This is a genomic window from Pseudomonas sp. 9AZ (genome assembly GCF_902506525.1).
Taxonomy (GTDB): domain Bacteria; phylum Pseudomonadota; class Gammaproteobacteria; order Pseudomonadales; family Pseudomonadaceae; genus Aquipseudomonas; species Aquipseudomonas peli.
The window spans coordinates 1065774-1521632 of record NZ_LR733840.1 but is presented as its reverse complement, the minus strand read 5'-3'; the positions used below and the strand labels follow the sequence as shown (position 1 = coordinate 1521632).

Here is a 455859-nt window from a genome sequence, read left to right as displayed (position 1 = left end):
GTTGTGTCCGTCATGTCTCAAGAGCTCTCCGCCGAATATATCCAGCAGGTGCTGCAGGGCATCAGCGTGCCACCGCAGCCGCAGATCATGGTGGACTTGCAGATGGAGCAGGTGATGCCGAACCCGGATCTGCGGACGATCGCCAAATTGATCAGCCACGACCCGGGGCTGTCCGGTGCGCTACTGAAATTGGTGAACTCACCGTTCTTCGGCCTGACCAATCGCATTGCCTCGATTCAGCAGGCGGTCAACCTGCTGGGCTGCAACACGGTGATCAACCTGATCAACGCTCAGTCGATCCGTGGTGAGTTGACGGATGAGGCCATCGTCACCCTCAACCGGTTCTGGGACACCGCTCAGGATGTGGCCATGACTTGCCTGACGCTGGCCAAGCGCATCGGTTATCACTCCCCCGATGAGGCCTACACCCTCGGCTTGTTCCACAACTGTGGCATCCCGCTGATGATCAAGCGCTTCCCCAATTACATGACCGTACTTGAAGAAGCCTATGCCAGTGCGACCGATGAGCGCCGTGTGGTGGATACCGAGAACCGCCTGCTGAACACCAACCATGCGGTAGTGGGGTACTTCACGGCGAAATCATGGAACTTGCCGCTGCACCTGTGCGAAGCCATTGCCAGTCACCACAATGCGCTGGCAATTTTCACAGAAGACTCCAGTCGGGATGCGCAGCTGAAAACCCTGTTGGCGATTCTCAAAATGGCCGAGCACATTTGCTCGAGCTATCGCGTCTTGGGTAACCAGCCCGATGATTTTGAATGGCAGAGCATCGAACAGCTGGTGCTGGAATATGTCGGGTTGTCGGAGTATGACTTCGAGAACCTGCGCGAGAGCATCCGTGACATGGGTGCAAGCTAGCCCGGGCTGCCTGACTCGTCGCTTTTACCCATTCCTGCTAAGGTGAGCGCCCGTTTTTCGGCTCACCTGACGATCTGCCATGCCCGAACTTCCAGAAGTAGAAACCACCCGCCGTGGCATCGCTCCCTACCTTGAGGGCAAGCGTGTCAGTCGTGTCATCGTGCGCGAGCGGCGCTTGCGCTGGCCGATTCCCGAAGATTTGGATATCCAGCTGTCCGGGCAACGCATCGAGTGTGTCGAGCGGCGTGCCAAGTACCTGCTGATCAAGGCTGAAACCGGGAGTTTGATCAGCCACCTGGGTATGTCTGGCAGTCTGCGTCTGGTCGAAGTGGGCCTGCCGGCGGCTAAGCATGAGCATGTGGATATCGAACTGGAGTCCGGTTTGGCCTTGCGCTACACCGATCCTCGGCGCTTCGGCGCGTTGCTGTGGAGCAGTGATCCGCGGAGCCATGTGCTGCTCAGCAAGCTAGGCCCCGAGCCGCTGACGGACCTGTTCGATGGCGAGCGATTGTTTCAGTTGTCCCGTGGTCGTGCCATGGCCGTCAAACCCTTCATCATGGACAACGCGGTGGTGGTGGGCGTTGGCAATATCTATGCGAGCGAGGCGCTGTTTGCTGCGGGCATCGACCCGCGCCGTGAGGCAGGCTCAGTGTCGCGGGCGCGTTATCTGAAACTGGCGGATGAGATCAAACGCATCCTCGCGTATGCCATCGAGCGCGGTGGTACCACGCTACGCGATTTTGTCGGTGGTGATGGACAACCCGGTTATTTTCAGCAGGAGCTGTTTGTGTACGGGCGTGGCGGTGAGTTTTGCAAGACCTGTGGTAGCACGTTACGTGAAGTCAAGCTGGGCCAGCGCGCCAGCGTGTATTGTCCGCGCTGCCAACGCTAAGACTTTTTTGCCAGGTTAACTTTGGCCGCTGGCACCTGTGTTTGAGCTGAACAACACAACAATAAGAATGACCGAGGTAATGATGTCCGGTAACTATTTACCCCGTAACCCTCTGGCCGAGTGGGTCGGGCGTCTGGCGCTGAAACTGATGGGGTGGCGCATCGAAGGTGAACTGCCGAAGCTCGATAAATTTGTGGTGATCGGCGCGCACCATACGTCCAATTGGGACTTTGTGATCTTTATCGCAGTGAAGTTTGTGCTGCGTCTGAATGCCCGTTGGTTTGGCAAGCACACGATCTTTCGTTGGCCTTTTGGTGGATTGATGCGGTTGTGGGGCGGCATTGCCATTCGCCGTGAGCGTCAGGGCAATACGGTCGAGCAGGCGGTGCGCGCCTTTAGCGAGCATCAGCAATTTATGCTAATCCTTTCACCCGAAGGTACGCGCAAAAAGGTTGAGCGATGGAAGATGGGCTTTTACCACATCGCCCTCGGCGCTTGTGTACCGATTGTGCTCGGGGCGTTGGACTATCAAAATCGCCGCGTCTTTATTGGTCCGACTTTTGTGCCGAGCGGGGATGAAGCAGCCGATCTCGAGAGAATACTGGCGTTTTATCGGCCCTTTATTCCGAAAAAACCTGAATATGCCTTTTATGGCGATTGACGGCCGTCACGCTGACAATTGCCAATGCACTGTTATAGTTAGTCTCACCGCCTCCTAATAGCTGAAGGATCGCCCCATGAAACTGTTCCGCTCAACCGCTGCTGCTCTGGCGCTGACCACTGGCCTGCTGGCGCTGCCGGCTTATGCTGACGCTGCGCAGCAGAATACAAGCGGCGACCCTCTTTATACGGCTAACGCACCCAAAGCGTTTTCGATGATTGGCGATCTGCTGATTGCCCGGCCATTGCTGATTGGCGCAACTGCCATCGGTGCTGTGGCATTCGTGGTGAGCCTGCCGTTCACGGCCGCTGGTGGCAATATTGGCGAAGCCGGCCATGCTCTGGTCGTTGAACCAGGTAAAGAAGCTTTTGTACGTTGCCTGGGTTGCACGACTAGCGGCTATAAGCAGAACTGATAGTTTTCGCTGCTTCTGGGCTGTCGCGGTGTTTGGTTTGGCAGCCCGGTTTGGTTTTCATCTGGCATATCAGTGATTCGCATTACTGCGGCACGACTGGTGTGGCCACCGCATTACCTATCCCTCGTGGATCGCTCGCTACTTCAACCTTCCCGCCCTGTTTGCTCCACAGCAGTACCTGTTGATTGCCGTACTGCCTGCCTGTGGATTTCAATTGATGCCCGAGCGTTTCTAGTGCCGTGGTTTCTGCTGTGCTGAAGGCGTTTGGCTCATGTTCGATGAGGTCTGGGCGGAACTGGTGGTGGAAGCGCACAGCTGCCGGCCACTGTTCAATCGGCTGATGATCCAGGTACTCCAGCATGGCTAACAAAACCATGCTGGGAATTCGGCTGCCGCCTGGCGTGCCGAAGCTGGCGAAATCCTCGGTACTTTCGATAAAACTTGGGCTCATGCTCGATAACGGCCGTTTGCCGGCGGCGATGCTGTTGGCCTGGCTACCGCGCAGGCCGTAGGCATTGCTGCCTTGGACGTCGGCGGCAAAGTCATCCATCTCGTTGTTCAACAATACGCCGGTTCCGGGCGCGGTGAAGGCTGCGCCAAAAGGCAGGTTGACCGATAGGGTGGCAGCCACGGCATTGCCTTCAGTGTCGAGCACCGAGAAGTGGGTGGTGTGGTCGCCTTCATGCCAGGCGTTGCTGGGCAGTAGGTAGTCACTTGGGGTAGCGCGTTGCGGGTTGATGCTGCTGACCAGCTGCTTTAGGTAAGCAGGTGCCAGCAAGTGCTGCGTCGGGTTATCAACAAAGTCCGGGTCACCCAGCAGGCCGCGATCCCGATAGGCGCGGCGCAGTACTTCGACGATCAGGTGTGTGCGTTGCACGCGGTCGGTTGTCTGCCAGGGCAGCTGCTGCAGCATCAGCAGGCTTTGTCCTAGGGCGATGCCACCGGCAGAAGGCGGAGGTGCGCTGATCAGTTCGCGGCCCTGATTCAATGAGACACGCAGGGGGTGGCGTTCAACGATGCGATAGTCGGCCAGGTCCTTGAGCGTCCAGATGCCACCCGCATCCCTTACGGCCTTGACCAGCTGCTCCGCGACCGTGCCGGCGTAGAAGCCTGGACGGCCCTGGCTGCCGAGCTGTTCGAGGGTGCGCGCCAGCTCCGGTTGGCGCAGCAGGTCGAATTCGTCAGGTATTTCGCCTTTGTCGAGGAAGATCCGCGCTGTTTCCCCGTCCTGGCGCATGGCCTCGATGCGCCAGCCCGCGCGTTCGCGATAGACCCGGTCGATGCTGACGCCGCTGCTGGCCAGTCGGATTGCCGGGGCCAGTGAATCGCGCAATGGCAGACGGCCGAAGCGCTCGGCCAGTTCGACCAGTGCGGCCGGCAGACCGGGGATAGCAGCAGCCAGTGCGCCATTCAGCGAAAGGTCTTTGCGGATTTCCCCGTCGACCCGGTACAGATCGGCGTGGGCCGCTTGCGGGGCGCGTTCGCGAGCATCGAGAAAGCGGTAGGTAGGCGATTCCCCGGCTTCGCGCAGCAGAAAGAAACCGCCTCCACCCAGGCCCGAGCCGTAAGGTTCAACTACCGCCAGGGCGGCGCTGATGGCCACCGCTGCGTCAAAAGCATTGCCCCCCAGGGCCAAGGTTTCTTGCCCGGCCACGGTGGCGGCAGGGTGTGCGCTGGCAATGGCGATATGTTGAGGCTGAGCGGCGGCCTGCAGCTCAAAGGCACACAGTAAGGCAAGCGCACCGAGCAGAGGGCGCCAGGGGAGCAGGCCGCGGATCAGGCGGCCGGTCTTCATGCTTTACCGGTAATGATCAGGTACTTCTGCATCAACTCATCCTTGCTCTCGACGTTGTTCTCATCGAGCGGGATGCAATCGACTGGGCAGACCTGCTGGCATTGGGGTTCGTCGTAGTGGCCGACGCATTCGGTGCACAGGTTGGGGTCGATCTCGTAGATTTCCTCACCCTGGGAGATCGCCGCATTCGGGCATTCGGGTTCGCAGACGTCGCAGTTGATGCAGTCGTCGGTGATGATCAAGGACATGACAGAACAACTCCTGCTGCAGCCCGCAGGCGCAGCCTAGATGTGTGCAGGAAGACTATGAGAGGAATTGTGCCGCATCAGGGCCGCGCATGCACGCGCCTTGCCCACGATCTGGAGTGCGCCACCCTAGTTGGATAACAACAGCGTTTCAGTCGTGAACAGAGGCTTCAGTGGTCAGCGCTTGAAGCGTTCAGTCAGCGCGGCAGCCACGGCTGGGTGCACGAAGTTGGTGATATCACCGCCCAGCGCGGCTATTTCGCGCACCAGGGTCGAGGAGATAAATGAGTACTTCTCCGACGGCGTAAGGAACAGGCTTTCCACATTGGGGGCCAGTTGGCGGTTCATGTTGGCCAGCTGGAACTCGTATTCGAAGTCGGAGACCGCGCGCAGGCCACGCAGGAATACATTCGCGCCCTGTTCCTTGGCGAAGTGTGCCAGAAGAGTAGAAAACCCCACGACCTCAACGTTCGGCAGGTGCTTGGTGACTTCGCGTGCCAGCTCAACGCGTTGCTCCAAGCTGAACAGTGGGTTCTTCTTCGGGCTGGCCGCGACCGCAATGATCACGCTGTCGAACAGCCGTGCGGCACGCTCGACCAGGTCGCCGTGCCCCTTGGTGATGGGGTCGAAGGTGCCTGGGTATAACACTCGATTCATCGTGACGTCCTGGCGGGTCCGTTGGGGAGTCGGATGGTAGCGCAGCGTTTCCCCGTGGCCAAGTCAGGTGCCACCGATCCAGGCGATTCACGGGCCGACAAGGGCCCGTGAATACCTCGCTATCAGGCGGACTTGAGGCGTTCGGCGAGTTTGCTCGCAAGCTTGGCGGTCAGCCCATAGACCGACAGTTGCGGGTTGGCGCCGATACTGGTGGGGAACAGCGAGCCGTCATGGATCGACAGGTTGCTCAGCTGGTGGTGGCGGCCCAGGCTGTCGGTGACGGCCAGCTGCGGGTCTTCACCCATGGCGCAACCGCCCATCACGTGGGCGCTGCCCAGGCGGGTACGGTACAGCTCCAGGCTGAGGTTATCGATCAGGCTCTTGGCTTCGGTCAGGGTTTTCACGTAACCGGCATCGGCATGCAGCGGCAGCACTGCCTTGGCTCCAGCGGCGAACTGGATTTCGGCCATGGTATGGAAGGCGCGGCGTACACCATCCCAGGTGTAGTCGGTCATTTGGTAGTCGAGCACCGGGCTGCCGTCACCGCGCAGTTCCACGCGGCCTTCGGCACTCTCCGGGTGGAAGCCGTCGCGCAGCAGGGCGAGCATCACGTTGGTGTTGGGCAGCTGTTCCATGCGCATGGCATTGTCGATGCCGAAGCGCCCGAGCAGGGTCGCTGTGAGCGCCGGTTGCAGCGGTGGTACTTCGAGCTTGTAGGAGAGGCGCCCGGCCGTGCCGTCGTCCCACTGGAAATGGTCGGAGTAGATCGACTGCGGTGCGCCGTAGAACGGGTTGATCACCTGCTCGAACAAGGCTGCAGAGAAGTTCACCAGGTGCAGGTAAGTGCGTTTGCCGGTGCGCTGATGCGGGTCTGGCGCATTCGAGCGCAGCAGCAAGCCAGGGGTGTTGATGCCGCCGCCCGACAAGACATAGTGCTTGGCTTTGACTGTGATTTTGCGGCCATTGGGCGCGACGCTGCGCTCGTCCATGCCGAGGCACTCGATCCCGGTAACGTGATCGCCGTCGATCAGTAATTTATCGGCGCGGGCGAGATAGAGCAGCTCGCCGCCCTTTTCCAGGGTGGCGGGGATGGTGGTGACCAGCATCGATTGCTTGGCATTGGTCGGGCAGCCCATGCCGCAGTAGCCGAGGTTCCAGCAGCCGCGTACGTTGCGCGGTATGACTTTCCACTCATAGCCCAACTTTTCACAGCCACTGCTGATCACTGCGTTATTGGCATTTGGCGGTACAGCCCAGGGCGCTACACCGAGGCGCTGCTCCATTTGCTCGAACCAAGGCGCCATTTCTTCAGGGCTATGGCCTTTGACGCCATGTTCCGTGGCCCAGTGTTCCAGCGTTTGGGCAGGGGTGCGGAAGCTCGAGGTCCAGTTTATCAGCGTGGTGCCGCCCACAGCGCGGCCTTGCATGATGGTGATGGCGCCGTCCTTGCTCATGCGGCCGATGCCTTCCTGATAGAGGCTGGCGTAGGCTTTGTCTTCGAGCATCTTGAAGTCGTCGCTGGTCTTCAGCGGGCCTTCTTCAATCAACAGCACTTTGAATCCGGCAGCGCTGAGAATCTCCGCTGTGGTACCGCCACCGGCTCCGCTACCAACGATGGCCACGTCGGCGTCCAGGGTCAGGTCGTTGTCCAGCCGTGAGCCGTTGTAGGTTTTCCAACCACGGGCCAAGCCTTCTTTGAAACTGTCGGGTACAGGCATTTAGGGTGCTCTCAGGCGAATTCTTATTAGAGATGCCGCAAGTTCAAACTGTCGGTGGGCCGGGGTAGCCGCAATGCGCCCATGACTCTGGGCGGCTGTACCAGCTCATCATCACCAGTTGCAGCAGCGACGCGTGGCCCATTTTCAGCAGGCCGATGGAGCTGTTCTGCCAGCGGTCGAGGAAGGCCTGTACATCGGCGCTTGAGGCGTTCTCCCAGCTACCCCAAATCCCGGTAAGCGGGCCGCGGGTGATCGGCAGTGCCAGTACATCGAACAGCTGCACGGTCAATTTGAGCAGTTCCGGTGATAGGTGGTTCAGGCTGTAATCAAGGTTCGCGAGGGTGTTTGATACTGCTTGCGGCAGCTGTTCCGTGGTTACGGCGCCGGCCAGCATCACCGGGATCAAGGCGTTCAGGAAGGCCAGGTCAGACTCGCGGATCACCGCAAAACCGGCTTTTGGCGTGCTGGCTGAACAGCCGCTCAGGCTGGCAGTCAGTCCCGCTGTGGCAAGCAGAGCTGAGCCCATCAAGCCAACCTTAAGCAGGCTGCGTCGGCTCAGGTTGGGCGTTTCAAGGGTGGTGTCAGGCATTATTGTTTTCACCGAGCAGGCCATGGCCCTGAGTAACCAGGGCGCGATGGAGTTAGCGAACGAAGAATTTGTACACCAGCTTCTGGATCGACTTGCCGTAAGGCGGGTAGATCATCTTGGCGGCGTTGAAGCGCTGTTTGATAAACACGCCCTTGGCCTTGCTGAAGGTGAGAAAGCCTTCATGGCCGTGGTAGTGACCCATGCCTGATGGGCCGACGCCGCCGAAGGGCATGTCATCCTGCGCCACGTGCAACAAGGTGTCGTTGATGCATACGCCGCCCGAGTGGGTTTCAAGCAGCACGCGCTGTTGCTCGCCCTTGTCATAGCCGAAGTAGTAGAGCGCCAGCGGTCGGTCGCGCTCGTTGATAAAGCTGAACGCGTCGTCCAGCTTGTCGTAGGGGATGATCGGCAGCAGCGGGCCGAAGATCTCGTCCTGCATGACCTTCATGTCATCCGTTACGTTCAGCAATACGGCATAGGGCATGCGTCGGCCCTGAGCTGCGGGATAAAGCGGAACAATGGTTGCGCCCTTGCCTTCGGCGTCCTGCAGGTAGCTATTCAGGCGTTGCTGCTGGCGCTCGTTAATAATCGCGGTGTAGTCGGGGTTGTCGGCAAGTGTTGGGTAGAAGCTCTGCACGGCATTGCGATAGGCCTCGACAAAGCCCTCCACGCGGTCTTTCGGTACCAACACATAATCCGGGGCCACGCAGGTCTGGCCGGCGTTCATAGTTTTGCCGAAGGCGATGCGCTCGGCAGCGTCACTCAGCGGCACATCAGCACTGACGATGGCAGGCGATTTACCGCCCAGTTCCAGCGTCACAGGGGTCAGGTTGTCAGCGGCGGCGCGCATTACGTGCTTGCCGATGCTGGTGGCGCCGGTGAACAGCAGGTGATCAAAGGGCAGCTTGGAGAAGGCCATGCCGACTTCCGCTTCGCCCAGCACCACGGTGACTAGGTCTTCGGGGAACACCTTGGCCAAAAGGTCTTTGACCAGTTGCGAGGTGGCGGGTGTCGACTCGCTCATCTTGATCATCACCCGGTTACCGGCCGACAGCGCGCCAACCAGCGGCCCGATAGCGAGGAACAGCGGGTAGTTCCACGGCACGATCACACCAACCACGCCTAGTGGCTGGTAGATGACCTTGGCGGCTGCCGGCATAAACTGCATGCCGACGCTGCGGCGTGAAGGCTTCATCCATTTCTTGATGCGTCTAGTCGCGTAGTGAATGCCATGCAGGCTAGGCATCAGCTCGGCGAGCAGGGTTTCGTCAGCGCTGCGGTTGCTGAAATCCTGGGAGATAGCACGGATCAGCGCATCACGTTCGTTGCTGAGCAGGTCGCGCAACACGTTGAGCCACTGGATGCGCTGCTCGGCCGAAGGCATCGGGTTGGCCTTGAACGCCTCACGCTGCCGGGCAAAGCTGTTCTCCAGCTGACTGAGCTGTTGTTGGCTGTTGTGCAGGCTTTGTTCAAGGTAAGCGACGTCGGCGACCATGGTATTGCTCCTCGGCATTCCAGCAGTGCAGTGCGTCAGAGGGTCTGAGCCGCTGCAGAAAAGGTATGCTGGATTTTTAGAGCAATTGCTCTAATCTGTCAAATAGGATGCCGGGGTCAGTCGACGGACGCAGCCCATCGAACAGTTGGTGCCGTATGCCCGTTGGTGTGCGGGTAACACTTTGGCTGTTTCTGCGTGTACCTTTGCCGGGCTTTTGAGTCGAGATCGAGCCGCTATGTCCGTCCCACTGAAAACCCGCGAACGCATCATTCAGGAAAGCCTGGCGCTGTTTAATGCGCAGGGTGAGCGCAGTGTCACCACCAACCATATCGCGGCGCACCTGGGGATTTCGCCGGGTAACCTGTACTACCACTTCCGTAACAAGCAGGCGATCATCGCCGAGTTGTTTGCCCTCTATGAAAGTCAGGTAGATACCTTTCTGCGCCGTCCTGAAGGCCGTGCGCTGACGGTGCAGGACAAGACCTTTTACCTCGAAGCGCTGTTGGCGGCGATGTGGCATTACCGCTTTCTGCACCGCGACCTAGAGCACCTGCTCGACTGCGACCCTGAGCTGGCTGAACGTTACAAGCTGTTCTCGCAGCGCTGCCTACAGCGCGCGCAGGGTATTTATCAGGGCTTTGTCGAGGCCGGCATCCTGCTCATGGATGCGGCGCAAATCGAGGCGCTGACCCTCAACAGCTGGATCATCATGACCTCCTGGGTGCGCTTTCTCTGCACCACCCGCGGCAATCCTGGCGACCTAAGCCAGGAGATGCTGCGTCGAGGTATCTATCAGGTATTGGCGCTGGAAGGTGGCTATATAGCGCCGCAGGCGCGTGATGCCGTAGAGGCTCTTTACTCCAAGTTGTATGTGCCGTTGCAGCGAGTAGTGAGTTGATTTATTGATGCGGGGCTGGTGGTTTGCGCGTTTTATTAGAAATGAGAGTCTTTGCTGGCGATGCGTCGTCGGGGGCGCTGGTGCTCGGCCGGCTTGAGTGTAAATTTAAAGTTATTTGAGTGTTTTAGGTTTTAGGTTTTAGTGAATTAAAACTTATATTGGTTTTATAGTTTATGAGTGGTTTGTCTTTGCTATAAGTTTGGCGTCATTTGTATGGCGTTGGTGTATTAACTTGCGCTGCTTGTATCTGTTGTGAATAATGGCCATGTATTTTATTGCGCTCTATTATATTTGGGTGCTTTTAAGGTTAACCAAGGTCGGTTTTAGTTAATTCGTATGGCTATTAGATTTAACCGTTTTTGGAGTCGCCAGCTGCTTAATGTTTTGAGCGCTTGGGTGGCCTGCTCAGGCTGTATTTCTTCTGCTTATGCGTCCTCTGATGTGCCGCAAAGTGTCGCGTTCTGGTACGCCGCCAATCCGCCATTTAGCGAGCTTGCTCAGTTCGACTGGAGCGTGCTCGAGCCCGAGCACGTCCAGAAAAAAGATGTGGAGCTGCTGAGGGCTCAGGGCAGTCAGCCGTTTGCCTACTTATCCGTTGGTGAGTTTCACGGCGACTTGGCCGTGGTCGGTGAGGGTGCGCAGGCGTCGACTGAAAAGAATGTGCGCAACCAAGCCTGGAATAGCCAGGTGATGCGTTTGACATCCCAGGTGTGGCGGGCGCATTTGCTAAAGCGCGCGGCTGAGCTTCGCGCCGCAGGGTATTCAGGCCTGTTCCTCGACACCCTCGATAGCTTTCAGTTGCTCCCTGAAGATGAACGAGAGGCTCAGCGCCTTGCCCTGCGAGATTTTCTTGCTGAGTTGCACCGTCGCGAACCTAGCTTGAAGCTGTTTTTCAATCGCGGCTTTGAGGTGTTGCCCGAGTTGCCGGGTGTTGCTGCTGCCGTGGCGGTTGAGTCAATTCATGCCGGCTGGGATGCTTCAAGGCGCTCATACCGCGTCGTGCCTCAGGATGATCGTGATTGGCTTGAGTTACACCTGCAGCCATTGCGCGCTCAGGGTATACCGCTCGTTGCAATTGATTATTTGCCGCCAGAGCGTCGCGATGAGGCTCGCGAGCTGGCGTGGAAGCTGCAGTCTGAGGGCTTTATTCCTTATGTCACCCTGCCTGGCCTGAATTACCTGGGGGTCAGCTCGATCGAGGTGCAGCCGCGTCGAATTGCGTTGATCTATGATCCCCGTGAAGGGCCTATGGAGGACAATCCAGGCCATATCTCGTTGGGTGGATTACTCGAGTACCTGGGTTATAGGGTGGATTACCTGCCCGCAGATGCATTGCCTGTCGGGCCAATGAGTGGGTTGTATGCAGGCGTTATTACCTGGATGACCAGTGGCTCGCCCGCCAATGCCCAGGCCTTTAATCAGTGGCTCATTGCACGCATGGACGAGCATATCCCCCTGGCGATTTTTGCGGGGTTGCCGACTGAGAACGATGGCGTACTCAAACGCCTGGGGCTGCGCTTCATGTCTGCGCCCTTGAGCGGAACGGCGGAAGTGGTCGAGCACGATGCTAAATTGTTGGGTAGCTTCGAGGCGCCGCTGGTTGCGCGCAGCCGCGATTTGCCTGCGTTGACTGTGCTTGATGGGGATACTCAGCCAGTGCTGGCGCTGAAGGGGCGTGAGCCAGGTGTTTACACGCCCGTTGCTCTCGGGGTGTGGGGCGGGATTGCACTGTCACCTTATGTGTTCGAAGAGGCGCAGGGGCAACGCCGTTGGATTCTCGACCCCTTTGCCTTCTTGCAGCGTGCATTGCAATTGCAGGTCATGCCCAGGCCCGATGCCACCACTGAGAATGGTCGCCGCATCGCCACTGTGCACATTGATGGTGATGGGTTCGTCTCTCGCGCCGAGATCCCCGGTACGCCTTATTCCGGCGTTGCCGTCCTCAAGGAGTTCATCCGGCCCAATCCCTTTTTGACTTCTGTTTCGGTGATTGAGGGCGAGGTCGGGCCGCGGGGGAAGTACCCTCACCTTGCTCGTGAGCTTGAGCCGGTTGCTCGCGAAATCCTGGCTGACGACAAAGTAGAGGTGGCTACACACACCTTTAGCCATCCTTTTTTCTGGCAACCTGAGTTGGCCGCAAAGCGTGAGGGCTTCAACCCGGAATATGGCTACATGATGGCGATTCCGGGGTATGACAAGCTGGATTTCACGCGTGAAATTGTCGGGTCTCGGGACTACATCAATCAGCGCCTCACCACGGCTAAAAAACCAGTGAAAATGGTGTTCTGGTCGGGTGATGCCATGCCGGATGCTGCCACCATCAAGCTGGCTTACGACAGCGGCTTGGCCAACGTCAATGGCGGCAATACGGCATTGACCAATGCCTACCCATCGCTCACAGGTCTCTATCCGCTGATTCGGCCGACTGCGGGGGGGCTTCACTACTACGCGCCGGTGATTAACGAGAACGTCTACACCAACTTGTGGACAGGTCCGTATTACGGTTTCCGCGGGGTGATGGAAACCTTCGCGCTGACCGATAAACCACGCAGACTGCGCGGGCTTCACCTTTACTACCACTTCTACTCAGGCACTAAACAAGCCTCCATCAAGGTGATGCACGATATCTACCGTGACATGCAGGATCAGCAGCCCATCTCACTGTGGATGAGCGATTACATTCCACGCATGCATGGTCTCTACCAAGCCAGCTTGGCTAAGCGCAGTGATGGGAGTTGGCAAATCCGCGCGATGGACGGGTTGCGTACCGTGCGACTTGACCCTGCAATGGGTTGGCCTGATCTGCGTCGTTCTGAGGGTATTGCCGGTGTACGTGATCTGCCCCAGGGACGTTATGTTCATTTAAGCCGTGACCACGCCGTGCTGGTCTTGCGTGATCAGCGCGATCCGCGTCCATCGCTTGAACAAGCCAGCTTGCCATTGCTGGCGTGGGATTACTTGGATGATCAACGCGTGCGCCTGTCGTTCGCGGGCAACCTGCCGTTGAGCTTCAGTGTTCGCGCAACTGGCAGTTGCAGCCTGGTCGTGGCGGGGAAAACATACGCTGGACTTCAGCGGCAGGGGTTATGGCATTTTGATGTGCCACTGAAGCAGGTGCTTGATGCCCAACTCACCTGCCGTTAAAACCAGGCGTTTGCTGAGCCCTTGGACCCTGTTGCTGGTTGCTCTACTCGTCGGTGGGCTGCTGGTGTTGGTCTATAAAGGCGAGGATGCATTTCTGCCAGACGGCAAGCAGCCAGATGCCGTATCGATCAACTATTCGGAGCTGCTGCTTGAGGCGCACCCTCAAGACCAGGCGCTGCGCCTCAGCCTGATTGAGCAATTGATTGCCTTGGGTGATTACCCGCGCGCACGAAGCCATCTGCTCAAACTCAGCCCCGCGGGAGTAGACAGCCTCCCTTTTTACCGTGCTGAGCTTGATGCTTTGCAGGCATTGGCCGACCCGCAAGGTATTGAACCTTCCCTCAAGAAACAGCTGATTGAAAGCTTTGCTGCGCTCGATCGTTCTGTGTTGTCCGATGCTCAACGATTGCGTATGGCGAAATATGCCTTGGCGTTGGGTGCGCCGGCGCTGGCGGCGCCAGTTTATGCTGAATTGGCAGCTCGTGACCCCGCGCGTCATGTGGAATGGCTCGGCGAGGCCGCGAAATGGTACCTCGCCAGTGGTAACGCTCAGCTAGCCGCTGATTTGTACTTGGAGTTGATGGCGTCCGCAGCCACCCCAGATGCGCGTATGGACTTTCTTGAGCAGGCTTTCTATAGCCTGTTGTCAGCTGAGCGCGGCGAGCGTGCGGTGGAGTTGCTCAGTCAGCACATGCTTGAGCTGAACGGAACAGACACTGTTCTGTTGGAGGCAGCGGTGAGGGCCTCTGTAGGCAGTCATCGTTATGATTTGGCCGAATTGTTCGTGGAGCGCTGGCGTTCCCAGCGTCCTGAAGATCCTGAGGCGTTAGCCGTGGAAATGCGGCTGCACCTGGCCGCCGGTGACCTTGAACGTGCGTGGGCGACCGGGCAGGTGTTGCTCCACGATAGACCTGATGACCTTGAACTGTTGTCGCAAATGGCCAAGCTGGCGGAGTGGACCGCACGACCACAGGACGCGCTGCGTTATTGGGTGATGGCCTTGCAGCTCAAAGATGATGCCTCCATGCGTGAGCATGCCTGGCGCCTGGCTGCCCAGCTGTTTGACTTTGATCAAGCAATTCCCTTGTTGGCACAGTTGGCGCAACAGCGCCGGCTAACCGATGAAGAGCTGGATGCATTGGTTTACAGCCATCAATCGCGGGGTACACCTGAGCAGGGTGAAGCCTGGCTGCGCAGCTATGTGCGGCAGTACCCCGAGCAGAAGATCGCCTGGGTGCGTCTGCAGCAGATTCTCGAACATACCTTGCAATATGAGCAGGAATCCCACTTGTGGGCCGAGATAGATAAACGCTTCGGTTTGACCATCGAGCAGCGGGTACGGTGGGCGGAAGTGGATTGGGCGCGGTTTGATGCGCCTGCGGCCTGGGCTGTGCTGGATGCTATCGATAATACTCAGGTGGAAAGCAGCGATTACTGGTTTCTGCGCGGTAACCTCGCCTGGGAGCTGGAGCGCGACGATGATGTGCGTGCTGCATACGAGCGGCTCTTGGCGCTGGATGGAACGCTAGGCAGTAATGCCGAAGAGCGTTTGATCCATATTTATACCCAGCAAGCCCCCGAAAAGGCCTTGGCTCTGCTGATTCAGAGTTGGCAGCGTAATGCGGATCCAAGACGGTTGAGCAGTGCGCTAAGCCTTGCGGAACAATTGGGGGAGTGGCAGCAACTGCAGGCGCTGGTCGACCAAGCCAGCCGCTCGCCTAGTGGTGCTCGGCAAGCCTCGGTGTTGAGCGCGCGCGGCGTGCTCGCCAGCCGGAGCGGGCGAATGGATGAGGCCGAACGTATTTATCGCCTGGGGTTGAGCCTATACCCGGATCAGAACGTATTTCGTCAGCGCTTGCTTTGGCTGTTTATTGATCAGGGGCGCCGAGATGAGCTGCCGGTTTTGCTGCAACAGTGGCGGGCTTTAGCTGCCAATGACGGTGAGCTGTGGCTGCCATTCGCCAGTGCCAATATGCTGTTAAACCGCACGGGGCCGGCACTGGGCTGGTTCAGAATGTACCTAAGGTTGCGCCCTGGTGACTGGTTGGTTCAGTCCGCCTATGCCGACGCCCTTGAAGGTGCGGGCTATGCGGACAAGGCCTTGCGCCTGCGCACGTTTCTACTGTCGCGCATTAAGCCTGGGCAATTGGCAGGCAATCCTGAACGTTACAGCATGTACTTGCGCCTGTTGGGCGGTACGCAGTCTATGCGCAGTGCCGAGCGCCAGGCGCTGATGTGGCAGGACGGCTCGTTGCCAATGTTGCAAGTTTGGTTCACTCAGTTTCTCACTCAACTTGATGCTAGCAATCAGGCAGCGTTGAAAGATCAATGGCTGGCCTGGGCGCGCAGTCAAGGGTTAAGCATCAGTCGCTATGAGCAGCTGCAAGAAGCGCTGCGTGCGCAGAACCGCCAACAGCTTGAGCATCTGCTTGCGGAAGGTGGTCTTGATCCCTCTCAGCGTGTCGAGGCGCTAACTCGCTTGGGTCGCAGTGGTGCGGCACTAGGTGAAGGCTTGGCCAGTCTGTCGGACGAACAGGTCTCCGGTGTGCGCCAGCAGTTGCTGCGTCAGACTGTGGAACTGCACGAGCGCATGCCGCAGGGCATGCAGCTTGGCTGGATGCAGCGTGACTTTGGCGGTATTGACCTGTACGGCCCGTCTCTGCAAATAGCCCGGCACGTAGGCAACGACTGGTATGCCGACGTGAGGTTCAGCCAGGCGCAGTATGACGGTGAGACGCTCGACAGTGATGTGCTGGGTCGCGAGACAAATGCCAAGTTGATGTTGCAGCGTGAACTGAGCGATGGCGCTTTTGCCCTGACTTTTGACGGCAGTTTACGCACTGATGAGGATCGCCTGGGGTTTGGCGTTTTGCGTTCGTGGCAGGTGTCCTCCCGTGATGAACTGCAGCTAGGGTTGGACTGGCATCGGGAAACTGATCAGGGTGGACAGCTGCGGGCATTGGGCATGCGAGATGGCCTGAATGTCAGTGGACGGCACAGCTTCTCAGCGCGTGATCAACTCAACTGGTCGCTGGGGCATCAGCGGTTTGCGACACGTCAGGGCGATGCGATTGGCAATGGTGAAGAGTTCAACCTCGAACTCACGCATGCAGTTTTTTTTGAGGGGCCCGCTTGGTTACTGCGTAGCGGTGTGAACTACCAGAACAACCGTTTAGAAAGTGGTATTGATCCCGATCTTCTGAGTACACGGCAGGAGATTGACGAGCAAGGTGACACCATCAGTGTGCCCAATGGCGGGCCATTGAATATTGAAGGTGCCGTGGCGAGTGACCTGCTGCAGGAGCGATTCGGCCAGTTGTATGTCGGCAGCACTTGGCGGCGTGGTTTTCCCGGTGCGCTGAACCGTGGGCGCGCTCAGTACACCTGGCTGGTCGACGTACTCGCAGGTTGGCAGTGGACCGAGCAAGAGTTCAATTACGCAATCAATACCGGCTTGGGTGTGGAAGTGTTGGGTGATGACGAGCTAGCCGTGACCTTCGGTTACCAATCGGCACCGCGCAGTGGTGGTGGCGAAGCGGGTGGGACTTTTGGTTTGACCTATAGCGCCCGTTTTGGGCGTTGATCAGAGATTTAACAGGAGAAATACACGATGTTATCCATTCGCTGCCTGGCCCTGATGGCCGTTGCACTTTTGGTCACGGGCTGTTCAAGCTTCACCCGCGAAGCGAGTGAATCGCTACCGCGTGACGCACAGTGGGGGCTGCTGCCGCTGATCAATTATTCCCAAGCACCGCAAGCGGGTGAGCGCAGCGAGCACATTTTGCTCAGTGTGATGGCCGAGGAGGGATTGCGCCCACGGCTGTACCCCGTCGTTACGCAAGATGAAATGCCTCTGCTGGATGATCGTGAACGCTTTAATCAGGCATTGGCGTGGGCGCGTCAGGAAAACCTTGATTACGTTGTCAGCGGCAGTGTTGATGAATGGCAATACAAAAGCGGCCTCGATGGCGAGCCAGCCGTGGGTATCAGCCTGCAGATCATCGAACCGAACAGTGGCCGTGTAGTGTGGAGCAGCAGTGGCGCTCGCGCCGGCTGGTCACGCGAAAGCCTGGCAGGGACTGCGCAAAAAGTGTTGCGTGAGCTTATTGGCGATTTGTCGCTCGAGTAATTGTTATGGACTCGGCGCACAAGGATTTCACGCTAGCCCCACGTGCCAGTTCGCACGTTTCGTGGCTGGAAACACTGATACTGACTGGGCTGGGACTGGGCCTGGGGTATTGGCTGTCACCTCATGATCCAATGTTGGTACACAACACTTTCCCGTGGTTGGTGTTGGCGCCCCTGTTGCTGGGTATGCGCTATGGCTTTATGCATGGCCTGATCAGTGCGGTGCTGCTGGTGTTGGTTTTGTTTGCCTACCGCGCGAGCGGTTATGTGGTGTATCAGGACATACCGGAGTCGTTCATCGTTGGCGTGCTGATTACCGGCATGCTGGTGGGGGAGTTTCGCGACATCTGGGAGCGTCGTCTGGAACGCCTGGACATGGCCAACGACTATCGGCAGCTGCGCTTGGATGCGTTTACGCGCACGCACTACATGTTACGGATCTCTCACGACCGCCTTGAGCAGCGTGTGGCAGGTAATGACCGCAGCTTGCGCAGCTCGCTGTTAGGCTTGCGCAGCCAATTGCGTGCGTTACCCCGTGGTGACGATGCGTTGGCCGCGCTCGCTGAGTCGATCATGAACTTGTTGGCACAATATGGCTCGTTCCATGTGGCGGGGTTGTACCGTGTAGCTCCCAGTGGTCAGCTTGAATTGCAACCACTGAACAGCTTGGGTGCGGGCAAACCCATGCGGGCAGATGATTTGCTCGTCAAGCTTTGCCTGGAACGCGGTGAGTTGCTAAGTGTGCGGGAAGACCTGTTAGAGCGTGGTGAGAGTCGCGAGCATTCCCAGTACCAAGCGTGCATTCCCTTGGTCGACACCGAAGGTCGGATCCTGGCGCTGCTGGCTGTTGAGCAGATGCCGTTTTTCTCCTTCAACGACAGAACCTTGAGCCTTTTGGCGATTCTAGCCGGACACATTGCCGACTTGTTGTTGAGTGATCCGCAGGCGCTTCAGCTCGAGGACAGTGATGCCCAGGTGTTCAGTCAGAACCTCAAACGTTGTTTGCACGATGCCCAGCAGCATGGCCTTGATGCCTATTTGTTGGGTTTCACCGTGGGCCCGTCAGCGCACCGTGAGGAATTGTTGAACCTGCTCGAAAGCAGTCAGCGCGGACTGGATCTGCAGCTCAAATCTGTTGATCAGTCGAATCCCTGCGTGTTGGTGTTGCTGCCACTGACATCGGCTGAAGGCTCCAAGGGTTACCTGCAGCGTCTGCACAGCATGCTCACTGAGCGTTTTGGACTGGGGCAGACGCTGGAAAGTCTCGGTGTACGCACCCACCACTATGACATCGGCGTCGGGCGTGAGCGCGAAGCATTGCGTCACTTCCTATTCAATGAGTGTGGGTTCGATGATAAGCAAGTGGCTGTTTAGCGGCGCCTTTGTATTTGAGTTAGGCAGTTGGGGGGCGTTGTTCCAAGAGATGCCTATCGGCGCGGCCGCGCTGCTGTTCGTTTCTGCCCATGGCATCAGCAGCGTGCTGCTGGCGGCCGGTGTCTGGCTGCTACTGCCAAATCGCTACAAATTTCCATTGCCGTGGAGCCCGCTGTTTATCTTCAGCCTGTCTTTCTTTGTCCCGGTACTGGGCGCTATTGGGGTGGCCATCGCGGTCTTTCCGGCGCTGTACATGCCGCGCACGCAAAAAGAACAGGCCTGGGATGCGATTGGCGTCCCTGATCTGCCGTTTCGTCCGCAAGAACGCAGCCGTGACTTGATGTTCCAGGACGGTGGTTTACAGGACGTATTGCGCCATGCGCCCAGTGCGCAAAAGCGCGTGAGTGCCTTATTCGCCACCCGGCGAATGCCGAGCAAGGACTCGATCCCCATTCTCAAGCTGGCGCTGCGCGACCCTGCGGATGATGTGCGATTACTGGCCTACTCGATGCTTGATCGGCAAGAAAGCGAGATCAATCACCGTATCCAAGTGTCACTGCAGCAACTGGCCGATGCGACCGGTGCTCACAAGGCCGCTGTGCATGCCACGCTGGCGCGCTGGTATTGGGAGTTGGCCTACCTGGGGCTGGCTCAGGGCAGCGTGTTGGAGCATGTACTCAAGCAGGCGCGTGAGCATGTCAACAGTGCCTTGGCGCAGGGTGCGGGCGACGACAGTCATCTTTTGGCTGCACGGATCTCCATGGAAATGGGCGATCTTGAGGGGGCGGATCAGCATTTGCTGGACGCACAAGCAGCAGGCATTGATTTAGAAAAGCTGCTGCCGTTTATGGCTGAAATTGCGTTCTCCCGCGGCGATTACACCGCGATTGCGCAGCTGCTACGACAGCTCCCCGAGGACATGCTGACGCGGCCGCCCTTTGCGGCCCTGGCGAGATACTGGTTATGAAAACTCCTGCGGTTGAGGCACCTATTGCAGATATCTGCCTATTGCTGGAAGGGACTTGGCCGTATGTCCGTGGCGGGGTATCTAGCTGGGTCAACCAACTGATTCTCGGCCTGCCTGAGCTGACCTTTTCGGTGTTTTTTATTGGCGGTCAAAGCGGTGCGTATGGCAAACGCCAATACGCTATTCCGGCGAATGTCGTGCATATCGAGGAACACTTCCTCGAAAATGCCTGGAAGCCCGGTGATGCGGTCGTTGCCGCCAAGCGTGAGGGACCGCGTCAGCTGATGCGTGACATGCACGTCTTTCTCCATCATCCAGATGAGCCCAGCCTGGAGCAAGGTCAGGCCATGTTGGAAAACCTCGCCAATGGCGCGATGAGCCTGGACGATGTGCTGCACAGCCGCGCTAATTGGGAGGCCATCACCGAAGGCTATGTGCGCCACTGCAGCGACCCTTCGTTTGTGAATTACTTCTGGACACTGCGAACCATGCAGGCGCCGCTGGTGATGCTGGCTGAGGCGGCGCGCAAGCTGCCGCGTGCGCGCATGTTGCACTCGATCTCAACGGGCTATGCGGGTCTGCTGGGCAGCATCCTGCAGCACCGCTGGAAGTGTTCGTACGTGATCAGTGAGCACGGCATTTACACCAAGGAACGTAAAATTGACCTGGCTCAGGCGAATTGGATTTCCGAAAGCCCGGATGAAATGCTGCGCACCGGTCTGGATGCCGAGGTCAACTATATCCGTCGGTTGTGGATCCGTTTTTTCGAGCGAATTGGTTTGCTGGCCTATCGGTCAGCCGACCCCATCATCGCGTTGTATGGCGGTAATCGCACTCAGCAGATTAATGATGGTGCTGATCCCGCTCGCACGCGGGTCATTCCTAATGGCATCTCGATGGAAGCCTGGAAAGATGCCATGCAGCAGCGTCCTGAAGGCATTCCCAAGGTGGTTGGGCTGATTGGTCGGGTCGTGCCGATCAAGGACGTTAAAACCTTTATCCGTGCCATGCGGGGCGTGATCAGTGCCATTCCAGAGGCCGAAGCGTGGGTTGTCGGGCCTGAAGAGGAGGACCCGGAGTACGCGCAGGAATGCCACAACTTGGTCCTGAGCCTTGGGTTGGAGGGTAAGGTCAAGTTCCTCGGCTTCCGCCGAATACACGAATTGCTGCCTTCTCTGGGCATGATGGTGTTGACGTCCATCAGCGAAGCGCAGCCATTGGTTATCCTTGAAGCATGGGCCGCAGGTACACCGGTTGTGAGCAGCGACGTGGGCTCGTGCCGTGAACTGATCGAAGGTGCGCCGGGCGAGGATCGCGAGCTTGGTATCGCCGGCGAGGTGGTGGCCATCGCAGATCCGCAGGCAACCGCGCGTGCGATTGTCGAACTGCTCAATAACCCGCAGCGCTGGCATGCCGCCCAGGCCGTCGGGCTGGAACGCGTCAATCGGTTCTACACCGAAACCCTTATGCTAGAGCGCTATCGCACCCTGTACCGCGAAGCCATGGAGGCTGTTTGATATGGCGGGTATTGGTTTTGAGCTGCGCAAGATACTGTCACGTGATTCTTATTCGGCAACGTTGCGGGCATACCTCTATGCGGGCTTGATCAGTTCCGGACCCTGGGTGCTGTCGATCATCAGTGTGATGTTGATCGGGGTGATCAGCCTTGGGGTGGTTGTGCCGGACAATACCGTGCGGCAGTTCTTGGTCACGGTTACCTACTTGATGGCCAGTTCGCTGATTTATACCGGCGGCGCGCAGCTGTTTTTTACCCGCTTCATTTCTGACAGGCTGTTTGAGAAGAAGAACGACCGTATCCTGCCCAATCTGCTGGGCATCATGCTGATCGTCACGCTGTCCTCGGGTGTGCTGGCCAGCCTGGTCATGGGGTTTATGTTCGACGAGCCCTTTGCGTATCGCCTCTTGGTACTGGCCAACTTCGTAACGCTCTGCAACCTATGGTTGGTGATCATTTTTCTATCGGGTATGAAAGCCTATAACCGCATTCTGCTGGTTATGCTTGTGGGCTATTCATTGATGGTGGTGTGCGCGTTCTTTCTGCGCTTTTTGCACATGAATGGTCTGCTGCTGGCCTTGCTGATCGGTCATGGCAGCCTGCTGTTTATGTTTCTGTTCGATATCTTGCGTGAGTACCCCGCCAAGCAACTCGTTGCGTTCGACTTTCTCCAGCGTCGTCAGGTTTTTATCAGCCTGCTGGTCACGGGCTTTTGTTACAACCTGGGCATCTGGATCGATAAGTTCATCTTCTGGTTCAACCCGCAGACGTCCAGCGAGGTTATCGGCCCGCTGCGCGCCTCGATGCTCTACGACTTGCCAATCTTCCTGGCGTACCTGGCCATTATTCCTGGGATGGCGGTGTTTCTGGTGCGCATCGAAACCGATTTTGCCGAGTGGTATGAGCGGGTCTACTCGGCGATTCGCGGCGGGCAGACGCTGCAGCATATTGGCGTACTGAAAGAACAGATGATTCTGGCCATCCGCCAAGGCTTGTTAGAAATCTGCAAGGTACAAGGCTTGACCGTGGTCCTGCTGTTCCTCCTGGCACCGGCAATGTTGGAGTGGCTGGGTATTTCAGCGTATTACCTGCAGCTGTTCTACGTTGACCTGATTGGGGTGAGTATTCAGGTGGTGTTTATGGCGTTGCTGAACGTGTTTTTCTACCTCGATAAGCGCGCCATTGTGCTGGAGCTTTGTGTGCTGTTTGTGGTGCTCAACGCTGCTCTCACATTGCTGAGCCAGTATATGGGGCCGACGTTCTATGGTTATGGCTTCACCCTGTCGTTGCTCGTGTGCGTATTACTCGGTCTGATGCGTCTCTCCAGTTCGCTTGAAGACCTGGAATACGAGACGTTTATGCTAAGCCGCTAAGCCGCTAAGCCGCTAAGCCGCTAAGCCGCTAAGCCACTGCGGAATGCGCCGTTCCAGGTAGTAACCTGGTTTGCTCAGGCTGCCTTCGACAAAACCGACATGACCGCCATTAGCGTGCAGTTCGAATTCGATGCTGGGTGATAGCTCGCTGGCTTCGGGCAGGCTGTGGGGGAAGACGAAGGGATCGTCCGCGGCCTGGATAATCAGCGTCGGTGTCTCGATCTGGCCGAGAAAGTAGCGGCTGGAAGCGCGGCGGTAGTAGTCCTCGGCATTGGCATAACCATGCAGCGGCGCGGTGATGCGGCCGTCGAAATCCCAGAAGGTGCGCATATTGTCCAGCGGGCCGAGTTTCTCCAGGGTGGACAGTCGGTCGGCCATGCCCTGGTGGGCAAACAGGCGCTGCTTGTCTTTCACGTAGGCCACCATCTCGCGCATAAAGTGGCTCTGGTAAACCCTGGAAAAGCCCATGCCGATGCGGTCCGCGCACTGATCCAGACGAAACGGCACCGACACCGCTGCTGCGCCCTGCAGCTGGCTGTCGGCCCCGGTTTCACCCAGGTACTTGAGCAGTACGTTACCGCCCAGGGAATAACCCACGGCATAGATCGGTGCCATCGGCCGTTGGGCGCGCAGGTGGCGCACAGTTTCTGCCAGGTCCTCACTGGCGCCTGAGTGATAACCCCTGGCCAGCAGGTTCGGCTCGCCGGAGCAGCCGCGCCAGTTCAGCGCCACGCTGGCCCAGCCCTGAGTTGCCAGTTGCTGCTGCAGCCCCAGAACGTACAACGAGTCGGATGAGCCGGTCAGGCCATGTAGCACCAACACCAGCGGTGCGTCGGCCTGGTGTGGGCCGTGCCAGTCCAGATCAAGAAAGTCACCATCGTCCAGCCACAGTCGCTCGCGCGTGCGCTCAAGTTTCGCCGGTTGGCGACACATTGGGTTCCATAGGGTTTGTAGATGGGGGCCGGGTAGCCACCAAGCGGGTTTAAAGGGCATGGACTGGTATCGCTAGGGAAAGCGCCCAGGCTAGGGCCTTGGGCGGTGAAACGGAAGCGCTATGACTGGGGCGAATAACAGAACCTGACTTAGGGTGGGCTTGTTCTGCTTCCTGGTGGGTTGTGCCACATCTCGCTGGGGATTAAACCCTGCTGATCTGCTACGGCCCACCCACCCTGCAAAAGCCCTACGCGACTGTACGCTGCCATAGCGCGTAGTACACCTGGCCAGCCTTCTGCTCGCGGTGCAGTCGCCAGTTGCCGGGCATGCCGAGGCTGGAAGGCGGGTTCTCGCTTTCGGTATAGACCCAGGCATCGGCCGCCAGCCAGCCATGCTGCTCCAGCAGGGTGCAGGCCGGTAGCAGCAGGTTCTGGTTGAACGGAGGGTCGAGAAACACCAGATCGAACGGTGTGGCGGCCGGGTTCTGCAGGTAGAGCAGGGCGTCGGTCTGCTGCAGCTGGCCGTTGTCGCAGTTCAGCGTTTGCAGGTGGCCGCGCAGGCTGGCGATGGCCGCTGGATTGAGGTCCAAGGCCAGGGCGCTGCCCGCGCCGCGCGACAGTGCTTCAAGAAACAGCGCGCCGCTACCAGCGAACAGGTCGAGCACCTTGGCACCCTCGACATAGGGCGCCAGCCAGTTGAACAGGGTTTCGCGCACGCGGTTTGGTGTCGGCCGCAGGCCAGCGGCCATGGGGAAGTTGAACTGGCGCGAGCGCCATTGCCCGCCGATGATCCGCAGCTGGCCATCGCCGCTGTGGGCGGGGTTGGCTTTCGGCGGTTTGGGTCGCTTGCTCATCAGTGCTCCGGGACGCCAGTGGGTTGCTCGGCAGGGTTGTCGGTGGGCGGTGGCAGTTCTTTCTGCGCCACGCTTGGGCCGGCGGTGACGATCACCAGGGCGTCCGGGTTGAGGTGCTTGGCCATGGCAGCTTTAACCTGCTCGACACTCAGCGCGTCGACGTCGCGCATAAAGTCTTCCAGGTAGCTCAGCGGCAGGTCATAGAAACCCATGGAGCCGAGCTGGCCAACGATCGCCGCGTTGCTCGCGGTGGACAGCGGGAAGCTGCCGGCCAGCTCGCGTTTGGCGTTGTTCAGCTCCTCGGCAGTCGGGCCGTTGGCGATAAAGTCGGCCAGCATGCTTTTGACCAGTTGCAGGGTGCCATCGCTGAGTTCGGCGCGGGTCTGCAGGTTGATCATAAAGGGGCCGCGCGCCTGCATAGCGCTGAAGCCGGAGTAGACGCCATAGGTCAGGCCGCGCTTCTCGCGTACTTCAGTCATCAAACGGGTGCCGAAGCCACCGCCGCCGAATACCTGGTTGCCCAGGTAGAGCGCGGCGTAGTCCGGGTCGCGGCGGTCGATGCCGAGCTGGGCAATCATCAGGTGGGTCTGGTTCGAAGGGAACTCGATATGTTGCAGGCCCGGCTTGGGCTCTTGCGGTTGAGCGATGCGTGGCAGCGCCGGGCCTTTTGGCAGGGCGGCTGAGACCTGGCTGGCCAGGGCTTCGGCGTCGCTGCGCGAGAGGTCGCCGACCAGCGCAATAATCGCGTTATTGGCGGTGTAGGCCTTGGCGTGGAAGGCCTGCAATTGCTCACGGGTGATGGCCGGGATCGACTCCGCCGTGCCGTCGCTCGGGTGGGCGTACGGGTGCGTACCGTACAAACGCTCGAACAGCGCCAGGCTGGCCAGCTTGCCGGGGTTCTGCTTCTGGTATTCGAAGCCGGCCAACAGCTGGTTCTTGATCCGCGCCAGGGCGTCTTCCGGGAAGGTCGGCTGGCCGAGCACCTGATTGAACAGTTGCATGGCCGGCTCGCGCTTGTCCGCAGCACTGAGGCTGCGCAGGCTGGCGATGGCCATGTCGCGGAATGCGCCGTTACCGAAGTTGGCGCCGAGATCTTCGAAACCTGCTGCGATTGCGCCGACATCCTTGCCCGGTACGCCTTCATTGAGCATGGCGTTGGTCAGCATGGCCAGGCCCTGTACGCCATCATCATGGCTGCTGCCGGCGGCAAAGGTCAGTTGCAGGTCGAACATCGGCAGCTCGCGGGCTTCGACGAACAGCACCTTGGCGCCTTCAGCGGTCTGCCAGGTCTGGATGTCCAGATCGCGGCGGCTGGGCGGCTGATCGCCAAGGGCGGCCAGGGATTCGATGTGGGTCGATTCGGCGGCCGGTGTCGCGGTTGGGCTGCTATCCGGGCGGTTGATCACTAGGGCCAGCAGCGCCATCAATATCAGTAGCGCCAGGCCGAGCAGGCCGTAGCGCAGGCCATTGCGCTCACTCATTGCGCTTCTCCTCAGGCAGAACATGGGCGACGCTCAGGCGGTCGCGGGTAAAGAAGGTGCTGGCGGCTTGCTGGATATCAGCCGGGGTCACGGCTTCCAGTTCGGCCAGTTCCTGGTCGATCAGCTTCCACGACAGGCCGACGGTTTCCAGCTGACCGATGGCGGTGGCCTGGCTGGTGATCGAGTCACGCTCGTAGACCAGGCCGGCGATTACTTGCGCACGCACGCGGGCCAGTTCCTCGGCGCTTGGCGGGGTGTTTTTCAAGTCCTCCAGCTCACGCCACAGACCGGCTTCGACCTGCTCCAGGGTCTTGCCGGTCTGCACGTTGGGTGTGGCGGAGAGGATGAACAGGCTGTCGCCACGGGAGAACCCGTCGTACCAGGCCGAGGCGCCGGATACCAGTTCCTCGCCACGCTCCAGGCGTGTCGGCAGGCGGGCGCTGTAGCCGCCGTCTAGCAAGGCGGCAGCCAGACGCAGGGCATGCACCTGGCGCGGTTGTTCAGTGGTGGCCAGGCCTGGCACGTTAAAGCCCATCATCAGGCTCGGCAGCTGGGTTTTCAGGTGCAGGGTGATACGTCGCTCGCCCGGTGCGGCCAGCTCACGCGGGGCTTTGGCGGTGGGCACAGTGCGCTTGGGAATGGCGCCGAAGTAGCGCTCGGCAAGGATCTTCACCTCGGCGAAGCTGACGTCACCGACCACCACCAGGGTGGCGTTGTTCGGCGCGTACCAGGCTTCGTACCAGGCGCGCAGCTCCTCGACGGTCATCCGCTCAAGGTCGGCCATCCAGCCGATGGTCGGGGTGTGGTAACCGCTGGCGGGGTAGGCCATGGCCTTGAAGCGTTCGTAGGCCAGGCTCGACGGTTTGTCATCGGTGCGCAGGCGGCGCTCTTCCTTGATCACCTCGATTTCCTTGGCGAACTCATCGGCCGGCAGCTTGAGGCTGGCCAGGCGGTCGGCTTCCAGTTCCAGGGCGATGGCCAGGCGGTCGCGGGCCAGTACCTGGTAGTAGGCGGTGTAATCATCGCTGGTGAAAGCGTTTTCCTCGGCGCCCAGTTCACGCAGGATGCGTGAGGCTTCGCCGGGGCCGAGCTTGCGGCTGCCCTTGAACATCATGTGTTCGAGGGCGTGGGACAGGCCAGTCTGGCCGGGTGTCTCGTAGCTGGAGCCGACCTTGTACCAGAGCTGGCTGACCACCACCGGCGCACGGTGGTCTTCACGGACGATGACCTTGAGGCCGTTGTCCAGGCTGAATTCGTGGGTCGGCTGGGTTTCTGCGGCGAAGGCCAGCAGGGGTGTGCAGAGCACGCCGAGCAGCAGGGCTGCAGTGCGTTGGGCAATCATATGCATAGGTTATCGACCTGTCGGACGGGCCCGCTTGGTCTTAGCGTCGGCGGGCGCGGAGGTGCTAGGATACGCATCCGTTTTACTGGCGACCACGCCTGCTAAGGCTTCTGATTGTTTCCGCGTGCACTCTTCAGCTTTTAATGCCGCGTGAGCAGTGCTTTCAGAGGCCATGGTCTGCGCGTCGCACCTTTGAGATAGCCGTCCTCCATGTTTGGTTCCAACGACGACAAGAACACGCCCGCGCCCTCTACGCCGCCCTCTGCCGAGAAACCTGCAGAGAAGAAAGACCTGTTCGGCTGGCTGCGTAAAAAGCCGCAAGCGCCGGTCACGCCCGAGCCGCCATTAGCTTCGGTGAACGAGCAGCCTGCTACTCCGGCTGTCGTTGCGGCTGAGGTCACTGAAACTGCTACTGTGCCTGCTGCGCCGATCAGCGAAGTGGCCGCGCCAGTTGAATCGCCGGTTAATACGCCCGAGCCCCAGCCGGCTCCAGTGGCTCCCGTTGAGCAAGCTGCCGCCGTCCTGCCTACGTCGGCTGACACCAGTGGCTTAAACCCGGTGCCACGTCCCTCGCGTTTTCGGATCAACGCGGGCAGTGAAGTCCTGCATGCGCACGTTGAGGTACCGGTGGTGGTTGAGCCGGTCGTCGAGCCACCGGTGGCCGCACCTGCTGTCGTAGAACCTGTCGCAGCGCCGGCTAAAAGCGCTGAAGAGAGCCGTACCGGTTTCCTTGAGCGCCTCAAGCAGGGCCTGTCGAAAACCAGCGCCAGCCTTGGCGAAGGTATGGCCAGCCTGTTTCTGGGCAAGAAAGTCATCGACGATGACCTGCTCGAAGACCTGGAAACCCGCCTGCTGACGGCGGATGTGGGCGTTGAAGCCACCACGGCGATCATCGGTAACCTGACCAAACGCGTGGCGCGCAAGGAACTGGCTGACAGCGGTGCGCTGTACAAGGCGCTGCAGGATGAGTTGGTGGCATTGCTCAAGCCGGTTGAGCAACCGCTGAAAATCGACAGCAACAAGCAGCCCTACGTGATTCTGGTGGTCGGCGTAAACGGCGCCGGCAAGACCACCACCATCGGTAAGCTGGCGAAGAAGCTCCAGCAGGATGGCAAGAAAGTCATGCTCGCCGCCGGCGACACCTTCCGCGCCGCTGCCGTTGAGCAGCTGCAGGTGTGGGGCGAGCGCAACCAGATTGCGGTAATCGCCCAGCACACCGGTGCCGACTCTGCTTCGGTGATTTTCGATGCCGTGCAGGCCGCCAAGTCGCGCGGCATGGACGTGCTGATCGCTGACACCGCCGGGCGTCTTCACACCAAAGACAACCTGATGGAAGAACTGAAGAAGGTCCGCCGGGTGATTGGTAAGCTCGATGACACCGCACCGCACGAAGTGCTGCTGGTGCTGGATGCTGGTACCGGGCAGAACGCGATCAATCAGGCCAAGCAGTTCAATCAGACGGTCAACCTGACTGGCCTGGCGCTGACCAAGCTGGACGGTACGGCGAAAGGCGGGGTGATCTTTGCCCTGGCCAAGCAGTTTGTATTGCCGATTCGCTATATCGGGGTGGGTGAGGGCATTGATGACCTGCGCACCTTCGAGGCCGAAGCCTTTGTTCAGGCGCTGTTCGCGGAGAAATAGGATGATCAAGTTCGAACAGGTCGGTAAACGCTATGCCAACGGCCACATCGGGCTGCATGAGCTGAGCTTTCATGTGCGCCGCGGCGAGTTCCTGTTCGTCACCGGTCACTCCGGTGCTGGCAAGAGCACTTTGCTGCGCTTACTGCTGGCGATGGAGCGGCCGAGCAGCGGCAAATTGCTGCTGGCCGGGCAGGATTTGTCGCATATCACCAATGCACAAATTCCGTTCCTGCGTCGGCAGATCGGTGTGGTGTTCCAGAACCATCAGCTGCTGTTCGATCGCAGTGTATTCGACAACGTGGCGCTGCCGCTGCAGATTCTTGGTCTGTCCAAGGATGAAATCGGCACCCGCGTGCGTACTGCGCTGGAGCGGGTTTCCCTGGCCGACAAGGCCGAGCAATCGCCTGGCGACCTGTCCACCGGTCAACAGCAGCGCGTCGGCATTGCCCGCGCCATCGTGCATCGGCCGGCCCTGCTGCTGGCGGATGAGCCCACCGGTAACCTCGATCCGCGCCTGGCCGCCGAGATCATGGGCGTATTCGAGGACATTAACCGGTTGGGCACTACCGTGCTGATCGCCAGTCACGACCTGGCCCTGATCGCGCGCATGCGCCACCGCATGTTAACCCTGCAGCGCGGCCGCCTGATCGGCGACGGGGAGGCCGCATGAGCGCCACCCGCATGCCGCCTCCGCAGCCCGCGCAGCGCGTCGGTGCTGCACCGAAGAAATCCGAATCGCCAACGCCGGGCGACGATGGCCCAAGCTTTACCCACCAGCTGCACGCCTGGCTGGAAAATCACCGCGCCAGCCTGGTCGACAGCCTGCGCCGTCTGGCTAAACAGCCGATTGGCAGCTTCTTTACCTGCCTGGTGATGGCCGTGGCCCTTAGTCTGCCGATGGGCCTGGCCTTGCTGTTGGATAACGTTGAGCGCCTGGGGGTGTCCTGGCAGCGTGCGGCGCAGATTTCCCTGTTTATGCAGATCGATGCCACAGATGCCCAGGGTCAGGCGCTGCGTGAGCAGATCGCCGCGATGGACGATGTGGAAGAGGCCGAGTGGATCAGCCGCGAGCAGGCTTTGAGTGAGTTCCAGCAACAGTCTGGCCTTGGCGAAGCGCTGAAGGAACTGCCGGATAACCCGTTGCCTGGGGTGATTGTGGTGACACCGCAGCAGGTCGATAAGGTCGCTCTGGAGGCCCTAAGGCTGCGGTTGGCCGAACTACCACGTGTGCAGCAGGCGCAGCTGGACCTGCTTTGGGTCGAGCGCCTGAGCGCCATGCTCAAGCTGGGTGAGCGCTTCGTCTTTGGCCTGACCTTACTGCTGGTGATGGCGTTGCTGCTGGTGATCGGTAACACCATTCGCCTGCATATCGAGAACCGCCGCACCGAAATCGAAGTGATCAAGCTGGTTGGCGGTACCGACAGCTATGTGCGTCGCCCCTTCCTCTACATGGGCACGCTGTATGGTTTGGGCGCTGGGCTGCTGGCCTGGCTGCTGCTGGCCTATGGCCTTGGCTGGCTGAACGACGCTGTGGTGCGCTTGGCCGGTTTGTACGGCAGCGACTTCGCCCTGGCGGGTGTGCCGATAGCCGATGGTCTATCCCTGCTGCTCGGCGCGGTCCTGTTGGGCTATATTGGCGCCTGGCTGGCGGTCGCAAGGCACTTGAGCGAACTGGCCCCTAGGTAGTAAGTTATTGTTTTGCTTGATATTGACTATGTGTAAGGGAACTTGTACCTCGGTATAAAGTCCCAAGGAGCAGTGCTAGACTGCTCCACGATTCGTAAGTCGGAGGATTCAAATGTCCACTTCTTTGCAACCTGTTCATGCTCTGGTTCCGGGTGCCAACCTAGAAGCATACGTGCATGCGGTAAACGGCATCCCGCTGTTGACCCCTGAGCAGGAGCGTGAACTGGCGGAAAGTCTCTTCTACAAACAAGACCTCGAAGCCGCCCGGCAAATGGTGCTGGCTCACCTGCGTTTTGTTGTGCATATCGCCCGTAGCTACTCCGGTTATGGCCTGGCCCAGGCCGACCTGATTCAGGAAGGCAACGTCGGCCTGATGAAGGCGGTTAAGCGTTTCAACCCGGAAATGGGTGTGCGCCTGGTGTCGTTCGCCGTGCACTGGATTCGCGCCGAGATCCACGAGTTCATCCTGAAAAACTGGCGCATCGTTAAAGTCGCCACCACCAAGGCACAGCGCAAGCTGTTCTTCAACCTGCGCAGCCAGAAGAAGCGCCTGGCCTGGTTGAACAACGACGAAGTGCATGCAGTCGCCGCAAGCCTCGGTGTTGAACCGCGTGAAGTGCGCGAAATGGAAAGCCGCCTGACCGGCCATGATATGGCCTTCGACCCAGCAGCCGAAGCGGACGACGAAAGCGCCTTCCAGTCGCCGGCGCATTATCTGGAAGACCATCGCTACGATCCGGCGCGTCAGCTGGAAGATTCCGACTGGAGCGACAGCTCCACCGCCAATCTGCACGAGGCGCTGGAAGGTTTGGATGAGCGCAGCCGTGACATCCTCAACCAGCGCTGGTTGGCTGAAGAGAAAGCCACACTGCATGACCTGGCCGCCAAGTACAACGTATCGGCCGAGCGCATTCGTCAGTTGGAGAAGAACGCGATGAATAAGCTCAAGGGCTCAATCGCTGCGTAAATCGCGCTACTGTCAAAAGCCGCACCCAGGTGCGGCTTTTTTATGGCTTGCCATAGCTGGTGGCCACCCTTCGGGCAGCCGCTGCTCGGTGTTAAAAATCGCGGCCGGCGATTTTTCTGATCAAGGAATAACTCGATGAAATTGCCGCCCATACGTCTGCAGCACTGGCTGATCTTTGCCGTGGTCGCCGCCCTATTCTTTGCCTGGGGCGCGTGGCTGATGCGCCCGCAGTCCGCAGCGCAACCGGTGTCTTGGCTGGCAGAATGGCAAACCAAGGTGCTTACGCCGCTGGCCGATGATCGCCTGAGCCTGGTGCACTTGCATGATGCTCTGGATGGCGAGCTATGGCTGCAGCCGAATCTGGAAGGCGCACGCCTGCTGTATCGCGGTGAATTGCAGGATGCTGATGGCAATTGGTCGCTGGAAGCGGAAGTGGGTCTGGAAAAAGCCGAGCGCGAAAGCCTGCTGGCCGCTGCTGGGCTAAAGCCGACGGATAAGGAGCAGCCGCTGGGCAGCCAGTTGCTGGTGCCATTGGCCAATCGCCCGATTATTGCGCTGACCCTGTTGCCGCCAGCGCCGCTGGATGTTGCACGACTGGCCGCCAGCATCGGTCAGCCGCGTCTGACCCTGGAGCTGGCCGAGGGGCAGGCCTGGGTGTATCCCGAGCTGGGCATGACCGCTCACCTGCAGGACGACGAGCTGTACTTCCTCTATGCCGTGCCGCGGCATCTGCTTAAACAGCGTTGAGCTAAACGCCCTTTAACCAGCCTGGCCACCACTCGGGGCGGTTGGGTTGCAGGCGGTTGAGGTAGTGGCTGCCGCCCAGTTGCCACATCTGCTGGCGAATCCAGTTGGCCCGGCGGCTGATGTGTGCACTCGGGCGGCTGGCGCTCCACTCGCGTGGGTTGGGCAGCACGGCGGCCAGCAGGCTGCTCTGCTGGCGTGACAGGTAGGGCGCGCCGACCTTGAAATGATGCCGCGCGGCTGCTTCGGCACCGAACACGCCATCGCCCCACTCGACGCTGTTGAGGTACACCTCAAGAATCCGCTGCTTGGGCCAGAGCAGTTCGATCAGGCCGGTAAACCACACTTCCATACCTTTGCGCAGCCAACTGCGCCCAGACCAGAGAAAAAGGTTCTTTGCCACTTGCTGGCTGAGGGTACTGGCACCGCGCAGAGAACCGCCTTGCTGGTTGTGTTCCAGAGCGGCCTGGATAGCCGCGACATCGAAGCCCCAGTGTTCGGCGAACTTCTGATCCTCGCTGGCGATCACTGCCATCTTCAGGTCATCCGGCAGTTCGCTCCAGGGGCGCCAGCTGCGCTGCAGGTCGATGGGTTGATCATCGATCCAGGACTCAATCTTGCGCTCGACCATCAGCGCGGTGCCGGGTGGCGGCACCCAACGGAATAACAACACCAGTAGAACCGAGGCGAGCATCAGCCAAAGCAGGAGTTTGAGCAGTCGACGGGAGAGGGATCGAAACATGCGTGCTTGGCCGGGATGAATTTGCCGGCCATTATAGCCAGCCCTGTCTTTATAGCTGGAGTGATGCATGGCTCGTCTGTGGTTATTGCTGTCCGCCTGCGCCGGTTTTACCGGTGTCGCCTTGGGTGCCTTTGCCGCGCATGGCCTGAAGAGTCAGCTGACACCGGCCTATCTCGCGGTATTCCAGAGCGGTGCTCACTACCAACTGATTCACGCGCTGGCGCTGCTCGGTGTTGGCCTGCTGGCCTTGCTGCGGCCCGCGCCGCTGGTCAATTGCGCTGGTGCGCTGTTTACCCTGGGGATCGCGCTGTTCTCCGGTAGCCTGTATGCCCTGACCTTGAGCGATATCAGTGCGTTGGGCATGGTCACGCCTTTCGGTGGCCTGGCGTTTCTCGCTGGCTGGTTATGCCTGGGTCTGGCGGCCTGGAAGCTGGGTGCGCGCAGTAGCGCCTGACCCGTAAGTCAGAAAGCAGGACGAGTGGCAGCCTTTAGCCTTGGTCAGCGCCTATGATCAGGCTAGAATGCCGGCCCTTTTCTCAGTTGTGACCGAGCCGTCATGCGTATTCAGTTAAACGGTGAAGCATTCGAATTGCCCGACGGGGAAACCGTCTCCGGGTTGATCGAGCGTCTGGACCTGACCGGACGGCGCGTGGCGGTCGAACTCAATCTGGATATCGTGCCGCGCAGCCAGCATGCCACCACCGCCTTGCGCGAGGGTGACCAGGTTGAGGTGGTCCACGCCATTGGCGGTGGTTGACCCCGCTCATCGGTTTATCGCGTTCAGACAGCCGCCCACTTTCACGAGGATTACCCATGAGCCATGCGCCCAGCGACAAGCCCTTTACCCTGGCCGGTCGTACCTACCAGTCGCGTCTGCTGGTCGGTACCGGCAAGTACAAGGACCTCGAAGAAACCCGCCTGGCCATTGAGGCTTCGGGTGCCGAGATCGTTACCGTGGCAGTGCGCCGGACCAATATCGGGCAGAACCCGGGCGAGCCGAACTTGCTGGATGTGATCTCGCCGGACACGTACACCATCCTGCCGAATACCGCCGGCTGCTATGACGCCGTCGAGGCGGTGCGTACCTGCCGCCTGGCCCGTGAGCTGCTCGACGGCCACAAGCTGGTCAAGCTGGAAGTGCTGGCGGACCAGAAGACCCTGTTCCCCAACGTCATCGAAACCCTCAAAGCTGCCGAAGTGCTGGTTAAAGACGGTTTCGACGTGATGGTGTACACCAGCGATGACCCGATCATCGCCCGCGAGCTGGCGGCCATGGGCTGTATCGCTGTGATGCCGCTGGCCGGCCTGATTGGCACCGGACTGGGTATCTGCAACCCGTACAACCTGCGCATCATCCTGGAAGAGGCTACCGTTCCGGTATTGGTCGATGCCGGCGTGGGCACCGCGTCCGATGCCACCATCGCCATGGAACTGGGCTGCGAGGCGGTGCTGATGAACAGCGCGATTGCCCATGCGCAGAACCCGATTTTGATGGGCGAGGCGATGAAGCACGCGATCATCGCCGGGCGCATGGCCTACCTGGCCGGGCGCATGCCGAAAAAACTCTATGCCAGCGCTTCTTCGCCGCTGGATGGCCTAATCAAGTAAGGACTACGATTTGCTGCGCGTCGGCCCTGCTGCGTTAGAAACAGGCTCGGAATGCTCATGTACAAAAGTACACTCCGCTTCCTCGCCTTTTTCTGCCTTGCATAGCTCTAGCTCGCGAAATCGTAAAAGCACTTTAAGAGCACAGCATGACTGAATTGCAGCAACAGCCTGAGCCGGCTGAAGACACCTCTAAGCACCGCGCAATCAAAAGTTTCGTGATGCGTGCCGGGCGCATGACTGAAGGCCAGCAGCGCGGCCTCGATCAGGGCTGGCCGAAGTTCGGCATGCAACTGGAGGACGGCCTGCGTGACTTCGATCAGGTATTCGGCCGCACGGCGCCGCGCACCTTCGAGATCGGTTTCGGTATGGGCCACTCCACCCTGGAAATGGCCGCCGCTTCGCCCGAGCAGGACTTTATCGGGGTGGAAGTGCACCGTCCGGGTGTTGGCGCACTGCTCAACGGTCTGATGACGCAGAACCTCAGCAATATGCGCGTCTACAGCTGCGATGCGATGGACGTACTGCGTACCTGTGTGGCCGACGCCAGCCTGGATCGGGTGCTGCTATTCTTCCCGGACCCCTGGCATAAGGCCAAGCACAACAAACGGCGTATCGTGCAGCCGGCGTTTGCCGAGCTGGTGCGACAGAAACTTAAGGTCGGCGGTGTGTTGCACATGGCCACCGATTGGCAACCTTACGCCGAGTACATGCTGGAAGTGATGAGTGTCGCGCCCGGTTACCTGAATCAGGCCGAAGACGGCCAGTATGTGCCGCGGCCAACGGAGCGTCCGACCACCAAGTTCGAGCGTCGCGGCGAGCGTCTGGGGCATGGCGTATGGGATCTGAAGTTCCAACGCATCGATTGATTGATTCACGCGCTGAGGTATCGGCGCAGCAAAACCATAAGCACAAGGACGATTGCACAAGATCGGAATAATCCGACGCCCGCCAGGACGGCTCCTCACCAAGACGGCACATAAACCCGGGCAGCACTGCCCCGGTCATAAAAACAGCAGCCCTGCCTCAGGCCAGGCTGCGAGGAGATCGCTGTGTTGAGAACGCTTTCAATTCTGCTGCTGGCTACGTGCGCGCTTCAGGCGCAGGCCAAAGTCGACAGTGCCCAGGCTGCGCGCTTGGGCCAGGACCTGACGCCACTGGGCGGTGAGCGCGCGGGCAATGCCGCCGGCACCATTCCAGCCTGGGACGGTGGCCTGGCGCAACCGCCAGCCAACTACCAGCCGGGCATGCATCACCCTGACCCTTACAGCGCCGATGCGCCCTTGTATCAGGTCAACAGCCAAAACCTGGCGCAGTACCAGGCGCAGCTGCCGGCGGGCCTGAAGGCGTTGCTGGAGAAAAATCCGGATTACTTTCTGCGGGTATTCCCGACCCGTCGCAGCGCCGCAGCGCCGCAGCGTATCTATGACGCCACGCGCTTCAACGCGCAGACCGCAGAGCTGATTTCCGGCGGTAACGGTGTTGATGGTGCTGCTGCTGGTATCCCTTTCCCGCTGCCGAAAACCGGTCAGGAAGTTATCTGGAACCACATCATGCGTTACCGTGGCGATCAGATCAGCTTTGTCACCAACCAGGCAGCGGTACTGAGCAATGGTGCCTATAACCTGCTCAAACTGGAACGTGACATCTACTTCCTCTACGGCCGTGAAGGTGTCAGCCCGCAGGACCTGGACAACACCCTGTTCTACTACAAGTACAAGGTGGTCGCGCCGGCCAAGCTTGCAGGCTCGGCGCTGGTGGTGCAGGAGACCCTCGATCAAGTGTTGGCGATTCGCAAGGCCTGGCGCTTCAACCGTGGCGAGCGCCGCGTGCGCCGTCTGCCGATGCTGGCCTACGACACCCTGCAGCCGGACACCAACGGCATGGCCACCGCCGACGTGGTCGACTCCTACAACGGTGCGCCTGACCGCTATGAGTGGAACCTGGTAGGCAAGCAGGAAATGCTGGTGCCTTACAACAGCTACGCCGTGCACCAGAAAGGCATCCCATACGACAACATTCTGCGTAGCAATACCGTGAATCCGGAACTGCTGCGGTATGAGCTGCACCGCGTCTGGGTTGTCGATGCTGAGCTGCGCAAGGGCTTCAGCCACCCGTATGCCAAGCGTCGCTTCTATATCGATGAAGACAGCTGGCAGATCCTCGCCGCCGACCTCTACGACAAGAGCGGCGAGCTGAGCGGTGTGCAGGAAAGCCACCCGATCAGCTACTACGACGTGCCGATGTTCGGCAGCACCCTGGAGACCATCTATGACTTCAAGGGCAAGCGTTACTTTGTCGACGGCCTGGATAACAACGAGCCGATGTACAACTTCAACGCCAAGCTGACGCCGCGCGATTTCACCCCGCAGGCGCTGCGTCGCGAAGGCAACTGAGCCTCGTCGCACTGAAAAAACCGCCTCTTGCAGGCGGTTTTTTTATGCCCGGCGATTGAGGCTGTGTGGCCTTGGAGCATTACGCGAACTGCGCCGGCCGTTGATGCAGGACAAGTAGCCGAGCTGTCATCACGCTACAGTCAGGGCTCTGTGCTAGCGCATACAAGGAGCCTGACCATGAGCATGATGAAAGCAGCGGTGTTTATCGAGCCTGGACGCATCGAGCTGGTGGACAAGCCCATCCCGCCCGTTGGGCCCAATGATGCGCTGGTACGGATTACCACCACGACCATCTGCGGCACCGATGTGCACATCCTCAAGGGTGAATACCCAGTGGCCAAGGGGCTGACCATCGGCCACGAACCGGTTGGCATCATCGAGAAACTGGGGAGCAACGTACAGGGTTACCACGAGGGGCAGCGGGTGATCGCCGGAGCCATCTGCCCAAGCTTCAGCTCCTACGCTAGTCAGGACGGTTATTCCTCTCAGGATGGCGGCTGCAGCTGCCATGGCTACAAACCCATGGGCGGCTGGCGCTTCGGCAACAGCATCGACGGCACCCAGGCCGAATACGTGCTGGTACCCGACGCTCAGGGCAACCTGGCCCCAGTGCCGGATGGCCTGACTGACGAGCAGGTGCTGATGTGTCCGGACATCATGTCCACCGGGTTTGCCGGTGCAGAAGCCGCGAATATCAAGATCGGTGATGTGGTCGCCGTCTTCGCCCAGGGGCCGATTGGCTTGTGCGCCACGGCCGGGGCCAAGCTGCGTGGGGCGAGCACCATCATCGTGGTCGATGGTGTCGAGCAGCGCTTGCAGATTGCCCGGCAGATGGGCGCGGACATCACCCTTAACTTCAATCAGGTCGATGTGGTCGAAGAGATCCTGCGCCTGACCGGTGGCCGTGGTGTGGATGCGGCCATCGAAGCATTGGGCCTGCAATCCACTTTCGAAAGTGCGCTTCGCGTGCTCAAGCCGGGTGGCACGTTGTCCAGCCTGGGGGTGTATTCAACGGATCTGGTGATTCCCCTGGCGGCGTTTCATGCCGGTTTGGGTGACCACAAGATCGTTACCTCACTGTGCCCGGGCGGTAAGGAACGCATGCGCCGGCTGATCAATGTGGTGGCATCCGGGCGCGTCGATTTCGGCGCGCTGGTGACGCACCAGTATGCGCTGGATGACATCGTTGCGGCCTACGATCTCTTTGCTCACCAGCGCGATGGCGTGCTCAAGGTGGCGATCAAGCCGTTTGCGTAAGTGCTGAGTCAGCTGCGGTCGGCGAGGATGCCGATGATAAAGAACACCAGAATCAGCACCGGGGCCAGGGTGAAGTTGTTGAAGAAGCCCAAGCCTTTGGCCAGATACGGTGTGGCGAAGACGATCAGCAGGCCGTAGCCCACTGCGCAGAGCAGCACGAAGATCAGCGTGCGGAAGATGAAGTTCATGCTGCTGGTATTGCGTTGCACCCAGGCATTGATCCCAGGGCCGAAGAGCACCAGCAGGGTGGCCATGATCGCCAGGGATATATCGTAGAGGTGGCTGCGGCTCCAGCGCGACAGGGTGACGATCAGGTCGAGTAGCAGGTCCATCCGGTGTCCTTAGCCGTGGCGGCGTGTGCGTCAGGGTAGAAAATACTGCAGCAGGTCGTTGAGAAACAGCTGGCCTTCGCGGGTGGCGCACAGGCGTGTCGGATCGCTGTGCAGCAGGCCGCGCTTTTGCGCTTCGATGCGCGCTGCGGCGAGTTGGCTGAGCGGCAGGCCGGTGCGCTGAGTGAACAATTCGCTGGCGACGCCGTCCGTGAGGCGCAGCACATTCATCAGAAATTCGAAGGGCAGCTCATCAGCACCCAGGACGCGTTCGCCGGCGCTGAAGCGTTTGCTGCGGTCTAGGTAGTCTTTGGGTAGGCGGGTTTTCCAGCTACGGCTGATGCGTCCGTCCGGTTGGCTGAGTTTGGCGTGAGCGCCGGCGCCGATGCCGAGAAAATCGCCGAAGGTCCAGTAGTTCAGGTTGTGCCGTGCGGCCTTGCCGGCCTGAGCGTAGGCCGACACTTCGTACTGCGCATAACCTTCAGCGGCCAGCAGGGCCTGTCCGGCTTCCTGAATATCCCAGAGAATATCGTCTTCCGGCACGTCGGGTGGCTGGTTCCAGAACACCGTGTTCGGCTCCACCGTCAGCTGATACCAGGACAGGTGCGTCGGCCCTTGGGCAATGGCGGTGCGCAGATCGCTGAGTGCATCCTCGATGGACTGATCCGGCAGGCCGTGCATCAGGTCGAGGTTGAAATTGTCGAAGCCGGCGGCGCGGGCCATATCGGCTGCATGCACCGCTTCATCGCCGTCGTGGATTCGGCCCAGGGCGATCAGTTTGGGTGCCTGGAAACTCTGCACGCCAATCGACAGGCGATTGATGCCCAGGCGGCGATAGTCCTTGAACTTGGCCTGTTCGAAGGTACCGGGGTTGGCTTCCAGGGTGATTTCGATATCGGCGGCAAACGGCACGCGCCGCTCCACGCCTTCAAGCAGGCGGCCGAGGGCTTTGGCCGAGAACAAGCTGGGGGTGCCGCCGCCAAAGAAGATCGAACTCAACGCTCGGTTATGTACCTGCGCCAGATCAGCATCCAGATCGGCCAGCAGGGCATCGACGTACTCTTCTTCCGGCAGATTTGGTCCGGCGGTGTGGGAGTTGAAGTCGCAATATGGGCACTTCTTCACGCACCAGGGAATGTGCACATAGAGTGCAAGTGGCGGCAGCGCGAAGCCACCGCCGGACGCCGTGGTCATGCCAGGCCCAGCCGCTGTTTCAGCAAGGCCATCGCGCGGGCGCGGTGGCTTATCTGGTTTTTCTCGGCCGCCGGCAGTTCGGCGCTGGAGCAGTCGCGCTCGGGCACCCAGAACAGCGGGTCATAGCCGAAACCTTCCACGCCTTGCGCGGCGTGCAGGATGCGACCGTGCCAGAGGCCTTCGCAGATGATCGGCAGCGGATCGTCGGCATGCCGTACCAGCGCCAGGCAGCAGACGAACTGCGCGCCGCGCTCGGCATCCGGCACCTCTTTCAGGGCGTCGAGCAGCTTGGCGTTATTCGCCGCATCACCCTGGCCATCGGCGTAGCGCGCCGAGTAGATGCCCGGTGCGCCACCGAGAAAATCCACCGCTAGGCCGGAGTCATCGGCCAGCGCCGGCATGCCGGACAGGCGGGCAGCATTGCGTGCTTTCAGAATGGCGTTTTCGATAAACGATAAGCCGGTTTCTTCCGGCTCGACCATGGAGAACTCGCCGACTGAGCGCACGCGTACGCTGCTGCCGAGCATGGCCTGCAGCTCTTTGAGTTTGCCGGCGTTATGGCTGGCGAGTACAAGCTCGTTGAAAGGCATCATGTATTCAGGGCCATCATTCGTCTGGGAAGACTTCCTGGTTGAAATTAAAACTGTGCGCCGCGCCATCGGCCGCGCGCACGTTGATGGTGAAACGCAGCATTTCACGCTGGCTGAAGGTGAATTGCGCCAGGTAATAAATGGCTTCACCTTCGTTGACCTGCTTGAAGGTCAGCGGCTGGCTGCGACCGACCAGGTCCTTCACTTCGCCACTGACGCTGGCGCTGCTGGCCTTGCCGGCTTTGAGTACGGAAATGTTCACCACGCCCTGGGTTTTGCTGCGGACCAGGCCGTTGGCCGCGGCTATGTCCGGCTGCAGAAAGCTGGAGTTGAAGGTGATGTAGTGCACGTCGAGGTCGCCGAACGTCTGCTTGCGTTCAGCCAGCGCAGGCAGGCTCAGGCACAGGGCGATAAATAAAAGTGCGATGCGACGCATAAGGGTTCTCCAGATGGACAGCGGCCTGGGATAAGGCCGCTCAATTGGCGATTTGAACATCCTGGGCAGTAGGCCCGCTGATCCGGTAAATGCCGATTTCACCTAACAGATTAGGCCAGATCCGGCTGGCCCAGCCGTGCCGGTGGTCGCGGTCCACGGCCAGACGATCCATGACTTTTGCGCCCTGGTTGTGGCACAGGTTTTCGAAGTCTTCGAAGGTGCAGAAATGGATGTTCGGCGTGTTGAACCAGGTGTACGGGAGAAAATCCGACACCGGCATGCGGCCCTTGGTGGTGAGGTACCAGCGGCAGTGCCAGTGGCCGAAGTTGGGGAAGGTGATGATGCAGGTCTTGCCGACGCGCAGCATCTCCGCCAGTACTTTGTCCGGGTAATGCAGAGCTTGCAGCGACTGGGTCATGACTACCACATCGAAGCTGTTGCTGGCGAAGTTGCCCAGGCCCTTGTCGAGATTCTGCTCAATTACGTTGACGCCCTTGCTCACGCATTGAGCGATGTTGTCCGCATCGATTTCCAGGCCGTAGCCGCTGACCTGCTTGTGTTCGGCCAGCCAGGCGAGCAGCTCGCCATTGCCGCAACCCAGGTCAAGCACGCGGCTACCGGCGGGAATCCACTCTTGGATGATTTCGAGATCCGCGCGCATGGCTACACCTTAATCCGTTTCATATAGCTGTCGAACGCCTGCAGGTAGCGCGGGATCGGCATGAGGAAGGCGTCGTGGCCCTGGGGCGCATCGATTTCCAGGTAGCAGACGTTTTTCCGCGCGGCGGTCAGTGCATCGACGATTTCCCGCGAGCGTGCCGGCGAGAAGCGCCAGTCGGTGGTGAAGGACATCACGCAGAAATCGGCGCTGACGTGGGCCAGGGTCTTGGCCAGGTCGCCATCGAAGGCTGCTGCCGGGTCGAAGTAGTCCAGCGCCTTGGTCATCAGCAGGTAGGTGTTGGCGTCAAAGCGCCCGGAGAACTCCTCGCCCTGGTAGCGCAGGTAGCTTTCCACCTGGAACTCGACGCTGTGGAAGTCATAGTTGAGCTTCTCGCTCTTCAGGCCACGGCCGAATTTTTCGCCCATGGCGTCATCCGACAGGTAGGTGATGTGGCCGACCATGCGCGCCAGCATCAGCCCGCGCTTGGGGATCACGCCCTGTTCCTGAAAGTGCCCGCCGTGGAATTGTGGATCGGTGAGGATCGCCTGGCGCGCCACTTCGTTGAAGGCGATGTTCTGCGCCGATAGCTTGGGCGCCGAGGCAATCGCCAGGCAGTGACGCACGCGCTCGGGGTAGCTGATGGTCCATTGCATGGCCTGCATACCGCCCAGGCTACCGCCGATCACCGCTGCCCACTGCTGGATGCCGAGGTTGTCGGCCAGCCGCGCCTGGCTGTGTACCCAGTCCTCCACTGTCATTACCGGGAAGTCGGCGCCGAAGGGTTTGCCGGTCGCTGGGTTGATGCTGCTCGGGCCGGTGGAGCCGTTGCAGCCGCCGAGGTTGTTCAGACTGACGACAAAGAACTTGTTGGTGTCGATGGGTTTGCCAGGGCCGATGCAGCTGTCCCACCAGCCCGGTTTACGGTCATCGGCGCTGTGATAACCGGCGGCATGGTGGTGGCCGGACAGCGCGTGGCAGATCAGCACGGCGTTGCTCGCCGTGGCATTCAGCTCGCCATAGGTTTCGAAGATCAGTTGGTAGTCGGCCAGGCTGCGCCCGCAGGCCAGCGCCAGAGGTTCTGCAAAGTGCAGCACCTGCGGGGTTACCAGGCCAACAGAGTCTTGGGGAAAGGCAGTCGACATCGACCCTGCTCGCAATAAAGGAAGAGCCGCAGTCTAAAGAGCGCCGCCCCAGGCGGCAAGCGCGTGGGGCGGTGGGGTCTTGCTGATGAGACAGGCTATTCGCCGACGCTATGCGGGCGAGCGGCGCCTGGCAGGTTGACCACCTTGCCCTGGCGCTGCACGGGGGCAGGGCGCCGCAGGATGCGCAGCATGTCGTTGGCCTGCGCCAGTTGCTGCTCCAGTTCGCCGCTGTAACGCGCCAGTTGCTGGCCGCGCTGACGCGCCTGCTGGGTTTCCTGGGCCAGAGCTTTAAGCCGCAGCATGTGGGTTTCCAGAAGCTGCTTGTGCTCGAGGGTGTGCTGCATCAGTGGCATCAGTGCATCGCTGGCCCACTGTTCGGCTTCCTGGCGCATGCGCTGGTGCAGGCCGATCACTTCCTGCACCAGGGTGGCGAAGAAGCGTTTGGTCAGGCTGCGCTGTTCGGTCAGCAGGGTTTTCAGCTGCAGGCGGAACTGGTCGGCCTTGGCCTGCTGCTGCTTGAGCTCACGCAGGTAGCGGTTGACGTTGAACTGCGGTGCGTCGACGCCATGCAGCGGGTTCTCTTCGTTGTGCCGACGATAGATGGCCGCGACCATCTTGTTGGCCATGTCGGCTTCCTGCGCCAGGTTGTGCAGGTCCTGCTCCACGCTGCGGAAGAAATGCAGGATGGCCTGGTTGATACCCAGGGTGGTCCAGCTGCCAGTGAGATTCTTGCGCACCTTGTTCAGGTGTTCGTCCAGGCGCTCGCTGCGTGAGGCATGGCGCAGCAGGTCGCCCTGACGTTTGAGCAAACGCTGGTTGGTTTTCAGGCCAAGCAGGCGTTTATGGTGCTGGCTGTGGTCTTCCTTGGTCTTGGCGGTCAGCTCGAACAGCATCTGGCCGTTGTCGTGCTGGTGATTGCTCAGCAGGCCCTGTTGCTCGTTGACCTTTTCCAGACGCAGGTTGAGCACGTGCTGGCTGTTCTGCAGCAGCCTCAGCACCTGATTGACTACGCGGTCTTCGAGCAGGCGTTCCTTCTGCGCGATGATGCGTTCGCAGAGCAGGTTTTCCAGGTTGCTCATCTGGCTGCGGGCCAGCAGTTCCGGATCCTTGCGCACCTTGGCCAGCATCGCCTGCTTGGCCGACAGCGGCAGCACGTCCTCGACGCGGATGCCGAGCTGGCGCGCGGTGCTGGTCTGAATCTGGCGGATGGCGTTCTGCACAAAGGCTTCGCCGGCCAGGTCATCCCAGAGCACGTCGATCTTGTTCAACACGGCGAACAAGCTGGTCTGGGTGTCTTCGTCGAGTTGGCGGATATGCTGCTGCCACACGGCCATGTCGCTGGCAGTCACGCCGGTATCGGCGGACAGCAGGAAGATGATCGCCTGTGCGCTAGGCAGCATCGACAAGGTCAGCTCCGGCTCACTGCCGAGGGCGTTTAGGCCTGGGGTGTCGAGGATGCGCAAACCCTGACGCAACAACGGGTGGTCGAAGTTGACCATGGCGTGACGCCAGGCTGGCACCAGCACTTCGCCGGGCTTATTGGTGCTTTCCAGCATGTCCGGGTGAAAGCCCAGAGCAATCGCCTGTTCGACCGGCATGGGTTTGGTGCGGGCGACCTGGATAAAGGCCTGAACCATGTTGTCCGGGTCGCTGAGGTCCAGCGGAATATTTACCCAGTGCCGCGGAATCCGTTTGAACTGCGCCACACTGGCCTCGGAAACGCGGGTCTCGATCGGCAGCAGGCGGATATAGGAGCGCTCCGAACGTGGGTCGAAGAACAGCTCGGTAGGGCACATGGTGGTGCGCCCAGCCTGGGACGGCAGCATGCGCTGGCCGTAGGAGGAGAAGAACAGGCTGTTGATCAGCTCGGTCTTGCCGCGTGAGAACTCGCCGACAAAAGCCAGGGTGATGTGGTCAGTGCGCAACAGTTTCAGCGCGCGCTCAAGCTTGGCCTCCACGGCCTCAGAGTTGAGCCGATTGGTCAGCAGCCAGCTGCGATAGCGGGTGATTTCGCGCATCAGCTCGCGCTTCCAGGCGACGTAAGCATCGACCTGCTGACTGAGACGTTCCATGCTCATCCTGGGCTTTCCTCCGGTTGGCGCATCCATTGTGGGGCGACTGGGCTATACGGCACCCAGGTTGAGTCGGGCACACATTGAACGGTACCGCGTGGGTAACTGACGCGGCAGATAACGCTTTAAAGCCTGCGCAATTGCGCCAGATCCACGACGTTCGTGGATTGACCTGCCTGGCATTATGCGGGTCGCAGCTATGGCGTCAATCGCATGTCGTCGCCCGCCCGCCTTATGGTCGGTCAGGGTGACCGAGCGGTCAGTGCGAGTTCGGCGGGTAAACGCTGTGGCTGTTTGATGCGCACGCGTTTTTGCCGGCTTTGCTGACCGCTTTCCAGGCTGACCTGGCTTTTGCTGACTGCAAATACGCTGGCGAGGAACGCCAGCAGCTGGGCATTGGCTTTGCCATCTGCAGGCGGTGCGGTAAGACGGATTTTCACCCGCTCACCGTGCAGCCCCGCGAACTCATCCTTGCTCGCCTTAGGCTGCAGGTGGCACTCGAGAATCAGGTCGGCGCCGTCCCAGCGAAAGTGGCTCATCCGGCGCTCGCGGTCAGATTGCCAAACTGAGGCCTTTGTACATGCCAGTCATGACCGCCAAGTTGCGGATCACCAGCATGTCGATCAGGTTGAGGAGCAGGAACGCGACGATCGGCGACAGATCCAGCCCGCCCATGCTCGGCAGAATGCGGCGAATTGGCGACAGCAGTGGCTCGCAGATCTGATTGATCAGCATGGCGGTGGGGTTATGGCTGCCTTGGGCGACCCAGGACAGAATCACGCTGATGATCAGGGCGAAGAAGAACACCTTGAGGAACAGTGCAGTGACGCCAATGATCGACCACACCAGCAGCTGCAGCGGGTTCTCCAGGCCATAACCAAGGAGCATCAGGGTGAGTGCCATCAGCACGAGCTGCACCAAAATGGCCAGCACCAGCGAGGCCAGATCAAGCCCGGCGACGCTTGGAATCACCTTGCGCAGCGGTTTCAGCAGCGGATGGGTGGCGCGCACAATGAACTGGCTGAGCGGGTTGTAGAAGTCTGCACGTACCAGTTGCAGGATAAAACGCAGCAACACGATCAGCAGGTAGAGGCTGCCAATGGTCTGCAGGATGTAGACGGCGGCGGTATTGAGTCCGATCATTTTCGTTCCTTATTGACCGAGTTGTTCGGCGAGCTCGGCAGAGCGGTGGGCGGCGGCATTCAGGGCTTTCTCGACCAAGGCTTCGAAACCGTCAGCCTGGAAGGTCTTGATCGCAGCCTCGGTGGTGCCAGCCGGTGAAGTGACCCGGCGGCGTAGTTCGCTGGCATCGACATCGCTGGTCACAGCCATACGGGCAGCGCCGAGTGCGGTGTGCAGTGTCAGCTGGGCAGCAGTTTCGCGCGGCAGGCCGAGTTTCTCGCCCGCGGCGGTCATGGCTTCAATCAGCAGGAAGAAGTATGCCGGGCCGCTGCCGGACACGGCGGTCACAGCATCGATCTGCGCTTCCTGATCCAGCCACAGTGCCAGGCCGACGGCGCTGAGCAGCTGTTCGGCCTGTTGGCGCTGGGCCGGCGAAACCTGAGCATTGCTATACAGGCCGCTGACGCCCTGGCGCAGCAGCGCCGGCGTGTTGGGCATGCAGCGCACAATCGCACGTGGGCCGAGCCAGCTTTCTAGGCTGGCGCAGCTGATGCCGGCGGCAATCGACACCACCAGCTGCTGTTCGCCGATATGTGCGGCGAGATCCAGACAGACTTCTTTCATCACCTGCGGCTTGATCGACAGCACGATTACGTCCGCACCCTGAATCGCCTCGGCATTGCTGGCAAAGGTTTCGATGCCATGTTCGGTGCTGATCTTGTTGCGCTGTTCGGCGCCGCGGTCACTGGCGCGAATGGCGCTGGCATCAGTGCCCTGTGCGCGCAGTCCGCCGATCAGGCTGGCGGCCATATTGCCGGCGCCGATGAAGGCAATTCGGGGCGTGGTCATAACGGGCTTCCTTTTATAGCTGAAGGCAAACTCAATCAGGTTGTGCTGTAGTCACGAGCGCCGAAGAGGGCGGTGCCAATCCTGACCCAGGTTGCGCCTTCGGCGATGGCGGCTTCTAGGTCATGGCTCATGCCCATGGACAAGGTGTCGAGATCCAGGTTCAGACCTTGCATCAGCTCGCGCAGGCGGGCGAAGGCGGCGCGTTGCTCGCTGGGGTCATCGGTGGGTTCGGGGATTGTCATCAATCCGCGTAGGCGCAGGTTGGGCAGTTGTGTAACCGCTTGTGCCAGGGCCTGCAGCTCATCTGGGTTGCAGCCAGATTTGCTGGCCTCACCGCTGACATTCACCTGCAGGCAGATATTCAACGGCGGTAGATGCGCTGGACGTTGATCAGACAGTCGCTGGGCGATTTTCAGGCGGTCCACCGAATGCACCCAGGCAAAGTGCTCGGCGATGGGCTTGGTTTTGTTCGATTGGATCGGACCGATAAAGTGCCAGGTCAGCGGCAGGTCGCTCAATTCGGCCTGCTTTTCCAGGGCTTCCTGCAGGTAGTTCTCACCGAAATCGCAGGTGCCGGCTGCAAAGGCCTGGCGAATCGCTTCGGCCGGTTTGGTTTTGCTCACCGCGAGTAGGCCAACAGTCGCACAATCTCGCTGCGAGGCTTGCGCCGCCTCACGGATGCGCACTCCGACCTTTGCAATATTCTCTGCTATCGTGGACATTACTTGCGCCCGCCGCCTGGGTTTCGCGGCATTCTACCTGCTTGTCTGTCATTAGGGAGTCCCATGGATATCACTGAATTGCTGGCCTTCAGCGCCAAGCAAGGTGCATCGGACCTGCATCTCTCCGCTGGCCTGCCTCCGATGATTCGGGTCGACGGTGATGTTCGCCGGATCAATTTGCCTGCACTGGACCATAAACAGGTGCACGCACTGATCTACGACATCATGAACGACAAGCAGCGCAAGGATTTCGAGGAGTTCCTCGAGACCGACTTCTCCTTCGAAGTACCGGGCGTGGCGCGTTTCCGGGTTAACGCCTTCAACCAGAACCGTGGTTCTGGCGCGGTATTCCGGACCATTCCGTCGAAAGTGCTGAGCATGGAAGATCTCGGCATGGGCGAGATCTTCCGCAAGATTTCCGATGTGCCACGCGGCCTGGTGCTGGTAACCGGGCCAACCGGTTCGGGCAAGTCGACCACCCTGGCGGCGATGCTCGACTATATAAACAGTAACAAGTACCACCACATCCTCACCGTCGAAGACCCAATCGAATTCGTTCACGAGTCGAAAAAGTGCCTGATCAACCAGCGTGAGGTGCACCGCGACACCCTCGGCTTCTCCGAAGCCCTGCGCTCGGCACTGCGGGAAGACCCGGACATCATCTTGGTCGGCGAGATGCGTGACCTGGAAACCATCCGCCTGGCCCTGACCGCAGCGGAAACCGGTCACCTGGTATTCGGCACCCTGCACACCACTTCGGCGGCCAAGACCATCGACCGCGTGGTTGACGTATTCCCGGCCGAAGAGAAGTCCATGGTTCGTTCCATGCTCTCCGAATCGCTGCAATCGGTTATCTCGCAGACCCTGCTTAAGAAGATCGGCGGTGGTCGTGTGGCGGCCCACGAAATCATGATCGGCACCCCGGCCATCCGTAACCTGATCCGCGAGGACAAGGTGGCGCAGATGTACTCGGCCATTCAGACCGGTGGCTCGCTGGGCATGCAGACCCTGGATTCCTGCCTGAAAACTCTGGTGACCAAGGGCATCGTCAGCCGCGAAGCGGCGCGCGAAAAAGCCAAAACGCCAGAAAACTTCTAAATCGACAGTACCTGGCCGGCATTCGCCTGTCGGGTTCAGCCCAGCGGCTATTCACGCGCCTGCCGCTGGTCTTGCATAACCGCGTGATGCACATGGGCGAACAACGATGGAATTCGAAAAACTGCTGCGCCTGATGGTGGAAAAGGGCGGCTCTGACCTGTTTATTACCGCTGGCGTACCGCCGTCGATGAAGGTCAACGGCAAGATTATGCCGATCACCAAGACGCCCATGTCGCCAGAGCAGACGCGTGAAACCGTGCATGCGGTGATGAATGAGCAGCAGCGCCGCGATTTTACCGAGAACCATGAGTGCAACTTTGCCATCAGCGCACGCGGCGTCGGCCGCTTCCGCGTTAGTGCGTTTTATCAACGTAACCTGGCGGGGATGGTGCTGCGTCGTATCGAGACCAATATCCCGACGCTGGACGAGCTGAAACTGCCGGAAATCCTCAAGAAATTAGCCCTGACCAAACGTGGCCTGGTGTTGTTTGTCGGTGCGACCGGTACCGGTAAATCGACCTCGCTGGCGGCAATGATCGGCTACCGCAACAAGAACAGCAGCGGCCACATCATTTCCATCGAAGACCCAATTGAATACATCCACCAGCACCAGAGCTGCATCGTCACTCAGCGTGAGGTGGGCATCGACACCGAATCCTTTGAAGTGGCGTTGAAGAACACCCTGCGTCAGGCGCCGGACGTGATTCTCATCGGTGAGGTGCGTACCCGCGAAACCATGGACCATGCCGTGGCCTTCGCCGAGACAGGGCACTTGTGTCTGGCCACGCTGCACGCCAACAACGCCAACCAGGCACTTGATCGCATCATCAACTTCTTCCCCTCCGACCGGCAGAACCAGGTGTGGATGGACCTGTCGCTCAACCTCAAGGCCATCGTAGCCCAGCAACTGATCCCGACCCCGGACGGCAAAGGTCGCCGCGCAGTGATTGAGGTGTTGATCAACACCCCGCTGGCGGCCGACTTGATTCGCAAGGGTGAAGTGCACGAACTCAAGGCGCTGATGAAACGCTCCACCGAGCAGGGCATGCAGACCTTCGACCAGGCGCTGTACAACCTCTACAGCCAGGGCGAAATCACCTACGAAGATGCGCTGCTGTATGCGGATTCGGCCAACGACTTGCGCTTGATGATCAAGCTCGGTTCGGAAACGGATGGCGATCACCTGAGCAGCATGGCGCAGGGTTTGTCACTGGAAGTCAGTCAGGACGATCCAGGTCGTCGTTTTCGTTGATTGGCGCCGGTTTCGCGTTGGGGTGATGAATGCGTTTGCCACCCTGTCGCGCGACGGTTTCGGCTTGGCCATCGCGTTGTGCGCCGGCGCGGGCCTGGCTCATCAGTTGCGGAATCAGCGGGCCTTCCGGGAGGTTTCTCCAGAAGCGCACCGGCATGCTGGTTTCCAGTGCGCTGCGGTTGAGCCGCGCAGGGTTGAACGTGCTGCCGTAATACGCCAGCCACAGGGCTTCCCCCGTATCCTCGGGCGTTTGCGCCAGGCGTTGCCATTCACTCGGGCAGGGTCGCTGGTAATGCAGGCGCTGGCCATCCCAATACACACCGTCATCCGGGGTGGCAATCAACCAGCGGGTGCGCCCGAGGCGCTCGGCAAAGTGCCCACTGGCACTGGCCAGGATGTCGTGGGCCGGCTCATGCCAGGCCACCAGTTGTGGGCCTTCGGCGTCTTCAGGGCGCGGGTGAAAACGCAGAAAGGCATGCAGGTGGTGGGCTTCGCGGCGCACCGCTTTTAGCCGTTTATGCAGCTGGCTGCCATCGATGTCCCCCGGCAGCATGGCCGCGCGATCACCCTGAGCGACCCGCCAGAGAATCCGGTAGAGAAGGCTCCAGCGATCCTCGACACGAAAGTGTGCGGCGCTTTGCAGCAGCTCCAGCAGCTGCTTGGGGATCCGCGGTGCAGGGTTTGTCACCGTAGACGCGAGGCTTATCGGTGCTTGGTCAAACAACCCACCGCTGTCGTTGTTGCCCAACCACGTGATCTGATGCGGCGGTATACCGTGCTGCACCAGGTTTCTGGCAACCTCGCGCCAACCGGCAAAGCTGCCGTCGAATGAGGCGTGATGCATCACCACAGCGCCATCTGTGCCGGGGTTTCGCTGAGCTGCTGGCGCAGCAGCAGGGATTCGCGGCTGGCCTGCAGGGGGCGGTAGTCCTGAGTGACGATAAAGGGCTTGGCCTTTTCCAGGGCGCAGCGCAGGCGCGTCAGGTCTTCAAAGCGGATGCGCTTCTGCCGGCGCAGTGCAACCAAGCGTTTCGCACTGAGCACGCCGATTCCAGGTACGCGAGCGATCATTGCCGGTTCGGCGCGATTGAGGTCGACGGGGAAGTGCTCACGGTTGTTCAGCGCCCAGGCCAGTTTCGGGTCGATATCCAGCGCCAGGTTGCCAGGGCCGCTGAGCAACTCACCCACCTCGAATCCGTAGCCGCGCAGCAGGAAGTCGGCTTGATACAGGCGGTGCTCGCGTAACAAGGGCGGCGCTTCGAAGGGCACGGTGTTAGGGCTCTTCGGTATCGGGCTGAATGCCGAGTAATACACCCGGCGCAGGCGGTAGTTGCCGTAGAGCGACGCCGCCGTGTGCAGAATGGTGCTGTCGTCGGTGGCATCGGCACCAATGATCATCTGTGTGCTCTGCCCGGCCGGGGCGAAACGCGGTGCGCGCTTTTCCGCGCGCGCTTCGCTCTCGCCCTGGTGGATAGAGTGCATGGCCTGCTTGATGGTGCGCACCTGCTTTTCCGGGGCCAGGCGAATCAGGCTGCTTTCGGTGGGCAGTTCGATATTCACGCTAAGGCGGTCGGCATAACGGCCTGCTTCGGCAATTAATAGCGGGTCGGCGTCGGGGATGGTCTTGAGGTGGATATAGCCGCGAAATTCGTGCTCTTCACGCAGCAGTTTGGCCACACGGACCAGTTGCTCCATGGTGTAGTCGGCTGAGCGGATAATCCCCGAGCTGAGAAACAGCCCGCTGATGCAATTGCGTTTGTAGAAGTCGAGGGTCAGGGTCACTACTTCTTCTGGGGTAAATCGCGCGCGCGGTACGTCGCTGGAGCGGCGGTTTACGCAGTACTGGCAGTCATACAGGCAGAAATTGGTCAGCAGGATCTTCAACAGCGCCACGCAGCGTCCATCTGGGGTGAAGCTGTGGCAGATGCCCATGCCATTGGTCGAGCCGATGCCGCTTTTGCCTTTTGAACTGCGGTTGGGGGCGCCGCTGCTGGCGCAAGACGCGTCGTATTTGGCGGCGTCGGCAAGTACCGTGAGTTTTTCGATCAGCTGCATGATGATGCCTGCTTAACTGTTTATGCATACAGTATTTAGCAATCTTCAGCAGGCATCAAGCGTTGGGATGACTGAACGTGCCGTGGATTTCCCAGGGCAGCGAACCTTGCGTAGAGTGTGGCGTCAAAGTGAGACCAGCCATCAGGAGGCACACCTATGCAGCGACAGGACACGCACAGCAAACTTATCGGCTATCTGCTGTGGATTTTCGGTTTTCTCGGCGCGCACCGTTTCTATTACGGCAAGCCAGTAACCGGAACCATCTGGTTCTTCACCTTCGGCCTGCTGTTTATTGGCTGGATCGTCGACCTGTTTCTGATTCCGGCGATGGATCGCGAAGCCGATCTGCGCTTTACCGCCGGCGATACTGATTACAACGTCGCCTGGATCTTGCTGACTTTCCTCGGCATCTTCGGTGTGCACCGCATGTACCAAGGTAAGTGGATCACCGGGATCATCTACCTGTTTACGGGTGGTCTGTTCCTGCTCGGTGTGCTGTATGACTTCTGGACGCTGAACTCCCAGGTGTCGATCAAGAACGCCGAACGCAGCTAAGGTTCAGGCAAGAAAAAGCCCGCCAATTGGCGGGCTTTTTTGTGGCATGAGGCATCACGCCTGGTAGCTGATATGCCCATCTACCAGGGTGTAACGCACGGCGCCCGGCAGGCAGTGGCCGATAAACGGGCAATTAGCACCTTTCGAATACCAGCTCTCCCCAGCCAGCGTCGAGGCTTGAGGATCAAGCAGCAGCAGGTCGGCGGGAGCGCCCACGCTCAATTTGCCAGCCGGCAGACGCAGCGCTTGCGCCGGGCCACTGCTCAGGCGAGCGAGCAGGGTGGGCAGGTCGAGCAGGCCATCTTGTACCAGGCTCATGGCCAGCGGCAGTAACAGTTGCACGCTGCTGATGCCGGGCTCGGTGGCACCGAAGGGTGCCAGCTTGGCGTCGCGCTCATGCGGCTGATGGTGGCTGGAAATGGCCGAGATCACCCCGCTTTTCACGGCGGCGCGCAGCCCATCGCGGTCAGCAGCGGTGCGCAGCGGTGGTTGCACGTGGTACAGGCTGGAGAAGTCGCTGAGCGCTTCATCGGTGAGGATCAGCTGGTACAAGGCTACATCGGCCGTAACCGGCAGACCACGGGCCTGGGCGTCGGCGATCAGCTGGGCGCCACGCGCGCTGGTCAGCTGGCTGAAGTGCGCACGCACGCCGGTCTGCTCGACCAGCAGCAGGTCGCGGGCAAGGGCCACAGTTTCCGCGGTTTCCGGAATGCCCGGTAGGCCAAGGAAGCTCGCGGTGGCGCCCTCATGGGCCAGGCCGCCTTCAGCCAGGTCGTGATCCTGAGAATGGAAGATCACCGTCAGGTCGAAGGTGGCTGCGTATTCCAGGGCGCGGCGCAGGGTGCGGTTATTGCGGAAACTGTCCAGGCCGTTGCCGAAGGCCACACAGCCGGCGTCGCGCAGGGCTACCAGCTCAGCCAGCTGCTCGCCTTCGAGGCCTTTGCTCAGGGCGCCAATCGGGAACACCTTGGTGTGCCCGGCTTCGCGGGCGCGGTCGAGAATCAGCTCGGCCACTGCCGGGGTATCCAGCACTGGCTTGGTAAGTGGTGGGCAGCACAGGCTGGTGACGCCGCCGGCGGCTGCGGCGAGGGTTTCCGTGGCGATGCTGCCTTTGCGGCTATAGCCAGGCTCGCGTAGGGCGACGTTAAGGTCGACCAGGCCAGGTGCGGCGATCAGGCCTTGGGCGTCGATGCTCTGCTCGGCGACGAAGCCGGCAGGAATCTGGCCGATGGCGAGAATCTTGCCGCTTTCGATATAGATATCGGCAAGTTGATCGAAGCCGCTGCTGGGATCGATAACACGGGTTCCGAGGATACGGATACGCATCAGTTCTGCTCCTCGGCATCTTGATTAAGTTGGCGCTGGGCGTTTTGCCCGCTCATGGTCATGGACAGTACGGCCATGCGGATGGCAATGCCGTAGGTGACCTGGTTGAGAATCACCGACTGCGGTCCGTCGGCCACTGCCGACTCGATCTCCACGCCGCGGTTGATCGGCCCCGGGTGCATGACCAATGCGTCCGGCTTGGCCAATTTGAGGCGCTCTTCAGTCAGGCCGAACAGGCGGTAGAACTCGCCTTCGCTGGGCAGCAGGCCGCCGGTCATGCGTTCACGCTGCAGGCGCAGCATGATCACCACATCGACGTCCTTGAGGCCGGCGGCGAGGTCGCTGTAAACGGTCACGCCGTATTGCTCGATGCCGACCGGCAGTAGGGTCTTTGGTGCAATTACGCGGATATCCGGGCAACCGAGTGTCTTCAGCGCCAGCATATTCGAGCGTGCCACTCGCGAATGGAGGATGTCGCCGACGATAGCCACCGAGAGGTTCTCGAAGCTGCCTTTATGCCGGCGAATGGTCAGCATATCGAGCATGCCCTGAGTCGGGTGGGCGTGACGGCCGTCGCCGCCGTTGATGATCGCCAGGTTCGGGCACACATGCTCGGCGATAAAGTGCGCTGCGCCGGAATCAGCATGGCGCACGACGAAGATGTCGGCGGCCATGGCTTCGAGGTTGCGCAGAGTGTCGAACAGCGTTTCGCCCTTGCTGGTTGAGCTGGTCGATACGTTGAGGCTGATCACGTCGGCCGACAGGCGCTGGGCCGCCAGCTCGAAGGTGGTGCGGGTGCGCGTGGAATTCTCGAAGAACACATTGCACACGGTCTTGCCGCGCAGCAGCGGGACTTTTTTCACCGCGCGCGCGCCGACTTCGAGGAATGAGTCGGCAGTATCGAGGATTTCCGTCAGCAACTCGCGGGGCAGACCGTCGAGGGACAGGAAGTGGCGCAGTTGGCCTTGGTCATTCAGTTGCAGCGGGCGCTTGGCGGCTATGGTCGTCATCTGGCGAGTCTCAGTGGGCAAGCGTCTGGAGTTCGAGGGTCAGCGGCGTGGGGCCGGACAATTTTACCCGCTGGTCGCCTTCCAGCGACAGGGTGGCGCCGACCACGTCCGGACGGATCGGCAGCTCGCGGGCATTGAGGTCAAGCAGGCTGACCAGGGTCACGCTGGCCGGGCGGCCATAATCGAACAATTCATTTAGTGCGGCGCGGATGGTGCGGCCGCTCATCAGCACGTCGTCGATCAGCACCAGGTGCTGGCCTTCGATCTCGAACGGCAGCTCGGAAGGTTGCACCTGCGGGTGCAGGCCGTTCTGGGTGAAGTCGTCACGGTAGAAGGACACATCGAGAATGCCCAGCGCATCGTCGCGGCCCAGGGCTTCCAGTAGCGCCTGAGCAACCCAGACGCCGCCAGTGCGGATGCCGATAAAGCGCGGTTCGTTGATCTGCCGCTGATTCAGGTGGCTGGTCAGGGCGGCGGCCATTTGCGGTAGCAGTTCGGCCGGGTTGGGTAAGCTCATGGCAACACTCCAGATGCAATCTTAGTAGGCGTCAGCCCAGGCAATTTTCTTCAAGCCAGCCTTGCAGCAGCAGGGCGGCTGCGAGTGCGTCGACTGGGCGCTCGCGGTAGCCGCTGTTCTGTCCTTGCTGCAGGCGCTGGCCCTTGGCCTCGTAAGTGGTCAGGCGTTCGTCGTGGGTGTGCACGGGCAGGTTGAAGCGGCCGTTAAGGCGGCGGGCGAATTTCTCGGCGCGGTCGCTCATCTCGCTTTTCGTGCCATCCATGTTCAGTGGCAGGCCGACGACGATGGCGTCCGGCTGCCATTCCTTGATCAGCGCTTCAACTTTCTGCCAGTCCGGCACGCCGTTCTGCGCCTTGAGGATGCACAGCTCGCGGGCCTGGCCGGTGATCACCTGGCCGACCGCAACGCCGATCTGTTTGCTGCCGTAATCGAAGCCCAGCAGCAGGCGCAGTGGCTTTGTATTCGCCTCGGCCATCAGGCGTGCCCGGCTTGTGAGGTGAGCAAACTGAGGTTGACACCCAGGCGCGCAGCCGCGGCGTTCAAGCGTTGGTCAAAGGGCAGTTCGAACAGAATGCTGTTGTCAGCCGGGCAGGTCAGCCAGGCGTTGTCGGCCAGCTCGGCTTCCAGCTGTCCAGCTTCCCAGCCGGCATAGCCGAGGGTGATCAGGTATTTCTCCGGGCCAGTACCGTCGGCGATGGCGAACAGCACGTCTTGCGAGGTCGACAGGCCCAGCTCGCCCAACTCCAGGGTGGCCTGAAACTGCGGACCGCTGGGGTGAAGGACAAAACCGCGGTCAGTCTGCACTGGGCCGCCGGTAAAGATCGGCAAGCTCTGGCACAGCGCCGGCGGCTCTTCATCCGGGCGCAATTGCTCAAGCACGTCGGCCAGGTTGAGGCCGTTGGGCTTGTTGATCACCAGGCCCATGGCGCCGTACTCGTTGTGATCAATCAGGTAGGTGACAGTCTGCGCAAAATGCGGATCGGCCATGTGCGGCATGGCGATCAGGAAGTGATGCTTAAGGTAGCTAGGGCTGGCGTCTTTCATGGGCGTTAGTTTCAGGCTTCAGGCCATTGGCTTCAAGCGCTGCGCTTGTTGCGGCCGGTAAAAGTCTGCCTGATCAGTTACTCGACAGGCGGTCGCCGCGTTCGAAGCGCCAAGTGCGGATGATTTCCAGGCGGTCGACATCGGCCAGGTCGCCAGTAAACGGTGCGAACGGCGCGGCCAGGCGTACGATGCGCAGGGCGGCCTGGTCGAGCGTGCGCTGGCCGGAGGATTCCAGTACCTGCACTTCGTACAGGGTGCCGTCACGGTTGATCGACACCAGCAGGCGCAGGCTGCCATAAATACCCTGGCGGCGCGCTTCATCCGGGTAGTTGAGGTTGCCGACCCGCTCGACCTTCTTGCGCCACTCATCTTTATACCAGGCACCTTTGTCGCGCATGGTTGAGGCGGCGTTGAGGCGGTGGATCTTCGGGCGCTTGGCGTATTGCTGAACTTCCTGGGCCAGTTCGGCTTCCAGGCTGGCGATTTCCGAAGACAGTTGCGCGCTGTCGAACACCGGCGCTGGCCGGGCTTGCGGAGTGGGCTTGGCTTCTTCGCGTTTGACCGGGGTTTTCTGTTGTTGCGGGGTGCGCGTGGCAACGGCGGCCTTGGGTGCTTCCTGGCGAACTGCTGGTTGCTGAGGGGCAGCGGGCGGGGTGATGCGTTTGACTTCGCTGTCTTGAAACAGCGCCTGCTCGGTGGTCTTTGGCGCTGCCTTGTGTTCCAGGGTGCCGCTGCCTTGCTGGTTGTCCTGGGCGAGGAAGTCAGCCTCTTTGGGCTTTTCTTCGCTTTTGAAGGTGGACAGGGTGATTTCCAGGGTTTTGCTGATTTGGCTCGGCTCGGCCAAAGTAAAGCCCAGGCCGAGGATCAGCGCGGCATGCAGTACGGCAGCGAGGAACAGCGTAAAGCCCAGGCGGTCCGCCGGCTTTACGCCGGCGCTGGAAAGTTCAGGGAGTTGGGCTGCTGCGTTCATCGCGTTTCGGGTCTGCTCAGGTTGCCGCGCAGTCTGCCGAGGGTGCATGGAAAAGTCTATGAAGCACTGCGCGCATTGAGCTTCTCTGCAATCTTGTCCATCAGCTGCTCGCCGATGCGGGTATCGAAGGCGGCGTCGATCTCGCGGATGCAGGTCGGACTGGTTACGTTGATCTCGGTTAGGTGCTCGCCGATTACGTCCAGGCCGACAAACAGTAGGCCTTTCTCGCGCAGGGTCGGGCCGACGGCAGCGGCGATTTCACGGTCGCGATTGGTCAGCGGTCTGGCTTCACCGCGTCCGCCGGCGGCGAGGTTGCCACGCGTCTCTCCAGCGGCAGGAATACGCGCCAGGCAATATGGCACAGGCTCACCATCAATCATCAGGATGCGCTTGTCGCCATCCTTAATTGCCGGCAGGTAACCCTGGGCCATGATCTGCTGCTGGCCGTGGTTGGTCAGCGTCTCGAGAATCACGGACAGGTTGGGATCACCTTCGCGATGACGAAATATCATCGATCCGCCCATACCATCGAGGGGTTTGAGAATGATGTCACGCTGCTCTTTGGCAAACTCGCGCAGAATGTCGACCCTGCGGCTGACTACGGTCGGCGGCGTGTATTGGCTGAACTGGGTGGCAAAGTACTTTTCATTGCAGTCGCGCAGGCTTTGCGGACGGTTGACGACTAGAACCCCTGCATCCTCGGCTTGCTCCAGCAGGTAGGTGGAGTAGACGAACTCATTGTCGAAGGGCGGATCCTTACGCATCAGGATCACGTCCAAGTCACTTAGGGCGATGTCCTGCTCGGCGCCGAGTTCGAACCAGCGCTGGGGGTCGTTGAATACGCTAAGCTCTGACAGGCGAGCGCGTGCTTGGCCTTTGGCTTGGTAGAGGTCTTTCTGTTCCATATAAAAGAGGGTCCAGCCGCGCGCTTGGGCGGCCAGCAACATGGCCAGCGAGCTGTCCTTCTTGAAGGCGATCTGGGCGATGGGGTCCATGACAATGCCGAGGCGGACGCTCATGGCGGTGTTCTCCGTAAAATGGCAGCGATTAAAGTGTGCTAAGACGTGATGTGGCGTCAGGGTGGCGCTGACAAGTCGGGTGGTCAAGGAAAAACCTTGGCCCCGTGCGGCTTATAGATTGCATCAGGAGAGTGTGCTAAAAAGGCCCGACGATTGGGTTGTAGCCCGTCGGTGACAGGGCCTCAGGCGCACTGATATAACGCAAAAATAACGACTCACCGAGGCGATGGTAGGGCAAACATGGAACAGCATTCCGAGGGTTTGAGGGTAATGGTGATCGACGATTCGAAAACGATTCGTCGTACCGCGGAAACCCTGCTGAAAAAGGTGGGCTGCGATGTAATTACCGCAGTTGACGGCTTCGATGCTTTGGCAAAGATCGCCGATACCCATCCGAACATCATTTTTGTCGACATTATGATGCCGCGGCTCGATGGCTATCAGACCTGTGCCTTGATCAAGAACAACAGCGCTTTCAAATCCACCCCGGTGATCATGCTGTCTTCCAAAGACGGTTTGTTCGATAAAGCCAAGGGGCGCATTGTCGGCTCTGATCAGTATCTGACCAAACCTTTCAGCAAAGAAGAGTTGCTCGGTGCGATCAAAGCTCATGTGCCGGACTTTGTACCGGTGGAGCAAGCCTCCTGACGTCCGGCTAAACAGTCGTACGCCTTTTTAAAGTATTGGGAAACACCATGGCTCGAATTCTGATTGTTGATGACTCGCCGACTGAGATGTACAAACTGACCGCTATGCTGGAAAAGCACGGCCATCAGGTACTGAAAGCGGAAAATGGTGCGGACGGCGTTGCCCTGGCGCGTCAGGAAAAGCCTGACGCCGTGCTGATGGACATCGTCATGCCTGGCCTGAATGGCTTTCAGGCGACTCGCCAGCTGACCAAGGATGCGGACACTAGCCACATCCCGGTAATCATCGTGACCACCAAGGATCAGGAAACCGACAAGGTCTGGGGTAAGCGCCAGGGTGCGAAGGATTACCTGACCAAGCCAGTTGATGAAGACACTCTGGTTAAAACCTTGAATGCGGTATTGGCCGGCTAAACCCGATCAGTCCGCAATTAAAAAAGAATAAGGCCGCAGCTGGCATGTCGGACGCGCAAACCCCGTTTCAAACTCTTCAGGATATCGACAGGCTCTGTCGTTCGCTCGCTGCTGGCTTGCCTTCGCAGCAAGCGGTCGTGCAGACATGGAGCGGTATTGGCTTCCGTATGGGCGAGCGTTTTTTTGTCGCGCCCATGGGCGAAGTGGGTGAGGTTTTGCATGAGCCGCGGCATACCTTGCTGCCTGGCGTAAAAAGCTGGGTCAAGGGCGTGGCCAACGTGCGTGGTCGCTTGCTGCCAGTGATGGATCTGTGTGGTTTCTTCGGCAATGAGTTGTCACCACTGCGCAAGAAGCGTCGCGTGCTGGTGGTTGATCACCAGGAAGTCTTTGCTGGCCTGACGGTCGATGAAGTGTTTGGCATGCAGCATTTTCCTGTGGATACCTTCTCTGAGCAGCTGCCGCCGCTCGAGGCGTCCATAGCACCCTTTATCCACGGAGTCTTTCAACGTGAACAGCCTTGGTTGGTGTTCAGCCCACACGCGCTGGCCCAAAACCCGGGTTTTCTCGACGTGGCGTATTAACAGTTTATCGGTGGGGTCGGCGTTGCCGGCCTTTTGGCGTTACATGGGAACCGTAGTGCGGTCGGTCCAGGCGGGGGCCAGTAAATGAAAAAACTAAATGCAGGTAATTTGTTAGCAGGTGCGCGCAGTAGCACATTGATCGCAGGGCTGTTTATTGTCCTGATCGTTTCGATCGTGCTGTTGTTCGCCAACTTCGCCTACATCAACACTCAATCCAACTACGACACGGAGTACATCGGTCACGCCGGTGAGCTACGCGTGCTGTCCCAGCGTATCGCAAAAAACTCTACGGAAGCGGCGGCTGGTACGGCCGAAGCGTTTGCCTTGCTGCGTGATGCGCGTAACGATTTCCAGACTCGCTGGGGTTATCTGACCGACGGTAACGAGGAAACCGGCCTGCCTGCAGCGCCAGAATCCCTGCAGCCTCAGATTGCTGTTGTGCAGCAGGACTGGGATACGCTGCGGCAGAACACCGACGCCATTCTGGCCAACGAACAGACCGTACTGTCGCTGCACCAGGTAGCTGCCACCCTGGCGGAAACCATTCCACAGCTGCAGGTCGAGTACGAAGAAGTCGTCGATATCCTGCTGGAAAGCGGTGCGCCAGCCGCTCAGGTTTCGGTGGCTCAGCGCCAATCCTTGCTGGCAGAACGTATCTTGGGTTCGGTAAACAAGGTACTTGCCGGTGACCAGGACTCGGTTCAGGCCGCTGACATGTTTGGTCGTGATGCCAGCCTGTTCGGCCGTGTATTGGCGGCCATGCTTGAAGGCAACGCCGCCATGGAAATTACCCAGGTAAGCGACGAGGAAGCCCTCGAACGTCTGGCGGAAATTTCCGAGCTGTTCGAGTTTGTATCGGGTTCTGTAGACGAGATTCTCGAAACCTCGCCTGAACTGTTCCAGGTGCGCGAGTCGGCGAACGTGATCTTCACTGTCTCGCAGACTTTGTTGGACAAAGCTTCCGACCTGGCTGTCGGTTTTGATGACCTGGCCACCGGTCGTGCCATCAACACCCTGATCGGTTACGTGCTTGGCGCTCTGGCGCTTGGTTCGATCATCCTGATCGGCTTGGTGATGGTGCGTGAAACTAACCGTCGTCTGGCGTCCACCGCCGAGAAGAACGAACGTAACCAGGCGGCGATTCTGCGACTGCTCGACGAAATCGCGGACCTCGCAGACGGTGACCTGACAGTAGCCGCGACGGTAACCGAAGACTTCACCGGTGCCATCGCTGACTCCATCAACTACTCCATTGACCAGCTGCGCGACCTGGTAGCCACGATCAACCTGACCGCCGTTCAGGTAGCCGGTGCAGCCCAGGAAACCCAGGCCACGGCGATGCACCTGGCCGAGGCTTCCGAGCACCAAGCACAGGAAATTGCTGGTGCCTCTGCGGCGATCAACGAAATGGCCGTGTCGATTGACCAGGTATCGGCGAACGCCTCGGAGTCCTCTGCGGTAGCAGAGCGTTCCGTAGCCATCGCCAACAAGGGCAACGAAGTGGTGCACAACACCATCACCGGCATGGATAATATCCGTGAGCAGATCCAGGACACCTCCAAGCGTATTAAACGACTCGGTGAATCGTCCCAGGAGATCGGTGACATCGTTAGCCTGATTAACGACATTGCTGACCAGACCAACATCCTCGCACTGAACGCCGCGATCCAGGCATCCATGGCGGGTGACGCGGGTCGAGGCTTCGCCGTGGTAGCGGACGAAGTACAACGCCTCGCAGAACGTTCCTCTGCGGCAACCAAGCAGATCGAAGCGTTGGTTAAGACGATTCAGACCGACACCAACGAAGCCGTTATCTCGATGGAGCAAACGACTTCCGAAGTGGTGCGCGGTGCTCGTCTGGCGCAGGACGCCGGGGTTGCACTGGAAGAGATCGAGAAGGTTTCCAAGACCCTCGCGGCCTTGATTCAGAACATCTCCAACGCTGCTCGCCAGCAAGCATCGTCGGCTGGCCACATTTCCAACACGATGAACGTGATTCAGGAAATCACCTCGCAAACCTCCTCCGGTACCACTGCCACTGCCAAGAGCATTGGTAACCTGGCCAAGATGGCCAGTGAGATGCGTAAGTCGGTATCCGGCTTTACCTTGCCGGGTGGGGAACAGGCGTAATCAGGTGCTGCGCGGCAGGCTGAAAGGCCTGTCGCACAAGGACTATGGCCGTGAGCGAGGGGCACGACATGCAGTCAGGCGTCTGGGCCTTGCAGCCTCTGGCAGACATGACAGCCACGGAGTTTCGTGACTGGCAGACACTGCTTGAGGAGCGTACCGGTGTCGTTCTCAATGAACGGCGGCGGGCGTTTTTGCAGACCAATCTGAGTGCGCGTATGCGCGAGCTGGGCGTTATGGACTACGCCACGTATTACCGGCAAGTCACTGATGGTCCTCGTGGTGCGGTGGAATGGTCGACCCTACTGGATCGGCTGACTGTGCAGGAAACCCGTTTCTTTCGTCATCGTCCTTCCTTTGAAGTGCTCGAAAGCTATTTGCGTGAGCGTTTGCAGCAGGGTGTGACGCAGCCATGGGAGCTTTGGAGTGTTGGCTGTGCCAGCGGCGAAGAGCCTTACTCGCTGGCCATCAGTGCGGCTGAAGTGTTGCGTGAAAGTGAACATCCGGATCATTTCGGGGTAACAGGTACTGACATCAGCCTGAATGCCCTGAGCAAGGCGCGCGATGGTCAATATGGTGCGCGCCGTCTGGAGCAGTTGGATGCCGATCTGTGCCAGCGCTATTTTCTGGCTCAGGACGATGGACGTTTCAAAGTAGTGCCGAATTTGGCCGCGCGTGTGTGTTGCGCCCGGCTCAATGTGCTGGAGCTGGCCAAGGCACCGATGTCCGGAATGGACGTTATTTTTTGTCAGAACTTGTTGATCTATTTTCGTCGCTGGCGCCGCCGCGAGATCCTCAACCGCCTGGCCGAGCGCCTGGTGCCAGGGGGGTTGCTGGTGGTGGGAGTGGGCGAAGTAGCAGGTTGGCAGCATCCGGAGTTGATCCCGGTAGCCGACGAGCGAGTGCTGGCGTTTACCCGCAAGGGATAAGGCAGAAGAGCCAAGTTTATGAGTGGAGTGGCTATGGGTGATCGGCACGATTATGTCGCCCTGGAATGGGTTAAGGGCGAGATCGCGGAAACCCTGAAGCAGGCGCGTCAGGCGCTGGAGGCGTTCGTCGAGAACCCCCAGGACGCCACGCGCATGCGTTTCTGCCAGACCTATGTGCATCAGGTGCTCGGCACCTTGCAGATGGTCGAGTTTTTCGGCGCGGCGCTACTGGCTGAGGAAATGGAACAGCTGGCCGGCGCTTTGATCGATGGCCGGGTGACCAACCAGGGTGAAGCCTTGGAAGTGCTGATGCAGTCGATTCTGCAGCTGCCGGTGTACCTTGATCGTATCCAGACTGCCCGCCGCGACCTGCCGATGGTCGTGTTGCCACTGCTCAACGATCTGCGCGCTGCGCGAGGGGAAAAACTACTCTCGGAAACCAGCCTGTTTGCCCCGGATATGTCCGGCCGCACACCAGCGCTGCCCCATGAAACCATCGACCAGCTGCGTACCGCCGAACTGCCGGTGTTGCTGCGCAAGCTGCGGCAAATGCTGCAAATGGCTCTGGTTGGGGTAATCCGCAACCAGGACCTGCCGACCAATCTGGGCTACATGGCACGGGTGTTCGCGCGCCTGGAAAACCTCTGCAAGGACTCGCCGCTCGGCCCGTTATGGCAGATTGCATCGGGCGTTGTTGAAGGTCTGGCCAACGGCAGCTTGGCCAACGGCACCTCGATTCGCACCTTGTTGCGTCAGGTTGATAAGGAACTCAAACGTCTGCTCGAGCAGGGCGCCGATGGTCTTAACCAGGCCGCTCCCGACGAACTGAGCAAGAACCTGCTGTTCTATGTGGCCAAGTCGTCGGCGCAGTCGCCGCGCGTGCGCACCCTCAAAGAGCAATACCGCCTCGACGATGCGCTGCCGGACAACGATGTTGTCGACGAAGAGCGTGCCCGCCTAGCCGGTCCGGATCGCGATGCGATGCGTTCGGTGGTGGCTGCATTGTGTGAAGAGCTGGTGCGGGTCAAGGATAGTCTCGATCTATTTGTGCGCAGCGACCGCACTCAGGTCACCGACCTGGATGCCCTTGCAGCACCACTCAAGCAAATTGCCGACACCCTAGCGGTATTGGGCTTTGGGCAGCCGCGCAAAGTCATTGCCGATCAGCTTGATGTTGTCAGTGGCCTTGCCAAGGGGCAAGGCGAGCCGAGCGATGCCGTTTTGATGGACGTGGCTGGGGCGCTGCTGTATGTCGAAGCCACCTTGGCCGGTATGGTCGGTCCATCGCAGGATAGCGGTCGCGAAGAAAGCCATCTGCCAACCACCGACGTGGCGCAAATTCACCAACTGGTGATCAAGGAAGCGCGCAACGGCCTGGAGCAGGCCAAAGACGCGATCATTGAATTTATTGCCTCGCAGTGGAACCACGAACACCTGGCCCGCGTGCCTGAGTTGCTGACTCAGGTGCGTGGTGGCCTGGCGATGATTCCGCTGCAGCGTGCTGCCGACCTGCTGAATGCCTGCAACCGCTATATTCAGGAACAGCTGTTGGCGCGCAAGGCCGTACCCAACTGGCAGAACCTCGACACCCTGGCGGACGCCATTACCAGCGTTGAGTACTACCTTGAGCGTTTGGCAGAAGACCATGCGACCCAAGGCGATCTGATTCTCGACGTGGCTGAGGAAAGCCTGGAAAGCCTGGGTTATCCGCTGAAAGAAAAACCGTCGATTCTCGATCGAGTTGAGCCGCCGATAGAGTCCTTCGCACCATTGGCTGATCCGTTGGACGATATGGAGGTGCTCAGCGCCGAGCCTGAGGCGCCTGTAGAAGTTGAGCTCAACTTAGAGCCGGTTGCAGAAGAACCGTTGAGCTTGGAGCTGACCGACGATTTCAGTGCGGAGTTTGCTGGCCTGGATTCGACGGCGATTGACGCGTCATCCAGCGAAGCCAAATGGGCGTCTGAAGCGCCGAGTGCCGAGCTTGAACTGATTGATTTCAGTATCGACCTACCCGATGCCGACCCCCTGCCGCTGGCTGAGTCTCAGCCGGAGCAACCCTTCGCCGGTGAAGAGCTGCAACTCGGCAGTTTTGAGCTGGACGAAAGCGACAGCCCGGCCAACTGGAATGAAGCTGAACTGGCTGCACTCGAGTTGCCCGAAGTTGAGCTGCCCAGCGCTCTGGTGAGTGAAGAACCAGAACCCGTTGTGGCTGAAAAAGCGCTGTCGATGGCCGATGTGATGGCTGCTCCAGTGCAGGCGATTAATCCGCCGGCTCATGATGTGCCGCCCAGCCTGCTGCCGCCACCGGCTGATGAAGAGCCGATTGATGAAGAATTGCTGGAAGTCTTTATCGAAGAAGTCGGAGAAGTGCTGGAGACCATTGGCGAATTCTTCCCGCAGTGGTGTGCTGACACAGAAAACAAGGATGCCCTGACCGAGATCCGTCGCGCGTTCCACACCCTCAAAGGCAGTGGCCGTATGGTTCGCGCCCTGGTTATTGGTGAGTTGGGTTGGGCGATTGAGAACCTGCTCAACCGTGTGCTTGATCGCAGCATTCAGCCGGGTACCGACGTGCAGCAGGTCATCGCCGATGTGGTCGCGCTGATGCCGTCCTTGGTCGATGAATTTGCCAATAAAGCGCAACGTCAGCGTGACGATGTCGACCACCTGGCTGCAACGGCACATGCCCTGGCCAAAGGCCGAAGCCTCCCAAAACCTCAAGCCCCGGTTGAGCTGGTAGCGGAGCCCGAGGGCGGCCCAGTAGCTACCAGCGAAATTATTGAGGATGAAGACGGGCTCGATCCGCAGTTGCTGGAGATTTTCCGTAACGAAGCGGAAATGCACCTCGATACACTGGTCGGCTTCTTGGCTGACTGTGCTCAGGAACTGCCGCAGCCGGTCACTGATGACTTGCAGCGTGCTCTGCACACCCTCAAGGGCAGCGCCTCGATGGCCGGTATTCAACCAGTGGCCGAGATTGCTTCGCCGCTCGAAAAACTGGTTAAAGAATTCAAAACCAACTTGATCCCGATGGACCTGGCCGAAGCGGAGCTGCTGAGCAGCGCGGAGAAACTCTTCCGCCTGGGTCTTGAACAGCTGGAAAGTCAGCCACTGGCCGTTTTGCCGGGTGCGGTTGAGTTCCTTGAGCGCGTACAAAAGCTGCACAGTGACCGTCTCGAGCACGCCGAAAATAGCCGGCAGACCGATCAAGGCGTGAAACGCGACCCGCAGATGATCAGCATCTTCCTTGCCGAAGGCATGGACATCCTGCTGGATGCTGAAGACTTGCTGCGCAAATGGCGCGAGCACCCGTCCGAGCGTCAGGAGTTGACCTCTCTGCTGGACGAACTGACCACCCTGGGACGCGGCGCCGAGATGGCCGATTTGCCGCAGATTGATGAGCTCTGCGAAGCCTTGCTCGACCTCTATGGTGCGGTCGAGGAGGGTCGTCTGGCGGTTAGCGAGCGCTTCTTTAGCGAAGCCGAACAAGCCCACGAAGCGCTGATTGGCATGATGGATCAGGTGGCCGCCGGCCTGCAGGTCAGCGGTGCTCCCGAGCGCGTAATGGCCCTGCGCAACCTGCTGTTGGAGGCGCTGGACCCTAATACCCTGGCACTGCTGTCCAACAATGGTGACGCCGGTATCGAGATCGTCGAGCTTGCCGACGCCACGGCTACGCTGGAAGCACTCAGTCAGGACGCGCCGGACGAATTGGCCGAGCCGCTTGAGCTTGATCTGCCGGACGTTGAAGAACTGGCGGCACCTGTTACCGAGGACGCCAGTAAGCCGTTGGCCGACGCACCAGTCGCTTCGCTGTACGAGTCGCTCGACGAGGAAATGGTGTCGATCTTCCTTGAAGAAGCAGTCGATATCCTCGAGAGCGCCGGTCAAGCGCTGGAGCGCTGGTTGGCCGATACGGACAACAAGGCGGCACTGTCCTCGCTGCAACGAGACCTGCACACCCTCAAGGGTGGTGCACGCATGGCCGAGATTCGCCCGATTGGCGATCTCGCCCATGAACTCGAATCCTTGTACGAAGGTCTGGTTGATCGCCGCTACAGCTTCTCGCAACCACTGGCGAATCTGCTGCAGCAGAGCCATGACTCCCTGGCGCAACTGCTGGAGCAGCTGCAGTCGCGCGTCGCCATGTCGTCGCCGCTGGAGCTGATCGAAGCCATTCGCAGCTTCCGCCAGAGTGGCGGGCAAAGCTTGCCAGTGCCTTCTATTACCTCAGAGCCTGTTGCCGAAGCCGAAGCCGAAGCCGAAGCCGAAGCCGAAGCCGAAGCCGAAGCCGAAGCCGAAGCCGAAGCCGAAGCCGAAGCCCTGCCGATGATCGAGTCGTTTGATCTGGCAGAGCCTGAGCCTGCTGAGCTGCCAGAGATTGAAGAAGAGATCGACTTCGGTATCCTCGCCGATGCCCCGCAGGAGCCTGCGGATAGCGAGCCGCAGGTAGCCGAGCCGACGGAGATCGACGCGTTCGAATTGCCCGCCGTAGAGCTCGATGAGCTGCCATGGGTCGACTCTGTTGTTGAAGGCGAAGTCGAGTCTGCCGAGCTTCTCGACACTGCTCCCGAGCTAGAGCCAGCACCGGTTGCTATTGCTGCGCCTGCTGTATTGGATGATGAGCGTGATCCTGAATTGGTGGAAATCTTCCTCGAAGAAGGTTTCGACATCATCGACAGTGCCGGTGCGGCGTTGCAACGCTGGATGGGCGACGTCAACAACAGCCTGGAGCTGGAGTCGCTGCAGCGTGATTTGCACACCCTCAAGGGTGGTGCACGCATGGCCGAAATCCGTGAAATCGGTGATCTGGCCCACGAGCTGGAATTCCTCTACGAAGGCCTTGGCCAAGGGCGTTTGCGCGCCAGCCAGGACCTGTTCACGCTGCTTCAGGCCTGTCACGACAGCCTGGCTGAGATGCTTGAAGCCGTTCGCGGCAAGCGCGGCGTACCAAGTGGCGAGGCGCTGATCGAAACCATCAAGCGTTTCCGCAGCAATCCGGATGAACAGCTCAGCATGCCGTCCGCGGTGGCCCTTAAGGCCGCTGAGGCCGAAGAGGATGACGATGCCGAATCGGACATCCTCGACATCTTCCTTGAGGAAGGTGACGACCTGTTGGAAGCCATGGAAGTTGCCATCGGCCGTTGGGAAGCTGACCGTGAAGACGGCGCCGCCATCGACGATATGCTGCGCATCCTGCACACCCTCAAAGGTGGCGCACGCCTGGCTGGGCAGAAGCGTCTGGGCGACCTCACCCACAGCCTCGAGCAACACCTGACCGAAGCGCAAGCCCAGGGTGCGCCGTGGCCGCAGAGTCTGTTTGTTGATGTGCAGTCGGGTTTTGAAGGCTTGCAGCAGGAACTCGACGCGCTGCGTCAGCGCCTGAATGATAGCCTGGTGGCTGATTCCGCGAGCCTGCAAGCGCCTGAGCCCGTGGTCGAGCAAGCGGCGCGAATGCCGGAATTGAGCACTCCCATTGTTGCGGCCAGTGCCATGCCAGCGCAGGAACTGGTGGCTAAGGTGCTACCGTTCGTGCGCCGCGCTGAAGAGGCCGCTCAGGAAGCCGCTTCGCGTCGTGCCCCACAGGAACTGGTCAAAGTGCCGGCCGAACTGCTTGAAGGTCTGGTTAACCTGGCCGGTGAAACCTCGATTTTCCGTGGCCGTGTTGAGCAGCAGGTCAGCGACTTTGGTTTCACCCTGAGTGAGATGGAAGCCACCATCGACCGCGTACGTGACCAGTTGCGCCGCCTCGACACCGAAACTCAGGCGCAGATCCTCAGCCGTATTGAGGCTGAAGCCGAGCGTATGGGCTATGAAGATTTCGACCCACTGGAAATGGACCGACACTCACAGCTGCAGCAGCTGTCGCGCGCACTGTTTGAGTCCGCTTCCGACTTGCTCGACCTGAAAGAAACCCTTGCCGCGCGTAACCGCGATGCGGAGACCCTGCTGCTGCAACAAGCGCGGGTCAACTCCGAGCTGCAGGAAGGCTTGATGCGTACGCGCATGGTGCCGTTCGACCGTCTGGTGCCGCGCCTACGCCGTATCGTGCGGCAGATTTCCGGTGAGCTGGGCAAGCAGGTCGAGTTTATCGTCGGCAATGCCGATGGTGAGATGGACCGTACCGTGCTCGAGCGTATCGTCGCACCGCTGGAACACATGCTGCGTAACGCGGTTGACCATGGCATTGAAACGGCTGACGTCCGTCGCGCAGCCGGTAAGCCGGAGCAGGGCACTATCCGCTTGGCGCTGGGCCGTGAGGGTGGCGATATCGTCCTGACCCTGGCCGATGACGGCGGCGGCATTCGTCTGGAAGCGGTCAGGCGCAAAGCCATCGAGCGCGGCTTGATGGACGCTGACGCCGACCTGACCGACTACGAAGTACTGCAGTTTATCCTTGAGGCTGGTTTCTCTACCGCCGAGAAGGTCACGCAGATTTCCGGGCGTGGTGTGGGCATGGACGTGGTCCACTCCGAGGTCAAGCAGCTCGGTGGCTCGATGAGCATCGAGTCGATCCCAGGCACGGGTACCACGTTCACCATTCGGTTGCCGTTCACCGTGTCGGTCAACCGTGCGTTGATGGTGTTGTCGGGTGAAGACCTCTACGCCATTCCGCTGAACACCATCGAAGGTATTGTGCGGGTCTCCCCGTATGAGCTGGAAGCCTACTACGCGCCCGATGCACCGCGCTTCGAGTACGCCGGGCAGAGCTATGAGCTGCGCTATCTGGGCGACCTGCTGAACAACGGTCAGCAGCCCAAACTGGTGGGGCAGAGCCTGCCGCTGCCGGTGATTCTGGTGCGCTCCAAGGAGCACGCCGTGGCCGTGCAGGTCGACTCCCTGGCTGGTTCGCGCGAGATCGTGGTGAAGAGCCTCGGTCCGCAGTTTGCTGGCGTACACGGGATTTCCGGTGCGACCATCCTTGGTGACGGTCGCGTGGTGGTCATTCTTGACCTGCTCGCAACCATTCGCGTGCTGCATGCGCATTTGCTCACTCAGCTGCAGCCACGCCAGCTCAGGCAGTCGGCTACGGCAGCGGAGATCGAAGCGGATCGGCCGACGCTTGTCATGGTGGTCGACGATTCAGTCACGGTGCGTAAAGTTACCAGCCGTCTGCTTGAGCGTAACGGCATGAACGTACTGACCGCCAAGGACGGTGTCGATGCCATTTCGCAGCTGCAGGAGCGCAAGCCCGACATCATGCTGCTCGACATCGAAATGCCCCGCATGGACGGCTTCGAAGTGGCCACCCTGGTGCGCCACGATGATGGCTTGAAAGACTTGCCGATCATTATGATCACCTCGCGTACCGGTGAAAAACACCGTGAGCGGGCCATGAGCATCGGCGTCAACGAGTACCTTGGTAAGCCTTACCAGGAGTCCTTGTTGCTTGAAACCATTCAGCAACTGGTGGGTCGCCACCCGGTAAACCGCAATGACTGAGAAAACTGCAGCCCGCATTGCGGTGATTGCCGATACCTCGCTGCAGCGCCACGTGCTGCAGCAAGCGTTGACCGGCAGCGGCTACCAGGTGGTGATGAACAGCGACCCGGCGCGTCTTGATCAGGAAACCCTGAACGCCTGCGAAACTGACCTGTGGCTGGTTGACCTGGCGCAGTCGGAAGATTTGCCGCTGGTCGACAGCCTGATGGAAAGCGCCTCGGCTCCGGTGCTGTTTGGCGAAGGCCACGCCCCCGAGCGTCATTCGGAAAACTACCCGCGCTGGGAACGCCGCTTGTTCGGCAAATTGAAGAAGCTGGTGGGCGATCCGTCTCAGGCCGTCGGCCCAAGCCTAGAAGCCCTGCTGGCTGAAGCGCAACGTCCATCACGCCTGGATCTGCCGGCTGCACTGGCCGATACCCCGCTGGTGGCCGGCGAGCCGGCGCGTCAAGTGTGGTTGCTGGCTGCCTCTTTGGGTGGTCCTGCGGCGGTAAAAGCCTTTCTCGATGCCTTGCCCGGCGGGTTGCCGGTGGGCTTTGTATACGCTCAGCATATTGATGCCAGTTTCGAGAGCACGCTGCCGCAAGCCGTGGGGCGCCACAGCCAGTGGCATGTGAACCCGGCTCGACATGGCGACGCGGTGCGTTGCGGTGAAGTGGTGGTGGTACCGATCAGCCACGAACTGGGCTTCAGTGATGATGCCCTGATGCAGATATCTGAGCGTGGCTGGCCGGAACCCTATAGCCCGTCCATCGACCAGATGATGCTTAACCTGGCCCAGCATTTCGGCGCCATGAGTGGCGTCATTGCGTTCAGCGGCATGGGCAGTGACGGCAGTGCCGCGGCGGCTTATGTGCGCCGTCAGGGTGGCTTGATCTGGACCCAGCGTGCAGACAGCTGTGCCTGTCCAAGCATGCCGGACAGCCTGCGTGAAGCCGGCTACAGCAGCCACAGCGGTGATCCGCGTGAGCTGGCCGAAGCTCTGGTCAATCACCTGGCCGAGCAGTGCCGTTAATCTGGGGCTGTGCCCTGTACAGGAAATTTTCATGAGCCAAGCCGTCGCCACGCAGAACAGCGCCAACAGCCTGACCGGCCTGTTGATGCCGCTGACTGACCGTACTCTGCTGCTGCCCAACGTGGCAGTGGCCGAGTTGATCCCTTATCGCGCGCCACAGACCAGTGAAGGCATGCCCAGCTGGTTCCTCGGGCAGATTGCCTGGCGTGATCTACGCCTACCGCTGTTGTCGTTCGAAGCGGCATCGGATGGCCAGGTCAGCGTCAGCCCCGGCTCGCGCGTAGCGGTGATCAATGCTTTGGGTGGACGGCCGAACGTCAAGTTTATTGCTGTGCTGGTGCAGGGTATTCCGCGCTCGATCAAGGTCGGTGCCGATCTGGTGCGCGCCGATACCGCCCTGTCGCCGCTGGAGCTGGATGCGGTGCAGTTTGGCGAGGCCGTGCTGAAGATTCCGGACCTGATTGGGCTGGAGCAGAAGCTGGCGGATGCCGGGTTGATCTGATTGACGCTAAACAAAAAAGCCCGCGCTAGCGGGCTTTTTTATGGCCTTAAGTAGCGCTTAGAAATCGCCCCACAACTGCTGCGCGACGCTTAACGCCACCACCGGCGCAGTCTCCGTGCGTAGCACGCGCGGGCCGAGGCGGGCGGCGTGGAAGCCCTGGGCCTTGGCCAAGGCAACTTCGCTGTCGTTCAGACCGCCTTCCGGGCCAATCAGAAAGGCCAGCGACTGAGGCTGCGGATGGCTGGCCCAAGGCTCAGCGACCGGGTGCAGCACCAACTTGAGTTCGGCGGTTACCTGCCCCAGCCAGTCATTCAGGCTGATCGGCGGATGAATGATCGGCAACACCGAGCGACCGCATTGCTCGCAGGCGCTGATCGCCACTTGGCGCCAGTGCGCCATGCGCTTGTCGGCGCGTTCATCCTTGAGGCGCACTTCGCAGCGCTCGCTGACGATCAGGCTGATTTCATTGGTCCCAAGCTCGGTGGCTTTCTGAATCGCCCAATCCATGCGCTCGCCGCGCGACAGACCCTGGCCCAGATGAATATGCAGAGGGGATTCGGCCTGGCCAGCCAAGGCTTCGCGCAAGTCGACGCGTACGCTTTTCTTGCCCACTTCGATCAGCTCGCCTCGGTATTCCTGACCGCTGCCATCGAACAATTGCACGGCATCGCCCACGGTATGGCGCAGCACGCGGCCGATATAGTGGGCCTGGGTTTCGGGCAGCTCGTGCTGACCGAGGTAGAGGGGGGCATCGATAAAGAAACGAGAAAGGCGCATGGATTGATCGCTGCAGCGGCACAGTTGAGGCGGCAAGCTTAACGCCTCAGGCGTGCCGCATACAGCCGGCTGAGGGTGAATGCCTTAGCCCGGATCGCGAAAGCCGGGGTAGTTGGCATTGCCTTGAGCCACGCTGACCGAGGTGCGGGTGGCGATGTCGATGCCTTCAGTGGCCACTTCGGCGAGAAAGTCGATCTGGTCCGGGGTGATCACGTAAGGCGGCAGGAAATACACCACGCTGCCCAGTGGCCTGAGCAGCGCGCCGCGCTCCAATGCGTGCTGGAACACCTTGAGGCCGCGACGCTCCTGCCAGGGGTAGGCGGTTTTGTTGGCTTTGTCCTGCACCATTTCGATGGCCAGGGCCATGCCGGTCTGGCGCACTTCGGCGACTTGCGGGTGATCGGCCAGGTGTGCAGTGGCGCTGGCCATCCGCGCGGCCAGGGCCTTGTTGGCCTCGATCACATTGTCCTGCTCGAAGATATCCAGGGTCGCCAGGGCCGCCGCGCAGGCCAGCGGGTTGCCGGTGTAGCTGTGTGAGTGGAGGAAGGCGCGCAGGGTCGAGTAGTCGTCGTAGAAGGCCTGATACACCGCGTCGGTGGTCAGGCAGGCGGCCAGCGGTAGATAGCCACCGGTGAGTGCTTTGGACAGGCAGAGGAAATCTGGGCGGATGCCGGCCTGTTCGCAGGCGAACATCGTCCCGGTGCGGCCGAAGCCAACGGCAATCTCGTCATGAATCAGGTGCACGCCATAGCGGTCGCAAGCTTCGCGCAGCAGCTTGAGGTAAATCGGGTGGTACATGCGCATGCCGCCGGCGCCCTGTATCAGGGGCTCGACGATTACCGCAGCGACGGTGCCGTGGTTCTCGGCCAGGGTTTGTTCCATGGCCAGGAACATATTGCGCGAATGTTCTTCCCAACTCATACCGTCGGGGCGGTGATAGCAATCCGGACTGGGCACCTTGATGGTGTCGAGCAGCAGCGCTTTGTAGGTATCGGTAAACAGCGCCACATCGCCTACCGACATCGCCGCGATGGTTTCGCCGTGGTAACTGTTGGAGAGGGTGACGAAGCGCTTCTTCGCCGGTTTGCCGACGTTGAGCCAGTAGTGAAAGCTCATCTTCAACGCAACTTCGATGCACGAGGAACCGTTGTCGGCGTAGAACACCCGGTCCAGGCCTGCCGGAGTCATTTTGACCAGGCGCTCGGACAGTTCGATCACTGGTTGATGGCTGAAGCCGGCGAGGATCACGTGCTCCAGCTGATCGACCTGATCCTTGATGCGCTGATTGATCCGCGGGTTGGCGTGGCCAAATACGTTGACCCACCAGGAGCTGACCGCGTCGAGGTAGCGCTTGCCATCGAAGTCCTCGAGCCATACGCCTTCGCCGCGTTTGATCGGCACCAACGGCAGCTGCTCGTGGTCCTTCATTTGCGTGCAGGGGTGCCAGAGCACTTTCAGGTCACGCTGCATCCACTGGTCATTCAGGCTCATCGCTTTACTTCTTCCTCGGCTCACACTCATCTGTACCCAGCCTATCAGAAGCATTGCAGTGGATGGACGGTACAACCCTAAACGATGACTCGGGTCGCCCGCTGGTCCGCTCTATTCTGCCTTCTGTAGCCCGTGCGCTGAACTTTGCAGTGTGCCGCTAGACTAACCGTGCTGAGTTAAAGCATTAGGGCTACGCATCGTATTTCCCGATATTTCAAAGCGAAAAATTCCGCTTTTAGTCGATAGGTTTGTTGCTAGTCTTGCTCCACTCGCGGTTCTAGTCCTTCTCTCCGGAAAGTGTGTAATGCAATGGCGCAATAGTTCTTCTCACTACGGGCTGGTCAGCATCTTTATGCACTGGCTGGTCGCCGTGGTGGTCTTCGGTCTGTTTGGCCTGGGTTACTGGATGGTCGGGCTGGATTACTACAGCAGCTGGCGTCAGACGGCTCCGGACCTGCACAAGAGCATCGGCCTGTTGCTGTTTGCCGTGATGCTGGCGCGGGTGCTGTGGCGCTGGTTCAGTCCGCCCCCGGCGAGTCTGCCTAACCATGGGCGGATGACGCGTATGGCCAGCAAGCTGGGCCACAGCTTTCTTTATCTGGGGCTGTTTGTGCTGATGATTTCCGGCTACCTGATTTCCACGGCAGACGGTCGCGGCATTCCGGTATTCGGTCTGTTTGAAGTGCCAGCCAGTTTGACCAGCATTCCTGATCAGGAAGATGTCGCCGGGCTGGTGCATGAGTATCTGGCGTGGACGCTGGTGATTTTTGCAGGCGTTCATGCGCTTGCAGCGTTGAAACACCACTTTATTGATCGTGACCGTACGCTCACGCGGATGTTCGGTCGCTAGTTGCGTTTGCTGTTTCCGGGGCTGGACTGGCCCCATCTCACACTCACAAGGAGCATGCCCATGTTGAAGAAAACCCTCGTAGCCCTGGCACTGGGTGGCGCATTGATCGGCGCTGGTCAGGCGATGGCGGCCGATTACGCCATCGACAAGCAAGGCCAACACGCCTTCGTCAATTTCAAGATCAGCCACTTGGGTTACAGCTGGCTGTACGGCACGTTCAAAGACTTCGACGGCAGCTTCAGCTTTGACGCTGCCAAGCCGCAGGACAGCAAGGTCAATGTCACCCTGAACACCACCAGCGTCGACACCAACCACGCTGAGCGCGACAAGCACATCCGCAGCGGTGACTTCCTCAACGTCAGCAAGCACCCAACCGCGACCTTCGCGTCAACCTCGGTCAAATCAACCGGTGAAGGCACTGCCGACATTACTGGCGACCTTACCCTCAACGGCGTGACCAAGCCGGTGGTGATTGCCGCCAAGTTCATCGGCGAAGGCAAGGACCCATGGGGTGGCTACCGTGCTGGTTTCGAAGGCAGCACCAAACTGAAGCTGAAAGACTTCGATATCCAGAAAGACCTCGGCCCGGCGTCTCAGGACGTTGAACTGATCATCTCGGTGGAAGGCGTGCGCAAGTAAGCCTGTCAGGCGGTGCATAACCCGCCTGGTTAGACCTGCCAACAAAAACGCCGCCCATTGGGCGGCGTTTTTGTGTACGGCTAGCGGACTATGACTCTTCGCGGTTGCGTGTCAGCAGGGCCGGCTTTTCGCCACGCGGACGTGCGCTCGCCAATTCGTCGAGCTGCTCCGGCGTCGGGAAACGGTCCAGGCGCGAGCCTTTGTGCACAATCACCGGTTGCTTGTCGCGCGGGCTTTTCACCGCTGCTTCCTGGCGTGGCAACTCATCGCGGTTCAGCGATGTGGTGCGGGTGTCGCGCGGCGGACGCGCACGGCCGGAGCCATTACGGCCCTGACCGCCCTGGCCACCAGAGCCTGAGCCCTGACGACGGCCTTGACCGCCAGCATTGGCGCCACCGCCATTGCTACGCGGCGGTTTGGCCGGGCGAGCGCCCAGACCAACGCCATTACTGGCGCTTGGGCCGCTTGGCGCTGCAGGCGCACCGGGTCGGCGGCCACGGTTCTGCTGCTTGTTCTGGTTCGGGCTTACATAGTCGGCACGGTTGCCGAAATTATCGATTTCATCGTCGCGGAACTCGTCCGGCGCGCGGTCCGGAGGGAGTGCGGGTACGGCTGGCGCGGCGGCGCGGCTTGATGATGCGCCACGCGGCTGTTGGCTGCGGCCGCCCTGTGGCTTGCTACGGTTGTTGTCGCGACCGCTGTCCTTACCCTTGTCCTTGCGGCCACCGCCATGGCGTTCGCCTTCCGGCTTGGCGCCGCGTGGTTGACGTGGCTTCTGCGGCTCACGCACTTCCGGCCGCTCAGCCTCAACGGTACTGGCATCAAAACCCAGCAGATCGCCGTCGCCGATCTTCTGCTTGGTCATGCGCTCAATGCCCTTGAGCAGCTTCTCTTCATCCGGTGCTACGAGGGAGATCGCCTCACCGCTGCGCCCGGCACGGCCGGTACGGCCGATGCGGTGCACGTAATCTTCTTCGATATTCGGCAGCTCGAAGTTGACCACGTGCGGCAGTTGATCGATATCCAGGCCGCGGGCGGCGATATCAGTGGCTACCAGAATGCGTACCTTGCCGGCCTTGAAGTCAGCCAGGGCTTTGGTGCGGGCGTTCTGGCTCTTGTTGCCGTGGATCGCCACAGCCGGCAGGCCGTGTTTATCCAGGTACTCGGCCAGGCGGTTGGCGCCATGCTTGGTACGGGTAAACACCAGTACCTGTTCCCAGGCGCCAGCGGTGATCAGGTGAGCGAGCAGGGCGCGCTTGTGGCTGGCCTGGACGCGGAATACACGCTGTTCGATGCGCTCGACCGTGGTGTTCGGCGGCGTGACCTCGATGCGCTCCGGGTTGTGCAGCAACTTGCCGGCCAGATCCGTGATGTCTTTCGAGAAGGTCGCCGAGAACAGCAGGTTCTGGCGCTTGGCTGGCAGCTTGGCGAGGACCTTCTTCACGTCATGGATAAAGCCCATATCGAGCATGCGGTCGGCTTCGTCGAGGACGAGGATTTCCACGTGCGAGAGGTCGATGGCGCGCTGGTTGGCCAGGTCGAGCAGGCGACCGGGGCAGGCCACCAGGACGTCGACGCCCTTGGCCAGGGCCTGGACCTGCGGGTTCATACCAACGCCGCCAAAGATGCAGGCGCTGACGAATTTCAAATCGCGGGCATACAGCTTGAAGCTGTCATGCACCTGGGCGGCCAGTTCGCGGGTCGGTGTCAGTACCAGGACGCGCGGCTGCTTTGGGCCGTGACGCTGTTCGCGATCCGGGTGACCGTTGGGGAACAGTCGCTCAAGGATCGGCAGGGCAAAACCGCCTGTCTTACCTGTACCCGTCTGGGCTGCAACCATCAGGTCGCGGCCTTGCAACGCGGCGGGGATGGCCCGCTGTTGCACCGGAGTGGGTTGGGTGTAGCCGGCGGATTCGACCGCACGGACTAAAGCCTCGGAGAGACCGAGGGAGGCAAAGGACATGTGTAATCCTGTCTAGTGAGGGCGCAGCCCTATGGGGTGTATTGCCTGGCTTGAATCACGCTTGGGGGGCGTAATCCCGTCCGGTACTACTGGCCTCTGGGGGCTAGCATCCGGGCGCAAGCCTGGCGGGAAGGCCCGAGTATAACAGAGCCGCTAGTCAGCGCGAGCGTCGGTCTGCTCGGCGGTCTGAGCCGGTATTTCTTGGTGATAGCGTCGCAGTATTGCCGCGTACTCGGGGCTGCTTTTTAGGCGTCGCAGTTCGCTCTCGAAGCGTGGCACCAGTGCTGCCACGGCAGGCCGTTTGCTGAAGGCGGCATACACCCGATCGCTGTACAGCGGTTGCGGGCTGTAGGCGATGGCATTCTCGGCGCCCATTGTCTTGGCGGTGTAAAGGCCGACGGCACGGTCAGTTATCACCAGATCAATGCGTCCAAGCAGGAGTTTGCCAATATTGGCGTCCAGCGTTGGGGCGTCCTCACGCACAAAGTGAGTGCCCTTAGCGAAGGCTTGGTTGCTGTAGGCGTAGCCGGGTTCTGTGCCAACCCGCAAGCCGGCAAGATCGTCCACCGAGTTGATCAGGTGAGGGCGTGCTCGTGCGTGGAACAGCACCATTGCGCTGTCGGCCATGGCTTCATTGGGGAAAATCATGCCTTTGGCGCGTTCGTCGCTGTAGAACGCATCGAGCAGAATATCCAGTTTGCCATCGCTCATCTTGCGCAAGCAGCGCCGCCATGGTTCCAGCGTAATGTCGTAACTGATATTCAGGTTTGTCAGTACCAGGTGCAGAAGATCAGCATCAATACCGCGCACCTGACCGTCTTCGAGGAGCGTGTAGGGTGGCCATTCATTGGTACAGACTTTCAGGGGCTGGGCGAAACTGTTGACGCTGCAAGACAGCAGGAAAAGCAGTGCATACAACCTGACCATGGTGCGGTGACCTCGCAGACTTCATTGCAGATACCCTGTCTCACTGTAGCTGCTATCTGCGTGGGTCGGCCGCCCATGACCTATAAACATGTGTGCATGTACGCTCAGGTGATCAACTTATAGCAGGGCACATAAGCGCTGTTGCCCGGTAGTTTCATCCTGTGTTGATCGACGAAGGCCTGCAGCAGCTGGTCGAGCTGGCGCATGATTTCGCGTTCACCGCGAATTTCATAAGGGCCGTGCTGCTCGATCAGGCGAATGCCCTTGTCCTTGACGTTGCCCGAGACAATCCCGGAAAACGCCCGGCGTAGGTTGGCGGCCAGTTCGTGCAACGGTTGCTCGCGAGTCAGTTTGAGGCTGGCCATGTTGGCGTGGGTTGGCTCGAATGGGTGCTGGAAGCTCTCGTCGATCTTCAGCAGCCAGTTGAAGTGGAAGGCGTCGTTGTGTTCGCGGCGGAACTGTTTGACGGCCTTGATCCCTTCAGCCATTTCCCGGGCGACCTGCTCGGGGTTGTCGATGATGATGCTGTAGCGCTGCTGCGCCGCTTCACCCAGGGTCGCGCCGATAAACTCATGCAGCTGCTCCAAGTAGGCGGCGGCGCTGCGTGGTCCGGTCATGATCAGCGGGAAGGGGATGTTCTGGTTGTCCGGGTGCATGAGGATGCCGAGGAAATACAGCAGCTCTTCGGCCGTGCCCGCGCCGCCGGGGAAGATGATGATGCCGTGGCCGACACGGACGAAGGCCTCCAGGCGCTTCTCGATGTCCGGCAGGATCACCAGCTCATTGACGATCGGGTTGGGCGCTTCGGCGGCGATGATCCCCGGCTCGGTCAAGCCCAGGTAGCGGCCGTGCACGTTGCGCTGTTTGGCGTGGGAAATGGTCGCGCCCTTCATCGGGCCCTTCATTACGCCAGGGCCACAGCCGGTGCAGATGTCCAGACCGCGCAGGCCCAGTTCGTGGCCGACTTTCTTGGTGTATTTGTATTCTTCGGTGCTGATCGAATGGCCACCCCAGCACACCACAATCTTCGGCTCGGCGCCGGCGCGTAGGGTGTGGGCGTTGCGCAGCAGGTGGAAGACGTAATCGGTGATGCCTTGAGAGCTGCCAAAATCGATGCGCTGATTTTCCAGTTCGCTCTGCGTGTAGACGATGTCGCGCAGGGCGCTGAACAGCATTTCACGGGTGCTGGCGATCATCTCGCCATCGACAAAGGCATCAGCCGGGGCGTTGAACAGCTCCAGGCGGATGCCGCGGTCTTGCTGCAGGATATTGATCTCGAAGTCCGGGTAGGCTTCCAGAATGGTCTTGGCGTTATCGCTGTGTGAACCGGTGTTGAGGATGGCCAAGGCACATTGGCGGAACAGCGCATAGACGCTGCCGGAACCGGTTTCGCGCAGTTGTTGCACTTCACGCTGCGAGAGGGTTTCCAGGCTGCCTTTGGGGGTGACTGAGGCATTGATAGTTTTTCTGCTGACCATTGAGCAACTCCATGGAGGTCTTGAGCTTCAAGCTATGCAGGGTTGACCTAGAGGTCAAGTCGGTATGGGTGATGAGTCACGGCAGGATATGTCTGAGGCAGTCGACTTGGGGGAAGTCACAACTGTGGTGTGTCGCGGGATAGCGTCCATGGCACGTGCAGTGGCCATGGACGCGGTATCGCCCCTCAGCGTGGCAGCTTGAGGTTGTTCCAGATCGCCAGGCTCGGTTCAGCCTGGTTCATGCTGTAGAAGTGCAGGCCTGGGGCGCCGCCTTGCAGCAGGCGCTCGCACATTTCAGTGATGACCTGCTCGCCATACGCCTGGATGCTGTCGGTGTCGTCACCGTAGGCTTCCAGTTGTTTGCGCACCCAGCGCGGGATTTCCGCACCGCAGGCGTCGGAGAAACGCGCTAGCTTGCTGTAGTTGGTGATCGGCATGATGCCCGGTACCACTGGAATATCTACACCCAGCTTGCGCACACGGTCGACAAAGTAGAAGTAGCAGTCGGCGTTGAAGAAGTACTGGGTAATCGCGCTGTCCGCGCCGGCTTTGGCCTTGCGCACGAAGTTGGCGATGTCGTCCTCGAAATTGCGTGCCTGCGGGTGCATTTCCGGGTAGGCGGCCACTTCGATATGGAAGTGATCACCTGTTTCTTCGCGGATAAAGCTGACCAGGTCGTTGGCGTAGCGCAGTTCGCCGCTGGCCATGCCCATGCCCGACGGCAGGTCGCCACGCAGCGCAACAATGCGTTTGATTCCGGAACTCTTGTACAGGTTCAGCAACTCGCGCAGCTCGGCCTTGCTGTCGCCCACACAGGACAGGTGCGGTGCGGTGGGCACCTTCACGTCGCCGTCGAGTTGCAGCACGGTGTTGAGCGTACGGTCGCGGGTGGAGCCACCGGCACCATAGGTGCAGGAGAAGAAATCGGGTTTGTAGGTCGCCAGCTGGCGCGCCACATTCATCAGTTTTTCGTGCCCGGCTTCGGTTTTGGTGGGAAAGAACTCGAAGCTGTAACGGCGTTCTTGGCTCATAGGGTGTCTAGCCTTGGAGACGAAAGGTGGAGGGCGTTGTTCCATCCACCTTGCGGGAAGTCGGCGGTGGATAAGCCAGAGGCTTATCCACCCTACGAATTAGTAGCGGTAAGCGTGTGGCTTGAACGGGCCTTCCTGCGGCACGCCGATGTATTCGGCTTGCTTGCTGGTCAGTTGGGTCACCACGCCGCCGAAGCCTTTGACCATTTCCAGGGCCACTTCTTCGTCGAGCTTCTTAGGCAGCACTTCCACGGTCAGACGCTCGGCTTTCTTGTCGGCGGACAGGTCAGCAAACTTCTGTTCGAACAGGAAGATCTGCGCCAGTACCTGGTTGGCGAAGGAGCCGTCCATGATCCGGCTCGGGTGGCCGGTGGCGTTGCCCAGGTTCACCAGACGGCCTTCGGCCAGCAGGATCAGGTAGTCATCGTTGTGCGGGTCGAAGCTGCCGCTGCCGGTGCGGTGGATCTTGTGTACTTGTGGCTTCACTTCTTCCCAAGCCCAGTTCTTGCGCATGAAAGCGGTGTCGATTTCATTGTCGAAGTGACCGATGTTGCACACCACAGCGCGCTTTTTCAGGACCTTGAGCATGTTCGCGTCGCACACGTTGACGTTACCGGTGGTGGTTACCAGCAGGTCAATTTTGCTCAGCAGGGCGCTGTCGATGCTTGCAGCGGTGCCGTCGTTGATGCCGTCGATGAACGGCGAAACCACTTCATAGCCGTCCATGCAGGCCTGCATGGCGCAGATCGGGTCCACTTCGGTTACGCGTACGATCATGCCTTCCTGACGCAGCGACTGCGCGGAGCCCTTGCCCACGTCGCCGTAGCCGATAACCAGCGCTTGCTTGCCGGACAGCAGGTGGTCGGTGCCGCGCTTGATGGCGTCGCTCAGGCTGTGACGGCAGCCGTATTTGTTGTCGTTTTTGCTCTTGGTCACCGAGTCATTGACGTTGATCGCCGGGATCTTCAGCTCGCCCTTGGCCAGCATGTCAAGCAGACGGTGCACGCCGGTGGTGGTCTCTTCGGTGACGCCGTGGATGCGCTCCAGCATCTGCGGGTATTTCTTGTGCAGGATCTCGGTCAGGTCGCCGCCATCGTCGAGGATCATGTTGGCGTCCCATGGCTTACCGTCCTTGAGGATGGTTTGCTCGATGCACCACTCGTACTCTTCTTCGGTTTCGCCCTTCCAGGCGAATACCGGGATGCCGGCGGCAGCAATGGCAGCAGCTGCCTGGTCCTGAGTAGAGAAGATGTTGCACGACGACCAGCGTACTTCGGCACCCAGTGCAGTCAGGGTTTCGATCAGCACGGCAGTCTGGATGGTCATGTGGATGCAGCCGATGATCTTCGCGCCCTTGAGTGGCTGCTCGCCGGCGTATTTGCGGCGCAGGCCCATCAAAGCAGGCATTTCAGATTCGGCGATGATGGTTTCGCGACGGCCCCAGGCAGCCAGGGAAATGTCAGCGACTTTAAAATCGTTAAAAGCGGCGCTCATAAAAGCTCTCCATTCGTTGTCTGCGAATGGGCGCCGTTGATGCGTATGGTTAACGCCCTGTCCGAGCCTGACAAATCTCTGGTGGCCAGAGTTTGCTGCAGCGCCCCTCGGACAGGTGGCGGGTGCGACCGGAGCTGTGCCGGCCACATGAAGCTGGCGAAGTATAGCCAGCCTGGCGCATAAGCCCAAGGCTTTCTGTCGGGTGGATTGGCTGTTGCGCCATCGCTTTTGGCTGCTTCAGTCATGGTGTTTGTATCCGCGCTGATACAGGCTGCAGATGTTTATTCCCTCAACGCGGAGCTGCCATGACGATTGCTTACTGGTGTGTATTGATTGCCCTGTTTCTGCCTTACTTGTCGACGGTTACCGCCAAGGCCGTCAGCGGTGGTTTTAGCCCGCGTCATAACCATGACCCGCGGGCGTTGCTCAACAGCCTCAGCGGCGTCGGGCGGCGGGCCAACAACGCCCAGCTCAACAGTTTTGAAGTGACCCCGGCTTTTTCGGCCGCGGTGATCATTGCCCACCTGGCGGGCGGCGCTGAGCAGGCATTGCTTGATCAGTTGGCGATCGCGTTTGTCGTCAGCCGTATTGTCTATTTCATCTGTTACCTGGCTGACTGGGCGCCGGTGCGTTCACTGGTGTGGTTCGTCAACATGGGGCTGATCATCAGCCTGTTTGTTGTATCGGCTTGATTGCAGCCGGACTGTTCAGTCCTCTGCGGCAAAACACCACGCTTGGCCGGTGGGTACTGGGTGGCGATACTGTCACCCGTTATCCACCCGGTTGTTGGCATTTGAAGGTGTTATGAAGCTTAAAACCCTGTATTTGGTTGTATTGGCGCTGGCTCTAAGCGGCTGCGGCGGTGTCGATCCCAATTCGCCGCAAGGCCAGCGTCAGAGCATTTTCAAGCAGATGCTCAAGGTCAGCGAAGACCTGGGTGGCATGCTGCGTGGGCGGTTGGCGTTCAAGGAACAGGCATTTGTTGACGGCGCCGCCAAGCTCGATCAGTTGACCCGCACGCCTTGGCAGCACTTTCCGCAGGTGCGTGATGACGGTGAGGAAAGCCGTGCCAAGGATGACGTCTGGCAGCGCCTGGCGCGTTTTCAGGAGCTGGCTCGCGCCATGGAAACCAGCACCGCTGCGCTAGTCGCCGCGACGGCGGCAAAGCCATTAAAGCCTGATGAGCTGGTTGCGCCGATGCAGCGCGTTGAAGACAGCTGCAAAGCCTGCCATGAAGAGTTTCGCGCGTTCTAAGGTCTTTCAAATCCGGCGATCTGCGCGGCGCGCAACTGCGCCTGCAGGGCTTTCACCTCGGGGTGCTGGAAGAAAGCCGTTAACTGCGCCGCGCGTTGCGGGCCGATGCCGGGCTGGCGTAGCCAGTCGGCCGTGCTGCGCTGCGCCAACGTGTCCCAGTCCGCGTTTAATGGCACCTGAGACGGAACTCCGAGGGCACGCAGCCAGGCCTGCTGCGGACGTTGGCGGGCCAATTGAAAACTCTGCTGTAAGACTGCTGCGCTTCGCGGGCCTAAGCCTGGCACGCGAATCAACTGCTCGGGGGTTAACTCCAGCCAGTCGAGCAGGCCGTTAATCATTCCCGCCTGCAGCAGCTTCTCCCACGTGCCCGGGCCCACCCCCGGTAGGGCTAAACCCTGTTTGCCGCTGAGCCAGGCCAGGCGTGCACGGAACTGGCTGGCGCAAGCGGCGCTGGCTTGCCAGCAGCTCAGTGCGTGGTAAGCGCGGGCATCTGGCACCGGCAATTCAGCGCGCTCTTGGGTGTGCCAGAACACGCTGTCGAGCACCGGGATGGTAAGCCCGGAGAGCCGGATCACCACCTGGTCGCCGGGGCGTATATCCAGCGCCTGCCAGCGTTGCAGTGAGTTGGCGCTGACGTATTCGATGCGCCGGTCATCCAATTTTACCGGCTGCACGCGCAGCACCGGGGTGATGCGCCCGCTGCGGCCGATGCGAAAGTCCACGGCCTGCACCACGGCCAGAGCCTGCCCGACCGGGTACTTCCAGGCCACTGCCCAGTGCGGCGGTTCTGCTTGCCAGCGTGCGGCCTGTGGGCGCTGGGCCTGACGCAGCACCACGCCATCGGTGGCGAAGGGTAGGGCGCTGCTGTACCACTGCTCGCGCCAGTGGCTGGCGTCGGCCACGCTGCGAAGGGGATGGCTGAACGTGGCGCTGTCGGTGAAACCCAGCGCGCTCAGCGCTGCAGGCGCTCTAGCATGCTGGCTGGGCCATCGGGCCAATCCCAGATAAACAGGCCAATACCGGCTGCGTCCTCATGGCTCAACGCCTTGCGGCTCATCAAGCCGGCTACCTTACTGCGTGCACCTTGGCCGCCATCTTGCCGCTGGATATGCCCAGGTCTGCGCCAGTACAACTCGCCTTGCAGGGTCAGCTTCAGCGCCGAAGGCAGCTCTGCGGGAATTGCTGGCAGCTGGTGGGCCAGCTGGGTCCAGTCCTGCCCCTGACGGCCGTCGCCGCGACTGATCAGTTGCTGCAGGTGCCCTTGGTGATACACCAGACTGACGGCCACGCCATCGACCTTGGGCTGAACCCACAGCTCATCGCGCTTGGCCATCCAGCGCGCGACAGCACGCTTGTCCGGCAACTTACGCAGGCCTGTGTGAGCCACCGGGTGCGGTTGCGGGCCGGCGCTGCTGGCCAGCGGGTTAACTGCCGCGCTATGGGGTTGCGGGAAGCAGCTGCGCCAGTGTTGCAGGGTGACGCTGGCCTGGTCATACAGCTCGTCCGCGACCGGGCTTTGCCCCAGACGATGATAGGCATTGTCCCATTCGGCCAGTTGTTGGCTCAGGGCATTCAATTCGCGTTCGGCGCGCGGGGCGGGCCAGTCGGGGCAGGTGGCCCAAAGGGGGCTGCTGAACAGCAGCAGGCAGGCAATTCGGAGGTTCACCGTGAGCGTCCTTGCTCGGCAGATGGCTCACTCAGCCTAGTCGGATTTACCCGAGTGAGCGCGATGTGTAGGCAATAAAAAGCCCCGCACAAGGCGGGGCTTCGGGTATTGCTTCAGGCTTACAACCCGGCGGCAGCGCGCAGGTCGGCGACCTTGTCGGTTTTTTCCCAGGTGAAGGTGCTGAAGGTGTCGTTGCCGACGGTCTTCTGCTTCGGTGTGCGGCCGAAGTGGCCGTAAGCCGCAGTGTCCTGGTACATCGGGTGCAGCAGGTCGAGCATCTTGGTGATGGCATAAGGGCGCAGGTCGAACACTTCACGCACCAGCTTGATGATCAAATCGTCTGCCACCTTGTTGGTGCCGAAGGTGTTGATCGAGATCGAGGTCGGCTGAGCCACGCCGATGGCGTAGGACACCTGAATTTCGCAACGCTCGGCCAGGCCGGCAGCAACGATGTTCTTTGCCACGTAACGACCGGCGTAGGCTGCCGAACGGTCAACCTTGGATGGGTCCTTGCCGGAGAACGCGCCGCCACCGTGACGGGCCATGCCGCCGTAGGAGTCGACGATGATCTTGCGCCCGGTCAGACCGCAGTCACCCACTGGGCCGCCGATCACGAAGTTGCCGGTCGGGTTGATGTGGAACTGGGTGCCTTTGTGCAGCAACTCGGCCGGCAGAGCGTGCTTGATGATCAGTTCCATCACGCCTTCACGCAGGTCAGCCAGCGACACTTCCGGGTTGTGCTGAGTGGACAGCACCACCGCATCGATGCCGACTACTTTGCCATTTTCGTATTGGCAGGTGACCTGGGATTTCGCATCCGGGCGTAGCCATGGCAGCAAGCCGGACTTGCGCGCTTCCGCCTGGCGCTCGACCAGGCGGTGGCTGAAGCAGATCGGTGCGGGCATCAGCACGTCGGTTTCGTTGCTGGCGTAGCCGAACATCAGGCCCTGGTCGCCGGCACCCTGGTCTTCCGGCTTGGCGCGGTCGACGCCCTGGTTGATGTCCGGGGACTGCTTGCCAATGATGTTCAGCACGCCGCAGGTGGCGCCGTCGAAGCCGACGTCGGAGTTGGTGTAGCCGATGTCACAGATCACGTCGCGGACGATCTGTTCCAGGTCGACCCAGGCGCTGGTGGTGACTTCACCCGCAACGATGGCTACACCGGTCTTGACCAGGGTTTCCACGGCCACGCGGGCGTGTTTGTCCTGGGCGATGATGGCGTCCAGCACCGCGTCGGAAATCTGGTCGGCGATTTTGTCGGGATGGCCTTCGGAGACGGACTCGGAGGTAAAGAGGGAGTATTCGCTCATCGTGCGGGTTCCTGTTAGTGACCGGTAGTTGCAGCCCGTAGGCCATGATTGAGTGACGGTTTGGCAAAGTGCCGAACCTGAATCTGAAAGCCGTTGCGCAGGCCTACATAGAGGCTTTCGCAGGTGTTGAGGCCGGCCGCGGCGGCCCAGCGCGCCAGGTCATCCTGTTCGAAGCCTAGCCACAGGTCGCCGCAGGCTTCGCGGGCCCAGCTCTGGTTGTGGCTGCACAATTCGGTGATCAGCAGGCTGCCGCCAGGTTTCACGCGCTGCGCCAGCTGCTTGAGCGCATCGGCCGGGGCGGCGAAGTGGTGCAGCACCATGTTCAGCACCAGGCAGTCGGCAGCCGGGTAGTCGTCCTGCAGGGCATCGGCCAGCTGCAGTTGCACATTGCCCAGGCCTTCCTTGGTGCAACGTTGACGGGCCAGTTCAAGCATCGCCGCGCTGTTGTCCAGGGCCAGCACCTGCTGGAAGCGCTGCGCCAGCTCTGGAAGAAAACCGCCATCGCCGGGGCCGATTTCCACGGCGCTGGCATCACGGCCAAAACCCAGTGAGTCGAGCAGGGCCAGCACGCTGTCGCGGTACTGCGGCAGGCCTGCGATCAAGTCCTGCTGCGCCTGGAAGCTGGCCGCGCTGCGGGCGAAGAACTCCTGGCTGGCAGCGGCGCGTTGGCCGTGCACCTGGGCGATGCGTTGCTGTACCTCGGCGGGCAGCTGTAGCTGATCGATTTCATCAAGCAGTGCGCTATGCAGGCGGCTGCCCAGCTGTTCACCCTGAGCCAGGGCGCGGCGGTAGAAAATCGCATTGCCTTCGCGGCGGGTGGCCACCAGTCCAGCCTGGGCCAGCACCTTGAGATGGTGGCTGATGCCGGATTGACCGGTGGCGAAGATCTGCGCCAACTCCAATACACCGAACGAGTCGTTGGCCAGGGCGCGTAGGATATTCAGGCGCAACGCGTCACCGCTGGCCTTGCACAGGGCGGCGAGTGCATCGACCGGCTCGAAGGCCAGATGGGAGGCGCGCATATTCATAGGTTGGGCAGTCTAGTCGGTCACTTTTTATCCAGCAAGGGCAATATCAAAAAGTTTTGATATTGCCCTTGCTGGTGTTCAGTGCCTGTTCGACCTGTTCCAGCAGCGCGGCCGCCGCGGGGCTCAGACTGTGTTCACGGCGCCAGACGGCATGCAGATCGCGGCTGATCTGTAAGTCGCGAACGGGCAGGTGACACAGCTGTCCGCTGCGCAGCTCCTCCTGCACCGCTAGTTCGGAAATCCAGGCCACGGCTTGGCCGGCCAATAAGCTGCGTTTTAGCGCTTCGCTATTGCCCAGGGCCATGGCGACACGTGGTTGCAGGCCGAGTGCCTGGTAAGCCTGCTCCAGGGTGGCGCGGGTGCCGGAGCCTTGCTCGCGGATCAGCAGGGCGGCGTCGGCCAGCTCAACCGGGCTGACGCTCGCCTGCTTGGCCAGTGGATGCTTGGGGCTGGCGACGGGCAGCAACGCATCCGTGCCAAGGTGACGGTGATTGAATTGTTCCGGGGCGAACGGCCCTTCAATGAAGGCCAGTGTGATGGCGTTGTTTTCCAGCTGTTGCAGGCAGGCCGCGGTGTTGTCGATCTGCAGGCTCAGCTGCAGGTCGGGATACTGCTGATGAAACGGCGCAATCAGCGCTGGTAGCAGGTAACTGCCCAGAGTGGCACTGGCGCCCAGGTGCAGCTCGCCGCAGCCGAGGTTGGCGAAGGCCTGCAAGTCGCGCTCGGCGGCTTGCTCCAGGGCAAAGATGCGCTCGGCATAGGGCAGCAGGCGTTGCCCAGCAGCGGTCAGGGTGACGCCACGGCTTTGTCGGTCAAACAGCGGCAAGCGCAGGCGTGCTTCCAGCTCACGGATCTCACGGGTCACCGCCGGCTGGCTGATAAACAGGCGGGCGGCTCCCGCGCTGATGCTGCCGGTCTGGGCGATGGCGAGGAAGACCTTGAGGTGGTGCAGATTCATAAATAGAAGGTATGCCTTGTATCTTTTATATGTATTTTACCTATAGCACGGCTGTGCCTAACCTCCCAGTCATGGATCGCCATTGGCGATTGTCTGTGAGGAATGCCGTGATGTTGCGCCCCTTTACCCGTTTGCATGAGCCGCTGGCTTTTGTTCGTCAATTCACCCCCAACTGGTTCGCCATGACCATGGGCACCGGCGTGCTGGCGCAGGTGGTGGCCAAGCTGCCGCTGTCTTTCCCTGGGCAGCTGCTGCTGGCCGAAGGCCTATGGTGGCTGACGGTGCTGCTGTTTGGTCTGTTCAGCGTGTTATTTGCCGCGCGCCTGCTGTTGTTTCGCGACACCCTGTGGCCGATGCTCGATCACCCGGTGCAGTCGATGTTTCTGGGGGCGATCCCCATGGGGCTGGTGCAGGTGATCAACGGTTTGCTGTTGTTTGCTGCGCCGGTGCATGGCACCTCCCTCGTGGCGCTGGCTCATGGTTTGTGGTGGCTGGCGCTGGTATTGGCTCTGGGCGCGGCACTCGGTGTGCCGTATTTGATGTTTACCCGGCAAAAACATGTGCTGGAAAGCCTGACCGGCGTTTGGCTGCTGCCGATTGTCGCACCCGAAGTGGTGGCCAGCGGCGCGGCGGCACTGGCGCCGCATCTGGCGGCTGAGTCGGCACAACTGCTGCTCAGTTTGGGCTATGTGCTGTGGGGCTTGTCGCTGAGCTTGGCGTTTGCCCTGATCGCTCTTGTGCTGCTGCGCCTGGCTCTGCACAAGTTGCCGGATATGGATTTTGCCGCCAGCAGCTGGCTGCCACTGGGGCCGCTGGCCACCGGTTGCCTGGGCTTGATTAGTCTTGGGCAGGCCGCACCGCACGCCTGGCAGGGCACCGCGCTGCAGGGCGCGGCCGAAATGGCGCAGCAGCTGGGTCTGGTCGGTGGGTTGGCGCTGTGGGGTGCGGGTTTGTGGTGGTTGGTCGCGGCCAGTCTGTTTACCCAGCATTACATGCGCCGTGAGCTGCCCTTCAACCTGGGGTGGTGGGGATTCACCTTCCCGCTGGGGGTGTTCACCCTGGCCACCTTTGCTCTGCAGCAGATGACCGGCTTGGCGTTCTTTATGTGGGTGGGCCTGCTGCTGGCGGCCAAGCTGGTGTTGGTCTGGTTGCTGGTGATGCGCCGCACGCTGCACGGTTTGTGGCACGGCGAGCTGTTTCGCGCCCCCTGTCTGGCCACGCAAACGTCGATTTGAGGCGGCTGACGGGGGCTAATTGCCGATTGTCCGGGGTTAACGACCATCTGTGATTGCCCCCATGGCGCCGCTGGGCGAAAATGGACGCCTTTTTCGACCCCCCAGTTGCCCAAGCAGCCCCGCAGGAGATTCAGTGATGCCCAGCCGTCGTGAGCGAGCCAATGCCATTCGTGCCCTCAGCATGGATGCCGTGCAGAAAGCCAACAGCGGCCACCCCGGTGCCCCGATGGGCATGGCGGATATCGCCGAAGTCCTGTGGCGTGACTTCCTCAAGCACAACCCGAGCAACCCGAAATTCGCCGACCGTGACCGCTTTGTGCTGTCCAACGGCCACGGCTCGATGCTGATCTACTCGCTGCTGCACCTGACCGGCTACGACCTGGGCATCGAAGACCTGAAGAACTTCCGCCAACTGCACAGCCGCACCCCGGGCCACCCAGAATACGGCTACACGCCGGGTGTAGAGACCACCACTGGCCCGCTGGGCCAGGGCATCGCCAACGCCGTCGGTTTCGCCATTGCTGAGAAAGTACTGGGCGCGCAGTTCAACCGTGACGGCCACCAGATCGTTGACCACTTCACCTACGCCTTCCTCGGCGACGGCTGCATGATGGAAGGCATCAGCCATGAAGTCTGCTCCCTGGCCGGTACCTTGGGCCTGGGCAAGCTGGTAGCGTTCTATGACGACAACGGCATTTCCATCGACGGTGAAGTCGAAGGCTGGTTCACCGATGACACCCCGGCGCGCTTCGAAGCCTACGGCTGGCAGGTGATCCGCAATGTCGACGGTCACGACGCCGAAGAAATCAAGATGGCTATCGAGACCGCGCGCAAGACCAGCGACCGTCCGACCCTGATCTGCTGCAAAACCACCATCGGTTTCGGCTCGCCGAACAAGCAGGGCAAGGAAGAGTGCCACGGCGCGCCGCTGGGTAACGATGAAATCGCCCTGACCCGCGCCACCCTGGGCTGGAACCATGGCCCGTTTGAAATCCCGGCCGACATCTATGCCGAGTGGGATGCCAAGGCTGCCGGTGCTGCCGCCGAGGCCGAGTGGAACGAGCGCTTTGCTGCCTACGCCGCCGCCTTCCCTGAGCTGGCCAGCGAGTTCAAGCGCCGCGTCGCCGGCGAATTGCCCGCTGACTTCGCTGAGAAGACCGCTGCTTATATTCAAGAAGTGGCCGCCAAAGGCGAGACCATCGCCAGCCGCAAGGCCAGCCAGAACACCCTGAATGCGTTCGGCCCGCTGCTGCCGGAATTCCTCGGCGGCTCGGCGGACCTGGCCGGCTCCAACCTGACCCTGTGGAAAGGCTGCAAAGGTGTGTCGGCTGATGACGCATCCGGCAACTACATGTTCTACGGCGTGCGCGAGTTCGGCATGAGCGCGATCATGAACGGCGTGGCCCTGCACGGTGGCTTTGTGCCGTATGGCGCGACCTTCCTGATCTTTATGGAATACGCACGTAACGCGGTGCGCATGGCCGCGCTGATGAAACAGCGTGTGCTGTTTGTGTTTACCCACGACTCCATTGGCCTCGGTGAAGACGGCCCGACTCACCAGCCAATCGAGCAGCTGGCCAGCCTGCGTGGCACGCCGAACCTCGACACCTGGCGCCCATGCGACGCCGTTGAGTCCGCAGTGGCGTGGAAATACGCCATCGAGCGCAATGACGGCCCTTCCGCGCTGATCTTCAGCCGGCAGAACCTGCCGCACCAGAGCCGCGATGCCCAGCAACTGGCTGATGTCGCTCGTGGTGGCTATGTGCTGAAAGACTGCGCGGGTGAGCCGGAGCTGATCCTGATCGCCACCGGCTCGGAAATCGGCCTGGCCATGCAGGCGGCTGCCAAGCTGGAAGAGCAGGGCCGTCAGGTGCGCGTCGTCTCGATGCCGTCCACCAGCGTGTTCGACCAGCAGGACGCCGGCTACAAGCAGGCCGTGTTGCCGGTGCAAGTCGGTGCGCGGATCGCCATCGAAGCCTCGCATGCCGACTACTGGTACAAGTACGTGGGTCTGGAAGGTCGCATCATCGGCATGACCACCTTCGGTGAGTCTGCCCCGGCGCCGGCGCTGTTCGAGGAATTCGGCTTCACCGTCGAAAACATCCTGGAAACCGCCGCCGAGCTGCTGGACGCCTGATCCGGCGAATGATGGGTGATGCCGCGTGCGGCTCACCCATCCTACGGTTCCCTATCGAGACCACTATGCCCAAGCGTCCCTATCGAATTGCCCTCAACGGTTACGGCCGTATCGGCCGCTGCGTGCTGCGTGCGCTGCATGAGCGGGGCGCCGGGGCACAACTGGAAATCGTCGCGCTGAATGACCTGGCCGACCAGGCCAGCATTGAATACCTGACGCGTTTCGACTCCACCCACGGGCGTTTTCCCGGCGAGGTGAAGGTCGACGGCGATTGCCTGCATATCAATGGCGACTGCGTGAAAGTGCTGCGTCAGGCAACGCCTGAGGCCATCGACTGGGCTGCGCTGGACATTGATCTGCTGCTTGAATGCTCTGGTCAGTACACCAGCCGCAGCGAGGCGCAGCGCTTTATCGATGCTGGCGCGCCGCGCGTGTTGCTGTCGCAACCGATGGCCAGTGAGGCAGATATCGACGCCACGGTGGTCTACGGGGTCAATCAGGATTGCCTGAGCGGCACCGAGCAGCTGGTGTCCAACGCCTCCTGTACCACCAACTGTGGTGTGCCGCTGCTCAAACTGCTGAATGAGACGGTGGGTATCGAATACGTGTCGATCACCACCATCCACTCGGCGATGAACGACCAGCCGGTGATCGACGCTTACCACCACGAAGACCTGCGCCGCACGCGCTCGGCCTTTCAGTCAGTGATTCCTGTGTCCACCGGTCTGGCCCGTGGTATCGAGCGCCTGCTGCCGGAACTCAGCGGACGTATCCAGGCCAAAGCCATTCGTGTGCCGACGGTGAACGTGTCGTGTCTGGACATCACCCTGCAGACCGCGCGTGACACCTCCACTGATGAGATCAACCGCGTGTTGCGCCAGGCAGCAGAAAGCGGCCCGCTGAAGGGCTTGCTGGCCTACACCGAACTGCCGCACGCCAGTTGCGACTTCAACCATGACCCGCACTCGGCCATCGTCGATGGCAGCCAGACCCGCGTCTCTGGGCCGCGTCTGGTCAACCTGCTGGCTTGGTTCGACAACGAGTGGGGGTTTGCCAACCGCATGCTCGATGTTGCTGAACACTTTCTCTCCCTGACTACTCCAGCCCCCGTGAAGGACTGATATATGACCGTTCTGAAGATGACCGACCTCGACCTCGCCGGTAAGCGCGTGCTGATCCGCGAAGACCTCAACGTGCCGGTAAAAGACGGCGCGGTGAAGAGCGACGCGCGCATCCTCGCCTCCCTGCCGACCATCAAGCTGGCGCTGGAGAAGGGCGCAGCGGTCATGGTCTGCTCGCACCTGGGTCGTCCGACCGAAGGCGAATTCAGCGAAGAGAACAGCCTGGCCCCGGTCGCGGCCTACCTGAGCAAGGCCCTGGGCCGCGACGTACCGCTGGTAAAAGATTACCTCGGCGGCGTTGAACTCAAGGCTGGCGAGATCGTGCTGTTCGAGAACGTGCGCTTCAACAAGGGCGAGAAGAAAAACGCCGATGAACTCGCCCAGCAGTACGCTGCGCTGTGCGACGTGTTCGTCATGGACGCCTTCGGTACCGCTCACCGCGCCGAGGGTTCGACCCATGGTGTGGCCAAGTTCGCCAAGGTCGCCTGCGCCGGCCCGTTGCTGGCGGCCGAGCTGGATGCGCTGGGCAAGGCGCTGGGTAACCCGGCCAAGCCAATGGCCGCGATCGTTGCCGGCTCCAAGGTGTCGACCAAGCTCGACGTGCTCAATAGCCTGAGCCAGATCTGCGACCAGCTGATTGTCGGTGGCGGCATCGCCAACACCTTCCTCGCTGCTGCCGGTTTCCCGGTGGGCAAGTCGCTATACGAGGCCGATCTGGTTGAGACTGCCAAGGCCATCGCGGCCAAGGTCAGCGTGCCATTGCCGGTTGATGTGGTCGTCGCCAAAGCCTTCGCCGAAGACGCTGAAGCCACCGTCAAACTGGTGGCCGATGTGGCTGAAGACGACATGATTCTGGATATCGGCCCGCAAACTGCAGCGCAGTTCGCCGAGCTGCTGAAATCCTCGAAGACCATTCTGTGGAACGGCCCGGTCGGCGTGTTCGAGTTTGACCAGTTCGGCAACGGTACTAAGGTGTTGGCCCAGGCCATCGCTGAGAGCCCAGCCTTCTCGATTGCCGGTGGCGGCGACACCCTGGCGGCTATCGACAAATACGGCGTTGGCGCGCAGATCAGCTATATCTCCACCGGTGGCGGCGCGTTCCTCGAGTTTGTCGAGGGCAAGGTATTGCCGGCGGTTGAAGTGCTGGAACAACGCGCTAACGCATAAATAGCCTGATCATGGAGCGAGTCCCGATAATGAAACGGATTACCCTGCTGGCATTGCTCAGTCTGCTTGGCGCCTGCGCCAGTCAGCCGGCACCGTCGGATAACTGGACGCGCTGGGTGTGCGACAGCCAGACCGAAGTGCTCTGGCGTTTCGCCGACAGCAGTGCAGAGTACGTCGATGTGCGCCTCGGCGGCGGTGATATCGTTTATCGCTTGCAGCAGGAACCCGCCGGCTCGGGTGCGCTGTACAGTGACGGGATGTTGTCTTTTCACACCAAAGGCGAGGAAGGGCTGGTCTACTGGACGGCCAAGGATGACCTGATCGGCCGTGGCTGCAAGGCACCCTGACAACGACTTGAATACAGGCCGGGTTCACTCCCGGTCTGAATGACTTGAATAGCGCCTGCCCCTGCGGCAGGCTTGCACGATTAACGAGCCCCACCGGGAGAAAGAACACCATGGCACTTATCAGCATGCGCCAGATGCTCGACCACGCCGCCGAATTCGGCTACGGCGTGCCGGCCTTCAACGTCAACAACCTCGAGCAAATGCGCGCGATCATGGAAGCGGCCGACAAGACCGATTCCCCGGTGATCGTTCAGGCCTCCGCCGGTGCGCGCAAATACGCCGGTGCGCCGTTTCTGCGCCACCTGATCCTGGCCGCCATCGAAGAGTTCCCGCACATCCCGGTGTGCATGCACCAGGACCACGGCACCAGCCCTGACGTCTGCCAGCGCTCGATCCAGCTGGGCTTCAGCTCGGTGATGATGGACGGCTCGCTGAAAGAAGACGGCAAGACCCCGGCCGACTACGACTACAACGTCGCCGTCACCCAGCAGACCGTCGCCTTCGCTCACGCCTGCGGCGTGTCGGTAGAAGGTGAGCTGGGTTGCCTGGGCAGCCTGGAAACCGGCATGGCCGGCGAAGAAGACGGCGTCGGCGCCGAAGGCGTGCTCGATCACAGCCAGATGCTCACCGACCCGGAAGAAGCCGCTGACTTCGTCAAGCGCACCCAGGTCGACGCCCTGGCCATTGCCATCGGCACCAGCCACGGCGCGTACAAGTTCACCAAGCCGCCGACCGGTGACATCCTCGCCATCGACCGCATCAAGGAAATCCACAAGCGCATCCCCAACACCCACCTGGTGATGCACGGCTCCAGCTCGGTGCCGCAAGAATGGCTGGCGATCATCAACCAGTACGGCGGCGACATCAAAGAAACCTACGGCGTGCCGGTGGAAGAAATCGTCGAAGGCATCAAGTACGGCGTGCGCAAAGTCAACATCGACACCGACCTGCGTCTGGCGTCCACCGGTGCCATGCGCCGCCTGATGGCCGAGAACCCGAGCGAGTTCGACCCGCGCAAATTCTTCGGTGCCACCGTCACCGCCATGCGCGACATCTGCATCGCCCGCTATGAAGCCTTCGGCACCGCCGGCAACGCCTCGAAGATCAAACCGATCTCCCTCGAAGGCATGTTCCAGCGTTATGCCAAAGGTGAGCTGGCCGCCAAGGTCAACTAAGCCTGTTGCTGTACTGAAAGCCCCGCCGATGCGGGGCTTTTTGTTATTCGGAGGAGTCTTATGACGAGGTTGATTGGGCTGTTCGGTGTACTCGCTGCATTGGCCGGCTGTGCCCATCAGCCACCAGTGAGCGGGCCGCCCGTTAATGTGGCGGTGGCGAGCGATCCGCAGCAGTGCGCCACCCGCGTCGAGTGCACGACCAAGACCGCGCGTACCCTGCTGTTTGTCTTCGACTATGCGGCGGCCGGTGCGCCGCTGGTGCAGCGCGATGGGCGCTTGCTGTTTACCCCCGCCGATGCCCCCCTCACTGACTGGCCGGCGCTGTATATCCGCCTGGCCGAAGTCGAGCGCAGCGCTTTTGCTTTCAATGCGCAGTGCCGGGCACAGGCCTGTAGCCTGACGGCCCCGCAGCTGCTGCAGATCTACCGCAGTTACCTGGCGGACAAACCCTGTGCATTCAGTCCGGCGGTGTGCCGTATCAACTAGCGCGGCGGCAGGCTGGTGAGAAACGCCAGAATCGCGGTCTGTACCCGTGGTGTGTCCTGCGGCGAGAGGATGTCGCCGGCCAGCACATGGTGTGACGGGTCCTGGGTGTCCTTGAGGGCGATCAGCTGCTTGTGCGGCGAGCCAAAGCGGGCAAAGGCCGCTTCGATAGCCGGGGCGCTGACCACCTGATCGTCCTGCGAATAGAGTGTGAGAATCGGCGCGCTGATCTGCTCCAGCGGCTGCTCGCGCACGTATTTCACCAGCGCCATCATCGGCAGCAGCGCCTGTACCGGGTAGCGGTGGCTCCAGTAGCGCGCCTGTTCGGCGTTGCGCGGTTGCCATTGATGTTCCGGGCCCAGCAGCAAGGGCACAAAGTGCGTCGCCCAAGGCCAGGTCAGCACGGTCGCGGCCGGGTCTTTGGGGGCAAAGTTCGGCGACACCATGATATAGGCCAGCACTTGCGGGTTATCGCCCTGCAGCGCCAGCCAAGTGGCTAGGGTGGCGCCGGTCGAGGTGCCGATCACCAGCACCTGTTTACCCAAACGCTGACCGATCTGCAGGGCCTCCTCGCTGTCCTGCAGCCAGTCGTGCACGCTGGCCTCGGCCATCGCGGTGCCGCTTCGGCCATGACCGCTCAGGCGGGTGTAGAACAGGTTGGCGCCCAGTTGCCGGGCCAGTTGATCGCTCAGCGGTGCGGTTTCCTGGCGAGTGGCCGAGTAACCATGCAGGTAGATGATTGCCAGGTCGGTCTGGCGCTGGTCTGGATGGGCCCAGACGATGGTCTTTTCCGCGCCGGGCGTGATGTCCGGGTAAGGTGCTTCTGTCTCGGTCAGGTAGCGGTCGAGGTCGGCCGGCAGCTGGATCGCTGTCAGTTGGGTGTCGACGGGTGGCACGGGACCGAGGCTGAACGCCACGGCAATCAGCGCGAGAATCAGCGCACAGAGGGGTAGGACTTTTTTCATCGTGCGGTTCTTGTCTGGGTTGTTGTCGGCAGGATGGCTGCTGGCATTCTGCTACAGCGCTGTGGCTTCGCCTATCGCCCATTTGTGGGCTTGGTAAAACCATGTAAAACACCGGCCACGTGCAGCGCGGCGCGCTGGTCCATACTCGGGCCACCGTCGGCTCTGGATATCTGTCTGCATGCCAAGCAAATTGCGCACTCTGTTGTACTTCTTTCTGGCTGTGCTGCTGGCGAGTGTGATGGGCACTGTGCTGCAGACCCAGTTCAATCTGGCCAACCTGCAGGCGCTTGGTGCGCCCATGCCACTTGGTGTGCGGGTGCAGACCACCTGCCTGGACCTGCTGGGCTTTAGCCCGACCTTCGCGATGCTGGTGATCCTCGGTTTTATCTTTGCCTTGCCAGCCGCAAGCCTGCTGGCGCGCCTCTGGCCAATGGGCCGCTGGCTGCTGTTTACCCTGGCCGGTGCGTTGGCGGTGCTGGCGGCGATGGCGCTGGCCAATGCACTGCTACCGATGCCAACGCTGATTGGCGCCAACCGCACGCTTGCCGGCACCGTTGGGCTGATGGCCTGCGGCAGTCTCGGCGCGCTGTTATTTGCCGGACTGATGCGGCGCTCATCGCCGGCGCAATCCTGATTTATCCCTCTGCAAGCAAAAGGCCCGAATCATGCTGAATATGTCCCGCGCTCTGTTGTTGTTTGGTCTGCTTGGCAGCAGCTTGGCGCATGCCATGGATTACCGCATCGAAACCGTGACTGAAGGCCTGGAGCATCCCTGGTCGCTGGCCTTCTTGCCGGATGGCCGCATGCTGGTAACCGAGCGCGTCGGCCGCCTGCGCATCATCGAGCAGGACGGCAGCCTTAATCCGCAACCGGTTGGCGGCGTGCCTGAGGGGTTTGTCGCCGCCCAGGCCGGGCTGATGGAGGTGCTGCTTGACCCGGAGTTTGCCAGTAATCAGCAGCTGTATCTGAGCTATGCATACGGCACGACCCAGGCCAACAACACCCGTCTGAGCAAGGCGCGGCTGGTCGATGGTCAGCTGCAGGATGTGCAGGTGCTGTTTACCGCACAGCCGGCTAAGTCCGGTGCTGCGCATTACGGTGGGCGCATGGCCTGGCTACCGGATAACACCCTGGTACTGACCCTGGGCGATGGTTTCGACTGGCGCGAGCATGCCCAGAACACCAGCAACCACCTCGGCAAGATCGTGCGCCTGAATCGCGACGGCAGTGCGCCGAAGGACAACCCGCTGGTGGGCCAGGCCGGCGCGGCGGCGGAGATCTACAGCCTGGGCCATCGCAACGTGCAGGGCATCGTCTATGACAATCAGCTGCAGCGCCTCTACAGCCACGAGCACGGCCCACGCGGAGGCGACGAGCTGAACCTCATCGAGCCCGGCAATAACTATGGCTGGCCGCTGATCACCTTCGGCGTGGATTACACCGGTGCGCAGATTTCGCCCTACACCGAGCTGCCCGGCCTGCAGCAACCCTTGCTGCACTGGACACCGTCGGTCGCTCCTTCCAGCCTGACGATTTATCGCGGGGCACTATTCCCAGAATGGCAGGGCGATCTGTTTGCTTCGACCTTGGCTGAGCGCAGCGTGCGGCGCATTCGTCTGCAGGACGGCAAGTTGGCTGGTGAGGACGTGCTGTTCGAGGAGCTGGAAGAGCGTATTCGCGATGTGCGTGTCGGTCCGGATGGCGCGTTGTACCTGCTCACTGACAGTGCTGATGGTCGGTTGCTGCGGGTTGTACCGAGCCAGTAGCTGCGGTGCCAAAAGCCGCCCTGGTTGCGCGCGGCTTGCGGCATAATCCTCGGCCTTCCCGTGCATACGCCATTTTGACCATGACCCCGCTCAAATACCTGCAAGGCTACCCGGCCCAGCTGCAAGACAAGATCCGTCAGCTGATCGCCGAGGAGCGCCTGGGCGATTATCTGGCGCGGTCTTACAGCGGCAAGCACGCGGTTCAAAGCGACAAAGCGCTGTACGCCTATATCCAGGGCCTCAAGCAGGAGCACCTGCGCAATGCCCCGGCCATCGACAAGGTGCTTTACGACAATCGCCTCGATCTGACCCACCGTGCTCTCGGTTTGCACACGGCAATTTCGCGGGTGCAGGGCGGCAAGCTCAAGGCGAAGAAGGAAATTCGCGTGGCCTCATTGTTCCGCGAGGCCGCGCCGGAGTTTTTGCAGATGATCGTGGTGCATGAGCTGGCGCACCTGAAAGAGGCTGAGCACAACAAGGCCTTCTATAAACTCTGCGAATACATGCTGCCGGGCTACCACCAGCTGGAGTTTGACCTGCGTGTTTACCTGACCTGGCGGGAACTGCCAGGAACAGCAGGCGTGCTGTCAGCCACGTAGCAGCAGGTTGAGCTGATCCACCACCTCGGCCCATTCAGCGTCGGCTAAAAACTGTTGGCGCAGAAAGTCGGCCTGGGCTGGGTCCCAGAACGGTGCATCGGCCAGTCGGCAGTCTTCCGGCAGGGGAGAGTGGCGCTTGATAAAGAGGTCGATGCTGATCTGGTCATGCTCGAGACCCAGTTGCTGGAACAGTGTTTCGAGCTCTTGGACGTTGGCTTGCATAGCGGTCTCCCGTTAACGCTATCGGCTGATAGCCCTTTAGTCGACCGACAGAATCTCCAACAGTTGCACACCACTGGCCACGTGCAGGGTCACTTCGTCGCCAACGGTCTTGCCAATAAGGATCAGCCCAAGGGGCGCTTGCGGGCCGATTACCTGTATTGACTGGCCGTCCTGCTGCAGTTTCATCGCTGCGCCGTCCGGGCCTAGGAACAGGCATTGGCGGCGATCTTCATCGTCGCTCAACTCAATCAGTGCGCCGAGCTGGATGCCCAGTAGAGGGTCAAACGCGCGTAATACCAGGAGCTTCCAGTTCGCCAGGGTCTGACGAATGGCGGCCGCACGGCGCGCCTGCCCGGTCGCCAGATAAGACGCCTCCAGACCTAGGGTGTCGTATTTGTTTTCAGCGATATTTTCTTCATGGGTCGCCGTTTCATAGGCGGTGAGCGCCGCCTGTTGAGCCTGCAGCAGGTCATCTTCGAGGCGGGCGATTACCTGTTTCAGCAGTTCGGTCTTATTCATGGCAGGCACTTTCTGGGCAGGCGTGCAGGGTAGCGGAAAAGCATTGGCGCGGGCAGCAGACAGGTGTGCTTCCTCAAGGTCGTGTGGCTGCTGCATTAGTTAGCTGACAGGCTGGCGCCGAGTACTTTTAGCGAGGCCTCAGCCAAGCTGGGTGCGGTTACGGCCTGCCGCTTTGGCTTGATACATCGCCGCGTCGGCCCGGCGAATCAGGGTTGTGGTGTCGTCTTCTTCTTGGCTCAGGGCAATGCCGATACTGGCCGCGACATGCACGGTGTGTCCTTCGAGCGTCATCGGCTGATTCAGGCGGTCGAGCAGGCGTTCGGCAAGCTGCTGGACGGCTTCGGCTGAGTGCACGCTTTCGCAGACCATGACGAATTCATCGCCACCCAAACGTGCCGCCAAATCACTCTCGCGCATTTGCAGGTTGAGGCGCTGGGCGACTTCAGCCAGTACCAGGTCACCAAAGCCGTGACCATATAGGTCGTTGATGGGTTTGAAACCGTCCAGATCAATCAGCATCACGGCCAGTAGCTCTTGGCGGCGCTGGTTGCGGCTTAATGCCTGGGTCAGGTGCTGCTGCAGTGCAGTACGGTTGGCAAGGCCCGTTAGCGGGTCGCGCATGGCTTGCTCGCTAAGGCGCTGGTTGGCCTCCTCAAGTGCCTGGGTACGCTCGGCCACCCGCTGTTCGAGTACCCGTTCGTTGTTTTGCAGCGCAGCCTCTCGCTGCCGCTTCAGCTCATTGAAACGCGCTGCAAGGGCGAAAGACAGCAAGATCATTTCCAGGCTGGAACCAATTTGCATGGAATAGAGCGTCAGGAAATTCGAGGGGATGATGGCGAAATTACGCAGTGCCAGCAGCACGGCGCCGGCCAGCAACATCATCCAGGCCAGGGCAAATAAGCGGGCCCCTGGCACGCGGTAGCCGACGCAGACGAAGCTGGTGAGCAGGAGCATGACCGTGACCGTCAGCCCGGTCAGCGACATGGTCTGCAAGGCGCGCTGTACTGGCAACAGCAAGGTGGCCAGAACGGCCAGGGCAGTCGCGAAGCAGAGCACGACCAGTACACGATCCCAGCGTGGTAGCCACTGACGTGTGTCGAGGAAGCTGCGGGCAAATATCGCCGAGAAGAGTGCGGCCAATGTCAGGCTGACGGGCAGCATGCGGTTGCTCCAAGGCGCTGCCTGCGGCCATAGGTATTGCGCGCCGAGACCGTTGAGCGACAGTACGCTGAGGGCAAAGGCGCACATAAACAGCACATAGTTGAGAAAGGGCCGCTCGCGTAGCGCGAGAAACAGCAGAAGGTTGTAAAGGCCCAGGGCAATCAGTACGCCGCAGTAGGTGGCATGCACCATGTAGCCGCGTTGGCTGTACTGCTCGAAGTCGCTGAGCGACATCAGCCTGCCGCTCAGCGTCATGCTGCCAGCCGATTCGACGCGCAGGTACAGGGTGCGTTGCTCGCCAGGCTGTAGGGGTATGTCGAACACCGGCGTGCGGTGGCCGACGCTGCGTTGTGAGTAGGGCACGGTATCGCCCGCGCGTGACTCGCGTATACCGTCAGCCCCGACATCGTACAGGTGCACGTCATCCAGCGAGGGGTAGTCCAGCTCTACGCGCCAGGTACGCGCTTGCAGGGTGTGTGAACGCAGCTGCAGGCGCAGCCAGACCGGCCCGCGGGTGTAGCCGAAGCTGAGATCCTTGCGATGACGAAAGTCGGCGTCGACCTGCCGTATATCTTTCAGGGTCAGTGTGCCGCCGGGGTCCGCCAGGTAATCGGCTAGATCATTGAGGTTTTGCGCGGGTGTGTGGTCGTCGAGGGGTATTTCAGCCTGGCTCAGGGGCATTACCAGCAGCAGACAGAACGCTAGGACCAGGCTGCTTAGGCTGATCGGTAGCGATCGATTAGCGATGTTCCTGGCGGTGAGCATAGAGCGACCAGAGTGGTATGCGTGCGCTGGCATACTGGCAGAAAGCCTGCTCTAAGCGCTAGCCAATAGTGGCTGACTACGCCGTATAGCCTGAGGTTAAGCCTCAGGTTGGCGTTTTTGCAGGTGTGAGGCCAGGGTGCGTAATGGTCCGAGTTGACGGCAAATCAGCGCCAGTTGGGTTTGCACCAGTCGTTGTTGGTCATCCAGGTCTTCGCTGAGTGTTTCCAGCTCGCTGGCCAGCTGTTCTTCGGCGTCACTGTAAATGGCCACTGTGCGGTCATCACTTAGGCAGCTGGCAATCTCGTCCAGGCTAGCGGCCAAGCGACTGGCGCTGGCCAGCAGCGGGTTGTCGCTGCCGCTCAGGCTGGTTTCGCCACGGTGCGCGCCAAGGCCTGAGAGGTAACTCAAGAGGGTGTGCGAGAGCACCAGAAAGCGGAAGCCGATATCCGCTTCCTTACGGAAGTGCCCCGGCTCCATCAGCATATTGCCCAGCGTGGTCGACAACGTGGCGTCGGCGTTGTGCGCGTTGCGCCGCGCCAGGCGGTAGGCCAGGTCGTCACGTTTGCCGTTGGCGTACTGAGCGATGATTTGCTGCAGGTAGCGGCTGTTGCAGCTCAGGGTGCTGGCGAGCAGGCGATTCAGGCGACGGCCCTGCCAGTCCGGCAGAATCAGCAGCACCGCCAGGCCGGCGATCAGGCTGCCGAGCAGGGTGTCGACCAGGCGCGGGATAAACAGCCCGTAGCCGTCGCCGACCTGGTTGAAGCAGAACAGCACCAACAGGGTGATGGCGGCGGTGGCCAGGGTGTAGCGGCTGCTGCGCAGGGCAAAGAACACCACCCCGGCGACCACCGCAAACAGCGCCTGTACCAGCGGGTTGGGGAACAGGTCAAACAGCGCCCAGCCGAGTAGCAGGCCGAGCACCGTGCCGCTGATGCGCTGCACCAGCTTGAGCCGGGTTGCGCCGTAGTTCGGCTGGCAGACGAACAGCGTTGTCAGCAGTATCCAGTAGCCCTGGGTCGGGTGAATCCAGTGCAGCACGCCGTAACCGGCCGCCAGTGCCAGGGACAAGCGTAAGGCGTGGCGGAACAGCAATGAGGTCGGCGTCAGCTGCAGGCGCAGGCGTTCCCAGACATCCTTGAGCGAGTGCGGTTCGCGGTCGAGCAGGCTGGTGTCCTGCTGCTCCGCCATGGCGTCGGGGTTGCTGGCGTTGCCCAGTAGTACATCCAGGCTGCGCAGGTTGCCGGCCAGCGCGCCGAGGGAGCGCAGCAGGTGGCGCCAGGCTGGGTTGCTCTGCACGCGCAGGTGTTCGAGGGAGTCGTGCAGGTCGTCCAGCGCCTGGCGGCACAGCTCGCGGTATTCGAATGGCTGGCGCAGTTCGATGGCCTGGGCCAGGCGCTGACAGGCTTCGCCATGCAGGCGCAGCAGGCGCTGGCAGCGGAACAACACATCGCTGTGGAAGAACGCTTCGGCCAGCTCGTTATAGGGGTAGTGCGAGGAACTGGCGCGTTCGTGGATGTCCTGGGCGAGAAAGTACAGTTTCAGGTAGCGGCTGACTTTCGGTCCCGGCCGGCCATTGCCGACCCGGTGCAGGATGATTTCCTTGGCCGCATTCAGCGCCGCCACCACGCGACCGTTCTGTTTGGCCAGGGCCAGGCGGCGTTCTTCCACATCCAGCTGACGCAGCGGTTCGAACAGCGCGGCCTTGAGCGTGAGGTACTGGCCCAGCTCGCGAAACAGCCGCGCCAGGCTGTGCTGCACCGGCTGGTTGGCGAACAGCGCATTCCACAGCACCGACAGCAGGCCATACCAGGCTGCGCCCGCCACCAGCAGTAATGGCTCCTGCCAGAGGCCCGCCGCGCCGCCGCGCTGCTCCACGCCGATCATGCTGTACACCGCGAGAATCAGCGTGGCCGCGCCGAGGGTGGCGTAGCGTTCGCCCAGCGCGCCGAGCATGGTCAGGGCAAAGCTCGACAGCGCCAGGGCGCAGACGAACAGCCAGGGGTAGGGGAACAGAAATTCCACCGCATAGGCCGCCACGCTGAAGCAGCCGAGGGTGACCAGCAGTGCCACCACGCGGCCCTGCCAACTATCATCGGTTTCCGCCAGGGCGCTGGCGATGACGCCGAGAAACAACGGGATCAGCGCATGCATCCAGCCCTGCGACCAGCACAGCAACAACGCGCCGCTGAGGGCGATAAACACCCGCAGGCTGTAGCTGAATTTATCCTGGGCCCAGAGGCGACGAAGCGAGTGGCGCAGCGCAGTGGACGGCATGGCCCGACCTTGATTAACCGTAACAGGTAGCAGCCTAACGGAGTCTGTGTCGACTTGGCAGCCGTAAGCCGTGTTGCTACCAATTAAAATGTGGCGCCGATCGATGGGTTGGTGTGAATCACGGCGGCCGGGCTACGCTTAAACTATCCGCCATTCGCGAGGCATCTGCCGTGTTGTACACCTGTGTGCGTGGATTGCTCGTGTTGCTGCTTGTCTGCTTGTCGTGCAGGGTTTTACAGGCTCAGCCGCTGCGCTTCTATACCGAAGAATACCCGCCCATCAATTTCAGCGAGAACGGCGAGCCCAAAGGGCTAGCCACTGAAGTGGTGCAAGCCATTCTGCAGCGTACCGGGCAGAGCGCGCCGATCAGCGTGGTGCCTTGGGCGCGTGGGTATCAGGAGGCCTTAACCCGACCGAACACGGGCTTGTTTGTGGCCATGCGCACCCGTGAGCGTGAACAGCTGTTTAAGTGGGTTGGGCCGATTACCCGCAACGTCACCAGCTTCTACGCCCTGCGCCGCTCTTTTCTATCGATCAGCCGTTTAGAAGAAGCACGCGAGTACGGCGAAATTGCCGTGCCGCGCGACTGGTACAGCCACCAGCGGCTGCTGGCCGAGGGCTTCAGCAACCTCACCCCGGTAACCGGGCCGGCGCAGGTGGTAAGCATGCTCAAGCTCGGTCGGGTCAAGCTGATGGTGCTGGATAACCTGAGCATCAATGCCCTGCTGGCACAGGGCGATATCCAGGCGGATGAAGTGCAGCTGTTGTTCGACTTCATGCACAGCGACAGCTACATCGCTTTTTCCCTGCAGACGGATGACGCGTTGATCAGCCGCTGGCAGCGTGAACTCGACGCGATGAAGAGGGATGGCAGCTTTACCGTGATCCACCAGAAGTGGTTGCCGGGTGAGCCGTTGCCGCCGCTTGAGCCTGCCCCGGCGCCCTGAGTGGTCAGACGTACTGGGCTGCCGCGTAACCGGAGGCCCAGGCCCACTGGAAGTTGAAACCGCCCAGATGCCCCGTTACATCCAGCACCTCGCCGACAAAATACAGCCCCGGTGACTTCAGCGACTCCATGGTTTTAGACGACACCTCGCGGGTATCGACGCCACCTAGGGTAACCTCAGCGGTGCGGTAACCCTCGGTACCGGCTGGCACCAGTTGCCAGTCGCCGAGCTGTTCGGCAATCGCCTTGAGTTCTGCGTGGGTGTACTGCTTCATTGGTTTGGAGGCGAACCAGTTGTCGGCCAACAACCCGGCCATCTTTTTGGTAAACAGCTCGGCGAGCAGGGTTTTCAGTTCGCTGTTGGGGCGTTCGCGTTGTTGTTGCTCCAGCCACTCGGGCAGGTCGATATGCGGCAGCAGGTTGATACTCACGGCATCGCCGGGTTGCCAGAATGAGGAAATCTGCAGAATCGCCGGGCCGGACAGGCCCCGGTGGGTGAACAGGATATTTTCCTTGAAGCTCTGGCCGTTGCAGCTCACCACACAATCCTCGACTGAGGTACCGGACAGCTCGGTGCACAGCGCTTTAAGCTGCGGGTCGGTGAGGGTAAATGGCACCAGGCCGGCGCGGGTCGGCAGCAGCTCGTGGCCGAACTGCTTGGCCACCTGATAGCCAAAGCCGCTGGCGCCGAGGGTTGGAATCGACAGGCCGCCAGTGGCGATCACCAGCGACTCGCAGCGCACCAGGCCGGCGCTGGTCTGCAGCTGATAACCACTGTCCCGCTTGCTGATCTCGCTGACCGAGGTGTCCAGGCGCAGGTCCACGCCGGCCTCATCGCACTCGCTCAGCAATAGGCCGAGGATGTCGCTGGCCTTGTTGTCGCAGAACAGCTGGCCGAGTTTCTTCTCGTGGTAAGGCACGCCATGCTTGGCCACTAGGCCGATAAAGTCCCACTGGGTGTAGCGCGCCAGGGCCGATTTGCAGAAGTGCGGGTTTTCCGAAAGAAAATTGCTCGGTTCACAGTACATGTTGGTGAAATTGCAGCGCCCGCCACCGGACATCAGGATCTTCTTGCCGGCTTTGTTGGCGTGATCCAGCAGCAACACCTGGCGTCCGCGCGCAGCGGCCGTCAATGCACACATAAGCCCGGCGGCACCGGCTCCGATAATCACGACCTGGGGGGTAAGCACAGCCATTTCCTCAACCTGCGACACGCGCCAAGGCTGGCGCAAAACAGCGCGCATATTAGCGCATGGCCTGTAGGGTGTGGCTGAGCCAGTGATCGACTAGGATTAGTGCTCTGCTTTCTCTGGAATCGCCGTTGATGAATGGACTGCGTGCCTGCCTGCTGTCGTGGCTGCTGTTGGCGCCTCTGTATGGCCATGCTGCAGAAACCTTGCGGTTGGTGGCGGACCCTTGGCCGCCATTCAATGACCAGACGCTGCTGAACAACGGGGTGGCCTCTGACCTGGTGACCACCGCCCTGGTCCGCGCCGGCTATACCACCAGTTATGTTCAGGTGCCGTGGGAACGTGCGGTGCGTGGGTTGCAGCAAGAAATCTACGATGTCCTGATCAACGCCTGGTACACCGATGAGCGGGCTGTGTTTGGCCATTTCTCACAGCCCTACCTGATTAATCGCATTCGCTTTCTGCAACGAAAGGACAGTCATATCAACTTCCGTACGTTGCCGGATCTGTACCCCTACAGCATCGCTGTGGTGCGCGGGTATGCCTACTCCAGTGAGTTTGATCTGGACAGCCGTTTGACCAAAGTGGGAGTGGTGGGCTTCGAGGTGGGCGCGCGGATGTTGCAGGCCCGGCGGGTACAGCTGACCTTGGAGGATGAGCTGGTGGCGCGCTTTCACCTGAGTCGCAGCCTTGCCGGGATTCGCGATCAGTTGGAGTTTCTGCCGCAGCCGTTGAGCGAAAACGGCCTGCACATTCTGGTTAGCCGCAAGCATCCGCAGCATCAGCAAATTGCCGATGCTTTCAATAAGGCTATTGAGGACATGCGCGCCGATGGCAGCTATGCGCAGATCTTTCTGCGCCATGGGCTCTAGGACCTAATGCTGCATCGCCAGCAGACCGCATGCATTACTGCCAGCAGTTGCGCCCGCGGCCTTGGCTCTTGGCCTGATACAGGCGCAGGTCAGCCTGGTGCAGCAGGCTTTCCAGGTCATCAGGGGCGCCATGATAGATGCCGGCACTGAATGACAGTGCGGGTGCGCCGATGGCGTACTTCAAGCTGGCGCAGTGCGTGCGCAGCTGGTCGAGGGTGTCGCTGAGGGTGGCGGCGTCCTGCTGGCTGACCATGGCAAATTCTTCCCCGCCCAAGCGACCGAGTAGAGCGTCTGGGAAGGTGGCGGAAAACGCCCGGGCAAAGCCGATGAGTGCCGCATCACCACTGGCGTGACCGTGGTCATCGTTGATCCGTTTAAAAAAGTCCAGATCGAGCATCGCCACACTCAGGTCACGGCCACCGGAGCGGGCCTGCTGGAACAGCTGTTGGCCATGTTCATAAAACGCACGGCGATTATTCAGGCCGGTGAGGGCGTCGTACTGCGCCGCTTGTTTTAACGCACGCAGCAGGTCGCGGCGTTCCAAGGTCGACATCACCCGGCAGTTGAGCTCTTCCGAGCAGAACGGTTTACGCAAAAAGTCATCGGCACCGTGCTTGATAAACTTGGCGCTGAGCGAGCCCTTGGTGTCGGCGGACAGGCCAAGAATGATCAGCTCGTGGCGTTTCATCTTCTGCCGCAGCAGTTTGACCAGGTCAAACCCGCTGAGTCCCGGCATGCTGTGGTCGACCACCAGCAGGTCGATGTCCGGCTGTTCCTTGAGGATTCTCAGGGCTTCATCGCCGTCGCAGGCCTCAATAATCTGGTAGCGATGCGGGGTCAGCACGTGGCGGATGTAGTGGCGTGTTGCATCGGAGTCCTCGGCAATGAGGATTTTCACGGTGCTGTTGCTTTCCAGTCGGTGCAGCAGGCGGAAGGCGTACTCGTAGGAGTGCTGACTTTCCTTGAGGACGTAATCGACCACGCCCTTGAGCAGCATCTGATCGCGGCGCTGTTCGTTGTAGGTGCCGCTGAGCACGATGCAAGGCAGGTGATAGCCCATCACCACGTCGACGATTTCACCGTCCGGGGCGTCCGGCAGGTTGAGGTCGACGATTGCGGCAAAGAACAGCTCCGCCGAGGTCTCCAGCATCACCTGGGCTTCGCCCAGGGACGCACAGAAGATCGGTTGGAAGCCGGTTTCCTTGCGGAACAGATGCTCGAGAATCTTCAGCACCAATGGGCTGTCTTCGATCACCAGAATATTGCGCAAGGGTGCTACTCCTCTGTCGCTGGTCGCGTCACGGCGACCGTCTGTTTAGCGCTTATGGCAACTATAGGGTACGGATACGCAGCGAGCGGCCCTTGATTTTGCCTTCACTCAGGCACTTGAGTGCCTGCATGGCCACGACCCGTTCAACGGCGACATAGGCCTGGAAGTCGAAGATCGCGATCTTGCCAACCTGCGCGCCAGGGATGCCCGCCGCGCCCGTCAGTGCGCCGAGAATATCGCCGGGGCGCAGTTTATCTTTACGGCCCGCGCCGATGCACAGGGTGATCATCGGTGGCTGTAATGGCGCGCCGCCCTGGTGCTTCAGGCTGCTCAGTGGGTGCCAATTGAGCGGGGCCTTTTGCAGGGTTTCGATGGCTTGAGCACGGTGGCCTTCGGCCGGGGCCACCAGGCTCATGGCCAGGCCCTTTTCACCGGCACGGCCGGTACGGCCGACGCGGTGAATGTGAATTTCCGAATCACGCGCCAGTTCGACGTTGATCACCATGTCCAGCGCATCGATATCCAGGCCGCGGGCGGCCACGTCTGTGGCCACCAGTACGGAAAGGCTGCGGTTGGCAAACATCGCCAGCACCTGATCACGGTCGCGTTGTTCTAGGTCACCGTTCAGCGCGGCGGCCGAAATACCTTTGGCGGTGAGGTGATCGACCACTTCCTGGCACTGCTGCTTGGTAAAGCAGAAGGCCACACAGGACTGCGGGCGATAGCTGTTGAGCAGCTTGACCACCGCGTCCATGCGCTCTTCTGGCGCGATTTCGTAGAAACGCTGCTCGATCTGTGTGTCGTCGTGCAGGGCGTCCGCTTTGACCTGCTGTGGATCGCGCATAAACGTCGCGGACAGCTGCTTGATCCCGGCCGGGTAGGTGGCGGAGAACAGCAGGGTCTGTCGGCGTGTCGGGGTCTGGCTGATGATCTCGGCGATGCTGTCGTAGAAGCCCATGTCGAGCATGCGGTCGGCTTCGTCGAGCACCAGGGTGTTCAGACCGTCAAGTTTCAGCGTGCCCTTGCTCAGGTGCTGCTGGATGCGCCCCGGAGTGCCGACGATGATCTGCGCGCCATGTTCCAGCGAGCCGATCTGCGGGCCAAACGGCACGCCGCCGCACAGAGTCAGAATTTTGATGTTGTCCGCCGAGCGCGCCAGGCGACGCAGTTCCTTGGCGACCTGGTCGGCCAGCTCGCGGGTTGGGCAGATCACCAGTGCCTGACAGCCGAAGTATCGCGGGTTAAGCGGGTTGAGCAGGCCGATGCCGAAGGCGGCGGTCTTGCCGCTGCCGGTCTTGGCCTGGGCAATCAGGTCCATGCCCTTGAGCATTACCGGCAGGCTCTGCGCCTGAATCGGGGTCATCTCGGTGTAACCGAGCGACTCGAGGTTCGCCAGCATGGCGGCGGAAAGCGGCAGAGAAGAGAAAGCGGTGTGGGTCACGGTACAGGCCTGCTAAACGAAATGGCGTGCAGTGTAACAGGCTGCGCACTGCGGCCTGTCTTAGAACAGATCGATGGGGTCGACGTCCAACGACCAACGCACGGCGCGGCCGCTTGGCATCTGCTCCAGTGCGTGCATCCAAGTGTTGAGTAAGCGATGCAGCGGCGCACGGGCGTTCGCCTGCACCAGCAGCTGGGCGCGGTAGCGGCCGGCGCGGCGCTCCATTGGCGCGGGCACCGGACCAAGCAGTTCAATGCCGCTGAGTTTCAGCTCGTTCAGCAACAGCTCTGCTTCCGTGCAGGCATCATCGAGAAAACCTTCAGCCTGGCCGGGTTTGTGTGCCTCGGCACGTAGTAGAGCGAGGTGGCAGAACGGCGGCAGGCCAGCACCTCGCCGTTCACTTAAAGCCTGTTCGGCGAAGGCGAAGTAGCCCTGTTCGGTCAGCTGTACCAATAAAGGATGGTCGGCCAGATGACTTTGGATAATCACCTTACCCGGTTCTTCGGCGCGCCCAGCACGACCGGCGACCTGCACGATCAGCTGGGCCATGCGTTCGCTGGCGCGAAAATCCGCCGAGAACAGGCCGCCATCGGCATCGAGAATCGCCACCAGAGTGACGCGCGGGAAGTGGTGACCCTTGGCGAGCATCTGCGTGCCGACCAGGATGCACGGCTCGCCGCGCTGCACGGTGTTGAACAGGGTGGTCATGGCCTCCTTGCGCGAGGTGCTGTCGCGGTCGACGCGCAAGACCGGCACGTCGGGGAAGAGAATCTCCAGACGTTCTTCGGCGCGCTCGGTGCCGGCGCCGACCGGTCGCAGGTCGACGTTGTTGCACTTCGGGCAGTTACTCGGCTGGCGCTCGACGTGGCCGCAGTGGTGGCAACGCAGCTCGCGTGAGCGCTGGTGCACGGTCATGCGTGCGTCGCAGCGCGGGCACTCGGACAACCAGCCGCAGTCGTGGCAGAGCAGGGTCGGAGCGAAACCGCGGCGGTTGAGGAACACCAATACTTGCTGGCCGGCCTGCAAGGTTTGTGCGATGGCCTGCTGCATGGGGCCGGAGATGCCGGAATCCAGCGGTCGGCTTTTCACATCCAGGCGCAGAAAACGCGGCTGCTTGGCGCCGCCGGCGCGCTCACGCAGGTGCAGCAGGGCGTAGCGGCCACTGTGGGCGTTGTGCAGGCTTTCCAGTGACGGCGTGGCCGAGCCCAGCACGATCGGGATGTTCTCCTGATGGGCACGTACCACCGCCAGGTCGCGGGCGTGGTAGCGCAGACCTTCCTGCTGTTTATAGGAGGCGTCGTGCTCCTCGTCGATGATGATCAGCCCCGGCCTCTGCATGGGGGTGAACAACGCCGAGCGGGTGCCGATGATGATGTCCGCCTCGCCATCGCGCGCCGCCAGCCAGGCGTCCAGGCGTTCGCGGTCATTCACTGCCGAGTGCAGCAGGGCGATGCGCGCGTTGAAGCGCTGCTCGAAACGCGCCAGGGTTTGCGGACCGAGGTTGATCTCCGGGATCAGCACCAGGGCCTGCTTGCCGGCCTCCAGGGTTTCGCGGATCAGCTGCAGGTAGACCTCGGTCTTGCCGCTGCCGGTGACCCCGGCGAGAAGAAAGGCGTTGAAGCTGCCGAAACCTGAGCGGATTGCCTCGCTGGCTGCGCGCTGCTCAGCATTCAGCGGCAGTTCCGGCTGCGCCAACCAGTTGGCGTGACGCTCGCTCGGCGCATGACGGCGCACGTCAATCTGCACCAGACCCTTTTCCAGCAGCAGGTCGAGGCTGTCCTTGTTCAGCTGCAGTTTGCTCAGCAGTGCATGGGCAACGCCGTGGGGGTGCTGGGCCAGGGTTTTCAGGGCGTCGCGCTGACGCGGTGCGCGGCTCAGGCGGGGGTCGTCCAACTGCGCGCCGGCGGTGACCGACCAGAAGCGCTGTTGGCGTACTTCCGCCGGCTCGCCCTGGCGCAGCAGTACTGGAAGTGCCCAGCTCAGGGTGTCGCCCAGGCTGTGCTGGTAATACTGCGCGGTCCACAGGCACAGCTTGAACAGTGCGGGCGGCAGTGGCGATTGGGCGTCCAGTAATTGCAGGGCGGGCTTGAGCTTGTCTGCCGGTACGTCGCTGTGCTCGGTGACTTCGATCAGGATGCCGATCATTTCGCGCCGGCCAAATGGTACGCGCAGCCGCGCACCCGGCTGCAAAGCGCTGCGCGGCACACCGGGCGGGGCACGGTAGTCGAACAGGCGGCGCAGCGGCGAGGGCAATGCGAGGCGCAATATGACGTCGGGCAAGCGGTGGGCTCCTGGTTGCAGGGCGCGATCTTAGCATGCTGCCAGTCGACGGCCGGCCTTGCGTCGCGGCGGTGCTCTGGTATTATCGCCGGCCTATTTCTGTGCGGTACCTGACAATAGTGTCTGGTGGCGGCACGACAGCCCTGAGGAATCATCATGAAAGCCGATATCCACCCGAACTATGTAGCCGTCACCGCCACCTGCAGCTGTGGCAACGTGATCGAAACTCGCTCCACCCTGGCCAAGCCGTTGAGCCTGGACGTGTGCAACGAGTGCCACCCGTTCTACACCGGCAAGCAGAAAATGCTGGATACCGGCGGCCGTGTTGATCGCTTCAAGCAGCGTTTCGGCATGTTCGGCGCCAAGCAGTAAGCTTGCGCACAGCGACGCAGACCCATATGGGTTCCACCTCGCTACTGAAAAAGGCGTCCCTTGTGGGCGCCTTTTTCGTTTTCGGCGTTTATGCAGGCGGCGCCCTGGCGTTCTGTCCGGCGCCGGCCAACTTGCCCAGTGCCAAGGTGCAGCGGGTGGTGGATGGCGACACCTTGCGCCTGGTCGATGGCCGCACAGTGCGGTTGATTGGCTTGAACAGCCCGGAGATGGGTCGGCAGGGGCGTTCCGCCGAGCCGTTTGCCGAGGCCGCGCGCCAACGCCTGCAGGCGCTGCTGGCGGCCAGTGATGGTCGAGTGGCCCTGCAGCTTGGTCGACAGGCCAAGGACCACTACGGGCGCACCCTGGCCCACGCCTATGACGACCGTGGTAATAATCTGGAAGCGCAGCTACTCGCCGAGGGCTTGGGCTATCAGGTGGCGGTTGCACCTAACCTGGCGCTGGTGCAGTGCCAGCAAGCCGCCGAGCGCAGTGCGCGGCAGGCGCGTGCCGGGCTCTGGCAGCGTTCGCCAGTGCTAGCACCTAAGCAGTTGAGCCGTGGCGGCTTTGCCTTGCTCCGTGGGCAGGTGCTGCGTATCGAACGCAATGGCGGCGGTCTGTGGCTGGAAATGGGCGATTCGCTGGTGCTGCATATCGCGCCCCGGGCGTTGGGCAATTTTGATCTGCGCGCGGTCGAAAGCCTTGAAGGTCGCCAGGTCGAGGCTCGTGGCTGGGTGATCGACCGCTCCAGACGTGGCGGCTTGCGCGCGGGACAGGCGCGTTGGATGCTGCCATTGACTGATAAGGCCATGTTGGAGGCCCTGCCATGATCCTGCGTGTACTGACGCTCTCTGTCCTGCTGGTACAGTTAGCCGGCTGTGCGGTCAATCCGGCCACTGGCCGCAGCGATTTCGTGATGATGAGCGAGCAGCAGGAACTCGACCTCGGGCGCCGCTACAACCAGGAAATCCTCAAAGAAAACCCGCGCTACGCCGATGAGAAGCTGCAGGCCTACGTGCAGCAGGTCGGTGAGCGGGTGGCGAAGAATAGCCACCGCAACCAGCTGGCCTATCAGTTCACCGTGGTCGACAGCCCGGATATCAACGCCTTTGCCCTGCCGGGCGGCTACATCTATATCCATCGAGGCCTGCTGGCCTATCTCAGCTCGGAAGCCGAACTGGCCGCCGTGCTAGGTCATGAGGTCGGCCACGTCACCGCGCGGCACAGCGTGCAGCAGCAAAGCCAGTCCACGGCCTGGGGCTTGCTCGGCCAGGCTGTGGCGATTGGCACTGGCGTGGGTGCTGCTGCCGATGTCACCGGAGTGCTGGGCAGTGCCGTTGTCCGTGGCTATGGCCGCGATATGGAGTTGGAGGCCGATGGTCTGGGCGCGCAGTACCTGGCGCGCAGCGGTTATGACCCGCAGGCGATGATCGAAGTGGTCAAGGTGCTGAAAAATCAGGAAGACTTTGCCCGCGACCAAGCTGCCGCGCGCGGTGAGGCGCAACCTGCGGGCGGCTACCACGGGCTGTTCGATACTCATCCGGATAACGACCGGCGTTTGCAGCAGGTGCTGGGCCCGGCGCGGGCCTTGGCTACAGGTCAGCAGGAGGTCAATCGCGAGGCCTTTCTCAAACGCCTTGAAGGTCTGCCCTTTGGAGACTCCGCCGAAACCGGTGTGCGTCGCGGCCAGCGCTTTTACCATGCAGATCTGAACTTCACCCTGGCGTTTCCCAAGGGCTGGAGCCTGCTCAATCGCCCGGATGCGCTGATCGGTCACACCGCCGATCAGCAGGCGTTTATCGCCATGACCCTGGAAGATAACCCGCAGCAACTGACGCCGGCTGAACTGTTGCGCCAGCGCGTCGGCGGTCAGCGGTTGGTGGCCGGCGTCGAGTTGCAGCAGGCTGGTCTCAAAGGCTATAGCGCGGTGATTCCAGGCACTGCCGCCAAGCGCGTGGCGGTTATCCAGCATGGTGCGCGGGTTTACCTGTTTGTAGGAGCAGTACGTGGTCGCGCCTCGCTGGAAACTCAGGATGAGCAGTTTCTCAGCGTGATCAAAAGCTTTCGGCCGATGACCAGCGCCGAGTTCCAGCAGGCGCAGCCGCTGCGCTTGCAGATGGTCAAGGTCAAGCCGGGACAAACCATCGAGGCGCTGGCCAAAGGCAGCAAATTGCCGGGGGATGCGCTGAAGACCCTGCGCCTGCTGAATAACCTCTACCCTTCAGGGCAGCCGCGTGCTGGCGACTGGCTGAAGGTCGTGCGCTAGGGCTGGCGTGCCCATCCGGACTCGTCAGTCTTGTGCAGCTGTATACAACTTGCGTATCCTCGCCGCCTGCCTGTTCAACAGCCCAAAGCGGAAATGCCAACATGTCTGATTTGAAAACAGCCGCTCTCGAATACCATGCCAATCCCCGTCCGGGTAAGCTGAGTGTCGAGCTCACCAAGCCCACCGCAACTGCGCGCGATCTGTCCCTGGCCTATAGCCCTGGTGTCGCTGAGCCTGTGCGCGAAATCGCGCGTGACCCGGAGCTGGCGTACCGCTACACCGGCAAAGGCAACCTGGTGGCAGTTATTTCCGACGGCACCGCTATTCTCGGCCTGGGCGACCTGGGTCCGCTGGCTTCCAAGCCGGTGATGGAAGGTAAGGGCGTGTTGTTCAAGCGTTTTGCCGGCATCGATGTATTCGATATCGAAGTCGAGTCTGAAAGCCCGCAGGCATTTATCGACACCGTACGCCGCATCTCGATCACCTTCGGTGGCATCAACCTGGAAGACATCAAGGCACCCGAGTGCTTTGAAATTGAACGCACGCTGATCGAACAGTGCGACATTCCAGTGTTCCACGATGACCAGCACGGCACCGCGATCGTGACTGCAGCCGGCATGCTCAACGCCCTGGAAATCGCCGGTAAAACACTGCCAGAGGCCAAAATTGTGTGCCTGGGTGCTGGCGCAGCCGCAATCTCCTGCATGAAGCTGCTGGTGAGCATGGGCGCCAAGGTCGAGAACATCTTTATGATCGACCGCAAAGGCGTGATCCACGCTGGCCGCGATGACCTCAATCAGTACAAAGCTGTGTTCGCCAGTGAAACCACCAAGCGCACCATGGCTGATGCCCTGGACGGTGCCGATGTCTTCGTCGGCCTGTCGGGTGCCAACCTGCTGGCGGCTGAAGACCTCAAGCGCATGGCGCCGAATCCGATTGTGTTCGCTTGCTCCAACCCTGACCCGGAAATCAAACCGGAGCTGGCGCGCGAAGTGCGCAGCGATGTGATCATGGCCACCGGTCGTTCCGACTACCCGAACCAGGTCAACAACGTGCTGGGCTTCCCGTTCATCTTCCGCGGTGCGTTGGACGTTCGTGCGACCCGTATCAACGAGGAAATGAAGATCGCTGCAGCCCTGGCTCTGCGTGACCTGGCCAAGCTGCCGGTGCCCCAGGAGGTCTGTGACGCTTACGGCGGTATTGCCCTGTCGTTTGGCCGTGAGTACATCATTCCGAAGCCGATGGACCCGCGCCTGATCACTGTGGTCTGCGATGCTGTGGCCAAGGCCGCGATTGAAAGCGGGGTGGCGACTCTGTCGTATCCGAAGCATTACCCGCTGCAGTCGGTAAACGACGTGTTCAACGGCTAATGGCTTAGCTCAAGAGCAATAAAAAACCCGCTAAGGCGGGTTTTTTATTGGCGCGATTTCCGGTTTGCTAAGCCGCTGCTTAAGGTGCCGAGTGGCTTAGAACAGGTCGATCGGCGCAGATTCGTCAGCGGGTAGCGGGCTACCCGGGATGTAGGTACCCGGCTCAAACTCACCCATTGGCGGTGGTGAGTCCTCACTTTTGAACAGCTCGAAATAGGCTTCCGGTGTATCCGGTGTAGCGGCGCGACCGCTGTGGGGATCGATACGCAGGGTCAGCAAACCTTCGGGTTCGGCCAGTAGATGGCTTGGCTTGTCCTTCAGGGCTGCAGCCATGTAGCTCATCCAGATCGGCAGGGCTACAGTGCCGCCATACTCATTGCGACCCAGGCTTTCCGGTTGATCAAAGCCGGCCCAGACCGTGGTGATGTAGTCGGCGTTATAACCAGAGAACCAGCTGTCTTTTGATTCGTTGGTGGTGCCAGTTTTGCCTGCCAGGTCATCACGGCCCAAGGCCATGGCGCGGCGCCCCGTACCGCGTTTGATCACATCTTGAAGCATGCTGGTCATGATGTAGGCGGTGCGCCCATCAATGATCTGCTCGGCAAGTACCGGCTCAGGCGGCATAGGCTGGTCGCCGGTGCTGAGTTGTATCGTGCTGTTTTGTTCTGCGCGCTGAGCGATCCCAGTAGGTGTTTGCGCTGGGTTGGCGTTGAACAGCTGTTTGCCAGTGCGATCCTCAATCCGTTCGATCAAGTAGGGCTCGGTCTTATAGCCGCCGCTGGCAAACACGCTCCAGCCTTCGGCGATTTCCATTGGGGTCAGACTTGCGGTGCCAAGCGCCAATGACAGGTTGGGCGGCAGGTCCTTTTTGTCAAAACCAAAACGCTCGATATAGCTCAAGGTGCTGGCAATGCCGAGGTCTTGCAGCAGGCGAATCGATACGAGGTTGCGCGAGCGGTACAAGGCTTCGCGTAGGCGGATCGGACCCAGGAAGGTGTTGTTGTCATTCTTCGGTCGCCAAACCTGCGACAGCGCGTCATCGGCGAACACAATTGGCGCGTCATTCACCAGGGTAGCGGCGGTGTAGCCTTTATCCAGCGCGGCGCTGTACACGAAGGGTTTGAAGCTCGAGCCGGGTTGGCGCTTGGCCTGGGCGGCACGGTTGTAGTTGCTCTGCTCAAAAGAAAATCCGCCCACCAAGGCGCGGATGGCACCGTTGTTCGGGTCCAGGGAAACAAGAGCGCTTTGTGCTGCGGGGAGCTGAACGAAGCGCAGGCTTCCATCATCCTGAGGCTGCACACGAATCAGGTCGCCTATCTGGCTGACATCCGCAGGCTGCTGTGGGCGTGAACCAAGGCTGTTGGTGTTAAGGAATGGTCGCGCCCACTTCATGCTGTCCCAAGCCACGGCCTGTTCTTCGCCGTTACGCAGCAGGACCATAATTCCGCTTTTCTCTACGCCGGTAACAATGGCCGGTTCCAGGCCGCCGAGAGAGGTCTGCTTGCTCAGTTCGGTTAACCAATTTTCTTTGGTCATGCCGGGTAGTCGGCTTTCTGGTCCGCGATAGCCGTGGCGCTGGTCGTATGTGATCAAGCCTTCGCGTACGGCCGTATTGGCCGCCAGCTGCAGATCGCTCGGTACCGTGGTGGTGACATTAAAGCCTTCGGTGTAGGCCTCGCTGCCGTAGCGCCCGACCATCTCAGCTCGCGCCATTTCGGCTATGTAAGGCGCTACCAGCTCGGGCGTTGGCACGTGGTAACTGACATTGATCGGCTCGGCGAGCGCCTCTTTGTAGCGCTGCTGGTCAATGCGACCCAGGCTGAACATGCGCCCGAGAATCCAGTCGCGGCGCTCAAGGGCACGTGTTGGGTTGACTAGCGGATTGAAGCGCGAAGGCGCTTTAGGCAGTCCGGCAATCATGGCCATCTGTGAAAGAGTGACGTCGCGAATGGACTTGCCGTAATACACCTGAGCGGCTGCTTCGATACCGTAGGCGCGATTACCGAGGTAAATCTTATTCACGTAAAGTTCAAGAATTTCGTTCTTACTAAGCTCTCGCTCAATTTGCAGAGCTAGAAGTATCTCGTTGATCTTGCGTGAGAAACTTCTTTCACTGGTCAGGAAGAAGTTCTTTGCTACCTGCATGGTGATGGTGCTGCCACCACTCTGGATTTGCCCGCTTTTTAAGATTTGCGTCGCAGCGCGCATCAGGCTGGTCAGGTCGACGCCATAATGATTGGCAAAGTTGTCGTCTTCGGCTGCCAGCAGCGCGCTGATGAAGTCTTGGGGAATGTCTTCAAAGGCGATGGGCGAGCGGCGCATTTCACCGAATTCGGCAATCAGCTTGGCGTCGCTGCTGTAAACGCGCAGAGGAATCTGCAGCTGAATACTGCGCAATGATTCGACGGATGGAAGGCTGGGGCTAAGATAGAGGAAGGCCCCGCTGAAACTGAGTACCAGACCACAAAAAGCGGCGAGGCTAGACCAGCAAAAAAAACGCAAAAGACGCATCAAGATTTTTGGATTTCCAGATAAAAGAACGGGTTAAGCGAAACACAAGGTTAAAAGAGAAAAACTGATCACATTATAAGCGGTTTTTTTGCCGGGTAGCCATTTGCGCTTCTGTCAAGACTGTTATTTAATGTGAAAAAACATAAATAGTCCGTAAGTCGCGGATGCCAATAGGAAATCGGTCGTGCTAGGGCTCTTCAATAAGAAAGCGAATACGCTACTCGGGATCGATATCAGTTCGACCTCCGTCAAGCTCCTCGAATTGAGCCGCTCCGGAAGCCGCTACAAGGTAGAGGCTTACGCAGTCGAGCCGCTCCCGCCAAACGCGGTGGTCGAGAAAAACATCGCAGAGCTGGAAGGTGTGGGTCAGGCCCTTTCACGTGTGCTAGCGAAGGCTAAGAGCGGTGTAAAAACCGTCGCCGTCGCGGTTGCCGGGTCTGCTGTTATTACCAAGACCATCGAAATGGAAGCCGGGCTTTCTGATGATGAGCTCGAAAACCAACTGAAGATCGAAGCCGACCAGTACATCCCCTATCCCTTAGAAGAAGTTGCCATCGATTTCGAGGTGCAGGGCGCATCCCCGCGTAATGCCGATCGAGTTGAGGTGCTGCTCGCAGCATGTCGCAAAGAGAACGTCGAGGTTCGTGAGGCCGCTCTTGCGCTTGCTGGTCTCACCGCCAAAGTGGTTGATGTCGAGGCTTATGCCTTGGAGCGCGCCTATGGTTTGTTGATTGACCAATTGGGTGGTGATCGCGATGAGCTGACCGTAGCGGTTGTCGACATTGGCGCCACCATGACCACGCTCAGTGTTCTCCACAACGGCCGTACCATCTACACCCGCGAGCAACTGTTTGGTGGCAAGCAGTTGACCGAAGAGATTCAGCGTCGTTACGGCTTGTCAGTTGAAGAGGCAGGCCTTGCCAAGAAGCAAGGCGGCTTACCGGATGACTACGACAGCGAAGTGTTGCAGCCTTTTAAAGAAGCCGTGGTGCAACAAGTCGCTCGATCGCTGCAGTTCTTTTTCGCTGCAGGTCAGTTCAATGATGTCGACTACATCCTGTTGGCAGGCGGTACGGCGTCGATTCCAGACCTTGATCGTTTGATTCAGCAAAAAATTGGTACTCAGACATTGGTCGCTAACCCATTCGCTGAAATGGCACTGAGTGGAAAGGTCAACGCTGGTGCGCTCGCCAGTGATGCGCCAGCCTTGATGATTGCCTGTGGTCTGGCAATGAGGAGTTTCGACTAATGGCGCGGATTAACCTTTTACCTTGGCGCGAGCAGCTGCGCGAAGAGCGCAAGCAGCGCTTTCTAGTAACACTTGCTGGTGTCTTTATCGTAGCAGCAGGCACTGTATTTCTTGGGGATCAATATCTTAATGGTGCTATTGAGCAACAGGATGCTCGGAATGAGTTTGTCCGTAAGGAAATTGCTGTTCTGGATGCGCGCATTAAAGAAATTAGTGAGCTGAAAACCCGTCGTCAGCAGCTTCTTGAGCGGATGAAGATCATTCAGGATTTACAAGGTAACCGACCTATTATTGGTCGTGTCTTTGACCAGTTAGTTAGAACACTACCTGATGGTGTGCATTTCACTGCAGTAAAAATGGCTGCTAAGAATATCTCAATTGTTGGCGCGGCTGAATCTAACAATCGTGTATCGAATCTGATGCGAAATTTAGACGCTTCAGAGTGGCTAACGGCGCCGAATCTAACTGAAGTTAAGTCTGTTACGGCCGGGGCGGTTGATCAGGCTAATGTGTTTCAGCTAAGTGTGCAGCAGACCCAGCCTGCGCTTGCTCCCGAGGAGGCTAAGCAATGAGTCTTAATGATTCTTTAGAAAGCCTGCGTCAGATTGATCTAAATGATCTTGATTTTAATAATGTTGGCTCGTGGCCTGCGGCGGTCAAGTTTATTGCGGGTGCTCTGTTGCTAATTGCTGTTGTTGCTTTTGGTTATAATTTTCACCTTAAAGACCTTCAGACTCAGTTGGACGGTAAAAGAGCTGAAGAGGCTATCCTGAAAGAGCAGTTCTCAAGTAAGGCTTTTCAAGCGGCAAACCTAGATGCCTACAAGGATCAGATGCAAGAGATGGAGGTTTCATTTGGCGCCCTCTTGAAGCAGCTCCCAAGCGATACAGAGGTTCCGGGTCTTCTGGAGGATATAACTAGGACAGGGTTGGGTAGTGGTTTAGAGTTTGAAGAAATTAAATTATTGCCTGAGGCTGCACAGCAATTCTATATAGAACTACCTATTCAAATAACTGTCGTTGGGTCATATCATGATCTGGCAACTTTTGTTAGTGGTGTTGCAAGTCTGCCGCGAATTGTGACTTTGCATGATTTTAATCTGGTTCCTGTAAGTGCGGATACTTCTTCTAAGCTGCGCATGAGTATTCTGGCCAAAACTTATCGCTATAATGATAAGGGGGGCGTGCAATGATACTTTTCAGAGTTTTACTTGGGCTTTCAATTGTTATGGTTTCAGGGTGTGGTGGTGGAGGCGACTTTTCAGATCTCCAGTCATATATGGATGAGGTGCGTGCTCGGCCTAAAGGTGAAATTGAACCGCTGCCAAAATTTCAGCCCTATGAAAGCTTTGCATACAGCGCTGCTGCGTTGAGAAGCCCATTTCAACCTCCAGTAAAACTGGAAGTGGCGGATAGGCAGAAAGGTTCTAAAGATATTAAGCCCGATGAAACACGCACTAAGCAATTTCTTGAAGGATTCAATATAGAATCCTTTGTAATGGTGGGTACCTTGGCTAATGATACTGGCTCCTTTGCTCTGGTGAATGGCGCTGGGGGTGTTCACCGGGTGCGGGTGGGTGATTATCTCGGTCGTAACCATGGTCGGATACTTGGTATAGATGAATCCAAAATTGATGTAATTGAAATCGTTCCGGATGGTGAGGGTGGTTGGTTGGAGCGACCGCGTAGCCTGTCCCTTAAGGAGCGCTCTTAACTAGAGCGGAATGAAAATGAAAAAAAATAATCGATCTGCTCAGTGGAATATGATTATGAACATATCTCCTTCTTTAGTTGGTTTCTCTTTTCTAGCGGCACTCGTGTCTCCCTCGTTGATGGCCGCTGACTTAACAGCGCTTGATGTCGCTGCCTTGCCAGGGGATCGCGTCGAATTAAAGCTGACATTCGACGAGCCAGTGCTCGCTCCTCGCGGCTATACCATTGAGCAGCCGGCGCGTATTGCGCTTGATTTGCCTGGTGTATCGAACAAGTTAGGTTTAAAAAATCGCGAGCTCGGTGTTGGTAATGCTCGTAGTGTGACCGTGGTCGAGGCGAAAGACCGTACGCGGCTTGTCATTAACTTGTCGAGCCTTTCTCCTTACCACACTCGCGCTGAGGGAAATAGCCTCTTCGTTGTGGTTGGTGAGGGCTCTAAAGTTTCTGCTGCTTCGGCGGCGCCAGTTGTAACTACTGCCGTTGCTCCTTCGAAGAAATATGCTCCGCAAGTGAGGGGGATTAGTAATATAGATTTTCAGCGCGGTGAGCAGGGAGAGGGGAATGTGGTTATAACCTTGTCCGATTCTTCTGTAAGTCCTGATATACAAGATCAAGGCGGTAAGATTCGTCTGGACTTTGCTAAAACACAGTTGCCTGAATCGCTGCGTGTGAAGCTTGATGTGAAGGATTTTGCTACTCCGGTTCAGTTCGTAAGCAGTACTGGAACTGCTGATAAAGTCAGTATTGTTATTGAGTCGTCCGGTGTCTATGACTATTTGGCGTATCAAACAGATAACAAGTTGACTTTAAGTATTAAGCCGTTGACTCAATTTGAAGCTGAAAAGCGAAAAGCCGATAGTTTTGCATATGCAGGTGAAAAGCTTTCTCTTAATTTTCAAGACATTGATGTTCGGTCGGTTCTTCAACTTATTGCAGACTTTACTGATCTGAACTTGGTGGCTAGTGATACTGTAGCTGGGAACATTACTCTTCGGTTGCAAAATGTTCCGTGGGATCAGGCTTTAGATCTTGTCCTGAAAACGAAGGGGTTGGATAAGCGCAAGATAGGTAATGTACTTCTCGTAGCTCCCGCAGACGAAATAGCTGCGCGTGAGAGGCAGGAGCTTGAGTCGCAAAAACAGATTGCAGAGTTGGCGCCTTTGCGTCGTGAGCTAATTCAGGTGAATTATGCTAAGGCGTCCGATATGGCGAAGCTTTTTCAGTCGGTAACAAGCGCTGATGGTAAAGCTGATGATCGTGGCTCAATAACTGTTGATGATAGAACAAACAGTATTATTGCCTATCAAACACAGGAGCGTTTAGACGAGCTCCGCCGTATAGTTTCTCAGCTTGATGTTGCTGTTCGTCAGGTTATGATTGAGGCGAGGATTGTTGAGGCGAATGTTGATTACGATAAGGAGCTTGGGGTTAACTGGCGTGGTGCGCGCGTCGGCAATAGTAACTTTGTCGTCGGTGGTAGTGATGGTAATCGTGTAGGGGCTCCTGGCTACGGCCAGAATCCCGGTGTTCAAAATCCTACGCCATCGCTTGGTAATTTTGTAGATCTTGGTGTTAGCGAGGCTACATCTGGAATTGGTATCGGTTTTATAACAGACAATACTATTTTAGACCTTGAGCTCTCTGCCATGGAAAAAACTGGGAACGGTGAGATTGTATCTCAGCCTAAAGTGGTTACTTCGGATAAGGAAACGGCCAAAATTTTGAAAGGTTCAGAGATTCCTTATCAAGAGGCGAGTTCTAGTGGCGCTAGCACCACTTCATTTAAAGAGGCTGCTCTCTCTTTAGAAGTTACACCTCAAATTACGCCAGATAACCGTATAATTATGGAAGTAAAAGTAACAAAAGATGCACCGAACTTTGAGCGCGCCCTCAATGGGATTCCGCCTATCGATAAGAACGAGGTGAATGCGAAAGTTTTGGTCAGTGATGGCGAAACCATTGTTATTGGGGGTGTGTTCTCCAATACCCAGACCAAGTCTGTTGATAAGGTTCCTTTTCTAGGCGAGTTGCCTTACGTAGGTCGACTGTTCAGGCGAGATAGTGTTCAGGAACAAAAGTCAGAATTACTTGTTTTCCTGACTCCCCGTATAATGAACAGTCCAGCTGTTGCGGTGAGTCGTTGACTCAGTGCGAAATTTGATCCTTGTAGGCCCGATGGGCGCTGGGAAAAGCACCATCGGGCGCCTGCTTGCTAAAGAGTTGCGGTTGCCGTTCAAAGACTCTGATAAAGAGATTGAGCAGCGTACGGGCGCGGATATTCCTTGGATCTTTGATGTTGAAGGTGAGCAGGGATTTCGTGAGCGTGAGCAGGCGGTGATTGCAGACCTTTGCGATGTCGACGGTATGGTGCTTGCCACTGGCGGCGGTGCGGTAATGCGTGCTGAAAACCGTGTTGCCCTTAGGCGCGGTGGACATGTGGTCTATCTGCATGCGTCTGTCGAGCAGCAGGTGGATCGCACTTCACGTGATCGAAATCGTCCCCTGTTGCGGGCGGCGGATCCGGGTAAGGTTCTGGCTGATCTGTTGGCAGTTCGTGATCCGCTTTACCGTGAAATCGCCGACGTAGTAGTCGAAACCGACGAGCGTCCGCCTCGTCTGGTGGTACAAGAGATCCTTGAGCGTCTTGAGGCGCTTTCTCCCCGTTAAAGCGCAGGCTGAACTGCGCTATCCTAGGCCCCTTTGAAACCTGGGGGCTCTATGCAAACTCTTCATGTCGATCTTGGTGAGCGCAGCTACCCGATCTATATCGGTGGCGAGCTGTTGGCTCGTGATGATGTGTTGGTGGCCCACATTGTTGGTCGTCAAGTCGCGATCGTAACCAATGAGACAGTTGCACCCCTATATCTCGCAGCGCTTGAGCGCTCGCTTACTGGTTTTGCCGTAACTTCTGTTGTTTTGCCTGATGGCGAAAGTTACAAAACCTGGGAAACCCTGCAGCTGATTTTTGACGGGTTGCTAGGTGCGCGGCATGACCGGCGCACGACCGTGATTGCTCTAGGGGGGGGCGTAATTGGTGATATGGCGGGGTTTGCAGCGTCGTGTTACCAGCGCGGTGTCAATTTCATTCAGGTGCCAACAACATTGCTGTCTCAGGTTGATTCGTCGGTTGGCGGCAAAACCGGGATCAACCACCCGTTGGGTAAAAATATGGTGGGTGCCTTTTATCAGCCGCAAGCTGTGTTGATCGATACTGCTACGCTCGCTACCTTGCCCGCTCGAGAATTGTCAGCCGGTTTGGCTGAGGTGATTAAGTACGGTTTGATCTGTGATGAGCCCTTCCTGTCCTGGCTTGAGGCTCATATGCCAGCATTGCGCGCCTTAGACCAGGAGGCCCTGACTGCTGCAATTGCTCATTCCTGCGCTGCCAAAGCCCGTGTGGTTGCGGCGGATGAGCGTGAGTCAGGTGTGCGCGCTACGTTGAATCTCGGGCACACCTTCGGCCATGCCATCGAGACGCACCAAGGCTATGGTTCGTGGCTGCATGGTGAGGCGGTGGCGGCGGGTACTGTAATGGCGTTGGATATGTCTGAGCGGTTGGGCTGGATTAGCAAGCCCGAGCGCGATCGTGCTGTTCGGTTGTTTATGGCTGCAGGGTTGCCGGTTGTACCACCTGAGGATATGACGCCTGAGGATTTTATGGAGCATATGGCGGTCGACAAGAAAGTCCTTGATGGCAAGCTGCGTCTGGTGTTGTTGCGTGGCTTGGGTGAGGCGGTTGTAACCGGTGATTTTCCCCGCGAAATTTTGAATGCCACGCTGAGCGCAGACTATGCGGCGCAGCTGGCTCGGCTTAAAAATTAACGAGTGTCCCATGACAAGTCTGCATGCTGACGAGGCGTTTCTCGATCATTACCACTTCACCCACGACCCTTTCGCTTCGAGGGTGCCGGGGTTCAAGTTTTTCCCTGCCCAGCGTAAGCCAGTGCTGGGTCAGTTGCACCATCTGGCGCGTTACAGTCAGTTGTTGCTGGTGGTCAGTGGGCCGGAAGGCAGTGGCAAGACCCTGCTCCGCCAGGCGCTGGTAGCGAGTACCAATAAGCAGGCAGTGCAGAGTCTTGTGGTGTCCGCCAAGGGCGCTTCGGATCCCGCGAGCATTTTGCGTCAGGTCGCGCAGGGGCTGCAGGTGCAGCGGCCAGAGCTGCCGGCCATTCTTGCGCAGGTTGGGCAATTAGCGCTGACTGGGCAGGAAGTCTATGTGCTGGTGGATGATGCTGAAGACCTCAGTGATGCGGCCTTGACCAGCTTGCTGAGTCTGGCGGTTGGCAATGCGGAAGGGCGTCCGCATGTTTTTCTGTTTGCTGATTCGCAGCTGCTGCCGCGGCTTGAGCGTGTGGCTGCGGGTGATGAGTGCTTTCATGTCATCGAGTTGCAGCCCTATAGCGAGGATGAGACGCGCGAGTATCTGGCTCAGCGTCTTGAGGGTGCGGGGCAGGGCATTGAGGTGTTGAGTGATGGCCAGGTTGCCGATATTCATGAGCAATCTTCCGGCTGGCCGGGCGTAATCAATCAGGTTGCGCGCGAGTCGCTGGTTGAGGCGATGTTGGCGCAGCGTGGTGCGGCGAGTCGTGGTGGTTTTTCCTTCAGTTTGCCGCGCAAGCATTTGCTGGCCCTTTGTGTGGTGGCTATCGGCGTGCTGGCTGCCTGGTTTATGCAAGGGCGGGTGGTCGAGGATATTGATACGCCGGTGATTGCACAGTTGCCACTCGGTGAAACTCCTCCGTCTGTCGTGGTTGCGGAGCCAGGCGCGACAGCTGCTCCGGCGGTTGCGCCGGCGATTCAATTTGAGGGTGCCAATCAGCCACTGCCGCTGCCTTTGGTGGGCGAAGCGCAGCCGGTGATTCGTGAGCCTTTGGCGCAGGCCGCCGGTTTGAGTGGCGCTGAAGAAGCTGACGCAGCGGGTGTGTCAGGCGCTGCGGATATCGCGCCTGAGCCGGCAGTGTCAGCAAGTGTTCCGGTTGCGCCAGTTGTGCCTGAACCGGTTAAGGTAGCACCTGTGGTTGCTCCGCCTGCTGCGCCTGTGGTCAAACCGGTTGCGTCAGTGGTCACAGCGGCACCGTCGCCAGCAAAGCCTAAAGCTCCGCCCCCTGCGGCCAAGCCGGCGGCTGGTGGTGATTGGTATGCTGCGCAGGCGGGCTCACGTTATACCCTGCAGATTCTCGGCGCGCGTTTGGAGAGTGGTGCTCAGGCGTTTGTAAAAGCCAACGGTGCGGATTACCACTATTTCAAGAAGCAGCATCAGGGTAAGCCGCTGTACGTGGTCACCTATGGCAGCTTTGCCACGCGTGATGCGGCGCAGGCGGCCTTGCGTACCCTGCCTGCAAAAGTGCAGGCTGGTAAGCCATGGCCGCGTAACTTCGCCGGCATTCAGCAAGAGATTGCTCAGGCGCGCTAGCTGATACACTTCAGCGCTCGCGCTGACCGGTCGGTCGCTACCACGACCTTCCGGTCTTATCCTTCGTTTTCGCGACATATTTTTTCAAGGCTTCGTCACTAAGGTTTGTGACGACCTAGGTGGGTATGTACAATGACTGCCCTTTCGCCTGCGCAAAGCTGGGGCTTAGTCCTGCGCGCATGGTAAGTGGTTGAATTAGAAAGTAATTGCCTTGTGATAGGCCGTCTGGTGAGAGTCCCTATGAAAGCAGGTTTGTACCGTCCTGATGAGTTCAAGGATAACTGCGGCTTCGGCCTTATCGCCCATATGCAGGGTGAGGCTAGCCATCACCTGCTGCAGACCGCGATTGAAGCCCTGACATGCATGACCCACCGTGGCGGGATCAACGCCGACGGTAAGACCGGTGACGGTTGCGGTCTGCTGATCCAGAAGCCTGATGCTTTCCTGCGGGCCATGGCCCAGCAGCACTTTGCCGTCGAGCTGCCTAAGCAGTACGCCGTCGGCATGGTGTTCCTCAACCAAGATCCAGTGAAGGCTGAAGCGGCCCGCGAAAACATGAATCGCGAGATTCTCGCTGCCGGCCTGAGCCTGGTCGGCTGGCGCAAAGTGCCAATCGACACCAGCGTACTTGGCCGCTTAGCGCTTGAGCGTCTGCCACAGATCGAGCAGGTGTTTATCGGCGGCGAAGGTCTGTCCGATCAGGAGTTTGCGATCAAGCTGTTCAGTGCCCGTCGTCGCTCATCGGTGGCCAACGCCGCTGACAGCGATCACTACATCTGCAGCTTTTCGCACAAGACCATCATCTACAAAGGCCTGATGATGCCGGCCGACCTGCAGCAGTTCTACCCGGACCTGGGTGACGAGCGTTTGCAGACCGCTATTTGCGTATTCCACCAGCGCTTCTCCACCAACACCTTGCCGAAGTGGCCGCTGGCTCAGCCCTTCCGCTTCCTGGCGCACAACGGTGAAATCAACACCATCACCGGCAACCGTAACTGGGCGCAGGCGCGCCGTATGAAGTTCGCCAACGACCAGATCTTTGATTTGGATGAGCTTGGCCCTCTGGTCAACCGCGTAGGTTCCGACTCATCGAGCATGGACAACATGCTTGAGCTGATGGTCACCGGCGGCATCGACCTGTTCCGCGGCGTGCGCATGATCATTCCGCCTGCGTGGCAGAACGTTGAAACCATGGACGCCGATCTGCGCGCGTTCTACGAATACAACTCCATGCACATGGAACCCTGGGATGGTCCGGCCGGTGTGGTACTCACCGATGGCCGCCATGCCGTGTGCCTGCTCGACCGTAACGGTCTGCGTCCGGCGCGCTGGGTCACCACCAAGAACGGCTACATCACCCTGGCCTCGGAAATCGGCGTGTGGAACTACGCTCCCGAGGACGTATTGGCTAAGGGCCGCGTAGGCCCGGGTCAGATCCTCGCCGTAGACACCGAAACCGGGCAGATCCTCGGCAGCGACGACATCGACAACCGTCTGAAGTCGCGTCATCCCTACAAACAGTGGATGCGCAAGAGTGCCCAGCGCATTCAGGCGACCCTGGAAGACCGCGACCATGGTTCGGCGTTCTACGACGTCGACCAGCTCAAGCAGTACATGAAGATGTACCAGGTCACCTTCGAGGAGCGTGACCAGGTGCTGCGTCCGCTGGGCGAACAAGGCCAGGAAGCAGTCGGCTCCATGGGCGATGACACGCCGATGGCCGTGCTCAGCCAGCGCGTGCGCTCGCCGTACGACTACTTCCGCCAGCAGTTCGCCCAGGTTACCAACCCGCCGATCGACCCGCTGCGTGAAGCCATCGTCATGTCGCTGGAGATCTGCCTCGGTGCCGAGCGCAATATCTTCGAAGAATCGCCTGAGCACGCCGCACGGGTGATTCTCAGCAGCCCGGTGATCTCGCCGGCCAAGTGGCGCGCCTTGATGAACCTGGATCGCCCAGGCTTCGAGCGTCAGCTGATCGACATGAACTACGACGAGTCGCTCGGCCTGGAAGCCGCCGTGCGCAACATGGCCGATCAGGCTGAAGAAGCGGTGCGCGCCGGTAAGGTGCTGCTGGTTCTGTCTGACCGTCATATCGCACCTGGCAAGCTGCCGGCTCACGCCTCGCTGGTTACCGGTGCGATTCACCACCGTCTGACCGAGAAAGGCCTGCGCTGCGACTGCAATATTCTGGTCGAGACTGCAACTGCCCGCGACCCGCATCACTATGCCGTGCTGCTCGGCTTCGGCGCGTCGGCGGTTTATCCGTTCCTGGCTTACGAAGTGCTGGGCGACCTGATCCGCACCGGCGAAGTGCTGGGTGATCTGTATGAAGTGTTCAAGCACTACCGCAAAGGCATCTCCAAGGGCCTGCTGAAGATCCTGTCGAAGATGGGTATCTCCACTGTTGCGTCCTACCGTGGTGCGCAGCTGTTTGAAGCGGTCGGCCTGGCTGATGACGTCACCGAGCTGTGCTTCCGTGGTGTGGCCAGCCGCATCAAGGGCGCGCGCTTCGTCGATATCGAAAACGAGCAGAAGCTGCTCGCGGCCGAAGCCTGGAATGCGCGCAAGTCGATCCAGCAAGGCGGCTTGCTAAAGTTCGTTTACGGCGGCGAGTACCACGCCTACAACCCGGATGTGGTCAACACCCTGCAGGCGGCGGTGCAGCAAGGTAGCTACGAAAAATTCAAGGAATACACCACGCTGGTCGACACCCGTCCGGTGTCGATGCTGCGCGACCTGCTGAAACTGAAGCTGGCCGATCAGCCGCTGGCGCTGGATCAGGTTGAGCCACTGGGCGATATCCTCAAGCGCTTCGACTCTGCCGGGATTTCCCTTGGCGCGTTGTCGCCTGAGGCACACGAAGCCATTGCCGAAGCGATGAACCGCCTGGGCGCGCGCTCCAACTCCGGTGAGGGCGGCGAAGACCCGGCCCGTTACGGCACCGTGCGCAGCTCGAAGATCAAGCAGGTGGCCACTGGCCGTTTCGGTGTAACCCCCGAATATTTGGTCAACGCCGAAGTGCTGCAGATCAAGGTTGCTCAGGGCGCCAAGCCCGGTGAGGGCGGCCAGCTGCCGGGCGGCAAGGTCAACGGTCTGATCGCCAAACTGCGTTACGCAGTGCCGGGCGTGACCCTGATTTCGCCACCACCGCACCACGACATTTATTCCATCGAAGACCTGGCGCAGCTGATCTATGACCTCAAACAGGTTAACCCGGTTGCGCTGGTTTCGGTCAAGCTGGTGGCGGAAGCCGGTGTCGGCACCATCGCCGCCGGTGTGGCCAAGGCTTACGCCGACCTGATCACCATCTCCGGTTACGACGGTGGCACCGGCGCATCACCGCTGACCTCGATCAAGTACGCCGGTGCGCCGTGGGAACTCGGCCTGGCCGAAACCCACCAAACACTGCGCGGCAACGACCTGCGCGGCAAGGTGCGGGTACAGACCGACGGCGGCCTGAAAACCGGCCTCGACGTGATCAAGGCGGCTATCCTCGGCGCCGAAAGCTTCGGCTTCGGTACTGCGCCGATGATCGCCCTGGGCTGCAAATACCTGCGTATCTGTCACCTGAACAACTGCGCCACCGGCGTGGCCACGCAGAACGACAAGCTGCGCAAGGATCACTTCATCGGCACCGTCGAAATGGTGATGAACTTCTTCACCTATGTCGCCGAAGAAACCCGTGAGTGGCTGGCCAAGCTGGGCGTACGCAGCCTGGAAGAGCTGATCGGGCGTACCGATCTGCTGGAAATGCTGCCGGGCGAAACCGCCAAGCAGGGTCATCTTGACCTGACGCCGCTGCTCGGCAGTGACCACATTCCGGCTGACAAGCCGCAGTTCTGCCTGGTTGATCGCAATCCGCCGTTCGACGAAGGCCTGCTGGCCGAGAAGATGGTCGAGCTGGTCAAGCCGGCGATTGAGGCAGCCAGCGGTGCTGAGATTGATCTGGAAATCTGCAACTGTGACCGTTCCATCGGTGCCCGTGTCTCCGGCGAAATCGCCCGCAAACACGGCAACCAGGGCATGGCCAAGGCGCCAATCACCTTCCGCTTCAAGGGCACTGCGGGCCAGAGCTTCGGCGTTTGGAACGCCGGTGGTCTGAACCTGTACCTGGAAGGCGACGCCAACGACTACGTCGGCAAGGGCATGACCGGCGGCAAGCTGGTGATCACCCCGCCGAAAGGCAGTCCGTTCAAGACCCAGGACAGCGCCATCATCGGCAACACCTGTCTGTACGGCGCCACTGGCGGTAAGCTGTTCGCCGCTGGTACTGCGGGCGAGCGTTTTGCCGTGCGTAACTCCGGTGCACACACCGTGGTTGAGGGCACTGGCGACCATTGCTGCGAATACATGACCGGCGGCTTTGTCTGCGTACTGGGCAAAACCGGCTACAACTTCGGCTCCGGCATGACTGGCGGTTTCGCCTACGTGCTGGATCTGGATAACAGCTTCTACGACCGCGTTAACCACGAGCTGGTGGAAATTCAGCGGATCAACAATGAGTCGATGGAGGCTTACCGTAGCCACCTGGAACGCGTGCTCGCCGAGTACGTCCAGGAAACATCGAGTGAGTGGGGCGCGACCCTGCTGGAAAACCTGGACGACTACCTGCGCAAGTTCTGGCTGGTCAAACCGAAGGCGGCAAGCCTGAAGTCGTTGCTCTCCAGCACCCGTGCCAACCCGCAATAAGAATGCGCCTGAAGTGGTTTGATGAGGTATTGCAATGACTGAACGTCTGAATAACGACTTCCAGTTCATCGAAGTCGGGCGCAAAGACCCGAAGAAGAAACTGTTGCGTCAGCGTAAGAAAGAGTTCGTCGAGATCTACGACAACTTCAAGCCTGCGCAAGCGGCCGACCAGGCACACCGCTGCCTAGGCTGTGGCAACCCCTATTGCGAATGGAAGTGCCCCGTGCACAACTTCATTCCCAACTGGCTCAAGCTGGTGTCCGAGGGCAACATCCTCGCCGCCGCCGAACTGTCGCACCAGACCAACACCCTGCCGGAAGTCTGCGGCCGCGTGTGTCCGCAAGACCGTCTTTGCGAGGGTGCCTGCACCCTCAACGACGGTTTCGGTGCGGTGACCATCGGCTCGGTGGAGAAGTACATCACCGATACGGCGTTCGCCATGGGCTGGCGTCCGGATATGTCGCGCGTGGTGCCAACTGGCAAACGCGTTGCGGTGATCGGTGCCGGTCCGGCAGGGCTGGGCTGCGCCGACGTCCTGGTGCGCAACGGTGTGACCCCGGTGGTATTCGACAAGAACCCGGAAATCGGCGGTCTACTGACTTTCGGTATCCCCGAGTTCAAGCTGGAGAAGAGCGTGCTGAGCAATCGCCGCGAAGTCTTCACCGGCATGGGCGTCGAGTTCCGCCTGAACACCGAGATCGGCACAGACATCACCATGCAGCAGCTGCTGGATGAGTACGATGCCGTGTTTATGGGCATGGGCACCTACACCTACATGAAGGGCGGCTTCCCCGGCGAAGACCTGCCGGGCGTCACCGATGCGCTGGATTTCCTGATCGCCAACGTCAACCGCAACCTCGGTTTCGAGAAGAATGCGGAAGACTTTATCGATATGAAGGGCAAGCGCATCGTCGTGCTCGGCGGCGGCGACACCGCGATGGACTGCAACCGTACCTCGATTCGCCAGGGCGCCAAGTCGGTCACCTGCGCCTATCGCCGTGACGAAGAAAACATGCCGGGCTCGCGCAAGGAAGTGAAGAACGCCAAGGAAGAAGGGGTGAAATTCCTCTTCAACCGTCAGCCCATCGCCATCGTTGGTGAAGGCAAGGTTGAGGGCGTGAAAGTGGTCGAGACCCGTCTCGGCGAGCCGGATGCCCGTGGCCGTCGCAGCCCTGAGCCGATTCCGGGCTCCGAGGAAATCATCCCGGCGGAAGCCGTGCTGATCGCCTTCGGTTTCCGTCCAAGCCCAGCTGCCTGGTTCAGCGATTTCACGATCGAAACCGACAGCCAAGGCCGCGTCGTAGCGCCTGAGCAGAGCCAGTTCAAGCACCAGACCAGCAACCCGAAGATCTTCGCCGGTGGTGATATGGTTCGCGGTTCTGACCTGGTGGTGACGGCGATCTTCGAAGGCAGGAACGCCGCCGAAGGTATCCTCGACTACCTCGGCGTCTAAGCGTCTGCGTGATTGGCTTGGCCTCACGGGCCGAGGCAAATCGTCGCAATAGATAAAAGGCACGGCACTCGCCGTGCCTTTTGTTTTGCGCTCTGCGAAAATGCCCGCACTTTTTTACCGATTACTTTTCTCGGGAATTGCCATGACCGCCCTGAAGAACGACCGCTTCCTTCGTGCTCTGCTCAAGCAGCCTGTCGACGTCACCCCGGTGTGGATGATGCGCCAGGCCGGTCGTTACCTGCCGGAGTACCGCGCTACTCGCGCCAAAGCGGGTGACTTCGTCAAGCTGATGAAGAACCCGGAGCTGGCCTGCGAGGTCACCATCCAGCCGCTGGACCGCTACCCACAGCTGGACGCGGCGATTCTGTTCTCTGACATCCTGACCATCCCCGACGCCATGGGCCAGGGCCTGTATTTTGAAACCGGCGAAGGCCCGCGTTTCAAGAAAGTCATCAGTTCCATGGCCGATATCGAAGCGCTGCCGATCCCCGATCCAGAGCAGGACCTGGGTTACGTGATGGACGCCGTGCGCACCATTCGCCGTGAGTTGAATGGCCGCGTGCCATTGATCGGCTTTACCGGCAGCCCCTGGACCCTGGCCACTTATATGGTTGAAGGCGGCTCAAGCAAGGACTTCCGCAAGTCCAAGGCCATGCTTTACGACAACCCGCAGGCCATGCACGCGTTGCTCGACAAGTTGGCGCAGTCGGTCACCGCCTACCTCAATGGGCAGATCAAGGCCGGCGCACAGGCGGTGCAGATTTTCGATTCCTGGGGTGGTTCGCTGTCGGCAGCGGCGTATCAGGAGTTCTCCCTGGCCTATATGCAGAAGATCATCGACGGGCTGATCCGCGAGCACGATGGTCGCCGCGTACCGGTGATTCTGTTCACCAAAGGTGGCGGTCTATGGCTGGAGTCGATGGCGGATAGCGGTGCCGAAGCGCTGGGCCTGGACTGGACCTGCGATATCGGCAGCGCCCGTGCCCGTGTCGGCCACAAGGTGGCGCTGCAGGGCAATATGGACCCGAGCGTGCTGTACGCCAACCCTGCGGCAATCCGCGCTGAAGTCGGGCGTATTCTCGCGGCTTATGGTCATGGCAGTGGTCAGGTGTTCAACCTTGGCCACGGCATCACCCCGGAAGTCGATCCTGAGCATGCGCGTGCCTTCTTCGAAGCGGTGCATGAGTTGTCTGGGCAGTACCATCAGTAAGCCCTGCACAAAACAAAGGCCGCTCATGCGGCCTTTGTTTTATCTGCGTTTCTTAGAACCTGACTCGGATCTCGCGAGCTAGAGCGAGACAAGGCAAAAATGGCCGAGGAAGCGGAGTTTACTGGTGTAAATGAGCATTCCGAGACGCCGCGTCCCGGGCCATTTTTAACGCCGTATCGCCGACGCGCAGCAGATCCGTGGCAGGTTCTCAGGGCTTACGCAGATCGCGTACGGCCCTTACCAACGCCAGTTGCTCAGCTTCGCTGAGCTTGTCGGCGTAATCGGGCATGGCGCCGGGACCGTCCTGAATAGCTTCGAGGATGTCGCTGTCGCTGTTGTTGTCCTGCCATTTGGCCTTGCTCAGGTTCTGTGCAAAGTACAGCCAGCCGCGCATGGTGTTGGCGCGGCCGTCTTCGGCGTGGCATTTGGCGCAGTGCTGACGGTACAGCTGCTGGCCGTCCACGTCGGCGAGTGCGGGCAGGCTGGCGCTCAACGCCAATACGATGAACAGGCCGAGCCGTAAGGGCTTATTTGACATTGGCCAGGTTTCCTTTGAGGGCGACGCCCGCCATGATCGCGCCAGCGTGGCATTCATACTTCTGACTGTCTTTGTACTCGACGTTCTTGTAGTTGCTGGCCAGGTCGACCACGGCATTGGCTCCGGCTGCTTTGGCCGCGTTCTGGAAGCGGATCAACGCGGACTGCAGGGCCCAGCTGCAGGCGGCTTCATCGCTCTTGTTGAAGGCGTTGGTCTTCTGGCTGGTGGTGACGCCAGACTTGACCACGCTGACCGCGCCAGCTGGTTTTTTGCCAGCCAGGTAGAACTTCACGCTGCCGTCGAGGCGGCCAGCGTTGAGGGCTTCCTGCACGACAGTCTCGAATGGCAGAAAGTGGGTGGTGTCACGCGCTTGGCTGACGGCAGGGAACAGGCCGATGCAGGCTGCTGCGAGAATCCAGGTTTTGGCGTTCATGGGTCGCTCCTTTTTATGAGGTTTTTCTGGGAACTGCTTTGTGTTGCGCAAAAAGAGGTTGCTGCCGTAGCCAGTGTAATCCAGCTGCTTTTTAGCTCCAGCGTTTGAAGATCAACGACGTATTCACTCCGCCAAAGGCGAAGTTGTTGTTCATCACGTACTGGTGGCTCATCTGGCGGAATTCACCGCGCAGGTAGTCCAGTTCGCCGCAGGCCGGATCGACCGCATCCAGATTCAGGGTCGGCACATAGCTGTCTGAGTTCATCATTTCGATACTGAACCAGGACTCCAGCGCGCCACAGGCGCCCAGGGTGTGGCCGAAGTAGCTCTTCTGCGAGCTGATCGGCATCTGGCTGCCGAACAGTTCCTGGGTCGCCAGGGTTTCAGCGACGTCACCCTGGTCGGTGGCGGTGCCATGGCCGTTGACGTAACCGATGGCGGAAGGTGCTAAACCGGCATCCTGCAGCGCCAGCTCCATCGCCCCGCGCATGGTGGCTTGTACGGGTTTGGTGGCGTGCTGACCGTCTGAGTTGCAGCCAAAACCGACGATTTCGGCATGGATGGTCGCACCACGGGCCAAGGCGTGCTCCAGTTCTTCGAGTACTAGAATGCCGGCGCCTTCACCGATCACCAGACCATCGCGGCCGCTGTCGTAGGGACGCGGCGAGGTGTGCGGTGCATCGTTTTTCAGGCTGGTGGCGTAGAGCGCGTCGAAGACCATGGCTTCGGTGGGGCACAGTTCCTCGGCGCCGCCGGCGAGCATCATCGGCAGGCGGCCGAACTTGATCGCTTCATAGGCATAGCCGATGCCCTGGCTGCCGCTGGTGCACGCGCTGGAGGTGGGGATCAGGCGACCCTTGAGGCCGAAGAAAATGCTGATATTGGCCGCCGTGGTGTGCGGCATCATGCGGATGTAGGAGTTGGCATTCAGGCCGTCGGCCACCGAGTTGAGCAGCATATTGCCGAACGCCTTGATCTCGTCGGTGCTGCCGGTGGACGAGCCGCAGGCCACGCCCATCCGACCGTCTTGAATGCGTTCGTCGCCGAGCAGGCCAGCGTGTTCCAGCGCACGTTCGGCGGCGTATACCACCAGTTTGGAGACGCGGCCCATGCTGCGGGTCTGTTTGCGATTCCAGTGCTTGGGCTGCACAAAGTCATCCACCGGGCCGCCGAGGCGGGTGTTCAGCTCGCTGAAACGGTCCCACTCGTGCATGTAGCGGATGCCGCTCTTGCCGGCCTTGAAGTTCGCCTCAATCGTCGGCCAGTCGCTGCCCAGCGAGGTCACGCCGGCCATGCCGGTGACTACCACCCGTTTGCATCCGCTCATCAGCACAACCCACCATTCACCGCGAGGACCTGGCGGGTAATGTAGGCCGCCTCCTCGGACATCAGAAAATTCACCGCGCCGGCCACTTCTTCCGGGGTGCCCATGCGCTGCGCGGGGACCATCTTGAGGATTTCCTCAACCGGCACATCGGCATCGAGGATTTCGGTATCGATCAGCCCGGGTGCGACGCAGTTGACCGTGATCTTGCGCTTGCCCAGCTCAATGGCCAAGGCCTTGGCCGCGCCGATGATGCCGGCCTTGGAGGCGCTGTAGTTGACCTGGCCGCGGTTGCCAATCAGCCCGGACACCGAGGTGATGCAGACGATACGCCCGGCCTTGCGCCGCCGTACCATGGGCATGGTCAGCGGGTGCAGCACGTTATAGAAACCGTCGAGGTTGGTGCGCATGACGATGTCCCAGTCGTCCTCGCTCAGCGCTGGGAAAGCGCCGTCGCGGGTCAACCCTGCATTACACACCACGCCGTAATACGCGCCGTGCTGTTCGACATCGGCCTCCAGCGCCGTGCGGCAGGCAGCGCGGTCGGACACGTCGAATTGCAGGATGCGCGCCTGCTGGCCCATTTCGATGATCTGCGCCTGCACCGCTTCGGCTTCCTCGCGGCGGGCGCGGCAATGCAGCACGATGTCATAGCCGCTTTTGGCCAGGCGCAGGGCAATCGCCCGGCCGATGCCACGGCTGGAACCGGTGACCAGAATGGTTTCGCGCAGGGCTGCTGTTTCGCTCATGGCTGAGTTTCCTGAAATTCTTCCTGAAGATAGCTGGCCACCTGCGGTGGCCGGAATACGTTAAGCCGTGCCAAGGCCTCGATGCCGGGACCGCGCAGCTGGCATTCGAACACGCCCATGCCGTTGTCATCCTGCAGCGAGCGGCTTGCATGGATATGCAGCTCGGCTCCGGCCGGGAAGCGTTCGACATTGCATTCGTACTTGCGCGTGCCAAGCAGAAAGCCCAGCTCCACCGGCTCGCCGCGCAGGCGTGCCTGGCAGCCAGCGTAGGCGGCGACGCTCTGCGCCATCAGCTCGATGCCAACCCAAGCCGGCAGGCTGCCGTCCTCCAGGTTGAACAGGCCGCCGTTGCGGATGGTCAGCTGGGTTTCGATGTCCTCATCGCCAAAGCGCAGCACCTGATCGATCAGGATCATGTCCGCGGCGTGGGGAATCAGCTCGGCGATTGGCCATAGGCTCATGGATGTTCTCCTGGCATTTCGCCGTGCTCTTCACCCTGCTCTTCACTAGGCTCTTCACCCAAGAGCAGGCTGATATTGTTGCCGCCAAAGGCGAAGGAGTTGCTCATCAGTCGGCTTGGGCGGTTGTTGCTCAGGCGGGTTCCGGGCTGAACCAGATTCAGTGCCGGCAAGGCCGGGTCAGCTTGGCCATCCCACAGGTGCGGGGGGAGTAGCTGATCCGGGTTGTATTCGCTCAGGGTCAGCCAGCAGAAAGCCGCTTCCAGTGCCCCAGCCGCGCCAAGGGTGTGGCCGACCATGGACTTGCTCGATGAACAGGGCACACCATGGGGGAAGATAGCCTGCACCGCCTGGCTTTCCATGGCGTCATTGTGTGTGGTGGCGGTGCCATGCAGGTTCAGGTAATCGACCTGATCAGCGCGGATGCCGGCCGCCGCCAGTGCTTTGCGCATGGCCGCCTGGGCACCAAGGCCATCGGGCTGCGGTGCGGAAATATGGTGAGCATCTGAGCCGGCGCCGCCGCCAAGCAGGGTGATTGGTACAGCACTCTGGGCTGCGCCGCTTAGCGGCTCTCTGGTCATTAAGAACAGCGCCGCCGCTTCGCCGATATTAATGCCATGGCGATTGACGGAAAACGGGTTGCAGCGCTCCGCCGAGACGGCTTCCAGGGCGGTAAAACCATTCAGCGTCAGGCGACACAGGCTGTCCACGCCACCGCAGATCACCGCATCGCACACCCCGAGGTTCAGCAGACGCTGCGCGCTCAGCAGCGCCCGCGCGCCCGAGGTACAGGCGGTGGAAATGCTAAAGCACGGCCCGCTCAAACCCAGCCAGTCACTGAGAAAATTCGCCGGTTCAGCCAGCTCCTGCTGGGCATAGTGATAATGCGCCGGCAACTCGCCCTCGTTGAGATAGGTGGCGATGCTCTGGCTGGCTTCCTCAATGCCCGAGGTGCTGGTGCCGAGTACCACGGCGATACGCTCGGCGCCGAAACGGCTGATAGCGGCGCGCAGTTCTGGCTCGATTTCCAGCGTGGCAGCCAGCAGCAGCTGGTTATTGCGGCTCGGCGGATGGTCCGGCAAATCGGGTAAATCAGGCAGGCTGCCCGGCACGGCGCCGACGGTCAGCGCGCGCTCGGCCACCCAACCGGTTTGCGCCTGCATGCCGCTGCTATCGCCGGCAAACAGCGCTGTCGCCACCGCCTGCTTGCCTTGGCCGAGGGCGCAGTTAAGGCCCAGTGCGTTGAGGTAGACCGGCATCAGGGAATCTCTTCGTCGGCGAGGGCATAGACCCGGTAACTCAGTACCTGGCCCTGGCTCAGGGTGAAATCCAGCGGCGCGTGGTAGTCGATCAGCCAGTGCGGATTAAGCCGGCGCTGACCGTCGGCCAGTTGCTGCCAGGTGTCGGGCGCATAGCTGGCGGGCAGCTTGTCGATCGGGGTGAGGGCGAACAGCAGGGCGGCGAACAGCTCCTGGGCATCGCTATTGGGCGGCAGCAGGCCATCGGCGCGCCACTGGCCATTCTCCAGTAACTGCCGCGCCAGGGGCACGCCGAGTGGATCGAACAGCGACCAGCGCAATGCCGATTGTTCGGCCTGCACCACCAGCCACCAGGTCTGCTGATCCGCGCCTTGCTGGCGTTCGACGCGCAGCGCGGCGGGCAGTGGCGCACCAAAGCTTGGCGCGCCTAGCGGCAGCGGCGTGTGAGCGGCGCAGGCGCTGAGTAGCAGGCCGAGGCCGAGCAGGACGAGGCGTCTCATGCCGGAGTTGCCTCCAGCGGCTTGCGCGCCACCACATTGACCAGGGTTTCATTGCGCTGGCCGGCCGGCTTGGGTTTCATCAGCCCCCAGCGCTCCAGCAAGCCGAAGTCCTTGGAGCGACTCCACCATAAATAGGGGTAGGAGATGTTGTCGGCGACAAATTCGAAGCCCTGGCTACGCAACATAGCCAGATAGCCTTCGGCGCTTTTCTGCACATGCATCGGGTGGCGGAACAGCCAGCGGATCACCCAGGTATCGATATAGAACTGAGTGGATTCGGCGAACAGCAAGCGCCCGCCCGGCTTGAGCACGCGCCAGAACTCGGCCAGGGCCTGTTCCTGCTCGACCAGGTGATGAAAGGTCTGGTGACAGAACAGCAGGTCGACGCTGGCATCCGGCAGGTCGATCGCGGCGCAGTCGCTGGCGATCAATTGCACATCCAGGCCCAGGCGCTCCGCCTCGGCACGCGAGCAGTCGAGGCTGTGCGGGTCGGCATCCAGACCGATTATCCGCGCAGGCGCAAACGCCTCGGCGAGCAGGCCGAAGGACTTGCCCTGGCCGCAGCCGGCATCCAGCAGCACCGGTGCTTCTGGCAGTGGGCCGGCGAACAGGCCGCGCAGGTCATTGATTGCCACGCGCAGCACATGGTGCTGCCAGACGTGGCTCTGCAAGAACCAGAAGCCGAAGCGGGTTTCCTCGACGTAGGTGGCGGCCGGGTTGTTCATAAACATCCTTATTTATTGGCTGGCGCAGACTTCGGCGAGTACGCGCAGGCGGCGCCTGGGCTCTGCCACATAGGGGTTCTTCGCGTCCCAGGCATAGCCCGCGAGGATCGAGCTGATCATCCGGCGGATTTCCGGCTGGGCCTTCTCGTAATAGATCACGTCTTGGAAGCTGCCGTCATACCAGCCCTCGACATACACGCGGAAGGTGTCGACGCCGCGCTTGAGTGGGATGGCAAAGTCCTGCTCCCAGTCTACCGTCTCGCCACTGAGTTGGCGGTGCAGCAGGCCAGCAGCCATGCTCGCAGAACGCATGGCGATGGTCACACCGGAGCTGAACACCGGGTCGAGGAACTCCGCCGCATTGCCGAGCAGGGCAAAGCCTGGGCCGTGCAGGGCTTTGACGTTGGCCGAGTAGCCGCCAATGGTACGTGCCGGGGTGTCCCACACGGCGTTTTTCAGCACCTTGTGCAGGCTGGGGGTCTCTTCGATAAATTGCTTCAAGCAGGCGTCGAGATCTTCCGGGCGACCTTGATAGCGGGTGGCATCGGCCACTACACCGACCGAGCAGCGGCCGTTGCTGAACGGGATGGTCCAGAACCACACGTCGCGTAGGGTCGGGTGGGTGGTGATGAGGATCTTCTCGCGGTCGAAACCGGTGCCATCGCTGCGGTCTTCGACGTGGGTAAACACTGCCTGGCGTACGGGGAAGCTCGACGGCGTGTCGAGGTCGAGCAGGCGCGGCAGCACGCGGCCGTAGCCGCTGCCATCGAGGACGAAGGCGCACTCGACCTGGTATTGATGGCCATCGGCCAATCGGCGCACACTCAAGCGTGGGCGGTCGGCGCTGAAATCAACGGCGAAGATTTCTTCTTCATAACGAATTTCCACACCCTGCAGCTCGGCCTGATCCGCCAGTAGCTTGTCGAAATCGGCACGCAGCACCTGATAGGTCGAACCCTGCCCCGGGGTAAAGGTGTCGCGGAAATCGAATTCGGTATAGCGCTCGCCCCAGCCAAAGGCCGCGCCATGCTTGGTCTGGAAGCCCGCCGCACGCACTGCATCGAGCATCCCGGCTTCTTCAACAAAGTCCAGGCAGTGCGACAGCAGGCTCTCGCCAATTGAGAAGCGCGGGAAGCGCTGGCGCTCCAGCACCAGCACGTCATGGCCATTGCGCTTGAGCAGCGCACCGGCAATCGCCCCGGACGGGCCGGCACCTATCACTACGACTTGGCGTTGTTCGACTTCAAGAGACTTCATAGCGGCTTCTGGCCTCATGCGTGGCGGCGTGTGGGTAAGCACCGGCCAGGGCCGGTAACAGGGTCGAGATCAGGCCCATGAGCATCAGGGCGAAATACAGTGCCGGGCTGATTATCTGCTGTTGCAGCAGCAGATTGAGAAAGATGATTTCAGTCAGGCCACGGGTATTCAACAGCAGGCTTTCGCGCCACTGCCCCGCATAGGCGCGCAGTTGTCCGGCGGCCCAGCTCAGGCCCAACCAGTTGCCGGCCAGTTTGCTGATGATCGGCAGCAGCAACAGCGCCGCAAACTGCCAGGCAGAATACCCCAGCCAGGCGTCGTGCCAGTCGATCTGCAGCAGGCCAAAGGCCAGAATCAGCGGCACTGCCAGCCAGGTTTGCAGCCAGCGCAGCACCCCGGCGGGTAGTGGCAGGAGTAAAGGCAGGCGCAGGGCAGTGAGCAGCAACAGGTAGGCGATGCCGAACACCAGGGCATTCAGGTGCAGTTGCTGCATCAACAGCAGCAGGGCGAGAAAGCAGCTGCCATTGAGGAGCGAGGAACGCAGCGGCAGCAGCTTCAACAGCAGTGGCAGGCTGGCGGCCAGCAGCGGCCAGAGCAGGGTGGCCGGATCGCTGCTGCCCTGAGCCAGGCCGAAGATCAGCCAGCACAGCAAATCCATGATGATTGCTGCCTGCAGCAGCTGGCGGATCTTGGCCACCGGGTAGCCGAGGTGCTGCAGGTAGAGAAACAGCACTGGAATGGCAGTCAGGGCAAACAGCAGCCCCACGGCAATATCGGCCAGGCCGCTTTGCTCTGGCAGCAGCCAGAATGCGCAGGCCAGGCCGCAGAAGAACGGCACAAAGAAACTCGGCAAGGCGATCTGCAGGCTGCCCGGCTCCAGTTGCAGATCAACCACATCACTGAGGATATGCCCCAGCAACAGGCAGAAGGCCATGCCATATAAGGGCTCCAGCCACACTGGCGCGAGCAGCTCGCGGGCGCCGAAGCCCAGCGGCGTGGTCCATAGCATCAGCAGCGGCAGGCCCAGGGTGGCCAGCAGCAACTGGCTGACAATCGGAATCAGGCGCAGGCGTTTGCCCAGCCAGGTCACCAGGGCAAATAGCGCGAGAAGCACCAACCAGGCCAGTGCGATGGTCATAGCGTCTGCGCCTGGTTAGCTGTGCTTTGCCGGGTGCCGGCCCAGGGTGCCAGCAGAAAGCAGAACAGCAGGCCAAGGCTGATTGCCAGACCGAAGTTGGCAATCGCCGGGGTGTCGCTGATCAGCAGCAGGCCGAACGACAGCCAGCTGGTCAGCGCCGAGAGCAGGGTGCCGAGCAGGCTGACCGCCGGCCCGCCGATGTTTTCGCGCATCAGGATGGCGTAATCGACGCCGATGGCGGTGATCAACAGCAGGCCAAACAGGCTGAACAGGGTCAGCGGCTGGCCCAGCCAACCGAGGCAGGCCAGCGCCGCCAGGGCCGCCAGCAGCGGTAGGCAGACCACCCGCAGCGCGCCGCCGAGGCCGAATGGCAGGCACAGCAGCAACAGGATGGCGATTGAAGACAGCAGTTTCAGTTCGGCGGCGCTAAGTTGGGTGGCACCAAACAGCGCATTGAGTTCGCTGATTCGATCCACCAGCTGCACCCCCGGCAGGCCCTCGATAAGCGGCTGGAGTTCGCTGCTGTTACTAAGCCCTTGCAGGCTGACCAGCCCGGCTACGCCGTCTGCATGGGCTCCGAGCCATAGCGGTCGCCAGGCCTCGCCCAGGGGGCTGGCCAGGGCTTGTTCCAGGCTCGCCTGGTTGTTCTGTTGCAGCGTCAGCAGTTCGTTATGCAGCGTGGCCGGCGGGATGCCCAGGCCGAGCAGCGGCTGCCAGTGCTGCGGCAGTTCGCTCAGTGCCGCGCGCAATTCCTGCAGCTGGCTGTCGGGAGCGACCAGTTGGCTCAGGGCGCGGTAGTCACGCAACTGACCGTTCTGCACCGCCTGATCCAGGCGCTGGCTCAGCGCCGCCTGGCGTTCCAGCAGCTGCTGCGGGTTAGCGGCGCGCACCAGAAAGAACTGGCTGGTGGGCTGCTGTCCGGTCAGCTCGGCGATGCGCTGGGCCTCGGCCAGCAATTCCGGCTCCTGGCCGAGCCATTGGCGCAGATCATTTTGTGTATGCAGCTGCCACAGCCCACCTGCACAAAACAGCAGTAGCAACGCCAGCAGCGGTGCGCTGCCGATCTTGGCCAGCAGGCGTGCCCGGCCGGCCAACAGGCGTTGGCTAAAGCTCAGCAGTTGCGGCGATGGGCTTAGGCGCAGGCCGCGTAGCCAGGCCGGCAGCAGGCATACCGAGCACAGATAAGCGGCAATCAGCCCGGCGGCGGAAAACAGCGCGACTTGGGTCAGCGCCGGAAACGGGGTAAAGGCCAGCGCCAGGTAGCCAATCAGGTTGGTGCCCAGGCTCAGGCTCAGGCCTGGCAAGGTGGCGCGCAGGGCGCCCCAGCTGCTCCAGCCTTCGCTGCCCTCGGCGTTGCTCCAGCTTTTACTTAAATAGTGTTGCGGGTAGTCGGCGGCGACCCCGACCAGGCTGGCCCCCAGTACCAGAGTCAGCGCGTTGATCTGGCCGAATACCAATACGCAGGCGGTACAGCCGGCCAACAGCGCCATACCAATCGGCAACAGGCTGACCAGCACCCGCACGCGGCGGAAGGCCAGCAACAACAACAGCAGGGTGCCGAGGGTGGCGCCGCCGCCAATCAGGCTGATCTCGCGGGTCGCCTTGGCTTGTCCAGCGGCTGCGTACAACACGCCGCCCGCTGCCAGCAGTTGGCCGCCGGCGGTTTCGATCTGGGTGCGGGTAGCGGCGACCTGGGCGGCTATCAGCGGCGGCTCCTGCATATCGAATGCGCTGCCTTTGGCGCTTGCACGCAGCAGGGCCCAGGTCATCCCCGGCTCTTCCAGCAGCAGCGCGCCGCTGCTCAGATCGGCCTGGATGCGGCTACCCGGATTCAGCGCCTGTTGCGCGCGCAAGCCCAGGCCCAGCCAATCCTGCTCGATGGGCAGCAGGCTAAAACCGGCGAAGGTGTCGAATAGCTGGGCGGCGCGTTGTTCGATCAACTGCTGCGGTTGTTCCAGCAACAGCTGGCGATCCGCCGTCGGCAGCAAGGCCAGGCGGTTGCTATGCAGGTAATCGCGCAGCGCCGCGAGGTCGCTGTCGACGCTCCACTGCACCTGGGCGAAGCGCCCGCTGTCGCGCCACTGCTCGCCTACCTGCTGCACCAGGGCAATCGCCTGGTCGCGCTGCGGGTGGCCAATCAACAGCAGCAGGTCGCGATTGAGCGGCTCCTGCATACGTTGCTCGGCCTGCTGCACCAGTTCATCGCCGCTACCGGCCGGCAACAACGCGAGCATATCCGCAGCCACGGGCGGGCCGTTGCGCCATTGCCACGCGGCGAGCGCCAGTAGGGCGGCGAGCAGCAGCAGAAAGCCGCGCGGCAGCCAGCGTTCACTGCGCAAAGTCGCGCCGCTCCTGTTCCGTCAAGGCATCGCCTGCCTGGCTGTCCGGCAAGCGCAGCACGCTGTGGTCGCCCTGGGTTTCATGCAGCTCGATACGCTGCACCAGCGCGCCGCCGTCGATCTGGATGCGGCTGAAAATCTGCTTGAGCAACACCGAGTTCGGCACCAGGCGCAGTTGCCAGGCGTCAGCTGTGCCGCTTAGTTGCAACTCGAAATCCCGCGCCAGGCCGCTGTGGTCGCCCTTGAGCACGGCGAGAAACAGCCGGCTCTGCTGGGCGGCGACATCCTGGCCGGGCTGCTGTTGCCAGCCGCTTGGCGTACGTTTGGCGATGCCCTGGCTGTCGATGCGGTAATCCTGCTTGAGCGGGCTTTGCAGCCGCCAGAGCAGGCCGAGGTCACGGCTCAACACAAACTGACCGCGACTGGTCAGTGGCTGCGGCAGGGCGCGCAGGTGCTTCTCCTGAATCAGCGGGCCGCGCACCACAGCAGGCTCGGCCAGCTGGGCGCTGAGCTGGTCGAGGTCGAAGGCCTGCGCATTCTGGCTCAGCAGCCAGAAGCCGAGGCCTGCCAGCAGGCGTTTCACGCCAGTACCTTTTCGACAGCGTCGATCAGCACCTTGGGCGAAGCGAACTGCATCTCGCGGGTGGCGATTTCCACCGCCACCTGCGCGCTGCTGCCACGGGTCATGCGCTCGCCGGTTGCGGCATCGGTGATCAGGTAGTTGATCTTCAGACGGTTTTCCCATTCCACCAGATCGGCGCGCACGATGATCTTCTGACCAAACTGCGCGCCACGGATATAGCGCAGCTGCAGGTCGATCACCGGCCAGGCGTAGCCGGCGGCGCGCATCTGTATGTAGTTGTGGCCGAGCTTGTCGAGCAGGGCGCAGCGCGCTTCTTCGAAGTATTTGACGTAGTGGCCGTGCCAGACCACTTCCATCATGTCGACGTCGAAGAACGGCACCTGCAGTTCGATTTCCGCCTGCAATACGCCTTTGCTACGCATAGAGCCTCCAGTGCTGCGCGCGGATGCGCACCAGGCACAGACGCAGCTCGGCTTCCAGGGCGCGGTCTTCGATCACCGGGTGGAAGTCCACAGCCAGTTGTTCGCGCATGGCGGCGATCGGCGCGGGGATGACGTTCTTGCCGTCGCGCTGGCGCAGCCACACGCCCTGGTTGGCGGCCAGCAAGGTGGCGGCGGCGACCTGCTCGGTCAGCTCCAGGCTGCGCAGGGCGTCGCGGGCGGCGATGGTGCCCATGCTCACCTTGTCCTGGTTGTGGCATTCGGTGGAGCGGGAGAACACGCTGGCCGGCATGGTGTTTTTCAGGGCTTCGGCGGTCCAGGCGCTGGTGCCGATCTGCACGGCCTTGAAGCCGTGGTTGATCATTGCGCTGACGCTTGGAGCGCCGGACAGGTTGCTCGGCAGGCCATGGTTGTAGCGGGTGTCGACCAGCAGCGCGAGCTGCCGATCAAGCAGGTCGGCGACGTTGCCCACCAGGTTTTTCAAGCTGTCCATGGCGAAGGCGATATGCCCGCCGTAGAAGTGCCCGCCGTGCAGCACGCGCTCGGCTTCGGCGTCGATCAGCGGGTTGTCGTTAGCGCTGTTCAGTTCGGTTTCGATGAACTGGCGCAGCAGACCCAGGCTGTCGGCCAGCACACCCAGTACGTGCGGCGCACAGCGCAGCGAGTAGCGATCCTGCAGGCGATGCAGCGGCGCGGTCGGCGCGTCGATGGCCAGATCCTGGCGCAGCCAGGCGGCGACTTGCATCTGCCCCGGGTGCGGCTTGGCGGCGAACAGGCGCTCGTCGAAGTGTTCCGGATTGCCCTCCAGCGCCACCACGTTAAGTGCGGTGATACGGGTGGCCAGCTTGAGCAGGTAATCGGCGCGCGAATAGGCCTGGCAGGCCAGGGCGGTCATCACGGCGGTGCCGTTCATCAGCGCCAGGGCTTCTTTCGGGCGCAGGGTCAGCGGCGTCCAGCCGAGTTCCTTGTGCACATCGGCGGCGCTGCGGCGTTCGCCCTTGTACATCACTTCGCGCTCACCACTGAGGGTGGCGGCGACATAGGACAGCGGCGTGAGGTCGCCGCTGGCGCCCACGGAGCCTTCTTCCGGAATCAGCGGCAGCACATCAAATTCGAGAAACGCCTGCAGGCGTTCGAGCAGCTCCACGCGCACGCCGGAAACGCCCTGACACAGCGACTGCAAACGCGCGGCCAGTACGGCACGGGTGGCAGGCTCATCGAGCAGCTTGCCGAGGCCACAGCCGTGGAAGGTGTAGAGGTGACGCGGCAACGCTTCGACTTGGTGCAGCGGCACGGCCACTACGCAGGAGTCGCCGTAGCCGGTGGTGACGCCGTAAATCACGCCTTCCTTGTCCAGCAGGCTGTCGAGGAAACGCGCGCCCTTGGCGATTTTTTCGCGGTAGGCGGCATCGCTTTGCAGCTGCGCCGGTGCGCTGCGGCTGGCCAGGGCGACAACCTGTTCGATGCTCAGGGGGCGCTCGCCAAACACGATGGGATCAGGCTGATGTGTCGTCATCTTCATTCCAGAACGGGTAGAAATTGAACCATTGCAGGGGCGCATCCAGACAGCGTTGCGCGAGCTGGTCGGCGTAGCGCTGGGTCCAGTGGCGGATCACCGCGTCCCGCTCGCTGCGCTTCCACTGCAGGCGCTCGGCGAAGGGCTCAATGATCACCTGGTAACGGTTATCGATTTTCAGGCAGTGAATCAGATTGACTGGGCATTGCAGCAGCCCGGCCAGCAGCCACGGGCCTTGTGGGAACGCGGCGGGCTTGCCGAGGAAGTTCACGTTAACCGTGCGGCTCCCGGTGAGCGGTACGCGGTCACCGGCAATTGCCAGCCATTCGCCGCGCTCCAGGCGCTCGGACAATTGCAGCATGATCGCCGCATCCAGCTCGCTGACCTGAATCAGCCGCAAGTGCGTGGCTCCGGCCTCACCTAGCAGGCGGTTGAACTGTTCGGCATGTTTGGTGTGCACCAACACGTTCATCGTCACCTGCTCGCCGAGTTCGGCCAGGGCGCGGCAGACTTCGAGGTTGCCCAGGTGTGCGGCCACCAGCATTTGTCCACGACCTTCCTGGCGCAGCTGGGTGCAGGCGTTGCTTGGGTCGATCAGGGTCACCTGTTCCAGGCCGAGCTTGCCGTTCCACACGTCGAGCTTGTCCAGCAGGGTGTCGGTGAAACTCATAAAGTGACGCAGCACCGACAGGCGGCTGGGCTGCAGTTCGCGGCGTCCGCTCCAGGTGGCCAGGTTGCGCTGGTATTGATAAATGCTGCGTCGCGCTTCGGCGCCGAACAGGTAGAAATACAGCACGATCAGGTACAGCAGCGGGCTGATCAGCCGGCGGCCGAGCAGGCGCGCCAGCCAAGCGGTGAATTTCATCAGGATAAAGCTGCCGCGCTCACGTTGCCCGGCCCAGTGTGGCTGGCTCATCCGCGCCACCTGTGCCAGAGGATCTGCGGGGCACGCAGCAACATGCCGAAGAACAGCTTGGCGTGCATCTTCGAGATCAGCGCGTTGTCGAGCCACAGGCGAAAGTGCGAGAGGCCGTCCAGCGGGTAGTGCACCTGGGTCGGCAACCACTGCATCGGCTGATTGCGCCAGGCCAGGCGTACCAGTACTTCGGTGTCAAAGTCCATGCGCTTGCCCAGGGTTACCGAATCAATCAGGGCCAAGGTGGCCGGCAGCGGGTAAACGCGAAAGCCGCACATGGAGTCGCGAATGCTTAGCGACAGGGTGTTGATCCACACCCAGACGTGGGTCAGGTAGCGTGCGTAGAGGCGGCCTTTTGGCACGCTCTCGTCGTACTGCGGGTAACCGCAGATCAGCGCCTCTGGGGCGGCCTGCGAGGCGTTGATAAAGTGAGGCAAATCACTGAGGTCATGCTGGCCGTCAGCATCCACCTGCAGCGCATGACTGAAACCCAGTCGCGCCGCTTCACGCAGGCCGGCCATTACCGCGCCGCCCTTGCCCTGATTCACCGCCAGCCGCACCAGGTGGGTGTCAGGCTGAACGGCCAGCTGATCCATCACCGCCGCGCAGGCTGGGCTGGAGGCATCGTCCACCAGCACGCAGGGCAGGCCTGCCGCGTGCAGCGCGGCGACCACCACGGGCAGCGCGTGTTCGTGGTTGTAGACCGGGATCACCGCACAGGGGTTATGCACGGGCAGCTCCCAGCAGAATTCGCCCTGAGGAGCAGGCGGCCTCGCCGTTGCGGAAGGCGAAGTACAGCTTGCCGCGCGCGGCGTCGAAACGCAGGCTCAGCTGTAAGCGATCTCCCGGGCGCACCAGTTGCTGAAATTTCAGCACTTCCATGCCGCTGAAGCGTGGTGGCAGGTCCTTGATCAACTGACGCGCCAGTTGCTGCGCCCAATCGACTTGCACCACGCCTGGCAGTACTGGCGTTTTCGGGAAGTGACCGCTGAAGTGCGCCAGGTCCAGTGGCACCACCAGCTCCAATTGCCATTCACCATCCTGCTCCACGGCCGACAGTGGTTCCACCTGGGTTGGCCGTGGCTCGGCCAGCATCGCTTCGACGGTGGCCTGGGCCAGCTTGCCCTGACTGTTATAGGGCAGCTGCGCGAGCAGGCGCCAACGGCGGGGCAGGGCGATGGCTTCGCAATGACCGGCCAGGTGGCGACGCAGGGTTTCGGTGACGGTCTTGCGCCCTTCATTGCGCAGCGCATGCAGGCCGGCTGGGCTCAAGGCTACCAGGGCGCCGAGGTAGGCACGGCCTTCCTGCAATACGCCGAGGCGCGCATCGCTGAGCCATGCGTGGCTGCTCAGTGCCAGTTCGAGCATGGGCAGGGAGATACGCTTTTCTTCCAGTTTGATAATCCGATCCAGGCGGCCGCGCAGGGCAAAGCGGCCATCGGCCTGCAGTTCCACCGCATCGGCGGTCTGTTCGCGATGGCCGACGGGCAGGTAGGGTGAGATCAGGTGCAGCGCACCTTCGGCGTTCTGTCCCAGTTCGACGCCGGCGAATGGCGTCCACAGCTCGCCACCCTGGCGCCAGGCGATGCCGCCGGTTTCCGAGCTGCCGTAGATTTCCGTGGGCCATTGGCCAAGCAGTTCATACAGCTCTGCAGCGGTTTCCGCTGGTAGAGCGCCACCGGAGGAGAACACCTGGCGCACTGCACTCAGGGCATTCCAGTCGAGGTTGTCGCCCATTCTCTTCAACAGAGCCGGGCTGGCGACCCAGGCAAAATCAGTACCGCTGGCCAGGCTTTCGCGTTGCAAATCCTCGGGGAACGGCTGGGCGCGGCGCAGAAACACGCGGCCGGCGCAGAGTGGCCAGAGCACGCGAAACAGCAGGCCGTAGATATGCTGGGTGGCGACGCTGCCAAGAATGGTCGCGTTGCCCAGTTGCGCGCCCCATAGCTGTTCCAGGGCGGTCACTTCATTGGCCAGCTGGCGCAGGGATTTGTCGATCAGCTTGGCTTCGCCGCTGGAGCCGGAGGTGCACAGGGTCAGCTGACATTGGTCGAGATCGAGTGGCGCGGCCGGCAGGGTCGCACCGTCCTGGGTAAGCAGGTCGTCGAGGCTATCCAGCCACAGGTCGCACTGCGTACTCATACGTTGGCGGGTCTGCGGCTGCGCATCGGCTGGCAACAGCACAGCAATCCCGGCGCGCCAGGCGGCCAGCAGGGCGATGGCCAGTTCACCGGCATCGTCGAGGTACAGCGCCAGGCGTTTTACGCCACGGCCTTGCAGCTCAGCCGCCAATTGCAGGGCATGCTGGCGCAGCTGGGGGTGATCCAGGTCCGCGCTTACTGCGCGACCGGGGTGGGCGTCGAGCAGCAGGTGCTCGAGGGACAGCCAGTTCATTCATGTCTCCTAACACGCTGGCGCACCAGCCACTCACCCGCAAACAGCAGGCCCATCAGGCCGTAGGCAATCAGCCCGGTATACAGCGTCCACCAGCTCAGCGGTGCCCAGATATTCAGCGCCACCACCACCAGACCGTTGGCCAGGAAGAACCCGGCCCAGACCTGGGTAACAGTCCGCGTGTAGCGCACGGCAACCTCCGGCAACTGCGGCTCGGTCAGGCGCGCCAGGCGCTCGATCAGCGGCGGGCCGAACTTCAAGCTAAGGCCGAACAACGCCAACAGCAGGCCGTTAAGCAGCACCGGGTACCAGCGCAGCAGCTCAGGCTCACCAGCCAGGCCCAGAAGCAGGCAGAAGCCCAGGGCCACCGCGGTCATCCAGCGGTTGCCCGGCTTGCCCCATTGGCTCAGCGCGCGGGCCAGCCACAGGCCACCAAGCAGCAGGGCGAACAGGCGTGGCGACAGGTGCTCCATGCCGTAGTACACGGCAAAGGGGTAGAGCAGTCCGGCCAGCAGCAGGAGCAGGCCAAATAGACGACTCATTATTCGCTGGCTGGAGCGTTAACCAGCTGCAGCACCGCCTCGACCACGTCACCCACCGTGCGCACTGCCTTGAACTCTTCGGCCGCAAGCTTCTTGCCGGTCTGGCGCTTGATGTGGTCGATCAGGTCCACGGCATCGATGCTATCGATCTCCAGGTCCTGATAGAGGTTGGCTTGCGGCGTAATACGTTCGGCGTCCAACTCGAACAGCTCGACCAGCGCGTCACGCAGGGTGTCAAAAATCTCTTCACGGGTTTGCATCGGCGGCTCCCTCAGGCGGTCTGTTGCGATGACACGAATGCCGCCAGGCTGGCTACGTTGGCAAAGTGCTTGCGGGTGTCTTTGGCTTCAGCGTCGATCTTGATGCCAAAGCGCTTCTGGATCGCCAGGCCGAGCTCCAGGGCGTCGACCGAGTCCAGGCCGAGGCCTTCGCCGAACAGCGTCAGGTCGGCGGCAATGTCTTCGGCCGCCATGTCTTCAAGGCCCAGGGCATCGATAATCAGGTTTTTAATTTCCAGCTGTAAATCGCTCATCTTTGGCGAGCTCCTTCATAAAGTGTTGGTGCAGAAAATCGTTGAGTTTGCGCGAGGCTATCGGCGGCGCCCCCATGGCATTGAACTGCTGTGGGTCAATATCCTCGCCTACGCGTAGGCGAATGTGAAAACGGCGCGACGGAATGCTGTACCAGGGCTCGGCTTTGGTCAGGGTGGTGGGGCTGACGCTGATCACCACTGGGGTGACGATGCGTGCGCCACGAATCGCGATGGCCGCTGCACCACGGTGAAACTCCGGGGCCTGCCCCGGCGTGGTGCGCGTGCCTTCGGGGAATATCACCAGGGTCTGGCCGCTTTGCAGCGCGCCGGCGGCTTCGTCGAGCATGTCCATGCTGCCGCTGTTGCTGATGAAGTGGGCCGCGCGCAGGGGGCCGCGCATGCTCGGGTTGTCCCACAGGGTTTGTTTGACCACGCAGTTGGCATCACGAATAAAGGCGATCAGCACCACCACATCGATCAGCGAGGGGTGGTTGGCGATGACCATTTGTCCCGGTTGACCGAGGCGTTCGATGCCTTCGACTTCGTAGGTCAGTACGCCGCTGCGGTACATAAAGCGCACGAACAGGTAGAAGGTTTTGCTCACCACCGCGCGGGCGCGGGTGCGCCGGCTCAGGGCATCGCCTGGCAGCAGGGTCAGCAGCGGGAAGATCAGCACGCGCAGCAGCACACCGCCGATGCCGAACAGGCTGAAGCTCAGGGCCGTGGCCACCAGCCGCCAGACATAGGGCGGGCTGTAACGGCTCAGGCCTTGTTGCGTGACCAGGTCCATTGTCGGTTCTTCCAGTGGTGCTGCAGGGTCGGCTGGTCGCTGCACAGGGCGCGGACCAGGTTGAGAGCGTGGGGCCATTCGCTGCCGGCGCCGTCGCCCCGGCTCAGGTGCAGCTGCCAGTCATCGCCCGGCGTCAGCAGTAGGCCAACGGCATAGGGGAACGGGACGTCGTCGATAAATGGCGCGTAAAGCTCGGGCGGAGTTTCTTCGGCAATCACCACCAGCACTGCTGGTGCGCCGTCGTGGAGCATGCCGCAGGCTTCCAATATGGCGTTTTCCAGGCCGTCGCCGGCGCCGGCAATGGCCGTCATTTCGCTGTGATCGCCGCGCTGGATCGACCATAGACCGATGATCGCGTTGTGCACCGAGAGGCTGAACTGGGTCGGCGACAGCGGCTCGTTGTGCGCCAGATCACTGAGAATGGTCAGGGTGCGCGGGGTTTCGCCATGCCGGCTGGCGAACACCATCGGTAATTGCGGGTGCGCTTCGGCCAGCGGCCAGGCGACGTGGAAGGCCATCCGCGCCAGGCGGCTCAGGCGGCGGCGCTGCATGGCCGGCAGCGCGCTGACATCCGGTTGCTGGCCCGCATCCACCAGGCGCGACGGTGCCTGATGCCAGGCGCACCAGTCAGCCGTGCTGTCCAGGCCAGGAGCCCAGGCACGCCATTGTTCGATCCTGAAATGTGTCACGCGGTGGGCATCCATGTCGGCTGCCGCCAGCCGCAACCAGCGGAGGGCTTGGCAGCAGGCATGGCGAAGTGCTGGCATTATCCAGACCGTACGGGCCGTGCGCAAATCTATGGCCTACTGTTCTGACCGGAGGCGGCGGGGTTTTGCCGAAAATCTCGCCCTTGTCACGTAGTTTGCATAGAATCCGGGACCATTTCGGGGTTTATGCGGGATTCAGGGGGTATTTCATGCGGCGCGTGATCTTCAATCAGAAGGGCGGTGTGGGGAAGTCCAGTATTGCCTGCAACCTGGCCGCGGTCAGTGCTTCCCAGGGCTATCGCACGCTGCTGATCGACCTGGATGCCCAGGCCAATTCGACCCATTACCTCACCGGCCTGACCGGTGAGGACATCCCCATGGGCATTGCCGAGTTCTTTAAAGGCACGCTGTCATCGGCGCCGTTCGGCAAGAAAGGCAGCGTGGATATCTACGAGACGCCGTTCGACAACCTGCATGTGGTCACCGCCACCGCCGAGTTGGCCGACCTGCAGCCGAAGCTTGAGCAAAAACACAAGATCAACAAGCTGCGCAAACTGCTCGAAGACCTCAGTGAAGACTACGAGCGCATCTACCTCGATACCCCACCTGCGCTGAATTTCTACACCGTCTCCGCGTTGATCGCGGCTGACCGCGTGTTGATTCCGTTTGACTGCGACAGCTTCTCGCGCCAGGCGCTGTATGGCCTGCTGCGCGAAATCGAGGAACTCAAGGAAGACCACAACGAGGGCCTGGAAGTCGAAGGCATTGTGGTCAACCAGTTCCAGCCGCGCGCCAGCCTGCCGCAGCAGCTGCTCGATGAGCTGATTGCCGAGGGTCTGCCGGTGCTGCCGGTCAACCTGATGAGTTCGGTGAAGATGCGCGAATCTCACCAGGCCTGCACGCCGCTGATCTATCTGGACCGCAACCACAAGTTGACTCAGCAGTTTGTCGAGCTGCATGACCTGCTCAACAGTGCTGATTGAGTTGAGTCTGGATAACAAAAAAGCTGCCTAGGCAGCTTTTTTGTTGGGCGAAGAAAACCTACCTGACGACGTAGATGTCGCAGGGCGCCTTGTGCAGGAAATGCTGCGCTAGGCTGCCGAGCAATGCTTGCGACAGTGCGCTGCGGCCGTGGCTGCCGAGTACCAGCAGTTCGGTGTTGGTGCTTTTCAGGCGCGCTTGCAGGCAACGCAGGATGCCGCCTTGCTCCACCGAATGAGTCAGGGTCGGGCCTTTCTCCGGTAGGTTCTGCGCTTCATCTTCCAGCAACTGGTTGATCAGGGCTTTTTGCGTGTTCAGTTGCGCTTCAACCTGCTTGGGCGTGCCCTTGTCTGGCTCGAAGACGTGCAGGGCGTGCAGTTCGGCCGTTTCCGGCAGCAGGCGGTAGGCCTGGCCGAGGGCGCTGCAGGCGCAGAGTGAAAAATCGATGGCCGCCAGTGCGCGCTGGTATGGCTTGAAATCGTTACGCGCTACCAGCAGCAGTGGCACCGGGCAGTTGCGGGCAATGCGGTCGAGGCTGGTGCCGGAGAAGAAGTCGTGGCGCTGGTGATGGCCGCCGAGTACCAGTAAGTCGCAACCCAGCTCATTAAGCTGTTGCAGCACCACTTCCGAGGGCTTGATGCCGGTGCGGATCAGCAGTTGGCTGCCGGGTGGGGCGTATTGGGTCAGGCTGCGGTCCAGCGCCTGCTTGGCCTGCTCATGCTCCTGACTGCTTTTACTCGGGTCGAGCACATGCAGGATGGTCAGTTTGGCGTTGAATTGCTTGGCCAGCTGCGTGGCGCGGCACAGCGCCATGTCGGCAGTGTCGCGCAGGTCGTGGGCAATAAGGATGTGGCTGGGCATGGTCGGCGTTCTCCTGCCGATGCATGTCGGCACATTTATTGTGACCTCGAGTCATAGCTGGACTTTTGACCTAGGGCAAGGTCAGGTGTCAGCGTGCGCGCAATTGGTAAAGGCCGCGACTCTCGGCCACTACTTCACCACTCTCATCGGTTAGCTGCAACTGTAAAACATACTCGGCTTTGCCCAGTTCTGTTGCCTGTTTTTGCAGCTGCTGGATTTCCTCTGCTGCAAGGTGTGCCTCGACTCGAATATCGCCGGTTGCCGGGCGGCGAAAGCGCAGGTTCATTTCCTTGATGATGGGGTAAAAGCGCTGGGCATCGAAGCTGGTGAGAAATAGCGCACCGCCTGGAATTTCCGCCAGGGTGAACAGCGCACCGGCGTACATGCTGCCGATATGGTTCTGGTTGCCCGCCAGCGGCATCAGCAGGCGCACGTGGCCGACTTCCAGCACTTCGGCCTTGAGCCCGCTGCGCTGGACAAAGGCAATCTGTTCTTCGGTGAGCTGGCGCACCAGTTCGATAGGCATCGTCATGCTTGGCTCCACAATTATTGTTGTGCAGCCAGCCTAAGGGTTGGTCATGGCTGCGGTAATGACCGCAATGCCATGGCGTGATTGACCAATCCGCTCAGATGCCCTGCTGACGCAACCAGCCGAGCAATTGCGGCAAGGGCAGCGCGCCACTCTGGCGAGCCACTTCGACGCCGCCCTTGAGCAGGATCAGCGTGGGGATCGAGCGAATGCCCATTTCAGCCGAGAGCTGAGGGTTGGCTTCGCTGTCCAGCTTGCTCAGGCGGCAGTGGCCTTGCAGCTGCGCGGCGGCCTGCTCATAGATCGGAGCAAAGCTGCGGCACGGGCCGCACCAACTGGCCCAGACATCAATCAGCAGCGGCAGGTCGCCCTTGTTCTGCGCGTCGAAGTTGGCTTGGGTCAGGTCGAACGGTGTGCTGGGTAGCACCTCCGATTTGCAACGGCCGCAGCGCGGCGCATCGCCCAAGCGCTCGGCGGGAATGCGATTGAGACCATTGCAGTGCGGGCAGGGGATCAGCAGAGGGTTGGACATGGGCGACTCCAGAGGCGGTTATCCCTTATCTGGAGTCGCTTGTGCGGATATCAAGGGCGATCAGCCCGCCGCGGCGTCCAGAGCCTGGGCCAGGTCGGCGAGGATGTCGTCGCTGTGCTCGATACCGATCGACAGGCGCACCATGTCGCGCGGTACGCCGGCGCGCTCCAGCTCTTCATCATTCAGCTGGCGGTGAGTGGTCGAGGCCGGGTGGCAGGCCAACGATTTGGCATCGCCGATATTCACCAACCGCACCACTAACTGCAGCGCATCGATAAAGCGTGCGCCTGCAGCCTGGCCGCCCACAATGCCAAAGGACAGGATCGAGGCCGGTTTGCCGCCGCAGAAACGCTGCGCCAGGGCGTGCTCGGGGTGATCAGGCAGGCCAGCGTATTTCACCCACGCCACCTGTGGATGATTTTGCAGGTAATGGGCGACCTTCAGCGCATTCTCGCAGTGGCGCTCCATGCGCAAGGCCAGGGTTTCCAGGCCTTGCAGAATCAGGAAGGCATTGAACGGCGACAGCGCCGCGCCGGTGTTGCGCAACGGCACCACGCGGCAGCGGCCGATAAAGGCCGCCGGGCCGAAGGCTTCGGTGTAGGTCACGCCGTGATAGGAAGGATCCGGGGTGTTGAGCAGCGGGAAGCGCGCCTTGTTGTCGGCCCATGGGAATTTGCCGGAATCCACCACGATGCCGCCGATGCTGGTGCCGTGGCCGCCGATGTACTTGGTCAGCGAATGCACGACGATGTCGGCACCGTGCTCGAACGGGCGGCAAAGAATCGGCGTGGCCACAGTGTTGTCAACGATCAGCGGTACGCCATGGCGGTGTGCAGCAGCGGCCAGTGCGGCCAGATCGACGATATTGCCGGCCGGGTTGCCGATGGATTCGCAGAACACCGCTTTGGTTTTGTCGTCGATCAGCGCTTCCAGGGCGGCGATGTCGTCATGGGCGGCGAAGCGGGTCTGGATGCCGAAGCGCGGCAGGGTGTGGGCCAGCAGGTTGTAGGTACCGCCGTAGAGTTTGGCCACCGAGACGATGTTGTCACCGGCTTCGGCGACGGTCTGGATCGCATAGGTGATCGCGGCCATGCCCGAAGCCACGGCCAGCGCGCCGACGCCACCTTCCAGCGCAGCCACGCGCTCTTCGAGCACGGCGTTGGTCGGGTTCATGATCCGCGAGTAGATGTTGCCGGCGACCTTCAGGTCGAACAGATCGGCACCGTGCTGGGTGTCGTCGAAGGCAAAGGAGCTGGTCTGGTATATCGGCACCGCCACCGCCTTGGTGGTCGGGTCAGGGCTGTAACCGGCGTGGATGGCCAGGGTTTCCAATTTCATGCGCGCGTTCCTTCAGGGCAGTTTGAAAGACCCGCAGCATGGCCAAAGCAAGAAGGCCCGGTCAATGCGCTGGAGCAATGAATCGGGCCTTGGGTTAGATCGATGTGTTCGCCGCTTATGCCGTCAAACCGGCGTCAGCGGGAAGAACCAGGGGATTACAAAACTGGCCTCCACCCACAGCAGCAGATTGAGTGGAATGCCGACCTTCATAAAGTCGGTAAAGCGGTAGCCGCCTGCGTTGTAGACGAAGGTGTTGGTCTGATAGCCGATGGGCGTGGCGAAGCTGGCGCTGGCGGCGAACATCACTGCGACCACAAAGGCGCGCGGGTCGACGCCCAGGTGCTGGGCCATGCCGATGGCAATCGGCGTGACCAGTACCGCTACCGCGTTGTTTGACAGCACTTCGGTAAGAATCGAGGTGAACAAATAGATAAACGACAGCATCAGCAGTGGCCCGGCCCAGGGCATCAGACCCATGACATTGCTGACCATCAGGCTGACCAGACCGACCTTGTCCATGGCGATACTGATGGCCAGCATGCCGAAAATCAGGCTGAGAATTTTCCAGTCTACTGCCTTGTAGGCGTCTTCCACGTCCAGGCAGCGGGTCGCCAGTACGGTCACCGCGCCGATGATCGCCAGGCCCTCGATGGGCATTACACCAAACGCGGCGAGGATCATCACCGCCAGGGTGGCGATAATCGCAATTGGTGCCTTATCGCGGCGGAACGCGCGTTCCTGCACGGCATTGAGGCTGATCAGCTCGCCGTTGTCGGCGAAACGCTTGATCTGCGTCGGCGTACCTTCCACCAGCATTACATCGCCGAACTGCAGTTCGAAGTCATCCAAGTTGCCCTGGATGTTCTCATCCTGACGGTGCACGGCGAGCACGGCGATACCGTAGCGCGCGGTGAGGTCGAGGTCGCGCATCGGCCGGTGGCTGTAGCGCGAGTTACGCCCGACGATGGCCTCGGCGAGGATCACATCATGGCTGCTGATGGTTTCGAAGGCATCGCTGCGGTTGAAAATCAGGTGGCCGCTTTCGCGCAGCTCCACCACATCCTTGACCTGGCCGTGCAGGACCAGTTGATCGCCCGCCACCAGCAGGGTGTCGTGGGCCGGTTCGGTGAGTTCCTGCTCGTCACGGAAGATTTTCAGTACCTGCAGGCCACTGCCACCGTTGAGGTTGGCTTCGTGCAGGGTCTTGCCGATTACGGGCGAATCATGCGGCACCAGCAGCTCGGTCATAAAGGTGCGGTCGAGGTTCGGGCGCAGCTGCTTGGACAGGGTTTCGCGCTCAGGCAACAGGCGATGGCCGATGGTCAGCAGGTAGGCCATGCCGAAGGCGGCCATGATCAGGCCTGCGCCGGTAATCTCGAAGATGCCGAAGGGTTCCAGGCCCGCCTTGCGCGCCACGCCGTCGACCAGAATATTGGTCGAGGTGCCGATCATGGTCAGGGTACCGCCGAGGATGGTGGCGTAGGACAGTGGAATCAGCAGTTTCGACGGCAAGGTGCCGGCACGGCGTGCCAGGGAAATTGCCACTGGGGTGAGAATGGCCACCACCGGTGTGTTGTTCAGGCAGGCGGAAATGACCAGGGCGGTGACGGTCAGCCCGGTGAGTACGCGAATCGGGCTGGTACCGACCAGATCGCCCAGCCAGTTGCCCAGGGCGTCGATGCAGCCGGTGCGCTCTAGTGCCGCTGAGAGTACGAACATGCAGGCGATGGTCACTGGCGCCGAGTTGCTCAGTACGCTGAGCACTTCCCCAGGCGTCAGCAGTTGGGTAATCAGCAGCGCAGCCACGGCGATGGCCGCGACGATGTCCGGGCTCCACTTCTCGCGCACAAAGGCGTACAGCACCCAGATCAGCAGGGCACCGACAAACAGCAAGGGCAGAGGAAGAGAGTCCCAGAACATGAACATCCTTAGCGTTGAATCTCGTGTGAGGTATCGGGCACGCCAATCCAGACGGGGCGGCCACGCAAGGCGGAGAAGATAAGGGTTGCTGCTTAGAGAGTCTAAGAATGTTTGGAAAGGTTTATATGCCTTTTCGATTTAATAGATAAGGCTGTACCGACCGCTCTGCCGCGCACTGTGCCTGTGCGCTGGAGCGGTGGCGGATTAGGCTCAAGGCTTTATCGAGCAGGAGGTGATATGCGTCAGCTAGGCATTCTGGGGGGCATGAGTTGGGAGTCGACGGCCAGCTATTACCGTTTGCTCAACCAGGGTGTGCGCGAGCGACTCGGTGGTTTGCATTCGGCGCCCTTGCTGCTGCATTCAGTGGACTTTGCCGAGATTGCCGAGCTGCAGCGGCGTGACGACTGGCAGACGGCTGGGCAGATACTGGCGCAGGCGGCTCAAGGGCTTGAACGGGCGGGAGCAACGGCCCTGCTGCTGGCCACCAACACCATGCACAAGGTGGCGCCGGCCATCGAGGCGGCGGTGCAGATACCGCTGCTGCATATCGGCGATGCGGTTGGTCAGGCCCTGCAATGCCAGGGTGTGCGCCGCGCGGCCTTGCTCGGTACGCGCTTTACCATGCAGGAGGACTTCTACCGCCAGCGCCTGGCCGAGCGCTTTGCGATTGAGGTGATCACTCCGGACGCGGCGCAGATGACGGAAATCGACCGGGTGATCTTTGCCGAGCTGTGCCAGGGCCAGTTTCTGCCGCAGGCGCGGGCGTTCTATCTGGACTGTTTGCGCACGCTACAAACCCAGGGCGCCGAGGTGGCCATCCTCGGCTGCACCGAGATCGGTTTGCTGCTCGATGGCCTGGACGCCCCACTGCCGCTGCTCGACAGCACCGAGCTGCATGTAGCCATGGGGCTGGAGTGGATGTTGGGGGCTTGAGCGCTGCTCAAGACGAGCAGCTGATTTCCAAGTGCTTGCCCCATTCCGGCGGGCGCTGGGCGTAGCGTTCGAAGCCTGGCTGCTCGTCGAAGGGCCGCGATAGCACTTGATGCAGTTCGCGCACCGGGGCGTAGTCGCCTTGCTCGGCGGCCTCGATCACTTGCTGCGCCAGGTAGTTGCGCAAGATGTACTTGGGGTTGACCGCGTGCATGCGCATGCGGCGTTGCTCCGTGTCGTCACCATCGCGTGCACTGCGCGCGAGGTAGTCAGCTGCCCAGGCATCGAAACCAGCCAGGTCGGTGAAATCGTCGCGCAGACGCGCTACGGCTTGCGCGGCCGGGCTGTCGCCGAGTTCGCGGAAGAACAGGGTGTAATCCACTGCGCTGCTCTGCATCAGTTGCAGCAGGTGCTGCACCAGGGCTTCATCGCCCTCATCGGCACTGAGCAGGCCCAGGCGCTTGCGCATCAGGTCGAGGTAATGCGCCTGGTACAACGGCAGGAACAGGCCAAGCGTCTCGCGCAGCGCGTCGACATCGACCAGCGGCACCAGGGCCTGGCCGAGGGCGGCGAGGTTCCACTGCGCAATCGGCACCTGATTGCTGAACGAGTAACGGCCTGTGTCATCGGAATGGTTGCAGATGTGCTGGGCATCGAAATCATCGAGAAAGGCGTAGGGACCGTAATCGAATGTGATGCCGAGGATCGACATATTGTCGGTGTTCATCACCCCGTGACAGAAACCGTAGGCCTGCCAGTAGGCGATCATCGTGGCGTTGCGTTCGATGACTTCGCGGAACATTGCCAGATACGGCTGTTCCTGCTGCAAACAGTCGGCGTAGTGGCAGTGCAGCACATGCTCGGCCAGCTGTTTGAGTTGCTCATGTTGCTGGGTGTAATAGAAGTACTCGAAGTGACCGAAGCGGATATGGCTGGGCGCCAGGCGCAGTACCATCGCCGCGCGTTCTTGTTTCTCCCGCCAGACCGGCGTGCTGGAGCCGGTCACGCACAACGCCCGCGAGCTGGGGATGCCGAGGGCGTGCAGGTGTTCACTGGCGAGAAACTCGCGGATCGATGAACGGAGTACGGCGCGGCCGTCGCCCATGCGCGAGTAGGGCGTTTGTCCGGCGCCTTTGAGGTGCAGGTCCCAGTACTCGCCGGCGTCGTTGATGACCTCACCCAGCAGCAGGCCACGGCCATCGCCCAGGCGCGGGTTGTAGCCGCCGAACTGATGCCCGGAATAGACCATGGCGCGTGGCTCGGCGGTGCTCCACAGCTTGTGCCCGGCGAAGATCTGCGCAAACACCTCGCTCTCGGCTTCACTCGGGTCCAGATCCAGCAAGGCCATGGCGGCCGGGCTGGCAACGACCAGGCGCGGCTCGGCAATCGGCTCGGGCAGTACGTGGGTGGAAAATACGTCGCCGAGGCGGGCAAAACGGTTGTCGAACTGCAGCTCGATAAGCGGCTTCACGGTCAGGCTCCAGCCGGGCACATACGGCCCGGCAGTGATGAGGTGGCAGCCCGCGCTGGCGGGCCTGGCGGCAAGCTACTGCGGGTCGATTGCAGGTGTCGGTGGTGGTAATTGTCCCTGCTGCGCATCGGCGGCCGCCGTGGCGGCCACCATTTGTCCGGTGGTCAGGTTGAGTTCCTGGCCGTGCAGGTTCTTGATCATCACCTCGACCTGGTTAAAGGCCATTTCCACGTTGTGCTCACGGAAGCTCAGGGCAATGCGCGTGAGGATTTCGTCGGTGGCGGCGTTGCGGTCGCCCAGCTCGCGCACATGGAAGCGCAGCTCGTAGTCGAAGGTACTGGCGCTGATGGTCAGGAAGAACAGCAGCGGCGCCGGATCGCGCAGTACCCGCGGGTTTTCCTCGGCGGCCTGCATCATCAGCTTGCGCGCCAGCGGCAGGTCGGTTTCGTAGGCTACGCCGATCTTCACGATGACCCGGGTAACCGTGTCGTTGAGCGACCAGTTGATCAGCTGGTCGGTGACGAAGGTCTTGTTCGGTACGATGATTTCTTTGCGGTCGAAATCGGTGATGGTGGTGGCGCGAATGCGGATCTTGCTCACGGTGCCGGACAGGTTGCCGATGGTCACCACGTCGCCGATGCGCACCGGGCGTTCGAACAGGATGATCAGGCCGGAAATAAAGTTGGCGAAGATTTCCTGCAAGCCGAAGCCCAGGCCCACCGACAGTGCGGCGACCAGCCATTGCAACTTGTCCCAGCTGACGCCGAGGGTCGACAGGGTGGTAACAAAGCCGATGGCTACGATCAGGTAGGACAGCAGGGTGGTGGTGGCGTAGGCGCTGCCTTGGGCCAGGTTCAGCCTGGAGAGCACCAGTACTTCGAGCAAGCCGGGCAGGTTGCGCCCCAGGGCGATGGTGATGCCGACGATGATCAGTGCGCCGAGCACATCGCTGAGGCTGATCGGCACCAGAGTGGCGGCATCACCGCTGCCGCTGCTGTATTGGTAGAGGGCGATGTTGTCGAGGTAGGCAAACACCGAGATCAGGTCCGCCCAGACCCAGTACAAGCCCGCGATAAAGGTGCCGAGCAGGGCCAGGCGAATTAGGCGCAGCGACTGCTGGTTGACCTGTTCGATATCCAGGGTCGGTTCTTCGACCACGGTTTCCGTGCCTTCGCCGCTGTCCTTGCTCTGTGCCTGGCGTTTGGCCGTGGCGCGCTGGTAGGCCAGGCGACGTGCTGCCACGCCCAGGCCGCGCACGAAGGTGGCCTCGATGACCAGCCAGATCACCAGCAGATACAGGGTGTTGATCAGACGGTCGCTGAGTTTCAGTGCGGTGTAGTAGTAGCCGAGGCCGACCGCGATGATCAGCGCCAATGGCAGCAGGCTCAGGCCGATGCCGATCAGCATGCGGAAGGCTGAGGCATGCTCGCGTGCCGGGCCAGTGAGTAGCAGTTTGTGCAGCAGCCAGACCATCAGTGCGTAGCAGGTCAGCACCACGGTCAGGCCGATCACGTCATCGCCCAGGCCGGCCGGTTGGTGTTTGGCCACCGTGACCACGGCGACCATGGCCATGACTACCAGACCCAGACGGCGTACCTGGCGATGCAGGAAGGCCACCTGTGAGCGGCCCCAGCGGAAGTGCAGCTCGGCCACGCCGCCATCGGCGAGGATGCGGTACAGGGTGTAGAACACCAGCCAGGCCTGGGCCATCTGGAATAGCGCCTCACCCAGGTTGGCGTTCTGTCCGCGGGCATCCATTTGCAGGGCGAAGCCGCACAGCGCCAGAAACAGCGTGCCCGGCAGGGCCAGCAATACGTTGAGCATGATCGCCATCGGCGTGTGCAACTGGCTGTCGCGTTTGAAGTGGCCGATGTCTTGATGCAGTTCTGCGAGCTTGCGGTACAGGTAGCCGCGGCGCCACAGCAACAGCGCAATCAGCAGCAGCAGGGGCAGGAACAGCAGTGGCCGCTCGGTCAGGCCTGCACCCAGCTGACGCAGGTTGGAGCCCCAGGGCAGTTCAGCAATCTGCCGTTCGAGCAGGCGCGGCACGGACTTGATCCACTCCAGATCCAGCGGTTTGTTGCTGGGGATCCAGAACATCTGCTCGTCGAGGGTGGCGCGCAGCGTTTCTGCGGTGGTTTTCAGCTGCTTCTGATTCAGCTGCAGGGTGATCGACTCATTGAGCAGGGCGTTCAGCTCACGGTTAAGGCGGTCGATCAGCTCGCGGCGGGTATCGGCGATGGCCAGCAGGTCGGTGCGCAGGGCCTGGTTGCCGGCCTCGTTAGGCTGGGCGCTGAGCAGGTTGTCGACATACACGCTGGGGTTGTTGATGGCTTCGCGCTGCTGATTGAGCTCGAACTGGTACAGGCGCAGGTCGGCGATCTGATCGGGCAGGTTGCTGTCGATCTTCAGTGTCGGCAGGGCTTGCTGCTGCTTATAGAGGATGCGCGAGAGCAGCAGGCTGCCTTGCAGCACGCTGATCTGTTCTTCCAGGGCCTGGTCGCTCTGGCTCAGGCTGTCGAGCTGCTGTTTGGTCTGCAGATTCAGGCGGGTCAGTTCATTGAGCCGATCGGTGGCGCGCAGCAGGTAATCGGAGAGCTTCAGGTTGATTGCGCTTTCCTGTGCCAGCAGGCTGTCGGTGCCGGCCTTTTCGACCTCGCGTGACTGTTCGGCCAGGGTTTGTTCGGAGAGGTCGCGGCGCTTTTCATTGATCAGGTTCTGCAGGTCGAGCAGTTCCTGTTCTAGGCGTTTGATGCGCTCTTCCAGCAGGCTGCGACGACTGTTACCGAGGTCCTGCAGCAGGCTGTTGCCGGCCAGTTCCTGGCGGCGCAGCTGTGTTTGCGCATCAAGCTTGGCCAGTTCGGCATTCAGCTGGTTACGCCGCTCGTTGCTCAGCGGTTTGCTGGCATCGCGGCCGCTTTTCAGGATGCTGTTGATTTCCTGGCTGCGGGTCTGGTTGCCGCTGATTTCTGCCTGGGCGCGTTCCGGGCGAGTCTGCGCAGTGATCACCAGGCTGTTGGCCTCGATGATCTGCTTCTGCCACTCGTTGAGTTGTGCGTTGCGATCGGCGAGCAATTGCTCGAGCTGCGGCAGTGTGCTTTTGCCGTAGCGCAGATTGACCTGGGTGGGCGTGCTGTTTTTCAGTCGCTCGTAATCGCGCTGCGCCTCGCCAATCAGGCGTGGGGCTTGCTGCAGCTGTTTCTCAAGGTCGGCGCGGCGCTGCTCGCTGTCGGCTTTTTCATCCAGCAGCGCCAGGGTTTTCTCCAGGGTCTGCTTGACGGCCAGCTGCTCGGCTTCCGGCAGCTTGCGGTCGGCCAGGTTGTCCAGGCTGCTTTGTACGTCAGCCCGGCTGGGAGGCTCGGCAGCCTGGAGCAGCGGGGCGCTCAGGCACAGCCCGAGCAGTGCGACGGCAAGATAAGTGCGAAGAGAGGGCATAGTGACGATCGTTGGCTCGAAAAGAGGCTGAGTTTAACAGGCGCCAGGTTAAGCGCCTGTGCCGCATATAACGGCTTTTGGGCGCTAGATTACGCTCTTGTGCTGCGCTTTTTTACGCAACAGCGCTGGCGCGTAACCCGGCGCTTAAAGGAAGAGCCCAGGGCCTGGGCGACTGCCTTCGGGGAATCTGACGCCGACCTTGCGGATCTTGTTCCCTTCCATGGCGGCCACTGTCCAGGTGAGGCCTTGCCATTCCACCTGGTCGCCGATAACTGGCGAGCCGCCAATCTTGTGCGCGATAAAGCGGCCCAGGTGCAGCTGGCCTTCGGCTCCTTGCAGTTGCAGGCCGTAGAGTGCGGCGATGGCGGCCAGTTCGGCATCGCCTTCCAGTACGAAGTCACCGAAGAAGCGCAGGTCCTGGCCGCGGGTGGGCGCCTGGCTGAACAGTTTGCCGAGGGCGGGCAGGTCATGTTCGTGGCCAACCACGCAGAGCAGGTCGCCGGCATCCAGAGTCGTGCTGCCGGAGGGGTGCAGCAGTTCCTTGCCCCGGAACAGCGCGGCGATACGCGTGCCTTCGGGCATCTTCAGTTCGCGCAAAGGCGCGCCGATGCACCATTTTTCCGCACCGAGGCGGTAGATAAACAGCTCCCACTGGCTGGTCGGGTGCACGTCCAGGCCAGCGCGCGATACCGGTGCGGGCTCTGGTGGGACGGTCACGCGCAGCAACTTGGCGGCAAACGGCAGGCTGGTGCCCTGCAACAGCAGCGAAACCAGCACGATAAAGAACGCCACGTTGAAGAACAGCTGGGCATTCGGCAGGCCGGCCATAAGTGGGAACACCGCCAGGATAATGGGCACCGCACCGCGCAGGCCGACCCAGGCGATAAAGGCGCGTTCGCGGTCATGGAAGGCCTTGAAGGGCAGCAGGCCGATAAAGATCGACAGTGGGCGGGCGAACAGAATCATCCACAGCGCCAGGCCCAGAGCCGGCAAGGCAATCGGCAGCAGCTCGTGCGGGGTGACCAGCAGACCGAGAACCAAGAACATACCGATCTGCGCCAGCCAGGTCAGGCCGTCGAGCATATGCAGGATGCCGTGGCGCGAGCGAATCGGCCGGTTGCCGAGCAGCAGGCCGCACAGATAGATCGACAGAATGCCGCTTCCACCGACGGCGGTGGTGATGGCGAAAATGATCAAACCGCCGCTGACTACCAGCAGCGGATACAGGCCGTTGGCCAGTTCCATGCGGTTGATCAGGTTGAGCAGCAGCCAGCCGCCACCGAGGCCGAACAGCGCGCCGATGCCGAACTGCTGCAGCAACTGCACCAGCAAGCCCCAGCTCAGGCCGTCCTGACCGCTGGCGAGCATGGCGATCAAGGTGACGGTGAGGAACACCGCCATCGGGTCGTTGCTGCCGGACTCGATTTCCAGGGTGGCGCTAACCCGTTCGTTCAGGCCGCGCCCGCCGAGCAGGCTGAATACCGCAGCGGCATCGGTGGAGCCGACGATGGCGCCGATCAGCAGGCCTTCCATCCAGCTCAGGTCGAACAGCCAGGCCGCTGCTACGCCGGTCAAACCCGCAGTGATCAATACACCAACGGTGGCCAATGAGAGGGACGGCCACAGGGCGACGCGAAAGCTGGAGACCCGCGTTCGCATACCACCATCGAGCAAGATGATGGCTAACGCCAGGTTGCCGACCAGATAGGCCAGTGGGTAGTTGTTGAAGACAATGCCGCCAGGGCCATCGGTGCCGGCGAGCATACCGACAGCGAGAAAGATCACCAGAATCGGGATACCGAAGCGCGAGCCGAATGCACTGACCAGGATGCTCATTGCGACCAGAACGCCACCGATCAAAAACAGATTATTGATGGTGCTGGCATCCAAGGCGCGTACTCCGTGCGGGTTGGTGAGCGTGCCACTATGCATGGCGCGTGCCAGAGATTCTAACCGCTGCCTTCACACCGCGCTCAAAAAAAACGCCCCGCGTTCAGCGGGGCGTCAGTTTCAACAGCGCTTCGCTGGGTTCAGAACCAGGCGTCCTGCATGCCCAGGCAGGTGTCGTCGCGGGCTTCGAGAATCGCCAGGTCGTGGTGGCAGCTCGGTACTTCCCAGGTCAGGAAGTAACGCGCGGCCTGCAGCTTGCCCTGGTAGAAGTCGACATCGCTGGGATTGCCTTTCGCCAAGCCTTCCTCTGCGCGGATTGCCTGTTCCAGCCAGCGCCAGCCGATCACGGTATGGCCGAACACCTTCAGGTACAGCGCTGAGTTGGCCAGGCCTTCGTTGACCTTGCCGCTCATCAGGTCGCCCAGCAGCGCCAGGGTCACGGTTTGCAAGCGTGCCAGCAGTTGCTCAAGAGGCTGGCGCAGTGCGGTCAGCGAGGCGTGGGCTTCGGCGCGTTGGCAGGTACCGTGGATCAGCTTGAGCAATTGCTTGAGCGCCGCGCCGCCGTTCATCGAGACCTTGCGGCCGAGCAGGTCGAGGGACTGGATGCCGTGGGTGCCTTCGTGGATCGGGTTGAGGCGGTTGTCGCGGTAGTACTGCTCCACCGGGTAATCGCGGGTGTAGCCGTGACCGCCGAGAATCTGGATGGCCAGCTCGTTGGCTTTGAGGCAGAACTCCGACGGCCAGGATTTAACGATTGGGGTGAGCAAGTCGAGCAGCTCCAGGGCGATGCGCCGTTCTTCCTCGGTCTCCAGGGTTAGGGTGTCGTCGAACAGCCGCGCGGCGTACAGACCGAGGTCGAAGGAACCTTCCACGTAGGCTTTCTGGGTCAGCAGCATGCGGCGCACGTCAGCGTGCTCGATGATCGCCACCTGGCTGGAGGTCGGGTCCTTGCCATCGGGCAAGCGGCCTTGCGGGCGCTGGCGGGCATAGTCCAGCGAGTACAGGTAGCCGGCGTAGCCGAGCATCACCGCGCCCATGCCGACGCCAATGCGCGCTTCGTTCATCATCTGGAACATGTAGCTCAGGCCATGGTGCGGTTTGCCCACCAGGTAGCCGACGCAATCGCCGTTATCACCGAAGTTCAGCGCGGTGGAGGTGGTGCCGCGCCAGCCCATCTTGTGGAACAGCCCGGCCAGGACCACGTCGTTGCGCTTGCCCAGGCTGCCGTCATCATTGACCAGAAACTTCGGCACGATAAACAGGCTGATGCCTTTAACGCCCGCCGGGGCATCCGGCAGCTTGGCCAGCACCATGTGCACGATGTTTTCCGACAGCGGATGGTCGCCGCCGGAGATAAAGATCTTGTTGCCCTTGAGCCGGTACGTGCCGTCTTCGGCTGGTTCGGCGCGGGTGCGGATGTCCGACAGCGAGGAGCCGGCATGGGGCTCGGTCAAGGCCATGGTGCCGAAGAAGCGGCCGTCGATCATCGGCTGCAGAAAGCGCTGCTTCTGCTCAGTCGTGCCGAAGTTCTCGATCAGGTTGGCCGCGCCCATGGTCAGGAACGGGTACGAAGTGGTCGCCGCGTTGGCCGACTGGAAGTGGGCGAAGCAGGCCTGCGACAACAGGTTGGGCAGCTGCATGCCGCCGACTTCGAATTCGCGGGTGGCGTTGAGGAAGCCGGCCTCGAGGAAGGCATCCACCGCCGGTTTCACTTCGGGGATCAGCACCGCAGCGCCGTCGACATACTCCGGCTCGTGTTCGTCATTTTTGCGGTTGTGCGGGGCGAACAGGTTTTCCGCGATGCTGCGGGCGGTGTCGATGGCCGCGTCAAAGGTTTCGCGGCTGTGTTCAGCGAAACGCTCACGCTGGGTCAGGCCTTCGGCGTCCAGCACTTCATACAGCTCAAAGGCCAGGTTGCGGGAACTGAGCAGGGACTCGGACATGGGTGTACCTCCGGTTGCGATGAGCCGAGTCTAAGCAGCTGCACGTGCGGCTCCCAGCACTATTAATAAGCGTGATAACGGGGCGTTGGGCCGGAGCGGTCGGGTAGGGTGGGTGACGCTTTATCCATCCAGCAGATCGCCAAGGTGGATGAAAAGACGTCATCCACCCCGACGGGGCTGTGCAGCAAAGGGCGTGCTTATTGGACAAAGCCCTGCGCCAGCTCGCGGGTTAGCTCAGCGGCGCCGATATTCTTGCAGCCGCTGACATTCTGCCCCGCCCAGAGCGGAGAGAAATCACCGCTGCCCAGGCTTTCAGCTTTGCTGCGCAAAGGCGCAATGGCGGCCGTCGCCAGTGGGAAGGCGGGTGCCAGCGGGCTGATTGGGCCCAACTCGCGCATCACCCGGTTGACGATGCCCCGCGCCGGGCGGCCGCTGAACAAGTTGGTCAGGGCCGTGTGCTGTGCAGCCGGGCTGTGCAGGGCGGCGCGGTGAATGGCGCTGGTGCTGGCTTCATCACAGCACAGGTACGCGGTGCCGATCTGCACCCCCGCCGCGCCAAGCGCCATGGCCGCGCGCACGCCTTGGGCATCGGCGATGCCGCCAGCGGCAATCACCGGCACGCGCACCGCCTGGACGATCTGCGGCAGCAGGGCGAAGGTGCCGAGCTGGCTGCTCAGCTCATCGCTGAGGAACATGCCGCGATGGCCGCCGGCTTCCAGCCCCTGGGCGATGATCGCATCTGCGCCAGTGGCTTCGAGCCACAACGCCTCTTCAACCGTAGTCGCCGAGCTGAGCACCTTGGCCCCGCACGCTTTTACGCGCGCCAACAGCTCAGCCGAGGGCAGGCCAAAGTGAAAGCTCACCACGGCCGGCCGGAATTCATCGAGCAGATCGGCCATCTCGGCACTGAACGGCAGGCGGCCGGGACCGCTGGCAATCGTCGCGGGATCAATGCCGACCTCGCGGTAATACGGACTCAGCGCCTCACGCCAGGCGGCTTCGCGTGTGTCGTCGGCTGTTGGCGGTGTGTGGCAAAAGAAATTCAGGTTATAGGGCCTGCGCGTCTTCTCGCTGAGCGCCTGCAGCTCCTTGCGCAGGCCGGCCGCATCAAGCATGGCGCAGGGCAGCGAACCCAGCGCGCCGGCGTTGGATACGGCAGCGGCTAAACCATGCAGCTGCATGCCAGCCATGGGGGCCTGGATCAGTGGTAGCTCAATGCCCAATAGGTCTCGCAATGACATGTGGGTTCTCTTTTGCCGGATGGATCAGTGGCCACCGTACTGATCCATCCGGCGCCTGGCAAACTGGTAAACTGCCCGGCCACAGGAGTCCGCCCAATGAACTACCGCCACGCCTTCCATGCCGGCAACCATGCCGATGTGCTGAAACACTATGTCCTCACTCGCCTGATTGCCCTGCTGTCACGCAAGGAGGCGCCGTTCGCCTACCTCGACAGCCATGCGGGTATCGGTCTGTATGACCTGCGCGGCGATCAAGCCAGCCGCACGGGTGAGTGGCTGGAAGGTATCGCCCGGCTGTGGCAGGCCACCGATGTACCGGACCCGCTGCTGGATTATCTGGAGGTGATTCGGGCGATGAACCCGGATGGCGAGCTGCGTCATTACCCCGGCTCGCCGGAGCTGGCGCGCCTGCTGACCCGCGAGCAAGACCGCTTGCACTTGAACGAGAAGCACCCGGAAGACGGTCGTCTGCTCAAGGAAAACATGCACGGCGATCGCCGCGTGGCCGTGCACCTGGGTGAGGGTTGGTATGTGCCACGCGCCCTGCTGCCAACCCGCGAGAAGCGCGCCCTGCTGTTGATTGATCCGCCGTTCGAGCAGGTCGATGAGATGGAGCGCTGCGCCCAATCCCTGAGCGAAGCCATCGGCCGTATGCGTCAGGCGGTGGTGGCGATCTGGTACCCGATCAAGGACCTGCGCCAGTTGCGGCGTTTCTACAGCGACCTGCAAAAGAGCAAGGCACCCAAGCTGCTGCGCGTCGAGCTCTACGTACACCCCACCGACGAAGCAGCGCGCTTGAATGGCTCCGGCCTGGTGATCAGCAATCCGCCATGGGGTTTGGAAGACGAACTCAAGCAGATCCTGCCATGGCTCGCTCAGCTGCTCGGGCAAAGCCAGGGCGGCTGGCGCCTGGATTGGCTGATTGAGGAAGGCAGCGCGGGCTAGCGACCTTTGCTCGGTTCAACAAAGTAGCTCAGCTGCTGGCGCGGGTTGAGGTACTCCAGCGCTTCGCGCGGCAGCTGCGCCGGGCGCAGGCTGCTGGCGATGCCGAGGCGTGTTTCCTGTTCCAGGTCGATGATCAGCGCCTCGTTTTTGGGCACTTCGGCATCGTAGACCACCAGCGTCGGTTTCAGCGGCAGGCTCGGGTTCATGCCCAAGACCAGGCCGTAACGCTGGTCATCCAGCTGCACCAGGCAGCCCGGCGGATACACCCCCATGCAGCGGATAAAGGCTTTCAGCGCCACCGCGTCGAAGCGCGCATTGTATTGCTTGAACATCAACGCCAGCGCTTCGTGTGGGCTCAGGCCATCACGCGGGTTGAGCGGGTTGCACAGGTTGTCGAACTGGTTGGTGATGCACACCAGACGGCTTAGTCGGCCGATGGCCGCTTCACGCAGCTGACGCGGGTAACCGCTGCCGTCGCAGTATTCATGGTGCTCGTTGATGACGCGCAGCACTTCATCATCCAGCATCAGCTTGTGGCCCATGCGCAGGCCAAATTCACAGTGCAGCTGCAGTAGCTGCTGTTCCGGACGTGTCAGCGGCTCACTTTTCAGCAGGACCTTGCTGGGCACCTCCAGTTTGCCGACATCGTGCAGCAGCGCCCCCATGCCGAGGACATGACAGTCCTCGCTGTCCAGGCCGAGTTGGCGACCCAGCATCAGGCTCAGCACCGTGACGTTCAGGGAGTGCAGGTAATTGTCTTCGGCTGCCTTGCTGTTGATGGTGTGCAGCACTGCGCCGCTGCCACCTAGCAGCGTATCAACCATCGCGCCCACCACCTCGCCAGCCTGTTTGCAGGCTTCTTCTGGACGGCTGCGCAGCGTCTGGTTGAGGGTTTTGACCTGTTGGCTGGCCTGAACGAATTTGCGATCCACTTCGGCCAGGCGTTTGCGCAGGGCCTTGAGTTTTTCCGCACGGGCCAGGCTGGCCTGCTGCTGTGGCGAGGGCGGTGTGACCGGTACTGGGGTGACGACCGTTGCTGTGGGTTCGGTCGCGCTCAGGGGCTCACAATCACTGCGCTCGGGGTCATAGCGCAGGCGTGCAACCCCCAAGGCGCGCAGGGCCTTGATCTGGTTTTCATCCTTGATCTTGAAGTTGCTGAAGGCAAAGTTATGTTCCCACCAGGCCAGTTCAAGCTGGATATACAGGCCGACACACAGCTGGTCGGGGGATATGTAGGCTGAGGGTGCGGGCATGCGGGTGTCGAGGATGATGGCTAATGGCTTGCAGTCTAGCGGTTTGCCTACCTCGTGGCAGCAGGCGACAGCGGCTTCTGCACTATTTACCGGGTGGCGTGCCGGCTGGCGTTGTGTCCTGCAGCGCGTGCTCGACTTCCTCTGCCCATTGCAGCCAGGACTGTTCACCCAGAATGCCGCGCCGCAGCGTGAGGTAAGGCATGCGCAGAGCGTGGCGCTGCTCGGCGGGTAAGCCGTGGTAGTCGCGCTCAATGCTCAACAGGCTATCCAGCGTTTTGCGGTGCACGGCGATATGCCGCTGCATTTCTTCACGCAGGTTGTCGGGTGAGGTGTGTGCGCCGGCATACAGCTTCACCAGCAGCGCATCGTTGATGGTATTCGGCTGCACTGGCTCGCCGAGCCAGCGCAGCAGTTCGGCATGGCCGGCTGGGGTCAGGCGGTAGTTCTTTTTGTCCGGACGGGTATCTTGTGTTTGTGCTTCAAACGCCAGCCAGCCGGCTTCGCTGAGCTTTTTCAGCTCCAGGTACACCTGCTGGTGTTTGGCGTTCCAGAAGTAACCCAGGCCATCCTTGAAGCGCTTGAACAGGTCGTAACCGCTGCCGGGCTCGCTTTCGAGCAGAATCAAAATTGCGTGCTTGAGTGACATGGGCGGACTTTAACGGCTGCTGCCTGAGATGCGCCGCAGTATACGGGATATGCAAAAAGTTGCATGGGTGGTGAATGCTTGCCTATTATGCAAAAACTTGCATAACAAAAATAACCACGGAGCTGCCCATGAAACGCACAGGAACCCGCTTTCGTTCGCGTCTGGCGCGCAATGATTACGACGCCATCATCATCGGCTCCGGCATCGGCGGCCTGACCACGGCCGCGCTGCTGGCCAAGCTCGGTAAGCGCGTGTGTGTGCTGGAGCAGCATTACACTGCCGGCGGCTACACCCACAGCTATGAGCGCGAAGGCTATGAGTGGGACGTGGGCGTGCATTACATCGGCGAGGTGCACAAACCCTGGTCGATGATCCGTCGGGTGTTCGATGTGATCAGCGACGGCCACCTCGAATGGGCGCCAATGGACGCCCATTACGACCGCATCGTGATGGGCGAACAGACCTATGACTACGTGGCCGGGCGTGATGAATTCAAAGCGGAGATGGCGCGCCATTTCCCCGGCGAGGCCGCAGTGCTCGACCGCTATGTCGATCTGCTCAGCGAGGTCAGTGCCAAGGTGCCGCGCTTTTTTGCGGGTCAGGCGCTGCCGCGCTCACTGGGTATGCTCTACGGCAAATTGCGCCGTCTGTGGCTGCCGGATTACTTCTTCAAAACCACCCGTGAAGTGCTTGAAGGTCTGACCGACAATCAGGAGTTGATCGGCGTGCTGACCGCGCAGTGGGGTGATTACGGCCTGCCGCCGGCCGAAGCCGCCTTTGTGATGCACGCTATGGTCGCCAAGCACTACATCACCGGCGGCAACTATCCGGTGGGCGGCGCGACAAAGATTTCCGAGACCATCATCCCGGTGATCGAGGCGGCAGGCGGTCATGTATTCACCTATGCCGGGGTCGACAAGATCCTGGTCGAAAAGGGCCGTGCGGTCGGTGTGCGTTTGCAGAAAGACGGCGTCGAGATTCGCGCGCCGCAGATCGTCAGCTGCGCCGGCCTGGTGCCGACCTATACCCGTCTGCTCGAACCGCAAGTTGCGAGCGACCATGGCCTGCTGGAGCAACTGCCCAAGGTCAAACTGTCGGCCGCCACCCTGTGCCTGTACGCCGGGTTTAAGGGTAGCGCCGCCGAGTTGAAGCTGCCGAAGACCAACTACTGGGTCTACCCGAGTCATGATCACGACCACAACGTCAGCAGCTTTATGGCCGGACAGAATCCGGCGATGCCGCTGATCTACATCAGCTTCCCCTCGGCCAAAGACCCGGCCTGGGATGCGCATTACCCGAACAAGGCCACGGTGGAGATCGTCGCGCCGACCCAGCCGCAGTGGTTCGCCCAGTGGAAGGGCACCACCTGGGGCAAGCGCGGTGCCGAGTACGAGGCGTTCAAGGCCGAGTTGACTGCGCAGCTGCTGGAAACCCTCTACCAGCATCAGCCGCAACTGCGCGGTGCGTTGGATTTCTGCGAGCTGGGCACGCCGCTGTCCACGGAGTGGTACCAGTGGAACGAACAGGGTGAAATCTACGGGATTGATCACACGGTCGCGCGTTTCGAGCAGCACTGGATTCACACCCAGACGCCGATCAAGGGCCTGTACCTGACCGGGGCGGATACGGTGACGGCTGGCGTGGGCGGCGCGTTGATGGCCGGGGTCATGACCGCCTCGCGGATGCTCGGCTGGCGCGGTTACAGGGTGGGCAAGTTGTTGAAAAGCTGGAAGGCACAAGCGCCTACCGCCGCCAGTGCGACGGCGGATGCAGCGGGCTAAACCACGACGTCGACGCTATTGCCCAGATTGGGCGGGTTGCTCGGCAGGCTGGCTGGCGTGGCGGCCTCAATCAGGCCACCGATGTTGGCGGCCTGCAGTTCCAGGGTCTTGCGCAGTAACAGCAGCGAGGCCATGGCGGAGGCTTGAGCCGAGGCCTGGGACGCCACCTGGTTGGTCAGGCTGCTGAGTTCCATGGGGGTTCCTTCTGCGTCAGGTGTCTTCAGTCTGGCAGGCAAGTGCCCGTGCCACCCAGGCCGCAATAGCCGCCGGGATTCTTCGCCAGGTACTGCTGGTGATAGGCCTCAGCGTAGTAGAACGGTGGCGCCTCGCGTACTTCGGTGGTGATAGCGCCGTAACCATTTTTGCTTAATTCTGCCTGGAATTTGGCCTGGCTGCTTTGCGCTGCGGCCAGTTGTTCGGCGCCGTAGCAGTAGATCGCCGAACGGTACTGGCTGCCCGTGTCGTTACCCTGGCGCATGCCTTGGGTCGGGTTGTGCGCCTCCCAGAACACTTTCAGCAATGCGGCGTAGCTGGTGACCTGCGGATCGAATACCACCAGCACGACTTCGGTATGGCCGGTCAGGCCTGAGCAGGTTTCGTCATAGGTTGGGTTCGGCGTATGGCCGCCGGCATAGCCGACCGCCGTGCTCCACACACCCGGCTGCTGCCAGAAGCGCCGTTCCGCGCCCCAGAAGCAGCCCATGGCGAATACCGCTTGCTCAAGGCCATCAGGAAATGGCCCCTGCAGCGCATTGCCATTGACGAAATGCGCAGTCGGCACCTTCATCGCGTCTGTCCGGCCCGGCAGGGCCTGTTCGGCGGTGGGCAGTTCGAGTTTGTGGGCGAGAATTTGCGAACGCAGAACCATGAGCCATTTCCTCAGCAGAAGCATGTGTGTCATAGACCGTTATAAGGCGGGCTTGTTACAGCCGGCTAGCCTTTGTTTGGATAGCGCTTAAGCCTTTCCAGCAGGTCGCGACCGGCGATGGGTTTGTCGAACAGGTAGCCTTGGCCGATGTCGCACTGCTGGCGGCGCAGAAAGTTCAGCTGTGCAGGTGTTTCAATGCCCTCGGCTACCACCTTGAGTTTCAGGTTATGTGCCATGGCGATCACCGCTGAGGTGATTTCCATGTCGTCCTGATTCTCCGGGATGTCCTTGATAAAGCTGCGATCAATCTTGATCACATCAATGGGGAATTTCTTCAGGTAGCTGAGTGAAGAATAACCGGTGCCGAAGTCGTCCATGGCCAGGGTCAGGCCCAGGCTTTTCAGGCGACTGAGCTGATGGCGGGTGTCGTCAGTGGCTTCCAGCAGCAGGCTCTCGGTCAACTCCAGTTCGAGCAGGGCCGGGTCGAGTTGTTCTTCATGCAGGATGGCGGCGATTTCACCCACCAGGTCTGGGTCGGAGAACTGTTTGGGCGACAGGTTGATGGCCATCTGCAGCGGCGCATTGCCGACGGCGATCAGTTGTTTGCTCATGCGGCACGCCTGGCGCGTGACCCATTTGCCGATGGGGATGATCAGGCCGGTTTCTTCCGCCACGCTGATAAATCTGTCCGGGCTGATCATGCCCTTGTCTGGGTGATTCCAGCGCAGCAGCGCTTCCAAGCCCAGCAGTCGACCCCGCTTCAGGCACAGCTTGGGTTGGTAGAACACCTCCAGCTCGTTCTGCATCAGCGCACGGCGCAGGTTGCTCTCTACGAACAGCTTGTCGTGCGCTTCGGCATTCAGTGCGTCAGTAAACACCTGCAGCTGATTTTTGCCGTTGGCTTTGGCTTTATGCAGCGCCAAACCGGTGTGTTTCATTAAGGTCTGCGGGTCATCACCGTGTTCGGGCGCGCAGCCCAGGCCGATGGAACCGGTGACGTTGATCAGCTGGTTGTCGACGAACAGTGGCTTGTCCAACGTCTGCAGCAGCTTTTGCGCCACCAGTTGACTGTCGGCCTGGTTGAGGTCGAGTAACACGGCAAATTCGTTGCTGGCAAAGCGGGCCAATACGTTGCTGGGGTGCAGGGTGTTACGCAAGCGGCGCGCCAGGCTGACCAGCAGTTTGTCGCCCGTCTGGTGGCCGAGGCTGTCGTTGATCCGTTTGAAGTTGTCGATATCCACCAGCAGTAGGCTGATCGGTTTGCCGGGGTGCGCGCTGAAGTGATCTTCCAGCGAGCGGATAAAGGCGTAGCGGTTGCCAAGGCCGGTGAGGTTGTCGCGAAAGGCCAGGCGCTCAATATGCTGCTGCGCCTGCTTGCTTGCCGTCACGTCTTCGTAGATGCCGATGTAGTGGGTCAGGCTGCCATCGTCGGCATAGACTTTGGACAACGACAGTTGCCCCCAGTAGGGGTCGAGATTTTTCCGGCGGCTCTTGAATTCACCCAGCCAGCTGTTCTGTTCGGCCAGACTGGAGCGGGCGTCAAACAGCAGGTCGCTGAGGTTTTCCAATGCCGGTATTTCGGACAGGCGGCGCCCCTGGACTTCGCTGGCGCTGTACAGGGTAATGGCGGTAAAGCTCGGGTTTACGTACTCCACGAGGCCATCACGGTCGAGCAAGATAAAGGCGCTTGAGCTTTGCTCGACGGCGCGTTGAAACAGGTACAACGCGTTGGTTGCAGAACGGCGTTGCTGGTTAGTCAGCACCTGAGCGTATTGATCGGCCAGTTCGCCAGCAAAGGCAATTTCGTCAGCCTGCCAAGTGCGTGGCGAGCCGCAATGTTCCAGGCACAGCACGCCCACCACTTCACCGGCGATGCGGATGCTGGCATCGAGCATCGCTGCGATACCCATGGGTTTCAGGTAGCTGTTGCTCAGCTCGCGGGTACGTGGGTCCTGGTAGGCATCATGGGCGTCCAGCGCCCGGCCGCTGTGCAACGCTTGCAGGTAGGCGGGGTAGGGGCTGGCGTCGATGTCGGGTTGCTCGACATGCCGGCCCTGATCCTGTTGATACAGGGCCACCGCTTGCAGCATGTGTTGATTGAGGTTCCAGATGCCGACGCGGCTGACCCCATACAACTCACAGGCGCTTTTACTGATCAGTTCGGCGGCTTCACGCAAGGGGTTGCTGTCGCCGTAATGATGGCGCGCGAGGGTGACGATCAACTGTTGCTGGGCTTGTGTACGTTGCTGCTGCGCCTGCAACTCGGCCTGGCTGCGCTGGTACAGCTCGAGGGTTTGTGGCGACGGAGCGCTCTGCTCGTTCATCACCAGCAGGTAGCCGCGTAGCAGGTGTCGGCCGCGTTGCTTGAAGGCTTCGCCCACCTCCATCAGCGTCAGGCTGCCGCGCGGGGTGTGTAGGCAGTACTGCACGCTGTAGTGCCGACGCTCGGCCAGCTGCTGCGCAATGTTGTCGTGGAGCTGGTGGCGAACAGCGGGTTCCATCAGGCTGGCGTAGGGCGCATCGAGCAGGGAGCAGAGCTCATGGGCCGGCAAACCGAACTGTTGTTCGCAGCCTGAATCGAGGTACAGCAGGGCCCAGCTCGCTTCATTCAAGCGCTCGAAACGCAGTAGGCCAAGGCGCGAAGGCACTGGCAACTGCGTCACAACCTCGGCCGCTAAACGACTTGCGGCATCGGGATGGCTTTTCATTCGGTGGCTGGCTTCCAGTATGCTGATCGAAGCGGTAATCGACTCACTTCATTTATAGCGTCGGGTAAGGGTGCATCATGCAATTGCGACTGACAAGAAAACTAATATCCGCAGTGCTGCTGAGCAGCTGTATGGTCACCTCGACAGCGTTCGCCGCTGAGCCTGACACGGGTTTGAGCAGTGCCGAACAGGGCAATTATCTGCTCGAATTGAAACGCCTTTATCTGACCGAGAATGACCGCCAAGCGCTGCTGGCACATTGCAATGATCTGCTTAAAACCTACGCCCTGCGCGCCGCTTATCAGGTCGGCCAGGCGCAGCGTCAGGACCTGTTGTATCAGCTGCGTCAGGGCGAGTCCGGCGAGCTGCTGCTACGTGAAGAAACCCGTGGCCAGCAGGGTACCGATATTGCCGTGCGCAACCAGCGGGTGCCGCTATTTGGCGTCGACCCTTTCGTGCGTTACGAATGCCCGAGCAGCGGCATCAGTTGCGTACTGCACAACCCCAACGACGGCAGCCCAATGCTGACCATCGTGCGCGATCACAAGGGCGCTGCCGAACTGGCCAAGGCCCTGAGTTTTCTGATCCGTAATCTGCAGAAAGGCTGATCGCCTCCCATTGTTCCACTGCTGGCTTAAATCTAAAAAAAACCCCGCCTAACAGGGCGGGGTCGAGGGTACGAGCGTGGCTGCTCGAAAGTTGATGCGTTACAGCAGCATGGTGCGGATGTCCGCCAGTACGTCACCCAGGCGCTTGGTGAAGCGCGCCGCAGCGGCGCCGTTGATCACCCGGTGGTCGTAGGACAGCGACAGCGGCAGCATCAGCTTGGGCTGGAAGGCTTTGCCATCCCAGACCGGCTGGATGGTGGCCTTGCTGACACCGAGAATCGCCACTTCCGGCGCGTTGACGATCGGCGTAAAACCGGTGCCGCCAATATGCCCGAGGCTGGAGATGGTGAAGCAGGCGCCCTGCATATCGTCGGCTGACAGCTTCTTGGTGCGGGCCTTTTCCGCCAGCACGGCGGCTTCGGCGGCGAGCTGCAGCAGGCTCTTCTGATCGACGTTCTTGATCACCGGTACCAGCAGGCCATCCGGGGTGTCGACGGCAAAGCCGATGTGCACGTATTTCTTGCGGATGATCGCTTTGCCGCTCGGCGCCAGCGAGCTGTTGAAGTCCGGCAGTTCCTTGAGCAGGAAGGCGCAGGCCTTGAGCAGCAGCGGCAGCACGGTGAGTTTGACCCCAGCCTTTTCTGCCACGGCTTTCTGCGCGACGCGGAAGGCTTCCAGCTCGGTGATATCAGCCGAATCGAATTGGGTCACGTGCGGTACGTTGAGCCAGCTGCGATGCAGGTTGTTGGCGCCGACCTGCATCAGGCGGGTCATCGCCACTTCTTCGATTTCACCAAACTTGCTGAAGTCCACCACCGGGATCGGCGGGATACCGGCACCACCGGTTGCGCCAGCGGCTGGGGCTTCCTTGGCCTTCTGCATCATGGTTTTGACGTAAGCCTGCACATCCTCTTTGAGCACACGGCCTTTCGGCCCGGTGCCCGGTACGGCGGACAGCTCGACGCCGAACTCGCGTGCCAGCTGACGCACAGCCGGGCCCGCATGCACCTTGGCGCCGTCACGCTTGGGGGCAGCGGCAACGCTGGCGGCAGCGGCTGCCAGCGAGGCAATTGCGCTGACTTCGGCGGCGACCGCCGGGTGCGCGCCTTCTGGCACCTTGTGCACATCACTGGCGTGTGCAACGGCGGGTGCAGTGGCCGGTGCTGGCGCTGCGGCTGCTGCTGGAGCCGCAGCGGCGCCGGCCACTTTCAGCTTGAGGATGAAATCACCGGTGCCGACTTCGTCTTCCAGTTTGACGCTGATGCTTTCCACCACGCCGGCAGCCGGCGAGGGGATTTCCATGCTGGCCTTGTCCGACTCCAGGGTGATCAGCGACTGATCGGCTTCGACGCTATCGCCGACCTTGATCAGAATCTCGATGACCTTGGCTTTGCCGTCCGAGCCGATGTCCGGCACATGCACGTCCTGCACGCTGCTGCTGGCCTGCGCGACTGGCGCAGGTGCAGCAGCTGCTTTAGGTGCTTCTGCCGGTGCTGCGGTCGGCGCCGCGGGTGCTGTTTCGGCAGCGCCTTCGGCTTCCAGCTCAAACAGTTCGTCGCCTTCTTTCAGGCGGTCGCCCAGCTTTACTTTCAGACTTTTCACCACGCCGCCTTTCGGCGCGGGGATTTCCATGCTGGCCTTGTCCGACTCCAGGGTCAGCACGCTCTGATCGGCTTCGATGCGATCACCGACCTTGACCATCAGTTCGATTACTTCACCCTCACCACCACCGATGTCGGGTACGCGAATCAATTCACTCATCGTTTCGCTCCTTAGCAGTCCAGTGGGTTGAGTTTTTCCGGGTTGATGCCGAACTTGACGATGGCCTCGGCCACCACCTTCGGTTCGATATCACCACGGTCGGCGAGTGCTTCCAGGGCAGCCAGAACAACCCAGTTGCGGTCCACTTCGAAGAAGTGGCGCAGCTTCTTGCGGCTGTCGCTGCGGCCGAAGCCGTCGGTGCCCAGCACCTTGAATTCCTTGCTCGGCACCCACTGGCGAATCTGTTCGGCGAACAGCTTCATATAGTCGGTGGAGGCAATCACCGGGCCTTTGCGGCCGCTCAGGCACTCTTCCACGTAGGTCTGCTTGGGCTTCTGGCCCGGGTGCAAGCGGTTGCTGCGTTCCACGGCCAGGCCGTCACGGCGCAGTTCGTTGAAGCTGGTAACGCTCCATACATCTGCAGCGACGTTGAACTCGTCACGCAGGATCTTCGCCGCTTCGCGTACTTCACGCAGGATGGTGCCGGAGCCGAGGAGCTGCACGTGGTGCGCGGCTTCCTTCTTGTCCTCTTCGAGCAGGTACATGCCCTTGATGATGCCGTCCTCGATACCCGCCGGCATCGCCGGCTGCTGGTAGGACTCGTTCATCACGGTGATGTAATAGAAGACGTCCTGTTGCTCTTCGGTCATCTTCTTCATGCCGTCCTGGATGATCACCGCCAGCTCGTAGCCGTAGGTCGGATCATAGGTGCGGCAGTTGGGGATGGTCGCTGCCAGCATGTGGCTGTGACCGTCCTCGTGCTGCAGGCCTTCGCCGTTCAGCGTGGTACGACCGGCGGTGCCGCCGATCAAAAAGCCTCGGGTGCGGCTGTCGCCAGCGGCCCAGGCCAGGTCACCAATACGCTGGAAACCGAACATCGAATAGAAGATGTAGAACGGCAGCATCGGCTGGTTGTGGCTGCTGTACGAAGTACCGGCCGCAATAAACGAGCTCATGGCGCCAGCTTCGTTGATGCCTTCTTCAAGAATCTGGCCCTTTTTGTCCTCGCGGTAGAACATCACCTGGTCTTTATCCACCGGCTCATAGAGCTGGCCGACCGAGGAGTAGATACCGAGCTGGCGGAACATGCCTTCCATACCGAAGGTACGCGCTTCGTCCGGGATGATCGGGACGATACGAGAGCCGATATCTTTGTCCTTGACCAGCTGCGCGAGGATGCGCACGAAAGCCATGGTGGTGGAGATTTCACGGTCGCCCGAGCCGTCGAGGATGGCCTTGAGGGTGTCCAGCGGCGGCGTTGGGATGCTGAAGCTCTTGGCGCGGCGTTGTGGCACGAAACCGCCGAGGGCGGCGCGGCGCTCGCTCAGGTAACGGGCTTCGGCGCTGCCTTCTTCCGGCTTGAGGAACGGAAGGTTTTCCAGCTCGTCATCTTTAACCGGGATGTCAAAGCGGTCGCGGAACTGCTTGAGGCTGTCGACATCGACCTTCTTGGTGTTGTGCGCGGTGTTCTTGGCTTCACCGGCACCGGTGCCATAACCCTTGACGGTCTTGGCCAGAATTACGGTCGGCTGCTCTTTGTGGTTGACCGCCTGGTGATAGGCCGCATAGACCTTGTACGGGTCGTGACCGCCACGGTTGAGCTTCCAGATCTCGTCGTCGGACAGATCGGCCACCATCGCCTTGAGTTCCGGCGAGTTGAAGAAGTGCTCACGGACGAACGCGCCGTCCTTGGCCTTGTAGTTCTGGTATTCGCCGTCGATGACTTCGTCCATTCGGCGCTGCAGGATGCCGTCGACGTCCTTGGCCAATAGTGGGTCCCAGAAGCGGCCCCAGACCACCTTGTTGACGTTCCAGCCACCGCCACGGAACACGCCTTCGAGTTCCTGGATGATCTTGCCGTTACCGCGTACCGGGCCGTCGAGGCGCTGCAGGTTGCAGTTGATGACGAAGATCAGGTTGTCCAGCTTCTCGCGGCCAGCCAGGGAGATCGCGCCGAGGGATTCCGGCTCGTCGCACTCGCCGTCGCCCATAAAGCACCAGACCTTCTGCTTGCCGGCCGGGATAAAGCCGCGGGCTTCCAGGTACTTCATAAAGCGTGCCTGGTAGATCGCCTGTATCGGGCCCAGACCCATGGAAACAGTCGGGAACTGCCAGAAGTCGGGCATCAACCAGGGGTGCGGATAGGACGACAGGCCTTGGCCATCGACTTCCTGGCGGAAGTTGTTCATCTGCTCTTCAGTGATGCGGCCTTCCATAAAGGCGCGAGCATAAACGCCAGGCGATGCGTGGCCCTGGAAGAAGATCAGGTCGCCGCCGTGCTCCTCGGTGGGAGCCTGGAAGAAGTAGTTGAAGCCGATGTCATACAGCGTTGCCGAGGAGGCGAAGCTGGAGATGTGGCCGCCCAGGTCCGAGTCTTTCAGGTTGGTGCGCATTACCATGGCCAACGCGTTCCAGCGCACCAGCGAGCGAATGCGGCGTTCCATAAACAGGTCGCCAGGCATGCGTGCTTCGTGGGTCAGCGGGATGGTGTTGCGGTAGGGCGTGGTGATCGCATACGGCAGCTGTGAACCACTGCGGGTGGCCAGCTCGCCCATACGGGTCATCAGGTAATGTGCGCGGTCTTCGCCTTCGTTATCGAGGACGGACTCAAGGGCGTCCAGCCATTCCTGGGTTTCGACGGGATCGAGGTCTTGCATGGCTTGCTCCAGGGCGGAAAGGCTTCCAGAATCGGAGGCCAGGTTTCGTGGCCGACTTCGTGAGTGGCCGCGTGAATTCTTGGATTGACCGGGGGTAGGACCGGCTGTGTGTAGTTTTACTACATTCCGACGCCGATTTCAGCCTTTTGGATACAATCTTTGGTAGTAAAACTACAATTATTTTTCTGCCAGTGATTCGACCCGCTCTAGCGCTGGGTGTGCCATCCATGGTCGCTGCACTGACAGACCGCTAAAAAGGATAGACCATGAGCCTGCCCGCGCTGGCCTCTTTGCCTGCTGCCTTGTCCCCCCTCGCACTGCGTGCCGAACAGTCCTTACAGCACGTATTTGCCGAGCTTTCCAGTGAGGCGGCAGCGGCTTTCGCAGGTTGGCCGCGCGCGCGAGTGGAGGCGTTGCAGCGTGTGGGCGCTGCCAGTGATTTCGTGGTGCAGCAGGGCCTGCGCGACCCGCAGATGCTGCTCGATCTGGCCGCCAGTGGTGAGCTGGAACGCAGCCTCGGGGCGGGCGAGTTGCGCGGGCAATTGGCGCTGGCGTTGGAAGCGTGCGCCGATGACGACGAACTGGGGCGGCGCTTGCGGCGCTACCGCAATCGTCAGCAGCTGCGGATTATCTGGCGCGATATCAGTCGCCAGGCGGATTTGATCGAAACCTGCCGCGACCTTTCCGATCTGGCCGATGCCTGTATCGATCTGGCCTATCAGTGGCTGTATCCACGGCATTGCACGCAGTTCGGCACGCCCATCGGCCGGCGCAGCGGCCAGGCGCAGCATATGGTCATCCTCGGCATGGGCAAGCTGGGCGCCCATGAGCTGAACCTGTCCTCGGACATCGATCTGATCTTCGGCTACCCCGAAGGCGGCGAAACCGAAGGGGTGAAACGCCCGCTGGATAATCAGGAGTTCTTTATCCGTCTCGGTCAGAAGCTGATCAAGGCGCTGGATGTGATCACGGTGGAGGGATTCGTCTTCCGCACCGATATGCGTCTGCGCCCTTACGGCTCCTCCGGGTCGCTGGTGTTCAGCTTTAACGCGCTGGAGCAGTACTACCAGGACCAGGGCCGCGACTGGGAACGCTACGCGATGATCAAGGCGCGGGTGGTCGGTGGTGACCAAGCCGCTGGCGCGCAGTTGCTGGAGATGCTGCGGCCCTTCGTTTACCGGCGTTATCTGGATTTCTCGGCGATTGAAGCGCTGCGTGCGATGAAGCAGCTGATCCAGCAGGAAGTGCGGCGCAAGGGCATGGCGGAGAACATTAAGCTGGGCTCGGGTGGCATTCGCGAAGTGGAGTTTATCGCCCAGGCTTTCCAACTTATTCACGGCGGTCGCGACCTTAGCCTGCAGCAGCGCTCGTTGTTTGCCGTGCTGAATACCCTGCGCGATCAGGGTTACCTGCCGCCGGCGGTGACTGACGAGCTGCGTGACGGTTATGCCTTCCTGCGTTATGCCGAGCACGCGCTGCAGGCCATTGATGACCGGCAGACGCAGATGCTTCCGGAAAGCGATCAGGACCGCGCGCGGGTGGCCTTTATCATGGGCTTCGACAGCTGGCAGGCGTTCCACGAGCAGCTGATGCACTGGCGCGACCGGGTTGACTGGCACTTCCGTCAGGTGATCGCTGACCCCGATGAAAATGAGGGTGGCGCGCCGGTCGAAGAGGCCGTGGGCTGCGAGTGGTTGCCGCTCTGGGAAGACATGCAGGACGAGGAGGCTGCCTGCCGGCAGTTGGCGGAAGCCGGCTTTGTCGATGCGCAGTCGGCCCTGCAGCGTTTGGCCGGCCTGCGCAGCGGCAATCAGGTACGCGCCATGCAGCGCCTCGGTCGCGAGCGCCTGGATGCCTTTATTCCGCGGCTGCTGGCGCAAGCGGTGGAGCATGAAAATCCGGATTTGGTGCTGGAGCGCGTACTGCCGTTGATCGAAGCCGTGGCGCGGCGTTCGGCCTACCTGGTGCTGCTAACGGAAAACCCCAGCGCGTTGCAGCGTTTGCTGACGCTGTGCGCCGCCAGCCCGTGGATCGCCGAACAGATCACCCGCTTTCCGCTGCTGCTGGATGAGCTACTTAATGAAGGGCGGCTATTCAAGCCGCCACTGGCACCGGAACTGGCCGCCGAGCTGCGCGAGCGCTTGATGCGTATTCCAGAGGAAGACTTGGAGCAGCAGATGGAGGCGCTGCGCCACTTCAAACTGGCGCATCGCCTGCGCGTGGCTGCCTCGGAAATTGCCGGCACTCTGCCGCTGATGAAGGTCAGCGACTACCTGACCTGGCTGGCCGAGGCGATTCTCGATCAGGTGCTGGCCCTGGCCTGGCGCCATACGGTGAGCAAATACGGCGCGCCGCGTCGCGCCGATGGCAGCGTCTGCGATCCGGATTTCGTCATCGTCGGCTACGGCAAGGTCGGCGGCATCGAGCTAGGCCATGGCTCGGACCTCGACCTGGTTTTTATCCACGATGGCGACCCGCATGCGGAAACCGATGGCGAAAAGTCCATCGACGGCGCGCAGTTCTTCAATCGTCTGGGTCAGCGCATCATTCACCTGCTGACCACGCAGACCAACTCCGGCCAGCTCTACGAAGTCGACATGCGCCTGCGCCCGTCCGGTGCGGCAGGTCTACTGGTCAGCTCGTTGGGCGCCTTCGAGCGCTACCAGCAGGGCGAGGCTTGGACCTGGGAGCATCAGGCGCTGGTGCGGGCACGGGTGTTGGTCGGTTGTGCGCGGGTTGGCAAAGCGTTCGAGGCAGTGCGCGCTGGCGTATTGGGCCGCGAGCGCGACCTGGCCACCCTGCGCACTGAAGTCAGCGAGATGCGCGCGAAGATGCGCGACAACCTCGGCAGCAAGGCCACGGCGGCCGGTACCGCGGCGAATGCCTTCGAAGCCACGGCGCCGTTCGACCTCAAGCAGGACGCCGGAGGTATCGTCGATATTGAATTTATGGTGCAATACGCGGCCCTGGCCTGGTCGCGCCAGTACCCGGAATTGCTTGAGTTCACTGACAATATTCGCATTCTGGAAGGGCTGGAGCGGGTCGGCTTGCTACCGGGCGAAGATGCCCGCTTGCTGCAGGATATCTACAAGGCCTACCGCTCGGCGGCGCACCGCCAGGCCCTGCAAAAGCAGCCAGGGGTGGTTAGCGGTGATCAGTTTGCCGAAGAGCGACGCACGGTGATGCGCATTTGGCAGGAACTGGGTTTGAACTGAATTTGAAGAGGTCGGGCGCTTAAGGTGGCCGGCCAAATGCTGTACTAATCGAATGTGAGGAGCAGGCAACTATGTCGATGGCCGATCGTGATGGCGTGATCTGGTATGACGGCGAGCTGGTGCCGTGGCGCAACGCGACCACCCACGTGCTGACCCATACCCTGCACTACGGCATGGGCGTGTTTGAAGGCGTGCGCGCCTACAACACCCCGCAAGGCACGGCGATCTTCCGCCTGCAAGCGCACACCGACCGCCTGTTCGACTCGGCCCACATCATGGGCATGAAGATTCCGTTCAGCAAAGACGAAATCAACGAAGCCACCCGCGCTGCCGTGCGTGAGAACAACCTGGAAAGCGCCTACATCCGCCCGATGGTGTTCTACGGATCTGAAGCCATGGGCCTGCGCGCCAGTGGTCTGAAAACCCAGGTGATCGTCGCAGCCTGGAGCTGGGGCGCCTATATGGGTGACGAAGCCCTGCAGGTTGGCATCAAGGTGCGTACCAGCTCCTTCACCCGCCACCACGTCAACATCTCGATGACCCGCGCCAAGGCCAACGGCAACTACATCAACTCGATGCTGGCCCTGCAGGAAGCCATCTCCGGTGGTGCCGACGAGGCCATGCTGCTGGATCCGGAAGGCTACGTGGCTGAGGGCTCGGGCGAGAATATCTTCCTGGTCAAAAACGGTGTGATCTACACCCCGGAAGTGACTTCCTGCCTCAATGGCATCACCCGTAACACCATTCTGACCCTGGCAGCCGAACACGGCCTGGACGTGGTCGAGAAGCGCATTACCCGCGATGAGGTGTATATCGCCGATGAAGCCTTCTTTACCGGCACCGCCGCCGAAGTGACGCCGATCCGTGAGGTCGATGGCCGGCAGATCGGTGCAGGTCGTCGCGGGCCGATCACCGAGAAGCTGCAAACCGCTTATTTTGATCTGGTGACGGGTAAAACCGATGCCCACGCTGAGTGGCGTACGCTGGTCAAATAACTGCCTCGCATGGGCTGGATGCTGCTGCATTCGGCCCGCAGGCTAGGCTGATAGTCGAGCGTTGAGTCTGTCCGGGAGGCGAAAGCCTCCTTGGTCGTTTCTGGAAGTGGCATGAAAATACTGATCGTAGGCCCCAGCTGGGTGGGTGACATGGTGATGGCGCAGACACTGTTTCAGTGTCTGCAGCAGCGTCACCCCGGCTGTGCAATCGATGTGCTGGCCCCCGAGTGGAGTCGGCCGATTCTCGAACGTATGCCCGAAGTGCGTCAGGCCTTGAGCTTTCCGCTCGGTCACGGCGTGCTGGAACTGGCCACGCGGCGCAAGATCGGCAAATCCCTGGCCGGCCAGTATGACCAGGCGATTCTCCTACCCAACTCGCTGAAGTCCGCACTGGTGCCGTTTTTCGCCGGTATCCCCAAACGCACCGGTTGGAAGGGCGAGCTGCGCTACGGCCTGCTCAACGATATCCGCACGCTGGACAAAGAGCGCTACCCGCTGATGATCGAGCGCTTTATGGCACTGGCCTTCGAGCCCGGCGCCTCGCTGCCGCAGCCCTACCCGCGTCCAGCCTTGCAGATCGACTCGCAAAGCCGCGACGCCGCCCTGGCCAAGTTTGGCCTGAGCCTGGATCGCCCGGTGCTGGCGCTGTGCCCAGGGGCTGAGTTCGGTGAAGCCAAGCGCTGGCCGAGCGAGCATTATGCCAAGGTTGCCGAGCTTAAGATCCGCGCCGGCTGGCAGGTGTGGATATTCGGCTCGAAAAACGATCATCCGGTCGGCGAAGACATCCGCAGTCGGCTGATTCCTGGCTTGCGCGAGGAAGCGGTGAACCTGGCTGGCGAAACCAGCCTGGCTGAAGCGATTGACCTGCTGTCCTGCGCCGGCGCCGTGGTGTCCAACGACTCCGGCCTGATGCACGTGGCGGCTGCGCTGAATCGCCCGCTGGTAGCGGTCTACGGCTCGACCTCGCCGGGCTTTACCCCGCCGCTGGCCGAGCAGGTGGAAATCGTCCGCCTGGGCCTGGAATGCAGCCCGTGCTTCGACCGTACCTGCCGATTCGGTCATTACAACTGCCTGGGCCAGCTCAAGCCGCGCCCGGTGATCGAGGCGCTGGATCGCCTGGTTAGCGACCCGGTCGAGGTTGAATAGCTTGCGGGTACTGTTGATCAAGACCTCCTCGCTGGGCGATGTGGTGCACACCCTGCCAGCGCTGACTGATGCTGCGCGGGCGATTCCCGGCATTCAGTTCGACTGGGTGGTGGAAGAGGGGTTTGCCGAGATTCCCGCCTGGCACCCAGCCGTGGCGCAGGTTATCCCGGTGGCCATTCGCCGCTGGCGCAAGCACCTGTGGCAAACGTTCAAGAACGGTGAGTGGAAGCGCTTTAAGCAGCGGCTTGGCGAAACCAAGTACGACCTTGTCATCGATGCCCAAGGCCTGCTGAAAAGCGCCTGGCTGACCCGTTACGTCAAGGCACCGATTGCCGGTCTGGATCGCGACTCTGCGCGCGAGCCACTGGCCAGTCGCTTCTATGATCAAACCTATGCCGTGCCGCGCGAGCAGCATGCCCTTGAGCGCACCCGCCAGTTATTCGCTCAGGCGCTGGGCTATGCGCTGCCAACAGGCGTCGGCGATTACGGCCTGAACCGTGCGCAGCTGGCCGATCAGGCGCCGCAGCCTTACTTGCTGTTTCTGCACGGCACCACCTGGCCAAGTAAGCACTGGCCGGAAGCCGACTGGCGCCAACTGGCCGAGCAGATGAGCGCTCAGGGGTGGGCGGTGCGCCTGCCCTGGGGCAATGAAGCCGAGAAGGCTCGTGCCGAACGGATTGCCGCTGGCATTGAAAACGCTGCGGTGCTGCCCAAATTAAATCTTGCAGGCGTGGCCAAGGTCATCGCTGGGGCCAGCGCTTGCGTGGCTGTGGATACCGGCCTCGGCCACCTGGCCGCTGCGCTGGATGTGCCCAGTATTTCCCTGTACGGCCCGACCCTGCCGGGGCGCGTCGGTGCCTATGGTCGTGGTCAGGTGCACCTGTGCGCCACGGGGCCGAATGCTGGCTCAGGTGATCGCCACGAAGCCTGTTTCGACGGTCTGGATGCCGAGCGTGTCGCCACACAATTGCAGGCCCTGTTGCTGGCCGAGGACGTTGTCTGATGCAGCTCGCGTTTATCCTCTACAAATACTTCCCCTTCGGCGGCCTGCAACGCGACTTTATGCGCATTGCTCTGGAGTGCCAGGCGCGCGGTCATGCTATCCGCGTCTACACGCCGATCTGGGAAGGTGAAGTGCCGGCGGGCTTCGAGGTGGTGGTGGTACCAGTCAAGGCGCTGTTCAACCACAAGCGCAATGAAAAGCTCACCGCCTGGGTCGAGGCGGACCTGGCCAAGCGTCCGGTGGATCGGGTGATCGGCTTTAACAAGATGCCCGGCCTGGACGTCTACTACGCCGCCGATGGTTGCTATGAAGACAAGGCGCAGACTCTGCGCAACCCGCTTTACAAGCGCTGGGGGCGTTACAAGCACTTTGCCGATTACGAGCGTGCGGTATTCGCCCCCGAATCGAAGACCGAGATTCTGATGATCTCCGAAGTGCAGCAGCCGCTGTTTATCAAGCATTACCACACCCCGCTGCAGCGCTTTCACCTGCTGCCGCCGGGCATCGCTGCAGACCGCCGCGCGCCGGCCAATGCCGCCGAAATTCGTGCCGAATTTCGCGCCGAGTTCAAACTGTCGGACAGCGACCTGCTGCTGGTGCAGATCGGCTCCGGCTTCAAGACCAAGGGTCTGGATCGCAGCCTCAAAGCCCTTGCCGCCTTGCCGCGCGAACTGAAGCAACGCACCCGACTGATCGCCATCGGTCAGGACGATCCGCGCTCGTTCCAGCTGCAGGCCAAGGCGCTGGGTGTGTCCGATCAGGTGCAGATTCTCAAGGGGCGCAGCGATATTCCGCGTTTCCTGCTGGGTGCCGATCTGCTGATCCACCCGGCCTACAACGAGAACACCGGCACCGTGCTGCTGGAGGCGCTGGTCTCCGGCTTGCCGGTGCTGGTAACGGATGTGTGTGGTTATGCCCACTACATTGCCGAAGCGGATGCCGGGCGGGTGCTAGCCAGTCCGTTCGAGCAGGAACGCCTCAATCATCTGCTCGCCGATATGCTGGCCGATGATCAGCGCCGCGCGTTCTGGTCGCGCAATGGCTTGGCTTACGCCGATAGCGCCGATCTTTATTCCATGCCGCAGCATGCGGCCGATATCATTCTGGCGACACGTCTATGAAGCTGGTACTGGCTGAACCCTTTAAAAGCCTGTGGGCCGGGCGCGATGCGTTTGTCGCCGTCGAGGCTCTGCAGGGGCAGGTGTACCGCGAGCTGGAAGGCCGTCGTACGCTGCGCACCGAAGTCGATGGGCGCGGCTATTTCGTCAAGATTCACCGCGGCATCGGCTGGAGCGAGATCGTCAAGAACTTGCTCACCGCCAAGCTGCCGGTGCTTGGTGCGCGCCAGGAGTGGGACGCCATTCAGCGTCTGACCGAAGTCGGTGTGGCGACCATGACCGCCGTGGCGTACGGCGAACGCGGCCGCAACCCAGCGGCGCAGCATTCCTTTATCGTCACCGAAGAACTGGCGCCGACTACCGACCTTGAGCAACTCAGCTTGAACTGGGCGCAACAACCGCCCGAGCCACGCCTCAAGCGTGCGCTGATCAAGGAAGTGGCGAACATGGTCGGCAGCATGCACCGCGCCGGGGTCAATCACCGCGACTGCTACATCTGCCACTTTCTGCTGCACACCGATAAACCGGTAACCGCCGACGATTTCCGCCTGTCAGTAATCGACCTGCACCGCGCCCAGGTGCGCAGCCAGTTGCCCTTGCGCTGGCGCAACAAGGACCTGGCTGCGCTGTATTTCTCGGTGCTGGATATCGGCCTCACCCGGCGCGACAAGCTGCGTTTTCTACGTGGTTATTTTCAACAACCCTTGCGGCAAATCCTTCAGGAAGAAGGTCGTCTGCTCGCTTGGCTGGAATCCAAGGCGGCTAAATTGTACGGCCGCAAACAGCGTTATGGAGATCGACTGTAGATGTCGGAGAAGAAGGCGTTGATCGGCCCGGGAGTGAGGGTTGCACTGGTTCCATGTCCTGCGTTGGGCGATACCACGCTGTTCTTGCGCCTTGCCTGGCGTCTCCAGGCTGCGGGTGCGAAGGTCACCCTGGCTTCAGTATCGTTGTCATCAGTGAGCGAGTACCTGCCTGGGCTGGACATTCTAGGGGGCACGCCGGATGTGCCTGCACTGGCGGGCTGTAACGATTTGGTTATCTGTGCGATTGATTGGTACGTTGATGTTCCTCTGAGCAATGTGGCGTACCTCGCCGGTAAGAAACTTCCCGTCAAGCTCAGGTCCGCGCCGCCGCCTGTATGGCTTGATGATTGCTGCATTGAAGGGGCGCACAACGTGATTTGTCGCGACCCGAAAGCCGGCAAGACCATGGTGCAGTGGATCGATCTGTACGCCGAAGAGGTCTTGGGGCTTGATCTATCCACGCCTATTGCGGAGTTACAGGTTCCGCCCCGTGAAACCGGCGCGGAGATGCGACGTGTGGCCATTTTCCCGACCACGCCGCATGCCAGTAAGAATTTCTCAACGTCTGGGTTTCGCCGCCTCGCTCGCCATTTGGTTGCCAGGGGCTGGCAGGTCGAGTTCGTCGGTATCCCGGCCGAGCAGCAAGCCTTGAGGGCGCAGTACCCAGGCCATCATGTGCATGCGTTCACTGACTTGAAAGGGCTTGTCGACTTCTTGCTGACATGCGCCATCGTCATTAGTAATGATTCGGGTGGCGGGCATCTTGGTTCACTGCTGGGGTTGCGGACATTCACCATTACGCGCCGGCGTACCGATTTCACTTGGCGGCCCGGCTTCAATGAACTCAATAGCGTGATCAATCCGGTTCTGAGCTTCAAATGGCTGGGCAAAACAGTCTGGCGCCCGTTCATTCCGTTGCGCCGCATCGTCAGTGCGCTGCCTGACTTAAACAGGACGCAGGCATGACAGCGTGGAAACATGACCTGCACGATCCGATTCTGCTCGGCGCTTTCGGAACCCTTGAGGCTGTATTTGCACTTGAAGGTGAGCGTTTGACCTCTGACCCCTTGTCTGAAGTCATTCGTGTGGAGTTCGGCGGGGTGCGTTATTACGTCAAACGCTACTGGGGCGCTGGTAAAGGTCTACGGCGTTACCTTGGTCGTCCTCGGGTTAAAGCGGAGTGGCAAAACCTCAAGTTGTTCGCCAAGTGGGGCATCCCCACTGCGCCGATTGTGGCCTATGGGCTTGAGCGCCAGGTGGGGGCTTTTGTCCGCGGGGCGCTCATTACTCGCGAGCTTGAGGGCACGCTTGATTTGGCCGAAATTGCCAATCGGCAGGATGCGCGGTTGAGCGACTCCCGTTGGGTTATGCAGGTCAGTCAGCAGTTAGCCAAGGGCACCCGTGCGCTGCACGATCACCATTTCACCCACAATGACTTGAAGTGGCGCAACCTGCTGGTCAATGAGCGCGGCGAACTGTTCTTCATTGATTGCCCGACTGGAACCTTTTGGTGGGGGCCTTTGCTGCGTTACCGCATCATCAAGGATCTGGCATGCCTTGATAAAGTCGCCCACAAGGTCCTTTCACGTTCCCAGCGGTTGCGTTTTTACCTTCAGTACCGTGGTCGTCAGCGCTTGAATGCTTCTGACAAAAAGCGCATCCGTCAGGTCATTGCGTTTTTTGAGGGTCGGGAATGATTGCTTTTATTGCTGCCCAGGACCGTACCCTGCTGGAACATCACGGGCTTGCCAGTTTTGAGGCGCTGTGGGCGCTAAAACTTGAAGCTGTTGATGAGCCCAATACGGAGCGTGGCGGCTGGAGCAGCGTCTACCGGCTCGAACTGGGCGATGCGGCGTTCTACCTTAAGCGCCAGAGCAATCACCTGACCCGAACCCTGCGTCATCCGTTTGGTGAGCCAACCTTTGCCCGCGAGTTCCGCAATATTCAGCGCTACACGACGCTGGGGATTCCCGCATTGCAGGCAGCATTTTTTGCCGAGCGTAAATTGCCTGGCGAGCAGCGCGCAGTGCTGCTGACCCGCGCGTTGGATGGTTGGCAGGATCTGGATACTTGGTTGCCCAGTTGGCCAGCGCTGGCAGAGGCGCGTCGTGTGGCCATTCTCAAGGCGTGTGGTGAACTGGCGCGGCGTCTGCACCAGGCTGGGCAGATGCATGGCTGTTTTTACCCCAAGCATATTTTCCTGCGCGAAACGCCGGTTGGCTTCGACGCGCAGTTGATCGACCTGGAGAAAACCCGGCCGCTGTTGTTTGGCGAGCGCGATCGGATTAAGGACTTGGAGCCATTGCTGCGCCGCGCGAATGTCTGGGGGGCGGCGGATATTCAGATCCTGCTGGCTGCTTACCTCGGTCCTGATGCGGATCTCGAGCGCTGGAGCGCTCGAGTCGGGGCGCGTCGGCGTAATAAGGAGTCACGCTGATGAGTCTGGCGAGCCTCGTGCAGGCCGGTCGTACGCCGGCCTTGCCACTGACTGTTGACGTGACCGGGGCTGGTGGCCTGACTGGTCTGAGTGTGCAGCGTTGGTTGCGTGTACTTCCAGGCCAACGCTATGTCGGCGTGGCCGAATGGTGCGGCCAGCCAGTGCTGGCCAAGCTGCTGGTGGGAAACAAGGCTGCGCGACATTTTCAGCGTGAGCGTGACGGTGCCCTTCTGCTCGCGGAGCAAGGGCTGAATACGCCGCAGCTGTTGGCGGATGGGCTGCGTGACGGTGAGGGCGGCTGGCTGCTGTTCGAGTATCTGCAAGGTGCTGAAAGCCTGTGGGAGGCTTGGCGCGCGGTGGAACATCAGCCGCTGCTGAGTGCCGATCAACAGGCGGTGCTGGCTGAGGCGCTAGTCAGCATCGCGCAGATGCACCTCAAGGGGGTGTGGCAGGCGGACCTGCATCTGGACAACCTGTTGCGGCATAACGGCCAGCTGTTTGTTATCGACGGCGGCGGTGTGCAGGTTGAAACGGCAGGTAAACCGCTGTCGCGCGCCAAGGTGCTAGAAAACCTTGGGGTGTTCTTCGCCCAGCTACCCGCCGAATTGACGCCGTTTATCGAAGAACTGCTGGTGCATTACCTGCTGGCTAACGGCGAGCATGCTCTGCCGCTAGAAACGTTGCTCAAAGAAGTGGAAAAAGTGCGCAAATGGCGTTTGCGCGATTATTTGAAGAAAATCGCCCGCGATTGCAGCCTGTTCGCCGCAAAAGTCGGTGCGTTCGGCCTGCAGGTGGTTCGCCGCGACAAGCAGGCTGAGCTGCAGCCGCTGTTGAGTAATCTGGATCAGCTCACCGAGCAGGGCCATATCTACAAAACCGGTGGTGCCGCCACCGTGGCGCAAGTGCAACTGCAAGGTCGGCCGCTGGTGGTCAAGCGCTATAACGTGAAGAACCTGGCGCATTGGCTCAAGCGCTTCTGGCGCCCTAGCCGCGCATGGCACAGTTGGGTCGAAGGCAATCGCCTACAGTTGCTGGGCATCGCCACGCCACAGCCACTGGCCGTGTTAGAGCGGCGCTGGTGCTGGCTGCGCGGGCGCGCCTACCTGATTACCGAATACTGCGGTGGGCAGGATATAATCGCGCGTTTTCAGGCGTTCCACGATGGATCGCCCCCAGAAAGCGACCTGTTGGCTCTTGATCGTCTGTTCGCTGCCTTGTTGCGCGAACGCATCAGTCACGGTGATTTCAAGGGGCACAACCTGTTCTGGGACGAGCGCTTGGCATGCTGGTCGCTGATTGACCTCGACGCCATGCAGCAGCACCGCAGTGCGCGCAGTTTCGCCAGGGCCTATACCCGCGACCGCGCCCGTTTTCTGCGTAACTGGCCCGCCGACTCGGCGCTGCACCAGTTGCTCAACCAACGTTTACCGCTGACGCCCGCCGTCGGCTCAGCAGACTAAAAGAGGCACAACCAGTGGCATTGACGATTCTCGGCCTTTCCGGCGCCCTCAGCCATGATCCATCCGCCGCCTTGTATATCGACGGCAAGTTGATCGCGGCCGCCGAAGAAGAGCGCTTTGTGCGCGACAAGCACGCGAAGAACCGCATGCCCTACGAGTCGGCCAAGTTCTGTCTTGAACAGGCCGGGATCAAACCGTCCGACGTTGATGTGGTGGCTATTCCGTTTGCGCCGATCAGCATCTTCGAGAAAGCCCGCTGGCAATATGCCAAGCGCTACTGGTACGCACCGGATCGCGCCCTCGATGCGATCCTCATGGGCAATCGCCGCTACAAGCGTTACCACAAGAAGATTCAGTGGTGCCTGGAGCAGCTGGGTTTCGACCTGAAGAAAATCAAGATTGAGCCGGTCGAGCACCACCTGGCTCACGCCGCCAGCGCCTATCACTGCTCGGGCTTTACCGAGAAGACCGCGATCCTCGGCATCGACGGTAAGGGCGAGTACGCCACCACCTTCTTCGGTTACGGCGAGAACGGCAAGATCCACAAGATCAAGGAATTCTACGACCCGGATTCCCTCGGCGGCCTGTACGGCGCGATCACCGAGTTCCTTGGCTTCGAGATGCTTGACGGCGAGTTCAAGGTCATGGGTATGGCGCCCTATGGCGATGCGGCCAAGTACGATTTTTCGCGCCTGGCCAAGTTCGAGAACGGTGAGCTGATCATCAACACCGAGTACGCCAACGTCATCGGTTTCCGCCGCTACAAGGAAAACGGTAAGGGTTATTACTTCTCGCCCAAGCTGATCGAGTGGCTGGGGCCGAAGCGCCAGGGCGACATTGCTGACGATCCATACATCCACTACGCCGCCAGCATGCAGGCGCTGTTCGAGAAGCTGGCGCTGGAGATGATGGAGTACTACCTCGGTGACATCATCCGCGAGACCGGCAAGATTGCCTTCGCCGGTGGTTGCGCGCTGAACGTCAAACTGAACCAGAAGATCATCGCGCGCGACGACGTTAAAGAACTGTTCGTCCAGCCGGCGTCCGGCGACGCCGGTACTTCGGTTGGTGCGGCCGCCTACATTTCCCACCAGCGCGGCGTGCCGGTGGAAAAGATGGAGCACGTCTACCTCGGCCCGTCCTACAGCAACGAAGATGTGATCGCCGCCTGTGCTCGTCACCCGAGCAAGCCGGTGTTCAAACAGATCGACAACATGCCGCAGCGCATCGCCAAGATCATGGTCGACGCCAACCCGGTGGCCTGGTTCCAAGGGCGTATGGAGTTCGGCCCGCGCGCCCTCGGTGGTCGCTCGATCATCGGCTGCCCGAGCGTGCCGGGCGTGGCTGACCGGATTAACGAGCAGATCAAGTTCCGCGAGCGCTGGAGACCGTTCTGCCCGTCGATGCTCGACACCGTCGGTCCGCAGATGCTCAAGGTTGATCACCCGAGCCCGTTCATGACCTTCACCTTTGAAGTCAACGACGAGTGGAAGACCCGCGTCGGCGAAGTGGTGCACGAAGACGGCACCTCGCGTGCCCAAGTGCTCAAGCGCGAATACAATCCGCGTTACTACGACATGATGCTGGAGTTGGAAAAACTCACCGGCAACGGCGTGTCGCTGAACACCTCGTTGAACCGCCGTGGCGAGCCGATGATCTGCTCGCCGACCGATGCGCTGAACATGTTCTACGGCTCGGACCTGCAGTACCTGATCATGGAAGACATCTTGGTGGTCAAGGACGGCAAGGATTGGTATGACAACGTCTGAGGTCGCGGAGGCTGCTCAGCCGTGGGTGCTGCAGTTCTGTCACGGCTATGACGGCCCCTTCCTCGATTGCGCGCGGCAGTACGCCGCGCTGTTTGTTGGTACGCCTTATAAAGTGTGCACGGTGTACCTGACGGGTAAACCGAGTGCTGCGGTCGAGCAAGGCTCGGCATCTGACGAGGTACTTTTCCTCGACTACTCGAGTCGCGACGTGCGCGGGCTCAAGCTCAAGGCGATCCGCGACCTCAAGCGTATTGCCGCTTCGCGCGACTTTAAATTCTGTATCGCCCATCGCTTTAAACCGATCTACGTCGCCCTGTTGGGCAGCGATCTACCAGTGATCGGCGTGCACCATGCGTTTGGCGACTACAAGCGGCGAACGCGCCAGCTGTTTGCCAACTTCTTCCGCAAGCGCCTGGCCTTGCTCGGGGTTTCCAATGCGGTGCGCGATGACATGCGTGCCTGCCTGCCACACTGGCCGAGCGAGCGCATCGAGACGCTGTACAACCGCATCGACGTCACCGCTGTGCAGGCTGCGCAGGTTCCGCGCGAAGCAGCGCGTGAGCACTTGGGCTTACCTCAGGATGCCTGGGTGGTCGGCAATGTCGGGCGCCTGCACCCGGACAAGGACCAGGCCACCTTAATTCGCGGTTTTGCCGAAGCCTTGCCGCAGCTACCGGAAGGCAGTCTGCTGGCGATTATGGGCAGTGGTCGGCTTGAGGCTCCATTAAAAACGCTTGCCCACGAGCTGGGTGTGGACCCATCGGTGCGTTTTCTCGGTCAAGTTGCCGATGGCCGTATCTATTTCAAAGCGTTTGATGTGTTTGCCCTGACTTCAGATCATGAGCCATTTGGGATGGTGTTACTGGAGGCGATGGCGGCCGATGTGCAGGTGCTGGCTACGGATTGTGGCGGTGCGCCGGAGGTGGTCGGCGACTCAAGCGCCTTGTTCGCGCTGGGTGATCACACTGTGCTGGCCGCTCGACTGCGGTCTGCTGCCGTGGGCAGGTTTGGCCCGCTGGGTACTGAGCGTGTAAAGGCCGGTTTTACGGATGAGATTGCGCGCACACATTTCTGGTCATGGCCTGGTGTGAGTCGCATCGTGCAGGAGGCCGGTAATGGTCAGTCGTGAGCCCAAGCAGCTTGTTTACCTCGTGTATGGGGGGAAGCCTGAGTATCACCGCGAGGCCAAGTTCAGCATCCTTTCCGCGTTGCATCACGCACGTGGCGAGTGTCCGCGAATTTTGCTTTATACCGATGAACCGGAACAGTTCAGCGGCTGGCCTGTCGATCTGATCACGCTTGATGCGGCAACCCTGGCGAGCTGGACGGGGCCTGCTGCCTATCTGCACCGACGCAAGGCGGCGGCTATTCGTGATGCGCTGGCGTACGCGGAGCAAAGCATATTCATTGATACGGATACCTTCTTTCTGGCTTCACCGCTCAAGCTATTTGAGCGACTCGCGGGTTCATCCTGGTTGGTCGACGAAATTGAAGGTGTCTGGAAAGAGTACAAGGGCGATGTGATGTATGACGTCCTGGCGCCTTACCTGGCAGAACATCATGGTGTTGATCAGCAGATGCTGCTGATCAATTCGGGTGTTCTGGGCTTCCAGGTTGAGGCGTCACACCTGATGGATGAAACCCTGGCCCTGATCGATGTACTGCACCCGATGGTTCCCAAGATCCACGTGATCGAGCAGTTCGCCATGGGTGTAGCCGCCAGGCACTTGGGCCGACCTGCGCAGGCGCAAGGTGTCGTCATGCATTACTTCTCAGGTAAGAACTACTGGCGCCACATGATCGCTGCGTTTTTTCAGCGCTATGGCGAGGCTTTTTCAGTGCAGGTCGTACAGGCGGTGCGCGAGGTACCGACCTCCAAACCCAAGCCTGTCTGGTGGCAGCGACTCGACTATCGCGTGAGAAGTCTATTGGTTCCTGGCAAAGCTCGTTCGCTTGCCAAGCTGGCGTATTACGCCGCGGTGATGCGCGCCGATCCTTATGCTGAAGCCTGCGGTTGTGGATACGCCGAGGAGCTAAGGCGAAAAGTCGTAGCCAAAGGCGACGCACTGAGCAATCAGCCTTGGAGTAAAGTCCTCAGCCGGCGGCATAAGCAGCGTTTGGCCGAGCTGTTGCAACTACCAGATGGAACGCTCTAGCGGATTCAACGACAGGCTCTGCTTCTGCCTTCGTGGCAGTTGCTCGCTGTATAGATGCTTCGGGGCAGCTATTGCGCTGTTCCCATAGGCGATTATGGGTAGCGTTTTTGAGGTGTGTCAGTGAATGTGCTTTTTCTGGTTCAAGCCGAGCAGCGTGCAATCTTAGACAGGCTGTATGACGGCATCGCCGCCTCATGCGACAGCTGCGACATTCGTTGGCTGAGTAGCGATGAGCAGGCCAATCTGAAGCGCTATTTTCGCGAGCACGTTGATCTGTCCCGTTACGACAGGGTTCTTTTCTTCCTGCGCTTCAAGAAAGAGATGCGCCAATGGCGCTTCATTCGCACGCTGCCCAATGTGGTGATTCTCGAGCACGACGCTTATCAAAACTATATTCCGTGTAAATACACGGGCAAGTTCAGCGCTCACTACCGGCGTATGCCCTGGGTGCGCATCATCAGCTCCGGTGCCCAAGTCAGCCAGCGTTTGCGTGCCGAAGGGTTTGATGCTGTTTTCGTGCCCAAAGGCTACGACCAGGGGCTGATGACCTATCAAGGTCTGGCGCGTGATATCGAGTTGGCCTTTATCGGCAGCACCAAGAGCGTGGCCTACAGCGGGCGCAAGGCGCTGCTTGATGAGTTGGCGTCCGTCGAGAACCTGTTGGTCACCAAGACGCAATCCGGCCAGGAATATAACGACACACTCAACCGTATCCGTTTCTTCGTAAGCGCAGATGTCGGGATGGGTGAATACATGATCAAGAACTTTGAAGCGATGGCCGTGGGGTGTGTATTACTCGCCTATGACCAGGGTGCCGAAGAAAATGCGGCGCTGGGTTTTGTCGATATGCATAACCTGGTGCTGTACCGCGATATTCCCGAACTGCGTGAAAAACTTGGCATGTTGCGCGCCGACCCGGAAAGAGCCCAGATGATTGCAGAGGCGGGTCGAGTACTGGCGCAGCAGCGTTACAGTTTTGCAGCGCTGGGGGGCGCTATCGCCGACGCCATGCGTCCTGCATTGCGCCCCCAAAAATATCTGCCGTGGTATTTACGACCGCTGGCCAGGTGGAAGTTGATCTAAGGGCCTGCCGGTTCATGCAAGGGGTGAATGTGAGCGTTCTGAACGTTATGTGGAGCGGTGGTGCAGCCTTCGTATCCGTGCATAAGGTGCATCGGCAGGTTCTCCAAATGGGGACGCCTGGTGAAACTGTAGAAACGCTGTTATTGCAGTCAGGTGATGCCGCGCCGCTGGCTGATCTGGGGCGCGTTACTGCGCTCGGTCTTTCCTCGGCGCGCATCAAGGGCGCAGGGCTGCTGGGGGCGCTGCAACGTGTGCGGGATCGGCGGCGTCTGGCTAAGCGGCTGATGCAGCAACCGCCCCGCGTGGTGCTTATCGACGGCATCGGTGTGGCAGCCTTTATTCTCCCCTTGTTGGCAGCGTTGACCGCTACACGAGCGGTGGTGATGTTTCATGGCTCAAAACGGCTAAAGGCAGCACACATTGCTCTCTTGAGACGCTTTCCTGCGGATCGTTTGGATCTGGTAGCGGTTTCTGCCACGTTGGCCGCTGAGCTTGAAGCGCAGGTCGGCTTAAGGGTGCTGAGTGGACGTGTAGCGATCGAACCCGTGGCATTTCGATCCTCGCTTATGGCGCGAGAAGCCGCGCAGCGTGCCCTTGGAATTCCGCCAGGTGCCGGGCAGACGATTGGCGCGGTGGGCCGCCTGGTACCAGAGAAAGGCTTTAGTCGTCTGGTGACTGCTGCCGCGGGTTGGCTTCTGAACAACCCCGAGGATCGTCTTGTGATCGTCGGGGAGGGGGGGGGGCGTCAGCAATTGACAGCCCTTGCTGAAAAGTTGGGTGTGCTCAGGCAGGTTCATTTGACCGGTCATAATGCCGAAGCCCCCCGACTGTACTCGGCCTTTGATTTGATCTGCATTCCCTCGGAGCAGGAGGGGTTGGGGTTGGTCTTGCCTGAGGCGGTGATTGCAGGCGTACCGGTTTTGGCGAACGATTTAGCGGTCTTTCGTGAACAGCTCAATTGTGCGGCAGGGCTTTTGCCATGCGCTACTGAGGCGTGGCGCGATGCGCTCAATACTGTGCTGAAAGAAGACCTCGCTGCACTGGCTGATGTGCAGCGTGCGGGCTTGGATGCCGACGGTGTTTGGGCGCGCTTCGGGGCGTTTTATCAGGACTTGCTTGCGCGTTAGTCTGCTAAAACCGCAGTCGATAACTCGGCCATTGGAAAGCGTCCGGCAATCTCCATTTGCCGTAGTAGGCGTGCGAAGTGCTTGAGGTTGCGTGCCGCTTTGGCTTTTGACAGCGATCGACGGTGAAAGGCCAGATCGGCAACATCAATTAGTCCCAAAGTGTTTTGTGGGGTCAGCACTATGTTGCCCAGGTGAAGTGAGCGGAAGTAAATCCCTTTTCTGTGAAGCTCGCGTATGAAGTCACAGAGAGCCGGCAAGTACGTGATAAAGCTTTCGGGATTCTGCAGGTACAGCTCCTTGAGGGTCTGGCCTGGAAGCGGTGTATAGAGAACGGCACTGAGCTGCTTTTCAGGAAAGGTGTACAGCGTGATAGGTGTCAGCGTTGGGATGCCTAATTCAGCCAGGCGCTCTGCATTTTGATAAAAGCGCACCGAATACGGCCTGAGCAGGGCTGAGGAAATCAGGCGTTTGCGCCGGAAAAGCTTGAGAAAGTGGCCGTTGGAGAGGCGATACACCTTGGGGCCTAGACTGTCTTCTTCGAGTACTTTCGCCTCGGCGGTCAGTGTCGCCAGCGCGCTATCGGTCAGGTGTTTCGTGCTCAGCATCGTGTGTCCTTAACCTTAAACGACTTGCTTGGCCTTGAGGCGGCTTATTAGGTGGGCCTGCATGGTGTCGTAGTGGCTGCCTGCCAACAGTTTTAACAACGGATCTGCCAGCCATAGCGTCATATGCTCGCTGCTCAGTGGTTGTCCCTGTCGTTCTTCAAGATTGACTAATGCTTTATCCCACCAAGCCACTGCACAAGCTTGATCGAACTCATTTGAATAGTCATGGCACCCATAAAGCAGCTCTCGTATAAATTGTCTGCGCTCTTTATCGATTAGAGCAGTCACACCTTTTTGCCAGCCCCGGTAAGGCTGCGGTGGTCTTGGCAGGCGATCATTCACGAGCAGTACGTCTGCCATCGCTGTTTTGCTCAGCGGTTCATCGTGATGCTTTGAGTGCCACGCTTGGATTTTGGCCCTGAACTGTGCCTTGCGACTCCAATAATGATGTATGAGGTCGGTGCAGTCGTTGAGCTGCAGCTTTCCATGCGCCGCCAGAGCCAAGCTGAGCTCCTCTAGAGTGTAGAGTTCCGGAGCCAGGGGGCGGAGGTCATCCATCAACTTAATGGAGTGCTCGAGAATACCTTTATCAGCCGTGGTCAGGCCGATTACGCCAGAGTTCGTCTGGCGCAAATTTGTCTGCAACAGCCCTATCTTCGAGAGGTAGCTAACTGACTGCCGAGGAAGCGATGGTGATTCGCCGAGTGGGGCCCCTATAGCATTGCAGAGCAGATGACCGCCGGTAACGCGCTCGAAGAGTGAATCAGGAGAGGCACGGAAAAACGTGTCAGTGTCAATCAATACAGCCTTTTGATGTTCGCTGAGGACATCAAGCAAGGCCGCGTGCTTGATCCTGAAATGGTAGCGGTGAGGCCCGTCCCATGTTGGGGTTATGGCATGAGTTGTGACGGGGAGTCTCGCGTAAAATTCTGGGTTATCGGTAAAGACCTGAATCTCAAACTGGCGATCGCTGACGCAGGAGGCAGAGTGGGCAAGCGCACTGGCTATGCTGAAAACCGCCTCGCGTTGGTAAATTTCTGCGCCGAAGGCGAGATAGACAAGTTGTGGGGTGGCTTTCATTGCATGAGGCATCGATTGGTATATACAGCATAGAATACCTCTTTTTTAGGTTCATCCGCCTACTGAGTGCCCAGGGCGTTGGGAGTTGATGTTGAGGATTCAAACGACAGGAATAACGCTGCTGATAACGTGCGGTTATTTGTGGTTTTTGATGGGTATTGCATGGGCCCCTAGCAATAAAATTTATCAGCAAGCACTGGTTGTGTTGCTCTGGTTGCCCTGCCTGTTGGCGATGGTGATCTTTCGCAAGCACCTGCTGGACATTTGGCGAAAAAGTCGGCTGTTCTGCTCGTGTTTAGTTCTCTTCTTGGTGTGGGCTGCGTTGAGCGCTATGTGGACTGGCGCCGAGGAACCATCCAGAGAACTGAAACGCGTTTTTTATGTGGCGCTATTTCTTGTTTCTCTGGCGTTGTTGGGCGCTGAGGAGCCTCGACGGATCTGGCGGGGGCTATCGTTAGGCTTTGTAGGCTTGGCCCTTGCTTGTCTTGTCAGTATTTACCTCTTCTATGTTCGCGACATGCATTCTCTCAGCGCTCGGCTTGAGGGTATCGGTCAAGTGGGGCATCCGATTCTCGGCGCATACGTGATGGCGTTGGTAGTGATTTGGGGGACACGATTCAAGCCTTCTGGTTTCTGGCCATGCTTTATATGGGGGGCATTGATGCTATTCGCTTTGGCGTTTGTTTTGCTGGGGCAGAGCCGCGGGGCAATACTGGCGTTGATAGTTGGTGTGTTTTCCTTGCTTTTGCTTCGTGGTGGCCGTGCTGTGTGGCTCGGTAGTGCGGCGATAGTGCTTGTTTGCTTGGTAGGCTATGAGCTGTTTGCACCGCTCATCCTTGCGCGCGGCCTGTCGTACCGTCCGGAAATTTTGCAGGCGAGTCTCGACATGTTCTTGCAAAACCCTTTTCTCGGATTAGGCATTGGCACCGATTATCGCGTTGTGACATTTAACTACCCCGAGGGGTTCGACCACACGCACAATGGCTTCACCCATGTCGCCGTTGAGCTGGGATTACCTGGTGTGGCCTTGTGGATCAGTCTGTGGTTAAGCGCATTGCATATCGCTTGGCAACATCGCTTTTCTGCCGAGGGACGGCTGGTGTTCGGAACGCTGGTTGTCTCGTTGGCGGCGCTTCAGTTTGATGCGGCCAGTCTATGGGGGACCCCGAGGGCTGAGTGGTTTGTAATCTGGCTTCCGCTGGCGCTAACGCTTGCCCTCGTTGCACAACCGCACAGTGATAAACTGCGGCCCGTCTGTATTGAAGCGAGTTGATTGATGAGTGATGTGAAAGATGACGCGGCCCAGCCGAGTAGCCTGAAAGTCTACTTTCGATTGCTGGGGTACGTAAAACCGTACATTGGTATGTTTTTGATCAGTATTGTTGGTTTTCTGATCTTCGCTTCAACTCAGCCAATGCTTGGTTACATCCTCAAGTTCTTTGTGGATGGCCTGGGTGACCCTAATGTTGGGCTTTTTTCCGGCGTACCTTGGATGCAAGAGCATGCGCCCTGGCTCGCCCAGCTCAAACTGCTTCAGGCAGTCCCGCTGCTTATTGTACTAATCGCTCTTTGGCAGGGAATTGGCTCATTTCTCGGAAACTTTTACTTGGCCAAAGTTTCCATGGGCTTGGTTCAGGATTTGCGCATCGCGTTATTCAACAACCTGCTAACGCTGCCGAATCGATATTTTGATAGCCACAACTCAGGTCACCTGATTTCCAGGCTCACTTACAACGTCACCATGGTCACGGGCGCCGCTACAGATGCGATCAAGGTGGTGGTGCGTGAGGGGATGACGGTCGTCTTTCTTTTCGCAACGTTGCTGTGGATGAATTGGAAGCTCACCCTGGTGATGGTCGCGATACTGCCTGTTATTGGTTTAATGGTTTCCAGTACGAGTAAGAAATTTCGTAAACAAAGTAAAAAGATTCAAGTGGCAATGGGCGATGTTACCCATGTTGCGTCTGAAACAATTCAGGGTTATCGGGTTGTGCGTAGCTTTGGTGGCGAGGGCTATGAACAGCAACGCTTCCAAACAGCCAGCGAAGATAATCGTCTTAAACAATTGAAGATGGTTAAAACAGGCGCTATCTACACCCCGAGTCTTCAACTGGTAATTTATAGCGCCATGGCTGTTTTGATGTTTCTGGTGCTGTTGCTGCGTGGAGAGGCCAGCCCAGGTGATTTAGTGGCTTACATCACGCTGGCTGGATTGCTGCCCAAGCCAATTCGTCAGCTTTCAGAGGTTAGTTCGACTATCCAAAAAGGTGTCGCGGGGGCTGAGAGTATTTTTGAGCAGTTAGATGAACAACCTGAAGTTGACTTGGGCACCAAGGAGCGCGAACGGGTTACAGGTCGTTTGCAAGTCAGCAATCTCAGCTTTCAGTATCCGACCAGTGAAAAACCCGTCCTCGATAACATATCTTTTGTCGCCGAGCCTGGGCAGATGGTGGCGTTGGTTGGGCGTTCAGGCAGTGGCAAATCTACGCTGGCGAGCCTGATTCCGCGTTTTTATCACCACGAGCATGGCCAGATTCTGCTTGATGACCTGGATGTCCAAGATTACACACTGCGCAACCTGCGACGTCACATCGCCTTGGTGACCCAGCATGTGACGCTGTTCAATGACTCTGTGCGCAACAACATCGCCTATGGTGACTTGATCGATGCACCCTTGGATGCCGTCAAGCGTGCCGCTGAAGACGCTTACGCGGCTGAGTTCATCGAAAAAATGCCGCAGGGATACGACACGCTGGTGGGCGAAAATGGTGTATTGCTCTCAGGTGGTCAGCGTCAGCGTCTGGCAATAGCGCGGGCGCTGCTCAAAGACGCACCATTGCTGATTCTTGATGAAGCCACCTCTGCGCTGGACACTGAGTCCGAGCGGCATATTCAGGCTGCGTTGGACAAGGTAGTTGAGGGGCGCACCACCATCGTGATTGCCCATCGGTTAAGCACAATCGAAAAGGCCGATCTGATTCTGGTCATGGACCAGGGGCAGATTGTCGAGCGTGGAACTCACAGCGAGTTGCTAGCGTTGAACGGTTATTACGCGCGACTGCATGCCCGGGACTTTGCCGAGGATGCTGACCTAGGCCTGGACCTGGACCCGAGCGCCTGATGCTCAGTCATTTGCGCGCCTGGCGCGAGCGTGGCTGGACGGTCATCGAGGCATCTGAGTACACCGCTGCCTGGCAACGGTTCGGCGGCAGTGTGGCCACCCATCCTCAGGTAGTGGAGCGCTTGGCGGGCTTGGCGGGGGTGCCTGTTCGCTATCTTGGCTGGTTTGCCGATGGTGATCTGCTGGCGGCGATTCCGACTTGGGGGCGGCATCTGGCACTATCCAAGGATGTGCTCAAACAGCAGGGTAAACGCGGTCTGTTCGACCTTGGCAATGCGGAATTGATTCTTCCGGCAGCGCCGTCAGCCAATGTCTCGCTGCGTCATCGCGGTCGCTATATCTCAATGCTCAATGCCGGTTCGATCAGCACCCTGCGTGAGCAGCCCGAGGGGCTGGCCTTGGCGCGCGAGCCTGAGGAATACAGCAAGAAATTCCGCTACAACCAGCGCCGCGAGCAGCGGTTACTGGAAGAGGCCGGCGGGGTGATTCGGCCGATGCTGGAGCTTTCTGCTGCCGAGCAGGCGGTAATTTATGCTGATCTGTTTCAGCTTCGCTGGGGTTTTGAAGCCACCGGTAAGGCGCATTTGGCCGAGGTATTCAGCCTGATGCGCGACTTTATGACCGGCTCACTGATTTACCTGAACGACCAGCCAGTGGCGATTCAAGTGCTGTACCGTGTCGAGGCGCCGCAGTGGGTCAGTCTGGAATACATCAACGGCGGGGTTGATCCGCAAAATCGCGAGTTCAGCCCTGGCAGCGTGCTGAGCTTTATCAATACGCAGACCGCCTGGAGTGAAGCTCGCGCGCTGGGCAAGCCGTTGCGCTATTCCTTCGGCCGGGCTGACCGCGAATATAAAGACCGCTGGTGCAACCGCGTCGCGGTTTATCAGGTTTGATCATGTCGGTTCGTAAACAGATCCTGCTCAAGCGCCATCGCCGGCAAAAGCGCATCGCGTTGCTGTTGGCCCTTGCTGGGTTGGCGCTCGTCGGCGTACTGGTCGCCTGGTGGTGGGTGCCGGTCCTCCTATTGCTCGGCTGGGTCGCCCATGAGGCTTGGTTTGCCGATCACCTGTTCTATTCGCCCAGCGATGACTACAGCTACGCCTTTGCCGAGCCGACCCGTACCGTTAATGGTCGCATTGATGCCGGTTACGTGAGGCTGGAAGGCGAAGTGGCGGCGGCAGATACCCTGATTCTGCAGGTTCAGATAAACGCCAATTGGCTGGGGCGTTGGTTCGATCCTTATGTGCTGATTGGCAATGACCGTCAGGACTTTGAGCGGGGCGTGAAGGGGCGGCGCTACCTGAATCTGTCTGGTCAGGGCGAATTATTGGCGCAGGGCAAGTTGTCGCTGCGTGGCCGGTTTTGCCGCCTGGATCCGCATGTCACGCTCCATGCGCAGCTCAATCCGGACTACGCCGAGCAGCGTTTGATGATTGTCGCGCCGCACGCCGACGACGCCGAACTGGCCGCGTTTGGCCTATACAGCCGGGCGCGTGAGGTCAGCATCCTGACCCTCACGCAGGGCGAAATTGAAGCTGAGTCCTACCAAAAACTGGGGCTGGAGCAAGCGGCTGCTGCGCAGCTCAAGGGTCGTTTGCGCGCCTGGGACAGCCTGGCGGTACCGCTGTGGGGCGGTGTGCCGCAAAGCCAGTGCCTGCAGCTTGGCTACTACTGCCTGCAGTTGCCGGCGATGCAGGCGCAGCCTGAGCAAGCGTTTGGTTCGCGGGAGTCCGGCGAAACGGATATTCGTAGCTTGCGTGCGAACAATGCTTTGTCGCTGCCCGGTGATGCCGATGGTGTGCCCAGTTGGCGCAATCTGCTGGCTGATCTGGTGGCTGCGCTTGAGCACTACCAGCCCGAGGTTGTCGTCACCCCGCACCCGCAATTGGACCCGCACAGCGACCATGTTGCCAGCACCCAAGCGCTGTTAGAAGCGATTGAGCTTAGTAGCTGGAAGCCGAAAACGCTGCTGCTGTACGCCAACCACCTGCACGATAACGACCGCTGGCCGATGGGGCCGGCGGGTTTTGGCATCGCGTTGCCGCCGGCCATTGAGGCGCTACCGGCTGATGGGCTGTGGAGCCCTTGCCTGGATGCCGCGCAACAACTGGATAAAGCCATGGCGCTGGCCATGCAGCACGATTTACAAGGCCCGTTGCCGCTTAAGCGGCGTATCCGCCGCTGGATTCAGCATGTGTTGGTTGGGCGGCGCTGGCCCGCTACCGGTGCAGACGAATTCTTCCGCAAGGCGGTGCGCCGCCATGAACTGTTCTGGGTGCGCACGCTCGGCGGTTAGCCAGCGCAGTGGCCTGCCAATGTTATGATCCCCGGCAATCTGTTCTGCCGTTTCTGGAGTGTTTATGAAAGTGTCCATGCCGCGTTTCGACCAGGCCGCCGTTCTGGTGGCGGGCGATGTCATGCTCGATCGTTATTGGCATGGCGGCACTTCGCGGATTTCGCCTGAAGCGCCGGTGCCCGTGGTCAAGGTCGAGCAGATCGAAGACCGTCCGGGCGGCGCGGCCAACGTCGCGCTTAACATCGCCGCCCTCGGCGCACCGGCCACCTTGATCGGCGTGACCGGTGAAGATGAAGCCGCCGCAAGCCTGCGCAACAGCCTACAGGCGGTTGGCGTAAAGACCTTCTTCCAGACGATCAAAGACCAGCCGACCATCGTCAAATTGCGCGTGATGAGCCGTCATCAGCAGTTGCTGCGCATGGACTTCGAAGAGCCGTTCCGCACCGACTGCGCCGCCTTGGCTGCGAGCGTGGAAGCGCAACTAGACGGCATCAAAGTGCTGATTCTCTCGGATTACGGCAAAGGCGCGCTGCAGAACCATCAGGCATTGGTGCAACTGGCGCGCAGCAAAGGCATAGCCGTGCTGGCCGATCCCAAGGGTAAAGACTTCTCCATCTACCGTGGCGCCAGCCTGATCACGCCGAACCTGCACGAGTTCGAAACCATCGTCGGCCATTGCCGTGATGAGGCCGAGCTGGTGGCCAAGGGCGCCGCCCTGATGGCGGAGCTGGAACTGGGCGCATTGCTGGTGACCCGTGGCGAACACGGCATGACCTTGTTGCGCCCAGAGCACCCGGCGTTGCACCTGCCGGCGCGTGCCCGTGAAGTGTTCGATGTGACCGGTGCTGGCGATACGGTGATTTCCACCCTGGCGGCCAGCTTGGCGGCGGGTGAAGATCTACCAAATGCCGTCGCTTTAGCCAATCTGGCTGCCGGTATCGTGGTCGGTAAGCTGGGTACTGCGGCGATCAGCGCACCGGAGCTGCGCCGCGCGATCCAGCGTGATGCCGGCTCCGAGCGCGGTGTGCTGAGCCTTGATCAACTGCTGCTGGCCATCGAAGACGCCCGCGCCCATGGCGAGAAGATTGTCTTCACCAATGGCTGCTTCGACATCCTGCATGCTGGCCATGTGACCTATCTGGAACAGGCGCGCGCGCAAGGCGATCGTCTGGTGCTGGCGGTCAATGACGACGCCTCGGTCAGCCGCCTGAAAGGCCCGGGTCGGCCGATCAACGCTGTGGACCGCCGCATGGCCGTGTTGGCCGGTCTTGGCGCCGTGGACTGGGTGGTGAGCTTCACTGAAGACACCCCGGAAAACCTGCTGCGCGCGGTCAAGCCGGATGTGCTGGTCAAGGGCGGTGACTACGGCATCGAGGGCGTAGTAGGTGGCGATATCGTCCGCGCCTACGGCGGTGAAGTGCGCGTGCTGGGGTTGGTGGAAAACAGTTCCACCACCGCCATCGTCGAGAAGATCCGCAGCAAGTAACCCACCACACTGACTGGCTGCTTTGCCAGTCAAGCGCGTCGGCGCGGTCATAGGCGCTTGCCCTGACCGCGCGCATGATCCGTGGCATCCCCCGTATGGAGAGATGCCATGAGTTCCGACGTACAGGGCCGTGCCCTGGCAGTGCTGAATCGAGTCGCCCAGGCTGACTGGCCGGACCGTTTGAAGCTGCGTAAACCCTTCGAGAAACTGATCTACACCGGCAGCCGAGCGAGCTTTCGCGCGGCGGCGCAGCGTGCGGGCAAAGTCGCCAAATTGCCGCGCCCGGCTGACCCCGATGCCTTGTTTGATCTGTCCTTGTCTGATGAGCAGCAGATGCTGGTGGAGATGCTCGAAGCCTTCGCCAGTGAAGTGCTGCGCCCGCTCGCCCACGATGCCGATGAACAGGCGGCGCTGCCTGCGGCGTTGCTCAACCAGGCGCATGAGCTGGGGTTGACGCATTACGCGGTGAGTGAGGCGCAGGGCGGCATGGCCGGCGAGCGCACCACACTGAGTAATGCGCTGATTGCCGAAGCGTTGGGCAAGGGCGATTTATCCTTGGCGGCTGCATTGCTGGTGCCGTTGTCGGCGGCCAACTGCATCCGCCGATGGGGCAATGCTGCGCAGCAGGCGCGTTGGCTGCCGGCCTTTGTCGGTGAGGAGCCTGCGCCGGTGATGGCCATTGCGGTCAATGAACCGACGCCGTTGTTTGACCCGCAGAAGCTGGCGACTCGAGCGCGTAAGCGTGGCAAGCATTACGTCCTTAGCGGTGAGAAGTGCCTGGTGTTGCGTGGAATGGATGCCAGCCAGCTGATCATCGCGGCGCAGGCGGCGGACGGTCCGGCGCTGTTTATCGTCGAGGCGGGCGCCAAAGGTCTGCAGCGCAGCCCGCAACCGGCCATGGGCCTGAAGGCTGGCAGCACGGCGCGCGTGCGGCTCAATGGCGTGAAGGTGCCGGTTGAGGCGCGACTGGCCGCTGAGCATTTCAACTACCAGAGTTTTCTCGATTATGCCGGGTTGGCGTGGTGCGCCCTGGCCGTGGGCACAGCGCAGGCGGCGCTGGATTATGTGGTGCCGTATTGCAACGAGCGCGTGGCCTTCGGCGAACCGATCAGCCATCGCCAGGGTGTGGCCTTTACGGTCGCCGATATGGCCGTGGAACTCGATGCCATGCGCCTGATGGTCTGGCGCGCGTGTTCGCGCGCCGAGCAGGGTTTGCCGTTCCGGCGCGAAGCCTACCTGGCGCGCCTGCTGTGCAGCGAAAAGGCCATGAAGATCGGCACCGACGCCGTGCAGTTGCTCGGCGGTCACGGCTTTACCAAAGAACATCCAGCCGAGCGCTGGTACCGCGACTTGCGTGCGCTGGCGATTATGGCCGGCGGTCTCCAGCTCTAAGGGCGCATCACCATGAACTTAGAAACCCCCAAGAAATTCCGTGGCTTGGTCAATCAGGCCCATCAGGTGGCGGAGAATTACTTCCGGCCGATTTCACGTAAATACGACAAGGCCGAGCACGCCTATCCCAAGGAGCTGGACCTGCTCGCGGCCCTGCTCGATGGCATGAACGCTGGATCGCCGGACGCCATCGGTGCCACCTCAGCGAGCAAGCGTGGTGCGGCCCGCGAGCAGCAGGAAGGCATCAAGAATGGCGGCAATCTGTCGGCGCTGCTCGGGGTGATGGAGCTGTGCTGGGGCGATGTCGGCCTGCTGCTGGCCATGCCGCGCCAGGGCTTGGGCAACGCCGCGATTGCGGCGGTGGCCAATGATGAGCAGCTGGCGCGTTTCGGCGGTACCTGGGCGGCTATGGCGATTACCGAGCCGGGCTGCGGGTCGGACTCGGCGGCGATCCGCACCACGGCGATCAAGGATGGCGATCACTACGTGCTCAACGGCGAGAAGATCTACGTCACCTCTGGCGAGCGTGCCGATGCCGTGGTGGTGTGGGCCACCCTGGACAAGAGCCTCGGCCGTGCAGCGATCAAGTCCTTCGTGGTGGAGCACGGCACGCCGGGGATGAGCGTGACACGGCTGGAAAAGAAGCTCGGCATCAAGGCCTCGGACACCGCCGCGATCAGCTTCAGCGATTGTCGGGTGCCGGCCGCCAACCTGCTCGGTAACCCGGAAATCGACGTCCAGAAGGGCTTTGCCGGGGTGATGGAAACCTTCGACAACACCCGGCCGCTGGTCGCTGGTATGGCGGTGGGCGTGGCCAAGGCCTCGCTGGACCGCACCCGCGAACTGCTGAGGAAAGTCTGCAAGCTTGATTACCGCACGCCGCTGCTCAGTGTCAGCCACGCCGAGGCGACGCTGTATCGCCTGGAAGCCGAATGGGAAGCCGCACGCCTGTTGACGATGAAAGCCGCCTGGATGGCCGACAATAAACTGCCCAACTCCAAGGAGGCCTCCATCGCCAAGGCCAAGGCCGGGCGAGTGGCCAACGAGGTGACGTTGAAATGCGTCGAACTGGCTGGCGCTTTGGGGTACGGCGAGGATGAGCTGCTGGAGAAGTGGGCGCGCGACTCGAAGATTCTCGACATCTTTGAAGGCACCCAGCAGATCCAACTGCTTATCGTCGCCAGGCGCTTGCTGGGCAAGAGCTCCAGCGAATTGAAGTAGTTATTCACGTGGGCTGGGTGAATCCAGCCCACTTACCTGAAATCCCTTTTTGCCCTGCTTAGGCGGGGCTTTTTTGTGTCTGCGCCAGCCAATCTTTCCAGCGAATCCGCTCTTCGTGCACCAGCCAGCCATCCTGTGGCGCAAAGCTTTCGGCCAGCCACAGACCGCGAGTGCTGGCGGGTGAAAGCTGGCCTTGCTTCAGGGTCAGCAGCTCGGCAGTTGGCCGGCCCTGATCCAGCGGAATCAGAAACAAGTCTGGGCGTGAGCGGTTGAGGCGGGCGATCAGTTGGCCGTCTTCCAGGTGTTCGTCGACATGCAGCAGGCTGAGTTGACGTGTTTCCTTGGGCAAATCCAGGCGCAGGTCGTAGACCAGCTGCAGCGAAGCGGTTGGCAGGTGCACATAGGCACGCGGGCGTTCGAGCAGCTTGAGGTTGCCGCATTGCACTGGGCGCGCGGCGCCGGACAGCGGGCTAAGGCTGAAGTGAGCGGTTTCCCGGTAACGCAAGCTGCTCTGGTAGGGCGTGGGCAGCCAGGTGTCGCCAAAGCGCCCGCTTAGCCAGCCTTCCGGGGTTTCCAGTAGGCATTCTTCGGCCACTTCCTGAATCGCGGTGAGCAGCGGCAGGTTGAGCTCATGGGCCGGCACGTAGCCGGAGATCAGCTTGAGCACCACATCGCCGCGATCCGCGCGACGCTGGCGCACCAGTACCCAGTATTCGCGGCCCTGCCAGCTGAGGGTCAGGCGCACCGAAACGCCGAGGTTGGCCAGTTCCACGGCAAAGCGTTGGCTGTCGGCCACAACTACAGGTTTGCGCTTTTCCAGCATCTGGCTGAAGTTCAGCGGCATGCCCAGGCCCTGGTAACTCAGGCCTTCTGGGCTGGCTTCGACAAACAGTTGCAGGGTCTTGAAGCTGCTGGGGTCTTTGCGGATCAGGGTGCGCGGCATTGCAACTCCTCGCGGGCATGGGCATGGCCTGAGAGCTTGGCACAGATCGTCGGGTGAGATCCGTCAGGCAATATCCTGAATTACAGCGGCGGCCGTAGCGACGTTATGCGCCAGGTGTTGCGGGTTGATGGTGCCGAAAATCGCGCTGCAGGCGGCCGGGTGGCTGAAGATCAGCTTGAAACTGGCGCGCACCGGGTCGACACCTGGGGCTAGGCAGGCGTGCCCGCTGGCCAGGGCTTTCTTGATCAGAATGCCTTTGCCGTGCAGTTCGGCGTAGTCGAGCACGGCCTGCTCGCCTTGCTCATTAAGGTTGTAGGTGACCATCGCGCAGTCACCGTGTTCCAGCGCCAGCAGGCCGCCTTCAACGGTTTTGCCGGATAGGCCGAAGCCGCGGATCTTGCCCTCGCGTTTAAGCTCAGCCAGCGTCTCGTACACACCGCTGTCACGCAGAATCGCCACATCGTTGCCGTCGGAATGCACCAGTACCAGGTCGATAAAGTCGGTTTCCAGGCGCTTCAGGCTGCGCTCCACCGAGAAGCGCGTGTGCGCAGGGCTGAAGTCGAAGTGCGACTGGCCGTTGTCGAATTCTTCGCCGACCTTGCTGACAATCACCCACTGCTGACGCTGGCCACGCAGCAGCGGGCCGAGGCGGGATTCGCTGGTGCCGTAGGCCGGTGCGGTGTCGATCAGGTTGATGCCCAGGTCATGGGCCTGGGCCAGCAACTCGCGGGCGGCGGCGTCATCGGGGATGGTGAAACCGTTGGGGTATTTCACCCCCTGATCACGGCCCAGTTTGACCGTGCCCAGGCCCAGCGGTGAAACCAGCAGCTCGGTGGCGCCCAATGGGCGATGCAGATTGTGCAGGCTGTGCAGTGGATGCATCAGAACAGTTCCTCCCAGGCGGGTGGGGCGACGCTCGGTCGCGGCAGCGCGGGCAGTGGCGCATGTGTGGTCGGCTGAACGCCGTCACGGCTCAGCGCCGCCAGCACGCGGTCGGCAAAGTCTGGGGCTAACGCCAGCTTAGTTGGCCAGCCCACCAGCAGTTTGCCTTGCTCGTGGAGAAAGGCGTTGTCCGGGCGTACCAGGCCGGACTGCGCCGGCTCGGCGCGATCCACTCGCAGCGTGGCCCATTGCGCGGCGGATAGATCGACCCAGGGCAGCAGCTCGCTCAGCTCTTTTTTCGCCACCTGGATCTGCGCAGCTTCGTCGCGAGCCACGCCATCGGCTTCGGCCAGATCGCCACCCAAGTACCAGACCCACTGGCCATCGGCCGCCGGGTGGGTGGTGATGGTCACGCGCGGCTTCGGTCCACCGCCCAGGCAGTGGGCGTAAAGCGGTTTCAACGTTGGACCTTTGACCAAGACCATATGCAGCGGGCGCAGTTGCTGTGCGGGCTGGCTGAGACCGAGGGTGCTGAGCAGCTGGGCATTGCCACGGCCGGCACTGAGAATGATGCGCTGTGCGCGAATCTCACGGCCATCGATGATCAGGCCGACCAGCTCGCCGTTTTCCCGCAGCGGTTTGATGTGCTCGGCTGCCAGCAAACCATCGCCGGCCAGTTCACCGAGGCGGCTGATCAGGCTCGGCACATCCAGCACCAGTTCGGCCAGGCGGTAGACCTTGCCCTTGAATTTGGGGTGTTGCAGCGCCGGTGGCAGGTGCTCGCCCTTGACCTGATCGACTCGGCCGCGCACGGCTTTGCTGGCAAAGAAACTGGTGATGTTGCCAGCCAGGCTGCCGGGGGACCACAGGTAGTGGGCATCGGAGAGCAGACGCACGCCAGTCAGGTCCAGCTCGCCATTACCCGCCAGGGCTTCGCGCCAGCGCCGTGGCATATCGGCGATGGCTTCGGAGGCGCCGGTCAGCGCGCCATGCAGGGCGTATTTGGCACCACCGTGAATGATGCCCTGGGATTTCACGCTCTGGCCGCCACCGAGGCGGGCGTTGTCCACCAGCAGGGTGGCGAAGCCCTGGCGGCGCAGGCGCGCATTCAGCCAAAGGCCGGCAATGCCGCCTCCCACGATCAAAACATCAGTGCTCAATGCCTGTGACATGCAGGTGTCTCACCGGGAAAACAGGCGCGCAGTATAACCCGGCTGCGCTAGCGCCTTACCTCGGAACCTGCTCAACGTCTCGCGAGCTAGAGCCATGTAAGGCAAAAACAGGCGAGGAAGCGGAGTTTACTGGTGTAAATGAGCATTCCGATACGCCGCGTCCCGGCCTGTTTTTAACGCCGCAGGGCCGAAGCGCAGCAGGCGTTGGGCAGGTTCTCAGTGGCCGACACTCTGCGAGAACAACTGAATCACCACCACGCCGGCGACGATCAGGCCCATGCCGAGCATGGCCGGCAGGTCCAGCCGTTGTTGGTAGAGAAACACCGCCGCGATGCTCACCAGCACGATACCCATGCCCGCCCACACCGCATAGGCGACGCCGACCGGGATGGTTTTCACCACCAGGCTGAGCATCCAGAACGAGATGGCGTAGCCGACCACGACCAGCAGCAGGGGCAGGGGTTTGTTGAAACCATCCAGGGCCTTCATCGAGGTGGTGGCGATGACTTCTGCGGTGATGGCAATAGCGAGGTAGAGATAGCCGCCCATGATGTGGCCTCCATAGTGATCTGGCGGCCATTCTAGTGACCTGGCGGATGGGATAAAGTGATTACCTATCCGCTATGGAGATGGGTTATGCAGTGGAACCTGGAGCAGATTCGCCTGTTTGTCAGCGTTGCGGATGGCCAGTCGTTCTCCGCCGTGGGTCGGCAAATGCAGCGCGCACAATCGGCGGTGAGCAATGCGATTGCGTTGCTGGAGGCCGACCTCGGCGTGCGTCTTTTCGAGCGCAGCAGCGGCCGCCAACCACGCCTGACCGATGCCGGCGTGGCTCTGCTGGAAGAGGCGCGTGAGGTGTTGCGCCAGTGCCAGCGTTTGGAAGGGCGCGCGCTGGGCCTGGTGCGCGGTGAGGAGGTGTGTTTGCGTCTGGCGCAGGATGAGGCGATGCCTTATCAGCCGGTGCTCGACAGTCTTGAGGCGCTGGCGCAGCACTTTCCGCTGCTGGAGGTGCAGTTGGCCAGTGGTGCGCAAGGGGATGTGGCGCGCAAGCTGCTGGAGAACCGCGCCGACCTCGGCTTGTTGTTCCATCACGAACACATGCCCGATGCGCTGGAACGTCAGCGGCTGGGTACCATCGAAATGGTCACCGTGTGCGGGGCCGGGCACGCACTGGCGGTTGTGGCGCATGTTGATCGGCGTGAGCTGGCCCGCCATCGGCAACTGCTGATGACCCCGCAAGACAGTCACTATCCGGGCGGTGAGCAAATCAGCCCGTCGGTGTGGCGCACCGACAGTTTCTACACCATGGCCGAACTGCTGATGCGTAACCTGGGCTGGGCCTGGCTGCCGCGCCATGTGGTGCAGTACCCGACTTATCAGAGCCAACTGGTGGAGCTGAGCAGCGACTGGACGCCGCCACCGCTGGTGGTCGAGCTGGTCTGTCGCCGCGATCAGGCATTGGGCCCCGCGGCCTTGTGGTTGGCCGAGTGCTTTGCTCGGCATCTGCAGGCCACGGCGTGAGCCGGGCCCGCGCCTGGCTCGACGATAGTGGCCAAAGTGCATAAGCTGCGCGCCATGAATAGAAGCCTCTACACCCTGTTGTTTCATCTTGGTCTGCCGCTGGTGGCCGGGCGTCTGGCGTGGCGTGCCTGGCAGGCGCCGGCCTATGCCAAACGCATCGGCGAACGCTTGGCTTTTGGTTTGCCGCCACTCAAGCCGGGCGGTATCTGGCTGCATGCCGTATCGGTGGGCGAGAGCATCGCCGCCGCGCCGCTGGTGCGTGAACTGCTGGCGCGCTACCCACAGCTGCCGATCACCATCACCTGCATGACACCGACCGGTTCGGAGCGTATTCAGGCGATGTTTGGCGGTGCGGAATACGCGGGTCGTGTGCAGCATTGCTACCTGCCGTATGACCTGCCCTGGGCGGCAGCACGTTTTCTCGATCAGGTGCAGCCACGGTTGGCAGTGATTATGGAAACCGAGCTGTGGCCCAACCATATTCACCAGTGCGCCAAACGCGGTATTCCCGTTGCGCTGGCCAACGGGCGGCTGTCCGAGCGTTCGGCCCGTGGTTATGCGCGTTTTGCCAACCTCACCGCGCCGATGCTTGCCGAGCTGAATCTGCTGGCGGTGCAGACAGCGCTGGAAGCCGAACGCTTTCGCAGCCTGGGCGCGCGCGCTGAGTGCGTCGAGGTCACCGGTTCGATCAAGTTTGATCTGACGATTGACCCAGAGCTGCTTACCCGCGCTGCGGTCTTGCGTGAGCAATGGCAGGCCACGCACCGCCCGGTGTGGATCGCCGCGAGCACCCATGCCGGTGAAGACGAGATCGTTCTTGCCGCCCACCGTGAGCTGCTCAAGCAGACCCCTGATGCTCTGCTGATTTTGGTGCCGCGCCATCCCGAGCGTTTCAATGCGGTGTTCGAGTTGTGCCAGCGGCAAGGCTTTAACACGCGGCGCCGCTCCACTGGCGAAGCGCTGCTGGCGAGCGATCAGGTGCTGCTCGGCGACACCATGGGCGAGCTGCTGTTTCTCTACGCCTTGGCCGATATCGCCTTTGTCGGCGGCAGCCTGGTGGCCAATGGCGGGCATAACCTGCTGGAGCCGGCGGCGCTGGGCAAGCCGGTGCTGAGCGGCCCGCACCTGTTCAACTTTCTGGAGATAGCCGCGCAGTTGCGTGCGGCCGGAGCGTTGGGCGAGGTGTCGGATGCGGACGGTTTGGCGCAGCGGGTTGCACAGCTATGGCTCGAACCGGCGACCGCAGAGGCCATGCGGACTGCTGGGCAGGCCGTTATGCGGGCTAACCAAGGTGCCCTGGCACGGCTGTTGACGGGTTTGGCACGGCTGCTGAAGGTCGAGTCGCCATAGCGATTGATTACTCACTTGGTCCCGTAACGGCTTACGCCATAAAAAAGCCCGCTGAATTCAGCGGGCTTTTTGGTTGCGGAGCACTCAGTACTGCGAGTTGCCACGCAGCTGGGCTTCGGCGGCCTTGGCCAGGTCCGGCGGCAGGAAGTCTTCGTCCGGGTTGTAATCGGATTTCAGGTACTGCTCCAGGGCGTTCAGGTCGTCTGGGCTGAGAGTGCCGGCAGCCTGTTTCAGGCGCAGGTTGTTAAGGATGTAGTCATAGCGCGCGTTGTTGTAGTTACGCACCGAGCTGTACAGCTCGCGCTGAGCGTCGAGCACGTCGACGATGTTGCGCGTGCCGACCTGGTAGCCGATTTCAGTGGCTTCCAGGGCGCTCTGGTTGGAGATGATCGACTGCTTGCGCGCCTGCACGGTTTCCACGTCGGTGTTCACCGCGCGGTGCAGGTTGCGGGTGTTCTGCACCACCTGGCGACGCAGGCTTTCACGCAGCTGTTCGGTCTGGTTCAGGCGCTGGTAGGACTCGCGCACTTGGGAACTGGTCAGGCCGCCGCTGTACAGCGGGATGTTCAGTTGCAGGCCAATCGAGCGCTGCTCAACATCGCCGCTGAACCGGTTGACGCTGGCGGCGTTGTTGCTGAAACCGAGGCTGTCGTTATCGCCCTTCTGGTAGCTGGCCACGGCATCCAGGGTCGGCGCATGGCCCGACTTGCGCTGGCGCAGGGTCTCTTCTGCCGCGTCAACGGCGTAGTTACTGGCTTGCAGGTTGAGGTTCTGCGCGGCAGCGGTGTCGACCCAGGCTTTTGCGTCATTGGGCGTCGGCGCGAGGATTGGCAGGCTGTGCTCGATGCCTTCCAGCGCGCTGAAATCGCGATTGGTCAGGGTGGTCAGGGCCTGGAAGGCATCTTCCACCTGACGCAGCGCGATGATGCGGTTGGCGCGGGCGGTGTCGAAACCGGCCTGGGCTTCCAGCACGTCGGTCTTGTCCGACAGGCCGACATCAAAGCGCTCGTTGGCTTGGTCCAGCTGGCGCTTGAAGGCGGCTTCTTCGGCTTTGGTCGATGCCAGGTTGTCCTGCGCACGCAGTACCGCGAAGTAGGCTTCAGCACTCTGCAGAATCAGGTTCTGCTCGGTGGCCGACAGCTCCAGCACCGCTTGTTCGTTGCTGGCTTTGGCCGCTTGCAACTGGAACCAGCGATCCGCACGGAACAGCGGCTGGCTCAGGTTGGCTTGGTACACGGTGCCGCTACGCGAGCTGGTGGTGCTCGGTGAATCGACCTGGGTGCGGGTGTCGCTCAGGTTGGCACCAGCAGACAAATTAGGCAGCAGGCCGGCGCGGGCCTGGGGCACCACTTCGCTGCGGGCTTCGTAATCGGCGCGTGCAGCAGCCAGATCGGCGTTGTTGGCGGCGGCTTCCTGGTAGACCGTGACCAGGTCAGTTTTGGTGGACAGCGGGGCTTGTTCAGCCCAGGCCATTGCGTTGGACGCGGCGGCCACGGCGATAGCCAGAGAGAGTCTGCGCAACATTAGGGAAATCCTGAATTTGGCGGTAATCGACAAGGCTAAGGGGCCGTGCCTAGTAGGGTCAAGGGCAGTTATGGCGGCTGTAGTGTAGTTTGCAACAAGCTATGTTGCCTGGGTGCAACAATCCGTCGGTGAATGGGTGCTCGTCATGATCCGACGCGCGGGTCATGAATATTTGACTCCTGGGTTGGTTTTATTAGCTGGGGTTGATTAGACTGGCCGCGTTCTTGTCGGGGTGCCCCAATTGAGGGGCTGAGATTGGCAGCTGCCGGATCCCGTTGAACCTGATCAGGTTAAGGCCTGCGTAGGGAACAAGATGCGCTCGCCATTCCCCTGTCGAGCCTCTGGCACCGCCTCAGGTGCGCCTCAACGCCGCTCATCCGTCCAGGTTCGCTCCGACATATAGCCCTGGAGAGCCGCCGATGAGCACACAAGAAAAAAACCTCAATCCGATCCTGAGTGAATCCGCCCAGGTCGACCAGCAGTCGATCCAACCGTTTCCGCGTTCGCAGAAAGTCTATGTGCAGGGCTCGCGCCCGGACATCTTGGTGCCTATGCGCGAGATCAGCCTGGACGTGACACCCACTGACTTCGGCGGCGAGATCAATGCACCGGTGATGGTGTATGACACCTCCGGCCCGTACACCGACCCCAAGGTCATCATCGACGTGCGCAAAGGCCTGGGCGATGTGCGTTCGCCGTGGATTGAGGCGCGCGGCGACACCGAACGCCTGCCTGGCCTGAGCTCCAACTTCGGCCAGCAGCGCCTGGCCGATGCCGAACTGACCAAGCTGCGTTTCGCCCACGTCAACAACCCGCGCCGTGCCAAGGCTGGCGCCAACGTCAGCCAGATGCATTACGCGCGCAAAGGCATCATCACCGCCGAGATGGAATACGTCGCCATCCGCGAGAATATGAAGCTGGAAGTGGCACGCGAAGCAGGCTTGCTCGCTCAGCAGCACCCCGGCCACAGCTTCGGCGCCAGCGTGCCGAAAATCATCACCCCCGAATTCGTGCGTGAAGAGATTGCCCGCGGTCGCGCGATCATCCCAGCCAACATCAACCACACCGAGCTGGAACCGATGATCATCGGCCGTAACTTCCTAGTGAAGATCAACGGCAATATCGGCAACTCGGCGCTCGGCTCTTCCATCGAAGAGGAAGTGGCCAAGCTGACCTGGGGCATTCGCTGGGGTTCGGACACCGTCATGGACCTGTCGACCGGCAAGCACATTCACGAAACCCGCGAGTGGATCATCCGTAACTCGCCAGTGCCGATCGGTACCGTACCGATCTACCAAGCCCTGGAAAAAGTCGGCGGCGCGGCCGAAGAGCTGACCTGGGAATTGTTCCGCGACACCCTGATCGAGCAGGCCGAGCAGGGCGTGGACTACTTCACCATCCACGCCGGCGTGTTGCTGCGCTACGTGCCGATGACTGCCAAGCGCGTCACCGGCATCGTTTCGCGCGGTGGTTCGATCATGGCCAAGTGGTGCCTGGCGCACCATAAAGAGAACTTCCTCTACACCCACTTCGAAGACATCTGCGAAATCATGAAGGCCTACGACGTCAGCTTCTCGCTGGGCGATGGCCTGCGTCCGGGTTCGATTGCCGACGCCAACGACGAGGCGCAGTTCGGCGAGCTGGAGACCCTCGGCGAACTTACCAAGATCGCCTGGAAGCACGACGTACAGACCATGATCGAAGGCCCTGGCCACGTGCCGATGCAGCTGATCAAAGAAAACATGGACAAGCAGCTCGAATGCTGTAACGAGGCGCCGTTCTACACCCTCGGCCCGCTGACCACCGACATCGCGCCAGGTTACGACCACATCACCAGCGGCATCGGTGCGGCGATGATCGGCTGGTTTGGTTGCGCCATGCTCTGCTACGTCACACCCAAGGAACACCTGGGCCTGCCGAACAAGGATGACGTGAAGACCGGCATCATCACTTACAAGATTGCCGCCCATGCTGCGGACTTGGCCAAAGGCCATCCGGGCGCGCAGATTCGCGACAACGCACTGTCCAAGGCGCGCTTCGAATTCCGCTGGGAGGACCAGTTCAACCTCGGTCTCGACCCCGACACCGCGCGCTCGTATCACGATGAAACACTGCCCAAGGACTCGGCCAAGGTCGCGCATTTCTGTTCGATGTGCGGGCCGAAGTTCTGCTCAATGAAGATCACCCAGGAGGTGCGGGTCTACGCCGAAGAGCAGCGTATCGCCGCGCTGGAACTGGATGAGGCCGAGCTGGGCATGCAGGCCAAGGCCGCCGAGTTCAAATCCCAAGGCAGTGAGCTGTACCACAAGGTCTAAGACCTCGAGTCGGCTTGATCGAACACCACCCACGGCATGCGTACCCTGGGTGGTTTTTAATTTTCTGAGGTGGCTATTACCGTGAGCACAACCCACACCTATTCCCCACACCAGAGTGTGGCCAGCGACCAGCGCGTGCTGGGTGCGCGGGACATGTTCTCCCTGTGGTTCTCCCTCGGCATTGGCCTGATGGTCTTGCAGCTGGGTGCTTTACTGGCGCCCGGGCTGGGCATGAGTGGCGCACTGCTGGCAATTGCCTGCGGCACAGCCGTGGGTGTGCTGTTGCTCGGGGCGGTTGCGGTGATCGGTAGCGATACCGGTCGTTCGAGTATGGCCGCCCTGAAGCTTAGCCTGGGTAGCAAAGGTGCATTGCTGCCGGCCTTACTGAATGTGCTGCAATTGATTGGCTGGGGCGCCTTCGAGATCATTGTGATGCGTGACGCCGCGGGCGTGCTGGCCGAGCGTGCGTTCGGTGCTGGCTCCGCGTGGAGTAACCCGCTGATCTGGACGCTGTTCTTTGGCGCGCTGGCGACCCTGTTGGCAGTCACTGGGCCGCTGACCTTTGTGCGCAAGGTGTTGCGTAAATGGGGCATCTGGCTGCTGCTGGGTGCCTGTCTGTGGCTCACCTGGAATCTGTTCGACAAGGCGGATCTGGCAAGCCTCTGGGCACGTGCAGGGGACGGTTCGATGCCATTTGCCCTGGGTTTTGACATCGCCATTGCCATGCCGCTGTCGTGGTTGCCGCTGATTGCCGACTACTCGCGCTTCGGCCGCAGCGCTGCGCGGGTGTTTGGCGGCACTGCGCTGGGGTTCTTCCTCGGTAATGTCTGGTTGATGAGCCTGGGCGTGGCTTACACCCTGGCCTTTGCTACTGGGGCTGAGGCCAATGCGTTGCTGTTGGCGCTGGCGGGTGCCGGTTTGGGTATTCCGCTGCTGCTGATTTTGCTGGATGAATCGGAAAACGCTTTCGCGGACATCCATTCGGCGGCGGTATCGGCCGGCATTGCGTTGCCGCTTCGGGTTGGGCAGTTGGCCCTGGCTATTGGCGTGCTGTGCACCCTGATCGCCTGGCTGGCACCGCTGGCCGAGTATCAGAATTTCCTGCTGCTGATCGGTTCAGTTTTTGCGCCGCTGTTTGGCGTGGTATTGGTTGACCACTTTATCCTGCGCCGTCGGCGTGCCGAGCTGGCCCCCGTTTGCAGCTTGCGCGTGGATACCTTGCTGGCGTGGGGCTGTGGTGCAGTGGTCTATCACCTGCTCAGCCATTTCTGGCCGCAAATAGGTGCCACCCTGCCAGCGTTCTTGCTGGCTGCGGGGCTGCAGTTACTGCTGGGGCAGCTGAGCCGTAAGCGCGCGGTGGCGATCCGTTGAAGCAGTGGGCGGTCGTCATGCTCACGGTATAAAACCAAGCCTGTTAGCCGAACGGTCGTGGTGACAGCTTGTCAGTGCTCAGTGGTCAACGTGTAAGCTGTGGCGAACACGCTGACCGTTCAGGTCAGCCGCTGCGAAACGTTGTACGGAGTGTTGGAGTCCGCAATGAATGCTCAAGAGGATGTGCAAGTGCTGGAGCGTGAGGCCTGCTTTAGCGGCTTCTACAAGCTCGATCGGCTGCGTTTGCGCCATCGCCAGTTTGCCGGTGATATGGGCCCGGAACTGAGCCGTGAATTGTTCGTGCGCCACGATGCCGTGTGTGTACTGCCCTATGACCCGCAGCGTGATTGTGTGGTGTTGATTGAGCAATTTCGTGTGGGGGCGCTGGATAAAAGTGCCAATCCCTGGCTGCTGGAGTTGGTCGCCGGATTGATCGACAAGGACGAAGAACCTGAAGAGGTTGCACGCCGCGAGGCGATTGAGGAGGCCAATTTAACGCTGACCTCGCTATGGCCGATCACCCAGTATTATCCCTCGCCCGGTGGTTCGGATGAGCGTGTGCATCTGTTTATTGGCCGCTGTGACAGCAATGGTGCCGGTGGCGTGCACGGGCTGGCGGAAGAAGGTGAAGACATTCGTGTGCACGTCTGGCCGCTGGAAGATGCCCTGGATGCATTGAAGGATGGTCGCATCGATAATGCCGCCAGCATCATCGCCCTGCAATGGCTGGCGCTGAACCGCGCGGAAGTGCGAGGGCTGTGGTCATGAACTTGCTGCGCGAGCGCTATCGGGTCGACCTGGTCGAGCTGCAGACTGCTTGCGAACTCAACTATGTGCGCCTGCTGCAGTTGTTGCCGGACATGCGAAATGATGCGCGTGGGCGTCAGCACGTTCGCCGTGTGGCCCTCAGCCAGGGCGAGCACCTGCTCGGCGTGTTGGCCCTGGAGGTGCTGGAAACCTGTCCGTACACCTCAACCATCGAGGTGCGTCAGGAACACAGTCTGTCCTGGCTGCCGGTGCCGCGACTGGAAGTGCGGGTCTACCACGATGCGCGCATGGCCGAGGTGGTGGGCACGCAAAGTGCTCGGCGCTTCCACGGCATCTATCCCTATCCCAATGCAGCCATGCACCAGCCGGATGAGAAGACTCAGCTCAACCTGTTTCTCGGTGAGTGGCTGAGCCATTGCCTGGCCTGCGGTCACGAACTGGCACCCGTGCGTTAGGTTTTTCCACGCTCAGCCGATAATCAGTCGCAGGCGCATTATTCTGATACGCGCTAGCCTAAGGGTGGGTATTGGATTTACAGCGGACGTTCTGTGATCTATTCCCCTTTCGCGGGTTTACCGCTCGCAGGGCTAGCCAGCATAATTCATGAATTCCGCTCAAGGAGAAGGTCTTGCCGGGCGCGCCGATTCAAACCACTGCTGTTGATCGCTCGGTACTGCTGGTGCAGCTCTCCGATAGTCACCTGTTTGCCGACGGGGCAGGCAAGCTATTGGGCATGGATACCCAGGACAGCTTGCAGCGGGTGATTGAGCGTGTATTGCAGGAGCAGCCGCAGATTGACCTGGTCCTGGCCAGCGGCGACCTCTCGCAGGACGGCAGCGCTGAGTCCTACCAGCGTTTTCGCGAGATGACCGCCGCCATCCCCGCGCCCGCGCGTTGGTTCCCTGGTAACCATGATGAAGTGCCTGCCATGCAGGCGGCTTGCGTCGGCAGTGATCTGCTGGAACCGGTGATCGACCTGGGCAACTGGCGCGTGACCCTGCTCGACTCCTCGATCCCTGGTGCCGTACCTGGTTACCTCAGCGAGCAGCAACTGGCTTTGCTGGAGCGTGCGCTAAGTGAGGCGCCGGATCGTCATCACCTGATCTGCCTGCATCACCACCCGGTGTCCATCGGCTGCAAATGGATGGAACCCATCGGTTTGCGTAACCCGGATGCCTTGTTTGCCGTGCTGGAGCGTTTCAGCCAGGTGCGTGCGGTACTGTGGGGGCATATCCATCAGGAGCTCGATCAGCAGCGCGGCCCGATCCGACTGTTGGCATCACCCTCGACCTGCGTGCAGTTCGCCCCGGGTAGCGAAGAGTTTCAGGTGGATAAAACCGCGCCGGGCTATCGTTGGCTTCGCCTGTTTGACGATGGCCGCCTGGAAACCGGGGTGTCGCGGGTGACTGGCATCAAGTTCGAAATCGATTACACCATCAAAGGCTACTAAGCCCTTTGCAGCTGCTCGGCTAACCGGTTGCAGCCGGTCGCCGCAACCGGTTAGCCTCCCGCCCCATGACCACATCCATTCTCTATATTCACGGGCTTAACAGCTCGCCGGCGTCGCTCAAGGCCAGCCAGTTACAGCGCGCCATGGCGCAGCTGGGGCTGGCCGCGCAGCTGCAAGTACCGGCCCTGCATCACCACCCACGCCAGGCGATGGCTCAGCTCGAAGCGCTGATAGCCGAGCTTGGTCGGCCCGTGCTGGTTGGCAGCTCGCTGGGCGGCTACTATGCGACCCACTTGGCCGAACGCCATGGGTTGCCGGCGTTGTTGATCAATCCAGCCGTGCGCCCGCATCTGCGTTTCGACGGCTACCTAGGCCCGCAGAAGAACTATTACAGCGATGAGACCTGGGAGCTGACAGCCGACCATGTAACGGCCTTGGCCGAGCTTGATGTCGCAGTGCTGCAAGACCCGGCGCGCTATCAGGTGTGGCTGCAGACCGCCGACGAAACCCTCGATTACCGCGATGCCCAGCGCTATTACCGCGCCTGCGCGCTGCGTATCCAGGCTGGCGGCGATCATGGCTTTCAGGGTTTTGCCGAGCGTCTGCCGATGCTTTTCGCTTTCGCCGGTATTCCTCGCCATCTGTGGCAGGATATCGATTTTTCCGCTCTCAATTGACGAACAAGAGACCCCATGGCCCAGCAAGGTTCTAGCTCTTACAACGCCGATGCCATCGAAGTCCTTTCCGGCCTCGACCCGGTGCGCAAACGCCCGGGCATGTACACCGACACCAGCCGGCCCAACCACCTGGCCCAGGAAGTCATCGACAACAGCGTCGACGAAGCACTGGCCGGGCATGCCAAATCGATTCAGGTGATCCTGCACGAGGACAACTCCCTGGAAGTGCTCGACGACGGTCGCGGCATGCCAGTGGACATTCACCCGGAAGAGGGCGTGCCAGGGGTCGAGCTGATCCTCACCAAACTGCATGCTGGCGGCAAATTCAGCAACAAGAACTACCAGTTCTCAGGCGGCCTGCATGGCGTGGGCATCTCGGTGGTCAACGCGCTGTCGACCCGCGTGATCGTTACGGTCAAGCGCGACGGTAACGAATACCAGATGAGTTTCGCCGACGGCTACAAGGCCAGCGACCTGGCCGTGGTCGGCACGGTGGGCAAGCGCAACACTGGCACCAGCGTGCATTTCTGGCCGGATGCCAAGTATTTCGATTCCTTTAAATTCTCGGTCAGCCGTCTCAAGCACGTACTGAAAGCCAAGGCGGTGTTGTGCCCGGGGCTCGCGGTCAGCTTCGAGGACAAAGCCAGCGGCGAGAAAGTCGAGTGGATGTATGAAGATGGCCTGCGCTCCTATCTGGTGGATGCGGTTAGCGAATTTGAACGGCTACCCAATGAACCGTTTTGCGGTAGCTTGGCGGGCAATAAAGAAGCCGTAGATTGGGCGCTGCTGTGGTTGCCGGAAGGCGGCGACGCGGTGCAGGAAAGCTACGTCAACCTGATTCCCACTGCTCAGGGCGGCACCCACGTCAACGGCCTGCGCCAAGGCCTGCTGGATGCCATGCGCGAGTTCTGCGAGTTCCGCAGCCTGCTGCCGCGCGGGGTCAAGTTGGCCCCGGAAGATATCTGGGAGCGTATCGCCTTCGTTCTGTCGATGAAAATGCAGGACGCGCAGTTCTCCGGGCAGACCAAGGAGCGTCTGTCGTCCCGTGAGGCGGCAGCCTTCGTTTCTGGTGTGGTGAAAGACGCCTTTAGCCTGTGGCTTAACGGCCATCCGGAGCTCGGTCAGCAGCTCGCCGAACTGGCGATCAGCAACGCCAACCGCCGCCTCAAGGCCGGTAAGAAGGTCGAGCGCAAGCGCATCACCCAAGGCCCGGCACTGCCTGGCAAGCTGGCCGATTGCGCCGGCCAGGACCCGATGCGCTCCGAGCTGTTTCTAGTGGAAGGTGACTCCGCTGGCGGTTCGGCCAAGCAGGCGCGGGATAAAGAGTTTCAGGCGATCCTGCCACTGCGCGGGAAGATTCTGAACACCTGGGAAGTCGATGGCAGCGAAGTGCTGGCCAGCCAGGAAGTGCACAACATCGCTGTGGCGGTTGGCCTCGATCCGGGCTCCAGCGATCTCTCCCAGCTGCGTTACGGCAAGATCTGCATCCTTGCCGACGCCGACTCCGACGGTCTGCACATCGCCACCTTGCTCTGCGCGCTGTTCGTCCAGCATTTCCGCCCGTTGGTGGATGCGGGTCACGTTTATGTGGCCATGCCGCCGCTGTACCGCATCGACCTGGGCAAGGAGATTTTCTACGCCTTGGATGAAGCCGAGCGCGACGGCATTCTCGACCGCCTGGTGGCCGAGAAACGTCGTGGCAAGCCGCAGGTCACGCGCTTCAAAGGCCTGGGTGAGATGAACCCGCCGCAGCTGCGCGAAACCACCATGGACCCCAATACCCGGCGTCTGGTGCAGCTGACCCTGGACGATTACCCCGGCACCCAGGAAATGATGGACATGCTGCTGGCGAAGAAGCGCGCCGGCGACCGTAAATCCTGGCTGGAGTCCAAGGGCAACCTGGCCGAGGTGCTGCTCTGATGCAGCGGCTGTTGGCTGTTTGCCTGCTGCTCTGCTCACCCGTGCTGGCGAGTGCGGCGGCATTGGAAGAGCTGAAACTGCTCAACGAGCAAGCGGTCAGTGGCGTCAGTGGCGGCAATCTGTCCGGGCTGGCCTGGTGCGATGGTGCGTTGTGGGCGGTTTCTGATCGGGATGATCAGCAGCTTTATCGCCTGCAGTCGGATGAATCGCAGTGGCAAGCCACGGCCGAGACCTTTGTCGCGCCGCCTGCACCGGATGCGCGCTTGCCCTGGGGGCTGCGTATGCGCAGCTGGGCAGCGGGGCTGGTTCGTGGGGGCGAGCTGGATTTCGAGGGCATCAGTTGTGACGCCGCCGGCAATCGCTACCTGGTCAGTGAAGCCAAGGCGGCGGTGCTGCAGTTACCGCTGATGGGTGAGCCCAATTGGCTGAAACTGCCCCAGAGCCTGCTGCGCCAGGCGCGCGCCAGCGGCATGGCGCTGCATTACAACTCGCTGTTTGAAGGCATTGCCGTCGATCCGGCAGGCGAGCGCCTGTACCTGGCGGCCGAGCGCATGCGCCGTGGCTTGTTGGTGGCGCACAAGCAAAATGCCACATGGCGTTGCACCGGTGGTTGCGTACTTTTCAGCGAGGCGGGTACGGAAACGGGGCCTGAGCAGCTGGGCGGCAAGCCGCAGCCTCGGGATTTCTCGGGGCTGGCCTTCCATAACGAAAAGCTGTTCACCCTTGAGCGTCAGGCGCACCGTATCTGTCGGCGCGACCTGAGCAGCGGTCAGGTCGAGAAGTGTTGGTCGTTTGCCATCGAAGCGCTGACTCCAGAGCGGCTCTATGCGCCGTCCTATGGCCTGGCCGAGGCGTTGTGGGTGGATCAGGACGGTGCCTGGATTGGCGTCGATAACGGCCGCTTCAGCCGTGCCGACGGTGAGGCGCGGCCGATTATCTGGCGTTTTGCCGCCCCTAAAGGTGGCTGGGGCAGCAAGCCGTGAGCGAGCAGCCTGCGGGTAAACGTGCCGGACGGGTGATGCTGGTGCTGGCCTGGGGCGCTGCTTTGTTGCTGGCGACCAAGTTCTTCGGCGACTGGGAGGACGCTCAGCGCAACCCCAATCAGACGCCGGAGTCGCTGCATGGCAGCGGCTATGTCGAGGTGCACCTGGCCAGCAGCCGTCAGGGCCACTATATGGCCGGCGGCAAGATCAATGGCGAGGATGTGACGTTCCTTCTCGATACCGGTGCGACGCAGGTCGCGGTGCCAACTGAAGTAGCGCAGCGCCTGGGCTTGCAGGCAGGCGCGGCAATCACCATCAGCACCGCCAATGGCCGCGCCACAGCGCACCGTACGCGCCTGCAGCGCTTGCAGCTGGGCGATATCGTACTGACTGATGTAGAGGCTTTGATCGCCCCGGGCATGGGCGGAGATGACGTATTACTGGGCATGAGTGCCCTGAAACAACTCGAATTTACCCAGCGCGGCGGCACGTTGATGCTGCGCCAATCCACCTTGCAATGAGGCACGCATGAGCGAATCCCTCGATTTGAGCCTGGACGGTGTTGAACGCCGTTCCCTTGCCGATTTTACCGAGCAGGCTTACCTCAATTACTCCATGTACGTGATCATGGACCGCGCGCTGCCGCATATCGGCGACGGCCTGAAGCCCGTGCAGCGGCGTATTGTCTACGCCATGAGCGAGCTGGGCCTGGATGCCGACTCCAAGCACAAGAAGTCGGCGCGTACTGTCGGTGACGTGCTCGGCAAGTTCCACCCGCACGGCGACAGCGCCTGTTACGAAGCCATGGTGCTGATGGCGCAGCCGTTCAGCTACCGCTACACCCTGGTCGACGGCCAGGGCAACTGGGGTGCGCCGGATGATCCCAAGTCCTTCGCTGCCATGCGTTATACCGAGGCGCGCCTGTCGCGCTATTCCGAGGTGCTGCTTACCGAACTGGGCCAGGGCACCGTGGACTGGGTGCCGAACTTCGACGGCACCCTGAACGAGCCAGCGACCCTGCCGGCGCGCCTGCCGAATATTCTGCTCAACGGCACCACCGGTATCGCCGTGGGCATGGCCACCGACGTGCCGCCGCATAACCTGCGTGAGGTTGCGACGGCCTGTATTCGCCTGCTGGACGAGCCGAATGCCACGGTCGAGCAGCTCTGTGAGCATATTCTCGGCCCGGATTATCCGACTGAAGCGGAAATCATCACGCCGCGCAGCGACCTGCTGAAGATCTACGAAACCGGCAAGGGCTCGGTGCGTATGCGCGCCGTATACCGCGTCGAGGACGGCGATGTGGTGGTGACGTCGCTACCGCATCAGGTGTCCGGGGCCAAGGTGCTGGAGCAGATTGCCGCGCAGATGCAGGCGAAGAAGCTGCCGATGGTTGCCGATCTGCGCGATGAGTCGGACCACGAGCACCCGTGCCGCATCGTGATTATCCCGCGCTCCAACCGCGTGGATGCCGACGAGCTGATGCAGCACCTGTTCGCCACCACCGAGCTGGAGTCCAGCTACCGGGTCAACACCAACGTGATTGGCCTGGACGGCAAACCGTCGGTAAAAGACCTGCGTACCCTGCTCACCGAGTGGCTGCAGTACCGCGTCGGCACCGTACGCCGTCGTCTGCAGTTCCGTCTGGACAAGGTTGAGCATCGCCTGCACCTGTTGGAAGGCCGCTTGATTGCCTTCCTCAACCTCGACGAAGTGATCCGCATCATCCGCACCGAGGACTCGCCCAAGCCGGTGCTGATGGAGCGCTTCGGCCTTACCGAGATTCAGGCCGAGTACATCCTTGAGACCCGCCTGCGCCAGCTCGCGCGGCTTGAGGAAATGCAGATCCGTGGCGAGCAGGAAGAGCTAGCCAAGGAACGCGACAAGCTGCTGGCTCTGCTTGGCAGCGAGACCAAGCTGAAGAGGCTGGTGCGCCAGGAAATTCTGGCCGACGCCGAAAAATACGGCGACGACCGTCGTTCGCCGATCGTTGCCCGCGCCGAAGCCAAGGCGCTGAGCGAAACCGAGTTGATGCCGACCGAGCCGGTCACCGTGGTGATCTCCGAGAAGGGTTGGGTGCGCTGCGCCAAGGGTCACGATATCGACGCCACTGGCCTCTCGTACAAGGCTGGCGACGCCTTCAAGACGTCCGCGCCAGGCCGTTCCAACCAGTACGCAGTGTTTATCGACTCCACCGGGCGCAGCTACTCGCTGGCTGCGCATTCGTTACCTTCAGCTCGTGGTCAGGGCGAGCCGCTGACCGGTCGCCTGACGCCGCCACCGGGGGCGACCTTCGAGTGCGTGTTGCTGCCGGATGACAATGCGTTGTATGTGATCGCCTCCGACGCCGGCTACGGCTTTGTGGTCAAGGGTGAAGACCTGCAAGCCAAGAACAAGGCCGGCAAGGCCTTGCTCAGCCTGCCAACTGGCGCGCTGGTGGTGCCGCCGAAGCCATTGGCCAATCGCGAAGAAGACTGGCTGGCCGCGGTAACCACAGAAGGTCGCCTGCTGCTGTTCCCCGTGCGCGATCTGCCGCAGCTGGGCAAAGGCAAAGGCAACAAGATCATCGGCATCCCGGGTGAGCGGGTTGCCTCGCGTGAGGAATACCTCACCGATCTGGCCGTGCTGCCCTCCGGTGCGACGCTGGTGTTGCAGGCCGGTAAGCGTACGCTGTCGCTCAAGGCTGATGACCTGGAGCACTACAAAGGTGAGCGCGGCCGGCGCGGCAACAAGCTTCCGCGCGGCTTCCAGCGGGTCGACAGCCTGCTGGTCGAAGTCCAGGGGTAGGCTGCGGCGGCGCCAGACGCATGTCGGCACAGTGCTGTGCTGGAGTCGTGAGCGGCTTTCAAGGATGATACGCGGCCGTAAGGCGGGTCACGTAAGTGAGCCGCCTGCACCTAATGTGTATGCACGCCGGCAGACTGGCCGGTTGGATGAGTGAGATGACTGCACTGCGTTTCCCCGGAATTTTGCTATTGGCCGGTGCGCTTGGCCTGACGGGTTGTATGCGTTATCAGCAAGCGCCGTTGTATCAACTCGACAGCGGCGAAATCCGTGTACCTGCTGCCGAGCAAGGCATTGCTGTGCTGCTCGGGCCGGTGGCGGTTGCCGATTACCTGCAGCGCGAAGCCCTGTTGCAACGCCAGGCCGATGGCAGCTTAACCGCCACCGAAGATGCGCGTTGGGCCGGCAGTTTGGCGGCGGATATTGATCAGCAGCTTCTGCGCCAGTTGGCCTCGCGCTTGAATAGCCAGCGCCTGGTACTGGCACCGGCGACTGCAGGCTTTGTACCGCAGGTGCGTTTGGGCGTGTCGATCACCCGCTTGGATTCCGGTCCGCAGCGCCCGGCTGTACTGGAGGCACAGTGGCGTTTGGCAGGTGCTGACGGCAAGCTGCTCGACGGGCGTCTGGTACGCCTGGAGGAGGCCCACAGCGGCAGCATCGTCGATCAGGTGCGTGCGCAAAGCCTGGTGGTGCAGCAACTGGTGGCGCAATTAGCCGCTGCAGTGGAAACCCATGGCAAGCCCGCCCCGCAAGTCGCCCCAGCACCGGTTCGCCGTCCGGCGCCGGCCAAGCCCGCTGTACCTGATGTGCCGCGTATTCCCGTAGCTGAGCCTATTCGCAGTGAAGGGGAAGTGTTCCGCTTCTAGGTCATTCGCCACAAAAAAGCCCGCTGTTTGGCGGGCTTTTTTATGCTGAGTGATCAGTGACTTTCGTGCATGCGTGCGAGTTGGCGCTCAAGCAGCGACGGATAGGGCTCCAGCAAGCGCTCTACGCAGCATGCACCTTGCGGGCTGGCAATGGCGCGAATACGCGCACGCTGGCTGACCAGGGCGTCATCGGCAATGCTGCGTTCAACCAGCAGCAAGTTGCGGCTGTGCTGGGACAGCGCCAAGGCATTTTGTGCTGTTTCACTGAGCAGTAGATCGCCTTGGCTGAGGTCGCTGAGGTTTTCACCCAGGGTCAGGCCCAGCTGCAATTGCAGGGTAATGCCGCTGTCAGCAACCTCGATCTGCAAGGCATGGCCGAGGGCGCGCATCAGTTCGCCGCAGCAGATGGCGTGGGTCAGGTAGTCCTCACCAATATCCAGTTGATGGAACAACATCAGGCTGCTGCCGTCGCTCAAGGTGTGCAGTTCGCCCTGATACAGGCTGGCAGCCTGGTCCAGGCAATCACGGTAACGCTGCAGCAGCTCCATCAAACGGGTGCGCGGCAAGCGGCGCAGCTGTTCCTGTGCGCCCAGCTGGATCGCTAGGACGGCGCTGGGCAGTGGCTGCCGGATCGCGGGAGCTGGCGCGGCCTCACGCTCGGGTTGATCGCGTAGCTCGGAAAACGGATCGTCCACTGCGCTCTCGGCGTAGGGCTGGTCATCGCGATGCAGCGACTCGGCCAACTCGTCGTGCGCATCTAAGCGATCATCGCGCAGGTCGCGGACTTCGAAGTCCGGCTCATCATCGAACGACTCGGGCAGGTAGTCATCATCGTTCTGGGCGGCCGGCTCGTCGTCGTAGAACGGCTCTTCTTCTGCTTCTGGCAGTGCAGGCTTTTCCGGTACCAGGCGTGCTTGCAGCTGGCGCGCCAGGTCGCCGATTTCATCCTGACGGCCAGCGCCGGGCGCCGGGTCGTCCGGGTCGCGCAGCCAGACGCGCAGCTGCAGCAGCGGCGTGGAAATATGCCGGCCCAGGCGCATGCTCAGGGACAGGGTCAGGGCCAGCAAAATCAGGCTGAGGATGCCCATGCTCTGCAGGCTGATGGTCATTGGTTGCTGGAACTGCTGCATGTCCAGGCTGATACGCAGCTGCCCGGCGATCACCTCCTGGAAGGTGATGGGTGTCGAGTACAGCCCCTCGGTCTCTCCCAGCATGCTCTGGCTGGGGCGCGAACCTGCTTCGGCGAGGATGCGGTTGTCCACGCTGTAGATCGCGGCATGGGCCACCAGCGGGTTTTTCACCAGGTTATTAAGCAGCACGTTGAGGCTGAGGATGTCGTTGGACACCAGCAGCTCGGTCGCCGAGGCGGCCGTCTGGGTGATTAGGCTGGTGCCCAAGGCTTCAGCCTGTTGCTGCATGGCATGCTTGAACTGCATGCCGATCACCCAGCCGTAGATCACCAGGGCCAGGGCCACCAGCAGCAGGCTATGGCTGACAATCCGTAAGGCCAGGGGAATGCGCCGTTGGCGCAGGGCCTGGAACAGCAGCAGGAAGAAATTATCGGGTTTTACGGGGGTGGGCCGGTTCACAGAGCTCGGCTCATGTCGACTGTAGTTGGCGCGCAGTATAGCGGCGCCCCTGCGGTGGGCAAAGCGCCGTGCGTGGCTGTTTGCCGCTGAAAATGGGTAGAATGTGCGCCTTTTCCACGGCTTGTGACCTGTTCAGCAAGCTGCTGCCCCTGACGCTGTACTGGAGACCGAGCCTTGCGCGAAATCGTCCTGATCAATATCACCGGCGAAGATCGTCCCGGTTTGACTGCTGCCATCACCGGCGTGCTGGCCCAGGGCGGGGTGAATATCCTCGATATTGGCCAGGCGGTGATCCATGACACCCTCTCGTTCGGCATTCTGGTCGAGATCCCGGATAACGAGCGCGCCTCTTCGGTGCTCAAGGACATCCTCTTTACCGCCTACAAGCTCGATCAGCAGGTGCGCTTCACCCCAGTGTCCGAGGCTGATTATCAGCAGTGGGTCAGTGGGCAGGGCAAGGCTCGGCATATCGTCACCCTGCTGACGCGCAAGGTCACCGCCGAGCAGCTGCAGCGGGTCAGCGCAATTACCGCGCGGTATGACCTGAATATCGACCATATAGACCGTCTGTCCGGGCGTATGCCGTTGGATATGCCGGCCGAGCAGGGCAAGGGCTGCATCGAGTTCTCGGTGCGGGGCGAGCCGGCCGATCCGGCTGCTCTGCGTGCTGAGTTCCTTAGCGTGGCGCAGGAGCTGAATGTCGATATTGCCTTCCAGCGCGATTCGCTGTTTCGTCGCAATCGCCGCCTGGCGGTGTTCGACATGGATTCGACGCTGATCGAGGCCGAAGTGATCGACGAGCTGGCCAAGGCTGCTGGCGTCGGTGAGCAAGTGTCTGAGATTACCGAGCGCGCGATGCGCGGCGAGCTGGATTTTGCCGCCAGCTTCCGCGAGCGTCTGGCGCTGCTCAAGGGCCTGCCGGAAACCGTGTTGGCCGATATCGGCGCTTCGTTGCGCCTTACTGAAGGCGCAGAAACCTTGTTCAGCGAGCTTCGTCGCCTGGGTTACAAGACGGCGATTCTTTCCGGTGGTTTCACATACTTTGCCAAGCAGCTGCAGGCCAAGCTGGGCATCGACTATGTGTTCGCCAACGAACTGCAGATCGTTGATGGTTTGGTCACGGGTGTCGCAGTCGAGCCGATTGTCGATGCCCAGCGCAAAGCCGACTTATTGCGCGAGTTGGCGGCCAAGGAAGGTTTGCGCCTGGAGCAGACCATTGCCGTGGGTGATGGCGCCAATGACCTGCCGATGCTGGCCATTGCCGGGTTGGGCGTGGCGTTCCGTGCCAAGCCGCTGGTCAAACAATCGGCCAAGCAGGCGATTTCGACTCTGGGGCTGGATGGCATTCTCTACTTGCTGGGTTTTCGCGACCGCGACGGCCTGGAGTAAACACCGGTAAACAAAAGCCGCCCTAGGGCGGCTTTTTAGTGCTGATTATTTATGGCCATCAGTCAGGTGCGTCAGTGCACAGCCTTACTCATCGCCGGCCGAGAAGTCGTAATCCATCGACTGGCTTGGGCCCTGCAGGTAATGTCCCTGGATATAGTTGACCCCGGCCTGCCAGAGCGTAGCCAGCACGCTGGCGCTCTCGACAAAGGGCACGATGGTCAGCTTGGCCTGAGAGTGCAGGCTGGCCAGCAGGGTTTTCAGGGCTTCCTGGTTTTCTGCACTGCTCAGGTCCTGAGAGAAGGAACTGTCGACCTTTACGAAGTCGATGTGCAGGTGCTTGAGGGTGTTGAACGGGTTCAGTGAGCAGCCGAACTGGGTAATCGCCGATTTGCAGTGCAGCTCGTTGAGGCCTTGGGTGATGGCTTTGGCCTGCTTGAGGTAAGCAATTGCATCCGGCTCGCTGAACTGGAATACCAGCGAGTCTGAGGGCAAACGCGCCGCTTTCAGGGCTACGCTTAGCCAAGGCAGCAGGGTTGGGTCCTGCAAGCTGGCGCTTGAAAGGTGCACAAACAGGCGGGTGTTGTGGCCTTTGCTGCGGTGGTCCGCCAGCAGTTTGATCGAGTTAAGGATGACCCAGCGATCAATCTTTTCAGCAAGCCCCGCGTCTTTCGCGGCATTGAACAGTTCTGTCGGCGGAATCTCTTCGCCCTGCGGGCCGACCAAGCGCAGCAGCGCTTCATAGTGCTCAAAGCTGTCGCCGCGCAAACTGATGATCGGCTGGAACAGCAGGCGGAAGCTGTTCTTCTCCAGCGCTTGTTGAATCATGGCGACGATATTGCCGCGGCTTGCCGCTGCGGCCAGCTCATCAGCTGGGTTGAACAGTTTGATCGCGTTGCCATCGCTCAAGTCGTCGGCGCAACGGTGAGCGCGGTCGACCACTTCCTGAGCCTTGGCGGTCTTCTCGTTGAGCCCGGCCACACCAATCGACAGGGTGCTTTGAACCGTACGACCACTGACATCGAACAAGTGGCCTTCAACTTTTTTCAGCAGGCCGTTGAGAAGCTCGCGGGTGCTTTCCGGGTTGATGCCGGGCTGCAGCACCGTAAATACATCATCACCAAAGCGAGCGAGTTGTGCGTCGGCACCAAAGTGCGCGCGCAGCAGATTAGCCAGGTCGGTGAGCAGGATGTCGATGCCCGCCAGGCCGATGTCGGCCAGCAGGCTGGCGTAGCGGTCGACCCTGATGTAGGCCAGGCAGGATGGCTGGCCCGCATTTACTGCACGCTCTGCTGCACTGTCCATCAGCTCAAGGAAATGGGTGCGGTTGAACAAACCCGTGACCAGGTCCTGCGTGCTGATCTCGCGGAGTTTCTCTTCCAGTTCGGCGTTACCCGTCTCGGCGCGAATCACCACCTGAATGCACGGTTCGCCATCGTAGGTTGCCGGGGAGAAGCTCATCTGTGCCGGGAAACTCTGGCCATTGGCTTTGATCCCAGCGCAGTGGAGCTCCGCATTGCCTTCGACGCTTTGATAATTCTTCAGGAAGTCCTTAAAGCTGGATTGGTCGCTGCTGCCGATCAAATCGATCATCGGCATGCCTTCCAGCTCATCGGCATCTTCGTAGGCGAACAGTTCCAGGTAGGCGCGGTTGGCATAAATATGCATGCCATCGTGCACGTAAGTGATGGCATCCACGGAGCTGTCGAGTAGCAGCTGGCAACGTTTTTCCGCCTCGCGCAGGGCGACTTCCGAGGCGCGGCGAGCCCGGCGTTCTTCCAAGTTGGCCAGCTCGCGCTTGGCAACCAGTATCAGGCGTTCGTCTTCACCCTGCGGCAATGCGTCCTGGGCGCCGAGCATCAAGGCTTCGGTGACGCTGTCGGAGTCATTATCAGCAAGCAGTTGAATGACCGGAATGTCTTTTGCCTGGCGGCGGATCGCGCCGATCGCCTCACCTGGGGGGAGTTGTTCACTGCTTGGGGCACAGATCAACAAGTCCCAGCTCTGTTGCAGGGCCTCGGCGAGGTCGTCGCTGGAGGTCAAACGATGCACGCGGGTTGCCCGTCCGGCGTTGCGGAACAGGCTGACCAGGCGTTCAGCCTCGTTCTGCGAATCTTCGAGGATCAGTAGCCGAATGGTTTTTTTATCAATGGCCATGGTGTGGTATCAAATCTGCGCCGAACGGGCGCGAAAAGGCGACAAAAGGGAGTGCGTCGGCAATCTACAGCGACTTCCAGAGTGAGTCAAAGTCTTCCTCCCCGCCTGGCGTGCGGCTTTTCGGCGCTGTGACGGGCTTCCCTTGCTCACTGCCGATCTGCTCGACACCCCGGTATTCGAACTGGTTGAAACTGCCGGTGCTGGTCTGTCTGCGACTCAGTACTGCGCGGTGTTCATTGCCATTCAGGTTGATACTGACTTTGTTGCCTTCCTGGAATGGCAGGCGTGCGGTAATCAGGCTGGCGGGGCGGGAGATGGCGCTGATTTCCGGCAGTAGCAGGGCGCGCAGGTACTGGCTGTTTTGCTCCGCTTTGCGCACCAGTTGCAGACCGCAGGCTTGGGCGTGAGGGGCAATCAGTTCAATTCCCATCTGCGTGCCACCGCCGCGAACCTGGCGAATCCAGCGCACTACAGCAATGCTCCAGCCCTGCCGCGGCAGACCTTGTACGCCAAGCAGCTCGCCGGCTTGGAGCTGGTTCGGCACGTCTTTCGGCCATGACAGGCAATAGCCGCCAGGGCTGATATTGACGATAGCCACTTCGTAGGTAGGGTAGCTTTCCTGGCTATTGGCTTCGTCGGGCTGATTGGACTGATGTGGCTTGTTGTACTGAATCTCTTCGAAGGGCAGGCCGTTTTCCCACTGGTTGCTCTTCTGGGCGTCGAAAGCGTTTGACCAGATATCCGGTGCGCCGGTGTCAGCCTTGAAGACCGCTGCATTGGTTGTCACCGGAACTTGCAGCACCTCGTTGAACGGACGCTTGCCCGCCAAGTAGAAGTGCAGCGCACTCATTCCGATACACAGCGTCAGTGCGCCTTGGCCCTGGCTGCGCTGGAAGGTGCGCTCGGCTATATCGCCCCAGGCTGCCGCCAGATGCTGCAGCATGTCGTGACTGAAGCCTTCGGGCACGGTCAGGCGTGATTGAGCAATATTTTCGGCCGGCAGCAGCAGGTGCTCTTTGATGGCGTCGACCAGTTGGCTGGGGTCGATTCCGAGCGCTTTGTGCAGCTCGGTTTGCTGAAACAGCGAAATATAGCGGGGCGGACCGTCCAGTTGCGGGGCTACAGCGAACAGGCTGGACGGCTCATCGCCAGCCTGTAGTGTGGCCAGCGCGCTCCAAGGCTCAAGCACTTCTGCCAAGCGTGCGATGGCGCTTTGGCGCATCTGGTTGCAGCGCGCGCAGCCGAGCAGTAGAGCTACCAGGTAGCTTTGTTCGGTGCTCAGGCCTTGCGTGCGCAGGGCCTGAGTATCACGAATCATGGTCTTGTGCAGGCTGCGTGCCAGGGCGATCTGGTAAAGCTGATGCAGCTCAAGCCAAAGGCCTTCAGGAACCGGACAGTAAAGTTGGCTGGCACGAATCAACGGGCCGCACAGGCTATGGGTTGCACGCTGCAGGGCAACGGCAAGCAGTTGATGCCGTTCGCGGCCAGGCTGTGCAGCCAGGCGTGCCACGATCAGTTTATAGCCAATTGCCAGGTGGTTTTGCAGGGCCTGGCAAAGGTTGGCGACCTTGCGTGGCCGCTCATCCAGCACGATGGCTTGGTTGAGGAAGTGCTTTTCCAGCTGTTTGCAGACGAAGTAGATTTCCGGTCGGAGAATTTCCAGCAGTTGCAGGCGATTTTCCGAGGGCGTCAGCAGTTGGTTGAGCTCGACCAGTGCTTGGTAAAGCTGGCGTGCGGTTTCACCGATATTGGCTTTGGGTAGGCCGTCGACCCATTTCTTCAGATCACGAGGACTGGCGTCGCAGAATGACAGGCTTTGCTTATCCGGCGTGGTAACGCGCAGTAGCAAGTGAGAATTCTGTTTATCCATCTAAATCGGATACTCCAGCACACGGGCAAGGCAGGTGAGTCTAGGAATTATGTTTCGACTCTAGCAGCATCTCGCATGCCTCGCAGCCATGTCCTTGGCTGGGTTGCCAAGCTGGCGCGACACACAAATCATCTGGAAGTCTTTGTTGTGACTGGTTTTCATGCTCAGAGGTTCACTCTGAGCGGTCGTCACGACACTGTCCGCATGCGCGGACAACGCCAGGTTTTGAGGGTTAGCCGCGTGCTGCGCCGAGACGTTGGCCCATCTGGACGGGGCTGTTGGCGGCTAGTTCTTCAGCCCACTGCACCTGCTCCGGGCCAAACAGTACGATGGCGGTAGAGCCCAGTTTGAAACGTCCGAGTTCTGCGCCTTTGTCCAGCACGATCGGTGCGCGGGCGGCTTCATCGTAACTGAATGTTTTCAGCATGCGTTTTGGCGGTGTCACCAGGCCCGCCCAGACGGTTTCGATCGACGCCACGATCATGGCGCCGACCAGCACCACGGCCATCGGGCCGCGCTCGGTGTCGAACAGACAGACCACGCGCTCATTGCGGGCAAACAGTTCAGGCACGTTCTCTGCGGTTGTCTGGTTGACCGAGAACAGTCGACCGGGTACGTAGACCATTTCTTTCAGCGTGCCGGCCAGCGGCATGTGCACGCGGTGATAATCCTTGGGCGACAGGTAAATAGTGGCGAACTCACCTCCCATGAATGCTGCTGCGCGCTCCGTGTCACCGCCCAGCAGTTCGATCGCGCTGAAGCTGTGGCCCTTGGCTTGAAATATCCGGCCTTGTTCAATTTTACCCAGTTGGCTGACTGCGCCATCGGCTGGGCAGAGCACGGCGCCAGGGCTGCTGTCGAGCGGGCGGGCGCCATCTTTCAGGGCGCGGGTAAAAAAGTCATTGAAATGAGCAAAAGCAGTCAGGTCTTCGACCTGGGCTTCTTTCATGTTGACGTGGTACTGCTTGGCGAACCAGCCGATCAGACGATTCTTGAACCAGCCGACGCGGCATTCGGCGGCACAGCCAATCAGACGCGACAGTAGGTGGTGCGGCAGCAGGTACTGGCTGAGGATAAACAGGCGGTCTTTCATTAACATTCCTTAAAAGTGGCTGGCGGTCGGCAGGTGTTCAGCGCTCGACCGGCGTGTCCGGATGATTGCCCCACTCGCCCCATGAGCCTGCGTAGGCTTTGACCCGCGGGTAGCCAAGGAGCTTGGCTACCAGGTAGGTGAAGCCTGAGCGGTGGTGAGTCTGGCAGTGGGTGATGATTTCTTTATCGGCCGTGATACCGAGGCTGCTGAGTTGCGCCTGGATATCCTGGCGGACGCGCAATGCACGGGCAGGGTCCATGCCGGCGGTCCATTCAAAGTTGATCGCGCCAGGAATATGCCCAGCTTTTTGGGCCAGGGCTTTCTCGCCACGGTATTCGGCTGGTGCGCGGGCATCCCAGATCGCCAGGTCGGCAGCGCCGAGGCGACTTAGCAGGTATTCGCGCGTGGCGGTTGGTGCGCTGTCCAGTTGCAGCGCAGCGGGCTGCGTGTGGGCAGCGGGGACTGCTGTGCTGAGTTCGCGCTCTTCTGCCAGCCAAGCATGCAGGCCGCCGTCTAAGTAGTGGTAACGCGTGTGACCAATTACATCCAGCAGCCAGATAAAGCGTCCGGCCCAGCCGCCGCCTTCATCGTCGTACACCACATAAACCGCGTTGGGGTTATGCCCTAGCTCACCGAACAGTTGCTCAAGTTGAGCCTGCTCTGGCAGCAAGCCTGGCGCCGGCGGTTGTCCCAGTTGGGTGCGCTTGGGGTCGACAAAATATGCGCCCGGAATGTGGCCGGCGGCGTAGCGGGCGCTGCTGGTCAAGTCGACCAGGATCAGCTCGGGTGCATCCAGGCGGCTGGCCAGGTGCGCAGGTTCGATCAGCAGGGGCAGCTCAGCGAAGGCGGTCATGCCAGGCCTCTTTTGACAGGAAAGGACGGATTGTAGCGGAAAGCCTAGCGCCCGCGGTTGGCAAAGCTGGTCAGGGCGCGCTCAATGCATTGCACGGTTTTGCCGAAGCCCTGCATGCCGGCATCGCTCAGCGCCCGGCCGCTCTGGTCGGCGAAGATCAGCATGACCACGCGGTTGTTACTGGCAATCGAGCGAATCAGCAAGTGCTCGCTGGGGAACAGGCTTTTCAGCGAGCCAGGCAGCATGGCGGAAAACTGCGCGATGTTGGCTGGGCTGAGTTTTAGCTGCGCGGGAGCGCTGAGCAGGCGGCGCAGCACCTGGCTTTGCTGCGGATCCAGGCTGAGGCTGGCGGCGGCTTTGTCCAGGCCACTCTGCTGCTGGGCCATCAGGCGTGTGTGATTGCGGTCGGCCAGTAAAATCAGTACCCGCTGCATGCCGCAGGCCTGGATAGCCTGATTGGCGCAGGCGGTGAGTTGCAGCACATTGCTGAATGCGCTGGGTTGGGCGAGCAGTTGCGCGCATTGCTGGCGCCATTCACTGATAACTGCGGGCTTGGGTTGCTCGACTATGGCTTGCAGGTGTCGCGCCTGCCATGGCCAGAGCAGCGCTTCGGCGGGGCGCCAAAGGTCGGTGCTGGCCATCTGTCGGGCGCTGCTAACAGCATTCTGGTGCAGCAGCTGTTGCACGTTATCGAGCGGCAGTTGCAGGAATAAACCGGTCAAACGCTGCCAGCGCAGGCTGTGCGGGCTATTCCACGCGTAGTGCGCGGAAAGCGCCAGGCCGTTGGCCAACAGAATGCTGTTGGCTGGCTGCGTCAGCCAGCGGCGCAGGTTGCTGTCTGCGTCGAGGATTTGCTGCTGGTGCAGTGGGTGTTCGTTGTCGCGGGCAATGTGCAGCGCTTTGACCAGCAGGCGTCGGTCGCTGACCAGCAGTCGATAGCCCTGGATGACCCATTCTGGCAAATGCCACTGCTCACTCAGTGCCAAGCACAATTTAAGTAACGGTACGCCCAGCAGCTCTTGTTCAACCTTGCTTGCGGCTTCGCCCTTGACCAACACACGCTGCTCCCACACCTCGAACAGTTCAGGGTGCGCTGCAAGCAACGTCCATATTGGCGCCAGAAACAGCAGACTGCCCCAGTGTATTTCCTGCCACAGCCTTGCCAGGCGGCCTGCAAATAGACCATTTGCCTGGTGACTGGCGTGTTGGCTGATTAGCAGGATTTGCCGTAGCGCTTTCGGCAGTTCCTGCTCGGGCATGGCCGGGAGGGCGTTGAGCAGCTGTTCGGTGCGCTTGATGCCGAGGCGGCTGATGGCGGCCTCCAGGCTTTCGGTTTGCTCACTGAGGCCGCTGCTCTTGCGGTTGGCTTCGCGCAACACGCTGAGCGCCAGCGCGGGGCAGCTCTGCATCAAGTCAGCCAGCTCACGCATGGAACGATTGCTGTCTGCCAAGGCGCGGCGCAGCTTCTGCTGGCTATCACTGGACGCAGGCAATAGCTGGCTGTCTAGCTGCTTGAGCCAGTCTGTCAGGGTGCGCGGATAAGAGGCGGGCTTTGGCATGCGGGTTGAGACAAGCTGGCTTTTGACCTTAACTGGCTATAGTCTCGCGCAAAACTTCCGATAAATAGAAGGGTTGTTTTGCAAAGCCCCTTTCTACCCTCTCTGGCAAGTCTCTTTCTATGGCAAAAATCATCGGTATCATTGTTGTATTCGCCTGTGTGTTGGGCGGTTTTATCCTCTCGGGCGGCCAGTTTATGGCGTTGGTCCACCCCTATGAGATATTGATCATCGGTGGTGCTGCCTTGGGTGCTTTTCTGCAAGCCAACCCAGGCAGTGCATTCATGCATGTGTTCAAGAAGTCGCTGAGCATGTTCAGCTCGCGCTTCACGCATGCCTACTACCTTGACGTGCTCAAGCTGCTTTACGAGATTCTCAATAAAAGTCGTCGTGAAGGCATGATGGCCATCGAGGCTGACGTCGAAGACCCAGCCGCCAGCCCGATTTTCAGTAAGTACCCCGGCATCCTTAAAGATCAGCAGATGACTTCGTTCATCTGCGATTACCTGCGCATCATGTCATCCGGCAACATGGCGCCGCATGAGCTGGAAGGCTTGTTCGATATGGAAATTTCCAGCCTCAAGGAAGAAATCGAGCACCCTGCGCATGCCGTCGCAAAGGTGGCTGACGGTATGCCGGCCATGGGTATCGTGGCGGCGGTGTTGGGTATTGTGATTACCATGTCGATTTTGGCCGAAGCGGATAACGCTGAGATTGGTCAAAAAGTAGGTACTGCACTGGTGGGTACCTTTTTCGGGATCTTGGCGTCCTATGGCTTTTTCGGTCCCCTAGCTGCTGCCTTGGAGCACGACGCCAAGGAAGAGCTGAATGTGTATGAAGCGATCAAGGCCGGTTTGGTGGCTTCGGCCTCCGGTATGCCGCCGTCGCTGGCTGTGGAGTTCTCCCGCAAGGTGCTGTTCCCAGCGCACCGTCCAAGCTTTAGCGAGCTTGAACAGGCCATGCGTGGGGGCTGAGTCATAGCATGGAAAACAATCAGCCCATTATCGTCAAGCGGGTAAAGAAGGTTGCCGGTGGTCATCACGGAGGCGCCTGGAAAATTGCCTTTGCCGACTTTGCCACGGCAATGATGGCGTTCTTTCTGGTGATGTGGCTGATGACCGTGGCGACGCCTGAGCAGAAGAAGTTGATTTCCGGCTACTTTCAGGACCCGGTAGGCTTCTCGGAAAGCGCCAGCCCGTATGTGATTGACCTGGGCGGCACGCCAACGCCGGCGCCTGATCGCACCCTCAACCCTGAACCCCAGGAAGAGCAAAGCCCTGCTGAGGATGCCCAGGCCGATGTGGACAAGTTGCAGGCCGAATCAGTCGCCGAAGAAGTCGAGCGCGAGCGACTGGAGTTGTTGCTGCAGGAGCTGCAGAACAAGGTTGAAGAAAACCCTCAGCTGCAGAACTTTAAGGACCAGATCCTCTTCGAAATCACCCAGGACGGTCTGCGCATCCAGATCATGGATGCCGAAAATCGGCCGATGTTTGCCTCCGGTAGCGCACGCTTACAGCCGTATTTTGAAGACATTCTGCTGGCCATGACCGACACCATCGCCGCAGTGCCGAACAAGATCAGTGTCAGCGGGCATACCGATGCGGCGCCCTTCGTCGGGCGCGGTGGTTATGGCAACTGGGAGCTGTCTTCAGACCGAGCCAATGCGGCGCGGCGTGTGCTGATTGCGGGCGGCTATGACGACGAGCAGGTCGCGCGGGTTGTCGGTTATGCGTCCTCGGCCTTGTTTGACCGCGAGAATCCGCTCAATCCGGTCAACCGGCGTATCGATATTGTTGTACTGACCAAGAAGGCACAGCGCGCCATCGAAGGTGAGCAAAGCGATGCCACGGCAGATGAAGCGCCTGCAGTGCCTGGCGCTGCGCCGGTAGCACCGGCTGCGGCTGCGCCTGCCGCACCTGGTGATCCATTGCCGGATGGGCAGTTGCGTGAACGTTTGAATATCTTCGAAGAAGGCGTGCTGCAGTTCGATCAGCCCGCTGAGTGAGCATGCCCTGCTGACACAAGGCCGCGCATTGTCGCGGCCTTGTGCATCTTAGTGCTCGGCTTCTGGCAGGCTGGCCAGGATATGCCGGTAGCTGGCCATGCGCTGCGGATGCAGGCGGCCATCTTCCAGGGCTTTGAGCAGGGCACAACCCGGCTCGCGGTCGTGCTTGCAGTCGCGGAAGCGGCATTGGCCGATCAGGTCGTGAAACTCGATAAAGCCGGCTTCGACGTCATCACGACTCACGTGCACCAGGCCGAATTCGCGAATCCCGGGGGAGTCGATCAGTTCGCCGCCGCCTGGAAAGTGGAACAACCGAGCAGTGGTGGTGGTGTGCGTGCCTTTGCCGGTCAGTTCTGAGAGCGGCCCGACGCGGGTATCGACTTCTGGCAGCAGGCTGTTGACCAGCGATGATTTGCCGACGCCTGACTGGCCGACGAAGACGCTCACGTGGCCATCAAGTTGCTGTTGCAGCTGTTGCATGCCGTCGCCGCCGTGGGCCGATACTTCCAGCAGCGGATAACCGAGTTCGCGATACACGCCGAGCATGCGGTTGAGGGCTACGGCGTTCTGCTCATCCAGCAGGTCGGTCTTGTTCAGCAGCAGCAGTGGGCGGATGCCTGCGTGCTCGGCTGCCACTAGGTAGCGATCGATCAGGTTGGCGTGGGGCTCGGGCAGTGGGGCGAAGACGATCACGATCAGGTCGACGTTGGCAGCCACTGGCTTGAGCTGGCCGCGAGTGTCCGGGCGGCAAAGTTCAGTGCTGCGCGGCAGTTGTGCCACGATCACGCCTATGCCCTGGTTGCCGGCGCGCCATACCACTTGGTCACCGGTGACCATGGCCGGCAGGTTGGCGCGCAAGTGGCAGCGGAATACCTGGCCGGCCAATTCGCCATCCAGCGCTTCTACTTCGACCTGTACGCCGAAGTGCGCGATGACCAGGCCGGTCTGTTCCGGGCCGAGATCGCCACCTTCAAGAATCTGTACAGCCTGCGACTCGCGTTTGGCGGCGCGGGCAGCACGCTCGCCCTGAATTTTTTCGATACGCCAGTTTTGCCGGCGGTTGAGTTGGCGTTTGGCCATGGGTCTTCCGAGAGTTGAATTGCGCAATAAACGGTCGCGAGTCTAGCACGGGCTGCCAATTGAGCTGCTGGCGCAGCTAAACTGCGGCGCATCATCGGTCGGGTGGTTGAGGAGTCTGCATGTTGCGCGTTGTTCGCCACTATCCGGCGTTGCTGGCGTTGTCTGCTCAGCTGGGGGCAACCCTGCTGGTCGGTTTGGCGCTGTACCTGATCGCTCAGCTGTCACCCTGGCGTCCGACCTTAATGGCGGCCGGCCTGCTGCAAGGGTTGCTGGCTGCCACGCTGGCGCGTTATCTGGGATTGTCGCGCTGGTGGTGCGGATTAAATCTGCTATTCGTTCCGGCGCTGTTACTGGCCAGTGGTGCGCCGCTGCCATCCTGGGTGTTTCTCGGCGGTTTTGTTCTGTTGTTGTTGCTCAACTGGAACAGCTTTGGCGAGCGGGTGCCCTTGTACCTGACCGCTGCCGATGCGCGTCAGCATTTGCACGCTGTTCTTGGCCTGCAGCCTGCGCAGTTTCGTTTTATTGATCTGGGCTGTGGTCCTGCCGGTACGCTGCTGAGCTTGGCCCGCCATTATCCGCAGGCACAGTTTGTTGGTGTTGAGACCGCGCCGCTGTCCTTCGCCATCGCCTGGTTGCGTGCCGTGCCTCAGCGCAATTGCCAGATTCGCTACGAAAACCTCTGGCGTACCGACCTTTCGCTATTCGATGTGGTGTATTGCTTCCTCTCGCCTGCGCCGATGCCCGAGCTGTGGACCAAGGCCTGCGCGCAGATGTCGCCCGGAAGTCTGCTGGTCAGCAACACCTTTGAGGTGCCGGGGCAGCCAGCGGATCAGCAGATCGAATTGCACGACTGGCGCAAGTCGCGGCTACTGGTGTGGCGCATGCGCGGCGCGGCTTGAGTGCAATGCTGTCTGCCGAGCGCAGTAGTTTTCCGGCGGCCTGTTAAACTGTCGGTCTTAGTTGAGGAGCCGCGCATGCAGAACGCCAATAACCTGATCTGGATCGACCTGGAAATGACCGGTCTGGAGCCTGAAACAGACGTCATCATCGAGATGGCCACCATCGTGACCGACAGCGATCTGAACATCCTCGCCGAGGGCCCGGTGATTGCCGTGCACCAGAGTGATGAGTTGCTCGCCGGTATGGATGAGTGGAACACCCGTACTCACGGGCAGAGCGGCCTGACCCAGCGCGTACGGGAAAGCACCATTGGTCCGGCCGAAGCGGAAGCCATGACCATCGCCTTCCTTGAACAGTGGGTGCCAAAGGGTAAGTCGCCGATCTGCGGCAACAGCATTGGCCAGGACCGGCGCTTCCTCTACAAGTACATGCAGAACCTGGAAGCCTACTTTCACTACCGCTATCTGGATGTGTCGACCCTGAAAATCCTTGCTGGCCTGTGGGCGCCGCAGGTCAAGGAATCGTTCCAGAAGCAGGGCACACACCAGGCGCTGGATGATATTCGCGAGTCCATCGCCGAGTTGAAGCACTACCGTCAGCACTTTCTTAAAGTGTGATGCACGAAAAAGCCCGCTACTGCGGGCTTTTTTCTGCGTGCTCGGTTACAGGCCGTGGCGCGCCAGCGCCCATTCGACGTGCTCGCGCACTAATTCTGATGGATGCTCGCGGCGTGCTTTGAGTGCTTCTAACACTGGGATGCTTGAGGGCGCGTTGCCCAGGCCGACGGCCAGGTTGCGTAGCCAGCGCTCGTAGCCGGCGCGGCGTAGCGGCGAGCCCTCGGTGCGGTTAAGAAATTCGTCTTCGCTCCAGCCGAACAGTTCGGCCAGCTCGGCATTGTCCAGGCTATGGCGCGGTTGGAAGTCGCCCTGTTCGGTGGGTTTGGCAAAGCGGTTCCACGGGCAGACCATTTGGCAGTCGTCGCAGCCGAACACCCGGTTGCCAATCGGTGCACGCAGTTCCTCTGGAATCGAACCCTTTAGCTCGATGGTCAGGTAGGAAATACAGCGCCGCGCATCCAGCACATAGGGGCCGACAAAGGCGGCGGTCGGGCAGATATCCATACAGGCCGTACAACGTCCGCAATGTTCGCTGGCGTGAGGCGGGTCCACCGGCAGCGGCAGGTCGACAAACAGCTCGCCGAGAAAGAAGTAGCTACCGGCCTTGCGGTTGAGTACCAGGGTATTCTTGCCGATCCAGCCAAGCCCGGCCTGTTCGGCGATGGCCTTCTCCAGCACTGGCGCGCTGTCGACAAAGGCGCGGTAGCCGAACGGCCCGATCTGCTGCTGAATGCGTTCGGCCAGCTGCTGCAGGCGCTTACGGATCAGCTTGTGGTAATCGCGGCCCAGGGCGTAGCGCGATACATAGGCTTTTTCCGGCTCACCGAGGCGCTGGACCATTTGCGTGTCGCCGGGCAGGTAGTCCATGCGCAGCGATACCACGCGCAGGGTGCCAGGCACCAGTTCGTCCGGGTGGGAACGTTTGCTGCCGTGGGCGGCCATATAGTCCATCTCGCCCTGGTAACCCGCATCCAGCCAGCGCTGCAGGTGCGCCTCGTGTTCGCCCAGTTGCACATCGGCAATCCCGACCTGCTGAAAGCCCAGCTCGCGGCCCCAGTCTTTGATCGACTGGGCGAGGGCGATAAGGTCAAGGGTGTCAGTGTTCATATGAGGGCGGGTAACCGGGGCGCAGGTGGGTATAATTCTGCCAGACATCGGAGCCGACGCATGCTGCATTCGCCTGACAATCTTCCTCTGCCGCTGTACAGCGCCGCCCAAGTGCGTGAGCTGGATGCGCGATTGATCGCTGCTGGCACGCCGGGTTTCGAGCTGATGAGCCGCGCCGCGCATGCCATCTGGCGTGCTTTGCGTCGGCGCTGGCCAGATGCCGGTGTGCTGACGGTGCTGGCCGGGCGCGGTAATAACGCAGGTGACGGCTATCTGGTGGCGGCCTTGGCGTTGCGTGCGGGCTGGCGGGTGCAGGTGCTGGCGGTCGGCGATGCGGCGCAGCTGCAGGGCGATGCCGCGTTGGCCCGTGACCATGCGCTGGCTGCTGGTGTGGCGGTGCAGCCCTGGAGCGAGTGCATCGAGCTGCAGGGCGTAGTGCTCGATGCTCTGCTTGGCACGGGTTTGCAAGGCGCAGTACGCGAACCGTATGCCCAGGCTATCCGGTTGTTGAATGTCAGTGGTCTGCCGGTACTGGCGGTGGATATTCCGTCCGGGCTCTGCGCCGATACCGGCCAAGTGCTGGCCGTCGCTGTGCGTGCGCAACTGACGGTCACCCTGATCGGCCTGAAACTGGGCCTGTTTACCGGGCAGTCGGCGGATTATCTGGGTGAATTGCAGTTTGACGATCTGCAGGCCGATGCGGCTCTGGTCGCTGCTCAAGCCTTTACCGCGCAGCGCTTGACGCAGGCCAGCTTGCCGCAGTTGCCGGTTCGTTCGCGCAGCGTGCACAAGGGCCAGTTAGGCCATGTGTTAGTCGTGGGCGGGGATCGTGGCTTTGCCGGCGCCGGTCTGTTGGCGGCGGAAAGCGCACTGCGCGCGGGTGCCGGGCTGGTCAGTCTGGCGACCCGTGGTGAGTATTTGTCTGCAGCGCAGGCGCGCTTACCCGAGGTAATGGCCGCTGGCGTGGCCTCGGCCAACCAGTTGCTGGCGCTGGGCGCGAATGCCAGCGTCTGGGTAGTCGGGCCGGGGCTGGGGCAGGATGCATGGGGGCGCAGTCTGCTGTCGGCGGCTTCCGTCAGCCGCGCTGCGCAGGTGTGGGATGCTGATGCGCTGAACCTGTTGGCGCGCGCGCAGGTCCAGTTACCAGCAGGTGCCGTGTTGACGCCACACCCCGGCGAGGCAGCGCGCTTGCTGGGTATTAGCACGGCCGAGGTGCAGGCCGATCGTCCGGCCGCCGCACGAGCCCTGGCCCGGCGCCATCAAACGGTATGCGTGCTTAAAGGCGCAGGCAGCCTGATTGCTGCACCGGATGGTGGTTTGTGGTTGTGTGATCGTGGCCATCCCGTCATGGCCGGCGCTGGCTTGGGCGATGTGTTGGCCGGGTTGATCGGTGCGCTGCTAGCCCAGGGGCTGCCTGCGCCGGAAGCGGCCCAACTGGCGGTCTATCTGCATGCCTGCGCGGGTGAGCAGTTGGCGCTGCAGGGCCGTGGTCTGGCGGCCAGTGATTTATGTGCGGTTATTCGTCAATTGTTGCAGGAGCAGTCTGCGTGTCTGAATTAGAACTGTTTGCCGCCGATGAAGAGGCGATGCTGGCGCTGGGCGCGCGCATCGCTGAGGCGACCGGCGGCGTTGGCGTGATCTACCTACATGGCGATCTCGGTGCCGGTAAAACCACCTTGTCGCGCGGCATCATTCGCGGCCTGGGGCATGTAGGGGCGGTGAAAAGCCCGACCTTTACCTTGGTCGAACCCTATGAGTTAGGTGCCGTACGGGCCTATCACTTCGACCTATACCGCTTGGTTGATCCTGAGGAGCTGGAGTTTCTCGGCATTCGTGACTATTTCGAAGGCGATGCCCTGTGTCTGGTCGAGTGGCCGCAACGCGGCGCAGGCGTTTTGCCAAAGGCAGACATGGACATTACCATTAGCCCGCACGGAGCCGGCCGGGCGCTACATCTGCAGGCGCAAGGCGAACGCGGCAACGCCTGGTGCGCCACTTTGGCCGTCGGGGCATGAATTTGATATGGGGTTGGCTATGCGCATAGGCGCGCGTTTCATCGTAATTGGAGTGGCATTGGTGGCGTTGGTCGCCGATGTAATGGCCGCTTCGGATGTGCGCAGTGTCCGCTTGTGGCGTGCGCCGGATAACACGCGCCTGGTGTTTGACCTGTCCGGTCCAGTGCAACACAGCGTTTTCCTGCTGTCCGCGCCCAATCGTATCGTCATTGATGTCAGTGGGGCCAAACTGGCTACCAGCTTCGATCAGCTGACCTTGAGTAATACCCCGATCACCGGCGTACGCTCGGCACAACGCACCCCGCAAGATCTGCGTGTGGTGATTGACCTTTCCGCAGCGGTCACGCCAAAGAGCTTTACCCTGGCTCCTAACCAGCAGTACGGGCATCGTCTGGTGGTTGATTTGTTCGATCAGGAGAGTGGCGCGGCACCGAGCTTGCCGAGCACGGCCGTAGCCACTGCACCGCAGGTTCCGGTCACGCCAACGCAAGCACCGCCGAAACTGACGCCAGTGCCCAACGGCAAGCGCGATATCGTGATTGCCATCGACGCCGGCCATGGCGGTGAAGACCCGGGCGCCCTGTCGCCGGTTAAAGGCCAGTATGAAAAGCACGTGACCCTGGCGATTTCCAAGGAGCTGCAGCGGCAGATCAATGCCGAGAAAGGCTTCCGTGCCGAGTTGGTCCGCACGGGCGACTACTTTATTCCACTGCGTAAACGCACTGAGATTGCCCGTAAGAAGGGCGCCGATCTGTTTGTTTCCATCCATGCCGATGCCGCACCGCGTGCCGCTGCATTCGGTGCGTCGGTGTATGCCCTGTCAGATCGCGGCGCCACCTCGGAGACTGCGCGCTGGCTGGCCGATGCGGAAAACCAGTCGGACCTGATCGGCGGCGCCGGCAATGTCAGCCTGGATGATAAGGACAAGATGCTCGCCGGGGTGCTGCTCGACCTGTCGATGACGGCATCGTTGTCATCCAGCCTGAACGTCGGCAACAAGGTACTGGGCAATATGGGCCGGGTGACGCCGCTGCATAAACGGCGGGTAGAGCAAGCCGGCTTTATGGTGCTGAAGTCGCCGGATATTCCGTCGATCCTGGTGGAAACCGGGTTTATCTCCAATCCCAATGAAGCCCGCAAACTGTCCAGCGCCAGCCATCAGCAAGCGCTGGCGCGCTCGATCGTCACAGGCGTGCGGCAGTTCTTCCATGAAAACCCGCCGCCTGGCACTCACGTGGCTTGGCTGCGTGACAACGGCAAGATTGCCCTCGGGCCGCGCGAACATGTGGTAAGCTCTGGCGAAAGCCTGGCGCTGATTGCACAGCGCTATCAAGTCAGTCTGGCAGTGCTGCGCAGTACCAACTCGCTGAAAAACGATGTGATCAAGGTCGGCCAGCGTTTGCAGATTCCCGCGACTGCTCTGGCTGTGCAGCCATGAGTGAAGCGGCGCGTATCCAGCTGCTCAGCCCGCGGCTGGCGAACCAGATTGCTGCCGGTGAGGTAGTTGAACGCCCGGCCTCGGTAATCAAGGAGCTGTTGGAAAACAGCCTGGATTCCGGCGCCAAACGTATCGAGGTGGATGTTGAGCAGGGCGGCGTGAAGTTGCTCAAGGTGCGTGATAACGGCAGCGGCATCTCCCCGGATGACCTGCCGCTCGCACTGGCCCGCCACGCCACCAGCAAGATCCGCGAGCTTGAAGACCTGGAACAGGTCATGAGCCTGGGCTTCCGTGGTGAGGCGCTGGCGTCGATCAGCTCCGTCGCACGCCTGACGTTGACCTCACGCACCGAGGGTGCCGAGCAGGCCTGGCAGGTGGAAACCGAAGGCCGTGATATGCAGCCGCGCGTGCAGCCAGCAGCGCACCCGGTCGGCACCTCGGTAGAAGTGCGCGACCTGTTCTTCAATACCCCGGCGCGGCGCAAGTTTCTCAAGACCGAAAAAACCGAATTCGATCACCTGCAGGAAGTGATCAAGCGCCTGGCCCTGGCGCGCTTCGATGTGGCCTTCCACCTGCGCCACAACGGCAAGACCGTGCTCGGTCTGCATGAGGCGCCGGATGAGCAGAGCCGCGCGCGGCGGGTGGCCTCGGTCTGTGGCCCTGCGTTTCTCGAGCAGGCGCTGCCGATCGATATCGAACGCAACGGTCTGCATTTGTGGGGTTGGGTTGGCTTGCCGACCTTCTCCCGTAGCCAGGCAGATCTGCAGTATTTCTACGTAAATGGGCGCATGGTGCGCGACAAGCTGGTTGCCCACGCAGTGCGCCAGGCTTACCGCGACGTGCTGTTCAATGGTCGCCATCCTACATTTGTGCTGTTTCTGGAAATTGATCCGTCGGTGGTAGACGTCAACGTGCACCCGACCAAGCACGAAGTGCGCTTCCGTGATGGGCGTATGGTGCATGACTTCCTCTACGGCACGCTGCACCGAGCCCTGGGTGAGGTGCGTCCGGAGGATCAGCTCGCTGCTCCAGCAGCTGTGAGCGATATGGTGCGCCCCACGGGGCAGGCAGCTGGCGAGTTTGGCCCGCAAGGTGAGATCGGCTTGGCCGCCAGTCTGTTGCAGCCAGCGCCCAGCGCCTCCGTATGGCGCTCGCCAGGTGTCGGCTATCAGGGCTCCCGTCCGGAAGCGGCCTTGCCGGCCGCCGAAGTACAGGGCGCCTATCGCGAGTTTTTCTCGCCGATGACCACTGCGCCGGCTGCTGCTGGCTTACCGGATGCGCAAGGTGATATTCCACCCTTGGGCTATGCCATTGCCCAGCTCAAGGGCATCTATATTCTTGCCGAGAACGTTCAGGGCCTGGTTGTGGTGGACATGCACGCAGCCCATGAGCGCATCACCTACGAGCGCTTAAAAGTTGCCATGGCCAGTGAAGGCCTGCGCGGTCAGCCGCTGCTGGTGCCGGAGTCGATTGCCGTAAGCCAGCGTGAAGCCGACTGCGCCGAAGAGCATGCCGAGTGGTTCCAGCGCTTGGGTTTTGAGCTGCAGCGTTTGGGCCCGGAAACCCTGGCTATCCGACAGATTCCCGCATTGCTCAAGCAGGCCGAGGCCACTCGTCTGGTGCAGGATGTGCTGGGTGATCTGCTCGAATACGGCACCACCGACCGCATTCAGGCGCACCTCAATGAACTGCTCGGTACCATGGCTTGCCACGGTGCCGTGCGCGCCAACCGACGGCTTACCCTGCCGGAAATGAATGCCTTGTTGCGCGATATGGAACACACCGAGCGCAGCGGCCAGTGCAACCATGGGCGGCCGACCTGGACGCAGATGGGCATGGATGATCTGGACAAGCTGTTCCTGCGTGGACGCTAAGCGCCGCGCCATTTAGAGACTTTTAGCATGTCCGAGCGCCTGCCTCCGGCGATTTTCCTGATGGGGCCAACAGCGGCCGGCAAGACCGATCTGGCCATCGAACTGGCGCGGGTGCTGCCGTGCGAGCTGATCAGCGTCGATTCTGCGCTGATCTATCGTGATATGGATATCGGCACGGCCAAGCCGGACAAGGCCACGCTGGCTGAGTTTCCTCACCGCTTAATCGATATTCGTGACCCGGCCGAGAGCTATTCGGCAGCCGAGTTCCGTGCCGATGCCCTGACGGCCATGGCTGAAATCACCGCGCGCGGACGTATTCCGCTGCTGGTGGGCGGCACTATGTTGTATTTCAAGGCCTTGCTTGAGGGCCTGGCCGAAATGCCCAGCGCAGATGCGGCGTTGCGCGCCGAGCTGGAGGCGCGCGCCCAGGCCGAAGGTTGGGAGGTGCTTCACGCTGAGCTGCGTGCGGTCGACCCCGAGTCCGCCGCGCGTATCCACCCTAACGACCCGCAGCGCTTGATTCGCGCCCTGGAGGTCTATCGCGTGAGTGGGCAGAGCATGACAGTACATCGTCAGCGCCAGGCTGCAGAAAATACTGCGGGTGGCGCATCGGCGGTGCGCCAATTCCCCTATACTGTGGCGCAATTGGCCATTGCCCCGGCGCAAAGGCAGCTGTTGCACGAGCGAATAGCCCTGCGATTTCGCCTGATGTTGGAACAGGGGCTGGTGGCCGAGGTCGAACGCCTGCGTCAGCGAAGTGACTTGCACGTTGGGCTACCGTCTATACGAGCGGTGGGTTATCGCCAGGTCTGGGATCATCTGGACGGCAAGTTAGATGCTGTGCAGATGCAGGAGCGGGGCATAATCGCCACGCGCCAGCTGGCCAAGCGACAGTTCACATGGTTACGCGGTTGGCAGCAGGATGTGCACTGGCTCGATAGTGCCGACTGTGACAATCTGCCGCGTGCCTTGAAATACCTGGCTGCGGTCTCCATATTGACCTGAGACCTTGCCGTTGGCCGTCTATCCTTGGGGGTATGGCGGCTTTAAGCCGTTAGTTGGTTTACTAAAATTATTGAAAAATTATCCTTAAAGGAGTGCGGCACATGTCAAAAGGGCATTCGCTACAAGACCCTTACCTGAACACCTTGCGTAAGGAACGCGTCCCGGTTTCTATTTATTTGGTTAACGGCATCAAGCTGCAGGGCCAAATCGAATCTTTCGACCAGTTCGTGATTTTGCTGAAAAACACTGTCAGCCAGATGGTCTATAAACACGCCATTTCCACTGTAGTGCCAAGCCGTCCGGTGCGTCTGCCGAGCGCCAGCGAAACCGAGCAAGCTGAAGCTGAGCCTGGTAACGCCTGATTTAGGAGGCTGCATTGTTCTTCGAGCGCCATGAAGGTGGAGAGCGGGCCATTCTGGTACATCTGGACGGCCAAAATTCCGAGGCGCGCGAGGATCCGCAGGAGTTTCAGGAGCTGGCCATCTCGGCCGGTGCTGAAACCGTCGCGTTCCTCAGTGTTCCGAGCAATCGGCTTACGGCCAAATATCTGATCGGCAGTGGCAAAGTTGAAGAGTTGCGTGATCAGGTCAAGGCTGCCGAGGCTGATCTGGTTATCTTCAACCACGTGCTTACCCCGAGCCAGGAGCGCAACCTTGAGCGCGCTTTCGAGTGTCGAGTATTGGACCGTACCGGTCTGATCCTCGACATTTTTGCTCAGCGTGCGCGTACCCATGAAGGTAAGTTGCAGGTCGAGCTGGCCCAGCTCGACCACATGAGTACGCGACTGGTGCGCGGCTGGACCCACCTTGAGCGGCAAAAGGGTGGTATCGGCCTGCGTGGCCCGGGTGAGACTCAGCTGGAAACCGACCGCCGCCTGTTGCGCGTGCGGATTCGCCAGATCAAGCAGAAACTGGAAAAAGTGCGCAGCCAGCGCGAGCAGGCTCGGCGCGGCCGCCAGCGTGCTGATATTCCTTCGGTGTCGCTGGTGGGCTACACCAACGCCGGCAAATCGACCCTGTTCAACTCCCTGACCACCTCGGATGTCTACGCGGCTGATCAGCTATTCGCCACCCTCGATCCCACCCTGCGTCGTTTGGAGCTGGATGATCTGGGGCCGATTGTACTGGCTGATACGGTGGGGTTTATCCGGCACTTGCCGCACAAGCTGGTTGAGGCCTTTCGCGCGACGCTTGAGGAATCGAGCAATTCCGACCTGCTGCTGCACGTAATCGACTCCCACGAGCCCGAGCGCGATCAACAGATCGAGCAGGTTTTGGCGGTGTTGGGTGAAATCGGTGCCCATGAGCTGCCGATGCTTGAGGTGTATAACAAGCTCGATCTGCTCGAGGGTGTGGAGCCGCAGATTCAGCGCGATGCCGACGGCAAGCCGCAGCGCGTCTGGCTGTCGGCGCGTGATGGGCGTGGTTTGCCGTTACTGCGTCAGGCGATAGCCGAGCTGTTGGGCGATGACCTGTTTGTCGGTACATTGCAGCTGCCGCAGCGCCTCGCGCGCTTGCGTGCGCAGTTTTTCGCCCTGGGTGCGGTGCAGAGCGAGTCCCACACCGAAGACGGCAGCAGTTTGCTGGCGGTGCGCTTGCCGCGGATCGAGCTAAATCGGCTGGTTAGTCGTGAAGGCTTGAAGCCGCAGGAATTTATTGAGCAACACACTTTGCAATAAAGCCTGCATCAGCGACTTTGCCGCTGGTTGCATGCATTCTGTAGCATTGGCGGGCGCGCCGTGGGCGCGTCTTTGCTTTATCAGATGGAGAGCGCTATGGCTTGGAATGAGCCGGGTGGCAACTCGAATAATCAGGACCCATGGGGTGGCCGTAAGAGCGGTGATCGCAAGGGGCCGCCGGATATCGATGAGGCCTTCCGCAAGCTGCAGGAGAGCCTGAATGGGCTGTTCGGTGGCGGCAAGAAACGAGGCAGTGAGACTGGTTCGGGCAATGGCGGCGGTTTCGGCCTGCTGTTCGTGGGCCTGGGGCTACTGGCTGCAGTCTGGCTGTACAGCGCGATCTATGTCGTTGATGAGCAGGAGCAGGCCGTGGTGCTGCGCTTCGGCAAGTATTACGAAACAGTCGGCCCGGGCCTGAATATCTATTTCCCGCCGATTGATCGCAAGTTTCAGGAAAACGTCACCCGCGAGCGCGCTTACAGCAAACAAGGGCAGATGTTGACCGAAGACGAAAACATCATCGAAGTGCCGTTGACCGTGCAGTACCGGGTCAGCAACTTGCAGGATTTCGTTCTCAACGTTGATCAGCCGGAAGTCAGTCTGCAGCATGCGACCGATAGCGCCGTGCGCCACGTGGTGGGTTCCACCGAGATGGATCAGGTGCTCACCGAAGGCCGTGAGCTGATGGCCAGTGAGGTCAAGGATCGCTTGCAGCGCTTCCTCGATAATTACCGCACCGGTATCACCGTCACTCAGGTCAACCTGCAGAGTGCGGCGGCGCCGCGCGAAGTGCAGGAAGCCTTCGATGACGTGATCCGCGCCCGTGAAGACGAGCAGCGTGAGAAGAACCAGGCGGAAACCTACGCCAATGGTGTGGTGCCGGAAGCCCGTGGTCAGGCGCAGCGCCTGATTGAGGATGCCAGCGGTTATCGCGACGAAGTGGTTTCTCGCGCACAGGGTGAGGCGGATCGCTTCACTGCATTGGTGACCGAGTACCGCAAGGCGCCAGAGGTCACTCGCGAACGTCTGTATCTGGACACCATGCAAGAGCTGATGAGCAATACCAGCAAGGTGCTGGTGACTGGCGACAAGGGGCAGAACAACCTGCTTTATCTGCCGCTGGACAAGATGATTGATGGCCGCAGCACGTCCGCGCCTAGCTCGATATCTGGTGCTGCGGGTACTGCAGACGCCGGCTCGCGGGTAACCATCGATCCGCGTCAGGTTGAACTGCGTACAAGGGAGAGCCGTTGATGAGCAATAAATCGCTGATCGCCCTTATTGTTGGCGTGGTGCTGGCGCTGGTCGCCTGGAATAGCTTCTATATCGTGTCGCAGACTGAGCGTGCGGTGCTGTTGCAGTTTGGTCGTATCGTCCAGCCGGACGTGCAGCCGGGCCTGCATGTGAAGATTCCGTACGTCAACCAGGTGCGCAAGTTCGATGCGCGTCTGCTGACTTTGGATTCCAGCAGCTCGCGTTTCCTAACGCTGGAAAAGAAAGCGCTGATGGTTGATGCCTTCGCCAAATGGCGAGTGCTTGACGCTGAGCGTTTCTACACTGCGACGTCCGGTATGAAGCAGATTGCCGACGAGCGTCTGGCGCGTCGTCTTGAAGCGTCGCTGCGTGACCAGTTCGGTAAGCGCACCCTGCATGAGTCGGTATCCGGCGAGCGCGATGCGCTGATGGCAGACGTGACCGCTTCCTTGAACCGGGCTGCGCAGAAAGAGCTGGGTATCGAGGTTGTGGACGTGCGCGTCAAGGCCATCGACCTGCCGAAGGAAGTGAATCGCAGTGTGTTCGATCGCATGAGCTCCGAGCGTGAGCGTGAGGCTCGTGAGCACCGCGCCAAGGGTAAGGAGCTGGCCGAAGGTATTCGCGCCGATGCCGACCGTCAGCGTCGCGTGTTGCTCGCAGATGCCTACCGTCAAGCTGAAGAGCTGCGCGGTGCGGGCGATGCCCAGGCCGCTGCGATCTACTCCAAGGCGTATGGCATGGACCAGGAGTTCTATTCGTTCTATCGCAGCCTGAGGGCTTATCGCGAGAGCTTCGCTGATAAGCGTGATGTGCTGGTGCTGGATCCGAGTAGCGACTTCTTCCGCTATCTGGAGAAGTCCAAGCCTTGAGTCATCACCCCGGCGGGCAGCCGCCGGGGTGATCCTTTCGGAAAACGTGGTATGATGCGGCAGCCGGGAAAATCCCGGCTTTTTTGCGTCTGTGGGAAGCATGTGGCAGGAATTAGGCATCGCGTTGTGTCTCGTGTTGGTGCTGGAAGGCATCCTGCCCTTTCTGTGTCCGCGCCATTGGCGTGACACGCTTTTACAACTGATGCAGTTGTCTGATAGGCAGCTGCGTCTGCTGGGGTTGGCCAGCATGCTGCTGGGAACAACTGTTCTTTATTGGCTTCACTGAAGGCTTGTGCCGCCCGGTTCAAGAGGGGAATGGCTAAATGGCAACGGTAGACCGCTGGCTACTGCCAGATGGCATCGAAGAAGTACTGCCGCCGTACGCAGGGCGTATCGAAGTGGCGCGCCGCCAGGTTCTGGATCTGTTCCAGCGCTGGGGCTATGAATTTGTGGTCACTCCACATATCGAGTACCTGGAATCGCTGCTGACTGGCGCTGGCCAGGACTTGGATCTGCGCACCTTCAAGGTGACCGATCCGTTGTCCGGCCGGCAGATGGGCTTTCGTGCCGACATTACGCCGCAGGTGGCGCGTATTGATGCGCATACCCTGCGCCGTGAAGGGCCGAGCCGTCTATGCTATGCCGGTAGCGTGGTGCATGCTCAGCCGCGTGCGTTGACGACTTCGCGCAGCCCGATTCAGCTGGGTGCTGAGCTGTATGGTGACGCCAGCCCGGCCAGCGATGTGGAAGTGATCAGCCTGCTGGTCAACACCCTTGAGCTGGCTGCGGTACCGGATGTGCATATGGACCTTGGTCATGTCGGTATCTATCGCGGTCTGGCGCGCGCCGCCGAGCTGTCTGGCGAGGTCGAGCAGCAGTTGTTCGACGCGCTGCAGCGCAAGGCGCTGGATGAGGTCGTTGAGCTGACTGAAACCCTGCCGGATGACCTGCGCAAAATGCTGCGCGCGCTTAGCGAGCTGTGCGGCGGTCGTGAAGTGCTGGACCTGGCTCAGGCCTGCCTGGTCGATGCGCCGGACGATGTGCATGCGGCGCTGGATGACCTGATGGCGATTGCCGATGCGCTGAGCTTGCGCTACCCGGAATTACCGCTGTACTTCGATCTGGGCGAGCTGCGCGGTTATCACTATCACACCGGCGTAGTGTTCGCGGCCTTCGTCCCTGGTGTGGGTTATGCCATCGCCCAGGGCGGCCGTTATGACGACATCGGCGCTGATTTTGGTCGCGCGCGTCCGGCGACAGGCTTCTCCACCGACCTGAAAACCCTGGTAAGCCTGGGGCAGATGCAGTTGGGTGAAGAGCCTGCTGGTGTCTGGGCTCCGGATAACCATGATGTGTTTTTGTGGCAGGCGATTGTGCGCTTGCGCCAGGACGGTCAGCGCGTGGTTCAGGCATTGCCTGGGCAGGTCGCGGCTGACGCCGAGGCTGCAGGCTGTGATCGTCAGCTGCTGTTGCGTGATGGCCGCTGGCAGTTAGCTGCGCTGACAGCCTGAGCGGCAAGGCGAAAAGTTTCCGTCGGCTATGGCCGGCATCAAGTTTGCGAAGAGGGTTAGTGTTATGGGTAAGAATGTCGTAGTCCTGGGTACCCAGTGGGGCGATGAAGGCAAGGGCAAGATCGTCGACCTGCTGACCGAACAGGCTGCAGCTGTTGTGCGTTACCAGGGTGGTCACAATGCTGGCCACACCCTGGTAATCGACGGCGAAAAAACCGTTCTGCACCTGATCCCCTCCGGCATCCTGCGCGAAAACGTGCAGTGCCTGATTGGCAACGGCGTGGTGGTTGCGCCTGATGCGCTGATGCGTGAAATCATCAAGCTGGAAGAGAAGGGTGTGCCGGTGCGCGAGCGTCTGCGTATCAGCCCGTCCTGCCCGCTGATCCTGCCGTACCACGTGGCCCTCGATCAGGCCCGTGAGAAAGCCCGTGGCGATGCCAAGATCGGCACCACCGGCCGTGGCATTGGCCCTGCTTATGAAGACAAGGTGGCGCGTCGCGGCCTGCGCATTGGTGATCTGTTCCACCGTGAGCGTTTCGCCGCCAAGCTCGGTGAGCTGCTGGATTACCATAACTTCGTACTGGTCAATTACTACAAAGAGCCGGCCATCGACTTCCAGAAGACGCTCGACGAGTGCATGGAATACGCCGAGCTGCTCAAGCCGATGATGACCGACGTGACCGCCGTGCTGCACGACATGCGTCGTGAGGGCAAAGACATCATGTTCGAAGGTGCTCAGGGCTCGCTGCTGGATATTGACCACGGTACCTACCCCTACGTCACCAGCTCCAACACCACAGCGGGCGGCATCGCCACCGGTTCCGGTTTTGGTCCGATGTACCTGGATTACATCCTCGGTATCACCAAGGCCTACACCACCCGTGTGGGTTCGGGGCCGTTTCCTACTGAGCTGTTCGACGAAACCGGCGCGTTCCTTGCCAAGCGTGGCCACGAATTTGGCTCCACCACCGGTCGTGCGCGTCGTTGCGGTTGGTTTGATGCGGTGATCCTGCGTCGCGCCATCGAGATCAACAGCATCTCCGGCCTATGTCTGACCAAGCTCGACGTGCTCGACGGCCTGGAAACCATCCGTATCTGCGTGGGCTATAAAGATCAGAACGGCGACGTGTTGGTTGATGCGCCGACTGATGCCGACAGCTACCTGGGTCTGCAGCCGGTCTACGAAGAAATGCCAGGCTGGAGCGAATCGACCTTGGGCGCGAAAACCCTGGAAGAGCTGCCAGCGGCTGCGCGTGCCTACATCAAGCGTGTGGAAGAGTTGGTCGGTGCGCCGATTGATATCGTTTCCACCGGCCCGGACCGCAACGAGACTATTGTGTTGCGTCATCCGTTTGCCTGATAGTCACAGGTAGTGCACAAAGGGTCGCCAATTGGCGGCCCTTTGTCGTTTCTGGTCCGCGTAAAAATATCCGAGCTAGCCTTTATAAATCAGCTTCCCCGCCGTTATAGGCATTACCGCTGTTAGGAGTGTCTGCCGTGTTTGCCATTATTTCTGTGCTGCGCAGTCGTTTGTTGTTGCCGGTGTTTCTGGCGCTGGGCGTGGCCTTGTTGGTGCAAGTCATTGTGGCTGTGGCGTTGACCCGGACCACGGTGGCAACGCTTGAGGCAGATTTGGCCAAAGGCATGCAGTCCGATACGGCGCGATTGGTAGACGAGCTGACTAAAGCTGGTGATGAAGTGCGTGGCGGTCTGGATGGCCTCTCCGCCAGCACCCAGGCGCAGTTGGCCAAAGGCCTTTCTACCCGGCTGGCCGAGGAGCAGGCGCAAATTCGTGGCGTATTGGACAGCAATCTTAAGCGTTCGGCGGACGAGCTGGCGCAGCTGCTATCGGCCGTTGCGCCAAAGGCTATCTGGGATGCCGATGTGCCCGCGCTCACTGAGTTAGTCCGTGGAGCGCATCGCAATCCAGCGGTGCTATTTGCGGTGTACCTCGATGCGCAAGGCGAACGGCTGACACGCCATCTCAATCGGCAGGACGCACGTGTACGTGCCTTGATGGCCAAGGGGGAAGGTGGTGGCGCACTGGATAAGGTGCTGCAGGCTGCCGCCAATGATCCTGGCGTGTATATCGCCGAGGCGACGATCAGTCCGATGGGGTCGGATATCGGCAAGGTTCTTTTGGGGGTTTCTACTGCGTCGGTGGATGAGGAGCTGGCGAAGCTGGATCAGCGTTTCGTCAGTTTGATCGACAGCAGTGGGCAGTTGGTTTCAGACAGTTTAAGTGGTGCGGCCACTAGCAGTGCGGACGCTCTGGCTGCTCGATTGAGTGTTGCGCGTGAGGCGGCTGGCGGTATGGAGCAGAGCAGTCGTCAGGTGGTGCAGCAGGCTGCAGCTGGTTTGCGTTGGAATATCAGCATGGGCCTTGCTGTCGTGGCACTGCTGATTCTGTTGGTATTGGCCTTGGTGCTCGGGCGGCGAGTAGTCAGCAAGCTGCATACCTTGATTGCGGTGTTGAATGACTGGGCGGCCGGCGAGGGGGATCTGACCCGTCGGGTCGAACTCAATAGCCGTGATGAAATTGGCGACATGGCGGCGGCGGTCAATCGCTTCGTCGCCAAGTTGCAGCCGATTGTGCGCGAGGCGGGTGAGGTGGCATCACTCACCGGGCAAGAAATTGGCAGTCTTGCTTCGCGCAGTGCTGCAGCTGAGTCAGCGGCCGAGCGTCAGCGTGATGAGGTCGCCGGTAGTTTGCAGGCGTTGGCTGAAATGGCCAGCGAAGCGCAGGCGGAAAGCCATGCTATGCGCGAGGCCTTGCAGCGCGTTGGTGCGATTCGTCAGGCTGCTGATGACAATGCTGCGATTGCGCTGCGCGTGGGGGGCTCGATCGAAGAGTTGGTGAGGCGTGTGGAAACGGGGGCTTCGGTCATCGAGCGGCTGGCCAAGCAGAGTGAGCAGATTGAAGTGGTGCTAACGGTGATTCGCTCAATTGCTGAGCAAACCAACTTATTGGCCCTGAATGCGGCCATTGAGGCGGCCCGGGCGGGCGAGAGTGGTCGCGGTTTTGCTGTGGTGGCCGATGAGGTGCGCGCGCTGGCCAGTAAGACGCAGCAGTCCACTGGCGATATTCAGACCCATATCGGCGCATTGCAGCAGGGTGCACGCGAAGCGGTTGAGGCTATTAGTCAGGCCGGTAAGCAGGCTGATCAAGGCTTATCGGCCCTGCGCGAAAGTGCGCGAGTGCAGCAGTCGGTGCGTGAGGCGGTGGAGGAAGTGCACGGCGCGATCAATGCCGCGACAGAGGCGGCTGCGCATCAGGCGGAGGGGGCTGATGCCGTGCGTGGGCGTGTTGAGGTTATTCATGTTGAGGCGCAGCGCGCGGCTGAGGCTGTTGCGGCTACGGCCAATAGCGGTCGCGTGTTGGATGGCTTGGCGAAGAAGCTTAAAGCCAGTTTGGGTCAGTTTCGCGTTTAGGCCGATTCAGGGTGGGCGCACCTGAGCGCCCACCAAGTTGTTTACGCGTCTGGGGGTTAAATCGCAGGCAATAAAAAACCGAGCCAGTGGCTCGGTTTTTTTGAATTGGTGCCCAGGAGAAGACTCGAACTTCCACGACCGTAAGGTCACCAGCACCTGAAGCTGGCGTGTCTACCAATTTCACCACCTGGGCATTGATTGCAAAACTTGCTTATTTGCTATCAACTACAACTTGGTTAACTTCGTTTCCCGTCGTTGTGGCGCGCATAATACGGATCGGGTTTTTACTTGTAAACCCCTGTTGTTAAAAAATTTTATTCTGTGTGCCGTGCTGACCTGGACAGTGGTTTCGCGCTTCAATAGGCACATGGCAAACCGAATTTGTGTAGATAAGGTGAATTACCTCTAATGGCCGATTGGCAATCCCTCGATCCCGAGGCCGCTCGTGAAGCGGAAAAATACGAAAACCCCATTCCAAGTCGTGAGCTGATTCTTAAGCACTTGGATGAGCGCGGCTCTCCAGCAGCTCGCGAAGAGCTGGCCGATGAGTTCGGCATGGCTACTGAAGAGCAGCTTGAAGCGCTGCGTCGTCGTCTGCGCGCCATGGAGCGCGATGGTCAACTGATCTATACCCGTCGCGGCACCTATGCCCCGGTCGACAAGCTCGACCTGATCCTGGGTCGCGTCAGCGGTCATCGCGATGGCTTTGGCTTTCTGGTGCCGGATGACGGCAGTGATGACCTGTTCCTGAGTCCTGCGCAAATGCGCCTGGTGTTCGATGGTGACCGTGCGTTGGCGCGGGTTTCCGGCCTCGATCGTCGTGGTCGTCGTGAAGGTGCGGTGGTTGAGGTGATCTCTCGTGCCCACGAAAGCATTGTTGGCCGCTATTACGAAGAAAGCGGCGTTGGCTTTGTTGTGGCCGATAACCCGAAAATTCAGCAAGAAGTGCTGGTGACGCCAGGGCGTAATGCCGGCGCCAAACAGGGTCAGTTTGTTGAGGTGAAAATTACTCACTGGCCGACTACGCGCTTCCAGCCCCAGGGCGACGTGGTTGAGGTGGTTGGCAACTACATGGCGCCCGGTATGGAAATCGACGTTGCATTGCGCAGCTACGACATTCCCCACGTCTGGCCGGACGCGGTTGTAAAAGAAGCGCACAAGCTCAAGCCAGAAGTTGAAGAGAAGGACAAAGAAAAGCGTATCGACCTACGCCACCTACCGTTCGTCACCATTGATGGTGAAGACGCGCGCGACTTCGATGATGCGGTGTATTGCGAGAAAAACGGCAGCAACTGGCGGCTGTTTTCCGGCGGCTGGAAGCTCTATGTCGCCATCGCTGACGTTTCGCATTATGTGAAAATCGATTCGGCGTTGGATGCCGAGGCTCAGGTGCGTGGCAATTCGGTGTACTTCCCGGAGCGGGTAATCCCGATGCTGCCGGAAGAATTGTCCAACGGGCTGTGCTCGCTGAACCCGCATGTCGATCGTCTGGCCATGGTCTGTGAGATCAGTATCTCCAAGACCGGCAAGATGACCGACTACCAGTTCTATGAGGCGGTGATCCACTCCCATGCGCGTCTGACCTACAACAAGGTCAGCGCTATGCTTGAGCAGCCGAAAAGCAGCGAAGGTAAGGCGCTGCGTGGCGAGTACAAAGAAGTGCTGCCGCACCTCAAGCAGCTGTACTCGCTGTACCAAGTGTTGCTGGCTGCGCGCCATGAGCGCGGGGCCATTGATTTTGAAACCCAGGAAACCCGGATCATCTTCGGGGCTGGACGTAAGATTGCCGAGATTCGCCCAACCCAGCGTAACGATGCACACAAGTTGATCGAAGAATGCATGCTGGCTGCCAACGTGGCCACCGCTGCGTTTATGCAGAAGCATGAAATTCCGGCACTGTATCGCGTGCATGATTGCCCGCCGCCGGAGCGTGTGGAGAAGCTCAAAGCATTCCTCACCGAGCTGGGGCTGTCGCTGCATCGCGGCAAGTCGAAGGACGGTCCGTCGCCCAAGGATTACCAGCTGCTGCTGGAAAGTATCCGCGAACGTCCGGATTACCACCTGATCCAGACTGTGATGCTGCGCTCGCTCAGTCAGGCGGTTTATAGCGCCGACAATCAGGGCCACTTCGGCCTGAATTACGAGGCATATGCGCACTTCACTTCGCCGATTCGTCGCTACCCGGACCTGCTGATCCATCGGGCGATTCGCAGCGTGGTTCGCTCCAAGCTCGACACTCCGCACGTCAAGCGTGCCGGTGCGGCGATCATGCCGCGGGCGCGGATCTACCCATACGACGATGCGATTCTTGAGCAGCTTGGCGAGCAGTGCTCGATGTCCGAGCGCCGCGCCGATGAGGCGACTCGCGATGTAGTGAACTGGCTCAAATGCGAGTTTATGAAGGATCGCGTCGGCGAAACGTTCCCGGGTGTGATCACGGCGGTGACAGGCTTTGGTCTGTTCGTTGAGTTGAAGGACATTTACGTCGAGGGTCTGGTGCACGTCACCGCCTTGCCGGGCGATTACTACCACTTCGACCCTGTACATCACCGCCTGGCGGGCGAGCGCAGTGGTCGCAGTTTCCGTCTGGGTGATAGCGTTGAGGTCAAGGTCATGCGCGTCGATCTGGACGAGCGCAAGATCGACTTTGAACTGGCTGAAGGTAAAACGGCTATGCCGGCCGGTCAGCGCCGTGGTGGTTTTGAATCGGCTGCGGGTAAAACCGGGCGTCGCGGCGAGCGTGCTGCGCCAGGTAATACCGATGTGGAAAAGAGCCGTGCGCTGAAAAAGTCGCTGCTCAGTGATTCGAAGAGCAAGGCCGGCAAGGGCGCTGCCAAGAGTGAGTCTGCCAAACCAGCCAGCAAGTCAGGTAAGCCAGGTGCGCACCGCAAGGGCGCTCCGGCTGGTGGGGCGCCGGCGTCAGGCGGTGCACGCAAGCGTAAGGCGAAGTCATGAGTCAGCTGGAGAAAATCTACGGCGTGCATGCTGTAGAAGCGCTGCTGCGTCACCATCCAAAGCGGGTTAAGCAAATCTGGCTAGCCGAAGGGCGTAATGATCCGCGCGTGCAGGTGCTGCTGGCGCTGGCGGCGGATGCGCGGGTGTCTGTTGGTCAGTGTGAGCGCCGTGAGATGGATGCCTGGGTCGAGGGTGGTGTGCATCAGGGCGTAGTCGCCGATGTCAGCCCCAGTCAGGTCTGGGGCGAGGCGATGCTCGACGAGCTGCTCGACCGCACCGAAGGTGCGCCTCTGCTGCTGGTGCTCGACGGCGTGACCGATCCGCACAATCTCGGTGCTTGTCTGCGGACCGCTGATGCGGCGGGTGCGCTGGCGGTGATTGTGCCGAAGGACAAGTCCGCCACGCTCAACGCTACCGTGCGTAAAGTCGCCTGCGGCGCAGCAGAGGTGATCCCGCTAGTTGCAGTGACCAATCTGGCGCGCAGTCTGGAGAAACTCCAGCAGCGCGGCCTGTGGGTTGTGGGTACGGCCGGTGAAGCTGAGATGGAGTTGTATGAGCATGACCTGACTGGGCCGACTGTGCTGATCATGGGGGCTGAAGGCAAAGGTATGCGTCGCCTGACCCGTGAGCATTGCGATTACCTGGTCAAGTTGCCGATGGCAGGTAGCGTTAGCAGCCTCAATGTGTCGGTTGCGACCGGTGTGTGTCTGTTCGAGGCATTGCGCCAGCGCAAGGCTGGTGGCAAGAAATAATGCGCAGCGGGCGCCTGCAAGGCGCCCGCTGCCGTTGACCTCGGCAATGACTTTTCTGTCCGCGCAATCGCGCAGCATTGTTCAAATAATCACCAGTTCACCTTGCGTGTAGCAGGGGGCTTCACTAGAATGTCGCCCCTTGCCGCGACGGCAGGTGCTTTTGCGCCTTTCTGTTACAGCAAGACAAACAAGTGAAATTCACTCCTTGCCTGACCGCATTTCGCGGCAGGCTACAACCCGTAAGGAGCATTTATGCGTCATTACGAAATCATCTTTCTGGTTCACCCGGACCAGAGCGAGCAAGTCGGCGGCATGGTTGAGCGTTACACCAAGCTGATCGAAGAAGACGGCGGCAAGATTCACCGCCTGGAAGATTGGGGCCGTCGTCAGCTGGCTTACGCCATCAACAACGTCCACAAAGCTCACTACGTGATGCTTAACGTTGAGTGCACCGGTAAAGCCCTGGCTGAGCTGGAAGACAACTTCCGTTACAACGATGCCGTGATCCGTAACCTGGTCATCCGTCGCGACGAGGCCGTTACTGACCAGTCCGAGATGCTCAAGGCCGAAGAAAACCGCAGTGAGCGCCGTGAGCGTCGTGACCGTCCTGACAACGCCGATTCTGTTGATGGCGATGACAGCGACAACAACGACAGCGACAACGCTGACGAGTAATCCACGGATCTATTGAGGAGCCACTCTCATGGCACGTTTCTTCCGTCGTCGTAAATTCTGCCGTTTCACCGCAGAAGAAGTGAAAGAGATCGATTTCAAAGATCTCAACACGCTGAAAGCTTACATCTCGGAAACCGGCAAGATCGTTCCTAGCCGTATCACCGGTACTAAGGCTCGTTATCAGCGTCAGCTGGCTACCGCTATCAAGCGCGCCCGCTTCCTGGCCCTGCTGCCTTACACCGACAGCCACGGCCGCTGAGACCGGATGTTCGACAAGAAGTAAGGGATAGATCGCATGCGCGCCATAGCTGAATTCATTATGCGCGGCCGTATGCAGGCCACTCTCGTAGTGGTGGTTTCTGCGGCGTTGCCGCTGTTGTTCTGGTTGAGTGCTGCCGCTGGAAGCCTGGTGCTTCTGCGGCGCGGTTGGAGTGATGCCGCTGGCATCCTCGCCTGGGCCCTGCTGCCGGCCATTGGCTGGTGGTATTTCGGTGAGCCGCGCACCCTGTTGGTGTTGCTCGGTGCGCTGGGATTGGCGTTGTTGTTACGCGCCAACCTGTCCTGGAATCGTGTGCTGCTGTGCAGTGTGGCATTGGGCCTGGTGTATGGGCTGGTCTTGGGTGCGGTGTTCCGCGAACCCATCGAAGCAATAGCGCTTGAGCTGCAAAAGCTGATGCCGCAAATGCTTGATGGGGTTCACCAACAGATGTCGGTGGATGAGCGAGCGCGCCTGGATAGCCTGATTGCACCGGTACTGACCGGATTGATCGCGGCGTTGTTGCAGATAGTCAGCTTGTTGAGCCTGATGCTTGGGCGCTTCTGGCAGGCGCAGTTGTATAACCCGGGTGGCTTCGGTCGCGAATTTCGCGCACTACGCCTCCCCACCCCGCTGGCGATGTTGCTGCTGGTCGGCATGCTGTTGGGGCCCAATCTGGGTCCACAAATGGCCATGTTGACGCCGTTGTGCAGTGTGCCGTTGGCGTTTGCGGGCATCGCCCTGTTGCATGGGATGGTGGCGCAAGGTCGGTTAGGTAAGTTCTGGCTGGTTGGGTTGTACATCACGTTGTTGCTGTTTATGCAGCTGACTTATCCGTTACTGGTGGTTTTGGCCATTGTCGACAGTCTGCTTGATTTTCGTGGTCGCTTTGAGCGCAAACAAGGCTCGGGCCCTGCGAACGGTGAAGGTTAAAAGTTAAGAGGTTATTACCAAATGGAACTGATCCTGCTGGAAAAAGTCGCCAACCTGGGCAACCTGGGCGATAAAGTGAATGTTAAGTCCGGTTACGGTCGTAACTTCCTGCTGCCGCAAGGCAAAGCCACTGCCGCTACTCCTGCAAACGTTGCTGCGTTTGAAGCGCGTCGCGCCGAGCTGGAAAAACTGGCTGCCGAGAAGAAAGCTTACGCTGAATCCCGCGCTGCTCAGCTGGCTGAACTGGAAGTCACCATCACCGCTACCGCGGGCGATGAAGGCAAACTGTTCGGCTCCATCGGTACTCACGACATCGCTGAAGCCCTGACCGCCTCTGGCGTTGAAGTGGCCAAAGCTGAAGTGCGTCTGCCGAACGGCACCATTCGTCAACTCGGCGAATACGACGTAGCCGTGCACCTGCACAGCGACGTTGAAGCAACCGTTAAGGTTGTTGTTGTAGCCGCCTAACTGGCTGCTCAACGGGCTTGCACTTGAGTGCAGGCTCGCTAACATCGGGCACGGCATTGCGAAAGCGATGCCGTGCCCTTTGTTTTTCCAACACAGAATTCTTTGCCCGAGCCTTATGAACGACATCAGCCTGCCCGAACAGTACGATCTGCAAACCTCCGCCCTGAAGGTGCCGCCGCACTCGATCGAGGCGGAGCAAGCCGTACTGGGCGGCCTGATGCTCGACAACAATGCCTGGGAGCGGGTGCTCGATGCGGTGTCCGATGGCGACTTCTATCGGCATGACCATCGCCTGATCTTCCGCGCGATTTTCAAGCTGGCTGAGCGTAACCACCCCTTCGACGTGGTGACTGTATCCGAGCAGCTCGATCAGGAAGGGCAGCTGTCGCAAGTCGGCGGCCTGGCCTACCTCGGCGAGCTGGCGAAGAACACGCCCTCGGTGGCCAACATCAAGGCCTATGCGCAGATCATTCGTGAGCGCGCCACGCTGCGCCAGTTGATCGGCATCAGCGGCGAAATTGCCGACAGTGCCTATATGCCGCAAGGCCGTACCGGCGCCGAGATTCTCGATGAGGCCGAACGCCTGATCTTTCAGATCGCCGAGGCGCGGCCGAAGACCGGTGGCCCGGTGGGGATCAACGATATTCTGGTCAAGGCCATCGACCGTATCGATACCCTGTTTAATGCTGGCGACGCGATCACCGGTCTGTCCACCGGCTTTACAGATCTGGACAACCTGACCAGCGGCCTGCAGCCGGCCGACCTGATCATCGTTGCCGGCCGACCGTCGATGGGTAAGACCACCTTCGCCATGAACCTGGTGGAAAATGCGCTGATGCGCAGCGACAAGGTGGTGATGGTGTACTCGCTGGAGATGCCTTCCGACTCCATCGTGATGCGTATGCTCGCCTCGCTAGGGCGTATCGATCAGACCAAGGTGCGTGCCGGTCGCCTGGATGACGACGATTGGCCGCGTCTGACCTCGGCGGTCAATCTGCTCAATGACCGCAAGCTGTTTATTGACGATACCGCCGGTATCTCGCCCTCGGAGATGCGCGCACGTACCCGCCGTTTGGCGCGTGAGCACGGCGAGATCGGTCTGATCATGGTCGACTACCTGCAGCTGATGCAGATTCCAGGTTCCAGCGGCGACAGTCGAGTCAACGAGATTTCCGAAATCTCTCGCTCGCTGAAGGCCTTGGCCAAGGAATTCAATTGCCCGGTTATCGCCCTGTCGCAGCTTAACCGTGGCTTGGAACAGCGCCCGAACAAACGCCCGATCAACTCTGACTTGCGTGAATCCGGGGCCATCGAGCAGGACGCCGACATCATCATGTTCGTCTACCGCGACGAGGTGTATCACCCCGAGACCGAGTACAAGGGCGTGGCCGAAATCATCATCGGCAAGCAGCGTAACGGTCCATTGGGCACGGCGCGGCTGGCGTTTCTCGGTAAGTTCTCGCGTTTCGAAAACCTCGCGCCGGGTAGCTACCAGTTCGACGACGAGTAGAGCGGCGGGCGCGCAACACAGCGTGTTGCTGTGTCAGATCAATAAAAACGGGCAGCCAGTGGGTAAACTGGCTGCCCGTTTTGTTTAAGGACTTTTCTCCATGCGTCCCCTTGTAGCCACTGTCGATTTGTCTGCCATTGCCCATAACTACGCGGTGGCCAGGCGCTGTGCGCCGGGGCGACAGGCGTTTGCGGTGGTTAAAGCGAATGCCTATGGGCATGGCGTGCGCGAGGTGGTGACGGCGTTGCACGATATGGCTGACGGCTTTGCTGTGGCCAGTCTGGAGGAGGCCGCCGAGGTGCGCGCGCTGCATGGTGAGGCGCGGATTTTATTGCTTGAGGGTTGCTTCGAGGCGGACGAGTACTCGTTTGCCGCGCAGCTGGGCCTGGATGTTGTGCTGCACAGCGAGCAGCAGGCGCAGCAGTTGCTCGCCACTGCGTTATCGCAGCCGGTGAATGTCTGGCTGAAGTTGGACAGCGGCATGCACCGTCTTGGGTTTAGCGCCGCTGCCGTGCGTGAATGGCATGGCCGTTTGCAGGTCGCGGCGCAGGTGGCCGAGCTGAATCTGCTCAGTCACTTTGCCTGCGCCGATGAGCGCGGCTGTGAAACCACCGAACTACAGCTGGAGCAGTTTCTCGATCTGCTGGATCTGGATTTTGCCCAGCGCTCGCTGGCCAACTCTGCGGCAATTTTGACCATTCCGGCTGCGCATATGGATTGGCTGCGTCCGGGCATCATGCTCTATGGCGCAACACCTTTTGCTGATCTGGGCGCCGTTGAGCTGGGCTTGCGCCCGGCGATGAGCCTGACTGCGCAGCTGATAGCCTGTCGCGATGTAGCGGTGGGTGAAGCGGTTGGCTATGGCTGTACCTGGCGTGCTGAGCGGCCGTCGCGTATCGGTACCGTGAGTTGCGGTTATGCCGATGGCTACCCACGCCATGCGCCGGCCGGCACGCCGGTTGTCGTCCGTGGCCAGCGTGTGATGCTGGTCGGGCGGGTGTCCATGGATATGCTGATGGTCGACCTTACGGACGTGCCGGACGCCGCCGTGGGCGATGCGGTCGAGCTGTGGGGTGCGCAGTTACCGGTGGATGAGGTGGCGCAGGCAGCCGGAACCATTGGTTACGAGCTGCTCAGCAAGGTCACTGCGCGGGTGCCACGGCGTTACCGCAACAGCTGAGTCAGAGCAGGCCGCTGGGCACGCTGAGCACATCCAGGTGCAGGCGCGCGCTGTTGCTCAGCTCGCCATCTTCGCCGCACACCGCTGAGCCTGAGCGACCACGTGTCTTGACTCGGTAGAGCATCTCGTCGGCCGCCTTGTACAGCGCGGTAAAGGTACCTGCGTGCTGTGGGTACAGCGCGACGCCAATGCTGATGGTCACGGTCAGTCGTTCTGCACCGTACATCACCGGCTTGGCCAGCTCGGCGAGCAAACGATTAGCGATTTCCCGGGCGTGCTCTTCGGCATCGGCGCCCCCTACCAACACGGCAAACTCGTCGCCGCCCAGGCGCGCCACGGTATCTCCTGCGCGAACATGCTCGCGCAGGCGCTGGGCGATCTGTTGCAGCATCAGGTCGCCGGCATCGTGGCCGTGTTTGTCGTTGATCGGTTTGAAGTGGTCGAGGTCGATCAATAGCAGGGCCAGTGCTTCACTGTGACGGCGCGCATTGGCCAGGGCGGTTTCACAGCGCTCCACCAGGTAGCGGCGGTTTGGCAGCTCGGTCAGTGGGTCGTGAAACGCTGCGTGCTGCAAGGCTTGTTCACGCTGGCGCAGGCGCTCATTGGTGGCGGCCAGTTCAGCCGTGCGCAGGTCAACCGAATGTTGCAGTTCGGCGGCGTTGGCCTGGGCTTGGGTCAGGCGTGCAGTTTTTTCGCGGTCGGCCTGCTGGAGGGCGTCAGCTTTCTCCTGCTTGAGAATCTGGATGCGATAGGCCAGCGCGAAGGAGAACAGAATCGCCTCGGCCGCCACCGCCAGTGGGAACAGGTAAGCGGTGGACTCGCCTGGCTGTACCACGCCAGCGGCGCGCAGCACCAGAATCACAAAGCTCAGCAGCACGCTGCCGTAGCCCAGCAGGTAGAACAGCGCCGGGGTAAAACCCTGTTTCCAGCGGATCGCCGCGCTGAACAGTAGGGTGGGCACGGTAACAATCGGAATCAGCCCGATCAGTAGGCCCGTTTCACTGCGATAACCGGCCAGGTTGACCGCCAGGGCTAGCAGGTACACGGCGATACAGCCGTTGAGGATGTGATGGGCAATGCGCAGGGTGGTGCGGGTGGATAGCAGCGCCTGGGCAAAACGCAGGATGCCGAGGCTAACCAGAATGGGCAGGGTGATGCGATCCAGCCAGGCCGGTACAGGGTCGTCCGGCCAGAGGTACTGAAAACCATGACCGCTCATGCTGGCGATAAAGATCAAGGACGCCGCCATGGTCAGCACATACCAGAGGTAGGTCGGGTCGCGCAGTGCCAGCAGGATAAACAGGTTGTACAGCAGCAGGGCGAGGATCACCCCGTAGATCAGGCCGAGCACCAGATGTTCGCGCTTGGCCAGTTGTTCGAGGTCGTGCAGCTGCCAGATACGCAGCGGGAAGGAGTTGCCACCCGGGTCGTACGTACGCAGGTAAATAGTCTGTGGCTGTTCGCCGAGGACTGGCAGGCGGAACACGGCGCGGCGGTAGTCATGGTCGCGGCCTTCGGCAAAACCGACGCGTTCACCCGCCTGGCGCAGTTGCCATTGGCCCGTGGCGCTGGGAAGGAAGATTTGCAGGTCGAGCAGGGTAACCGCGCCGACTTCCAGCCACCACTGTGCAGGCGCGTCACTGCTGCGTTGCAGGCTGAGTTTGATCCACCAGGGGTTGCTGCTCTGACCAACGCTGGTGCGTCCGGCGGCGGGTTGAAAGCGGTTTTGCACGGCAGGGTCGGCCATGTCGGCAATGCTCAGTTGGCCGTCGACATCTTCCAGTAGTTCGATTTGGCCGTTGAGCACGCTGCCACTGCTGGAGGTGCTCAGTTGCACCGTGCTGGCAACGCTCGGACCGCTAAACAGGCTCAACAGTAGAAGAATGGATAGGGTAAGGCGCTGCACTACTGACTTCCCGGTGTCGAGTGGCGGTTGCGCGAGTATAGGCGCAGCGGCGTGATCGTTCACAGAAGTTGCAGGCACGTCGTTGGTTGGGTGGATGGCTGGGCTGCGCGAGGTGATCTCGACCGTTGAGCCGTCAGCTCAAACCACTGGGTACGTTGAGCACGTCCAGTTGCAGGCGTGCACTGCTGCTCAGTTCGCCATCTTCTCCGCACACCGCTGAGCCCGAGCGACCGCGCCCCTTGACCTTGTAGAGCATTTCATCCGCCGCCTTGTACAGCGTGGTGAAATTGCTGGCGTGGCGCGGGTACAGCGCCACGCCGATGCTGATGGTCACGGTCAGCCGATCCGCGCCATAGGCCACCGGTTTGGCCAGTTCATCCAGCAAGCGGCGAGCGATTTCGCGGGCGTGCTGTTCGGCGTCTTCGCCGCAGATCAGCACCGCAAACTCATCACCGCCCAGGCGGGCAACGGCATCTCCCGAGCGCACATGTTCGCGCAGGCGCTGGGCGATGGTTTGCAGCATCAGGTCGCCGGCATCGTGGCCATATTTGTCGTTGATCGGCTTGAAATGGTCGAGGTCAATCAGCAGCAGGGCGGTGGCTTCATTGTGACGACGCGCATTGGCCAGCGCGGCCTCGCAGCGCTCGACTAGAAAACGTCGGTTAGGCAGTTCGGTTAGTGGGTCGTGGAAGGCGGCGTGCTGTAGCTCGCGCTCGCGTTCGCAGAGTTGCTGGTTGGCCTGTGCCAGTTCGGCAGTACGCAGCTTGACCGCACTTTGTAGTTCATCGGCGCTGCCTTGCATCTGCGCCAGGCGCGCAGTTTTTTCGCGGTCTGCCTGCTCCAGGGCTTCGGCTTTTTCCTGCTTGAGCGTCTGGATGCGGTATGCCAGGGCGAAGGAGAACAGAATCGATTCGGCTGCCACCGACAGTGGGAATACGTAAGCATTCCAGATGGCCGGTTGTACCAGGCCGGTGGCGCGCATCAGCGCCAGACTGATGCTGCCGAGAATCAAACCATAGCCACAAAGATACAGCAGTGCCGGGAAGTAACCCTGGCGCCAGCGAATCAGTGCCGAGCCCAGCGCTGCTGGGATGCTGGTCAGCGATAACAGGGCGATGATCCAGGCTGCGGTATGACGTTGTCCCAGACCCTCAAGGGCAACTGCAATCACATAGCAGACGCAGGCCAGGCTTAATAGATGATGAGCCCAGCGTACATGGGTGCGGGTTTGCATCAGGCATTGAGTAAAGCGGCAGGCGCAGAAGCCCCACAGAGAAGGCAGAGTGACGCGGTCCAGCCAGAAGGGCACGGGATTATTTGGCCACAGGTACTGAAAGCCATGGCCGCTCATGCTGAGGATCATCAGCAGAGCGCCGGCGGTGGTCAGCACGTACCAGAAATAGGCCGAGTCGCGCAGGCTGAAGAAGATAAACAGGTTGTACAGCAGCAGCGCGGCGATGATGCCGTAGACCACCCCAAGTGCGAGGTTCTCTTCTGCGGCTCCTTGGGTCAGCTGATCCAGCTGCCAGGCGCGCATCGGGAACGAGTTGCCGGCCGGGTCATAGCTGCGCAGATAAAAAGTCAGGGGCTGTTGGCTCAGCTCCGGTAGCTTGAACAGCATGTGGCGGAATTCGTGATCGCGGCCTTCTTTATGGCTGACCAGCTCGCCAGATTGGCGCTCCTGCCAACGGCCATTCGGCTCGGGCAGGTACAGGCGCAGGTCGAGCTGGGTGACCGAGCTGACTTCCAGCCACCAGTGGCTGGGTGCATCGCTAGTGCGCTGGAGGGTAACCTTGATCCACCAAGGGTTAAGGCTCTGGCCTACGCTGGCGCGGCCATTGGCCGGCTTGAAGCGGCTCTGAATAGCCGGGTCGGCCATATCGGCAATGGTCAGTTGTGCGCTGCTGTCTTCCAGCAGTTCTATGTCGGTGTTCAGGGAAATGCCACTGCTGGTGGGCGTGAGCGTGATGGCTGCGCTCGAAAGGCCGGGTAGCAAGGCTAGGCTCAGCATGATTAGGATTGAAAAAGCTAAGCGTTGCACCACGTTCACCCCTTGTCCCGGCTATTGGAGACCGATGTTGTGCGTCCGAGTATAGCCGTAAGCCACTACGCTGCTGCTACAGCGCTAGGGGTATTTCAGTCATTAAACCTAGCGCTGGAGTCGGGTTTGGTTAAATTTTGTGCTATATTCCGCGCCCGCGATTTTCCATCCTGTTCGCCTACGCCGGTCACTTTCCATGTCCATGCAAGCCGCCAAGCCGTTATTTGATTATCCAAAATACTGGGCCGAGTGTTTCGGGCCTGCGCCCTTCCTGCCAATGAGCCGGGAAGAGATGGATCAGCTTGGCTGGGACAGCTGCGACATCATCATCGTCACCGGTGACGCGTATGTGGATCACCCATCGTTTGGCATGGCGATTATCGGCCGGTTGCTGGAGTCGCAAGGCTTTCGTGTGGGCATCATCGCCCAGCCAAACTGGCAGTCGAAAGACGACTTTATGAAGCTCGGCGAGCCGAACCTGTTCTTCGGCGTCGCGGCCGGCAACATGGACTCGATGATCAACCGCTACACCGCCGACAAGAAAATCCGCTCGGACGACGCCTATACGCCTGGCGGCATGGCCGGCAAACGCCCGGACCGCGCCAGCCTGGTATACAGCCAGCGCTGCAAAGAAGCCTATAAAAACGTGCCGATCGTGCTCGGCGGTATCGAGGCCTCCCTGCGCCGTATTGCTCATTACGATTACTGGCAAGACCGTGTGCGCAATTCGATCCTGATCGATGCCAGCGCCGACATTCTGCTGTACGGCAACGCCGAGCGCGCCATCGTCGAAGTGGCTCAGCGCCTGTCCTACGGCCACAAGATCGAAGACATCACCGACGTGCGCGGCACCGCGTTTATCCGTCGTGATACGCCGCAGGGCTGGTATGAGGTGGACTCCACCCGTATTGATCGGCCGGGTAAGATCGACAAGATCATCAACCCGTACGTGAACACTCAGGATACCCAGGCCTGCGCCATCGAGCAGGAGAAGGGCCCGCAGGAAGACCCGAACGAGCCGAAGGTCGTGCAGCTTCTCGCCAGCCCACGGATGACCCGTGACAAGACGGTGATCCGTCTGCCGTCCATGGAAAAGGTGCGTAACGACCCGGTGCTGTACGCCCACGCCAACCGCGTGCTGCACCTGGAAACTAACCCGGGCAACGCCCGCGCGCTGGTGCAGAAGCATGGTGAGGTGGATGTGTGGTTCAACCCGCCACCCATCCCGATGACTACCGAGGAAATGGACTACGTGTTCGGCATGCCCTATGCGCGCGTCCCGCACCCGGCGTATGGCAAAGAGAAAATCCCTGCCTACGACATGATCCGCTTTTCAGTTAACATCATGCGTGGCTGCTTTGGTGGTTGCACCTTCTGCTCGATCACCGAGCACGAAGGCCGGATTATTCAGAACCGCTCGGAAGAGTCGATCATCCGTGAGATCGAAGAGATCCGCGACAAGGTGCCAGGCTTTACCGGGGTGATTTCCGACCTCGGCGGACCGACCGCCAACATGTACCGCATTGCCTGCAAGAGCCCGGAAATCGAATCCGCCTGCCGCAAGCCATCGTGCGTGTTCCCTGGCATCTGCCCGAACCTGAACACCGATCACTCGTCGCTGATTCAGCTGTACCGCAGCGCCCGCGCGCTGCCAGGGGTGAAGAAGATTCTGATCGCCTCGGGCCTGCGTTACGACCTGGCCGTGGAGTCGCCGGAGTATGTGAAGGAGCTGGTCACCCACCACGTCGGTGGCTACCTGAAAATCGCCCCGGAACACACCGAGGAAGGCCCGCTGAATCAGATGATGAAGCCGGGCATTGGCAGCTACGACAAGTTCAAGCGCATGTTCGAGAAGTACTCGAAAGAGGCGGGCAAAGAGCAGTACCTGATTCCGTACTTTATCGCCGCGCATCCGGGCACCACCGACGAGGACATGATGAACCTCGCGCTGTGGCTCAAGGGCAACGGCTTCCGTGCCGACCAGGTGCAGGCCTTCTACCCGTCGCCAATGGCCACTGCCACGGCCATGTACCACTCGGGCAAGAACCCGCTGCGCAAGGTCAGCTACAAGAGCGACGGCGTGACCATCGTCAAGAGCGAAGAGCAGCGCCGTCTGCACAAGGCCTTCCTGCGTTATCACGACCCGAAAGGCTGGCCGATGCTGCGGGAAGCGCTGCAGCGCATGGGCCGTGCCGATTTGATCGGGCCGGGCAAGAATCAGCTGATCCCGCTGCATCAACCCGCCACTGCCAGCTACCAGAGCGCGCGCCGCAAGAATTCGACGCCGGCCGGTAGCCACAAGGTCGCCAAGGACACCACCAAGAGCAAGCCGATGCTGACCCAGCACACCGGCTTGCCACCGCGTGACACCGGGGCGGCGGGCGGTAACCCCTGGGACAAGCGCGAGCAGGCCAAAGCCGCTGCGCAGGCGCGTAATCAGCAAGCGGCCAAGGAACGTGCCGATGCTGCCAAGGGCAAAGGCAAGAAACCGGTGAAGAAGCCGGCCGTTCCGCGCTGATTCTGCAGCAATAAAAAACGCCAGCTTCGAGCTGGCGTTTTTTATTGTGGCCGGGCGCCTTGCGGCATTTGATCAGCCGTAGCGCTTCTGCGCTTCGATGGCCAGGCCGCTGCCGATGCTGCCGAAGGTATTGCCTTCCACATGTTGGGCATTGGGCAGCATGGCTGCGACGCTCTGGCGCAGCGCCGGAATACCGCTGGAACCGCCGGTGAAGAACACCGTATCCACCTGCTCGACACTGACGCCGGCATCGCTTAACAGCTGGCTGACACTGGCGCGCACGCGCTCCAGCAGTGGCTCGATGGCATCCTCAAACAGCGTGCGGGTCAGCTCAGCGACCAGGCCCTCTTCCAGGCGGCTGAGGTCGATGGGGCGCGCATCCTGCTCGGTCAGGGCGATCTTGCTTTCCTCGACCTGCATGGCCAGCCAGTGGCCGTCACGGCGCTCGATCAGCTGGAACAGGCGGTCGATACCGGTAGGGTCGACGATGTCGTAGCGCATGCTCTGCAGCTGGCGCTGCGACTGTGCCGAGTACACCGCGTTGATGGTGTGCCAGGTTGCCAGGTTGAGGTGGGTGCTGGTGGGCATCGGCGCATCGCTCTTCATCCGGCTGCCGTAGCCAAACAGTGGCATCACCCCAGCCAGAGAAAGCTGCTTGTCGAAGTCTGTACCGCCGATGTGCACGCCGCCGGTGGCGAGGATGTCGTTGTGGCGATCAGCCACTGCGCGACGTTCGGGCGCCAGGCGTACCAGGGAGAAGTCCGAGGTACCACCGCCGATGTCGACGATCAGTACCAGCTCTTCGCGGCTGATGCCCGACTCGTAGTCGAAGGCTGCGGCGATGGGCTCGTACTGGAACGACACGTCCTTGAAACCGAGCTTGTGCGCCACGGCCACCAGGGTGTTCTGTGCTTCCAGGTCGGCCACCGGGTCATCGTCGACGAAGAACACTGGGCGGCCCAGCACCACTTCTTCAAAGGGACGGCCGGCAGTGGCCTCGGCGCGGTTTTTCAGCTCACCGATAAAAAAACCGAGCAGGTCTTTAAACGGCAGGGCGCTGCCCAGCACGGTGGTTTCGCTTTTTAGCAGCTTGCTGCCCAAGAGGCTTTTCAGCGAGCGCATCAGGCGGCCTTCGTAGCCTTCCAGGTATTCCTGCAGGGCCAGGCGGCCATAGACCGGGCGGCGCTCCTCGAGGTTGAAGAACACCACCGAGGGCAGGGTGATCTTGCCGTCTTCCAGTGGGATCAGGGTTTCGGCGTCGGGGCGCAGCCAGCCGACGGTGGAGTTGGAGGTGCCGAAGTCGATGCCGCAGGCGCGGGCGGGTGTAGAGAGAGTCATGCGGCGCGCTGTTCCTGAATAAGTACCGGGAAGTTTCTGGGCATCCTGTCACGAAACCGGCGAGTGGCTGTTGTGCAGGCGTGCCGCAAAAACGGCCGCGCATTCTATGCGAGTGCGCGGCGCAATGCTGCCCCCGGTTATCCGGTGTGTGCGACTCAGGGCAAGGGCGGGTTGTCAGGGGTGTTGCGGCGGCTCTGCCACTGCGACCACTCAAAGCCCAGCACCACCAGCAACGACAGGGCGAACGGCAGCAGCAGGTAGAAGCAGCGGAACACAATCAGTGCCGCAAGCACGTCAGCGGCGGGCAGCTCGGGCATTGCCGCGAGGAAGGTCACTTCCAGTACGCCCAGGCCGCCAGGGGCGTGAGACAACAGTGCCAGGGAGAACGAGGCGAGGAACACGCCGAATACCACCAGATAGCCAGGGTTGTGCTCAGCCGGCAGGGCGAAGTAGATGATCGCCGCCGCACAGGCTAGTTCCAGCGGTCCGGCCAGCAGCTGGCGGCCGACAATCCCCAGGCGCGGGTATTCGAGATGCAGCTTGCCCCAGTGCCAGGGTTTGAAGTGCCGCCAGGAACCGAGCACATAGAGCGCAACCAACAGCAGCAGGAGCACGCCGATAATCTCGGAGACCAGCGGTGTGACCTTGGCCACGCGGTGGATCAGATCCGGCTCTAGCACCAGTACGCAGCCGCTGGCGAGGATGGTGCCGAGGACGAAGGTGAAGGAGCAGAAGACGATCAGGATGCCGATTTCCTGCGGCGTCATGCCTTTGCTGCGGTAAGCGCGATAACGCACCAGGGCGCCGGAGAACACTGAGGCGCCGATGTTGTGGGCCAGCGCATAGGTGGTGAAGGAGCACAGGCTGATAAAACGCCAGGAAATCTTTTTGCCCAGGTGAGCCAGGGCGATGCGATCGTACCAGGCCAGGGCGCTGTAGGCGCCTAGAGTGGCCACGGCGGCTAGCAGCCAATCCAGGCGCGGGATGGCACGCAGGCTATCGGCAATTTCATCGAGGGAAATGGTGCGCACTTGGTGATAGAGCAAGTAGCACGACAGCAGCACGGCGCTTAGCCCCACTAGGGTCCAGGCCAGATCGCTCCTTTTCATTACGGATGCCGCTCCACTCAGATCACTCCTTCGCACGGTGACGGTCTTCGCACACGCCCGTGCGAAGGCTGCGCAGTATCACGGAGGCATGGCCGATGCTCAACCTCAGAGTTGCCGTTGGCGTTACGGCGTGTGTCGTGTAGGCGTAATCAGCTCCAGCCGAGGGTCAGGGTTGCCAATACAGCATAGCGGGCGGTTTTTGCCAGACCGACGATCAGCAGGAAAACCCACAGGCGTTCGCGCATCACCCCTGCCACCAGGGTCAGCGGGTCACCGATGATCGGTACCCAGCTCAGCAGCAGTGACCAGCGGCCATAACGGGCATAGCCGCGCTGCGCTTGCTGCAAGCGCGCCTCACTGACCGGGAACCAGGACTTATGTCGAAAGTGCTCAAGGTACCGGCCCAGCAACCAGTTGAGCAGCGCGCCGAGAATGTTCCCGGCGCTCGCTACCGCCAGCAGTACCCAGGGTGAATAGGTGCCGCTGAGCAACAACGCTACCAATACGCTTTCCGATTGCAGTGGCAGCAGCGTGGCGGCGCCCAGGGCCGAAATAAACAGGCCCAGGTAGGCAGAGAACGTCAGCATTCCGGGTGCGCCGGATTGCCTGGCTTAAGGCTGTTTTTCCTGCTCGGCATTGGCCATCACGTCTTCCAGCTTGAGGCCGGTCAGCCCGTGAATGGTGCGCCAGAGGTAATAGAAGATGGCCATCAGCATGATCATCGAGGGGATCGCGATCATCGGGTAGCTAAGCAGGTTCATTCGCCCCAGTTCGGCGTTGAAGGCTTCGCTGCCGGCCGGGCTGATGACGATCCACTTGGCCAGCACGTAGTTCATGGCCGAGGAAAAGAAGAAGGTGCCGCTCAGCCAGTAGGTCGCTCTGAGCAGGCGCGTTTCGAACAGCGCGGTATTACCGGCCTGCTCCAGGCGCTCATGGATCTTGTCGACGTTGAGCACGGTCTTGTTGAACAGCATGGTACGAATCAGCGGGAAGCGGGTGCGCGTCGAGACCAGCACGGCAATACCGATGATGCCGGGGATCGCCGCTTCCTTGATCGCCAGCCACTGGTTGTCCAGCTTGAGCAGGCCGATGCCGCCAGTCAGCAGCACGCTGACCAGCCCGAGCAGAGCGATAAAGTTGAATTTGCGGTACTTGATCAGCTCGAAGCTGCCCCAGCCCAACGGGAAGGCCAGCGCCAGCATCAGCGCGCCATCAGCGCCCAGTCGGCTCTCGCCGCTGAGTTTCATCAGGATCAGGGAAGGAATCAGGATGCTGACCAGCAGATCGATCAGCGGGCGGGGTTTGTGCGTGGCCTGAGTGCTGTGCGTGGTATCGGTCATGTCATTCAAGGTGTAGGAGAGAGGCGCGATCATCGCCTGCTTGAGCGGCCGCTACCAGCCCAGCCGTCGCCTGGAGTGTGAAAAAGTGTGAGGCCGGGGGCTGCCGTTCAGTTTTTGACGGGCCGTGACTGCTCTGCGCCCGGCGAGGCTAACTGCTTGATGCTAGTCTGCTAGTACTGGCTCTAGATCAGTCCGGCAGTGGCACACGGGTGCTTGTTGGTCTCGTTTTTGGGAGTGATCGCCATGCATTGCCGAGGCTTGTGGAAACCGCTGGTGGCGTTATGTGTGCTGTTGAGTGTGTGGGCGTCCTCGGCGATGGCATGCGTGGGAGTGGTAACCGCCAGCTTCACGCCCTACTGGAGCCAGGTGGAAGCGGGGGCGCGGCAGGCCGGGGCCGAGAATCGGCTGGAAGTGCTTGTTCGTGGGCCCACCCATGAAGGCAGCGTGGAGACCCAGTTGGAAATGATTGACTGGGTACTGGCGCGCGGTTGCCGAACGCTGGTCATCGCACCCAGCGGTGAGGAGATCACGCGGCGGGTTAATCAGCTGTCAGCCAGCGGAATAACCACTATTTTTTTTGACCGCGACATGCCAGGTAGCGTGGCGCGCGGCCTCGTCGCGACCGATAACTACCGCGCCGGTGAGCAGGCTGGGCAATACCTGGTGCGCGCTCTGGGTGGGCGGGGCACCGTCGCGCTATTGCGTTTGCGCCCCGACGTGACGTCGACCACCGAGCGCGAGCGTGGCTTTCGCCAGGCCGCAGAGGCTGGGGGCTTGCAGGTGCTGCTGGATGTCTATGTAGGCGAAGACAGGCAGTTGGCCGTGCAGGCGCTGCAAGGGCAGGTCGATCAGTTGGATGGGCTGTTCACGCCGAACAGCACGAGTTCCCGTGCGGTATTGGCTGCGTTGCGGCGTTTGGGTAAAACCGGGCAGCTGCTGCATGTGGGCTTCGATGGCGACCCGTTATTGATCGAGGCGTTGCGGTCGGGGGAAATTCACAGCCTGTATATCCAGCAGGCCCATCTGCTGGGCTTCCGTGCCGTGCAGTTAGCCGCACGTGCTGCGCGTGGCGAGTTGCCGGCGGAGCGTGTGGTGGTCGCCCTGGACGCTGAGCGAATTGACCAGGGCAACTTGGCGCAGTGGGAGCAAACGCAGTTGCAGAACACGCTCTCCGGCCAGCCTTAAGCGGTTTTGTGAGGCCGCGAACTGGCTGTGATGTCGTGGCCTGCATATCATGAACCGGGTCTTGTCCTCGTTAGTCCGAGGTATTGCCATGCGGCTTATGTCCCTGCTTGGTGCTCTGTTGCTGCTCATCGGTTACTCCAGTCTGGCGCTGGCGGCGAAGTTGCAGCTGTATACCGAGGAATACCGCCCGCTGAGTTATTTCGACGATGGCAAGCTCACCGGCATGGCGGTTGAAGTCGTCGAGCAACTGATCCAGCGCACTGGGGCCTCTGCAAGCATTCAGGTGGTGCCCTGGACCCGGGGTTACCATCAGGTGCAGCGTGAGGTCAATACCGGCCTGTTCTCAATCGTCCGCACCGCACGACGAGAGTCCCTGTTCCAGTGGGTTGGCCCGATAGCCCTTGGGCATACCAGCTTTTATGCCCGGCGTGGTGCCGGGCTGAATGTGCGCTCGCTCAAAGATGTCGAGCGCTTCAGTACCGTTGCGGTTCCCAAGCAGTGGTACTCCTACGAGTACCTCAGTGATAAGGGGTTAAAAAACCTCTACGCGGTGCCGACGCCGCAGCACATGACCAAGATGTTCAAGCATGGCCGTATCGAATTGTTGGTGGCCAGCAGCCTGGCGATCGATGACATGCTGGCGGAGCAGGGCATGAGCGCCCGGGATGTGGAGCTGCAATTCACCCTGATGGGTACTAACTCCTACATCGCTTTTTCCAAAAATACCGACCCAGCGTTGGTGCAGCGTTGGCAGCAGGCGCTGGATCAATTGACCCGTGATGGCGGCCTGTTGCGCATCCATCGGCGTTGGTTTTCTGACCCTAACAGCATGCCGATACTGGCCCCGGCGCCTTGACGCAATTCGTTGGCACTGAGCTAGTCTGATTGCAGTGTCCGGAGATTCCATCTTGCTGAAACGATGTTGCCTGCTCAGTATCTGGCTGATGTGCTGCTTGTCCGGTTCGCTTCGTGCTGAGTTGCAGCTGCTGACCGAGGAGGCCCCACCCACCAGCTTCAGCCAGAATGGCGAGCTGCATGGCTTGGCGGTGGAAGTGGTGCGTGAGCTCATCAGGCGCACGGGCGATGAGGCGAGCATCCAGTTGCTGCCTTGGACACGTGCCTACCACCTGGCCCAGCAGCAGGCCGATACAGCGATTTTCTCCACCGTGCGCACCCCTGAACGGGAGGCCAAGTTTCAATGGGTGGGGCCCTTGTTGATCGGCACTACCAGTTTCTACTCGTTGAAGTCACGCAATCTGCAGTTCGATAACCTGCAGCAGGCGGCCGACAGTGGCCCTCTGGCTGTGCCGAAGCAGTGGTACACCTATGAGACGTTGGCGGCGCGAGGTTTCACGAACCTTTATGGGGTGACCAGTTCGAAGAGCATGGTGACCATGCTCAAACATGGCCGTGTGCAATTGATTGCCACCGAAGACCTGACGCTGGACGCTGAGCTGGCGCGCGGTGGGTTGCGCGCCGACCAAGTGCAAGCGCACCTGCCGTTTATGCGCTCGGCCTACTACATCGCCTTTTCCCCGCAAACGGATGTCGCGGTAGTGCAGCGCTGGCGTCGTGCACTGGATGGCATGCATCAGGATGGTAGTTTCACTGAGATTTTTCGCCGTTGGATGCCACACGCCCAACCGCCCACTGTGACTGAATAGCCCTGCCCCTACAGATCGACCATTTACGTATCGAGCATTGTTAATGCCCCGTCCTGTATCGCTGGATTTTTCGGCCCGTGCGCAGTTATTTGCCCACTTGGCCGCTATGGAAAAAGCTGGGGTGCCTGTGACGCAGGCATTGCTCAGCGTATCGCTACCGGGGGGCAGCAAGGCAGCGTTATCCAGCCTGCAGGCACAGATAGCCAGCGGCAGCGATATGGCCAGTGCCGGACTGCGCAGTGGCGTATTCACCCCGCTGGACAGCACCCTGCTGCGCGCCGCCCAGGCCAGCGGTTGTCTGGCTGCGGTTTATCAGCGACTGGCCGAGCGCTACAGCCACCGTGCGCAGCAGGGCGCGGCAGTAAAATCACGCTTGCTGTTGCCCGCCGCGGTGCTGGTGTTGGCGTTATTTATCCAGCCGCTGCCTGCATTGGTCGGTGGCCAGCTGAGTATTGCCGGGTATCTGTGGGGCGTACTCTGGCCGGTGCTGGCGCTGGGTACGCTCTATGCGCTGGGGCGTGGGCTTTATCGTCGGCGTGAGCGCGCGCCAGCGGCGACGGCTTCGCCGCTCGATGCCCTGCTGGTGGGCGTACCAGTCTTTGGCACGGCGCTGCTGCGGCGTAATCTGCGGGGCTTTTTCGAGAGCCTGGGGCTGATGCTGGAGGCCGGTATGCCCATGCTCGACGCCCTGCCCAAGGCCTGCGCGGTGATCCGCCATGCGCCACTGCGCAAGCGGTTCAGTGGTGTGCAGCTGGCTGTTCAGCGTGGTCAGAGCCTGGCGCAGGCGTTGGCCAGTCTGGACTTCCCCGGCCATGGCTTGGCTCTTGGCCTGATTCGTACGGGGGAGGCCAGTGGCACCTTGCCAGCCAGCCTGCTCAACTACGCCGGGGTGGAAACACAGAAACTGGATAGCCTGACCGAACAGCTGGCGACCTGGTTGCCGCGTGCGCTGTATGCCGGGGTGATGCTATGGATGGCCTATGGACTGCTGACTGGCGCAGGCTTTGGGCCGCGCTTACCGGCAGAATTAGGTTAGTGGCACGGTGGACTGAAAGGAGGGTGCAAGGTTACTGGTCGACTATGTAGTTTTACTACATGACGAGTTTTGTAGTTTTGCTACATAATCACTCGCTCAGAATTGACCATGAACGATGGTGCACCCCATGCAAAGAGCCTCGCATCACGACCTTCGCGCACAATTTCGTGCGCTTCTTGCTTCGAATAGCTGCTATCACACTGCTTCTGTGTTTGATCCTATGGCCGCTCGAATTGCCGCTGATCTTGGCTTTGAAGTCGGCATTTTGGGTGGTTCTGTAGCTTCACTACAAGTTCTGGCCGCACCGGATTTCGCCCTCATCACCCTTAGCGAATTTGTCGAGCAGGCCACGCGGATCGGCCGTGTCAGCCGCCTGCCGGTCATCGCCGATGCTGACCACGGCTATGGCAATGCGCTCAACGTAATGCGCACGGTGATGGAACTGGAGCGCGCGGGGATTGCTGCGCTGACCATCGAAGACACCCTGCTACCCGCGCAATTCGGCCGTAAGTCCACCGACCTGATCAGTATCTACGAAGGTGTCGGCAAGATCCGTGCGGCCCTGGAAGCGCGGGTTGATCCGGACCTGGCGATCATCGCTCGCACCCATGCCGGCGTGCTGGATGTCAGCGAAGTGATTCGTCGTACTCAGGCCTATCAGGCGGCCGGCGCTGATGCCATTTGCCTGGTTGGGGTCGAGGATTTTACTCACTTAGAGCAGATTGCTGCGCACCTCAGCGTTCCGTTGATGCTGGTGACTTACGGCAACCCGTCGTTGCGTGATAACGCGCGTCTGGCCAGCCTCGGTGTGCGCATCGTGGTCAACGGTCATGCCGCCTACTTCGCGGCGATCAAGGCCACTTACGACTGCCTGCGTGAGCAGCGTGGTGTTGATGCATGCGACCTCAACGCCACCGAGCTAACCCACAAATACACTCAGCCCGAGGACTACATTGTCTGGGCGCGCGAGTTTATGGAGGTCAAGGAGTAGGGCGACCGCGTGCGCTTGAGATTTGCCCTCAGACGGCGCATATCTAGAGGGATACACGGCGGAGGACAAGTGCGATGGCCGGTGGCTGGGCAAATGATGGTGCGGTACAGGAGCAGATCGACAGCAGCATCGAGGACGCCATTCAGCGCGCCCGCAGCCAGCTGCCGCGCGGCGAAAGCCTGAGCCATTGCGAGGAATGCGCCGCGGCCATTCCCGAGGCGCGGCGCAACGCCATCCCCGGTGTGCACCTGTGCGTGGCCTGCCAGACCGCGCATGACAAGGAACAGGCTCGATTCAGCGGCTATAACCGCCGGGGCAGCAAGGACAGCCAGCTGCGCTGAGGCGCACCGCAACGCCCATCGCCCGCGTAGCCAGCGTCAGGCGCGAATATCCACGCCGCCAGTCTGGCTCTGCATGATCGACATGGCCGACTGCAGCATCTTCAATGTTGATGCGTCGTTACGCGCCGTGGCGCCTTCAATGCCGGCGCGGGCGTTCTGGGTAAAGTCATAGCGCGTGCTGTCGTTTGCCGCGGGCAGCTCGCCTGTCAGACCGCCGGCTGCCGGTATTTTCATGCTCATAGCCATAAACGCGCGGCTGTCATCGAGAGACATCTGCCCGCTGCGGATTTGGCCGTTGGTCCAGTCGCGCAGATCCTGGCGGGTCATGCTGCTGAAGTCTGCGGGTGCGGTTTTCGGCGCGCTCGATGCGGTGCTGGCCAGCACCGCTGAGAAGGACGTATCAGTGCTTCGGTTCTGGTTGGCCGCTGACGCACGTTGGTTGGCCGCTGGGTGGGTGGCTCCTGCATCAATTCTCATGGCGGTTCCTTTCGACAGGCTAAATGAGCCTTGTGCCGAGCAAAACCTGCGCCAAATCGTTGCATCCGCCGGGCTGGGCGGCTTCTGCGGCGTACGAAGCCTGCCCAATCAGCGCGTTAGGCGGGCCGTTCGGCAACAGCTTGCCGGTAATCGGGCAACCTGTTGCCGGCAGCCAGGCCTCTGTCTGTGTCAGAACAGGAAATAACGCTGCGCCATTGGCAGTACATCCGCCGGCTCGCACCAGAGCAGCTGGCCATCGGCCTTGACCTGATAATTCTGTGGATCAACTTCGATGGTCGGCAGGTAATCGTTGTGGATCAGGTCGGTCTTTTGCACCTCGCGGCAGCCTTTGACCACACCGATCTTCTTCTTCAGCCCCAGTTGTTCGGGTACGCCGGCCTCGAACGCCGCCTGGCTGATAAAGGTGATGCTGGTGGCGTGGCGGCTGCCGCCGTAGCTGGCGAACATCGGCCGGTAGTGCACGGGTTGCGGCGTGGGGATCGAGGCATTGGCGTCGCCCATCAGGCTCGCGGCAATCGCCCCGCCTTTGAGAATCAGCGTCGGTTTAACGCCGAAGAACGCCGGGCGCCAGAGCACCAAATCCGCCCATTTGCCCACCTCGATCGAGCCCACTTCATGGCTGATGCCGTGGGTGATGGCCGGGTTGATGGTGTACTTGGCGATATAGCGTTTGACCCGGAAGTTGCTGTTGCCCGGGCCGTCGCCTTCCAGTGGGCCGCGTTGCTTATGCATCTTGTCGGCGGTCTGCCAGGTGCGGGTGATGACCTCGCCAACGCGGCCCATGGCCTGGCTGTCGGAGCTGATCATGCTGAAGGCGCCGAGGTCATGCAGGATGTCCTCGGCTGCAATGGTCTCGCGGCGAATACGGCTTTCGGCGAAGGCCACGTCCTCGGCGATGCTCGGGTCGAGGTGATGGCAGACCATCAGCATGTCCAGGTGCTCGTCGATGGTGTTGCGGGTAAACGGCCGGGTCGGGTTGGTCGAGCTGGGCAATACATTCGGGAAGCCGCAGGCCTTGATGATGTCCGGCGCATGGCCGCCGCCGGCACCCTCGGTGTGATAGGTGTGAATGGTGCGGCCCTTGAACGCGCCGAGGGTGGTCTCGACGAAGCCGGACTCGTTCAGCGTGTCGGTGTGGATGGCCACCTGGACGTCATATTCGTCAGCGACCGACAGGCAGTTGTCGATCGCCGCCGGGGTGGTGCCCCAGTCTTCATGAAGCTTGAGGCCGATAGCGCCGGCCTTGACCTGCTCAATCAACGGCTCGGGCAACGAGGCGTTGCCCTTGCCGGTAAAACCCAGGTTCATCGGGAAGGCGTCAGCGGCCTGGAGCATGCGCGCCATATGCCATGGGCCGGAGGTGCAGGTGGTGGCGTTGGTGCCGGTGGCCGGCCCGGTGCCGCCGCCAATCATGGTGGTCACGCCGCTCATCAACGCCTCTTCGATCTGCTGCGGGCAGATAAAGTGGATGTGGGTGTCGATGCCGCCGGCGGTGAGGATCATGCCTTCGCCGGCAATCACCTCGGTGCCGGCGCCGATGGCGATGGTCACGTCGGGTTGAATGTCCGGGTTGCCGGCCTTGCCGATGGCGGCAATGCGTCCGTCCTTGAGGCCGACGTCGGCTTTAACGATGCCCCAGTGATCGATGATCAGCGCATTGGTGATCAGCGTGTCGACCACATCGGCGGCGCACAGCTGCCCCTGGCCCATACCATCGCGGATCACCTTGCCGCCGCCGAATTTCACTTCTTCACCGTAGGTGGTGAAGTCCTTCTCGACCTCGATCCACAGCTCGGTATCGGCCAGGCGCACCTTGTCGCCGACGGTGGGGCCGAACATATCGGCGTAGGCTTGGCGGGAGATTTTCATGCTGTGGGTCCTGTCCTTAGGGTGGACAACGCGAAGCTAGTCCACCGTGAGTCTGCTGGGGTGGAAAAGCCTTTGGCGTTTTCCACCCTACGAAAATCGTGGATTAGAGGTCGCCCATCACCCGACCGGCAAAGCCGAACACGCGGCGATGGCCAGCCAGATCGACCAGTTCCACATCGCGGCTCTGCCCCGGTTCGAAACGCACCGCAGTGCCGGCCGGAATATTCAGGCGCATACCGCGCGCGGCGCTGCGGTCAAAGGTCAGCGCGTCATTGGTTTCGAAGAAGTGGTAGTGCGAGCCGACCTGGATGGGCCGGTCGCCGCTGTTGGCCACGCTCAGGCTGATCGTGCGACGGCCGGCATTAAGCTCGATTTCGCCGTCCTGAATCTGGTATTCGCCGGGGATCATCGCTGCTTCACTCCAGGGTCAATTGCATAAAGGTGAGGTCCAGCCAGCGGCCGAACTTGCGGCCGACCTGCGGCATCTGGCCGGTGGTGACAAAGCCGAGGCGCTCGTGCAGGCGAATCGAGGCGCTGTTGCCGCTCTCGATGGCGGCGACCATCACGTGCAGGTCGGCAGCTTGCGCGCGTTCGATCAAGGCGCGCATCAGCAAGGGGCCGAGGCCCTGACCGCGTTGGTCGCTGCGCACATACACCGAGTGCTCCACGGTATGGCGAAAGCCTTCGATGGCGCGCCAGGTGCCGTAGCTGGCATAGCCGAGCACCTCGCCCGCGTCGCTGTGAGCCACCAACACCGGAAAGCCGGCCGCTGTGCGTTCATTCAGCCAAACCTGGCGGTTGCCCAGGTCGACCAGAGTTTCGTTCCAGATCGCCGTGGTCTGCTGCACGGCATCGTTGTAGATGGCCAGGATGGCGGGCAAGTCGGCGTTAGTAGCGTCTTGGATAATCATGTGTTTTCCAGGAATCCATTCAAGGTCGTAGCGAGCGCAGCTCAGGCAAGGCGCAAGTTGGCGAGGATGCGCAGTTGACGCCTGTCAATGAGCAATCCGAGCCAACTTGCAACGCAGCATGGGCAAGCGCAGTAGACATTGGATGGGTTCCTTAGGCGATCGGTTGGTGGACGGTTACTAACTTGGTGCCGTCGGGGAAGGTGGCTTCCACCTGAATCTCCGGAATCATCTCCGCGATGCCTTCCATCACCTGATCACGGCTCAGCAGAGTGGTGCCGTAGTGCATCAACTCGGCCACGGTTTGGCCGTCGCGCGCGCCTTCCAGCAGCGCGGCGGAGATGTAGGCCATGGCTTCCGGGTAGTTGAGCTTTACCCCACGGGCCAGGCGCCGCTCGGCCACCAGGCCGGCGGTGAAGATCAGCAGTTTGTCTTTTTCTCTCGGTGTCAGGTCCATCAGGTACTCCAGATACGTGGGGGCACTGCGGTGCGGCCGAGCAGGGCCGGGCGCAACAGCTGCCAGAGGGCAATCAGCCAGGCGCGCGCGTGCAAGGCTTCGTCGGCCAGGCAGCGGGCCACCAGCAGGCCGGGTAATTGGGTCAGGTCGCCGCGCACCGGTGTGCTCAGGTTGCGGCAGTGCTCCAACAGGTCGCTGTCGATTTCACCGCTGATCAGCAGGGTGGCGAACACCGGTTTGCCCGCCAGGCCGATGGGCGAGTCGAGTAGGCCATCGCCGCCGACCACGCGCTGGCGTTCGTGCCAGAGCAACTGGCCGTCGCGACGGATATTCAGCTGCGCTTGGAAGTGGCCGGTATCGAAGCGTTCACCGCTGGCCGGGCGGCCGAGGGCAACAATGTCCCAGTAGAGCAGCTTGGCATCGCCGAACAGGTCGATCTCGGTGGTCAGTTCCGCCTGCGCGGCAGCGTAGACGATGGTTTCCTGCGGCAGCCATTCCAGGGTGGCGCCGGCTTCCACGCGCAGTTTCAGGCTCTGGTAAGCCGGGCCAGCGGCGCGGTACCACTTGGCTGCGCCGGGGCTGGTCAATTGCGCCCAAGCGTTGCTGCCGACCGTGGCCGAAATGTCCAGGCGATCACCGCCCGCGATGCCGCCGGGCGGGTGGACGATGATGTGTTGGCAAACCTCAGGCCCTTCGGCGTATAGGTGCTTCTGCACCCGCAGCGGGCCTTTATGGCGGCGGAAGGTCGGCCGCGTGCAGTCGCCATCGCGGCCATAGCCCAGCTCCAGCTCGGCGTGCCAGCTGGGCGTGAAGACGGCGGCGGGAGCGTTCATGCGCTCACCCGGTTGCGCCGTTGACGCCAGGCGTGCACGGCGGAGTAAACACACAGCAGAACCAGGCCCAAGCTGACCGCCAACCACCATTGCAAGTGCATGCCGTAGTAGGGCGGGGCATGCAGCGCGCCTTGCAGCCAGAACAGCGCCAGACCGATGGCCAGCAGGCAGGCGCACAGCGCACGGCCCCAGGAGCGGCAGTAGGAGCGCGGACGCAGTAGCGCCAGCAGCAGGCCGCATTCGGCCAAGGCGATGGCGCAGAAAATCAGCACTGGTTTCAGCGGGTAGGGGAGTTCGCTGCCGGCGGGCAGAGCGCGCAGCATCCAGTAGTCCGGCTGGCTGCCGGCCCAGATCAGCAGGGCGATACCCGTCAGTGCGGTGAGCGGGAGCAGAGCGTGACGCAGGGCAAACATCGGGGCCTCGAATCCGTGGGCGAAAGCCTGATTATGCGCAAAGTAAAGGGCCAGCGTCGCCATTCAGATTGCGACCAGTCCGCGCACGCCGTCGGCTTCCATGGTTTCGCCACGGCCCTGCTGGACGATTTCGCCACGGCTCATCACCAGGTACTGATCGGCCAGTTCGGCGGCAAAGTCATAGAACTGCTCGACCAGCAGGATGGCCATGTCACCGCGTTCGGCGAGCTTTTTGATCACCACGCCGATCTCCTTGATCACTGAGGGCTGGATGCCTTCGGTGGGTTCATCGAGGATCAGCAGGCGTGGCTTGCTCGCCAGCGCGCGGCCGATGGCCAGCTGTTGCTGCTGGCCGCCGGAAAGGTCGCCGCCGCGGCGTTGCTTCATCTCACGCAGCACTGGAAAAAGCTCGTAGATAAATTCCGGCACCACTTTGGCGTCACTGCCGGGAAAGCGTGACAGGCCCATCAGCAGGTTTTCTTCCACGGTCAAGCGGCCGAAGATTTCCCGGCCCTGGGGCACGTAGGCAATGCCGGCGTGCACGCGCTGGTGCGGCTTGAAGGCGGTGATGGGCTGGCCTTCCCACTTCACCGCGCCTTCTTTAGCCGGGATCAGGCCCATCAGGCATTTCAGCAGGGTGGTCTTGCCCACGCCGTTACGGCCGAGCAGGCAGGTGACTTCGCCGACCTTGGCTTCGAACGACAGGCCACGAAGGATATGGCTGCCGCCGTAGTACTGATGCAATTGCTCAACTTGCAGCATGTTCAGACTCTCAATTCTGTGGAGTTTGGAAGGTCGTCATCGCGGCATTAGCGGCCCAGATAAACCTCGATCACCCGCTCATCGTTCTGTACCTGCTCCAGCGAGCCTTCGGCCAGCACGCTGCCCTGGTGCAGCACCGTGACGTGGTCGGCGATGGAGCCGACAAAGCCCATATCGTGCTCCACCACCATCAGCGAGTGTTTGCGCGCCAGCGACTTGAACAGCTCGGCGGTGAACTCGGTTTCGGCGTCGGTCATGCCCGCCACCGGTTCATCGAGCAGCAACAGTTGCGGGTCCTGTACCAGCAGCATGCCGATCTCCAGAAACTGCTTCTGTCCGTGCGACAGCAGGCCGGCCGGGCGCTGGCGCGAAGCGTCGAGCTTGATGGTCTGCAGCACCTCGTCGATGCGGTCTTTCTGCTCGCCAGTCAATTTGGCACGCAGGCTCGCCCACACCGACTTGTTGGTTTTCTGCGCCAGTTCGAGGTTCTCGAACACGCTCAGCGCCTCGAACACCGTCGGCTTCTGGAACTTGCGGCCGATACCGGACTGGGCGATTTCGACTTCGCTCATCTGGGTCAGGTCGAGGGTTTCGCCAAAGTAGGCGACGCCGTTGTCCGGGCGGGTCTTGCCGGTGATCACGTCCATCATGGTGGTCTTGCCGGCACCGTTGGGGCCGATGATGCAGCGCAGTTCACCGACACCGATGTACAGCGTCAGGTTGGTCAGTGCCTTGAAACCATCGAAGCTGACGTTGATGTCTTCCAGGGTCAGGATGGTGCCGTGGCGCACATTCAGACCCTTGGTGGCCAGGGCGCTGGCACCGATTGGGTCACGGCCGCTGCCGGACGGGTCATAGGCAGGTTCGAGCATAAATTCGGGGACCGGAGTGGCGCGCATTATTGCTCTCCCTTTTTACGCAGCAGGCCAATCACGCCTTTGGGTAAGAACAGCGTCACGACGATAAACAGAAAGCCCAGGGCGAACAGCCAGTACTCGGGGAAGGCCACGGTGAACCAGCTCTTCATGCCGTTGACCAAGCCGGCACCGAGCAGCGGACCGATCAGCGTGCCGCGCCCACCGAGGGCGACCCAGACGGCCGCTTCGATGGAGTTGGTCGGCGACATTTCGCTGGGGTTGATGATGCCCACTTGCGGTACATACAACGCGCCGGCCAGGCCGCAGAGCACGGCGCTGAGCACCCAGATAAACAGTTTGTAGCCGCGTGGGTCGTAGCCGCAGAACATCAGGCGGTTCTCGGCATCGCGCAGTGCAGTCAGTACCCGGCCGAACTTGCTGCGCGCCAGCGTCCAGCCCAGATACAAGCTGGCCACGAGTAGAACGACGGTGGCGAGGAACAGCACTGCGCGGGTATGAGCCGAGGTGATGTCGAAGCCGAGGATGGTGCGGAAGTTGGTAAAGCCGTTGTTGCCGCCAAAGCCGGTTTCGTTGCGAAAGAACAGCAACATGCCCGCAAAGGTCAGCGCCTGGGTCATGATCGAGAAGTACACGCCTTTGATCCGCGAGCGGAAGGCGAAGAAACCGAACACCAGCGCGAGCAAACCCGGCGCCAACACCACCAGGCACAGGGCCCAGAGGAAGTTGCTGGTGCCGTACCAGTACCAGGGCAACTCGGTCCAGGCGAGGAAGCTCATAAAGGCCGGCAGGCCATCGCCGGCGGCTTCGCGCATCAGGTACATGCCCATGGCGTAACCGCCGAGGGCGAAGAACAGGCCGTGGCCGAGCGACAGCAGGCCGGCGTAACCCCAGACCAGATCGAGCGCCAGGGCGACGATGCAGTAGCAGAGGATTTTGCCGACCAGGGTCAGGCTGTAGGCCGAGACATGCAGGGCGTTGTCCGCCGGCAGCAGGTGCAGCAACGGCATGGCCAGCAGCACGGCGAGTACCAGCAGGCCGATGGCCATGGAGGCTTGCGGGCCGAGTTTGGCACTGGCGCGCGCCAGCAACGTTTGATTCATGGGCATAGTCATCAGTCGATCACCCGTCCTTTCAAAGCAAACAGACCTTGCGGGCGTTTCTGAATAAACAGAATGATCAGCGCGAGGATTAGGATCTTGCCAAGTACGGCACCGATCTGCGGTTCGAGAATCTTGTTGGCGATGCCCAGCCCGAAGGCCGCCATCACGCTACCGGCGAGCTGGCCGACGCCGCCGAGTACCACCACCAGGAACGAGTCGATGATGTAGCTCTGGCCCAGGTCCGGGCCGACGTTGCCGATCTGGCTCAGGGCCACACCGCCGAGGCCGGCGATACCGGAGCCCAAACCGAACGCCAGCATGTCCACCCGGCCGGTCGGCACGCCGCAGCAGGCCGCCATATTGCGGTTCTGGGTGACGGCACGCACGTTAAGACCGAGGCGGGTCTTGTTCAGCAGCAGCCAGGTCAGCACCACCACAAACAGGGCGAAGCCGATGATCACGATGCGGTTGTACGGCAGCACCAGATTTGGCAACACCTGAATGCCGCCGGACAGCCAGTAGGGATTGGCCACTTCAACGTTCTGCGCGCCGAAGATCACCCGCACCAGCTGGATCAGAATCAGGCTGATGCCCCAGGTGGCCAGCAGGGTTTCCAGCGGGCGACCGTAGAGGTGGCGAATCACCGTGCGTTCTAGCGCCATGCCGATAGCGGCGGTGACGAAGAACGCCACCGGCAGCGCCACCAGCGGGTAGAGCGCCAGGGCTTCCGGGGCGAAACGTTGGAACAGCACCTGCACCATGTAGGTGGAGTAGGCGCCGAGCATCAGCATCTCGCCGTGGGCCATGTTGATCACGCCGAGCAGGCCGAAGGTGATGGCCAGGCCGAGTGCGGCCAGCAGCAGAATCGAGCCGAGCGACAGGCCGCTAAACGCCTGGCCGAGCAGCTCTCCGATCAGCAGCTTGCGTTTGACCTGGGCCAGGCTGGTTTCGGCGGCGGTGCGTACCGTCGGGTCACTTTCCACGGCCGGGTCGAGTAGGGTTTCCAGGCGGGTGCGAGCCAGCGGGTCGCCGGTTTCACCGAGCAGGCGCACGGCAGCCAGGCGCACGGCCAGGTCGCTGTCGACCAGTTGCAGGTTGGCCAGGGCCAGGGTCAGGGCATCGCGCACCGCATCATCGGTTTCGCTGGCGACCTGGGCGTTAAGCAGTTGCAGCTGCGCCGGCTTGGCGCTCTTCTGCAGTTGCTGGGCGGCGGCCAGGCGCAGCGCCGGGTCATCAACCAGCAGCTGGTGGCTGGCCACCGCAGTGGCGATCAGGCCGCGCAGGCGGTTGTTCAGGCGCAGCTTCTTTGGCGTGTCGAGGGGCTGTGCTTCACCTTCGGCGGCCTGGTAGTTGCCGGCGGTTTCGATAAAGGCGGTTTTGGCGCTGTCAGCAGCGACGCGGCCTTGTTGCAGGGCTTCGAGCAGCGGCAGGCGCGCAGCTTCGGGCGCGGCGGACCAGCGTTCGAGCAGGCTGGCCTGCTTGGCCGGGTTGGCGGTGACGAAGTCCTGGGCGTCACCGGCGTGCGCGGCCAGGGGCAGCAGCAACAGCAGGCTCAGCAGAATTCGGGTAACGGCAGTGGGCATAGGGCAGTCCTTTGGGAGTACCAGCCGCCGCGTGGGCGCGGCGGCTAGTCAGCCTTGGCCCGGATGCGATCCGGGCAGGGCGTTCCCGGATGTCATCCGGGCTTACTGGCAGGTGCTTAGTTCGACTTGACCGCGTAATCCGGCTTCTTGTCGTTGCCTTCGATGAACGGGCTCCATGGCTGGGCGCGGACCGGGCTGCTGGTTTCCCAGACCACGGAGAACTGCCCGTCTTCCTGGATTTCACCGATCATCACTGGCTTGTGCAGGTGGTGGTTGGTCTTGTCCATGGTCAGGGTGTAGCCGCTTGGTGCAGCGAAGGTCTGGCCGTAGAGCGCTTCACGGACCTTGTCGACTTCGGTGGTGCCGGCTTTCTCGACCGCTTGCGCCCACATATTGATGCCGACATAGGTGGCTTCCATTGGGTCGTTGGTCACGGCCTTGTCGGCGCCTGGCAGGTTCTTGGCTTTGGCGTAGGCCTTCCACTTGTTGACGAACTCGGTGTTGACCGGGTTTTCCACCGACTGGAAGTAGTTCCACGCGGCCAGGTGGCCGACCAGTGGCTTGGTGTCGATGCCACGCAGTTCTTCTTCACCCACGGAGAAGGCCACCACCGGCACGTCGGTGGCTTCCAGGCCCTGGTTGGCCAGTTCCTTGTAGAACGGCACGTTGGAGTCGCCGTTGACGGTGGAGATCACCGCAGTCTTGCCGCCGGCGGAGAACTTCTTGATGTTGGCGACGATGGTTTGATAGTCGCTGTGACCGAACGGGGTGTAGACCTCTTCGATGTCTTTCTCGGCCACGCCCTTGCTGATCAGGAAGGCGCGCAAGATCTTGTTGGTGGTGCGCGGGTAGACGTAGTCGGTGCCGAGCAGGAAGTAGCGCTTGGCGGCGCCGCCGTCTTCGCTCATCAGGTACTCGACCGCTGGAATAGCCTGCTGGTTTGGCGCGGCACCGGTGTAGAAGACGTTCGGCGACATTTCCTCGCCTTCGTATTGCACAGGGTAGAACAGCAGGCCGTTGAGCTCTTCAAATACTGGCAGCACGGATTTGCGCGACACCGAAGTCCAGCAGCCGAACACCACGTCGACTTTGTCCTGGGTCAGCAGCTGGCGGCCTTTCTCGGCGAACAGCGGCCAGTTCGACGCCGGATCAACAACCACGGCTTCCAGTTGCTTACCGTTGACGCCGCCCTTGGCGTTGATCTCGTCGATGGTCATCAACGCCATGTCTTTCAGCGACGTTTCCGAAATGGCCATGGTGCCGGACAACGAGTGCAGGATGCCGACCTTGATGGTCTCGGCGGCTTGCACGGTCCAGGTCATGCCCATGGCGGCGATGGACGCGGTGAGGGTAAAGGCCTTGATCAGGTTGCGACGTTGCATGGTGCGATCTCCATTCACGAACTTAAGTGTTTGAGCTGCTGGTTTTTAGTTGTTTGTCTGGCAGTTGAAACAGGGCAGGGCCCTGGGTCTTCACTTCAGGTCTTCACCTCTGGTGCCGGCATGGTGCGCTGACGCGCGCTGTGCAGCATGTGCAGGGTGATCTTGCGCACTTCGGCCTTGCTGACCTCTATATGGGTCTTGAGCAATAGCTGTGCCTCTTCGCATCGTCGCGACAAAATTGCCGCGAGAATTTCGCCATGTTCGTCATAAGTGGCCGCCACGCGCGGGCTCTGGGTGAAGTCCAAGCGCCTGATAATGCGGATCTTCTCGCTCACCTCGGCGTGCAGGCGGGCCATCTCGCGGTTGCCGGCAGCTTCCAGCAACTGGCAGTGAAATCGCTCATCCAGGCGCGAGACTTCGCGGCCGTCCTGTAAACGCTGTTCGGGTTGCACCAGCCAGGTGCGTTGATGTTGCACCAGTGCGTCGCTGTGCTCGTCTTGGGGGCGTTCGCACAACCGCCGCACGGCTTCCAGTTCGAGGACGATGCGCACCTCGTACAGCTCCTCGAAATGCGCGAAGTCGAACGGCATCACCTGCCAGCCGCTGCGGAAGTACACCTGCAGGTAGCCTTCGCGCTGCAGGCGGTACAGCGCCTGGCGCACCGGGGTGCGGCTGGCGGCCACGCGCTCGGCGATCTCGCCTTCGGAGAAGCGATCACCGGGCAGCAGGCGGAACTCGAAGATGTCGTCCTTGAGCTGCAGGTAGATGCGCTCGGCGAGGTTGTCCGGGCGTTTCTTACCGCTGTTGGCGGCGCCGCTCAGTTGCATGGCGTCAGCCCTGCTGCTGGCTGGTGATAAACGCGCGCCAGCCACCGAAGCTGGTGATATCGCGCGCGCCATCTAGCGCATAGGGTTCGCAGATAAAGCCTTTGACCCAGCGACCATCGGCCAGCTGCAGATTGCCGATACCCAGTGGCGCGGGAATCTCTGCGACGAATTCGCCGAAGCGGGCCTGAGGGATATCCCACAGCTCGACAATGATTGCCGCACCATCGGCTGCCACCCGCGCCAGCCCCGGTTTCGGCGGCACAGTGCCGGGCAGGGCATACAGGCGATACGTGGCAGCGCTGGTGGTTTGCTCGACCAGCACGGCGTCGCGGCTGGTGAGTTGGAAGTTCAGCGGCATACCGGTCAGGTGTGCGCCTACTACGGCGACGCGCACGCTGCCGGGGGCTGGCGTGCTGCTTGGCGCCTGCTCGGGCAATGCTTTACCCGTGGCGCCCAGCGGCAGCTTGAGCGCTTGCTGCCAGCGTTGACCGAAGGCAGCCAGGGCCTGGTCGTGCCAGGCTGGAGCGATCAGGGTGATACCGGCGGGCATACCGTCGGCACGCATACCGGCGGGTATCGCCAGGGCCGACAGGTCGGCGAGGTTGGTGAAGTTGGTGTAGGTGCCGAACTGGCTATTAAACAGCACCGGCTCTGCGTCCATCTCGGCCAGGCTGCGAAGGGTCGGCGAGGTTGGTACAACCAGGGCATCGAAGCCGGCCAGCACGTCATTGATCGTCCGGCTCAGTGCGGCGCGAGTGTATTCGGCCTTGTAGGCATCGCAGGCGCTGTATTTATGGCCGTTTTCGACGATACCGCGCACCACCGGGTTGATATGTGCCGGTTCGACGCCTTCGAGCGCCACAGTGCGTTCGGCGACCCAACTGCCGTAATACAGCTGCTCGGCCAGTTGCTGGAAGGGCGTGAAATCGATTTCCACCAGATCAGCGCCCAGTTCGCGCAACTTGCCCAAGGCCTGCTCAAACACCGCTTGGTTCTGCCTATCGCCAAAGAACTCGGGGTTGCTTGGCACTGCCAGGCGCGGCTTGGCCGGCATGCCGACCTTGGCGCTATTGGGGTTCTTGCGGCTGTAGGGATCGGCAGCGTCATAGCCGCCGGCGATCTGCGCCACGCTCAGTGCATCGCTGACGCTCAGGGTAAACACCGAGATGCAATCAAGCGTTTTGCAGGCCGGCACCAGGCCGCTATTGGACAGCCAGCCCTTGCTCGGCTTGAGCCCGACGATGTTGTTGAAGCCCGCTGGAACACGGCCGGAGCCGGCGGTGTCGGTGCCCAGCGAGAAGGGTACCAAGCCGCGCGCCACCACGCTGGCTGAGCCGGAACTGGAGCCGCCGCTGACGTAGTCCGGATTAAAGCTGTTGCGCACCGCGCCATAGGGCGAACGGGTGCCGACCAGGCCGGTGGCGAACTGGTCGAGGTTGGTTTTGCCGATCAGGATGGCCCCGGCGGCGCGCAGCTTGGCCACCACCGTGGCGTCGACTGCCGCGGTGTAGGCGAACGCCGGGCAGGCAGCGGTGGTGGGCCAGCCGGCAGCGTCGATATTGTCTTTGATGGCGAAGGGCACGCCGTACAGCGGCAGCTTGCTCAGCTCGCCGTTGGCGGCGTCGAGTAGCGCTGACAATCCATCGAGTTGGGCATCGAGCTGCGCTTCGCTGGCCAGGGTGATCCAGGCATTGTCCTCTGTGCTCAGCTTGAGGCGCAGGCTATGCAGCAGCTCGGCGGGTGATTGGCCGTCGCGGTAGGTCTGTTGCCAGTCGGTGAGGGTGAGGACGATCGGGGCGTTGGACATGCGCTGATATTCCATCTTGTATCCAAGTGATGGAGTGATCAGAGCAAGCCCGGTGCCAGGTTTGCTAAGTTGATCTATTTCAATGAGTTAGCCGCATATTGCGGCTTTTCAGAGGGCGGCGCAGAACGGTCGGTGCACCGCAGCGGGGCCGATTGCCAGCTTGTGGTGCAGCCCGAAGCGCATCCGGGCGGGGTCAGAGGGCGAGGTAGTTCTTCACCCCGGTAAAGATGATCTGCGCGGCCAGGGCGCAGACAAACAGACCCATCAGGCGGCTGACGATCTGCAGACCTTGATCGCCGAGCAGGCGCTCGAACTGGTTGGACATATACAGCACCACGCCCACCGTGAGGCTTGCCAGGGCGATGCCCAGCACGGCCACGGCTTTATCGCCCCAATCCGGTTGGCTAGCACCCATCAGCAGCAGCGCACCGATGGTGCCGGGGCCGACGGTGAGCGGGATGGTCAGCGGCACGATGGTTACATCCTGCTGCACGTTATCGCTCTGCACTGCCGACTTGCCCTGGGCCATGCCGAGGGCCGAGATAAACAGCACGCTGCCAGCGCCGATGCGGAAGGCGTCGATGGTGATGCCGAACAGGGTGAAGATGTGTTTACCGAACAGGTACAGCAGCACGCTGGCGATCAGCACGCCGAGGGCGACTTTCCAGGCCAGGCGCTTGCGTTCCTTGACCGTATAGCCACGGCTCAGGCCGATAAAACACGACAGCACGAAGAACGGGCTATAGAGCACCAGCAGTTTCAAATACAGGCTGAACAGCGCGGACGCCATGGAAAGGACTCGTCTCGATAAATAAGGGTGGCAGGGTAAGCGTGTAGCGGTTGCCGGGCAATCAACGCTGCTCAGGAAGGCAGGGCGTCGCGTTGGCGGCGGATTTCCCGTTCGGCGACCCAGTGTTCGATTAGCTCGCGTAGTTGCGACATTTCCACCGGCTTGGACATATGCCCGTCCATGCCAACCTGACGGGCGCGTTCTTTATGTTCGTTGAGGATGTGTGCGGTGAGCGCCACCACCGGGGTGCGTGTGCGCCGTTCGGCGGCTTCCCAGGCGCGCAGCTGCTCGGTGGCGGAGAAACCGTCGAGTACCGGCATCTCACAATCCATCAGCACCAGGTCGTACTGCTTAGTTTTCATCGCGCTGAGGGCTTCTTCGCCGTTGCTGGCAGTGTCGGGCTGCAGGTTGAGCTTGCCGAGCATGCCGCGGATCACCTTGGTGGAGATGGTGTTGTCCTCAGCCACCAGAATGCGGAAGTCATTGGGCACGTTCAGCGGCGCGCTAACCGGCGTTGGACTGAACATCGGCGAATCGCCCTTGCCGCGTTGCGCCAGTTCATCGGCCAGGGTGGTTTTCAGGGTATAGCCAGCCACCGGCTTGGCCAGGATGCGTTTGATCCCGGCGTTGCGCGCGATGATCTTGCTCGGCGCATTGCTGATGCCGGTGAGCATGATCACCAGAATGTCGTGATTGAGGTTGGCGTCTTCCTTGATTCGCGCGGCCAGCTGCATACCGGTCATGCCGGGCATGTCCTGATCGAGCAGCACCGCATCGAAGTATTCACGCAGATGCGCCTTGGTCCGCAGCAGGGCCATGGCCTCCTTGCCTGACGGCACGGCGCTGACCTGCATGCCCCAGGCGCTGCATTGCTGCACCAGGACCTTGCGGCAGGTGTCGTTGTCGTCCACCACCAGCAGGCGCGCGCCTTGCAGCGAGGCATCGAGGTCGGCGGTGGGTTGTTCCAGTCGCGTTGCGTCCAACGGCAGGGTTAGCCACAGGGTCGAGCCCTGGCTGCCGCCGCTCTGGATGCCGAATTCGCCTTCCATCAAGCGCACCAGCTGGCGGGCGATGATCAGGCCGAGGCGGCCGCCGATTTTGGTGGCGGCAAGGAAGTCCTTGCTGTGCAGTTCGGCGTTCAGCAGCGCGTCGCGCTCGCTGGCATCCAGCGGTTTGCCACTGTCCTGTACGGCAATGCGCAGACGCGGTTGCTCGCTGTTGGTGTCGAGTGCGACCACCAGAAGGATTTCACCTTCGTCGGTCTGTTTGAAGGCGTTGTCCAGCAGGCTCAGCAGGGTCTGGCGCAGACGCGTGGGGTCGCCGCTTATCACCCGTGGCACTTGCGGCTGCATAAAGCTGATCAGCTCGACCTTCTGCTGTTCGGCCTTGGCGCGGAAGATATCCAGGCAGTCTTCGATCAGCGCGTTGAGGTCGAACTGCACGTCATCCAGCTCGATCTGCCCGGATTCGAGCTTGGAGATATCGAGGATTTCGTTGATCAGGGTGAGCAGCTCGTTGCCCGAGCTGTGGATGGTTTGTACGTAGTCGCGCTGCTTGGCGGACAGTGGTGTGCCGAGCAATAGCTCGGTCATGCCCAGCACGCCATTCATCGGCGTGCGGATTTCGTGGCTGATCTTGGCGAGAAATTCCGCCTTGGCTTTCAATTCGGCGGAGCTGGCGGCGAGGGCGCGGCTGGTGCTGAACTGGTCCTGCATGATGCGTCGCTGTCGCTCACTCAAGGCCATGCTGAGGATAAAACCGCTGACGGCGGTGGTGGCGAGCAGGCCGTAAGCGATCCACTCACTCTGTACCGCCCAGTAGCCGAACAGGATAGGCAGGGCGCAGATAAAGGCTGCACAAAAAAGTAGCACTGCCAGGCTGAACAGCCGTGCCGGCTGGTAGCCATGCCGCCAGTGCGTCAATGCAACCATGAGGATGCTCAGTCCTGCGACGGCATTGAGCAGGTAGACCAGCTGATTGAACTGCAAATTGGTTGCCACCAGCAGGGCCACGCAGACCAGGCTGATCACCACCACTTCGCCGGTGAGCAGGTGGTTGAGCGGCGTGCTCGGGCAGACCTTGTGGAAAAAACTGGCGGTAAAACACAGGGCGCAGAGTGCGGCCAACAGCATCGATAGATTGGCAATCTGCGGTTGCAGGCTTTGCCATTCGCTGAGCCAGGGCGTGCTGATCCCCAGCAGGCTGACCACCGCCACCAGCTGGCAGACCTGGGTGGCCGCCAACCACAGGCCGCTCACGGCTCGCGTATAGGCAAAGCGCACAAGGTTATAGGCCACCAGCATGCCGAGGCAGCCGAGCAGCAAGCCAAACATCAGTGGGCGGTTGTCATCGGCGACCATCGCCTGCGCACTTTGCAGGGTAATGCTGGGGCGCAGCGAATGTTCCGAGGCCAGGCGCAGGTAGATATCCAGTGGCTGCTCAGCACTTGGCAGCGGCAAGAGGAAGTCACGGCTGGCCAGGGGGCGGCTGGAAAATGGCAGGTTGCTACCGGTGTGCGCCTGCTCGATCAGCGTATCGCCCTGCAGCACGTACAGGTCGAGATAGGCCAGATAAGGCGCGAACACCCGCAGCATCTGCGCATCAGTGTTGGCTGGCATGCGGTGATGCAGCCACAGCGCACTGTTGCCGCCAGGGGTGTAAAGCTGGGTGAGGTCGGTTGAGCGGAACTGCGCCTGGCGCTCGGGGCTGCGTACATCATTGAATTGCAGCTCAGCGCTCGGGTCGGTGAGGCTTGACCAGGATGCCTGCGCATCTGCCTGAGCTGACGCTACAGTAAGCGCCATCAGCAGCGTGCTGAGTAGCAGGTAGGTGGCAATCCTCAGCCGGCGCACAGTGAAGTCCCTTCAAAAATAAGTGCTTGGATTATAGCCAAGCTGTTCGCGAGGGAAATATGACAAAGGTGGCCAATTGGCCACCTTTGTCGTGTTTTACCCTTTATTTACCTTCATTTTTCCCCGCGTTCGCGGGCGATGGCGCGGTAACCGATGTCGTTGCGGTAGAAACTGCCGTTCCAGCGGATTTTCTCAGCCAGGCGGTAGGCCTGCTGCTGAGCTTCTTCAACCGTACGACCGATGGCGGTGGCGCAGAGTACGCGGCCACCTGCGGTGACGATCTGGCCGTCCTTCAGAGCGGTGCCCGCATGGAACACTTTGCCTTCCAATTGCGCGGCAGCATCCAGACCTTCGATCACATCGCCCTTGGCGTAATCGGCCGGGTAGCCGCCCGCAGCGATTACCACGCCGACGGTCGGACGTGGATCCCAGGTGGCTTCGACCTTGTCCAGCGCCTTGGCCAGTGCGGCTTTGACCAGCAGAACCAGAGAGCTTTCCAGGCGGCACATGATCGGCTGGGTTTCTGGGTCGCCGAAGCGGCAGTTGAACTCAATAACCTTGGGCTTGCCGGCCTTGTCGATCATCAGTCCTGCGTAGAGGAAACCGGTGTAGACGTTGCCTTCTGCCGCCATACCGCGCACGGTCGGGTAGATCACTTCGTCCATCACGCGTTGGTGCACGTCTGCGGTGACCACCGGAGCTGGCGAATAAGCGCCCATGCCGCCGGTATTCGGGCCGGTGTCGCCGTCGCCAACGCGCTTGTGGTCCTGGCTGGTGGCCATCGGCAGCACGTTCTCGCCGTCGACCATGACGATAAAGCTTGCTTCTTCGCCGTCGAGGAACTCTTCGATCACTACACGCGAACCGGCGTCGCCGAAGGCATTGCCCGCGAGCATATCGCGCACGGCGTCTTCGGCTTCCTGCAGGGTCATGGCGACGATCACGCCCTTGCCTGCGGCCAGGCCGTCGGCCTTGATCACGATCGGCGCGCCGACTTTTTGCAGGTAGGCCAGGGCCGGCTCGACTTCGGTGAAGTTCTGGTAGTCGGCTGTTGGGATGTTCTGGCGTGCGAGGAAATCCTTGGTAAAGGCCTTGGAGCCTTCCAGCTGCGCAGCGGCGGCGGTGGGGCCGAAGATATCCAGCTTGCGCGAACGGAACAGATCAACCACGCCTTTAACCAGCGGCGCTTCCGGGCCGACGATGGTCAGCTGCACATTCTTTTCGGCGAAGTCAGCCAGCTGCTCGATGGCCAGCACGTCGATGGTGACGTTCTCGCACTTGGGCTCAACGGCGGTGCCGGCGTTGCCCGGGGCGACGAAGACTTTCTCGACGCGCTTGTCTTGCGCCACTTTCCAGGCCAGGGCGTGTTCGCGACCGCCGCTACCGATGATCAATACGTTCATGTTGCTCTCCCAGTGGAGGCGGGCGTTGAGCCCGTTCGGTGGATAAGCAAAGCGTTATCCACCCTACGAAATGGGTGCTGCGTAGGGTGGTTGGCCGCAGCCATCCACCGCTCCATCAATCAGTGACGGAAATGACGCATGCCGGTGAACACCATGGCAATCCCGGCTTCGTCGGCAGCCGCAATTACTTCGTTGTCGCGCATCGAGCCGCCCGGCTGGATCACCGCAGTAATGCCATTGGCAGCAGCGTTGTCCAAACCGTCGCGGAACGGGAAGAAGGCGTCGGAGGCCATCACCGAGCCGGCAACCTGCAGGCCGGCGTGCTCGGCCTTGATGGCGGCGATACGCGCGGAGTTGACGCGGCTCATCTGGCCGGCGCCAACACCGATGGTCTGGCGGCCTTTGGCGTAGACGATGGCGTTGGATTTGACGAACTTGGCCACTTTCCAGGCGAAGATCAGGTCATGGATTTCCTGCTCGCTCGGTGCACGCTGAGTAACGATTTTCAGGTCTTCGGCCTTGATCATGCCGATGTCGCGGCTCTGCACCAGCAGGCCACCGTTGACGCGTTTGAAGTCCCAGCCAGCGCTGCGCTCGGCCGGCCATTCACCGCATTCGAGCAGGCGTACGTTGGCTTTGGCGGCAACAATGGCGCGGGCTTCTGCGCTGATTTTCGGCGCGATGATCACTTCGACAAACTGGCGCTCGACGATCGCTTGAGCGGTGGCGCCGTCCAGTTCGCGGTTGAAGGCGATGATGCCGCCAAACGCGGATTCGGTATCAGTGGCGTATGCCAGCTCGTAGGCCTGGCGGATGCCGCCTTCACTGTCCAGGGCCACGGCCACGCCGCACGGGTTGGCGTGCTTGACGATCACGCAGGCCGGTTTGACGAAGCTCTTCACGCATTCCAGCGCGGCGTCGGTGTCGGCCACGTTGTTGAACGACAGTTCCTTGCCTTGCAGCTGGATGGCCGTAGCGACGCTGGCTTCACCTTTCTGTGCTTCCACGTAGAACGCCGCGCTCTGGTGCGGGTTCTCGCCGTAGCGCATTTCCTGGGCCTTGATGAACTGGCTGTTGAAGGTGCGTGGGAATGAACCGCGCTCTTCGGTGGAAAGGGTGTCGCGGCTCTGGTCGATGGTACCCAGGTAGTTGGCGATCATGCCGTCGTAGGCGGCGGTGTGCTCGAAGGCTTTCAGCGCCAGGTCGAAGCGCTGGGCGTAGCTCAGGCCACCGGCTTTCAGCGACTCGATGATGCTGGCGTAGTCGCTGGCGCTGACCACGATAGCCACGTCTTTGTGGTTCTTCGCTGCAGAACGCACCATGGTCGGGCCGCCGATGTCGATGTTCTCGATGGCGTCAGCCAGGTCACAGCCGGGCTTGGCCACGGTGGCCGCGAAGGGGTAGAGGTTGACCGCGACCAGGTCGATTGGCTTGATGCCGTGCTCGTCCATTACCGCGCCGTCGAGGGCGCGACGGCCGAGGATGCCGCCGTGGATCTTCGGGTGCAGGGTCTTGACGCGACCGTCCATCATTTCCGGGAAGCCGGTGTAGTCGGCGACTTCCACAGCAGCGATGCCGTTGTCCTTGAGCAGCTTGTAAGTGCCGCCGGTGGAGAGGATTTCCACATTCAGGGCGACGAGCTCGCGGGCAAACTCGAGGATGCCGGTCTTGTCGGAAACACTGATCAAGGCGCGGCGAACGGGGAGGCGGGTGGTCTGGTCGGTCATTTCAGAATCCATCAGAGCAGGGATATCAGCAAAAAAGGCGGCTCATGTGGGCCGCCCTTTTCGGGAGTTCGGGGTTACAGCAGGTCGTATTGCTTGAGCTTCTTGCGCAGGGTGCCGCGATTCAGGCCGAGCAGCTCGGAGGCCTTGGTCTGGTTGCCCTTGACGTAGTTCATCACGGTTTCCAGCAGCGGCGCTTCAACTTCGGTGAGCACCAGGTTGTACACGTCACTGACGTCTGCGCCCTCAAGATGGGCAAAATAATTGTGCAGAGCCTTCTCAACGCTGCCGCGCAGGGTTTGCCCCTCTTCGCTTGGCGTATTGAGATGCTGCTTCAAGCTGCTGTTGTCACTCACGGGAGCCATTCCACTTCCTAAAGTCTCAGTCAACATCGTCATGCGGCCACCCCTTCTCCATTGTTATGACGCTCGCTGAAGAACTCGCGAACGTTGGTGCACTGCGCGTCCGTACTGTCCAGACGATTGAATTGGGCGCGGAACTCCCTGGCGCCCGGCAAGGTTGCGAGATACCAACTGACATGCTTGCGGGCAATGCGAACGCCCATTACATCGCCGTAGAAGGCGTGCAGTGCAGCCAGATGTTCAAGCAGAATGCGTTCCACTTCGAGCAGGCTAGGTGCCGGGAGCTGTTCACCGGTACGCAGGTAATGCTCGATCTCACGGAATATCCACGGCCGGCCCTGAGCCGCACGACCGATCAGCAGGCCATCAGCGCCAGTGGCGGCGAGCACCATTTTGGCCTTCTGCGGCGAATCGATATCGCCATTGGCCAGCACCGGAATTGACACCGCCTGCTTGATCGCGGCGATGGTGTCGTACTCGGCCTCGCCCATATACAGGTCGGCGCGGGTGCGGCCATGCACGGCCAGCGCGACAATGCCGGCGTCTTCGGCGATCTTCGCCACGGCAATGCCGTTCTTGTTCTCACGGTCCCAGCCGGTGCGGATTTTCAGGGTCACCGGCACATCTACGGCGGCGACCACTGCCTGAAGAATCTCGCGGACTAACACTTCGTCTTTCAATAGGGCGGAACCGGCGGCCTTGTTGCAGACCTTCTTGGCCGGGCAGCCCATGTTGATGTCGATGATCTGCGCGCCCATTTCCACGTTGCGCCGCGCCGCTTCGGCGAGCATTTCGGGATCACCACCGGCGATCTGTACCGAGCGTGGCTCGGGATCACCGCTGTGCATCATGCGCAGGCTCGACTTACGGGTGTTCCACAGGCGCACATCGCTGGTGACCATTTCCGACACCACCAGACCCGCACCCATACGCTTGCACAGCTGTCGAAACGGCTGATCAGTGACCCCCGCCATCGGGGCGAGAATCAACGAATTTGGCAATGTATAGGGGCCGATGCGTAGCGCCGACATAGGGCTTCCCTGCTCAAGAGACCAGCTGTTGAACAAATAGGAGAGTGCGAAAAAGGGTGGGCATGATACCCGCTCTGGATGACCGGAGAAAGGCTGTTTTGAACAAATTCTGAACAGCTCTGGCCTTATCGCGAAGGGTTTGGTTAGCGCGGATTTTCAAGCAATCCGCGGCATGCAGGCTATTCCGGCGAGTGGAAGCTCAGGCTGTAGTTCACCGCCTGGGTGCCTGGGTCGAGGATGTCCAGGGAGATGTGAATAGGCGTCTGCGGCGGCATTTCCGCGTTGCCGGCCAGCTCGCCCGCGAGGTATTCGCTGGGCTTGAAACGGCGGCTGGCAAGCAGTTGGCCGTTGATGTCGGCAAAGCGCATTTCCAGCAGCGGGAAAGGCTGCGAGAACGCTGCGCGGTTGTAGAGGATGGCATCGACCACCAGAGCACCGCTGAATTCCGGGTGGCTGCGCACCACCAAGTTGCTGCTCTTGACCTGGGTGATGTCGACCTTGGAGGGCAGCTGACAGCCGACCGCCGGGCAGAGTTGCTCGAACCAGGGGCGGTACTGATCCTGGCGCGCCAGTTCATCGAAGTGATACATCACGTACTGCCCGGCCAGGGCGCTGGCCCCAATCAGGTTCAGAAACCCCCAGCCGATCCAGCGTCCCCAGGGCTTTTTCGGTTGTTGCCAGTCCAGCTGCAGCGGCTCGTCATCCAGCTCGAACAGGTGCTCGTCCCTCAGTTCGGGCTCGCTGCGCGCGGTCTTTTTCGGTGCCGCAACAGTGGGTTCTTCATCAACTGGTTCGTCTGCCCGCGAGCTAAATGGCTCGCGCTCGGCATGCAGTTCGATGTGCTCGATTTCCGGCTCTGGGTGGCGGCGGTCAAGGGCGTTGAGGTCGAGCGGCGGCTCGTCATCGGGCTCGTTGACTGGCTCGGGCGCTACTGGTGTAGACGGCGGAGTCGGCCGCACAGGTGGCGTCAGCGGCTGAGGTTTGACGCTCAGGCTGGCCGCTGGCTTGGTCAGCTCGTCCTGCAGCAGGGCTTCGGCCCAGCGCTCGTCATGCGGGTCGCGCTCAATCGGTTCGGGCGCCAGAAAATTTTCGGCGTATTTCGGTGCGCTATCAATCGCCAGGAACTGCTTGGACAGCTGCTGCTCCTGGGCTTCGAGCTTGGCCAGCTCTTCGTCCAGATCGAGGCCGTCAAGGTCCAGGTCGTCATGAATCCACAGTGTATCGCTGCTTTTGCTGCTGGCAGGCGCGGGATGTATTGCAGAGGGTGTGCTGGCTGCGGCCGGCGGTGCTGGTGGCGCAAGCGGTTTGATGGGCTGAGGTGCCGGCGCTGGCGCAGCGGCAGGCACTGCGGGTGGTGGCAGTTGCTGGCCCTGTTCACGAAGCTGTTGCGCGGCATTGAACACATGCAGGCAGGCCCCGCAGCGCACGGCACCATGGGCGGCGCCCAGCTGCGTGAGGTTCACGCGAAAGCTGGTGCGGCAATGGGGGCACTGGGTGACGAAGCTCTGGGTCATGCGGCGATCCGGCTAAACGAGGCGGCTAGTCTAACGCAAGTGCTTGGTAATGCAGCAGCTGTGCGCGCTGGGGCAGTTAGCGGCGTACACCACTGATACGCACCCAGCCGTCTTTATCTGCGGTCGGGTCGAGGATAAAGGCGTCGTTATAGGCGGCGCGCACCTCTTCGGCCTGTTCGGCGAGGATGCCCGACAGCGCCAGGCGCCCGCCCGGCTTGACCAAACTGGTGATCTGCGGGGCCAGCGCCACCAGCGGGCCGGCGAGGATATTGGCGACCACCACGTCGGCTGGCTGTTGCGGCATGTCGTCCGGCAGGTAGAGCGGGAAACGCACCGGGTCGATACCGTTGCGCCCAGCGTTATCGCGCGAAGCCTCGATGGCCTGGATATCGATATCGGTGCCCACCGCCTGCGGCGCGCCGAGCAGCAGGGCGGCAATTGCCAGGATGCCCGAGCCGCAACCGAAGTCGATCACGCTGCAATCCTGCAGGTTCTGGCCGTCCAGCCATTCCAGGCACAATGCGGTAGTCGGATGGGTGCCGGTGCCGAAGGCCAGGCCCGGATCGAGCAGCAGGTTGACCGCGTCCGGCTCCGGCGCAGCGTGCCAGCTCGGCACAATCCACAGGCGCTGACCGAAGCGCATCGGTTGGAAGCCGTCCATCCAGCTGCGCTCCCAGTCCTGGTCGGCGATTACTTCAGCCTGGTGCTCCGGCAATTCGGCGCCGGTCAGCAGTTGCAGGTGAGCAAACACTGCGTTGGCGTCGGTATCGGCTTCGAATAGCGCGAGCAGGTGGGTGTGCGACCACAGTGGCGTGGTGCCCAGGTCCGGCTCAAAAATCGGCTGGTCTTCGGCGTCCATAAAGGTCACCGAGACGGCACCGACTTCCAGCAACGCATCTTCGTAGGTTTCCGCCTGCGCAGGGGTGATGGCGAGACGGACTTGTAACCAGGGCATGGGAAACCTCGTGAACGTTGTGGCGGGATGGCGCAAATTGGCGCGCAGCTTACTTGAAGCGGTGGTGCAGCTGCCACCGCTTGCGGTTGGCAGAAACGACAAAGGCCGCCGAATGGCAGCCCTTGTCTGTGCGCTTAGCCGAAGCTTAGTGCTTATCCATACCCAGTTTTTTCTCTAGGTAGTGGATATTCACGCCGCCTTTGCAGAAGCCTTTGTCGCGGACCAGATCGCGGTGCAGGGGCACGTTGGTCTTGATGCCGTCGACGACGATCTCATCCAGCGCGTTGCGCATGCGGGCCAGGGCCTCGTCGCGGGTGGCACCGTAGGTGATCAGCTTGCCGATCAGCGAGTCATAGTGCGGCGGTACTGTGTAGCCGCTGTACAGATGCGAATCGACCCGTACGCCATTACCGCCTGGGGCGTGGAAGTGTTTGACCTTGCCAGGGCAGGGCATGAAGTTGTCCGGGTCTTCGGCGTTGATTCGGCACTCCAGCGAGTGGCCGCGAATCACCACGTCACTCTGCTTGAACGACAGCTTGTTGCCAGCGGCGATGCTGAGCATCTCCTTGACGATGTCGATGCCGGTGACCATTTCCGAAACCGGATGCTCAACCTGTACGCGGGTGTTCATCTCGATAAAGTAGAAGTGGCCATCTTCGTAGAGGAACTCGAAGGTGCCAGCGCCGCGGTAGCCGATCTCGATGCAAGCATCGACGCAGCGTTGCAGTACTTCGGCGCGGGCTTTTTCATCTATGCCCGGTGCCGGCGCTTCTTCCAGTACCTTCTGGTGGCGGCGCTGCAGCGAGCAGTCGCGGTCACCCAGGTGGATGGCGTTGCCCTGGCCGTCGGAGATCACCTGGACTTCCACGTGACGTGGATTGCCGAGGAACTTCTCCAGATAGACCATCGGGTTGCCGAACACCGAACCAGCTTCGCTGCGGGTCAGCTTGGCCGATTTGATCAGGTCTTCTTCCTTGTACACCACGCGCATGCCGCGACCACCACCGCCGCCAGCGGCCTTGATGATCACCGGGTAGCCGACTTCGCGAGCAATCTGCAGGGCAGTTTCCTCGTCTTCCGGCAGTGGGCCGTCAGAGCCAGGAACCACCGGTACGCCGGCGCGCTTCATGGCGTCCTTGGCCGAGACTTTGTCGCCCATCAGGCGAATGGTCTCGGCTTTCGGGCCGATAAAAGCGAAACCGGAGTTTTCCACCTGTTCGGCGAAATCGGCGTTTTCCGCCAGGAAGCCATAGCCAGGGTGGATAGCCGTGGCACCAGTGACTTCAGCTGCGCTGATGATCGCCGGAATATTCAAATAGGACAGCGCGCCAGAGGCTGGGCCGATGCACACCGACTCGTCGGCCAGGCCCAAGTGCATCAGTTCGCGGTCAGCGGTGGAATGCACCGCGACGGTCTTGATGCCGAGCTCTTTACAGGCGCGCAAGACGCGCAGGGCGATCTCGCCGCGGTTGGCGATCAGAACTTTTTCCAACATCGCTGGCTCTCCGTGGATCAAACGATGGTGAACAGAGGCTGGTCGTATTCCACCGGCTGACCGTTCTCGCCCAGGATGGATTCGATCACGCCGCTGGTTTCGGCCTCGATGTGGTTCATCATCTTCATCGCTTCAACGATGCAGAGAATGTCGCCTTTCTTCACGCTCTGGCCGACTTCTACGAAGTTGGCTGACGTTGGGCCGGATGCGCGGTAGAAGGTGCCGACCATTGGCGAGCGCACCACGGTGCCATTCAGCTTGGCGGCAGCGGGGGCGGCGGCTTCAGCGGCGACTGGTGCAGCGGCCACCGGAGCAGCGGCTGGCGCCGGCGCTGGTGCATACATCGGTTGTTGCATAAAGGCCGGCTGCTTGCTGTGACGGCTGATCCGCACGGACTCTTCGCCTTCGCGAATCTCCAGCTCGTCGATACCGGATTCTTCCAGCAGCTCGATCAGTTTTTTGACTTTACGAATATCCATAGTGGTTCAACTCCCGGTGAGGTCAGGGGCGCTTAAGTTCAAGTTGTTCGAGTGCAGCCTCCAGGGCCAGTCGATAACCGCTGGCGCCAAGGCCGCAGATCACTCCCACCGCGACATCTGAAAAGTAGGAGTGATGGCGGAAAGCTTCGCGTTTGTGCACGTTGGACAAATGCACTTCGATGAATGGGATGCTCACTGCCAGCAATGCGTCACGTAATGCGACGCTGGTGTGAGTAAAAGCGGCAGGATTGATCAGGATAAAGTCGACACCTTCGCCTTTTGCGGCGTGAATACGGTCAATCAGCTCGTACTCGGCATTGCTCTGCAGGTACAGCAGATGGTGGCCTGCCTCACGCGCGCGGCGCTCCAGGTCGAGGTTGATCTGCTCCAGGGTGACGGCGCCGTAAACCCCTGGCTCGCGAGTGCCGAGCAAGTTGAGGTTGGGGCCGTGCAGTACCAATAAGGTCGCCATGATCCTTAATCCTTGTTTTTCTACTGGGCAGGACTATGCCGCGACAGCGCAGGGCTGTCCAGTTCTCAGCAATAGTCGACACGATGACCGCAGATTGCGGCAAATATATGACTCGAGGCGTTAAAAACGTTCCCGCGCCGTGCTCAGGCGCGCAGCAAAGGTCGTCGCATCCACCTCACCTACGACACGCAGATCCAGCCATTCGTCACCCTTGGCGTCGAATAGCAGAATCGCCGGGGGGCCGAACAGCTGGTAGCGGTCGAGCAGGGCGCGCTGGGCGGGGTTGCTTTCGGTGATGTCGAAGCGCACCAGTTGATAGTCGCCGAGTTGGCGGCCGACTTCCGGGGCGTTGAGCACTTCGCGTTCGATCACCTTGCAGCTGATACACCAGTCGGCGTACCAGTCGAGCAGCAGTGGCTTGCTATTGTTCTGTGCGGCAAGCAAGGCGGCATCCAGTTCGGCGGGGGTGCTGATAGTTTGCCATTGGCCAGCTTGCACCTGAGTGGCTTCGGCGGTGCTGACCATGCGGCCAAGCGGTCGTAGCGGGTCATCCTGGCCTTGCAGTGCGCCGACCCAGGCCACCAAGGCGTAGACCTGCAGGGGCAGGCCTAGCAGTTGCGCAAGTTTCTGGTGATGGGTTTTCGGCGTCAGCTCCAGCACCCCCAGCCACAGCGCGATGCCGGCGGCGAGCAAGCCCCACAACGCCAAGCTGACTGGGCCGGGTACGACGCGTTCGAGCAGCCAAATGGCCACGGCCATCAGCAGTGCGCCGAACAGGTTGCGCACGGTGAGCATCCACGGCCCGGATTTCGGCAGCAAGGCGCCGCCGCCGACGGCAAACAGCACCAGGGGTGCGCCCATGCCCAGGCCTAGAGCCAGCAGTTTCAGGCCGCCGCCGAGGGCATCGCCGCTGGCGCTGATGTACAGCAGCGCGCCGGCCAGTGGCGCGGATACGCAAGGTGAAACCAGCACGCTGGACAGCACGCCGAGCGCCGCTGCGCTGAAAATCGTGCCGCCCTGCAGTTTCTGGCTCAGGCGCTGCAACGGGCCGTCGATTGCCGCCGGTAGGCGCAGTTCGAGAAAGCCCAGGCTGGCTGCGCCGAACAGCGCGAAGAAGATCGCAAACGGCACCAGCACCCAGGGCGATTGCAGGCGTGCCTGCAGATTGAGCTCCGCGCCGAACAGGCCCATCAGCGCGCCGAGGATGGCAAAGCTCAGGGCCATCGGCAGCACGTAGGCCAGCGACAGCACCAGGCTGCGCATGCCGCCCGGCTGGCCACGTAGTACCACGCCGGTGAGGATTGGCAGCATCGGCAGCACGCACGGGGTAAAGGTCAGCGCCAGGCCACCGAGGAAGAACAGCGCCAGATCGGTCCAGCTCCAGGGTGTTGCGGCACCCGGGACGGCGCTGCTAGAGGCCGCACCGCCGCCAATCGCCAGCACTTCGGTTTCCGGTGGGTAGCAAAGGCCTTTGTCGGCGCAGCCCTGGTAGTTGACGCTGAGGTTGAAGGGCCGATTGTTCGGGTTGTCGACCGGTACCTCGACATCCAGCACCTCGTAATACACCTCGACATCGCCGAAGTACTCATCATGCTTGGCTTTGCCGGCCGGTAACACGGCCTGGCCCAGCTGGATATCGGCTGGCTCGCTGCTGAAACTGAAGCGGTGCCGATACAGGTAATAACCTTCGGCGGCGACAAAGCGCAGTTTCACTGACTCGCTGGAGCTGCTGATCAGGCTCAGCTTGAATGCCTCACGGACGGGCAGGAAGTCCGCGCTGTTGTTCAGGGGCGCGCCGAGCTGCGCAGGAGCGGGCGGCTTATCGAACAGGCCGGCGCTGGCCGGCAGTACGACCAGAAGCAGAAGCAGGCTGAGTAGACGGTGCATGGCAGGCTCGTGATGCGGGAATCGCCGCATCATAGCGGAGGCGGGCGGCTCAGGGCACGGCCTAGGCTGTAAGCGGTCTTGTCTACAGGCTGTATGGTGCGCGACAGATTGCCGCGCCCGCGGCCGTTAACCGTCTGTTAGACCCTGAACGCCTGCACGGCGGTATGCAGTTGGCCGCCGAGTTGCAGCAGTTGGTCGCCCTGATTACGGCCCTCGCCGATGCGCTGCAGGTTGTCGCCGCCCAGGGTGTGAATGCGTTCGCTGTGCCCGCGAATTTCACTGACCGCGCCGCTTTGCTGCGCGGTGGCGTCGGCGATGCGCTCGGCCATGCTGGCGATGGTACGGATCGCCACGACGATTTCATCCAACGCGCCATCGGCGGCTTCCGCCTGGCTGGCGGTGGCTTCGGCATGTTCGACCTGAGTACGCATGGCCTGTACAGATTGCAGCGCGGCCTGTTGCAGGCGGCCGATCAGTTCCTGAATCTGCGCTGTCGCGCCGCTGGTGCGTTGCGACAACGAACGGACTTCATCGGCGACCACGGCAAAGCCGCGGCCCAGCTCGCCGGCCCGTGCCGCTTCGATGGCGGCATTCAGAGCGAGTAGGTTGGTCTGCTCGGCGATGCCACGAATCACCGTCAGCACATTGCCGATGGTCGCGGTTTCCTCGGCCAGGCGTTCGATGGCCTGGGCGTTGCCCTGCACCTCATCAACCAGTTCGTGCAGGCCGGTAAGGCTGTGGCCGATCACCTTCTGGCCCTGTTCCAGGGCGCGATTGGCGTCGCGGCTGGCGTCGGCGGCCTGGCTGGCATCGCCGGCAACCTGCTGGATGGTGGCCTGCAGCTCTCCGAGCGCATCGCGGATCTGCGCGGTGTCGCCGGCCTGACGTTCGGCGCCGCTGTGCAGGCCGCCACTGAGATCAGCCAGGGTGCGACTAGAACCGACTACTTGTTCGGCATGCCGGCGAATGGTGCCGACCAAATCGACCAGATAGGCACGCAGACGGTTTAGCGACTCTTCGATATCGCGCAGTTCTTGAGTGCGTGAGTCCAGGCGGATGTCGGCGGCAAAATCGCCTTGCGCCCAGGCGGACAGTGCGGGGACCAAGTGCGTGAGTACCCGTGTTAGGCGTCGCTGAAGGGTGTCGATGATCAGGGCAATCAACAGAATCAGGCCGATCATCAAGCCTAGGATCAGCTGTACTTCACCCTGGATGCGACCATGTTCGGCGCGCACTTGCGGTTCCAGCGCGGCCAGCGCCTGCTGTACCTGATCGATCTGCATGCGCGTGCTCGTGGCCAGAGCGCCGCGTTGTTCGATCAGATTACGGGTGCGTTGCAGTTCGGCCGGGTAGCGGCTGATCAGGTTGGCCAGATCGCGCTTGAGGGCAATACCACGGTCTTCGGCCTCGCTGCTCTCACTGCTGGTGTCCAAGCCCAGCATGTCAGCAAACGAATCGCCGGACGACTGGCTGGCGTCGGCCACGCCGAGCAGCGGCAGATCAGTGAGGGTTTGCGCCTGCTTACCCAAGGCTGTCAGTTCACGTTCTACTTCGCTGGCCAGTTCACTGCGGCCGCTGCGCACCAACTTGTCGCGGGCGTGGGCCAGGCGTGTTAAGTGGCGTGCCGCGCTGAACAGCGGGCTGCGGTAGGCGGCCGCGGCATTGGCTTCGCCGCTGTCGGCGTATTGCGCGAGCTGCTCCAGTGCTGCGTCCATTTCCCGTTCGGCTTGTAACAGCAGGCCTTGCGGGTCGGCGGAGAGCTTGCCTGCGGCCAGTAGCTCGTTGGCACTGAAGGCTTTGAGTTCAGCTAGGCTAGGGCGCAGGTTATCCGCCAATTGCGTGGGCAATTCAGTCATGGCCTGTTCGAGGCTGTCCAACGACTGCAGGGCCGCGCTGTGGCGCAGGGCGTCGCCGCTTTCCAGGTAGGCGCTGATGTTCTGCGCGGCTTCGCCCTGGAACTGCTGGGACAGGCTCAGGTAGCGCGCCATCAGCAGGTAAGGGCGCTCCAGGGCTCGCTGCGACCACCAGAGCGTGACGGCCAGGGCGACGCAGACGGTAACCAGCAGCAGGGTGTTGAGGTTGGTAAGGGATTTCAGGCGCATAAGGCTCGACCGATGACGAACGGTTCGGCCGCCGACGTGGACGTCAAGGCGGCTGCTAAGCCTCAGAATTTATTGCTTTTTCGTGACCGTAATATGACGACGCCGACTGCGTCACAGTTTTCTGCTGAGTGGCCGATGATCGGCCGGGACAGGTGGGGTCAGTCGCCCTGGTAGATCGCCACCTGATTGCGGCCGCCGTGTTTGGCCACGTACAGGGCCAGGTCGGCTTGCTGCGACAGCAGTTTGCCGTCCAGTTGCGGCGCCAGTTGGGCGATGCCGCAGCTGAAGGTGCAGGATAGGTCATGCGGCTGCGCGGAATACTGGATTTCGGCGAAGCGCTGGCGGATCTCATCGAGGACCCGGCGGGCCGATTCGGCGTCGGTGTCGGGCATCACCACGGCGAACTCTTCGCCGCCGTAGCGACCGATGTGGTCGCTCTTGCGCAGACGCTGCTTGAGAAACAGTGCCAGGCTTTTGATCACCCGGTCGCCCATGGGGTGGCCGTAGGTGTCGTTGACCTTCTTGAAGAAGTCGATATCGATCATCGCAAAGCTCAGCGGCAGACCATCACGTTCGGCGCGGAAGCGGGCATCTTCGAGCAGTTGCAGGGTGTGGGTGTGGTTGTACAGGCCGGTCAGGCTGTCACGCACCATGCGCGCCTTGAGGCTGCGCGCGCGCGCGGCACGGTTGCGTACGGTGGCGATCAGGTGGCGCGGCTTGATCGGCTTGGTGAGGAAGTCGTCGCCGCCTTCACTCATCGCGTCGAGTTGCTTGTCCAGGTCGTCTTCGGCGGACAGGTAGATGATCGGCACGCTGACATAACGGTCGTTGTGGCGGATCACCTGTGCCAGTTCCGGGCCGTTGCACTCGGGCATGTACATGTCGAGGATGATCAGGTCCGGCTGGAAATCCGCCAGATGGCTCATCGCCTGGATGGGTTCGATCAAGGTGCGGGTGACGATCCCGGCGCTGTTGAGAACGCGCTCGGTGTGCGTGGCCTGGGCCCGCGAATCGTCGACGATCAGTACCTTGTAGGGCTCGTATTGCGACACGTTAGTCAGCACTTCAATGCGCTCGAACAGGTTCGAGGCATCCAGGCTGCCGGTGAAGAACTCCTGGCCACCGGCGCGCACAGCCGACAGGCGAGTCATGGTGTCGGTGTCTTCAGGGCTGAAGAACAGCAGTGGGATCCTGTGTTCCAGGCCTTCCTGCACGCTTTTGGCTAATTGCAGGCCGCAACCGGGGCCGGAGAAGTCGACTTCCATCAGGATCGCTGCCGGATGGCGCTCAAGCATGGCATTGCGAAACGCGTTGGCGCTGTCCAGGGCAATCGCATTCATGCCGAAGAATTCCAGGCGCTGCACCAGCTGTTCGGCCCGCTCCAGGTGTTGCAAGGCCAAGTACACCGGCTTGCGCAAGGGTGGCAGCACGGTTTGCTCAAAGCGATCGCCATGCCTCAGGCCCGTGCGTGACAGGCGTTGCAGCAGCTGGTTGAGCTGGCTGATCAGCTCGCTGTTGAGGCGGCCGCGGTTGTCGGTCACCAGTTGCAGGCAGCTGTCGATTTCCAGGGCCAGTTGGCTGTGTTCGGCTTGATCGAAGCGCTCGGCATAACGCTGCAACAATTGCGTTGCCTCGCGCAGCTCACCCATGCCGGCATCATTCCACTCGCTGCGCTGCAGGCGCTGCCAGACTTCCAATACCTGACGCGCCTGATTGATCACGCGCTGGGCAAAGTGCTGCTTAAGGCGGTCGCGGCTAGGGTCTTCTTGCTCGGTCATGGCCCGTTTTCAGTAAGGGCAGCGCAGGGCTACGGGTGATGGCTTAGTGCTAGCAATGCTAACACTCGTTTGAATTATTGCGAGTGCCGTCGATCTATTGGCGTCGGCCTTCTGTCTATAGCATCACAGATACACCATTGGCATAACCGGCGCTAAGTTTGCCGTTCGCCGCTGCGCAGTCGGCTGCGCTTCCCTTATAGTGCAAGGCAGTTGCGCAACCCTGCTTGAGGGTTGTGGTCAAACTAACAGCCGCCGGGTCATGCAGCCGGTCGCGAGTTTGCTACTTGGGTAACAAAAGGACATTGCCATGCTGGATTGGAAAAACCGAACGGCCGAAACGCGCACTGGCGCCGCAGACACCGCCACCACCTCACCGAATCAATCGACAGGACGCACGGCTACGCGCTTGGTCGCAGGCCTGCTCGGGCTTTACCTGGTCGTGGCGCTGGTGGTGGGCTGGTACTGGAGCCAGGAGCCCGCGCAATTTTCCGTACAGCAACGCGCCGAAGCTGCGGCTCAGGCTAGCGGGCGCAAGCTGGTGAATGGCTACACCACGGTGGAGACCCTGAAGCAGGTCGCTGGCACTTTGCTCAACAAGCCAGGCGGTTACCTGGCTAACGACCTCGCTCCACCGGGCCTGTGGCTCGACAACATGCCGAGCTGGGAGTTTGGTGTGCTGGTGCAGGTGCGAGACATGTCCCGTGCGCTGCGCAAAGACTTCACCCGCTCGCAATCGCAGTCGACCGAAGACGCCGACCTGGCCAAAGCCGAACCGCGCTTCCACTTCGACCACAAAAGCTGGGCGTTGCCGGCCTCTGAGGCGGAATACGCCGAAGGCATCAAGTCACTGGATGGTTACCTTGAACGCTTGGGCGACCCGAGCAAGGGCAATGCCCAGTTCTACACCCGTGCTGACAACCTGAATAACTGGCTGGGCGACGCCGCCACGCGTCTGGGTTCGCTGTCACAGCGTCTGTCGGCGAGTGTCGGTCAAGTGCGTCTGAATACTGCAGTGGTTGATCCAGCGCTGGCCGATAGCGTGGCCCAGGCCGACTTTATAGAAGGCGTGAATTACGAAACGCCGTGGCTGCAGATCGACAACGTGTTCTACGAAGCCCGTGGTCAGGCCTGGGCACTGGCGCATTTGCTGCGTGCCATTGAAGTGGACTTCGCCGATGTGCTGGCGAAGAAGAACGCCACCGTCAGCGTGCGCCAGATCATTCGCGAGTTGGAAGCAGCCCAGGAAACCCTGTGGAGTCCAATGATCCTCAATGGCAGCGGTTATGGCCTGTTGGCTAACCACTCGCTGGTGATGGCCAACTACATCTCGCGGGCCAATGCCGGGCTGATTGACCTGCGCCAACTGCTGTCGCAGGGTTAAGCGGTGGCCTGGTCCGAAGCCGAGGTGGCGCACCGCGCTGCCTCTGATGCTGAGCGCATCGCCTGGGTCGACGAGGAGGATCGTCTGCTCGGCGGTGTGTTGCGAAGTGAGCTGCGCGCGCGGCATCTTCTCGGGCGAGGCACCTATATCCTGCTGTTCAACAGTGCCGGCCAGCTGTGCGTGCATCGGCGCACCCTGAGCAAGGCGCTGTATCCCGGTTATTGGGATGTGGCGGCCGGCGGCATGGTGCTCGAAGGCGAGAGCTACGCCGAATCGGCCGCGCGCGAGCTGGCTGAAGAGCTGGGGATCGAAGACGCGCAGTTGGTCGAGCATGCGCATTTCCTCTACGACGCGCCGGAAAGTCGCCTGTGGTGCATGGCCTACTCGGCGGTGTCCGATGCGCCGTTGCGTTTGCAGCCGGAGGAAGTACTGGAGGCGCGCTTTATCTCCATCGACGAGGTGCTGGCCGAAACCCAGCACCTGCCCTATTGCCCCGATTCGCTGGCCGCCTTGCAGCGCTATCTGGCAGCCACTCGCTAAGCCCTCGATACCGGCCGAACCCCGCGTCAGCCCTGGCTTTGTGCAGGATATCCGGACGTTTTGTTCGGCATCCTGAACAAGGTCGCCAATCCGCCGATTAATGGCGCATTTTTACACTTAGCAGTCGCGGCTTTTGCCGTTACACTGCGCCGCCTTCAAGCCCTGGCCGTGTATCGCCAGGGTGCGCTGCCCCTGCCAGAGTGGGGCTTCGCGGTCGACCCCGAGCACTCAGTCGACCAGTCGCTATCCTGACCCCTTCGAGGACAAACCGGTGGTCAAGAAAGCTTCGTCATTCGCCGCACTCAGCGGCCTGGTGTATTCCACTGACAGCGGCCGGCATTGCCCGGACTGCAGTCAGCCTGTGGATGCCTGCACCTGCAAACAGACCCTGATCCCCGACGGTGATGGCATCGCCCGCGTGCGCCGCGAAACCAAAGGTCGCGGCGGCAAGACGGTGACCACCATCAGCGGTGTCCCGCTGGCCGAGGAGCCGCTCAAGGACCTTGCCAGTGCCCTGAAGAAACGCTGCGGTTGCGGCGGTTCGCTCAAGGATGGGGTGATCGAGATTCAGGGTGACCACGTCGAGCTGCTGATGGCCGAGCTGATCATGCACGGTTTTAAAGCCAAGAAGTCCGGCGGCTGACCCCGTCTTTTCTAAACTTCCTCGGCGGACCTTGGGTCACAGCTGAGTAATCGTCATTTCCAGACTTTAATCTGTACGCGTCTTGGCTGTGCCAAGGCCACTATCGCCAGCAAGGGAGACATCGATGTCTGCACGACGCACACGTAAAGATGACGGCAGCCAGTGGACCGTAGCGGACAGCCGCAGCGTCTATGGTATTCGCCATTGGGGCGCGGGTTACTTCGCGATCAATGACAAGGGCCGTGTCGAGGTGCGCCCAAATGGCCCGCAAAGCACGCCGATTGACCTCTACGAGCAGGTCGATGAGCTGCGTTCCAGCGGCTTGTCGCTGCCGCTGCTGGTGCGTTTTCCGGACATTCTGCAAGACCGCGTGCGCCAGCTGACCGGCGCATTTGATGCCAATATCGCGCGTCTGGAATACCAGAGCCCGTACACCGCGCTGTACCCGATCAAGGTCAACCAGCAGGAAGCGGTGGTGGAAAACATCATCGCCACGCAGAACGTCTCCATCGGCCTGGAAGCTGGCTCCAAGCCGGAGCTGATGGCCGTGCTGGCGCTGGCGCCGAAGGGCGGCACCATCGTCTGCAATGGCTACAAGGACCGCGAATTTATCAAGCTGGCCCTGATGGGGCAGAAGCTCGGTCACAACGTATTTATCGTGATCGAGAAAGAATCCGAAGTGCAGCTGGTGATCGACGAGGCAGCCGAGCTCAAGGTTGCGCCGCAGATCGGCCTACGCGTGCGTCTGTCGTCTCTGGCATCAAGCAAGTGGGCAGACACCGGCGGCGAGAAGTCCAAGTTCGGTCTGTCGGCGGCGCAGCTGCTGTCGGTGGTCGAGCGCTTCCGCGCGGCCAAGCTGGATCAGGGCATCCGCCTGCTGCACTTCCATATGGGTTCGCAGATCGCCAACCTGTCCGACTACCAGCACGGCTTCAAGGAAGCCATCCGCTATTACGGCGAGCTACGTGGGCTGGGCCTGCCGGTTGACCATATCGACGTCGGCGGCGGCCTGGGTGTGGATTACGACGGCACTCACTCGCGCAACGCCAGCTCGATCAACTACGACATGGACGACTACGCCGGTGTCGTGGTCGGCATGCTCAAAGAGTTCTGCGATGCCCAGGAACTGCCGCATCCGCACATCTTCTCGGAAAGCGGCCGCTCGCTGACCGCGCACCACGCCATGCTGGTGGTGCAGGTCACCGACGTGGAAAAACACAACGACGAGATCCCCAAGATCGAAGACGTCACCAGCCTGCCGGAAACCGTGCGTTACCTGGTTGAGCTGCTCGGCCCGACCGATATCGAGATGGTTACCGAGACTTACTGGCGCGCCACCCACTACATGAGCGATGTAGCCACTCAGTACGCCGATGGCAAACTCAGCCTGACTGAGAAAGCCCTGGCCGAGCAGTGCTACTTTGCTGTGTGCCGCCGCCTGCACAACTCGCTGAAGGCGCGTCAACGCTCGCACCGTCAGGTGCTGGACGAACTCAACGACAAGCTGGCCGACAAGTACATCTGCAACTTCTCGGTATTTCAGAGCCTGCCGGACACCTGGGCCATCGGTCAGGTGCTGCCGATTCTGCCGCTCAACCGCCTCGACGAAGAGCCGCTGCGCCGCGCCGTGCTGCAAGACCTGACCTGCGACTCCGACGGCAAGATCCGCCAGTACGTCGATGAGCAGTCGATCGAGACCAGCCTGCCGGTGCACGAAGTGCGCGAGGGCGAGGACTACCTGCTGGGGATTTTCCTGGTCGGTGCCTACCAGGAGATTCTCGGTGATATGCACAACCTGTTCGGTGACACCGACTCGGTGAACATTTACCAGAACGCCGATGGCAGCGTGTACCACGCCGGTATCGAGACCCACGACACCATCGAGGACATGCTGCGCTACGTGCACCTGTCGCCGGAGGAGTTGATGAACCACTACCGCGACAAGGTCGCCAGCGCCAAGATCAGCCCGCGCGAGCGCACCCAGTTCCTCGACGCGCTGCGTCTTGGGCTGACCCGTTCGTCTTACCTGTCGTCCTAGGGAACAATCGATCTGCTGCGCGTCGGCCCTACTGCGTTAAAAACAGGCTCGGAATGCTCATGTACAAAAGTACACTCCGCTTCCTCGCCGTTTTGACCAGCCGAAGGCTGTTACTAACGTAGCGCCTTGTAGTGCTCTAGCTCGCGAGATCTTGAGCAGGCACAAGCTCGCGCTGAATGCAAAAGGCCCCGCACTGCGGGGCCTTTTGCTATCTGCTGATATTGGTTTAAAAACCGTAGCTCGGATGTAGTCCGGGGGCGATTAAGCACCTAGTAGGCTCTGCCCGCATACGCGTAGCACTTGCGCCGTGGCTGCACCCGAGCCTGGCTGGGCGAACCAGGCTACGGCTTCGGCGACGTCCTGCGGCAAGCCGCCCTGGCCCATGGAGTTCATCCGCCGCCCGGCTTCGCGGATGGTCAGTGGGATCGCGGCGGTCATCTGGGTTTCGATAAAACCGGGTGCCACCGCGTTGATGCTGATACCGCGCTTGGCCAGTGTCGGTGCCCAGGCCTGGGCCAGGCCGATAACCCCTGCCTTGCTCACCGCGTAATTGGTCTGGCCCATATTGCCGGCGATACCGCTGATCGAGGCGATCAGCACCACGCGGCCATTGTCGTGCAGTTTGCCGGCGTCCAGCAGAGCTTGGGTCAGCACCTGCGGGGCATTCAGGTTGACGTTGATCACCGAGTTCCAGAACGCGTCGCTCATCTTCGCCAGGGTCTTATCGCGGGTGATGCCGGCGTTGTGCACAACGATATCGATACCGTCCGGCAGCGCTTCAATAAGCTGCGCGGCGGCATCGCTGGCACAGATATCCAGGGCAAGGCCTCGTCCGCCCAGGCGTGCGGCAAGGGCATCCAAGGCATCCTTGGCCGGTGGCACATCCAGCAGCACCACCTCGGCGCCGTCGCGGGCCAGGGTTTCGGCGATGGCTGCACCGATGCCGCGCGAGGCACCGGTGACCAGGGCCTTCTTGCCGGCCAGTGGGCGAGTCCAGTCCTTGACCTGTTCGCCGCAGGTATTCAGGCGCAGCACTTGGCCGGATACATAGGCGCTTTTCGGCGAGAGGAAGAAGCGCAGCGCGCCTTCCAGCTGGGTCTCGCCGCCCTTGCCGACGTAGATCAGCTGCACGTTACCGCCACGGCGGATTTCCTTGCCCAGGGAACGACTGAAGCCTTCCAGCGAGCGCTGAACGCTGGCGGCAATCGGGTCTTTCAGCGATTCCGGGGCGCGGCCGAGGATTACCACGCGCGGGCATTTATCCAGGCCCTTGAAAGCCGGCTGGAAGAAGTCGCGTAGCTCGATCAGTTGCTCGAAGCGGGTCAGCCCGCTGGCGTCAAACACCAGCGCTTTGAGCTTGGGGCCATGCTCGGCAGTCCAGCGCGGCAAATCAAACTGGCCTTCACGGGCGGCGAACAGGGCGTCGGTCAGCTTGTTGGCAAAGGGCAGTACGGCGCTGGCCAGGCTGCCTTCGCCGCCAATCAGCAGGGCACCGTCGACCGGCCGGCTGCGCCCTGCCATCCAGCGCTCCAGCAGCAGCGGCGCGGGCAGACCGAGCGCACTGACCAATCGACGACCTGAGGTGGAGTTGGCAAAGGCGAGATAACGGTCTGACATGAAACGGCTCCTGCGCATGGATCAAAAGTGCGCCCACTCTACGCAGCCCGCAGAAATGCGCAATTGACCGCGCCGCCTGCTGCGCTGGCAAGGCGGCCAATGCCACACTGCGGTAACAAGCTAGCCTGTGCGCCATTCACTTCATCAGGAGTAATCCATGACCCAGCCGCGCCGCGTCGCCATCGTTGGTGGTAACCGTATTCCGTTCGCCCGCTCCAACACCGTCTATGCCACCGCGAGCAACCAGGAGATGCTGACCAGTGCGCTGGATGGTTTGGTCGAGCGCTTCAACCTGCATGGCGAACGTCTGGGTGAGGTGGTGGCCGGTGCGGTGCTCAAGCATTCGCGCGACTTCAACCTGACTCGCGAATGCGTGCTTGGCTCGCGCCTGGCCCCGGAAACCCCGGCCTATGACCTGCAGCAGGCCTGCGGCACCGGGCTGGAAGCAGCGCTGCTGGTGGCCAACAAGATTGCGCTTGGGCAGATCGAGTGCGGCATCGCTGGCGGCGTCGACACCACCTCGGATGCGCCAATTGGGGTCAACGAAGGGCTGCGCAAGATCCTGCTGCAGGCCAATCGAGGCAAGAGCACCGGCGAGAAGATCAAGAGCCTGCTGCAGATTCGCCCACGCCACCTGGCTCCGGCCATTCCGCGCAACGGCGAACCGCGCACCGGGCTGTCGATGGGTGAGCATTGCGAGCTGATGGCGCAGACCTGGGCGATTCCGCGTGATGAGCAGGACCAACTGGCCGTGGCCAGTCACCAGAAACTCGCCGCCGCCTATGCCGAAGGCTGGCATGACGACCTGCTGACGCCGTTCCGTGGTCTGACCCGCGACCAGAACCTGCGCGCCGATATCAGCCTGGAAAAACTCGCCACGCTCAAACCCTGCTTTGAGCGCAGCCCGCGCGGCACTATGACCGCCGCCAACTCGACGCCACTGACCGATGGTGCGTCTCTGGTGCTGTTGGCCAGTGAAGACTGGGCCAAGGCCCGTGGTCTGCCGATCCTGGCTTACTGGAAGGACGGTGAAGCTGCCGCCGTGGACTTTGTCGGCGCGGGCAAGGAAGGCCTGCTGATGGCCCCGGCCTACGCGGTGCCGCGCCTGCTGGCACGCAACAAGCTGAGCTTGCAGGACTTCGACTACTACGAAATTCACGAAGCCTTCGCCGCGCAGGTGCTCTGCACCCTCAAGGCCTGGGAAGACGCCGACTACTGCAAGACCCGTCTGGGCCTGGATGCGCCGCTGGGCTCCATCGACCGTAGCAAGATGAACGTCAAGGGCAGCTCTCTGGCAGCCGGTCACCCGTTTGCAGCCACCGGTGGGCGCATCGTCGCCAACCTGGCCAAGCTGCTCTCAGTGGCGCAGGAAGGTCGTGGATTGATCTCAATTTGCGCCGCTGGCGGTCAAGGTGTGACTGCAATCCTGGAAAAGTAATCAAACAGCGGTATCCGCACGCGGTGCGGGTACTGATGTATGCAACTCCGTGATTTGGAGCGGCCCACGCAGGTGGCGCCGCTCTTTTTTTGTGCGCGTCATTGATGCCCGCGCGCGCCCCCTCCCACCCAATACTGGCATTCAACTGACAGTTCGGGCTGAGGCTGACTATTGGGTCTCGGCTTCGCCCTTAAGCAGCGCTGCTTTGCGCGCCAGGCCCCAGCGGTAGCCACTGAGGCTGCCGTTGCTGGCGATCACCCGATGGCACGGCACCAGCAGGCCCAGTGGGTTGCTGGCACAGGCGCGTGCCACTGCGCGTGGATGGCTGCCCAGTTGCGCAGCCAGCTCGGCGTAGTTACGCGTCTGCCCCAGCGGAATCTGCTGCAGGGCGCGCCACACCTGCTGCTGAAATGCCGTGCCGCGAATATCCAGCGGCAGCTGGGCGGCGCGCTGCGGCTCGCTGATCTGCGCCAATACCTGGCGCAGACTGTCGCCCAGGCCCGCGTTATCCACATGCAGTTCGGCGGCAGCAAAGCGTTGCTGCAGTTCACTTTGCAGCGCAGCCGGGTCGTCGCCAAACAGCAGCGCGCAGATGCCTTTGGCGCTGCTGGCCAGAAGCAAGTGGCCGAGCGGGCAGGGTGCGATGCTGTAGCGCAGTCGTTCGCCAGCGGCCTGTTTACGTCTTTGTGCCGGGCTCAGGGATGCGTGCTGCTGATACAACGCGCGGGTGCCGGAGTAACCGGCGTTTAGTGCGGCATCCAGCACACTGTTTGCTGCTGGCAACTGCTGTTCCAGACGCGCGCGGCGTTGCGCTTCGCTCCAGGCTTTCGGTGTCAGCCCGGTACGCGCCTTGAAGGCGCGCGCCAGGTGCGAAGCGGACAGGCCGATTCGCGCGGCCAACTGTGCGAGGGTCAGCGGCTGCTCACTGGTGTTGAGCAGCTCACAGGCGGCCACCACCAGCGCGTCTAATTGCTCGGCCGGGCTCTGCCCCTGCGGCGAGCAGCGTTTGCATGGGCGAAAGCCTGCCGCGGCAGCGGCGTCAGCATCGAGGTGGAAGCTGACGTTCTCCCGCCGGGGCCGCCGCGCCGGGCAACTGGGCCGGCAATAGATACCGGTGCTGTGTACGGCAAACACAAAGCGGCCATCCTGCGTGGCATTGCGGTCGCATACGGCTTGCCAGCAGTGGTCGGCATCGAGCATGGCGCGATCCTCAATAATCATGGGCGGATTGTCGGCTGCGGCTGACGGTCTGCCAATCCACATCTGACTTTCAAAGCGGCCCAAGCTGCTGCACCGTGACTTAGCCAACCTCGCCTAGACTCCTTGCATCCGCCACGGCGCTCACGCAAGGAGACGGCAATGTTCAGACTGCGCCATATGGGGCTGCTGCTGGTGCTGGCCAGCGTGTGCGCCGCTGCGCAACCGCCGGTGCCCGTGCGGCTCGACACCAGTTTCGAAGAGCCCTACCAAGTAGTGGTCGATGGCCAACTCGGCGGTCTGTCGGTCAAGGTGCTGGAATGCATTTTCAACCAACTGCAGCAGCCCTATCAGATTCAGCTGACCTCGCTGCAGCGGGCTCGCCTCAATGTCAGCCGGCAGATTGCCGACGGCTTCTTCAGTTCCGCGCCCAATAGTTTGGTGGATGGCTATGCCGTGCTCTCGGCGCCGCTGCTGATGGAGAAATGGTACTGGTACGCACTGGACCCCAGCCTGCTCAACCTGCCCATCTGGGACAAGCAGCTGAAGATCGGCAGCGTACTGGGCAGCAACAGCATGATCTGGCTCGAATCGCGCGGTATTAAAGTTGAACAGAAAGTGCCCCGCTTGGAGCAACTGGTGGAAATGCTTCGCCATGGCCGTATCAATATGGTGCTGGCTGATAGCAGCGCCATGCACAGCACGCTTGAACAGGCAGAGGGTAAGCAGATGCTGCACGAGCGCTTCGTGCGCTACTCACCGTTGGGCGTGTATTTTTCCAAGACCTTTCTCGATGGGCACCCGGACTTTCTCAAGGCCTTCAATCGCCAGGTGGAAAGCTGCGCTCCGGCCAGCATAGCGCTCAGTGATGCGGAACAGGCCTATCTGCGCCAGCTGGTCGCGCAGCATGTGGCGCGCTGGGGCCTGCATGCTGATCTGCTTGCGGCTTTGCGGGCGGCGAATCAGCGCGAGAACAGCGCGGAGCGGATCCAGGAGCTGGATCGGCAGTGGCGGCGCGAGCGTATTCTTGAAGAAAAACCATTGATCCGGCGCATGCTCAACCTGCAGCCATCCAAGCTGTTAGCCGGTATCGCTCAGCAATATGCCCCGCTGTTTAATGAATTGTTTATCAGTGATGCCAGCGGTCAATTGGTGGCCTTGAGCGAGAGCACCAGTGATTATTGGCAGGCTGATGAGCTGGATTTTCAGCGGGCCGCGTCGCTTCCCCGTGACGAGGTGTATATCGGCGCGATTGAGTATGACGGTTCAACACAGAGCTTTCAGAGCAAGGTCTCGGCGCCGCTTTACGACCCTGATACCGATGTACTGCTCGGCGTGATCAGCCTGGGCCTGAACATCGAGACGGCTTTCGGTGACAACCTGCCCTGAGCGACAGGCTGCCGCGCCGCCGCTATTTGCTGGGCTCAGGCCGTTGTTCCCTACTCAGCAGTGGTTATTCCCAGTCAAGGCTGAGTTCGGCTTGCCAGGCGAAGCGTTCAAAATGCCGACTGACGACCTGTTTCAGGCTTTCCAAGCCTTCGCTGCTGGCGCTTTGCACACTCAGGCGCAAACCGTCGGTCTCGGCCTGCAGCAGAGCGAGGCCGCTGTCGAACTCGATACGGCCGTGGTGTTCATCGAAACTTACCGGAATCTTGTGCGCGAAGTGTTTGCATAGCCGGCTGATATAGCGGGCAGGTGTATCCGTGGCGACATAGGCGCTGGCGTTCAGTGGCATGGGGGTCTCCTGGTCAAGTGACGGATTAATAGCCAACGGTAAAGCGTTGGCGCAGGTGATGTGGGCGCTCCAGCTCATCAATGATGGCCACGGCCAAATCGGCGACCGAGATCTGCGCCGGGGCGTCACCATTCATCAGCAACTGATCGCCGCCGATGCGGAACTGCCCGCTGCGCGCGCCGGGCTGCAGCAGCGCCGGTGGCGAGATAAAGCTCCAGGCCAGTGCAGTTTCAGCCTTGAGCAGGTTGAGGGCCTGCCGCGCGCCCTCGGCGCCTTCCTTGTATTCGGCGGGGAAGTCCGGGGTGTCGATCAATTGCAGGCCCGGTGCGACATACAGGCTGCCCGCGCCGCCGACCACCAGCAGTCGCTGCACATCGACCTGTTTGCTGGCCGCGATGATCGCCTGGCTGCCCTTGATAAAGCGTTCGCGAATATCCGCTGTGCCCCAACCGGGATTAAAGGCGTGAATCACTGCATCGTGGCCCTTGAGGTGTGCGGCCAGCGCCTCGACGTTGTAGGCATCGCCCGCCACGGCGTTAAGCGCAGGGTGCTGTGGCAGTTTCGCGGGATTACGAACGATGCCGGTGACCTGATGGCCACGGTCCAGGGCTTCTTGCAGAACAGCAGCGCCAACAAAGCCGCTGGCGCCGATCAGGGCGAGTTTCATGGGGTTCTCCAGGTGCGATTAGGTGACAGCAATAATCGCAGCTGGGTAAAGGGCAGAAAAATAGGCTAAAAAGGCTTTAACTATTAAGAAGGGCTTACGAATGGAGCAGTTAAAGCGCATGGCGGTGTTCGCCACCGTAGTCGACCGAGGCTCCATGGTGGCGGCGGCTGAAGTGTTGGGGATGACGGCCTCAGCAGTCAGTCAGCAGATTCGTAAACTGGAAGACAGCACCCAGGTCAGCCTGCTGCATCGCACCACGCGCAAGCTGACCCTGACCGAGGCGGGCGCGACCTTCTATCAGAGTTGCGCTCAGGTGCTGGCACTGGCGCAGCAGGCCGAACAGCGCCTGGCCGAGTTACGCGATGCCCCGGTCGGCGAGCTGCGTATTGCCGCGCCGGTGGGGTTTTCCGGGCGGCGGCTCAGCGCGGCGCTGGCGCCGCTGTTGCAGGCGCATAGTGGCCTGAGCCTCAAGCTGTTTTTTCAGGATGAGCAGGTCGACCTGGTCGAACAGCGCATCGACCTGGCCATTCGTGTCGGCCATCTGGAAGACTCCAGCCTGGTGGCGCGGCATATCGGTGATACACGCATGTTGCTGTGCGCTGCGCCGGCCTATCTGCTGCGCAAACCGCCGATCACTCAGCCTCAGGACCTGATCGGCCTGGACTGGCTGATTTTGCACAGTGACAGTGCGTTCAACTTGCTGGAGCTGCATGGGCCACACGCCCAGGTCGAGAAGCTGCGTGTGGAAAGCCGGGTGGGCTGCAACAACATCCTCGCCGTGCGCCATTTCACCTTGGCCGGTATGGGTGTGTCGCTGCAACCGGAGCAGGAAGTGCTCGAAGAGTTGGCCAATGGCAGCTTGCGTGAGCTACTGCCGCACTGGCGCCTGCCGCCGTTTGGTATTTATTTGGTGACACCGCGCCGCGATGCACAACCGGCCAAAGTGCGTTATGCCATCGAGGCGCTGCGGCAGCAGTTATTGGCACCCTGAGGTGCTCACCTGCGTGGTGGGGTGTCGTGGGCTACTGCCACGCGAGGTCTAACTCGCCTTGCCAGGCAAAGCGCTCGAAGTGTGTGGCTATCAGGTGCTTGAGCTTGTTCAGGTCCTGCGGGTTATTACTCAGGACCGTGATATGCAGGCCGGTGCGATCCGCATGCAGATGCGAGAGGCCGAAGGCAAATTCGATGCGCCCGTGGTGGTCACCGAAACTGACGGGCAGCTTGTGCGCAAACTGCGCACACAGGCGGCTGATGTAGCGTGCAGGCGTATCGGTGACGACATGGCTGGAGGCGATGTGCAGCGCGGCGATGCCATTGCAGCGTTTAGGATGCGCGTGGCGCTTGGCGGCCAGACTGCCCAATGCGTTGCGCGCCTGAAGATGTGGCTGCTGGGGCAGGGTGCTGCTGCCAGATTGGGCATGTTTCACAGTTGTTTCCCCCAATCATGCAGGCTCAGGCGAGGCGCCTTCGCGGGGTGGCGGTAAGGGTCCTTGCGCGTGGCATGACCGGCTGGCGAATATACAGCGAATGGGACAGTGTTAAATCCCTTTTGGTTGCATGGCGCGTGTGTTTGTAACACCGGGTTTGCTGCATGTGCGCCACTTAACACACCGCTAAGCGGCATGATTGAGCGATTTACTCAGCCTTCGATCGGTCTGGGTGGCGCCAGGTAATGCGGGGTGTGCTGACAGGAGGGTGGGCGCTGCGTAAAGATTGCCGTATAACGGGCGGCAGAGTCGACTTGGGCAACACAGGACCCCTGATTAAAGCTGATGAAGACGCCAAAACGTATTGAGCCCCTGGTCGAAGCCGGGCTGGTCGATGAAGTGATACGCCCGCTGATGAGCGGTAAAGAAGCCGCGGTCTACGTGGTGCGCTGCGGTGAGGAACTGCGCGTCGCCAAGGTCTACAAGGAAGCCAATAAACGCAGTTTTCGCCAAGCCGCCGAGTACCAGGAAGGCCGCAAGGTACGCAACAGCCGTGATGCCCGGGCCATGGCCAAAGGTTCGAAGTACGGCCGTAAGGGCCAGGAAGATGCCTGGCAGAATGCCGAGGTTGCCGCCTTGTTCCGCTTGGCCAACGCCGGGGTGCGGGTGCCCAAGCCGTATGACTTCCTTGAAGGCGTGTTGCTCATGGAACTGGTCGATGACGGTGAGGGCGACGCGGCTCCGCGCCTCAATGATGTCGACCTGCACCCGGACGATGCCCGCGAATTCCACGCTTTTATGATTCATGAAGTGGTGAAAATGCTCTGCGCTGGCCTGGTGCATGGTGACCTGTCGGAATTCAACGTGCTGCTTGATCCGGGTGGCCCGGTGATTATCGACTTGCCGCAAGCGGTGGATGCGGCCGGCAACAACCATGCGTTCAAGATGCTTGAGCGCGATGTGCGCAACATGGCTGAGTATTTCGGTCAGTTTGCCCCGGAATTGAAATTCACCAAGTACGCCAAGGAAATGTGGGCGCTCTATGAGGCCGGTGAACTGACCCCGGAGAGCCCGCTGACGGGTGAATTCGATGACCCGGAAGAAGAAGCCGATATCGATGCGGTGATGCGCGAGATCAAGGCCGCCTTGGCCGACGAAGCGCGCCGTCAGGCGCTGCTGAATGCCGAAGACGAACCCAAAGGCGAAGAGCCACCACCGCCTTGGGCGCAATAGACAGGGCGTGCCGCTGATAAAAAATGCCGCTTACCTGATCAGGTAAGCGGCATTTTTTGCGCTGAATATCTTGGCCGTTTGTCTGGTTTACAGCCGCGTGGCTTTGAACGTATCGCAGCGGCCGACATCGCCGCCGTCGAAACCGGTCTTGAACCAGCGCACGCGCTGCTCTGAGGTGCCGTGGGTAAAGGAGTCAGGCACCACCTGGCCACGGGCCTGCTTCTGCAAGCGGTCATCGCCGATGGCATTGGCGGCGTTCAGCGCCTCTTCAATGTCGCCTGGCTCCAGCCAGTCATGGCGCTGCTGACCGTGATAGGCCCACACCCCGGCCAGGCAGTCGGCCTGCAACTCCTGGCGTACCAGTAGCCCGTTCGCACCCTCCACCCGTTCGCCGCGTTGGCGGGCCTCGTTGACCTTGGCCGAGACGCCGAGCAGAGTCTGCACGTGGTGGCCGACTTCATGGGCAATCACATAGGCTTGGGCAAAGTCGCCGGCGGCGCCAAAGCGTTGTTCCAGCTCGCGGAAGAACGCCAGATCGATGTACACCCGCTGATCGCCTGGACAATAGAACGGCCCGACTGCCGAGTTGGCAAAGCCACAGGCGGAATTCACCCCGCCGCGAAACAGCACCAGGGTCGGGTCCTTGTACTGCCGATTGGCGCCCTGGAAGATGTCCCGCCAGGTGTCCTCGGTATCGCCGAGCACGGCGCGGACGAATTCCGACTGCTCGTCATTGGCGGCAGGCGTTGAGCGTTGCGGCGCGCTGACCGAACCGCCCTGCATGGCTTGCCCGGCCAGCTGGCCGAGGATCTGCATCGGGTCCTGGCCGCTGAGCAGGCCGACGATCACCACGATGGCTACTCCGCCCAGGGTCAGCCCTTTGCCGCCGCCCATGCGTGAGCCGCTGCCGCGCGCATCCACCACGTTGTCACTGCGTCTTCCGCGTTTCCAGCGCATCGCTATCATCCTGTGTGTATGCCGAGCGTGAGTGTCGTCCGCAGGCTTGAACTACGCCAGTGCAGTGTCACTTATTCAATGGTGGGGTATTCGCTGATCACCCGCTCGGCGCCTTGCTTATCCAGGCCGATGACTTGATAGGCGTCGCGTACATTGCCGTATTCCATACCCGGTGAGCCGGCTGGCATGCCGGGTACGGCAGCGCCGAGCAGGTCGGGCTGTTTGCGCATTTTGAGAATGTCGGCGGCCGGTACATGGCCTTCAACAAACTGGCCGTTGATCACTCCGGTATGGCAGGACGATAGGCGCGGCGGCACGCCCAGGCGCTGTTTGACCGCACTCATATCGGTTTCTACATGATCAACAACCTTAAAGCCGTTGTCCTGCAGGTGGCTGATCCAGGCCTTGCAGCAACCGCAGTTGGCATCGCGATGCACGTCGATGGTCAGGGGTTCGGCGGCGAAACTCAGGCTGCTGACAAACAGCCCGGCGAGAACAAGCAACTGGCGCATCGGGTAACTCCTGGCAGGTGAAAGGCTGAGCATAGCGCCGGGTGGCCGTGGCCAACCACCGGCGATTTCCGAATCGGACGGGCGCAGCTTATGCTGCGTGCTCGATTTCAGGGGGGAGGGGTGTTCATGTTGTTTGCACGCGCAGTACTGGTGATTCAATTGTTGGCATTGGCGGGGCTGGGGCTGGCCTATTTTGTGCGCCCCCATGAAATGGCCAACCTCAGCGGTATGTTGCTGATGTCGCCAGCGGCCGCCACGGATATGCGGGCGTTCTACGGTGGCTTGCAACTGGGGCTGGCGGCGTTTCTCGGCTTGTCGCTGAGTCGGCTGGACCTGACGCGCGCTGCGCTGACTCTGCTGGTGCTGCTCTACAGCGCGCTGGCGTTGGCACGCATTGGCGGGCTGTGGCTGGATGGTGGCGCGCAGCAGACGTTCAACCTCTACGCGCTGTTGTTGGAAGTGGTATCGGCGGGGCTGAGCTATTGGGCGCTGCGCGGCTTGCAGCGCCTGTAGGCTTAACGGCGCTCCAGCAGCACACCCGACTCCATATGGTGGGTATAGGGGAACTGGTCGAACAGCGCGCAGCGCGTCACCTTGTGAGTGTCGTTGAGTTGGGCGATGTTGGCGGCCAGGGTCTCCGGGTTGCAGGAGATGTACAGAATGCGCTCGAAGCGTCGTGTCAGCTCGCAGGTGTCCGGGTCCATGCCGGCGCGCGGCGGGTCGACGAATACGCAGCCGAAGTCGTAACTTTTCAGATCGATGCCGGCTAAGCGGCGGAACGGTCGCACGTCATTCAGCGCTTCGGTCAGCTCCTCGGCAGAGAGGCGCACCAGCGTGATGTTGTCCACGCCGTTGTCGGCCAGGTTGGCCAGTGCGGCGTTGACCGAGGACTTGCTGATCTCGGTGGCCAGCACCTTGCGCACGCGGGTGGCCAGCGGCAGGGTGAAGTTGCCGTTGCCGCAGTACAGCTCAAGCAAATCGTCCGAGCGTTCGCCAAGCGCATCATAGGCCCAGGCGAGCATCTTCTGGTTCACTTCACCGTTGGGCTGAGTAAACGCGCCCTCCGGTTGGCGGTAGCTGAAGGTGCGTCCGGCGACCTGCAGTTTCTCCTCGACATAGTCCTTACCAATGACGATGCGCTTGCCCTTGGAGCGGCCAATGATGCTGACCTGCAAATCGGCCGCGAGCTTTTCAGCGTCGGCCTGCCAGGCGGCATCCAGTGGGCGGTGGTAGCACAGGGTAATCAGTCCGTCGCCGGCCAGGGTGGTCAGGAACTCGACCTGGAACAGCTTGAAGCTCAGGGCGCTGCTGGCCTGCCAGGCAGCCTTCAGGCGCGGCATCAGCGCATTGATCTGCGCGCTGGCGATGGGGAAATCTTCAAAGAAAATCGGCTTGAGGTTATCGCCGGCTTCGAACATCGCGTAGTGGCGATCCTCACCTTCACGCCACAAGCGGAATTCGGCGCGCAGGCGATAGTGCTCGCGCGGCGATTCGAATACGTCGGGTGCAGGGGCGTTGAACGGTGCCAACAGCTCGATCAGGCGCTGCTGCTTCTCCGCAAGTTGGGCGGCGTAGTTGGCGGGATCGAACTGGGAACGGCTCATGCAGGACTCTTTTCAAATGGAGGCGGGTGAGTAAGGGCTCACCCGCTGGGTCATCAGGCGAAGTACGCCAGTTTGATCGCAAACAGCACCGAGAGCACTACCAGCGCCGGGTTGAGGTCGCGCCAGCGGCCGGCCAGCAGCTTGATCAGGGTCCAGGCGATAAAGCCGAAGGCGATGCCGTTGGCAATCGAGAAGGTCAGCGGCATGGCCAGGGCGGCAACTACCACGGGGGCGGCGACGGTGAGGTCGTCCCAGTCGATCTGCGCCAGGCTGCTCATCATCAGCACGGCGACAAACAGCAGTGCCGGTGCGGTGGCGAAGGCCGGTACGGCGCCGGCCAGCGGGGCGAAGAACAGCGCCAGGAGGAACAGCATGGCCACCACGCAGGCGGTCAGACCGGTGCGCCCGCCGGCACTGATGCCCGCAGCGGACTCGATATAGCTGGTGGTGGTCGAGGTGCCCAGCGCCGCGCCGGCCATCGTCGCGGTGCTGTCAGCCAGCAGGGCGCGGCCGAGCTTTGGCATCTTGCCGTCCTTGTCCAGCAGGTTGGCTTTTTGCGCCACGCCGACCAGGGTGCCTGAGGTGTCGAACAGGTCAACGAAGAGGAAGGCGAAGATCACGCTGAGCAGGCCAATATCCAGCGCGCCCATGATGTCCAGCTGCATCAGGGTCGGGGTCAGTGACGGTGGCATCGACACCACGCCATTGAGCTGCGACAAGCCGAACAGAATCGACAGGCCAGTGACCAGCAGAATGCCGATCATCACCGCGCCGGTTACGCGGCGGTAAGCCAGCGCGGCAATTACGAAGAACCCCAGGCAGGCCAGCAGTGGGCCGCCCTTGCTCAGGTCACCGAGGCCGACCAGGGTGGCCGGGTTGTCCACCACGATGCCAGCGTTTTTCAGCGCAATGATGGCCAGGAACAGGCCGATACCCGCCGCGATACCCGAGCGCAGGGCCAGCGGTATGCTGTTGATGATCCACTCACGGATCTTGAAGATCGACAGCAGGAAGAAGATTGCGCCGGAGAGAAACACCGCGCCGAGAGCAGTCTGCCAGGTGTATCCCATGGTCAGCACCACGGTGTAGGTGAAGAAGGCGTTCAGGCCCATGCCCGGTGCCAGGGCAATCGGGTAGTTGGCCAGCAGGCCCATGATGGCTGAACCAATCGCCGCTGCCAGGCAGGTGGCAACGAATACGGCACCTTTATCCATACCGGTTTCGGCCAGCATGTTGGGGTTGACGAAGAGGATGTAGGCCATGGTCAGGAAGGTGGTCAGGCCCGCCAGAAGCTCGGTGCGCACCGTGGTGTTGTGGGCTTTGAGTTGGAACAATCTTTCCAGCATGTAGAGCTCCCCGTAACGGCCTTCTTGCCGTGTTTATGCAAACCGAAAGCAAAGCACATCCACGCGTGGGTGCATGTTTTTGCTGGCGATCTGGAAAAAGGCGCGCATCATATCAGCTCGTCTGGAACGGGTGAATTTATGACCGCTCGGACAGTTTATGCACGGCCAGAACAAGGAGCGAAACGATGACTGCACGGGCTCTTATCAGCGTTGCCGATGGTGTTGAAGACCTCGAATGCGTAACCCTGATTGATGTACTGCGGCGGGCCGAGGTTGAGGTGGTGGTGGCCAGCATCGAAAGCCGACGGATGATCACCTGTGCCCGTGGCACGCGATTGACCGCCGACACCATGCTGGTCGACGTTCTGGCCCAGCCCTTCGACCTGATCGTGCTGCCCGGCGGCATGCCTGGCGCACAACACCTCGCCGAGCACGAGCCGTTGGCCGAGCGGGTGCGCGAGCAGGCCAAGGCCGGCAAGCTGTTTGCGGCGATCTGCGCGGCGCCCGCCGTCGCCCTGCAGCAGTACGGTGTGCTCAGGCAGCGGCGCATGACCTGTTATCCGGCGTTCAGTGATCGTCTGAGCGGTTGCGTGTTTGTCGATCAGCCAGTGGTGGTCGATGGCAACTGCATCACCAGTCAGGGCCCCGGCACCGCCCTGGCGTTTGCTCTGACCCTGGTCGAACAGCTGTGCGGCAAGGCCGTGCGCAAGCAGGTCGCCGAGGCCATGCTGGTCGGCTAACCCGTTAGTCGCTGGTTCGCTCTGGGCCTTGCGGATGCATATGATCGCGCCTGGCCAGCTCGGGGAACAGGCGGATCCATATCCCGGTAACCAGAATCGCCCCCACGCCGCCGATCAGCACTGCCGGTACGGTGCCGAACCAGGCCGCGCTGACCCCAGCGCGGAAGTCGCCGAGCTGATTGGACGCACCGATAAACAGGCCGTTGACCGCGCCGACCCGGCCGCGCATCTCGTCCGGGGTTTGCAGTTGCACGAAGGCGCCGCGAATCACCATGCTGATCATGTCCGCTGCGCCCAGCACTACCAGCGCTGCCAGGCTGAACCAGAGTGAGGTGGACAGGCCGAAGCCGATGGTCGCCACGCCGAAGATCGCCACCGAGGTAAACATCACCGGGCCGACCCGCCGCTCAATGGGAAACCGCGCCAGCCACAACGACATCAGCAGCGCACCCACCGCCGGTGCCGAACGCAGCAGGCCGAGGCCCCAGGGGCCGGTGAGCAGGATGTCCTTGGCAAACACCGGCAGCAGTGCGGTGGCGCCACTGAGCAGCACCGCCAGCATGTCCATCGACACCGCGCCGAACACGGCAGGGCGGCTGCGAATAAAGCGAAAGCCGGCCAGCAGTGAATCCAGCGAGACCTTCTGTTTCAGCGGCAGCTGGCGCGCCGGCAGGCTGAGCATCAGGCTCAGGGCGCAGCCATATAACAGCACGGCCGGGCCGTAGACCCAGTGCGTGCCGAGCGCATAGAGCAAACCGCCCAGCGCCGGCGCGATGATGGTGGCGGCCTGCATGGCCGATGCGGAGGCTGCCACGGCGGCGGGAAACAGCCCCGGCGGCACGATATTCGGTAGCAGAGCTTGGGTGGTCGGCATCTCAAAGGCGCGGGCGGTGCCGAGCAGAAAGGCAATCACGAAGATCATTTCGCGGCTGATGCTGCCGGCGCTGCTACCCAGCAGCAGGCCCAGGGCAATCAGCCCCTGGGCGCTCTGGCAGAGCGCCGCCACCTTGCGCCGATCGAAGCGGTCGGCGACATGCCCGGTGAGCAGGATAAACAGGATCTTCGGCAGAAACTCGATCAGCCCGACCAGGCCGAGGTCCAGCACGTTGCCGGTCAGCGAATACATCTGCCAGCCAATCGCCACGGTAATCATCTGGAAGCCGCTGGCCGTGAACACCCGGGCGAACCAGAAGGCCAGGAATGGACGGTGCTGACGGAGCAAAAGCTGTGACATGGCCGAAAAGGCTCGAGTGATACTGGGGGAGGTGCAGCCTAGGGGCTTGGTGTGAGCTTGCACAAGCTGCCAGAGGCAGATTGTGTCTGCGCGCAATGCTTGTGGCAGCCGGTCGCGCGACAATCGACCACAGCTGAACTTGCACCTGCAAACGCTACTCTCTGTACATGCATTGACCCGCGTCAACACCTTCGGCGCGCGGTTGTGAGGGCTTTGCCCAGCTCGCTAGTTGCCTCACCCAGAGCAATAATTCCCCTGACTGATTACCCGTGACTGGCATGCGCGCCCGTGGCCGTGCCCCGTATCACCTGACTGAGGAAACGCCATGTTTGGATTGGAGGCTCTCGACCTCGCCCGAATCCAGTTCGCTTTTACCATCTCCTTTCACATCATCTTTCCGGCCATCACCATTGGCCTGGCCAGTTACCTGGCGGTGCTTGAAGGGCTGTGGCTTAAGACGGGCGAGGAGGTGTACCGCGACCTGTACCACTTCTGGGCGAAGATATTTGCGGTCAACTTCGGCATGGGCGTGGTCTCCGGTCTGGTCATGGCCTATCAGTTCGGCACCAACTGGAGCGCGTTTTCCGACTTTGCCGGAGCAGTCACCGGACCGCTGCTGACCTATGAAGTGCTGACCGCGTTCTTCCTTGAGGCGGGTTTTCTCGGCGTCATGCTGTTCGGCTGGAACCGCGTCGGCCCGGGCCTGCACTTCTTCTCCACGGTGATGGTGGCGGTCGGCACGCTCATTTCGACCTTCTGGATTCTCGCCTCCAACAGCTGGATGCACACCCCGCAAGGCTTCGAAATCATCGACGGGCGGGTGATTCCGGTGGACTGGTTCGCCGTGGTGTTCAACCCCTCGTTCCCGTATCGCCTGCTGCACATGGCTACAGCGGCGTTCCTTGCCACGGCGTTCTTCGTTGGCGCGTCGGCGGCCTGGCACCTGCTGCGCGGTCGCGACAACCCGGCGATCCGCAAGATGCTGTCGATGGCCATGTGGATGGCGTTGATCGTTGCGCCGATCCAGGCGGTGATTGGCGACTTCCACGGCCTGAATACCCTCAAGTATCAGCCGGCGAAGATCGCCGCCATCGAAGGCCACTGGGAAAATCATGGCGATGAGCCGACTCCGCTGATCTTGTTCGGCTGGCCGGATATGGACGCCGAAGAAACCCGCTTCAAAATTGAAATTCCCGCCCTCGGCAGCCTGATCCTGACCCACAGCCTGGACAAGCAGGTGCCGGCACTCAAGGAGTTCGCCAAGGAAGATCGGCCTAACTCAACCATCGTGTTCTGGACCTTCCGGATCATGGTTGGCCTGGGCATGCTGATGATCCTTACCGGTCTTTGGGGCCTGTGGCTGCGCAGTCGCGGCAAGCTGTTTCAAAGCCGGCCGTTCCTCCATCTGGCCGTGTGGATGGGCCCGTCGGGGGTTATTGCCATCCTTGCTGGCTGGTACACCACTGAGATCGGCCGTCAACCCTGGATCATCCAGGGGCTGATGCGCACCGCGGATGCTTCCTCCGGGCACAGTTTTGCGCAGATGAGCCTGACTCTGATCCTGTTTGTGGTGGTGTATTTCGCCCTGTTTGGCGCCGGCATCAGCTACATGATGCGCCTGGTGCGCAAAGGCCCTATCACCGACGAAGGCAAGGAAACCGCCGAGGGCGGCCCAGGCCAGAAACGTACGCCGTCGCGTCCGCTGTCCGCGCCCGAAGAGGGCCTGGAAGAAGGTGAAACTGATTCGCTGGCTGAGAGGAGTTGAATATGGGCATTGATCTCTCGCTGATCTGGGCCGTGATCATCGCCTTCGGCGTGATGATGTACGTGGTCATGGACGGCTTCGACCTAGGCATTGGCATCCTCTTCCCCTTCGTCAAAAGCGAAGGCGAGCGCGATGTGATGATGAACACCGTGGCGCCGGTCTGGGACGGTAACGAAACCTGGCTGGTGCTCGGTGGTGCGGCGCTGTTCGGCGCCTTTCCGCTGGCCTACGCGGTGGTGCTCAGCGCGTTGTACCTGCCGCTGATCTTTATGCTGCTGGGGCTGATTTTTCGCGGTGTGGCGTTCGAGTTCCGCTTCAAGGCCAAGGCCGCCAAACGCCACCTCTGGGACAAGGCATTTATCGGCGGCTCACTGACCGCGACCTTCTTCCAGGGCGTGGCGCTGGGGGCCTATATCGACGGCTTCGAGGTGGTCGACCGGGCGTATGCAGGTGGCGCGCTGGACTGGCTGACGCCGTTCTCGCTGTTCTGCGGCCTGGCGCTGATTGCCGCCTACGCCTTGCTCGGCTGTACCTGGCTGATCATGAAGACCGAAGGCCGCCTGCAACAGCAGATGCATGACCTGGCGCGGCCGCTGGTGTTCGTCCTGCTTGGCGTCACTGGCATCGTCAGCCTGTGGACGCCGCTGGCACATGCCGACATCGCCGAGCGCTGGTTCAGCCTGCCGAATATCTTCTGGTTTATGCCGGTACCGTTGCTGGTGCTGCTGTGCACCTGGGCGCTGCTGCGCGCGGTGGCGCGTAACGCCAACTACGCGCCGTTCCTGCTGACCCTGACGCTGATCTTCCTCGGCTACAGCGGCCTGGGCATCAGCCTGTGGCCGAATATCATCCCGCCGTCGATCAGCATCTGGGACGCCGCCGCACCGCCGCAGAGCCAGGGTTTTATCCTGGTTGGCGCGCTGTTCATCATCCCCTTTATCCTGATGTACACCGCCTGGAGCTACTACGTATTCCGCGGCAAGGTTACGGAAGAAGATGGCTACCACTAAGGTGCGAGTGATGAGCGACATCGAAGAGAAAAAACCGCTGTGGCAGCGGCTAGGTTGGCTGGTGCTGATCTGGGCTGGCAGCGTGCTGGCCCTGGGCGCGGTGTCCTATCTGCTGCGCCTGTTTATGCAAGCGGCAGGGATGGGCACGCCGTAAGCGCGATAGTGGTGATCACTGTAGGAGACGCTTTGGCGACGAGCGTTTGCTGACGCCCTGTCGCGGCTGAAGCCCCTTCCACCGGGCTTCAGCGCGCTTATTTGATCGCTTTAAGCACCACAAACTTCGGCGTTGCCGCCACCTGTTCGACGCCACGGAACAGCCGTTTCAGCTTGGCGTGGTAGCCCAGGTGGCGGTTGCCGACTATCCACAATTCTCCGCCGGTGACCAGCGCGGCGCGGGCCTGTTGGAACATGCGCCAGGCGAGAAAGTCGCCGACCACCTGTTGCTGGTGGAACGGCGGATTGCACAGCACCAGATCCAGCGAGTCAGCCGTCTGCTCGGCCAGGCCATCGCCAGCGCGGATTTCGACCGGGCGTTCGCCCAGCGCCGCACGCCAGTTTTCCTCGGCCGATTGCACTGCCATATACGACTCATCCACCAGCGTCAGCTCGGCCTGCGGGCTGCCCAGCGCATAGGCAATGCCGAGCACGCCGTTGCCGCAACCGAGGTCAGCCACGCGCACGCGGCTGAGGTGTTTGGGCAGGTGCGGGAGGAAGGCGCGGGTGCCGATATCCAGGTCTTCGCGGCAGAACACATTGGCGTGGTTAAGCAGCTCGATGGCCGGTTTTTCCAGGCGATAACGCGTCGGGTAGGGCGATACGGGCGCAGGCTTGGCTTCAGGGGTGGCAAACAGCAGGCGGGCTTTTTTCACCGCCAGTGAGGCTTGCACCGGGCCGATATATTTCTCCAGCAGATCACCGGCAGCACGCGGCAGGTGTTTGACCATGGCGGTGGCAATCACCTGCGCGTTTGGGGCGAGCTGGCCGTGCAGGCGAATCAGTTGCTCCTCCAGCAGCGCCAGGGTTTTCGGTACGCGCATCAGTACCACGTCGAATGGCCCTTGGGCGACTGCGCTGGCCGGTACAAACGTTACGGCATCCGTAGGCAACTGATTGCGCAGCAGGTTGACCTGCAAACCCAGATGGCCGAGGTGTGAGTCGCCACTGCTGGTCACGCGCGCCTGCCCAGCGAGGCTGGCTGCCAGGGCACCGAAGCTGTCATTCAGCACCAATACGCGCGTGCTGCTCGTCAGCCCTTGTTCATGCAGATGGTTGAGCAGGTATTCGTCTGCCGCATCGAACGCCTGCAGCGGCTCGTGGGGCTGGTCGGGTTGGCGAAGCAGGTCGAGCTGGGCGAACGGGGTGCTGAACACAGGCATGGAAAACTCGGGTGCAGGCCGCAAGGGCGCGATAAAAAGTGCAGTTGGTCGCTATTGTCGGTGCAAGTGGCGGAAAAGTCTCGAAACTGAGAGCTGGTTCAGCAAATCGCAGTTGTGCCGCACGCGGCTTTACCGAAGAATGCCGCCCCCTTGTGGATCTGCTCAGTCGTGTCTGATACCCGTCAGTCAGCAGGCATGAGTCAGCAAGGTCGGCATTCAAATAATAACCAGGCTCCGAGCACTACGCCCGGCTGCGATCTGGTAGCGCCTGATGATCAGGACCGTGCAGCACTCTGCCGCGTCCACCGAATCATCCATAGCCCACCCCCCCCACTCAATGAGGCCTGCCCATGCAGGCTTCACGGCGTTCTATTTGCAAAAAGGTATGTCCATGTTCAAGTCCCTGCTGTCTTTAACCTTCAGCGCATTGCTGGTCGCGGCAAGCCCGGCCCTGGCCGAAGGCACGGCGCCCATCGTGATCAAGTTCTCCCATGTGGTGGCCGAGGACACCCCCAAGGGCAAGGGTGCACTGCTGTTCAAGAAATTGGTCGAAGAGCGTCTGGCCGGGCAAGTCGCGGTTGAGGTTTATCCGAACTCGACGCTGTTCGGTGATGGCGAGGAGATCAACGCACTGCGCGAGGGCAAGGTGCAGATGCTGGCGCCGTCGCTGTCCAAGTTCGAGGCGTATACCAAGCAATTGCAGGTGTTTGACCTGCCGTTCCTGTTCGATGACCTAGAGGCGGTCAAACGCTTCCAGAAGCGTGACAAGAGCCGCGAGTTGCTACACGCCATGTCCAACCAGGGCATCTATGGCCTGGCCTACTGGAACAACGGCATGAAGCAGCTGACCGCCAGCCGCGAGCTGCGCAAGCCCGAGGATGCCAAGGACCTGGCGTTCCGCATCCAACCCTCGTCGGTGTTGCAGGCGCAGTTTGGCCAGCTCGGTGCCAAGACCGTGAAAATGCCATTCGCCGAGGCATTCAAGGCGTTGCAGGCTGGTACCATCCAGGGCACCGAAGGCCCATGGTCGAACATCGCCAGCCAGAAGGTCGACACCGTGCAGCCGTTTATCAGCGAGCTTAATCACGGCTCGCTGAGCTATATGCTGATCAGCAGCAAGGAGTTCTGGACCAGCATCCCCTACAAAACCCGCACCGAGCTGGAAGCGATCATCGATGAAGTGTCCTTCGCGGTGAATAAGGATGCCGAAACGCTGAACAACAATGATCGCGAGCGCATCATCGCCGCCGGCAATGCCAAAGTGGTGACCTTGACCGACGACGAGCGTGCCGCCTGGCGCGCCGCACTGAGCCCGATGTGGAAGACCTACGAAGCGGAAATCGGTGCCGATGTGTTACGTGCCGCGCAGGCAGTCAACCGTCGCTAAGGCCGGGCTTTAAGGCGCAAGGCCAAGAGCCCCCAGGTTTTGCCGGTGTTTGTCCGGCCGGTGTTGCGCCACACTGGGCCTGTGCAATCCGCATAGGTCCGGTGCTCGCATGGTCAGTGACGACAAGTACACGCGGCAAACGCTTATTTCTATTCAGGTCTGGTCGCCCAGCCTGTTTAGCCTGCGCTGTACGCGTGATGCCGGATTTCGCTTTCGCGCCGGGCAGTTCGCCCGTCTTGGCGTAGAAAAGGCCGATGACTCGGTGGCCTGGCGGGCCTATTCAATGGCGTCGGCGCCTCATGATGAGTTTCTTGAGTTCTTCTCCATCGTCGTGCCAGGCGGCGAGTTCACCTCCGAGCTGAGTCGGCTAAAGGTCGGCGACAGCCTGCTGGTGGAAAAACAGGCACTGGGCTTTCTCACCCTCGACCGCTTTGCCGATGGCCGTGACCTCTGGCTGCTGGCCAGCGGCACGGGGCTCGCGCCGTTTCTGTCGATTCTGCAGGGCCTGGACGTGTGGCAGCGCTTTGACCGGGTGGTGCTGGTGTACAGCGCGCGCACGGCCAGTGAGCTGGCCTATCAGCCGCAGATTCACGGGCTGATGCAGCAGGAGCATTTGCAGGAATACGCCGATCGTTTCACCTATCTGCCGCTGGTCACCCGCGAGCAGGTGCCCGGCTGCCTGCATGGGCGTATCACCACCTTGCTGGACAGTGGCGAGCTGGAGCGGGCGGCGGGGCTGAGCCTGGAGCCTGAGCATTCGCGGCTGATGATCTGCGGCAATCCGCAGATGATCGACGACACCCGCGCGCTGCTGAAACAGCGCGACCTGCAGCTCAGCCTGACCCGGCGACCGGGGCAGGTGGCGGTGGAGAACTACTGGTAGCGCTTATTCCTCGCGGATGGCCTTGATCCGGTGTTCCCAGCGGCGCTTGGCGAAGCGGCGCATATTCGGGATGTCGTCGGTTTCGTCGAGGATCGGCTTGCCGATGATGGTTTCCATGATGTCCTCCATGGTCACCAGGCCGCGCCAGCTGCCGAACTCGTCATACACCAGGCACATGTGCTGACGCTCATGCATCATCTGCGTCATCAGGTTTTCGACGTTCATGCTGTCGGAAACCACCTTGAGCGGTTTGAGGATGCTGGACACCGGGGCCTCATCCGTATCGGCGCCCAGGGCGTCATAACGGAACACCACGCCCAGTGGCGCTTCATCCTCACCGATAACCGGGTAGCGGGAAAACTGGCTCTCTTTCACGCGCGCCTTGAATGCGTCGAGGGTGTCATCGGGAGCGGCAAACTCGCAGACAATCCGTGGCGTCATGATGTCGCGCAGCTTGATTTCATGCAGGTCGAGGATGTTGCTGATAACCCGTTGTTCGTCTTCATCGAGCTTGCCCACCTCGCGGCCGAGCAGGGTCAAGGCTTTGATCTCCTGACGGATGTCGTGCTCAGGCTCTTTGCCGCCAAATAGCCGCATGATCATGTCGGACATGAAGATAAACGGCTTGAGCAGCAGGATCATGCCGCCCAGCAGGCTCGGCAGGAATGGCGCCAGGGTTGGCCAGTAACGCGCACCAATGGTCTTGGGCAGGATTTCCGAGAGGACCAGAATCAGCAGCGTCATCACTGCTGAGGCAATGCCCAAGTAGCCGTCGCCAAACACGACTGTGACCTGCGCACCCACGCCGGTAGCGCCAACTGTGTGGGCCACGGTGTTCAGCGTAAGAATGGCGGCCAGAGGCTGGTCGATCTTGTCTTTAAGCCCCTTCAAACGCTCGTAGAGCTTAGGCCTGGTCGCTTTTTGCTGGGCGATATAGCTAGGCGTCAGGGACAGCAGCGCCGCTTCAAGAATCGAACAGATAAAGGATACGAGGATGGATAGAACTGCAAACGCAATCAGGAGGGTCATTGAGGGGGAAAAGTAGCCAAGGGGAGGCTAATTTACACGAACGTGCGTTAGCCCAACGTTCTGTCCTGCAACAAATCATGTACGGGAGGGCCCTCGGCCCTCCACACGGGGCGTCAGTCTCGGCTTTGTTGCGACTTGAGCAAGTCGCGGATCTCGCTCAGCAGTTCCTGATCCTTGGTCGGTGGGGCCGGTGCTGCGGGTGCCGCTTCTTCTTCGCGCTTGAGTTTGTTGAGCACCTTGATGCCCATGAAAATGGCGAATGCGACGATCAGGAAGTCGAGCACGGTCTGGATAAATTTGCCGTAGGCCAACACCACAGCAGGCAGATCGCCTTCGGCAGCCTTCAGGGTGATGGCCAGATCAGTGAAGTCCACGCCGCCAATCAGCACGCCCAGCGGTGGCATCACCACGTCACCAACAAAGGACGAAACGATCTTGCCAAAGGCCGCGCCGATGATGATGCCCACGGCCATGTCGACCACGTTGCCCTTGACCGCAAAGGCTTTGAATTCACTGATTATGCTCATGCTGCGTTCCCTGGTAGGTGAGGTTGCGCTGAGTGTAATCCAGCACGCTCCGCTTGCCAGCTACTTATCAGCCCGGGTAATGGACTTCGGGCAGCGACTCGAACGCAGGTTTAGCCAGCAGGTAGCCTTGGAACAGTTCCACCCCCATGTCGCGTAATGCGTGCAGTTCACCGATGCTTTCGATGCCCTCGGCAATCACCCGGATATTCAGCTTGCGGCACATCTGCAGGGTCGCTTCGACCAGAATCTGCCGCACGCTGTCTTGCTCGATATTGCGGATCAGCTGCATGTCCAGCTTGATCAGGTCAGGCTGAAAGTCGGCCAGGAGATTGAGCCCGGCATAACCGGCGCCAAAGTCATCAATCGCCGTCATAAAGCCCTGTTTGCGGTAAGCGCGCAGGATGCCGGTGAGGTGATCGATATCCAGCACCTGCTCCTGTTCGGTGACCTCGAAAATGATCCGCTCCAGCGGGAAGTTGAATCGCGAAGCGGCCTCCAGCGTGGCGCGGATGCAGGTCTCGGGTTTGTACACCGCGTTGGGCATGAAGTTGATCGAGACCATGGCCGGCACTTGCAGCTTGGCTGCCCATTCCAGGGCCGTAATTCGGCAGGCTTGGTCGAACGGATACAAATTATCCGCGTTGAGCTTGCTCAGCAGGCTGCCAGCGGACTCACCGTTTTTGCCGCGCACCAGCGCCTCGTGGGCGAAAATGGCGCCCGTACTCAGGTTGATAATGGGCTGAAAGGCCATGCTGATGGGGAAATCCAAGCTTTGGCCGTCACGGCAAGCCGAACATCCTGATGTCGTACTCATAACCTGTTCTCGTAAGTGGTTCCTGATGCTTGGGCAAAGATAGCAGAAGTCGCTCTCCATCCGTGTAGCTGGACCGTTTCGGCAGAGCCCGCGCCACTGGGCTAGGCTCAAGGGGAATCCGCCACGAGGATGCCGTTATGCCACTGGAACATCATCCGCTGCACCGCGAGTTTCCCGAGTTCAAGACGCAGCTGCATACCTTGCTGTCCAGCAATGGACATTTCGCTCGCTTGGTCGAGGAGTATGAAGAGCTGGATAAGCGCATCTATGAGGCGGAGAGTGGGCGGGTGGCCATGGATGAGATGTTGCTGCTGGGCCTGAAGATGCAGCGCGTCAGCCTCAAGGATGAATTGGCCGATTTTCTTAGCAGCGCGTAATAACGGTATTGCTTTGATCCGGGTCAAGTGCGGGGCCCGGTTCGAGGGATAGTCTGCAAACAGTGACTATCTCAGAGGGCTACCCGCATGCACGTTGAACACCATCCGCTGATCAAGGATTTCCCCGAACTGCGCGGCGCGCTGCATGAGCTGCGTCTTGGCGATGCCAACTTCGCCCGCCTGGCGGACACCTACGAAACCCTGGATAAACGCATCTGCCGCATCGAGGCGGGCAGCGAACTGCTGGCTGATGAGGCGCTGCTGGCCCTCAAGCAGGAGCGGGTTGGCCTCAAGGATGATCTCGCGCGCCGGCTGAAACGCGCTGCCGGGCAATGTTGTGGCTGTGGTAACGGTTGCAAGGGATAGCTGTGCGGGACTGTAAATATATCCAGCTATTTCGTATGATCCGGGCTCAGCGTTTATAGGAGTCCGGCATGGCCAAGGCCAAGCGCATGTATGGCTGCACCGAGTGCGGCGCCACCTTCCCGAAATGGGCCGGCCAGTGCGGCGAATGCGGGGTCTGGAATACCCTGGTGGAAACCCTGCTTGAAGCCAACGCAGCCACCCCCAGCGGCCGCGCCGGTTGGGCGGGTGATCAGGTGCAGATCAAGACCCTGGCCGAGGTCAGCGTCGAGGAGGTACCGCGTTTCTCCACGGCCTCTGGCGAGCTGGATCGCGTGCTGGGCGGCGGTCTGGTGGACGGGTCGGTGGTGCTGATTGGCGGCGACCCCGGTATCGGCAAGTCGACCATCCTGCTGCAGACCCTGTGCAATATCGCCACGCGCTTCCCCGCGCTGTATGTCACCGGTGAGGAATCCCAGCAGCAGGTAGCCATGCGCGCCCGCCGCCTGGGCTTGCCGGAAGACAAGCTCAAGGTGATGACTGAAACCTGCATTGAAAGCATCATCGCCACCGCGCGGGTGGAAAAGCCCAAGGTGATGGTGATCGACTCGATCCAGACCATCTTTACCGAGCAGCTGCAGTCGGCTCCTGGCGGTGTCGCCCAGGTGCGCGAAAGTGCGGCGTTGCTGGTGCGCTTTGCCAAGCAGAGCGGCACGGCGATTTTCCTGGTCGGCCACGTGACCAAGGAAGGCGCACTGGCCGGGCCGCGTGTGCTCGAGCATATGGTCGATACTGTGCTGTATTTCGAAGGTGAGTCCGATGGCCGTCTGCGCCTGCTGCGCGCGGTGAAGAATCGCTTTGGCGCGATCAACGAGCTGGGCGTGTTCGGCATGACCGACAAGGGCCTGAAAGAGGTCACCAATCCTTCGGCGATCTTCCTCACCCGGGCCCAGGAAGAAGTGCCCGGCAGCGTGGTGATGGCCACCTGGGAAGGCACCCGGCCGATGCTCGTGGAGGTGCAGGCGCTGGTCGACACCAGCCATATGGCCAACCCGCGCCGCGTCACCCTGGGCCTGGATCAGAACCGCTTGGCCATGTTGCTGGCCGTATTGCACCGGCATGGCGGCATCCCGACCTATGACCAGGACGTGTTTCTCAACGTGGTGGGCGGGGTCAAGGTGCTGGAAACCGCATCCGATCTGGCGCTGATGGCTGCAGTGATTTCCAGCCTGCGCAACAAGCCGCTGCCGCATGACCTGCTGGTGTTTGGCGAGGTCGGCCTGTCTGGCGAGATTCGCCCAGTGCCGAGCGGCCAGGAACGTCTGAAAGAGGCGGCCAAACACGGCTTCAAGCGCGCCATCGTGCCCAAGGGCAATGCGCCGAAAGATCCGCCGCCAGGGTTGCAGGTGATTGCCGTCACGCGCCTGGAGCAAGCGCTGGATGCGTTGTTCGAGTAAGAACCTGTTTACGATCTGCTGCGCATCGGCCATCCGGCGTTAAAAACAGCCTCGGAATGCTCATTTACAGCTCGTAAACTGCGCGTGATTCGCTTCGCTCACCCTGCGGGTCAGCCGTTGGCTGTTACTCCGCTGCGCTGCGTTTCTCGGCTGTTTTTGCCTTGTCTGGCTCTAGCTCGCGAAATCGTAAACACGTTCTAAATCTGCTCAGGCAGGATGAAAAAAGGAGGCCGAGGCCTCCTTTTTTATTCGTCTTCGCCGAGGGCGGCGAGTTCGCGTTCCAGCAGGCTGTCATCACCGAGGTTGAGCTCCACCAGGCGGCGCAGGTGGCTGATCGAGTCGAGGTCGATATGCCGGCAGACAAAACCGAGCAGGTCAGACTGAGTACGTGTCAGCACCACTTCCATCCGCACACGGGTGTCATCGGCCAGTTGGATGTTGGCCTCGAATGGCTGATTAGGGTCGCCATTCCAGCCGTTTGGACGCTTGATTAACAGACCTTTCAGCGACACGTCATGCAATTCGACTGCCCAGCGTCGTTCCCCTTGCACGATCTCGGTGGGGGCGTCGAAAGCGATGCGGTGAAAGCGCCGACGCTCATTGGCTGTTTCGCTCATGCAAAGAAACTCCTGCGAGGTTTTATCCACTATAGCCAAGGCTGCTGCCGCTGGCTTGGTTTTATCGCTGCTGAGGGTGGTTCGGCAGGTATAAAAAAGCCCGCCAGGAGGCGGGCTTTTCAGCAGCAGCCGATGTTTAGTTGCCGTAAACCGGGAACTTGGCGCAGACCGCTTTGACTTGCTCGCGCACGCGCGCTTCGACCGTGTCGTCGCCCAGGTTAGCGAGGATCTCGCAGATCCAGCCCGCCAGTGCGCGGCATTCGTCTTCCTTGAAGCCGCGGGTGGTTACTGCTGGGGTGCCGATGCGCAGGCCGGAGGTGACGAACGGCGAACGTGGGTCGTTCGGTACGCTGTTCTTGTTCACGGTGATAAAGGCGCGACCCAGAGCGGCGTCGGCATCTTTACCGGTGATGTCCTGCTTGATCAGGCTGAGCAGGAACAGGTGGTTCTCAGTACCGCCAGAGACCACGTCGTAGCCGTTCTCGATAAACACGCTGGCCATGGCCTGGGCGTTTTTGATCACTTGCTGCTGGTAGGTCTTGAACTCAGGCTGCAGGGCTTCCTTGAAGCACACGGCCTTGGCGGCGATGACGTGCTCCAGCGGGCCGCCTTGGCCGCCTGGGAATACCGCGGAGTTGAATTTCTTCTCAAGCGCTTCGTTGGCGCGAGCCAGGATCAGACCGCCGCGCGGGCCGCGCAGAGTTTTGTGAGTAGTGGTGGTAACCACGTCGGCGAACGGCACTGGGTTCGGGTATACACCAGCAGCCACCAGACCGGCCACGTGCGCCATGTCGACAAACAGGTAAGCGCCCACTTTATCGGCGATGGCGCGGAAACGTGGGAAGTCCAGTACCTGCGAGTAGGCGCTGAAGCCGGCAATGATCATCTTCGGCTTGTGTTCAACAGCCAGGCGCTCAACTTCGTCGTAGTCGATCAGGCCGGCATCGGTGATGCCGTACTGCACAGCGTTGTACATTTTGCCGGAGAAGCTGACGCTGGCGCCGTGGGTCAGGTGGCCGCCGTGTGCCAGGCTCATGCCCAGTACGGTGTCACCGGTTTCCAGCAGGGCCAAATACACGGCGCTGTTGGCTTGCGAGCCGGAGTGCGGCTGGACGTTGGCGTAATCGGCGCCGAACAGCTCCTTGGCGCGGTCGATGGCCAGCTGCTCAACGATGTCGACGTATTCGCAACCGCCGTAGTAACGCTTGCCTGGATAGCCTTCAGCGTACTTGTTGGTCAGTACCGAACCCTGGGCTTCCATCACCGCTGGGCTGGTGTAGTTCTCCGAGGCGATCAGCTCGATGTGATGTTCCTGGCGCTGGGCTTCTTGCTCCATCGCGGCAAACAATTCGGCGTCATAACGGGCGATAGTCAAATCACGGCTGAACATAGCATTCCCCTGAGAAAATCAGCTGGGCGGTAGAAAGAGGGGGCGAATTCTACCTCATCCGTACTAAACAGGCATATGAAGCGTGGTCATCTGGCGGACAAGCGGGGCTCATGCACGCCGGCGATTCAGCTCAGCATAAACAGGGCGGTGCCGGTAAACAGCGCGGTGAACTGGTGGGCCGGCATCGGCCTGCCCAGCAGGAAGCCCTGTACTTCGTCGCAGTCGTGGCCGCGCAGGAAATCCAGCTGGGCCAGGGTTTCCACACCTTCGGCGATTACCGTGAGGTTCAGGCTGTGGGCCATGGCGATGATCGCGCGCGCGATTTGTCCGTCCTGTTCGCCATGCGGCAGGCCGTCGACAAAGCTGCGGTCAATCTTCAGCACGTCGATCGGGAATTGTTTGAGGTAGTTCAGTGAGCTGTAGCCGGTGCCGAAATCGTCGATGGCGATAAACACCCCCAGCTGCTTCAAGCTGCTCAGGGTTTGCATGGCATTGGCCACATCTTCCATGAGGATGCTTTCGGTCAGTTCCAGCTCCAGGCAGGCGGCGGGAACACCGCTCTGCTCCAGGATCTGCGCAATCCGCTGATGCAGGTCGCCTTCGGCAAACTGGCGTGCTGAGAGGTTGACCGAAATCTTCGGCACACGAATCTTCGCCTCGTGCCATTCGGCCAGTTGCCTACACGACTCGCGCAGCACCCAGTCGCCAACCTGGACCACCAGGCCCAGTTCTTCGAGTACCGGAATAAAGTCACTCGGCGGCACCAGGCCGCGCTGTGGATGCTGCCAGCGCAACAGCGCTTCGGCGCCGGTCAGGCGTTTGCCATCGCCGGAGAACTGCGGTTGGTAGAACAGCTTGAACTCGCCCTGTTCGAGGGCGTGGCGCAGGTCGCTTTCCAGCTCCAGGCGCTGCAGGGCGCTGGCGTTCATGTCGGCCTGGTAGAACTGGAAGTTGTTCTTGCCGCGTTCCTTGGCGTGGTACATCGCCGTATCGGCGTTCTTCATCAGCTGGCTCAGCTCGTTGCCATCCTGCGGACTCAGGGCGATACCGATACTGGCGGTAACGAAGAACTCGCGGCCTTCGAGGATAAACGGCTGCGCCAGGCTGGCGAGAATCTGCTCGCCAACGTGGATTGCGCGGGTCAGTGCGCCTTCACGCTGCGCCTGGGATTGCAGCAGCAGGGTGAACTCGTCGCCGCCCATGCGCGCCACGGTGTCGTCGCTGTCCACGCAGGCGCGCAGGCGCACGGCGACTTCCTTGAGCATGCGGTCGCCGGCGGCATGGCCGAGGGAGTCGTTGATCGGCTTGAAACGGTCGAGATCGAGGAACATCAGCACCACCCACTCCTGATGCCGTTCACCGTGCTGCAATGCACTGTGCAGGCGATCCTGGAACAGGGTGCGGTTGGGCAGCTGGGTCAGGGCGTCGTAATACGCCAGGCGGTGGATACGCTGCTCGCTAGCCTTGCGCTCGCTGATATCGCTGAAGAAGCACACGTAGCTGACCAGGTCGCCTTCATCGTCCTTGACCGCAGTGATACCGACCCAGGCCGGGAATTTCTCACCGTTCTTGCGCTTGAGCCACACCTCGCCCTCCCAGCTGCCTTGCTGGTTGAGCTGTTTGATCACATAGGCCAGATGGCTGGCTTGCTGAGTGTCTGCAGTCAATACGCTCGGCAGCTGGTCAAGAATCTGCTTGGAGCTGTAGCCGCTGACCCGGCTGAAGGCGTTGTTGACCTGGACGATATAGCCCGCCGGGTCAGTGACCAGAATGGCCGCCGTGGAGTGCTCGAATACCGTGGCGGCCATGCGCAGGTCTTTTTCGGCGCGGCGCTGCAGGCTGATGTCGCGACCAACACCTAGCAAGCCTTCGAAACGGCCGCTGTCATCCCACATTGGCACCAAGCGCAGTTCCACGGGGATTTTCTGGCCATCCGCACGCAAGGCGTCAAAGACGAACAGTTGCGGCAGAAATTCGGCGCGCAGTTCGGCTAGGCGCTGCGGGTCACCGAGGGCGTTGCGCACGCGGTCGAGCAGGGCGTAGAAACCGCTGAGCTGACGCGGGTTGGTAGCCAAACTCTGGAAGCCGTTGGCCAGCGCCCACTCGCTGTCATAGCCAAGCACCGGCATCACCGATGGGCTGACATAGTTGAGTTGCAGCTGGGCATCGGTGGAGAAGATCACGTCGCTGATGCTTTCCGCCAGCAGGCGATAGCGTTGCTCGCTGGTGCGCAGGGACTCGCTGTGGGTGATCTGTTCGGTGATGTCCTTGGCCACGCCAATCAATCGGCTGACCCGGCCCTTGGCATCGCGCGCCAGGGCCTGCTCGCGGATATCGAACCAGTGCCAGCTGCCATCGCGGTGCCTCCAGCGCAGCTCGAACTGCATCAACAGGCCATTGCCCAATACCTGCTGGATATTGCGCATGCGTTGGTACAGCTCGACATCGTCGGGATGCAGAATTTTTTCCCACAGCCGATCACCGAGGGCACGCATTTCCGCCTTGCTGTAGCCCAGCTGCGGGCCGAGGTGGTTGTTGCTGTACATCACCCGCTTGCCGGCGATGTCGTGCACATAGATGGTGTCAGGTACTGCGTTGACCACATCGGACCAGAAGCGCTCACGCTCGATCAGTGACGTTTCGATGCGTTTGCGGTTGGTGATATCGCTGATGCTGAGGGTCACGGCCTGCAGGTCGTCGATACTCTCCGGCAGGCGCATCAATAACCACAAGTGGCGCTCATACCCTTGTGGCGTGGTGATCTGGCGCTCCATTTCTAGCTGACCGCTACCGCTGAGCAGAACACTGAGCAGCTGCATGCGGAAGCCTTCTGGGCGCAGCGGGCCGCTATTGAACAAGTGTTGCCAGGCCTGCTGGTTGGAGTCGACACCGAGGAGTTGCAGGGCCACCTGATTGGTTTCCGTCAGGCGTAGGCGCTGGCACAGCTCAATGTGATGTTGCGGGTCGACGTCCAGCCAGCGCTGCAGGCTGGCCATGTCGCGCAGTTGCTGTTGTTGCAGGTAGCGCTGTAACTCAGCCAGGTCGAGCACGCAAAGGGCGGTGCCGGTGCCATCGAAGATGTCCTGATAGCGTCGGCGGGTTTCCTGCAGCACATGCGAGGCATGCTGTTCTTCGGTGACATCGCGCAGCACCCAGACAAAACCGGTGCGCTTGTTGTCTTCGCTCAAGTCGCTGCGGCTGATGTCATACAGATGAGTGACGCCGTTCTGCTGAATTTCTACCAGGTCCGGGCCAAGGTCGTTGTGCAGCGCGGTGTCGTGCAGCAGCAGCGGGTCGAGGCGTGGCAGCAGTTTCAGCAGGTGCCAATCACGCGCCTCATCGTTGCTCAACCCGAACATCGCTTCCGCTTGCGGGTTGAGGTACTGCAATTGGCCGCTGCTGTCGGTGACCAGCACGCGTTCTTCGATGGCGCCGAGTACGCTGGCTGCTTGCTGCAATGAGCGCCGCGAGGCGGTATTCAGTGCGTGCAGGTTGCGTTGCTCATTCAGCAGGCGGTACAGCGCCAACAGCGTGAGGGTGGCGCAGAGGATAAACAGCAGCAGCTTGCTGGCCTGCTGCGGCAGCTGTTGGGCGCGCACCTTGCGCTCGTTGAACAGCGCACGCAGTTGCCAGTCGCTGCCTTTGAGTGGGGTTTCCAACATGCTCTGGTCGAGGTTTTCCGCAGTCACAGGCGGCGCGACGGCTGCATTTTGAATGCCTTGGGCCACGTTGCTGGCAATCACCCGCTGAGCATTGCGGTCTTCCAGTAGCCAGTGATGTTGGCTTTGATGGTGTTCATTCAGCCAACCGGTAAGTGCCTGGTTGGTCAGGCGCAATATCCAGAACCCGCTGGCCGTGCTGTCGGGGTTATGCCGCAGCAGCAGGTAGATACGCCCATGCTCGTTGGCACTGAAGGTATAAAAGAAACTTTCACGGCCACCCCGTTGCAGCAACTCTTCGAGGTACAACGTATCGTCGGTGGGCGCATGGCTGTCAGCGATGATGCGGCCCTCGGCATTTAGCCAGGCCAGGCTGCGCAGCGTCGGGAATACGCCGCGCAGCGTGTGCAGCAGTTCTTCCAGCTCATCCGGGTTGTTTGGCGGCAGCACATGTGGCTGCAGCAGCGCCTGGCCGGCACTGGCTTTCAGCGCCATGTTCAAATTGAGGTGGTTGGCCAATTGCGAACTGTAGGCCAGGCCCAGTTGCCGCTGGTTGTCGAGCAGTTGCTGGGACTCCTGGCGCAGTTGCCAGAGCAGCAGTACCAACATGCTCAGCACCAACACCACCAGTGCGCCACGGGTCGGCCCACGCATCGTCGCAGCCGGCGGCGCGCCGGGAGTACGCGGTGTGATTGGGGGCGTGACTGTTGGCAAAGACCTACATCCTGGGGCTGGGCGACGATGACGGTTCCTGGGGGCGCAGAATGGCCGGCAGGCAGGGGGCGGCTAGCATGCCATAACCGTGGCAAAGTGCCAGCGCCGCCGACGATCGTCGTTTGCCCTGTTCGGCGCATTCCGGTAGCTTTGCCGCACGCGCGCGTGGCTGTATGAACAGGATGCTGCGCAGGTAGCGCCTGGCGGCTCCGTCCCCGCCGTTTAGCCTTAGGCTACACGTATCAGTTGGCGGCTTCTCTTTCGTTTCAACCCAGAACCAAGGTCATCATGGCTCAATATGCGTATCTGCCTTATTAACTTTTAGTCACGTTTTGCGATCTGTAGTAGAGCCCTCATGTTCACTGGCTTTCCAGCCTCTCCAGTATGTTTTTCCTCTCAATTCTATGTCAGGGCAGAGCTTTTAGTTAGCTTTTGCTGATTTTGGGTCAAATTTAGGCTCCCAAACTTAACTTTTTGTAAGTGATCCTATATTTGCGTCTTGCCTGGCATCACCAGTCGATTCCCCGTTGTGCGGCAATAAATTACGGAGCGCATTGGCCTTCCTCTCATTGGAATACTCTCTCCCATTTGCGGCTGGCAAGTGTGATGCATGCAAGCGATGCCCCTCCGAAAACTCGATTACCCACGATGCCAAGACTGTCTTCCGCGTAGCGCGTGATTTCTACACCATCTTGGTCTAACAGAGTTCCCCCCGCACCTTTTAGAATTGCATGCCCTGCCGCTACATCGTGGGCCGATACCGGGACGACTGACACCGCAGCAACTGCGTCCCCTGCAGCAACCCTTGCAAGGCGATAAGCAATGCTAGGCATAGGATGAAATACTGCAGGTTCACAGAGTTCAGCGTTGATCATTTGTTTGCGAAAGGCGGCGGTGCTTACCATTACCTTGCAGCCAGCTTCTAGCGCAGCTCCGCGAAGGCTGGTTTGAAGGATTTGTGCATTACGGCGAATGCCCCTAAGTCCCTCCGTCCAAGCGATACAATCTGGAGGGCCCTCAACCGTTACGGGTGCATAAACGACGCCAAGGATTGGGACTTCGTTTCTAAGGAGAGCAACAGATATTGCGGAGCCCTTAAGCCCATTCAAGAAGTCAGCTGTTCCATCATTCGGGTCCACCACCCAACAGTATTTAGCACGACTCAAGCTCGCCTCGGTTTCTTCGCCCCAAAAGTCGCAGCGAGAAATTTCTAGTAGAGCGACACGCAGCCGCTCTTCGATCTCGATGTCGACCGCTGCCTTGTCGCCTGACCCACGTGGCCCCGATGGGCGCTCCCATTCGGCGATAATCAACTTTCCTGCGTCGAGCACCTGTTCCGTAACACGATCAAGCGTTTCTATGTAGTTCATACGATTCGTATTGGTGTATTAGCAGCTGCCTGGGAAGCAATGAGCTAGGAGCTCTCCTTGCCCTCTATTGATTTGACGGGCCTTAATTCCGAAAGCTCTTGGGCCATCGTAATCGGCACGCTTGCTGTCCCCGATAAACAATGCATCGCGAGGCCGGCATTTCAAAAGTCGGCAGGTGCTTGCGTAAATTTCAGGATCTGGCTTGGCCGCGCCAATTTCACAGCTGAAAATGAAATCGCTGACCATAGGTAAAAGTCCCCGCACTGCAGCGCAGTATTCGAAAGCGAGGTTGCTGCACACAGCGATCTGAAATCCCCGGCCGCGCCATTCGAGCAGCGTCTGCGGCACGTCGGGGTAAAGACGAAAGCTATCTATTTCGGTCTTAATCTGGCGCTCTAGATATGGGGCTAAAAATCCCACATCGAGTTCATCTGCCAAAACACTAATGGGCTCATTACGGGTAAGAAACGGAAGCCGCATCTCTCCGCCTGCTGCATCAGCGAGCTTGGAGTAAGGATTTGTGCGGCGCGGTCTCTTTTCAATCAAGGTACCGAAGACGTCCAGAATCAAGGTTGTCATGACTACGGCGCCGAACAAGACTGTCCTGCCGCGTATATAACCTCGCACACTGCGCCGTTCAGTGCGGAGGGACTCCCCGTTACATATTGAGCAAGGTTATCTACCACGTAGGCATATGCTACAGCGGTATCGAGAACAAGGCGCTCTGCACGCAATAGCTTTTGCATCTGCCAAACACTGGTGCCATTCACGTGATCAGGGGTCACTAACATTACGTCCGCGACTCGACGAATTTGGTTCTGACACGCCATCAGATTCTTCAGGGATTGACCGTCCGAAATGAGCAGCATCCTGCTCAGCTCTATATCTCCTCCGCACTCAACCAGCCGCACGTAAAACCAGGGCTGGTGAATTGTGTGCTCTACGGATTTCCACATTCGGTGTTCGTTGCCGAATAGTGATCCAAGGTCAACCTCTGCCTGCTTGTGAGTTAAAAACATAAAATACCTCGACCTATGCTCTATCGAGTATAGCCCTTTGCGCGCTCGAACGGCTTCATGATTCCTTTTGCGAGAGTGGCAAATGGAAATCAGGGCGGCGGTTGGAATTGCGATACGGAAGATCAGGATTTCTTGTGCGGTGCCACAAGAGGGGCTAGGGCCGAGTCAGTCTTATGTGAGTGACGTTGAGCGAGGGATGAAGTCACCATCTATTGAGAAGATCGACGACATCGCGACCGTGTTGGGAGTCCATCCAGTTACCCTTCTTGCCTATGCCTATGTTCAGGCTGGAGTCCCGGCGAGCGATTTGCTTGAGCGAGTCCACTCTGAGTTATCGAAACTTGAGTGACCCAAAATACGACGAGATCATGGCCCGCTATGCTGATCATCTGAAAGACCGAAGCGACCTGCTCGAAGGACTTGATGTAGGGAGTAGGAATTTTCACTGAGGCCGTAACATTAAAACCATTCCCCCAGGCTGCTTTCGGCCAAGAGCAGACACTCGCTATGTGACCACTAGATTTGGGGCGTTTCACAACGATGACTCCTTGTGGCAGGCCGTTGTGGCTTGGTGAAAGCCCGCGCTGTTTACTACCCTGCTAATTAGTAGACAATCGAGATGCCCCTTCGCTACCGGCACGCACAAATGGATCAAATTCTCTCGATTCTCTCCGAAACCATTCCTAAAGCCCGAACGCTGGAGCAGCTCACGCGGCCTTTACTGAGCTTACTCAGCCAGGCCACCGGGATGGAGTCGACTTACCTGACGACCATTGACACCGATGCAGGCGTCCAGCGTGTCGAGTTCGCCCGGAACGTCGGTGACATGGTTATCCCAGAAGGACTTGTCGTGCCATGGGAAGATACGCTGTGTAAGCGAGCACTGGACGAGAACCGCATGTACTCGGACAACGTTGCCGAATGCTGGGGTGACTCAGAGGCCGCAGCGGCTTTGGGCATCAGAACCTATGCAAGCGCTCCAATCAGATCCCAGGATGGACGGGTACTGGGTACGGTCTGTGCCGCCAGTTCAGATCAGGTGGCACGGGCGCCCGATGTAGAACCATTGTTGATGCTGCTGTCAGGGCTGTTGAGCTATTCCATTGAGCGTGAACGGCTGGTTGAGCGGCTGCAGGCTGCCAACTCCGAGTTGGCTACACTGGCGATGACAGACCCTCTGACCGGCTTGTCCAATCGGCGCGCCATCCTCAATGATGTACCTCGTCTGTTCGACCAAGCACTGCGAGAGAGTACATATGTGCTAGTAGGTGTGATCGATCTAGATGGCTTCAAGCAAATCAACGATACCTACGGCCACCAGGCAGGGGATCAGTTTTTGTGTGGTGTGGCCACCCAGTTGCAACATTGCCTCAGATCCAGCGATACGATTGGTCGTGTCGGTGGGGATGAATTCATCGTAATCGCAGTGAGTACACCATCCGAACACCTGGACCTAAAAACCGACATGCAACATGCCGCCGGGCTAATGCAGGATCGCCTGAGCAAAGCTACGATAGGCCAATATAGACTGGGGCCAGAACTTGACGATATTGACTATACCGGAGCAAGTGTTGGGGTCGTCGCTGTGCTGCCGGGCAGCATGACTGCGGAAGAGGCTGTCATGTTGGCTGACCGCGAGATGTACACGGTGAAGCAGCAACGTAAACGGCAAAGGTTGTAGATGCCGGATAAATGCTTTTGAACGGGACCAGTCTGTCGTATCAGGCCGGTTAGCGACGGCCTGACTCCTACCGTCGCCATGCATGGTCAAGCCTCGGTCTGTTCCGCCATCTCCAGGGCGTCATCGACCTCAATCCCCAGATACCGAACGGTGCTCTCTAGCTTCGTATGGCCGAGCAGCAATTGAACCGCCCGCAGGTTCTTCGTCCGGCGATAGATCAGTGATGCCTTTGTACGTCTCATTGTGTGAGTGCCATACATGGCTGGATCAAGGCCAATGGCTTTCACCCAGCCTTTGACGATACGAGCGTATTGACGAGTGGATAGATGATCTGAGGTATGCAGCCGGCTCGGGAAAAGGTAGTCCTCGCTGCGGAGCTGGGCTTGATGTATCCAGGCCGCGAGAGCAGACCGTGTTTGCTCAGTTATCTCGAACTGCACTGGCCGCTGCGTTTTCTGCTGCATCACCATGGCTCGTGAAGATATGTGCTCTCCATGGGCAACATCGCGCACACGAAGCTTGGTTAAGTCGCAGGCTCGAAGCTTGCTGTCGATGGCCAGATCGAAGAGAGCCAGATCCCGGGTTCTTTCTGCAATTTGAAGCCTGACTCGGATGGCCCAGATATCTCTCAGCCGGAGCGGGGTTTTCTGCCCGACCAACTTTCCTTTGTTCCAGGGCTGACGGCTGCAGGTAGCAATGATGTTCATAGCAAGTCCTCCACATGTGGGAGGGCAAGCATGGCTGGCCAGACCAGTGGTCGCTAACCGGCCAGGAGCGGTCACTTGCGACCAGATTCTTACCCGTCAAGAAAGCTGGTCGTACCGGAATGCACATCCAGTAAGTACGTCGGTTGGTTGATAATCTCCGCTCCAGCCTCGACTACGACCGCGCTCAGAGATCAGATGTAGGTTCTTTCTGGCCCGCGACGACACCACATACATGAGCTTCTTAGCTGTCTCGGCCTGGTTCGGATCGCTGAAATGGGGAACCATCCCTTCTAGCAGGCCATAGGCGATCACTGCGTCATACTCAGCGCCCTTGACCCCGTGGATCGTCGATACGGTGATTCCAGTCCGGTCCGCAAAGACCTTCCTGAACATCGCCAATTCAGCGATCGCCTCAGCGCCTTCCTTGATGAGCTTGTCAATGCGCTTCTGCGAGCACTCAAAGAAAGCGTCGTGATGCTCCTGGAGTGCCGCGCAGGTGTGGCGATCGATTCCTAAAGTGGAACATAGCTGGTCGAAGAACACCCGGAGGAAGACAAGGCCATCGGTCTCGGTGACGGTGATGGCGTTGCAGGCGCGCAGCAGTGTCTTGCGGTCCAAACCTGGAACCTCGACGCCCGCCTCGCTGAGGTCAGCGATTATCTCTCCCGCCCATCGCATCCGGCGTACATAGAGCTGTGGGGACGCCTCCGTCAGAATGATCCGAGCGAGCTTGTACCAGAAATTGTCGACGTCGCGCGCAAAGGGCACCATGCCCGGGCCGTCGAACGAATAAGCTGGAAGCGCCGCGACCAGCCTGCGTGTCATGCTTGCGAGATGGACCCACCAAGGCGCAACGATACAGACCTCATGCTGAGCGATCCCGAGCGTTTCGACGTTGAATTTGATGAGCCTTACAAGCTCTTCCTCCAGCGCGTCGCGGTGCGTCTGGTGATCGAACGACACCACGCTCGCGTAGTCTTTGCTCCTCCCCACCGCCTCGATCTTCGAAGGCCAGACGTTGTAATTGCCGAAATAGCTCACAATGCGCGATGACGACCGGTAATTGTCTGACAGCTCCATTTCATTGAAGGCGATGCCGCACTGCGTCCCAAAGTCCGCCGCCGTAATCGCATAGCCGCCAAGCGAGCCATAGATTGCCTGATTAGGATCGCCTACCACGAAGGCGGACGCACCGCGTTTCGACGCTTTCAGGATCGACGCGAGGATCGCATATTGGATTTCCCGCGTATCCTGAAATTCATCGAGGAGTACGCATTCGAAGATCGAACCCAGCAGCACGCTGATCGACGGATTATTCTCGATGAGTTGATAGGCGTAGAAAAGGATCAGTTCAAAATCGACCTGCCGCTCGGCACGAAGCGCCTTCCAATATGCCCGCAAAACTCCCCTAATTGCTTCATGCTTGTCGGTCTTGTTGCATGTCAGGACATAGCCGTTCGGCTTGAAATAATATGCGCAGTCGAAGCTACTGAGCTTAGTGCCCTGCACCGCGCTGCAGAGTTCCTCGTGCATTCGTTCGGTGTCATGGGCATTGATCACCCGGAAACCGTGCTTGAGCGCCGAGTGATAGATTCCGTAGGGCTTTAAGATCCATTCGAGACAGAAGGAGTGGATCGTGCCAATCCAAAGCTGGCTCGTATCGACGCCAAGCTGCTCGATCCGTTCGTGAATCTCATCCGCAGCCCGGTGCGTGTAGGTGATCGCGACGACGCGTTTTTTGTCCGACTTAAGCTCCGACAACAGGCGGGCGATCTTGTAGGTGAGGGTTCTCGTTTTACCGCTCCCCGGGCAGGCAACGAGGAAGACGCTGCCTGGATGCTCGATGGCTGCGACTTGGGCGTCGTTCAGATCTTTCCTGTCCCAGACAAACATCTAGAAGCTCGCCAGGATCGTGTTGATGCCGTCGGCCGGAAAGGCCTGTAGCATTTCGGCGCGGACCCCTGCAAAGTCGATCTCGCCGCGATAGTAGCGTCTGATTTGCGCGCGCATCGCGTCGATGTCCACTACCGCGTGTAGTTGTGACTCAGCAAGAACCGAGACCCGATAGTCCAGGACACGCGCCCATGTCTGGATGGATACCGGGAGATGTGCTTGGAAGATGGCGTCGAGGATGTAATCCGGAATGACAGTTTCTGGCGTGATCATTCGCCCCAGGATGATGGCGAACCACCCCTTTCCGGCGTAACGTGCCATCGTCAGCACGCGCGTCCCGAAACGTGCGATATCGCCCGATTCCAGCTCCATCTTAGACGTCGCGATGGTGCCGCTATCCTTATAGACGTCGCCCAGCACCGAAACGACAGTGCCGACATTGCCGGCGGAGACGAAATCGACCTCGAAAGTGTGGTCGGCGAAGTGCGCCGACAACCAGGGATTCCCGTCACACAACTCCTTGAGCACTGCCTGGCGCTGGAGTCCAGCGATCTGTGACCCCAGTGCCTTCTTCTTTGCGGCCGCCTTATCGTCACTGTCGAGTATGTCCTTGGTCGTATCGATAAACGCGCGGTCAAGGTCGGTGATGATCGCGCAGCGCTTGCGGATGCGCTCGTTATGGAAAAGCACCGCAACATTCTCGAAGCCGGTGCTGCGGATGTTGATCAAGCTGATCCCCAGCTCGTCCAGGCTGAGCCCGAACACTTTTTTAACGAGGATCGGGATGAGGATCTCCTCGGCGTCGCCCTCGACCAGGACCACGCTCTTGGCGAAGAGCAGATTGCTGCGGACCGCATCGAGGTAGCGCTGGATATTGCCAATCTGGCCGGAGTCAAGTCCCGCAGATGGCTGAAACACCTCGCATCGTCCGTCCTGCCGGCCGAGGATGTTGATGTTCACGACGTTGTTCACTTCGGATATGTGGGTCGAATGGGTCGAATAGATGATCTGGGTGTCATCAAAATTCAGCCGGTCGAACAGCGTTTTCTGGATATGGGTGTGGATGTGCGCCTCCGGCTCCTCGATCACGAGGAAATTGGCGAAGGACTCTTTCTGCTTCTGATATTTGAACTCGAGCAGCTTCAACGTCAGGTAGATTAGGTTTGCACCGCCCAGGCTCAACTCGTGAATCGCGCCCTCATATTCTTCCTCGTTCTCGCCCACAAACAGCTTGAGCGACTGGAAAAGGCGGTCGGCCTCGTCGGACAGATCCGAGCGGATCGAAAGTGATCGCGGGGAGTAGGTCTCGCCTGCCGCATCGGTGATGGTGTCGCGGATATCGGTGCGGATGGTACCTACATCTGGTAGGCCCTCGATTGCATCGTTGAGCCCTTTGACGAGCGCGGTGATTGGCTCGAAGCTCTGCGGATCGATCTCACCGCTTCGACACTTGAGCAGAGTTAGGAGGGGGTTGGTGCGGTTGTTCTGGAAGTCGGAGACCACATCGCGCAGTGCTTGCACGAAGGTGAAGCACACTTCGCGCGAGATCGAGAGCATGCCCGGGATGACGCCCCCGATAGCGGGGTTCGTCAGTTCTTGGGGAAATAATACCGCGTCGAAGTCGCCAACCAGTTGCCTATAGGTTTCGGGATCGAGGAAGTTTGCGGTGCTCTTGCCGGTAAAGATCGTTTCATAATCCGAAATGGTGATCTTCGAACGTGCCTCGGCGAGTCCTTCCGTATCACCGGCGGCAAGGTCGGCCAGGGTCCGCCGGACTGCCGCCTTGGGGCGAAAAATAAGGTTGTAGGTCGCCTTGCCGATCGCACCGTCGGCGATGTTACCGGTCCCATGGAGAAAGAGGGACTGAATCGCCTCGTCTTGGGATACCTCATCGAACTCGAGGCTAATGACTATCCAGTGACCGCGCCAGTCGCCAAGGCCCCGGTGGAAGTCCTTCTCGTCGAGCCTATATGCCGCGCGCAGCAGCGTGTCGTCTAGCAAAAGACGCAACGCCCGGAACAGGTTTGTCTTGCCTGACCCGTTCTCGCCGATGATCGTGTTAACGCCCTTGTTGAAGACTACATTCGCGCATTCGAAATTCCGGTAGTTGACGAGTTGTAACCTTGAAATATGCACGAATAACTTACCCCGTTTAGCCGTAGCTCGTTATTTTAGCCTGCCCAATCGAGCTGGAGCATTGTGCGCTCCCGTGGCTTGGTGGTGAAGATGCGGCTCAATGGCTTAGCAAAGCACCGATCGAATCCTGCATTGTGGGCGAACACAAGCGCCGCTGGCCCTGCAAAGGCTGCAGCCCCTGCGATGTTGATCGGGTAGTAATCGGTGTAGACCAAGATATTGATGCTGACGGGGAAGTCCAGAACTGACTCTACTGCCAGTGAGTGGCTCCTGCCCTCCGTGGCCGACAGTTGCCGGCCACGGAGGGTAGGAGCCGGCGTTTAGGAGGGCGGACAAAGATTGGATAGGTGCGGCCATAGATTGGGCCAGAAAGGCCGTGGCGTGGAAGGAGTTGACTTACTCAGTCATGGATTCCGTAGCGAGCCTTTGCGGCTGCTACAAGTTCAGCCGAGGAAAGGCGGCCCTTCACATATTCAGCCATTTTCGAGGACATGAAAGCGCTCATGTGAGCGCCCGCAAGATTGTTGGTGGCCTGTACATGGGCTACGCGGCAGCGGCGTTGCGCTTCTTCGTGTGTTGGCATCTTGATCACCCAAAAGGATAAGGAGACTTTAGACGGGTAGGCGCTTCAACAACAATATCTACGGTTGGCCGACACCAGCCAGAAGCAGCTGGTCAGTTGGTGACTATGAAATTAGGGGCGATTCAGTTGGTTTGGAATCCGCCTCAGCACTTCAAGGGCTATGCTGCCGGGGTCGCATGGAAACACGCGCTTCACGCCCAACGCCAGGACCAACTGGTAGAGACAACTGTAGTGGTCTACTAATGCAAAAGCTTTACGATCGGCTAGGTTTGCCAAAAACTCATTACCGGATGCATCAGGCGGTGTTGGCCGGGCTTCCGGTTACGCTGGTTGCGGATCTGGCGCATGAACTGGGGCTGCGTCGCACCCAGGTCGCAAGGTGGGTGGGAACCTCGTTTCGACACTCCGTGATGTCTGTCCGGACAGGCGAGGTGTTTTGTCGTCTAGTCGAGACCTTGGACGCCTTATTGGAACTCCATGAGGGAGATCTCGATGGCGCGCTCCGCTGGCTGACCTCACCGGTTCTGACGCTAGTCTCCGAGCGGCCGATCGATCTGCTCGTTACTGAGCCGGGCCGGAGGGCAGTACTGCAAGTGATTCACGCGATCGAGCACGGCTTGCCGGCTTAGGGGCGACCGCTCTAGGGCGAGCTTTATAGGCGTTTATAGTCAATTATGGAGTCCTATTTGGACGTCCGATTCGCTTCGCCCACTTTAGGCCGGAAGCAGGCTATGCCGACGGTGGACGACTGGATTCTAGATATTAGATTGCTCTAGGTGGTTTTAAGCTCTGCCAGCAATGGCCACCGATCATGAATCCATGCGTACTCCTCCGGCGGATCGGTGGTAACCACATACAGCCGCCGTTGTTCCCCTTCACCAATTATCAGACATTCCAACGCGTACCCCTGCGGCACGTCGAACCAGTGTGACGGCCGGTTCTTGTCACCTAGCCGGCCTTCCTTTTCCATGAAGCGCTCCACCATGCCGAAGCCACGGCGCGGCTTGTATCTATCCCAACCACCAGCCTCCACTGTGCTGAGACGCGCCCAGCCACCCTGGGGGCTGCTGCCTGGCTCCTTTTTGCGCCTGCCCCAGTGAATCCAGTCCAGTTGACCGCTTCCTTCTATTTGAACTGGAATTGCTGCTTTGGGATTTGGGAAATAGATCCTCCAAACCTTGTCCGCCTCGCGAGCTTCTACTCCTCCGCACATAACTGGCCCTCTCACATTGCCTGCCGCTGCAGGCTCGACTTCCGTCACCTTGTTCTAGACTACCGATGCAGGACGCACATTCCCTCAATCAGCAAAGGACTTGCCCCCATGGGATTTCTGACCGTCACCCGCCGCGAAGGCGAAATGATCCGCCTCACTATCGATCCCGGAGTTGATCCCGAAAAGCTCCTTCAGCAGCTGTTGCGCGACGGGATCACCATTCATGTGGGCTTTGCCGAGAGCCACAGCCGAGCTCGCATCAGCATCGATGCGCCCAAACAGATCACCATTCTCCGCGAGGAGCTTATCAACGCCTGAATACTTGAGAGGGCGCCTCCTGTCGGCGCTCTCCTGGTCTCGGTTGACCAGCTCGGCGTCTTCTCGAATACTGTATTCATATACAGTATTTTGGAAGTGCTCTGATGTCTCTTTCCATTCTTGCTCGTGGTGAGCGCCTGCGGGAACGCCTGCTTACCGATGTGGCTGACCTGCGCATAACAGGTTTCCAATCGCCTGCTGAGGACGAAAAGGAGGAGGGTCTCTCCCTCGACCGCCTGACTGGTCTAGGTGCGCCTCATATCTGGGGCGTGCAGGTGCTGGATGACACGCTGCTCGGTTTTGGCATCTTCCCGGGTGACCGGTTGATCGTGAATCGCGCGGCATGCCAGCTAGATAACCGATTTGTAGTAGTCGACTTGGGCGGTGAGGGCTATCGAGTGCGCTTGGTTGCGCGGGATTTGTTTGGCGGGCGATGGTTGAAGGCGGCGGATCCGATTGTGCCGGACGTGCAGCTGGATGGAGATCTGGTTATCGAGGTGTGGGGCGTAGTGAGCTGGGTGGTCAGCCGCGTAGCGCCATGAACACTTCCCGCCGTGTGTTCGCGCTGATCGACTGTAATTCGTTCTACTGCAGCTGCGAGCGCATTTGCCAGCCGGGTCTGAAGCGCAGGCCAGTGGTTGTGATGTCCAACAATGATGGTTGCGTAATTGCGCGCACCTCAGAGGCTAAGGCCTTAGGCATTCCCATGGGTGCGTCGTTTAAGGATGTTCGAAAGGAGCTAAGCAAACATGGCGTTATCGTGCGCTCCAGCAACTACACCCTTTATGCAGACATCAGCAATCGAGTCATGCGAGTAATGGCTGAGATGCTTCCAGGGATTGAGGTTTACTCCATTGATGAAGCATGGGGCGATATGACCGGAGTAGCCGACCCGGAGGCGCTTGGTCGTAATATCCGTGACCGCTTGGCGCAGGAGATTGGTATGCCGGTGGGAGTGGGCATCAGCACCACCAAAACGCTGGCTAAGTTAGCGAATTGGGCTGCGAAGAAATGGAAGGCAACTGGTGGCGTGCTAGACCTGACTGACCCAGTGCGTCAGGAAAAGTTACTGCGTTTGGCACCGGTATGGGAGGTATGGGGTGTAGGCCACCGTTCGGCAGCCAAGTTGGCCACTCTGAATATCTCCACGGCCTGGGATCTGGCGCAGTTCGATGCGGCAACGCTACGCAAGACCTTCGGTGTAACCATGGAGCGCACGGCTAGGGAGTTGCGTGGAGTTAGTTGTATTGGTTTCAAGCAGGGACCGCCACCGAAGCAGGCTATTTGCTCAAGCAAAATGTTTGGTAAGCGTCAAAAGGAGCTGCCGCCGATTCGTGAGGCACTCACTGCTTACGTGAGCCGGGCGGCTGAGAAGCTCCGCAGCCAGAACTCGTTGTGCAGCACGATTCAAGTCGGCCTACAGACGCAGCTGGCCGACCTCGACGGTCCGCGCTATGCCAACGCTATGACCTTAGCCCTCCCGGCACCGACCGATGACACCCGCGAGATTCTGGCGCTCGCCCAGCGTGGCCTGGAGCAAATCTTCCGGCCAGGTTATCCCTTCTCGAAATGCTCCATCTTGCTGATGGACTTGAGCCAGCGCGGTGAACTAACTGGCGACTTTTTTGAACTTGGGCCGCGTCCAGGCGCAGAGCGATTGATGGCCATAGTTGACCAGATCAATGAGAAGAACGGCCGGGGTACCCTACGCTTCGGCCGGGTGCCCAAGAAGCCGAAGTGGGCTATGCGCCGAGACATGTTAAGTCAGCGATACACCACGCGCTGGGAGGAGGTGATTTGCGTACGAGGATAGAACTAGGTCGGGCGTTGATACCTAGAAACCAAGACAGCTACGTCTTCTGAACGAACCAAATTTCAGCGTCGAAAGCGCTCTTTCAAGGGCAAAAATCGCGATGGGACTTTTGCAGCAGCTTCGGCCCGAAGCTGCCACTCGCAAATGACTCAACCCGGCAAGAAGCAGTCTTTTCCGACTTACGATCTCGACTAGAGGCCTGACCTTGGCCTAAGGTCGACAGCGTCAGAGCGAGCAAGAAACTGGAGCGCGAAAATGGATACCAAACTAGCGACGATCGAAGATTGGGACGGCGATGGCGCAATCCGTATTCCTGATGAAGTTCTCCAGGAACTAGGTGTCGACGTAGGCGACACTCTCTATTTGATCGAGGAGTATGTCGGCACTGTTCGGTGCCTTATTCTCAGTAAGACACCTCGGGTTCCGGATCGTACAGATGAGCTGGCCGAGCACTGGAATCGGATTGGCGATGACTAATGCACGGCGCATGAGTGATGTGCAGATAGCATACGAGTTAAACAGCCCCGCCAAGCGCGGCTTTTGAGACAACTGCCGCCCAGGAGCAGTCGTTGGGATGCAACTAAACTGGGGCGCTCATTGAGCGCTATTAGATAATAGAACCCACTGCATCAGGCGCTGCGTGAAGTGACCTCTTAAGGTCAACAATCAAGAACGCCACCGCGACCTCTCGCTCTCGCCGATCGACGCGATAGGTCGCGAGGTATGGGGCGCAAAGCCCCGGATTATCAACTCGTCCCCTTCCAGAACGTAGCGCGGAGCATGGGCCGAGTGCTCGAATTTCAGGACGTAGCTGCCATGAGTTTTTTCCAAGTATAAGTTTCTGAACACCGGATCAGGTCTTCTTTTGAAGCTGTGAAACCGGCTGCTCCAACATCGATTGCGTTAGCCCGTGCATATCCGCATTGGCTTGCCAGATCAAAAACCGGCGATACATATCTCGAGCAGCAGCTGACAGCTTCTGATTTTTCTCTGTCAGTTTCTCAATGCGCTCGTTGGCTGCCTGAATATCGCTAATCCAGCCCGGCTTCAGCTTCTGAGCCTTCAATCCCGCCTTGGCATTCTTCATTGCTAAATCCACGGCAGGTAGATTCATCAGGGACTGGCGAGCACGACTGATACCCAGTTTTTCTTTGCAGGCCTCAACGAGCAAAGGCCAGGTCAGCTTCGGCTCTGACCATTCCTCAATTAGCTTAATGATGCGTTTCTCATCCTTTGGCGTTAAATGCCCCATCGTTAACCCTCAATCTCATCCAGCAAGGCCAAGACGTCATCCAACGATGGCAACGCCTCTTGCGCCTGGTTATCTTCAACGAATTTGACTTCGATCAGCCCCGACATTGCGGCGGCGTTCTTGGTCAGCGTCCAACCGTTATCGGCGTTCCACACGATGGTACCGTTTTCGAGTTCGGGGTTTTCCAGCGTATGGATGAGCGCCTCGCACTTAAAGAGCTTCTCACCCAGTTTTTTGGCCGACTCCGATGCCCCGAACACACCCCGAGACTGGGCATCCATGGCTTTATCTAGGCGGCGTTTAAGGTCGTCACGTTCTTCCATGAGGTTGCCCAGCTTCACGTCATCGCCTTTGACGCAACCGAGTCGACCGCAGTCCAAACAGGCACCCATTTTCGGGCAGGGCTCGGAAGCAAAGTTGTGCACACAAACGCCGTAAGGGGTTAGATGGATAATGCGGTCCTGCTCACCCTCGCGCAGTTCCCTCACCTCAATCAGGTTCAGCGGCTGATTGGTTTTGACCTTTTCCAGACGCTGAGCAGCGGTGCTGTGCTTCGTTTGTGGGTGGTAATCCGCAACCCTTTGGGTGCGTTCCTCGACTGTTTCATGGTTGTAGACCGACCCCAACGTCGTGCGCCCGGAGAAGGCGTCAATCAGGAGCTGCGACAGGCCCGCCCGGTGCATCTGCGTGTTCAATTCGTGCCGAAACGCATGCGTGTTGACCGTGACGCCGGGGTAGCCATAGCGCTCGAACAGGCTTTTCCTTGTCGGCTGTTTCGAACCACCTAATTGCACAGTCATTCGGCTAGAGTTCACCGCGATCTCCACGCCAAACCCGTGTGTCACAGTAATGCCACCTGCGTCTTCAGCCAGCGCTCCCGTGCGCACTGTGAACAACGCATTACGGTACTTCACCCGAGCTTTGCCCTCCGTATACGGCGTGGTGTATGGAAAATCCTTTGGAAGATACTTCTCCCGCAACAGCACATTGAGCTTGCGCAGCGTGATCACAAACCGGTCGTCATATTCAAAGCTCTGGATTCCAAGCTTGCCCTTGACGAAGATCTTCTTCCCTGCGCTGGCATCCCACCCGTCTCGGATCTCGGCCATTAGGGCTCGGGCGGCGGGGCTGAGCGCCTCTCGCTTCTCCATGCCTTTCAGCAACGAACGATTAAATGCTTTTCGCGGGCCGCAGGTCTCACCAGCGCTGATTTTCAGCGCGGCACAGGCTTCGGTGTACGTGAGCGGTTCATCAGGCCCCTTGGGTGGCAGTCCTTCATGGGGCGGAAACTCATCGGGATGGTCCTCCAGCCAGGCGGCGTAAGCCCGCGCCTCATCGGTGATCGGTTTCAGTAACGTGATGGCCCGCTCGACGACCGGCTCCATCTCAGGCGTAATGACGGGCTTCAGTATTACCTGGTTTTTCTTTTCCGCGTACCAGCGCAAGAACATGCGCTGGTTGCCTTGGGTGTCCTCTTTGAATACTAGGAAATCCAATTCAACATCCGCCAATTCACCCACGCGACTGGGTGCACTCAGCAGCAGCGCACAGGCGGATGTCACAACGATATCGAGGGGGCGGGTCAATTCGTTATTGAACACTTCCCCGAGGGCCTTGATCGCTTCAGGGTTGGGCAGCTTATGTTCCCGATCCGCTTTTTGCTGCTTGAGCGTGCCACTCAGCCTCCGCCTCAGCGGAGAGGTCCACCGGAAATCCGACTTGAACAGTTTTTTGGCCCGCATCAATGTGATGACGGCCTCAAGTGCCTTACCGTATTTGTATGCGGTATCGCCTTTTGTCCAGTGACGGTTCATGTGGTCGCACGCTTTAGTACAGACAGCGGCGGACACCCGCGTCACATCCCGCGTGCCGGTCAACTCGAACAGGGCGGCTTCCAGCGCCTTCAGGGGGGACAGCCAATCACCGATATTCTTTTTTTGCAAATACACCCTTCGGTACACCACTATTGCTTTGGCATACTCCGTGAATGGTACCTGCATCGCCTTTGGGGCGGTTTTGGTCGATCCGAGCTCCGTGAAGCTACAGGATTGGACGCCATGCGAGTGCCAACTGTCGTCTTCCCAGCGAATACTCGCGTGCACTCGATTGGGAATGCCTTTGGGCAGGGTCTGTTTTGCCCATTCGATAAACGCCGCGAGCTGAGCCTCCGCAGCCAGTTGGCTCCTGGGCTTAAAATCGACAATGTTTTTCGTCGGTTCAGAATCAAACCCTTCGGTCATTCTTCTGTCCTCCCAGCGCCCGATGATCGGCGCATGGCCTCACAATCTATAATCACCTTGCGGCAGGCCAGAATGGCCCGATCCCAGAGCACACCGGTGGTTTTGTCCGTGGCAATGGTTTGCTCCCGACGACGTTCCAATCGCTCAAGGACCGAACTGTGATCCGCGTCCAGAAGTGGCTGAAACTTTCCGCAGGCGTAACAGGTAAACGGCGCATCGAGATGGCAGGCGGCATCGGCACCACACACCGCCAGATTCTCGATTAGTCGATCCGCTAGTTCCCCGTTTTTCGCTGAGGTGCGATCTGTGACGATGATCCCGGTGAACGCATTCACAACCAAGGCCAGATGGTCGGTCATCTTCGCGTCGATCAACGCCAGCAACTCTGCCGACACCTGTCGGTACTTTCGCACTGTCTGAGTACCCTTGTGCATTAATGCGCGGGCCATCGCCCACTCACTCATCCCCGCATTGGACAGGTCCGTGCCGAGGGTGTGCCTGAACCGGTGACTCCGCGTCACAATCAGCGGCTGATGGGTGCGAGGCGAAATCGGAAAGTCCTCCATCCGCTCAATGCGCTCAAGCCAAGCATTGATCGTGCTTTTTCCGGCATGAAAGATCGCCTGCGGCGCGTCTTCGAGGCCTTTTTGGAGGGGGCTATCGAGCAAAACAGGGGGATAAACCCGCTCCCTAACTCCTGCTTCATCATCCAGCTTCCGACGAAAGAGGGGCACATTCTGAATGGCTGCATTCCAATCGGTACCGTCTGGATACGTTTGCCAGAGTTGCGCCAGGACCATTGCCTTGTAGGCCTGCACCACGCTGTAGAGGTCATCATCCAGGCTGAATGTTTCGAACTTTACTCGCCAACCTCCCTCGTCCCATTTTTGCTTTGCCCAGGGCATCCTGACCTTGCAGCCCTGATCGCTCTTCGTGAAATCACCAAAAACCAGCGCTCGCGCCTGAGTGCCTCGCGGCCCATAAATCATCAACAAGCGCAGGTAAAGGTACTGCTCGGGATCTAACTGGCCGTGACAAAACTGCTCATGTATCCATTGGTACAGGCCGTCCTGTTCCACCTGCGTGAACGGGCCTTGTTCGGGGTCCAGGCTGAGGATCACATCGTGGCTGGATTTCTTGTTCCTAGGCAGTGCCTGGTAGGCATCGATAAGGGGTTGCGACGGGCGCTGTTCGAGGGATTCGCAGTCGTGCCAAAACGCCATGAAAGAGGCAATGACACTAAACTCAGCATGGTTAAAGCGCTCCCGCAGATCGATCAGGTGATTCTCGTTGAGCGGGTCAAGCCCGGCTTGTGCAGCCCGCGACAACACAGAGGTGGCCACAAGAACCGTGCCCGCTGACACATCGGCCATTCGGTACGCCAGGGCGGCGTGCAACCAGGGCTGCCAATCCGGCGAGACACAGGTAATAGCCGCTTCCCAGTTGACTGAACGACCATTCGATTTATCCGGTCTCCACATGGGGTGGGTAGGTGTGAACACTTCTCCGCACTTGGCCAAGCGAGGCGTGTTCAGCCATGCATCGAGGCTATCCTTCGTGGGTGCCTGAAGTGCTTCGACGGCGATTTTCACTCTGAGCCTCCTTGTGTCGCCTCGGCGTTCTGACGGATGGCCTTAAACCGCTCGGCCCGTTTCTGTATCGCTTTGTCTGCCTCTTCCTTCCAGAATTTCGCGCCGTAGCGGCCGGGCATGTCCGAATCGGGACTCCAGCCAAACATGTATGTCAGGGTCTTTTGAACTTGCGTGGTGCGATCCTCCGGCGTGAACGCTGCCAGTTCCTCACGCATGCTTTCCAGCATCGTGTAGACCGCGTCATGCCTCAGAATATGCGGGTGCACATGAGCCAGTTCCGGTGCTATTTCTCGGACCCTGGACAGAACGCCATCCACTGCCTTGATGGTCAGAGGTCCGCCCTCATTTCGCTTGTGCGCCACCAGCAAAAACGGATGCCTTCTCGCTTGAGATGCGCCGCTACGGGGCTTTCTGTTGCGATATTTCGATTCGTACTCAGTGATCGCGTCATACAGGTCATCGGTCATCACCATCATGCGCTCGTGGGTTTTGAATTGCGGGGCCATGGTTCGTGGATCGAGGCTCTCATCCTCCAGGTTGACCACCGCTAGTTGACGACTGTGCCAGTGAATATCGCTGGTCTTGATCAGCAGCATCTCGGAGCGGCGCAGACCCATGTCGAGACCCAGCAGCAAAATGATGTAGTTACGCAGCCTGATGGCTTCATCTGAAAAGGGGTTCTCGGCGCTATCCGGATACATGATTTCCAGCAATCGAGTTCGCTCCTGGCTGGTAAGCCCTTTCATTTCGTCCAATCGCGTTTCTTTCCACGCAGGGCGGGCCGCATCGATCTTGCGTTTGATGCGCTCCTTCAGGTCGTCAACCGCCTTATATCGTGTTGAGTGATCACCCAACTTGTCATAGAGGAAGGCCAGATAGTCGCGTACCGCCTCGATTCGCTGCTGCGCATGGATTTTGCCAACGGATTTGTAGGCAGTCGGATGCAAACGCATCCCCGCATACTTCTTGGCCAAGGTTTCCTTACTAAACCCCGCGTCCGACACAAATCTGGAAAGCTCGCTGTCTGTCAGGTATTTGCTGGCAGGGCGCTGTTCGATTCGAGAAATCAGATCAATAGAGGAAAAAGCCAGAAACTGCTCAAGCACAACCAGATGCTCAAGGTACTTCTTTGTTGTTTCCAGTGCTCTGCCCGAGTGCTCCATGGTCATGTAGAGGTTGGGGTAGTAAACCGGGATGTAGTCTTGCACCAGCAGCTTTCTACGAGCACCATTCACCACCTGCTCTATGACCTGGAAACCCATATTGCTCCCTCATAAAAAATAACTTTTCTAAGTATAGTCAGGAACAAGTTAAGGTCAGCGCAAAACCTAACGTTTTGCTTTTCCGAATTTAAGCGCTCGTCGCAACCATCAAAGCACTGAAAAAACTGGATTAAAGGCGAATCAAACCATGTCCAAAGGTGACAAATCAGGCAAAACAGGCTCTTACGTATACACCATGCATCGGCTCGGCAAAGTCGTACCGCCGAAGCGGGAAATCCTCAAGAACATCTCCCTGTCGTTCTTCCCTGGCGCGAAGATCGGCGTACTCGGCCTCAACGGCTCGGGTAAATCCACCCTGCTGAAAATCATGGCGGGTGTCGACACCGAGTTCGACGGCGAAGCCCGTCCGATGCCGGAGCTGAATATCGGCTACCTGCCGCAGGAGCCGCAGCTCGACCCGAGCAAGACTGTGCGCGAAGTGGTTGAAGAGGCCGTGAGCCAGATCAAGGACGCCCAGGCGCGTCTGGATCAGGTCTACGCCGCGTACGCCGAGCCGGATGCCGACTTCGACAAGCTGGCCGCCGAACAGGCCAAGCTCGAAGCCATTCTGCAGACCAGCGACGGCCACAACCTCGAGCGTCAGCTGGAAGTTGCGGCGGATGCCCTGCGTCTGCCGGCCTGGGACGCCAAGGTTGAACACCTGTCCGGTGGTGAGAAGCGCCGCGTGGCCCTGTGCCGTCTGCTGCTCTCAGCCCCGGACATGCTGCTGCTGGATGAGCCAACCAACCACCTGGACGCCGACTCGGTGGCCTGGCTGGAGCACTTCCTCCACGACTTCCCGGGCACTGTGGTCGCGATCACGCACGACCGTTACTTCCTGGATAACGTCGCCGGCTGGATTCTCGAACTCGACCGCGGCGCCGGTATCCCTTACGAAGGCAACTATTCGGGTTGGCTGGAAGCCAAGTCGGATCGTCTGGCCCAGGAGTCCAAGCAGCAGTCAGCCCATGAAAAGGCCATGAAGGAAGAACTGGAGTGGGTGCGCAAAGGCGCCAAAGCCCGTCAGTCCAAGTCCAAGGCACGTCTGCAGCGTTTCGAAGAAATGCAGTCGCAGGAATTCCAGAAGCGTAGCGAGACCAACGAGATCTACATCCCGGTTGGCCCGCGTCTGGGCGACAAGGTCATCGACTTCGTTAACGTCAGCAAAGGCTACGGCGACCGCGCGCTGATCGACAACCTGTCGTTCAGCATGCCCAAGGGCGCCATCGTCGGCGTGATCGGCGGTAACGGTGCCGGTAAATCGACCCTGTTCCGCATGCTGATGGGCAAGGAACAGCCGGACTCGGGCAGCATCGAGATCGGTGAAACCGTGCAGCTGGCCTGCGTGGACCAGAGCCGTGACGACCTCGACGGCAGCAAAACCGTGTGGGAAGCCGTGTCTGGTGGTTCCGACATGATCAAGATCGGCAACTATGAAGTGCCGTCGCGCACCTATGTCGGGCGCTTCAACTTCAAGGGTGGCGACCAGCAGAAGTTCGTCAAGGACCTCTCCGGTGGTGAGCGCGGCCGTTTGCACCTGGCGTTGACCCTGAAAGAGGGCGCCAACGTGCTGCTGCTGGACGAACCGTCCAACGACCTCGACGTGGAAACCCTGCGTTCGCTGGAAGAAGCGCTGCTCGACTTCCCGGGCGCCGCCATTGTGATCTCTCACGATCGCTGGTTCCTGGATCGCGTGGCGACCCACATCCTGGCGTATGAAGATGACTCGCATATCGAGTTCTTTGAGGGCAACTACACCGAGTACGAAGCGGATCGTAAAAAACGCCTGGGCGACGCAGCTGCGCAGCCGCACCGCGTGCGTTACAAGAAGCTGGCGCAGTAAGCTAGGTTGCAATAAAAAAAACGGGGCCGAAAGGCTCCGTTTTTGTTTGCCGGTTCCGCGTGCAATGCGCGAGCAAGTACTGATCTGTGACAGTGTTTGGCGCCAGCACGGGAGCACACTGAATGCAGTGCTCCTGAGGACTGCCTACATGCCTGCTTTCGACCCCCATATCGCCCTGTACACCTTGGTAAACGAATACAGCGCTCGCGCCAATGCGATCCGCCAGGATCTGGCGCGTCTGCATTCGGCAGGTTTTGCCGAGCAAGCGCAGCAGCGGCAAAACGATGACGTGCTGCAGGCGCTGCTGGCCGAAGCCGAGACTGGGTTGCGCCAAGTCGGCCTCGCCAAGCTGCGCCTGGCCGAGGGGCGCTACGGCTTGTGCTTGCGCTGCGGTGAGGCCATCAGTGCGGCGCGGTTAGAGGTGATGCCCGCAGCAGAGTGTTGTCTGGCCTGTGCCGATGCGCGCGAACGTTGAATGCGCTTCTGCATCGGCGGGCAGCAATCCCGCCGCGAAGTTGCGTTTGCGCCGGCTAGTCGATGCTACGACCGGCAGCGTGATGGCGTACGGTTAGTCGCGCTCTGCTCAGCGCGGGTGCTCTGGTGTGGCACTTGGCGAGATTTGCCGAGCCAGGACGCGCCTTTTGGCTTGTGGATGCGGGCCGATGCGGCCATGATTTCCACCAGGCCCCCGTCCAAGGATTTCCAATGCCAGACTCCGTCGCAGCCCATTTGCGGTTGGCACCTGAAGCACTTACCCGTCCCTTCTCCCCTGAGCAGTTCAACTTCACCAATACCGAAGACCTGGAGCCCTTCCGCGGCGTATTGGGCCAGGAGCGCGCCGTCGAGGCGCTGCAGTTCGGCGTGGCGATGCCGCGCCCCGGTTATAACGTGTTTGTCATGGGCGAGCCCGGTACCGGGCGTTTCTCCTTCGTCAAACGCTACCTCAAGGCTGAAGCCAAGCGCCTGGAAACCCCGGCTGACCGCGTGTACGTCAACCATTTCGATGAGCCGCGCGAGCCGCGCGCGCTGGAGCTGCCGTCTGGCACTGCCGGTGAGTTTCTTGCCGATATCAATGGCCTGATCGACAACCTGCTGGCGACCTTCCCGGCGGTGTTCGAGCACCCCTCGTTCCAGCAAAAGAAGAACGCCATCGACCGCGCCTTTAATAAGCGCTACGACCAGGCGCTGGATGTGATCGAGCGTCTGTCGCTGGAAAAGAACGTCGCTCTGTATCGCGACAGCAGCAATATCGCCTTTACCCCGATGCTTGAAGGCAAGGCGTTGGATGAGGCCGAGTTTGCTCAGTTACCGGAAGCCGATCGCGAGCGCTTCCACGCTGATATCGCCACTCTGGAAGAGCGCCTCAACGAGGAGCTGGCCAGCCTGCCGCAGTGGAAACGTGAGTCGAGCAACCTGCTGCGTCAGCTCAATGAAGAAACCATCACCATTGCCCTGCAACCGTTGCTTGCGCCGCTGTCGGAGAAGTACGCCGAGAACGCCGGCGTCTGCGCCTACCTGCAGGCGGTACAGGTCAATCTGCTGAAAACTGTGGTTGAGCAGCTGGTCGAGGTCGACAAGATTGATGCTCAGACCCGCAAACTGCTCGAAGAGCAGTACTGCCCAAGCTTAGTAGTCGGCCATCACGCCCAAGGCGGCGCACCGGTGGTGTTCGAGCCGCATCCGACTTACGACAACCTGTTTGGCCGGATCGAATACAACACCGATCAGGGCGCGCTCTACACTAGCTACCGCCAGCTGCGTCCCGGTGCGTTGCACCGCGCCAACGGCGGCTTTCTGATTCTTGAAGCAGAAAAGATGCTCGGCGAGCCGTTTGTCTGGGATGCACTCAAGCGCGCCCTGCAATCGCGTCAGCTGAAGATGGAGTCGCCGCTCGGTGACCTCGGCCGTATCGCCACTGTGACCCTGACCCCGCAAATGATTCCGCTGCACCTCAAGGTGGTGATCATCGGCTCGCGTCAGCTGTATTACACGCTGCAGGACCTTGATCCGGACTTCCAGGAGATGTTTCGCGTCCTGGTCGATTTTGACGAAGACATCCCGCTGGCCGATGACAGCCTGGAGCAGTTCGCCCAGCTGATGAAAACCCGCACTTCTGAAGAGGGTATGGCGCCGCTGAGCGCTGCTGCTGTGGCACGGGTGGCAACCTACAGCGCGCGGCTGGCCGAGCACCAGGGGCGTTTGTCGGCGCGTATTGGCGATCTGTTCCAGCTTGTCAGCGAGGCTGACTTTATCCGCAGCCTGGCGGGTGATGAGGTGACCGACGCCGGGCATATCGAGCGCGCACTCAAGGCCAAGGCCACCCGCACCGGCCGCGTTTCGGCGCGGATCATCGACGACATGCTGGCCGGGATCATCCTGATCGACACCGCTGGTGCCGCCGTGGGCAAGTGCAACGGTCTGACCGTGCTGGAAGTCGGTGATTCGGCCTTCGGTGTGCCTGCGCGGATTTCTGCCACGGTCTATCCCGGTGGCAGCGGCATCGTCGACATCGAGCGTGAGGTCAACCTCGGCCAGCCGATCCACTCCAAGGGTGTGATGATTCTGACTGGCTATCTGGGTAGCCGTTATGCCCAGGAATTCCCTCTGGAAATCTCTGCGAGCATCGCCCTGGAACAGTCCTACGGCTATGTCGACGGTGACAGCGCATCCCTCGGTGAGGTCTGCACGCTGATCTCGGCGTTGTCGCGCACGCCGCTCAAGCAGTGCTTCGCCATTACCGGCTCGATCAACCAGTTCGGTGAAGTGCAGGCGGTGGGTGGGGTCAACGAGAAGATCGAAGGCTTCTTCCGCCTCTGCGAGGCCCGCGGCCTTACGGGCGAGCAGGGCGCGATCATCCCGCACTCCAATGTCACCACCCTGATGCTTGATGAGCGGGTGCTGCAGGCGGTACGTGCCGGGCAGTTCCATATCTATGCCGTGCGTCAGGTCGATGAGGCGCTGAGTCTGCTGGTCGGCGCAGATGCCGGCTCACCGAATGAGCAGGGCCAGTTCCCAGCGGGCAGCGTCAATGCGCGGGTGGTTGAACGTCTGCGTGATATCGCCGCCATGGGCATGGAAGAGGACGACAAAGAGGAGCCGAAGAAGGAAGAGCCGGCTGCTGCGGCCAAGGAGAAGAAGCCTCGGGCGAAAAAGCCGGCGGCTGAATGACCGCCCGGCTGCGACAATTCGCCCGGTGGCTGGTCAGTCACTGAGCGAATTGCGCCGCCGGCCCGCGCGCCTGGCTCAGGCCGGCTTTTCCTCACTTCATCCACACAGTTATCCACAGCAAGCGGGGATAACTGTTGGCTTCCCAGTGGCGCTCGCTCGGGTGTAGGCTGAAGACCTGCTCCCGAGAGGGTCGTCGCCATGGTGCGCAGCCTCAATCTCACCCGTCACTGCTTGGGCCTGGACACCCGTATTGAATGCGTGGTGTTGCCGCTGGCCGGTAACAACGGCCTTTGGACGCTGATTTGTGCGGCAGGCATGGCTGGGGCGCAGCCTTCCACGATTAAGGCACAAGGCCCATTCCACGGGGCTTTTGCTGCTGAAAGCATCCTTGTCGATATCGCTGAAAACCTGCAGGGCATGGGCTATGAGCAAGCCGCTGATGTGCCGATCTGGCGCCTGCATATCCAGGCGGAGTTGCGTCGCCTAAACGGTGATCGTGGCCATCCACTGCGCGACTGCCAGCGCCATCCAGACACCTGAGCAGGCGTCTGGCGAGTTTCTGACCAGCCTCCTGGAAGCCGCTGTCGTGCAAGCGTGCAGTCATTCATCCTGAGCCTGCCCACAAGGTTATCCACAGTTGTCGGGGATAACTGCAACGAGCCTTGATTGCCACACGCCAGGGTTGTCTGGGCGGGGGCGCTGGGTATACTCGCCGGCAGTCTTGAACCCTGAGTGAGTCCTTATGGAACGCATTATCGAAAATGCCATGTATGCCTCGCGTTGGCTGCTGGCGCCCATCTATTTCGGCCTGTCGCTGGCCCTGTTGGCGCTGGCGTTGAAGTTCTTTCAGGAAGTTTTTCACATCCTGCCCAACGTCTTTGCCATGGCTGAAGCAGACCTGATTCTGGTGCTGTTGTCGCTGATCGATATGGCGCTGGTGGGCGGTCTGCTGGTGATGGTGATGATCTCCGGTTACGAGAACTTCGTTTCCCAATTGGATATCAAGGAAGGCACCGAGAAGCTCAGCTGGTTGGGCAAGATGGATTCCAGCTCGCTGAAGATGAAAGTGGCGGCTTCCATTGTGGCGATCTCCTCCATTCATCTGCTCAAAGTGTTCATGAATGCGCAGAACATCCCCGATACCAAGCTGATGTGGTACGTGATCATCCATATGGCCTTTGTGCTCTCGGCGTTTGCCATGGGCTACCTGGACAAGCTCACCAAGCACGATCACTGATCGTCTGCCGCTGGACCTGCCGCCCGGCCGTTGCAAAACGGACGGGCGGTTTGCTTTGTGCCTTGTGCTTTTGCTGTGTTGTACAAGAATTGTATTTGTATAGATTTTTGTATAGCTTTGCTTGCCCGAGGACGTAGCCATGAATCTTCAAGAGCTGTCACAGCATGCCCATTCCGGAAATATCGACGCCCTCAACCTGATCTCGATTGAGGGCGGCATCTACTTGTTGGAAGCGCACATGGATGGTCGGGTCCATCCACTCAACGATGGCCAAGGCAAAACCTTGCACCTGCGCTCTGTTGAGCATGCGCGCGACCTGCTGCACGACTTACCGCGTATCCCGTTCCACCTGGTGCACGCTGTGGTGCATGACGAGATGTGCGGCATGCAGGACGGCACCCAGGACACCCTGCGCGTACCGATTTCCTTCAATTCGTCCTGGTAATGCCTTGAACCCCACAACCCCGCTGCTTGCTCGCCCGCTGGCTGTTATCGATGTGCAAATCACCGGCATGCATCCTGACAAGGACTACATCTGGGAGATTGCTGTGTTGCAGGTCGAGGCGGGTTCGGTGGTGGCGCGCCACTCCTGGTTGTTAAAGCCCGCATGTGCGCTGCCCCGCACTGTTTCGAGGCTGTCAGGTGTGTTACCGGCAGAGTTGGACGAGCAGCCTGTGTTTGCCGAGATTGCTGGCGAGCTGTCCCGGTTGCTGGAAGGGCGGGTGGTGGTCGGGCACAACCTGCGTGTGGCGCATGCATTTTTGCGGCGGGCCTTCACTCTCGCAGGCCTGTCGGTGCGTTACCGGCAGTTGTGCACCGTGCGGCTCGCGCGTGCCGCCTGGCCGGATTTACCGGATTACAGTCTGGAGGCGCTGTGTGAGCGTCAACAGATCCGGCGTTTCTTCCGTCATCGCGCACTACCGGACGCCGATGCCGTTTGGCAGTTGCTCTCCAGTTTGCAATCGCAGGTGCCCGCTGAGCTACTGGACGTTCAAGTGCAACGCCAACTACGCAAAGCGGCAGTCCCTCGGTTCCTCAGTGCTGAGCGATTGCAAGCGCTGCCTGCGCGGCCGGGTGTTTACTACTTTTATGGCGACAACCAGGCGCTGCTGTACATCGGTAAGAGCCTTAATGTGCGCCAGCGTGTGCAGTCGCATTTCCAGAATGATCACCACAGCCGTCGAAGCCTGCAGGTGGCTCAGCAGATCCGTGAGGTGCGCGTGCAGCCTACGGCCGGCGAGCTGGGTGCGCTGTTGCTGGAGGCTGCGGAGGTCAAGCGGCTTTTGCCGTTGTATAACCGGCAACTGCGGCGCCAGCGTGAACTGCTGACGTGGAGCCTTAGCCAGTCTCCGGGCGGTTGGCAGCTGGCATTGCAGACTGTCGACGCCCATGCACCGATTGACAGCAGTGTCGGTTTATTCCGCTCACGGCGTCAGGCTCAGGACTGGCTGCGCAGCCAGGCGCGCAAGCATCAGTTGTGTTTACGCCTGATCGGTCTGGAAGCGGGCATGGGCGCGTGCTTTGCCACTCAACTGAGCGGCTGTCAGGGCGCCTGCTGCGGGCAAGAGCCTCGTGCTGCGCATGATGCCCGGCTGCTGGCCGCCTGCGAACAGCTGCGTACGGTGGCATGGCCCTGGCCGGGGACTGTCGCGCTGGTTGAGCGTGATCCTGAACATGGGCTCTCGCAGTGGCATGTGTTGGATCAGTGGCGCTACCTGGCCACGGTCGATGACCCGGCCTTGCTTCATTCCGTCAGTCAGCAGCCATCCCAGGCATTCAGTTTGGATGCCTACCACATCGTGCTGAGCCATTTACGGCGCTGCCCAAACACCGAGGTTGTTGTGTTATGACCACTCGCCGGCTCGCCCTGATACTGGGTGATCAGCTGTCTTTCGATCTGCCCAGTCTGCAGGCTCTGGACCCGCAGCAGGATGCGGTTTTGCTCGCAGAGGTGGCCGCCGAAACGGACTATGTGCCGCACCACCCGCAGAAAATTGCGCTGATCTTCAGTGCCATGCGTCACTTTGCCGAGGCATTGCGCGAGCGCGGTTGGCGCGTGCAGTACGTAGCACTGGACGACCCGGACAACAGCGGCTCGCTGCCGGGAGAGTTGCTGCGCTGGGCCGCGCAGTTGCAGGCGACTGAAGTGCATGTCACCGAGTGTGGTGAGTGGCGGCTGGAAGATCAGTTGAAGCGCAGCGGCGTGCCGATCACCTGGCATGCCGACAGCCGCTTTATCTGTGGTCGTGACGAGTTTGTACAGTGGGCCGAGGGGCGCAAACAGCTGCGTATGGAGTTTTTCTACCGCGAGATGCGCCGCAAGACCGGTTTGCTGCTCAATGGTGACGGTACCCCGGTGGGCGGTGCGTGGAACTTTGACGCGGAAAACCGTAAGGCACTGCCCAAGCAGATCAAGGCGCCGATGACGGCACGCTTCCCGGCGGACACCATAACTCAGGAGGTGCTGGTGCTGGTTGCCGAGCGCTTCAGTCATCACTACGGCAGTCTGGCGGCTTTCGATTACCCGGTGACCCATGTCGAGGCCGACGCGCTGTGGCAGCATTTTCTCGATTTCGCCCTACCGGCTTTTGGCGATTACCAGGACGCCATGGCAGTCGGTGAGCCGTTTCTGTTCCATGCGCGGATCAGCGCGGCGCTGAATATTGGTCTGCTGGATGTAAGAAGGCTGTGTGCTGATGTCGAGGCAGCCTACTGGCGTGGCCAGGTGCCGCTGAACGCTGCCGAGGGCTTTATCCGGCAGTTGATTGGTTGGCGCGAATACGTGCGCGGCATCTACTGGATGCACATGCCGGAGTATGCCGAGCGCAATGCCTTCGGCAACACTCGGCCGTTACCGGAGTTCTACTGGACCGGCAAGACCCGCATGAAATGCATGAGTCAGGCCATCGGCCAAACGCTGGAGCATGCCTATGCCCACCACATCCAGCGGCTGATGGTCACCGGCAACTTCGCCCTGCTGGCCGGTATCCAGCCCGGCCAGGTTTGCGACTGGTACTTGGCGGTGTACATGGATGCCTTCGATTGGGTCGAGCTGCCCAACACCCTGGGCATGGTCATGCACGCCGATGGCGGCTACCTGGGCTCCAAGCCCTATTGCGCCAGTGGTCAGTACATCAAACGGATGTCCAACTACTGCGGCGACTGCGCCTACAAGGTCACGGAAAGCGTGGGTGAGCAGGCTTGCCCGTTCAATGCGCTGTACTGGCATTTCCTCATGCGCCACCGCGAGAAGCTTTCGGGTAACCATCGGTTGGGCATGATCTACCGTGGCCTGGATAAGATGACTGAGGCCAAACAACAAGGCCTGTGGGCACGCGGCGAGCAGTTGCTGGCGCGGCTGGATGCCGGCGAGGTGCTGTGAAAAAGGCCGAATTGCCGGTCAAAACCTGTGCGGTGTGTGGTCTGCCCTTCACCTGGCGCAAGAAGTGGGCGCGCTGCTGGGATGAGGTGAAGTACTGCTCCGAGCGCTGTCGGCGTCATCGTCAGGGCGCTGCCGGCGGGTAGGGCGGCCAGGCGGTTTGTGCTAGGCTGGCCGACCTTTTTTAGCCCTAGCGGAGCCGTGCTATGTCCGAACTCAATCTCTCGACTGACGAAACCCGCGTCAGCTACGGCATTGGCCGTCAGCTGGGTGGTCAGCTGCGCGACAACCCGCCGCCGGGTGCCAGCCTGGACGCCATCATCGCCGGTATCACCGATGCCTTCTCCGGCCAGCCAAGCCGTGTCAGCGAAGCAGAACTGACCGCTAGCTTCAAAGTCATCCGTGACATCATGCAAGCCGAAGCGGCTGCCAAGGCCGAAGCGGCGGCCGGTGCGGGTCTGGCGTTCCTCGCTGAAAATGCCAAGCGTGACGGCATCACCGTTCTGGCTTCTGGCCTGCAGTACGAAGTGCTGACCGCCGGCGAAGGTGCCAAGCCTTCTCGCGAAGATACAGTGCGCACGCACTACCACGGCACCCTGATCGACGGCACTGTATTCGACAGCTCCTACGATCGTGGTCAGCCTGCCGAGTTTCCGGTTGGCGGCGTGATAGCCGGCTGGACCGAAGCGCTGCAGCTGATGAATGCCGGCAGCAAATGGCGCCTGTACGTGCCGAGCGAGCTGGCTTACGGCGAGCAAGGCGTGGGCAGCATCCCGCCGCACAGCGTGCTGGTGTTTGATGTGGAGCTGCTGGACGTTCTCTAACGTTTCAGGCGCTTTCCTTCGCCGGCATGGCCCGCTCCTACGAGGTTCCAGCAAGTCTGGTGTAGGAGCGGGCCATGCCCGCGATGCGTTTAAGCCCAGATACTCAAGGGCGCAATGCCCGGGCGTAGCAGTAGAGAAACAAATTACGCACCAATTCCTTAAGCACCAGCGGCTCACTGGAGTTCAGCTCGTGCAGATCCAGATCGCCCTGATCACGCAGCTCATCCAGGGCATCTTCCTTAAGCAGGGCGCAAACCTCGCCGGTATTGCGATTGAGAATGCGTAGATACGGCTGCGGGCGGTCCAGCCAGGCATCGATCAGATAGGTCATGACTCATCTCCCTTTCAAGTGGTTGGATGAGAATAATTCTTATTATGTTTATAGCAAGGATTAATTGCTGCCTTTCGTCGCGCGGTGTGATTGCTGTGCATCGCAGGTAATAAAAAACCCGCCATATGGGCGGGCTTTTGTCTGTCCTGGGAAACTTTAGTGCGTGCGGGCTACGGCAAAGCGGCTGAGTTCGATCAGTGCGTCGCGGTATTCGCTGGCGGGCAGCGCATCCAGGCAAGTGATGGCGCGCTCGGCGAAGTCACGCGCTTGCTGTGCGGTGTAGTCCAGTGCCCCAGCCGCTTCTACGGCATTACGGATGCTTTCCAGGTCTTCGATGCCGCCTTTCTGGATCGCCTGGCGTACCAGTGCAGCTTGTTCAGGCGTCCCTTCGCGCATGGTGTAGATCAGCGGCAGGGTCGGCTTGCCCTCGGCCAGGTCGTCGCCGACGTTCTTGCCCAAGGTAGTGGCATCACCACGGTAGTCGAGCAGGTCGTCGACCAGCTGGAAGGCCACGCCGAGGTGGTCGCCAAAGGTGCGCAGCGCTTCGGTCTGTTCGGTGTTGGCACCCGCCAGTGCTGCGGCGCTGTGGGTCGAGGCTTCGAAGAGCATCGCAGTCTTGCCGCGGATGACTTCCATGTAGGTTTCTTCGGTGGTGCTGGCGTCGCGGATCTTCGACAGCTGCAGCACTTCGCCTTCGGCAATCACGCGCGTGGCCTTTGAAAGGATCTTCATCACCGGCATGGAGCCAAGTTCGACCATCATTTCGAAGGAGCGCGAATAAAGGAAGTCGCCGACCAGTACGCTTGGCGCGTTGCCCCACTGGGCATTGGCGGTGCTGCGGCCGCGGCGCATGTCTGACATGTCGACCACGTCGTCGTGCAGCAAGGTGGCGGTGTGCAGAAATTCGATGGTGGCAGCGAGCAGGCGCAGGTTGTCGCCCTCTATGCCCAGGGCCTTGCCGCTGAGCAGAACCAGCAACGGCCGCAGGCGTTTGCCGCCAGCGGAGATAATATAGTCGCCGATTTTCTCGACCAGAGGGACTCGCGACACCAGTTGCGCGCGGATGATGCCGTCGACGGCGGTAAAGTCATCCGCCACCACGCGGTAGAAAGCCTGGGGTTGCATCGCTTGCACCTGCTACTCATGGGTTGCGCGGCATGCTAGGGGGCAGGGTAGGGGCTGTCAAGGCAAGCGCTTGGCGCACTTGCATGGTGTCGATTGCTTGCGTACAATCGCGCACCCTGAACTTCCCCCTGGGTATTTCCCTGCCTTACGCAATTGCAAGGGTGTCCTTCCGGCCCCAAGCAGCCATGCCAGCCGACACTTATTCCTATAAAGCGCTGGGTGAGCAGGATTAACGGAGATTTACCATGTACGCAGTAATTGTTACTGGTGGCAAGCAATACAAAGTCACCGAAGGCGAATTCCTCAAGGTCGAAAAACTCGAGCTGGCCACTGGCACAGCTGTGACTTTTGACCGTGTTCTGCTGATCGGCAATGGCGACGACGTTAAAATCGGCGCTCCGGTTGTTGAAGGTGCCAAAGTTGTTGCTGAAGTGATCGCTCAAGGTCGTCACGACAAGGTCACCATCATCAAGTTCCGTCGTCGTAAGCACCACATGAAGCGCCAGGGCCACCGTCAGTGGTACACCGAGATCAAAATCACCGGTATCCAGGCCTGATTCGTTTCGGTCTGATCCCTTTATAGGAGTATTGAACTCATGGCACACAAAAAAGCTGGCGGTAGTACCCGCAACGGTCGCGACTCAGAAGCCAAACGCCTTGGCGTGAAGATGTATGGCGGCCAGGCTATCAAAGCAGGCAACATCATCGTGCGTCAGCGCGGCACCCAGTTCCACGCCGGTTACGGCGTTGGCATGGGTAAAGATCACACCCTCTTCGCGAAAATCGAAGGCGTGATCAAGTTTGAAGTAAAAGGCGCGTTCAACCGCCGTTACGTGAGCGTCGTTGCGGCTTAATAGCGCGACTGCTGGGAAAGCCCCGTCCTTGCGACGGGGCTTTTTTGTTTCTGTATTCTTGGGGTTCTTGCCAAACTGTCCTGGGTGTTAGCGTTCGATTTGAATGCAGGTCAATTTTGCAAGAACCTGGTGTTTCTCGGTTTAGATGACCCGCGTGATTGCGGGAGGCGTAAAAATGAAATTCGTCGATGAAGTATCGATTTTTGTAAAAGCCGGCGACGGCGGTAACGGCATGATGGCTTTTCGTCGTGAAAAGTTCATCGAGAAGGGCGGTCCCAACGGTGGTGATGGCGGTGATGGTGGCTCGGTGTATATCGAGGCGGTCGAGAACTTCAATACTCTAGTGGATTACCGCTATACCCGTCGTTTCCAGGCGCAGAATGGTGAGAAGGGTGGCAGCACCGACTGTACCGGTGCCAAGGGGGAGGATCTGATCCTGCCGGTGCCGATTGGTACCACGGTGATCGATGCCGGCACTCAGGAGGTGATTGGTGACTTGGTTCGCGCTGGTCAGCGTTTGATGGTGGCGCAGGGCGGTTGGCATGGTCTGGGTAATACCCGCTTCAAGTCCAGTACCAACCGTGCGCCACGGCAAACCACGCCGGGCAAGCCGGGCGAGTCGCGCGATCTCAAGCTGGAATTGAAGGTGTTGGCCGATGTAGGCCTGCTGGGCTTGCCGAATGCCGGCAAGAGCACCTTCATTCGCTCCGTGTCGGCCGCCAAGCCGAAAGTCGCTGACTATCCCTTCACTACCCTGGTGCCGAACCTGGGTGTGGTCAGTGTCGATCGCTACAAAAACTTTGTGGTTGCAGACATTCCGGGGCTGATCGAGGGTGCTTCTCACGGTGCTGGTTTGGGCATCCGCTTCCTGAAGCATTTGTCGCGTACCCGTCTGTTGCTGCATCTTGTTGATATGGCGCCGCTGGATCTGACCGATCCAGCTGAGTCGGCCGCCACCATTATTGATGAGCTGACCAAGTTCAGTCCGTCGCTGGCTGAGCGTGAGCGCTGGCTCGTGCTGAACAAGGCTGACCAGATGCTCGATGAAGAGCAGGAGGCGCGGATTGCTGAAATCGTCGCGCGGATCGAGTGGACTGGGCCGGTTTATGTAATTTCTGCCCTGGCGCGCCAGGGCACTGAGAAGCTCTGTTATGACATCATGGACTTCCTTGAGGCGCGCGCCGAGCGCATTCAGGAAAACCCAGAGTACGCCGCCGAGTTGGCCGAGCTGGATACGCGCATCGAGGACGAAGCGCGCGCTCAGCTGCAGGCGCTGGACGACAAGCGCGCGCTGCGTCGTTCCGGGGTCAAGGCAGTCGGTGATGTTGATGAAGACGACAGCTTCTGGGATGAAGAAGACGAAGATGATGGCCCGGAAATCATTTACGTCCGGGATTAAGCAACTACAAAACGCCGCTTAATTGCGGCGTTTTTGTAATCACAGGTCGCGGCTAAGGTTGGAAGATCATGCGTGACAAGGTAACCGGTGCGCAGCGCTGGGTAGTGAAGATTGGCAGTGCCCTGCTGACCGCTGATGGTCGTGGTTTGGATCGTGCGGCTATGGCGGTTTGGGTCAAGCAGATGGTCGCGCTGCGTGAGCAGGGCGTGGAGCTGGTGCTGGTGTCATCCGGGGCGGTGGCGGCGGGCATGAGCAAGTTGGGCTGGAGTGCGCGGCCGAGCGCCATGCATGAGCTGCAGGCGGCTGCGGCGATTGGCCAGATGGTGCTGATTCAGGCGTGGGAGTCGAGCTTTGCCGAGCATGGCCGGCGCACGGCGCAGATTCTGCTGACCCATGACGATCTGTCTGATCGCAAGCGTTACCTGAATGCGCGTAGCACGTTGCGCACGCTGGTGGATCTGGATGTGGTGCCGGTGATCAACGAGAACGACACCGTGGTTACCGATGAGATCCGCTTTGGTGATAACGACACCCTGGCTGCGCTGGTGGCCAATCTGGTCGAGGCCGACCTGTTGGTAATTCTTACTGATCGCGACGGCATGTATAACGCCGATCCGCGGCATAACCCTGATGCCGAGCTGATTTTCGAGGCGCGCGCCGATGATCCGGCGCTGGATGCTGTGGCGGGTGGCGTGGGTGGTGCGCTCGGACGTGGCGGTATGCAGACCAAGCTGCGCGCGGCGCGTTTGGCGGCGCGTTCCGGTGCTCATACGGTAATCGTTGGTGGTGCCATTGAGCAGGTGTTGGCGCGGCTCAAGGCGGGCGAGCGCCTGGGTACGCTGCTGGCGCCTGAGCGCGGTATGCTGGCAGCGCGTAAGCAGTGGCTAGCCGGGCATTTGCAGACGCGCGGCACTCTGGTGCTGGATGATGGTGCGGTCAAGGCGCTGGCGACCGGGACCAAGAGCTTGTTGCCAGTTGGCGTAAAGGCCGTACAGGGCAGCTTTCGCCGCGGTGAGATGGTGGTCTGCGTGGCGGCGGATGGCCGCGAGATTGCCCGTGGGTTGGCTAACTACAGTGCGCTTGAGGCGCAAAAGATCATCGGTCAGTCGTCGGATGCCATCGAGAGGCTGCTGGGTTATGTTGATGAGCCCGAGTTGGTTCATCGGGATAATTTGATCCTGATTTGAAAGCCTGCACAAAGCCTGCTGCGCGTCGGCCCTGCTGCGTTAAAAACAGGCTCAGAATGCTCATGTACAAAAGTACACTCCGCTTCCTCGCTTGTTTTTGCCTTGCATGGCTCTAGCTCGCGAGACTTTGAATGGGTTTTGAGGGAAGGCTGATGCGATTGGTTAAGGGATTGCTGGGTGCGCTTGTGCTGTTGCCTGGATTGGCGGCGGCCGAGCAGATCGGTGAAGTGTCGACGGTTTTCAAGTTTATGGGGCCGAACGACAAAATCGTCGTCGAGGCGTTTGATGACCCTAAGGTGGAGGGCGTGACCTGCTACCTGTCGCGGGCCAAGACCGGTGGCGTCAAGGGTGGTCTGGGCCTGGCCGAGGATCGTGCCGAGGCGTCGATTGCCTGTCGCCAGGTTGGCCCGATCAGCTTCCTGGAAAAGCTCAAGGAGGGCGAGGAGGTGTTTCGTGAGCGTACCTCGCTGGTATTCAAGACCATGCAGGTCGTGCGGTTCTTCGATCAGAAGCGCAATACCCTGGTTTATCTGGTCTACAGCGATCGGGTAATCGAGGGGAGTCCGCAGAATGCGGTGACGGCCATTCCGATTCTGCCCTGGCCGCAAAAGCCCTGAAGCAAAAAAAGCCCGAAGTGATTCGGGCTTTTTTGTGGTTTGCCACCGGTGGCGATTGTCTCTGGGCGTTGCAGGCTGCGCCAGCAATTATTGCGGACAATAAAAAACCGGCGGTTAAGCCGGTTTTTCAAGAACGAGTAGCGTGTCGCAAACAGCTTAGGCAGCTGCAGCAGCGCTCAGGGCCTTGATGTGGCCATTGAGGCGGCTCTTATGGCGAGCGGCTTTGTTCTTGTGGATGATGCCTTTGTCGGCCATACGGTCGATTACCGGCACAGCCAGGGTGTAAGCAGTAGCTGCAAGAGCAGCGTCTTTGGCTTCGATAGCCTTGACGACGTTCTTGATGTAAGTACGAACCATCGAGCGCTGGCTGGCGTTATGGCTACGACGCTTCTCAGCCTGTTTTGCGCGTTTTTTGGCAGAAGGTGTATTGGCCACCGTCAAGCTCCTCGAAGAAAAATTCTGGGGGTTACAAACAAATAAGGCCGCGAATCATGCCGATATGAGGGAGTGCTGTCAAGCCTGTTGGCTTTTCCCTGTGCTGGCCTGACCAGCGGCAGACCGCTACACTCGTCGCCTTTGCGCGCCAGTGCTTGTTTGCGGAGCCGGGATACTACATGAATTTGCTCAAGTCGTTGGCCGCCGTCAGCTCCATGACCATGCTTTCGCGTGTATTGGGCTTTGTGCGCGACACCATCATTGCCCGTACCTTCGGCGCGGGCGTGGCCTCGGACGCCTTTGTGGTGGCGTTCAAGCTGCCCAATCTGCTGCGGCGGATTTTTGCCGAGGGCGCGTTCTCTCAAGCCTTTGTGCCGATTCTGGCCGAATATAAAACCCAGCAGGGCGATGAGGCGGCGCGCACGTTTCTCGCTTACGTGACAGGCCTGCTGACGCTGGTGCTGGCGCTGGTAACTTTTATTGGCATTCTCGCCGCGCCGTGGATTGTCTGGGCCTCCGCCCCTGGTTTCGCTGATGAGGCGGAGCGCTTTGAGCTAACCACCGACCTGCTGCGGGTGACCTTTCCTTATATCTTGCTGATCTCCCTGTCCTCGCTGGCGGGGGCTGTGCTCAATACCTGGAACAGGTTCTCGGTGCCGGCCTTTGTGCCGACTCTGCTCAACGTCAGCATGATCGTCTTCGCCCTGTTTCTGACCCCCTATTTCGATCCGCCAATCATGGCGCTGGGCTGGGCGGTGCTGGTGGGGGGCTTGGCGCAGTTGCTGTTCCAGCTGCCGCATTTGCACAAGATCGGCATGCTGGTGCTGCCGCGTCTGAACCTCAAGGACACAGGTGTATGGCGCGTGATGAAGCAGATGGGGCCGGCGATCTTCGGGGTGTCGGTCAGCCAGATTTCGCTGATCATCAATACGATTTTTGCCTCCTTTCTGGTGGCAGGCTCAGTGTCCTGGATGTACTACGCCGATCGTTTGATGGAGTTGCCTGCTGGTGTGCTCGGTGTGGCGTTAGGCACCATTCTGCTGCCGGCCTTGTCGAAAACCCATGCAAGCGCCAGTCGTGAGGACTATTCCAAGCTGCTCGACTGGGGGCTGCGTTTGTGTCTGGTGTTGGCGCTGCCCAGTGCGTTGGCGTTGGCGATTATCTCCGAGCCGTTGATCGCCTCGCTGTTCCAGTACGGCAAGTTCACCGCTGACGATACCTTGATGACCCAGCGGGCCTTGGTTGCTTACTCGCTGGGGCTGGTCGGCATCATTCTGGTGAAAATTCTTGCGCCTGCCTTCTACGCCCAGCAGAACATCAAAACCCCGGTGCGTATCGGTCTGGTGACATTGTTGGCGACCCAGGCGATGAACGTGCTGTTTATCTTTGTGATTCCCTTGGCGCATGCCGGTTTGGCTTTGGCCATCGGTCTGGCCGCCTGTCTGAATGCAGGGCTTTTGTACTGGCAGCTACGCAAGCGCGACATGTTCCAGCCACAGCCGGGTTGGGCGTTGTTCCTCGGCAAGCTTTTGCTGGCGCTGCTGGCGATGGTGGCGGTGTTACTGCTGGCTATGCAGCAGCTACCAGCTTGGGCGGACAGCACTATGCTCTGGCGTTTGCTGCGCCTGGGCGGGCTTGTGGGTGTGGGTATGTTGGCCTATTTGGCCGTGTTGGCGCTGCTGGGGTTCCGTTTGAAGGATTTTGCTCGCCGCAGTGCGCTTTGAGTTGCAGCTGATTTGCTGCCTGTTGTCCGCTGCTCGGTGTGCGTATAATCGGCCACTTTATGAGCAAGAAGCGCGTTATGCAGCTGGTTCGAGGCCTACACAACTTGCGGCCCCAGCATCGGGGCTGTGTCGCCACCATCGGGAATTTCGACGGCGTCCATCGTGGTCATCAGGCCATTTTGGCGCGTTTGCGTGAGCGTTCCGCCGAGCTTGGCGTGCCCAGTTGCGTGCTGATTTTCGAGCCGCAGCCGCGCGAGTTTTTTGCACCTGATGTAGCACCGGCGCGCCTGGCGCGGTTGCGCGACAAGTTGGCTCTGCTGGCTGCCGAAGGCGTTGATCGAGTGCTGTGCCTGAGTTTCAACCGCCGCTTGCGTGAGTTGAGCGCGGCTGAGTTCGTGCATCGTGTGCTGGTGGAAGGCCTGGGTGTGCAGCATCTGGAAGTGGGTGACGACTTTCGCTTCGGCTGTGACCGCGCCGGTGACTTTGCCTTTCTGGCCGAGGCCGGTGAGCGCGAAGGCTTCAGCGTCGAGGCTGCCAGCACGGTTGAGCTGGACGGTATTCGCGTCAGCAGTACGCGGGTACGTGAAGCCCTTGATGCCGGTGATTTTGCCTTGGCGCAGCACCTGCTCGGGCGACCTTTCCAGATTGCCGGACGGGTGTTGCACGGGCAGAAGCTGGGGCGTCAGCTGAATGCGCCGACTGCCAATGTGCAGCTCAAGCGCAAGCGGGTGCCGCTCAAGGGCGTGTACCTGGTCAGCACCGAGATTGACGGCCAAACCTGGCCGGGTGTGGCCAACATTGGTGTGCGCCCGAGCGTGGCCGGTGATGGTCGCGCTCATCTGGAAGTGCATTTGCTGGACTTTGCCGGTGATTTATATGGCCGGCGTTTGACGGTGGCTTTCCACCACAAGCTGCGCGATGAGCAGCGTTTCGCCTCCCTTGAGGCATTGAAGACGGCAATTGCTGCCGATATTGCTGCCGCCCGTGCCCATTGGCGCGTTTAAGCCCCGGTTTCAACTGCCGGGTGCCAATCGCTTACGAAGAGCCTGAAATGACCGACTACAAAGCCACGCTGAATCTGCCTGATACCCAATTCCCGATGAAAGCCGGTCTGCCGCAGCGCGAGCCGCAGATTCTGCAGCGCTGGAACGAGATTGGCCTGTATCAGAAGCTGCGCGCGCAAGGCGAAGGCCGGCCGAAGTTCGTCCTGCACGACGGCCCACCCTATGCCAACGGCAGCATCCACATCGGTCATGCGGTCAACAAGATCCTCAAGGACATCATCATCCGTTCCAAGACCCTGGCCGGCTTCGACGCCCCTTATGTGCCGGGCTGGGACTGTCACGGCCTGCCGATCGAGCACAAGGTGGAAACCACCTTCGGCAAGAATCAGCCGTCCGACTTGACCCGCGAGCGCTGCCGCACCTACGCCGCCGAGCAGATCGAAGGGCAGAAAGCCGACTTCGTTCGCCTCGGTGTGCTGGGCGACTGGGACAACCCGTACAAGACCATGGACTTTGCCAACGAAGCCGGCGAGATCCGCGCGCTGGCCGAGATGGTCAAACAGGGTTTTGTGTTCAAGGGTCTGAAACCGGTCAACTGGTGTTTCGACTGCGGTTCCGCGCTGGCAGAGGCTGAGGTCGAGTATCAGGACAAGAAGTCCGACGCCATCGACGTGGCCTTCGTGGTTGAGGATGCTGACAAACTGGCCGCATCCTTTGGCCTGGCCAGCTTGCCGAAACCGGCTTCCATCGTGATCTGGACTACCACTCCATGGACTATCCCGGCTAACCAGGCACTTAACGTCCACCCTGAATTTACCTATGCGCTGGTCGATACCGGCGAGCGTCTGCTGCTGCTGGCCGAAGAGCTGGTAGAGGGCTGTCTGGCCCGTTATGGCCTGCATGGCGAAGTCATCGCCACCGCGCCAGGCGCGGCGCTGGAGCTGATCCGCTTCCGTCATCCGTTCTATGAGCGCTTTGCCCCGGTCTATCTGGCCGACTACGTTGAGTTGGGCGCCGGTACTGGCGTGGTGCACTCGGCGCCTGCCTATGGTGAGGACGACTTCCGTTCCTGCAAAGGCTACGGCATGAGCAACGACGATATCCTCAGCCCGGTGCAGAGCAACGGCGTGTATGTCAGCGATCTGCCGTTCTTTGGCGGCCAGTTTATCTGGAAGGCCAACCCGGCCATCGTCGCCAAGCTGGACGAAGTCGGCGCGCTGCTCAAGCACGAAGTCATCCAGCACAGCTACATGCATTGCTGGCGCCACAAGACCCCGCTGATCTACCGCGCCACGGCGCAGTGGTTCGTCGGTATGGACAAGCAGCCTAATGAAGGCGGCACCCTGCGCGAGCGCGCGCTGGCAGCCATCGAGCAAACCCAGTTTGTCCCTGCGTGGGGGCAGGCTCGCCTACACAGCATGATTGCTGGGCGTCCGGACTGGTGCATCTCGCGTCAGCGCAACTGGGGTGTGCCAATTCCGTTCTTCCTGCACAAGGCTACGGGTGAACTGCATCCGCGCACTGCCGAGTTGATGGAGGACGTGGCCAAGTGCGTTGAGCAGGAAGGCATTGAGGCCTGGTTCAAGCTGGACGCCGCCGAGCTGCTCGGCGATGAGGCCGCTGACTACGACAAGATCAGCGACACCTTGGACGTCTGGTTCGACTCCGGTACTACTCACTGGCACGTGCTGCGCGGTTCGCACAACCTGGGCCATGCCAGTGGCCCGCGTGCCGACCTGTACCTGGAAGGCTCCGACCAGCACCGCGGCTGGTTCCACTCCTCGTTGTTGACGGGCGCGGCCATCGACGGCCACGCGCCGTACAAAGAGCTGCTGACCCACGGTTTTGTGGTCGACGAGAACGGTCGCAAGATGTCCAAGTCGCTGGGCAACGTAGTCGCTCCGCAGGAAGTGAATGACAGCCTGGGCGCCGACATCCTGCGTCTGTGGGTGTCGTCCACCGACTATTCGGGCGAGATGGCGGTGTCCAAGGTCATCCTGCAGCGCAGCGCCGATTCCTACCGGCGTATCCGCAACACCGCGCGCTTCCTGCTCTCCAACCTCAGCGGCTTCGACCCGGCGCAGCACCTGCTGCCTGCGGAAGACATGCTGGCGCTGGATCGTTGGGCCGTAGATCGCGCCCTGTTGCTGCAGCGAGAAATCGAAGAAGCCTACGACAGCTATCGCTTCTGGAACGTTTACCAGAAAGTGCACAACTTCTGCGTGCAGGAGCTGGGCGGTTTCTACCTCGATATTATCAAGGACCGTCAGTACACCACCGCCGCCGACAGCGTGGCGCGTCGCTCCTGCCAGACCGCGCTGTTCCACATCGCCGAAGCCCTGGTGCGCTGGATCGCTCCGGTGTTGTCTTTCACCGCCGATGAGCTGTGGGAATACCTGCCCGGTGCGCGTAACGAGTCGGTAATGCTCAATGGCTGGTATCAGGGCCTGAACGAGCTGCCGGAAGGCTTCGAGCTGGATCGTGCGTTCTGGGAGCGCGTGATGGCGGTCAAGGTCGCGGTAAACAAGGAGATGGAAAACCTGCGTGCAGCCAAGGCCATCGGCGGCAACCTGCAGGCGGAAGTCACCCTGTATGCCGAAGACAGCCTGATTGCTGATCTGAACAAACTGGGCAACGAGCTGCGCTTTGTGCTGATCACTTCCACCGCCAGCCTGGCGCCGCTCGCCAGCGCGCCGAGTGATGCTGTGGAAACCGAAGTCGCGGGGCTCAAGCTCAAAGTGCTGAAGTCCGGGCATGCCAAGTGCGCCCGTTGCTGGCATCACCGCGAGGACGTTGGGGTGAACCCAGCGCATCCGGAAATTTGCGGTCGCTGCGTGGACAACATCGAAGGCGCAGGTGAGGTTCGTCACTATGCGTGATAACGCTAGTCGTTTCGGGCGTTTGGCCTGGTTGTGGCTGAGTCTGTTGGTGTTTGTAGTCGATCAAGCGAGCAAGTTCTGGTTCGACAACAACCTGAGCATGTACCAGCAGATCGTGATCATCCCCGATTACTTTAGCTGGACCCTGGCTTACAACACCGGTGCGGCATTCAGCTTCCTGGCCGATGCCGCAGGCTGGCAGCGCTGGTTCTTTGCCGCGATTGCCGTGGTGGTGAGCGGAGTCCTGGTGGTCTGGCTCAAGCGCCTCAAGCCTGGCGAAACCTGGCTTGCGGTGGCGTTGGCGTTAGTTCTGGGTGGTGCACTGGGTAACCTGGTCGATCGCGTGGTGTTTGGCCATGTGGTCGACTTCATCCTGCTGCACTGGCATCAGCAGTGGTACTTCCCAGCCTTCAACGTGGCTGATATGGCGATTACCGGCGGTGCCATTCTGCTGGCATTGGATATGTTCAAAAGCGAAAAGTCCGGAGAAACAGGCAAATGACTGACGTGCGTATCGGCCCGGATAAGCAGGTGACCCTGCATTTCGCCCTCAAGCTGGACAACGGCGATGTGGTGGACAGCACCTTTGATAAAAATCCCGCCACCTTCAAGGTTGGCGACGGCAACCTGCTGCCAGGCTTTGAGCAGGCCATCTATGGCTTGAAAGCGGGCGACAAACGCAGCCTGCCGATCAGTCCGGAGCAGGGCTTCGGTCAGGGTAATCCGCAGAATATCCAGGTTATGCCGCGCAGCCAGTTTCAGGATATGGAGCTGTCGGAAGGCCTACTGGTGATCTTCAACGACGCGGCCAATGCCGAGTTGCCAGGCGTGGTTAAAGCGTTTGATGACGCCAAGGTGACAATCGACTTCAACCACCCGTTGGCCGGCAAAGCGCTGAGCTTCGATGTTGAAATTATTGAGGTCAAAGCGCTCTAAGGTTTAGCTCGCTCCTGTGGGAGCGGCTTTCGTCTTGCGTGTTCCCGCGTGATCCTCGCGATCACGGCGGCTTACACAGATTGCTTTCCCAGTGCGTGCGGCCGCGCCGTACACTAGCCCGCAAGGTCTACCGTCGAGATACCGCCATGCATATCAAACTCGCCAATCCCCGTGGCTTCTGTGCCGGCGTCGACCGCGCCATTGAAATCGTCAACCGCGCCCTGGAAGTCTTCGGTCCACCGATCTATGTGCGCCATGAAGTGGTGCATAACAAGTTTGTGGTTGAAGACCTGCGTTCGCGCGGCGCAATCTTCGTCGAAGAGCTGGATCAGATTCCTGACGATGTCATCGTAATCTTCAGCGCCCATGGCGTCTCCCAGGCTGTGCGCAACGAGGCCGAGCGCCGTGGTCTGAAAATCTTCGATGCCACCTGCCCGCTGGTGACCAAGGTGCATATGGAAGTGGTGCGCTACAGCCGCGAGGGGCGCGAATGCATCCTCATCGGCCACGAAGGCCACCCGGAAGTCGAAGGCACCATGGGTCAATACGACGCCAGCAACGGCGGCACGATTTATCTGGTCGAGGATGAAAACGACGTAGCTGAACTGCAGGTACGTAATCCTGAAGCGTTGGCTTTCGTCACTCAGACCACCCTGTCGATGGACGACACCAGCAAAGTCATCGACGCTCTGCGCAGCAAATTCCCCGCCATCGGCGGCCCGCGCAAGGATGACATCTGCTACGCCACCCAAAACCGCCAAGACGCCGTCAAACAGCTCGCAGCTGAATGCGACGTGCTGCTGGTGGTCGGTAGTCCCAACAGCTCCAACTCCAACCGTTTACGCGAACTCGCTGAGCGCATGGGCACGCCTGCCTACCTGATTGATGGGGCAGAAGATCTCAAGCAGGAGTGGTTTGCAGGTATGACGGGCATTGGCATTACTGCGGGTGCATCTGCACCAGAGGTGCTGGTGCAGGGTGTTATCCAGCAATTGAGCGAATGGGGCGCAACAGGGGCGCAAGAGCTGCAGGGACGGCCTGAGAATGTGACGTTTTCGATGCCGAAGGAGTTGCGGGTCAGGCAGGTGTGAGCGGAAGTGAAAAAGAAAAGGGTCGGCATTGCCGACCCTTTTTATTGCTTGAGTGTTTTACCAGCAGCGTTCCACGTTAGTGGCACCTTTGGTTCCACGGCTATCCAATGTCAGGTTGCCGCATTCGTTATCCTGTAGCTGAGCGCCGACACGAGCAGCCGTCAGGACTACGCAGCGAGCAATGGTGCTACCCCCGCATGCTAATGCGGTGATGTTGTATCGACGCTCGTCGGACGCAACTGCTGCATCGGCAGCAACACCATAGCCCAATCCCCCTGCTCCCAAATTGGTCGTATAGGTCTGGTTCTGTGAATAGAAGCGTTCTTGGGCTTGGAGTATTTCCATTAGTTTGGCCTGACCGTCAGCCCGGCCAGAACGTAATACATAGTTCTGGTAACTCGGGTAAGCGATGGCGGCAAGGATGCCGACTATCGCCACCACAATCATCAGTTCTATGAGGCTGAAACCTTGTTGCTTCATCAATTCTCTCTCCAGTAGGTCGCCTTGACTGCATCGCCAGCTCGACAAATTTCGGCGCCATCCACGCAATCATTACGAAGGATTTCGGTACCAATGAGTACGGTAGGTTTGCCCTCGGAAAGAATTACTGATGGGGTTGGCGGAATACCCGAACGTTTCAAGTCAAAGCTGCGCACCGGGTTCTTGGTGCCGTCGGGGGCCGTTTCGGTATACAAGGCGCTGGCATCAATCAGGTTCAGGGCATAGGCGCGTCCGCGGCCTACGTCTGAGCCACAAGTAGAAACGGCCTGTCCGCGAGGGCTGAAGGTACTGAAGAGCACAGCGCCGCGGAAGGAGATCGAGGTGGAAAGCACCTTCTCACCCTTCGGCAATTTCAAGTAGAAACCTTTGCTGGCGGCCAGCAAGTTACTGTTGGGTGTGTAGCTATTGCCTGGGGTCAGTTTGGCGTACTCCTTGTCGATTTCTCCGCGCAAGTACGGCAGGCCGTTGACAGTACTTGCTGCATTGGCCAAGGCCTGATCAATCAGGAATTGGTAGGCATCGAAGAAGGTCGGTGTTTCCGGTGCGGTTTGCACTTGCAGTGCAGTGAGTTGTGCTGCGGAAAGCAGTGCGCTTGCAGGGTTGTAGGCCTGTGCTGCTAGCACATCCGCTTCGGCCTGCAAGGCATTACCAGATGCAATCAGCGCTGCCTGCTCAGACAGCAAGATTTCGATCTGATCCACAATGGTCTGGCTGTTGGTTGCAGCAGCCCTCAGTGTGGCTGCTTTGGCAGCTTCTGTACGAGCCAGTAGGTCCGCATAGTTATAGGGGAAGCCGACCGGAAGATCACCGATGTCAGCATCTGCGGCCAGGGCGGTCAGTGCTGAGTTGGTTGCTGTAATGATATCGGCAGTTGCTCCCGGCATATCCAGGGCGCTTTGGACGACTGCAAGCAAGTTGTCCAGTTTGCTTGGCGACCCGGCATTAAGGTTTACCCGTGTGTCGATAAAAGCAAGATCTGCATAGTCTGTTCTCAAGACTTCAAGTTCGGCTTGCAGATTGGCGACTTCATCAGTGCGCGCAGGATCTGCCTTAGCAGCAAGGACTTCTGCTTCCTTGGTTTTGATGAATGCGAATGAGTCATCCAAGGAGCGCTGCAGTTCAGTCAGTCGTGCATATTCATAGGCCATTTTGTCTTTGGTGAGCACAAGAGCGGCAAGGTTATTGTCATTGAGCACTGCGTCCGCATAAGCCTGATTTGCGGCTGCAAGTGCGGCTTGGGCTGCATCTCGTGCGGCCAGTTTGGTGGCTGCATCCAGGGCTGAAGCGTCTGCGGCAGCCTGGGCGGTAGTTGCAGTGTTACGTAGGTTTGTGGCAGCTGTTGCCTTGTCTGTTGCGTCAGTGGTTGCGGCAGTCAAATTGTTTGCTGCTGTTGTTGCAGCCGTTGCTGTTGTGGTGACCAGATTATCAGCGGCAGTTTTGGCTGACGCGGCGTCGTTTGCTGCGGTTGTTGCAGCATCAAAGTTTGCCTTAGCTGTGGTGTCTGCAGAGGTAGCATTGGCAAGCGCAGTAACAGCAGTGCTTTCTGCATTCTCAGCCGCGAGCAGGGCTGCTTGAGCATCAGCCAGGTCTTGTTGGGCTGCCAAGTCGGCAGCAGCATCGTAGGGGTCTGCAGCTGCAGCCGCAGCTGCAGCTGCTGCTGCGTCAGTTACATCAATCTGCTTTGCAGCAACTTCAGCTTGTGCGTCAGCAAGTGCTGTTCCAGCAGCGGTTAAAGCAGCAGCAGAAGCAGCTTTATCAGCGTTGGCAGTTGCCAAAGCAGTGTTTGCGGCTGTTAGGGCTGCTGCTGCAGCAGTTTGGGCTGTCAGCGCATCCGCAGAGGCTTGGTCTGCCTGATCTTTGATCAGCTGTGCATCCGCTTGCGCTTGAGCGGCTGTAGCCGCAATGCCTTCAGCCGCCACAGCAGCCGCTTCCGCGTTTGCTGCAGTAATTGCATCAGCATCCGCTATAGGTTGAGCGGCCGTGTAGGCATTGGCTGCTGCGGTATTGGCTGCGTCAGCAGCGATGCGTGCACTATCCAAGGCTGCAGCATCTGCAGAGTCAGCCAGTGCCAGGGTATCCAGATAGAGTTGCTGCAACTTGCCCAGTGCCGCCTGAGCTTTTTCCAGACTGCTCTGCAATTTGCTCTGCTGCTGGAGGTTCTCGTTGTTATCAGCAATATAAGGGTCGTCAGTAAGGATTTCGTCGATCTGCTTTTGCCGCTCGTTGGCATCGCTCAATGCCTGAGAGGCAGCATTTTGCTTGGCGGTGTGGCCAATGCCTGCACGATAGTCGACGAAGTTCTGTCTGGCACCATCAACGGCATTGTTGAGGTTCAGCATCTGCGCTTCCAGAGCTGCAATGGCCTCCAGAATGGCTGTCGTGTCCCCCGCGCTCAGGTCGAAGCCGGTGACGTTAGTCAGGTCAGATTCGGTGATGGTGGTATAGCTGCTTGGTTTTTTGAATACGTTGCTGTCACGCAGCACATAGAAGCGATCGTTGGTGTCGGTGTTGAGGGGGCTCTCGCGGAAGCCAGATCCGATGGATATGGTGAAGTAGGTTTTGCCGCCTCGTTCACGAATCAGCGCTACGTCAGGCGAGCTGAAGAAGCGGCGGTTGTCTGCCGCAATGCTGCCACCCAGCTGGGCAACACGGCCACCAGTCGCAAATGCTGGGCCGATACCGGTATTGGCATTATTGATGTCAAAGCGGAACACCTGACCGCGTAAGTCGGATGCATAGATGATGTCAGCTAGGCCATCACCATTGATATCGACGATTGTTGGGTCAGCCGGCATGCTATTGGTCATGCTGGTGATCTGCAGGTTAGCTCCTGTATCGCTGTTGCTACCGGCGCGCCAGAGCAGTTTGCCTGTTTCAGCATCGGCAATGAACAACGCGTTGCCGACACCGTCAGCCTTCGGCGCATTGGTGCCGATCGTGTCGTGATCCCTATCGTAACCGCCAGTGAAAATCAGCACCTTGGTCTGCACGTTGTTGATTTTCACATCTGCTAGCTTGGGTGCAGAGAAGGTTAAGCCAAGCTTTTCATATCCCGGTGTCGGCGACGCAGCATAGGCGCCTTTGATCATCCATTTGAAGGCAGGCGCATTAATATTGCTCACGTCCAGTGCGTAGTAATTGCTACCGCCACGGCGCATGCCTGCATAAAGAATGGCTTTTTCCAATACGCGGCGTTTGGCGGCTACATCACCATTAGCCGCATTAGCGTCACGGTATTTGGTCCAAAGATTTATCTGGCCGTCCATGCCGTACTTCTTGCTGCTGGAACCTTTTGCATCTGTTAGATAGGCGCCAGGGTTGGGTAGAAGCTCTTTTGGAATAAAGGCAAATTTCTCATTACCGGTCTTAGGGTCGATGGCATGAATAAAGCCTTCGTTCGATCCGAAGAACATATACAGCTGTTCTGGAGATGTCAGTGGTGCATTGGTTACACGTGCAAGATCTTCGTCGGTAACGTAGGCAACCAGCTTGGGTTCGTTGTGCAGTACGTCAGCAATTGCAAGGCGGTTTGTACCGTCGGTATTTTTACCCCGCGCCCAGTTGATAAACCGGTCTTTTTGCGTGGTATTGCTGGCACCCAGCATTGAATTGGTGAGTGAGCCGTTCGAGGTTGTTAGTCTATAAGTAGCTGCGTTGAGACTTACGGAGCCGGTGACGCCGGTTGTGGCTGTCGCGGTTCTGTCGGCACCTGTCCAGGTAAAGATATTCCGTGTGTCAGGGTCGAGCAGGCGCCCTGCTACACCACCTTTGGCCACATCGCTGCCATCCGGCGCGGCAGACCAGAAGCTGGATGCACTGTTGCTGAAGAAGCCGGTGCTGTCATCTATGGCAGCATTGTTGTTTTGATCAACGATCAATGGGTTTCCGTCAGTGTCCTTGCCCAGTTTGTAGCGCTTGACGTTACCCGGCCAGTTAGCCCCTTCTGATGGGCGGAACAGGGCATAGTAAAGATCGTTTCGGAAGCCAAGGTTGTTGAAGGCGCTTACAGCCACGCTTGGTGCCGCGAAGGACGTATTTTCAGCGGTGATATCGACAATGATCGCCTTAAGGGCTTCGGTAAGGCCAGATACGTTGTCTGATGTGTAGTAACTACCACCGCCGGCCGCAGCAGCGTTTTGCAGCAGTGGAAGATTGACTGCGAAGCCAACAAAGTGAGACGTTACCGATTGGCTGCGGTTAGTCGGGTCACTAAAAGGTGTTGGTGCAGGAAATAGGTCCTGATTAGCCATGAACTCAGCGAGGTGAGGTAGGCATTGGCCGTTACTGTTACCGCAGCTAGATGCTGGATAGAGCGTGTTCTTATTTGTAACTAGTGCTTTTACTGCTGAGTTAGAGCCTTGGTCGACGGTGGGCTCACCATCTGTGACATAAATGATGTGCGACTTTTGGCAGCTGTGCTCAATTGGGGATATATATTTATCGCCGTTTCTTGATGATGAAACGCTTTTGTCCCCCCATACGCGATTCTGACCGGTCATATAGAGGTAAGATTCGTAGTAAGTTTCTAGCATTGGCGTATTGCCACTTGCAGGGATGTCGTCAACCACATCCTGCATTGAACTAGCGTTGGCTGTCGTTAATCGCTTTACTGGACTCAATACATAGCCGCCATCATTTCCATCAAATCGCATAAAGCCAACGTTCACATCTTCCTTGGCTTTTAGATCATTGATCAGGTCGTTCACAACTCCCTGCATTACAGCGTTACGGGTTCTATTTTTCTTGCTAGGCGGTATTGCGCTGTTTGCGACAGTGCTTCCCATGGAGCCCGACGAGTCAAGAACAAATAGAATATTCGGACGTACCTGTTGATCAGCAGGCACATCGCGAGGTACATAAATTTCAGTATCATCAGCCAGAGCGGTATTGAAAGCCATAGCTCCATAGATAAAGGCGCTGACGCATATGGCGACTGGTCTTAGTTTAAACATAGTCTTTCTCCAGTCTTAGTACATAGAAAACTTGAGGATATGATTCGGTGCTTGGTCGGTAACCGTAATGGCTCCAACCCAGTCGACCTTGAGTTTTAGCTCGCTGATCGGGCGCATTTGGCCATCGATTTCAAGTTGGGCATTGGAGTCGATAGTCATGTTGGTAGCTGGGCAGTCCTGGCATGGATATGCAGTGACCCGACCGAGACCTTGATCGTTTGGGCTCCAAGTTACGATCAATCGCTCCATTTCAATAATGTGAATCAACGGCTCGGAATCAGGCTGCTGGGCAAAGCTGTTGAAACTGAGCAGTATGCCCAAGAAGGCGAAGCAAATACGTGCGGTCATGGTTATATGCTCACTTAGTGTTCTGGAAGGTCAGGCCCTGGGCTTGCCAGGAGTAGGTGCCGCTTGCGAGCTCTGCTCGAGCTTCCATATGAAAATCAACACAAACAAATCGTTCGACGCTGGAGCCGTCTTCGCAGGGTTTTTCCCAGACGTAACGCACAGAGTTTGAAGCGATAACTGTGCCGGTTAACGGGGCGATGGCTTCGGCGGGGCCGGCGGTTGCAGGCAGTGCAGCATTTTGTATGGCGGCTATTTCTGCAGCATCTTTAGAGTTGTTCTTATTTGCCATCGCATTGACTAGCGGTTGACGAAATATGGGTGCAGTATTAAAGGCAAGTTGCTGTGCACGCAGTTCATTTTGAGCTTGTTGGAAGACTTGATTACGGAACTGACTATTGCTAGCCATACGCTCTTCAAAAGTGGAGAAGCGCATTGCGGTAACACCAGCAATGGTCAGTACCAGCAAGAAGACCAGAGCCACGATTAGCGTGGCACCTCTTTGTGCGTGAGAGTGTGCGAGTTGGATGTGCATGGTTCGCCTCAAAAGGTGTTCTTGAGCTGGATAGTGGTGCTGAATATTTGCCGTGCCCGGTTATCGGCAAAGCTGATTGGGGCGGCATCCAGCAATACAAAGTTACGCTGCGCCGGAGCCGGAGTTAACGGCTCGACCGAATTGGCTAAAACAGCAATACGGACAGCGCGCACATTGTTCCAGTTAGTGACACGATCGGCCGAGACATATTGGTTGGCGCTGCGGGAGTCACCGCTGGTGTTAATCCCATAGAGAGCTTGAAGGCTGTCTACCCCTGAAATGAGTTCTTGTGCGTCAGGGCCTGAAATCCATGCAAGTGTTTTAAGGTTATAGCTTCGGCAGGACAGAGCTCCTGCCGATATTAAGTATTGACTAATTATGAGTGTGTCGTCGGCTACGGCTGTTCCTTGGCAGTCGCGACGTAATCCATCTGTAATGGGTGGTTGATAGACGAAAGCAGCAGTACTCGTTCCAGGGGTGTGTTTAGGGTCATCACAGATGTCTTCTTTTACATCTGGGGCAAAACCGCTGCAATCTTCAGGAAGGAGTGTGAGAGGCTTATCGCCCTCAAAAACTGGGTCGGTATAGCCTGCCAAACGTGCGCTGCGTGCAACAAACTCTAAGGCGAATCGCCCGTTTTCCTGAAGTCGACCCATTGCCTCGTTGGCGGCGTAGGTTTGCCGGCTAGAGAGGAATACCTGAATAACGCCTGTCATCAGTAAAAGACCCAACGCCATGGCAACCATTAATTCAATTAACGAAAGGCCAAGTTGGGTGCGACGTGTAATGGTGAGGTTTCTGATGTTCATCGGCGCACCTCAAAGGCAGGAATACCGGGGGCGAAGGTGTTTTTGCCTGCACCAGCACGGCCCAGCCAGAAACCCTGCAGCGTAATGGTGTTACCTGCGGCAACAATACCCAAGGTGATGTTGTTGTCAGGCGGAGTAATGAAGTCGCGACTCGTAAAGCGCCCGTTGATGGTGTTCGAAGCCAGGCCTGCATAGCTGCACTGTGATTCCCAGCGGTCGAATGCGGCCATTTGTGCGGCAGTGCAGTTTTGTGCAGTCACCTTGGCTGACGTTGCGGGGTCATAGTAGTCCGCGCAGCGGGAAACTGGCGGGTTAGCGCAGTTTGGTGCCGCTGCGTATTGGGCGGCGGTACCGGCCGGGTTGGCGCGAATGCGCTCGGCGATGTCTTGCAGGACCCAGGTTGACTGCGAGCGTTGGGCGCTGTCGCTAGAACCTTGCAGTGCGTTAAGTTGGAGTGCTGCTAGGCCGAGCATGCCAACGGTAAATATCAGCAGAGTGATCAATACTTCGATCAGAGAGCTGCCGCGTTGCTGTGAGCTATTAATGTGCATGAACAGTCTCATCCTTTTTAAGAACATGCTGTGTCACGAGGGACTTTGCGAATACTGGAGCGCCCTTGGCGATTGATGTCGATGCAGCGGGCGTCTGCCGGGTCCGCTTTTAGCTTGTTAGACGTGATTTTGAATGGTGTGCTTCCACATAGGGAGCACGTGCCATCACGTTGAAACACCAGCTTATTAGTGGCTTGGAGAAAGTTGCTGCTAACAGTTACGCCAGTTTTAGGCTCGAAGATGCGTAGGCGGTTATTACTTGAGCAGTCAGGCATGCTGTTGGCTGGGCCGACACACCAGCCCTCAGCCCAGCCAGTAGCGGCATTAGTAACCGGTATAACGGCGATTTCACTATTCTGCTTGACGGCCTCAGAGCGGGCGAAGGCCAATGCGAGCATCAGCTCACTGGCTTGGCCGCTGACGCGCTGGCGTACAGCAAAATCTCCCATGGCAGGCACAGCGAGCCCTAGAATGATGCCCAGAATGGCAACAGTGATCATCAGTTCTATGAGGGTAAATCCTTTACTTCGCAGCATGGGCGTTCTCGAAGGGAAACTTTCACTCTCATCTTGGCTTCTGCGGTTCGTCCATTCAATACAGGGTGGATGGCTGGCGGCATTTGCTGCTTGAGTGGTCAGTGTGGGCAGGTGCTATTTAAGCTTTCGCTTTTCAGGCGTCCTTGTTTGTTTAGGGTTATGCGCCGTGTCTCGTCGATATTGGTATGGCACAGAGTAAATGTGCCGTTACTAACAAAGGTCATGCCATTGCCGCTGAAATGCAGCGAGTGTGTTGGGTTCATGCCGCGCCAGGTTAGGGTTGTGTGGCTAGGCAGCTTAATGCTGGCGATGATTTCCTCGCCTGGATCTAGCGTGCGATTACCGTTGTTGTCGATAAAGGTTGTGAGGGTCCCGGACCAGGGTAGCTGGCACCGGCCATGATCCTGAAGTGGGCAGAGTGTTACTCTGCTGGTGTTAGTCATGGCCTGCCAACGTGCCATAGAGATGAGTGTGGCAAGTTCGCTGTGTGCCGCTTGAAGGCGTTGTTTTGCTACTACTTGGCCCAGTGGCCCCATGCTCCAAGCGAGTACAGAGACAATTGCTGTACTGATTAGTAATTCGTGCAGGGTAAAGCCCTTAATAGTTTTGGTGTTCATCCTGAACCCTCTATAGCTCCGTGTAATTGAGTTTGCGCATGTACAGGCATTACGCCTGTAGTCAATTCAGTGTTGCTGTGTAAGTTTTCCTTCCGGCGGGGTGTCAGTGTTATGCGGGTCTTGTCAGTGGGCGGTGGTGTAGTGGGTATGCTTGGTGCCTATTTACTCGCTCGGCAAAATGTAGATGTCGTTTTGCTTGATCGATTTCAGGTGGGCGAGGAGTCGTCCTGGGCCGGCGGTGGGATCGTTTCACCTCTCTATCCTTGGCGTTACAACCCTGCAGTAACGGCGTTGGCACATTGGTCACAGGATTTTTATCCGCTGTTGGGTCAGCAGCTGTTGGCGCAGACGCAGATTGATCCGGAGGTGTATGTCACCGGGTTGTATTGGCTTGATCTTGATGACGAAGCTGAGGCGCTTGCCTGGGCTTGGCGTGAGGGGCGGCCGCTGCGGTCTGTGGATGTTGCTGCGGTCGAGCGGGCGGTGCCGGCCTTGGCTGAGGGCTTTGGGCGGGCGGTGCGGATGGCGGATGTGGCGAATGTGCGTAACCCGCGGTTGGTCAAAGCGCTGCGGGCAGCATTGCAGCAGATGCCGAATGTCACCATGCATGAGCATTGTGCGGTGAGTGGGTTTATTCGCGAGGGTGGGCGTATCACAGGTGTGCACACCGCACAGGGTGATATGTATGCCGATCAGGTGGTGCTGACTGCCGGTGCATGGAGTGGCGAGCTGATGGCGACCCTTGGCATCGAGTTACCGGTGGTGCCGGTCAAAGGTCAGATGATTCTGTACAAGTGCCGCGAAGACTTTCTACCGGCCATAGTGCTGGCGAAGGGGCGTTATGCAATCCCGCGTCGTGATGGGCACGTTCTGATTGGTAGCACGCTTGAGCATGCGGGCTTCGATAAAACGCCAACTGATGAGGCGCTGGCCAGCTTGAAAGCCTCTGCTATCGAGCTGTTGCCGGCGCTGGCGGAGGCTGAGGTGGTGGGGCATTGGGCAGGGCTGCGGCCTGGTTCGCCAGAGGGCATTCCGTTTATTGGGCCCGTGCCGGGGCATGAAGGGCTGTGGCTGAACTGCGGGCACTACCGCAATGGGCTGGTGCTGGCGCCGGCGTCGTGCCAGTTGCTGGCTGACCTGATGCTGGGGCGTGAGCCTATTGTTGATCCCGCGCCTTATGCGCCTACTGGGCGCTTGGGTTCGACTTGTTGAGTGTTTCACTGCGAGGGGCTTGCGGCTAAAGCCCCTCCCGTAATGAATGCTTGCGTTAGTCGATGCCGAGCTTTTTTAGCCGATAGCGCATCGAGCGAAAACTCAGGCCCAGGCGCTGAGCAGCGGCGGTGCGGTTCCAGCGGGTTTCTTCCAGAGCTTGCATGATCAGTTTGCGCTCGATGGCTTCCAGGTAGTCTTCCAGATTATCGATCTGTGCGAGGTTGGCTTCGCCGTTCTCACTGATCGGCATGCTGTCGGCCAGGCGCAGGTCGCTGGTGGTGATGCGATCGTCTTCGCACAGGGTGTAGGCGCGTTCGAGCATGTTCTCCAGTTCGCGCACGTTGCCCGGAAAGCGGTAGCTTTTGAGTTTCTCCAGTGCGTCGTCATCCAGCTTGGCTGGGCTGAGGCCTGTGCCCTCGGCCAGGCGCTTGAGCATGATGCTTGCTAGCAGGGCAATGTCTTCGCGGCGTTCGCGTAGTGCGGGTACGCGCAGCTCGATCACGTTAAGGCGGTAATACAGGTCCTGGCGGAAGCGTCCAGCCGCGACCTCGCCGGCCAGGTCCTTGTGGGTGGCGCAGAGGATGCGTACGTCGACGATCAGCTCCTGCTGGCCGCCCACGGCGCGTACGGCTTTCTCCTGAATTGCACGTAGCAATTTAACTTGCATTGGCAGTGGCAGGTCGGCGACCTCGTCGAGGAACAGGGTGCCGCCGTTGGCTGCTTGAAACAGGCCTTGTTTGTCTTCGATGGCGCCCGTAAAACTGCCTTTTTTATGACCGAAAAACTCGCTTTCCATCAGCTCGGTGGGGATGGCGCCGCAGTTGACTGGGATAAAGGGCTGATCACCACGTGAGCCTTGCTCGTGGATCAGGCGGGCGACCAGCTCCTTGCCGCTGCCAGATTCGCCGCTGATGTACACCGGTGCCTGGCTACGTGCGAGCTTAAGGATCTGTTTGCGCATCGCCTTCATCGGCGGTGAGTCGCCGAGCAGGCGGCTGTCCACCGGCAGCTCTTCGCCATCGGCGCTACGCAGACGCAGTGCGGCTGCGACCAGTTCACGTAGGCGGCCGAGGTCCACCGGCTTGGTCAGAAAGTCGAATGCGCCAGCCTTCAAAGCATTGATCGCGGTGTCCAGGCTGCCATAAGCGGTGATCATCGCCACGGGCACTTGCGGGTGGCGCAGCAGAATATGTTGCACCAGCTCAAGGCCTGTACCATCAGGTAGGCGCATATCGGTCAGGCACAGGTCGAAGGGCTCTTTCGCTAGCCATTCGCGGGCTTCCTTGACGTTGCGCGCGCTTCGGGTGTCGAGCTTCATGCGCCCCAGGGTGATTTCCAGAAGTTCGCGAATATCCGGTTCGTCATCGACGATCAAGGCTCTCTGGCGGGTCATGGTCAGCTCAGTTTGCGCGGGTGTGCGAAGGTGATGCGTAGGCAGCTGCCGCCACCGTCACGCAGTTTATAGTCGAGGCGTGCCTGGTTGCTTTCGCACAGTTCGCGGGAAATATACAGGCCCAGGCCGGTACCCTTGTTTTCTGTGGTGTAGAACGGTTCGAACAAGTGGTGCAGTTGCTCTTCGGCAACGCCAGGGCCGTCGTCCAGCACTTCAAGTACCGGTAGCTCGCTTTCCGGGTCGCGGAACAGCTTTAGCCAGACTTGGCCCTGCTTGTTCTTTTGTGCGCTGTAGCGCAGGCCATTCTCCACCAGATTGCTCAGCACCTGTGTGAGCTGGTGCGGGTCCATTCGGGTTTGAATGCTGCCGCTGCTGGTTTCCAGGTGCAGTGTCTGCCCGGCAGCCGCACTGCTGCGGAATTCACTGGCGAAACGGTGTAACCAATACTTCAGATCGAGCAGTTGTGGTTCGGCCTGGCGCCGTCGCGACAGTTGCAGGACGTTCTCGATCACCAGGTTCATTCGTCGCGAGTGATCCTGGATGATCTGCGCCAGGCGCAGGTCCGGACCTTCCAGCTCTTCGGATTCCTGCAGCAGTTGTGCTGCGTGGCTGATTGCGCCCAGGGGGTTGCGAATCTCATGGGCGATACCCGCTGTGAGGCGGCCCAGCGAAGCAAGTTTGAGCTGCTGCGCCTGCTGAGCGATCTGGGAGATGTCGTCGAGAAAAATCAGGGTGTGTTTATGCTCGCCGCGCTGCAGAGCAATAAAGCTAGGTTGCAGCACTCGGCCATCGGGGGCAGCTTGTAAGCTGGCGGGGCGCAGGCTGGGGTTGTGCGACCATTGCTGCATGCGTTTGATCAGCTCGGGACAGTGCGGGTCGAGAATTTTGCCATTCAGGTCCGCGTGCCCTAGCAGGTGGTTGGCGCCTTGGTTGGCCAGCAGCACGCGGTGCAGTTCGTCGAGCACCAGAATGCCAGTACGCATCCGTTGCAGGATCAGGGCGTTCAGCGCCTCCAGGTTAGCGACATCCGCTGCACGTTGCTCGGCCAGGCTTTCGCTGACTTGCAGTCGGCGTGTAAGACCCTGCACAAACAATGCAGCAGCGAAGCACAGCGCGCCAAGTGCGCCAGCCTGCACGTACTGTGCGGCAGCAGCCGGTCGGCTGAGGCTGAGATAGAAGGTCAGGTAGATCATGCCCGTTGCGGCGACTGCGGCAATCAGCAGGCCTATACGTCCGCGCAACAGGATGTTGGCGATCGCGACGGCGACAATCAGCAGGTTGCCGATGCCGCTGGGGGTGCCGCCGGCGGCATAGAACAACCCCGAAAGCAGAATCACATCGACCAGTGCGAGGCTGAATACTTGCGCCAGGCGCTTGGGGCGTCGAACGGTGGCGATGATCAGGACGTTGAGGGCGAGGTAAACCCAGCTGCCATTACGGAAGAGTGCCGGGTGCATCATGTCCAGCAGTTGAGCGTCGAGGTCGCTGGAGATCAGCAGCGCCAGGGTAATGCCGATTACCAGGCGGTAGAGGTGATAGAGCCGCAGGATTCGCCAGCTTTGCTCCCCGCTCAGGGGGAAATCAGCGCTCACCGGATTGCGGGCCTTGTTCTAGGTGCGTTTGGCTGCAAAACCACTGTTCATCTTTAGCCAGTGCATGACTGCGGGGTACATGAGTGCCGCAGTGTGCACAGCGAACCATTGGGGCTGCACCAGTGTTGCGGTCTTCGGGGCGTGCAGTTGGCGTGCGAGTAAAGCGCCGCCACAGCCAAAAAGCGGCCGCAATGATGGCAATCCAGAACAATAAGCGGAACAGGCCCATGGTGCTCTCTTTCTGTCGGTAGGCGGGCAGTTTAGCTAAGCCGTTTGCGTGCGCCCAGTCTTGAAGCTGTGCGCTGAGCGCCGTTTCTTGCGTCGATTGGCGAAGCATGCGGTGTTGTTTTGTGTACGGCAGGCCTGCCTCGTACTCCCTGCCGTCGCCCCAATAAAAAAGGGAGGCATCGGGCCTCCCATTTTTCATTACCTATTTTGGCTTAGTCGAACAGGCCAAAGGTCAAGTAGCTGAACCAGGAACGGCTCGGTTTTTCTTCGCTGGTGCCGGCCTTGAGGTCATCCGGGATTTGCTCTTCGGCATCTTCATACTGGCGAATCACATCCTGGCTGGCGCGGGTTTCACCCGGTGGCAGCGGGGTGTCAGTTTCAATCAAGCCCAAGGTCGCCTTTGCCAGCCAGGAGCGACTGTCGGCTTCTTCTTCGCGCGGGACAAACTGGCCGTCGACTAGGCTTGGGTGGTCCGGATAGTTGAGCTTGAGAGTTTCCAGGCTGGTAGCCGCCAGGTCATCCAGGGTCAGGCGCTGGTAGGCCTCGGTCATTACCGCCAGGCCGTCGCCGACAGCTGGGGTTTCCTGGAAGTTTTCCACCACATAGCGGCCACGGTTGGCTGCTGCCACATAGGCGTTACGCGTCAGGTAGTAGTGCGCCACGTGAATCTCATAGGCGGCCAGCAGATTGCGCAGGTAGATCATGCGCTGCTTGGCGTCTGGTGCGTAGCGGCTAGTCGGGAAGCGGCTGGTGAGCTGGGCGAACTCATTGTAAGAGTCGCGGGCGGCGCCCGGGTCGCGCTTGGTCATGTCCAGCGGAACGAAGCGGGCAATCAGGCCGCGGTCCTGGTCAAACGAAGCCAGGCCTTTGAGGTAGTAGGCGTAATCCACGTTAGCGTGCTGCGGGTGCAGGCGGATAAAACGGTCCGCTGCGGACTTGGCCGCTTCAGGCTCAACGTTCTTGTAGTAGGCGTAGATCAGTTCTAGCTGCGCTTGCTCGGCATAACGGCCGAACGGGTAGCGCGACTCCAGTGCCTTGAGCTTGGCGACGGCGCTGGTGTAGCTACTATTATCCAGGTCGGCCTGTGCCTGCTGGTAGAGTTCGGTCTCGCTCAGGTTTTCGTCGACCACCTCTTTCGATGAGCAGGCGGCAGTGAGGGCGAGGATTGCGATCAGCAGCAGGTGTTTCACTTGCATGGCGGCTTGCGTCCCTGTGACGGCGGCTGTCTTGAGCAAAGCCGTCCTGTTATGATGAGCGCCCCCGGTATCCCTGGGGCAAAGACGCCGTATTTAACCACAAGCGTGTAGCCGAAACCAAAAGCTATGCCCCCCTCTGTTGCTGAGCATGTCCTCTATTAATAAGCAGATCATTGAACTGAACGCCGAGGTGCCCTATGAAATGGGCGGTCAACGCCTCGATCAAGTCGCCGCACTCCTGTTCGCCGAGCACTCGCGTTCGCGTCTGTCTGCCTGGATCAAAGAGGGTCTGCTGACCGTCGATGGTGAGGTGTTGCGCCCGCGCGACATCGTCCATGGCGGTGCACTGCTGGCGTTGAACGCCGAGCAGGAAGCCCAGGGCGAATGGATCGCTCAGGACATCGCGCTAAACATCGTCTACGAAGACGAACAGATTCTGGTGATCGACAAACCGGCCGGTCTGGTTGTACATCCGGCTGCCGGGCATGCTGATGGCACCCTGCTTAACGCTTTACTGCACCACGTGCCGGATATTATCAACGTGCCGCGTGCCGGCATCGTGCACCGTCTGGATAAAGACACCACTGGCCTTATGGTGGTGGCCAAAACCATCGAGGCGCAGACCCGTTTGGTCGATCAGTTGCAGAAGCGCTCGGTCAGCCGTATCTACGAGTGCATCGTGATTGGCGTGATCACCTCCGGCGGCAAGATCAACGCGCCGATTGGCCGCAGCTCCTCGCAGCGCCAGCGCATGGCGGTGAGTGATGGTGGCAAACCGGCGGTCAGCCATTACCGGGTGCTGGAGCGTTATCGGTCGCACACCCATGCGCGAGTCAAGCTGGAAACTGGCCGTACACACCAGATTCGCGTGCACATGAGCCATATCGGTTATCCGTTGGTAGGCGATCCAGTCTACGGTGGGCGCTTCCGCATACCTCCTGCCGCCAATCCGAGCATGGTGCAAACTCTCAAGGAGTTCCCGCGTCAGGCCTTGCATGCGCGTTTCCTGGAGTTGGATCATCCGATCACCGGTGAGCGCATGAAATGGCAATCGCCACTGCCGGATGACTTTGTCTGGTTGCTGACGCTGCTGCGTCAGGACCGTGAAGCGTTTATCGGCTGAGCACGGTCTGACTAACGCGAGTGGCGAATAGGGAGCAGGGTGACAGGATGCACGATTGGCTAACACCACAATGGCCCGCGCCAGCAAGAGTCAAAACCAGCGTCACGACCCGCAGTGGTGGTGTCAGTGTTGCGCCGTTCGATAGCTGCAATCTGGGCGAGCATGTTGGCGACGAACCAAAGGCCGTGCTGAAAAACCGTCAGCGATTGGTCAGCCTGCTCGGCTGCAAGCCCGCCTGGTTGCAGCAAGTGCATGGTGTTGCAGTGGTTGAGGCCAACCCTGCTCTGGTACTTGAAGCCGACGCCAGCTGGACGAAAAAGCCAGGTATCGCCTGCACAGTAATGACCGCGGACTGCCTGCCCGTGCTGTTCTGTGATCGAGCCGGTACTCGTGTTGCGGCAGCTCATGCTGGCTGGCGCGGTCTGGCTGCCGGGGTGCTTGAAGCCACCCTGGATCAATTGGCAGTGCCGGCAGATCAGGTGCTGGTCTGGTTGGGGCCAGCGATTGGTCCGCAGGCCTTCGAAGTAGGCGGTGAGGTGCGTGAAGCCTTTGTTGCTCAGCATGCGCAAGCCGCGTCAGCATTCCAGCCCAGCGTCAATGTGGGCAAATTTATGGCTGATATCTACCAGCTGGCGCGTATTCGTCTGGCCGCCTGTGGCGTTGACGCGGTGTACGGCGGTGATTTCTGCACCTTCAACGATCCACGTTTCTTCTCCTATCGCCGTTCTGCGCAAACCGGGCGCTTTGCCAGCCTGATCTGGTTGGTTAACTGATCCTCGCGTGCCGCAGCTGCGGCACTGTTGCGGCAAATGACCCAGGTCAACGCAGCTCGGCTTGAAACCCGCACAATCGTCCTCATCTACTCTTCATCTCGCAGGCTTTCTGTTTGGGTGCGATTCAGTGCGCCGGCCTGCCATCACCACGAGGGTTGATTGTTTATGCGTATTGATCGTTTAACCAGCAAGTTGCAACTCGCGCTCTCCGATGCGCAGTCACTGGCCGTTGGTCTGGACCATGCGGCCATTGAGCCGCTGCACCTGATGCAGGCATTACTCGAACAGCAGGGCGGCTCGATCAAACCGCTGCTGATGCAGGTCGGTTTTGATGTCAACAGCCTGCGCCTGGCTTTGGGCAAGGAGCTGGATCAGCTGGGCAAAATCCAGAATCCATCCGGCGACGTCAATCTGTCGCAGGACCTGGCGCGTCTGCTCAATCAGGCTGATCGCTTGTCGCAGCAGAAGGGCGACCAATTTATCTCCAGCGAGCTGGTGCTGCTGGCTGCGATGGATGAGAACACCAAGCTGGGCAAGCTGTTGCTTGGTCAGGGCGTTAGCCGTAAGGCACTGGAAAATGCCGTGACCAACCTGCGCGGCGGCGATGCGGTAAATGACCCGAACGTCGAGGAAAATCGCCAGGCTCTGGATAAATACACCGTCGACCTGACCAAGCGTGCCGAAGAAGGCAAGCTCGACCCGGTAATCGGCCGTGACGACGAGATTCGCCGCACCATTCAGGTATTGCAGCGCCGCACCAAGAACAACCCGGTGCTGATCGGCGAACCGGGCGTCGGTAAAACTGCGATTGCCGAAGGCCTGGCCCAGCGCATCGTCAATGGCGAGGTACCGGATGGCCTGAAGGATAAGCGCCTGCTGTCGCTGGATATGGGCGCGCTGATCGCGGGTGCCAAGTTTCGCGGCGAGTTCGAGGAGCGCCTGAAGGCGGTGCTCAATGAGCTGAGCAAGCAGGAAGGGCGGATCATCCTGTTTATCGATGAGTTGCACACCATGGTTGGCGCCGGCAAGGGCGAGGGCTCGATGGATGCTGGCAATATGCTCAAGCCATCGCTGGCGCGCGGTGAATTGCACTGCGTCGGCGCGACCACGCTCAACGAGTACCGCCAGTACATCGAGAAAGACGCAGCGCTAGAGCGGCGCTTTCAGAAAGTGCTGGTCGATGAGCCGAGCGAAGAAGACACAATCGCCATCCTGCGTGGTCTGAAAGAACGCTACGAGGTGCACCACAAGGTGGCCATCACTGACGGTGCGATCATTGCCGCGGCCAAGTTGTCGCATCGCTATATCACCGATCGTCAGCTGCCGGACAAGGCCATCGACCTGATCGACGAAGCGGCCAGCCGCATTCGTATGGAGATCGATTCCAAGCCTGAGGTGCTCGACCGCCTTGAGCGCCGTCTGATTCAGCTCAAGGTTGAAGCCCAGGCGTTGAAGAAAGAAGACGACGAAGCGGCGATCAAGCGCCTGGCCAAGCTTAACGAAGACATTGCGCGCCTGGAGCGCGAATACGCCGACCTGGAGGAAATCTGGAAGTCTGAGAAGGCTGAGGTGCAAGGCTCCGCGCAGATCCAGCAGAAGATCGAGCAGGCCCGTCAGGAGCTTGAGGCGGCGCGGCGCAAGGGTGACCTCAACCGCATGGCCGAGCTGCAGTACGGGATTATTCCCGACCTGGAGCGCAGCCTGCAGATGGTCGATCAGCACGGTAAAAGCGAGAACCAGTTGCTGCGTAGCAAGGTCACCGAGGAAGAAATCGCCGAAGTGGTGTCGAAGTGGACCGGTATTCCGGTAAGCAAGATGCTCGAAGGTGAGCGCGATAAGTTGCTGAAGATGGAAGGGCTGCTGCATCAGCGGGTGATCGGTCAGAACGAAGCCGTAGTCGCTGTGGCTAACGCCGTGCGGCGCTCCCGCGCCGGGTTGTCCGACCCGAATCGGCCAAGTGGTTCGTTCCTCTTCCTTGGTCCAACCGGGGTCGGTAAAACTGAACTGTGCAAGGCGTTGGCTGAGTTTCTGTTCGATACCGAAGAGGCATTGGTGCGTATCGACATGTCCGAGTTTATGGAGAAGCACTCCGTGGCGCGGCTGATCGGAGCACCACCGGGTTATGTCGGTTACGAAGAGGGCGGTTATTTAACCGAGGCGGTACGCCGTAAGCCTTATTCGGTGATCCTGCTGGATGAGGTGGAGAAGGCGCATCCAGACGTGTTCAACGTGCTGTTGCAGGTGCTTGAAGATGGTCGTCTGACTGACAGCCATGGCCGCACCGTGGATTTCAAGAACACCGTGATCGTGATGACATCCAACCTTGGCTCCTCGCAGATTCAGGAGCTGGTTGGTGATCGTGAGGCGCAGCGCGCAGCTGTGATGGATGCGGTGGGCACACACTTCCGTCCGGAATTTATCAACCGGATTGATGAGGTGGTGATCTTCGAGCCGCTGGCTCGCGACCAGATTGCTGGTATCGCACAAATCCAGCTGAGCCGTTTGCGTCAGCGACTGGCTGAGCGTGAGCTGAGCCTGGAGTTGTCCGATGAGGCCTTGGATAAGCTGATCGCCGTTGGTTACGACCCGGTCTATGGTGCTCGCCCGCTCAAGCGTGCTGTGCAGCGCTGGATCGAAAACCCCTTGGCCCAGCTGATTCTGGCCGGCAAGTTCGCCCCAGGCAGCAGTGTGACAGGTAAGGTTGAGGGCGATGAAATCGTCTTTGGTTAAACGCTGTCGGCCACAATAGGGCTGCAAAATAAAAAAACACCCCGGTTCAGTTGGCGCTGACCGGGGTGTTTTTATTGGGGCGGATTACAGGTGCTTGAGCAGGACTTCCAGTGCGGCAGCCTGGTCTTCTGCCAGGTCAATGATGTGAAAGCCGGCCCAACAGTGCTGGCCGTCGGCGCCAGGACGACTCCACAGGCAATCAGCGCCGAGGGTGATTTCACAGACGCCCTCTACCGGTTGCTCACTCACTAGGCGGCACTCCACCAACTCGTCGGCGGCCAGCGGCGTATCGCTAAACAACATAAAGCCGTCGGCGGACAGGTCGACCACGCGGCCCAGGCGTTGTCCCGTGTGTAGGTCGAAGACTTCCAGCTGCACTTCGGCGTTATGCCGGCTGTGCAGGCGACGTTCGTCATCCATAGGAGTTCCTTATTCTTGAGGCTCAGCCGTGCGCCCGGTAAAACGCTGGAGCACGCGGTAAATGGCGGTAAGGGCACGGTCCACCAGTGGTGCACCTCGTTCGGGGGTGACGATGCGCGCCAGCCCTTGTTCCATTTCAGTGGCCAGCTGGGTGAGTGGCTTGATTGCTACGCGCTGGCCGCTCTGGTCGACAAACATGTAGTTGCGAGTTGTTGGGCTGAACCAGGACAACTTGAGTGTGCGCACCTGCTCGCCATTGACGAACTCGAACCAGGTGCCGAACTCGATATGTCCCAGCTCTTTAGCCAGCGCCAGCGCGCGCGTCGAGAGTGTTGATTCGCGTGGTGCCAGAGTGGCCAGCGCGGCGTCTTCACCGAGCATGGCGCCGAGTGGGCTCTCGGGCAGGATGGGTTTGAGCTGGGCGGCCACTTGTGGCTGTTTAGCCTGTACGGCATGTTGGCAGGCCACGAGGTCCTGCAGCAGCCGGCGGATGCCGTCTTCGTGGTAGCCGCCCAGCAGCTCCAGGCCTTTGCGCAGGTCTTCGAGCAGCGGTACGCGTAATTTCTGCAGGCGCTCACGGCCGGCGTCGTCAAGCAGGGTGCCACTCCAGGCCAGTTGCTCGGCCGCTTCGCAGGCGCGCTGCCATTCCGGGCTCTGCTCACCATTGCGCAGCAGTACAAAGACCAGTACGTCCGCCCAGGTTAGTTCGAGGAAGTTGCGGATGATGGTCGGCGGTTGACGATTATTCAGGCTGTTGCCGATCACTTCGACTGCATGCTGACGAGCGCCAAGCAGTTTGTCGCGGCCTTTGGCCGCTTCTACTGCACGGCGCTCGCGCAGCTCGACCTTATGGCGGAGTGTCGCAACGAATTCGTTGAACTCCTCCAGTAGGTTGTTAAACAGTTGCAGGTCGCCGAAAAAATCATGGATAACCCGCTCAACCACCCACTGCATTTTGGCCAGCAGACCGCGTTCGTCGCCTTCCCCGCCATATAGAACACCGGCTTGGGCCATGGCATTGAGCAGGCGCCGGGCCGGGTGGTGGTGCTGGGTGAACAGCGCTTTGTCCTGCAGTGCCACTTTCAGGTAGGGCGTATGCAAGTGGGATAGGGTGGTCTTGCACGTGTCCGGCAGGTTGTCGTCGTCGAGGATAAAGTCGAACAGCATGCCGACCAGGTCGATCACGTCGGCTTCTTGGTCAGAAACCTTCTGCTGGCCCGGTAACTCGCTGTGCGCCTCCAGCTGCTGTTGCAAATCTGCCTTGAGGCCTTCTACCTGTTGCGGGCGACTCAGCCGCTGCGACAGGTCGTTGGCTGATTGTTGCTGCATGCGATTCAGCGCATCCAGCAGGGCTGAGGCGCTGTAGGTGCTGGTCGCCTCGCGCGGTGTGAAGCTGGCAATGCTGCGCGTGCCGCCAAGGAGTGGCGCGTCAATATCGCGCTGGCGGTGTTCACCCAGTAGTGTCGCCAGGCTGCCGAGCAATTCCAGGGGGTCACTCGGTGGTGGGCCGCTGAGGTCTGTAATGACAGGCTTGTAGGATTGCCCTGGCGCTGGTGCCGAAGGCGTACCGGTCTGGCTGTTGCTGGCGGAGCTGCTGCCTTGAGGTGCTTGCTCGGTCGGAGCGGCAGTCGAGGTTTTAGGCCGCAGCAGTGGATTGTTGCGCTGTGCGGTGTACTTCAAATTTGGCAGCACACCTGCATCGATCAGGCGTTGATTCAATGCGGTATAGATGCTGTCCAGGCTCTGCATAACATGTGTATCAAACAACGTATAAAGGATGACCTTTATACGCAGTGGAAATGGGCAGGGCGTCAGAGCATCGCGAAACGCCTGGGCAATCATCTGCGGGCCAAAGGGATTGATGTCCTCACCCAGTTTCTGGCCGTTATTAAGGAGTGCCAGGCGTTGTTCCAGAGCAAACAGTGATTGCGCGCAGCGCGCCTTGACCCGGCTGACCATATTGGTGACTTGCAGGCTTTCTTCATAATCCTCGTTTTGCACCAACGCCATGTGCTCAGCGTCCAGCTTGCTGGTGCTGGGCGGTGGCTTGAGTTTGCCTTCGAGGAAATCAGAGAAATTCTGTGCAATTTGCTGATGATAGCTGCGTTCAATCTGCGGACGCTGTCGGCGGATCTCGCGCATGTTGTCGAAGAACAGGGTTTGCACCTGATTGTTCTCGGCTTTTTCGGCGCATTCGAACAGCGTGTCGTCGACCTGGGCAAAGACCCCCGTCAGGTGTTCAGCCAGGCGGTTCATCACTAGTTTTCGACAACTTTGCACCAAGTCGCCGAAGCGTGGCTGGATGCCACGGCTGGCAAGGGTGTGCGTTGAGCCGGGTGGATTTGGCGGTGTGCCCTGGTTACTCATGGACTTTCCTGGCTGGAGCCTTACGGCTTGTGCGTCCTGCAATGAATACAGACCTAGTGAAGATATAGCAGCCGCTCACGCAGCTGCAAATCATTGTACTAAAAGCAATTTAAGGGGTTGACAGGCGCGCGCGGAAACGTAAAATGGCGCGCCTTAGACACGGGAAACGATTTAATAACCGGCTCCAGTTTCTGAGAACGGAAGCAAGTAGTTCCGCGATAGCTCAGTCGGTAGAGCAAATGACTGTTAATCATTGGGTCCCAGGTTCGAGTCCTGGTCGCGGAGCCAATCTTTCATCGGGGTATAGCGCAGTCCGGTAGCGCGCCTGCTTTGGGAGCAGGATGTCGGGAGTTCGAATCCCCCTACCCCGACCATTTTTGGGTCGTTAGCTCAGTTGGTAGAGCAGTTGGCTTTTAACCAATTGGTCGTAGGTTCGAATCCCACACGACCCACCATTTCAAGCATGCTTGAATGATAAAAAACCCGCCTAGTGCGGGTTTTTTATTGCCTGCGATTTATGTCGACCTCCATTCTTTGGCGGATTTAAACTCAAGAACTGGCCATGCCGCACATGGTGCTGGGCGGCCATGGCGAGTTCCTGTGGATAGGGTTGAGCCAATCAATGCAGCTTTAGACGCGGCTCGGTGCTGCGGCCGATGCGGTCGCCAAGCATCATCAGCAGTGTGCGGGTGACGCCGTATAGAGCGATCTGGTGCATGCGGTAGAGCGAGACGTAGAACATCCTGGCCAGCCAGCCTTCGAGCATAACGCTGCCGGTCAGGTTGCCCATCAGGTTGCCGACCGCAGAGAAGGTCGACAGCGAGATCAGTGAGCCGTAATCGCGGTAGCGGTATTCCGGCAGGGCTTTGCCCTCAATGCACAGCTTCAGCGATTTAGCCAGCAACGAGGCTTGCTGATGCGCCGCTTGCGCGCGCGGCGGCACGTTGCGTCCTTCGCTGCCGGGTTGTGGGCAGGCGGCGCAGTCGCCGAAGGCAAAAATGTTGTCGTCCAGGGTGGTTTGCAGTGTCAGGCGCACCTGCAATTGGTTGATGCGATTACTTTCCAGGCCATCCAGCTCTTTAAGGAAGTCAGGTGCGCGAATCCCCGCCGCCCAGACTTTCAAGGTGGCTGGGATGACTTGACCTTGCGCGGTATGCAGCGCCTCGCGAGTGACCTGGCTGACGGCTGCGCCGGTGAGGACGGTTACGCCGAGTTTCTCCAAGGTCTTATGCACGGGCTGGCTGATCCGCTCCGGCAGGGCAGGCAAGACCCTGGGGCCGGCTTCAATCAGGGTGATGCGCATGTTTTCCGGGCTGATCCGATCCAAGCCGTAGGCAGCCAATTCGCGTGCGGCATGGTGCAGTTCGGCGGCCAGTTCAACACCTGTTGCGCCGGCGCCGACGATGGCGATGTTGATTAGCTCGGTAGCTACGCTTTGGCTGGCGTGCGCGCGCAGGTAGTGGCTGAGCAGTTGGTGGTGGAAGCGTTCGGCCTGCTCGCGGGTGTCGAGAAACAGGCAGTGCTCGGCGGCGCCCGACGTTCCGAAGTCATTGGTGGTACTTCCCACAGCAATAACCAGGCTGTCATAGCTGAGCTCGCGCGCAGGCATGAGCACCTGCCCCTGATCATCCAGGGTGGCAGCAAGGCTGATACGTTTTTCTGCGCGATTGAGGTCGCACATCCGCCCCAGTTGGAATTCGAAGTGATTCCATTTGGCTTGCGCCACGTAGTTGAGTTCATCACCTGAGGAGTTCAGCGAGCCCGCGGCCACTTCGTGCAGCAGCGGTTTCCAGATGTGGGTCAGGTTGGCGTCAACCAGGGTGATCTTGGCTTGGCTGCGTTTACCCAGGGTTCTACCCAGGCGGGTAGCAAGCTCCAGTCCGCCGGCGCCGCCGCCGACAATTACGATTTGATGAGTCATCAGACACGCTCACAAGGCTTTTAAGAAAAAGTGGCGAGTCGCAGTGGGCGAGCGCTAAGCAGCTCATAGCACCAGTCGACTCAGAAGACGGCTCAGCACACCCAGACCAATCGTGACCATTACGATGATCAGCAGCAGTCGCCAGACTTTGAACGGCTGGCGCTCGACCTGATGTTGCGGAGCGCTAAGGTATTGCTCGACACGTTTTTGATCATCAGGATTCAGGCGACTGGACATGCGTGCCTCGAATTAAGGGGCCGGTTGGCAATTGATGGGATCGATTGCAGGCTGAAGTGCTGGGCATTCTAGCCGCGCGACTTATAAAGGCTCAACGCGCAGGGCGTCATTCAAGCGAATAATGCCCCCTTGTAGCACGCGCGCGGTAATTCCGCCGTGGCCGCGCATGGCCTGAAAGGTACCAAGCCCTAAGCGTTCCTCCAGCTTGGCGCAGGGTTGGCACCAGCCGGTGGTTTCCAGTATCGCCTGGCCGAGGCGGAAGCGTCGGCCCTTGAGGCTGAATAGGTTGATGCCACTTATGGCGATATTGCGCCGCAGTTCAATCGGGTTGATCGGCTGTTCGGTAGGGCGACCCATTAAGGCGCTTATCACCGCGAGGTGTTCCCATTGAATTAGGGTGACTTGCCTGGCATTGCGCGGCCCCGGCCGGCTGTGGTCGCCGGTGAGGCCTGCTTCACGGCGCGCTTCCACGGCGTCCAATTCAATCATCGTTGCTCGCGATGCGGGGCGCACGCCTATCCAGCGTACACAGCCTTGCTGAGGTACGGCGGCAAGCAGTTCATGCAGAGGACTCACAGGCTGATACCTACATCGAAAAGTATGCTGCGACCGAGGTTGTGGCGCAGAAAGTCGGGTGCGCTCGGGTGGGCGAACAGCACGCGGGCAAAAGTCGGGCCGACCAGTGATAGCGAGCGCCATCCTTGGCGGAGAAACTCGGTCGGTGGTGGAAAGTGGCTGTTGAAGTCTGGCACGGCGCGCTTCAGGTTGACGTAGGCGAGCAAGTCCAGCTCGCCCAGGTCGAGGCCGCGCTCTTTGTAGTTGTGGGCTTTTTTGCGCAGGGTGGGCGTCAGCCGCTGTTGCAGTTCGGCGGCGGCAATGCGCCGTGGTTTGGTTTCGCGCCGCACCAGTTGGCTGAGGGAAAACGCGCTGCGTCGTCGTTCCAGTTCGGCACGCCATTCATCATTCAGGCGACGGCCTTCGTCGAGGACGAAGAACACTTCAAAGCTGGCCTCGCGGAACAATACGTCGGGTGGTTCATGGTTGGCGGCGCTGAATTCATCCAGGCGGTGGCTGACGTTCAAGGCTTGCAGCAGGCGCTGGCAGACCCAGCGCTCGCGCTCCCACTTGCGCGCGTTGGAGAGAAAGGCATTGGCTTGTTCGGCCTGGTGCGTCAGCAGGCGCAAATAGTCTGAGTCATCCATAGGCTCAGCTTAGCCTGCGCGGTTGGGTTGTTGGTACCCCTCTGCGGCGGTTGTTGCGTGCTTTTCATGTGTTGCTGGAGCCCGCAGTTGTAGACTGCATAAGTCGGCCACGATGGCTTGGGGGGTTGTTCCGCATGATTGCCGCGCACTTGTTGTCTTCCACCAGTCTGATACTGGGTTGGCTGATCTATCTGCCGCTGCTGTGCTGGGCGATCTGGCGTGCGCCCTGGGTCGAGCTCTGCAGTGATCTGCGTCGTCAGCATTTGCTGGGTGGTACAGCGCTGGCGCTGTTTGTGCTGTGGTTGGTGCGTCGGGATTTCGACTCGGGCCTGTCCTATCACTTTATCGGCATGACGGCGGTCACCTTGCTGCTGGATTGGCCGTTGGCCATGCTGGTGGGGTTGATTGCCCAGCTGGGGCTGCTGGTGCTGGGCCGACAGGATCTTGCCGCCCTGGGTGTTAATGGCGTGCTGCTGGTGGTGATACCCGTGTGGGTGACCGAAGCCTGCGCGCTTTGGGTTGAGAAAAAGCAGCCTCGCAATCTGTTCGTCTACATATTCTTCAGCGGCTTCTTAGCCGCTGCGCTGGCTGCCTTGCTGTGTATCGCTGCCGCCTTCACCTTGCTTTGGGTGGACGGGTTGTTCCCGATGCCGCCCTGGCTGGAGGATTTTATCGGCTACCTCTGGCTGGTGATTTTCCCCGAGGCCTTTATCAACGGCATGCTGGTGACTGCGCTGGTGGTGTTCTATCCAGACTGGCTGGAGACCTTCAACCGCACGCGTTATCTGGCCGCGCCCTGGAAGGGGGATGATCTGCCGCGCTGATGGCGCGCCCTTCAGCGTTTCGATTGCGTTGTGCTGGTTGATCCAGATCAAGTTGCGCGAATGGCTATGCGCGATCTTGCATCTATCAACAGAGAGGACGTGACATGGGCGTGCATCAATGGGCGAGGCAGGCAATCGAGCAGAGTTTGCAGGGTGTAGAGGCGCAGTGTTTTGATCAGGCCATGGCGCTGCGGGCTTTACTCAGCGCAGTAGTCGAGCGTAGCCGGGCCGGGCGCAGCGCGGCGGATCTGGCCGCCGAGCTGCAGTTTCTCGCGGACAATCTGGATGACGAGCGCGATTACAGCTTTATGCGGCCTTAACTATCAGTGCTCGCGCGGCGGTAGCTCGCCAGAGAACAGATCATCTTCCAGCGGGTTGCCGGCGATCGCGTGCTCTTCTGAGGCCCAGGCGCCGAGGTCGATCAGCTTGCAGCGTTCGCTGCAGAATGGCCGGCTCGGGCTTTGCGGGCCCCATTCGACGGGGGCGCTACAGGTGGGGCAGGCGACTAGGGTTGGCGTACTCATGCTTGGCCTCCGCGTAGGCTTAGGTAAAAGGTGTGGAGTCGTTCCACTTCGGCTCGCAGCCAGGGCAAGTCTTGATCATTAAGCAGTACGTCATGGGCATGTTGCAGGCGTTCTGCACGGCTGGCCTGGGCTTTGAGAATAGCCTGCACCTGTTCGTTGGAGCTCTGGTCGCGAGCCATGGTGCGCTGCACTTGCAGCTTTTCAGGTGCGTCCACCACCAGTATGCGCTGGGTCAGCTTGTGCTGGCCTGACTCAACCAGCAGTGGCGAAACCAGAATGGCATAGGGTGATTCTGCGCGCGCTAGGTACTGGATGATTTCCTGGCCGATAAGCGGATGCAGTAGCGCTTCGAGCCAGCGTCGTTCATTGGCATCGGCAAAAATCCGGTTTCGCAGTGCTGTGCGATCAAGCTGGCCGTCGGCCTGCAACACATCGCTGCCGAAGTGCTCGGCTATCTTGGCCAGCGCTGGCTTACCCGGCTCAACCACCCAGCGCGCCGCATGATCGGCATCGACCAGATGCACGCCTAGATCAATAAAGTGCTGAGCGACAGCGCTCTTACCGCTGCCAATGCCGCCGGTAAGGCCAAGAATCCAGGGTTTTGTCGTCAAAGTTCGCGCTCGTATCGGTCATCCAGGGGCGCGATTGTAGTGCAGCTGATTGGCTGCTGGCGAACGATAGGGATATGCCCGCTAAGTGCAGGGGCTTTCGAGATGTCGCTGACGGGGTACCTTAACCCGGATGCAGACCGAGTCAAGTTGCTCTATCAGAAACCGGCGATCTTCAGATAACCGGAGGTGATTTGCTCACCCCAGATCAAGGCAATCCAACCGGCAATCGCCAGGTAAGGACCGAAGGGTATAGGCGTGCTGGCTTCCGCGTTTCGCAGGCGCAGCATGACCAAGCCTAGCACCGCGCCAACCAACGATGACAGCAATATCGTCAGCGGCAATACCTGCCAGCCACCCCATGCGCCGAGCATCGCCAGCAGCTTGAAGTCACCGTAACCCATGCCTTCCTTGCCCGTTACCAGCTTGAACAGCCAGTACACCGACCACAGGCTCAAATAGCCAGCAATCGCGCCCCAGAGCGCATCTTCCAGGCTGGTAAACAGGCCAAAACTATTGGCAATCAAACCTAGCCACAGCAGAGGTAGCACCAGCGAGTCTGGCAGCAGCTGATGATCGACATCGATCAAGCTCATCGCCAGCAGGCCCCATGCCAGCAGTAGCATCGCGCCAGCCTGCCAGGTAAAGCCGAAATGCCAGGCGATAAAGGCCGACAACAAGCCGCAGGTCAGCTCAATCAGCGGGTAGCGCAGGCTGATTGGCGATTTACAGCTTGAACACTTTCCGCGTAAAAACAGATAGCTGATAACCGGAACGTTTTCCCAAGGTTTTATCTCGTGGGAGCAGTGCGGGCAGCTTGAGTTGGGTAATACCAGATTAAATGTTGCTGTTTGGGACTCAGAAGGCAGCTCCAATATTTCACGGGCCTGCTCGCGCCACTCGCGTTGCATCATCTTTGGCAGACGATAAATCAGTACGTTAAGAAAACTACCGACTAGCAAGCCAATAAGCAGCGCACATAAAATAAAGGCCAGCACATGGCTGGCCAAGAAGTCGATTACGGACATAGGTTAAACAACTGCGCCCAGTTGGAAAATTGGTAAGTACATGGCGATGATCAGGCCGCCGACAAGTACGCCCAGTACCGACATAATAAGGGGCTCCATCAGGCTGGTCAGACCATCGACAGCGTTGTCGACCTCGGCTTCATAATAACTGGCCACCTTATCCAGCATCATATCCAAAGCACCAGACTCTTCACCGATGGCGGTCATTTGAATTGCCATTGAGGGGAATACAGCCGTGCTGCGCATAGAGAAGTTCAGCTGCATACCGGCGCTGACATCTTGCTTGATTTTATTGACGGCATTCTTGAATACGATATTGCCAGTAGCCCCAGCTACAGAGTCCAATGCCTCTACAAGTGGTACACCTGCAGCGAAGGTGGTTGCTAGGGTGCGGGCATAACGTGCAACAGATGATTTGTAGATAATGTCGCCGACAATTGGTGCTTTTAAAGCTGTTCGATCAATCCAGTTTCTGAACTTTTCAGAGCGTTTTTTTGTTTCCCCTAGTGTGAAAATAGCGGCAAACATAGCAATAAGTATGACGAACCACCATTTTTGAAGTGCTTGGGATATACCGATAACAAACTGAGTGAATGCAGGTAGCTCCGCTCCGAAGTTTGAAAATACAGTCTCGAATTGCGGTACTACTTTTATAAGAAGAATTGCTGATACGATAATTGCGACAACCACTACGGCTATTGGGTAGTTCATGGCTTTTTTAATTTTTGCCTTTAGTGCTTCAGTTTTTTCTTTGTAGGTGGCTACTCGGTCAAGTAAGTCCTCAAGTGCACCAGCTTGTTCGCCGGCGTCCACTAAATTGCAAAATAAATCATCAAAGTATTCTGGGCGTGTGCGTAGTGACGCAGCAAAACTATTACCGGCAGCGACGTGCTGTTTTATGTCATCAACCAGCTTGCGCATATTGGGGTTGTCTAGACCCTCACCAATAATTTCGAAAGACTGAAGCAAAGGTACTCCGGCTTTCATCATGGTGGCCATCTGCCGAGCAAACAGCGCAATATCCATCGGCTTAATTTTTTTCCCGGCGCTGAACAGGGATGCAGATTTTTTGCGTACTTTGGTTGGATTTATGCCCTGCTTGCGCAGTTGCGCCTTCACCAGGGCTGGGTTCTGGCCGCTGACCTCACCTTTTATTTTGGCACCCTGCTTGTTCGTACCTTCCCAAGCAAAAGTGCTGGTTTTTAGTGCTTTAACGGCCATCGGTTAGTCCTTAGTCACACGGTTCACTTCAGCGAGGCTGGTCACGCCCTGCATGGCCTTCAGCAGCGCTGAAGTACGCAGGTCATTAAAGCCGTCTTTGCGCATCTGGATAGAAATATCAATAGAGTTGCCTTCCTCCATGATAATCCGTTGTAGGGCCGGCGTGTTTTTAACCACTTCATAAATCCCGACACGACCTTTGTAGCCGCCATTGCAGTTTTCGCAGCCTACAGGCTCAAAAATCTTAAAAGTGCCAATCTTATTCTCCGGGAAGCCTTCTTCAAGCAAGGTTTCGCGGGGAACCTGTATTTCCTTTTTGCAGTTATTGCAGAGCTTGCGAGCCAGGCGCTGGGCAATGATCAGGTTTACCGAGGTGGCAATGTTAAATGAGGGGACACCCATATTGCGCAGGCGAGTCAGTGTTTCTGCTGCGCTGTTGGTGTGCAGGGTTGACATGACCATGTGGCCAGTTTGTGCTGCTTTGATGGCGATGGATGCGGTATCCAGGTCGCGTATCTCACCAACCATGATGATGTCAGGGTCCTGGCGCAGGAACGATTTAAGTGCGGCGGTAAAGTCCATGCCTTGCTTAGGGTTGACGTTGACCTGGTTGATGCCTTCCAGGTTGATTTCCACCGGGTCTTCGGCGGTGGAGATATTCACGTCGACGGTATTTAGGATGTTAAGGCCGGTATAGAGCGAAACGGTTTTGCCAGAGCCGGTTGGGCCGGTTACCAAGATCATCCCTTGAGGCTGTTTGAGTGCCGACATGTAGAGATCTTTTTGAGATTCTTCATAGCCAAGGGCGTCGATGCCCATCTGGGCGCTTGCAGAGTCAAGAATTCGCATTACGATCTTCTCACCCCATAGCGTAGGGCAAGTGCTGACGCGAAAATCGATTGATTTGCTTTTGGATATACGCATCTTGATGCGCCCATCTTGCGGTTTGCGGCGCTCGGAAATATCCAGGCCTGCCATAACCTTAAGTCGAGCCGAAATACGAGGTGATAACTGGATGGGCGGACGAGCTATCTCGTGCAGAATGCCGTCGGTGCGGAAGCGCACACGGTAGGCTTTCTCGTAAGGCTCAAAGTGCAGATCCGAAGAGCCGCCTTTAATGGCATCCAATAGCATCTTATTAACGAAGCGTACAACTGGCGCATCATCGGCTGCGTTGCCGTCGCCTTTGTCCTGCGTATCGTCATTGACCGCTTCAACATCGAGGCCGTCGAGGTCTATGTCGCCGAGATCCTCCATGCCGCTTGCAGCTGAGTCGAAGAATTTCTCGATTGCCTCACCAAGCTTGTCGTCTTCGACCAGGATGGCTTCTGTATTCATCCCTGTGCTGAACTGAATGTCAGTGACTGCTTGGTGGTTGGTTGGGTCGGAAACGGCAATAAAAAGCTTGTTACCGCGACGCCATAGCGGCAGTACGCGGTGCTGGCGCACCAGTTTTTCGGTTACCAGGTCTTTGGGTTGGCTTTCCTTGTCTATTGCATTCAAGTCAACGAATGACACACCGAATTGTTCGGATGCAAGCTCGGCCAGAACGCGGCTTTTGACCAGCTTGTTCTGCACTAGGTAGGTGACCAGCGACAATTTATTTCGCTGGGCTTGGCTTTGTGCCTGCTGGGCTGCTTTTTCGTCCAGCAGCTCGGCTAGCACCATTTGCCGTGCAAGGCCTGTAAGGGAAACGCTATCGTTCATTGCATGCTCCTAAACAATCCTCGCCTTATAGCCTAGTTGATCTTGGCTGCCAAACGCGGCTGTTGTGGGTGACAAAAAAGGTCACTTTGTGTCTGTAAGGCAGTGGTCTTTAGGCTGGGATTGATTGTGCTGCGTGATGGGCGCTCTATTCTGTTGTTGGCATGGGCTGTGCAGGAAGCATCACAGGTCGTTGACCTAAACACACCTAGGAGAGATTTGTATGAAAGCTCAAATGCAAAAAGGCTTTACCCTGATTGAATTGATGATCGTGGTTGCGATCATCGGTATTCTGGCTGCCATCGCGCTGCCGGCCTATCAGGATTACACCAACCGTGCTCGTGCGTCGGAAATCGTATTGGCTGCTAGTGGTGCGCGCACTTGTGTAACAGAAATCAACCAGAGCGTAACAACCTTTGCCTCTGCTGATTACAGTGGCTGTGATGCGCTTTCTCAGGTGGGGGCTTACAACACTGCGGTGGACGTAAACAATGCCACTGGTGTAGTGGTAGCTACTGGGACTATCAATGCTCAAACAGTGACTGTCACGCTAACTCCAACTGCACTAGGCAATGCTGGTCGTATTGCTTCTTGGCGTTGCACTGGTACTCCGCTGAACATGATGCCAGGTAGCTGTAAGTGAGTTTTTAGACTGGTGCTTATGCTCGATTGGGTGGTTCGTGGTTTTGACTGCCCATAGTTTTTGAGCTCGCTTTTTTAGAAGCCCAAAACGCCTCGGTTATCCGGGGCGTTTTATTAAGTTTAAAAAAGCTGATATTTACAGTGTTTGTGGGTTAATTTTTATTGGCGCGTGTTTTGTATTTTTGTTTTTAGTATGTTTTGTGTTTTGATCCGTCGGGGTGTGGGTGGGTTTTGGTGTTTTTAGTTATTGTGCTGGAGTGATTAGTGAGTTCACAAGTTCGATATCAGGGGTTGATGCTGCTGGCGTGTGGTGCCTTTGTTTTTGCTTGGCTTATGCCAAGTCATAATCCGCCATGGACATCGGCTTACCAAGAGTTTGCAAGCTTCTTTGCAGGCCTCATGCTGCTGTCAGTTGTCGTGTTGTTGCGCCAAATAAAGGTTACGCCTGCTGTTGTAGGTTTTTTTCTACTGGCCAGTGTTCCGTTGCTGCAGTGGTGGGCTGGGGTGGTATTTTTTTCGAGCGATGCCTGGATTATTTCGATATTTATAATGGGTTTTGCGCTGATGTTAATGGTTGGCTATAGCCTGGGTTTGCAGCAAGAGAGCCGTTTGTTTTTTACTCGGTTATTGGCCGCAACACTGATAGTGGGGGCGGTCTTATCCCTGTGGGTTGCTCTGCGCCAGTGGCTGTTATTTTCCCCTGGTTCTTTCTGGGTAATCGACTTGCCTCGTGGTGGGCGGCCATATGCCAATCTTGCTCAGCCGAATAGCCTCGCCACTCTATTGTGTATGGGGTTGGCGGGTGTTTTATATGCGTACGAGCGCTATATCTTGGGGCGCTTTACGGCGGGGTTGCTGGCGGTTTGTCTTTTATTTGGTGTGGCGCTGACAATGTCAAGGACCCCTTGGGTTGCTTCTATTGCAGTACTGGTTTTTTGGGGTTGGAAGGCTTATGGAGGGGGGCGGCGTCTCTCTCTCGCCACTTTGATGGGGTGGTTGGGCTTTTATGTGCTGTGTTTGCTGGTATTGCCGAATATTGCTAATGCTCTGCTACTAGCAGAGAGTGATCCGTTGGCGCGAACAGGGTCATCTGCGCGCTTGGATATATGGTGGCAGCTTTGGCAGGCTGTTTTGCAGGGGCCTCTTTGGGGGTATGGTTGGGGACAGGTTGGTGTCGCCCAGATAAGTGTTGCGCTGGAATATCCAGTTCCTCGATTAATGACGCTCTATAGTCATAATATATTGTTAGATCTTTTGTTGTGGAATGGCCCATTTCTGGGTGGAGTAATGATTTTTTGTGTTGCTGTTTGGTTGTGGAGAATTGTGTGGAAGGCTGTCTCCCCTGAAAGTTTGTTTGCATTGGTTGCTTCCGGTTTTGTTTTGGTGCATGCCATGCTCGAGTACCCGTTGGCATATGCCTTTTTCTTGCTGCCTTTAGGGCTTCTTCTTGGGTTGGCTGCTGCTGAGAGGTGTGCGGCATATGAACTAAATGTGCCTGTTTGGTTGTGCGGTGGCGTGCTGGTGTTTTCAGTTGGTTTGCTCGGTTGGTACTGGAAAGAGTATCGAATAATTGATGATTTTTATCGTGTTAGTCGTTTAGAGGAGGCGGGGGTTGTTGGGGCGGTCGCAGGAAATGTTCCGAATGTTGTTCTATTGAGTCAGCCTCGTGAATATATTCGTCTTGTTCGTGAGTGGCCCGCCGCCGGTATGTCGGGCCCCCAGCTCGACGCTATGCGTAAAGTTTCTTACAGGTATCCGGGGGCGCTTAGCCTGTTTCGTTATGCCTTCGCACTTGGTATTAATGATCGCCCTAGTGATGCTTGTGAGCAGTTGAGGGTGATTCGTGCTCAGTTCGGAGAAAGGGTTTATCTTCAGGCGCTGCAGGAGTTTCAGCGGAAAGAAGCTGAGTATCCGCAGTTAGCTGCGGTGCGTTTGGGTTTAACGAATTTTGAGCTTTAATTTGCTTGTTTCTTCCAGGCACTGTTGTGGGGCCGCTTGTATGCGGCCTGAGTATTAACTAAATCCTGGCTGCGGGAGTCGCTCTATCCCTGTAATTAATAGCCGTTCGGCTGCGGTTGAGTGCGGGTGGTCATATTTACAGGCTCAGCCGCATCGACAAATCCACCGCCTCCACATCCTTAGTCAAAGTGCCAATTGAAATATAATTCACGCCAGTTTCGGCGATCGCACGCAAGGTGCTTTCGTTTACCCCCCCCGAGGCCTCAAGCTTAGCTTGACCTCGGGTGAGAGCTACAGCTGCGCGCATTTCATCAAGGCTCAGTTCATCAAGCATGATGATGTCAGCCCCGGCATCTAATGCCTGGCGCAGCTCTTCTAAACTCTCCACTTCAACTTCCACCGGCTTGCCTGGGGCAATTTTGTGGGCGGCGGTTACGGCTTGGGCGATGCCGCCGCAGGCGGCGATATGGTTTTCCTTAATAAGGAAGGCGTCATATAGGCCAATGCGATGGTTGTGGCAGCCGCCTTGAGTTACTGCGTATTTCTGCGCGAGGCGCAGGCCCGGTAGGGTTTTGCGGGTGTCGAGCAGTTTGACGGCGGTGCCTTGCACTAGGTCTGCATAGTGCTGGCAGCGGGTGGCGACAGCGGAGAGGGTTTGCAGAAAGTTCAGGGCGCTGCGCTCGCCGCTAAGTAGGGCGCGGGCGGGGCCTTCCAGTTCAAATAGTACCTGGTTGGGCTCGGCGCGTTGGCCGTCCTGGATATGCCAGTGCACAGCGACCCGTGGGTCGAGTTGGCGAAATACCGCATCGACCCAGGCGGTGCCGCAGATTACTGCGGATTCGCGGGTGATGACTTTTGCATGCGCCAGGCGTTCGGCGGGGATCAGCTGTGCGGTGATGTCGCCACTGCCGATATCCTCTGCCAGTGCGCGGAGCACATTGGCCTCGATTTCGTTGGCGAGGTCGGCGAGGATAAGGTTAGGCATGATGGGCTCCAGTCAGCAGAATGCGCCGATTATAGGGATTGATGGCTGTTTGCGCAGTGTTTGCGGCTGTTCTCTGGCGGCTGTGGGGCTATGCTGATGGAGGTTCTTCGTTAACTGCGTATGGCCGTTACGTATAGCGTGTTGCTTTGGTCGTGTGCAGGTAACCGTTGGGAAGCTGTGGCGCTGCATCTGTGACGCGGGTCATGTCTGGAGGAAAAGTCAGCTTGGTATGCGCGCGCGCATCCCTATAATGGCTTTACTTTTTAGAATTGTTGACGCCAGGCCTTTGACGTTACGGATGACGCTCAGTTGATCGCTGTGCAGGTCGGTTCGCCCAAGAGGGGCAGTCTGCAGGAGACTCGCAATGAAGACTGATGCGAACGTGGTTCACCTGAGCAAGGTGGCCTCTGAGCAATCGCCCACCTCGCCGGTAGGAAGACTGCCTGTGGCGCTGACAAATGTGCGTGACAAAGCGGCCCAACAGCTGAAGGCGGCGTTGCAGGCGCTGTTCGACAATGCGGACGATACGTTGTTCGAGATGGCGGATCGTGCCACCAGCAATGCTGAGCAGAATGCTTTCTTCGAGGCGATGCGCGATCTGCGCTTAAAACGCAAAAATATCGAGCGCGGCTTTCTGCAAAAGGTCTTCGAGGCCTTTGCCACCCTGAATCAATATGAAATTGGCAAGCCTGCGCCTTTGGATGCGGTGTCGTTCGATACCCTGTCTTTGGTGCAGAACGACGCGTTGGAAGAGTCAGTTGCTCTGGATTCGATGGTGGCTAAAGTTGTCAGCCGCGACGGCGCTGCGCTCAGCCATCTGACCACGCGCTTCAACGCCATGGTCAGCAAAAAACTGGATGACAAGAGTAACCCCATCGGTCCAGCCAGCCTTTGCGAATTCTTTCTTGATGCCTGCAGCAGCCTGGGCGTCGAGATCCGGGTCAAGCTGATCATTCTCAAGTTGTTCGAGAAGTACGTACTCAGCGACCTTGATCAGTTGTATGCGGAGGCTAACCAGGCCTTGATCGCGGCTGGCGTATTGCCTGAGCTTAAATCCGCCCCTGCGCGGCGTAATCCTTCGCGCGCCAGTGCACCGGCAGGCGCTGTTCGTCAGGATGCATCGTCGGAACTCTCAGCTGAGTTTGCTGATGAAGGCGTGCAAGAAGTGTTTGGCGCACTGCAGGAGCTGCTTTCCCAGGCGCGTGGCTCGGCGATTCCACGGCGCAATCGCCCGGCCGATGCCATGCCGATTTCCAGCAATGACCTGATGCGCCTGCTCTCGCATATGCAGCAGCGTGCCCCTGCACAGGTCAGTGACGATTTTGATCTGCGTGAGCAGTTGGAAGGTTTGCTCACCCGTGCCAGCGCCAAGGCGGGCAAGGCGCGGGTGGTCGGTGAGGTCGATGAAGACGTTATCAACCTGGTGTCGATGCTCTTCGAATTTATCCTCGATGACCGTACCTTGCCGGACTCACTCAAGGCATTGATTGGCCGCTTGCAGATCCCGATGCTGAAAGTGGCGGTGATCGACAAGACCTTCTTCAGCCGTGGTAGTCATCCGGCCCGCCGCCTACTCAATGAAATTGCCTCTGCTGCCCTCGGTTGGGGTGAGCAGGACGATGCGCAGCGCGACAGCCTGTATCAAAAGATCGAGCAGGTGGTGCAACGCCTGCTCAATGATTTTGTTGATGATCCGGTGATTTTCTCCGAGCTATTGGCCGAGTTCCTGGCGTTTACCGGAGACGAGCGCCGCCGTAGCGAGCTGCTCGAGCAGCGTACCCGTGATGCCGAAGAAGGTAGCGCAAAGGCTGCAATGGCGCGGCGTGAGGTCGAACAAGCACTGAATGAGCGGCTGCTCGGCAAGACTCTTCCAGAAGTAGTGGTGCGTCTGTTGCAGGAAGCCTGGAGCAAGGTGTTGATGCTGACCTGCCTGAAGCATGGCGTTGAGTCGGCAGAATGGCAGGCCGCGTTGGCGACCATGGATGATCTGGTCTGGAGTGTTGAGCTGCACGAAGAGCCGGAAGCGCGTATGCGTTTGCTGGAGATGGTGCCGGGGCTGCTCAAGGCACTGCGTGAGGGCATGGCCAGCGCGGCCTTTGATCCATTCTCCACCGGTGAATTCTTCAGTCAGCTGGAAGCCTTGCATGTGCAGGCTTTCCAACGCTTCAAGCGCAGCCTGCCGGAAGAGCATCCGCAGGATGATGCCCCCGCGCTGGCTGAAATCGACGAAGAGCAGCGTGCTGCTTTGGCTGAGGCCGGTATCGAGTTGCAATTGTTGGAGCTTCCTGCCGCGGAAGTGGTTGAAGAACCGGCCATGGTCGAGGTGGTGGAAGAGATCATTCTGCTGGCGCCTGGCGAGCTGCGTGCCGCTGAGCCGGAAGCCAGCCTGCCGGACGACGATGAGTCGCTGCTGCAGGTCGATAATCTGCGGGTCGGCAGCTGGGTCGAGTTTCAGGAAGATGAAGAGCACAAGCTGCGTTGCAAGCTGGCAGCGGTGATAAAGCCGACCGGTAAATACATCTTCGTCAACCGTACCGGTATGAAGGTGCTGGAAAAAACCCGTATGGGGCTGGCTGTGGAGTTCCGCCGCAACGCGATTCGCTTGCTAGATGATGCATTGCTGTTTGATCGAGCGTTGGAGTCGGTAATTGGCAACCTGCGTAAGCTCAAAGGCGCTTAATCGACTCATATTGATGCGTTACGACAACGCCGCCAGGGCTTAGCCCAGGCGGCGTTTTTGTATCGGCGCGCTGCTTGGGCATTCACCCTTGGCCTTGAGCCGGTGCTGCACTAGAGTGGTGGCTCGTTCAAGGAGTCTTTCATGCAGCTGGACCCTTCCAGTGGCTGGTGCGATGGCATCCAGCACTGTCCATCGCCGAACTTCAATCAGCGACCGCTGGGCGAAGTCTCCCTCTTGGTGATTCATAACATCAGCTTGCCGCCTGGTCAGTTTGGTACGGGCAAGGTGCAGGCGTTTTTTCAGAATCGCCTAGACGCCGATGAACATCCCTATTTCGCCAGCATTGCCAGCCTGCAGGTGTCCGCACATTTCTTTATCGAGCGTGATGGTGCTGTTACGCAATTCGTTTCCTGTAACGAGCGCGCCTGGCATGCCGGGGTGTCGCTGTTTGCCGAACGGGAAAACTGTAATGATTTTTCCTTAGGCATTGAGCTTGAGGGCACCGATGATCTGCCGTTTACGGCCGCGCAGTATGCTGCGCTGATTGAGCTGACCCGGCAGCTGCAGGCGGCTTACCCGGCGATCACCCTGGAACGCATTTGTGGCCATAGCGATATCGCGCCAGGCCGCAAGACCGACCCCGGCCCGGCATTCGACTGGCAACGCGTGCGCATGGCATTGCAGCAAGACAAGGAGCTGACATGAATTTTCTGGTGCTACTGCTAGTGCTGTGGGTCGAGAAGTTTTCGTCCTGGCGAAAGCCCATTCAACACGATAGCCCATGGTTGCGTTTGCTGGCTGCAACTGAGAGCAAGCCGCAGTGGGCTGAGCGGCCTTGGCTGGTGTTGGCCGTGCTGGTGCTGTTGCCGTTGTTCCTGCTGGGCTTGATTCTGCTGATACTAGAACCAGTGGCTTATGGTTGGCTGGCGTTGCCGGTGCATCTGTTGGTGGTGATTTACAGCTTGGGGCGTGGTGATTTGTTGGCGGCATTAGGGCCGTTTCGCGACAGCTGGCGCCGTGAGGATGCTGAGGCCGCGTACCTGGTAGCGCGGCGCGATCTGGCCTTGGAAGCGGAGGAAGAGGGCGAGTTGCTGCAGCGCGTACAGGGGCATCTGGTGTGGCAGGCCTACCAGAGTTTCTTTGCGGTGATCTTCTGGTATGCGTTGCTGGGGCCTTTGGCGGCGCTGGCATATCGGCTGGTCGCCCTGGTCAGTGAACATGCCACGCTGCCAGCCTTGCGTGAGGCAGCAGTGCAGGTACGCCACGGCTTGGACTGGTTGCCGGTGCGTGTGCTGGCCGCCAGCTTTGCTATGGTCGGCAACTTCGCCGGCGTCAGCCGCACCTTGCTGCATGAGCTGCTCAGCTGGGATATCAGCGCCGCACAATTGGTCATCATCACGGCGCGGGCTGCTGGCGAAACGCCGGAGCCGGTGATTGGCGAGGCTGGTGTCAGCACTCTTGATGGGCTGTGGCAGCTGCTGGTGCGTGCGGCGGTGTTCTGGTACTCGGTGTTCGCTGTGTGGACCCTGCTTATTTAAAGCAGGCTATTCGTTCCACAACCAGGCGGCGCCACGCACACCGCTTGAGTCGCCGTGGCGGGCCTGTAGCAGGCGTGTGTTGACCTGATCGGAAAACACATAGCGCGGCAACAGAGGCATCACCTGGGAGTAGAGCGCCGTGTTGTTGGACAGCCCGCCGCCGAGCACAATCACATGCGGGTCCAACAGGTTGATCACCGCTGCCAGGCCGCGTGCCAACTGGTCGTAGTAGCGTGTAACGGCTTCTTGCGCATCAGCCTGGCCGGCGCCTGCCGCACGAACCAGCTCACCTGCTTCCAGGCCAAGGCCGCTGCGTGCTGCCCAGCCTGGACCGCTGAGAAAGGTTTCAATGCAGTCATCCTGGCCGCAATAACAGCGGCGGCTTGGGCCATCCTCATCACGTCGCCAAGGCAAGGGGTTGTGTCCCCATTCGCCGGCGATGGCATTCGGGCCGCTGAGCAGTTGCTGGCGCACGACCAGTCCGCCGCCAACGCCGGTTCCAAGAATTACCCCGAAAACACTTATGGCACCTTCGCCTGCGCCATCGCAGGCTTCTGAAAGGGCAAAGCAGTCGGCGTCATTGGCCAGGCGCACTGGGCGCTGGAGGCGCTGCTCCAGGTCGGCTTGCAGATCTTGGCCGATCAGACACTGCGAGTTGGCATTCTTGATCCGCCCATGGTCGGGCGAGCGCGTCCCTGGGATGCCAACGCCGATGCTGCCTTGGATGCCCAGTTCGCGTTCGCAATCTTCAACTAAGCTGGCAATCAGGCCTAGGGTTTTAAGGTAATCGCCTTGGGGGGTTGGGGCGCGGCGGCGCAAGACTTGCTGGCCATTGTGCAGGGCGACTATTTCGACTTTGCTGCCACCCAGATCAATACCGAGCTTCAGTTGTTTGCGCATCATTAACCTTAAGTTACAGAGGTTGGGGTCGATAAGAGGTATACATGACGCCCTGCTCGGTCGTTATTTTGTGACATTGATCACATTAATCTGCCTGTATTTACCCGGTTGATGCAAATGCCACAGGTCGAGCAGCAAGGGACATACAAGCCGCCGTTTGAGACGCTGAACGACTGTTTTGTAACCTTACACGACAATAATTAGAACTGGAGACGTCCTGTGAAGACCGTGTTGTATCCGGCCATCGCGCTAATGAATCGCCTCAGCTTCGGCATGAAGTTCAGTCTGATCAGTGTTCTGTTCTTTCTGCCCATGCTGGTCACCAACTTCTATTTGGTGCGCGACTCTTATATGCAGTTCGTCAGTACCCAGGCGGCGCTCGAGAGCATTGATCTGCTCGATGAGAGCCTGACGTTGCGGCGTAATCTTGAGGACTTCGTCGACCTCACCGAAATCAACGCAATGATCGGTCAGTCGGGCCAAGCGGGTGATCTTGAAGCGCGGCTGGTCAAGCTGCAAGGCAGCATCGGTGAGGCGTTGCAGGGCATGGCGGCGGTGGTACGCGAGCCTGAGCAGATTGAGGAATTCAACAACAAGCGTGATCAGTTGATTGCCGAGTTAGGCGCTGTGCAGGCCGAGACGTCGCTGCAGGGCAAAATTGCCCTTGCTGAAAAACTGCTGGGCAGCTCCCAGGTATTTATCAAGTTGGTCGCCGCCCAAGCCGGCTTGAGCCAGGATCGCCAGGGTTCTGTGCGGCAGATGATTGAGCTGGTGTCCGTGGACACGCCCAAGGTTACGGCGGTGCTGAGCGAAGGGCGCGCGGTCGGTGCTTATTCCCTGGCTCAAGGCTTTCTCAATTCCTCTGCAAGCACCACGTTTGACGAGCTGTTGCTGGAGCTGGAAAAGCTGCATGCCGAGTACGGCTTGAACCTGCAAGCTTCACTTAACAGCAGCGCGCAGGCTCGCACCGAACTCGCAAGCCAAGCCGCCAGCAGCCTGGAAACCCTGAAAACCACCGCAGTGTTGTTTGAAGACAAGGTGGTGATTGCCGATTCGCTGGACACACCATGGGCGCAGTTCTATGCCGATGTCAGCGGTGCCATGGATCAAACCTACCAGCTCAATCATGCGGTGCTGGCGTTCCTCGATAAACAGCTGCAAGTCCGTCTGGAAGAAAACCGTACGCACATGGTGTTGCTGGTCGCGGCCCTATTGGTGGTATTTCTGCTGATCGTTTACCTGTACAGCGGTTTTTATGTGTCGATCCGCACCACGCTGAAAAAGCTCGGTCAGGTGATGAACCAGGTGGCCGCTGGCGATATGACTGTCAGCTTCAAGGCGCAGAGCCAGGATGAGCTGGGCGAGCTGGGCCAGGTGTTTAATGAGACGGTCAGCAAGATCCATCAGCTGATCGAGCGTGTCGGCCAGACCGTGGTTGAGGTTGAACGTCAGGCGGACCGCGTGCAGCAGGTCTCCGGTGAAAGTAACCAGGCGGTAGCTGGCCAGCGCGGCCAGATTGATCTGATCGCCACTGCGATGAATGAGATGTCGGCCACTGCTCAGGAAGTGGCGCACAGTGCTGCTGCTGCAGTGGGCAGCGCCCAGAGCGTCAACGATGAAACGGTCAGCGGGCGAGCGCTGGTCGAGTCGCAAGTCGGCAGCATCCAGCGGTTGGCGGGTGAAATCGATCAATCCGTGGGCGTGATCAATAAGTTGGCCAGCGACAGTGCGTCGATCAGCCAAGTGTTGGATGTGATCAAAGGCATTGCCGAGCAAACCAACTTGCTGGCGCTCAACGCGGCCATCGAGGCAGCGCGAGCGGGTGAACAAGGTCGCGGCTTTGCTGTGGTGGCGGATGAGGTGCGTAACCTGGCCAAGCGTACGCAGCAGTCCACCGAAGAAATCGAGTCGATGATCGCCAAACTGCAAAGTGGCGTTGGTGCTGCGGTCAAGGCCATGAGTGCGAGCCACAAGATGGCTGATACCACCGTCAATGAGTCGGGCAAAGTGCAGCAGGCGCTGGAGAATATCCTCGGTGCTGTGGGCATGATCGTCGACCAAAACCAGCAGATCGCCACCGCTGCCGAAGAGCAGACCGCCGTGGCGCAGGATATCGACCAGAACATTGTCGAGATAAGCCAGGCCGGTGAGCGTACTGCCGAGGGCGCCAGCCAAACTGAACAGGCCAGCCGCGAGCTGTCCGGGCTTGTGGCGCGTCTCAAACAGTTAATCGGTGCATTCCGCGTCTGATTCGCCACTGCCCAGCAAAACCCGCCACCTTGGCGGGTTTTTTTATGCCTGGCCGTCAGCGTGGTTCAGGCGCGTTCGGCCATGGCGGAGAGGGCCACCGAGGTGGCGGCTGTGCGAGTTTCCACGCCGAGCTTCACGTACACGTGCTCCAGGTGTTTGTTCACCGTGCGCGGGCTGAGGCCGAGGATGTCGCCGATGTCGCGGTTGGTCTTGCCGCAGGCTACCCAGCGCAGCACTTCCACTTCGCGCTCGGTGAGCTGGAAGCGCGCCGAGAGGGTGGCATAGGCCGGTTCGTCGTTCAGCGTCAGCGGTTGCGCCTGGCTGGCGGCACGCGCCGTTTGCAGGATGCGCGCGGTGCGCAGGTGCGAGGCCACGCGGGCGAGGACTTCCTCAGTGTTGATCGGCTTGGTCACATAGTCGATACCGCCAGCCTCGAAGCCTTTGACCACATGCTCGCTGTCGGTCAGGGCGGTCATAAACAGCACTGGAATGTCGGCAGTGGCCGGATCGGCCTTGATCCGCTGGCAGGTCTCGAAGCCGTCCAGCCCCGGCATCATCGCGTCGAGCAGAATCAGGTCGGGACGCCGGCGCTGGATGCGGCTCAGCGCGCTCAGGCCATCCAGCGCCACCAGCACCATGTAGCCCTCTTCATCGAGGGCGTCAGAAAGCAGCGCCAGGTTGTCCGGGGTGTCATCGACGATCAGGATCACCCCGCGCTCGGCGGCGCGGCTGTGCTGCTCAGATGGATGGGTCAGCGCGTTCATGCTCGGCCTCCTTGAGTTGGCGGTTGAATTCGTCCAGGCGATAGTTTTTCACCAGGGCGCGCAGGGGCGTGGTGAAACTGGTGCTGGCGGGTGTCAGCCGATCAATGGCGTCGAGTTTCTCCAGAATGCCGCGGATATAGCCCATGGCGCCGAGCTCGCGCAGTGCGTCTAGGTCATTGCTGCTTGGTAGCACGCGGGTTGCGAGCGGTGGCGTTGGCAATGGCGCGGTGCGCCGCAGCCATTGCAGATCGAGTTGCTTGTGGATGCGTTCAAGCAGTTCCGGGGTGTGCACCGGTTTGGCCAGGTAGTCGTTGCACGCGGCGGCCACGCTACGTTCGCGGTCATCGGCGAAGGCGTTGGCGGAGATCACAATGATCGGTGCTTGGGACATGGCATTGCGGCGGATCAGCCGGCTTGTTTCCCAGCCATCCATCTGCGGCATCGACAGGTCCATCAGAATCAGGTCGGGGTGCAGCAGGGCGGCCTGACGAATCGCTTCCTGACCGCTGGCGGCCTGGATGATGTTGAAACCCAGCGGTTCGAGCATGCCGGCTAGCACGCGGCGGTGTTCGATATGGTCGTCCACCACCAGAATCAGCCGGCGCGGACCCTGATAACCAATGATGTCGTGCTCTACATGCACCACCGCCTGCGGCACGCGCACCTCGGAGAGGAACAGGCGCACCTGGAAGCTCGTGCCCTGGCCCAGCACACTTTTCACCGACAGCTCGCCGCCCATCAGCGAGGTGAGCATGCGCGTGATGGTCAGGCCGAGGCCGACGCCGTTGTCCTGGCGCATCAGGTCGCCGCGTTCGAACGGTTGGAAGATCCGCTCAATCTGCTCGGGGTCGATGCCGATACCGGTGTCGACGATCTCGAAGCTGGCGGTTTCCCGCAGGTAGCTGACGCGCAGGCAAACCTCGCCGCTGTCGGTAAAGCGCACCGCGTTGCCGAGCAAGTTGATCAGGATCTGCCGCACGCGCTTCTCGTCACCGCGTACCACCGCCGGCATACGCCCGCTGGTTTCCAGGCGAAAGCGCAGGCCCTTCTCTTCAGCCTGCGGGGTGAACATGCGTTCGAGCTGGTGGATAAATTCGGGGAAGGGGATTTCCGTCAGCTCCAGGTTGAGCTTGCCGGCCTCGATCTTGGCCACATCAAGCAACCCGTCAATCAGCGACAGCAGGTGCGAGCCACTGCGAAAAATGGTGGCCAGGGCGTCTTGATGCTGCCCAGGCATGCCCGCATCGCGCTGCAGAATCTGCGTATAGCCGAGGATGCTGTTGAGCGGCGTGCGCAGCTCATGGGACAGGCCTGTGACGTAGCGGCTCTTGGCCGCATTGGCGGCTTCGCTGGCTTCCTTGGCTTTCTGCAGGGCCTCGTCGGTCTTGCGGTGGGCCTCTATTTCCTGCATCAGCAGCTGGGTCTGGCGGTCGGATTCCTCCTGGGCCACCCGGCGGCTTTCGCGGGTCAACACCACCCACCACGCGAGAATCGCGGCAAACAGCGAAAGGGTCAGAAAGGCTTTGAGAAATGCCAGGTAGAGGGTGTCCTGCGCCTCCGCTGATTGCGCCACCAAGCCCTGTGATACCTGGCTGTAGATCAGTGCCAGAGCGCCGAACAGCAGCGCCACCAATACCGTCAGTAACCCGAGGTACTGCGCCAAGCGGCTGTGCAGGCGCGGGATCGACACCCGCGGGAACAGCCAGCGAATAAAGTCATCGAGCTGCTCGGACAGCCGCGCTCGCGGCTTGCAGGCATCACCGCAGCGCGCATCGAGTGAGCAGCACAACGAGCAGATCGGCGTGCTGTAGGCCGGGCAGAAGGCCATGTCTTCGCTTTCAAAGGCGTTACTGCACAGGCCGCACTGCACCGTGGTGGTGACGCCGAGCGGGTAGAGCAGCAGTGGGTCGCTGCTGCGCGCCAGGTAGTAGCGCCCGCCGGTCAGCCAGGCAATCAGCGGGGCGAAGAGCATGGCCGAGCCGAGTGCAACGAGCGGCGAGGCGGCCTGGGCAAAGGCGCCGAACAAGCCGCCGTGGGCCAGGATCGACAGCAAGGAGGCGATCAGCATGGCGCCGACACCCACCGGGTTGATGTCGTAGAGGTGCGCGCGCTTGAACTCGATGTGCTTGGGCGACAGGCCCAGCGGCTTGTTGATCACCAGGTCGGCGACCACCGCACCGATCCAGGCGATAGCGATATTGGCGTACAGGCCAAGCACTTCTTCAATGGCCTGGAACACCCCCAACTCCATCAGCATCAGCGCGATGGCCACATTGAACACCAGCCATACCACGCGCCCCGGATGGCTGTGGGTGACGCGGGCAAAGAAGTTCGACCAGGCCAGGGAGCCGGCGTAGGCGTTGGTCATATTGATCTTCACCTGGCTGACGATAACGAACAGCACCATCGCTGCCAGCGCCCACTCCGGTGAGCTGAACACATAGTTGAACGCGACCAGGTACATCTGCGTCGGTTCGGCGGCGCGCTCCATGGGGATTTCATGTTGCAGAGCGAGAAAAGCCAGGAAGGCGCCTGCGAGCATTTTCAGCGCGCCGGGGATGATCCAGCCGGGCCCGGCCATCAGCAGCGCGGCCCACCAGCGCTTGCGGTTGCGCCGGGTCTTTTCCGGCAGAAAGCGCAGGTAGTCGACCTGTTCACCAATCTGCGTGACCAACGCCAGGGCCACGGTGCAGGCGGCGCCGAAGTACAGCAGGTTGAACGCGCCGCCTTCGCCTTCGCGGCCGGCGAAGCTGGTCCAGTCACTGAGCGCTTCGGGGTTTTTGCCGATGACGAAGACGTAGGGCAGGAACAGCAGAAACAGCCACAGCGGCTGGGTCCACATCTGCAAGCGGTTGATCAGGGTGATGCCGTAGGCCACCAGCGGGATGACGATCACCGAGCAGATCACATAGGCCAGCGCCAGCGGGATGTTGAAGTACAACTCCAGCGCCAGCGCCATGATCGCCGCCTCAAGGGCGAAGAACAGGAAGGTGAAGCTGGCGTAGATCAGTGAGGTGATGGTCGAGCCGATATAGCCGAAGCCGGCGCCACGGGTTAGCAGGTCCATGTCCACGCCATAGCGCGCGGCGTAGTAGCTAATCGGCAGGCCGGTGAGAAAGATCACCAGGCTCACCGCAAGGATCGCCCACAGCGTGTTGGTAAAGCCGTAGCTCAGCGCCAGGGCGCCGCCGATGGCCTCCAGGGCGAGAAACGACACCGCGCTCAGGGCGGTGTTGGCGATGCGCAGCTCCGACCATTTACGAAACGACTTGGGGGTGAAACGCAGGGCGTAGTCCTCCATGGTCTCGTCGGCGACCCAGCTGTTGTAGTCGCGGCGGATCTTGACGATGCGCTGGGTGCCAGTCGGCTGCACAAGGACGCTCCTGAGTCGTGGCTAATACGCTTGTTTGAATTTGCAACATCCATGCCCTGCGTCTACAACCGCCGTCCTTGCGCGCGCGAACTTCTATCTGCCTTGCAGCACGGGCGTGAGCTTGCACCAGCGTGGGGCGCGCGGCAGTACGTCAGATGACGTATGCCGTTACGTCATGCTGCGTATACCGCCCGCATCGGTGGCAAACGCATGCTGGTGGCGAACCGAACTGGTACCCGCAAGGCGAGCCAGGGAGGAAAACCACCAGAGGAGCATGACCATGGATTCACCGACTCGCTTTCTCCCTCGTCGGCTAGCGTTGGGTGCTGCGGCACTCTCGCTGCTGGCGGCCAGTGTGTTCAGCCAGATGGCCCTGGCCGACGTCAACACCACCGGCCTGGCCGTGACCGACACCGAAGTGACGGTCGGTCAGCTGCACTCGGCCACCGGCACCATGGCCATTTCCGAAACCGGTTCGATCCAGGCCGAGCGCCTGGCCATCGAACAGATCAACGCCAGCGGCGGCATCCTCGGCCGGCAGATCAAGATCATTCAGGAAGACGGCGCCTCCGATTGGCCGACCTTCGCCGAAAAAGCCAAGAAGCTGCTGGTCGGCGACAAGGTCGCTGCGGTATTCGGTTGCTGGACCTCGGCCTCACGCAAAGCCGTGCTGCCGGTGTTCGAGAAGGAAAACGGCCTGCTCTACTACCCGACCTTCTATGAAGGCCTGGAGCAGTCGAAGAATGTTATCTACACCGGTCAGGAAGCCACCCAGCAGATCCTCGCCGGCCTCGACTGGATCGCCAAGGAGAAGGGCGCCAAGACCTTCTACCTGATCGGCTCGGACTACATCTGGCCGCGCACCTCGATGAAGATCGCCCGCAAGCACATCGAAAACGTGCTCGGCGGCAAGGTGGTGGGCGAGGAGTACTACCCGCTGGGCAACACCCAGTTCGGCTCGCTGATCAACAAGGTCAAGCTGAAGAAGCCTGACGTGGTCTTTACCGCTGTGGTCGGTGGCTCCAACGTGGCCTTCTACAAGCAGATGAAAGCCGCCGGCGTCACCAGCGCCAAACAGAACCTGCTGACTCTGTCGGTCACCGAGGATGAGCTGCTGGGCATTGGCGGCGAGAACATGGACGGCTTCTACGCCTCGATGAAGTACTTCCAGAGCCTCGACAACCCGAACAACAAAGCCTTCGTGGAAGCCTTCAAGGCCAAGTTCGGCAAGGATTCGGTGATCGGCGACGTGACCCAGGCCGCCTACCTCGGCCCATGGCTGTGGAAGGCTGCGGTCGAGAAAGCCGGCAGCTTCGATGTCGACAAGGTGGCCGCTGCCTCCCCAGGCATCGAGCTGACCACTGCGCCGGAAGGCTACGTCAAGGTGCATGACAACCATCACCTGTGGAGCAAGACCCGCATCGGCCAGGTGCAGAAGGATGGCCAGTTCAAGGTGGTGTTCGAATCCGGCTTGATCGAGCCGAACCCATTCCCGAAAGGCTACCAGTAACAGCGGCGTAAGCCGGACTCAGGGCAGGGCGTACCCGCGAGGGTACGCCTGACGCCTGTACGGGCTGACGTGTTTCTTTCTTCCAGCTGGAGACCATCATCATGGAATGGCTATCGGAATTTGGTGCCATCGCGGCCATGCAGGGCTTCAACGGCTTGTCCGTTTTCTGCGTCCTGCTGCTGATGGCCCTGGGGCTGGCGATCATCTTTGGTCAGATGGGCGTGATCAACATGGCCCATGGTGAGTTCCTCACCATCGGCGCCTACACCACCTACGTGGTCTCGGTACTGACCGAGCAATACGCGCCGTTTTTCGGCCCGTACTATTTTTTTCTCGCCATCGTGCTGTCGTTTTTTATCGCCGGTGCGATTGGCTGGCTCGCCGAGTGGGCGATGATCAGCAAGCTCTACCAGCGCCCGCTGGACACCTTGCTGGCCACCTGGGGGCTGTCACTGGTGATGCAGCAGGCCTTCCGCTCGATCTTCGGTGCGCGGGAAGTCAGCGCCACCTTGCCGGAATGGCTGATGGGCTCATGGAACCCCACCGAGGCCATCGACATTCCGCGTAACGGCTTGTTCGTCATGGGCCTCACCGTGCTGATGACCGGCATGATTTTCCTCATGCTCTACCGCTCGCGCTGGGGCTTGCAGGTGCGCGCCACGGTGCAGAACCGGGTGATGAGCCGCGCCGTGGGGATCAACACCAAGAAAGTCGACCGTATGACCTTTGCCCTTGGTTGCGGCGTAGCCGGTGTGGCGGGTGCGGCCTTCACCACCATTGGCTCGACCGGTCCAACCGCCGGTTCTCTGTACATCGTCGACACCTTTCTGGTGGTGGTGTTCGGCGGCGCGTCGAGCCTGCTCGGCACCATCGCCTCGGCCTTCAGCATTGCCCAGGCGCAGTCGCTGATGGAGTTCTTCATGAGCGGTTCGATGGCCAAGGTGTTCACCCTGTCGGCGGTGATCCTGATTCTGATGCTGCGTCCGCAAGGGCTGTTCTCCATCAAAGTGCGCAAGTAAGGAGCCGTCCCATGAACCCGACACTCGATAAGTTTCTTGGCGGCAAGCAGGGCGCGATTGGCCTGGCGGTGCTGGCCACATTGATCCTGGTGGTGTTTCCGCTGGCGCTGGATGCCTTTCGCCTGAACATGGTCGGCAAGTACCTGACCTACGCCTTTGTCGCCGTTGGCCTGGTGCTCTGCTGGGGCTATGGCGGCATTCTCAGCCTCGGCCAGGGCGTGTTCTTCGGTCTTGGCGGTTACTGCATGGCGATGTTTCTCAAGCTCGAAGCCAGCGACCCGGAAAGCACCAAGATCCAGTCCACCCCCGGCATTCCAGACTTTATGGACTGGAACCAGATCACCGAACTGCCGCTGCTCTGGCAGCCGTTCCACAGCTTCGGTTTCACCCTGCTGGCGGTGATCGCGGTGCCGGTGATATTGGCGCTGGTGATTGGTGTGGCGATGTTCAAGCGCCGCGTCGGTGACGTGTACTTCTCCATCGTCACCCAGGCGATTGCGCTGATTCTCACGGTGCTGATCATCGGTCAGCAGGGCCTCACCGGCGGGGTCAACGGCATCACTGACCTGAAGACCCTGATGGGCTGGGATATCCGCGACGACAGCTCGAAGATGATCCTTTACTTCATCAACGCCTTCCTGTTGTTCGGCTGCATCCTGATCGGCCGTTTTATCCTCGCCTCCAAGCTCGGCCGTCTGCTCATGGCCATGCGCGACAAGGAGGAGCGGGTGCGCTTCTCCGGCTACGACGTGGCCAGTTTCAAGATCTTCGTGTTCTGCGTGGCGGCGGCGTTTTCTGCTATCGGCGGGGCGATGTTCGCATTGCAGGTCGGCTTTATGTCGCCGAGCTTCGTCGGCATCGTGCCGTCGATCGAGATGGTGATCTTCGCTGCCGTCGGCGGGCGTATGTCGCTGCTCGGCGCGGTGTATGGCGCCTTGCTGGTCAACTACGGCAAGACCTACTTTTCCGAAACCTTCCCCGAGCTGTGGCTGTACCTGATGGGCGGGCTGTTTATCGCCGTGGTCATGTACTTCCCCAACGGCCTGGCTGGCCTGTGGGAAAGCCACGGACGCAAATGGCTGGGCAAGCTGGCTCGCAAGCCTGCAGCGCCGGCCACGCCAGCACCTGTTGCCGAGGCCCCGGTGGCCAGCAGCCAACCCCGTGAACTGGAGACCACCCCATGAGTCAGCCAAGTGCATTTCAGATGCCCAAACCTGTGCTGGCCATCGAAGGCCTGACCGTGTCGTTCGATGGTTTCAAGGCGGTGGACGACCTCAACCTGTACATCGACCGCAATGAGGTGCGGGTGGTGATCGGCCCCAACGGCGCTGGCAAGACCACGGTGCTCGACCTGATCTGCGGCAAGACCAAGGCCACCGCCGGCAGCATCCAGTTCGAGAACCGTGAGCTGACCAAGATGCGTGAGTTCGACATCGTGCGTGCCGGGGTCGGGCGCAAGTTCCAGAACCCCTCGATCTACGAAAACCTCACGGTGTTCGAGAACCTGGAGATGTCCTACCCCAAGGGGCGCAAGGTCTTCGGCGCGCTGTTCTTCAAACGCACCGCCGAGGTGATTGCGCGGGTCGAGCAGATTGCGGCGGAAATCATGCTTACCGACAACCTCTACCTGCAGGCTGACCTACTGTCTCACGGGCAGAAACAGTGGCTGGAGATCGGCATGCTACTGATGCAGGACCCGGCGCTGCTGATGCTCGACGAGCCGGTGGCCGGCATGAGCGTCAACGAGCGCATGCAGACCGCCGAGCTGCTCAAGCGCATCAGCAAGGGCCGCTCGGTACTGGTCATTGAGCACGACATGGAGTTCGTCAAAAGCATCGCGCACAAGGTCACCGTGCTGCATCAGGGCAAGGTGCTAGCCGAAGGCAGCATGGAGGCGGTGCAGAGCAACCCGAAAGTGATTGAGGTGTATCTGGGGCATTGAGTTGCTTCACGCATCCATCGGCGCTAGTCCGGATGGTATCCGGGTCACGTTCAACAAGGAGTTTTCCATGTTCCAGATCAGCAACCTCGCCTCCGGCTATGGCCAGAGCCAGATCCTCCATGACCTCAACCTGAATGTGGCCAAGCGCGAGATCGTCGCGGTGATGGGCCGTAACGGTATGGGCAAGACCACCCTGTTCAAGAGCCTGATGGGCGTGCTGCCGCAGTGGGGCGGACAGATCAGCGTGGATGGCTGCGACATTTCCAAGCTGGAGACTCATCAGCGGGTGGAGAGCGGCATCGCCTATGTACCTCAGGGGCGGATGATCTTCCCCAGCATGAGCGTGCTGGAGAACATTCAGACGGGTTTGCCAGCCTCTGCCAAGGGCAAGGTGCCAGACGATTTGTATGCGTTGTTCCCGGTGTTGCAGGAGATGCGCCACCGCAAGGGCGGCAACCTTTCTGGCGGTCAGCAACAGCAACTGGCCATCGCCCGCGCACTGGCGACCAACCCCAAGGTGCTGCTGCTCGATGAGCCGACCGAGGGCATCCAGCCGTCGATCATCAAGGACATCGCCCGCACCCTGAAGGAAATCCGCAACCTGCGCGATCTGACCATCGTGGTCTCCGAGCAGGTGCTGTCGTTCACCATGGAAATCGCCGACCGCTTCCTGGTAATCGAGAAGGGCAAGTTCGTGGTCGAGGAGAGCCGTGACAAGGTCGACGAAGCGACCATCAGCCGTTACCTGTCGGTCTGATGGCTCACCCGCAGTAGTTCAAATTTAAAGCTTTGCGGCTGGCGTGTTCTCCATGCGCTGGCCGCTTTTTCATGTCTGGAAAACGGCTCGTTAATGCAGGTGCGGGCATACGTCATCCTACGTATTTGCCGATTTCTTCGCGCGTTGAAGACTAGCTCCGTACCCCGGCGCCATGGCGCCAAGTCCCCCTCAATGGTCCCAGGAGCTTTGTCATGACCGAAACGCTGATCAAGGTCGACCTCAACCAGCCCGCCACCGAAAACGAGCAGATCCACAACCGCTGGCACCCGGATATTCCGATGGCCTGCTGGGTCAAGCCGGGTGACGATTTTATTCTCGAAACCTATGACTGGACCGCCGGCGCGATCAAGAACAACGACGATGCCAGCGATGTGCGCGATGTGGACTTGTCCACTGTGCATTACCTGTCCGGCCCTGTGGGCGTACACGGTGCTGAGCCGGGCGATCTGCTGGTGGTCGACCTGCTCGACATCGGCGCCATGCCCGATTCGCAGTGGGGCTTTAACGGCTTCTTCTCGCGGCAGAACGGCGGTGGTTTCCTTACCGACCACTTCCCTATGGCGCAGAAGGCCATCTGGGATTTCAAGGGCATGTTTACCAGCAGCCGGCACATTCCCGGGGTTAACTTCGCCGGGTTGATTCACCCCGGTCTGATTGGCTGCCTGCCGGACCACAAGATGCTCGCCGACTGGAACAAGCGCGAACAGGAGCTGATCGACACCGACCCGCACCGTGTGCCGGCCTTGGCCAACCCGCCGATGGCGCCCACCGCGCACATGGGCAAGATGAAGGGCGAGGCTCGCGACCTGGCAGCACTAACCGGCGCACGCACCGTGCCGCCACGCGAGCATGGCGGTAACTGCGACATCAAGGATTTGTCGCGCGGCTCGAAGATCTTCTTCCCGGTGTATGTGAATGGCGCCGGGCTGTCGGTGGGCGATCTGCACTTCAGCCAGGGCGACGGCGAGATCACCTTCTGCGGCGCCATCGAAATGGCCGGCTGGGTGCATATGAAGGTCGAGCTGATCAAGGGTGGCATGGCCAAGTACGGCATCAAGAACCCGGTGTTCAAACCCAGCCCGATCACCCCCAACTACAAGAACTACCTGATCTTCGAAGGTATCTCGGTGGACGAGGCCGGCAAGCAGCATTACCTGGACGTCAACATCGCCTACAAGCAGGCCTGCCTGAATGCCATCAACTACCTGACCAAGTTCGGCTACTCGCCGGCCCAAGGGTATGCGCTGCTCGGTTCGGCACCGGTGCAGGGGCATATCAGCGGTATCGTCGACGTGCCCAACGCCTGCGCCACCCTGTGGCTGCCGACGGAGATCTTCGATTTCGACATCAACCCCAACGCCAACGGCCCAACCAAGTTCCTCGATGGCAGCATCGACCTGCCCATCGCCCCGGACAA

The 455859-nt window shown here is 60.3% G+C and carries 400 protein-coding genes, 4 tRNA genes, 2 pseudogenes and 2 riboswitches (1 of these 408 cut by a window edge); of the genes and pseudogenes, 207 read left to right on the top strand and 199 right to left on the bottom strand.

The features are described from left to right. Positions 1 to 66: 66 nt before the first annotated feature. The 4 genes from ALTER154_RS07120 (at position 67) to ALTER154_RS07105 (ending at position 2847) form a co-directional block, all read left to right on the top strand. Positions 67 to 879 (top strand): HDOD domain-containing protein, encoded by an 813-nt coding sequence (locus ALTER154_RS07120; protein WP_167144312.1) that lies wholly within the window; start codon positions 67 to 69, stop codon positions 877 to 879. A 79-nt stretch (positions 880 to 958) separates the two neighbouring features. Further along, positions 959 to 1771, top strand: coding sequence for a bifunctional DNA-formamidopyrimidine glycosylase/DNA-(apurinic or apyrimidinic site) lyase (gene mutM, locus ALTER154_RS07115; RefSeq protein WP_160085829.1), 813 nt, complete (start codon positions 959 to 961; stop codon positions 1769 to 1771). Positions 1772 to 1853: 82 nt separating this feature from the next. Next, positions 1854 to 2432 carry a lysophospholipid acyltransferase family protein gene (locus tag ALTER154_RS07110; protein WP_160085828.1) on the top strand — a complete coding sequence of 193 codons (579 nt, stop codon included), beginning with the start codon at positions 1854 to 1856 and terminating at the stop codon, positions 2430 to 2432. A 76-nt stretch (positions 2433 to 2508) separates the two neighbouring features. Further along, positions 2509 to 2847, top strand: coding sequence for a multidrug transporter (locus ALTER154_RS07105; protein ID WP_160085827.1), 339 nt, complete (start codon positions 2509 to 2511; stop codon positions 2845 to 2847). A gap of 82 nt (positions 2848 to 2929) precedes the next feature. Here ALTER154_RS07105 and ggt read toward each other — a convergent pair whose 3' ends face one another. The 6 genes from ggt to ALTER154_RS07075 all read right to left on the bottom strand — a co-directional run bounded on the left by ggt (position 2930) and on the right by ALTER154_RS07075 (position 9346). Beyond that, complete coding sequence (gene ggt, locus ALTER154_RS07100; RefSeq protein ID WP_160085826.1) at positions 2930 to 4642, bottom strand: gamma-glutamyltransferase; 1713 nt, start codon at positions 4640 to 4642, stop codon at positions 2930 to 2932. Further along, positions 4639 to 4890, bottom strand: coding sequence for a YfhL family 4Fe-4S dicluster ferredoxin (locus ALTER154_RS07095; protein WP_090250215.1), 252 nt, complete (start codon positions 4888 to 4890; stop codon positions 4639 to 4641). The genes ggt and ALTER154_RS07095 overlap by 4 nt, the downstream gene beginning before the upstream one ends. A 174-nt stretch (positions 4891 to 5064) precedes the next feature. Then, positions 5065 to 5544, bottom strand: coding sequence for a pantetheine-phosphate adenylyltransferase (gene coaD / locus ALTER154_RS07090; RefSeq protein ID WP_090250212.1), 480 nt, complete (start codon positions 5542 to 5544; stop codon positions 5065 to 5067). 122 nt (positions 5545 to 5666) lie between these two features. Then, complete coding sequence (locus ALTER154_RS07085) at positions 5667 to 7262, bottom strand: GMC family oxidoreductase (protein WP_160085825.1); 1596 nt, start codon at positions 7260 to 7262, stop codon at positions 5667 to 5669. A 43-nt stretch (positions 7263 to 7305) separates the two neighbouring features. Next, a complete protein-coding gene (locus ALTER154_RS07080) occupies positions 7306 to 7851 on the bottom strand; it encodes a twin-arginine translocation pathway signal protein (RefSeq protein WP_160085824.1) in 546 nt (181 codons plus the stop codon). A gap of 52 nt (positions 7852 to 7903) precedes the next feature. Next, positions 7904 to 9346: a coniferyl aldehyde dehydrogenase gene (locus tag ALTER154_RS07075; RefSeq protein WP_160085823.1), complete on the bottom strand. Its 1443-nt coding sequence runs from the start codon at positions 9344 to 9346 to the stop codon at positions 7904 to 7906. 235 nt (positions 9347 to 9581) lie between these two features. Here ALTER154_RS07075 and ALTER154_RS07070 point away from each other — a divergent pair, with 235 nt between their 5' ends. From ALTER154_RS07070 to pelG, 8 genes are all read left to right on the top strand, one after another. Next, positions 9582 to 10244, top strand: coding sequence for a TetR/AcrR family transcriptional regulator (locus tag ALTER154_RS07070; protein ID WP_160085822.1), 663 nt, complete (start codon positions 9582 to 9584; stop codon positions 10242 to 10244). A 336-nt stretch (positions 10245 to 10580) separates the two neighbouring features. Beyond that, entirely contained in the window at positions 10581 to 13388 is a 2808-nt protein-coding gene (locus ALTER154_RS07065; RefSeq protein ID WP_160085821.1) for a bifunctional glycoside hydrolase 114/ polysaccharide deacetylase family protein, read from the top strand. After that, positions 13366 to 16971 (top strand): tetratricopeptide repeat protein, encoded by a 3606-nt coding sequence (locus tag ALTER154_RS07060; RefSeq protein ID WP_160085820.1) that lies wholly within the window; start codon positions 13366 to 13368, stop codon positions 16969 to 16971. Before ALTER154_RS07065 ends, ALTER154_RS07060 begins: the two co-directional genes overlap by 23 nt. Before the next feature lie 27 nt (positions 16972 to 16998). Beyond that, a complete protein-coding gene (locus ALTER154_RS07055) occupies positions 16999 to 17517 on the top strand; it encodes a penicillin-binding protein activator LpoB (protein WP_090250196.1) in 519 nt (172 codons plus the stop codon). Between the two features lie 5 nt (positions 17518 to 17522). Beyond that, positions 17523 to 18890, top strand: coding sequence for a PelD GGDEF domain-containing protein (locus ALTER154_RS07050; protein WP_160085819.1), 1368 nt, complete (start codon positions 17523 to 17525; stop codon positions 18888 to 18890). Further along, positions 18868 to 19857, top strand: coding sequence for a lipopolysaccharide assembly protein LapB (locus ALTER154_RS07045; RefSeq protein ID WP_160085818.1), 990 nt, complete (start codon positions 18868 to 18870; stop codon positions 19855 to 19857). Before ALTER154_RS07050 ends, ALTER154_RS07045 begins: the two co-directional genes overlap by 23 nt. Further along, entirely contained in the window at positions 19854 to 21374 is a 1521-nt protein-coding gene (gene pelF, locus ALTER154_RS07040) for a GT4 family glycosyltransferase PelF (RefSeq protein WP_090250189.1), read from the top strand. The genes ALTER154_RS07045 and pelF overlap by 4 nt, the downstream gene beginning before the upstream one ends. Before the next feature lies 1 nt (position 21375). Beyond that, positions 21376 to 22746, top strand: a complete 1371-nt coding sequence (gene pelG / locus ALTER154_RS07035) for an exopolysaccharide Pel transporter PelG (RefSeq protein ID WP_160085817.1) — start codon at positions 21376 to 21378, stop codon at positions 22744 to 22746. Positions 22747 to 22758: 12 nt separating this feature from the next. Here the strand turns inward: pelG and ALTER154_RS07030 are convergent, their stop codons facing one another. The 4 genes from ALTER154_RS07030 to ALTER154_RS07015 all read right to left on the bottom strand — a co-directional run bounded on the left by ALTER154_RS07030 (position 22759) and on the right by ALTER154_RS07015 (position 27361). After that, the gene (locus tag ALTER154_RS07030) at positions 22759 to 23739 is read right to left on the bottom strand and encodes a hydrolase (protein WP_160085816.1); all 981 of its coding nucleotides are present in this window, start codon (positions 23737 to 23739) and stop codon (positions 22759 to 22761) included. A 187-nt stretch (positions 23740 to 23926) separates the two neighbouring features. Beyond that, a complete protein-coding gene (rsmD, locus tag ALTER154_RS07025) occupies positions 23927 to 24532 on the bottom strand; it encodes a 16S rRNA (guanine(966)-N(2))-methyltransferase RsmD (protein ID WP_160085815.1) in 606 nt (201 codons plus the stop codon). Next, positions 24532 to 26013, bottom strand: coding sequence for a pitrilysin family protein (locus ALTER154_RS07020; RefSeq protein ID WP_160085814.1), 1482 nt, complete (start codon positions 26011 to 26013; stop codon positions 24532 to 24534). Before ALTER154_RS07020 ends, rsmD begins: the two co-directional genes overlap by 1 nt. Continuing rightward, on the bottom strand, positions 26006 to 27361 hold the full coding sequence (locus tag ALTER154_RS07015) for a pitrilysin family protein (protein ID WP_160085813.1): 1356 nt from the start codon (positions 27359 to 27361) through the stop codon (positions 26006 to 26008). Before ALTER154_RS07015 ends, ALTER154_RS07020 begins: the two co-directional genes overlap by 8 nt. Before the next feature lie 204 nt (positions 27362 to 27565). On the opposite strand from ALTER154_RS07015, the gene ftsY reads away from it, so the two are divergent. The 5 genes from ftsY to ALTER154_RS06990 all read left to right on the top strand — a co-directional run bounded on the left by ftsY (position 27566) and on the right by ALTER154_RS06990 (position 32396). Then, positions 27566 to 28996: a signal recognition particle-docking protein FtsY gene (ftsY, locus tag ALTER154_RS07010; protein WP_160085812.1), complete on the top strand. Its 1431-nt coding sequence runs from the start codon at positions 27566 to 27568 to the stop codon at positions 28994 to 28996. Position 28997: 1 nt separating this feature from the next. Further along, positions 28998 to 29666: a cell division ATP-binding protein FtsE gene (ftsE, locus tag ALTER154_RS07005; protein ID WP_090250172.1), complete on the top strand. Its 669-nt coding sequence runs from the start codon at positions 28998 to 29000 to the stop codon at positions 29664 to 29666. Next, positions 29663 to 30682: a permease-like cell division protein FtsX gene (gene ftsX, locus ALTER154_RS07000; protein ID WP_090250169.1), complete on the top strand. Its 1020-nt coding sequence runs from the start codon at positions 29663 to 29665 to the stop codon at positions 30680 to 30682. The genes ftsE and ftsX overlap by 4 nt, the downstream gene beginning before the upstream one ends. 112 nt (positions 30683 to 30794) lie before the next feature. After that, positions 30795 to 31649: an RNA polymerase sigma factor RpoH gene (gene rpoH, locus ALTER154_RS06995; RefSeq protein WP_160085811.1), complete on the top strand. Its 855-nt coding sequence runs from the start codon at positions 30795 to 30797 to the stop codon at positions 31647 to 31649. 135 nt (positions 31650 to 31784) lie between these two features. Beyond that, complete coding sequence (locus ALTER154_RS06990) at positions 31785 to 32396, top strand: hypothetical protein (RefSeq protein ID WP_160085810.1); 612 nt, start codon at positions 31785 to 31787, stop codon at positions 32394 to 32396. A 1-nt stretch (position 32397) separates the two neighbouring features. On the opposite strand, the gene mtgA is transcribed toward ALTER154_RS06990, so the two are convergent. Beyond that, positions 32398 to 33135 carry a monofunctional biosynthetic peptidoglycan transglycosylase gene (gene mtgA / locus ALTER154_RS06985; protein ID WP_160085809.1) on the bottom strand — a complete coding sequence of 246 codons (738 nt, stop codon included), beginning with the start codon at positions 33133 to 33135 and terminating at the stop codon, positions 32398 to 32400. A 67-nt stretch (positions 33136 to 33202) separates the two neighbouring features. On the opposite strand from mtgA, the gene ALTER154_RS06980 reads away from it, so the two are divergent. The 6 genes from ALTER154_RS06980 to ALTER154_RS06955 all read left to right on the top strand — a co-directional run bounded on the left by ALTER154_RS06980 (position 33203) and on the right by ALTER154_RS06955 (position 38393). Beyond that, positions 33203 to 33589 (top strand): DUF423 domain-containing protein, encoded by a 387-nt coding sequence (locus ALTER154_RS06980; RefSeq protein WP_160085808.1) that lies wholly within the window; start codon positions 33203 to 33205, stop codon positions 33587 to 33589. A gap of 102 nt (positions 33590 to 33691) precedes the next feature. Continuing rightward, positions 33692 to 33892, top strand: a complete 201-nt coding sequence (thiS, locus tag ALTER154_RS06975; protein ID WP_160085807.1) for a sulfur carrier protein ThiS — start codon at positions 33692 to 33694, stop codon at positions 33890 to 33892. Between the two features lie 56 nt (positions 33893 to 33948). After that, entirely contained in the window at positions 33949 to 34743 is a 795-nt protein-coding gene (locus ALTER154_RS06970) for a thiazole synthase (protein WP_160085806.1), read from the top strand. A 146-nt stretch (positions 34744 to 34889) separates the two neighbouring features. Beyond that, positions 34890 to 35609 (top strand): tRNA (guanosine(46)-N7)-methyltransferase TrmB, encoded by a 720-nt coding sequence (gene trmB, locus ALTER154_RS06965; RefSeq protein ID WP_160085805.1) that lies wholly within the window; start codon positions 34890 to 34892, stop codon positions 35607 to 35609. 183 nt (positions 35610 to 35792) lie between these two features. After that, positions 35793 to 37136, top strand: coding sequence for a DUF1329 domain-containing protein (locus ALTER154_RS06960; RefSeq protein WP_090250154.1), 1344 nt, complete (start codon positions 35793 to 35795; stop codon positions 37134 to 37136). A gap of 177 nt (positions 37137 to 37313) precedes the next feature. Continuing rightward, positions 37314 to 38393 (top strand): NAD(P)-dependent alcohol dehydrogenase, encoded by a 1080-nt coding sequence (locus tag ALTER154_RS06955; protein ID WP_160085804.1) that lies wholly within the window; start codon positions 37314 to 37316, stop codon positions 38391 to 38393. Positions 38394 to 38401: 8 nt separating this feature from the next. On the opposite strand, the gene ALTER154_RS06950 is transcribed toward ALTER154_RS06955, so the two are convergent. From ALTER154_RS06950 to ALTER154_RS06900, 11 genes are all read right to left on the bottom strand, one after another. Then, positions 38402 to 38725, bottom strand: a complete 324-nt coding sequence (locus ALTER154_RS06950) for a DUF3392 domain-containing protein (protein ID WP_090380340.1) — start codon at positions 38723 to 38725, stop codon at positions 38402 to 38404. Between the two features lie 30 nt (positions 38726 to 38755). Next, positions 38756 to 39916, bottom strand: a complete 1161-nt coding sequence (hemW, locus tag ALTER154_RS06945; RefSeq protein ID WP_160085803.1) for a radical SAM family heme chaperone HemW — start codon at positions 39914 to 39916, stop codon at positions 38756 to 38758. Next, on the bottom strand, positions 39913 to 40509 hold the full coding sequence (gene rdgB / locus ALTER154_RS06940; protein WP_160085802.1) for an RdgB/HAM1 family non-canonical purine NTP pyrophosphatase: 597 nt from the start codon (positions 40507 to 40509) through the stop codon (positions 39913 to 39915). The genes hemW and rdgB overlap by 4 nt, the downstream gene beginning before the upstream one ends. Positions 40510 to 40522: 13 nt before the next feature. After that, on the bottom strand, positions 40523 to 40942 hold the full coding sequence (locus ALTER154_RS06935; protein WP_160085801.1) for a DUF4426 domain-containing protein: 420 nt from the start codon (positions 40940 to 40942) through the stop codon (positions 40523 to 40525). A gap of 40 nt (positions 40943 to 40982) precedes the next feature. Beyond that, positions 40983 to 41603 (bottom strand): methionine biosynthesis protein MetW, encoded by a 621-nt coding sequence (gene metW, locus ALTER154_RS06930; RefSeq protein ID WP_160085800.1) that lies wholly within the window; start codon positions 41601 to 41603, stop codon positions 40983 to 40985. 2 nt (positions 41604 to 41605) lie between these two features. Continuing rightward, positions 41606 to 42745 (bottom strand): homoserine O-acetyltransferase, encoded by a 1140-nt coding sequence (locus ALTER154_RS06925; RefSeq protein WP_160085799.1) that lies wholly within the window; start codon positions 42743 to 42745, stop codon positions 41606 to 41608. Positions 42746 to 42840: 95 nt separating this feature from the next. Beyond that, a complete protein-coding gene (locus tag ALTER154_RS06920; RefSeq protein WP_160085798.1) occupies positions 42841 to 44823 on the bottom strand; it encodes a dynamin-like GTPase family protein in 1983 nt (660 codons plus the stop codon). A gap of 236 nt (positions 44824 to 45059) precedes the next feature. Continuing rightward, a complete protein-coding gene (locus ALTER154_RS06915) occupies positions 45060 to 45356 on the bottom strand; it encodes a DUF167 family protein (protein WP_160085797.1) in 297 nt (98 codons plus the stop codon). A 13-nt stretch (positions 45357 to 45369) separates the two neighbouring features. After that, complete coding sequence (locus tag ALTER154_RS06910; RefSeq protein ID WP_160085796.1) at positions 45370 to 45960, bottom strand: YggT family protein; 591 nt, start codon at positions 45958 to 45960, stop codon at positions 45370 to 45372. 9 nt (positions 45961 to 45969) lie between these two features. Beyond that, positions 45970 to 46788 (bottom strand): pyrroline-5-carboxylate reductase, encoded by an 819-nt coding sequence (gene proC / locus ALTER154_RS06905; protein ID WP_160085795.1) that lies wholly within the window; start codon positions 46786 to 46788, stop codon positions 45970 to 45972. Positions 46789 to 46823: 35 nt separating this feature from the next. Next, positions 46824 to 47510 carry a YggS family pyridoxal phosphate-dependent enzyme gene (locus ALTER154_RS06900; RefSeq protein WP_090250118.1) on the bottom strand — a complete coding sequence of 229 codons (687 nt, stop codon included), beginning with the start codon at positions 47508 to 47510 and terminating at the stop codon, positions 46824 to 46826. A 63-nt stretch (positions 47511 to 47573) separates the two neighbouring features. On the opposite strand from ALTER154_RS06900, the gene ALTER154_RS06895 reads away from it, so the two are divergent. Together ALTER154_RS06895 and ALTER154_RS06890 are read left to right on the top strand one after the other, a co-directional pair. Continuing rightward, positions 47574 to 48608: a type IV pilus twitching motility protein PilT gene (locus tag ALTER154_RS06895; RefSeq protein WP_090250115.1), complete on the top strand. Its 1035-nt coding sequence runs from the start codon at positions 47574 to 47576 to the stop codon at positions 48606 to 48608. 106 nt (positions 48609 to 48714) lie between these two features. Further along, positions 48715 to 49860 (top strand): PilT/PilU family type 4a pilus ATPase, encoded by a 1146-nt coding sequence (locus tag ALTER154_RS06890; RefSeq protein ID WP_090250113.1) that lies wholly within the window; start codon positions 48715 to 48717, stop codon positions 49858 to 49860. On the opposite strand, the gene ALTER154_RS06885 is transcribed toward ALTER154_RS06890, so the two are convergent. Then, positions 49826 to 50704: a TIGR03915 family putative DNA repair protein gene (locus ALTER154_RS06885; protein WP_160085794.1), complete on the bottom strand. Its 879-nt coding sequence runs from the start codon at positions 50702 to 50704 to the stop codon at positions 49826 to 49828. The two genes, ALTER154_RS06890 and ALTER154_RS06885, sit on opposite strands and share 35 nt — an antisense overlap. Then, positions 50704 to 51915 (bottom strand): putative DNA modification/repair radical SAM protein, encoded by a 1212-nt coding sequence (locus tag ALTER154_RS06880; RefSeq protein WP_160085793.1) that lies wholly within the window; start codon positions 51913 to 51915, stop codon positions 50704 to 50706. Before ALTER154_RS06880 ends, ALTER154_RS06885 begins: the two co-directional genes overlap by 1 nt. Positions 51916 to 52071: 156 nt before the next feature. Between ALTER154_RS06880 and ALTER154_RS06875 the strand changes: the two genes are divergently transcribed. After that, a complete protein-coding gene (locus ALTER154_RS06875; protein WP_090250106.1) occupies positions 52072 to 52470 on the top strand; it encodes a TM2 domain-containing protein in 399 nt (132 codons plus the stop codon). Between the two features lie 54 nt (positions 52471 to 52524). Here the strand turns inward: ALTER154_RS06875 and ALTER154_RS06870 are convergent, their stop codons facing one another. The 7 genes from ALTER154_RS06870 to gshB form a co-directional block, all read right to left on the bottom strand. Continuing rightward, the gene (locus ALTER154_RS06870) at positions 52525 to 53796 is read right to left on the bottom strand and encodes a dihydroorotase (protein ID WP_160085792.1); all 1272 of its coding nucleotides are present in this window, start codon (positions 53794 to 53796) and stop codon (positions 52525 to 52527) included. Beyond that, a complete protein-coding gene (locus tag ALTER154_RS06865; protein ID WP_090250101.1) occupies positions 53796 to 54806 on the bottom strand; it encodes an aspartate carbamoyltransferase catalytic subunit in 1011 nt (336 codons plus the stop codon). Before ALTER154_RS06865 ends, ALTER154_RS06870 begins: the two co-directional genes overlap by 1 nt. Positions 54807 to 54816: 10 nt before the next feature. After that, complete coding sequence (gene pyrR, locus ALTER154_RS06860) at positions 54817 to 55323, bottom strand: bifunctional pyr operon transcriptional regulator/uracil phosphoribosyltransferase PyrR (RefSeq protein ID WP_160085791.1); 507 nt, start codon at positions 55321 to 55323, stop codon at positions 54817 to 54819. A gap of 31 nt (positions 55324 to 55354) precedes the next feature. Next, the gene (ruvX, locus tag ALTER154_RS06855; protein WP_090250097.1) at positions 55355 to 55798 is read right to left on the bottom strand and encodes a Holliday junction resolvase RuvX; all 444 of its coding nucleotides are present in this window, start codon (positions 55796 to 55798) and stop codon (positions 55355 to 55357) included. Then, positions 55798 to 56367 (bottom strand): YqgE/AlgH family protein, encoded by a 570-nt coding sequence (locus ALTER154_RS06850; RefSeq protein WP_160085790.1) that lies wholly within the window; start codon positions 56365 to 56367, stop codon positions 55798 to 55800. Before ALTER154_RS06850 ends, ruvX begins: the two co-directional genes overlap by 1 nt. A gap of 73 nt (positions 56368 to 56440) precedes the next feature. After that, positions 56441 to 57337 (bottom strand): energy transducer TonB, encoded by an 897-nt coding sequence (locus tag ALTER154_RS06845; protein WP_160085789.1) that lies wholly within the window; start codon positions 57335 to 57337, stop codon positions 56441 to 56443. Positions 57338 to 57393: 56 nt separating this feature from the next. Further along, a complete protein-coding gene (gene gshB / locus ALTER154_RS06840; RefSeq protein WP_160085788.1) occupies positions 57394 to 58356 on the bottom strand; it encodes a glutathione synthase in 963 nt (320 codons plus the stop codon). Between the two features lie 240 nt (positions 58357 to 58596). Here gshB and pilG point away from each other — a divergent pair, with 240 nt between their 5' ends. From pilG to ALTER154_RS06800, 8 genes are all read left to right on the top strand, one after another. Further along, entirely contained in the window at positions 58597 to 59004 is a 408-nt protein-coding gene (pilG, locus tag ALTER154_RS06835; RefSeq protein ID WP_069516374.1) for a twitching motility response regulator PilG, read from the top strand. Positions 59005 to 59051: 47 nt separating this feature from the next. Then, the gene (gene pilH / locus ALTER154_RS06830) at positions 59052 to 59417 is read left to right on the top strand and encodes a twitching motility response regulator PilH (protein WP_090250086.1); all 366 of its coding nucleotides are present in this window, start codon (positions 59052 to 59054) and stop codon (positions 59415 to 59417) included. Positions 59418 to 59461: 44 nt separating this feature from the next. Beyond that, on the top strand, positions 59462 to 59998 hold the full coding sequence (locus ALTER154_RS06825) for a chemotaxis protein CheW (RefSeq protein WP_090250084.1): 537 nt from the start codon (positions 59462 to 59464) through the stop codon (positions 59996 to 59998). 84 nt (positions 59999 to 60082) lie between these two features. Then, entirely contained in the window at positions 60083 to 62128 is a 2046-nt protein-coding gene (locus tag ALTER154_RS06820; RefSeq protein ID WP_160085787.1) for a methyl-accepting chemotaxis protein, read from the top strand. Positions 62129 to 62196: 68 nt separating this feature from the next. After that, positions 62197 to 63054, top strand: a complete 858-nt coding sequence (locus ALTER154_RS06815) for a protein-glutamate O-methyltransferase (protein ID WP_160090046.1) — start codon at positions 62197 to 62199, stop codon at positions 63052 to 63054. A gap of 33 nt (positions 63055 to 63087) precedes the next feature. After that, a complete protein-coding gene (locus ALTER154_RS06810; RefSeq protein ID WP_160090044.1) occupies positions 63088 to 70497 on the top strand; it encodes an Hpt domain-containing protein in 7410 nt (2469 codons plus the stop codon). Continuing rightward, the gene (locus tag ALTER154_RS06805; RefSeq protein ID WP_090250076.1) at positions 70490 to 71509 is read left to right on the top strand and encodes a chemotaxis protein CheB; all 1020 of its coding nucleotides are present in this window, start codon (positions 70490 to 70492) and stop codon (positions 71507 to 71509) included. The genes ALTER154_RS06810 and ALTER154_RS06805 overlap by 8 nt, the downstream gene beginning before the upstream one ends. Positions 71510 to 71540: 31 nt before the next feature. Further along, complete coding sequence (locus ALTER154_RS06800; protein ID WP_160085786.1) at positions 71541 to 72011, top strand: chemotaxis protein CheW; 471 nt, start codon at positions 71541 to 71543, stop codon at positions 72009 to 72011. Between the two features lie 57 nt (positions 72012 to 72068). Here ALTER154_RS06800 and ALTER154_RS06795 read toward each other — a convergent pair whose 3' ends face one another. Both ALTER154_RS06795 and ALTER154_RS06790 read right to left on the bottom strand, forming a co-directional pair. Further along, entirely contained in the window at positions 72069 to 72788 is a 720-nt protein-coding gene (locus tag ALTER154_RS06795) for a 16S rRNA (uracil(1498)-N(3))-methyltransferase (protein WP_160085785.1), read from the bottom strand. A gap of 84 nt (positions 72789 to 72872) precedes the next feature. Then, positions 72873 to 74279, bottom strand: coding sequence for an adenosylmethionine--8-amino-7-oxononanoate transaminase (locus ALTER154_RS06790; RefSeq protein WP_160085784.1), 1407 nt, complete (start codon positions 74277 to 74279; stop codon positions 72873 to 72875). Between the two features lie 304 nt (positions 74280 to 74583). Between ALTER154_RS06790 and ALTER154_RS06785 the strand changes: the two genes are divergently transcribed. Together ALTER154_RS06785 and ALTER154_RS06780 are read left to right on the top strand one after the other, a co-directional pair. Then, complete coding sequence (locus ALTER154_RS06785; protein ID WP_160085783.1) at positions 74584 to 75129, top strand: cytochrome b; 546 nt, start codon at positions 74584 to 74586, stop codon at positions 75127 to 75129. Between the two features lie 60 nt (positions 75130 to 75189). Next, on the top strand, positions 75190 to 75768 hold the full coding sequence (locus ALTER154_RS06780; protein WP_090250063.1) for a YceI family protein: 579 nt from the start codon (positions 75190 to 75192) through the stop codon (positions 75766 to 75768). An 88-nt stretch (positions 75769 to 75856) separates the two neighbouring features. On the opposite strand, the gene ALTER154_RS06775 is transcribed toward ALTER154_RS06780, so the two are convergent. The 5 genes from ALTER154_RS06775 to ahcY form a co-directional block, all read right to left on the bottom strand. Then, positions 75857 to 77731, bottom strand: coding sequence for a DEAD/DEAH box helicase (locus tag ALTER154_RS06775; protein WP_160085782.1), 1875 nt, complete (start codon positions 77729 to 77731; stop codon positions 75857 to 75859). A gap of 153 nt (positions 77732 to 77884) precedes the next feature. Continuing rightward, entirely contained in the window at positions 77885 to 78658 is a 774-nt protein-coding gene (locus ALTER154_RS06770) for an ABC transporter substrate-binding protein (protein ID WP_160085781.1), read from the bottom strand. 104 nt (positions 78659 to 78762) lie between these two features. Continuing rightward, positions 78763 to 80136, bottom strand: a complete 1374-nt coding sequence (ppnN, locus tag ALTER154_RS06765) for a nucleotide 5'-monophosphate nucleosidase PpnN (RefSeq protein WP_160085780.1) — start codon at positions 80134 to 80136, stop codon at positions 78763 to 78765. A gap of 185 nt (positions 80137 to 80321) precedes the next feature. Further along, positions 80322 to 81167, bottom strand: coding sequence for a methylenetetrahydrofolate reductase [NAD(P)H] (gene metF, locus ALTER154_RS06760; protein WP_090250053.1), 846 nt, complete (start codon positions 81165 to 81167; stop codon positions 80322 to 80324). Between the two features lie 99 nt (positions 81168 to 81266). After that, positions 81267 to 82661 carry an adenosylhomocysteinase gene (gene ahcY, locus ALTER154_RS06755; RefSeq protein WP_160085779.1) on the bottom strand — a complete coding sequence of 465 codons (1395 nt, stop codon included), beginning with the start codon at positions 82659 to 82661 and terminating at the stop codon, positions 81267 to 81269. Between the two features lie 21 nt (positions 82662 to 82682). Beyond that, a riboswitch (S-adenosyl-L-homocysteine riboswitch) is annotated at positions 82683 to 82776 on the bottom strand. Between the two features lie 190 nt (positions 82777 to 82966). On the opposite strand from ahcY, the gene ALTER154_RS06750 reads away from it, so the two are divergent. Both ALTER154_RS06750 and ALTER154_RS06745 read left to right on the top strand, forming a co-directional pair. Then, positions 82967 to 83353, top strand: coding sequence for an MAPEG family protein (locus tag ALTER154_RS06750; RefSeq protein ID WP_090250047.1), 387 nt, complete (start codon positions 82967 to 82969; stop codon positions 83351 to 83353). Positions 83354 to 83465: 112 nt separating this feature from the next. Beyond that, entirely contained in the window at positions 83466 to 83915 is a 450-nt protein-coding gene (locus ALTER154_RS06745; RefSeq protein ID WP_160085778.1) for a cytochrome c, read from the top strand. Here ALTER154_RS06745 and ligB read toward each other — a convergent pair. The 4 genes and pseudogenes from ligB to ALTER154_RS06725 all read right to left on the bottom strand — a co-directional run bounded on the left by ligB (position 83912) and on the right by ALTER154_RS06725 (position 88877). Then, positions 83912 to 85581 (bottom strand): annotated as a pseudogene (ligB, locus tag ALTER154_RS06740) (NAD-dependent DNA ligase LigB). The gene ALTER154_RS06745 and the pseudogene ligB sit on opposite strands and share 4 nt — an antisense overlap. Before the next feature lie 119 nt (positions 85582 to 85700). Further along, positions 85701 to 86891 (bottom strand): methionine adenosyltransferase, encoded by a 1191-nt coding sequence (gene metK, locus ALTER154_RS06735; protein WP_160085777.1) that lies wholly within the window; start codon positions 86889 to 86891, stop codon positions 85701 to 85703. Positions 86892 to 86905: 14 nt separating this feature from the next. Next, positions 86906 to 87919, bottom strand: coding sequence for a metalloregulator ArsR/SmtB family transcription factor (locus ALTER154_RS06730; protein ID WP_160085776.1), 1014 nt, complete (start codon positions 87917 to 87919; stop codon positions 86906 to 86908). A 46-nt stretch (positions 87920 to 87965) separates the two neighbouring features. Beyond that, positions 87966 to 88877, bottom strand: coding sequence for a LysR family transcriptional regulator (locus tag ALTER154_RS06725; protein WP_160085775.1), 912 nt, complete (start codon positions 88875 to 88877; stop codon positions 87966 to 87968). A 110-nt stretch (positions 88878 to 88987) separates the two neighbouring features. Here ALTER154_RS06725 and ALTER154_RS06720 point away from each other — a divergent pair, with 110 nt between their 5' ends. From ALTER154_RS06720 to ALTER154_RS06690, 7 genes are all read left to right on the top strand, one after another. Beyond that, the gene (locus ALTER154_RS06720; RefSeq protein ID WP_160085774.1) at positions 88988 to 90112 is read left to right on the top strand and encodes a TDT family transporter; all 1125 of its coding nucleotides are present in this window, start codon (positions 88988 to 88990) and stop codon (positions 90110 to 90112) included. 136 nt (positions 90113 to 90248) lie between these two features. Next, positions 90249 to 92249 (top strand): transketolase, encoded by a 2001-nt coding sequence (tkt, locus tag ALTER154_RS06715; protein WP_090250028.1) that lies wholly within the window; start codon positions 90249 to 90251, stop codon positions 92247 to 92249. 65 nt (positions 92250 to 92314) lie between these two features. Continuing rightward, on the top strand, positions 92315 to 93370 hold the full coding sequence (gene epd, locus ALTER154_RS06710) for an erythrose-4-phosphate dehydrogenase (RefSeq protein ID WP_160085773.1): 1056 nt from the start codon (positions 92315 to 92317) through the stop codon (positions 93368 to 93370). A gap of 3 nt (positions 93371 to 93373) precedes the next feature. Next, positions 93374 to 94537: a phosphoglycerate kinase gene (locus tag ALTER154_RS06705; protein ID WP_160085772.1), complete on the top strand. Its 1164-nt coding sequence runs from the start codon at positions 93374 to 93376 to the stop codon at positions 94535 to 94537. A 29-nt stretch (positions 94538 to 94566) separates the two neighbouring features. Beyond that, positions 94567 to 94884, top strand: a complete 318-nt coding sequence (locus ALTER154_RS06700) for an MliC family protein (RefSeq protein ID WP_160085771.1) — start codon at positions 94567 to 94569, stop codon at positions 94882 to 94884. 110 nt (positions 94885 to 94994) lie between these two features. Then, a complete protein-coding gene (gene fba, locus ALTER154_RS06695) occupies positions 94995 to 96059 on the top strand; it encodes a class II fructose-bisphosphate aldolase (RefSeq protein ID WP_160085770.1) in 1065 nt (354 codons plus the stop codon). Positions 96060 to 96119: 60 nt separating this feature from the next. Then, complete coding sequence (locus tag ALTER154_RS06690) at positions 96120 to 96545, top strand: hypothetical protein (RefSeq protein WP_160085769.1); 426 nt, start codon at positions 96120 to 96122, stop codon at positions 96543 to 96545. Here ALTER154_RS06690 and ALTER154_RS06685 read toward each other — a convergent pair. Next, positions 96542 to 97507, bottom strand: coding sequence for a carboxylesterase (locus ALTER154_RS06685; protein ID WP_160085768.1), 966 nt, complete (start codon positions 97505 to 97507; stop codon positions 96542 to 96544). The two genes, ALTER154_RS06690 and ALTER154_RS06685, sit on opposite strands and share 4 nt — an antisense overlap. Positions 97508 to 97685: 178 nt before the next feature. Between ALTER154_RS06685 and ALTER154_RS06680 the strand changes: the two genes are divergently transcribed. From ALTER154_RS06680 to ALTER154_RS06670, 3 genes are all read left to right on the top strand, one after another. Then, positions 97686 to 98141, top strand: a complete 456-nt coding sequence (locus ALTER154_RS06680) for a hypothetical protein (RefSeq protein ID WP_160085767.1) — start codon at positions 97686 to 97688, stop codon at positions 98139 to 98141. 31 nt (positions 98142 to 98172) lie between these two features. Then, positions 98173 to 99273: a PQQ-dependent sugar dehydrogenase gene (locus ALTER154_RS06675; RefSeq protein WP_160085766.1), complete on the top strand. Its 1101-nt coding sequence runs from the start codon at positions 98173 to 98175 to the stop codon at positions 99271 to 99273. 80 nt (positions 99274 to 99353) lie between these two features. Next, a complete protein-coding gene (locus tag ALTER154_RS06670) occupies positions 99354 to 99872 on the top strand; it encodes a YgjP-like metallopeptidase domain-containing protein (RefSeq protein ID WP_160085765.1) in 519 nt (172 codons plus the stop codon). Here the strand turns inward: ALTER154_RS06670 and ALTER154_RS06665 are convergent. From ALTER154_RS06665 to yccS, 4 genes are all read right to left on the bottom strand, one after another. Beyond that, positions 99861 to 100094, bottom strand: a complete 234-nt coding sequence (locus ALTER154_RS06665; RefSeq protein ID WP_090250004.1) for a DUF2789 family protein — start codon at positions 100092 to 100094, stop codon at positions 99861 to 99863. The two genes, ALTER154_RS06670 and ALTER154_RS06665, sit on opposite strands and share 12 nt — an antisense overlap. A 36-nt stretch (positions 100095 to 100130) precedes the next feature. Then, positions 100131 to 100613: a GreA/GreB family elongation factor gene (locus tag ALTER154_RS06660; protein WP_090251314.1), complete on the bottom strand. Its 483-nt coding sequence runs from the start codon at positions 100611 to 100613 to the stop codon at positions 100131 to 100133. Positions 100614 to 100751: 138 nt separating this feature from the next. After that, positions 100752 to 102539, bottom strand: coding sequence for a diguanylate cyclase (locus ALTER154_RS06655; RefSeq protein ID WP_160085764.1), 1788 nt, complete (start codon positions 102537 to 102539; stop codon positions 100752 to 100754). Between the two features lie 96 nt (positions 102540 to 102635). After that, positions 102636 to 104813 (bottom strand): YccS family putative transporter, encoded by a 2178-nt coding sequence (gene yccS, locus ALTER154_RS06650; protein ID WP_160085763.1) that lies wholly within the window; start codon positions 104811 to 104813, stop codon positions 102636 to 102638. 200 nt (positions 104814 to 105013) lie between these two features. Between yccS and ALTER154_RS06645 the strand changes: the two genes are divergently transcribed. After that, entirely contained in the window at positions 105014 to 105760 is a 747-nt protein-coding gene (locus tag ALTER154_RS06645) for an ABC transporter substrate-binding protein (RefSeq protein ID WP_256665615.1), read from the top strand. Positions 105761 to 105764: 4 nt separating this feature from the next. On the opposite strand, the gene ALTER154_RS06640 is transcribed toward ALTER154_RS06645, so the two are convergent. Further along, complete coding sequence (locus tag ALTER154_RS06640) at positions 105765 to 106955, bottom strand: NAD(P)/FAD-dependent oxidoreductase (RefSeq protein ID WP_372239919.1); 1191 nt, start codon at positions 106953 to 106955, stop codon at positions 105765 to 105767. Positions 106956 to 107083: 128 nt separating this feature from the next. On the opposite strand from ALTER154_RS06640, the gene ALTER154_RS06635 reads away from it, so the two are divergent. Next, positions 107084 to 107821, top strand: coding sequence for an ABC transporter substrate-binding protein (locus ALTER154_RS06635; RefSeq protein WP_160085762.1), 738 nt, complete (start codon positions 107084 to 107086; stop codon positions 107819 to 107821). Between the two features lie 34 nt (positions 107822 to 107855). Here the strand turns inward: ALTER154_RS06635 and ALTER154_RS06630 are convergent, their stop codons facing one another. The 3 genes from ALTER154_RS06630 to ALTER154_RS06620 form a co-directional block, all read right to left on the bottom strand. Further along, positions 107856 to 109091: a diguanylate cyclase domain-containing protein gene (locus ALTER154_RS06630; protein WP_090249989.1), complete on the bottom strand. Its 1236-nt coding sequence runs from the start codon at positions 109089 to 109091 to the stop codon at positions 107856 to 107858. Between the two features lie 61 nt (positions 109092 to 109152). Then, the gene (dbpA, locus tag ALTER154_RS06625; protein WP_160085761.1) at positions 109153 to 110532 is read right to left on the bottom strand and encodes an ATP-dependent RNA helicase DbpA; all 1380 of its coding nucleotides are present in this window, start codon (positions 110530 to 110532) and stop codon (positions 109153 to 109155) included. A 60-nt stretch (positions 110533 to 110592) separates the two neighbouring features. After that, complete coding sequence (locus ALTER154_RS06620) at positions 110593 to 112812, bottom strand: primosomal protein N' (protein ID WP_160085760.1); 2220 nt, start codon at positions 112810 to 112812, stop codon at positions 110593 to 110595. Between the two features lie 156 nt (positions 112813 to 112968). Between ALTER154_RS06620 and rpmE the strand changes: the two genes are divergently transcribed. The 4 genes from rpmE to ALTER154_RS06600 all read left to right on the top strand — a co-directional run bounded on the left by rpmE (position 112969) and on the right by ALTER154_RS06600 (position 116817). Beyond that, entirely contained in the window at positions 112969 to 113184 is a 216-nt protein-coding gene (gene rpmE / locus ALTER154_RS06615; protein ID WP_090249983.1) for a 50S ribosomal protein L31, read from the top strand. A gap of 26 nt (positions 113185 to 113210) precedes the next feature. Beyond that, positions 113211 to 114011, top strand: coding sequence for a thermonuclease family protein (locus tag ALTER154_RS06610; RefSeq protein WP_160090038.1), 801 nt, complete (start codon positions 113211 to 113213; stop codon positions 114009 to 114011). Then, positions 114008 to 115447 carry a M48 family metalloprotease gene (locus tag ALTER154_RS06605; protein WP_160085759.1) on the top strand — a complete coding sequence of 480 codons (1440 nt, stop codon included), beginning with the start codon at positions 114008 to 114010 and terminating at the stop codon, positions 115445 to 115447. Before ALTER154_RS06610 ends, ALTER154_RS06605 begins: the two co-directional genes overlap by 4 nt. Positions 115448 to 115548: 101 nt before the next feature. Beyond that, positions 115549 to 116817: a malic enzyme-like NAD(P)-binding protein gene (locus tag ALTER154_RS06600; protein WP_160085758.1), complete on the top strand. Its 1269-nt coding sequence runs from the start codon at positions 115549 to 115551 to the stop codon at positions 116815 to 116817. A gap of 96 nt (positions 116818 to 116913) precedes the next feature. Here the strand turns inward: ALTER154_RS06600 and ALTER154_RS06595 are convergent, their stop codons facing one another. Beyond that, positions 116914 to 119328 carry a penicillin-binding protein 1A gene (locus ALTER154_RS06595; protein WP_372239918.1) on the bottom strand — a complete coding sequence of 805 codons (2415 nt, stop codon included), beginning with the start codon at positions 119326 to 119328 and terminating at the stop codon, positions 116914 to 116916. A 184-nt stretch (positions 119329 to 119512) separates the two neighbouring features. Here ALTER154_RS06595 and ALTER154_RS06590 point away from each other — a divergent pair, with 184 nt between their 5' ends. From ALTER154_RS06590 to hemE, 11 genes are all read left to right on the top strand, one after another. Next, the gene (locus tag ALTER154_RS06590) at positions 119513 to 120577 is read left to right on the top strand and encodes a pilus assembly protein PilM (RefSeq protein ID WP_160085756.1); all 1065 of its coding nucleotides are present in this window, start codon (positions 119513 to 119515) and stop codon (positions 120575 to 120577) included. Next, positions 120577 to 121149: a PilN domain-containing protein gene (locus ALTER154_RS06585; RefSeq protein ID WP_160085755.1), complete on the top strand. Its 573-nt coding sequence runs from the start codon at positions 120577 to 120579 to the stop codon at positions 121147 to 121149. The genes ALTER154_RS06590 and ALTER154_RS06585 overlap by 1 nt, the downstream gene beginning before the upstream one ends. Next, positions 121146 to 121769 (top strand): type 4a pilus biogenesis protein PilO, encoded by a 624-nt coding sequence (pilO, locus tag ALTER154_RS06580; protein WP_160085754.1) that lies wholly within the window; start codon positions 121146 to 121148, stop codon positions 121767 to 121769. Before ALTER154_RS06585 ends, pilO begins: the two co-directional genes overlap by 4 nt. Further along, positions 121766 to 122290 (top strand): type 4a pilus biogenesis lipoprotein PilP, encoded by a 525-nt coding sequence (gene pilP, locus ALTER154_RS06575; protein WP_160085753.1) that lies wholly within the window; start codon positions 121766 to 121768, stop codon positions 122288 to 122290. The genes pilO and pilP overlap by 4 nt, the downstream gene beginning before the upstream one ends. A gap of 55 nt (positions 122291 to 122345) precedes the next feature. After that, a complete protein-coding gene (gene pilQ / locus ALTER154_RS06570) occupies positions 122346 to 124433 on the top strand; it encodes a type IV pilus secretin PilQ (protein WP_160090036.1) in 2088 nt (695 codons plus the stop codon). 4 nt (positions 124434 to 124437) lie between these two features. Beyond that, positions 124438 to 124956, top strand: coding sequence for a shikimate kinase AroK (aroK, locus tag ALTER154_RS20965; protein WP_160085752.1), 519 nt, complete (start codon positions 124438 to 124440; stop codon positions 124954 to 124956). 51 nt (positions 124957 to 125007) lie between these two features. Next, positions 125008 to 126111, top strand: coding sequence for a 3-dehydroquinate synthase (gene aroB / locus ALTER154_RS06565; RefSeq protein WP_160085751.1), 1104 nt, complete (start codon positions 125008 to 125010; stop codon positions 126109 to 126111). Positions 126112 to 126121: 10 nt separating this feature from the next. Continuing rightward, positions 126122 to 127702 carry an AAA family ATPase gene (locus ALTER154_RS06560; RefSeq protein WP_160085750.1) on the top strand — a complete coding sequence of 527 codons (1581 nt, stop codon included), beginning with the start codon at positions 126122 to 126124 and terminating at the stop codon, positions 127700 to 127702. A gap of 240 nt (positions 127703 to 127942) precedes the next feature. Further along, entirely contained in the window at positions 127943 to 132391 is a 4449-nt protein-coding gene (gene gltB, locus ALTER154_RS06555) for a glutamate synthase large subunit (RefSeq protein ID WP_160085749.1), read from the top strand. Between the two features lie 34 nt (positions 132392 to 132425). Beyond that, a complete protein-coding gene (locus ALTER154_RS06550) occupies positions 132426 to 133844 on the top strand; it encodes an FAD-dependent oxidoreductase (protein ID WP_160085748.1) in 1419 nt (472 codons plus the stop codon). 142 nt (positions 133845 to 133986) lie between these two features. Next, positions 133987 to 135054 carry a uroporphyrinogen decarboxylase gene (gene hemE, locus ALTER154_RS06545; protein WP_160085747.1) on the top strand — a complete coding sequence of 356 codons (1068 nt, stop codon included), beginning with the start codon at positions 133987 to 133989 and terminating at the stop codon, positions 135052 to 135054. A gap of 208 nt (positions 135055 to 135262) precedes the next feature. Here the strand turns inward: hemE and ALTER154_RS06540 are convergent, their stop codons facing one another. The 22 genes from ALTER154_RS06540 to ALTER154_RS06435 all read right to left on the bottom strand — a co-directional run bounded on the left by ALTER154_RS06540 (position 135263) and on the right by ALTER154_RS06435 (position 154176). Beyond that, positions 135263 to 135592, bottom strand: a complete 330-nt coding sequence (locus ALTER154_RS06540) for a cytochrome c (RefSeq protein WP_160085746.1) — start codon at positions 135590 to 135592, stop codon at positions 135263 to 135265. Beyond that, positions 135582 to 136025: an excinuclease gene (locus ALTER154_RS06535; protein WP_160085745.1), complete on the bottom strand. Its 444-nt coding sequence runs from the start codon at positions 136023 to 136025 to the stop codon at positions 135582 to 135584. Before ALTER154_RS06535 ends, ALTER154_RS06540 begins: the two co-directional genes overlap by 11 nt. Positions 136026 to 136116: 91 nt before the next feature. Next, positions 136117 to 137352 (bottom strand): beta-ketoacyl-ACP synthase, encoded by a 1236-nt coding sequence (locus ALTER154_RS06530; protein ID WP_160085744.1) that lies wholly within the window; start codon positions 137350 to 137352, stop codon positions 136117 to 136119. Beyond that, positions 137352 to 138080 (bottom strand): 3-oxoacyl-ACP reductase FabG, encoded by a 729-nt coding sequence (fabG, locus tag ALTER154_RS06525; protein ID WP_160090034.1) that lies wholly within the window; start codon positions 138078 to 138080, stop codon positions 137352 to 137354. Before fabG ends, ALTER154_RS06530 begins: the two co-directional genes overlap by 1 nt. Before the next feature lie 14 nt (positions 138081 to 138094). Next, the gene (locus ALTER154_RS06520; protein WP_160085743.1) at positions 138095 to 138559 is read right to left on the bottom strand and encodes a hotdog family protein; all 465 of its coding nucleotides are present in this window, start codon (positions 138557 to 138559) and stop codon (positions 138095 to 138097) included. Continuing rightward, positions 138556 to 139815 (bottom strand): beta-ketoacyl-[acyl-carrier-protein] synthase family protein, encoded by a 1260-nt coding sequence (locus tag ALTER154_RS06515; protein WP_160085742.1) that lies wholly within the window; start codon positions 139813 to 139815, stop codon positions 138556 to 138558. Before ALTER154_RS06515 ends, ALTER154_RS06520 begins: the two co-directional genes overlap by 4 nt. Next, positions 139815 to 140315: a DUF3261 domain-containing protein gene (locus tag ALTER154_RS06510; protein WP_160085741.1), complete on the bottom strand. Its 501-nt coding sequence runs from the start codon at positions 140313 to 140315 to the stop codon at positions 139815 to 139817. Before ALTER154_RS06510 ends, ALTER154_RS06515 begins: the two co-directional genes overlap by 1 nt. After that, positions 140312 to 141040, bottom strand: a complete 729-nt coding sequence (locus ALTER154_RS06505) for a class I SAM-dependent methyltransferase (protein WP_160085740.1) — start codon at positions 141038 to 141040, stop codon at positions 140312 to 140314. The genes ALTER154_RS06510 and ALTER154_RS06505 overlap by 4 nt, the downstream gene beginning before the upstream one ends. Positions 141041 to 141052: 12 nt before the next feature. Beyond that, entirely contained in the window at positions 141053 to 142297 is a 1245-nt protein-coding gene (locus ALTER154_RS06500; protein WP_160085739.1) for an NAD(P)/FAD-dependent oxidoreductase, read from the bottom strand. Further along, complete coding sequence (locus tag ALTER154_RS06495; RefSeq protein WP_160085738.1) at positions 142284 to 143435, bottom strand: sodium:proton antiporter; 1152 nt, start codon at positions 143433 to 143435, stop codon at positions 142284 to 142286. Before ALTER154_RS06495 ends, ALTER154_RS06500 begins: the two co-directional genes overlap by 14 nt. Beyond that, positions 143432 to 145774, bottom strand: a complete 2343-nt coding sequence (locus ALTER154_RS06490) for an MMPL family transporter (RefSeq protein ID WP_160085737.1) — start codon at positions 145772 to 145774, stop codon at positions 143432 to 143434. The genes ALTER154_RS06495 and ALTER154_RS06490 overlap by 4 nt, the downstream gene beginning before the upstream one ends. Then, on the bottom strand, positions 145764 to 146357 hold the full coding sequence (locus tag ALTER154_RS06485; RefSeq protein WP_160085736.1) for an outer membrane lipoprotein carrier protein LolA: 594 nt from the start codon (positions 146355 to 146357) through the stop codon (positions 145764 to 145766). The genes ALTER154_RS06490 and ALTER154_RS06485 overlap by 11 nt, the downstream gene beginning before the upstream one ends. Beyond that, complete coding sequence (locus ALTER154_RS06480; protein ID WP_160085735.1) at positions 146354 to 146779, bottom strand: thioesterase family protein; 426 nt, start codon at positions 146777 to 146779, stop codon at positions 146354 to 146356. Before ALTER154_RS06480 ends, ALTER154_RS06485 begins: the two co-directional genes overlap by 4 nt. Beyond that, positions 146772 to 148313, bottom strand: coding sequence for a histidine ammonia-lyase (hutH, locus tag ALTER154_RS06475; RefSeq protein ID WP_160085734.1), 1542 nt, complete (start codon positions 148311 to 148313; stop codon positions 146772 to 146774). Before hutH ends, ALTER154_RS06480 begins: the two co-directional genes overlap by 8 nt. Beyond that, complete coding sequence (locus ALTER154_RS06470) at positions 148294 to 149229, bottom strand: glycosyl transferase (protein WP_160085733.1); 936 nt, start codon at positions 149227 to 149229, stop codon at positions 148294 to 148296. Before ALTER154_RS06470 ends, hutH begins: the two co-directional genes overlap by 20 nt. Next, entirely contained in the window at positions 149226 to 149960 is a 735-nt protein-coding gene (locus tag ALTER154_RS06465; RefSeq protein ID WP_160085732.1) for a glycosyltransferase family 2 protein, read from the bottom strand. The genes ALTER154_RS06470 and ALTER154_RS06465 overlap by 4 nt, the downstream gene beginning before the upstream one ends. After that, positions 149953 to 151623 (bottom strand): acyl-CoA synthetase family protein, encoded by a 1671-nt coding sequence (locus ALTER154_RS06460; protein ID WP_160085731.1) that lies wholly within the window; start codon positions 151621 to 151623, stop codon positions 149953 to 149955. Before ALTER154_RS06460 ends, ALTER154_RS06465 begins: the two co-directional genes overlap by 8 nt. Further along, positions 151620 to 152165 (bottom strand): hypothetical protein, encoded by a 546-nt coding sequence (locus ALTER154_RS06455; protein WP_160085730.1) that lies wholly within the window; start codon positions 152163 to 152165, stop codon positions 151620 to 151622. The genes ALTER154_RS06460 and ALTER154_RS06455 overlap by 4 nt, the downstream gene beginning before the upstream one ends. Further along, positions 152165 to 152425, bottom strand: coding sequence for an acyl carrier protein (locus tag ALTER154_RS06450; protein WP_090249899.1), 261 nt, complete (start codon positions 152423 to 152425; stop codon positions 152165 to 152167). Before ALTER154_RS06450 ends, ALTER154_RS06455 begins: the two co-directional genes overlap by 1 nt. A gap of 11 nt (positions 152426 to 152436) precedes the next feature. After that, positions 152437 to 152697: a phosphopantetheine-binding protein gene (locus ALTER154_RS06445; protein WP_090249897.1), complete on the bottom strand. Its 261-nt coding sequence runs from the start codon at positions 152695 to 152697 to the stop codon at positions 152437 to 152439. Beyond that, positions 152672 to 153487, bottom strand: coding sequence for a 1-acyl-sn-glycerol-3-phosphate acyltransferase (locus ALTER154_RS06440; protein WP_170049505.1), 816 nt, complete (start codon positions 153485 to 153487; stop codon positions 152672 to 152674). The genes ALTER154_RS06445 and ALTER154_RS06440 overlap by 26 nt, the downstream gene beginning before the upstream one ends. After that, entirely contained in the window at positions 153460 to 154176 is a 717-nt protein-coding gene (locus tag ALTER154_RS06435; protein ID WP_160085729.1) for a beta-ketoacyl synthase chain length factor, read from the bottom strand. Before ALTER154_RS06435 ends, ALTER154_RS06440 begins: the two co-directional genes overlap by 28 nt. Before the next feature lie 227 nt (positions 154177 to 154403). Here ALTER154_RS06435 and ALTER154_RS06430 point away from each other — a divergent pair, with 227 nt between their 5' ends. Then, positions 154404 to 155177, top strand: a complete 774-nt coding sequence (locus ALTER154_RS06430; protein WP_090249893.1) for a ParA family protein — start codon at positions 154404 to 154406, stop codon at positions 155175 to 155177. A 58-nt stretch (positions 155178 to 155235) separates the two neighbouring features. Here ALTER154_RS06430 and ALTER154_RS06425 read toward each other — a convergent pair whose 3' ends face one another. The 5 genes from ALTER154_RS06425 to ALTER154_RS06405 form a co-directional block, all read right to left on the bottom strand. Then, a complete protein-coding gene (locus ALTER154_RS06425; RefSeq protein ID WP_160085728.1) occupies positions 155236 to 156036 on the bottom strand; it encodes a universal stress protein in 801 nt (266 codons plus the stop codon). 88 nt (positions 156037 to 156124) lie between these two features. Then, positions 156125 to 156568: a YiiD C-terminal domain-containing protein gene (locus ALTER154_RS06420; RefSeq protein WP_090249887.1), complete on the bottom strand. Its 444-nt coding sequence runs from the start codon at positions 156566 to 156568 to the stop codon at positions 156125 to 156127. Between the two features lie 94 nt (positions 156569 to 156662). Next, complete coding sequence (gene trxC, locus ALTER154_RS06415) at positions 156663 to 157097, bottom strand: thioredoxin TrxC (protein ID WP_160085727.1); 435 nt, start codon at positions 157095 to 157097, stop codon at positions 156663 to 156665. A 60-nt stretch (positions 157098 to 157157) separates the two neighbouring features. After that, positions 157158 to 158435, bottom strand: a complete 1278-nt coding sequence (locus ALTER154_RS06410) for a bifunctional O-acetylhomoserine aminocarboxypropyltransferase/cysteine synthase (RefSeq protein WP_090249883.1) — start codon at positions 158433 to 158435, stop codon at positions 157158 to 157160. Positions 158436 to 158558: 123 nt separating this feature from the next. Beyond that, complete coding sequence (locus ALTER154_RS06405) at positions 158559 to 160355, bottom strand: SLC13 family permease (RefSeq protein ID WP_160085726.1); 1797 nt, start codon at positions 160353 to 160355, stop codon at positions 158559 to 158561. Positions 160356 to 160592: 237 nt separating this feature from the next. Here ALTER154_RS06405 and ALTER154_RS06400 point away from each other — a divergent pair, with 237 nt between their 5' ends. Then, complete coding sequence (locus ALTER154_RS06400; RefSeq protein WP_160085725.1) at positions 160593 to 161288, top strand: aspartate/glutamate racemase family protein; 696 nt, start codon at positions 160593 to 160595, stop codon at positions 161286 to 161288. Between the two features lie 7 nt (positions 161289 to 161295). On the opposite strand, the gene selO is transcribed toward ALTER154_RS06400, so the two are convergent. From selO to ALTER154_RS06375, 5 genes are all read right to left on the bottom strand, one after another. Next, positions 161296 to 162756, bottom strand: coding sequence for a protein adenylyltransferase SelO (selO, locus tag ALTER154_RS06395; RefSeq protein ID WP_160085724.1), 1461 nt, complete (start codon positions 162754 to 162756; stop codon positions 161296 to 161298). A 75-nt stretch (positions 162757 to 162831) separates the two neighbouring features. After that, entirely contained in the window at positions 162832 to 166191 is a 3360-nt protein-coding gene (gene mscK / locus ALTER154_RS06390) for a mechanosensitive channel MscK (RefSeq protein ID WP_160085723.1), read from the bottom strand. Between the two features lie 144 nt (positions 166192 to 166335). Next, positions 166336 to 168081 carry a potassium/proton antiporter gene (locus ALTER154_RS06385; RefSeq protein WP_160090030.1) on the bottom strand — a complete coding sequence of 582 codons (1746 nt, stop codon included), beginning with the start codon at positions 168079 to 168081 and terminating at the stop codon, positions 166336 to 166338. 140 nt (positions 168082 to 168221) lie between these two features. Then, positions 168222 to 170024: an acyl-CoA dehydrogenase gene (locus ALTER154_RS06380; RefSeq protein ID WP_160085722.1), complete on the bottom strand. Its 1803-nt coding sequence runs from the start codon at positions 170022 to 170024 to the stop codon at positions 168222 to 168224. 197 nt (positions 170025 to 170221) lie between these two features. After that, complete coding sequence (locus ALTER154_RS06375) at positions 170222 to 171265, bottom strand: nitronate monooxygenase family protein (RefSeq protein ID WP_160085721.1); 1044 nt, start codon at positions 171263 to 171265, stop codon at positions 170222 to 170224. Positions 171266 to 171361: 96 nt separating this feature from the next. Between ALTER154_RS06375 and ALTER154_RS06370 the strand changes: the two genes are divergently transcribed. Further along, on the top strand, positions 171362 to 172210 hold the full coding sequence (locus ALTER154_RS06370) for a 23S rRNA (adenine(2030)-N(6))-methyltransferase RlmJ (RefSeq protein ID WP_160085720.1): 849 nt from the start codon (positions 171362 to 171364) through the stop codon (positions 172208 to 172210). On the opposite strand, the gene ALTER154_RS06365 is transcribed toward ALTER154_RS06370, so the two are convergent. Both ALTER154_RS06365 and ALTER154_RS06360 read right to left on the bottom strand, forming a co-directional pair. Next, positions 172207 to 173463 (bottom strand): HD-GYP domain-containing protein, encoded by a 1257-nt coding sequence (locus ALTER154_RS06365; RefSeq protein ID WP_160085719.1) that lies wholly within the window; start codon positions 173461 to 173463, stop codon positions 172207 to 172209. The two genes, ALTER154_RS06370 and ALTER154_RS06365, sit on opposite strands and share 4 nt — an antisense overlap. 82 nt (positions 173464 to 173545) lie before the next feature. After that, on the bottom strand, positions 173546 to 174109 hold the full coding sequence (locus tag ALTER154_RS06360; protein ID WP_160085718.1) for a PadR family transcriptional regulator: 564 nt from the start codon (positions 174107 to 174109) through the stop codon (positions 173546 to 173548). Between the two features lie 128 nt (positions 174110 to 174237). On the opposite strand from ALTER154_RS06360, the gene ALTER154_RS06355 reads away from it, so the two are divergent. Beyond that, positions 174238 to 175890 (top strand): NAD(P)/FAD-dependent oxidoreductase, encoded by a 1653-nt coding sequence (locus ALTER154_RS06355; protein ID WP_160085717.1) that lies wholly within the window; start codon positions 174238 to 174240, stop codon positions 175888 to 175890. Here ALTER154_RS06355 and ALTER154_RS06350 read toward each other — a convergent pair. The 3 genes from ALTER154_RS06350 to ALTER154_RS06340 all read right to left on the bottom strand — a co-directional run bounded on the left by ALTER154_RS06350 (position 175887) and on the right by ALTER154_RS06340 (position 179466). After that, the gene (locus ALTER154_RS06350) at positions 175887 to 176084 is read right to left on the bottom strand and encodes a putative motility protein (RefSeq protein ID WP_160085716.1); all 198 of its coding nucleotides are present in this window, start codon (positions 176082 to 176084) and stop codon (positions 175887 to 175889) included. The two genes, ALTER154_RS06355 and ALTER154_RS06350, sit on opposite strands and share 4 nt — an antisense overlap. 26 nt (positions 176085 to 176110) lie before the next feature. Then, entirely contained in the window at positions 176111 to 176758 is a 648-nt protein-coding gene (gene msrA / locus ALTER154_RS06345) for a peptide-methionine (S)-S-oxide reductase MsrA (RefSeq protein ID WP_160085715.1), read from the bottom strand. A gap of 65 nt (positions 176759 to 176823) precedes the next feature. Continuing rightward, the gene (locus ALTER154_RS06340; RefSeq protein ID WP_160085714.1) at positions 176824 to 179466 is read right to left on the bottom strand and encodes a bifunctional diguanylate cyclase/phosphodiesterase; all 2643 of its coding nucleotides are present in this window, start codon (positions 179464 to 179466) and stop codon (positions 176824 to 176826) included. Between the two features lie 131 nt (positions 179467 to 179597). On the opposite strand from ALTER154_RS06340, the gene ALTER154_RS06335 reads away from it, so the two are divergent. Further along, positions 179598 to 180074 carry a hypothetical protein gene (locus ALTER154_RS06335; RefSeq protein WP_244152843.1) on the top strand — a complete coding sequence of 159 codons (477 nt, stop codon included), beginning with the start codon at positions 179598 to 179600 and terminating at the stop codon, positions 180072 to 180074. A gap of 99 nt (positions 180075 to 180173) precedes the next feature. Here the strand turns inward: ALTER154_RS06335 and aceF are convergent, their stop codons facing one another. Beyond that, positions 180174 to 181835 (bottom strand): dihydrolipoyllysine-residue acetyltransferase, encoded by a 1662-nt coding sequence (aceF, locus tag ALTER154_RS06330; RefSeq protein WP_160085713.1) that lies wholly within the window; start codon positions 181833 to 181835, stop codon positions 180174 to 180176. Between the two features lie 11 nt (positions 181836 to 181846). Next, positions 181847 to 184492 (bottom strand): pyruvate dehydrogenase (acetyl-transferring), homodimeric type, encoded by a 2646-nt coding sequence (aceE, locus tag ALTER154_RS06325; RefSeq protein WP_160085712.1) that lies wholly within the window; start codon positions 184490 to 184492, stop codon positions 181847 to 181849. Positions 184493 to 184758: 266 nt separating this feature from the next. Between aceE and glnE the strand changes: the two genes are divergently transcribed. From glnE to ALTER154_RS06250, 15 genes are all read left to right on the top strand, one after another. Continuing rightward, on the top strand, positions 184759 to 187707 hold the full coding sequence (glnE, locus tag ALTER154_RS06320) for a bifunctional [glutamate--ammonia ligase]-adenylyl-L-tyrosine phosphorylase/[glutamate--ammonia-ligase] adenylyltransferase (RefSeq protein WP_160085711.1): 2949 nt from the start codon (positions 184759 to 184761) through the stop codon (positions 187705 to 187707). A gap of 71 nt (positions 187708 to 187778) precedes the next feature. Then, positions 187779 to 188702 (top strand): branched-chain-amino-acid transaminase, encoded by a 924-nt coding sequence (gene ilvE, locus ALTER154_RS06315; protein WP_160085710.1) that lies wholly within the window; start codon positions 187779 to 187781, stop codon positions 188700 to 188702. A gap of 111 nt (positions 188703 to 188813) precedes the next feature. Then, positions 188814 to 189848 carry a lipopolysaccharide heptosyltransferase II gene (waaF, locus tag ALTER154_RS06310; RefSeq protein ID WP_160085709.1) on the top strand — a complete coding sequence of 345 codons (1035 nt, stop codon included), beginning with the start codon at positions 188814 to 188816 and terminating at the stop codon, positions 189846 to 189848. A gap of 1 nt (position 189849) precedes the next feature. Continuing rightward, the gene (gene waaC / locus ALTER154_RS06305; RefSeq protein ID WP_160085708.1) at positions 189850 to 190851 is read left to right on the top strand and encodes a lipopolysaccharide heptosyltransferase I; all 1002 of its coding nucleotides are present in this window, start codon (positions 189850 to 189852) and stop codon (positions 190849 to 190851) included. Beyond that, a complete protein-coding gene (locus ALTER154_RS06300) occupies positions 190851 to 191972 on the top strand; it encodes a glycosyltransferase family 4 protein (protein WP_160085707.1) in 1122 nt (373 codons plus the stop codon). The genes waaC and ALTER154_RS06300 overlap by 1 nt, the downstream gene beginning before the upstream one ends. After that, entirely contained in the window at positions 191969 to 192775 is an 807-nt protein-coding gene (rfaP, locus tag ALTER154_RS06295; RefSeq protein WP_160085706.1) for a lipopolysaccharide core heptose(I) kinase RfaP, read from the top strand. The genes ALTER154_RS06300 and rfaP overlap by 4 nt, the downstream gene beginning before the upstream one ends. Further along, positions 192776 to 193741, top strand: a complete 966-nt coding sequence (locus ALTER154_RS06290) for a glycosyltransferase family 9 protein (RefSeq protein ID WP_160085705.1) — start codon at positions 192776 to 192778, stop codon at positions 193739 to 193741. After that, positions 193738 to 194472 (top strand): lipopolysaccharide kinase InaA family protein, encoded by a 735-nt coding sequence (locus ALTER154_RS06285; protein ID WP_160085704.1) that lies wholly within the window; start codon positions 193738 to 193740, stop codon positions 194470 to 194472. Before ALTER154_RS06290 ends, ALTER154_RS06285 begins: the two co-directional genes overlap by 4 nt. Further along, positions 194469 to 195212, top strand: a complete 744-nt coding sequence (locus ALTER154_RS06280) for a lipopolysaccharide kinase InaA family protein (RefSeq protein ID WP_160085703.1) — start codon at positions 194469 to 194471, stop codon at positions 195210 to 195212. Before ALTER154_RS06285 ends, ALTER154_RS06280 begins: the two co-directional genes overlap by 4 nt. Next, positions 195212 to 196672, top strand: coding sequence for a lipopolysaccharide kinase InaA family protein (locus ALTER154_RS06275; protein WP_160085702.1), 1461 nt, complete (start codon positions 195212 to 195214; stop codon positions 196670 to 196672). The genes ALTER154_RS06280 and ALTER154_RS06275 overlap by 1 nt, the downstream gene beginning before the upstream one ends. Positions 196673 to 196686: 14 nt before the next feature. Continuing rightward, positions 196687 to 198441: a carbamoyltransferase gene (locus ALTER154_RS06270; protein WP_160085701.1), complete on the top strand. Its 1755-nt coding sequence runs from the start codon at positions 196687 to 196689 to the stop codon at positions 198439 to 198441. Further along, positions 198428 to 199570 (top strand): glycosyltransferase, encoded by a 1143-nt coding sequence (locus ALTER154_RS06265; RefSeq protein ID WP_160085700.1) that lies wholly within the window; start codon positions 198428 to 198430, stop codon positions 199568 to 199570. Before ALTER154_RS06270 ends, ALTER154_RS06265 begins: the two co-directional genes overlap by 14 nt. Continuing rightward, positions 199557 to 200597 carry a hypothetical protein gene (locus ALTER154_RS06260; RefSeq protein WP_160085699.1) on the top strand — a complete coding sequence of 347 codons (1041 nt, stop codon included), beginning with the start codon at positions 199557 to 199559 and terminating at the stop codon, positions 200595 to 200597. Before ALTER154_RS06265 ends, ALTER154_RS06260 begins: the two co-directional genes overlap by 14 nt. Positions 200598 to 200717: 120 nt before the next feature. Next, positions 200718 to 201680, top strand: coding sequence for a glycosyltransferase (locus tag ALTER154_RS06255; RefSeq protein ID WP_160085698.1), 963 nt, complete (start codon positions 200718 to 200720; stop codon positions 201678 to 201680). Between the two features lie 29 nt (positions 201681 to 201709). Beyond that, a complete protein-coding gene (locus ALTER154_RS06250; RefSeq protein WP_160085697.1) occupies positions 201710 to 202807 on the top strand; it encodes a glycosyltransferase in 1098 nt (365 codons plus the stop codon). Here ALTER154_RS06250 and ALTER154_RS06245 read toward each other — a convergent pair. Together ALTER154_RS06245 and ALTER154_RS06240 are read right to left on the bottom strand one after the other, a co-directional pair. After that, on the bottom strand, positions 202804 to 203409 hold the full coding sequence (locus tag ALTER154_RS06245) for a toluene tolerance protein (protein WP_372239944.1): 606 nt from the start codon (positions 203407 to 203409) through the stop codon (positions 202804 to 202806). The genes ALTER154_RS06250 and ALTER154_RS06245 overlap by 4 nt on opposite strands. Positions 203410 to 203427: 18 nt before the next feature. Continuing rightward, entirely contained in the window at positions 203428 to 204504 is a 1077-nt protein-coding gene (locus tag ALTER154_RS06240; RefSeq protein ID WP_160085695.1) for a hypothetical protein, read from the bottom strand. A 76-nt stretch (positions 204505 to 204580) separates the two neighbouring features. Between ALTER154_RS06240 and ALTER154_RS06235 the strand changes: the two genes are divergently transcribed. From ALTER154_RS06235 to ALTER154_RS06205, 7 genes are all read left to right on the top strand, one after another. After that, positions 204581 to 205765: an O-antigen ligase gene (locus tag ALTER154_RS06235; RefSeq protein WP_160085694.1), complete on the top strand. Its 1185-nt coding sequence runs from the start codon at positions 204581 to 204583 to the stop codon at positions 205763 to 205765. Positions 205766 to 205768: 3 nt separating this feature from the next. After that, a complete protein-coding gene (msbA, locus tag ALTER154_RS06230; RefSeq protein ID WP_160085693.1) occupies positions 205769 to 207613 on the top strand; it encodes a lipid A export permease/ATP-binding protein MsbA in 1845 nt (614 codons plus the stop codon). Beyond that, entirely contained in the window at positions 207613 to 208509 is an 897-nt protein-coding gene (locus ALTER154_RS06225; RefSeq protein ID WP_160085692.1) for a GNAT family N-acetyltransferase, read from the top strand. Before msbA ends, ALTER154_RS06225 begins: the two co-directional genes overlap by 1 nt. A 2-nt stretch (positions 208510 to 208511) precedes the next feature. Further along, a complete protein-coding gene (locus tag ALTER154_RS06220; protein ID WP_160085691.1) occupies positions 208512 to 209912 on the top strand; it encodes a PIG-L deacetylase family protein in 1401 nt (466 codons plus the stop codon). Positions 209913 to 209976: 64 nt separating this feature from the next. Next, the gene (gene hldE, locus ALTER154_RS06215; protein WP_160085690.1) at positions 209977 to 211398 is read left to right on the top strand and encodes a bifunctional D-glycero-beta-D-manno-heptose-7-phosphate kinase/D-glycero-beta-D-manno-heptose 1-phosphate adenylyltransferase HldE; all 1422 of its coding nucleotides are present in this window, start codon (positions 209977 to 209979) and stop codon (positions 211396 to 211398) included. A 108-nt stretch (positions 211399 to 211506) separates the two neighbouring features. Beyond that, positions 211507 to 212790, top strand: a complete 1284-nt coding sequence (locus ALTER154_RS06210; protein ID WP_160085689.1) for an acyl-CoA dehydrogenase family protein — start codon at positions 211507 to 211509, stop codon at positions 212788 to 212790. Between the two features lie 12 nt (positions 212791 to 212802). Beyond that, positions 212803 to 214011 (top strand): acyl-CoA dehydrogenase family protein, encoded by a 1209-nt coding sequence (locus tag ALTER154_RS06205; RefSeq protein WP_160085688.1) that lies wholly within the window; start codon positions 212803 to 212805, stop codon positions 214009 to 214011. 58 nt (positions 214012 to 214069) lie between these two features. Here ALTER154_RS06205 and ALTER154_RS06200 read toward each other — a convergent pair whose 3' ends face one another. The 4 genes from ALTER154_RS06200 to ALTER154_RS06185 all read right to left on the bottom strand — a co-directional run bounded on the left by ALTER154_RS06200 (position 214070) and on the right by ALTER154_RS06185 (position 217557). Continuing rightward, positions 214070 to 214954, bottom strand: a complete 885-nt coding sequence (locus ALTER154_RS06200) for a metal ABC transporter ATPase (RefSeq protein ID WP_160085687.1) — start codon at positions 214952 to 214954, stop codon at positions 214070 to 214072. A 63-nt stretch (positions 214955 to 215017) separates the two neighbouring features. Beyond that, a complete protein-coding gene (locus ALTER154_RS06195; protein ID WP_160085686.1) occupies positions 215018 to 215836 on the bottom strand; it encodes an aldo/keto reductase in 819 nt (272 codons plus the stop codon). Next, entirely contained in the window at positions 215836 to 217008 is a 1173-nt protein-coding gene (locus tag ALTER154_RS06190; protein ID WP_160085685.1) for an FAD-binding oxidoreductase, read from the bottom strand. The genes ALTER154_RS06195 and ALTER154_RS06190 overlap by 1 nt, the downstream gene beginning before the upstream one ends. A 216-nt stretch (positions 217009 to 217224) precedes the next feature. Further along, on the bottom strand, positions 217225 to 217557 hold the full coding sequence (locus ALTER154_RS06185) for a multidrug efflux SMR transporter (protein ID WP_160085684.1): 333 nt from the start codon (positions 217555 to 217557) through the stop codon (positions 217225 to 217227). 87 nt (positions 217558 to 217644) lie between these two features. Here ALTER154_RS06185 and ALTER154_RS06180 point away from each other — a divergent pair, with 87 nt between their 5' ends. Then, complete coding sequence (locus tag ALTER154_RS06180; RefSeq protein ID WP_160085683.1) at positions 217645 to 218529, top strand: LysR family transcriptional regulator; 885 nt, start codon at positions 217645 to 217647, stop codon at positions 218527 to 218529. A gap of 54 nt (positions 218530 to 218583) precedes the next feature. Then, positions 218584 to 219879 (top strand): lipid IV(A) 3-deoxy-D-manno-octulosonic acid transferase, encoded by a 1296-nt coding sequence (gene waaA / locus ALTER154_RS06175; RefSeq protein WP_160085682.1) that lies wholly within the window; start codon positions 218584 to 218586, stop codon positions 219877 to 219879. An 84-nt stretch (positions 219880 to 219963) separates the two neighbouring features. On the opposite strand, the gene ALTER154_RS06170 is transcribed toward waaA, so the two are convergent. After that, positions 219964 to 221403, bottom strand: a complete 1440-nt coding sequence (locus tag ALTER154_RS06170; protein WP_160085681.1) for a TolC family outer membrane protein — start codon at positions 221401 to 221403, stop codon at positions 219964 to 219966. Positions 221404 to 221621: 218 nt separating this feature from the next. Continuing rightward, positions 221622 to 221728, top strand: a riboswitch (TPP riboswitch). Positions 221729 to 221822: 94 nt separating this feature from the next. Between ALTER154_RS06170 and thiC the strand changes: the two genes are divergently transcribed. The 11 genes from thiC (at position 221823) to ALTER154_RS06115 (ending at position 234537) form a co-directional block, all read left to right on the top strand. Beyond that, positions 221823 to 223718: a phosphomethylpyrimidine synthase ThiC gene (gene thiC / locus ALTER154_RS06165; RefSeq protein WP_160085680.1), complete on the top strand. Its 1896-nt coding sequence runs from the start codon at positions 221823 to 221825 to the stop codon at positions 223716 to 223718. 81 nt (positions 223719 to 223799) lie between these two features. Beyond that, positions 223800 to 225089, top strand: coding sequence for a putative hydroxymethylpyrimidine transporter CytX (cytX, locus tag ALTER154_RS06160; protein ID WP_372239917.1), 1290 nt, complete (start codon positions 223800 to 223802; stop codon positions 225087 to 225089). A 165-nt stretch (positions 225090 to 225254) separates the two neighbouring features. After that, a complete protein-coding gene (locus ALTER154_RS06155; RefSeq protein WP_160085679.1) occupies positions 225255 to 225857 on the top strand; it encodes an NUDIX domain-containing protein in 603 nt (200 codons plus the stop codon). Further along, positions 225848 to 226312 carry a DUF1249 domain-containing protein gene (locus tag ALTER154_RS06150; protein WP_090249747.1) on the top strand — a complete coding sequence of 155 codons (465 nt, stop codon included), beginning with the start codon at positions 225848 to 225850 and terminating at the stop codon, positions 226310 to 226312. Before ALTER154_RS06155 ends, ALTER154_RS06150 begins: the two co-directional genes overlap by 10 nt. 173 nt (positions 226313 to 226485) lie before the next feature. Next, positions 226486 to 227307 carry a 3',5'-cyclic-AMP phosphodiesterase gene (cpdA, locus tag ALTER154_RS06145; protein ID WP_160085678.1) on the top strand — a complete coding sequence of 274 codons (822 nt, stop codon included), beginning with the start codon at positions 226486 to 226488 and terminating at the stop codon, positions 227305 to 227307. A 65-nt stretch (positions 227308 to 227372) separates the two neighbouring features. Further along, on the top strand, positions 227373 to 227984 hold the full coding sequence (locus ALTER154_RS06140; protein WP_160085677.1) for a YqiA/YcfP family alpha/beta fold hydrolase: 612 nt from the start codon (positions 227373 to 227375) through the stop codon (positions 227982 to 227984). 15 nt (positions 227985 to 227999) lie between these two features. Beyond that, positions 228000 to 229904 (top strand): DNA topoisomerase IV subunit B, encoded by a 1905-nt coding sequence (parE, locus tag ALTER154_RS06135; RefSeq protein ID WP_160085676.1) that lies wholly within the window; start codon positions 228000 to 228002, stop codon positions 229902 to 229904. Then, the gene (locus tag ALTER154_RS06130) at positions 229904 to 230887 is read left to right on the top strand and encodes an esterase-like activity of phytase family protein (RefSeq protein ID WP_160085675.1); all 984 of its coding nucleotides are present in this window, start codon (positions 229904 to 229906) and stop codon (positions 230885 to 230887) included. The genes parE and ALTER154_RS06130 overlap by 1 nt, the downstream gene beginning before the upstream one ends. After that, a complete protein-coding gene (locus ALTER154_RS06125) occupies positions 230884 to 231408 on the top strand; it encodes a TIGR02281 family clan AA aspartic protease (protein ID WP_160085674.1) in 525 nt (174 codons plus the stop codon). The genes ALTER154_RS06130 and ALTER154_RS06125 overlap by 4 nt, the downstream gene beginning before the upstream one ends. A gap of 7 nt (positions 231409 to 231415) precedes the next feature. Beyond that, positions 231416 to 233674 carry a DNA topoisomerase IV subunit A gene (gene parC, locus ALTER154_RS06120; protein WP_160085673.1) on the top strand — a complete coding sequence of 753 codons (2259 nt, stop codon included), beginning with the start codon at positions 231416 to 231418 and terminating at the stop codon, positions 233672 to 233674. A 155-nt stretch (positions 233675 to 233829) separates the two neighbouring features. Further along, positions 233830 to 234537, top strand: coding sequence for a membrane integrity-associated transporter subunit PqiC (locus ALTER154_RS06115; protein WP_090249727.1), 708 nt, complete (start codon positions 233830 to 233832; stop codon positions 234535 to 234537). 53 nt (positions 234538 to 234590) lie between these two features. On the opposite strand, the gene ALTER154_RS06110 is transcribed toward ALTER154_RS06115, so the two are convergent. Next, positions 234591 to 236126 (bottom strand): AhpA/YtjB family protein, encoded by a 1536-nt coding sequence (locus ALTER154_RS06110; RefSeq protein ID WP_160085672.1) that lies wholly within the window; start codon positions 236124 to 236126, stop codon positions 234591 to 234593. Positions 236127 to 236300: 174 nt separating this feature from the next. Between ALTER154_RS06110 and serB the strand changes: the two genes are divergently transcribed. Continuing rightward, a complete protein-coding gene (gene serB / locus ALTER154_RS06105; RefSeq protein ID WP_160013015.1) occupies positions 236301 to 237515 on the top strand; it encodes a phosphoserine phosphatase SerB in 1215 nt (404 codons plus the stop codon). A gap of 84 nt (positions 237516 to 237599) precedes the next feature. Here serB and ALTER154_RS06100 read toward each other — a convergent pair whose 3' ends face one another. The 5 genes from ALTER154_RS06100 to ALTER154_RS06080 all read right to left on the bottom strand — a co-directional run bounded on the left by ALTER154_RS06100 (position 237600) and on the right by ALTER154_RS06080 (position 245044). Next, positions 237600 to 239669, bottom strand: a complete 2070-nt coding sequence (locus ALTER154_RS06100) for an EAL domain-containing protein (RefSeq protein WP_160085671.1) — start codon at positions 239667 to 239669, stop codon at positions 237600 to 237602. A gap of 64 nt (positions 239670 to 239733) precedes the next feature. Further along, entirely contained in the window at positions 239734 to 241539 is a 1806-nt protein-coding gene (locus tag ALTER154_RS06095; RefSeq protein WP_160085670.1) for a molecular chaperone, read from the bottom strand. A gap of 232 nt (positions 241540 to 241771) precedes the next feature. Continuing rightward, entirely contained in the window at positions 241772 to 242638 is an 867-nt protein-coding gene (asd, locus tag ALTER154_RS06090; protein WP_160085669.1) for an archaetidylserine decarboxylase, read from the bottom strand. Positions 242639 to 242669: 31 nt separating this feature from the next. Further along, on the bottom strand, positions 242670 to 243485 hold the full coding sequence (locus ALTER154_RS06085) for a rhodanese-like domain-containing protein (protein ID WP_160085668.1): 816 nt from the start codon (positions 243483 to 243485) through the stop codon (positions 242670 to 242672). A gap of 44 nt (positions 243486 to 243529) precedes the next feature. After that, positions 243530 to 245044 carry an HDOD domain-containing protein gene (locus tag ALTER154_RS06080; RefSeq protein WP_160085667.1) on the bottom strand — a complete coding sequence of 505 codons (1515 nt, stop codon included), beginning with the start codon at positions 245042 to 245044 and terminating at the stop codon, positions 243530 to 243532. A gap of 119 nt (positions 245045 to 245163) precedes the next feature. Between ALTER154_RS06080 and motA the strand changes: the two genes are divergently transcribed. Together motA and motB are read left to right on the top strand one after the other, a co-directional pair. After that, the gene (motA, locus tag ALTER154_RS06075) at positions 245164 to 246015 is read left to right on the top strand and encodes a flagellar motor stator protein MotA (RefSeq protein ID WP_160085666.1); all 852 of its coding nucleotides are present in this window, start codon (positions 245164 to 245166) and stop codon (positions 246013 to 246015) included. An 8-nt stretch (positions 246016 to 246023) separates the two neighbouring features. Further along, positions 246024 to 247046: a flagellar motor protein MotB gene (motB, locus tag ALTER154_RS06070; RefSeq protein WP_160085665.1), complete on the top strand. Its 1023-nt coding sequence runs from the start codon at positions 246024 to 246026 to the stop codon at positions 247044 to 247046. 48 nt (positions 247047 to 247094) lie between these two features. Here motB and rsgA read toward each other — a convergent pair whose 3' ends face one another. Continuing rightward, positions 247095 to 248126, bottom strand: coding sequence for a small ribosomal subunit biogenesis GTPase RsgA (gene rsgA / locus ALTER154_RS06065; RefSeq protein WP_160085664.1), 1032 nt, complete (start codon positions 248124 to 248126; stop codon positions 247095 to 247097). 119 nt (positions 248127 to 248245) lie between these two features. On the opposite strand from rsgA, the gene ALTER154_RS06060 reads away from it, so the two are divergent. Next, on the top strand, positions 248246 to 249025 hold the full coding sequence (locus ALTER154_RS06060) for a class I SAM-dependent methyltransferase (RefSeq protein WP_160085663.1): 780 nt from the start codon (positions 248246 to 248248) through the stop codon (positions 249023 to 249025). A 75-nt stretch (positions 249026 to 249100) separates the two neighbouring features. Then, positions 249101 to 249643 (top strand): oligoribonuclease, encoded by a 543-nt coding sequence (orn, locus tag ALTER154_RS06055; RefSeq protein ID WP_090249695.1) that lies wholly within the window; start codon positions 249101 to 249103, stop codon positions 249641 to 249643. Between the two features lie 45 nt (positions 249644 to 249688). On the opposite strand, the gene queG is transcribed toward orn, so the two are convergent. Beyond that, complete coding sequence (gene queG, locus ALTER154_RS06050; protein WP_160085662.1) at positions 249689 to 250750, bottom strand: tRNA epoxyqueuosine(34) reductase QueG; 1062 nt, start codon at positions 250748 to 250750, stop codon at positions 249689 to 249691. Between the two features lie 60 nt (positions 250751 to 250810). Here queG and ALTER154_RS06045 point away from each other — a divergent pair, with 60 nt between their 5' ends. The 13 genes from ALTER154_RS06045 to ALTER154_RS05985 all read left to right on the top strand — a co-directional run bounded on the left by ALTER154_RS06045 (position 250811) and on the right by ALTER154_RS05985 (position 265826). After that, complete coding sequence (locus ALTER154_RS06045) at positions 250811 to 252310, top strand: NAD(P)H-hydrate dehydratase (RefSeq protein ID WP_160085661.1); 1500 nt, start codon at positions 250811 to 250813, stop codon at positions 252308 to 252310. Next, on the top strand, positions 252298 to 252765 hold the full coding sequence (tsaE, locus tag ALTER154_RS06040) for a tRNA (adenosine(37)-N6)-threonylcarbamoyltransferase complex ATPase subunit type 1 TsaE (protein ID WP_160085660.1): 468 nt from the start codon (positions 252298 to 252300) through the stop codon (positions 252763 to 252765). Before ALTER154_RS06045 ends, tsaE begins: the two co-directional genes overlap by 13 nt. 7 nt (positions 252766 to 252772) lie before the next feature. Further along, positions 252773 to 254203: an N-acetylmuramoyl-L-alanine amidase gene (locus tag ALTER154_RS06035; protein WP_160085659.1), complete on the top strand. Its 1431-nt coding sequence runs from the start codon at positions 252773 to 252775 to the stop codon at positions 254201 to 254203. Beyond that, a complete protein-coding gene (mutL, locus tag ALTER154_RS06030) occupies positions 254200 to 256077 on the top strand; it encodes a DNA mismatch repair endonuclease MutL (RefSeq protein WP_160085658.1) in 1878 nt (625 codons plus the stop codon). Before ALTER154_RS06035 ends, mutL begins: the two co-directional genes overlap by 4 nt. A 27-nt stretch (positions 256078 to 256104) precedes the next feature. Further along, positions 256105 to 257082 carry a tRNA (adenosine(37)-N6)-dimethylallyltransferase MiaA gene (gene miaA / locus ALTER154_RS06025; RefSeq protein ID WP_160085657.1) on the top strand — a complete coding sequence of 326 codons (978 nt, stop codon included), beginning with the start codon at positions 256105 to 256107 and terminating at the stop codon, positions 257080 to 257082. 101 nt (positions 257083 to 257183) lie between these two features. Then, positions 257184 to 257444 (top strand): RNA chaperone Hfq, encoded by a 261-nt coding sequence (hfq, locus tag ALTER154_RS06020; RefSeq protein WP_090249679.1) that lies wholly within the window; start codon positions 257184 to 257186, stop codon positions 257442 to 257444. A gap of 14 nt (positions 257445 to 257458) precedes the next feature. Next, on the top strand, positions 257459 to 258760 hold the full coding sequence (gene hflX, locus ALTER154_RS06015) for a ribosome rescue GTPase HflX (RefSeq protein ID WP_090249674.1): 1302 nt from the start codon (positions 257459 to 257461) through the stop codon (positions 258758 to 258760). Positions 258761 to 258856: 96 nt separating this feature from the next. Next, complete coding sequence (gene hflK, locus ALTER154_RS06010; RefSeq protein WP_160085656.1) at positions 258857 to 260014, top strand: FtsH protease activity modulator HflK; 1158 nt, start codon at positions 258857 to 258859, stop codon at positions 260012 to 260014. After that, complete coding sequence (gene hflC / locus ALTER154_RS06005) at positions 260014 to 260883, top strand: protease modulator HflC (protein ID WP_160085655.1); 870 nt, start codon at positions 260014 to 260016, stop codon at positions 260881 to 260883. The genes hflK and hflC overlap by 1 nt, the downstream gene beginning before the upstream one ends. A 100-nt stretch (positions 260884 to 260983) precedes the next feature. Continuing rightward, positions 260984 to 261169 (top strand): DUF2065 domain-containing protein, encoded by a 186-nt coding sequence (locus tag ALTER154_RS06000; RefSeq protein ID WP_090249667.1) that lies wholly within the window; start codon positions 260984 to 260986, stop codon positions 261167 to 261169. 37 nt (positions 261170 to 261206) lie between these two features. Then, positions 261207 to 262394, top strand: a complete 1188-nt coding sequence (locus tag ALTER154_RS05995; protein WP_160085654.1) for an ATP phosphoribosyltransferase regulatory subunit — start codon at positions 261207 to 261209, stop codon at positions 262392 to 262394. A 64-nt stretch (positions 262395 to 262458) separates the two neighbouring features. Next, entirely contained in the window at positions 262459 to 263754 is a 1296-nt protein-coding gene (locus ALTER154_RS05990) for an adenylosuccinate synthase (protein ID WP_160085653.1), read from the top strand. Positions 263755 to 263891: 137 nt separating this feature from the next. Further along, entirely contained in the window at positions 263892 to 265826 is a 1935-nt protein-coding gene (locus tag ALTER154_RS05985) for a methyl-accepting chemotaxis protein (protein ID WP_160085652.1), read from the top strand. 106 nt (positions 265827 to 265932) lie between these two features. On the opposite strand, the gene ALTER154_RS05980 is transcribed toward ALTER154_RS05985, so the two are convergent. Beyond that, a tRNA-Leu gene (locus ALTER154_RS05980) sits at positions 265933 to 266019 on the bottom strand. A gap of 215 nt (positions 266020 to 266234) precedes the next feature. Between ALTER154_RS05980 and rnr the strand changes: the two genes are divergently transcribed. From rnr to alr, 8 genes are all read left to right on the top strand, one after another. Beyond that, positions 266235 to 268781 (top strand): ribonuclease R, encoded by a 2547-nt coding sequence (rnr, locus tag ALTER154_RS05975; protein ID WP_160085651.1) that lies wholly within the window; start codon positions 266235 to 266237, stop codon positions 268779 to 268781. Beyond that, positions 268778 to 269533, top strand: coding sequence for a 23S rRNA (guanosine(2251)-2'-O)-methyltransferase RlmB (rlmB, locus tag ALTER154_RS05970; RefSeq protein ID WP_160085650.1), 756 nt, complete (start codon positions 268778 to 268780; stop codon positions 269531 to 269533). Before rnr ends, rlmB begins: the two co-directional genes overlap by 4 nt. Before the next feature lie 252 nt (positions 269534 to 269785). Beyond that, positions 269786 to 270208, top strand: a complete 423-nt coding sequence (gene rpsF / locus ALTER154_RS05965) for a 30S ribosomal protein S6 (RefSeq protein ID WP_090249650.1) — start codon at positions 269786 to 269788, stop codon at positions 270206 to 270208. 28 nt (positions 270209 to 270236) lie between these two features. Further along, positions 270237 to 270467: a 30S ribosomal protein S18 gene (rpsR, locus tag ALTER154_RS05960; RefSeq protein WP_069519637.1), complete on the top strand. Its 231-nt coding sequence runs from the start codon at positions 270237 to 270239 to the stop codon at positions 270465 to 270467. Between the two features lie 36 nt (positions 270468 to 270503). Then, positions 270504 to 271397 (top strand): hypothetical protein, encoded by an 894-nt coding sequence (locus ALTER154_RS05955; RefSeq protein WP_160085649.1) that lies wholly within the window; start codon positions 270504 to 270506, stop codon positions 271395 to 271397. A 21-nt stretch (positions 271398 to 271418) separates the two neighbouring features. After that, entirely contained in the window at positions 271419 to 271865 is a 447-nt protein-coding gene (rplI, locus tag ALTER154_RS05950) for a 50S ribosomal protein L9 (RefSeq protein WP_090249644.1), read from the top strand. A 115-nt stretch (positions 271866 to 271980) separates the two neighbouring features. Next, positions 271981 to 273375, top strand: coding sequence for a replicative DNA helicase (gene dnaB, locus ALTER154_RS05945; RefSeq protein ID WP_090249643.1), 1395 nt, complete (start codon positions 271981 to 271983; stop codon positions 273373 to 273375). Positions 273376 to 273475: 100 nt separating this feature from the next. Beyond that, positions 273476 to 274555 carry an alanine racemase gene (gene alr / locus ALTER154_RS05940; protein WP_160085648.1) on the top strand — a complete coding sequence of 360 codons (1080 nt, stop codon included), beginning with the start codon at positions 273476 to 273478 and terminating at the stop codon, positions 274553 to 274555. A 1-nt stretch (position 274556) separates the two neighbouring features. Here the strand turns inward: alr and ALTER154_RS05935 are convergent, their stop codons facing one another. Further along, on the bottom strand, positions 274557 to 276461 hold the full coding sequence (locus tag ALTER154_RS05935) for a diguanylate cyclase (RefSeq protein ID WP_160085647.1): 1905 nt from the start codon (positions 276459 to 276461) through the stop codon (positions 274557 to 274559). A 133-nt stretch (positions 276462 to 276594) separates the two neighbouring features. Continuing rightward, a complete protein-coding gene (locus ALTER154_RS05930) occupies positions 276595 to 278472 on the bottom strand; it encodes a diguanylate cyclase (RefSeq protein ID WP_178126328.1) in 1878 nt (625 codons plus the stop codon). A gap of 232 nt (positions 278473 to 278704) precedes the next feature. Here ALTER154_RS05930 and ALTER154_RS05925 point away from each other — a divergent pair, with 232 nt between their 5' ends. Then, entirely contained in the window at positions 278705 to 281020 is a 2316-nt protein-coding gene (locus ALTER154_RS05925; RefSeq protein WP_160090026.1) for a YgiQ family radical SAM protein, read from the top strand. A gap of 72 nt (positions 281021 to 281092) precedes the next feature. Here ALTER154_RS05925 and ALTER154_RS05920 read toward each other — a convergent pair whose 3' ends face one another. From ALTER154_RS05920 to ALTER154_RS05905, 4 genes are all read right to left on the bottom strand, one after another. After that, positions 281093 to 282358: an Hsp70 family protein gene (locus ALTER154_RS05920; RefSeq protein ID WP_160085645.1), complete on the bottom strand. Its 1266-nt coding sequence runs from the start codon at positions 282356 to 282358 to the stop codon at positions 281093 to 281095. A gap of 155 nt (positions 282359 to 282513) precedes the next feature. Further along, complete coding sequence (locus tag ALTER154_RS05915) at positions 282514 to 283467, bottom strand: YbhN family protein (protein ID WP_090249629.1); 954 nt, start codon at positions 283465 to 283467, stop codon at positions 282514 to 282516. 149 nt (positions 283468 to 283616) lie between these two features. Then, positions 283617 to 284054, bottom strand: a complete 438-nt coding sequence (locus ALTER154_RS05910; protein ID WP_160085644.1) for a YqaA family protein — start codon at positions 284052 to 284054, stop codon at positions 283617 to 283619. Positions 284055 to 284078: 24 nt separating this feature from the next. Continuing rightward, the gene (locus tag ALTER154_RS05905) at positions 284079 to 284807 is read right to left on the bottom strand and encodes a VC0807 family protein (protein WP_090251281.1); all 729 of its coding nucleotides are present in this window, start codon (positions 284805 to 284807) and stop codon (positions 284079 to 284081) included. 243 nt (positions 284808 to 285050) lie between these two features. Between ALTER154_RS05905 and ALTER154_RS05900 the strand changes: the two genes are divergently transcribed. The 6 genes from ALTER154_RS05900 (at position 285051) to ALTER154_RS05875 (ending at position 290024) form a co-directional block, all read left to right on the top strand. Next, positions 285051 to 285992, top strand: coding sequence for a substrate-binding domain-containing protein (locus ALTER154_RS05900; RefSeq protein WP_160085643.1), 942 nt, complete (start codon positions 285051 to 285053; stop codon positions 285990 to 285992). An 88-nt stretch (positions 285993 to 286080) separates the two neighbouring features. After that, positions 286081 to 286848: an ABC transporter substrate-binding protein gene (locus ALTER154_RS05895; protein ID WP_160085642.1), complete on the top strand. Its 768-nt coding sequence runs from the start codon at positions 286081 to 286083 to the stop codon at positions 286846 to 286848. Positions 286849 to 286900: 52 nt separating this feature from the next. After that, positions 286901 to 287656, top strand: coding sequence for a substrate-binding periplasmic protein (locus ALTER154_RS05890; protein WP_372239916.1), 756 nt, complete (start codon positions 286901 to 286903; stop codon positions 287654 to 287656). A gap of 43 nt (positions 287657 to 287699) precedes the next feature. Beyond that, entirely contained in the window at positions 287700 to 288692 is a 993-nt protein-coding gene (locus ALTER154_RS05885; RefSeq protein ID WP_160085641.1) for a type II secretion system F family protein, read from the top strand. A gap of 127 nt (positions 288693 to 288819) precedes the next feature. Then, complete coding sequence (locus ALTER154_RS05880) at positions 288820 to 289683, top strand: oxaloacetate decarboxylase (protein ID WP_160085640.1); 864 nt, start codon at positions 288820 to 288822, stop codon at positions 289681 to 289683. Positions 289684 to 289757: 74 nt separating this feature from the next. After that, positions 289758 to 290024 carry a DksA/TraR family C4-type zinc finger protein gene (locus ALTER154_RS05875; protein WP_160085639.1) on the top strand — a complete coding sequence of 89 codons (267 nt, stop codon included), beginning with the start codon at positions 289758 to 289760 and terminating at the stop codon, positions 290022 to 290024. 36 nt (positions 290025 to 290060) lie between these two features. Here ALTER154_RS05875 and ALTER154_RS05870 read toward each other — a convergent pair whose 3' ends face one another. The 28 genes from ALTER154_RS05870 to ALTER154_RS05735 form a co-directional block, all read right to left on the bottom strand. Next, positions 290061 to 290501, bottom strand: coding sequence for a hypothetical protein (locus tag ALTER154_RS05870; RefSeq protein ID WP_160085638.1), 441 nt, complete (start codon positions 290499 to 290501; stop codon positions 290061 to 290063). Between the two features lie 189 nt (positions 290502 to 290690). After that, on the bottom strand, positions 290691 to 292391 hold the full coding sequence (ureC, locus tag ALTER154_RS05865) for an urease subunit alpha (RefSeq protein ID WP_160085637.1): 1701 nt from the start codon (positions 292389 to 292391) through the stop codon (positions 290691 to 290693). Positions 292392 to 292494: 103 nt separating this feature from the next. Next, positions 292495 to 292800 (bottom strand): urease subunit beta, encoded by a 306-nt coding sequence (locus ALTER154_RS05860; RefSeq protein ID WP_090249604.1) that lies wholly within the window; start codon positions 292798 to 292800, stop codon positions 292495 to 292497. A gap of 7 nt (positions 292801 to 292807) precedes the next feature. Then, positions 292808 to 293302: a GNAT family N-acetyltransferase gene (locus ALTER154_RS05855; RefSeq protein WP_160085636.1), complete on the bottom strand. Its 495-nt coding sequence runs from the start codon at positions 293300 to 293302 to the stop codon at positions 292808 to 292810. 151 nt (positions 293303 to 293453) lie between these two features. Continuing rightward, positions 293454 to 293756 carry an urease subunit gamma gene (gene ureA, locus ALTER154_RS05850; protein ID WP_003317023.1) on the bottom strand — a complete coding sequence of 101 codons (303 nt, stop codon included), beginning with the start codon at positions 293754 to 293756 and terminating at the stop codon, positions 293454 to 293456. Then, positions 293756 to 294589: an urease accessory protein UreD gene (locus ALTER154_RS05845; RefSeq protein ID WP_160085635.1), complete on the bottom strand. Its 834-nt coding sequence runs from the start codon at positions 294587 to 294589 to the stop codon at positions 293756 to 293758. Before ALTER154_RS05845 ends, ureA begins: the two co-directional genes overlap by 1 nt. Then, positions 294586 to 295002, bottom strand: a complete 417-nt coding sequence (locus ALTER154_RS05840; RefSeq protein ID WP_160085634.1) for a hypothetical protein — start codon at positions 295000 to 295002, stop codon at positions 294586 to 294588. Before ALTER154_RS05840 ends, ALTER154_RS05845 begins: the two co-directional genes overlap by 4 nt. 63 nt (positions 295003 to 295065) lie before the next feature. Further along, positions 295066 to 295764, bottom strand: coding sequence for an urea ABC transporter ATP-binding subunit UrtE (gene urtE / locus ALTER154_RS05835; protein ID WP_160085633.1), 699 nt, complete (start codon positions 295762 to 295764; stop codon positions 295066 to 295068). 47 nt (positions 295765 to 295811) lie between these two features. Beyond that, a complete protein-coding gene (gene urtD / locus ALTER154_RS05830) occupies positions 295812 to 296663 on the bottom strand; it encodes an urea ABC transporter ATP-binding protein UrtD (protein ID WP_160085632.1) in 852 nt (283 codons plus the stop codon). Next, on the bottom strand, positions 296663 to 297754 hold the full coding sequence (gene urtC, locus ALTER154_RS05825) for an urea ABC transporter permease subunit UrtC (RefSeq protein WP_178126327.1): 1092 nt from the start codon (positions 297752 to 297754) through the stop codon (positions 296663 to 296665). Before urtC (ALTER154_RS05825) ends, urtD (ALTER154_RS05830) begins: the two co-directional genes overlap by 1 nt. Continuing rightward, positions 297754 to 299325 carry an urea ABC transporter permease subunit UrtB gene (urtB, locus tag ALTER154_RS05820; RefSeq protein ID WP_160085630.1) on the bottom strand — a complete coding sequence of 524 codons (1572 nt, stop codon included), beginning with the start codon at positions 299323 to 299325 and terminating at the stop codon, positions 297754 to 297756. Before urtB (ALTER154_RS05820) ends, urtC (ALTER154_RS05825) begins: the two co-directional genes overlap by 1 nt. A gap of 116 nt (positions 299326 to 299441) precedes the next feature. Further along, the gene (urtA, locus tag ALTER154_RS05815) at positions 299442 to 300707 is read right to left on the bottom strand and encodes an urea ABC transporter substrate-binding protein (protein ID WP_160085629.1); all 1266 of its coding nucleotides are present in this window, start codon (positions 300705 to 300707) and stop codon (positions 299442 to 299444) included. 95 nt (positions 300708 to 300802) lie between these two features. Beyond that, positions 300803 to 301534 (bottom strand): GntR family transcriptional regulator, encoded by a 732-nt coding sequence (locus ALTER154_RS05810; RefSeq protein ID WP_160085628.1) that lies wholly within the window; start codon positions 301532 to 301534, stop codon positions 300803 to 300805. A 4-nt stretch (positions 301535 to 301538) separates the two neighbouring features. Next, positions 301539 to 303341, bottom strand: coding sequence for an allophanate hydrolase (gene atzF / locus ALTER154_RS05805; protein ID WP_178126326.1), 1803 nt, complete (start codon positions 303339 to 303341; stop codon positions 301539 to 301541). 193 nt (positions 303342 to 303534) lie between these two features. Beyond that, a complete protein-coding gene (locus ALTER154_RS05800; RefSeq protein ID WP_090249576.1) occupies positions 303535 to 304131 on the bottom strand; it encodes a MarC family protein in 597 nt (198 codons plus the stop codon). A 71-nt stretch (positions 304132 to 304202) separates the two neighbouring features. Continuing rightward, positions 304203 to 306983 (bottom strand): hybrid sensor histidine kinase/response regulator, encoded by a 2781-nt coding sequence (locus ALTER154_RS05795; RefSeq protein WP_218585077.1) that lies wholly within the window; start codon positions 306981 to 306983, stop codon positions 304203 to 304205. 113 nt (positions 306984 to 307096) lie between these two features. After that, the gene (purD, locus tag ALTER154_RS05790) at positions 307097 to 308386 is read right to left on the bottom strand and encodes a phosphoribosylamine--glycine ligase (protein ID WP_160085626.1); all 1290 of its coding nucleotides are present in this window, start codon (positions 308384 to 308386) and stop codon (positions 307097 to 307099) included. Between the two features lie 119 nt (positions 308387 to 308505). Continuing rightward, positions 308506 to 310113, bottom strand: a complete 1608-nt coding sequence (gene purH, locus ALTER154_RS05785; RefSeq protein WP_160085625.1) for a bifunctional phosphoribosylaminoimidazolecarboxamide formyltransferase/IMP cyclohydrolase — start codon at positions 310111 to 310113, stop codon at positions 308506 to 308508. 74 nt (positions 310114 to 310187) lie between these two features. Beyond that, positions 310188 to 310508, bottom strand: a complete 321-nt coding sequence (gene fis / locus ALTER154_RS05780; RefSeq protein ID WP_090249568.1) for a DNA-binding transcriptional regulator Fis — start codon at positions 310506 to 310508, stop codon at positions 310188 to 310190. Beyond that, on the bottom strand, positions 310505 to 311503 hold the full coding sequence (gene dusB / locus ALTER154_RS05775; RefSeq protein ID WP_160085624.1) for a tRNA dihydrouridine synthase DusB: 999 nt from the start codon (positions 311501 to 311503) through the stop codon (positions 310505 to 310507). Before dusB ends, fis begins: the two co-directional genes overlap by 4 nt. A gap of 179 nt (positions 311504 to 311682) precedes the next feature. Then, entirely contained in the window at positions 311683 to 313017 is a 1335-nt protein-coding gene (locus tag ALTER154_RS05770; RefSeq protein WP_160085623.1) for a DUF3426 domain-containing protein, read from the bottom strand. Between the two features lie 76 nt (positions 313018 to 313093). Next, positions 313094 to 313972 carry a 50S ribosomal protein L11 methyltransferase gene (prmA, locus tag ALTER154_RS05765; RefSeq protein WP_160085622.1) on the bottom strand — a complete coding sequence of 293 codons (879 nt, stop codon included), beginning with the start codon at positions 313970 to 313972 and terminating at the stop codon, positions 313094 to 313096. A gap of 145 nt (positions 313973 to 314117) precedes the next feature. Beyond that, positions 314118 to 315467 (bottom strand): acetyl-CoA carboxylase biotin carboxylase subunit, encoded by a 1350-nt coding sequence (gene accC / locus ALTER154_RS05760; RefSeq protein ID WP_160085621.1) that lies wholly within the window; start codon positions 315465 to 315467, stop codon positions 314118 to 314120. Between the two features lie 17 nt (positions 315468 to 315484). Beyond that, positions 315485 to 315946, bottom strand: coding sequence for an acetyl-CoA carboxylase biotin carboxyl carrier protein (gene accB / locus ALTER154_RS05755; protein ID WP_160085620.1), 462 nt, complete (start codon positions 315944 to 315946; stop codon positions 315485 to 315487). A gap of 22 nt (positions 315947 to 315968) precedes the next feature. Continuing rightward, entirely contained in the window at positions 315969 to 316418 is a 450-nt protein-coding gene (aroQ, locus tag ALTER154_RS05750; RefSeq protein ID WP_160085619.1) for a type II 3-dehydroquinate dehydratase, read from the bottom strand. 120 nt (positions 316419 to 316538) lie between these two features. Next, a complete protein-coding gene (locus ALTER154_RS05745; protein ID WP_160085618.1) occupies positions 316539 to 318305 on the bottom strand; it encodes a protein-disulfide reductase DsbD in 1767 nt (588 codons plus the stop codon). A gap of 137 nt (positions 318306 to 318442) precedes the next feature. Next, positions 318443 to 319486 carry a methyl-accepting chemotaxis protein gene (locus ALTER154_RS21205; protein WP_372239943.1) on the bottom strand — a complete coding sequence of 348 codons (1044 nt, stop codon included), beginning with the start codon at positions 319484 to 319486 and terminating at the stop codon, positions 318443 to 318445. A gap of 1079 nt (positions 319487 to 320565) precedes the next feature. Continuing rightward, the gene (locus tag ALTER154_RS05735; protein ID WP_160085616.1) at positions 320566 to 322185 is read right to left on the bottom strand and encodes a diguanylate cyclase; all 1620 of its coding nucleotides are present in this window, start codon (positions 322183 to 322185) and stop codon (positions 320566 to 320568) included. Between the two features lie 307 nt (positions 322186 to 322492). Here ALTER154_RS05735 and ALTER154_RS05730 point away from each other — a divergent pair, with 307 nt between their 5' ends. The 5 genes from ALTER154_RS05730 (at position 322493) to speA (ending at position 326787) form a co-directional block, all read left to right on the top strand. Next, the gene (locus tag ALTER154_RS05730) at positions 322493 to 323566 is read left to right on the top strand and encodes a DUF2333 family protein (RefSeq protein ID WP_160085615.1); all 1074 of its coding nucleotides are present in this window, start codon (positions 322493 to 322495) and stop codon (positions 323564 to 323566) included. A gap of 3 nt (positions 323567 to 323569) precedes the next feature. Continuing rightward, a complete protein-coding gene (locus ALTER154_RS05725; protein ID WP_160085614.1) occupies positions 323570 to 324106 on the top strand; it encodes an NUDIX hydrolase in 537 nt (178 codons plus the stop codon). 60 nt (positions 324107 to 324166) lie between these two features. Further along, positions 324167 to 324358 (top strand): hypothetical protein, encoded by a 192-nt coding sequence (locus ALTER154_RS05720; protein ID WP_090249535.1) that lies wholly within the window; start codon positions 324167 to 324169, stop codon positions 324356 to 324358. A 19-nt stretch (positions 324359 to 324377) separates the two neighbouring features. Next, positions 324378 to 324749, top strand: coding sequence for a translation initiation factor Sui1 (locus ALTER154_RS05715; RefSeq protein WP_160085613.1), 372 nt, complete (start codon positions 324378 to 324380; stop codon positions 324747 to 324749). Between the two features lie 124 nt (positions 324750 to 324873). Beyond that, positions 324874 to 326787 (top strand): arginine decarboxylase, encoded by a 1914-nt coding sequence (gene speA, locus ALTER154_RS05710; protein WP_090249529.1) that lies wholly within the window; start codon positions 324874 to 324876, stop codon positions 326785 to 326787. Between the two features lie 261 nt (positions 326788 to 327048). Here speA and ALTER154_RS05705 read toward each other — a convergent pair whose 3' ends face one another. Beyond that, entirely contained in the window at positions 327049 to 328404 is a 1356-nt protein-coding gene (locus tag ALTER154_RS05705; protein WP_160085612.1) for a 3-oxoacyl-ACP reductase, read from the bottom strand. A 157-nt stretch (positions 328405 to 328561) separates the two neighbouring features. Here ALTER154_RS05705 and ALTER154_RS05700 point away from each other — a divergent pair, with 157 nt between their 5' ends. Further along, complete coding sequence (locus ALTER154_RS05700; protein ID WP_160085611.1) at positions 328562 to 329842, top strand: acetyl-CoA C-acetyltransferase; 1281 nt, start codon at positions 328562 to 328564, stop codon at positions 329840 to 329842. A 168-nt stretch (positions 329843 to 330010) separates the two neighbouring features. Here ALTER154_RS05700 and ada read toward each other — a convergent pair whose 3' ends face one another. Next, the gene (gene ada / locus ALTER154_RS05695) at positions 330011 to 331042 is read right to left on the bottom strand and encodes a bifunctional DNA-binding transcriptional regulator/O6-methylguanine-DNA methyltransferase Ada (protein WP_160085610.1); all 1032 of its coding nucleotides are present in this window, start codon (positions 331040 to 331042) and stop codon (positions 330011 to 330013) included. A gap of 159 nt (positions 331043 to 331201) precedes the next feature. Here ada and ALTER154_RS05690 point away from each other — a divergent pair, with 159 nt between their 5' ends. Continuing rightward, on the top strand, positions 331202 to 332428 hold the full coding sequence (locus tag ALTER154_RS05690) for a hypothetical protein (RefSeq protein WP_160085609.1): 1227 nt from the start codon (positions 331202 to 331204) through the stop codon (positions 332426 to 332428). Positions 332429 to 332492: 64 nt separating this feature from the next. Here ALTER154_RS05690 and ALTER154_RS05685 read toward each other — a convergent pair whose 3' ends face one another. Together ALTER154_RS05685 and ALTER154_RS05680 are read right to left on the bottom strand one after the other, a co-directional pair. Then, positions 332493 to 332774 (bottom strand): DUF2218 domain-containing protein, encoded by a 282-nt coding sequence (locus tag ALTER154_RS05685; RefSeq protein WP_160085608.1) that lies wholly within the window; start codon positions 332772 to 332774, stop codon positions 332493 to 332495. A 25-nt stretch (positions 332775 to 332799) separates the two neighbouring features. Further along, entirely contained in the window at positions 332800 to 333441 is a 642-nt protein-coding gene (locus ALTER154_RS05680) for an NAD(P)-dependent oxidoreductase (RefSeq protein WP_160085607.1), read from the bottom strand. A 100-nt stretch (positions 333442 to 333541) separates the two neighbouring features. Between ALTER154_RS05680 and ALTER154_RS05675 the strand changes: the two genes are divergently transcribed. Further along, positions 333542 to 334432, top strand: coding sequence for a LysR family transcriptional regulator (locus ALTER154_RS05675; protein WP_160085606.1), 891 nt, complete (start codon positions 333542 to 333544; stop codon positions 334430 to 334432). Between the two features lie 31 nt (positions 334433 to 334463). On the opposite strand, the gene ALTER154_RS05670 is transcribed toward ALTER154_RS05675, so the two are convergent. Then, positions 334464 to 334868, bottom strand: coding sequence for a DUF2218 domain-containing protein (locus ALTER154_RS05670; RefSeq protein ID WP_306108825.1), 405 nt, complete (start codon positions 334866 to 334868; stop codon positions 334464 to 334466). Between the two features lie 345 nt (positions 334869 to 335213). On the opposite strand from ALTER154_RS05670, the gene ALTER154_RS05665 reads away from it, so the two are divergent. Then, positions 335214 to 336101, top strand: coding sequence for a PA4780 family RIO1-like protein kinase (locus ALTER154_RS05665; RefSeq protein WP_090249509.1), 888 nt, complete (start codon positions 335214 to 335216; stop codon positions 336099 to 336101). An 87-nt stretch (positions 336102 to 336188) separates the two neighbouring features. Here ALTER154_RS05665 and ALTER154_RS05660 read toward each other — a convergent pair whose 3' ends face one another. Both ALTER154_RS05660 and ALTER154_RS05655 read right to left on the bottom strand, forming a co-directional pair. After that, positions 336189 to 337058 (bottom strand): neutral zinc metallopeptidase, encoded by an 870-nt coding sequence (locus ALTER154_RS05660; protein WP_160085605.1) that lies wholly within the window; start codon positions 337056 to 337058, stop codon positions 336189 to 336191. A gap of 71 nt (positions 337059 to 337129) precedes the next feature. Beyond that, the gene (locus ALTER154_RS05655) at positions 337130 to 337570 is read right to left on the bottom strand and encodes a DUF411 domain-containing protein (RefSeq protein WP_160085604.1); all 441 of its coding nucleotides are present in this window, start codon (positions 337568 to 337570) and stop codon (positions 337130 to 337132) included. A gap of 126 nt (positions 337571 to 337696) precedes the next feature. On the opposite strand from ALTER154_RS05655, the gene ALTER154_RS05650 reads away from it, so the two are divergent. After that, positions 337697 to 338083, top strand: a complete 387-nt coding sequence (locus tag ALTER154_RS05650) for a DUF4345 domain-containing protein (RefSeq protein ID WP_160085603.1) — start codon at positions 337697 to 337699, stop codon at positions 338081 to 338083. A 2-nt stretch (positions 338084 to 338085) separates the two neighbouring features. Here ALTER154_RS05650 and trmA read toward each other — a convergent pair whose 3' ends face one another. Together trmA and ALTER154_RS05640 are read right to left on the bottom strand one after the other, a co-directional pair. Beyond that, positions 338086 to 339174 (bottom strand): tRNA (uridine(54)-C5)-methyltransferase TrmA, encoded by a 1089-nt coding sequence (gene trmA / locus ALTER154_RS05645; protein WP_160085602.1) that lies wholly within the window; start codon positions 339172 to 339174, stop codon positions 338086 to 338088. A gap of 53 nt (positions 339175 to 339227) precedes the next feature. After that, positions 339228 to 340520 carry an NCS2 family permease gene (locus ALTER154_RS05640; protein ID WP_160085601.1) on the bottom strand — a complete coding sequence of 431 codons (1293 nt, stop codon included), beginning with the start codon at positions 340518 to 340520 and terminating at the stop codon, positions 339228 to 339230. Between the two features lie 185 nt (positions 340521 to 340705). On the opposite strand from ALTER154_RS05640, the gene ALTER154_RS05635 reads away from it, so the two are divergent. Then, on the top strand, positions 340706 to 341260 hold the full coding sequence (locus ALTER154_RS05635; protein WP_160085600.1) for a DJ-1 family glyoxalase III: 555 nt from the start codon (positions 340706 to 340708) through the stop codon (positions 341258 to 341260). A gap of 4 nt (positions 341261 to 341264) precedes the next feature. Here the strand turns inward: ALTER154_RS05635 and ALTER154_RS05630 are convergent, their stop codons facing one another. Continuing rightward, positions 341265 to 342494 (bottom strand): MFS transporter, encoded by a 1230-nt coding sequence (locus ALTER154_RS05630; RefSeq protein WP_160085599.1) that lies wholly within the window; start codon positions 342492 to 342494, stop codon positions 341265 to 341267. A gap of 325 nt (positions 342495 to 342819) precedes the next feature. On the opposite strand from ALTER154_RS05630, the gene ALTER154_RS05625 reads away from it, so the two are divergent. From ALTER154_RS05625 to ALTER154_RS05615, 3 genes are read left to right on the top strand one after another with little or no spacing between them, the layout of a single operon-like run. Continuing rightward, on the top strand, positions 342820 to 344259 hold the full coding sequence (locus ALTER154_RS05625) for a cytochrome ubiquinol oxidase subunit I (protein ID WP_160085598.1): 1440 nt from the start codon (positions 342820 to 342822) through the stop codon (positions 344257 to 344259). A 2-nt stretch (positions 344260 to 344261) separates the two neighbouring features. Continuing rightward, positions 344262 to 345269 carry a cytochrome d ubiquinol oxidase subunit II gene (gene cydB, locus ALTER154_RS05620; RefSeq protein ID WP_160085597.1) on the top strand — a complete coding sequence of 336 codons (1008 nt, stop codon included), beginning with the start codon at positions 344262 to 344264 and terminating at the stop codon, positions 345267 to 345269. 10 nt (positions 345270 to 345279) lie between these two features. Further along, on the top strand, positions 345280 to 345423 hold the full coding sequence (locus ALTER154_RS05615) for a DUF2474 domain-containing protein (RefSeq protein ID WP_160085596.1): 144 nt from the start codon (positions 345280 to 345282) through the stop codon (positions 345421 to 345423). 97 nt (positions 345424 to 345520) lie between these two features. On the opposite strand, the gene ALTER154_RS05610 is transcribed toward ALTER154_RS05615, so the two are convergent. Continuing rightward, the gene (locus ALTER154_RS05610) at positions 345521 to 346645 is read right to left on the bottom strand and encodes a class I SAM-dependent methyltransferase (RefSeq protein ID WP_160085595.1); all 1125 of its coding nucleotides are present in this window, start codon (positions 346643 to 346645) and stop codon (positions 345521 to 345523) included. A gap of 391 nt (positions 346646 to 347036) precedes the next feature. On the opposite strand from ALTER154_RS05610, the gene ALTER154_RS05605 reads away from it, so the two are divergent. Next, positions 347037 to 348032, top strand: a complete 996-nt coding sequence (locus tag ALTER154_RS05605) for a DctP family TRAP transporter solute-binding subunit (protein WP_160085594.1) — start codon at positions 347037 to 347039, stop codon at positions 348030 to 348032. A gap of 109 nt (positions 348033 to 348141) precedes the next feature. After that, positions 348142 to 348915, top strand: a complete 774-nt coding sequence (locus ALTER154_RS05600; protein ID WP_160085593.1) for a ferredoxin--NADP reductase — start codon at positions 348142 to 348144, stop codon at positions 348913 to 348915. Positions 348916 to 348918: 3 nt separating this feature from the next. Here ALTER154_RS05600 and ALTER154_RS05595 read toward each other — a convergent pair whose 3' ends face one another. From ALTER154_RS05595 to ALTER154_RS05585, 3 genes are all read right to left on the bottom strand, one after another. Next, positions 348919 to 349944 carry a CNNM domain-containing protein gene (locus ALTER154_RS05595; protein ID WP_160085592.1) on the bottom strand — a complete coding sequence of 342 codons (1026 nt, stop codon included), beginning with the start codon at positions 349942 to 349944 and terminating at the stop codon, positions 348919 to 348921. A gap of 113 nt (positions 349945 to 350057) precedes the next feature. Continuing rightward, positions 350058 to 350471: a large-conductance mechanosensitive channel protein MscL gene (gene mscL / locus ALTER154_RS05590; RefSeq protein ID WP_160085591.1), complete on the bottom strand. Its 414-nt coding sequence runs from the start codon at positions 350469 to 350471 to the stop codon at positions 350058 to 350060. Between the two features lie 67 nt (positions 350472 to 350538). Continuing rightward, a complete protein-coding gene (locus ALTER154_RS05585) occupies positions 350539 to 351285 on the bottom strand; it encodes an EAL domain-containing protein (protein WP_160085590.1) in 747 nt (248 codons plus the stop codon). 137 nt (positions 351286 to 351422) lie between these two features. On the opposite strand from ALTER154_RS05585, the gene ALTER154_RS05580 reads away from it, so the two are divergent. The 3 genes from ALTER154_RS05580 (at position 351423) to radA (ending at position 353461) form a co-directional block, all read left to right on the top strand. After that, the gene (locus tag ALTER154_RS05580; protein WP_090249465.1) at positions 351423 to 351662 is read left to right on the top strand and encodes a YdcH family protein; all 240 of its coding nucleotides are present in this window, start codon (positions 351423 to 351425) and stop codon (positions 351660 to 351662) included. A gap of 87 nt (positions 351663 to 351749) precedes the next feature. Then, the gene (locus ALTER154_RS05575; RefSeq protein WP_160085589.1) at positions 351750 to 352028 is read left to right on the top strand and encodes a YdcH family protein; all 279 of its coding nucleotides are present in this window, start codon (positions 351750 to 351752) and stop codon (positions 352026 to 352028) included. 68 nt (positions 352029 to 352096) lie between these two features. Continuing rightward, complete coding sequence (gene radA / locus ALTER154_RS05570) at positions 352097 to 353461, top strand: DNA repair protein RadA (protein ID WP_160085588.1); 1365 nt, start codon at positions 352097 to 352099, stop codon at positions 353459 to 353461. Positions 353462 to 353706: 245 nt separating this feature from the next. On the opposite strand, the gene ALTER154_RS05565 is transcribed toward radA, so the two are convergent. The 5 genes from ALTER154_RS05565 to ALTER154_RS05545 all read right to left on the bottom strand — a co-directional run bounded on the left by ALTER154_RS05565 (position 353707) and on the right by ALTER154_RS05545 (position 361790). Next, the gene (locus ALTER154_RS05565; RefSeq protein ID WP_090249454.1) at positions 353707 to 354078 is read right to left on the bottom strand and encodes a PilZ domain-containing protein; all 372 of its coding nucleotides are present in this window, start codon (positions 354076 to 354078) and stop codon (positions 353707 to 353709) included. A 136-nt stretch (positions 354079 to 354214) separates the two neighbouring features. After that, positions 354215 to 355468, bottom strand: coding sequence for a serine hydroxymethyltransferase (gene glyA / locus ALTER154_RS05560; RefSeq protein WP_160085587.1), 1254 nt, complete (start codon positions 355466 to 355468; stop codon positions 354215 to 354217). Between the two features lie 125 nt (positions 355469 to 355593). Then, a complete protein-coding gene (locus tag ALTER154_RS05555) occupies positions 355594 to 359781 on the bottom strand; it encodes an EAL domain-containing protein (protein ID WP_160085586.1) in 4188 nt (1395 codons plus the stop codon). A 626-nt stretch (positions 359782 to 360407) separates the two neighbouring features. Then, on the bottom strand, positions 360408 to 361211 hold the full coding sequence (locus ALTER154_RS05550; RefSeq protein ID WP_160085585.1) for an inositol monophosphatase family protein: 804 nt from the start codon (positions 361209 to 361211) through the stop codon (positions 360408 to 360410). Between the two features lie 18 nt (positions 361212 to 361229). Continuing rightward, the gene (locus ALTER154_RS05545; protein ID WP_160085584.1) at positions 361230 to 361790 is read right to left on the bottom strand and encodes an HAD family hydrolase; all 561 of its coding nucleotides are present in this window, start codon (positions 361788 to 361790) and stop codon (positions 361230 to 361232) included. A 522-nt stretch (positions 361791 to 362312) separates the two neighbouring features. On the opposite strand from ALTER154_RS05545, the gene ALTER154_RS21200 reads away from it, so the two are divergent. Next, positions 362313 to 362579, top strand: a complete 267-nt coding sequence (locus tag ALTER154_RS21200; RefSeq protein WP_160085583.1) for a helix-turn-helix domain-containing protein — start codon at positions 362313 to 362315, stop codon at positions 362577 to 362579. Positions 362580 to 362876: 297 nt separating this feature from the next. Beyond that, the gene (locus ALTER154_RS05535) at positions 362877 to 363911 is read left to right on the top strand and encodes a sensor domain-containing diguanylate cyclase (protein WP_160085582.1); all 1035 of its coding nucleotides are present in this window, start codon (positions 362877 to 362879) and stop codon (positions 363909 to 363911) included. An 86-nt stretch (positions 363912 to 363997) separates the two neighbouring features. On the opposite strand, the gene ALTER154_RS05530 is transcribed toward ALTER154_RS05535, so the two are convergent. The 4 genes from ALTER154_RS05530 to ALTER154_RS21195 all read right to left on the bottom strand — a co-directional run bounded on the left by ALTER154_RS05530 (position 363998) and on the right by ALTER154_RS21195 (position 369230). Beyond that, entirely contained in the window at positions 363998 to 364618 is a 621-nt protein-coding gene (locus ALTER154_RS05530; protein ID WP_160085581.1) for a tyrosine-type recombinase/integrase, read from the bottom strand. A gap of 96 nt (positions 364619 to 364714) precedes the next feature. Next, the gene (locus tag ALTER154_RS05525; RefSeq protein WP_160085580.1) at positions 364715 to 366511 is read right to left on the bottom strand and encodes a UvrD-helicase domain-containing protein; all 1797 of its coding nucleotides are present in this window, start codon (positions 366509 to 366511) and stop codon (positions 364715 to 364717) included. After that, a complete protein-coding gene (locus ALTER154_RS05520) occupies positions 366512 to 368647 on the bottom strand; it encodes an ATP-dependent endonuclease (RefSeq protein WP_160085579.1) in 2136 nt (711 codons plus the stop codon). 400 nt (positions 368648 to 369047) lie between these two features. Then, positions 369048 to 369230 carry an antitoxin VbhA family protein gene (locus ALTER154_RS21195; RefSeq protein ID WP_160085578.1) on the bottom strand — a complete coding sequence of 61 codons (183 nt, stop codon included), beginning with the start codon at positions 369228 to 369230 and terminating at the stop codon, positions 369048 to 369050. Between the two features lie 176 nt (positions 369231 to 369406). On the opposite strand from ALTER154_RS21195, the gene ALTER154_RS21190 reads away from it, so the two are divergent. Then, complete coding sequence (locus ALTER154_RS21190; RefSeq protein ID WP_372239915.1) at positions 369407 to 369859, top strand: antitoxin Xre/MbcA/ParS toxin-binding domain-containing protein; 453 nt, start codon at positions 369407 to 369409, stop codon at positions 369857 to 369859. A gap of 143 nt (positions 369860 to 370002) precedes the next feature. Here ALTER154_RS21190 and ALTER154_RS05505 read toward each other — a convergent pair whose 3' ends face one another. Beyond that, positions 370003 to 370200 (bottom strand): hypothetical protein, encoded by a 198-nt coding sequence (locus tag ALTER154_RS05505; RefSeq protein ID WP_218585076.1) that lies wholly within the window; start codon positions 370198 to 370200, stop codon positions 370003 to 370005. A 351-nt stretch (positions 370201 to 370551) separates the two neighbouring features. On the opposite strand from ALTER154_RS05505, the gene ALTER154_RS05500 reads away from it, so the two are divergent. The 4 genes from ALTER154_RS05500 (at position 370552) to ALTER154_RS05485 (ending at position 373051) form a co-directional block, all read left to right on the top strand. Continuing rightward, positions 370552 to 370761, top strand: a complete 210-nt coding sequence (locus ALTER154_RS05500; protein ID WP_160085576.1) for a carbon storage regulator — start codon at positions 370552 to 370554, stop codon at positions 370759 to 370761. A gap of 104 nt (positions 370762 to 370865) precedes the next feature. Next, positions 370866 to 371303: a S24 family peptidase gene (locus ALTER154_RS05495; protein WP_160085575.1), complete on the top strand. Its 438-nt coding sequence runs from the start codon at positions 370866 to 370868 to the stop codon at positions 371301 to 371303. Further along, the gene (locus ALTER154_RS05490; protein WP_160085574.1) at positions 371300 to 372574 is read left to right on the top strand and encodes a Y-family DNA polymerase; all 1275 of its coding nucleotides are present in this window, start codon (positions 371300 to 371302) and stop codon (positions 372572 to 372574) included. Before ALTER154_RS05495 ends, ALTER154_RS05490 begins: the two co-directional genes overlap by 4 nt. Before the next feature lie 255 nt (positions 372575 to 372829). Further along, complete coding sequence (locus tag ALTER154_RS05485; protein ID WP_160085573.1) at positions 372830 to 373051, top strand: AbrB/MazE/SpoVT family DNA-binding domain-containing protein; 222 nt, start codon at positions 372830 to 372832, stop codon at positions 373049 to 373051. A gap of 376 nt (positions 373052 to 373427) precedes the next feature. Here ALTER154_RS05485 and ALTER154_RS05480 read toward each other — a convergent pair whose 3' ends face one another. The 4 genes from ALTER154_RS05480 to ALTER154_RS05465 are packed head-to-tail and all read right to left on the bottom strand — an operon-like array spanning position 373428 to position 378920. Next, the gene (locus tag ALTER154_RS05480; RefSeq protein WP_160085572.1) at positions 373428 to 373826 is read right to left on the bottom strand and encodes a hypothetical protein; all 399 of its coding nucleotides are present in this window, start codon (positions 373824 to 373826) and stop codon (positions 373428 to 373430) included. Between the two features lie 2 nt (positions 373827 to 373828). Then, positions 373829 to 376066: a hypothetical protein gene (locus ALTER154_RS05475; protein WP_160085571.1), complete on the bottom strand. Its 2238-nt coding sequence runs from the start codon at positions 376064 to 376066 to the stop codon at positions 373829 to 373831. After that, a complete protein-coding gene (locus ALTER154_RS05470; protein ID WP_160085570.1) occupies positions 376063 to 377658 on the bottom strand; it encodes a site-specific integrase in 1596 nt (531 codons plus the stop codon). The genes ALTER154_RS05475 and ALTER154_RS05470 overlap by 4 nt, the downstream gene beginning before the upstream one ends. Further along, complete coding sequence (locus tag ALTER154_RS05465; protein ID WP_160085569.1) at positions 377655 to 378920, bottom strand: site-specific integrase; 1266 nt, start codon at positions 378918 to 378920, stop codon at positions 377655 to 377657. The genes ALTER154_RS05470 and ALTER154_RS05465 overlap by 4 nt, the downstream gene beginning before the upstream one ends. A gap of 148 nt (positions 378921 to 379068) precedes the next feature. On the opposite strand from ALTER154_RS05465, the gene ettA reads away from it, so the two are divergent. The 10 genes from ettA to ALTER154_RS05415 all read left to right on the top strand — a co-directional run bounded on the left by ettA (position 379069) and on the right by ALTER154_RS05415 (position 389371). Beyond that, positions 379069 to 380763 carry an energy-dependent translational throttle protein EttA gene (ettA, locus tag ALTER154_RS05460; protein WP_160085568.1) on the top strand — a complete coding sequence of 565 codons (1695 nt, stop codon included), beginning with the start codon at positions 379069 to 379071 and terminating at the stop codon, positions 380761 to 380763. Between the two features lie 148 nt (positions 380764 to 380911). After that, complete coding sequence (locus ALTER154_RS05455) at positions 380912 to 381238, top strand: TraR/DksA C4-type zinc finger protein (RefSeq protein WP_160085567.1); 327 nt, start codon at positions 380912 to 380914, stop codon at positions 381236 to 381238. A gap of 230 nt (positions 381239 to 381468) precedes the next feature. After that, entirely contained in the window at positions 381469 to 383931 is a 2463-nt protein-coding gene (locus ALTER154_RS05450; RefSeq protein ID WP_160085566.1) for a Lon protease family protein, read from the top strand. 198 nt (positions 383932 to 384129) lie between these two features. Next, positions 384130 to 384471: a hypothetical protein gene (locus ALTER154_RS05445; protein WP_090249438.1), complete on the top strand. Its 342-nt coding sequence runs from the start codon at positions 384130 to 384132 to the stop codon at positions 384469 to 384471. 202 nt (positions 384472 to 384673) lie between these two features. Next, complete coding sequence (locus ALTER154_RS05440; RefSeq protein WP_090249435.1) at positions 384674 to 385168, top strand: TIGR00645 family protein; 495 nt, start codon at positions 384674 to 384676, stop codon at positions 385166 to 385168. A 139-nt stretch (positions 385169 to 385307) separates the two neighbouring features. Beyond that, positions 385308 to 385613: a DUF6482 family protein gene (locus tag ALTER154_RS05435; RefSeq protein ID WP_090249432.1), complete on the top strand. Its 306-nt coding sequence runs from the start codon at positions 385308 to 385310 to the stop codon at positions 385611 to 385613. A 4-nt stretch (positions 385614 to 385617) separates the two neighbouring features. After that, entirely contained in the window at positions 385618 to 387018 is a 1401-nt protein-coding gene (locus ALTER154_RS05430) for a 3'-5' exonuclease family protein (RefSeq protein WP_256665588.1), read from the top strand. Further along, complete coding sequence (locus ALTER154_RS05425) at positions 387015 to 388550, top strand: cryptochrome/photolyase family protein (protein WP_160085564.1); 1536 nt, start codon at positions 387015 to 387017, stop codon at positions 388548 to 388550. The genes ALTER154_RS05430 and ALTER154_RS05425 overlap by 4 nt, the downstream gene beginning before the upstream one ends. Further along, positions 388547 to 388693, top strand: coding sequence for a DUF2256 domain-containing protein (locus ALTER154_RS05420; protein ID WP_160085563.1), 147 nt, complete (start codon positions 388547 to 388549; stop codon positions 388691 to 388693). The genes ALTER154_RS05425 and ALTER154_RS05420 overlap by 4 nt, the downstream gene beginning before the upstream one ends. A gap of 60 nt (positions 388694 to 388753) precedes the next feature. Beyond that, positions 388754 to 389371 carry an FKBP-type peptidyl-prolyl cis-trans isomerase gene (locus tag ALTER154_RS05415; RefSeq protein WP_160085562.1) on the top strand — a complete coding sequence of 206 codons (618 nt, stop codon included), beginning with the start codon at positions 388754 to 388756 and terminating at the stop codon, positions 389369 to 389371. 103 nt (positions 389372 to 389474) lie between these two features. On the opposite strand, the gene ALTER154_RS05410 is transcribed toward ALTER154_RS05415, so the two are convergent. Both ALTER154_RS05410 and ALTER154_RS05405 read right to left on the bottom strand, forming a co-directional pair. Next, a complete protein-coding gene (locus ALTER154_RS05410) occupies positions 389475 to 389702 on the bottom strand; it encodes a hypothetical protein (protein ID WP_090249418.1) in 228 nt (75 codons plus the stop codon). A gap of 156 nt (positions 389703 to 389858) precedes the next feature. Then, positions 389859 to 390827: a polyprenyl synthetase family protein gene (locus ALTER154_RS05405; protein ID WP_160085561.1), complete on the bottom strand. Its 969-nt coding sequence runs from the start codon at positions 390825 to 390827 to the stop codon at positions 389859 to 389861. A 245-nt stretch (positions 390828 to 391072) separates the two neighbouring features. Between ALTER154_RS05405 and rplU the strand changes: the two genes are divergently transcribed. The 5 genes from rplU (at position 391073) to ALTER154_RS05380 (ending at position 394884) form a co-directional block, all read left to right on the top strand. Further along, complete coding sequence (rplU, locus tag ALTER154_RS05400) at positions 391073 to 391384, top strand: 50S ribosomal protein L21 (protein ID WP_160085560.1); 312 nt, start codon at positions 391073 to 391075, stop codon at positions 391382 to 391384. 39 nt (positions 391385 to 391423) lie between these two features. Continuing rightward, positions 391424 to 391681 carry a 50S ribosomal protein L27 gene (rpmA, locus tag ALTER154_RS05395; protein WP_085584170.1) on the top strand — a complete coding sequence of 86 codons (258 nt, stop codon included), beginning with the start codon at positions 391424 to 391426 and terminating at the stop codon, positions 391679 to 391681. A 175-nt stretch (positions 391682 to 391856) separates the two neighbouring features. Further along, positions 391857 to 393080, top strand: a complete 1224-nt coding sequence (cgtA, locus tag ALTER154_RS05390; protein ID WP_090249412.1) for an Obg family GTPase CgtA — start codon at positions 391857 to 391859, stop codon at positions 393078 to 393080. Positions 393081 to 393148: 68 nt separating this feature from the next. Then, entirely contained in the window at positions 393149 to 394267 is a 1119-nt protein-coding gene (gene proB, locus ALTER154_RS05385; RefSeq protein ID WP_160085559.1) for a glutamate 5-kinase, read from the top strand. A gap of 152 nt (positions 394268 to 394419) precedes the next feature. Then, positions 394420 to 394884: a CreA family protein gene (locus tag ALTER154_RS05380; RefSeq protein ID WP_160085558.1), complete on the top strand. Its 465-nt coding sequence runs from the start codon at positions 394420 to 394422 to the stop codon at positions 394882 to 394884. 156 nt (positions 394885 to 395040) lie between these two features. Here ALTER154_RS05380 and rpsT read toward each other — a convergent pair whose 3' ends face one another. After that, the gene (rpsT, locus tag ALTER154_RS05375) at positions 395041 to 395319 is read right to left on the bottom strand and encodes a 30S ribosomal protein S20 (protein ID WP_160085557.1); all 279 of its coding nucleotides are present in this window, start codon (positions 395317 to 395319) and stop codon (positions 395041 to 395043) included. A gap of 179 nt (positions 395320 to 395498) precedes the next feature. Here rpsT and murJ point away from each other — a divergent pair, with 179 nt between their 5' ends. From murJ to ispH, 6 genes are all read left to right on the top strand, one after another. Continuing rightward, complete coding sequence (gene murJ / locus ALTER154_RS05370; RefSeq protein ID WP_160085556.1) at positions 395499 to 397043, top strand: murein biosynthesis integral membrane protein MurJ; 1545 nt, start codon at positions 395499 to 395501, stop codon at positions 397041 to 397043. Positions 397044 to 397120: 77 nt separating this feature from the next. Then, positions 397121 to 398047, top strand: a complete 927-nt coding sequence (ribF, locus tag ALTER154_RS05365; protein ID WP_167142779.1) for a bifunctional riboflavin kinase/FAD synthetase — start codon at positions 397121 to 397123, stop codon at positions 398045 to 398047. A gap of 47 nt (positions 398048 to 398094) precedes the next feature. Then, positions 398095 to 400926 carry an isoleucine--tRNA ligase gene (gene ileS / locus ALTER154_RS05360; RefSeq protein ID WP_160085554.1) on the top strand — a complete coding sequence of 944 codons (2832 nt, stop codon included), beginning with the start codon at positions 398095 to 398097 and terminating at the stop codon, positions 400924 to 400926. Then, a complete protein-coding gene (gene lspA / locus ALTER154_RS05355) occupies positions 400919 to 401428 on the top strand; it encodes a signal peptidase II (protein ID WP_160085553.1) in 510 nt (169 codons plus the stop codon). The genes ileS and lspA overlap by 8 nt, the downstream gene beginning before the upstream one ends. Then, positions 401425 to 401862 carry a peptidylprolyl isomerase gene (locus ALTER154_RS05350; RefSeq protein ID WP_160085552.1) on the top strand — a complete coding sequence of 146 codons (438 nt, stop codon included), beginning with the start codon at positions 401425 to 401427 and terminating at the stop codon, positions 401860 to 401862. Before lspA ends, ALTER154_RS05350 begins: the two co-directional genes overlap by 4 nt. 146 nt (positions 401863 to 402008) lie before the next feature. Beyond that, positions 402009 to 402953, top strand: coding sequence for a 4-hydroxy-3-methylbut-2-enyl diphosphate reductase (gene ispH, locus ALTER154_RS05345; RefSeq protein ID WP_160085551.1), 945 nt, complete (start codon positions 402009 to 402011; stop codon positions 402951 to 402953). A gap of 57 nt (positions 402954 to 403010) precedes the next feature. Here ispH and ALTER154_RS05340 read toward each other — a convergent pair whose 3' ends face one another. The 8 genes from ALTER154_RS05340 to ALTER154_RS05305 all read right to left on the bottom strand — a co-directional run bounded on the left by ALTER154_RS05340 (position 403011) and on the right by ALTER154_RS05305 (position 411799). Continuing rightward, on the bottom strand, positions 403011 to 403433 hold the full coding sequence (locus tag ALTER154_RS05340) for a type IV pilin protein (RefSeq protein WP_160085550.1): 423 nt from the start codon (positions 403431 to 403433) through the stop codon (positions 403011 to 403013). Beyond that, complete coding sequence (locus ALTER154_RS05335) at positions 403433 to 408406, bottom strand: pilus assembly protein (protein ID WP_160085549.1); 4974 nt, start codon at positions 408404 to 408406, stop codon at positions 403433 to 403435. Before ALTER154_RS05335 ends, ALTER154_RS05340 begins: the two co-directional genes overlap by 1 nt. Before the next feature lie 15 nt (positions 408407 to 408421). Further along, positions 408422 to 408754, bottom strand: coding sequence for a hypothetical protein (locus ALTER154_RS05330; RefSeq protein ID WP_160085548.1), 333 nt, complete (start codon positions 408752 to 408754; stop codon positions 408422 to 408424). A gap of 10 nt (positions 408755 to 408764) precedes the next feature. Beyond that, complete coding sequence (locus ALTER154_RS05325; RefSeq protein ID WP_160085547.1) at positions 408765 to 409286, bottom strand: PilX N-terminal domain-containing pilus assembly protein; 522 nt, start codon at positions 409284 to 409286, stop codon at positions 408765 to 408767. 8 nt (positions 409287 to 409294) lie between these two features. Next, positions 409295 to 410095, bottom strand: coding sequence for a PilW family protein (locus ALTER154_RS05320; protein ID WP_160085546.1), 801 nt, complete (start codon positions 410093 to 410095; stop codon positions 409295 to 409297). Then, positions 410092 to 410646: a type IV pilus modification protein PilV gene (gene pilV, locus ALTER154_RS05315; protein ID WP_160085545.1), complete on the bottom strand. Its 555-nt coding sequence runs from the start codon at positions 410644 to 410646 to the stop codon at positions 410092 to 410094. Before pilV ends, ALTER154_RS05320 begins: the two co-directional genes overlap by 4 nt. 17 nt (positions 410647 to 410663) lie before the next feature. Further along, on the bottom strand, positions 410664 to 411182 hold the full coding sequence (locus ALTER154_RS05310; RefSeq protein ID WP_160085544.1) for a GspH/FimT family pseudopilin: 519 nt from the start codon (positions 411180 to 411182) through the stop codon (positions 410664 to 410666). Positions 411183 to 411280: 98 nt separating this feature from the next. After that, positions 411281 to 411799 (bottom strand): GspH/FimT family pseudopilin, encoded by a 519-nt coding sequence (locus tag ALTER154_RS05305; protein WP_160090021.1) that lies wholly within the window; start codon positions 411797 to 411799, stop codon positions 411281 to 411283. 111 nt (positions 411800 to 411910) lie between these two features. On the opposite strand from ALTER154_RS05305, the gene thiO reads away from it, so the two are divergent. Then, a complete protein-coding gene (gene thiO, locus ALTER154_RS05300; protein WP_160085543.1) occupies positions 411911 to 413011 on the top strand; it encodes a glycine oxidase ThiO in 1101 nt (366 codons plus the stop codon). A 55-nt stretch (positions 413012 to 413066) separates the two neighbouring features. Here the strand turns inward: thiO and ALTER154_RS05295 are convergent, their stop codons facing one another. From ALTER154_RS05295 to ALTER154_RS05280, 4 genes are all read right to left on the bottom strand, one after another. Next, positions 413067 to 414404, bottom strand: a complete 1338-nt coding sequence (locus ALTER154_RS05295) for a sigma-54 dependent transcriptional regulator (RefSeq protein WP_160085542.1) — start codon at positions 414402 to 414404, stop codon at positions 413067 to 413069. Positions 414405 to 414406: 2 nt separating this feature from the next. Beyond that, positions 414407 to 415996, bottom strand: coding sequence for a PAS domain-containing sensor histidine kinase (locus ALTER154_RS05290; protein ID WP_160085541.1), 1590 nt, complete (start codon positions 415994 to 415996; stop codon positions 414407 to 414409). Beyond that, positions 415986 to 416225: a PP0621 family protein gene (locus tag ALTER154_RS05285; protein ID WP_090249352.1), complete on the bottom strand. Its 240-nt coding sequence runs from the start codon at positions 416223 to 416225 to the stop codon at positions 415986 to 415988. The genes ALTER154_RS05290 and ALTER154_RS05285 overlap by 11 nt, the downstream gene beginning before the upstream one ends. Positions 416226 to 416436: 211 nt before the next feature. Then, positions 416437 to 417420: an outer membrane protein assembly factor BamD gene (locus ALTER154_RS05280; RefSeq protein ID WP_160085540.1), complete on the bottom strand. Its 984-nt coding sequence runs from the start codon at positions 417418 to 417420 to the stop codon at positions 416437 to 416439. Positions 417421 to 417568: 148 nt separating this feature from the next. On the opposite strand from ALTER154_RS05280, the gene rluD reads away from it, so the two are divergent. The 3 genes from rluD to clpB all read left to right on the top strand — a co-directional run bounded on the left by rluD (position 417569) and on the right by clpB (position 422046). Next, entirely contained in the window at positions 417569 to 418543 is a 975-nt protein-coding gene (rluD, locus tag ALTER154_RS05275) for a 23S rRNA pseudouridine(1911/1915/1917) synthase RluD (protein ID WP_160085539.1), read from the top strand. Positions 418544 to 418590: 47 nt separating this feature from the next. Further along, positions 418591 to 419316 (top strand): peptidoglycan editing factor PgeF, encoded by a 726-nt coding sequence (gene pgeF, locus ALTER154_RS05270; protein ID WP_160085538.1) that lies wholly within the window; start codon positions 418591 to 418593, stop codon positions 419314 to 419316. Positions 419317 to 419481: 165 nt separating this feature from the next. Next, on the top strand, positions 419482 to 422046 hold the full coding sequence (clpB, locus tag ALTER154_RS05265; protein WP_160085537.1) for an ATP-dependent chaperone ClpB: 2565 nt from the start codon (positions 419482 to 419484) through the stop codon (positions 422044 to 422046). 84 nt (positions 422047 to 422130) lie between these two features. Here the strand turns inward: clpB and ALTER154_RS05260 are convergent, their stop codons facing one another. Continuing rightward, a complete protein-coding gene (locus ALTER154_RS05260) occupies positions 422131 to 422466 on the bottom strand; it encodes a PilZ domain-containing protein (protein ID WP_090249340.1) in 336 nt (111 codons plus the stop codon). A 9-nt stretch (positions 422467 to 422475) separates the two neighbouring features. Then, positions 422476 to 424833 (bottom strand): DUF1631 domain-containing protein, encoded by a 2358-nt coding sequence (locus ALTER154_RS05255; RefSeq protein WP_160085536.1) that lies wholly within the window; start codon positions 424831 to 424833, stop codon positions 422476 to 422478. Between the two features lie 212 nt (positions 424834 to 425045). Between ALTER154_RS05255 and ALTER154_RS05250 the strand changes: the two genes are divergently transcribed. The 3 genes from ALTER154_RS05250 (at position 425046) to ALTER154_RS05240 (ending at position 425288) form a co-directional block, all read left to right on the top strand. Then, positions 425046 to 425121: transfer RNA gene (locus ALTER154_RS05250), tRNA-Asn, on the top strand. 9 nt (positions 425122 to 425130) lie between these two features. Further along, a tRNA-Pro gene (locus ALTER154_RS05245) sits at positions 425131 to 425207 on the top strand. Positions 425208 to 425212: 5 nt separating this feature from the next. Continuing rightward, positions 425213 to 425288 (top strand) — tRNA-Lys (locus tag ALTER154_RS05240). A 164-nt stretch (positions 425289 to 425452) separates the two neighbouring features. Here the strand turns inward: ALTER154_RS05240 and ALTER154_RS05235 are convergent. The 4 genes from ALTER154_RS05235 to ALTER154_RS05220 all read right to left on the bottom strand — a co-directional run bounded on the left by ALTER154_RS05235 (position 425453) and on the right by ALTER154_RS05220 (position 428193). After that, a complete protein-coding gene (locus tag ALTER154_RS05235) occupies positions 425453 to 426754 on the bottom strand; it encodes an NAD(P)/FAD-dependent oxidoreductase (protein ID WP_160085535.1) in 1302 nt (433 codons plus the stop codon). Between the two features lie 63 nt (positions 426755 to 426817). Continuing rightward, on the bottom strand, positions 426818 to 426991 hold the full coding sequence (locus ALTER154_RS05230) for a DUF3094 family protein (RefSeq protein WP_160085534.1): 174 nt from the start codon (positions 426989 to 426991) through the stop codon (positions 426818 to 426820). A gap of 81 nt (positions 426992 to 427072) precedes the next feature. Then, positions 427073 to 427567: an MOSC domain-containing protein gene (locus ALTER154_RS05225; RefSeq protein ID WP_090249328.1), complete on the bottom strand. Its 495-nt coding sequence runs from the start codon at positions 427565 to 427567 to the stop codon at positions 427073 to 427075. Further along, positions 427564 to 428193 (bottom strand): DUF1780 domain-containing protein, encoded by a 630-nt coding sequence (locus tag ALTER154_RS05220; protein ID WP_160085533.1) that lies wholly within the window; start codon positions 428191 to 428193, stop codon positions 427564 to 427566. The genes ALTER154_RS05225 and ALTER154_RS05220 overlap by 4 nt, the downstream gene beginning before the upstream one ends. A gap of 134 nt (positions 428194 to 428327) precedes the next feature. Between ALTER154_RS05220 and ALTER154_RS05215 the strand changes: the two genes are divergently transcribed. Together ALTER154_RS05215 and ALTER154_RS05210 are read left to right on the top strand one after the other, a co-directional pair. Next, a complete protein-coding gene (locus tag ALTER154_RS05215; protein ID WP_160085532.1) occupies positions 428328 to 429017 on the top strand; it encodes an energy-coupling factor ABC transporter permease in 690 nt (229 codons plus the stop codon). A 104-nt stretch (positions 429018 to 429121) separates the two neighbouring features. After that, on the top strand, positions 429122 to 429337 hold the full coding sequence (locus tag ALTER154_RS05210; protein ID WP_160085531.1) for a hypothetical protein: 216 nt from the start codon (positions 429122 to 429124) through the stop codon (positions 429335 to 429337). A gap of 3 nt (positions 429338 to 429340) precedes the next feature. Here ALTER154_RS05210 and yacG read toward each other — a convergent pair whose 3' ends face one another. The 5 genes from yacG to pilB all read right to left on the bottom strand — a co-directional run bounded on the left by yacG (position 429341) and on the right by pilB (position 434105). Beyond that, on the bottom strand, positions 429341 to 429541 hold the full coding sequence (gene yacG, locus ALTER154_RS05205; protein WP_090249319.1) for a DNA gyrase inhibitor YacG: 201 nt from the start codon (positions 429539 to 429541) through the stop codon (positions 429341 to 429343). Beyond that, entirely contained in the window at positions 429538 to 430152 is a 615-nt protein-coding gene (gene coaE / locus ALTER154_RS05200) for a dephospho-CoA kinase (RefSeq protein ID WP_160085530.1), read from the bottom strand. The genes yacG and coaE overlap by 4 nt, the downstream gene beginning before the upstream one ends. A 155-nt stretch (positions 430153 to 430307) precedes the next feature. Then, positions 430308 to 431177 (bottom strand): A24 family peptidase, encoded by an 870-nt coding sequence (locus tag ALTER154_RS05195; RefSeq protein WP_160085529.1) that lies wholly within the window; start codon positions 431175 to 431177, stop codon positions 430308 to 430310. Positions 431178 to 431180: 3 nt separating this feature from the next. Then, positions 431181 to 432398: a type II secretion system F family protein gene (locus tag ALTER154_RS05190; RefSeq protein WP_160085528.1), complete on the bottom strand. Its 1218-nt coding sequence runs from the start codon at positions 432396 to 432398 to the stop codon at positions 431181 to 431183. A 3-nt stretch (positions 432399 to 432401) separates the two neighbouring features. Further along, positions 432402 to 434105 carry a type IV-A pilus assembly ATPase PilB gene (pilB, locus tag ALTER154_RS05185; protein ID WP_160085527.1) on the bottom strand — a complete coding sequence of 568 codons (1704 nt, stop codon included), beginning with the start codon at positions 434103 to 434105 and terminating at the stop codon, positions 432402 to 432404. 220 nt (positions 434106 to 434325) lie between these two features. Here pilB and ALTER154_RS05180 point away from each other — a divergent pair, with 220 nt between their 5' ends. Together ALTER154_RS05180 and ALTER154_RS05175 are read left to right on the top strand one after the other, a co-directional pair. Continuing rightward, a complete protein-coding gene (locus tag ALTER154_RS05180) occupies positions 434326 to 434745 on the top strand; it encodes a prepilin-type N-terminal cleavage/methylation domain-containing protein (RefSeq protein ID WP_160085526.1) in 420 nt (139 codons plus the stop codon). 263 nt (positions 434746 to 435008) lie between these two features. After that, positions 435009 to 436703: a PglL family O-oligosaccharyltransferase gene (locus ALTER154_RS05175; RefSeq protein WP_160085525.1), complete on the top strand. Its 1695-nt coding sequence runs from the start codon at positions 435009 to 435011 to the stop codon at positions 436701 to 436703. A 136-nt stretch (positions 436704 to 436839) separates the two neighbouring features. Here the strand turns inward: ALTER154_RS05175 and nadC are convergent, their stop codons facing one another. Beyond that, positions 436840 to 437688, bottom strand: coding sequence for a carboxylating nicotinate-nucleotide diphosphorylase (gene nadC, locus ALTER154_RS05170; protein ID WP_160085524.1), 849 nt, complete (start codon positions 437686 to 437688; stop codon positions 436840 to 436842). 364 nt (positions 437689 to 438052) lie between these two features. Between nadC and ALTER154_RS05165 the strand changes: the two genes are divergently transcribed. The 3 genes from ALTER154_RS05165 to ampE all read left to right on the top strand — a co-directional run bounded on the left by ALTER154_RS05165 (position 438053) and on the right by ampE (position 441906). Beyond that, complete coding sequence (locus tag ALTER154_RS05165) at positions 438053 to 440368, top strand: DUF1631 domain-containing protein (RefSeq protein WP_160085523.1); 2316 nt, start codon at positions 438053 to 438055, stop codon at positions 440366 to 440368. Positions 440369 to 440509: 141 nt separating this feature from the next. Beyond that, complete coding sequence (ampD, locus tag ALTER154_RS05160) at positions 440510 to 441073, top strand: 1,6-anhydro-N-acetylmuramyl-L-alanine amidase AmpD (protein WP_090249285.1); 564 nt, start codon at positions 440510 to 440512, stop codon at positions 441071 to 441073. Next, entirely contained in the window at positions 441070 to 441906 is an 837-nt protein-coding gene (gene ampE / locus ALTER154_RS05155) for a regulatory signaling modulator protein AmpE (RefSeq protein ID WP_160085522.1), read from the top strand. Before ampD ends, ampE begins: the two co-directional genes overlap by 4 nt. A 6-nt stretch (positions 441907 to 441912) precedes the next feature. Here ampE and ALTER154_RS05150 read toward each other — a convergent pair whose 3' ends face one another. After that, on the bottom strand, positions 441913 to 442806 hold the full coding sequence (locus ALTER154_RS05150) for an ROK family protein (RefSeq protein ID WP_160085521.1): 894 nt from the start codon (positions 442804 to 442806) through the stop codon (positions 441913 to 441915). Positions 442807 to 443058: 252 nt separating this feature from the next. Between ALTER154_RS05150 and ALTER154_RS21185 the strand changes: the two are divergent. Both ALTER154_RS21185 and ALTER154_RS21180 read left to right on the top strand, forming a co-directional pair. Continuing rightward, positions 443059 to 444198 (top strand): annotated as a pseudogene (locus ALTER154_RS21185) (HAMP domain-containing protein); the annotation flags it as partial. 144 nt (positions 444199 to 444342) lie between these two features. Then, positions 444343 to 445056: a methyl-accepting chemotaxis protein gene (locus ALTER154_RS21180; protein WP_372239942.1), complete on the top strand. Its 714-nt coding sequence runs from the start codon at positions 444343 to 444345 to the stop codon at positions 445054 to 445056. 65 nt (positions 445057 to 445121) lie between these two features. Here the strand turns inward: ALTER154_RS21180 and ALTER154_RS05140 are convergent, their stop codons facing one another. Beyond that, the gene (locus tag ALTER154_RS05140) at positions 445122 to 445820 is read right to left on the bottom strand and encodes a response regulator (RefSeq protein ID WP_160085519.1); all 699 of its coding nucleotides are present in this window, start codon (positions 445818 to 445820) and stop codon (positions 445122 to 445124) included. Continuing rightward, positions 445795 to 449193, bottom strand: a complete 3399-nt coding sequence (locus ALTER154_RS05135) for an ATP-binding protein (RefSeq protein WP_160085518.1) — start codon at positions 449191 to 449193, stop codon at positions 445795 to 445797. Before ALTER154_RS05135 ends, ALTER154_RS05140 begins: the two co-directional genes overlap by 26 nt. Positions 449194 to 449473: 280 nt before the next feature. Here ALTER154_RS05135 and urtA (ALTER154_RS05130) point away from each other — a divergent pair, with 280 nt between their 5' ends. The 6 genes from urtA (ALTER154_RS05130) to fmdA all read left to right on the top strand — a co-directional run. Continuing rightward, positions 449474 to 450703, top strand: a complete 1230-nt coding sequence (gene urtA / locus ALTER154_RS05130) for an urea ABC transporter substrate-binding protein (RefSeq protein ID WP_167354429.1) — start codon at positions 449474 to 449476, stop codon at positions 450701 to 450703. A 101-nt stretch (positions 450704 to 450804) separates the two neighbouring features. Further along, complete coding sequence (gene urtB / locus ALTER154_RS05125) at positions 450805 to 451722, top strand: urea ABC transporter permease subunit UrtB (RefSeq protein ID WP_167354428.1); 918 nt, start codon at positions 450805 to 450807, stop codon at positions 451720 to 451722. A gap of 11 nt (positions 451723 to 451733) precedes the next feature. Continuing rightward, positions 451734 to 452906, top strand: a complete 1173-nt coding sequence (gene urtC, locus ALTER154_RS05120; protein ID WP_160085517.1) for an urea ABC transporter permease subunit UrtC — start codon at positions 451734 to 451736, stop codon at positions 452904 to 452906. Continuing rightward, positions 452903 to 453664: an urea ABC transporter ATP-binding protein UrtD gene (urtD, locus tag ALTER154_RS05115; RefSeq protein WP_160085516.1), complete on the top strand. Its 762-nt coding sequence runs from the start codon at positions 452903 to 452905 to the stop codon at positions 453662 to 453664. The genes urtC (ALTER154_RS05120) and urtD (ALTER154_RS05115) overlap by 4 nt, the downstream gene beginning before the upstream one ends. Positions 453665 to 453731: 67 nt before the next feature. Further along, positions 453732 to 454421 (top strand): urea ABC transporter ATP-binding subunit UrtE, encoded by a 690-nt coding sequence (gene urtE / locus ALTER154_RS05110; protein WP_160085515.1) that lies wholly within the window; start codon positions 453732 to 453734, stop codon positions 454419 to 454421. Positions 454422 to 454633: 212 nt separating this feature from the next. Beyond that, on the top strand, positions 454634 to 455859 hold the 5' portion of the coding sequence (gene fmdA, locus ALTER154_RS05105; RefSeq protein ID WP_160085514.1) for a formamidase. It continues 4 nt past the right edge of the window; 1226 of the gene's 1230 nt are visible here — the first part of the coding sequence; the start codon lies at positions 454634 to 454636; its stop codon lies beyond the right edge, outside the window.

What these genes read in the sequence shown, in the direction of transcription:
- mutM (WP_160085829.1), top strand. Translation starts at nt 959, where the DNA reads ATGCCCGAACTTCCAGAAGTAGAAACCACCCGCCGTGGCATCGCTCCC.
- ALTER154_RS07110 (WP_160085828.1), top strand. Translation starts at nt 1,854, where the DNA reads ATGTCCGGTAACTATTTACCCCGTAACCCTCTGGCCGAGTGGGTCGGG.
- ALTER154_RS07105 (WP_160085827.1), top strand. Translation starts at nt 2,509, where the DNA reads ATGAAACTGTTCCGCTCAACCGCTGCTGCTCTGGCGCTGACCACTGGC.
- ggt (WP_160085826.1), bottom strand. Translation starts at nt 4,642, where the DNA reads ATGAAGACCGGCCGCCTGATCCGCGGCCTGCTCCCCTGGCGCCCTCTG.
- ALTER154_RS07095 (WP_090250215.1), bottom strand. Translation starts at nt 4,890, where the DNA reads ATGTCCTTGATCATCACCGACGACTGCATCAACTGCGACGTCTGCGAA.
- coaD (WP_090250212.1), bottom strand. Translation starts at nt 5,544, where the DNA reads ATGAATCGAGTGTTATACCCAGGCACCTTCGACCCCATCACCAAGGGG.
- ALTER154_RS07085 (WP_160085825.1), bottom strand. Translation starts at nt 7,262, where the DNA reads ATGCCTGTACCCGACAGTTTCAAAGAAGGCTTGGCCCGTGGTTGGAAA.
- ALTER154_RS07080 (WP_160085824.1), bottom strand. Translation starts at nt 7,851, where the DNA reads ATGCCTGACACCACCCTTGAAACGCCCAACCTGAGCCGACGCAGCCTG.
- ALTER154_RS07075 (WP_160085823.1), bottom strand. Translation starts at nt 9,346, where the DNA reads ATGGTCGCCGACGTCGCTTACCTTGAACAAAGCCTGCACAACAGCCAA.
- ALTER154_RS07070 (WP_160085822.1), top strand. Translation starts at nt 9,582, where the DNA reads ATGTCCGTCCCACTGAAAACCCGCGAACGCATCATTCAGGAAAGCCTG.
- ALTER154_RS07065 (WP_160085821.1), top strand. Translation starts at nt 10,581, where the DNA reads ATGGCTATTAGATTTAACCGTTTTTGGAGTCGCCAGCTGCTTAATGTT.
- ALTER154_RS07060 (WP_160085820.1), top strand. Translation starts at nt 13,366, where the DNA reads ATGCCCAACTCACCTGCCGTTAAAACCAGGCGTTTGCTGAGCCCTTGG.
- ALTER154_RS07055 (WP_090250196.1), top strand. Translation starts at nt 16,999, where the DNA reads ATGTTATCCATTCGCTGCCTGGCCCTGATGGCCGTTGCACTTTTGGTC.
- ALTER154_RS07050 (WP_160085819.1), top strand. Translation starts at nt 17,523, where the DNA reads ATGGACTCGGCGCACAAGGATTTCACGCTAGCCCCACGTGCCAGTTCG.
- ALTER154_RS07045 (WP_160085818.1), top strand. Translation starts at nt 18,868, where the DNA reads ATGATAAGCAAGTGGCTGTTTAGCGGCGCCTTTGTATTTGAGTTAGGC.
- pelF (WP_090250189.1), top strand. Translation starts at nt 19,854, where the DNA reads ATGAAAACTCCTGCGGTTGAGGCACCTATTGCAGATATCTGCCTATTG.
- pelG (WP_160085817.1), top strand. Translation starts at nt 21,376, where the DNA reads ATGGCGGGTATTGGTTTTGAGCTGCGCAAGATACTGTCACGTGATTCT.
- ALTER154_RS07030 (WP_160085816.1), bottom strand. Translation starts at nt 23,739, where the DNA reads ATGCCCTTTAAACCCGCTTGGTGGCTACCCGGCCCCCATCTACAAACC.
- rsmD (WP_160085815.1), bottom strand. Translation starts at nt 24,532, where the DNA reads ATGAGCAAGCGACCCAAACCGCCGAAAGCCAACCCCGCCCACAGCGGC.
- ALTER154_RS07020 (WP_160085814.1), bottom strand. Translation starts at nt 26,013, where the DNA reads ATGAGTGAGCGCAATGGCCTGCGCTACGGCCTGCTCGGCCTGGCGCTA.
- ALTER154_RS07015 (WP_160085813.1), bottom strand. Translation starts at nt 27,361, where the DNA reads ATGCATATGATTGCCCAACGCACTGCAGCCCTGCTGCTCGGCGTGCTC.
- ftsY (WP_160085812.1), top strand. Translation starts at nt 27,566, where the DNA reads ATGTTTGGTTCCAACGACGACAAGAACACGCCCGCGCCCTCTACGCCG.
- ftsE (WP_090250172.1), top strand. Translation starts at nt 28,998, where the DNA reads ATGATCAAGTTCGAACAGGTCGGTAAACGCTATGCCAACGGCCACATC.
- ftsX (WP_090250169.1), top strand. Translation starts at nt 29,663, where the DNA reads ATGAGCGCCACCCGCATGCCGCCTCCGCAGCCCGCGCAGCGCGTCGGT.
- rpoH (WP_160085811.1), top strand. Translation starts at nt 30,795, where the DNA reads ATGTCCACTTCTTTGCAACCTGTTCATGCTCTGGTTCCGGGTGCCAAC.
- ALTER154_RS06990 (WP_160085810.1), top strand. Translation starts at nt 31,785, where the DNA reads ATGAAATTGCCGCCCATACGTCTGCAGCACTGGCTGATCTTTGCCGTG.
- mtgA (WP_160085809.1), bottom strand. Translation starts at nt 33,135, where the DNA reads ATGTTTCGATCCCTCTCCCGTCGACTGCTCAAACTCCTGCTTTGGCTG.
- ALTER154_RS06980 (WP_160085808.1), top strand. Translation starts at nt 33,203, where the DNA reads ATGGCTCGTCTGTGGTTATTGCTGTCCGCCTGCGCCGGTTTTACCGGT.
- thiS (WP_160085807.1), top strand. Translation starts at nt 33,692, where the DNA reads ATGCGTATTCAGTTAAACGGTGAAGCATTCGAATTGCCCGACGGGGAA.
- ALTER154_RS06970 (WP_160085806.1), top strand. Translation starts at nt 33,949, where the DNA reads ATGAGCCATGCGCCCAGCGACAAGCCCTTTACCCTGGCCGGTCGTACC.
- trmB (WP_160085805.1), top strand. Translation starts at nt 34,890, where the DNA reads ATGACTGAATTGCAGCAACAGCCTGAGCCGGCTGAAGACACCTCTAAG.
- ALTER154_RS06955 (WP_160085804.1), top strand. Translation starts at nt 37,314, where the DNA reads ATGAGCATGATGAAAGCAGCGGTGTTTATCGAGCCTGGACGCATCGAG.
- ALTER154_RS06950 (WP_090380340.1), bottom strand. Translation starts at nt 38,725, where the DNA reads ATGGACCTGCTACTCGACCTGATCGTCACCCTGTCGCGCTGGAGCCGC.
- hemW (WP_160085803.1), bottom strand. Translation starts at nt 39,916, where the DNA reads ATGACCACGGCGTCCGGCGGTGGCTTCGCGCTGCCGCCACTTGCACTC.
- rdgB (WP_160085802.1), bottom strand. Translation starts at nt 40,509, where the DNA reads ATGATGCCTTTCAACGAGCTTGTACTCGCCAGCCATAACGCCGGCAAA.
- ALTER154_RS06935 (WP_160085801.1), bottom strand. Translation starts at nt 40,942, where the DNA reads ATGCGTCGCATCGCACTTTTATTTATCGCCCTGTGCCTGAGCCTGCCT.
- metW (WP_160085800.1), bottom strand. Translation starts at nt 41,603, where the DNA reads ATGCGCGCGGATCTCGAAATCATCCAAGAGTGGATTCCCGCCGGTAGC.
- ALTER154_RS06925 (WP_160085799.1), bottom strand. Translation starts at nt 42,745, where the DNA reads ATGTCGACTGCCTTTCCCCAAGACTCTGTTGGCCTGGTAACCCCGCAG.
- ALTER154_RS06920 (WP_160085798.1), bottom strand. Translation starts at nt 44,823, where the DNA reads ATGAGCATGGAACGTCTCAGTCAGCAGGTCGATGCTTACGTCGCCTGG.
- ALTER154_RS06915 (WP_160085797.1), bottom strand. Translation starts at nt 45,356, where the DNA reads ATGAGCCACTTTCGCTGGGACGGCGCCGACCTGATTCTCGAGTGCCAC.
- ALTER154_RS06910 (WP_160085796.1), bottom strand. Translation starts at nt 45,960, where the DNA reads ATGATCGGACTCAATACCGCCGCCGTCTACATCCTGCAGACCATTGGC.
- proC (WP_160085795.1), bottom strand. Translation starts at nt 46,788, where the DNA reads ATGACCACGCCCCGAATTGCCTTCATCGGCGCCGGCAATATGGCCGCC.
- ALTER154_RS06900 (WP_090250118.1), bottom strand. Translation starts at nt 47,510, where the DNA reads ATGTCCACGATAGCAGAGAATATTGCAAAGGTCGGAGTGCGCATCCGT.
- ALTER154_RS06895 (WP_090250115.1), top strand. Translation starts at nt 47,574, where the DNA reads ATGGATATCACTGAATTGCTGGCCTTCAGCGCCAAGCAAGGTGCATCG.
- ALTER154_RS06890 (WP_090250113.1), top strand. Translation starts at nt 48,715, where the DNA reads ATGGAATTCGAAAAACTGCTGCGCCTGATGGTGGAAAAGGGCGGCTCT.
- ALTER154_RS06885 (WP_160085794.1), bottom strand. Translation starts at nt 50,704, where the DNA reads ATGCATCACGCCTCATTCGACGGCAGCTTTGCCGGTTGGCGCGAGGTT.
- ALTER154_RS06880 (WP_160085793.1), bottom strand. Translation starts at nt 51,915, where the DNA reads ATGCAGCTGATCGAAAAACTCACGGTACTTGCCGACGCCGCCAAATAC.
- ALTER154_RS06875 (WP_090250106.1), top strand. Translation starts at nt 52,072, where the DNA reads ATGCAGCGACAGGACACGCACAGCAAACTTATCGGCTATCTGCTGTGG.
- ALTER154_RS06870 (WP_160085792.1), bottom strand. Translation starts at nt 53,796, where the DNA reads ATGCGTATCCGTATCCTCGGAACCCGTGTTATCGATCCCAGCAGCGGC.
- ALTER154_RS06865 (WP_090250101.1), bottom strand. Translation starts at nt 54,806, where the DNA reads ATGACGACCATAGCCGCCAAGCGCCCGCTGCAACTGAATGACCAAGGC.
- pyrR (WP_160085791.1), bottom strand. Translation starts at nt 55,323, where the DNA reads ATGAGCTTACCCAACCCGGCCGAACTGCTACCGCAAATGGCCGCCGCC.
- ruvX (WP_090250097.1), bottom strand. Translation starts at nt 55,798, where the DNA reads ATGGCCGAGGCGAATACAAAGCCACTGCGCCTGCTGCTGGGCTTCGAT.
- ALTER154_RS06850 (WP_160085790.1), bottom strand. Translation starts at nt 56,367, where the DNA reads ATGAAAGACGCCAGCCCTAGCTACCTTAAGCATCACTTCCTGATCGCC.
- ALTER154_RS06845 (WP_160085789.1), bottom strand. Translation starts at nt 57,337, where the DNA reads ATGAACGCAGCAGCCCAACTCCCTGAACTTTCCAGCGCCGGCGTAAAG.
- gshB (WP_160085788.1), bottom strand. Translation starts at nt 58,356, where the DNA reads ATGAGCGTCCGCCTCGGCATTGTCATGGACCCCATCGCCCAGATCGCC.
- pilG (WP_069516374.1), top strand. Translation starts at nt 58,597, where the DNA reads ATGGAACAGCATTCCGAGGGTTTGAGGGTAATGGTGATCGACGATTCG.
- pilH (WP_090250086.1), top strand. Translation starts at nt 59,052, where the DNA reads ATGGCTCGAATTCTGATTGTTGATGACTCGCCGACTGAGATGTACAAA.
- ALTER154_RS06825 (WP_090250084.1), top strand. Translation starts at nt 59,462, where the DNA reads ATGTCGGACGCGCAAACCCCGTTTCAAACTCTTCAGGATATCGACAGG.
- ALTER154_RS06820 (WP_160085787.1), top strand. Translation starts at nt 60,083, where the DNA reads ATGAAAAAACTAAATGCAGGTAATTTGTTAGCAGGTGCGCGCAGTAGC.
- ALTER154_RS06815 (WP_160090046.1), top strand. Translation starts at nt 62,197, where the DNA reads ATGCAGTCAGGCGTCTGGGCCTTGCAGCCTCTGGCAGACATGACAGCC.
- ALTER154_RS06810 (WP_160090044.1), top strand. Translation starts at nt 63,088, where the DNA reads ATGGGTGATCGGCACGATTATGTCGCCCTGGAATGGGTTAAGGGCGAG.
- ALTER154_RS06805 (WP_090250076.1), top strand. Translation starts at nt 70,490, where the DNA reads ATGACTGAGAAAACTGCAGCCCGCATTGCGGTGATTGCCGATACCTCG.
- ALTER154_RS06800 (WP_160085786.1), top strand. Translation starts at nt 71,541, where the DNA reads ATGAGCCAAGCCGTCGCCACGCAGAACAGCGCCAACAGCCTGACCGGC.
- ALTER154_RS06795 (WP_160085785.1), bottom strand. Translation starts at nt 72,788, where the DNA reads ATGCGCCTTTCTCGTTTCTTTATCGATGCCCCCCTCTACCTCGGTCAG.
- ALTER154_RS06790 (WP_160085784.1), bottom strand. Translation starts at nt 74,279, where the DNA reads ATGAGCCTGAATGACCAGTGGATGCAGCGTGACCTGAAAGTGCTCTGG.
- ALTER154_RS06785 (WP_160085783.1), top strand. Translation starts at nt 74,584, where the DNA reads ATGCAATGGCGCAATAGTTCTTCTCACTACGGGCTGGTCAGCATCTTT.
- ALTER154_RS06780 (WP_090250063.1), top strand. Translation starts at nt 75,190, where the DNA reads ATGTTGAAGAAAACCCTCGTAGCCCTGGCACTGGGTGGCGCATTGATC.
- ALTER154_RS06775 (WP_160085782.1), bottom strand. Translation starts at nt 77,731, where the DNA reads ATGTCCTTTGCCTCCCTCGGTCTCTCCGAGGCTTTAGTCCGTGCGGTC.
- ALTER154_RS06770 (WP_160085781.1), bottom strand. Translation starts at nt 78,658, where the DNA reads ATGGTCAGGTTGTATGCACTGCTTTTCCTGCTGTCTTGCAGCGTCAAC.
- ppnN (WP_160085780.1), bottom strand. Translation starts at nt 80,136, where the DNA reads ATGGTCAGCAGAAAAACTATCAATGCCTCAGTCACCCCCAAAGGCAGC.
- metF (WP_090250053.1), bottom strand. Translation starts at nt 81,167, where the DNA reads ATGAGCCAAGAACGCCGTTACAGCTTCGAGTTCTTTCCCACCAAAACC.
- ahcY (WP_160085779.1), bottom strand. Translation starts at nt 82,661, where the DNA reads ATGAGCGCCGCTTTTAACGATTTTAAAGTCGCTGACATTTCCCTGGCT.
- ALTER154_RS06750 (WP_090250047.1), top strand. Translation starts at nt 82,967, where the DNA reads ATGACGATTGCTTACTGGTGTGTATTGATTGCCCTGTTTCTGCCTTAC.
- ALTER154_RS06745 (WP_160085778.1), top strand. Translation starts at nt 83,466, where the DNA reads ATGAAGCTTAAAACCCTGTATTTGGTTGTATTGGCGCTGGCTCTAAGC.
- metK (WP_160085777.1), bottom strand. Translation starts at nt 86,891, where the DNA reads ATGAGCGAATACTCCCTCTTTACCTCCGAGTCCGTCTCCGAAGGCCAT.
- ALTER154_RS06730 (WP_160085776.1), bottom strand. Translation starts at nt 87,919, where the DNA reads ATGAATATGCGCGCCTCCCATCTGGCCTTCGAGCCGGTCGATGCACTC.
- ALTER154_RS06725 (WP_160085775.1), bottom strand. Translation starts at nt 88,877, where the DNA reads ATGAATCTGCACCACCTCAAGGTCTTCCTCGCCATCGCCCAGACCGGC.
- ALTER154_RS06720 (WP_160085774.1), top strand. Translation starts at nt 88,988, where the DNA reads ATGTTGCGCCCCTTTACCCGTTTGCATGAGCCGCTGGCTTTTGTTCGT.
- tkt (WP_090250028.1), top strand. Translation starts at nt 90,249, where the DNA reads ATGCCCAGCCGTCGTGAGCGAGCCAATGCCATTCGTGCCCTCAGCATG.
- epd (WP_160085773.1), top strand. Translation starts at nt 92,315, where the DNA reads ATGCCCAAGCGTCCCTATCGAATTGCCCTCAACGGTTACGGCCGTATC.
- ALTER154_RS06705 (WP_160085772.1), top strand. Translation starts at nt 93,374, where the DNA reads ATGACCGTTCTGAAGATGACCGACCTCGACCTCGCCGGTAAGCGCGTG.
- ALTER154_RS06700 (WP_160085771.1), top strand. Translation starts at nt 94,567, where the DNA reads ATGAAACGGATTACCCTGCTGGCATTGCTCAGTCTGCTTGGCGCCTGC.
- fba (WP_160085770.1), top strand. Translation starts at nt 94,995, where the DNA reads ATGGCACTTATCAGCATGCGCCAGATGCTCGACCACGCCGCCGAATTC.
- ALTER154_RS06690 (WP_160085769.1), top strand. Translation starts at nt 96,120, where the DNA reads ATGACGAGGTTGATTGGGCTGTTCGGTGTACTCGCTGCATTGGCCGGC.
- ALTER154_RS06685 (WP_160085768.1), bottom strand. Translation starts at nt 97,507, where the DNA reads ATGAAAAAAGTCCTACCCCTCTGTGCGCTGATTCTCGCGCTGATTGCC.
- ALTER154_RS06680 (WP_160085767.1), top strand. Translation starts at nt 97,686, where the DNA reads ATGCCAAGCAAATTGCGCACTCTGTTGTACTTCTTTCTGGCTGTGCTG.
- ALTER154_RS06675 (WP_160085766.1), top strand. Translation starts at nt 98,173, where the DNA reads ATGCTGAATATGTCCCGCGCTCTGTTGTTGTTTGGTCTGCTTGGCAGC.
- ALTER154_RS06670 (WP_160085765.1), top strand. Translation starts at nt 99,354, where the DNA reads ATGACCCCGCTCAAATACCTGCAAGGCTACCCGGCCCAGCTGCAAGAC.
- ALTER154_RS06665 (WP_090250004.1), bottom strand. Translation starts at nt 100,094, where the DNA reads ATGCAAGCCAACGTCCAAGAGCTCGAAACACTGTTCCAGCAACTGGGT.
- ALTER154_RS06660 (WP_090251314.1), bottom strand. Translation starts at nt 100,613, where the DNA reads ATGAATAAGACCGAACTGCTGAAACAGGTAATCGCCCGCCTCGAAGAT.
- ALTER154_RS06655 (WP_160085764.1), bottom strand. Translation starts at nt 102,539, where the DNA reads ATGCTCACCGCCAGGAACATCGCTAATCGATCGCTACCGATCAGCCTA.
- yccS (WP_160085763.1), bottom strand. Translation starts at nt 104,813, where the DNA reads ATGCCGTCCACTGCGCTGCGCCACTCGCTTCGTCGCCTCTGGGCCCAG.
- ALTER154_RS06640 (WP_372239919.1), bottom strand. Translation starts at nt 106,955, where the DNA reads ATGGCTGTGCTTACCCCCCAGGTCGTGATTATCGGAGCCGGTGCCGCC.
- ALTER154_RS06635 (WP_160085762.1), top strand. Translation starts at nt 107,084, where the DNA reads ATGAATGGACTGCGTGCCTGCCTGCTGTCGTGGCTGCTGTTGGCGCCT.
- rpmE (WP_090249983.1), top strand. Translation starts at nt 112,969, where the DNA reads ATGAAAGCCGATATCCACCCGAACTATGTAGCCGTCACCGCCACCTGC.
- ALTER154_RS06610 (WP_160090038.1), top strand. Translation starts at nt 113,211, where the DNA reads ATGGGTTCCACCTCGCTACTGAAAAAGGCGTCCCTTGTGGGCGCCTTT.
- ALTER154_RS06605 (WP_160085759.1), top strand. Translation starts at nt 114,008, where the DNA reads ATGATCCTGCGTGTACTGACGCTCTCTGTCCTGCTGGTACAGTTAGCC.
- ALTER154_RS06600 (WP_160085758.1), top strand. Translation starts at nt 115,549, where the DNA reads ATGTCTGATTTGAAAACAGCCGCTCTCGAATACCATGCCAATCCCCGT.
- ALTER154_RS06595 (WP_372239918.1), bottom strand. Translation starts at nt 119,328, where the DNA reads ATGCGTCTTTTGCGTTTTTTTTGCTGGTCTAGCCTCGCCGCTTTTTGT.
- ALTER154_RS06585 (WP_160085755.1), top strand. Translation starts at nt 120,577, where the DNA reads ATGGCGCGGATTAACCTTTTACCTTGGCGCGAGCAGCTGCGCGAAGAG.
- pilO (WP_160085754.1), top strand. Translation starts at nt 121,146, where the DNA reads ATGAGTCTTAATGATTCTTTAGAAAGCCTGCGTCAGATTGATCTAAAT.
- pilP (WP_160085753.1), top strand. Translation starts at nt 121,766, where the DNA reads ATGATACTTTTCAGAGTTTTACTTGGGCTTTCAATTGTTATGGTTTCA.
- pilQ (WP_160090036.1), top strand. Translation starts at nt 122,346, where the DNA reads ATGAACATATCTCCTTCTTTAGTTGGTTTCTCTTTTCTAGCGGCACTC.
- aroB (WP_160085751.1), top strand. Translation starts at nt 125,008, where the DNA reads ATGCAAACTCTTCATGTCGATCTTGGTGAGCGCAGCTACCCGATCTAT.
- ALTER154_RS06560 (WP_160085750.1), top strand. Translation starts at nt 126,122, where the DNA reads ATGACAAGTCTGCATGCTGACGAGGCGTTTCTCGATCATTACCACTTC.
- gltB (WP_160085749.1), top strand. Translation starts at nt 127,943, where the DNA reads ATGAAAGCAGGTTTGTACCGTCCTGATGAGTTCAAGGATAACTGCGGC.
- ALTER154_RS06550 (WP_160085748.1), top strand. Translation starts at nt 132,426, where the DNA reads ATGACTGAACGTCTGAATAACGACTTCCAGTTCATCGAAGTCGGGCGC.
- hemE (WP_160085747.1), top strand. Translation starts at nt 133,987, where the DNA reads ATGACCGCCCTGAAGAACGACCGCTTCCTTCGTGCTCTGCTCAAGCAG.
- ALTER154_RS06540 (WP_160085746.1), bottom strand. Translation starts at nt 135,592, where the DNA reads ATGTCAAATAAGCCCTTACGGCTCGGCCTGTTCATCGTATTGGCGTTG.
- ALTER154_RS06535 (WP_160085745.1), bottom strand. Translation starts at nt 136,025, where the DNA reads ATGAACGCCAAAACCTGGATTCTCGCAGCAGCCTGCATCGGCCTGTTC.
- ALTER154_RS06530 (WP_160085744.1), bottom strand. Translation starts at nt 137,352, where the DNA reads ATGAGCGGATGCAAACGGGTGGTAGTCACCGGCATGGCCGGCGTGACC.
- ALTER154_RS06520 (WP_160085743.1), bottom strand. Translation starts at nt 138,559, where the DNA reads ATGAGCCTATGGCCAATCGCCGAGCTGATTCCCCACGCCGCGGACATG.
- ALTER154_RS06515 (WP_160085742.1), bottom strand. Translation starts at nt 139,815, where the DNA reads ATGCCGGTCTACCTCAACGCACTGGGCCTTAACTGCGCCCTCGGCCAA.
- ALTER154_RS06510 (WP_160085741.1), bottom strand. Translation starts at nt 140,315, where the DNA reads ATGAGACGCCTCGTCCTGCTCGGCCTCGGCCTGCTACTCAGCGCCTGC.
- ALTER154_RS06505 (WP_160085740.1), bottom strand. Translation starts at nt 141,040, where the DNA reads ATGAACAACCCGGCCGCCACCTACGTCGAGGAAACCCGCTTCGGCTTC.
- ALTER154_RS06500 (WP_160085739.1), bottom strand. Translation starts at nt 142,297, where the DNA reads ATGAAGTCTCTTGAAGTCGAACAACGCCAAGTCGTAGTGATAGGTGCC.
- ALTER154_RS06495 (WP_160085738.1), bottom strand. Translation starts at nt 143,435, where the DNA reads ATGACCATCGCACTGGCCTGGTTGGTGCTTCTCGCGCTATTTGCCCTG.
- ALTER154_RS06480 (WP_160085735.1), bottom strand. Translation starts at nt 146,779, where the DNA reads ATGCGTAGCAAAGGCGTATTGCAGGCGGAAATCGAACTGCAGGTGCCG.
- hutH (WP_160085734.1), bottom strand. Translation starts at nt 148,313, where the DNA reads ATGACGACACATCAGCCTGATCCCATCGTGTTTGGCGAGCGCCCCCTG.
- ALTER154_RS06470 (WP_160085733.1), bottom strand. Translation starts at nt 149,229, where the DNA reads ATGAGCCAGCCACACTGGGCCGGGCAACGTGAGCGCGGCAGCTTTATC.
- ALTER154_RS06460 (WP_160085731.1), bottom strand. Translation starts at nt 151,623, where the DNA reads ATGAACTGGCTGTCCCTCGAGCACCTGCTGCTCGACGCCCACCCCGGT.
- ALTER154_RS06455 (WP_160085730.1), bottom strand. Translation starts at nt 152,165, where the DNA reads ATGAGTCGTCTATTTGGCCTGCTCCTGCTGCTGGCCGGACTGCTCTAC.
- ALTER154_RS06450 (WP_090249899.1), bottom strand. Translation starts at nt 152,425, where the DNA reads ATGCAAACCCGTGAAGAGATTTTTGACACCCTGCGTGACGCGCTGGTC.
- ALTER154_RS06445 (WP_090249897.1), bottom strand. Translation starts at nt 152,697, where the DNA reads ATGAGCGATTTACAGCTGGAAATTAAAAACCTGATTATCGATGCCCTG.
- ALTER154_RS06440 (WP_170049505.1), bottom strand. Translation starts at nt 153,487, where the DNA reads ATGGACCTGGTCACGCAACAAGGCCTGAGCCGTTACAGCCCGCCCTAT.
- ALTER154_RS06430 (WP_090249893.1), top strand. Translation starts at nt 154,404, where the DNA reads ATGCGGCGCGTGATCTTCAATCAGAAGGGCGGTGTGGGGAAGTCCAGT.
- ALTER154_RS06425 (WP_160085728.1), bottom strand. Translation starts at nt 156,036, where the DNA reads ATGCCCAGCCACATCCTTATTGCCCACGACCTGCGCGACACTGCCGAC.
- ALTER154_RS06420 (WP_090249887.1), bottom strand. Translation starts at nt 156,568, where the DNA reads ATGACGATGCCTATCGAACTGGTGCGCCAGCTCACCGAAGAACAGATT.
- trxC (WP_160085727.1), bottom strand. Translation starts at nt 157,097, where the DNA reads ATGTCCAACCCTCTGCTGATCCCCTGCCCGCACTGCAATGGTCTCAAT.
- ALTER154_RS06410 (WP_090249883.1), bottom strand. Translation starts at nt 158,435, where the DNA reads ATGAAATTGGAAACCCTGGCCATCCACGCCGGTTACAGCCCTGACCCG.
- ALTER154_RS06405 (WP_160085726.1), bottom strand. Translation starts at nt 160,355, where the DNA reads ATGTTCTGGGACTCTCTTCCTCTGCCCTTGCTGTTTGTCGGTGCCCTG.
- ALTER154_RS06400 (WP_160085725.1), top strand. Translation starts at nt 160,593, where the DNA reads ATGCGTCAGCTAGGCATTCTGGGGGGCATGAGTTGGGAGTCGACGGCC.
- mscK (WP_160085723.1), bottom strand. Translation starts at nt 166,191, where the DNA reads ATGCCCTCTCTTCGCACTTATCTTGCCGTCGCACTGCTCGGGCTGTGC.
- ALTER154_RS06380 (WP_160085722.1), bottom strand. Translation starts at nt 170,024, where the DNA reads ATGTCCGAGTCCCTGCTCAGTTCCCGCAACCTGGCCTTTGAGCTGTAT.
- ALTER154_RS06375 (WP_160085721.1), bottom strand. Translation starts at nt 171,265, where the DNA reads ATGTCATTGCGAGACCTATTGGGCATTGAGCTACCACTGATCCAGGCC.
- ALTER154_RS06370 (WP_160085720.1), top strand. Translation starts at nt 171,362, where the DNA reads ATGAACTACCGCCACGCCTTCCATGCCGGCAACCATGCCGATGTGCTG.
- ALTER154_RS06365 (WP_160085719.1), bottom strand. Translation starts at nt 173,463, where the DNA reads ATGCCCGCACCCTCAGCCTACATATCCCCCGACCAGCTGTGTGTCGGC.
- ALTER154_RS06360 (WP_160085718.1), bottom strand. Translation starts at nt 174,109, where the DNA reads ATGTCACTCAAGCACGCAATTTTGATTCTGCTCGAAAGCGAGCCCGGC.
- ALTER154_RS06355 (WP_160085717.1), top strand. Translation starts at nt 174,238, where the DNA reads ATGAAACGCACAGGAACCCGCTTTCGTTCGCGTCTGGCGCGCAATGAT.
- ALTER154_RS06350 (WP_160085716.1), bottom strand. Translation starts at nt 176,084, where the DNA reads ATGGAACTCAGCAGCCTGACCAACCAGGTGGCGTCCCAGGCCTCGGCT.
- msrA (WP_160085715.1), bottom strand. Translation starts at nt 176,758, where the DNA reads ATGGTTCTGCGTTCGCAAATTCTCGCCCACAAACTCGAACTGCCCACC.
- ALTER154_RS06340 (WP_160085714.1), bottom strand. Translation starts at nt 179,466, where the DNA reads ATGAAAAGCCATCCCGATGCCGCAAGTCGTTTAGCGGCCGAGGTTGTG.
- ALTER154_RS06335 (WP_244152843.1), top strand. Translation starts at nt 179,598, where the DNA reads ATGGTCACCTCGACAGCGTTCGCCGCTGAGCCTGACACGGGTTTGAGC.
- aceF (WP_160085713.1), bottom strand. Translation starts at nt 181,835, where the DNA reads ATGAGTGAATTGATTCGCGTACCCGACATCGGTGGTGGTGAGGGTGAA.
- aceE (WP_160085712.1), bottom strand. Translation starts at nt 184,492, where the DNA reads ATGCAAGACCTCGATCCCGTCGAAACCCAGGAATGGCTGGACGCCCTT.
- glnE (WP_160085711.1), top strand. Translation starts at nt 184,759, where the DNA reads ATGAGCCTGCCCGCGCTGGCCTCTTTGCCTGCTGCCTTGTCCCCCCTC.
- ilvE (WP_160085710.1), top strand. Translation starts at nt 187,779, where the DNA reads ATGTCGATGGCCGATCGTGATGGCGTGATCTGGTATGACGGCGAGCTG.
- waaF (WP_160085709.1), top strand. Translation starts at nt 188,814, where the DNA reads ATGAAAATACTGATCGTAGGCCCCAGCTGGGTGGGTGACATGGTGATG.
- ALTER154_RS06300 (WP_160085707.1), top strand. Translation starts at nt 190,851, where the DNA reads ATGCAGCTCGCGTTTATCCTCTACAAATACTTCCCCTTCGGCGGCCTG.
- rfaP (WP_160085706.1), top strand. Translation starts at nt 191,969, where the DNA reads ATGAAGCTGGTACTGGCTGAACCCTTTAAAAGCCTGTGGGCCGGGCGC.
- ALTER154_RS06290 (WP_160085705.1), top strand. Translation starts at nt 192,776, where the DNA reads ATGTCGGAGAAGAAGGCGTTGATCGGCCCGGGAGTGAGGGTTGCACTG.
- ALTER154_RS06285 (WP_160085704.1), top strand. Translation starts at nt 193,738, where the DNA reads ATGACAGCGTGGAAACATGACCTGCACGATCCGATTCTGCTCGGCGCT.
- ALTER154_RS06280 (WP_160085703.1), top strand. Translation starts at nt 194,469, where the DNA reads ATGATTGCTTTTATTGCTGCCCAGGACCGTACCCTGCTGGAACATCAC.
- ALTER154_RS06275 (WP_160085702.1), top strand. Translation starts at nt 195,212, where the DNA reads ATGAGTCTGGCGAGCCTCGTGCAGGCCGGTCGTACGCCGGCCTTGCCA.
- ALTER154_RS06265 (WP_160085700.1), top strand. Translation starts at nt 198,428, where the DNA reads ATGACAACGTCTGAGGTCGCGGAGGCTGCTCAGCCGTGGGTGCTGCAG.
- ALTER154_RS06260 (WP_160085699.1), top strand. Translation starts at nt 199,557, where the DNA reads ATGGTCAGTCGTGAGCCCAAGCAGCTTGTTTACCTCGTGTATGGGGGG.
- ALTER154_RS06240 (WP_160085695.1), bottom strand. Translation starts at nt 204,504, where the DNA reads ATGCCTCATGCAATGAAAGCCACCCCACAACTTGTCTATCTCGCCTTC.
- ALTER154_RS06235 (WP_160085694.1), top strand. Translation starts at nt 204,581, where the DNA reads ATGTTGAGGATTCAAACGACAGGAATAACGCTGCTGATAACGTGCGGT.
- msbA (WP_160085693.1), top strand. Translation starts at nt 205,769, where the DNA reads ATGAGTGATGTGAAAGATGACGCGGCCCAGCCGAGTAGCCTGAAAGTC.
- ALTER154_RS06225 (WP_160085692.1), top strand. Translation starts at nt 207,613, where the DNA reads ATGCTCAGTCATTTGCGCGCCTGGCGCGAGCGTGGCTGGACGGTCATC.
- ALTER154_RS06220 (WP_160085691.1), top strand. Translation starts at nt 208,512, where the DNA reads ATGTCGGTTCGTAAACAGATCCTGCTCAAGCGCCATCGCCGGCAAAAG.
- hldE (WP_160085690.1), top strand. Translation starts at nt 209,977, where the DNA reads ATGAAAGTGTCCATGCCGCGTTTCGACCAGGCCGCCGTTCTGGTGGCG.
- ALTER154_RS06210 (WP_160085689.1), top strand. Translation starts at nt 211,507, where the DNA reads ATGAGTTCCGACGTACAGGGCCGTGCCCTGGCAGTGCTGAATCGAGTC.
- ALTER154_RS06205 (WP_160085688.1), top strand. Translation starts at nt 212,803, where the DNA reads ATGAACTTAGAAACCCCCAAGAAATTCCGTGGCTTGGTCAATCAGGCC.
- ALTER154_RS06200 (WP_160085687.1), bottom strand. Translation starts at nt 214,954, where the DNA reads ATGCCGCGCACCCTGATCCGCAAAGACCCCAGCAGCTTCAAGACCCTG.
- ALTER154_RS06195 (WP_160085686.1), bottom strand. Translation starts at nt 215,836, where the DNA reads ATGCATCCACTGCACAGCCTGCACAATCTGCATCGCCCATTGGGCGCC.
- ALTER154_RS06190 (WP_160085685.1), bottom strand. Translation starts at nt 217,008, where the DNA reads ATGTCACAGGCATTGAGCACTGATGTTTTGATCGTGGGAGGCGGCATT.
- ALTER154_RS06185 (WP_160085684.1), bottom strand. Translation starts at nt 217,557, where the DNA reads ATGGGCGGCTATCTCTACCTCGCTATTGCCATCACCGCAGAAGTCATC.
- ALTER154_RS06180 (WP_160085683.1), top strand. Translation starts at nt 217,645, where the DNA reads ATGCAGTGGAACCTGGAGCAGATTCGCCTGTTTGTCAGCGTTGCGGAT.
- waaA (WP_160085682.1), top strand. Translation starts at nt 218,584, where the DNA reads ATGAATAGAAGCCTCTACACCCTGTTGTTTCATCTTGGTCTGCCGCTG.
- ALTER154_RS06170 (WP_160085681.1), bottom strand. Translation starts at nt 221,403, where the DNA reads ATGTTGCGCAGACTCTCTCTGGCTATCGCCGTGGCCGCCGCGTCCAAC.
- thiC (WP_160085680.1), top strand. Translation starts at nt 221,823, where the DNA reads ATGAGCACACAAGAAAAAAACCTCAATCCGATCCTGAGTGAATCCGCC.
- ALTER154_RS06155 (WP_160085679.1), top strand. Translation starts at nt 225,255, where the DNA reads ATGAATGCTCAAGAGGATGTGCAAGTGCTGGAGCGTGAGGCCTGCTTT.
- ALTER154_RS06140 (WP_160085677.1), top strand. Translation starts at nt 227,373, where the DNA reads ATGACCACATCCATTCTCTATATTCACGGGCTTAACAGCTCGCCGGCG.
- parE (WP_160085676.1), top strand. Translation starts at nt 228,000, where the DNA reads ATGGCCCAGCAAGGTTCTAGCTCTTACAACGCCGATGCCATCGAAGTC.
- ALTER154_RS06130 (WP_160085675.1), top strand. Translation starts at nt 229,904, where the DNA reads ATGCAGCGGCTGTTGGCTGTTTGCCTGCTGCTCTGCTCACCCGTGCTG.
- parC (WP_160085673.1), top strand. Translation starts at nt 231,416, where the DNA reads ATGAGCGAATCCCTCGATTTGAGCCTGGACGGTGTTGAACGCCGTTCC.
- ALTER154_RS06115 (WP_090249727.1), top strand. Translation starts at nt 233,830, where the DNA reads ATGACTGCACTGCGTTTCCCCGGAATTTTGCTATTGGCCGGTGCGCTT.
- ALTER154_RS06100 (WP_160085671.1), bottom strand. Translation starts at nt 239,669, where the DNA reads ATGGCCATTGATAAAAAAACCATTCGGCTACTGATCCTCGAAGATTCG.
- ALTER154_RS06095 (WP_160085670.1), bottom strand. Translation starts at nt 241,539, where the DNA reads ATGGATAAACAGAATTCTCACTTGCTACTGCGCGTTACCACGCCGGAT.
- asd (WP_160085669.1), bottom strand. Translation starts at nt 242,638, where the DNA reads ATGTTAATGAAAGACCGCCTGTTTATCCTCAGCCAGTACCTGCTGCCG.
- ALTER154_RS06085 (WP_160085668.1), bottom strand. Translation starts at nt 243,485, where the DNA reads ATGACCGCCTTCGCTGAGCTGCCCCTGCTGATCGAACCTGCGCACCTG.
- ALTER154_RS06080 (WP_160085667.1), bottom strand. Translation starts at nt 245,044, where the DNA reads ATGCCAAAGCCCGCCTCTTATCCGCGCACCCTGACAGACTGGCTCAAG.
- motA (WP_160085666.1), top strand. Translation starts at nt 245,164, where the DNA reads ATGGCAAAAATCATCGGTATCATTGTTGTATTCGCCTGTGTGTTGGGC.
- motB (WP_160085665.1), top strand. Translation starts at nt 246,024, where the DNA reads ATGGAAAACAATCAGCCCATTATCGTCAAGCGGGTAAAGAAGGTTGCC.
- rsgA (WP_160085664.1), bottom strand. Translation starts at nt 248,126, where the DNA reads ATGGCCAAACGCCAACTCAACCGCCGGCAAAACTGGCGTATCGAAAAA.
- ALTER154_RS06060 (WP_160085663.1), top strand. Translation starts at nt 248,246, where the DNA reads ATGTTGCGCGTTGTTCGCCACTATCCGGCGTTGCTGGCGTTGTCTGCT.
- orn (WP_090249695.1), top strand. Translation starts at nt 249,101, where the DNA reads ATGCAGAACGCCAATAACCTGATCTGGATCGACCTGGAAATGACCGGT.
- queG (WP_160085662.1), bottom strand. Translation starts at nt 250,750, where the DNA reads ATGAACACTGACACCCTTGACCTTATCGCCCTCGCCCAGTCGATCAAA.
- ALTER154_RS06045 (WP_160085661.1), top strand. Translation starts at nt 250,811, where the DNA reads ATGCTGCATTCGCCTGACAATCTTCCTCTGCCGCTGTACAGCGCCGCC.
- ALTER154_RS06035 (WP_160085659.1), top strand. Translation starts at nt 252,773, where the DNA reads ATGGGGTTGGCTATGCGCATAGGCGCGCGTTTCATCGTAATTGGAGTG.
- mutL (WP_160085658.1), top strand. Translation starts at nt 254,200, where the DNA reads ATGAGTGAAGCGGCGCGTATCCAGCTGCTCAGCCCGCGGCTGGCGAAC.
- miaA (WP_160085657.1), top strand. Translation starts at nt 256,105, where the DNA reads ATGTCCGAGCGCCTGCCTCCGGCGATTTTCCTGATGGGGCCAACAGCG.
- hfq (WP_090249679.1), top strand. Translation starts at nt 257,184, where the DNA reads ATGTCAAAAGGGCATTCGCTACAAGACCCTTACCTGAACACCTTGCGT.
- hflK (WP_160085656.1), top strand. Translation starts at nt 258,857, where the DNA reads ATGGCTTGGAATGAGCCGGGTGGCAACTCGAATAATCAGGACCCATGG.
- hflC (WP_160085655.1), top strand. Translation starts at nt 260,014, where the DNA reads ATGAGCAATAAATCGCTGATCGCCCTTATTGTTGGCGTGGTGCTGGCG.
- ALTER154_RS06000 (WP_090249667.1), top strand. Translation starts at nt 260,984, where the DNA reads ATGTGGCAGGAATTAGGCATCGCGTTGTGTCTCGTGTTGGTGCTGGAA.
- ALTER154_RS05995 (WP_160085654.1), top strand. Translation starts at nt 261,207, where the DNA reads ATGGCAACGGTAGACCGCTGGCTACTGCCAGATGGCATCGAAGAAGTA.
- ALTER154_RS05990 (WP_160085653.1), top strand. Translation starts at nt 262,459, where the DNA reads ATGGGTAAGAATGTCGTAGTCCTGGGTACCCAGTGGGGCGATGAAGGC.
- rnr (WP_160085651.1), top strand. Translation starts at nt 266,235, where the DNA reads ATGGCCGATTGGCAATCCCTCGATCCCGAGGCCGCTCGTGAAGCGGAA.
- rlmB (WP_160085650.1), top strand. Translation starts at nt 268,778, where the DNA reads ATGAGTCAGCTGGAGAAAATCTACGGCGTGCATGCTGTAGAAGCGCTG.
- rpsF (WP_090249650.1), top strand. Translation starts at nt 269,786, where the DNA reads ATGCGTCATTACGAAATCATCTTTCTGGTTCACCCGGACCAGAGCGAG.
- rpsR (WP_069519637.1), top strand. Translation starts at nt 270,237, where the DNA reads ATGGCACGTTTCTTCCGTCGTCGTAAATTCTGCCGTTTCACCGCAGAA.
- ALTER154_RS05955 (WP_160085649.1), top strand. Translation starts at nt 270,504, where the DNA reads ATGCGCGCCATAGCTGAATTCATTATGCGCGGCCGTATGCAGGCCACT.
- rplI (WP_090249644.1), top strand. Translation starts at nt 271,419, where the DNA reads ATGGAACTGATCCTGCTGGAAAAAGTCGCCAACCTGGGCAACCTGGGC.
- dnaB (WP_090249643.1), top strand. Translation starts at nt 271,981, where the DNA reads ATGAACGACATCAGCCTGCCCGAACAGTACGATCTGCAAACCTCCGCC.
- alr (WP_160085648.1), top strand. Translation starts at nt 273,476, where the DNA reads ATGCGTCCCCTTGTAGCCACTGTCGATTTGTCTGCCATTGCCCATAAC.
- ALTER154_RS05930 (WP_178126328.1), bottom strand. Translation starts at nt 278,472, where the DNA reads ATGCTGAGCCTAGCCTTGCTACCCGGCCTTTCGAGCGCAGCCATCACG.
- ALTER154_RS05925 (WP_160090026.1), top strand. Translation starts at nt 278,705, where the DNA reads ATGCAAGCCGCCAAGCCGTTATTTGATTATCCAAAATACTGGGCCGAG.
- ALTER154_RS05920 (WP_160085645.1), bottom strand. Translation starts at nt 282,358, where the DNA reads ATGACTCTCTCTACACCCGCCCGCGCCTGCGGCATCGACTTCGGCACC.
- ALTER154_RS05915 (WP_090249629.1), bottom strand. Translation starts at nt 283,467, where the DNA reads ATGAAAAGGAGCGATCTGGCCTGGACCCTAGTGGGGCTAAGCGCCGTG.
- ALTER154_RS05910 (WP_160085644.1), bottom strand. Translation starts at nt 284,054, where the DNA reads ATGCTGACGTTCTCTGCCTACCTGGGCCTGTTTATTTCGGCCCTGGGC.
- ALTER154_RS05905 (WP_090251281.1), bottom strand. Translation starts at nt 284,807, where the DNA reads ATGACCGATACCACGCACAGCACTCAGGCCACGCACAAACCCCGCCCG.
- ALTER154_RS05900 (WP_160085643.1), top strand. Translation starts at nt 285,051, where the DNA reads ATGCATTGCCGAGGCTTGTGGAAACCGCTGGTGGCGTTATGTGTGCTG.
- ALTER154_RS05895 (WP_160085642.1), top strand. Translation starts at nt 286,081, where the DNA reads ATGCGGCTTATGTCCCTGCTTGGTGCTCTGTTGCTGCTCATCGGTTAC.
- ALTER154_RS05885 (WP_160085641.1), top strand. Translation starts at nt 287,700, where the DNA reads ATGCCCCGTCCTGTATCGCTGGATTTTTCGGCCCGTGCGCAGTTATTT.
- ALTER154_RS05880 (WP_160085640.1), top strand. Translation starts at nt 288,820, where the DNA reads ATGCAAAGAGCCTCGCATCACGACCTTCGCGCACAATTTCGTGCGCTT.
- ALTER154_RS05875 (WP_160085639.1), top strand. Translation starts at nt 289,758, where the DNA reads ATGGCCGGTGGCTGGGCAAATGATGGTGCGGTACAGGAGCAGATCGAC.
- ALTER154_RS05870 (WP_160085638.1), bottom strand. Translation starts at nt 290,501, where the DNA reads ATGAGAATTGATGCAGGAGCCACCCACCCAGCGGCCAACCAACGTGCG.
- ureC (WP_160085637.1), bottom strand. Translation starts at nt 292,391, where the DNA reads ATGAAAATCTCCCGCCAAGCCTACGCCGATATGTTCGGCCCCACCGTC.
- ALTER154_RS05860 (WP_090249604.1), bottom strand. Translation starts at nt 292,800, where the DNA reads ATGATCCCCGGCGAATACCAGATTCAGGACGGCGAAATCGAGCTTAAT.
- ALTER154_RS05855 (WP_160085636.1), bottom strand. Translation starts at nt 293,302, where the DNA reads ATGATTATCCAAGACGCTACTAACGCCGACTTGCCCGCCATCCTGGCC.
- ureA (WP_003317023.1), bottom strand. Translation starts at nt 293,756, where the DNA reads ATGGACCTGACACCGAGAGAAAAAGACAAACTGCTGATCTTCACCGCC.
- ALTER154_RS05845 (WP_160085635.1), bottom strand. Translation starts at nt 294,589, where the DNA reads ATGAACGCTCCCGCCGCCGTCTTCACGCCCAGCTGGCACGCCGAGCTG.
- ALTER154_RS05840 (WP_160085634.1), bottom strand. Translation starts at nt 295,002, where the DNA reads ATGTTTGCCCTGCGTCACGCTCTGCTCCCGCTCACCGCACTGACGGGT.
- urtE (WP_160085633.1), bottom strand. Translation starts at nt 295,764, where the DNA reads ATGCTGCAAGTTGAGCAATTGCATCAGTACTACGGCGGCAGCCATATC.
- urtD (WP_160085632.1), bottom strand. Translation starts at nt 296,663, where the DNA reads ATGCGCGCCACTCCGGTCCCCGAATTTATGCTCGAACCTGCCTATGAC.
- urtC (WP_178126327.1), bottom strand. Translation starts at nt 297,754, where the DNA reads ATGACTATGCCCATGAATCAAACGTTGCTGGCGCGCGCCAGTGCCAAA.
- urtB (WP_160085630.1), bottom strand. Translation starts at nt 299,325, where the DNA reads ATGCCCACTGCCGTTACCCGAATTCTGCTGAGCCTGCTGTTGCTGCTG.
- urtA (WP_160085629.1), bottom strand. Translation starts at nt 300,707, where the DNA reads ATGCAACGTCGCAACCTGATCAAGGCCTTTACCCTCACCGCGTCCATC.
- ALTER154_RS05810 (WP_160085628.1), bottom strand. Translation starts at nt 301,534, where the DNA reads ATGCAACTGAGCGGCGCCGCCAACAGCGGTAAGAAACGCCCGGACAAC.
- atzF (WP_178126326.1), bottom strand. Translation starts at nt 303,341, where the DNA reads ATGTCCAACGCCCCGATCGTCCTCACCCTCACCGACTGGCAACAGACC.
- ALTER154_RS05800 (WP_090249576.1), bottom strand. Translation starts at nt 304,131, where the DNA reads ATGGCGTCCGCGCTGTTCAGCCTGTATTTGAAACTGCTGGTGCTCTAT.
- purD (WP_160085626.1), bottom strand. Translation starts at nt 308,386, where the DNA reads ATGAACGTATTGATCATCGGTAGCGGCGGTCGCGAACACGCCCTGGCC.
- purH (WP_160085625.1), bottom strand. Translation starts at nt 310,113, where the DNA reads ATGACCGACCAGACCACCCGCCTCCCCGTTCGCCGCGCCTTGATCAGT.
- fis (WP_090249568.1), bottom strand. Translation starts at nt 310,508, where the DNA reads ATGACGATGTTGACTGAGACTTTAGGAAGTGGAATGGCTCCCGTGAGT.
- dusB (WP_160085624.1), bottom strand. Translation starts at nt 311,503, where the DNA reads ATGTCGGCGCTACGCATCGGCCCCTATACATTGCCAAATTCGTTGATT.
- ALTER154_RS05770 (WP_160085623.1), bottom strand. Translation starts at nt 313,017, where the DNA reads ATGACCCAGAGCTTCGTCACCCAGTGCCCCCATTGCCGCACCAGCTTT.
- prmA (WP_160085622.1), bottom strand. Translation starts at nt 313,972, where the DNA reads ATGCCCTGGTTACAAGTCCGTCTCGCCATCACCCCTGCGCAGGCGGAA.
- accC (WP_160085621.1), bottom strand. Translation starts at nt 315,467, where the DNA reads ATGTTGGAAAAAGTTCTGATCGCCAACCGCGGCGAGATCGCCCTGCGC.
- accB (WP_160085620.1), bottom strand. Translation starts at nt 315,946, where the DNA reads ATGGATATTCGTAAAGTCAAAAAACTGATCGAGCTGCTGGAAGAATCC.
- aroQ (WP_160085619.1), bottom strand. Translation starts at nt 316,418, where the DNA reads ATGGCGACCTTATTGGTACTGCACGGCCCCAACCTCAACTTGCTCGGC.
- ALTER154_RS05745 (WP_160085618.1), bottom strand. Translation starts at nt 318,305, where the DNA reads ATGCACCGTCTACTCAGCCTGCTTCTGCTTCTGGTCGTACTGCCGGCC.
- ALTER154_RS21205 (WP_372239943.1), bottom strand. Translation starts at nt 319,486, where the DNA reads ATGATCGGCCTGATTCTGTTGATTGCCCTGATCATCGACACCCTTCAG.
- ALTER154_RS05735 (WP_160085616.1), bottom strand. Translation starts at nt 322,185, where the DNA reads ATGACCGAGCAAGAAGACCCTAGCCGCGACCGCCTTAAGCAGCACTTT.
- ALTER154_RS05730 (WP_160085615.1), top strand. Translation starts at nt 322,493, where the DNA reads ATGCTGGATTGGAAAAACCGAACGGCCGAAACGCGCACTGGCGCCGCA.
- speA (WP_090249529.1), top strand. Translation starts at nt 324,874, where the DNA reads ATGTCTGCACGACGCACACGTAAAGATGACGGCAGCCAGTGGACCGTA.
- ALTER154_RS05705 (WP_160085612.1), bottom strand. Translation starts at nt 328,404, where the DNA reads ATGTCAGACCGTTATCTCGCCTTTGCCAACTCCACCTCAGGTCGTCGA.
- ALTER154_RS05700 (WP_160085611.1), top strand. Translation starts at nt 328,562, where the DNA reads ATGACCCAGCCGCGCCGCGTCGCCATCGTTGGTGGTAACCGTATTCCG.
- ada (WP_160085610.1), bottom strand. Translation starts at nt 331,042, where the DNA reads ATGCTCGATGCCGACCACTGCTGGCAAGCCGTATGCGACCGCAATGCC.
- ALTER154_RS05690 (WP_160085609.1), top strand. Translation starts at nt 331,202, where the DNA reads ATGTTCAGACTGCGCCATATGGGGCTGCTGCTGGTGCTGGCCAGCGTG.
- ALTER154_RS05685 (WP_160085608.1), bottom strand. Translation starts at nt 332,774, where the DNA reads ATGCCACTGAACGCCAGCGCCTATGTCGCCACGGATACACCTGCCCGC.
- ALTER154_RS05680 (WP_160085607.1), bottom strand. Translation starts at nt 333,441, where the DNA reads ATGAAACTCGCCCTGATCGGCGCCAGCGGCTTTGTTGGCGCTGCTGTT.
- ALTER154_RS05675 (WP_160085606.1), top strand. Translation starts at nt 333,542, where the DNA reads ATGGAGCAGTTAAAGCGCATGGCGGTGTTCGCCACCGTAGTCGACCGA.
- ALTER154_RS05665 (WP_090249509.1), top strand. Translation starts at nt 335,214, where the DNA reads ATGAAGACGCCAAAACGTATTGAGCCCCTGGTCGAAGCCGGGCTGGTC.
- ALTER154_RS05660 (WP_160085605.1), bottom strand. Translation starts at nt 337,058, where the DNA reads ATGCGCTGGAAACGCGGAAGACGCAGTGACAACGTGGTGGATGCGCGC.
- ALTER154_RS05655 (WP_160085604.1), bottom strand. Translation starts at nt 337,570, where the DNA reads ATGCGCCAGTTGCTTGTTCTCGCCGGGCTGTTTGTCAGCAGCCTGAGT.
- ALTER154_RS05650 (WP_160085603.1), top strand. Translation starts at nt 337,697, where the DNA reads ATGTTGTTTGCACGCGCAGTACTGGTGATTCAATTGTTGGCATTGGCG.
- trmA (WP_160085602.1), bottom strand. Translation starts at nt 339,174, where the DNA reads ATGAGCCGTTCCCAGTTCGATCCCGCCAACTACGCCGCCCAACTTGCG.
- ALTER154_RS05640 (WP_160085601.1), bottom strand. Translation starts at nt 340,520, where the DNA reads ATGCTGGAAAGATTGTTCCAACTCAAAGCCCACAACACCACGGTGCGC.
- ALTER154_RS05635 (WP_160085600.1), top strand. Translation starts at nt 340,706, where the DNA reads ATGACTGCACGGGCTCTTATCAGCGTTGCCGATGGTGTTGAAGACCTC.
- ALTER154_RS05630 (WP_160085599.1), bottom strand. Translation starts at nt 342,494, where the DNA reads ATGTCACAGCTTTTGCTCCGTCAGCACCGTCCATTCCTGGCCTTCTGG.
- ALTER154_RS05625 (WP_160085598.1), top strand. Translation starts at nt 342,820, where the DNA reads ATGTTTGGATTGGAGGCTCTCGACCTCGCCCGAATCCAGTTCGCTTTT.
- cydB (WP_160085597.1), top strand. Translation starts at nt 344,262, where the DNA reads ATGGGCATTGATCTCTCGCTGATCTGGGCCGTGATCATCGCCTTCGGC.
- ALTER154_RS05615 (WP_160085596.1), top strand. Translation starts at nt 345,280, where the DNA reads ATGAGCGACATCGAAGAGAAAAAACCGCTGTGGCAGCGGCTAGGTTGG.
- ALTER154_RS05610 (WP_160085595.1), bottom strand. Translation starts at nt 346,645, where the DNA reads ATGCCTGTGTTCAGCACCCCGTTCGCCCAGCTCGACCTGCTTCGCCAA.
- ALTER154_RS05605 (WP_160085594.1), top strand. Translation starts at nt 347,037, where the DNA reads ATGTTCAAGTCCCTGCTGTCTTTAACCTTCAGCGCATTGCTGGTCGCG.
- ALTER154_RS05600 (WP_160085593.1), top strand. Translation starts at nt 348,142, where the DNA reads ATGGTCAGTGACGACAAGTACACGCGGCAAACGCTTATTTCTATTCAG.
- ALTER154_RS05595 (WP_160085592.1), bottom strand. Translation starts at nt 349,944, where the DNA reads ATGACCCTCCTGATTGCGTTTGCAGTTCTATCCATCCTCGTATCCTTT.
- mscL (WP_160085591.1), bottom strand. Translation starts at nt 350,471, where the DNA reads ATGAGCATAATCAGTGAATTCAAAGCCTTTGCGGTCAAGGGCAACGTG.
- ALTER154_RS05585 (WP_160085590.1), bottom strand. Translation starts at nt 351,285, where the DNA reads ATGAGTACGACATCAGGATGTTCGGCTTGCCGTGACGGCCAAAGCTTG.
- ALTER154_RS05580 (WP_090249465.1), top strand. Translation starts at nt 351,423, where the DNA reads ATGCCACTGGAACATCATCCGCTGCACCGCGAGTTTCCCGAGTTCAAG.
- ALTER154_RS05575 (WP_160085589.1), top strand. Translation starts at nt 351,750, where the DNA reads ATGCACGTTGAACACCATCCGCTGATCAAGGATTTCCCCGAACTGCGC.
- radA (WP_160085588.1), top strand. Translation starts at nt 352,097, where the DNA reads ATGGCCAAGGCCAAGCGCATGTATGGCTGCACCGAGTGCGGCGCCACC.
- ALTER154_RS05565 (WP_090249454.1), bottom strand. Translation starts at nt 354,078, where the DNA reads ATGAGCGAAACAGCCAATGAGCGTCGGCGCTTTCACCGCATCGCTTTC.
- glyA (WP_160085587.1), bottom strand. Translation starts at nt 355,468, where the DNA reads ATGTTCAGCCGTGATTTGACTATCGCCCGTTATGACGCCGAATTGTTT.
- ALTER154_RS05555 (WP_160085586.1), bottom strand. Translation starts at nt 359,781, where the DNA reads ATGCGTGGGCCGACCCGTGGCGCACTGGTGGTGTTGGTGCTGAGCATG.
- ALTER154_RS05550 (WP_160085585.1), bottom strand. Translation starts at nt 361,211, where the DNA reads ATGAACTACATAGAAACGCTTGATCGTGTTACGGAACAGGTGCTCGAC.
- ALTER154_RS05545 (WP_160085584.1), bottom strand. Translation starts at nt 361,790, where the DNA reads ATGACAACCTTGATTCTGGACGTCTTCGGTACCTTGATTGAAAAGAGA.
- ALTER154_RS21200 (WP_160085583.1), top strand. Translation starts at nt 362,313, where the DNA reads ATGGAAATCAGGGCGGCGGTTGGAATTGCGATACGGAAGATCAGGATT.
- ALTER154_RS05535 (WP_160085582.1), top strand. Translation starts at nt 362,877, where the DNA reads ATGGATCAAATTCTCTCGATTCTCTCCGAAACCATTCCTAAAGCCCGA.
- ALTER154_RS05530 (WP_160085581.1), bottom strand. Translation starts at nt 364,618, where the DNA reads ATGAACATCATTGCTACCTGCAGCCGTCAGCCCTGGAACAAAGGAAAG.
- ALTER154_RS05525 (WP_160085580.1), bottom strand. Translation starts at nt 366,511, where the DNA reads ATGTTTGTCTGGGACAGGAAAGATCTGAACGACGCCCAAGTCGCAGCC.
- ALTER154_RS21195 (WP_160085578.1), bottom strand. Translation starts at nt 369,230, where the DNA reads ATGCCAACACACGAAGAAGCGCAACGCCGCTGCCGCGTAGCCCATGTA.
- ALTER154_RS21190 (WP_372239915.1), top strand. Translation starts at nt 369,407, where the DNA reads ATGGAAACACGCGCTTCACGCCCAACGCCAGGACCAACTGGTAGAGAC.
- ALTER154_RS05505 (WP_218585076.1), bottom strand. Translation starts at nt 370,200, where the DNA reads ATGGAAAAGGAAGGCCGGCTAGGTGACAAGAACCGGCCGTCACACTGG.
- ALTER154_RS05500 (WP_160085576.1), top strand. Translation starts at nt 370,552, where the DNA reads ATGGGATTTCTGACCGTCACCCGCCGCGAAGGCGAAATGATCCGCCTC.
- ALTER154_RS05495 (WP_160085575.1), top strand. Translation starts at nt 370,866, where the DNA reads ATGTCTCTTTCCATTCTTGCTCGTGGTGAGCGCCTGCGGGAACGCCTG.
- ALTER154_RS05490 (WP_160085574.1), top strand. Translation starts at nt 371,300, where the DNA reads ATGAACACTTCCCGCCGTGTGTTCGCGCTGATCGACTGTAATTCGTTC.
- ALTER154_RS05485 (WP_160085573.1), top strand. Translation starts at nt 372,830, where the DNA reads ATGGATACCAAACTAGCGACGATCGAAGATTGGGACGGCGATGGCGCA.
- ALTER154_RS05480 (WP_160085572.1), bottom strand. Translation starts at nt 373,826, where the DNA reads ATGGGGCATTTAACGCCAAAGGATGAGAAACGCATCATTAAGCTAATT.
- ALTER154_RS05475 (WP_160085571.1), bottom strand. Translation starts at nt 376,066, where the DNA reads ATGACCGAAGGGTTTGATTCTGAACCGACGAAAAACATTGTCGATTTT.
- ALTER154_RS05465 (WP_160085569.1), bottom strand. Translation starts at nt 378,920, where the DNA reads ATGGGTTTCCAGGTCATAGAGCAGGTGGTGAATGGTGCTCGTAGAAAG.
- ettA (WP_160085568.1), top strand. Translation starts at nt 379,069, where the DNA reads ATGTCCAAAGGTGACAAATCAGGCAAAACAGGCTCTTACGTATACACC.
- ALTER154_RS05455 (WP_160085567.1), top strand. Translation starts at nt 380,912, where the DNA reads ATGCCTGCTTTCGACCCCCATATCGCCCTGTACACCTTGGTAAACGAA.
- ALTER154_RS05450 (WP_160085566.1), top strand. Translation starts at nt 381,469, where the DNA reads ATGCCAGACTCCGTCGCAGCCCATTTGCGGTTGGCACCTGAAGCACTT.
- ALTER154_RS05445 (WP_090249438.1), top strand. Translation starts at nt 384,130, where the DNA reads ATGGTGCGCAGCCTCAATCTCACCCGTCACTGCTTGGGCCTGGACACC.
- ALTER154_RS05440 (WP_090249435.1), top strand. Translation starts at nt 384,674, where the DNA reads ATGGAACGCATTATCGAAAATGCCATGTATGCCTCGCGTTGGCTGCTG.
- ALTER154_RS05435 (WP_090249432.1), top strand. Translation starts at nt 385,308, where the DNA reads ATGAATCTTCAAGAGCTGTCACAGCATGCCCATTCCGGAAATATCGAC.
- ALTER154_RS05425 (WP_160085564.1), top strand. Translation starts at nt 387,015, where the DNA reads ATGACCACTCGCCGGCTCGCCCTGATACTGGGTGATCAGCTGTCTTTC.
- ALTER154_RS05415 (WP_160085562.1), top strand. Translation starts at nt 388,754, where the DNA reads ATGTCCGAACTCAATCTCTCGACTGACGAAACCCGCGTCAGCTACGGC.
- ALTER154_RS05410 (WP_090249418.1), bottom strand. Translation starts at nt 389,702, where the DNA reads ATGACCTATCTGATCGATGCCTGGCTGGACCGCCCGCAGCCGTATCTA.
- ALTER154_RS05405 (WP_160085561.1), bottom strand. Translation starts at nt 390,827, where the DNA reads ATGCAACCCCAGGCTTTCTACCGCGTGGTGGCGGATGACTTTACCGCC.
- rplU (WP_160085560.1), top strand. Translation starts at nt 391,073, where the DNA reads ATGTACGCAGTAATTGTTACTGGTGGCAAGCAATACAAAGTCACCGAA.
- rpmA (WP_085584170.1), top strand. Translation starts at nt 391,424, where the DNA reads ATGGCACACAAAAAAGCTGGCGGTAGTACCCGCAACGGTCGCGACTCA.
- cgtA (WP_090249412.1), top strand. Translation starts at nt 391,857, where the DNA reads ATGAAATTCGTCGATGAAGTATCGATTTTTGTAAAAGCCGGCGACGGC.
- proB (WP_160085559.1), top strand. Translation starts at nt 393,149, where the DNA reads ATGCGTGACAAGGTAACCGGTGCGCAGCGCTGGGTAGTGAAGATTGGC.
- ALTER154_RS05380 (WP_160085558.1), top strand. Translation starts at nt 394,420, where the DNA reads ATGCGATTGGTTAAGGGATTGCTGGGTGCGCTTGTGCTGTTGCCTGGA.
- murJ (WP_160085556.1), top strand. Translation starts at nt 395,499, where the DNA reads ATGAATTTGCTCAAGTCGTTGGCCGCCGTCAGCTCCATGACCATGCTT.
- ribF (WP_167142779.1), top strand. Translation starts at nt 397,121, where the DNA reads ATGCAGCTGGTTCGAGGCCTACACAACTTGCGGCCCCAGCATCGGGGC.
- ileS (WP_160085554.1), top strand. Translation starts at nt 398,095, where the DNA reads ATGACCGACTACAAAGCCACGCTGAATCTGCCTGATACCCAATTCCCG.
- lspA (WP_160085553.1), top strand. Translation starts at nt 400,919, where the DNA reads ATGCGTGATAACGCTAGTCGTTTCGGGCGTTTGGCCTGGTTGTGGCTG.
- ALTER154_RS05350 (WP_160085552.1), top strand. Translation starts at nt 401,425, where the DNA reads ATGACTGACGTGCGTATCGGCCCGGATAAGCAGGTGACCCTGCATTTC.
- ispH (WP_160085551.1), top strand. Translation starts at nt 402,009, where the DNA reads ATGCATATCAAACTCGCCAATCCCCGTGGCTTCTGTGCCGGCGTCGAC.
- ALTER154_RS05340 (WP_160085550.1), bottom strand. Translation starts at nt 403,433, where the DNA reads ATGAAGCAACAAGGTTTCAGCCTCATAGAACTGATGATTGTGGTGGCG.
- ALTER154_RS05335 (WP_160085549.1), bottom strand. Translation starts at nt 408,406, where the DNA reads ATGTTTAAACTAAGACCAGTCGCCATATGCGTCAGCGCCTTTATCTAT.
- ALTER154_RS05330 (WP_160085548.1), bottom strand. Translation starts at nt 408,754, where the DNA reads ATGACCGCACGTATTTGCTTCGCCTTCTTGGGCATACTGCTCAGTTTC.
- ALTER154_RS05325 (WP_160085547.1), bottom strand. Translation starts at nt 409,286, where the DNA reads ATGCACATCCAACTCGCACACTCTCACGCACAAAGAGGTGCCACGCTA.
- ALTER154_RS05320 (WP_160085546.1), bottom strand. Translation starts at nt 410,095, where the DNA reads ATGAACATCAGAAACCTCACCATTACACGTCGCACCCAACTTGGCCTT.
- pilV (WP_160085545.1), bottom strand. Translation starts at nt 410,646, where the DNA reads ATGCACATTAATAGCTCACAGCAACGCGGCAGCTCTCTGATCGAAGTA.
- ALTER154_RS05310 (WP_160085544.1), bottom strand. Translation starts at nt 411,182, where the DNA reads ATGCTGCGAAGTAAAGGATTTACCCTCATAGAACTGATGATCACTGTT.
- ALTER154_RS05305 (WP_160090021.1), bottom strand. Translation starts at nt 411,799, where the DNA reads ATGAACACCAAAACTATTAAGGGCTTTACCCTGCACGAATTACTAATC.
- thiO (WP_160085543.1), top strand. Translation starts at nt 411,911, where the DNA reads ATGCGGGTCTTGTCAGTGGGCGGTGGTGTAGTGGGTATGCTTGGTGCC.
- ALTER154_RS05295 (WP_160085542.1), bottom strand. Translation starts at nt 414,404, where the DNA reads ATGACCCGCCAGAGAGCCTTGATCGTCGATGACGAACCGGATATTCGC.
- ALTER154_RS05285 (WP_090249352.1), bottom strand. Translation starts at nt 416,225, where the DNA reads ATGGGCCTGTTCCGCTTATTGTTCTGGATTGCCATCATTGCGGCCGCT.
- ALTER154_RS05280 (WP_160085540.1), bottom strand. Translation starts at nt 417,420, where the DNA reads ATGCAAGTGAAACACCTGCTGCTGATCGCAATCCTCGCCCTCACTGCC.
- rluD (WP_160085539.1), top strand. Translation starts at nt 417,569, where the DNA reads ATGTCCTCTATTAATAAGCAGATCATTGAACTGAACGCCGAGGTGCCC.
- pgeF (WP_160085538.1), top strand. Translation starts at nt 418,591, where the DNA reads ATGCACGATTGGCTAACACCACAATGGCCCGCGCCAGCAAGAGTCAAA.
- clpB (WP_160085537.1), top strand. Translation starts at nt 419,482, where the DNA reads ATGCGTATTGATCGTTTAACCAGCAAGTTGCAACTCGCGCTCTCCGAT.
- ALTER154_RS05260 (WP_090249340.1), bottom strand. Translation starts at nt 422,466, where the DNA reads ATGGATGACGAACGTCGCCTGCACAGCCGGCATAACGCCGAAGTGCAG.
- ALTER154_RS05255 (WP_160085536.1), bottom strand. Translation starts at nt 424,833, where the DNA reads ATGAGTAACCAGGGCACACCGCCAAATCCACCCGGCTCAACGCACACC.
- ALTER154_RS05235 (WP_160085535.1), bottom strand. Translation starts at nt 426,754, where the DNA reads ATGACTCATCAAATCGTAATTGTCGGCGGCGGCGCCGGCGGACTGGAG.
- ALTER154_RS05230 (WP_160085534.1), bottom strand. Translation starts at nt 426,991, where the DNA reads ATGTCCAGTCGCCTGAATCCTGATGATCAAAAACGTGTCGAGCAATAC.
- ALTER154_RS05220 (WP_160085533.1), bottom strand. Translation starts at nt 428,193, where the DNA reads ATGGATGACTCAGACTATTTGCGCCTGCTGACGCACCAGGCCGAACAA.
- ALTER154_RS05215 (WP_160085532.1), top strand. Translation starts at nt 428,328, where the DNA reads ATGATTGCCGCGCACTTGTTGTCTTCCACCAGTCTGATACTGGGTTGG.
- ALTER154_RS05210 (WP_160085531.1), top strand. Translation starts at nt 429,122, where the DNA reads ATGGGCGTGCATCAATGGGCGAGGCAGGCAATCGAGCAGAGTTTGCAG.
- yacG (WP_090249319.1), bottom strand. Translation starts at nt 429,541, where the DNA reads ATGAGTACGCCAACCCTAGTCGCCTGCCCCACCTGTAGCGCCCCCGTC.
- ALTER154_RS05195 (WP_160085529.1), bottom strand. Translation starts at nt 431,177, where the DNA reads ATGTCCGTAATCGACTTCTTGGCCAGCCATGTGCTGGCCTTTATTTTA.
- ALTER154_RS05190 (WP_160085528.1), bottom strand. Translation starts at nt 432,398, where the DNA reads ATGGCCGTTAAAGCACTAAAAACCAGCACTTTTGCTTGGGAAGGTACG.
- pilB (WP_160085527.1), bottom strand. Translation starts at nt 434,105, where the DNA reads ATGAACGATAGCGTTTCCCTTACAGGCCTTGCACGGCAAATGGTGCTA.
- ALTER154_RS05180 (WP_160085526.1), top strand. Translation starts at nt 434,326, where the DNA reads ATGAAAGCTCAAATGCAAAAAGGCTTTACCCTGATTGAATTGATGATC.
- nadC (WP_160085524.1), bottom strand. Translation starts at nt 437,688, where the DNA reads ATGCCTAACCTTATCCTCGCCGACCTCGCCAACGAAATCGAGGCCAAT.
- ALTER154_RS05165 (WP_160085523.1), top strand. Translation starts at nt 438,053, where the DNA reads ATGAAGACTGATGCGAACGTGGTTCACCTGAGCAAGGTGGCCTCTGAG.
- ampD (WP_090249285.1), top strand. Translation starts at nt 440,510, where the DNA reads ATGCAGCTGGACCCTTCCAGTGGCTGGTGCGATGGCATCCAGCACTGT.
- ampE (WP_160085522.1), top strand. Translation starts at nt 441,070, where the DNA reads ATGAATTTTCTGGTGCTACTGCTAGTGCTGTGGGTCGAGAAGTTTTCG.
- ALTER154_RS05150 (WP_160085521.1), bottom strand. Translation starts at nt 442,806, where the DNA reads ATGCGCAAACAACTGAAGCTCGGTATTGATCTGGGTGGCAGCAAAGTC.
- ALTER154_RS21180 (WP_372239942.1), top strand. Translation starts at nt 444,343, where the DNA reads ATGAATGAGATGTCGGCCACTGCTCAGGAAGTGGCGCACAGTGCTGCT.
- ALTER154_RS05140 (WP_160085519.1), bottom strand. Translation starts at nt 445,820, where the DNA reads ATGAACGCGCTGACCCATCCATCTGAGCAGCACAGCCGCGCCGCCGAG.
- urtA (WP_167354429.1), top strand. Translation starts at nt 449,474, where the DNA reads ATGGATTCACCGACTCGCTTTCTCCCTCGTCGGCTAGCGTTGGGTGCT.
- urtB (WP_167354428.1), top strand. Translation starts at nt 450,805, where the DNA reads ATGGAATGGCTATCGGAATTTGGTGCCATCGCGGCCATGCAGGGCTTC.
- urtC (WP_160085517.1), top strand. Translation starts at nt 451,734, where the DNA reads ATGAACCCGACACTCGATAAGTTTCTTGGCGGCAAGCAGGGCGCGATT.
- urtD (WP_160085516.1), top strand. Translation starts at nt 452,903, where the DNA reads ATGAGTCAGCCAAGTGCATTTCAGATGCCCAAACCTGTGCTGGCCATC.
- urtE (WP_160085515.1), top strand. Translation starts at nt 453,732, where the DNA reads ATGTTCCAGATCAGCAACCTCGCCTCCGGCTATGGCCAGAGCCAGATC.